The following is a 407,574-nucleotide window of genomic DNA, read 5'->3' as shown; positions in this document are numbered from 1 at the left end:
CCCGAGCGCATCCGATCAATTGCCACGCGTGAGTATGCAAAAGCGGTCAATGGTTAAGGCGGTTGGTATCAGAGGCTCCTTCACTTCGGAAGTTTCAATCACAGCGCGAATCGCAGGACAGATGAACGCATAACGGCAACGCGCCATTCCGGCAATTGCAGATCGGCCCTCGACGGGCTTGCCGCGGCAGATTTGCCACATGTTGCATCAGGTATCCAGGTTCTCGACGCTCAGCGCGTTCTGCTGGATGAATTCGCGGCGGGGTTCGACCACGTCGCCCATCAGCTTGGTGAACAGATCCTCGGCCTCGGCCACGTCCTCGACGCGGACCTGCAACAGGGTGCGCGCGCCGGGATCCAGCGTGGTTTCCCACAACTGTTCGGGGTTCATCTCGCCCAGGCCCTTGTAGCGTTGCAGCGACAGGCCCTTTTCGCCTTCCAGGAAGATCGCCTGCAACAGGCCCAGCGGCCCGAAGATCGGCTGGTCGCGGTCCTTGCGCACCAGCCGCGCGCCCTGCGCATAGACATCCTGCAAGGCCTGCGTCATCTCGCCCAGGCGGCGGCTTTCGGCGCTGCGCAGCATCTGGCCGTCCAGGGTCCGCGATTCCTCGACCCCGCGCAGGGTGCGGGTCAGGCGGATGCCCCCGTCCTGGGTCGGACGGCCGGTCCAGCCACGTTCGTATTCCTCGGCGATCATGTCGAGGCGGGCGGCGACGGCATCGGCGGCCCCCTGGGCATCCTCGTCGATCCGGCCCGGCATCAGGGCGCCCGCGATGGCCGCCTGTTCGGTGATATGGGGCGGATAATGCGTCGGATAGGCGCGCAGCAGGCGGCGGGCGATGCGTGCCTCGCCCACGACGCGGGCCAGATCCGCGCCCACGATCTCCTCGCCGGAGGCCAGCTTCAGCGCGGCGCCCTCGACGCCCTGCTGGATCAGGTAATCCTCGAGCGCGGGTTCGTCCTTCAGGTAAACCTCGGACCGGCCGCGGCTGACCTTGTACAACGGCGGTTGCGCGATATAGAGGTGCCCCGCGTCGATCAGGTCCGGCATCTGCCGGAAGAAGAAGGTCAGCAGAAGCGTGCGGATATGCGCGCCGTCCACGTCGGCGTCCGTCATGATGACGATCTTGTGGTAGCGCAGCTTGTTCAGGTTGAACTCGTCCCGCCCGATCCCGGTGCCAAGCGCGGTGATCAGCGTGCCGATCATCTCGGACGACAGCATCCGGTCGAAGCGCGCCCGTTCCACGTTCAGGATCTTGCCGCGCAGGGGCAGCACCGCCTGGTTCTGGCGCGACCGGCCCTGCTTGGCGGACCCGCCCGCGCTGTCACCCTCGACGATGAACAGCTCCGACAGGGCCGGATCCTTTTCCTGACAATCGGCCAGCTTGCCGGGCAGCGAGGCCACATCCATCGCCGTCTTGCGGCGCGTCAACTCGCGGGCCTTGCGCGCGGCTTCGCGGGCCAGGGCGGCCTCGATGATCTTGCCGGTGATGGCGCGGGCCTCGGTGGGGTTTTCCTCGAACCATTCGGCCAGCTTTTCGCCCACCAGGTTTTCCACCGCCGGACGGACTTCCGAGGAGACAAGCTTGTCCTTGGTCTGGCTGGAGAATTTCGGATCGGGCACCTTCACGGACAGCACGCAGGTCAGCCCTTCGCGCGCGTCGTCGCCGGTGAAATCGACCTTTTCCTTTTTCGCGATGCCGCTGTCCTGGGCGTATTTGCCGATCACGCGGGTCAGCGCGCCGCGAAAGCCCGCCAGATGCGTGCCGCCATCGCGCTGCGGGATGTTGTTGGTGAAGGGCAGCACGGTTTCGTGGTAGCTGTCGTTCCACCACATCGCGACCTCGACCCCGATGCCGTTGCGCTCGCCGGTCATGAAGATCGGCTCGGGCATCACCGAGGCCTTGGAGCGGTCGAGGTATTTCACGAATTCCCGCACGCCGCCTTCGTAGAACAGTTCGGTCCGCTGCACCTCAGCATGACGCTCGTCCTCGAGGATGATGCGGACGCCGCTGTTCAGGAAGGCCAGTTCGCGCAGGCGGTTTTCCAGCGTCTTGTAGACGTAATCGAGGTTCGAGAACGTCCCGTCCGGGTGGTTGGTCTTGGCCGAGGCGAGAAAGCGCACCTCGGTTCCCGTTTCGCCGGGTTCCGCATCGTCCACGACGCGCAGGTGTTCCACCGTGTCGCCCCCCTCGAACCGGGCGTAATGTTCCTTGCCGTTCCGCCAGACGCGCAGGTCGAGCCAGTCGGACAGGGCGTTCACCACCGACACGCCCACGCCGTGCAGGCCGCCCGACACCTTGTAGCTGTTCTGGTCGAATTTCCCGCCCGCGTGCAGCTGGGTCATGATGACCTCGGCCGCGGACACGCCTTCGCCCGTGTGAATATCGGTGGGGATGCCGCGGCCATTGTCGCGGACGCTGACGCTGTTGTCGGCGTGGATTTTCACCTTCACATAGTCGGCGTGACCGGCCAGCGCCTCGTCGATGCCGTTGTCCACGACCTCGTAAACCATGTGGTGCAGGCCGGACCCGTCGTCGGTGTCGCCGATATACATGCCGGGCCGCTTCCTGACGGCTTCCAATCCCTTGAGAACCTTGATGGAATCGGCACCGTATTCGGCGGTCTGCGGGGCTGCTGCGGTCATGGGTGATGCTGTCCTGTTCCTGTGGTCCCGATATAAGCGTTCCGGCAGCCAAAGTCACGGGAAAGACGGGATTTTTCTGCGTTTTTGGCAGGGTTCAGCCGGTGGTTTCGGCAGCCTGCGACAGCCCGTCCGTTTTCGTCACCGACAGGCGCCGCGCGCGGGGGCCGAGGCTGTCGAACAGTTCCGGTCCCGTGCCGGTCAGCAGGCTTTGCGCGGGCAGGCCGCAGATGCGGTCGTAAAGCGCCGCGCGGCGATCGGCGTCCAGATGGGCCGCGACCTCGTCCAGCAGCAGGACGACCGGCTGGCCGGACAGCGCGCGGGCATTGGCCAGGATCAACGACAGCAACAGCGCCTTTTGCTCGCCGGTCGAGGACAGCGCGGCGGGCATGTCCTGCGGTCCCCAATGCGCGCCCAGGTCGGCGCGGTGCGGGCCGGTCAGGGTGCGTCCGGCGGCCAGGTCGCGCGGGCGCATCGTGGCCAGGCGCGCACTGATGCTGTCCGGATCGGGATCGTCGGCCTGGCCTTCTCCGGGCAGCAGCGCCAGGGTGGCTGCGGGAAAGTCGCCGCCGTCCTGCGCGGCCATGATGGCCGTCAGCGCGTCCCGGCGGTTGCGGGTCAGGGCCGCGCCCGCATCCCCCATCTGCGCCTCCAGCGCGCGATACCAGCCGGGGTCGTGGATGCCGTCCTTGAGCAGGCGGTTCCTTTCCCGCATCGCCTTCTCATAGGTCAGCGCCAGGTCGGCGTGATCGGGATAAAGGCTCAGCGTCACGCGGTCCAGGAAGCGGCGGCGCGCCTCGGGCGGGTCGGACCACAGCCGGTCCATGGCGGGCACCAGCCAGAGGATGCGCAAAAGGCGACCAAGCGCGGTCTGCGCCACCGGCTTGTCGTCTATCAGGACCGTGCGGGGCTGGCCGGGCAGGGCGGCGGTTTCGACCGTGTGGCCGTCAAGGGCGGCCCGGATGCGCCAGCCGGCCTCCAGCCCCTGCCGGGCCTGCTCGGGTGCAGGGGCCGCCCGCAGCCCGCGCCCCGGCGCCAGCATCGACAGGGCTTCCAGGATATTGGTCTTGCCCGATCCATTGGGACCGAAGATCGCCAGCGGCCGCCCGTCCAGGTCCAGATCCAGCCGGGACCAGGACCGGAACTGCGCCAGCGAAAGACGGCTAAGCGTCACACCCGCATCGGCATGACGACATAAACCGCCGTCTGGTCGGATCCTTCCCGGATCAGCGCCGCGTCGCCCGAGCCGTTGAACATGAACACGGCGTTGTCGCGGTCCACCTGGGACGCGATTTCCTGCAGGTACTTGGCGTTGAAGCCGATTTCCAGCGGGTCGTCGGCATAGGCCACGATCAGCTCCTCCTCGGCCGCGCCCGCGTCGGGGGCGTTGACCGACAGGACCAGCCGGTCCTGGTCCAAGGACAGCTTGACCGCGCGCGAGCGTTCGCTGCTGACGGTGGCCACGCGGTCCACGGCGCGGGCGAAATCGGCGGCGTCAACCTCGAGCTTGCGGGCGTTGCCCAGCGGGATCACCCGCGAATAGTCCGGGAACGTCCCGTCGATCACCTTCGAGGTCAGCGTCAGCGTGGGCGTGGCGAAACGCACCTTGGTTTCGCTGACGGATACCGCGATGTCGGTGTCGTCGTCGTCCAGAAGCTTGCGCAGTTCCGCGACCGTCTTGCGCGGCACGATCACGCCGGGCATGTCGTCCGCACCCACCGGCAGCGGCGCGTCGATGCGCGCCAGGCGGTGCCCGTCGGTCGCCACGCAGCGCAGCATGGGCATCCCGTCGGCCTGGGCCACGTGCATGTAGACGCCATTCAGGTAATAGCGCGTCTCCTCGGTGGAAATCGCGAACTTGGCCTTGTCGAACAGGCGGCGCAGCATGTCGGCCTTGGCCTTGAAGTTGGCGCTGTATTCGCTGGAGGCCATGACCGGGAAATCCTCGCGCGGCAGCGTGGCCAGGCTGAAGGACGACCGCCCCGCCTGCACGGCCAGCCGCCCCGCCGCGTCGTCGGAACTGATCTGCACCAGGGCGCCGTCGGGCAGTTTCCTCGCGATCTCGTTCAGCATGACGGCGCTGACGGTGGTGGCGCCGGGGCGTTCGACCTGGGCCGCGGCGCGGTCCACGACCTCGGTATCCAGGTCGGTGGCGCGGAAGCTGACGCCGTCCCCCGTTGCCTCGATCAGGACGTTGGCCAGGATCGGGATGGTGTTGCGGCGTTCCACAACCGACTGGGCCTGAGAGACGGCCTTCACCAGAACGGCGCGCTCGATCGAGAATTTCATCGCTTTTCCCTGTGCCTGCGGCCATCCCGGCCCGTAAACGGACCTGATTTGTAACGGCCCGCGCGGATGCTCACAAGGGTTTCGTGCGTCAGGCTTCCAGCAGGCGGCGCAGCATGTTCACATCCTCGGCCAGGGCGTGATCCTCGATGACCAGTTCCTCGATCTTGCGGATGCCGTGCATGATCGTGGTGTGGTCGCGCCCGCCGAAGCGGCGGCCGATTTCCGGCAGGCTGCGGCTGGTCAGCTGCTTGGACAGGTACATGGCGATCTGGCGGGGCCGGGCGACGTTGCGGGCGCGCTTGGGTCCCACCATGTCGGCCAGGCGGATGTTGTAGTGTTCCGCCACCTTGCGCTGGATGTCGTCGATGGAGATCTTGCGGTCGTTGGTGCGCAGGATGTCGGCCAGGCATTCCTGGGCCACCTCCAGCGTGATCTCGCGGCGAAGCAAGCTCGCATGGGCGAACAGCCGCTGCAACGCGCCTTCCAGAACGCGGACGTTGGTGGTGATGCGATGGGCCAGGAACTCCAGCACGCCGGTGCCGATCTGCAGGTCCAGCTGCTGGGCGCGGAACACCTCAGTCTTGGATTGCAGGATGCCGAGGCGCAGCTCGTAGGTCGTGGGATGCAGGTCCACGATCAGCCCGCAGGACAGGCGCGACTTGATGCGTTCCTCAAGCCCCTTGATCTCGGCGGGCGCGCGGTCGGCGGAAATGACGATCTGCTTGCCCTGATCGACCAGGGCGTTGAAGGTGTGGAAGAATTCTTCCTGGGTGCTGTCCTTGCCGGCGATGAACTGCACGTCATCGACCATCAGCATGTTCACGTTGCGGAACATGCCCTTGAAATCCATGATGGTGCTTTCGCGCAAGGCCTGGACGAAACGGTACATGAACTGCTCGGCCGACAGGTACAGGACCTGGGCCAGGGGATGGCGCGCCTGATAGTCATGCGCGATGGCGTGCATCAGGTGCGTCTTGCCCAGGCCCACGCCGCCATAGAGGAACAGCGGGTTGAAGCCCACCGGCCCGCCCTCGGCCACGCGGCGGGCGGCGGCATGGGCCAGTTCGTTGGGCTTGCCCACCACGAAATTGCCGAAGGTATAGCGCGGATCCAGCGGCGCGCCCAGGTCGGCACGCGCCACGCGGGCGGTGGCGGGCGCGGCAACGGATGCCACCGGGCGCGCGGGCCTTGCGGGCGCGGCGGCAGCGGCGGGGCGGGCACGGCCGGGGGCGGCCTGCGGGACCACGTCGAAGCGCAGCCGTTCGACGGGCTGGCCGTGGCGGCTCAGCTCTCCCATGATGTCCTTGGCGAAATGCCGGTTCACCCAGTCCGAGATGAAGCGCGTCGGACTGGCGAAATGCGCGATCCCGGAGTCGAGTCCGGTCAGGCGCAAGGGCTTGATCCAATGGTTGAAGTTGTTCGGTCCCACGCTTGTTTCCAGCGCGGCACATGCCTGACCCCAGATGTCATCCATCGTTTTGCCCTATCTATCCTGTCCCCAGCCTTCGCCGGACATCCGGCGAAACAGGATTCGCGACGCGCGTCGGGAATGGCAAAACCGCGCCAACACCCCACCCTGCGGCCCGGACAGGGTCGCATGACGGGGCTTTCGCCCGATTCCAGATCCAAGACACGGGCTTCGGCGCATCCGGTGGCAGCCGTCTGCAAGAAACCCGAGGGCGGCATGAAGCGCCTGTTGCTTCGCCGACCCGACCTGCCGCCCGTGGATCCGATGGATCCGCCGCCGACCGGCCCGTCCCCCAACACTGCGACGTGAATCGCCCCATCAGGTTAGCCACGGCCCCCGGCTCGCCGCAACCGAACTATGCGCTTGACAGGTCCTTTGCCAAAGCGAATCTGCGAGGCCCTTGACTCAAAAGGAAAGAATCCGGAAGGCGTTGATATGTAGGCATTTTTGCAACATTCGCAGATGCAGAAACGCAAAATCGGGCGCGGATTTGCATCCACGCCCGATCCCGTTCGAAGGCCCCCCGGGGCCGCGATTTCAAGGCAATCCGGGCCAAGGCCCGCGCGCGGATCAGACCGCCGACAGCGCGTTCACGCGGGCCGCCAGGCGCGAGATTTTCCGCGACGCAGTATTCTTGTGGACCACGCCCTTGGTCACGCCGCGCATCAGTTCGGGCTGCGCCGCCTGCAGCGCCGCCTTGGCCGCGTCGGCATTGCCCGAGGCGATGGCTTCTTCTACCTTGCGGATGAAGGTGCGGATGCGCGAGCGGCGGGCCTTGTTGATGTCGGTGCGGCGCTCGATCTGGCGGGCGCGTTTCTTGGACTGGGGCGTGTTGGCCATGGGTCTTTATCCTATCGGTCTTTTCTGCGTTTCGATCGCGCAAAAGACCCAAGGCATCCGCTTTCCGAGGAAAGCGGCCATGATTCTTGCCTAAGCGGGCCCACGCGCATGTAAGCCGGGGCGTATAGGGGAAATGCCCCGCAAGGGAAAGGGGGAATCAGCGGTCGCGGAATTGCGGTTCGCGCTTTTCCAGGAAGGCGGCCATGCCTTCCTTCTGGTCCTCGGTCGAAAACAGCGCCTGGAAATTGCGCCGCTCGAACAGGATGCCTTCGGTCATGGTGGTCTCGTAGGCGCGGTTGACGGCCTCCTTCGCGGCCTTGACGGACACTTGCGACTTTTCGGCGATCTTGCGGGCCGCCGCCATGGCCTCGGGGATCAGCTTGGCGGCGGGCACCACGCGGCTGACGAGGCCCGAGCGTTCCGCCTCGGCCGCATCCATGAAGCGGCCGGTCAGGTGCATGTCCATGGCCTTGGACTTGCCCACGAAGCGCGTCAGCCGCTGCGTGCCGCCGATGCCCGCGATGACGCCCAGGTTGATTTCCGGCTGGCCGAACTTGGCGGTGTCGGCGGCGATGATGAAATCGCAGATCATCGCCAGCTCGCAGCCGCCCCCCAGGGCATAGCCGGAAACGGCGGCGATGATCGGCTTGCGGATGCGGGTGATCGCGTCGATCCTGGCGCCGAACAGGTCTTCGTCATAGACATCGACAAAGCTCTTGGTGGACATTTCCTTGATGTCGGCGCCCGCGGCAAAGGCCTTTTCGCTGCCGGTCAGGACCACGCAGCGGATCTTGTCGTTGCGGTCGGCATCCGCCAAGGCATGGCCCAGTTCGGTGATCAGCGCGGTGTTCAGCGCGTTCAGCGCCTCGGGGCGGTTCAGGCGGATCAGGGCGACGCTGTCCTCGATCTCGACGATGATGGTGTCATAGGCCATGGCGGCGTCCCCGTTGCGATGCTGCGTTGGGCGGACCCTATCAAAAGGCGGGGCGGAAAGCCAAGGTGGACGCTGCCGCCTGTCTGGCGAAGGCCATCGCCTTCGCCACGCGATGCCCTTTCAACCGGAACCGCCGAGCCTCAAAGGCCCGGCCAGCGCCCGCCCCGCCCCCAGGCGGGCGCTTCACGCCCACCAGGGTCGGGCGCTGGCCTCATGTGGTCGCGGGGCTGCACCGTCTCTGATGGCATCGTCGCGTGGCGGGCGGGGGAAACACATGTGTTTCCTGATCCCGCCCGGCGACCGGCATCACCTTTGGCACACCGGGCAGAAGAAGCTCGACCGTCCCCCCTGCACGATCCGGCGGATGGCGCCCGCGCAGCCGGGGGTGGGGCAGGGCGCACCCTCGCGGTCATAAACGCGGAAGCTGTGCTGGAAATAGCCCAGTTCCCCGGTCGCCTGCCGGTGGTCGCGCAGACTGGATCCGCCCGCCGCGATGGCATCCGTCAGCACGTCGCGGACATGGCCCACCAGCGCCGCGATGCGCCCGGCCCCGATGCGCCCGGCCGCCCGGCGCGGGTCGATGCCCGCGCGGTGAAGCGCCTCGGAGACGTAGATGTTGCCCAGGCCCGCGACGATGCGCTGGTCCAGCAACGCCTGCTTGACCGGCACCTTCCGTCCCGCGAAGGCCCCCGCCAGATAGGCGGGCGTGAAGGCATTGTCGAAGGGTTCCGGTCCCAGATGATCCAGCAGCGGGTGCGACACCCCTTCGCGGATCAGATCCACCATGCCGAAGCGGCGGGCGTCGTTGAAGGTGATCGTGGCCCCTGCCTCCGTCACCAGCACCACATGATCGTGGCGCGGCAGGATCGCCGGGTCGCGGTGGAAATCGCCCAAGCTGCCCCCCTGGACCAGCATCCGCCCCGACATGCCCAGATGCATCAGCAGCGTGCCGCCCCGGTCCAGATCCGCCAGCAGGTATTTCGACCGCCGCCGCAGCGCCGTGACCCTGGCCCCGGTCAGCACCTGCACCAGATCGACCGGCAGGGGCCAGCGCAGGTCGGGGCGGCGAACCTCGGCCCGCGCGATGCGTTGGCCTTCCAGGTGCGGCAACAGGCCGCGGCGGACGGTTTCGACTTCGGGGAGTTCTGGCAAACGGGGCCTGCCCATGCATTGTGTGTCGGGGACTTCAGGCTTATCTGGCGATGAAACAGCGGATCGGCAAGCGGCATGAGCGACAAGACCCAGACCCATTTCGGTTTCCGGACCGTGGACGAGGATGCCAAGGCCGGCATGGTCCACGGGGTCTTTTCATCCGTCGCCAGCCGCTATGACCTGATGAACGACCTGATGAGCGCGGGCGTCCACCGCGTCTGGAAGAACGCGATGATGGACTGGCTGGCACCCCGCGACGGCCAGCACCTGCTGGACGTGGCGGGCGGCACGGGCGACATCGCCTTCCGCTTTCTGGACCGCGCCCCTGGCGCCCGCGTCACCGTCTGCGACATGACCGAATCCATGCTGGTCGAAGGGCGAAAGCGCGCCGATGCGGTCGAGAAATCCGACCGGCTGGCCTGGGTCACGGGCGATGCGATGGCGCTGCCTTTCGCGGACGCCAGCTTCGACCGCTACACGATCAGCTTCGGCATCCGCAACGTCACCCGCATCCCCGACGCCCTGGCGGAGGCCTATCGCGTGCTGAAGCCCGGCGGGCGGCTGATGGTGCTGGAATTCAGCCAGATCCCGGTGCCTGCGATGCAATGGGCCTATGACCGCTACAGCTTCAACGTCATCCCGGCGATGGGCCAGGCGGTGACGGGGGATCGCGACAGCTATCAGTATCTGGTCGAGTCCATCCGCAAGTTCCCCGACCAGGACAGCTTCGCCGACATGATCCGGGCTGCGGGTTTCGACCGGGTGCAATACCGCAACCTGTCGATGGGCATTGCCGCCCTGCATTCGGGCTGGAAGCTTTGAGGGGGCCGCACAACCTGTTGCGCCTGATCCGCACGGGCGCCACGTTCGAGCGCACGGGCGCCATGCGCGCGGTCCTGGACGCGGTCGATGCGCCGCCCCGGTTGCGCATCGCCGCCCGCGTGCTGGGCTGGCCGTTCCGCTGGCTGGGCTACAATGGCGATCCGAACCTGCCGCCGATCACGCGGGCGATCACCGCGCTTGGCCCGGCCTACATCAAGTTCGGCCAGATCCTGTCCACGCGCGCCGATGTGGTGGGCGTCGAGATGGCCCAGCAGCTGCGGATGCTGCAGGACCGTTTGCCGCCCTTTCCCACTCATCAGGCGAAGGAGATCATCCAGGCCGACCTGCGCCAGCCGGTGGACCAGCTGTTTTCCGAATTTTCCGAACCCGTGGCCGCGGCCTCCATCGCCCAGGTCCACCGCGCCCGCATCCGCGAAACGGGACGCGAGGTCGCGGTCAAGGTGCTGCGCCCCGGCATCGCAAGCGCCTTCCGCCGCGACATCGACGCGTTCCACTTCGCCGCAGGCATCATCGAGTTCCTCTCGCCCGGCAGCCGCCGGTTGCGCCCGCGCGACGTGGTGCGGCATTTCGAATCCACCGTCACCGGCGAACAGGACATGCGGCTGGAGGCGGCCAACGCATCCGAATTCGGCGAGAACACCAAGGGCGATGCGGGCTTTGCCATTCCCCACCCGCATTGGCACCTGTCCTCGCGCCGGGTCCTGACCTCGGACTGGGCCGAGGGGCTGCCGATGGGCGACCGCGCGGCGCTGGTGGCGGCGGGCCACGACACGGCCCGCATTGCCACGCGCGTGATCCAGCTGTTCTTGCAGCACGCCCTGCGCGACGGGTTCTTTCACGCGGACATGCATCACGGCAACCTCAAGGTCGCGGCGAATGGCGACGTTCTGGCCTATGATTTCGGTATCATGGGCGAGATCGACGAATACACCCGCCGCATCTATGCCGAGATCCTGTACGGCTTCATCCAGCGCGACTACCGCCGCGTGGCCCGCGTCCATTTCGAGGCGGGATACGTCCCCCGCGACCGGGACGAGGCGCAGTTCGCCCGCGCCCTGCGCGCCGTGGGCGAGCCGATCTTCGGCGCCAGTGCGAACCAGATCTCGATGGCGAACCTGCTGGCCTATCTGTTCGAGGTGACGGAACGCTTCGGGATGCAGACCCAGACCCAGCTGATCCTGCTGCAGCGCACCATGGTCGTGGTCGAGGGCGTGGCCCGGTCGGTCGATCCGCAGCTGAACATCTGGGACGCGGCCAAGCCCGTGGTGTCCGATTACATCCGGTCGAACATCGGACCCAAGGCGCTGGCGGGCGACATGGCGCGGGTGGCGCAGACCGTGGGGCGTTATGGCCCGCTGCTGCCGCGCATCGTCGAGCAGGCGCTGTGGGACCGCGCCCACCCCGAGGAGGCCCGCCGGGTGCAGCCGGTGCTGGTCAGGCGCGGCGCGCCGGTCTGGCTGGCGGTGGTGCTGGCGCTTGGGGCAGGGGCGGCCTTGGGGATGGCGCTGGTGTAAGGGGGTCTTGCCGGATTTGTCCCGCGACAAATCCGGCCGCGCCTGCCTGCCCCTTGGCAGGCGCGATAAACGCGCCCGCCCAGTCAGGCGCGGCCGGATTGCGGATGTCTGGTCTGGCGGCGCGCCCCTTGCCCTGCGGCTTGCGCCTCCGGGCAATCGGTCCGGGCGAATGTCCACTGGACATTCGCCTGCCGGACCTCTGGCCTCAGAAACACAGGATCTCCGCCTCGGCCTCGGCGCGCTTCAGTCCTGCCACGATGGCGGTCATCTGGGCCATGCTCTTGAACATGCCCGCGCGGTCGCCGGTCGTCTGCTGCATCCGCAACACGGTTTCGGCCCCCACATAGTCGTCATAGGGCAGGATCCCGGCGATCTGGTCGATGGCGCAGGAACAGCGGTCCAGCATGTCGCGGGTCTGGCCGTTGGTCGCCATGCAGGCAAAGACATATTCGGCCCGCGCATTGGTCGGATAATCGTTGACCGCCTGGGCATGGACCGGGGCCGCCGCCAGCATCCCGGCCATCGCGGCCATCCGCCCCATCATTGCAGCGCCATCCGGTTCACATAGCCGGGCGTCTCGCCTTGGGTTTCGGCGCGCAACTCGCGGATCGGCTGGGCCGGATCGCCCAGCACGAAGGTCAGCGTCAGCGTCTGGAAGCCGCCCATGCGGGCCGCGTTCGGATCCCGGGCGAAGGGCTGGAAGCTGGCGACCGATTCGTCGTCTTGCGGAACGATCTGCCCGCCCTGGAACAGCGCCTCCTTGATGCGGTTGCGGATATAGAAGGGGCTGCCGCCGGTCAGCCGCGCCATGTCGCGGGTGGTCTGTTCCAGAAAGAAGGTCAGCACCGGATCCCCGCCCGAGATCGGGAACGGCCCGATCCGGCGGGTCCGCGCGTCGGTCTTCTGCACCAGTTGCAGGACCGGCTGCTTGTCCGAGGGATCCGTCGCCTGCGTCAGGGTCACGCTGCCGTCGTCGATGGGCAGGAAACCCGGGACCTGCGGTCCCTCGACATGCATGGTCCAGTTCAGATCCCTGCCTTCCAGCGACCAGGGGCCGCGTTCGGCAAAGACGGCGTCGCCAGCCTCGCCCGCCAGGACGGGGCTGGCGGTCAGCGCGGACAGGCCCAGCCAGAGGGCTGCGGCAATGGCACGGTTCATGGTCATCCTCCCAAATGCAGTTCCAGATTTGCGCCGCCCGGGCCGAAGGACAAGCCCCGCCGGGCGTCCTCTCGGCCTTTGGTCGCAGGTCATGCCAGGATCCCGCCCAGCATCTCGGCCAGTTCCGCCGGGCGGATGGGCTTTTCCATCAGATGCACCTGCATGGCCGCGCAACTGCGCGCGATCTGCGGGTCGCGATGGGCGGTGATCATCACCGCCGGAATCGCCTGGCCCGCCGATCCGCGCAGCGCCCGGATCGCGTCCACGCCGGTGTCGCCGTTTTCCAGGTTGTAGTCGGCCAGGATCACGTCGGGCGGGTCGTCGCCCATGGTGGCCAGGGCCTCGGCGGTGCCGCCGGTCACGCGGGCGATCATGCCCAGCCGGTCGCGCAGGATCATCTCGTATCCGCGCCGCATCCCGGGATCGTTTTCCACCACCAGCGCCACGCGCCCGCGCAAGGGCAGGGCCGCCGGGTCGGACCGGGCGGGCGGGCCGATGGGGTCGCGCTCCACCACGGGCAGGCCCACGCGGAAGACGGTGCCGCGCATGGCCTCGGAATCCAGGCGGATCGGGTGGTCCAGCTTGGCGCAGGCGCGGCGCACGATGGACAGGCCCAAGCCCATGCCGGGGGTCGCCGCGTCATGGGACAGGCGCTGGAATTCGTCGAAGATGCGGTTGCGGTCCACCGCCGGGATGCCCACGCCCGTGTCATAGACGCACAGCCAGCACAGGCCCCCCCGCTTGCGCGCGCCCACGGCCACGCCGCCCTTGTGCGTGTACTTGATCGCGTTCGACACCAGGTTCTGCGCGATCCGGCGCAGGAAGACCGGGTCGCTTTCCACCACCGCATCGGTCGGCACGAAGGACAGGCGCAGCCCCTTGGCCTCGGCCAGGGGGGCATATTCGATGGCCAGCTTGCGGAACAATTCGCCCAAGGGGACGGGCTGGCGATGGAACTCGATCCGCTGGCTGTCCAGGCGCGAGATGTCCAGGACCGCGTGCATCAACTGTTCCACGGATTCGAAGGCGCCCGACAGCCGGCCCGTCAGTTCGGTCTGAAGCTCGCTCATCGGGGTGTCGGTCAGCATCGACAAAAACAGCCGCGCCGCCGAGAGGGGTTGCAGCAGGTCGTGGCTGGCCGCGCGCAGGAAGCGGGTCTTGGACCGGTTCGCCTCCTCGGCGCTGGCCCGCGCCACGGCCAGTTCCCGGTTTCTTTGCGACAGGTCGGCCAGCGCCCGTTCCAGGTCGCGGGTCCGCGCCATCACCTCTTGCTCCAGCGCCACGGCGGCCTGGAACATCGACCAGGCCGAGCCGCGCGATTCCTCCAGCCGGTCGATGCGGTCGATCAGGACCTGGTTGATGCGCTGCAACTTCTCGACCCGGCGTTCGGGCGTGTCGTCGTCACGCAACATGGGGGGGCGCCGCATCCGTGTTGGACATGAAGGCCAGCCCCACGAAGGTCTGGTTCACATGCATCCCGCTGTGCTGTTCGCCATAGGTGTTGAAGCCCGCCACGCGATAACGCGCCAGCAGTTCCGACATCTGGTCGCGCAGGCCCTCGCGTTCCAGGGCAAGCCTGCGCAGGATGCAGTCGAAGCCCAGCACCATCAGCGGCGGGCGGGGCAGCGAGGCCAGCGCCTCGGCGAACCCTTGCGTCATGTCCTCGGCCCGGCCCAGGGTCAGGACCGTGCCGGTGTCGATGGCCGACAGCAGGGACAGCCCGCCGTCGCCGGTCTGGGCGCTGATGGCGCGGACATGATGGTGGCGCCCCATCCGCAGCAGCAGGGGATGGCGCGCGAAGTCCGTGGGCGTCAGCGCGTCCGTGGCGATGCCGGTCAGGCGGGCGTATTCGGCGGCCGCGGGTTCGGCGTTCAGTTCCAGGATGCGGCGTTTTTCGGGAATGGCGGCGGTCACCACGACGCGCGTGGCGGTCGGGCTGAAATGGGCGAAGGTGATCTCGCTGACGGCCAGATCGGTTTCCACCAGCAGGAAGACGGCGACGTTGGTCACGACCTTGCCCCCCGCCAGCAGCCAGGTCTGGCGGAAGAACAGCCCGTCGCCCGCCGATCCGCCCAGGGTGGGAACCGAGGGCAGGGCCGCGTCGATGGTGGCGACCAGCGCGTCTTCCTGGCCCGCCAGCCCATCGACCAGCAGCAGCCCGAACAGCGACCGCTGGGGATCGGGACCGAAACCCGCTTGCAGGCGGCGCAGCGCGGCCATCCAGTCCGACACCGGCAACGCGTCCAGATGCGGCAGCACCAGGGCCGAGGCGCGGAAATGGGCCGCAGGGAACCCGATCGCCACGATGCTGTCGCTGGCATAGCCGTCCGGGCCGATCTCGCCCGCCGAGGAACAGCCGGCGATCACGCAGCCCTCGGGCAGGCCCGCCCGCAGCACGGCGTCCAGCGTGGCCAGGTCGGGACCATGCGCGCCGAAGATCAGGACAAGGCCCGGGTTGGCTCCGCGCAGGCCGTCCAGCAGGACCTGGCCGTGATCGGCCCGTCCGCGGTCGGCCTGCACGGCCACCGGCCCGGCGGCGCCCTCCTTCGCAGCCGGGCCGGTATCCATCAGCCCGCCTCGAACAGGCGGACCGTGTTGGCAAGCAGCACCGCCTGGGTCCGGCGGCGCGCGTTGATCTTGGACATGATCGCGGTGATGTGGGTCTTCACCGTGGCCTCGGCGATGGACAGGTCATAGCTGATTTCCTTGTTGGCCTTGCCCTGGCAGATCAGCCGCAGGATCTTCATCTGCTGCGGCGTCAGCGTGGCGAAGCGGCGGGCGAGTTCCGCCTTGGCCTCGTCCTCGGCGCAGGCCTGGTCGGGGGCATAGCCTTCGGGGGTGACGTGTTCGCCTTCCCACATGCGGCGCAGGCTGTCCACCAGCGCCTCGCGGCTCAGTGACTTGCTGATATAGCCCTGCGCGCCCGCCGCCATCGCGGCGCTGATCATGGCCGCGTCCAGGTCGGCGGAAATCATCGTGATGGGCACGTCGGGCAACTGCCGGCGCAGGGTCACGATCCCTTCGGCCCCGCGCGCGTCGGGCAGGTTCAGGTCCAGGATCACCGCGTCGGGGGCGCCCTGCGCCTTGATCCCGTCAAGCGCGGCGCCCAGGCTGCGCGCGGTCCTGACGTTCTTCAGCCCGAAGCTGATCTTCAGGGTCAGCGCCAGGGCGTCGCACATCAAGGGATGATCGTCCACGATCAGGATTTCCCGGACCTGATCGGCGCTTTGCCGTGGCGTCTGCGGCGCTTTGGCCTGCATGGCTGCGGCTGTCATGCCATTCCTCCCTTGCGTGACCGCGCGGTCTCCCCTCCGCGCGGTTCCGATCTTAGGGCAGTGTTGCAACAAAGCAACCCCGCATCTGCGACAAAGGTCTGATGGAACCGGCGGTCATCCGCCCGCGGCGAATTCCCGGTCCCAGACATTGCCGTCGGTGTCCTCGACATGGACGCGGATCGGCTGGCCGTTGGGGCGATAGGCAAAGCGGAACACCGGATCCTCGCTGATCGAGATGCCGGCCTGCAGGGCGAACAGCAGCTCCTCGCCCTGGCGCACGTCCAGGCGGTCGATGAAATGGGCGGGGATGTTCAGAAGCGTGACCTGGTCGCGCTGCAGGCCGGAAAAGTTCGGGTGGCGGATCATCAGCGTGCCGACCTGCTGGCCATCCTCTGGCGCGCTGCGCCAGCGCATCTGGCCCATGGTCGCCTCGACCGCGGCCATGTCCTTGCCCGCCGGGGCCGAGCATCCGCCCGAGGCCTTGACGAAGCGCCCCGCCATGACCCGGTTGCCGTTGCCCGTGTCGGCGATGGCGCGCACGTCGGAATAGCTGTCCACGCGGACGCGGAACTCGAAATCCAGCGGCATCATCGCGGGACCGAAGCTGTATTCGGCGGCGACGGGGGCGGGGTTCTCGTCGATGACCAGGGTCGCGGCGGTGATGGCGGGCGCCCCGTGCGGCTGCGTCAGGCGGATGGGGACGATGGCGGCCTCGTGCGCGCGCACCGGGGCCTCCAGGTCCAGCACGCCCAGGTCCTGCGGCACGTCCGAGGCCAGGCCCAGGGCCGATTCCCGCAGGTCGTCCCAGGTGGCCGAGTCCTGCAGGGGGTTGTCCTGCGCCATCGCCGGTCCGGCCAGCAGCAGAACGGCAAGGATATGCGCTTTCATCGCTTAGTCTCCTTTCCTCATGCGGCGATAGATCAGATCGGCGGTGTCCGCGCCCGCGTCGGATTCGGCGCGGGCCACCACTTGCGCGTGCAGGGGCGACAGCGAACAGACCGGATCGGTCGCCCGCGCGTCGCCCGCAAGCGCCATGGCCTGGCAGCGGCAGCCGCCGAAATCGACGGTCTTGCGGTCGCAGGACTGGCAAGGCTCGGGCATCCAGGCCGTGCCGCGGAACGCGTTGAAGCTGTCCGAGTCGCGCCAGATCTCGCCCAGGTCGCGGTCGCGGACGTTCTCGAACCGCATCCACGCGATCGTCTGCGCTGCGTGGCAGGGCAGGACCGTGCCGTCGGGCGCGACGTTCAGGCCGGTCGATCCCCAACCGCCCATGCAGGCCTTGGGGAAAACGGCGTGATGGTCGGCGGGGACATAGTCGATGACCATGCGCCCGCGCAGCCGGATGCGGGCGTCGTTCACCACGGCCCGCGCGAAGGCGGCCTGTTCCCGCGTGGGCATCAGGGCCTTGCGGTTGAGATCGGCCCAGCCGTGGAACTGCACGGTCGCGACCTCGATCCGCCGGGCGCCCAGGGTTTCGGCCAGCGCGATCATGTCGGGCAGGCGTTCCAGGTTCTGGCGGTGGACCACGGCGTTGATCGTCAGGGGGAAGCCGATGTCGCGGACCCATTCGGCGAAACCCATCTTCTTGTCCCAGGATCCCGGATGGCCGCTGATCCGGTCGGCCATGTCGGGCCGGATGCCCTGCAACGAAAGCTGCACGTGATCCACGCCCGCGCGGTCCAGTTCCTCCAGCCGCTCGCGCGTGATGCCGATGCCCGAGGTGATGAGGTTCACATAAAGGCCCGCATCGCGCGCGCGCGCCACGATCTGCGCCAGATCGCGCCGTGCGCCGGGTTCCCCGCCCGAGATGTGGACCTGCAACACGCCCAGGTCGGCGGCCTGCCGGAAGACGCGGCCCCAGTCGTCGGCGGTCAGTTCCGCATTCGCGCGGGTCAGTTCGACGGGGTTGCTGCAATAAGGACAGGCGAGGGGGCAGCGATGCGTGACCTCGGCCAGCATGGCCATGGGCAGGCCGGGGGTGACGGGGTTGCCGTCGAGGTCGCGGGGTTGGCTTTGCTGGTCCTTCATGGCGTCCTCACGAAAACCATCCGCCGTTCGATCAGGCCGGTCAAGAAATCGCGCACGTCGCCCGCGATCTGGTCTTCGGGGGCATTATAGCGCGCGGCAAGGCCGCTGACGATGGCCGACATGCTGCGCTGCCCATCCAGTTCCCCCAGGATCGCGTCGCCAATGGCGTCCAGCTGCATGGCCCGTTCGGGGGCCTGAAGAACGCGGATGCCGCGCACCCGGTCATCGGCCAGCCGCACCCCGCGCGGCAGATAGGGAATGTCGTCGGGCAGGATCAGGGGGGCTGGCGTGATGGAGGCTGGCTGGGCGGTCATGTCGCCATCCCCTCGCCCGGCCGCCAGGCGCCCGGCGGGATGTTGCCTTCCACATAGCCGTGCCACAGCGCGTCAAGCTGCGCCCACAGCACGTCGGTCTTGAAGACCAGCGCCGCCGCCGCCGCGTCCTGTTTTTCCTTCGTGTCGGCATGGGTCAGGACATAGTCCAGGCCGAACTTCACGTCCTCGGGCGCCTCGGTCAGGCGTTTCCTGAAATAGGACAGGCTGGAATCATCCGCGAAATCGTAATGCGCGAGCAACCCCTCGATCCGCTGGGCATGGATTTTCGGCGCGAACAGTTCCGTCAGGCTGGCCGCCACCGCGTCCAGCAAGGGCATGTCGCGCACGAAGCGGACATAGGCGTCCACCGCGAATCGCGTGGCGGGCATGATCCCTGCGCCGGATGCGACGTAATCGGGATCCAGTCCCACCGCCCGCGCCAGGGCCAGCCAGCGGCGGATGCCGCCGCCTTCGGTGATGCCCCCGTCGTGATCCTCGATCCGCTTGCGCCAATGGCGGCGCAGGTCCGCATCCTCGACCCGGCTCATGAAGGCCGCGTCCTTCATGGGGATGCGGGACTGGTACATCCAGCGGTTGATGACCCAGGCACGCACCTCGTCGGGGGTGCAATGGCCGCCGTGCAGGCGTTCGTGGAACGGGTGGCGGTCGTGGTAACGCCTGGCGCCGATGGCCCGCAGCCGGGCCTCGAAATCCTCGCGCGATTGCGCTTGGTCCTGAATATCCTTCACAACGTGATCTCCATTCCGTCGCGGCCGATCTGCCAGCCGCTGGCTTTTGCTTCGCGCGTCTCGATGCTGGCAGGATCGGCCAGCGGATTGGAATTGTTCATGTGGACGAAAACCCGCCGCCCGACGGGCACGTCCTTCAACTCGGCAAGGGTCCGGACCACCGGCATGTGGCCCATGCGCCGCCCGGTCTTTTGCCCAAGGCCCAGGCGGATCATCTCGTCATCGTCCCACAGGGTGCCGTCGAACATCAGCAGGTCCGCGCCCGCGATGCGGTCCGTCAGCCAACCGGGCAGATCCGCGCAGCCGGGGATATACAGCGCGCGCCGCCCGTTGGCGGTCAGTTCGACCCCTACGGTCGTCTCGCCCACCAGCCCCGTCTCGACCACGGCGCCTTCCTGATAAAGCGGCACCTTGCCCGGCACCGCGAACAGCGTGGCCGTCAGCCCGGGCGCGATGGCGACCGCCTGGTCCAGCGCCACGGGTTGCCGCGCCACCAGATCGGCGCGCAGGGCGCCCAGCATCGGGTTGGCGGCAAGCACGTCGTGGATCGCAGGCGTCGCATACAGCGCGAAGGCCTGGCTTTCCCGCAGCGTCAGCAGCCCCGCCACATGGTCGATGTCGCCGTTTGTCACCAGCACGGATCGCAGCGGCATGTCCCGCAGCCCCGTCGGATGCAGCGCGGGCGTGGCCGCCAGTTGCGCGCGGATGTCGGGCGAGGCGTTCAGGATCGCCCAGGACCGCCCGTCCGCGCTGACCGCGACCGAGCTTTGCGTCATCGCCGGGATGCGTCCGGCCCGCGCGGCGTTGCAGTTGTCGCAGCCGCAGTTCCATTGCGGCAGGCCCCCGCCCGCCGCCGCGCCCAGCACGATGATCCGCATGATCCCCCTGACGAAAAGACCCCGCCCGATTTGCGTCGGACGGGGCCGTTCATGATGCCTGAAGCTTGTGCCTCAGAACAGGACCGGTTCGTCCTCGGCCGGTGCGTACGTGTTGATTTCCATGCCGCAGGCGATTTCTTTCAGGGTGGGTTTCGTCCAAGCCATGCATTTCCTCCAAATCCACGGCCGCCGATCTGGCGACTGTGTGTCATGTTAGAGCAGAGACAACGCGATTCAACACGACTAAGGTCGCAGGTCACGGAAAGTTAACGCCTTGCGGCCCCTGCCGGGAAGATGTGGCAATGTTCTTCGCCGTTTTATCCGCCTGCCTTGCAGGAGAGGTTCCCGCCTGCGGACCCGTGACGCTGGCCGGCCAGCCCTTTTCCAGCATGGAGCAATGCACGACCGGGGCGCCGCGAATCGCCGGGACCTGGCTGGCGGCGCATCCCGATCTGACAAGGGGCGGCCTGTCCTGCGTCCCCTTGTCCGATCTGCCGGTGCTGCCGGTCCGGGAAGTCGCCCCGGGCGTTCATGTCCATCTGGGCCAGATCGCCCAGTTCGAGGACAGCCCGGACGGCTGGATCGCCAATCTGGGCTTCGTCGTGGGGAGCGACAGCATCGCGGTGATCGACGCGGGCGCATCCCGCGCGCAGGGGCAGGCGCTGTTCGCGGCGATCCGGGCCGTCAGCGACAAGCCCATCAGCCACCTGGTCGTCACCCACATGCATCCCGACCACGCCTTCGGGGCCGAGGTGTTCCGCGAGGCGGGCGCCACCATCGTCGGGCACGCCCGGTTGGCCGATGCCCTGCAATCGCGCGGGCCGGTCTATCTGGACAACCTGACCCGGCTTTACGGTTCCGGCCCGATGATCGGCACGCGGGTGGTGCTGCCGGATGTGGCGGTCGGGGACAGCCTGGACATCGACCTGGGCGGGCGCGTCCTGACATTGACGGCCACCGGTCCCGCCCACAGCGACAACGACCTGACGGTGCTGGACCGGGCCACCGGCACGCTGTTCGCGGGCGATCTGGTGTTTCGCGGCCTGACGCCCATCGTCGATGGATCCCTGCCCGGCTGGATCGGCTGGATGGACGGCGCGCGGGATGGCGGTCCCGTCGTGCCCGGCCATGGTCCCGTGGCCCGGGACTGGTCCGAGGCGGTCGGCGCGCAGCGCGATTTCCTGACGGCGCTGGATCACGCCACCCGCGATGCGCTGGATGCGGGCCTGCCCCTGTCCCAGGCCGTTCCGGCCATCGTCGAGGCCTTGCAACCCCTTGCCGGGGATTGGGCTTCCTTTCCCGACTCGGTCGCGCGCGATGCGACCGCGGCCTTCAAGGAACTGGAATGGGAGTAAGGATTTGACATGACGGGTCGCTTCAAGTGACCATCACGGCGGCGGCCTGCGCAAGGCTTGCGCGCCAGGGGAGGGGGAAAGACGTGAAAAAATCGTTCTGCATCACCGTGGCCATCGCCGCGCTGGCGGCCGGGGGCGCGCAGGCGCAACTGGTCATCGAGAAGGGCGGCGACGACCGCATCAACTGGAAAAGCCTGGAGGACTTCGGCGCGGCCCATGCGGATCTCAAGGGCCAAAGCGTGTCGATCCTGGCGCCCTGGATGGGACCCGACCAGGAGCTGTTCACCTCGATCGCCGCCTATTTCGAGGACGCGACGGGGGCAAAGGTCAATTATTCCGGCTCGACCAGCTTCGAGCAGCAGATCGTCATCGACAGCGAGGCAGGCTCGCCCCCCGACATCGCGGTGCTGCCGCAGCCGGGACTGGCCGCCGAACTGGCCGCCAAGGGATACCTCAAGGATCTGGGCGATCAGACCGCGCAATGGGTGCGCGACAATTATGCCGCGGGCGACAGCTGGGCCGCGCTTGGCACCTATGCGGGCAAGGACGGGGCGGAAAAGATGTTCGCCTTTCCCTACAAGGCCGACGTGAAGTCGCTGGTCTGGTATGTCCCCGAGAACTTCGAGGACGCGGGCTACGAGATCCCCGAAACCTACGAGGATCTGAAGGCGCTGACAGAACGGATCGCCGCGGACGGGGAAACCCCCTGGTGCATCGGCCTGGCCTCGGGCGGCGCGACCGGCTGGCCCGCGACCGACTGGGTCGAGGATCTGATGCTGCGCCTGAACACCCCCGAGGATTACGACGCCTGGACCACCAACGCGCTGCCCTTCAACGATCCCAAGGTCGTCAAGGCCATCGAGGAATTCGGCTGGTACGCCAAGAACGATGACTTCGTGGCAGGCGGTGCGGCGTCCGTCGCGTCCAACGATTTCCGCGAAAGCCCCAGTGGCCTTTTCCAAAGCCCGCCCGCCTGCTACATGCACCGGCAGGCGAGCTTCATCCCGTCCTTCTTCCCCGACGGCACGGTCGAGGGCGAGGATTACGATTTCTTCTATTTCCCCGCCCCTGCCGACGGCAGCCTGGGCCAGCCGGTGCTGGGCGGCGGCACGCTGTTCGGGGTGTTTTCCGACAACCCGGTCGCCCGGGCCTTCATCGAGTTCCTGAAGACCCCCGCCGCCCATGAATTGTGGATGGCGCAGTCGGGCTTCACCACGCCCTATACCGCCGTCAACATGGACGCCTATGCCAGCGAGACGCAGCGCAAGATGGGCCAGATCCTGCTGGACGCCACCACCTTCCGGTTCGACGGGTCGGACCTGATGCCGGGATCGGTGGGCGCAGGAGCCTTCTGGACGGGGATGGTGGACTTCGTGGGCGGGGCCTCCGCGCAGGACGCGGCGGACCGCATCCAGCAGACCTGGGCCACGCTGAAGTAACGCCTGGGGCGCGGCGGATCATCGCCGCGCCCGCCTGACGACCGGAGGAATGGGATGGAACTGTTCTGGCTGGCGATCAGCACGATCGCGATCGGCGTCTTCGGCTGCGTGGCCTGGTTCTGGGGATCGAACTGGATCCTGGACCGCATCTATCCCCCGCGCGGGCCGAACGCGGGCGACAACATCCGCAAGGCGGGCCAGATCCGGCCCTGGCTGTTCCTGGGACCGGCGCTTCTGTTTCTGGGCGTCTATCTGGTCTATCCGATCTTCGACAGCCTGTGGCGGTCGTTCCACAATGCGCGGGGCACGGATTTCGTCGGCGGATCGAATTACGCCTGGTTGATGAACGACGGAAAGTTCCGCGAATCCATGCGCAACAACCTGGTCTGGCTGCTGGTGGTGCCGGCGCTGTCCACGGTGTTCGGGCTGATCGCGGCGCAGCTGACCGACCGGCTGAAATGGGGCAACATCGGCAAGTCGCTGATCTTCATGCCGATGGCCATCAGCTTTGTCGGCGCGGGCGTGATCTGGAAGTTCATCTATGAATACCGCGCGCCCGGCGAAAACCAGATCGGGCTGCTCAATGCCATCGTCACGGCGCTTGGCGGCGATCCGCAACTGTGGCTGACGCTGATCCCGTGGAACAACTTCCTCCTGATGGTGGTGCTGGTCTGGATCCAGACGGGCTTCGCCATGGTGATCCTGTCCGCCGCCCTGCGCGGCATCCCCGAGGAAACCATCGAGGCCGCGATCCTAGACGGCGCCTCGCCCTGGCAGGTGTTCTTCAAGATCAAGGTGCCGCAGATCATGGGCACCATCGCGGTCGTGTGGACCACCATCACCATCGTGGTCCTGAAGGTCTTCGACATCGTGTTTGTCATGACCAACGGGCAATGGGGCACGCAGGTGCTGGCGAACCTGATGTATGACTGGATGTTCCGCGGCACGCCCGATTACGGGCGCGGATCGGCCATCGCCATCATCCTGATGCTGCTGGTCACGCCCATCATGATCTGGAACATCGTCAACGCCCGCAGGGAGGTTCGCTGATGGAAGGCATGGCCGGACAGAAATCGAGCCTGGTCTGGACGGTCAACATCGCGGCCTTCCTGCTGGTGCTGCTGTGGACGATCCCGACGCTGGGGCTGCTGGTGTCGTCCTTCCGCGACCGCGACCAGATCCTGACCTCGGGCTGGTGGCAGTCGTTCTCGCCCTCGACCGCGACGGGCTTCGTGCGCACCGGCACGGGCGACGACGCCGTCCAGCGGGACGGGGTTTATGTCATCGAGGGCAATGTCCTGGCCGAGGGCCAGAGCCTGATCGGCTGGGGCACCCGCGCCAGGGAACCCGCGGCTTACGAACCCGGCGACACGGCGGAAATCGGCGACGGCTGGCAGGTCACCGTGGCCGCGGACGGCACCTATCGCATGACCTCGGACGCGCCGTTCGAGATGCGGCGGGGCGAGCGGATCTTCGTCACCACCGGCGCGCCCGCCCGGCTGACCACGGAAAACTACAACCGCGTCCTGACCGCCGAAGGGTTGGGCCGCGCCTTCATGAACACCCTGACCGTGACCATCCCCGCCACCGTGATCCCGATCCTGATCGCGGCCTTCGCGGCCTATGCCCTGGCCTGGATGGAGTTTCCGGGCCGCGCCATCCTGACCGCCGCCGTGGTGGGCCTGCTGGTCGTGCCCTTGCAGGTGGCGCTGATCCCGCTGTTGCGCCTGCACAACGACCTGGGCATCGGCAAGGGCTACCTGGGGATCTGGCTCGCCCATACCGGCTTCGGGTTGCCCCTGGCGATATACCTGCTGCGCAACTACATGATCGGCCTGCCGCGCGAGGTGATCGAGAGCGCGCGCGTGGACGGCGCCACCGAATTCCAGATCTTCCGCAAGATCATCCTGCCGCTGTCCTTTCCGGCCTTGGCGTCCTTCGCGATCTTCCAGTTCCTGTGGGTCTGGAACGACCTGCTTGTGGCCACCGTCTTCCTTGGCAATACACGCGAACAGTTGGTCATGACCGGCGTGCTGCGCGAATTGATGGGATCCAAGGGCGGCGAATGGGAAATCCTCGCCACCTCGGCCTTCATCTCGATCGCGGTGCCGCTGCTCGTGTTCTTCGCGATGCAGAAATATCTGGTCCGCGGCCTTCTGGCCGGGTCCGTGAAAGGTGGATGAGACTTGACGGCAACGAAAATCGACTGGTGGAAGGGTGGAGTCATCTATCAGATCTATCCGCGCAGTTTCCAGGACACGACGGGCGACGGCATCGGCGATCTTGCGGGCATCACGCAGCGCCTGCCCTATGTCGCCTCGCTGGGCGTGGATGCGGTCTGGATCTCGCCCTTCTTCACCTCGCCCATGAAGGATTTCGGCTATGATGTCAGCGATTACCGCGGCATCGACCCGCTGTTCGGCAGGATGGAGGATTTCGACGTTCTGATCGAACGCGCGCACGAGCTGGGCCTGAAGGTGATGATCGACCTGGTGATGTCGCATACCTCGGACCAGCACCCCTGGTTCGCCGAAAGCCGCGCCAGCCGGGACAACCCGCACGCCGACTGGTATGTCTGGGCCGATCCGAAACCCGACGGCACGCCGCCCAACAACTGGCTGTCGATCTTCGGCGGTCCTGCCTGGCATTGGGACGCCCGGCGCGAGCAGTATTACCTTCACAACTTCCTGGTCTCGCAGCCCGACCTGAACTTCCACAACCCCGCCGTCCAGGACGAGCTTCTGGACATGGCGCGGTTCTGGCTGGACCGGGGCGTGGACGGCTTCCGGCTGGATACCGTCAACTTCTATTTCCACGACGCGCAATTGCGCGACAACCCGCCGCTGGCCCGCGAACTGCGCAAGTCGGACACCGCGCCTGCGGTCAACCCCTACAACCACCAGAGCCACCGCTTCGACAAGTCGCAGCCCGAGAACGTGGCCTTCCTGGAACGCTTCGCGGCGCTTCTGCGCGGCTATGGCGCCGCCGTGATCGGCGAGATCGGCGACAGCGAACGCGCGCTGGAACTGCTGGAGGAATATACCGGCGTCGCGGGGCGGATGCAGATGTCCTATGTCTTCGACTTCCTGTCCGGCCAGGATCTGGCCGCGACCCGGATCAGCGAGGTCTTTGACACCCTGCACAGCGTGGCGCCCAATTCCTGGCCCTGCTGGGCCATGTCGAACCACGATGTTGTCCGCCACATCAGCCGCTGGGGCCTGTCCGACCCCGCCGCCAAGGCCTATGCCACGGTGCTGTTGTGCCTGAAGGGGTCCGTCTGCCTTTACCAGGGCGAGGAACTGGGCCTGCCCGAGGCCGACATCGCCTTTGACGACCTGCAGGACCCTTACGGCAAGGAATTCTGGCCCGAGTTCAAGGGCCGCGACGGCTGCCGCACGCCGATGGTCTGGGACATGGGCGTGAACGGCGGCTTTTCGACGGCCAAGCCGTGGTTGCCCATTCCCCATGCGCATCTGCAACGCACCGTGGTCGCGCAGGAAGCCGATGCCCAGTCGATGCTGCACCATTACCGCTGGGTCATCGGCCTGCGACGCAGGCATTCGGCGCTGCGGGGCGGGGACATGACCGACATGTGTGCCCAAGGCCCGGTCCTGACCTTCAACCGGGCCGACGACCGGCAAACGCTGCACATCCGCGCCAACCTGTCGGCGGACGAGGCGGGGGGCCTTCGACCCTGGCAGGTCCAGATCATCGAGGGATAGGATTCACGAGGGAGGGGAACGCCGATGGCCGATCTGACACTGACCGATGTCGCCAAGTCCTATGGCGACGTGCATGTCCTCAGGGGCATCAACCTCGACATCGCGTCGGGCGAGTTCATCGTCTTCGTCGGCCCCTCGGGCTGCGGGAAATCGACGCTCTTGCGCATGATCGCGGGGCTGGAGCGGATCAGCGCCGGCACGCTGGCCATCGACGGGCAGCGGATGAACGACATCCCGCCCAGCCAGCGCGGCATCGCCATGGTGTTCCAGTCCTATGCGCTTTATCCGCACATGACGGTGCGCGACAACATGGCCTTTGCCCTGAAGATCGCCGGAAAGTCCCGGGCCGAGGTGCAGGAGGCCACCGACCGCGCGGGACGGATGCTGCAACTGACCCCCTATCTGGACCGCCTGCCCAAGGCCCTGTCGGGCGGGCAGCGCCAGCGGGTGGCCATCGGGCGCGCTATCGTGCGCGACCCCAAGGTCTATCTGTTCGACGAACCCCTGTCGAACTTGGACGCCGCCCTGCGGGTGGCGACGCGCATCGAGATCGCGCAACTCAAGGCGTCGATGCCCGACCGCACCATGATCTATGTCACCCACGACCAGACCGAGGCGATGACGCTGGCCGACCGCATCGTGGTGCTGGCGGGCGGCGGCATCGCCCAGGTCGGCGCGCCGCTGGAGCTGTACGAGCGCCCCGTGAACGAATTCGTCGCGGGGTTCATCGGCAGCCCGGCGATGAACCTGCTGCCCGGGCGAGTCGCCGCCACCGGTCCCGTGACCACCGTGAAACTGGACGGCGGCGGCACCGCGCTTGTCGCCATCCCTACGCGGGCGGGCGACGAGGGGATGCCCGTCAACCTGGGCGTCCGCCCCGAGGACATGGCCGAGACCGACGGTCCCCCGATCTTCCAGGGCACGGTGGACCTGACCGAGGCCCTGGGCGAGGTGACGCTGCTGTATTTCGGCACGCGCGGCGACACCGTTCCGGTCATCGCCAAGCTGCCCGGCATCCATCCCGGCCTGAACGGCCGGACCGTGCGCCTGACCGCGGATCCGGCGGCGCTGCACCTGTTCCACGACGGGCGGTCGCTGCTTTACCGCGACGGCATGGATCCGCCGCCCTACCGGCCGCGCGTGTCGGCGGGGGCAAGGGCGCATCTTCAGGCCTGAAGGCAAGGCGGCCATAGCTCTGCACGGGGCGCATGGCCGATCTTCGCGATTTCCCTGGAACCCCGGGCGGCCGACACGGTTCGGGTTCCAAAGGGGACATCTATGCGCATCATCATCACCTTGGCCTTTGCCCTGATCGGCGCCGTTCTTCTGGCGGGGGGCGTTTATCTGGCAACCCTGGGCGGCAGCCCGTTCATCGCCGTCTCGGGCGCGGCGCTGCTGCTTGTGGCGGTCTTGGTCGTGGCCCGCAGCCCCTGGTCCCGATGGTTTTATGCGGCATTCCTGATCGCGCTGGCGGTCTGGTCCTGGCGCGATTCGGGCTATGACTGGTGGGCGCTGGCCTCGCGGATGGGGATGTTCCTGATCCTGGGGCTGCTTTTGCTGCTGCCCATCGGCGCGCGCGGGAACCGGCCCGGCCGGATCGCCCTGTTCACTGTCACCGCCATCACCGGCATCGCCCTGCTGGGCAGCCTTGCCACCGACCCGCACGAGGTCAAGGGCGCGCTTTCCGACCAGGTCGCCAACGCCGACCCCGCCATGGGTCCGCCCGGCGGTCCCCAGGACTGGCTGGCCTATGGGCGAACCAGCTTCGGCCAGCGGTTCTCTCCCCTCGACCAGATCACCGCCGAAAACGTCGCCTCGCTGGACACCGCCTGGACCTACCGGACCGGCGACGTGCGCCTGCCGGAAGACACGGACGAGACGACCTATCAGGCGACCCCGATCAAGGTGGGCAACACGCTGTATCTGTGCACGCCGCACAACTGGCTGGTGGCGCTGGATGCCGACACCGGGGCCGAACGCTGGGTTTACAAGGCCGCCATCGGTCCGCTGAGCCAGCGCCAGCACCAGACCTGCCGGGGCGTCAGCTATTGGCCGGGCGAGGGGGCTGCGGCCACTGCCACCGCCCCTGCGCCCGCCGTTCTGCCCGCCGCGACCGACCATCCGCAAGGCCCCGCCGTCAGCGCCGACGCGCAGTCGTCCGGTCCCTGCACGGACCGGCTGTTCATGCCGACCTCGGACGCGCACATGCTGGCGCTGAACCCGCAAACCGGGCAGCTGTGCAGCGATTTCGCCGACAACGGCGCGCTGAACCTGATCCACAACATGCCCTTCAAGCAGGCGGGGTTTTACTATTCCACCTCGCCCCCGGTCATCATCGGCAATGCCCTGGTGGTGGGCGGGGCTGTCAACGACAACTATGACGTGAACGCGCCGTCGGGGGTGATCCGGGCCTATGACGTGCGCGACGGGCGGCTGCTCTGGAACTGGGATTCGGGCAATCCCGACGCGACCGCGCCTTTTGACGTGAACGACCCGGACCAGACCTATACGCCGTCCTCGCCCAACAGCTGGGCGCCCTTGTCGGCGGACCCGGAACTGGGACTGGTCTATGTGCCGATGGGCAACCGCACGCCCGACCAGCTGGGCATGTTCCGCAACGAGGCCGAGGAAACCTATTCCTCCTCGGTCGTGGCGCTGGATGCGGCCACGGGCCAGGCCCGCTGGGTGCAGCAGTTCGTGCATCACGACCTGTGGGACATGGACACGCCCGCGCAGCCCACGCTGCTGGACCTGGACATGCCGGGGGGCCGGGTGCCCGCCCTGGTGGTGCCGACCAAGCAGGGCGACGTTTACGTCCTGAACCGCCAGACCGGTGCGCCGATCCTGCCCGTCACCGAACGCCCCGCCCCGCAGGGCACGGTCCCCGAGGATTTCGCGGCCCCGACCCAGCCGGTCTCGGCCCTGTCCTTCGAGCCGGAACCCCTGACCGAATCGTCGATGTGGGGCGCCACGCTGATCGACCAGCTGCTGTGCCGGATCGAGTTCCGCAAGCTGCGCTACGAAGGCCGCTATACGCCGCCGTCGCTGCAAGGCACGCTGGTCCATCCCGGCAACTTCGGCGTCTTCAACTGGGGCGGCATCGCCGTCGATCCGCGCCGCCAGGTGATGTTCGGGATGCCGCTGCAACTGGCCTTCACCTCGCGCCTGGTGCCCGCGGAACAGGCGGAAGGGGCCACCAATTCCGGCGAACAGGGGCTGAATTCCAACATGGGCGCGCCTTACGCGGTGGAAATGGGGCCGTTCCTGTCGCCCCTGGGCGTGCCCTGCCAGCAGCCGCCCTGGGGGTTCGTCGCGGGCGCCGACCTGCGCACGGGCGAGATCGCCTGGAAGCACCGAAACGGCACGACCCTGGACATGACGCCGCTGCCCTTGGCCCTGCCCCTGGGGATGCCGGGCATTGGCGGGCCAATCATCACCGGGTCGGGCGTGGTCTTCATGGCCGCCGCAGTGGACAACTATCTGCGCGCCTATGACCTGACCACGGGGCGGGAATTGTGGCGCGGGCGTCTGCCCGCGGGCGGGCAGGCCACGCCCATGACCTATCTGGACAGCCAGGGGCGGCAGATGGTGGTGCTGGTCGCGGGCGGGCACGGGTCCATCGGCACCGATCTGGGCGATCACGTGCTGGCCTGGCGGCTGCCTGCCGCCACCACCGGCAATTAACGCTTGGTCGGATTGCCGCCTGGCGTGCTATACTGTCCGCTACCGACCGAGGAGGAGCCGGCCCGGTATGCGTCACGCCGATCATGTCGCGAAAGAGTCGCAGTCGAATTCCGCGACTTCCGCCCTTGCCGCGTCCTGGCGGCGGTCGTTGCTGAAGCACGGGCTGGACCCGTCCGACGCGCGCCGCCCCGAACGCCTGACCCTTGACGAACTGGCCCGCCGCCGGCAGGCGATGGAGCATTTCCTGCGCGTGGCCAGCCCGCAGCTGGACCAGTTGTTCAACCTGGTGGGGCTGTCGGGCTGCAATGTCCTGCTGACCGACGCGGATGGCGTGGTGCTGGACCAGCGGGTGAACGGGGCGGATGCCGAGCAGTTCCGGGACTGGGGCCTGTGGCAGGGCGCCGACTGGTCCGAGGCCGCGCAGGGCACCAATGGCATCGGCACCTGCCTGGCCGAAGGGCGGCCCATCACGATCCACCGCGACGAACATTTCCGCACCCGCAACACCGCCATGTCCTGCATGGACGCGCCGATCTGGGGACCGGACGGGCGGTTGCTGGCGGCGCTGGATGTCAGTTCCGCCCGCGCCGACCAGACGGAACGATACAACCGGCTGATCGGCGCGCAGGTGGCCCAGACGGCGCGGGCCATCGAGGCGATGTTCTTCCGCGCGAGCTTCCCCGGCGCCCGGATCGTCGCGCCCGGCGATTCGGTCGATGCGGCGGTGCTGCTGGCGGTGGACAAGGACGACCTGGCCATCGGCGCGACCCGCGCCGCTCGCCGCGCCCTGGGACTGGAACGCGAAGGCGCGATCCGCCCGCGCCCGGCCGCCGACCTGCTGGGCCGCGACGACGATCTACGCGGCTTCGACAAGGCCGAACGCGCGGCCGTGGCGCGGGCGCTTGCGCGGGCCGAGGGCAACGTGTCCGCCGCCGCGCGCGCCTTGGGCGTGGGGCGGGCCACGCTCTATCGCCGCATGGCGCGGTTGGGCCTGGGCGAAAGATCTGGCTGACTGTCTCATCCATGAGACAGGGTCGGGGCTGCGGCGCGGGATCGGCGGTTGCAACGAATCGCGCGACCCCCAAGCTGTCACCGATACCTGGAGAGGGAGAGACTCCGGGCCAATCCTGAGGAGGAAGATATGCCGAACGACCAGACGCACGAGTTCAAGGGCGTGGGCGTGATGCCCTTTGCCAAGCGTTACGACAACTTTATCGGCGGCCAGTGGGTCGCGCCGAAGGGGGGCCGGTATTTCACCAACACCACCCCCATCACCGGCGCCGCCATCGGCGAGATCGCCCGGTCAGGCCCCGAGGACATCGAGGCAGCACTGGACGCCGCCCACGCCGCCAAGGACAAGTGGGGCCAGACCTCGGTCGCGGAACGCTCGCTGGTGCTGCTGCGCATCGCCGACCGGATGGAACAGAACCTGGAACTGCTGGCCACGGCGGAAACCTGGGACAACGGCAAGCCCATCCGTGAAACCATGGCCGCCGACCTGCCGCTGGGCATCGACCATTTCCGTTACTTCGCCGGTGTCCTGCGCGCGCAGGAAGGCGGCATCTCGGAAATCGACAACGACACGGTCGCCTATCACTTCCACGAACCCCTGGGCGTGGTGGGCCAGATCATCCCCTGGAACTTTCCGCTGCTGATGGCGGTGTGGAAGCTGGCGCCCGCGCTGGCCGGGGGCAACTGCGTGGTGCTGAAGCCCGCCGAACAGACCCCCGCCAGCATCATGGTGTTCATGGATCTGATCGCCGACCTGCTGCCGCCGGGCGTGCTGAACGTCGTGAACGGCTTCGGGCTTGAGGCCGGCAAGCCGCTGGCCTCGAACCCGCGCATCGCCAAGATCGCCTTTACCGGGGAAACCACCACCGGGCGGCTGATCATGCAATACGCGTCCGAAAACCTGATCCCGGTCACGCTGGAACTGGGCGGCAAGTCGCCCAACATCTTCTTCGAGGACGTGCTGCGCCAGGAAGACGACTTCTTCGACAAGGCCCTGGAAGGCTTCGCGATGTTCGCGCTGAACCAAGGCGAGGTCTGCACCTGCCCGTCGCGCGTGCTGATCCAGGAATCGATCTATGACCGCTTCATGGAACGGGCGCTCAAGCGTGTCGAGGCGATCAAGCAGGGCGACCCGCGCGACAGCGCCACGATGATCGGCGCGCAGGCATCCAGCGAGCAGAAGGAGAAGATCCTTTCCTACTTCGACATCGGCCGCAAGGAAGGCGCCGAGGTGCTGATCGGCGGCGAGGCGGCCGACCTGGGCGGAGAGCTGTCCAGCGGATACTACATCAAGCCGACCGTGTTCCGCGGCAACAACAAGATGCGCATCTTCCAGGAGGAGATCTTCGGCCCCGTGGTGTCCGTGACCACCTTCAAGGACCAGGACGAGGCGCTGTCGATCGCCAACGACACGCTCTACGGCCTGGGCGCGGGCATCTGGTCGCGCGACGCCACCACCTGCTACCGCTTCGGCCGCGCGATCAAGGCGGGCCGGGTCTGGACCAACTGCTATCACGCCTATCCGGCGCACGCGGCCTTTGGCGGCTACAAGCAGTCGGGCATCGGGCGCGAGAACCACAAGATGATGCTGGACCATTACCAGCAGACCAAGAACATGCTGGTCAGCTATTCGCCCAAGAAGCTGGGCTTCTTCTGAAACGGGCGGGCCGGGGCGAACCCGGCCCGTCCTGCCGCGCCCGGGCCATGCGCCTGTCCTTCCCGCCCGGGCGCAACCATCCGCCGGGCGCGGCGTTGAACCGGAAGCCATCCGCTTCCGGTTCTTCACATGCCCAAGGACGCCGTCATTTCCGATCCCCGCGATGCCGCGAAAGAGGCGGGGCTGGTCTATGTCAACGACGACATGCCCGGGATCACCCGGAAACGGTCCGGCAAGGGGTTCAGCTATCGCGGCCCGGACGGCAAGCCGGTCACCGACAAGGCGGAACGGGCGCGGCTGGCATCGCTCGCGATCCCGCCCGCCTATACCGATGTCTGGATCTGCCCCGATCCGCGCGGCCATATCCAGGCCACGGGGCGCGACGACAAGGGCCGCAAGCAATACCGCTATCACCCCGATTTCCGCGCGGTCCGCGACAGCGCCAAATACGACCACATGCTGGACTTCGCCCATGCCCTGCCGCAGATCCGCGAACGGGTGGACCAGGACATGTCGCGGCGCGGGATGCCCGCCGAAAAGGTGCTGGCGACCGTGGTGCATCTGCTGGAAAACACCATGATCCGGGTGGGCAACCTGGATTACGCCAGGCAGAACAAGTCCCACGGCCTGACCACCCTGCGCGACCGGCACGTGAAGATCGACGGGAACGAGATCCGCTTCCGCTTCAAGGGCAAGTCGGGCAAGGAATGGAACCTGGGCCTGAAGGACCGCCGCGTGGCCCGCATCGTGCGCGCCGCCCAGGACATCCCCGGCCAGCACCTGTTCCAGTATCTGGACGAGAATGGCGAACGGCAGAAGGTCACCTCGACCGAGGTGAACGCCTACCTGCGCGAGATTTCCGGCCGGAACGTCACCGCCAAGGATTTCCGCACCTGGACCGGCACCGTCCTGGCCGCCCTGGCGCTGATGGAATACGAATCCTGCGACAGCCCCGCCGCCGCCAAGCGCAACATCCGCGAGGCGATCGAACGCGTGGCGGCCCGGCTGGGCAACACCCCCACGATCTGCCGCAAGTGCTATATCCACCCCCAGGTGATCGATTCCTATCTGGCTGATGATCTGAAGCTGGAATTGCAGGAGGAAATCGCCGAGGATCTGCAACAACCCGGCCTGCGTCCCGAAGAGCGGCAGGTGCTGGAGTTCCTGAAGAAAAGGTTGAAGACATGAGCACGGTTTCCGCAACCCCCGCCGCCCTTGACCTGATCGCCGAGATCGTGGCCGACCACGGTCCCGTCCTGTTCCATCAGTCGGGCGGCTGCTGCGACGGGTCGTCCCCCATGTGCTATCCCCAGGGGGATTTCCGCGTGGGCGAACGCGACGTGAAGCTGGGAGAGATCGGCGGCGCGCCCTTCTATATCAGCGCGTCGCAAGCCGAGGCCTGGGCGCATACGGATCTCATCATCGACGTGGTGCCCGGGCGCGGCGGCATGTTCAGCCTGGACAACGGGCGCGAGAAGCGATTTCTCACTCGGTCGGAAATCTGTTCGATCTGATTGGCAGGGGGCTGGCGGTCCCCTATAACGCCCCGACATCATCGGGGACCCCATCATGGCATACAGCGTTTTCATCGACGGCGAGGCAGGCACCACCGGCCTGCAAATCCGCGAGCGGATCGAGACGCGCGATGACATCCGCCTGATCGCCATCGACCCCGACCGCCGCAAGGACGCCACCGCCCGGCGCGAGGCGTTCCAACAGGCCGACGTGGCGATCCTGTGCCTGCCCGACGATGCGGCCCGGCAGGCGGTGGATCTCGCGCGCGATCTGGACGTGCGGATCATCGACGCATCGACCGCGCATCGGGTGGACGACCGCTGGGCCTTCGGCTTCCCGGAACTGAACGCGGGCGCGCGCCACCGGATCGCGGACGCCCGGCTGGTCAGCAATCCCGGCTGCTATTCCACCGGCGCCATCGCCATCCTGGCGCCCCTGGTCGCGGCGGGGCTGATCGCGCCCGATGAACCCCTGACCATCAACGCCGTCAGCGGCTATACCGGCGGCGGCAAGGCGCTGATCGCGGAATACGAGGACGGCGCGGCGCCCGCGCACTTTGTCTATGGCCTGAACCAGCGCCACAAGCACATCCCGGAAATCATGGCCCATGCAGGCCTGTCGCGCCAGCCGATCTTCGCGCCGGCGGTCGGCAACTTCGCCCAGGGCATGGCGGTGCAGGTGCCGCTGTTCCTGGACGACCGCCGCACCTTGGACAGCTTGACCGCCGCCCTGGCCGATCATTACGCGGGCCAACGCTTCATCGAGGTCGCCCAAGGCACGGGTTCCCGCATCGTGCCGACGGACCTGAACGACACCAACAGGCTGCGCATCACCGTCCAGGGCGATCCTGACAACGGCTGCGCCACGGTGGTGGCGGTTCTGGACAACCTGGGCAAGGGCGCGTCGGGCGCGGCGGTCCAGAACCTCAACATCATGCTGGGCGTGGACGAGGGGTCGGGCCTTTAGGCCCGACCCTTATTCCGCCGCCTCGGCATAGGCCTCCAGCGGCGGGCAGGTGCAGACCAGATTGCGGTCGCCATAGGCATTGTCCACCCGGCCCACCGGCGGCCAGTACTTGTCCACCCGGAACGCGCCCGGCGGGAAGCAGCCCTGTTCGCGGCTGTAGGCGCGGTCCCAGTCGGCCACCAGATCCTCGACCGTGTGGGGGGCATGGCGCAGCGGGCTTTGGTCCGCCGCGATGCGGCCCTCGGCCACGTCCGTGATCTCGTCCCGGATGGCCAGCAGGGCGGTGATGAAGCGGTCGATCTCGGCCTTGGTCTCGGACTCGGTCGGTTCCACCATCAGCGTGCCCGCGACAGGCCAGCTCATGGTCGGCGCATGGAAGCCGTTGTCGATCAGCCGCTTGGCGATGTCGTCCACCGTGACGCCATGTTCGGCGAAGGGCCGCGTGTCGATGATGCATTCGTGGGCGACCCGTCCCCGGTTGCCCATGAACAGGATCGGATAGGCCCCGGCCAGGCGGCTGGCGATATAGTTCGCGTTCAGGATTGCCACGCGGGTCGCCTGCGTCAGCCCGGCCCCGCCCATCATCAAACAATAGGCCCAGGAAATCAGCAGGATCGACGCGCTGCCATAGGGTGCCGCGCTGACCGCGCCGCTGTCGTCGTCGCGCGGATCGCCGGGCAGGAAGGGCGCCAGATGCGCCTTGACCCCGATCGGCCCCATGCCCGGCCCGCCGCCGCCATGCGGGATGGCAAAGGTCTTGTGCAGGTTCAGGTGGCTGACATCGCCGCCGATCTCGCCCGGCTTCACCAGGCCCACCAGGGCGTTCATGTTCGCCCCGTCGATATAGACCTGGCCGCCGTGCCTGTGGGTGATGTCGCAAACCTCGCGCAGGGTGTCCTCGAACACGCCGTGGGTCGAGGGATAGGTGATCATCACCGCCGCCAGCCTGTCCCCGGCCTTCGCCGCCTTGTCGGCAAAGTCCTCCAGGTCGATGTCGCCGTTCGGCGCGGATTTCACCACCACGACCTTCATGCCGCACATCTGCGCGGATGCCGGGTTGGTGCCATGGGCCGACACGGGGATCAGGCAGACATCCCGATCCTCGCCGCGCGAGCGGTGATAGGCGGCGATGGTCAGCAGCCCCGCATATTCCCCCTGCGCGCCGCTGTTGGGCTGCATGGAAAACGCGTCGTATCCCGTGATCGCGCACAGCTTGTCGGTCAGATCGGCAATGGCCTCGGCATAGCCGGCCGCCTGGTCGGCGGGGGCAAAGGGATGTAGGGCGCCGAATTCCGGCCAGGTGATCGGCATCATCTCGGCCGCGGCGTTCAGCTTCATGGTGCATGACCCCAGCGGGATCATCGCCCGGTCCAAGGCCAGGTCGCGGTCCGACAAGCGGCGCATGTAGCGCATCATCTCGGATTCCGCACGGTTCATGTGGAAGACCGGATGGGTCAGATAGTCGGACTCGCGCAGCAGCGCCTCGGGGATCGCCGGAGCGGTGGCCTGCGTGGCGGGATCGGTGATGCCGAAGGCGTCCAGCAGCCGCGCGATCACGCCCGCATCGGTCGTCTCGTCCACGCTGATGCCCACGCGGTCCCGGCCCACCTTGCGCAGGTTGATGCCGCGATGCCGCGCGGCGGCCAGGATCCCCGCCTGCCCCACGCCCACCTTGACGGTGATCGTGTCGAAAAAGGCATCCGGCGCGACCTCGGCCCCCGCCGCGCGCAAGGCGTCGGCCACCGTGACCGCGTGCAGATGCACCCGCTGGGCGATGGCGCGCAGGCCCACCGGCCCGTGGAAGACGGCATAAAAGGACGCCATCACCGCCAGCAACGCCTGCGCGGTGCAGACGTTGGACGTGGCCTTCTCGCGCCGGATATGCTGCTCGCGGGTTTGCAGCGACAGGCGATAGGCCTGGTTGCCCTTGGCGTCGATGCTGACGCCCACGATCCGCCCCGGCATGGCGCGCTTCAGGTCGTCCCGGCAGGACATGAAGGCCGCATGCGGCCCGCCATAGCCCATCGGCACCCCGAACCGCTGCGCGGACCCCACGGCGATGTCGGCCCCCATGGCGCCCGGTTCGCGCAGCAGGCACAGCGCCAGCAGGTCCGTCGCCACCACCGCCAGGGCGCCTGTCGCGTGCAGCGCCTCGATTTCCGGGGTCAGGTCGCGGATGTGCCCATAAGTGCCGGGATACTGGAAGATCGCGCCGAAGACCTGGGTCGCGTCCAGATCGTCGATCGAGGCTTTGACGATGCGGATGCCCAGCGGCGCGGCCCGCGTCTCGATCACCGCAATCGTCTGCGGATGCAGGTCATGGGCCACGAAAAAGGCATCCGCCCTGGACTTCGACTGCCGCCGGGCCATGGCCATCGCCTCGGCCGCCGCCGTCGCCTCGTCCAGCAGCGACGCGTTGGCGACCGGCAGCCCGGTCAGATCGGCCACCATGGTCTGATAATTCAGCAGCGCCTCCAGCCGCCCTTGGGCGATCTCGGGCTGATAGGGGGTATAGGCCGTATACCAGGCCGGGTTTTCCAGGATGTTGCGCTGGATCGCGGGCGGCGTGACGGTGCCGTAGTATCCCTGGCCGATCAGGCTGGTCATCACCGTGTTCTTCGCCGCGACCTGCCGCATCCGGTCCAGCAGCGCGGCCTCGGACAGGGCGGGCCAGTCCAGCGCCGCGTCCTGCCGGATCGCCGCGGGGATGGTCTGGTCGATCAGCGCGTCCAGGCTGTCGGCGCCCACGGCCTTCAGCATCTCGGCCATCTCGGCAGGCGAAGGCCCGATATGGCGGCGGTTCGCGAAATCGTCGGGGTTGTAGTCGGTCGGGGTCCAGCGGGTCATGATCGCCTTCTTTTCCAAGGCGGCTTTTGCCTTGGCCTAAATATCCTCGGGGGGTCCGGGGGGCGAAGCGCCCCCGGCAGCATCAGCCGATCAGCGCCTGATAGGCGGCCTCGTCCATGAAGCCGTCCATGGCACCCGCATCCGTGGGCTTGATGCGGAAGAACCAGGCCGACAGCGCGTCGTCGTTCACCTGGCCCGGCGCGTCCGCCAGCGCGCCGTTGACCGCCGTGATGACGCCCGAAACCGGGGCCGCGATGTCGGACGCCGCCTTGACGGATTCGATCACCACGACCTCGTCGCCCGCCTGGACCTCGCGGCCTTCCTCGGGCAGTTCGATGAAGACGACATCGCCCAGCTGCTCGCTGGCGTGGGGGGTGATGCCCACGACGATCTCGTCCCCTTCGGCGCGCAGCCATTCGTGGTCTTCGGTGTATTTCAGCATGGGATCCTCAGCGTTTGTAGGACGGGGTGATGAAGGGCAGGGGGGCGATGGCCACGGGGATGCGCTTGCCGCGCAGTTCCGCGTGGACCGTCGCGCCGTCGGGCAGGCCAGCGGGCAGGCGCGCCATGGCGACGGGACCGCCCACCGACGGGCCGAAGCCGCCCGATGAGACATGGCCGATGGCCTCGCCCCCCTCGGCGTCCGCAAAGATTGCCACGCCCTCGCGGATCGGCGCGCGGCCCTCGGGGCGCAGCCCGCGGCGCACCGCCGCCGGGCCTTGGGCCAGTTCGGCCAGAACCGCATCCGCACCCGGAAAGCCGCCCGCCCGCGCGCCGCCCGCGCGGCGGACCTTGGGGATCGACCAGCCAAGCGCCGCCTGCCCGGGCGTCACGCCCGCGTCCATGTCATGCCCGTAAAGCGGCATCCCCGCCTCCAGCCGCAGACTGTCGCGGGCACCAAGGCCGATAGGGGCCACCTCGGGCTGATCCAGCAAGCCTTGCGCGAAATCACGCAGCCGGGCTTCGGGAACCGAAACCTCGAACCCGTCCTCGCCGGTATAGCCCGACCGGGACACCCACAACTCCACCCCGTTCCACGCGTGAACCTGGCTGTCCATGAAGCGCATGGCGGCCACGGCGGGGACCAGCCGGGCCAGCACCTCGGCGGCCAGCGGCCCTTGCAGCGCCAGCAGGCCCCGGTCGGTGACAGGCGTCACCTGAACCCCCTCCAGGGTTCGCAGATGCGCGATGTCCTGCGCGGCGCAGGCGGCGTTCACCACCAGCAGGAAATGATCGCCCCGATTGGCGAACATCAGGTCGTCCCCGATCCCTCCCGCGTGATTCGTGAACAGCCCATACCGCTGCCGCCCCGGCGCGAGGCCCAGCACATCCGCCGGGATGAGGCGTTCCAGGGCCAGCGCAGCCGCCGCCATGTCGCCTTCCCGCGGCGTGACCAGAACCTGGCCCATGTGGCTGACATCGAACAGCCCCGCCTTGGCGCGCGTGTGCAGATGCTCGGCCATCACGCCCATCGGGTATTGCACCGGCATCTCCCACCCCGCGAAGGGGACCATGCGGGCGCCCAGCGACAGATGCAGGTCGTAAAGTCCGGTCCGGCGCGGATCGTCGGTCATGCGACCTTCCTCTCTCAAACAGCCGGGCAGCCGGCATCGGTTGGCGGGCGCTATGCCCGAAACGATGCCCCCTCTGTCCCTGCCCCAATGGGGCGCCTGAGATCGTTATCCCTTCGGCGGGCCTTGCGGCCACTCTCCAGAGCTTCTGGCGGAAAACGGTCCTTTTGCCTGAGAGTTCGCCGGGGCGGCTGCTCCTTCGGCACTGGCGCGGGCCAGCTTCTCCCGAGTTCCGATGGCGTCAGAGCTAGCCGGGCGGCAGGCGCAAGGCAAGCCTTTTGTCGCAGTCCGCAACCCCGACGCGATTGACAGCGGCCCCCACCCGCAGCAAGGGTCGCGCGGCATCAACGGGGTGCATCGAAACAGGGGGCGGCGTGGCGCGGAAATTCTTTCAGATCGGCTTCAACAAATGCGGCACGACCTTCATCGCCAAGCTGTTTGAAATGAACGGCTATCCGACCGTCCACTGGGCCGAGGGCGCCCTGGCCGAGGATATCGCGTATTCCAAGCTCGCCGGAAGCACACCCTTGCAGCCCTGGCCCGACACGGTGGCCTTCACCGACATGGAATCGGTGCGCTACCTGAACATGCCGATCATCGAGGCCTTCAAGGAGTTCCGCTTCCTTGACGAAAGCCATCCCGGCTCGGTCTTCCTGCTGAACACCCGCCGGGTCGAGGATTGGGTCGTCAGCCGCTACATGCACCGGGGCGGCAGCTATGCCCGCGCAACCGCCCAGATCCGGGGCGTGGCGGTGGGCGACCTGGCCGACCTGTGGGCCGCCGAATGGGACGCCCATCTGGCCGATTGCCGCGCCTATTTCGCAGGCCGGGCCGAGTTCGTGGAGATCGACATCGACCATGCCGCGCCCGGCGATTACCGCGACGCCCTGGCGCCCTGGTTCGACCTGAAGGACTGCCCGCCCCGCCCCGGCGCGGGGGTGAAATCGCGGCGCGAAGGCTATCTGGCCCCCCTGTCGCGGATGCTGGAGGCCCCCCCGGCAGGGACGGGCATTGCCCCCGCCGACCGCGACCGGATCAGCGCCGCCATCGCCGCCGCCGCGCGACCCGCCACAGTCGTTCCGGCGGGTTATCCGGCGGGGTCGAACCATCAGGCCGTGGTCGATCTGGACAGGAACGAGGTCCGCGACAGCCGGGGCGAGGTCCTGCCCCTGCGCCGCAGCCCGGACAGGGTCTTCTACGCCAAGCCGGGGATAGCGCAGCTGCTGCGCATCGCCACCACGGCCAACGACATCGCCCAGGCGGCGGATCGCGGCGTTTATCGCATCGACATGCAGCCCGGCCATGCGGGCGGGCAGGGCGGGGCGGTCCTGGCCGCTTGCCGCAGGAAAGGGGCGGCCAATGCCTTTTTGTGGCCGATGCCCTGGATCCACCGGCTGGGCAACGACGGCTATCTGGGCCGTCCCGACCGCGTCGATCCGCCCTTTGGCCAAAAGCTGGACCGCACGGTCTGGCGCGGCGATCTGTCGGGCCATGTCCTGGACGGGGACGGCCAGCCCCGCCGCCCCGTGCATCAGGCCGTAAGCGATCTGCTGGCGGGCAACCCGGACGCCGCGGCTGACCTGCGCGCCGCCACCCGGGTCGCCCTGGTCCTGGACCACCTGGGATCGCCCGACGTGGATGCCGCCCTGACCCCCGACGCGCGCGGGCAGCGGGCGCTGGAGCGCGCGGGCCTGTCGCATCTGACCGCGCCCCGGAAGGGCGACGACTTCCTGCTGTCGCACCGCTACCTGATCTGCCTGGGCGCGACCTCGGGGGCCGAGGAGTTCCTGCCGCTCGCCAACAGCCATTCGGTCGTGCTGCTGGAAGAAGACGGCTGGGACATCTTCGCGCGCGCCATCTTCCAGCCCTGGCAGCATTACATCCCCCTGCGTCCCGGCGCGGGCGACCTGGCGGACAGGCTGGCCTGGGCACGCGCCAACCCCGAGGCTTGCCGGCAGATCTCGGCCCGCGCCCGCGCCCTCTGCGCCGTGCTGGCCGACCCCGAGGCCCGGCGCATCCAGCTTGCCGCCATCCTGCGCGATTACCGCGCCGCCACGGGACAGCCCGCCTAGATCGTGACGTTCAGCGCGCCGCCGTCCAGCAGGATGTTCTGGCCCACGATGAAGCGCGCCTGTTGGCTGCACAGGAACGCGCAGGCCGCGCCGAAATCTTCAGGCGTGCCATAGGTGCCGGTGGGGATGCCCGCCTGCCGCTGCGCCCGCGCCTCCTCCAGGGTGATGCCCTGCTTGTCGCTGACGCCCTTGTCCAGGCTGACGGCCCGGTCGGTCGCATGGATGCCGGGCAGGATGTTGTTCACGCAAACCCCGTGCCCCGCCACCTGCCGCGACATGCCCGCGACGAACCCGGTCAGCCCGGCCCGCGCCGTGTTCGACAGCCCCAGCACCGATACGGGAGAGCGCACCGAGGCCGAGGTGATGTTGACCACCCGGCCCCATCCCCGCTCCATCATGGGGGGCACAAGCGCCTGCATCAGCGCCACGGCCGACAGCATGTTGGCGTCGATGGCGCGGATGAAGTCCTCGCGGCTCCAGTCCCGCCAGTCGCCGGGCGGCGGGCCGCCTGCATTCGTGACCAGAATGTCGGCCTGTCCGACGGCGGCCAGCACCTTGGCGCGGCCTTCGTCCGTGGTGATGTCGGCGGCGACGGGGGTGACGCTGACGCCATGTTTCCGCGCGATTTCCTTGGCCGTCCGGGTTATCTCGGATTCGGTGCGGCTGTTGATGACCAGATCCACGCCCGCCTCGGCCAAGGCCTCGGCGCAGCCGCGCCCCAGTCCCTTCGATGCCGCGCAGACAAGCCCGCGCTTTCCCCTGATGCCCAGATCCATTGCCTGTCCCCTTCTGTCCTGCGCCGCAGGGAAGCGCGGGTCGGGCGGATTGTCAAATCGCTTGGGCAAGCCCCCGCGCCGCGTCCCGGATCGCCCGGATGTTCTGCCCATAGACCTGCGGCTGACCCACCGAGCCGCCCTTGAAGACCGCCGATCCCGCCACCAGCACGTCGGCCCCGGCCTTGGCGACCAGGGGCGCGGTGACGGGATCGACGCCGCCGTCCACCTGGATGTGGATGGGCCGGTCGCCGATGGTGCCGCGCAACCGGGCGATCTTGTCGATCTGCGAATGGATGAACTTCTGCCCGCCGAAACCGGGGTTCACGGTCATCACCAGCACCATGTCGGCCAGATCCAGCAGGTATTCCACCGCCTCGACCGGGGTGCCGGGATTGAGCGCGATCCCCGCCTTTTTTCCCGTGGCGCGGATGGCTTGCAGGGTGCGGTGGGGGTGCGGCCCCGCCTCGACATGGGCGGTGATCATGTCGGCGCCGGCTTCGGCATAAGCCTCGATATAGGGGTCCACCGGGGCGATCATCAGGTGAACGTCCATGAGGGTCTTCACATGCGGGCGGAAGGCCTTCACGGCGGGCGGGCCGAAGGTCAGGTTCGGCACGAAATGCCCGTCCATCACGTCCACATGGACCCAGTCGGCGCCCTGCGCCTCGATGGCGCGGATCTCGGCGCCGAAGTTGGCGAAATCGGCGGACAGGATGGACGGCGCGATCTTGACGGTGCGGTCGAATGTCATGGCGGATTTCCCTATTCGGCGGCCTGCCGCATCGCCTGCCCGGTCTTGCGGTCCACGTCAAGCCCGCCCCGAAAGACGCGGCTGGCGCGGATGTCGGGTTCCGTGATCAGCGACAGGCGGTCGGCGCCGATGGGACCGCTCGCCTCGGTGAACAGCCGGTTCGCCTGCCGCAGGCGGGCGCGGTCCAGGGCGTTTCGGACCGACCGGGCATTGGCGAAATGCGGCTGGCCGCGCCGCGCGGCGATGTATTCCTCCATCGCCGCCCGCGCCCCGTCGTCCAGGCGATAGTTCTGCCGGGCCAGCATGGTTTGTGCGATGTGCAGCAGTTCGCCGTCCGAATAATCGGGAAACTCGATGTGATGGGCGATGCGCGACCGGAACCCGGGGTTCGAGGCGAAGAAGCGGTCCATCCGGTCGCCATAGCCTGCCAGAATCACCACCAGGTCGTCGCGGTTGTTTTCCATCACCTGGAGCAGGATCTCGATGGCCTCCTGGCCATAGTCGCGTTCGTTGTCGGGCCGGTACAGGTAATAGGCCTCGTCGATGAACAGCACGCCGCCCATGGCCTTTTTCAGCACCTCCTTGGTCTTGGGGGCGGTGTGGCCGATGTATTGGCCGACCAGGTCGTCGCGCGTGACCGTCACCAGGTGGCCCTTGCGGACATAGCCCAGGCGGTGCAGCAGGTCGGCCATCTTCAGCGCGACCGTGGTCTTGCCGGTGCCGGGATTGCCGGTGAAGGACATGTGCAGCGTGGGCGTTTCCGTGGCCAGGCCCAGTTGGCGGCGGGCCTGATCGACCAGCAGCAGGGCGGCGGTTTCGCGGATGCGGGACTTGACGGGTTCAAGACCGATCAGCGTCTCGTCCAGTTCGCGCAGCACGTCGCGCACGCCGCTGTCCTCGAACGCGGCGGTCAGATCGACATGGGTGGGGCGGGACTCGTCCATCGTTCACCTCCAAGGACCGACGCGGCAGGAAACCGCGCCTTCACCTTTGCCTAAATATCCTCTGGGGGTCCGGGGGGCGAAGCGCCCCCGGCCTTGATCAATAGCGCATCCCTTCGGGTTCGCGCACCGCATAGCTTTCGATCGTGTATCGGACGCTGCGGCCCTCGGCTTCCTGGCGGATCAGGCGGAACCCGGGTTCGGTCGCAGGGCGGTTCACGATGAAGCTCATGCGGATGGATTCCCACCCGGGGGACGCGTCAAAGGCGATGACGCGGATGTATGTGCCGCCATGTTCCTTGCGGCATTCGTTGACCTCGAAGACCACGGCGGCGGCGTCCGGGTTGTCGAACATGGGATGGCCCCACATTTCCCAATAGGTGTTCCGGGGATGCGGGTCGTCGGTGTATTCGACCGACACGGCCCAGCCGTTGTCGATGGCGTATTGGGCCTGCACGCGGATGTCGTCGTCCGACAGGTCGGGCAGGAAGCTGAACTGACCTTGGCGCAGTTTCATCGGTTGGCTCCTTTGTGGCGGGGGAGGTGCGTGCAGAGCACGCACCCTACGGAAGGTGCGTGTTCACGCGCACCGGTGCGGGTCACATCGACACTTCGGGCGTGGGCGCGAAGTCCGGCGCGTCGGTCGAGGCATAGTTGAAGGACACGTCCTTCCACACGTCCAGCGCCTGCTTCAGCGGCGTGCAGGTGCGGGCGGCATCGCGCAGGATGTCCTCGCCCTCGTTCCAGATGTCGCGGCCGGCGTTGCGGGCGAAGACCATGGCCTCCAGCGCCACGCGGTTGGCGGTCGCGCCCGCCTCGATGCCCTGAGGATGGCCGATGGTGCCGCCGCCGAATTGCAGCACCACGTCCTCGCCCAGATAGGTCAGCAGCTGGTGCATCTGGCCCGCATGGATCCCGCCCGACGCCACCGGCATCATCTTGTTGAGCGATGCCCAGTCCTGGTCGAAGAAGATGCCGTTTTCCAGCGCCATCGGGTTCCGCTCCTCGCGGAAGATGTCGTAATAACCCTTGGTCGTGGCCGGATCGCCTTCCAGCTTGCCCACGACGGTGCCCGCGTGCAGGTGATCGACGCCTGCAAGCCGCATCCATTTGGCGATGACGCGGAAGCTGACGCCGTGGCTGCGCTGGCGGGTATAGGTCGAATGCCCCGCCCGATGCAGGTGCAGGATCATGTCGTTGTCGCGCGCCCATTTCGCCATCGACTGAATGGCGGTATAGCCGATCACCAGGTCGATCATCACGATCACGGAACCCAGCGATTTCGCGAATTCCGCGCGGGCATACATTTCCTCCATCGTCCCGGCGGTGACGTTCAGATAGGTGCCCTTGACCTCGCCCGTTGCGGCGGATGCGCGGTTCACCGCCTCCATGCAGTACAGGAACCTGTCGCGCCAATGCATGAAAGGCTGGCTGTTGATGTTCTCGTCATCCTTGGTGAAGTCGAGGCCCCCCTTCAGCGCCTCATAGACGACGCGGCCATAATTGCGGCCCGACAGGCCCAGCTTGGGCTTGACCGTGGCGCCCAGCAGCGGGCGGCCATAGACGTTCAGCCGCTCGCGTTCCACGACGATGCCGGTCGCCGGTCCCTGGAAGGTCTTGACGTAGGCCACGGGCAGGCGCATGTCCTCCAGCCGCAGGGCCTTCAAGGGCTTGAAGCCGAAGACGTTCCCGATGATGGATGCGGTCAGGTTGGCGATGGAGCCGCCCTCGAACAGGTCCAGGTCATAGGCGATATAGGCGAAGTATTCGCCCGCGCTGTTCGGCACCGGATCCACGCGATAGGCCTTGGCGCGGTATTTCTCGCAAGCCGTCAGGCGGTCGGTCCAGACCACGGTCCAGGTCGCGGTGCTGCTTTCGCCCGCCACCGCCGCTGCAGCCTCGATGGCGTCCACCCCGTCCTGCGGCGTGATGCGGAACAGCGCGATCACGTCGGTGTCCTTGGGGACATAGTCGGGTTCCCAATAGCCCATCTGGGCGTATTTCAGCACGCCCGCGGCGTAACGCTTTTGCGCGTCCAGCTTGGTCGGCATCTCGTTCATGGTGTGTCTCCTCCTCAGGCGGCGCGCGCGCCGGTGATGGCCGGGTCCAGTGCCCCCGACGCATAACGTTTGGCCATCTCGTCCATCGAGACGGCCTTGATCTTGTGGGCCTGCCCCGCCGTGCCGAAGCGTTCGAACCGGTCGCGGCAGAGCGCGGTCAGTTCCGCCATGGCAGGGATCATGAACTTGCGGGGATCGAATTCGTCCGGGCGCTCGCGGGCGACCTTGCGGAAATGCCCGGTCATCGCCATGCGGCAGTCGGTGTCGATGTTGACCTTGCGCACGCCCATGCGGATGCCGCGCTCGATTTCTTCCACGGGGACGCCCCAGGTCTGCGGCATCTGCCCGCCGGAGTCGTTGATGAGATCCTGCAGGTGCTGGGGGACTGAGCTTGAGCCGTGCATCACCAGATGCGTGCCGGGCAGGCGGTCGTGGATCGCCTGGATGACGTGCATCGCCAGGATCTCGCCATCGGGTTTGCGGGTGAACTTGTAGGCGCCGTGCGAGGTGCCGCAGGCGATCGCCAGCGCGTCGCAGCGGGTGCGCAGGACGAAATCGACGGCCTGATCGGGATCGGTCAGAAGCTGGCTGTGGTCCAGCTTGCCTTCGGCGCCCGAGCCGTCCTCGGCGGCGGCTTCCCCGGTCTCCAGGCTGCCCAGCACGCCTAGCTCGCCCTCGACGCTGGCGCCGACCGCGTGCGCCGCCTCGGCCACCTTGGCCGTCACCGCGACGTTGTAGGCGTAATCGGCGGGCGTCTTCATGTCCTCGTGCAGCGACCCGTCCATCATCACGCTGGTAAAACCGTGGCGGATCGCGGACATGCAGGTGGCCAGGTCGTTGCCGTGGTCTTGGTGCAGGCAGATGGGCACGCCCGGGTTCATCTCGGCCAGGGCCTCGACCATGCGGCGCAGCATGATGTCGCCCGCATAGGACCGCGCCCCGCGACTGGCTTGCAGGATCACCGGGGCATCGACCGCCGCCGCGGCCTTCAGGATCGCCAGGCCCTGTTCCATGTTGTTGATGTTGAAGGCGGGCACGCCATAGCCATGCTCGGCGGCGTGGTCCAGAAGCTGTCTCAGCGTGATCAGCGCCATTCGTCCTCTCCCTTGATGAGTTTTCGGGCCAAGGCGGCGACCGCCTCGGGCGTGATGCCGAAATGGCGGTAAAGCGCGGGGGCGGGGGCGGATGCGCCGAAACCCGTCATGCCGACGAAGCCGTCCTCGGGGCGCAGGAACAAATCCCATCCCTGGCGAATCGCGGCCTCGATCCCGATGCGGGGGGCGTCGCACAGCACGCCCTGCCGATAGGCGCGGTCCTGGGCCGCGAACAGCTCGAAGCACGGGGCGGATACGACGGCGGCGTTGATCCGGTCCGCCCGCAGCAGGTCGGCGGCGGCCAAGGCGATCTCGACCTCGGACCCGGTGGCGATCAGGGTCACGTCGCGGGCCGTGGGCGTGGCGCGCAGGACATAGGCGCCGCGGCGCGAGCGGTTAGTGTCCTCATCCTCGATCCGCACCGTGGGCAGGTTCTGGCGTGACAGGGCCAGGACCGAGGGGTCGGGGCTGGTCAGCGCGATCTCCCAGGCCTCGGCGGTTTCCACGGCATCGGCGGGGCGGAAGACCTGGAGGTTCGGGATGGCGCGCAGGGATGCCAGATGCTCGACCGGCTGGTGGGTCGGGCCGTCCTCTCCTAACCCGATGCTGTCATGGGTCATCACATGGACGACGCGGACGCCCATCAGCGCGCCGAGGCGGATGGCGGGCCGCGAGTAATCGGCAAAGGCCAGGAAGGTGCCGCCATAGGGGATGAAGCCCCCGTGCAGCGCGATGCCGTTCATCACCGCGGCCATGGCGTGTTCGCGGATGCCGTAGTGGATGTAGCGGCCCGCATAGTTGCCGGGGCGGATGGCAGTCATTCCCGTGCTGCGGGTCAGGTTCGATCCGGTCAGATCCGCGCTGCCGCCGATGGTCCGGGGCAGGGCGGCGTTGATGACCTCCAAAGCCATCTCGCTGGCCTTGCGGGTTGCCACCTTCGGGCGATCCGCGGCAAGCCCTTGGCAATGATCGGCAATCGCCTTGCGCAGCGCGGATGCATCGGGCGCACCCTGGGCGGCCAGAAAGGCGGCACGGTCGGGGGAGGTTTCCAGCCGTGCCGCCCAGTCCGCCCGCGCCTGCGCCCCGCGTGCCGCGATGGCGGCCCAGGCGGTGGTGACATCGGCGGGCAGGATGAAGGGGTCGTGCGGCCAGTCCAGCACCTTGCGGGCGGCGGCGATCTCCTCGGCCCCCAGCGGCGCGCCGTGGACATCATGGCCGCCCTGCTTGTTCGGCGCGCCAAAGCCGATGACGGTCCTGCACGCGATCATGGACGGGCGGTCGTCGGCCCGCGCGGCCTCGATGGCGGCGGCCACCGCCTCGCGGTCGTGCCCGTTCACCGCCTGCACATGCCAGCCTGCGGCGGCAAAGCGCGCCCCCTGGTCAGTGCTGGTGGACAGGTCCGTGCCGCCGTCGATGGTGATGCCGTTGTCGTCCCACAGCACGATCAGGCGGCCAAGGCGCAGGTGGCCCGCAAGGTCGATGGCCTCGTGGCTGATCCCCTCCATCAGGCAGCCGTCGCCCGCGATCACATAGGTCCAGTGGTCCGTCAGATCCGGCCAGCGGGCATGGGCCATGCGCTCGGCCAAGGCCATGCCCACGGCGCTGGCGATGCCCTGGCCCAAGGGACCGGTGGTCATCTCGATCCCCTGGACATGGCCGTATTCCGGGTGGCCCGCCGTGCGCGATCCCATCTGCCGGAACGCGCGGATCTGGTCGGTGCCCATATCAGAATAGCCCAGCAGGTGGTGGATCGCATAGACCAGCATGGAGCCATGCCCCGCCGACATCACGAAGCGGTCGCGGTCGGGCCAGCGGGGGTCGGCCGGGTCCACCCGCATGAAGCGGTTGAACAGCACGGTGGCCACATCCGCCATGCCCATCGGCGCGCCGGGATGGCCGGATTTCGCGGCCTCGACCGCGTCCATGGCCAGGGCGCGGATCGCGTTTGCCATCCGGGTTTCCAAGGCGGGGTCTATGCGGGTCATCTGGTTCATGGCGGTTCCCTCAGGCGCGCTTGGCGTCGTCGATCAGGCGCAGGATCATCGGCGTCAGGATCAGCTGCATCGCAAGGTCGGTCTTCGGTCCCGGGATGACGATGGAATTGGCCCGCGTCATCCACGACCCGTCGATCATCTGGGCCAGATAGGGAAAGTCGATGCCGCGCGGGTTGCGGAACCGGATCACCACCAGGCTTTCGTCGGGCGTGGGGATCCAGCGGGCAACGAAGGGGTTCGAGGTATCGACCACCGGCACCCGCTGGAAGTTGATGTCGGTCTGGGTGAACTGCGGGCAGATGCAATGCACATAGGCGTGCATCCGGCGCAGGATCGTGTCGGTCACGGCCTCGGTCGAATAGCCCCGGCTGGCCTTGTCGCGGTGGATCTTCTGGATCCATTCCAGGTTGATGACCGGCACCACGCCGATCTTCAGATCGGCCAGCTTGGCCAGGTTCACGGTGTCGTTGGCGACCGCGCCGTGCAGGCCTTCGTAGAACAGCAGGTCCGACCCTTCCTCGAAGGGCGCCCAGGGGGTGAAGGTGCCGGGGGCGGCGCCCCAGCGTTCGGCCTCGCGGTCATCGTGGACATAGTGGCGCGTTTCCCCGCTGCCGGTTTCGCCATAGACGCGGAAGATGTCTTCCAGCTTTTCCAGCTCGTTGGCGTCGAAACTGAAATGGCTGAAGGTCTGGTCGCCTGCGGCTTGGCGGCGCGTCAGTTCGTCCTTCATCGCCTGGCGATCGAAGCGGTGAAAGGCATCGCCCTCGATGCTGACGGCGGTGATGCCCTCGCGGCGGAAGATCTGGTCGAAGGTCGTCTTGACCGTGGTCGTGCCCGCGCCGGAACTGCCCGTGACGGAAATGATGGGATGCTTCTTGCTCATGGTTCCCTCAGGCCCGGAACAGGCCGCGATGGCCGAACAGGGCGGACACCTCGGCCGGGGGCAGGTCGTGATAGGCGGCGACGCGGTCCACCTTTTCGGCCGATCCGAACACCAGCGGCGTGCGCCCGTGCAGGTCGGTGATGGCCCCGTCCAGGATCGGCAGCGCGCCATCGGTCGCCCGCCCGCCCGCCTGTTCGATGACAAAGGCGATCGGCGCGCATTCATACAGCATCCGCAGCCGGCCGCGTTCGTATCCCTTCCGCGCGTCCGCCGGATACAGGAAGATGCCGCCCCGCATCAGGATCCGGTGCGCCTCGGCCACCAGCGACGCGATCCAGCGCATGTTGAAGTTGCGCTCGCGCGGGCCGTCGATCCCGGCCAGGCAGTCGTCGATATAGGCGCGGATCGGGCGCGGCCAGTGGCGATAGTTCGAGGCGTTGATCGCGAATTCGAAGAAGCAGTCCGGCAGGGTCACGCGCGGATCGGTCAGGTCGAAGCCGTCGGTGTCGGGGTTCAGCGTATAGATCTGCGTGCCCTCGCCAAAGCTGACCACCAGGCAGCAGCGCGGGCCATAGATGACGTAGCCCCCGGCGATCAGGTCGCGGGCCGGGCGCAGGAAGCTGGCATCAGACCGGTCGGCTGCGGGATAGACCGCGAAGATCGTGCCGACCGACACGTTGGTGTCGATGTTGGACGACCCGTCCAGCGGGTCGATGGCCAGGGCAAAGGCGCCGCCGGGCTGCATGGCGATGGGCGCGTCCTGTTCCTCGCTGGCATACCAGCGCAGCCCGGCATCCCGCAGCGCATCGCGGAACAGCGCGTCGGCCTGGATGTCCAGCCGCTTCTGCCCGTCGCCGCCGCTGTTGGTGCCGACTGGGGCCGACAGGCTGGTATCGCCGCGCCGGATGACGCCTGCCAGGGCCGCCGCCCCCCGCGCCAGGGCCAGCATCAGCGGCCGGAACCGGGGCGGAACATGCGTGGTGTCGATGCTGGGCGTGGTCATCGGCCCCTCCCTTCGGCGTCTGATAGGGGCAGGTTGACAGGACCGGGTTTTCAAGGAAATTTAATAAGGCGAAATGGCGATTAGATTTCCCTGAAGATGAAGCATGACGCCCTGACCCTGCGCCAGTTGCGCTGCCTGCGGGCGGTGGCCGAAACCGGCAGCCTGACCCAGGCGGCGGGCCTTTTGGGCCTGACCACGCCCGCCATCCACAGCCAGTTGCGGGGCCTGGAGGATCTGGCCGGATCTGCGCTGATGGTCCGGGGGGACCACGGCGCCTTCCGCCCCACCCCGGAAGGCGAGGCCCTGCTTTTGGCCGAATCGCAGATCGCCACCGCCCTGGCCCGCGCGGCCCGCCAGATCGGCGCGCTGCAGCGCGGCCATGTGGGCAGCGTCATCCTGGGCGTGGTGTCCACCGGCAAGTATTTCGCCCCCGGCCTGGTCGCCCGCCTGTTGCGACTTTTGCCCGATATCGAGGTGACGCTGCGCATCGGCAACCGCGACGCGATCCTAGCCGCGCTGGCGGGCGACGACCTGGATCTGGCGATCATGGGCCGCCCGCCGCGCGAACCCGCTGTCATCGCCGACCCCATCGGGCCGCACCCCCACATCATCATCGCCGCCCCCGACCACCCGCTGGCCGATGCCGACCCGGTGATGCCCGGCGACCTGCTGGCCCAGACCTTCCTGTCGCGCGAGGAAGGGTCGGGCACCCGCATCCTGATGACCCGCTTCCTGGACCGCATCGGCGAGGGCGCGACCTGGCGCGCGGTCGAGATGGGCACCAACGAGACGATCAAGCAGGCGGTGATCGCGGGCCTGGGCATCGCGCTGATCTCGCAGCACACCGTGACCGAGGAGTTGCGATCCGGCCGCCTGATCGCGCTGCGCGGCATCGGGTTGCCGATCCAGCGCAGCTGGTACCTGCTGCGCCGCGCCGACCGCGAGATGAGCGCCGCGACCGCCCGGATCCGCGACGAGACCCTGGCGATGCGCGGCGCCTTCCTGCCGCAGCTCTAATCCGCGCCGCGCAGCGCCTCGATCTCGCTGGCCAGGGCCGATCCGCCGCCCTCGAAGATCAGCTCGACGCCCCGGGTGCCGATCTCGGCCTCGGCCACGCGGACATAGGCGCCCACCGTATCCTCGGAAATCACCTCGCCCGCGCGGCTGCTTTCGATCACGAAGGCATAGCGCCCGTCAGCCAGCTTCTCGCCCGCCGAATCGCGGCCATACCAGTCGATCTGCCCTTCGCCCGTGCCGATCTCCTCGCGCGAGACCTCGCGGCCCGATTCGTTCAGCACCACCAGCGCGACGCTGTCGGCGGTGCTGGCGGGCGCGATGTCCAGCGTCAGCGCCTCGTCGCCGAACCAGACCGGCTCGGTTGTCCGCACCTCTTTCCCGATCCAGTCGGCCAGTTGCCCCAGGCTGCCGCCCGCTTGCGCGACCATCTGTTCCAGCAGCTTGTTGGTCTGCGCCTGCTGTTCCACCCCCGAGAAGGTCGCAAGCTGGACCGCGAAGTCGCTGCCCTCCATCGGGTTCAGGGGATCCTGGTTCTGCAGCTGCGTGGTCAGCATCTTCAGGAAGGTGTCGTAATGCGTCGAATCGGCCGCGCTGGTGGCCGTGGACGTGGTGGTCGCGGCCGTGGCGGCGGTTGAACTGGCAAGTGCGGAAATCACCTGTTTCTCCTGTCAGATGCGAATGTCGAGCCGCGCCGGGACAGCCATCGGCGTCCAGGCGACGGGGATGGTCCGGGCGGGTTCTGCCGCCTCGAAGGCCGGGGAAAATCCCGTCGATGCAGCGGTTGGGCGGTCCTTGCGCGAATCGGACGGCGTGTCGCCCTGGAACTCGAAAGAGGCCTCGGGCATTCCCGCGTCGCCCAGGCATTCCTGCAGAAAGGCGGCGTTCCGGCGCAGCTGGTCCAGGACCTCGGGCCGTTCGACCCAGACCGTGACATGAGGATTGTGATCCGGGCCGGACAGGACCATGCGGATCTTGCCCAGCTCCTCGGGCGCCAGGGCAATCTCGACAAGGTCGTCGCGCGCCGTCACCACGGCCTCGGCGATCTGGCGCGCCACCGGAACGATCGTGGCCTTGGCCAGGCGGGGTTCGGCAGGGACCACACCCTCGTCGCGGAGGGGGGCAGGAAGCAGCCCTGCCGTCGGATCGGCCAGCAAGGCTTCGGCCCCGGCCAGGGACATGTCGCCCGGCTTCGATGGGGCGGCTGCGCCCTCGACGGGCGTTTCGGGCGCCGTGATGTCCAGGATCCCCCAAGGGAAAGCGCCGCGCGGCGCGTCTGCCGTCGCGTCCGCCTGGGCCGGATCAAGGGGTGTCCCGCCGATCCGCGCTTCCAGCGGCATGTCCGAAGGCGGGACGGCCGCGGAAGACGCCGCCTTGGTCAGCATGGCTTCGGCGGCGGTCCCGTCCGGCGGCCGGGGCGTGGCCTCGCGCAGGGCGCCGGTGATCCCGGACAGGTCCTCGATCAGCATCTGCAACGGATCGGTTGCCAGGCCCTCGGCCGGAACCGCTTCAGGCCCGGCGGCCTCAAGCTCGTCCTCGGGCGGCGCCTCGACGGTGAAATCCGTCCCGGAACCCTCTGTCTCTGCCGATTCGGCAATTGCCGCGGGCTGCACGACGCCCGCGATCGGTGAAACACAACACTCTGCCATCTGCCGACTCCCAAATCACCAGGCCGATGGATAAGGGCAAGTCCTTACGATTTATTTACCGCACGGCGATAATCGTAGAAAATCATCGGAAATGGGGACCGTCCATGCATGTGAATCACGTCCAGCCGCCGTTATCGCCGCCCTTGAAATCGCCGCCCCCCGCGGCGGAAAGGCTGGAGCAGGCATTTCTTGAGGAAATGTTGAAATATTGCGGGCCGAAACCGGAAAACGGCGCCTTCGGGGGCGGCATCGGCGAAGACCAGTTCGGCAGCTTCCTGACCCAGGAATATGCCGCCGTGATGGCCGCGCAGATCGACCTTGGCTTTGGAAAGCGGATGGACCTGCAATGAAGGCACGGCACAAGACCATGCTGGACGGCATCCAGCAGGCGATCATCTCTGGCGATGCGGCCCTGGCCCTGTCGCGGATCGAGGCGCTGGCCAGGCGATTCGACCGCGACCGCCCGGACCCCGAGACCAGGGCGGACATGGAGCGTACCCTGCTGCACCTGCGCCGCCTAGCCGAGGATTCGGCGCGCGGCACGCAACGCGCCATCGACCAGATCAAGGACATCCTGCGCAACGCGCGGATGCTGCAAACCTATGACCACCGGGGGCAGCGCCGCCAGACGCCGACCGATGCCGTCCTGCCCCAGCGGTTTTGAGTAAAATCCTTCGCGTTCGATGTTTGAGAAAGGGGGGCCAATTCACTATCCGTAAATCACCGGCTGCTAGGACTGCGGTCATGCCGAAAGCGGCACAGGGATAAACGCCCAAGGTCAGAAGGCCAAAACGCCACAACCACGGATGCAAAGCATCCATCATATCTGAGGATAAGATGTCCAGTATTCTGACCAACAACGGCGCCATCGTCGCCCTGCAGACCCTGAAGAACGTGAACGCCAGCCTGAACAAGGCGCAATCGGAGATTTCGACCGGCAAGAGCATTTCCAGCGCCAAGGACAACGCCGCGCTGTGGGCCATTTCCAAGACCATGGAAACCGACCAGGCTGCGGCCACCACCCTGCATAGCAGCCTGAACGTCGCCAACGCGACCGTCACGACTGCGTTGAAAGGGTCGGACATGGTCGTGGATCTGCTGACCGACATGAAGAAACTGGCGACGAACGCCGGTAACGATGGTTTCGACTTCGCCACCGTGCAGGCCCAGATCGAAGAAAAGATGGCAAACATCACTTCGGTCGTGTCTGGCACGCAGATGAACGGGATCAACCTGCTCAGCACTAATGGTATCAATAGCGGCGCGACCTTCACCACGCTCGCTTCGCTTGATCGACTGGCCGGGACGGGTGCTACAAGCCCTAACGAAATCGTTGTCGACTCGCTGGATTACGAGGCCAATATCGTCGGGGCAACGCTTACAGCCATTACCGATCAGGCGACTGCAAAAGACGCCCTTGGCGAGATCGAGGCGCTGCTTGACATTGCCATTGCAGGCTCGGCGACCCTTGGTGCGGCTTCGGAACGGATCACCGATCAGGCCGACTTCGTTGGCAATCTGGCGGACTCGCTGAAGCTCGGCATCAGCTCGCTGGTGGATGCGGACATGGAGGAAGCCTCGGCCCGCCTGCAGGCGCTGCAAACGCAGCAGCAGCTGGGCATCCAGGCCCTGTCCATCGCCAACGAGGCCCCCTCGGCGATCCTCAGCCTGTTCCGCTGATCCTTGACAGGCAGGGGCGCCGCACCGGCGCCCCGCACCCACCCCGCTGAACCCCTCAGATCAGGAAGATCATCTTGAACGCGGTTCCGTCCTTTGCCGGGCATGGCTACGGCAGCAGCATCCTGCGCACGCCGCGCGATGCCGAATACGAAGTCTTCTCTCGCGTCACCCGAATGCTGCGCCAGGCGGCCGAAGGGGACCATGGTCCCGACGTGATCGCGGCGGTCCACAAGAACAACCAGCTGTGGACGATCCTTGCCGCGGACCTTGCCAGCCCGGGCAACGGATTGCCGGACCCCGTCCGGGCAGGGCTGCTGTCGCTGGCGGGGTTCGCCCTGCGCCACGGCCATCAGGCGCTGTCGGGCAAGGTCGGCATCGCGCCCCTGATCGACATCAACATGGCCGTGATGCGCGGCCTGCGCCAGGAGGCTCCGGCATGAGCGGCCTTGTCCTGAAGCTGGCCCCGAACGAACGCGTGCTGATCAACGGCGCCGTCATCGAGAACGGCGAACGCCGGTCCAAGATCGCCATCCGCACGCCGAACGCCAATGTCCTGCGCCTGAAGGATGCCATCCACCCCGACCGCGCCAATACCCCGGTCGGCCGCGCCTGCTATATCGCGCAGCTGATCCTGTCCGGCGATGCCAAGCCCGACGAAGGCAAGCGCCAGCTGCTGCTGGCCATCGCGCAGCTGTCGCAAGTCTTTGACGACGCGGCCGGCCAGGCGGCCCTGCAGGACGCCCGGGCCAGCGTCGAGGACGGCGCGATCTATCCGGCCCTGCGCCGCCTGCGCGAGCTTCTGCCGCAGGAAGACCGGCTTATCCACGCCCGCCGCCAGTGAGGATGCCGTGACCTCTGCCATCAGCATCGGTATCAGCGGCATCGCGGGCTGGCGCGTCCTGCAGCGGATCGAAACCCGGCAGGTCGAGGCCACGGCAAAGGATCCCGTGATCCAGCGTGCCACGACCTATTTCCGCGAAAACCTGACCGAGGACACCACGGCAGAGGATCTGGTCGGCGACTACAAGATGCTGCAGGTGGCCCTGGGGGCCTTCGGCCTGGAAGACGACATCAGCAACAAGGCCTTCATCCGCAAGGTGCTGGAATCCGATATCGGCGACAGCGCATCCCTGGTCAACCGGCTGAGCGACAAGCGTTACCTGAAGCTTGCCACCGAGTTCCAGAACCGCACCGATCCCGAGACCATGGCCGACACCGTGACCAAGGCCTATGTCGCGCATCGGTTCCAGCAGCGCGTGGGCGAGGGGGACGAAAGCTATCGCCTGGCCCTGAACGCCCGGGACGAGTTGCAGGCCTTCGCAACCCGGACCTCCAGCGACAAGACCATGTGGTACGAGGTGCTGGGCAACGAGGCCCTGCGGGAGGTCTTCCAGGGCGCCTTCGGCTTCGGCAGCGCGATGGCGAACCTGTCCGTGGACCGGCAGCTCGAGGACTTCATGTCCGCGTCCGAACGCATCCTGGGCAGCAGCAGCTTTGCCGAGATCGGCACGGACGAGGGGATCGACAAGCTGGTCACGCGCTATCTGGCGCTGTCCCAGGTTCAATCCACGACAAGCAGCAACCGCTACAGCGCGGCCCTGACGCTGCTGTCGAGTTGAGCAGGGGACGGATGGCCAGATCTTTACCATCAACCGTGCGGAGAAAGCGCCGAGAACCTGGCCTTCATGGACATCATCGACCGGCAATCCCGCAGGTACCGTGGTATGGTTCGCGGCAAAGGGTCCTCAATATACAATGAGAGGGGCACAGATGCGGGCGCCATCGATTTGCCGGCTGATAAAGCTCGTGCGTCTGGTGCCAATCCCTAAGAAACCTCAATGGCCTAATCATGCGCCGAGTGTTCCTGCACCTGATGGCCATCATGGAGTGGCACAGTCGCACAGTACTAAGCGGGCGGCTGTCGAACTCCATGGATGCGAGTTTGCATGGAAGCCCTGAGGAAGGCACTGGCCAAATATGGAACACCGGAGGTCTTCCTCTCCGCCCTCGCCCTCGCCGAAACCCTCATCTTCTGGTTGTGAATATCAATGAGTCTCTACTCTAGGAACCGTCAAGGGCTGCAGTGGACCTGCACCGGTTTCGTTCCACTCGGGTGCTCGGGCGGCCCTCTGCTCGAAAGCGCCTGTGGGGATTTCCAGTGCCAAGGCCAAGTGTTTCCGGAGTAGGTTGTAGAAGCCCCCAGATGAAGTCGAAGAAAGCGATCTCGACCTCGCGTCGTGCTTGCCAGTTGCGGCGCCAGATCGGTTCTGTCTTCAATGATCTGAGAAGCTTTCAACGGCGGAGTTGCCATAACGGGTGCCTTGCCCCTTATCGATGCCTTGAACCGTTATTGCGCAGAATTTTCTGAGGTCCTGAGCGTAATATCGGGCAGTTTCAGTCAGTTGTTGCGACATCTGCTGATGGAGGGTGCGATGACGATGGACAACGCATATTCGAACGATCCAAGCGGCTCAAACTGCACTCACCGGATTGGCCAGAAGTGGCGCCACAAGCAGAGCGGCGGCGGTTCTGGTGCCGGATTGCATCGGAGCCTAGCCCGGAAACCGGATGCTGCCGTTATCGGGTGATCAAGGGCCGCGTGTCGGAGCGACCCTTGATCCATCAGCCCAACAGCCGCGCGACATCAGGCGAGTTCGAAGCCCTTGTAACCGCTATAGGCGACCCGCTCGCATTGCTTGCGGTATTCAGCGCCGCCACCGACATAGACCAGCGCACGCTTCTGCACCGTTCCGTCGGGTTTCGTCACCGACTTCACCCACCAGGCGTTGACATCGGCCATAAGCGTGGTTGAAAAATCCCGATAGATCGCTTCGGTCCATTTGTCCTCGGCCTCTTGCGTAGGCTCGGAGTAGGTCAGGCCCTTGGCTTCCATATAGACCAGCATCCGCGTCACCCATTCCGCCTGCAACGCGCCGCAGACCCCGACGTTGCAGAAGGACGAGCCGTTGTGCGGCCCGACCAATGTGAAGAAGTTCGGGAAACCGCGGGCCTGCAGGCCCAGGAAGGTCGTCGGACCATCGGCCCAGACCTCTTTCAGCTTACGGCCGTCCTTGCCCCGGATGTCGATGCGGTCAAGCGATCCGGTCACCGCGTCAAAGCCGGTGGCATAGATGATCACGTCCAGATCGAATGACCGATCAGCGGTGCGAATGCCAGTAGGCGTGACTTCCTGGATAGGCGATTCACGAATATCGACAAGGTGCACCGTATCCTTGTTGTAGGCTTCATAGTAATTCGATTCCATCGGTACGCGCTTGGAGCCGAAGGGGTGATCCGTGGGGATAAGCTTTTCGGCCACAGCCGGATCCTTGACTCGTTGCCGGATCTTGTCCGCGACGAAATCGGCAAGAAACTTGTTCGATTCGGCGTTGGTGAGAAGATCGCGGAAACCGCTGAGCCAGATCCCGTAGCCAGGCTGGTCATAGAGCGTCTCGAAGAAAGCGTCCCGTTCCTCCTTGGGGACCTCCACAGCCTTGCGCCTGTCGCGGTGATAGGGAAACGCGGTATCCGTGGTCTTCACATATTCGAGGATGGTGGTGTGGCGCTTGCGGATCAACGCCATCTGCTCGTCCGAAAGCGGGGAATTGCCAAGCGGCGTGCACCAGTTCGGGGTGCGCTGGAATACATGCAGTTCCCTTGCCGTTTCGGCCGCGATCGGGATGATCTGCACGCCGGTGGCACCGGTTCCTATGATGCCCACGCGCTTGCCGGTGAAATCCATGCAATCCGGTGTGCCATCCGCCTTGGTCGGCCAGCGCGAGGAGTGAAAGGATTCACCCTCGAAGGTTTCCACGCCCTTGATGTTGGGCATCCGCGTCGCACTGAGCGGGCCGGTTGCCGAAATCAGATGCCGGCAAGTGACAAGCTCGTCGCCGTTCAGCGTGACCTGCCACATGTCTTGCCCATCCAGATAGTGTGCGGCAGTAACGCGGGTCTGGAACTTGAACAACCGGCGGATGTCCATCGCATCGGCGGCGGCATTTGCATAGCGCCGCATTTCGGGCTGGCCGGCAAAGTTCTCGCTCCATTTCCAGTCAGGAAGGATGCCGGTCAGCGCGAAATAGCCATAGGCATAGCTTTCGGTGTCAAGCCTGCACCCCGGATAGCGATTCCAGTACCAGGTGCCTCCGACCTCCTCCCCGGCCTCGACACCCAAGACGCTCATGCCTTCCTTGTCCAGCAGATAGGCTTGATACATGCCGGTCAGTCCGGCGCCGATCACGATCACATCGCAGTCGGGAATCCTCTTGCCGTCTTTCATGGGACCGCCTCCTCCTCCAGGCATGATATTCTTATGAATTCGAAAATATTCTTGTGAGAATATAGCGATCAGATTGCTGGGAATCAACTGTAGCGTTGAAGGAAAAATATTCTTTCTATCAATGTATTGACGTGCAGTTCTACTGCTCTTGGTGCACCGGAAGGGACGCATGAAGCCTGGAAAAGCGATTCAGGCGAGACCATCAAGCCCATGTTTTCGACGCACGGTGCTGCATCGTCTTCTGCTTCGGAACCGGAAACAGGAACCTCCGGCACGGCTTCACGGTCATCCGCAGAATGTCATGCACCCTCAGCCCGCATTTTGACCCCTGCCCGGAGTGACCGGAAGGCAAGGTGAAGGATCGCGCAGCCCCATCGTTTTGAGCGCAAGCGAAGCGATCTGGCGGGCTACCGAGTCAGGATCCCAACGCCCTTCCGGCTGGAACCATGTAAAGGTCCAGGACGCCATGCCCCCCAAGGCCGATGCGGCAAGCGAAGCGTCGTCGAAGTCAAACAACCCTGCCTCCTTGCCTTCGTTCAGAATACCGCAAAGCATGCGATGGAACCGCAGCTTGCAGGCTTCTATGGCCTGGGCTTCCTCGGGGGGCAGGCTCTTCGCCTCGCGGAAGAACAGGGCGGCTTCCCGGCGATGCTCGATCTGCAACCGCACGAAATACTGGATGACCTGCGCCAGCTTCGACGCCGGATCGCCGTCGATGCTGGCGCTGAAGCTGACCGTCATTTCCGCCGATGAAGCGCCCACATGGCAGATCGAGGCGAGCAACTCGGCCTTGCCGCGAAAGCGCGAATAGATGAACTGCTTGGTTACGCCCAAGGCATCCGCAATGGAGTCGAGCGAGGTCGCCTCGTAGCCATTGTCGAAGAACTGCCGCGCGGCCTCATTCAGGATGCGGCGTCGCTTGATCTCGTCGATCTCGTCCTTGATCGAGGGCAGTTGCTGGGCGGCGTTCCATGTCATCCTGGACGTTATCCTTTCTGCCGACCGGCACACCAAAGGCTCTGTTCCGGCGAATCATGCCACTCTTCTCGAAGCCGGTTTGCCGTTCGTCCCGTCGCCGCCGTTCAAGTCGCCACTGCCCGCACGTCAAGGGGTGCCTTACGGCTAGCCCGCATCGCATCCTTCGCGAGGGCCGTCCGCGTATTGCCAACGTCATCGTGGCCTGGTCGGGAACACCCCCTCGTGAACCACGTCTCGGCCTCCATGACCTCAGGATTAGCAGGCAGTCCGCGCCGCATCAAGTTTTGCACGGACCGCATCCGAGAAGACCCGCTATCGCGCCGAAACACCCTTTTCCGGCAGCGAAACGCCTCGAGCAAGGCCAGTCAACTTTTATGTTGACAACGGTCACTCGCATCATATTGTCGCTTTACAGAGGGAGACACGGTGACATCCGAGTGAGGAGCGGCCCCGAATACGGGCCGATCGGAGCGCCGCAGGGGGAGCTTCAAAATGGTCCAGGTCTTGCGTTCGTCGTCTTGGGTGGCATGGGCAGCATTGGCGATGCTGCTTTCACCTCCGGTCCAGGCAGAGCAACTCCGCTTCGCCACGGGCTATCCTCCAGGCGCGGCTCCGGTCAAACATGCCGAGTCGATGGCCGACATCGTCGCCAAGGCTTCGGGCGGCGAACTGACGGTTCGGGTGTTCACCAACGCGCTGCTCAGCTTTGCCGAGATGTCTGCCGGCGTTCGCGATGGGATCACAGATGTCGGCTATGTGGTGACGCCTTACTTCCCCAGCGAATACCCGCGCACGAACTTGCTCAATGATGTCTCGATGCAGCTGGCGCTGCTGGGTGACGCGCCAAAGGGCCGCGAGGGGGTCGCTTATGGCGGTGCGCTGATGGAGTATGTGTTCTTCAATTGTCCGGAGTGTCAGAAGGAATATTTCAATCAGGATCAGGTATTCACCGGGGTTTCGCCCACCGCCTCGTATCAGTTGCTGTGCAACCGGCCGGTCGTGTCGGCCGCCGACATGAACGGGCTGCGGCTCCGCGCCGGCGCGGGACAGTGGAGCCGCTGGGCGCAGGCCATGGGAGCGACGCCGATCCAGATCTCGGGCCAGGAATCGCTTGAAGGCATGAAGCAGGGTCTTATCGACTGCACCGTGCTGTCGGTGGTGTCAGGCTTGTCGGATTTCCGGCTGATCGACGCGGCGACGCACATCACCTCGACCGTGCCCGGCGGCGTTTTCGCAGCCACGCCGGCGACCAACATCAACGCCAGCGTCTGGCGCGCCATGTCCGAGGAGAAGCGCAGGGCTTTCCTGGCGGGCGCGGTCTACATGGCGGCGGCCGTGCCGTTCTTCGAACATCAGCGCGAGCGGGAAGTGCTGGGCGAAGCCAAGGCGCAGGGGATCGTCATCCTTGAGGCCGATGCCGACCTCCAGGATCTGACCCGCACCTTCATCGAGCAAGACGCGACAACCGTTGCCCAACACTACGCAACCCAGTTCGGCGTGCAGGACGCTGAAGCGATGATCGCAGGCTTCCAGCCGGTTCTGGCCCGTTGGGTGGAACTGGTGAAGGATGTGGGCACGGTCGAAGATCTCGTGACGATCTACGAGCGCGAAATCTATTCCAAGATCGACGTGTCCACCTACGGCATGTGACGCGCCGCGCAGGCGCTCATCCGGGGGCTTCAAAGAAAAACAAGGCTGTCTTTCGGGAGGAAAGAACATGACATCATTCGCATGGCTCAAATCCGCAACCGTGGGGGGCATGTTGGCGCTGGCCGCCAGTCCGGTCGCCGCCGAACAGTTGCGCTTCGCGATCGGTTATCCGCCCGGGTCGGATCCGGTCAAGGTGATGGAAAGCTATGCAGCCCGTGTTTCGGAACTGTCGGGCGGCGATCTGACGGTGCAGGTCTATCCCTCCTCGCTGCTCAGCTTTCCCGAAACCTCGGCCGGAGTTCGCGACGGGATCGCCGACATGGGATTGCTGGCGACTGGCTATCACCCGACCGAATACCCCTACAACAACCTTGTGCCCAACACCACGATCCAACTGGTCAACATGGGCACGCGGGTAAGCGGCCGCGAGGCCCTGGTATTTGCCTCGGCGCTGACCGAGTTCGTGCTGTTCCACTGCCCCGAATGCCTGACGGAATTCGCGGCGCAGAACCAGGTGTTCACCAGCATCGCCTCGACATCGGCCTATTGGATGATGTGCAACCAGCCGGTCAACGACCTTGCTTCGCTCGAGGGGCTGCGGATGCGCGCGCCGACCAACTGGGCACGCTGGGCCGAATACATGGGTGCGGCGCCGGTGAACGTGGCCTTGGGCGAGATGAACGAGGCGATGAGCCAGGGCGTGGTCGATTGCCTGGTTGCTTCGGCCCCCGAACTGATCAACTGGAATCTGGCCGAGGTCATCAACGACATCACGTTGCAAGTGCCGGGCGGGGTCGCCGCCGGCGCTCCGGTCAATATCAACGCAGACACCTGGAAAGGTCTCAGCCCCGAAAAGCGCACCATTCTGATGCAGGCAGCGGCGTTCAGCCAGGCGGAATATGCATGGATGTTCCACCAGCGCGAAGCCGAAGCCTTCGAGCGCGCACGCGCCGCCGGGGCGACCATCCATGATCCGGATCCGGCGATCCTGGAACGGACCATCGCCTTTGTCGCGGAAGACACCGCCAAGATGGTCGCCGACTACAAGACCACCTACGACGTTCAGAATGGCGAGCAGATGCTGGCCGATTTCGCGCCGCTTCTGGAAAAATGGGTTGGCCTGACGGAGGGCATCGAAAGCTCCGAGGCGCTGGCCGATCTGCTGTGGAAAGAAATCTACTCGCGAGTGGATGTGAACACCTACGGTCTCTGAGCAAGAGCGTTGGCGTCCGCGAGCATGCGCGGGCGCTGTCCCTTGACGCCTTTCGGGAAAGCGACGATGCGTAAAACAGGACAGTTCATCTATTGGGTGAACAGGCTGCTGCTTGTCATCGGCGGTGTGTCGGTGACCCTGATGATGCTGCATATCACCGCGGACGTTGCAGGACGCTTCCTGTTCAACGCGCCGCTGGCCGGCACGATCACGATCGTGTCCCATTACTACATGATTTTCGCGGTTTTCCTGCCGATCGCGCTGGCGGAAGAGGAGAATGCGCATATCTCGGTCGAGGTCTTCACCGAGAGGTTCAGCCCCGCCGTCCAGCATCACATCAGCGGGCTGACGCTGATGGTCTCCTGCGCCATGACCGGGGTCATGGCGATGCGCACATGGGGCGAAGCGGTGGCCCAGGCCATCGGCAATGCTTCGGTCGTCCAAGGCGCCAAGGCGATCGTGGTCTGGCCGACCTATTTCGCGCTGCCCGTCGGATTCGGGCTGATGACCATCGTGCTTGCCTTCAAGATCGTTCTCTACCTTACGGCAAGCACCGCGCGCATCAGCGCCACCGGTGAATGATGCCGTCCCCGCAGTTCAGGAAAACCGAGTTGTCACATGACTGACATTCAGACCGGCATGGTTGGAATAGGCATACTTGTCGTTCTGATCGGCCTGCGCCTTCCGATCGCGATCTCGTTGATCGTGGTGTCCTTCGCCGGCATCTGGCAAATGCTCGGGTTCAAGATCGCTTGGAACGCTTTGGGGATCATGCCCTACGGGATGGCCGCGAGCTGGGTCCTAAGCTCGGTGCCGATGTTCCTCCTGATGGGCTACATCTGCTATCACGCGCAACTGACCAAGGGCCTGTTCAATGCGGCCCGGCTTCTGATGCGCTCGATCCCCGGCGGGATGGCGGTGGCCGCGATCCTGGGGACCTCCGGCTTCGCGGCGGTCTGCGGATCGTCGGTGGCGTGCTCCGCGGCGATGGGCCGGATCGCGATCCCCGAGATGATGCGAGCGGGCTATCACCCGCAACTTGCCGCAGGCACCGTGGCCGTCGCGGGCACCATCGGCGCGCTGATCCCGCCATCGATCATCCTTATCCTTTATGGTGTCATCGCCCAGGTCTCGATCAGCCAGCTGTTCCTGGGCGGCATCAGTGCCGGGCTGCTTACCGCGGCGGGCTATATCGTTGTGGTGATGATCCGGGTTTACCTCAAGCCGGAACTGGCGCCGAAGGATCCTCATGGTCCGGCCCCGGGAGAGCGCATGGCCGCCCTGAAGGAAACCTGGCCGATCCTCGTCATCATGGTGGGGATCTTCGGAGGCATGTTTTCGGGCGTGTTCACCGCGACCGAAGCCGGGGCCGTCGGCGCCTTCCTCGCGTCGCTGGTGGCGGGGTTGCGGGGATCGTTGAACTGGCACCGCTTCAGCCGCGCGGTGATCGAAACGCTGATGACCACCTCGACGTTGATCCTGATCGCGGTGGGGGCCAGCCTGTTCACCCGGTTCCTGACGCTGTCCGGCGCGGGGGATTCCATCTCAACCGCGATCATCAGCACCGACGCCAGCGTGGCGGTCCTGCTGTTCGGAATCGCGGTGGTCTATCTGCTGATGGGCCTGTTCCTCGAGCCAGTCGGTGCGATGCTGCTGACGCTGCCCATCGTGCTGCCCATTGTCGAGGGTGCCGGGCTGAGCCTGATCTGGTTCGGCGTGGTGCTGACCAAGCTGCTGGAAATCGGAATGGTCACGCCGCCCATCGGGATGAACGTTTTCGTCATCAAGGGGGTGGTCGGCAAGCTGATCACGCTGACTGACATCTTCAAGGGCGTGATGTGGTTCATCGTCATGGACCTGTTCGTGGTCGCTTTCCTCATGGCGTTCCCCGGCTTCATTCTGACGCTTGCGGAAATGGCGAAGTGAGTGGCCAAGGGGAACCGCGGTGTTCACGCGCCTTCTGATCGCCAATCGCGGCGAGGTGGCGGTGCGGATCGCCCGTGCCGCCGCCGAAATGGGGATCGAGACTGTCGCGGTCTGCCCCGCCGACGACCGTGACTCGCGCCATGCGGCGGTGGCGGACGCGGTGGCGGACCTTCCCGGCGCTGGCGTGTCGGCCTATCTCGACAAGGGGGCGCTGATCTCGGCGGCGCTGCAAACCGGCTGCGATTCGGTGCACCCCGGCTACGGCTTTCTCAGCGAAAATGCTGGGTTTGCAGAGGATTGCGCGGCCGCCGGGTTGGTGTTCATCGGTCCGGCACCCGAGACGCTCGACCTGTTGGGCGACAAGATGCGTGCGCGGGCGCTGGCGCAATCGCTGGGCATCCCGGTGATGGAAGGATCGCCCGGACCAGTCGATCTCGATCAGGCGCTGGCTTTCCTGGATAACCAGCCCGAAGGCGCGGCAGTGATGCTCAAGGCGGTGGCAGGCGGTGGCGGGCGCGGCATACGCATCGTCCGCAGCGCGGGCGAACTGTCGGAGGTTTTCGCGACCTGCGCCGCCGAGGCGCAATCAGCATTCGGCAATGGCGCCCTGATGGTCGAGCGAATGGCCGAAGGCGCCCGCCATGTCGAGGTGCAGATCCTGGGCGACGGTCAGGAGGTCATTCATCTGTGGGACCGCGACTGCACCCTGCAGCGCCGCCAGCAGAAGCTGATCGAGATCGCACCGGCACCGTTCCTCGCGCCTGACCTTCGCGCCCGTCTGCTGGCTACGGCCGAGGCTATCGGCCGGGCGGTGGCATACCGTGGATTGGCCACCGTCGAGTTCCTGATCGAGCCTGCGGCGATGAGGTTCAGCTTCATGGAGGTCAATCCCCGTCTTCAGGTCGAGCATACCGTGACCGAGGCCGTGACCGGCGTCGATCTGCTGCAGGCTCAGATCCGGATCGCCGCCGGGATGTCCCTGGACGCCATCGGGCTTGGAACAGGTCAGCGGCCCGCGCCGCGCGGTCATGCCGTTCAGCTGCGGATCAACGCCGAGACCATCCGCGCGGATGGCAGCGTCCGGCCTGGGTCAGGGCGGATCGAGCGGCTCGACCTGCCCGCCGGGCCAGGCATCAGGGTTGATACGGCTGCTTTCGCGGGCGGCATGGTGAACCCGCGCTACGATTCCCTGCTTGCGAAACTGGTGGCGCACTCTGGCAGTCCCGATTTCGGACATGCGCTGCGGCGCGCGCGCGTGGCGCTGGAAGACTTCAGGCTGACGGGGGTGGACAGCAACGCCGCCTTGCTGGGCGCGCTGCTGGCTCGGCCCGAGGTTGCCACGTATGGCGTGGATACCCAGTTTGTCGCCCGCATCCTGGCTGACATCGCGACTGGTGAAGCTGTCCCCGAGTACCCGGTGGCGTCCGGGTTTGAAGGCAGTGTCGCGTTGCGCGCGCCGATGGCCGGCCTGGTGGTCGAGATCGCCGCGCAGCCGGGCGAACGAATCGCTCCGCGTGCGGTGGTCGCGGTGGTCGAGGCCATGAAGATGCAGCATGTCATCACCGCCCCCGAAGGCGGTACCGTGCGCGCGGTGTTGGGACGCGTTGGCGAAACGGTCGGGGAAAATGCGCCATTGGTGTGGATCGACCCGGATGGCGAAAGCCCTGCCGCGGCCGAGGAAACGGTTCAGGTTTCCACAGCCATACGCCCCGATCTGGCGGCCTGTCTGGCCGACCACGCGCTGACGCTGGATGCAGCGCGCCCCGAGGCAATCGCCCGGCGACATGCGGCCGGCAAGCGCAGCGCGCGTGAGAACCTCGCCGACCTGTGCGACCCGGACAGCCTGCTGGAATACGGTGCGCTGATCTTTGCTGCCCAGCGAATGCGCCGCCCGGTCGAAGAGCTGAAACGCACCACCCCGGCGGACGGGATGGTCGGCGGGCGGGCGCTGGTGAACGGAGACCTGTTCGGCCCCGAGGCGGCGAATTGCATGGTGTTCGCCTATGATTACACGGTGATGGCCGGCACCCAGTCACTGATGAACCACAAGAAACTGCGTCGTTTGCTGACGGTGGCACGCGATCAGCGCTTGCCGGTCATTGCCCTGGCCGAAGGTGGCGGCGGGCGGCCGGGGGACGTGGACGATGCTACGCGGGCGACGGGCCTGGACATGACGGGGTTCTGGCAGTTCGCCAAACTGGACGGTCTGGTGCCGCGGATCGCGGTCGTTTCCGGGCGTTGCTTCGCCGGCAACGCAGTGATTGCCGGTTGCAGTGACGTGTTGATCGCCACAGAAGATGCCACGATCGGCATGGCCGGTCCGGTGATGATCGAAGGCGCAGGCCTGGGACGGGTGCGCCCCGAGGAGATCGGCCCTGTCCCGATCCAGGCCGCCAACGGAGTGATAGACATCGTCGTGGAAGACGAGGCGGGTGCGATTGCCGCCGCGCGACGGGTTCTGGGGTATTTTCAGGGAAGCCTGCGCGATTGGGAATGTGCCGACCAGCGCCATCTGCGCGCCGCGATCCCTGCCGACCGCCGCCGGGCCTATGACATGCGCGACCTGATCGTGCTGCTGGCCGACACCGCTTCCGTGACCGAGCTTCGTGCAGGCCATGCCCCCGGCATGGTCACTGCCTTGATCCGCATCGAGGGCAGGCCACTTGGCGTCTTTGCCAACAACCCTCTGTTTGGGGCAGGAGCGATCGACGCCGAAGGGGCCGAGAAGGCCGCCGGTTTCCTTGGAATGTGCGACCGCTTCGGTCTGCCGGTGCTGAGTTTGTGCGACACCTCCGGTTTCATGGTGGGTCCCGAAGCAGAAAAGGCTGGGCTGGTTCGCCGCTCGGCACATCTGTTCACGGTCGCGGCCAACCTGTCGGTTCCGCTGGTCGCGTTGCTGGTGCGGCGGGGCTATGGGCTTGGGGCGATGGCGATGACCGGTGGCTCGTTCCATGCCCCCGTTGCCACCGCCGCCTGGCCCACCGGCGAGTTCGGTGGCATGGGGATCGAGGGCGCCGTGCGGCTGGGCTATCGCGCGGAACTGGATGCCGCCCCTGACCCCGAAGCCCGCCGGGCGCTGTTTGATCGGCTGGTTGCTGACGCATGGCAACGCGGCAAGGCCACCAGTGTTGCCGCGTCGATGGAACTCGACGCGGTGATCGATCCGGCGGACTCGCGCCGATGGATCCTCAGCAGCCTGCCCGGGACAAAATCCGACAATGGAAGATGGGATAGTCAACCATAGCGTTGACAGATCAAGGCGTTTTGCGCAAATTCTTCATAAGCGTCTGTTGGAGGAGCGCGATGGTGGCACCGAGGAGTCAGCAGCACTCTTGCCGCCCGAAACAAATGAGCCGGAGGTTTGACGGGGGCTATGACATCCATGACGAAATGGCTTCAGGAAGGGGAGGGGGTTATGGCCAAGGAGTGTTGGAGCGAGGTCTTGCCTCTGGGGGATCTGTTGGTGCGGGCCGCCACGTTGCGCCCCGACCGAGATGCAGTTGTGTTTCCGAACCGGCGTTGCAGCTATGCCGAACTGCTGACCGGGGCTGAACGGTTCGCGCGTGGTCTGGTGGCTTTGGGCATCGGTCCACGCGATCATGTTGGCCTGCTTGCCGCCAACAGCGTCGAATTCCTCGAAGGGTTGTTTGGCGCGCTGTTGCTGGGCTGCGTGGTGGTGCCGATCAACGCCCGCCATCGGGCGGTGGAAATCCGCCATATTGTCGTCAATGCCGAACTTCGCGCCATCCTGACCACCTCCAGTGACGACGAATATGTCAGCTTCACCGAGCTTCTGACGGATGCGCTGCCTTCGTTGGAGCAGGCCACCGACCCCACTGCGCTGTCTTTGCCAGAGGCACCGGCACTTCGGGTGGCGGCGCTGTTGACCGGCAGCGGTCGTCCCGGTTTTGTCGGGCGCGACACATTGGACGCGAGGGCCGAAACCGTATCCAGAGATACCGTCAGCGAACTGCGCGCCCGTGTGCGCGTCCGCGACATCGCGATGATTCTCTATACCTCGGGCACCACCTCGAACCCCAAGGGCTGCTTGTTGGCCCATGAGGCGCTGATGCGCGGCACGACCGAGCGCGCCCGCACCCGGTTCAGTGTCGGCGACCATGACGTGATCTGGAATGGCGGGCCGCTGTTCCACATCGCCGCGTTCGGCCCGCTGATCGGCTCGATCGGCGCCATGTCAACCTTCCTCACCGATACCTTTTACGATCCCGAGCGTGCGGTTGCGTTGATGCGGCGCGAAGGCGTGACCATGGCTTGGCCGTGGTTCCCCGCCATCCTTCAGGGCCTGTTCGACCAGCCTGATTTCAGCGCCGAATACTTGCCCACGCTGCGCCGAATGATGCTGATCGTGCCCGAAGCGATGATCGAGCGCCTGAGCCGGCAATTCCCGGAAACCGAGTTTCTGCAAGCCTGCGGGATGACCGAGACCTCGGGCATCTTCGCCATATCCGCCGCGGATGAAACCCTTGCACAGCGGGCTACCACCCAGGGCAAGGCGGTTCCCGGGATCGAGGTGCGGATCGTCGATCCCGAGACCGGTCTCGACCTTTCCGACGGGCAGGTGGGCGAGATCATGGTGCGCGGTTATTGCGTCACCGAGGGCTATTACCGCGACCCCGAGAAAACCGCGGAGGTGTTGAGCGCGGACGGTTGGCTGCGCACCGGCGACATGTATGTGCGCACGCCCGAAGGCAGCCTGATCTTTCAAGGCCGTTACAAGGACATGCTGAAGGTTGGCGGCGAGAATGTCGCCGCCATCGAGATCGAGGCGTTCCTGTGCGGGCATCCGGCGGTCCGCATCGCCGAGGTGGTAGGCCGGCCGGATCCGCGCCTGGACGAGGTGCCGGTCGCCTTTGTCGAACTGCAAGAAGGCAAAGGCGCCACTGCCGAGGAACTGATCGCGTTTTGCACGGGCAGGATCGCCCGTTACAAGGTCCCGCGCGAGATCCGGTTTGTCCGCCCGGGCGAATGGCCCATGTCGGCCACCAAGGTCAACAAGCGCGTGCTGCGGCAATGGCTGCAAGATGGTTCGCAATGAGCCGTGGCACAGGAACGACGCCATGCTGACACTCTCCGACATCAGGATGCAGGCCGAGGCGCGTCTGCACGATGTGCCCGATGGCGCGCCGCTATCGCCCGGCGAGGCGGCGCTGATCGGCTTTGCCGTCCATGCCAGTCCATCGGCTCTCGTCTGGGACCGGGCCGAGGAATGCGCCCGCGCGGCACTGGAGACCGGTGCGCGGCCCGAGCAGCTGCACGAGGTTCTGGTGCTGATCTCGGGACTGGGGGTCCATGCGCTGATGGTAGGCTCGCGCCGGATCGCGGACCTGGCGCGAGCCGCTGACCCGGCGGCCTTGTCCGGACCGCTCGACCCTCAGCAGACGGCACTGTGGCAAGCCCGTGTGGGGAATGACCGCTACTGGCGGACATTCGAGCGCGCGGTGCCCGGCTTTCTTGACGCCTTGCTGCGCCAGTCCCCGCCGGGCTTTGCTGCATTCTTCGACTACTGCGCCCTGCCTTGGCAATCCGGCACGGTGGAGCCGGTGCTGAAGGAACTGATCTCCCTGGCTGTCGATGCCACGCCGGCCCATCGCTACGGACCAGGCTTCCGGTTGCACCTGGATAACGCGGTCAAGCTGGGCGCGGGCCGGCGCACGATCCTTGAGGCACTGGACATCGCCGCCGCCGCCTCGCCGCATCAGGGCGTGGCCTGACATGGACCCGGTCGGTTTGGATCAGATCGGCATTCTCGCACCGATCACAAGGATGGTGCGCTTTCGATGCCGATGATCATGAATTTCTTGAAGGCGCCTGCTTCAATGCGCTGCCATCCCGTCGATGAAAATCTTGCAGAACGCGTCTGCGACCTGTTCGGGCGAATTGCGAGAGTCCGGATCATACCAGCGATGTGTCCAGTTCAGCATCCCGAAGATCGAGTTGGTGGCCAGGCTCACCGGGATGTCACCGCGCAGCGCTCCGCTGGCGATTCCCTGCCGGATCAGGGATTTGAACGCTTCCTCGATATTGTGGATCTCTCCGCTGACCTCTTTTCCCCATTCGCTTTTCTGATCGACGATCGTGTTCAGGTCCTGCTGGAGATAAACGAATAAATACGGATAATTGTCGCGATAGGACTTCATGAACATTTCTACCAGCGCACGCAGCTTTTCCAACGGCCCGCGGGAATCGTCGGACATGATCGCCTGCATCCCCTTCAGGTTGCCATTCAGTGCGCCGCGCACAGCGTCCTGAAAGATTTCCTGCTTGCTGCCGAAGTAATAGTACAAAGTCGCCCGATCCAGCCCCGTATGGATGGCGATGTCGTTGAAGGTCGTCGCGTCGAAGCCGTTCTTCTTGAACAGCCCCGCCGCGACGCGGATAAGTTCCGCGCGTTTGGCCATGTATTCGGCTCCGCCATCGTCCTGCGCGGCCTTGCGCCGCTTCGAGATGTTGGAGGCGCGCGGTTTGTTTGTTTCGCCGACCTTGGTCACCTGCAGCATGTCTCCGAACCGGACTAATTCCTGCCCTGATTTGGTTGAGTAGGCCGGATATGACGGCATCGTCAACGTGTGATCCGGCGGCATTCCTCAAGGCTGTTGGTCAACGACATGGCCATGTGCACGGATCCACGCGTACAAAGGGTCCGCCTCCCTGCGCTGCCCGAGGGCGAAATCGTCCAGCGCGATGGGCGCTTGGCGCGGTACCCACGTCTCGACCCTGGTCCAGTCCAGCACGACAAGCCGATGCGCGATGCGCCATTCCCCGGCACGCCGTTCGTGTCGGTCGAGATAGCGCGCGCCCATGACATCGACGACGACCGGATCGTCGCTGCGTCGCACGAGCGTCACCATCACGTAGGCCTCGGACCAGGCGTGGTCGCCCGAGACCTCGATCAGCGTATTGGTAACGGAATGGGTGGTCTGCGAATTCGCGGCAAGCAGGCGGGCCGTGACGAACCTTGCGAAATCGTGGCCGTTGCCCTTCCAGTAACCGTGATCGTCGGTCGAGTCCGGGTGATAGGCAGAGCGGACGATATCCGCGTCGCAGCGGTCCACCCCGCGGCAGTAGCGGTACAGGACCTCTTGTATCGCCTGCTTGTCCAGAAGAACCTGAACTGTCGTATCCATGGTCTCTCTCCCTCGGCGGTTCATTCGTCAGGCGTCAACACGATCTTTCCCACGACGGTGCGGGCCTCGAACGCGCGCAGCGCCTCGACCGCGCGTGAAAAGGGAAGGACACGGCTGATCTTCGGGCGCAGTTTCCCGGCGCGCCACAGGTCAGCCAGCCGGGCAAAGTTCTGCTGGTGCCCGGCAGGGTCGCGCACGACCGACTGTCCCCAATACACCCCGACCAGCGCATATCCCTTGAGCATCGGCAGATTGGCGGGCAGGCTTGGAATGGTTCCGCTGGCATAGCCCAGCGTCAGCAGCCGCCCGCCCCAGTTCATGCATCGCGACATGACATGGAAGGCGTCGCCCCCAACCACGTCGAGACAGACATCCGCGCCTTGCCCCCCGGTCATCTCTCGCACCCTGTCGCGCAAATCCTCGGCACGATGATCGATCGTCTCATGCGCGCCATGTTCGACGGCAGCGGCGCATTTTTCGGCACCTCCTGCCACCGCGATCACCCGCGCGCCAAGCGCCACGCCAATTTCGACCGCTGCGAGGCCCACGCCACCGCCCGCGCCCAGAACGACCAGCGTCTCGCCCGCGCGCAGCCCTCCCCGGTCCTGCAAGGCATGAAAGGCGGTGCCATAAACGGTGTGGAACCCCGCTGCCGTGATGTCGTCCATGCCGTCGGGAATGCGCACCGCCTCGGCTAACCTTGCCGTCGCCCTTGCGGCGAAGCCGCCATGGCCGCTGGCGGTCAAGGCCATGACTCGGGTGCCGGCGGGAAGCTTGTCGGTTCCGTCCAGCACCGTGCCTGCCACCTCGAAGCCCGGTGCGAAGGGCGGTGCCGGGCGCACCTGATAGGCGCCGCGCAGGATCAGAACATCGGGAAAGTTCACCCCGGCGGCCCGGACCCCGATCAGGATCTCGCCCGGTCCCGACTTCGGCTCCCGGAGGATTCCGGGAGATAGATCCTCCAGCCCGCCGAACGCCTTGCACACCATTGCTTTCATGCCGTCCCTTTCTGCCCGGGGTGCCGCTGTTTCCGCGGCCATGAATCAATCTGGACGGCACGCGCGATTTTATCAACATCATAGTTGACTAAGGTGGCGTGGTTTTGGCAATGTCTGCGCCGAGGGTGGCCGGTCGGGCGCCCGGCTACCGCCCACGACCTTGCGGCGGCGGCCTTCCAGATTGCGGCTATGAGGAGGAACACCCGTGACTGCCCCGGAGATGACAAGCGTTGAACGTCTGATCGAACAACAGGCGATCGAGCGGATGATGTACACCTATTCGTTCCATCTTGACATGAACCACCCCGAGGAGCTGGCGGCCCTGTTCGTCGATGATTGCGAGGTCAGCTATGCGCCCAATTTCGGCGCCACGGGCAAGGACGCCTATGTCAAGACGCTCGAAGGCATCGGCAGCTATTTCCGCGCCACGTCGCACCACAACTCGAACATCGTGGTTGACTTCGTCAGCCCGACTGAAGCGAATGTCCGCTCGGTGGTGCTTGCGATCCATCGCTATATGAAAGAGCGGCCGGACGGCTGGCTGTTCGGTCAGTATTTCGACACTGTCGTGAAACGCGACGGCGCGTGGAAGTTCAAGCGACGCGAACTGCGCACCGACCTCACCACCGACTATCACGTCAAGGCGGCCAATCCGATCGGCAGGGCCGCATGACGGAAAACCCGGCCGCAGAGGACGCGATCCTGATCGAACATGCAGGTCCGATCAGCTGGATCGTCTTCAACCGCCCTGCGCAGTCCAACGCACTGTCGGGGGCGATGCTCGAGCAGTTCTCGGCCGCGCTGGCGCGGCTGGCGGTGGAGGGCGGTCCGGTGATCGGCATCCGTGCCAACGGTCGTGGCTTTTGCGCCGGAATGGATCTGGGTCAATACGGCGGCAGCGCCACCGCGCCCGAAGATGACGTTGCACGACTGAGCGGCAACGTTGCCCGCTGGCTGGCAATCTGGGATCATCCCAAGCCTGTCATCGCGGCGGTGCATGGCTTCTGCATGGGGGTAGGGGCGCAGCTTTGCGTCTTTGCCGACATGACCCTGGTCGCCGACGACGCCCGCATCGGCGAGCCGGGGATCCCCATTGGTGGCGGCTTCATCGCGCCGACCTGGGTGCCGCTTGTGGGCCACAAGCGGGCCAAGGAATTTTCCTTCGTGCCGGGCAATGCCATCGACGGGCCGACCGCGGTGGAGTGGGGTTGGGCCAACCATTGCGTTCCCGCCGACCGGCTGATCGAGGTGGCCGAAGAACTCGCCGCCCGCATCGCCCTTACCCCACCCGCCGTGCTTCGGGCCAAGAAACGGTCGGTCAACCGCGCGGCAGAAGCCGCAGGGTTCCGAACCGCCACGAACGGCCTCGCCGAGGTCGATGCGCTTCTGCACCTGTCCCCGGCCGTTCTGGCGATCCGCGAGCGCATGGCGCGCGAAGGACTCAAGGCCGTGCTCGACACCTACAAGGGACCATCCTCGGTCGCGATCGCCCGCGGTGCCGGTACCGCCTGACTCACACCACACAGGAGCCTGAAATGGCCGATATCGAATTCACCAAGGACACGCATGTCGCCCATGTCCGGCTCAACCGTCCGAAATCCCTGAATGCGATCAGCCCCGAGATGGACGAGGCGCTGTTCGCCGCCTGGACCGAGATCAATGCCGACCCCGATATCTGGGTCACGATCCTCTCGGCCGAAGGCGATCGGGCCTTTTGTGTGGGTGCCGATGTCAGCGGCGGAACCGACCGGGCGGGCCGCATGGCGCTTGGCGGCGGGTTGACCGGAATCGGCGGGCCGCTGGTCACGCTGAACAAGCCGCTTATCGCGGCCGTACAGGGCTATGTGCTTGGCGGCGGGCTGGAGCTTGCGCTCTGCGCCGACATCATCGTCTCGACCGCCACCGCCCAGTTCGGCCTGCCGGAAACCAAGGTCGGCATCATCGGGGAATGTGGTGTGGTGCATCGCGCCATCCGGCAACTGCCCTATCGCGTCGCCCTGGCAATGATCATGACCGGCGAGCGGATGCCGGCGTCCGAGGCCTGGCGCCACGGACTGGTCAACGAACTGGTCGAAGATCCCGCCAACCTGATGGCCGCCGCCACCGCTTGGGCCGAAAAGCTCAACGCCGCATCGCCGCTTGCCGTGCAGGCGGCCCGGCACGCCGCGCTGGCGCGGCTGGCGGCACCGCTCGACGTGGCGCTGGCGACCAAGTTCGAGCTGATCGAAGCCTATGCCATGTCCGAGGATCAGGCTGAAGGCCGCCGCGCCTTTGCCGAAAAGCGTCAGCCGCGCTGGACAGGCCGCTGACACGGAGAGGCCCGGATGCTTCCCTATGACAAGGATCCGCGCTACGGCTCCGGCGCATATCGCCGCAGGGTTCGACTGCGCGCCGGGTCGGGCGCCGCAACTGGCAGCGTGAACGACGACTATCATCCGACATGGGTGCGGATCCTCCATGACGGCCCCAGGGTGCGGGATGTCCGATCCCAACGGGACCGGGCCGAATGCGTGATCGATATCTCGATCCCGGACCGGCCCGACGATGCCACGCGGATGCAGGCGGCGGTGGACGGCGTAACGGTCCACGATTGGGACGTGCACGGCGACCTTCTGCACGCCCCGGAACCGCTGGCGGACCTGTCCCTGTACGCCGGATTTGCTGCATGGGCCGAGGAACGCTTCGACGATGCCGCATTGGATGCCGCGCGCATCCTGCAAAAAGGCGCATTCCCTACGCGCAGACGCGCCTATGGCGTCGATACCCTGCCACGCCGTCGTGCCGACGAGGAGCCTGCCCGAATGGGTACATGCCTTGCCTTCGGCGAGCCGTCCTTTTCGGTTGTTATGAACAATGTGGGATATGTGCGCGACTTCACCAGCGGCATGGTGGAGAGCCTGCACCCGACGATGTGGATTGAACGATGGGTGGAACACGCTTGACCGCGAAAAGGTCTGGCCGGTCGAGGCGAAGGATCCGGGCCACCGTCTCATGTCCGGGCGCAATCGGGACGCCCCTGTCTTGGAGGAAACCATGAACGAGATCGTCATCCTGTCGGGCGCGCGCACCGCAATCGGAGGTTTCGGCGGAAGCCTGTCGGGCCTGACGCCCGGCGAACTGGGCGCCACCGTCGCCCGCGCCGCGCTGGAGCGGGCCGGGGTTGGCGGCGCACGGATCGGCACCGTGGTCTTTGGCCAGGTCATCACCACCGAACCGCGCGACATGTATCTCAGCCGCGTCGCCTCGATCCGGGCAGGGGTGCCTGACACGGTGCCGGCAATGAACGTGAACCGGTTGTGCGGCTCGGGCGCGCAGGCGATCGTTTCGGCTGCGCAGATGCTGATGCTGGGCGATGCCGATTTCGCGCTGGCCGGCGGGTCCGAGGTGATGAGCCGCGCGCCCTACACCATCCCCGCGCTGCGCTTTGGCCAGAAGATGGGCGATGCGGGCGTGGTCGATATGCTGACCGGCACGCTGAACTGCCCGTTCGGCACCGGCCACATGGGGATCACGGCGGAAAACGTGGCGGCAGAGTCGGGGATCAGCCGCGCGGATCAGGATGCCTTCGCGCTGGAAAGCCAGAACCGCGCCGCGGCGGCGATCGCAAGGGGCCATTTCCGCGACCAGATCGTTGCGGTGGAAATCGCGGGCCGCAAGGGCACGGCGGTTTTCGACACCGACGAGCACCCCAAGGCCACCAGCCTTGACGCGCTGGCGGGTCTGCGCCCGGCCTTTCGCAAGGATGGCACGGTGACGGCGGGCAATGCCTCGGGAATCAACGACGGCGCGGCGGCGCTGGTGCTGGCGCGGGCCGAGGCGGCCGAGGCCTCGGGCCTCACGCCCCGCGCGCGGATCCTGGGCTATGCGGTGGCAGGCGTCCGCCCCGAGGTGATGGGCTATGGCCCGATCCCGGCGGTGCAGGCGCTGTGCAAGCGCACCGGCCTGACGGTCGAGGATTTCGACGTGATCGAGTCGAACGAGGCCTTTGCCGCCCAGGCGATCGCTGTGAACCGCCAGCTGGGTCTGGACCCCGCCAAGGTGAACCCCGATGGCGGCGCCATTGCGCTTGGCCATCCGGTCGGCGCGACCGGCGCGATCCTGATCGTCAAGGCATTGCATTACCTCCAGCGCACGGGCGGCAAGCGCGGGTTGATCACCATGTGCATCGGCGGCGGTCAGGGCATCGCGCTGGCGATCGAGCGGCTGTGATGGCGATGCCGGTCCTGTGCGAGGCAGCGGGCGGCATGGCTCGCCCGCGCTTTCACCGTCGGGCTGGTCAACTGCATAGGAGCGCGCGACGCGTTGGAAAGCCTGTTTGGCAAGCACGGTCCGGTTCTTGCGGGGAATTGACAGTGACGATGGGGGGACGGGAATGAACAAGCCATTCGGGGATGCGGCGCCGGTGGCGCTTGGCGCGGCGGAAACCGGCGTGCGCCGGGCGGCGGTGATCGGCGCGGGTTCGATGGGGTCGGGGATCGCGGCGCAATTCGCCAATGCCGGGATCCCGGTGGACCTGCTGGACATGCCGGGCGGCGACACCCGCATCGCCTTGGCCGAGGGCGGCATCGCCCGCCAGCTGAAGGCAGGCGGCTTCATGGTCCCCGAGGCGGCGGCGCTGGTGCGCCCCGGCAACGTCGAGGATCACCTGGACCGCCTGGCCGAGGCCGACTGGATCGTCGAGGCGGTGATCGAGGACCTGGGCATCAAGCGCGACCTTTACCGCCGTATCGACGCGGTGCGCCGGCCCGGTTCCATCGTGTCGTCGAACACCTCGACGATCCTGCGCGGCGATCTGGTCGAAGGCTTGGGCAAGGCGTTCGCGCGCGATTTCATCGTCACCCATTTCTTCAATCCTCCACGCGTGATGCGGCTGGTCGAAATCGTCCCGGCCCCGGAAACACCCGCGGCTCTGCTGGCGCGCGCCGATGCGGCGAACCGGGCGATTTTGGGCAAGACGGTGGTGATCTGCCGCGACACGCCCGGCTTCATCGCCAATCGGATCGGCTGTTACTGGATGGCCGTCGCCGCGCTCGAGGCGGCGCACCTGGGACTGACCGTCGAACAGGCCGATGCCGTCAACGCCGCCTTCGACATCCCGCGCACCGGGGTCTTTGGCCTGTTCGACCTGATCGGAATCGACCTGGTGCCGCATGTATGGGGCAGCCTTCATGCAACGCTGCCCGCAGGCGACGGGCTGCAGGCGTTCAACCTGTCCGGGGATGCGCTGTTCCGCGCGATGGTGGCCGAGGGGCGGCATGGGCGCAAGACCGGCCAGGGATTCTATCGCAAATCGCCCAAGGGCACGCGCGAGGCGCTGGACCTGGCCACCGGCCAATACCGGGCCGAGGCGGCTGCGGGTGCGCTGCCCGGCCACGGGCGTGATCTGGCCGCCCTTCTGGCCGACGATGGCCCGCTGGGGCGCTATGCGTTCTCGGTCCTGTCGCATGTGGTGGCCTATGCCGCGCAGAACGGACCCGACATTGCCGATGATGTCGAGACGATCGATACGGCCGTGGTGCTTGGCTATTCCTGGCGCGAGGGGCCGTTCCGTCTGGCCGATCGCGCCGGAGTGGCGGCACTGGCCGCACGCATGACCGCTGAGGGACGCGAGATCCCTCGGCTTCTGGCCGCTGCCGCGGCGCAGGGCGGCTTTTATCGCGACGGTCAGCCGCTTCGGACCGACGGGCAGGGGCGGGCGCCGATCGCCGCGCCCGGCATCCTGGGCGGGGCGGCGCAGATCGGGGGCAATGGCGCAGCGCGGCTGCGCGACATCGGCGAGGATGTGGCCTGTCTGGAACTGGCGACCAAGATGAACACCTTCGCCCCCGAGGTTTTCGAGGTGCTCGACAAGACTTTGGCGCGCGCGGGCCACGATTTCCGCGCGCTGGTCCTGGGCAACGAGGATCCGCGCGCGTTTTCCGCCGGGGCCGACCTGGGTTTCATCCTGCGGATGATCGACGAGGGCGGGACGGCCGCGCTGGACCGCTATTTGCAGCGCGGGCAGGATCTGTTCTTGCAGTTGAAATACGCGCCCGTGCCGGTGGTGGCTGCGGCGCATGGCTTTGCGCTTGGCGGCGGCTGCGAATTCATGCTGCACGCCGATGCGGTGGTGGCCCATGCCGAACTGAGCGCGGGCCTGCCCGAAATCCGGGTCGGCCTGATCCCCGGATGGGGCGGCTGCACGCAATTGACGCTGCGGGGACAAGCGGCCGGTGCCGTTCCCGCCGCACTGCACGCCTTTGATGTCATTCGCACCGGCGCGCCGGCGACCTCGGCCGCGCAGGCGTTCGGGTTGGGGCTTTTGCGTGCGGGCGACGACATCGTGATGCACCGCGACGCGCTTCTGCCCGCCGCCAAGGTCCGCGCTCTTGCGATGGCCTCCGGCTATGTCGCACCCGCCCCTGCGACCCTGACCCCGGCTGGCGCCGAGGGCCGTGCGGCTATCGCCGACCGCATCGCGGAAGAACGCGCCGCTGGCAGGATGACCGAAACCGATGCCGCGATCGGCGGTCTTCTGGCGCAGGTTCTGACCGGCGGCGACCACACCGACCCGATCACCGAGACGCAGATGATGGCGCTGGAACGCGAGGCGTTCCTGCACCTAGTCGTACAGCCCACCACCCGCGCCCGCATGAATCACATGCTCGAAACCGGCAAGCCGCTGCGCAACTGATGGCGTCCTTGCCGGGCGGATCAACGCGTTCTTGAACAGCGCCGGGACCAGCAATCCGCGTCTGCAACCGGCGCCCGGAGCATGAAGCAGTGGCAAGGCACCCCGATTTACATGTTCAAAGTAGCCTGCAGGCAATCTCAGGACAAGGAACGGTGGCGAACACCGGCATGTCTTGGCGGAGCGGCAGCCGGCGCGAGCGCGGCAAGCTACTCCCCGGAAATCGGACAGGGAGGGAAGCTACGATCTGACTTCTGCTGGTTTCCGAGCAGATCAGACATGAGGAACCGCAAGAACCATGATGCAGGCTTCAAGGCTCGCGTGGCGCTTGAAGCGTGGAAGGGTGAGTGCATGGTGTCGAAGGTGGCCGCCGGAATCCGCAGAACCCAGTTCCTGTCGAAGGGTTGCTCGTGGAAAGGGCAGGTTCAGCGGACCGCAGTCACTGGCTCCGGAAGCGGCAGGAGCGCCGAGCAGGATGCAAGCGCCTCGCGCGCAGCGCCTCAATCCTTGTCCTTGGCACCTCGGCCTGCAGCGGGCTTGCAAGAACGCGGTGTTCGTCAAGCGTCAGGTTGGTGGAAGGGCGCCTCCTCGCATGTTCTTGAATGCTTCGCGCCCTAATCACCCGCTTCCAAGGTTTGCCGCACAGGGTTTCCTGGGTTCGCTGGCAAAGCCGCTGCACAGGGGCGAGGATGTCGCGTCCCCCTCCATCGCCCGGGCAAAGGACCTGATGGCTGCCGGGGTGTTCCGGCGCCTCGGCAGTATGAAGTCCAGGGCTTGTCCGAACCCTCCGGCAGGACCGGCGCATTCATGATGGAGCCTGCAAGGACCGAGCCGGACATGCAGAACATGGCCGCATTCTCACCCCCTGTCCGATGCCCCCGCCATTCAGAGCGTTCGTTCCTGGCCATAGTTTCGCCAGCCCCCATAGGCGGTGATGTCCTCCGCATCCTTCAGGGCCTGGTGTTCGCACAGGAACCCGGCCACCAGGCGGCCGTCGTCGAGGGTGATCTTGCCGATCCCGAGCGGGGCAGGGATCGCCGCCACGAAGCGTCCGAAGGCGTCGGGGGGCAACGCCCAGAGTTCCAGGGCGATTGCCCGGCCCGTCGCCGCCCGGATCAGTCCGGGTTTCGCCGGCGTCGTGCCGGTCAGCGCGTACAGGCGGTATTCCGGGGCGGTTTTCGCCTCGCACAGGAAGACCCCGCCCGGTTCGGTCAACTGGCCGTTCAACGGCATTCCGCGCAGATGTGCGCCGACCACGGCCAGGGTGATCCAGCCTTCGGGCAGATGGGGCGGGGGCGGCGCGGGAATGGCGGCGTCACGGTCGCGGCCAAGGCCGCAGGCGGCCTCGTGGTGCAGGGCGGCGGCCAGGGGAACCAGGGCGTCGTCGGTAAAGGGGGGCGCCACCAGCATCACGCCCGCAGGCAGGCCGGAGGCGCCGAAGCCTGCCGGAACGGCGATGGCGGCGCAGCCCATCAGGTTGGCGAAGTTGGTATAGCGGCCGAACTTGCTGTTCTCTCCGACGGGATCGGCCTGCATCGCCGCCACGGTGGCGGTGGTGGGCGAGGTCGGCAGCAACAGCGCGTCCAGGTCGGCCCAGACCGGGGCGACCTTCTGGCGCAGTTCGTTCAGGCGGTACTGGCCGCGAAAGGCCTCGACCGCCGTGCGGCCGCGCGCGCCCTCGATGATGCGGCGCACGGTGGGGTCGAAATCGCCGGGGTTGCTGTTCAGGAAATCCTCGACCGCGGCCAGGCGTTCGGCCACCCAGGGACCGTCGTAAAGCAGCGCCGCCGCCTCGCGGAAGGGGGCATAGTCGAAGGGCACGATCGTCGCGCCCAGCCGTTCGGCCCGGGCAATCGCGGCGTCATAAAGGGCCTCCACCTCGGCATTGCCGAAGAACTCGCGCTCGGAGGCCGTCAGCACGCCGATGCGCGGGGCGGGGCGAAGGCCGACCGGCAGGGCGGTGCGGGAATAAGGATCCGCCGCGTCGTATCCCTCCATGATGCGGCGCGCCTCGGTCGCGTCGGCCACCGTGGGCGCAAGGACCGTGACCACATCGACCGAGCGGCAGGCGGGCACCACGCCGGTGTTCGGGACCAGGCCCGGCGTCGGCTTGACGCCCACGATGTTGTTGAAGGCCGCGGGCACCCGCCCCGATCCGGCGGTATCCGTGCCCAGGGAAAACGCGCAGATCCCCGCCGCGACCGCCACCGCCGACCCCGAGGACGACCCGCCTGAGACGTAATCGGCATCGAACACCGACCGTGGCGCCCCGTGGGGCGAGCGGCTGCCGTTCAGCCCCGTCGCGAACTGGTCCAGGTTGGTCTTGCCGATCACGATGGCGCCCGCCGCCCTGAGCCGCGCCACCACGGTCGCGTCGGACGGGGGGTCATAGGCGAAGGCGGGGCAGGCGGCGGTCGTGGGCAGGCCCGCCACGTCGATGTTGTCCTTGACCGCGAAGGGGATGCCGTAAAGCGGCAGGCCCTCGGGACCGCGTTCCATCAGGGCACGGGCCTCGGCGCGCAGAAGGTCGTCGGGCACGGGCGTGATGAAGACGGCCTTGTCCGGCCAGGCGTCGCGGCGGCGGATCACCTCGTCCATCAGGTCCAGGGGGGTGGAGCCGGCGGCATAGGCCTTGCGGATGGCATCAAGGGTCAGGATTTCGGGAAACATGGCAAACCTTTCGGAAGGGATAGGGCGTCAGGCGTCCTGGACAACGGCGATCAGGTCGCCGGCGCGGACCGTGCGGCCGGGACCTGCGCGGAATTCGCGCAGCACGCCCGGGGACACGGCGGTCACGGTGATCTCCATCTTCATGGATTCGATGATCGCCAGCTTGTCGCCCGGCTGAACGCGGCTGCCCGGCTCGACCAGGGTCTTCCAGACATTGCCGGGCACCGGGCTTTCGACGCCGCTGCACCCTTCGGGCAGGGTCGCGTCGCCGGCCTCGGCCGCCTCCAGCGGGATGAAGCTGTCCAGCCCCTCGGCCTTCCAGCGGGCGCGCTCGGCCTCGAAGGCGGATTGCTGGCGCGCCTTGAAGGCCGCGATGGGGACAGACTGGCTGGCAAGCCGGGCCTTTTCCTCGGCCCAGGAAAAGCTCGTCTCCTCGATCCGCACCGGCCAGGCACCGTGCGGAAAGGCCAGGCGGGCTTCCTCCAGTTCGGCGTGGTCCACGGGGAAGAAGCGGATCTGGTCGAAGAAATCCAGCAGCCAGGGATTGTCCCGGAAGGCGGGCGTGCGCCGCCAGGTGTTCCACATCTGGATCGTGCGCCCGAACAGCTGATAGCCGCCCGGTCCCTCCATCCCGTAGATGCACATGTAGGCGCCGCCGATCCCCACCGCGTTTTCCGGCGTCCAGGTGCGGGCGGGGTTGTACTTGGTCGTGACCAGCCGGTGCCGGGGATCGACGGGCGTGGCGACCGGCGCGCCCAGGTAAACGTCGCCAAGCCCCATCACCAGGTAGCGCGCGTCGAAGATCAGATCCTTGACCGCCCCTTCGTCGGGCAATCCGTTGATGCGGCGGATGAACTCGATGTTGGACGGACACCAGGGCGCGTCGGGGCGCACCAGATCCTGATATTTGCGCATGGCCAGTTCCGCCTGCGGGTCGTTCCAGGACAAGGGCAGATGGACGATCCGCGATGGCACCCGCACGGTGTCGGTCGCGGGAAGCTGCGCCTCGATCTCGGCCAGGGCCTCGATCAGCTTGCGGCGCGGCAGGCGGGTGCCGTCATAGTGGATCTGCAACGACCGGATGCCCGGCGTCAGGTCGATGACCGGCAGGCCCGCGTCGCGGATTGCCTGCTGGAGCAGGTGGACGCGCAGCCGCAGTTCGATGTCCAGCCGCATGTCGCCGTATTCGACCAGCAGGTTGTCGTCGCCCTGCCGCCGATAGGTGGTGGCGACCGGGCCGCCCTTGTCCCGGTGCAGGATGGCCGCGCCCGCGCGCAGCACCGCCGGTCCCGCCACCGGATCGCCGGCGCGGTCCACGGGATGAAAGCGGATGCGGTCGCCGGGCCGGAACTGGCCCATCTTCCACAACTCCTCGCGCGCGATCACGGCCGGGCAGACGAAGCCCCCCAGGCTGGGTCCGTCGGGACCCAGGATCACCGGCATGTCGCCGGTAAAGTCGATCGCGCCGACGGCATAGGCGTTGTCGTGCAGGTTCGACGGGTGCAGCCCGGCCTCGCCGCCGTCCGGGCGCGCCCATCCGGGGGCCGGGCCGATCAGCCGCACGCCGGTCCGGGCCGAGTTGTAATGCACCTCGTAATCCGTGTCGAAGAACGCGGCGATGTCGCTGTCCAGAAAGAAATCCGGCGCGCCATGGGGTCCGTAAAGGACGCCCACCTGCCAGTCATGCGTCAGCGGGGCCGGCTCCAAGGGCGCGGGGTCGCCCATGGGCGCATCGCCCAGGTGCAGCACGTCGCCGGTCTTCAGCGTGCCGGTCGCATGGCCGCCGAACCGTCCCAGGGCAAAGGTGGCGCGCGATCCCAGCACCCTTGGCGCGGCAAGGCCCCCGGCCACGGCCAGATAGGCGCGCTGGCCCGGTCCCTCGATCTTGCCGATGGTGAGAACCGCCCCCGCGGGGACCGCCACCGCCTGACCATGCGGCAGGCGCGCGTCCCCCAGCGTCATGACCATCCGCGCCCCGGCAAGCGCGACCGTGGCGGGCGACAGGAAGCGCAGGGTCGGGCCGTTCACCGTCAGTTCCAGCGCCGCCGTGTCGGGGTGGTTGCCGACCAGCCGGTTGGCGTTGCGGAACGAGGCCGCGTCCATCGGTCCCGAGGGCGGCACCCCCACATGCCACAACCCGATGCGCCCGGGCAGTTCCTGCAGGCTGGACTGGGCGCCGGGGGACAGCACCTCGATCCCCGGCGGCGCATAGGCGAAATCGCGCAGCGCGGTAGTCGCGACCCGCCCCGAGGCCAGCAGGTCCGACCCCGCGATGGCGCGCAGATAGCCCAGGTTCGTCTCGATCCCGGCGATGCCGGTCTGCGCCAGCGCGGACCCGAGCGCGGCGATGGCCGCGGCGCGGTCGTCGGCCTTGACGATGATCTTGGCCAGCATCGGGTCGTAGAAGGGCGTGACCTCGGTTCCGGTCTCGATCCAGGTATCGACGCGCGCGTCTTCGGGAAAGCGCACTTCGGTCAGCAGCCCGGCCGAGGGGCGGAAACCGGCATGGGGCATCTCGGCATAGACGCGGACCTCCATCGCCGCGCCCCGCGGCGCCGGGGGCGTGCCGGAGATCACGTCCTGGCCCGCGGCCTGGCGGATCATCCATTCGACCAGGTCGATGCCGAAGACGGCCTCGGTCACGGGGTGTTCGACCTGGAGCCGGGTGTTCACTTCCAGGAAATAGAACGCCTCGCGCGCGGGGTCATAGATGAACTCGACCGTGCCCGCCGAGGCATAGGACACGCTGGCGCACAGATCGACCGCCGCCTTGTGCAGCGCGGCCCGCACCGCGTCCGACAGGCCGGGGGCGGGGGTTTCCTCGACGACCTTCTGGTTGCGGCGCTGCAGCGAACAGTCCCGTTCGCCAAGCGCGATCACCCGGCCCCGGCCGTCGCCGAAGACCTGCACCTCGACATGGCGGGCATGGGCGACGAAGCGTTCCAGATAGACGCGGGCATCGCCGAAGCTGGCGGTGGCGGTGCGCTGCACGGTGTCGAAGGCTGCGCGCAGGGCGTCCCCGTCCGCGCAAAGCTGCATCCCGATGCCGCCCCCGCCCGCCGTGCTTTTCAGCATCACCGGATAGCCGATGCGCGCGGCCTGGGCCAAGGCCGCATCCAGCCCGTCCAGCAGGCCCGATCCCGGCAGCAGCGGCACGCCCGCCGCCTGCGCCAGCGCGCGCGCCGTGTGCTTCAGCCCGAAGGCCTGCAGGTGTTCGGGGCGCGGGCCGATGAAGGCGATGCCCTCGGCGGCCAGACGCCGGGCAAAGCCGATGTTCTCGGACAGGAAGCCATAGCCGGGATGGACCGCCTGCGCGCCGGTGGCCTTGCAGGCGGCGATCACCGCATCGGCGTCCAGATAGCTGGCCGTGGCGGGCGCCGGGCCAAGCCGCACCGATTCATCGGCCAGCCGCACCGGCAGGGTGAAGCGGTCGGCATCCGACCACACCGCGACCGAGGCGATCCCCATGCGGCGCAGCGTGCGGATCACCCGCACCGCGATTTCGCCGCGGTTCGCGATAAGCACCTTGTCGAACATGATCGTCAGTCCCGGATGATGACGCGGATCGGCGTCGGATCGAAGCCGTTGCAGGGATTGTTCACCTGCGGGCAGTTCGAGATGACGCACAGCACGTCCATATGCGCCAGCAGCTCCACATGGTCACCGGGCGACGAGATGCCGTCGTCGATGGTCATCGTCCCGTCTGGGCCGATCGGCACGTTCATGAAGAAGTTGATGTTGGGCACGATGTCGCGCTTGCCCAGGCCGTGGCGGGCCAGCTCGACGATGAAGTTCTCGCGGCAGGCGTGCAGATAGCGCGTCTCGTGCCCGAACCGGACGGTGTTGCTTTCGCACGAACAGCACCCGGCCGACGTGTCGTGCCGCCCGGCCGTGTCGGCGGTGACCGTCAGCATCAGCCGCCCCTCGTTCGAGACGATGCGGCTGCCGGTGCCGATATAGGCCGCGCCGTTGTCGCGCATGGTGTTCTGGTTGCAATAGCGTTCGCCGGGATCGGCGGCGTTGTAGAAGATGGTGTCGATCGCCTGCTGGCCGTGGCTGTCGATGATGCGGATGGTCTGGCCCTTGCGGACGATGCCCGACCAGGGGTTTTCGGCGGAAATGTCGTGGATCCGTTCCATGGGCTTACATCCGGGCGTTGTTCTCGAAGCCGCGGATGGCTTCGGCGGTGGCGGTGCGGCACGGGTCGTCTGCCGCGACGGGCAGGGCGGACAGGCGCGTGGCGATCATCGCGGGCGTGGGCTGCGCGGGATCGGGGTCCAGGGGATGGGGACAGTTCGACAAGGCCAGCATCAGGTCCATCTCGGCCCGCAGCTCGACCCAGTCCTGCCCCGACAGCAGGTCGGCGCGCCATCCGAAGCGCCCCCCGGCATCCACGCGGACCGGCGCGAACAGCGACAACAGCGCGGGCAGGTCGCGCCGGTCGAGACCCAGCTTGGCCGCGGCCAGAAGCATGTTCTGCCGCGTGTTGCGCCGCGCGATGTCGCCGGGGGTGGCCGGGCTTCCGCCGGTCAGGGCGTCATGGGCGCCGCAGCTGTCCTGGGTGATGGACAGCATCACCCGGCCCATGTCGGAAAAGATCACCCGGCCGCGCCCCAGGGCGGTGGTCCACTGCACCTTGACCGTGTCGGGCAGGTTCATCCGCTCGGACGGGTCGGTGGCGGACCAGGCGGCCAGGGCGACGGTGCCCGTCACCGTTTCGGGGGCAATGCGCAGCGCCTCGCCGCGCGCCAGCCGCGTGGTCCAGTACCAGCCGCCCGCGATGGTTTCGCGCGCCAGGACGCGGCCGGGATCGGAGTCGGGGGCGGGAACGGCGGATGGCGCGGGCAGGGCCTTTGGCGCGAAATCCAGGCCGCGGCGCTGATGCGCCTCGTATCGCGCGCGGTCGGCGGCGATCCGTTCGGGGGTCCGGGGGATGTGGTTCATGCGCAAGTCTCCTCGGGGGCCGGGCCGTCCCGGCAGGGAAACAGGGCCGCGTCCGGGTCGTCCCGGCGGGCAGGGGTTCAAAGCGGCGGTTCCGCCCCCTCGGGCGGGTCGAAGGAGGTCCGCTGCCCGGCCACGCGCGGCGGCCAGATCGAGATGTCGCGCGTGATCCGTGCGCCATAGCGTTCCCGTTCCTCGGGGCGGTCGCGCAGGCGTTCGAGGGCGATGACGCGGGTGGCCAGGGTGAAGGCCTCGCGCAGGTCATGCGTGACCATGACCGCCGTCATCGGCACCTCGTTCCACAGGCGTTTCATCAGCTGGTGGATGTCGGCGCGGATCCCGGGGTCGAGCGCGCCGAAGGGTTCGTCCAGCAGCAGCACGCGGGGCCGCATCATCAGCGCCTGCGCTAGGGCCAGACGCTGCTGCATCCCGCCCGACAGCTGGGCGGGATACTTGTCCTCGGACCCGGCCAGCCCGACGGCGGCGATCATGGCGCGCGCCTCATCGGCCAGCCTGCGGCGCGCGGCGCCGAAGCGCCGCCCGGTCAGGCGCGCGCCCCGCAGTTCGGGTCCCAGCATCACGTTGCCCCCGACCGTCAGGTGCGGAAAGACCGAATAGCGTTGATACACCACGCCGCGATCCGGCCCCGGTTCCGGCGGCAGGGGCTGGCCGTCCAGCAGGATGCGGCCGCGGGTCGGCCTTTCCTGCCCCAGGATCATCCGCAGGAAGGTGGTCTTGCCGCAGCCCGACGGACCCACCAGCGCCACGAAGGCCCGATCCGCGATCTGCAGGGACAGGTTTTCCAGAACGACCTGGTCGCCGTATTCCTTCCAGACATTCTCGACGCTGATGGCGCTCATGCCCCGCGCTCCAGGTCGGACCAGGGAAAGACGCGGCTGCGCAGCCGGTCGATGGCGATGTCGGCCAGGACCGCCAGCAGCGTGATCCAGGCGACATAGGGAAAGATCACGTCCATCGCCAGATAGCGGCGCACCAGGAAGATCCGATAGCCAAGCCCCGCATCGGCCGAGATCGCCTCGGCCGCGATCAGGAACAGGAAGGCCGGTCCCAGTTGCAGGCGCAGGCTGGTCAGCAGGCGCGGCAGCACCTGCGGCAGCACCACGCGCAGGGCGATCAGCCAGGTCGAGGCCGACAGCGTCTCGGCCTTGACGATCATCTCGCGCGGGATCTCGTGGACGCGCAGGGCAAGGTCGCGGGTCATGATGGGGGCCACGCCGATCACGATCAGGCAGATCTTGGCGGCCTCGCCCAGGCCCAGGGTGATGAACAGGATCGGCAGCAGCGCCAAGGGCGGCACCATGGACAGGAAGGCCACGAAGGCGCCCAGGCTGGCGCGCAGATAGGGCAGCAGGCCGACCGCCATCCCAAGAAGCAGCGCGATGACGGTCGCGATGCCAAGCCCCGCCGCCAGGCGCATCAGGCTGGCGGCGGTATCGGACCACAGCAGCCATTCGCCCGTGCGGGGGTCGGGCATCAGCGCGATTCGCTGGATCCCCGCCCACAGCTGGGCCGGGCTTGGCAACAGCTTGTCGGCGGGATTGGCGTCAAGCCGGATGGCCGAGCCGATCAGATAGGCCGCGACCAGCGCCGCGAAGGGCAGGCACAAAAGCAGCATCTCGGCGCCGCGGCGGGGTCGTCGGTTGATCCAGCGCATGGCGGTTTCCTTGTCGGGCCGAAGTCCTACAGCGCGCCGTCGGCGGCCATCTGCATCCAGTCGTCGGTGAAGCGAAGCTTGACGTTGGCGCCGTCGCCCAGCACCTGCCCCGAGGGAAGCTCGATCCCCACGGCATCGGCCGAAGGCGCCGTGGGTCCAAGCAGCCCCTTGTCGAACAGGAAGCCCCGGACATGGTCCATGGTCGTCGCGAGATCGGGCGAGTTCACGAAGGCCACCGCCTCGGCGGGCTTGTCGAACAGCCGCGTGGCGGCCAGTTGCGCCTCGTATCCCGCCCCGTCGGTGCCCGAGGCCGCGCCCATCGCCGCCCGCGCCGCCGCGCCCTCGGGCGTGTCGGCGACCATCAGGGCGGTGGTTTCGTACCAGATGCCCGCCAGGGCCTTGCCGAAGTCGGGATTGTCCTGCAGCACTTCGGTGTTGGCGACCATCAGGTCGATGATCTCGCCGGGGATCTGCGCGCTGTCGAAGACCTTGGTCGCCCCCGGCAGCGCCGCGATTTCCGAGGCCATCGGGTTCCAGGTCACCATGGCCGTCACGTCGGGCGTCTGGAAGGCGCCCACCATGTCGGGATCGGCGGTGTTCACGATGCTGACATCGCGTTCGCTCAGGCCCACGCTGTCCAGCGCCCGGGCCAGCAGGTAATGCGAGACCGAGAATTCCACCAGGTTCACGGGCCGCCCCGCGATGTCCGTCAGGGCGGTCCCGTCCTTGAGGATCACCGCGTCGTTGCCGGCGGAAAAGTCGCCCACGATCACCGCCGTGGTATCGACCCCGCCCGCCGCCGGGATCGACAGGCCGTCCATGTTGGTCAGCGTCACGGCGTCATAGCCGCCCGCCGTGAACTGGTTCATCGATTCGACGTAATCGTTGAACTGCGTGACCTCGATGGCGATGCCGTACTTGTCGGCCCATTTCTGCACGATGCCGTTGTCCGCGGCATAGCCCCAGGGCATCCAGCCCGCATAGATCGACCAGGCGACCTTGAAGTCGGTCTTCTCCTCGGCGCGGGCGTGGCCCGCGACGGCCAGGCACAGGCCCAGCGTCACGGCGCCGATCAGCCTGGCCCGGCAGAAGTCGCGATGGAAGTCGGGGTCGTGCATCTGATCCACTCCGTCTGTTGAAGGGATCGTGCGGACACCTGCGACCGGCCAATCCCTTGGCTGATACGAGGTCTCCCGGGTTTTTGTCCCGCCGTGCATCCGCCGGGAATGTCTCTCCCGGCGGTGACGGCTCTCGGTCCAGGCGCATCCCGGGGCGCGGGATGCCGGAACCCTAGCCGTCAACTCATGTCCGTTACATGCTGCGGCGGCCTGCGGCAGAGCAAACGGTTACGCCCCGCAAGACGCAAAATCCCATTACCGAACCGGATGATGCGCCCTATTGCGGCACCAAGCGTGATTATCAGGCACACCGTGAATCAGGAAAGGTGCTTCGGCACGCGCTTCCCGAACCAGGGGCTGCCCTGATCGCCTGATCGCCTGATCGCGCCGCGGGTCCACGGGGATGTCTGGCCGGCCAACCCTGTCGGCCGGGGAATTTGCCGATCCGTGATGCCAAAAGCGTGCATGTCCATCGCGGGTCCAGGGGGCTAACATGCCAAATCCATCGGATGTCGGGGCATGAAAGGGTCCGCAGGCAGGCAAACCGGGGGCGGTCCGCGACAGGACGCCGTCCGGAAGGGCGGGCCTGCTGCCCTGGGCGACTGTCAGGCTTCTCGATGCTGCCCCGAAAAGCGGCAACTTTTTGCCGCCACGTCCCCGCGGCGTGCCGGCCTGCCAAGGCTCGGCAACCAATCGCCCCGCTTTTCGCCGCGACGCAGAATATACAGGAAACCAGGGGATGGCCGGATCGTTGGCCTTTCAGATCTCCTCATCAAGGCGGCCCTTTGTGATCTCCAGCCCGATTTCTTCCCGCCGCCGTCCGGTGCGCGGCTCTGACCGCCCGGACGGACGCCCCGAACCGCGGCGTTGGGCTGAACTGGCGGCCCCGATCCGCCACGACATCTGGCTGGACAGCAGCCCTGCCCAGGCCGGGTCCGATCTGGCAAGCGCGTCCGCCCCCGCGTTGCCCGCCTGGCAGCCCTTCGACTTTCCCGGCCGGTTGACGGACAACCGTGCGGCGGTGCGGGCCACCTATCTGTCGATCTTCAACGTGGTCCGCGACAAGGGCACCGTCACCCCGGCCGCCGAATGGCTGCTGGACAACCATCACGTCGTGGACGAGACCTTCCGCCACCTGCGCCGCGACCTGACGCCAAAGCTGTACCGCAGCCTTCCGTCGCTGCGCCTTGCAGGGGGCGAGACCGTGCCGCGCGTGCTGGCGCTGGCCTGGACCCATGTGGCGCTGACCAATTCCGCCGTCACCCTGGAGGGGCTGACGCAGACCGTGGGCGGGATGCAGCGGCACCTGGACCTGACCATCGGCGAGATCTGGGCCGTCCCCTCGCTGCTGCGCCTCGTGCTGCTGGAAAACCTGCGCCGCCTGTCCGACCGGATCGAGGACGGCCGCCGCAAGCGCGCCGCGGCCAACGCTCTGGCCGACCGGCTGATGGCGGGCACCGCGCCCGAAGCCGCCGCGACCCTGGTGCCCGAGGCGGCGGCGGCCCGGGACGCCACCTTCGCCGCGCAACTGCTGTACCGGCTGCGCGACGGGTCGGGGGCCACGGCGCTGGCGCTGGACTGGCTGGAAGCGCGGCTGGCCGAGGCGGGGCAGACCCCCGATTCGGTGCTGGCGGCCGAACACGCGCGCCAGTCCAGCGGCAACGTCACCGTGGGCAACATCATCCGCAGCCTGCGCCTGATCGACGAGATCGACTGGCTGAAATGGTTCGAAAGCGTGTCCGCCGTGGACCGGGAACTGCGCCGCGCGCCCGATTACGCGGCCCTCGACAACCCCACACGCAACGCCTATCGCGAGCAGATCGAGCGGCTGGCCCGCCGGTCCGACCTGACCGAGGTCGAGGTGACGCGGGCCGCGCTGGCGGCCTCGGACGGGGCGGACCCCGGCCGCGTGCTGATGGCCGACGGCCTGCCGGGTCTGGAAGCGCGGATCGCCTATCGTCCCACCCTGGCCCAGCGGTTGCGGCGCGGCGCCCGGCGCGTCGGCTGGCCCGCGCTGGCGGTGCCCGTGGCGGTTCTGACGCTGCTGGTCGCCCTGCTGATGGTGCAGGGGCTGGACGCCCCGGCGGGGATCGCGGCGCCGTTGTTCCTGCTGGCCCTGTTCCCCGCCTCCGATGCCATGCTGGCCGTGGCGCAGGTCGCCGCCGCCCGGCTGTTCCCGCCCCGCCGCCTGCCCGCCTACGACTTCACCGCCGGGGTGCCGGAATCGGCCCGCACGCTGGTGGTGATCCCGTGCCTGCTGACCTCGCACGACGAAACGGACGAGCTGCTGCGGACGCTGGAACTGCATTATCTGGCCAACCCCCTGGGAGCGGTCGATTTCGCGCTGCTGTCGGACTGGGCCGACAGCCCCGTCGAGATGCGCCCCGGCGACGACCTGCTGCTGGCCCATGCCCGGGCCGGGATCGAGGCGCTGGCCGCGCGGTATTCCGCCACGGGCCGACGGTTCTATCTGCTGCACCGCCACCGCATCCACAACCCGCAGGAAGGCGTCTGGATGGGGTGGGAACGCAAGCGCGGCAAGCTGACGGAACTGAACGCCCTGCTGCGCGGCGACGCCGACACGTCCTTCATGGACAGCGGCCCGCGTCCGCCAGGCGACGTGCGCTTCGTGCTGACGCTGGACAGCGACACGCGGCTGTTGCGCGACACGGTCGCGGCGCTGGCGGGCAAGCTGGCCCATCCGGTCAACCGCCCCGTCAGCGACCCGTCGGGCCGGGTGGTGGCGGGGCACGCGATCCTGCAACCCCGCGTCACGCCCTCGCTGACGGCGGGGGACGAGGCCTCGGTCTTTCAGCGGATCTTCTCGGCCAACCGGGGGCTGGATCCTTACGTCTTCACCGTGTCGGACCTGTATCAGGACATGTTCGACCAGGGCAGCTTCACCGGCAAGGGCCTTTACGACGTGGACGCCTTTGCCCGCGCCACCGACGGGCGGATCCCCGAAAACACCGTCTTGTCCCACGACCTGTTCGAGGGCGCGCTGGCCCGCGCCGCCCTTGTCACCGACGTGCAGGTGATCGAGGATTTTCCCGTCCGCTATCACGTCGATGCCGCCCGCCAGCACCGCTGGATCCGCGGCGACTGGCAGCTTTTGCCCTTCGTGCTGGCGCGGGACAACGGGCTGGACGGGCTGGCGCGGTTCAAGATGGTGGACAACCTGCGCCGGTCCCTGCTGCCTGCGGCATGGATCCTGGCCTCGGTCGGGGGCTGGCTGGCGCTGGCGCCCGGCGCGGCGCTGCGCTGGCAGGCGTTGCTGGTGCTGACCCTGTTCCTGGGTCCGCTGATCAGCTTTTACGCCGGGCTGGTGCCGAACCATCCGTCGGTCTCGGCCCGGCGGCACCTGCGGGTGCTGCTGGCCGAGGCGGGCGCCTTTGTCTCGGCCGTGCTGCTGCGCCTGTCCTTCATGCCGCACCAGGCGGCGCTGGCCCTGGACGCGATTGCCCGCACCCTGCACCGGATGCGGGTCAGCTGCCGGCACCTGCTGGAATGGCGCAGCAATTCCGAAGTGGCGGCGGGCGGGGCGGGCAGCCGGGCCGATTACCTGCGGCGGATGGCGGCGGCCCCGGCGGTGGCGGCCGCGGCGCTGATCCTGGTCGCGCTGGTCAATCCCGCCAACCTGCCCCTGGCGGCGCTTGTCGCGCTGGCCTGGCTTGCCGCGCCGCTGATCGCCTGGGAAACCAGCCAAACGCTGGAAACGCAGGACCGCCTGGACATCGCCCCGGCGGACGGCGCCGCCCTGCGCCGCACCGCCCGCATCACCTGGCGCTTCTTCGAGGAATTCGTGGGATCCGACACCCACCACCTGCCGCCCGACAACTTCCAGGATTCGCCCGTGCCGAAGGTGGCGGAACGGACCTCGCCCTCCAATGTCGGGCTGTATCTGCTGGCGACGCTCTCGGCGCGCGATTTCGGCTGGATCGGCCTGCCCGAGACGCTGGACCGGATCGAGGCCACGCTGACCACGCTGGAGCGGATGGAAAAGCTGAACGGCCATCTGTTCAACTGGTACGACACCCGCGACCTGTCGGTGCTGCACCCGCGCTATGTGTCGTCGGTGGACAGCGGCAACCTGGCGGGGCATCTGGTGACGCTGGCCTCGGCGCTGCGGGGATGGGCGCATGGGGCGATCGTGCATGTGCCCACCAATCCCCAGGGCATCGGTGACGTGCTGGACGTGCTGGCCCGGCAACTGGCGGCGATCCCCGACGACCGGCGCGCCCTGCGCCCGCTGCGCCGCCGCGTGCAGGAACGGATCGAGGGGTTTTCCCAAAGCTATGCCAACATCCTGGCGGAACCGCAGCTTGCTTCGGTGCGCAGCCTGAACCTGGCGGTGATCGCCAACGACATCCGCCAGTTCGCCGAGGCCTATGTGGCGGAAATCGACAGCGACGGCGGCGATCTGTTGTGGTGGGCCGACGCGCTGCAACGGGCCTGCGAGGCCGCGATCCGCCCGCCCGGCAATGCCCCCAAGGTGCAGGAACGGGTGGCCGCGCTGTCCGAACGCGCCCGCGCGCTGGCCTTCGGGATGGATTTCGGCTTCCTGATGAACCCCCAGCGGCGGCTGTTGTCCATCGGATACCGCGCCGATGCCGCGCAACTGGACGAAAGCTGCTACGACCTGCTGGCGTCCGAGGCGCGGCTGTCCAGCCTGTTCGCCATCGCCAAGGGCGACGCCCCCAACGAACACTGGTTCCGCCTGGGCCGCCCGGTCGCGGCCCTGGGGACGCGCGGCGCGCTGCTGTCCTGGTCGGGGTCCATGTTCGAATACCTGATGCCGCCCCTGGTGATGCACGAACGCCAAGGCAGCCTGCTGGCGCAATCCTGCGAGGCGGCGGTGGACGAACAGATCGCCCATGGCCGCGCGCGGGGCGTGCCCTGGGGCGTGTCGGAAAGCGCCTTCAACGCGCGGGACCGCGACATGAACTATCAATACTACGCCTTTGGCGTGCCGGCGCTGGCGCTGAAGCGGTCGGGCAGCGACGACCTGGTGGTGGCCCCCTATGCCACGGCGCTGGCCAGCCAGATCCGTCCGCGCGCGGCGGTGGCCAACCTGGACCGGCTGGAGGAGATCGGCGCCCTGGGCCGCTATGGCTTCTTCGACGCCATCGACTTCACCCCCGCCCGCCTGCCCGAGGGCGCCGACCTGGCCGTGGTCCGCAACGTCATGGCCCATCACCAGGGCATGACCATCGTGGCCATCGCCAACGCGGTGCTGGAAGGCATCCACCGCGACCGTTTCCACGACGACCCGGTGATCCGCGCGGCCGAACTGCTGTTGCAGGAAAAGGCCCCGCGCGAGATCGTGCCCATCACCCGCACCGCCCCCGGCCACGGGTTGGCGGGCAGCGACGCGGAACCGGCTCCGGCGCCGCAAACGGTCGTGGAAGATCCGGGCCAGGCCCCGCGCGCCATCGGGCTTTTGTCGAACGGCCGTTACACGCGGATGGTCACCGCCACCGGCACCGGCTGGTCCCGGCTGGACGACCGGGCCGTCACCCGCTGGCGCCCCGATCCCACGCTGGACCGCGACGGGCTGTTCCTGTTCCTGCGCGACGCGGAAACGCAGGACTGGTGGTCCGCCACCGCCGCGCCCAAGGCCGCGCCGTCCGAGGACGCGCGCGCGATCTTTTCCGATCACAAGGCCGAATTCCTGAAAACCGCCTTTGGCATCGAAAGCCATCTGGAGATGATCGTCGCCTCGGAAGCGCAGGCCGAAGGGATGCGCCTGACGCTGCGCAACCGGTCCGCCCGCCCGCGCGTGATCGAGGTCACCACCTATGGAGAGATCGTGCTGGACCGGGCGGGGGCCGACCTCGCCCATCCGGCCTTTTCCAGGATGTTCGTGCGCACCGCCATCGGGCGCGACGGCAGCGCCGTCATCGCGCGGCGCAACCGCCGCGGCACGGAACCGGTGCTGCACCTGGCCCACCTAGCCGTCGGCGGCACGCCCCTGGGCGCGGAAACCGACCGCCGCGCCTTTATCGGCCAGGGGCGCGACATCACCCGCCCCGCCGCGATGGACCCCGGCGCCCGGCTGGAGGGCGGGCAGGGCTTCACGCTGGACCCGATCCTGTCGCTGCGCCGCCGGGTCCGCATCGCGCCCGGCAAGGAGGCCGTTCTGACCTTCTGGACCATCGTGGCGGATGACGAGGCCACGCTGGACACCGCCCTGACCCATTATGCCAACCGAGCCGCCTATGATCACGAAAGCCGCCTGGCCTGGACCCAATCGCAGGTGCAGCTTCGCTACATGAACAGCTCGCTGGAGGAGGCGGCGGTGTTTCGCGCCTATGCCGCGCAGCTGATCTGGTCTGATGGCCGCATGGGCGTGGCCGATCCCGAGATCCGCGAGGCCGTCGGTCCGCAATCGGGGCTGTGGGGCCTTGGGATCGGGGGCGACCTGCCGGTCATGGTGCTGCGGGTCGATACGGAAAGCGACCTGCCCATCGTCCGCAAGGCGCTGCGGATGATGGAATACTTTCGCCATCACGGGGTGCATGCCGACCTGGTGGTCCTGAACGACCGCGCGTCCAGCTATATCCAGGATCTGCAGAACGCGCTGAACGCGCTGTGCGACACCTTCCTGCGTCCGGGCCATCCCGACCCCGCCGCGCGTCGTGTCTTCGTCCTGCGGCAGGACCAGATGGACCCCGCGCAACTGCGCGCGCTGCTGGCGGTGGCGCGGGTCGTGCTGCACAGCCGCAACGGCACCCTGTCCGAGCAGATGGCCCGCGTGGACGCCGCCAAGGCTGCCCCGCCGCGCCTGGCGCAGCTGTCGCTGCCCGGCCCGGCAACGGGCGTGCCCCGCGACCTTCCCGCCTTCCCGGCCGAGGATTTGCGCCACTTCAACGGCTATGGCGGCTTTTCCGCCGACGGGCGCGAATATGTCGTCCGCCTGCGGCACGGGGAAACGACACCTCAGCCCTGGATCAACGTGATCGCCCGCGACGGCTTCGGCTTTCACGTGTCCGCCGAAGGCGCGGGCTTCACCTGGGCCGTGAACTCGCGCGATTACCAGATCACGCCCTGGTCCAACGACGCCGTGGAAAACCGCCCCGGCGAGGCGATCCTGCTGCGCTGCCGCAAGACGGGCCGCATCGCATCGCCCTTCGCGGCGCTGTCCGGCGATCCGGGCGCCATCCACGAGACGCGGCACGGCCTGGGCTTCAGCCGCTTCCGGTCCTGGAGTACTTGGGTCGATCTGGACGCCGTGCAGGTGCTGGCCACCGGCGGCCCGGCCAAGCTGACCCGGCTGCGGGTGACGAACCGTGGACGGGACCGGCTGGACCTCGATTGCCTGGCCTATGCCGAACTGGTGCTGGGCAACGACCGGGGCCGCACCGCCCCGGTGATCCGCGCCCGCGCCGAAGGCAACACGATCATCGCCCGCAACGCCTTCGCGGTCGAGTTTCCGGGCCGGGCGGCGGGGCTTGCCTGCGACCGGCCGGTGACGGGGCACCTCGCCTCGCGCGCAGCCCTGCTGGGCGCGGGCGACCTGCGCCGCCCCGATGCCCTGGCCGCAGCCTGGCCGGGCGCCTCGGCCGAGACCGGCGGCGATCCCTGCCTGGCGCTGCGGACCCGCCTGACCCTGGACCCCGGCGAGACAATCGAGGTGGTCTTTGCCCTGGCCGATGCCCCCGAGGCCGAACTGCCCGACCTGCTGCGCGACGTGACCGGCGGGGCCGAGGCGGCGCAGGCCCTGGACACGGCAGCGGCGGAATGGGACGGCTTTCTGGACACGTTGCAGGTCCGCACCCCCGATCCGAAGCTGGACCTGATGGTCAACACCTGGCTGCCCTATCAGGCGCTGGCCTGCCGGATCCGGGCGCGGTCGGCCTTTTACCAGGCCTCGGGCGCGTTCGGGTTCCGCGACCAGTTGCAGGACACCTCGGCGCTGATCCTGCACGACCCCGGCCTGTGCCGCCGCCAGATCCTCAATGCCGCCGCGCGCCAGTTTCCCGAAGGCGACGTGCAGCACTGGTGGCTGCCCGCCAGCGGCGCGGGGGTGCGCACGACGATTTCGGACGACGTGGTCTGGCTGGGCCACATCACCGAGCGTTACGTCCGCCTGACCGGCGACCGCGCCATCCTGGACGAACCCGTGCCCTTCATCGCCGGTCCCGCGCTGGAACCGGGCCAGCACGACGCCTTCCTGACCCCCGAACCGTCGGGCGAGGTCGCGCCGCTCTATGACCACTGCGCGCGCGCGCTGGATCTGGCGGTGGCGCGGACCGGGCCGCACGGGTTGCCGCTGATCGGGGGGGGCGACTGGAACGACGGCATGAACCGCGTGGGCGAAGGGGGCCGGGGCGAAAGCGTCTGGCTGGGCTGGTTCCTCTGCGCCACCATCGACAGCTTCGCCCCCCTGGCCGAGGCGCGGGGCGACACCGCCCGCGCGGCCGCCTGGCGCGCGCACCGCGACGCGGTGGCGCAGGCGCTGGACACGGCAGGCTGGGACGGCGCCTGGTATCGGCGCGGCTATTTCGACGACGGCACCCCCCTGGGATCGGCGGGGTCCGACGAATGCCGGATCGATTCCATCGCCCAAAGCTGGGCCGCCATCTCGGGCGCGGGACAGGCCGACCGGGTCGGTCCGGCGGTGGACGCCGCGCTGACCCGGCTGGTGGATGAGGGTGCGCAGGCGTTCAAGCTGTTCACCCCGCCGTTCGAGAGGACCGACAAGGAACCCGGCTATATCAAGTCCTATCCCCCCGGCGTGCGCGAAAACGGCGGCCAATACACCCATGCCGCAAGCTGGATGGTCTACGCCTTGGGCCGGATGGGCCGTGGCGGCGACGCGCATCGGCTGTTCGATCTGCTGAACCCGATCTCGCACGCCGAAAGCCGGTCTGAGGCCGACCGCTATCGGGTGGAACCCTATGTGGTCGCCGCCGATGTCTATGGCGAAGGGTCCAAGGCCGGACGCGGCGGCTGGACCTGGTACACGGGCAGCGCAGGCTGGCTGTATCGCGCGGCGGTCGAGGGCATTCTGGGCATCGTCCCCGAAGGCAGCGACTGCCTGCGGATCGACCCCGCGCTGCCGCCCGACTGGCCGGGCTTCACTGCCACCGTGACGGTGGCGGGCCGCAAGCGCCGGATCGAGGTGACGGGGGAAGGAGCGACCCTGGACGGGAAAGGGCCGGGACCGGACGGGACGTTCGCCCTTTAGAAAAAGCCGCCCGTCCACCGCCCGGTCCGGCCGCGCCGTTCCGGGACCTGTCCGATACTGCCCTCATGAACAGGGCGCGAATGATCCTGCCTTGGGCGCGGCATGTCCTGGAAAGACCGCCGCATTGCCGGGCTTTCCTTACCGGCATCCCCCCGGGTTCACGCCCGAGGCGCGCAGACCCCAATCGGTCATTTGCGTGACCAGCTGCCGCGCCGCCGCGTCGAAGGCCGGGATCAGATCCGCGGTGCGGGTGCTGGCCGCGGGAACGGTGGCGGCGAAACGACCGCGAGAGATCACGTCCGCCTCCATCTCGCTGACCATCTGCGCCTCGACCGTCAGCCGGACGATCACGCCATCTGGGGTCAGTTCGGCATTGAAATCCTCGATCTCGCTGATCAGGGCATAGTCGCCCGACAGCCCGAGAGGCGCACGGCCGACCTGGGAATAGCTGCCCGTCGCGCCCAGGCTCTGGACCAGCAGGCGTTGCAGCATCGCCGGCACCGTGTCGCCCCACTGCGCGTCCGGCAGGTATTGCGTCTGCAGGGCCGAGGGACGGATCATGATCCGGTCGCTGTCCAGCGTGCCGCGCGCCTTCGGGGGTTCGATGACCAGCTCTCGGATCCGGGCGCGCCCGCAGCTTCGGGCGGGGGGCGGGCGCAGCTCGAACAGGTCGCGGTCCGGCTCGCCCTGAAGGGCGGACAGGGCACCGCATCCGGGCAAAGCGCCCAGGGCTGCGATCAACAGGGCGGGAAGCAGGCGCATGGAAACCTCATCAGCGGCGGAATTCGGGGGTGCGGGGACCGGACAGCAGCTGTGTCGGATTGCGGCGCAGGGTCGAGACAAGCTGGTTCATGTTCTCGACCAGGGCGCGCAGATCCTGGGACAAGCGCGAGATCCGGGGCAGCGTGTCGGCGGCGAAGGCCTGCACGGGTGTGCCGGCGCCGTCGATCACGCTGCGCAGCGACTGAAAGGCCCCGGCGGCCGAATCCGCGGCCTGGCGCAGACTTGCGGTGATTTGCGGCAGATCCTCGGGCAGGCTGGCCAGCGCGGTGTTCACCGCGGCCAAGGTGTCGCGCAGGTCGCCGGCCACGGGGGCCAGATCGCGGGTGATGACGGTTTCCGCCGCGTCAAAGGCCCGCGTGCCTGCCGACAGCGCAGTGTCGAGACCGTCCAGGCTGGCCGTGCCTCGTTCACCCAAGGCGGTCAGCCCCGCGGCGCTGCGTTCCAGCTGTTGTGTCATCGTCGTCAGATCGCCCGAAACATAGCGGTCCACCCGATCCAATGTCGCCGTGGCGGCGGCCAGGGTGGTCTCGGCCTCGGACGCGGCATCGGCGAAACGCTCCAGCGTCACGCCGGCGCTGCGGCTGAGACCATCCATCTGCGCCCCGAAGGCCGCGATGCCGGTGGCGGCCTTTGACACCGCATCGGTCGCGGTGGCCACGTCCTCCAGCGCCTGGTCCAGGTTGCCGCTGGATCGTTCGACATTGTCCAGGATCGCGGCCACCCGGCCCTGATTGTCCGGTCCCAGGATTTGCGACAACTGTTCGGCCACCAGGCTGAGGCGGCTGATGATCTGCGGTCCCTCGTCGCCAAGCGTCTGCAAGGCCGACCGGCTGGAGGCGATGACCGGCACCTCGGCGGTGTCGGTCTCTCTCAGCAGCGGGGCGCTTGCGGATCCGGCGGTGATCGCGACCAGCGCCACGCCGGTAACGCCCTGCACCTCCAGTGCGGCCACGCTGTCGCTGCGGATGGGCGTGTCCAGGATCACCTCCAGCCGGACGCGGACGGGCAGGGGGTTGCCGGGCGCCAGTTTCATGTCCACGACCCGCCCCACCGGCAGCCCGGCGAAACGCACGTCCGATGAAACGCCAAGGCCCGACACTTCGGGAAAATACACGTCGTAATAGGCAAACTGGCGGTCCAGTTCCAATCGCGCGAACCACAGGACGAATCCCAGGATGCCCAGAAAGCCCGCGATCGTGAAGGCGCCGATCAGGATATAGTTGGCCTTGGTTTCCATGGGATCAGTCCTTGTCCGGGATGCCATCGGTCGCGGCCCGCGCCCGGGGTCCGTGGAAATACTCGTGCACCCAGGGGTGATCGACCTGCAACATCTGGGCCATCGTGCCGGTTGCCAGCACCTTGCGTTCGGCCAGCACCGCGACGCGGTCGCAGCAGGCGTGCAGCGTGTCCAGGTCATGCGTGACCAGAAACACCGACAGGTTCAGCGCGTCGCGCAGCGTCACGATAAGCTTGTCGAAGGCCGAAGCGCCGATCGGGTCCAGCCCGGCCGTCGGCTCGTCCAGAAAAACGATCTCGGGGTCCAGCGCCAGCGCCCGCGCCAGTCCCGCGCGCTTGCGCATCCCTCCCGAAAGATCCGAAGGGTAATTGCCGTTGGCCTTCCAGGGCAGCCCCGCCATCGAGATCTTGAGTTCCGCCAGTCCCTGGCGCTGCGCATCCGAAAGGCCTGCCACGGCCTTCAGCGGCACCTCGACATTCTCGCGCACGGTCAGCGACGAAAAGAGCGCCCCGTCCTGGAACATCACCCCCCACCGCTGTTCCAGCGCGCGCCGGTCGGGACCGGAAAGGGTTCCGATCTGCTTTCCCAGCACCTCGATCGTGCCGCCCTGGCACGCCTCAAGCCCGACGATGGCGCGCAGCAGGACCGACTTCCCGGTCCCCGAGCCGCCGACGACCCCCAGGATCTCGCCCCGCCGCAGGTCCAGGTCCAGGCCATCATGCACGACATGATCGCCGAATTGCGTGCGCAGGCCCCGGACGCGGACAACAGGATCGCCGTTCATAACCCCACCTGCGCGAAGAAGACCGAGAAGGCCGCGTCCGCGATGATGACGGCAAAGATCGCGCTGACGACGGCAGACGAGGTCATCCGTCCCAGCGATTCCGCGTCCTGGCCGACCCGCATCCCGGCATGGCAGCCGATCACCCCGATGATCAGGGCAAAGACCGGAGCCTTGATCAGGCCGACGACGGCGTGGCTGACGCTGACATCCGCCAGCCGCGCGACAAAGACGGCCGGGGAAATGCCCAGTTCGATCCAGGACATCACCGCACCGCCCAGCAGGCCGGTCAGCGCCGACACCAGGCCCAGGATCGGCAGCATCAGGACCAGGGCCAGCACCCGCGGCAGGACCAGCACCAGGTCGGGGTCAAGCCCCAGGGTCCGCATGGCGTCGATTTCCTGGCGCATCTTCATCGACCCGATGGACGCGGTCAGCGCCGAGGCCGTGCGCCCCGCCACGATGATCGCCGTCAGCAGGATGCCCAGTTCGCGCAGGATCGAGATCGCGATCAGATCGACCACGAACACCTCGGCCCCGAACTGGCGCAACTGGTCCGAACCCTGGAAAGCCAGCACCACGCCGATCAGAAAGGACATGACGGCCACGATCGGCACGGCGCGCAAGCCGGTTTCCTGGCAGTGATGGATCAGCGATGTCGCCGGAAACCGTGACAGATGGCGCAATCCCCGCCCAAGCGCGGCCAGGGTGCGTCCCAGATACTCGGTCAGTTCGCCCAGATAGGCCAGCGCCCCGGCCACGCGGCGCCCCGTGCCGTCCAGGATGCGGCTCCACCAGGGGGGAGCCTTGACGGCCGGGTCCGGCACGGGCAGCGCCCTTGTGACGGTCGCAAGCAGGCCGGCATGGTGGTCGGACAGTCCGGTCAGCGTGCCCCCGGCCGCACGCCGCCGCGCCAGTTCCCATGCACCCGCCGTATCCATCCGGACAACGCCCGCAAGATCGATCCCTGCCGCATCCGGCGTGTCGGACAGCTTGCCCAGCGTCCACACGACCAGGTGGCCGGACAGGATCGCACGATGGCCGACAACCTTTACGGACAGGTCAGGCAAGGCCGCATCGGCAACCGTCATGCCCACCCGCACCCGCTTCGCGCGCGGACATGGGCGCGCGCCCTGACGCCGCGGTCAGGCCGTTTCACCAAGGCGGCGGGAATGCCGATTGCCGGTGGAAGGTAACGGGACAAGCTCAGATCGACCTCATGAAGAAAACCCTGTTCGGGACCTGCTTGCCGCGGGACAGGCGCGAAGAACCCGTCCGTTGCCGTCGATAGCATTCACGAGACGTTCTTGCATCCTTATCTTCCGGAATGGCAAGGCCGTTCCGGCGGCGGCGCCTTTCCGACGCCGGTGACGGCCGCCGCCCTTCGTTCAGGCGGTCCTGTCCGGTACGGCCGTTCGTGTGGCGGGGCCACGTCCTCGATCGCGGACATGACCGCCTCGGTCGCGGTCTGGTGGATCATGTGGCCCGCGCCGGGAATGCGGCGGAAACTGCTGTGCGGGATGTCGCCATGAAGCCTGGCGGATTGCCTGTCGGGGTCCACGAGACGGTCCTCGGCCCCCGTGATGATCGCCACGGGCATCCCGAGCCGGGGATAGGCGTCACGGGCAACAAGGGCATCCGGTATCATCAGGGCCGACTCCGCGGCGCTGGCGCGGATCTGGGACGGGCGGACCGCCATGGCCTTCGGGAACCCGGCGAACTTCTCGGGCACGGCCTGGGGACCGAAGATCTTGCGCATCAGGATCGGCCATATCAGCCGGCTCAGGATCGGAGAGACCGTGTAGCGGATGACATCGCCCACGATCGGCACTGCCGGAGCGGCCATGCCGACCACGTCAAGCCGCGCCGTCGGATAATGATAGCCCGACGCCAGAACAAGCCCGCTGACCAGGGCGGGATACCTGTCCGCCAGCGCCACCGCGACAGAGCATCCCCACGAATGGCCAAGAACCGTCGCCCGCGTGACGCCAAGCCGTTCAAGGGCATCGTGGATCAGGTCAGCCTGCGCGCCGGGCGTCCAGATGGTGTTCCGGGGACGGTCGCTGTGACCATAGCCGGGCCGGTCGAGAACGATCACGCGGTATTTCCGGGCGGCAAGATCGACAAGGCCGCTCGATTCGAAATCCTGGATCATGCTGCCGTTGCCATGCAGCAGGACGACCGGTTCGCCGCTGCCCCGCTCCACATAGTGAAGACGGACGCCCTTCACGGTCAGGAAGCTTCCGGCCGGGGGATTGTCCTGCTCGGCCTTCCGGGCCAGCCGATGGTTCACGACGGCCGCGATGGCAAGGCCCGCCGCAAGGCCGATGATGGCCGCCCGGGCCGAAGGACGCGAGGGCGGCTTGCGGACCATGTTCTGCAAATCCGCGCGCAGGGGCCTGCTGGGTGAAAAGTTCATGGGGAAATCCGATCCGGAAAACTGCGCCTTGGCCTCGCGGTGCGGGCCATCCTGCGATGCAGCATGACGACGCGCGAACCGATGCGGTGGTTCCCTGCATCCGGTCCCCCCATGGGCTTTGGACCCTTCGCGACAACCCGAACCTGGCGTCGAGGCCGGTTCAAGCCGCGATGACCGCGCCATGCACTTGCCGCCTGCGTCCCTTCAGGTCTCAACGCCGCCCGCGTGCGTCATGGTCCCCGTTGATCCCGGTGTGGGCCGATGATTGCACGAAGCCTGGATCGAGTGCGGCGGGCCGCACCCCGGGCCATCCGATGGCCCGTCCGAATGCCCGTGCAAGCGATCCGCCGTGTTCGACGGGATCTGCCAGCGCGTTCGCCACAGTGAGGCCGGCGTGTTCGTTCGGCGTTCCTGCGGGATCAATCTTCCGTCCACGCTCCTCGATCGGAAAGGTCTGACATGCGGCCGCATGTCGTCCTGTTCGCCGGCATGGGTCTTTTTCCGGGGCAATCCCCTTTCTTCGTCCGTCTTTCGAGAAGCCTCGGCGTCCTCACGATCGTGCTTGCGAGGGCCGGGATACTCACCGTTGGGATGGTGCTTGGAGCGTTCCGAGTCGGCAAGAAGTCGTACGGCCATGATGAGGCCTCCATGGGTCAAGGGCAGAACGGTCCGCCGCGTCCATTGGAACATGGGTTCCGGAAGACCGCTTTACACCGGCCGGGCCGGACCTAACCCGCAACGCCATGGGAAGGCAGGAAAGAAGGACAGCCCCCGCCGGCTGAACGGTTCGTGACCCGTCAACAAAGCTTTCAAGTGCCGTATCCATCGGTTATGCTGCAATGCAGCGAGACATTCAGCGAATCCTTCCCGGATGATCCTGCCAAAGCTTCCTTGAGCAACCAGCATGTGATGTCTTCGCACTTCGGCGGGGCCTTTGTCGCTGGCTTCGGGTTCAGGGAAAGCATATCCGGAAGACATGTCCATGACCCTCCGCCAGACGATCCAGGCTGCTCCTGGAAAGGCCGTTGCGTTGATCACGAAACGCTCCGCAACCTCGAACCAGGCGGTAAAGGCCCGCGAAAGCCTTCATGCGGAACTGAATGACGAACTCGTCCGCTATGCGGAGATCGAGGAGCACCACCTTCTGCCGCTGTTGCGCAAGAACCCTGAAACCAGGGATCTCGCCGTCGGTGCCCTGAAGGGCAACCGGGAATTGCGCGCTTCTCTCGAGAAGCTGGCGGGTCTGCCGAAGGACGATGACGCGTTCCTCGTGGCGCTTTCCGATCTGAACAAGGGTCTTCAGCAGCACCTTCGCAACGAGCGCAAGGAGCTTCTCCCCGCCGTTCTCAAGGTGCTCGGCGATGCAGAGATGCCCAGCGTGGCCGCCGCCCCCGGGGATGCCGTCAAGGCGGTCGAAGCCTCCGGACCCGATGAAGGGCGCGAGGAGCGGCGAGAACAGGCAGGGCAAGCCGAACGCCAGGCTGCAGAGGCCCGGCAGGCCGTCGCCCGGGTTCAAAGGGAGGCGGAGCGCGTCACCCGCGAGGCGACCGAGAAGGTGGCCGACGTGACGGAACATGGCGGCGCCGCCGTGCGGGACCGGACCCGCCAGGTCACGGAAACCTTCACCGAACGCGCACAGCAGGTCGCCACCGACACCCGGGCGGCCATGACGACCTGCGGCGACTCGGCACGGAAGATGGCCAAGGACATGCAGGTTGCCGCCACAACGTCCGGCGCATCGCTGGGGGTTCTGTCGGACGTTTCCTCTGCCTGGACAACCTGGTTCGAGAAAGCCACCCGCGCCAATGCTGACGCTGCGCAGAAGCTGTCGCGTGCCAAATCGGTGAAAGACCTTGCGGCGGTGCAACGCGAGTTCGCCACCAGCATCATGCACAACTGGATGGAACGCCGCGCCGCGATGCTGCAGGCCGCGCGGCGCCACTCGAAGCAGGCGTCGAACCCCCTTCAGGCCCGCGTGAACGAAACGGCGTAACCACACGACCCCGCATGGTGGGCGTTGCTGCGACATGCGGCAGCGCCGCCCGTGCGGGGACATCGGGGCGCAGGCGGTCACGCCCGTCACTAGGATCGTGTCCACGCCAGAGCTTCTGGCCCTCCATCCGCATCCGGGCCATGGGGGCAAACCGCCGCGACGATGCCGCGCCGTGTCGGACCGGATCGCGGCCCCTGGCGGGCGCGGGCACATGCCCAGCGAACAGGACCGCAAGGTTCAAGGGTCCGTCGATCCCGCCCCCTTATCGCCAGCACACCCTGATCGAGCGCCTCTTGAACAAGCGCAAGCACTTCCAAAAGGTCGCCACGCGATGAGAAAACGCCCGCAACCACCTTGCCGCCGGTCTCACCGCCTCAAGACGCCTCCGGATGCGACATCACGGAGCCGCAGCCCTCAGGCCTGCAACGACCGCACGCCGACCTCGCCCTCGCCCCGCGACTTGATCGCCGCCACGGCGGCGATGCTTCCTGCCGCGGTGGTGAAATACGGGATCTTGTCATAAAGCGCGACGGCCCGGATCTCGCGCGAATCCGCGATGGCCTGGGCGCCCTCGGTGGTGTTCAGGACCATCGCGATCTCGCCGTTCTTCAGGCTGTCCACGATGTTCGGGCGGCCTTCGTAAACCTTGTTCACGTGGCTGGTTTCGACGCCTGCCGCAGACAGGAACTCGGCGGTGCCGCTGGTGGCGACCAGCTGGAAGCCCATGGCCGTCAGGTCGCGGGCGGCATCGGCCAGGGCCTCGGTCTTGTCGGCGTCCTTCACGGAAACGAAGACCCGCCCTTCGCCGGGCAGGTGGGTGCCCGCGCCCATCTGCGCCTTCAGGAAGGCGCGGGCGAAGTTGCGGTCCCATCCCATCACCTCGCCGGTCGAGCGCATTTCCGGGCCAAGCAGCGTATCGACGCCGGGGAAGCGGGCAAAGGGCAGCACCGCCTCCTTGACCGAAAACCAGGGCGTGATCGGGTCGGCCAGGGTCAGGGGATCGGCAAAGGGCAGGTCGGTTTCGGGACCGACGCCCGCGGGATAGGGGTCGCGCAGGGGGAAGTTCGACATCGGTTCCCCCGCCATCAGCCGCGCGGCGATCGAGGCGATGGCGCTGTCGGTGGCCTTGGCGACAAAGGGCACGGTGCGGGACGCGCGGGGGTTCACCTCCAGCACATAGATCGCGCTGTCCTTGATGGCGAACTGCACGTTCATCAGGCCCTTGACCTTCAGCGCGCGGGCCATGGCGACGGTCTGGCGCTTCAGTTCGTCGATGGTGGCCGCGTCCAGCGTGTGCGGCGGCAGGCAGCAGGCCGAATCGCCCGAATGGACGCCCGCTTCCTCGATATGCTCCATGATGCCCGCGACATGGACATTCTCGCCGTCCGACAGCGCGTCCACATCGACCTCGATCGCGCCGGACAGATAGCTGTCGAGCAGCACCGGGTTCTTGCCCGACACGCTGACGGCCTCGGTGATGTAGCGCTTCAGGTGGTCGGTGTCGCGCACGATCTCCATCCCCCGGCCGCCGAGGACGTAGGAGGGGCGGATGACCAAGGGGAAGCCCACCTGTTCGGCGATGGACAGCGCCTCGTCGGCGCTGCTGGCGATGCCGTTGACGGGCTGGCGCAAGTCCAGGTCGTGCAAAAGCTTCTGGAACCGCTCGCGGTCCTCGGCCAGGTCGATGGCGTCGGGGGTGGTGCCCAGGATGGGGATGCCTTCGGCTTCCAGGGCGTTGGCCAGCTTCAAGGGGGTCTGGCCGCCGAACTGGACGATGACGCCGTGCAGCGTGCCGTTTTCCTGTTCCACGCGCAGGATTTCCAGCACGTGTTCCAGGGTCAGCGGCTCGAAATACAGCCGGTCCGAGGTGTCATAGTCGGTGGACACCGTTTCCGGGTTGCAGTTGATCATGATGGTTTCATAGCCCGCATCGGTCAGCGCGAAGCAGGCATGGCAGCAGCAATAGTCGAACTCGATCCCCTGGCCGATGCGGTTCGGGCCGCCGCCCAGGATCACGACCTTTTTCGCATCCGTCGGGCGTGATTCGCATTCCACGTCGCCCATCGCGGGCGCTTCATAGGTGGAATACATGTAGGGGGTCTGGGCCTCGAACTCGGCGGCGCAGGTGTCGATGCGCTTGAAGACGGGAACCACGTCCAGACTGCGGCGGATGCGGCGGATGTCGTCTTCGCCGCGCCCGATCAGGTGGGCCAGGCGGGCGTCGGTAAAGCCCATCATCTTGACGGCGCGCAGCCCTTCGGCATCCGTGGGCAGGCCTTCGTGGCGCAGCTTGTGTTCGGCCTCGACGATTTCGCGGATGCGGGCCAGGAACCAGGGGTCGAAGCTGGTGATGCGCCCGATCTCGTCATCCGACAGGCCGAAGCGCATCGCCTCGGCAATGACGCGGATGCGGTCGGGGGTGGCCTTCGACAGGGCGGCGATCACGGCGGGCTTGCCTTGTTCGGTCGCGCCCTCGATGGGAATTTCGTCCAGGCCCGTCAGGCCGTTTTCCATGGACGCCAGCGCCTTTTGCAGCGATTCGTGGAAGCTGCGGCCGATCGCCATGACCTCGCCCACGGACTTCATGGCGGTGGTCAGTTCGGGCTTGGAACCCGGGAATTTTTCGAACGCGAAGCGCGGGATCTTGGTGACGACATAGTCGATGGAAGGCTCGAACGACGCGGGCGTGACCTTGGTGATGTCGTTGTCCAGCTCGTCCAGCGTATAGCCCACGGCCAGTTTCGCGGCGATCTTGGCGATGGGAAAGCCGGTCGCCTTGGACGCCAGCGCCGAGGACCGCGACACCCGCGGGTTCATCTCGATCACGACCATGCGGCCGTCCGCCGGGTTGATCGCCCATTGCACATTCGACCCGCCGGTTTCCACGCCGATCTCGCGCAGCACGGCGATGCTGCCGTTGCGCATGATCTGGTATTCGCGGTCGGTCAGGGTCAGGGCCGGGGCCACGGTGATGGAATCGCCGGTGTGGACGCCCATCGGATCGACGTTCTCGATGGCGCAGACGATGATGGCGTTGTCGTTGCGGTCCCGCACGACCTCCATCTCGAATTCCTTCCAACCCAGCAGGCTTTCATCGACCAGCACCTGCGCGACCGGGGACGCATCCAGGCCCGAGCGCACGATGCGTTCGTAATCGTCACGGTTATAGGCGACGCCCCCGCCGGTGCCGCCCAGCGTGAAGGCGGGGCGGATGATGGCGGGCAGGCCGATGTCCTCCAGCGCGTCCATGGCCTGCTGCACACCGGCATTGATGTCGTATTTGCCCGATGCCAGCTTGGGCGCGGCGACGATGGTGGCCTTGGGGTTTTCCAGCCCGATCCGGTCCATCGCCTCGCGGAACAGCTTGCGGTCCTCGGCCATCTCGATGGCGGCGCGCTGCGCGCCGATCAGTTCGACCCCGTAACGGTTCAGGACGCCCATGTCGGCCAGCGCCAGCGCGGTGTTCAGCCCGGTCTGCCCGCCCATCGTGGGCAGCAGCGCGTCGGGGCGTTCCTTGGCGATGATCTTTTCGACGATCTCGGGGGTGATCGGCTCGATATAGGTGGCGTCGGCCATTTCCGGGTCGGTCATGATCGTCGCGGGGTTCGAGTTGACCAGGATCACCCGGTAGCCTTCCTCGCGCAGGGCCTTGCAGGCCTGGGCGCCGGAATAGTCGAACTCGCAGGCCTGCCCGATGACGATGGGGCCTGCGCCGATGATCAGGATCGACTTGATATCGGTTCTTTTCGGCATGGGCTTGATCCTTGGGCTTCGGGCGGCTGGCGGCGGCTAAATCGTCCGGGGTTATAGCCATGCGCGGTCGGGGTGCAAGGTGGGAAGGGCGCGATACGTGCTTTTGATGGCCCGGTGGACAAGGCCTTCGGTCTGGCGCATGGAGGGCGCCATGATCCGCAACGAGGCCGGCCCATGATCCGCGCGCATCTTGCCACGTTTCCCGCGCGCCGCGCCATTCTGGCAGACACGATCCGCAGCATCGCGCCGCAGGTCGATCGCCTGTTCCTGTGCCTGAACGATTACGACGCGATCCCGGCCTGGCTGGACGGGTTTGCCAACCTGCATCCCATGATCCCGGAAAGCGACCTGAAGGACACCGGCAAGTTCGCCTTCGATCCGCAGGATGACGACCTGGTCTTCACGATCGACGACGACATCCTTTATCCGCCCGACTATGTCGAACGGACGTTGCGGCAGGCCGAGGCCTTCGACCTGTCCCGCAGCATCGTGGGATACCAGGCAAACCGCTGGACCTTCAAGAAGGCGCAGGGCCGTCACGGCTGGAAGACCTTCATGTTCTTCAAGCCCTGCCGCAGGGCCGAAAGGGTCGATGTCCTGGGCACCGGCACCGCCTGCATGACGGGCCGCGCCATGCCGCGCCTCGGCGATCTTGCGGGCGCGGCGGGTTTCGTCGATATCCGCTTCGCCACCTGGCAGATGGACCGGGGGCGCGAGTTCTGGGTGCTTCCGCGCGGCGCGGATGACCTGCGCCGCAACCTGCCCGAGGACCTGAAGGCGACATCCCTGTTCCACACCGTCGCGACCAGCGGGCGGGCCGACCTGAGGGCCGAAACCCGCGCGCTGCTGGACCGCATCGGCTCCAGGGGCTAGCGCGCCTGGCGCAGCGCCACCGTCAGCGCCCGGTCCAGCGATTGCAGGAACCGCGCCCGGTCGGCACGCCCGAACATCGCGCCCCCGCCCTGCATGAACGGATTGGACGCGCGCAGATCCGCCATCAGGTCGCGCGTGGCCAGGCGCGGGCCGATATTGGCAAGCGTCAGCGCCTCGCCGTCATGGCGCAGCACCTGGGCGCCGGCCTTCAGGCAACGGTCGGCCAAGGGCAGGTCGCCCGTCACCACCACATCCCCCGGCCCGCAGTTGTCGGCGATCCACATGTCGGCCTGATCCGGCCCCTCGGCCACGATCTTCAATGTGACCAGCGGATTGGCGGGCACCCGCAGCCCGCCGTTGCAGACCAGCACCATCGGCACGCGCAGGCGGGTGGCCACCCGTTCCGCCTCGGCCTTGACAGGGCAGGCGTCGGCGTCGATGTAAAGCGTGGTCAATCGCGCAGCAGTTCGTTGATCGAGGTCTTGGCGCGCGTTTTCGCATCCACCCGCTTGACGATCACCGCGCAATAAAGGTTCACGCCGTTCTTCGACGGCATCGACCCCGCTACCACGACCGACCCGGCCGGAACCTCGCCATACATGACCTGGCCCGTCTCGCGGTCCAGGATCTTGGTGGACTGGCCGATGAAGACGCCCATGCCCAGCACCGACCCTTCGCGGACGATGCAGCCCTCGACCACCTCGGAGCGGGCGCCGATGAAGCAGTCGTCCTCGATGATCGTCGGGCCTGCTTGCAGCGGTTCCAGCACGCCGCCGATGCCCACGCCGCCCGACAGGTGGACGTTGCGGCCGATCTGCGCGCAGGATCCGACCGTGGCCCAGGTATCGACCATGGTGCCCTCGCCCACATGGGCGCCCAGGTTCACGAAGGACGGCATCAGCACCGCGTTCCTGCCGATGAAGGCGCTACGCCGAACGATGGCGCCGGGCACCGCGCGGAAACCCGCCGCGCGCCAGTCGGCCTCGGTCCAGCCCGCGAATTTCGACGGCACCTTGTCCCACCAGCTGCCGCCCTGCGGGCCGCCCGGCATCTGTTCCATGTCGTTCAGGCGGAAGGACAGCAGCACGGCCTTTTTCGCCCATTGGTTCACGTGCCAGTCGTTGCCGCGCCTTTCGGCCACGCGCAGGGCGCCGCTGTCCAGTTGCGCCAGGACCTCGTCCACCGCCTCGCGCACGAAACCGGTCGTGGCGGCGTCGATGTCGGCGCGGGCTTCCCACGCGGCCTCGATGGCGGTCTCAAGTGCTTGGGTCATGGCCTGTCCTCTGCGGCGGGTGGAAACTGTCACCCCGGGGCTATAAGCCTGGGACAAGGCCCGTGCAATCCGAGGATCCGATGACCGACGCGACCAAGACCGCTGAAGACCGCGCCCACCCCTTTCCCCACAGCGACGAGGACGCGGCCCGCGCCAGGCAAATCCCGGACACGCCGCAGACCCGCTCGCCCGCCTATCAACTGGCCTTCACCGACCGCGACTTCCTGCTGAGGGAAGAACTGCGTCCCGTCCGCCTGCAACTGGAACTGCTGAAGCCGCAGATGCTGCTGGACGAGGCCGGGGTCGAATCCACCGTGGTGATGTTCGGCGGCGCCCGCATCCCCTCGCCCGAAAACGCGGCCCATGCCCGCACCCCGGCGCTGGCCCGGCTGTCGGCCTATTACGAGGAGGCGCGGCTTTTCGCGCAGGACATGACCCGCCGCAGCCTGGAATCAGGCGGGCGCGACTTCGTGATCGCCACCGGCGGCGGCCCGGGCGTGATGGAGGCGGGGAACCTGGGCGCGCACGAGGTCGGCGGCAAGTCCATTGGCCTCGGCATCGTGCTGCCGCATGAACAGGCGCCCAACATCTATGTGACGCCGGAACTGTGCTTCAACTTCCATTACTTCGCGATCCGCAAGATGCATTTCCTGATGCGCGCCCGCGCGATCGCCATCTTTCCCGGCGGCTTCGGGACCCTGGACGAAACCTTCGAGGCCCTGACCCTGATCCAGACCCGCCGCATGGCCCGGGTGCCCGTGCTGATGTTCGGGCGCGCGTTCTGGGAGGGGATCATCAACTGGAAGGCCCTGGCCGAGGCCGGAACCATCAGCGAGGAGGATCTGGGGCTGATCCATTACGTCGAGACCGCGCAGGAGGCCGTGGCGATCATCGAATCCTGGCCCGCCCCGTGACCGGCACGAAACGCTTGCGCCGCGCCCGGCGCGCGGTCATGCAGATCCCATGACCGATGCGCTGCACGACCTGGGCTGGCAGCCCTTCTTCGCCGATCAGCTGACGCCCGATGATGCGGGCCTGGCGCCCATGCGCATCGCCTCGGTCCACCGGTCGCGGCTGATGGCCGAAACCGGAGGGGGGCAGGTCCGGCTGGATCTGCCGCTGCACGGCACGACCGCCGATTACGCCGTCGGCGATTGGGTGCTGGCCGAGGCCGACCGGCGGGTCGTGGTGCGCCTTTTGGACCGCAAGTCGCTGCTGCGCCGCCGGACCGAGGGGTCGGCAAGCCAGCTGATTGCGGCCAATGTCGATACGCTGTTCATCGTCACCTCGTGCAACGACGACTTCAACCCGGCGCGGCTGGAACGCTATCTGGCCCTGGCCAACGAGGCCGGAACCCATCCCGTCATCGTGTTGACCAAGATCGACACGGTGGAGGATCCTTCGGCCTGGCTGGCGCGCGCGCGCGATCTTCAGCGCGATCTGCCCGTGGTGGGGCTGAACGCGAAATCGCCCGATGCGGCGGCGACGCTGGCGCCTTGGTGCGGGCCTGGGCGCACCGTCGCGCTTGTCGGATCGTCGGGCGTGGGCAAGTCCACGCTGCTGAACACCCTGGCCGACAAGGCCCCCGACCAGGCGCAGGCCACCGGCGAGATCCGTGAATCGGACGCGAAGGGGCGCCACACCACCACCGCGCGGTCGCTGCATCCGGCGGCAGGCGGGGGGTGGGTGATCGACACGCCGGGGATGCGCACGCTGCATGTCAGCGACGTGGCCGCCGGGCTGGAGATGCTGTTCGCGGAAATCACCGACCTTGCGCCCCGATGCCGTTTCCGCGACTGCACCCATGCGCATGAACCGGGCTGCGCCGTGCAGGCGGCCGTGGCCGCGGGCGACCTGTCAGCCGAGCGGGTCGAACGATGGCGCAAGCTGGCGGAGGAGAACCGCGCCAATACCCCCGTCCAGACGGGTCCGCGCGGCAACCGCACGACGGTCCCGCGCGGCGGCAGGCGGCGCTAGATCACCCCGCCGCCTCGGCCGCGATCTCGGCCCGCGACTTGCGCCCGCGTTCGGTCGCCGACTTCAGCTGCCCGCAGGCCGCCATGATGTCCTCGCCCCGCGGCGTGCGGATGGGACTGGCGTAGCCCGCGTGATAGATGATGTCGGCAAAGGCATGGATGCGGTTGTTGCTGGACCGCTTGTAGGGCGCGCCGGGCCATTCGTTGAAGGGGATCAGGTTGATCTTGGCGGGGATCCCCTCGATCAGCTTGACCAGGCGGTGCGCGTCGGCGTCGCTGTCGTTCACGCCCGCCAGCATCACGTATTCGAAGGTGATCCGCTCGCTGTTCGACAGGCGCGGATAATCGCGAAGCGCGTCCAGCAGGGTCGCGATGTTCCACCGCTTGTTGATCGGCACCAGGACGTTGCGGACCTCGTCGGTGGTCGCGTGGAAGCTGACGGCCAGCTGGCAGCCGATCTCCTCGGCCGTCCGCGCGATCTCGGGAACCACGCCGCTGGTGGACAGGGTGATGCGGCGGCGCGACAGCGACAGCCCCTCGTTGTCCATGCAGACCTTCATCGCGTCACGCACGGCGTCGAAGTTATAGAGCGGCTCGCCCATGCCCATCAGCACGATGTTGCTGACCAGGCGCGTCTCGTCCTTGGGGGCACCGGGGACCGGCCATTCGCCCAGGTCGTCGCGGGCCAGCATCAGCTGGCCGACGATTTCGCCCGCGGTCAGGTTGCGCACCAGCTTCTGCGTGCCGGTGTGGCAGAACGAACAGGTCAGCGTGCAGCCGACCTGGCTGGACACGCACAGCGTGCCGCGCCCTTCCTCGGGGATATAGACCGTCTCGACCTCGTGCCCGCCCGCGATGCGGACCAGGTACTTGCGGGTGCCGTCGGCGCTGATCTGGCGGGTGACGATCTCGGGCAGGACGATCTCGAACCGCTCGGCCAGAAGGGCGCGATAGTCCTTGGCCAGGTTCGACATCCGCGCGAAATCGCGCACGCCCCAATGGTAAACCCATTGCCAGACCTGGCCCACGCGCATCTTCGCCTGTTTCTCGGGCGTCCCGGCAGCAACCAGCGCCTCGCGCAGTTGGTCGCGCGTCAGCCCGACGATGTTCACCCGCCCGTTGTCCGGCAGCTTGCGGGGAAGGGTCAGGACATCGGGCGTGACGGGCGCGTTCATGGGACTTCCGGTGCTGTGCGAAGACCCGCAGATAAGCGAAACGAGGCCGAAAATCAACCGGCCCCGCCCTTGCCTTGGTTCAAATATCCTGGGGGGTGAGACGCGCCCGAAAAAGGTCCAGTGGACCTTTTTCAGCGGCGAACGCCTGCCGCCTTGCGGCAGGCAGAGGGACGGGGGCAAAGCCCCCCACCCCTTACTCGCAGCGCGAGCGCGCCGTGTTCGTGGCCGCCGTGATCCCCGCCAGGCTGAACGTGTCCTTGGTCACGGTCCCGCGCGAGGACCGCCCGGTGATGACCGCGTTGGTGCCGCCGCGCAGGGCGGCGATCAGCTTTTCATCCTCGGACGCGCTGCCGGTCCAGGCGCTTTCGCCTTCGGTGAACAGGTTGAACTTGGTGCCGCCGATATCGACCTCGACCGTGCTGTCGGGGGCGAAGGGATAGCCGCCGCTGAAGGACACCTCGCCGGTGCCGCCGCGATAGGCCACGTACAGGCGGATGTCGCCGCGCGTCACCTCGCGCGGGTTGCCGTTCGCGTCGGTGTTCTGCGTGGCTTTCGGGGGCGACACGGCCCAGCATTCCTTGGGATTTTCCGCCGCGAAGACGGTCCAGTCGCCCTCGGTCGCGACGACATTGGTGGATTCCTGCGCCGCGGCGGTCCCCAGTCCGGTGATCAGGACAAGGGCGGCGGTCACGCCGCGCAGCGTGGTGTTGGTCATGCTCTGGCCTCCTGCCATGGGTTTCGCCACATCTGGGGGCGTTCTTCCCGATTGCTGTGGTCTTTTCAACCGCTCGCGGTCAGGATAGCCAAAATCATTGCGCGAGAAAGAGCGCAAGGCCGGAAATCGCGCAATTGTCAGGGGGACGGGCGATGCGTTCAGCCGATTTGATCGAGTTGTGGCGCGGCGGGCAGCGCGAAAGCCTGCATTGCGGCGATGCGGTCATCTGCGACACCAGGGGCGTGGTCGAGGCCTGGGGCCGACCCGGCCAGATCGTCTTTCCCCGGTCGTCCTGCAAGATGATCCAGGCGCTGCCGCTGGTGGAAAGCGGCGCAGCGGATGCGGCGGGGCTGACCGACCGGCACCTGGCGCTGGCCTGCGCCAGCCACAGCGGGGCGCGGATGCATGTGGACGCGGTGGACCAGTGGCTGCGGGACCTGGATCTCGCCGAGCATGACCTGCGCTGCGGCTGCCACATGCCGCAGGATCGGGATGAAAACCGCCGCCTGACCTGTGGCGACGAAAGCCCGTCGCAGCTTCACAACAACTGTTCGGGCAAGCACGCGGGCTTCCTGACCCTCAACCGCCACCTGCGCGGCGGGGCCGAATATGTGGACCCCAACCATCCCGTCCAGCAGGCCGTGAAGGCCGCCTTCGAGGACGTGACGGGCGAGGTCAGCCCCGGTTACGGCATCGACGGCTGTTCGGCCCCGAACTGGTCCTGTTCGCTGGCGGGATTGGGCCGGGCGATGGCCGCCTTTGCCGATCCGCCCGATGATGCGCGCGGCCGGGCCATGCGGCGGCTGAGGGACGCGATGCGGACCCATCCCGAACTGGTCGCGGGCGAGGGGCGGGCCTGCACGATCCTGATGCGCGCGGCCAGCGGCCATGTCGCCGCCAAGACCGGGGCCGAGGCGGTCTTCGTCGCCATCCTGCCCGGCCAGGGACTTGGCATCGCGCTGAAAGTGACGGATGGCGGCACCCGCGCCGCCGAGGCCGCGATCACCGCGCTGCTGGTGCATCTGGGCGTGCTGGAGGCGAACCATCCGGCGGTCGGGCGCTTCCTGACCGATCCGATCCGCAACTGGCGCGGCATCGTCACCGGAGAGATGCGCACCGCCCCCGGCTTTCCCGCCTAGATCATCTGCCAGATCAGCCGCAGCGCCAGCGCGGAGGATGTCACGACCAGCAGCGGCTTGATCAGCCGCGCGCCGATCCGGCTGGCCAGCCGCGCGCCCAGGGTGGCCCCCGCGATCTGCGCCGCGCCCATCACGACCCCCACCAGCCACAAGGGCTGGCCGAACAGCGCGAAGGCCAAAAGCCCGCCGAGGTTCGAGGCGAAGTTCAGAAGCTTGGTATGCGCCGTGGCCTTCAAGACGCCGTATCCCGCCAGGCTGACAAAGGCGATCATGTAGAACGACCCGGCCCCCGGTCCGATCAGCCCGTCATAGAACCCGACCAGCGGCACCGCCGTCAGCGCAAAGGCCGCTGGCGCGACCCGCTGCACCCGGTCCAGATCGTTCAGCCCCGGTTTCAGCGCGAAAAAGACCGCGATGGCGATCAGGATTACCGGAAGGATCAGCCGCAGCCTGTCGGTCGGCAGATAGCTGACCAGGGCCGCCCCCAGGGCGCCCGCCACCCCGGCGATCAGCGCCGATCGCCCCTGGCTGCGCAGATTGACCAGGTCCTTCGCGGCATAGCTGACGGCGGCGGTCGCGGCGCCAAAGACGCCCTGGACCTTGTTCGTCGCAAGCGCCTGCGCGGGCGGGACGCCTGCCAGCAGCAGCGCGGGCAGGGTGATCAGCCCGCCGCCCCCGGCGATCGAATCGATGAAGCCCGCCGCGAACCCGGCTGCGGCGAGAAGCAGAAGAAGCTCGAGGGAAAGGTCCAGCATGGCCGCGCCATGCGCTTTTGGGCGGGCGTTGTAAAGGCTGGGGGTTTCACACCCCCAGGCCCCCGTGGGATATTTGGACCAAGGCAAAAGCAGGAGCGGTTCATGTTCAGTCATTTGAGGCATCGCGTGGTGCAGGCGCCGATGGCGGGCACCTCGACCCCGGAGCTGGCGGTCGCGGTGTGCGAGGCTGGCGCGCTTGGCTTCCTGGCGCTTGGCACGCTTGACGCGGCGGGGGCGCGCAAGGCGATCCGGTCGGTGCGGCAGGGGACAGACCGGGCCTTCGGTGTCAACCTGTTCTGCCATGCGCCTGCCCGGCGCGATGCCGCGCGAGAGGCCGGCTGGATCGAGACCCTACGCCCGGCTTTCGGGCGATTCGGGGCCGAGCCGCCAACGGCGCTGTCCGAAATCTATCCGACCTTTCGCGGCAACGACGCCGTGCTGGCGGTGCTGCTGGCGGAACGACCCGCCATTGTCGGCTGTCATTTCGGCCTGCCCGGGTCCGACCAGATCGCCGCGCTGAAGGCGGCAGGGTGCAGGCTGTGGGCCACGGCGACCTCGGTGGCCGAGGGGCGGGCGGTCCGGGACGCCGGGTTCGACGTGATCGTGGCGCAGGGATACGAGGCGGGCGGCCATCGCGGCATCTTCGACCCCGATGGGCCGGATGGGCGGCTGGATCATCTGGCGCTTGTGCGGGCGTTGTTGCCGCTGGGCCTGCCGGTCGTGGCGGCGGGGGCGATCATGGACCGCGATTCGGCGCGGATTGCGATGGATGCGGGCGCCGTCGCGGTGCAATGCGGCACGGCCTTTCTGCGCGCGCCCGAATCTGCCGCGCCGCCTGCCCATCGCGCGGCGTTGTCGGGCGGGCGGACGGTGATAACGCGGGCGATCTCGGGCCGTCCGGCACGCTGCCTGGTCAACGATTTCACCGTTATCGACGATGCGGCCGCTGCGGATTATCCGGTGGCCTATGACATCGGCAAGGCGCTGAATGCCGCCGCCCTGGCGCAGGGGAACACCGGCTACGGCGCGTTCTGGGCGGGCACGGGCGCTACGGCCAGCCTGGCGCGGCCAGCGGCGGACACCGTGCGGGCGATCAGCCCGTGACGAAATCCTGCCTAGCATAGCCTTGCAGATACAGCAGCGCCGTCAGGTCGCCGTGGTTGATGCGGATGGGCGCCTGCGCCGCGACCGATGGCTTGGCGTGCAGCGCCACGCCCGTGCCGGCCATCTGGATCATCCCCAGGTCATTGGCACCGTCGCCCACGGCGATCACGTCGGCAGGCGTCAGGCCGCGCGCGGCGGCGATCTGGACCAGCGCCTCGACCTTGGCCTCGCGGCCCAGGATCGGCAGCGCGACGCGCCCGGTCAGCAAGCCCCCTTCGGCCAGCAGGGTGTTGGCGCGGTGTTCGTCGAAACCCAGGCGGTCGGCCACCGCCTGGGTGAAAGCGGTGAAGCCGCCCGAGACAAGCGCCGCATAGCCGCCGTTGGCGCGCATCGTCGCCACCAGGTCCGCGCCGCCTGCGGCCATGGTGATGCGAGAGGCCAGCACATCGGCAATGACGCTGTCCCGCAGCCCGGTCAGCAGGCCCACGCGTTCGGTCAGGGCGCCGTCGAAATCCAGTTCCCCGTTCATGGCGCGGGCGGTGATGTCGGCCACGCGGGGGCCGACGCCCGCCATGTCGGCCAGTTCGTCGATGCATTCCTGGCCGATCATGGTCGAATCCATGTCGGCCAGCAGGATCGCCTTGCGCCGCCCCTCGGTCGGCTGGATCGCCAGGTCCAGGGTCTGCCGCTGCAATTCGGCCCAGGCGTCCTGGAAATCCGCGGGCCTGTCGGCCACGTCGAACTCGGCCGCGATGGCGGGGTTCAGCCAGCGGACCGGACCGCCGCCCCAGCGGTCGGCCAGGCCTTGCGCCAAGGCTTCGGTCAGGTTGGCGCGCAGGGGCGATGCGATCAGCGAAACGGTGAACATGGGCCGCAACTCCTTTTGGCGGGGGTCTAGGCCAAGGCGGCGGGCTGCGCCAGAGGGCGGCGGATGCCAAGGAAGGGGCCGTCGCCCGCGGTGTCGATCCGGGCCATGGCGTCGGGGATCGGCTCGACGATCACGGACATGGTCCAGGCCGTCGCGTGGATCATCCGGTCGGGCGACATCGCCAGCGCCACATGGCCCGGCCAGAACAGCAGGTCGCCGCGTTGGATGCCGTCCGCCGCCGGAAAGGCCGCGCGTTGCAGGTCGCTGTCGCCGGGGCAGGGGATGCCGCACGCCGTCAGCGCCGCCTGGACAAGGCCCGAACAGTCGATCCCCCACCGGCTGTTGCCGCCCCACAGATAGGGGGTTCCAAGCAGGCTTTCCGCCACAGGCACCGGGTCCGTGGCGGGTTGGTCGCCGATATGGGGGACCGGGACGAAGCCGCCGGTCGCCAGCCGGGCAAAGCGCCCCTCGATCCCCGCGACCGACAGGCGCGCGCCCAGCGACAGGCTGGCCCGTTCCGGCTGCTTCATGTCGGGGGCGGGATAGACATGCGTGGCGGGCGCCGTCACCCGGTGGGTGATGGGCGGCAGGTCGGTGCCCAGCGTGGCGGCGGGCAGCCAGCCGCAATAGCCGTCCAGGTCGGTCTGCACGAAGCACCAGCCGTCCCGCGTCTCGATCACTGTCACGTCCGCGCCGAAATTCACCTGCCGGTCGCGCCGTCCGTCGGGCGCGGTCATCAGGTCGGCCAGCGGCACCGCCAGCCGCGCCGGGTGGCCGGGGGTATAGGCCGGGCGCTCGATCACGCCCGCCAGGCTGTCCAGGGCCACGCGGTCGGTCGCGGGCGTCAGGCGGCGGTCCAGGCTCATGGCAGGATCTGCGGCAGGGCCGCCAGGATCGCCCGTGCGCCTTGTCCCACGCCGCCCTTGGGACGGCCCGGCGCGGCGGCTGGCTGCCAGCCATAGATGTCCATGTGGACATAACGGCCCGCGCCCCCCGCAAAGCGGCGCAGGAACAGGGCTGCGGTGATCGACCCCGCCATGCCGCCCGAGGGGGCGTTATCGAGATCCGCGATCTGCGGCTCGATCTGCGATTCGTAGCCGTCCCAGAAGGGCATCCGCCACAGGGGGTCGCGCACCGCCATGGACGCGCGGGACAGCGCATCCGCCGTGGCGTCGTCGTCGCAATAGAAGGGCGGCAGGTCGGGACCAAGCGCCACCCGCGCAGCCCCCGTGAGCGTCGCCAGCGAGATCATCAGGTCGGGCGATTCCTCGGCCCCCAAGGCCAGGGCGTCGGCCAGGATCAACCGGCCTTCGGCATCGGTGTTGTTCACCTCGACCGTCAGGCCCTTGCGGCTGGTCAGCACGTCGCCCGGGCGAAAGGACGCGGCCGCCACGCTGTTTTCCACCACCGGCAGCAGCACCCGGATTCGCATCCGGTCCGCCGCCCCCGTCAGCGCCAGCATCCGCAGCAGGCCAAGCGCAGTCGCCGCCCCGCCCATGTCCTTCTTCATCAGCAGCATCGAGGCCGAGGGCTTGATGTCCAGCCCGCCGGTATCGAAACAGACGCCCTTGCCCACGACCGTCAGGCGCGGGCCGGTGTCCCCCAAGCGGATGTCGATCAGCCGGGGCGCCTGTTCGGCGGCGCGCCCGACCGCGTGGATCATCGGCAGGTTGGACCGCAGCAAGTCGGGGCCGGTGGTGACGGCGATGGCGGCGCCGATTTCATCCGCTAGGGCGCGGGCGGCGTCCTCCAGGTCGATCGGTCCCATGTCGTTGGCGGGCGTGTTGATCAGGTCACGGGTCAGGAACTCGCCCGCCGCAAGCGCCCGGACATGGGCGGCGTCGGTGCCCTCGGGGCAGGTGAACTGCGGGCCGGAATAGGGGCTGCCCTTGTAGCGGGTGAAGCGGTACTGGCCCAGCAGCAAGGCCAGCGCAGCCTCGTCCCGGTCGAGGCCTTCGGGCAGGATGGGCCGCCACGTGCCGGGGGGCAGCGCCGCCGCATGGGCCAGAACGAAGCGGTGGCGGCCCGCCTGCGCCCGGTCGCCAAGGCCCAGGAACGCCCCTGCCAAGCCGCCCGAGGCATCGGGCAAAAGGCAGATCTCGCCCGCCTTTGCCGCGAAGCCGCTGGCGGTGGGCCAGGGACCGGCCTGGTCGGCCAGGGGATCGCCCTTCCACACGGCCCAAAGCGGCAGGGCATCGGCGGATGGGGGGGCGAAGTCGGGGATCATGGGGCGGGTCCTTGTCTGTCCGGGCGCAAGACTACAGCCTGCGCTTGCGCCCGCAAGCCTAGCCAAGGCCGGCGCGGTCCCAGATCGCCGTCAGCGACCGGTTGCCGACCCGCATCAGCCGGGCATGAATGGCGCCAAGGGCCACCGGATCGTGCCTTTCCGCGCAACTGCCCAGATCCATGGCGACGCCCGCCAGCGACAGAAGGCCGATCTGCCAGGCCAGCCGGGCCAGCAGGTCGCATTGGCGTGCAGCCTCGGCCAGGTCAGAGGCGCAAAGGGCCTTGTCGGTGGCGGTCAGCGCGCCCGCCAGCTGTTCCAGGGCCAGCCCGATGACGTTCTGCGCCGCCGTTTCGCCCAGTTCGGTCACAATATCGCCCACGCGGCGGGAATCCACCCGGACCGGTTCGGAAACGGCCAATGCCGTGATCTGTGCCATTTGCCTTGCCTTTGCCTTGCACGTCCAGTCCTGCCACCATGACCCGGGGCGGTGAAGAAAGGCTTGCCGCGACCGCAAGAAATCTCTCGAATTTGTTTCAATGACGCCCTATCACACGGCGGGACAAGAGAGGTGAGACATGCACAACATCCGCCCCCTGCCGCAATACCTGGTCAGCCGCTTCCATGGCTGGCGGGCCACGTCCTATTCCGAAAACAGCGCCTGGTACCGCCGCCTGGCGACCGACGGCCAGCGCCCGCGCGCGATGGTGATTTCCTGCTGCGACTCGCGCGTCCACGTCACCAGCATCTTCGGCGCGGATTCGGGCGAGTTCTTCATCCACCGCAACATCGCCAACCTGGTTCCGCCCTATGCGCCCGACGGGTTGCAGCACGGCACGTCCGCGGCCGTGGAATACGCGGTCCAAGCGCTGAAGGTCGCGCATCTGATCGTGGTGGGTCATACCAGCTGCGGCGGCGTGGCGGGCTGCCACGCGATGTGTTCGGGCCACGCGCCGGAACTGGAGGAAAAGACCAGCTTCGTCGGCCGCTGGATGGACATCCTGCGCCCCGGCTACGAGCGGGTCAAGGATCTGCCCGAGGACCGGCAGGTCGCCGCGCTGGAGCGCGAGGCCGTGCTGGTGTCGATCGAGAACCTGATGACCTTCCCCTTTGTCCGTTCGGCGGTCGAATCGGGGCAGATGTCGATCCACGGCCTGGTCCACGACATCAGCGAGGGCACGCTGTCCCAGGCCATTGACGGCGGGCAAAGCTGGACGGTGATCTGATCGGGCGCCCGGCGCCGGTCAGGCGTCGGGCTTCCAGCGGATCACGCGCCACAGATAGAGCGCGATGATCCCCACCACGACCGCCGTGGACACAGGGTTGACCCAGTGTTCGACCCGTTCGTACTGGTCCTCCAGAAGGTATCCCGCCAGTGCCAGGCCGCCCGACCAGATGAAGCTGCCAAGCCCGGTGTAAAGCAGGAACTGGCCTTGCGGCATCCGCTCGATCCCGGCGGGGATCGAGATCAGCGTGCGCACGGTGGGCACGAAGCGGCCGAAGAACACGACCGCGCGGCCGTGGCGGTGGAACCAGTTTTCGGCCTTCTCGAACTCGGACGGGGTGGTGGTCAGCCAGCGGCCGTGCCGTTCGATCAGGCGGCGCATCCGGTGCGCGCCCACGGCGCGGCCCGCCAGATACCACAGGTAAGCGCCTGCCAGCGACCCAAGGCCCCCGGCCAGAACCGCCAGCCACAAGGGCGTGCCGCCGCGCGCGGCGTTGAAGCCCGCCAGCGGCATGATCAGTTCCGACGGGATCGGCGGGAAGACGTTTTCCAGCAGCATCAGGGCGGCGATGGCCAAGGCCCCGCCGCTGTCCAGGAATCCGGTGATCCAGTCGAACACCGCCTCAGCCCTTTTTCAGGACGCGGTTGCCCAGCAGTTCCGCGATCTGCACCGCGTTCAGCGCCGCGCCCTTGCGCAGGTTGTCGCTGACGCACCACAGGTTCAGGCCGTTTTCGACCGTCACGTCCTGGCGGATCCGGCTGACATAGGTCGCGAAATCGCCCACGCATTCGACCGGGGTGGTGTATCCGCCGGGTTCGCGCTTATCCACGACCAGGATGCCGGGCGCCTCGCGCAGGATGTCGCGGGCCTCGTCCTCGTCCAGGAAATCCTCGAACTCGATGTTGATGGATTCGGAATGGCCCACGAAGACCGGGACGCGCACGCAGGTTGCCGTGACCTTGATGGCGGGGTCGAGGATCTTCTTCGTCTCGGCCGTCATCTTCCATTCTTCCTTGGTGTCGCCGCTGTCCAGGAAGACATCGATCTGCGGGATCACGTTGAAGGCGATCTGCTTCTGGAACTTCTTGGCCGCGACCTCTTGCCCCGGGACATACATGCCCTTGGTCTGGTTCCACAATTCGTCCATGCCCTCTTTCCCGGCGCCGGACACGGACTGGTAGGTGCTGACCACGACCCGCTTGATGCGCGCGCGGTCATGCAGCGGCTTCAGCGCCACCACCATCTGCGCGGTCGAGCAGTTGGGGTTCGCGATGATCATCTTGTTCTTGTAGTCATGCACCGCCTCGGGGTTCACCTCGGGCACGATCAAGGGGATCTGGGGGTCGTAGCGGTAGAGCGAGGAGTTGTCGATCACCACGCAGCCCGCCGCGGCGGCGCGGGGGGCGTGGATCTTGGTCGCGTCCGACCCGATGGCGAACAGCGCGATGTCCCAGCCGGTGAAGTCGAACTGCTCGATGTCCTTGACCTTGAGGGTCTTGTCGCCAAAGCTGACCTCGGTGCCCTGCGACCGGCGCGAGGCCAGCGCGGCAATCTCGTCCACGGGGAACATGCGTTCATCGAGGATGTTCAGCATTTCGCGGCCCACATTGCCCGTGGCGCCGGCGACGACGACTTTGTAGCCCATCTCCCTGGGACTCCTTTTCTGGCGGTCAGGGGCGTTTAGCGCAAGCAGGGGGGCAAGGGAAGGGGAAAGGCCCGGGGGCCGCGGCCCGCCGGGTCACGCCAATGTCAACCGCCGCCCGGCCGGGGCGCGCTATCCTGGGCGCAGCAAACCGGAAAGGCCCGCCATGTTCCGCACCCTTTGGTCCGCGACCCTTGCCCTTGGCCTGGCGATCGCCGCCGCTGCCCCGGCGGGGGCGCATCACGGCTGGTCCTGGGCCGAGGAGGACCAGGTCCGGCTGGAAGGCGTGATCGAGGACATTTCCATGAACCCGCCCCATCCCAGCCTGCGCGTGCGGGCGGCGGACGGCACGGTCTGGTTCGTGGAACTGGGCAATCCCGGGCGCACCGCGCGGTCGGGGTTTGCGGGCGACACGGCCAGCGTCGGCGACGCGGTCACGGTGATCGGCAACCGCGACCGCGATCCCACTGAAGCGCACATGAAGGCCGTGCGCATCGTGATCGACGGGCGGACCTACGACATGTATCCCGAACGCCTCCGGTCCGACTGACGGGGGATGGAGCCTCTCGCCTGGATCGAGGGCCTGGCCTTGGCGCGGGCGCTGCGGGGGTCGGGCGAGTTCTACATGGTCATGAACGCGGCGCATATCCTGGGGATAGGGCTGCTGGTGGGCGCGATCCTGCCGCTGGATCTGCGGGTGCTGGGGGTTCTGCGCGGGCCACCCCTGCCGGTGATCGGGCCGTTCCTGTCGCGGATGGCGGGCATCGGGTTGGGGCTGGCGATGCTGACGGGGTTCTGCCTGTGGTCGGTGGATGCGCGCGAATACCTGGGCAACGCGGCCTTTCGGTGGAAGCTGGTGTTGCTGGCCCTGGGCCTGGCAAATGTCGCGCTGATGCATGGAGTGGGGTGGAAGCGGGTCATGGCCACCGGGCGGCCAGGCCCGACAGCCCGGATCCTGGCCGCGATGTCGGCGGCGATCTGGCCGGGGGTGCTGCTGGCGGGGCGGTGGATCGGGTTCTTGTAAGCCTGGACACGGGATTGCCGGGCGGGACAAGGAAATGCGACGAGCATTTCCCCCGCCCGCTAAGCGACGGTGCCACCAAAGACGGTGCCGCTCCGCGACCACGAGAGGCCAGCGCCCGACCCGAGGGGGGCGTGAAGCGCCCGCCTGGGGGCGGGGCGGGCGCTGGCCGGGCCTTTGAGGCCCGGCGGTTCGGGTTGATATGGCGCGACGTGGCGAAGGCGATGGCCTTCGCCAATCCACGCACAGCCACCTAGGCCAAGGCCAACCGCCCATCCGTTCGCCGCAGATCCTCCACCCAAGCCGCCTCGGCCCCGAAATCATGCGGCACCTGATCGGCGGTGCGGCGGCCCGACAGGCTCTGGCTGGCGAAGAAGTCGAAGCCGTAAAGCGTCAGATCGGTCAGGCGCGACCGCAGCAACAGGTCGATCATCATCGCCCCCGTGGTGGGCGGGGCGGCGAGGCGGTCCTTCAGCGCGCGGTAATCCCCAAGCGGGTGCAGGTAGAAGCCGGGGCCGGTTGCCGTCCGCCAGTCCAGCCGCTTGCGCTTGGGCGACATCCACAACAGGCGCGCGGGGTCCAGGCGGGCGCGGTCCTCGTCCGGCAGGCGCACCGCCAGCGCCAGCCAGTCGGTGCGGGTGCCGTGGCTGGCCGCCTGGGGCATAGGCGCGCGGTTGATGCGGATCACCAGGTCGGCGGCGTCGATGGCCGCGCCGTGTGCGCTGTCCGCCAGCGACCGGGCATTGCCGATCAGGGCGACCGACTTGCCCTCCAGATCCGCCAGCAGGTTCCCTTGCGGGACCGACAGGGCTTGCAGCGCGCCCTCGTCGCGCATCAGGCGGGCGGTGTAGAAGGCCAGCCTGTTCATGGCCGGGCCAGCAGGTCGTTGTAGATCGCGACCAGGGCGCGGGCCTCGCCCTCGATGGCGTGGTTCGCCGTCACATGGGCGCGGGCGGCCCGGCCTGCGGCTTCGCGGGCGGCATCGTCGTCCAGCCAATGCCGCAGCGCCCCGGTCAGCGCGTCCCCATCGTCGGGCGGGACCAGGCTGCCGGTCACGCCGTCGCGGATCAGCGTCTCATAGGCGCCGACGCGGGCGGCGACGGTGGGAACGCCGCAGGCCATGGCCTCCAGCGGCGTCAGGCCAAAGCCTTCCCAGCGGGCGGGGGCGGCGAACAGGTCGAGCGCCTGGTAATGGCGCACCACCTGGTCCCATGGCAGTTCGCCCAGGAAACGGATGCGGTCGGCCAAGCCCGCCGCGCGGATCTGGGCCAGCAAGCCGTCGGCGAAGGCGCGGTTGTCGGGGGTGATGCGGCCCGTGAAAACGATCTGCGCGCGCGGACGATCCGGCAGCAGCCGCAGCCCGGCGCGGACCAGCAGGTCCACCCCTTTCTGCGCGCGCACCCGGCCGAAGCAGCCGACCAGCACGGCATCGGGATCAAGGCCCAGCTCGCGGCGCAGCGCCGCGCGGTCGGCGGGCGGCTGGAAGATCGCGGTATCCACCCCATGCATTACCACCGTCGCGGGCCGGTCCAGATAGCCGGCCGCCTTGTCCGAGGTCGCCACAAGCGCGTCCTGCTGGCGGATCAGCCATTTGGTGAACCCCGTATGCCGCCGTTGCGCGGCCGAGGTGAACAGCAGCCGGTATTTCCGCCGCAGCACGCGGCGCAGGATCAGCCCCAAGGCCATTTCCGTGTTGCGCCGGGCGTGCCAGACCCGCCAGCGGTCGCGCGGCATCAGAACGGCGCGGATCAGGGGGATGTGCGGCACCTCGGGCGGCAGACCAGGACCGGTCGCGCGGATCGCGATCAGCCGGGCCTGCACCGGGATCAGCCGGACCACGGTCGCGGTGACGCCCGACAAGCGGCGCTTGAGGTTCGGGGCGATGACCAGGGGGTCAGCCATGCTTGGCCTCGGGCGTCAGGAAATACAGGGCAAAGCCCCCGGCAAGCGGGACCAGGAAGAACAGGAACAGCATGGCGAAGGCCTGCGGCGGGGCGAAGGCCCCGGACGCCGCCTGGAACACCGGGCGGCTTGCGAACTGCATCACCCCCACGCCCCCGATCGAGATCATGTTCAGGAACGTCACCCCCCGCCCGACCAGGTGGTCGGGCAGAAACGACCGGCCATGCGCCATCAGCAGCACATAGCCCGCCCCCGACAGCCCGATCAGCGCCAGAAGGACCACGGCCAAGCCCAGTCCGGGATCGGGTTTCAGGACCAGGAACCCCATCACCGCCAGCGTGGCCCCGGTGAAGATCAGCACCGTCCGGCGCAGGCTGCCCACCAGCCGCACGGCGGGGGGGACCAGGAAATTGCCCGCGATCATCGCCAGCCCCATGGCCAGCGTCGCCCGCCCGATCAGGTTGGCATCGGCGCCGAACACCTGTTCCAGATAGGGCGCGGCCCACAGGCCTCGGATCGCGCCGGATGCGGCATAGTTCACGAAGAACAGCGGCATGATGAACCACAGCGCGCGGATGCGCAGCACCTCGGCCAGCGATCCCTGCGGGTGATCCGCGCCCAGGCGGGCGGGATCGCGCACGCTCAGCAGGATCAGCCCCGCCACCGCCACGGTCGCCGCGCCCAGGGCGCCCATGGTCGCCCGCCAGCCGAAGGCCTCGATGGCCCAGACCAGCGGCGTCGCGCCCAGGATGTTGCCCAGCGACCCGAACCCCACGATCATCCCGGCCAGGGCGCCAAAGGCCGCCGCCGGATATTCCCGCGCGATGATGTAATATGATCCCATCAGCGCGGGCGCGCAGCCCACGCCCAGCAACGCCATCGCCAGATGCAGGTGCCAGGGTACCTGCGCCAGGGCAAAGACCGCCGCCCCCGCGCCCCCGGCGCCCCCCAGCAGCAGGGCCACCGTCAGGCGCGGCCCCCAGCGGTCCAGCATCCGCCCCACCGGGATCTGCATGGCCGCGAAGGCCGCGAACCACAGCCCCGACGACAGCGCCAGGTCGCCCGGGGCGGCACCCAGTTCGGTTCCCAGGACCGGCGTCAGCACCGCCAGAAAGGCGCGATAGAACTGGGAAAGGACATAGGCCAGCACCAGACTGACGATGCCGATGGACAAGGCTGGCATGCGCGGCGTTCCTCCCTCGCGGTTCGGCCGCAGGCTGGGCCATGGGCGCGAAAGGTGCAAGCCGTGCAGTGTGTCGCCGCGCGTCAACTTGACCCGCCCATGACGGGGGGCTAGCACCGGACCCGATGCCGCGACCCGAGAAACCCGGAGGAACCATGTCCGACCCCTATTCCCTGCTCATCCTGCCCGGCGACGGGATCGGTCCCGAGGTCATGGCCGAGGTGGTCAAGGTCATCGGCTGGTTCGGGACCCATCGCGGCATGTCCTTCGACATCAGCCAAGGCTTGGTCGGCGGGGCCTCCTATGACACGCATGGCACGCCGCTGACGGACGACACGATGGCGCTGGCGCAATCGGTCGACGCGGTGCTGCTGGGCGCGGTGGGCGGGCCGAAATACGACAATCTGGATTTCAGCGTCAAACCCGAACGCGGCCTTCTGCGCCTGCGCAAGGAGATGGACCTTTATGCCAACCTGCGCCCCGCGCAATGCTTCGACGCGCTGGCGGATTTCTCCTCGCTGAAGCGCGAGGTGGTCGCGGGTCTCGACATCCTGATCGTGCGCGAACTGACCTCGGGCATCTATTTCGGCGAACCGCGCGGCATCCATGCGGACGGTAACAACCCCGGTAACGAGGGCGGCCGTGTCGGCATCAACACGCAACGCTACACCAGCGGAGAGATCCGCCGCGTGGCCCGGTCGGCCTTCGAGCTGGCGCGCAAGCGCGGCAACAAGGTCTGCTCGATGGAAAAGGCCAACGTGATGGAATCGGGCATCCTCTGGCGCGAGGAGGTGCAATGGGTCCACGACAACGAATACCCCGATGTGGAGCTTTCCCACATGTATGCCGACAACGGCGCGATGCAGCTGGTGCGCCGTCCGCGGCAGTTCGACGTGATCGTGACCGACAACCTGTTCGGCGACATCCTGTCGGACGCGGCGGCGATGCTGACCGGTTCCCTGGGGATGCTGCCCTCGGCGTCGCTGGGGGCGCCGATGGCGAACGGGCGGCCCAAGGCGCTTTACGAACCCGTCCACGGATCGGCCCCCGACATCGCCGGAAAGGCGCTGGCCAACCCGATCGCCTGCATCCTGTCCTTCGCGATGGCGCTGCGCTATTCCTTCGACCAGGGGGATGCGGCGGCGGATCTGGAACGGGCGGTGGAAACGGTGCTGGCCCAAGGCGCGCGCACGGCCGACCTGATGGGTCCCGAGGGCGGCACCCCGATCTCGACCGCCGCCATGGGCGACCGCATCCTCGCCGCCCTGTCCGAGGGCTGACCCCGGGGCCGCGCCGCCCCGGCGGCGGCGCGCCTTTCGCGAAGAATATGGTCCCCATGCGCCCGACAGGGCTTGCAATCGGTCCCGCCCCGCGCTACCTGCCCCATCTACGGTCGGAGCGTAGCGCAGCCTGGTAGCGCACCTGCTTCGGGAGCAGGGGGTCGGAGGTTCGAATCCTCTCGCTCCGACCAGTCGGTTCTTCGCGCCCGCGATAACCGCCATCTTCCCACAGGACGGATTTTCCCCGTTACCGCAAAGTTTCTTGCGCCCTCGCTCCTGCGCGCGCAGACTGCGGGGATCAACGGTGGAGGGAAGGATGGCACGTGCAACCCTTGCGCTTGTGCTGCTGTTGGGCAGCGCCCCCTCGGGATTTTCCCAGCAGGCGACGGATGCCGTGGCGCCCGAGGCGGCGACGAATATCGACACCCAAGCCGGCGATCTTGGCCCCCTGTCCGACGCCGCGCGCGCGGCGCTGACGGCCAAGGCCGAAGGCCGCCCCGTCACCGGCCAGGGCTGGATGGTCAGCGCGGCCCATCCCCTGGCCGTCGAGGCGGGCGCCAGGGTGCTGGCCGGGGGCGGCAGCGCCGCCGATGCCATGGTGGCTGTCCAGACCGTGCTGGGCTTGATCGAGCCGCAAAGCTCGGGCCTTGGCGGCGGGGCCTTCCTGGTCTGGCATGACGCGGAGACCGGCGCGCTGACCACGCTGGATGCCCGCGAGACCGCGCCGATGGCCGCCACGCCCACGCTGTTCCTGACGGAGGACGGCCAGCCCATGGAGTTCATGGATGCCGTGGTGGGCGGCCGGTCCGTGGGCACCCCCGGCACCCCTGCGTTGCTGGAGGAGGCGCATCGCCGCTGGGGCAAGGCCAACTGGTCGGGCCTGTTCGACGACGCCATCCGGCTGGCCGAAGGGGGCTTCACCGTCTCGCCCCGGCTGGCGTCCCAAGTGGCGGAAGAAGGCGAGGCGTTGCAGGCCGATCCGGCCACGACCGCCTATTTCTTTCCGGGCGGGCAGGCGGTCGCGACAGGCACGATGCTGAAGAACCCCGCCTATGCCGACACCCTGCGCACGCTGGCGGCGCAGGGCGCGGACGGGTTCTACAAGGGCGCGGTCGCCGAGGGCATCGTCGCCGCCGTGCGCGGGGCCGACAATCCCGGCGGGCTGTCGATGGGGGATCTGGCCGCTTATCGCGTGGTCGAACGCCCCGCCGTCTGCGTCGAATACCGGGCGCATGATGTCTGCGGCATGGGACCGCCATCCTCGGGCGGGCTGACGGTGGGGCAGATCCTGGGGATGCTGGGGGGTTACGACCTGGCGGCGCTCGGGGCGGAAAACCCGGAAAGCTGGCGGCTGATCGGGGACGCCTCGCGGCTGGCCTTTGCCGACCGGGGCCGCTTCATGGCCGACAGCGACCATGTGCCGATGCCCACGCAAGGGCTGATCGACCCCGCCTATCTGGCCGAACGGGCCAAGCTGCTGGCGGGCGACGACAGCCTGCCCGAGGTGAGCGCAGGTTCGCCCGGCTGGTCCCATGCGGCGCTGTGGGGGCAGGATGCGTCGCTGGAACTGCCGTCCACCACGCATGTCTCGATCGTGGACGGGGACGGCAACGCCCTGGCGATGACCACCACCATCGAGAACGGCTTCGGTTCGCGCCTGATGACCGGCGGCTTCCTGCTGAACAACGAGCTGACCGATTTCAGCTTCGAGACGCATGACGAGGCCGGCTGGCCCATCGCCAATGCCGTGGCGCCGGGCAAGCGGCCCCGGTCGTCCATGGCGCCGACGATCGTGCTGAAGGACGGGCGGCCGGTGATGGTGATCGGATCGCCCGGCGGCAGCCGCATCATCGGCTATGTTGCCCGCGCCATCATCGCGCATCTGGACTGGGGCATGGACATCCAGAAGGCCGTGGCCGCGCCGAACATCGTCAACCGCTTCGGCCCGATGGATGTGGAAGCCGGCCTGCCCGCCGCCCTGGCCGAAGGCCTGGCCGCCATGGGGTATGAGCTGAACGAGACGGACCTGACCTCGGGCCTGCAGGGCATCGTGATCGGCCCGGACGGGGCGCTGTCGGGCGGCGCCGATCCCCGGCGCGAGGGGATCGCGCTCGGCGGCTGAGGACAATTTCGCGCGCCGAGGCGTCCTGCGGGGTTGAAGACGGCCGATTAAGTGGTTAGCTGGCTAACGAACCGCAACAAGCCACCGCCATGCCGCAAGCCTCGCATTTTCTTGAAACGCTGTTGCACCTGATGCGCCTGCTGCGCCGCAGCTATGACGCGCGGGCCGAGGCCATGGGCCTGACGCTGTCGCGCGCCCGGGCGCTGACCACGCTGTCGCGGATGGACGGGACCACGCAGGCCGATCTTGCCGCCGCGCTGGAGATCGAGGCCCCCACGCTCAAGCGCCAGATCGACGCCTTGGAACGCGCGGGCTTTGTCGAACGCCGCCCCGCCGAGGGCGACGGGCGCAAGAACGCGCTGTTCCTGACCGCAAGGGGCCGGGACAGCGGCATCGTCGATTTCACCCGCCGGATGCGGGCCGACCTGGTGGCGGGCATCCCCGAAGGCGACCTGGCCGTGGCGCATTCGGTGCTGGACCGCATCGCCGCCAATATCGCAAGGCTGGACCGGGAATGAGCCAGGCACCCGCCGCGCCCGTCGCCCATCCGCCCCTGCCCCTGCCGCAGGCGCTGGCCTATATGGGCGCATCGGTGGTGCTGGCCCTGTCGCAGGGCCTGGGGCAGGGCTTCGTATCCGCGAACATCCCGCAGACGGCGGGCGACCTGGGCATCACCACCACCCAGGCCAGTTGGCTGATGGCGGCCTACATGATCCCCCGCGCATCCTTGCCCCTGCTGCTGATCAAGATCCGCACGCAATACGGCCTGCGCCGCTTTGCCGAGGTGGGGATCATCGCCTATGTGGTGGTGGCCTTCGCATCCGTCTGGATCAGCGACTTCCGGTCCGCGGTGGTGGTGCAGACGCTGTCGGGCGCGGCCGCCGCGCCCTTGTCCACCCTGGCCTTCATGTACATGCTGGAGCCGTTGTCCCCCCAATGGAAGATGCGCCTCGGCCTGCCCGCCGCGATGGCGGTGATGATGGCGGGACCCACGCTGGCGCGCGTCGTATCGCCCGCGCTGATCGGGGACGGGGGGCTGACCTGGGTCCACCTGACCGCGCTTGGCATGGCGATGGTGTCGCTGATGCTGGTGTTCCGGCTGCCGCTGCGCCCGGTGCCGCACATGAAGGTGATCCAGCCGCTGGACTTTCTCAGCTTCCTGCTGATCGGCGTCGGCTTTGCGGGGCTGACCATCGGCTTCGTCATGGGACCGATCCATTACTGGTCCGACGCGCCCTGGATCGGGGTGCTGCTGGCGGTGTCGGTCGCGGCGCTGGCCATGGCCGTCGCGGTGGAACTGAACCGCGCCGCGCCGCTTCTGGACATCCGCTGGCTGGCAAGCCCCGCCATGCTGCACCTGACCGCGACCCTGTTCCTGTTCCGCCTGATCCTGTCCGAGCAAAGCGCCGGCGCGCCGCGCATGTTCCAGATGCTGGGCGTCGCGCCCGCGCAGATGACCGGATTGTTCGCCATCATCGTCGGGGCAAGCCTGCTGGGGGGTCTGGCCTGCGTGGCCTGGATCCGCCCCGACCGCGTGCCCGTGCTGCACCTGGCGGCGCTGCTGCTGATCGCCCTTGGCGCCTTCATGGACGCCCATTCGACGGTCGACACGCGGCCCGAACAGATGATCGTCAGCCAGGCGCTGATCGGATTCGCGGGGATGCTGTTCCTGCCGCCCGCGATGATGGCCGGGCTGGTGTCGGCCCTGGCGCGCGGGCCGCAATATCTTCTGTCCTTCGTGATCGTCTTCATCTCGACCCAGTCCCTGGGGGGCGTGCTGGGGTCGGGCCTGTTCACGACCCTCATCAACCACCGCCAGGCCGCCCATTACGCGACCCTGACCGAACAGCTGGCCGCCACCGACGCGCCCACGGCCCAGGCCATCACGGGCCGCATGGCGGCCCTGGCCAGCCAGATCCCCGATGCGGCCACCCGCCGGCTGCAAGCCGTCGGGCAGATCGCGCAGGACGCATCCGCCCAGGCCACCGTGATGGCCTATAACGACGCCTATCTGCTGACGGCCGGGATCGCCCTTGCCGCCGCTGCGGCCCTGATCCTGCACATGCTGCGCGACCGGCTGGCCCTGCGCATGACGCCCCCGACCGAACCGGACACGACCCCATGAAAAAAGAAAACCTCATCCCCACCGTCATCGCCGTGGTCATCGGCATCGCGGGCGTGCTGCTGCTGCTTTACGCCTGGCACCTGCCGCCCTTCCGGCCGTCCGAACCCACGACCGAGAACGCCTATGTCCGCGGCAAGGTCACCACCATCGCGCCGCAGGCCACGGGCTATGTCAGCGCGGTCGCCGTCACGGATTTCCAGCCCGTCAAGGCCGGCGACGTGATCGCGCGGATCGACGACCGCAGCGCGCGCCAGAAGCTGGCCCAGGCCGATGCGCAACTGGCCGCCGCCCATGCCGCGATGGAGGTCGCGACCCAGGGCGTCGCCTCGGCCGAGGCGGTGCTGCGCGCGGACCAGGCGGGGGTGGAATCCGCGCGCTCGGCCCTGACCACGGCGCGGACCAGCTGGGACCGCGCGCAGGCGCTGCGGACGCGGGGGGTGGCCTCGCAATCGACGGCCGACCAGTCGGAACTGGCCTTGCAGCAGGCCGAGGCGGCGGTGACCCAGGCCGAGGCGCAACTGGACGTGCAGCGGGAATCGGTGAAATCCGCCCGCGTCGCCCTGCAATCGCGCCAGGCCGACATCGCCAATGCCGAGGCCGCGGTGGAACTGGCCCGGATCGAGCTGGACAACACCGTGATCCGCGCGCCCTCGGACGGCCATCTGGGCCAGGTCTCGGTCCGGGTCGGGCAATACGTGACGCCGGGCACGGCGCTTGTGTCGCATGTGGGCCGCGATGTCTGGGTCATCGCGAATTTCAAGGAAACCAGCCTGACCGGGTTGCGGTTGGGCGAGGCCGTGCGCTTTACCGTGGACGCCATGCGGCACCGCGCCTTCGCGGGCCGGGTCGAATCCTTCTCGCCCGCCACCGCATCGGAATACAGCCTGCTGGCGGGCACCAACGCCACCGGCAACTTCACCAAGATCGCGCAGCGCCTGCCGGTCCGCATTTCCATCGACCCGGGGCAAGAGATGGCGGAAGACCTGCGCCCCGGCATGTCGGTGGTGGTCCACGTGGACACCGCCACCGCGCCGGAGTGACGGGTCACGCCCCCGCGGAGGCCAGCCGGTCGTCCTCGTCGGGGGCTTCGTCGGTCTCGACCCCTTCGTCCAGCATCTCCTCGGCCTCGGCCAGCTCGGAGGCGTCCCCGGGGTCCACGCCGAAGCGCGCCGCCACGTCGGGGGCATAGCGCAGCAGATCCCCGCGAAGCTTCAACAGCGACAGATCCTTGGTCTTGGCCTCCAGCATCACGTCGAAGTCCAACCCTTCGGCCGTGCGCATGAAGGTCGCGAATTCGAACGGGTTGGTGAAATCCGCGTGACCCGTCCAGATCGGCGGCAGCAGCACCGTCTTGAAGCGCGACGTGGCCTTCACCACCCCCTTGGTCAGCGCGCCGCCCTTGGCCGGGGCGGCCGCCTTCAGCGCCGCGCGTTCCTTGTCCGTCACCTTGCGCTTGATTTCCCGCAACTCGGTCCGGGGGGAGGAGAAATGGATCTTCGGCCGCACGCCTTGGGGCCAGGACCGGACAAAGCGTTCCAGGGTCGGGCGCAGCGCCAGCCCCTCGGGGTTGAGGCACCAGAAATGCTGGTAGTCGAAGATCAGCGGCACCCCGCAGCGGTCGTGGATCCACAGCACGTCGGCCGCCGAAAAGCGGATGTCGTCGTTTTCCAGCACCAGGCGGCGGCGGACATGGTCGGGGCACTGGTTGTACCCCTCGATCCAGCGGGCGCGGCTTGCCTCGCGGTCGTCATAGACCCCGCCCACATGCGTGACCAGGACGCCTTCCGGTCCCATGCCCATGCGGTCCAGCATCTCGGCCTGGGACGCCAGATCCCAGATGCTTTTCGCCGTCAGGCCCGCATCGGGACTGTTCAGCAGCACGAATTGCGACGGATGGAAGGACAGCCGCATGTCCAGCCCGCGTGCCTTGCGGCCAAGCGCCGCCAGTTCCGCATCGCTCTCGGCCACCATGGCGTGGAACTGGGGCATGTCGGGATGCGTGGCATAGGGCGCCAGGTCCGAGGACATGCGATACATGTCGATGCCCACCTCGACCATGTAGTCCAGGATCGCGTCCACGTATTCCAGCGAGGTCTTCAGATGCGGGTCCTGCCGCCAGCGCCGGGTGTCGTTGCTTTTCAACCCGGGCCGTCCCATCACCTTGACGGGAAAGCCCAGGCGGAGCGGTCGATCAGTCATGCGCAGTCTCCTCGGGCGCAGTCTCCTCGGGAAAGCCGATCCGGGCGGCGAAGTCGGCCCAGTCGGCGGGACGCAGCGCGCCGCCCGTGGCCTGGGCATGGCCGCTGCCGTATTCCGTGCCCGCGCCCGGGGGGCGGTGATCGGCCAGGAAGCGGATCAGGTCCGCGCCGGTGGCGCTGCGGGCGGCGAAATGGATCCAGCCGGGGCGATAGCCGGTGTTGACGGCCAGCACGATCTTGTCCCGCAGCCGCCCGCGCCAGGCCTGCGCCACAAGCGGATGGATCTGGCAGGGCGAGGAAAAGCGGATCAGCGCGACACCGCCGCGGATCTTCGGCGGGGTGCGGCGGACGCGGTCCAGTTCCGCCGCGACCTCGGCCTTGGCGGCCTGCAGCAGGGCGGTTTCGGGATGGCCGCCCCGCAGCAGTTCCTTGGGCGAATCGCACCGCATCAGCAGCGCCAGCGCCGGGCCGGCATCGGCGCGGGCCGTCCGGCGGGGCGCGTTGACCAGCGACACGGCATCGCGCAGCGCCGTCTTGCCGTATCGCGCCTGCGCATCGGTCAGTTCGGGAAAGCCCTTTTCGGCCATGTCGCCGATCAGCCCCAGGGCCGCAAGCCACAGCAGGTCGTCATTGCCACCCAGGGCCTTCGCGCACCAGAAGGCCAGCAGCGACGAGGTGGGTTCCGGCACCCAGCCATTGCCGGAAATCACCGCGGCCTCCCCGGGCGTGCCGGTGGGCACGTGGTGATCGACCAGCACCGTGGGGACGCCCGGCAGGATGTCGCCGTCGCGGATGCCCAGATCGGTCACGATCAGCCCGCCGGGCTGGTTCGCTTGCAACTCCTGTTGCAAGGCGGGGGACCAGGGGTTCTCGCCCTTGCCGGTGATTCGGATGGCGGCGGGGCGGCCCGCGCGGTCCAGGGCGCGGGCCAGGATCGCCACGGCGGACAAGCCGTCGGCGTCGAAATGGCCCAGGATCAACGGGGGCCGCGCGGGATCGAATCGGTCGAGCGCCGCCCGGAAGGCGGGGGGCACGTCGGCAGGGGACTGGGGGCGGGGGTCGGACATGGTCCCCAACGTCGCAAGCGCCGCCCGGTTTCACAAGGCAAGGGAACGGACCCATCCCCGCCGCGCGTTTCATGGCGCAGGACAGCAGAGGTTTCGACACATGCAATTGACCCAAGAAGGGCGCGACCGTGTGGCACGGGTCGCGCGGCAGCACGGCTTCAGCCCCGATGCGGCCGAGACGATGCTGGCCGCCCTGGTTCGCGGCCATGGCCGCCAGGCACAGTTCGATCATCCCGAATTCGGCGGCATGGGCCAGTGGTCCGGCGGGATGCTGATGGTCGGGGACATGTTCGACAACGGCCTGAAGGCGCGTGTGGCAGACCTGATCCAGGACCTGTCGGGCATGGTGGGGTCGGCCGCATTCGCCCAGCAGGCCCAGGACGGGGGCGATGCCTCGGACTGGCCGTCGGACCTGGGCGCGCCATCCTCCAGCGGGGGGCAGAACGACATGCGCTATGCGGTCTTTCCCGCATCACGGCGGCTGGCCGTGATGCGCGGCGGGCGGATGGTCCTGTATGACACGGGCGATCACCAGATCAGCGGCGTGTCCCAGCAGCAGGGGGGCGGTCATGCGCTGACCTTCACCAGCCAGCACGGGCCGGTCCCGCTGGACAGCCTGGCCCCGGTTGCTGTCCCGGACGCCGCGCCCGCGCAGGCCGCGCCACCCAAGCCGTCCGATGCCCCGCAGGATAGCGTCTCGGGCGAGGCATCCCGGCCAGCGTCCCCGGAAGGCTCGATCCCCGCCCTGATCGAGCAGCTTCACGCGCTGATGTCCCGCAGCATCCTGACCCAAGCCGAGTTCGACGCCAAGAAGGCCGAATTGCTGAAGCGGCTGTAGGGTTTGGGTGCTTCCGCCCGGACCCATCCGGCGAGGGGCGTCGTAGGGTGCGTGTTTACACGCACCGCCTCCCCCCGCTCAGCCCAGGTATGTCCCGAACCAGGCCAGGGTGCGGTCCCAGGCCAGCCTTGCCGCCGCCTCGTCGTAACGCGGCGTCGAATCGTTGTGGAAGCCGTGGTTGGTGCCGGGATAGATGTGCGCCTCATAGACCTTGCCGTGTTCCTTCAGCGCGGCCTCATAGGCGGGCCAGCCCTTGTTCACGTTCTCGTCGGTCTCGGCGAAGTGCAGCAGCAAGGGCGCCTTGATCCTGGGCACGTCCTCGACCGGCGCCTGGCGGCCATAGAAGGGCACGGCGGCGGCCAGTTCGGGAAAGGCCACCGCCGCCGCGTTCGACACGCCGCCGCCATAGCAAAAGCCGGTGATGCCCACCTTGCCGTTGGTCAGGGGGCTTTCCAGCAGGAACGCGACGGCGGCGAAGAAGTCGTTCATCAGCTTCGCGGGATCAACCTCGCGCTGCAACTCGCGGCCCTTTTCGTCATTGCCCGGATAGCCGCCCCTGGATGTCAGCCCGTCCGGCGCCAGCGCCACGTAGCCCGCCTTGGCCACGCGCCGCGCCACATCCTCGACATAGGGGTTGAGGCCCCGGTTCTCGTGGACCACCACGACGCCGCCGGTGGGCGCATCGACCGCGACGCCGTCCTGCGCGGGGCGGACCAGATAGGCGCGCACCGCGCCATGGCCCTCGGGCGAGGGGTAGGTGATGTATTCCGCGACGATCCCCGGGTCGGTGAAGGCCACCTGCTGGGCCAGCGCGTAATCGGGGCTGAGCGTTTGCAACAGCGCCAGCGCGGTCATGCCGCCGACCGCATACCTGGCCGCGCGGTCCAGGAAGTCGCGCTTGGTGATCCGGCCATGGGCATAGCCGTCGTAAAGCTCCAGCAGTTCGGGCGGAAAGTCCTTCGCGGTCAGGCGTGCCATTTGAAATCCCCTCCAGGCGGTGCGGGGGAAATCCTAAGGCGGAAATGCCGCCGCCCGGCATCACAGTTCTGAAAGCAGGCGCTTTTTCGGCGCGCCCCTGATTCCGTCGCCCCCGGGCGGAACAGGGACAGGCGCTTGGTGTTGACTGGAACAGAGCCATGCAGAGGAGGCCGCGATGAGCGAAAAGGAAAATCCCGATGCCGTGCCGCCCGGCGTGCCGGGATCGGGCGAGAACATCTGCCGCAAATGCGAGGGCAGCGGGCGGGCCGAGGGCAAGGAATGTCCCGAATGCGGCGGCACCGGCAAGGTGAACACGGGCATCGGCGGCGGCTGACCCCATGGAGCGATAAAAAGCCGCCGCCCGCCTGCTGCTGCAACCGATCCCCCCGCAAATCGTTGTCAGACCCTGACACCACATCAGCGGAGGGAACGGCATGGCGGATGGCGGGGGCGAGCCTTCCCTCAGGGAAGCGGCCGGCATGAACACGGCGCTGGAACGCAACATCAGGGCCATCAGCGAGCGAGAGGCCGAAAGCGAGAAAAACGCGTCCCTTCAGGACCGCATCGCCGACCGCATCACCCGGTTCACCGGCAGCATGACATTCGTCTATCTGCACTTGTCGGGCTTCGGCTTCTGGATCGCGGCCAACCTGGGATGGATCCCCGGCGTGTCGCAATGGGACCCGACCTTCGTGGTGCTGGCCATGATCGCCTCGGTCGAGGCGATCTTCCTGTCCACATTCGTCCTGATCAGCCAGAACCGCATGGCCGCCGTCGCCGACCGGCGCGCGAACCTGAACCTGCAGATCACCCTTTTGATCGAACACGAGCTGACCAAGATGGGCGCCCTGATGATCCGCATGGCGGACCGGCAGGGCGTCCCGGCGGCAGAGGATCCCGAAACGAAGGAGGTCGAGAACGAGGTCGCGCCCGAGGTGGTCTATGACGCGCTGAAGGACAGCGAAGGCTAGGTCCTGTCCCGGAACGCCTTGAAATGCCAAGGCCAGGCCGCGATTCAAGAATTGTTGTCGGTTCGTTCTTCCCCTAGGATGGGCTTCCTGGGTTTACGCTCGCTCGGGGCATGTTGTCCTCCCAGGCTCGAACGGAAATGCGCCATCTGATCTCGACCCTTTTCTATTTCTTCAGATATGCCGTTCTGTCCGCCGCCCTGGTGGTGACCTGCGGATTCCTGATGGCGACCTTTGCCGGGGATTCGGTGGAAACCCGGCGCAATCCGGTGCCCGTGATGGCGGGCATGGTGCTGGCCGCGCTGCTGCTGCCCGCGCTTCTGCTGCGCCGGACGACGACGCGGCGCGCCAGGGGGCGGCGTCCGAAAAAACCCGTATCCCGCCGCCCGGCCTCTTGCCCCCGGGACGGCCACGCCTTCGAGCAATGGGTCGCGGGCAAGCTGGAAACGCACGGCTGGCGCGCCGATGTCACGGCAGGGTCGGGCGACCAGGGCATCGACATCATCGCACGGCGCGACGGCCGCAAGGTGGGCATCCAGTGCAAGCGCTATGACGGTCCCGTCGGCAACAAGGCCGTGCAAGAGGCCTTTTCCGGCCGCGCCTTTCACCGCGTCGATATCGCGGTGGTGATCACCACGGGCCATTACACGCAAAGCGCCAAGGCCCTGTCCCGGCGGACCGGCGTGCATCTGCTGCATGTCAAGGACATTCCCCGCCTGCGCAAGCTGACCTGAGGGGTTCCAGGCCGCCCGGCGCGGCGCGGGTGCGGAACCTCAATGCGGACAGCGGCTTGGCGTCATTGACCGATTCCCCGAAGGATGTCACCCTTCCGTCATGCGAGTGTCGCGTTCGCGTCACCGGGCCGCGCTAGGCCCGGTCCGCGAACCGGAACTCCACAAGGGAGGACTATCATGAACCGACTTTTCACGGCGTCCGCGCTGGCGCTGTCGGCATCGCTGTCGGCGGCCCATGCGCAGACCGAAATCCAGTGGTGGCACGCCATGGGGGGCGAACTGGGCGCCAAGCTGGAGGAGATCACCAAGGGCTTCAACGATGCCCAGGACGACTACACGGTCGTGCCGTCCTACAAGGGCACCTATCCCGAGACGATGACCGCCGCCATCGCCGCCTTCCGCGCGCAGCAGCAGCCCGCCATCGTCCAGGTGTTCGAGGTCGGCACCGGCACCATGATGGCCGCCGAAGGGGCCATCGTTCCGGTCCATCAGCTGATGGCCGACAACGAGGTGGCCTTCGACCCGCAGGCTTATCTGCCCGCCGTGGTGGGATACTACACCGACACCCAGGGCAACATGCTGTCGCTGCCCTTCAACAGCTCGACCCCGATCGTCTATTACAACAAGACCATGTTCGAGAAGGCAGGGCTTGACCCGAACACGCCGCCCAAGACCTGGGCCGAGCTTGAGGAGTTCAGCAAGAAGATCATCGAATCCGGCGCGGGCACCTGCGGCTTCACGACCCAGTGGATCAGCTGGATCCAGACGGAAAACCTGTCGGCCTGGCACAACCAGCCGATCGGCACGGAACAGAACGGCTTTGGCGGGCTGTCGGCGCGGCTGACGCTGAACGGGCCGGTGCAGGTCAAGCATTGGGAAAACCTCAAGCGCCTGTCGGATGAAGGCGTCTTCAAGTATGGCGGCCCGGTGGGCGGCGACAACGCGGCGCCGATGTTCTATTCCCAGGACTGCGCGATGTACATGGCCAGTTCCGCCAGCCGGGCGGGCGTGATCGCCAACGCCAAGGATTTCGAGCTGGGCTACGGGATGCTGCCTTACTACGACGACGTGGAAGGCGCGCCGCAGAATTCCATCATCGGCGGCGCATCCTTGTGGGTGCTGTCTGGGCGGCCTGACGAAGAATACGCAGGCGTGGCGAAGTTCTTCGAGTATCTCTCTACCCCCGAGGTTCAGGCGGACTGGGCGTCCTTCTCGGGCTATCTGCCGATCACGCAGGCGGCGATGGACCGGATGGCGGATTTCTATGCCCAGAACCCCGGCGCGGACACGGGGATCCGCCAGATCACGCTGAACGAGCCGACCGAGAATTCCAAGGGCTTGCGCTTCGGCAACTATGTCCAGATCCGCGGCATCATCGACGAGGAGTTCGAGCAGTTGCTGTCCGGGTCCAAGGACGCCCAGGGCGCGCTGGATTCCGTGGTCGAACGCGGCAACGCGCTGATCGCGGAATTCGAGGCGCAGAACCAGTAACCGGCACGGGGCCGCGCGCCGGCGGCCCCGCTTCCCTTGGAAAGGCCCCCCGATGAAGCGCACCCTGTTCCGCAACCAGTGGCTGCCCTGGCTGCTGCTGGCCCCGCAGCTGGCGATCACCTTCGTCTTCTTCCTGTGGCCCGCGGCCCAGGCCGTGCGGCAAAGCTTCCTGCGCCAGGACGCCTTCGGCATCAACACCAGCTTCGTGGGCCTGGCGAACTTCAGGGCGCTGTGGAACAGCCCGGAATATCTGAATTCCTTGCAGGTCACGGCGGTCTTTGCGGTGCTGGTGACGGTGCTGTCGATGGGATTGTCGCTGCTGCTGGCCGTGGCGCTCGACCGGATGATCCGGTCGGCCAGCCTTTACACCACGCTGCTGGTCTGGCCTTATGCGGTGGCCCCGGCGGTGGCGGGCATCCTGTGGTGGTTCATCTTCAACCCGACCATCGGCATCATGCCCTATGTCTTGGAGGGGATCGGCTATGACTGGAACCACATCAGTTCCAAGTCCGATGCGCTGATCCTGGTGGTCATCGCATCCGCCTGGAAGCAGATCAGCTACAACTTCCTGTTCTTCGTGGCGGGCTTGCAATCCATCCCCGCGTCCTTGCGCGAAGCCGCCGCCATTGACGGCGCGGGTCCGGTGCGCCGCTTCTTCGACATCACCCTGCCCCTGCTGTCGCCCACGACCTTCTTCCTGCTGGTCGTGAACATCGTCTATGCCATGTTCGACACCTTCGCCGTGATCGACGCCACGACCGAGGGCGGCCCCGCTCAGGCCACCAACATCCTGGTCTACAAGGTCTATTTCGACGGCTTCGTGGGACAGAACCTGGGGTCGTCGGCGGCGCAATCGGTGATCCTGATGGGGATCGTGATCGCGCTGACCGCCATCCAGTTCCGCTATGTCGAAAAGAAGGTGGCCTATTGATGATCGAGAACCGGCCCGGCCTGACCCTTCTGGCGCATCTGACCCTGATGGCGGGGGTCGTGATCGTCGCGCTGCCCGTCTGGGTGGCCTTTGTCGCGTCCACCCACACCGCGACCGACTTCATGTCGGGCACCATTCCGCTGTGGCCCGGCCCGCATCTGGTGGAAAACTATGCCCGGATGCTGGATACCGGCGTGTCCACCAGCGGCACGCCCCCGGTCGGCACGATGATGCTGAACAGCCTGGTCATGGCGCTGCTGATCGCCTGTGGCAAGATCGCGATTTCCATCACCTCGGCCTTTGCCATCGTCTATTTCCGCTTTCCGCTGCGCACCCTGGCCTTCTGGTGCATCTTCATCACCCTGATGCTGCCGGTCGAGGTCCGGATCGTGCCCACCTTCCAGGTGGTGGCAGACCTGGGGATGCTGAACAGCTATGCCGGGCTGACGATCCCGCTGATCGCGTCGGCCACCGCGACCTTCCTGTTCCGGCAGGTCTTCCTGACCATCCCGGACGAGTTGACCGAGGCCGCGCGGATCGACGGCGCAGGCCCGATGAAGTTCTTCCGCGACATCCTTTTGCCCCTGTCGCGCACCAACATCGCGGCGCTGTTCGTGATCCTGTTCATCTATGGCTGGAACCAGTATCTGTGGCCGCTGCTGATCACCACCAGCAGCGATTATTACACCATCGTCGCGGGCATCAAGCGCATGGCCGACGCGGTGGACGGGCTGCCGCAATGGCATCTGGTGATGGCCACCGCGATGCTGGCGATGCTGCCTCCGGTCGCGGTGGTGATCGGGATGCAGCGCCTGTTCGTCAAGGGCCTTGTCGAGACGGAGAAATAAACATGGCATCCATCACCCTCGACAAGGTCGGCAAGATCTATGCCGGCGGCACTCGCGCCGTGGGCGATGTCAGCATCGACATCGCGGATGGCGAATTCATCGTGCTGGTCGGCCCGTCCGGCTGCGGCAAGTCCACCCTGCTGCGCATGGTGGCGGGGCTTGAGGCGATCAGCGAAGGCACCGTCCGCATCGGCAACCGCGTGGTCAACGACATCGAACCCGCCGACCGCGACATCGCCATGGTGTTCCAGAACTATGCGCTTTACCCGCACATGTCGGTGCGCCAGAACCTGGCCTATGGGTTGAAGAACCGCCGCACGCCCCGGGCCGAGATCGAGCGCCGCGTGGCCCAGGCCGCCGCGATCCTGCAGATCGGCCCCTTCCTTGACCGCAAGCCCCGCGCCCTGTCCGGCGGCCAGCGCCAGCGCGTCGCCATGGGCCGCGCCATCGTGCGCGAACCGGCCGCGTTCCTGTTCGACGAACCGCTGTCGAACCTGGACGCGAAGCTGCGCGTGACCATGCGGCTGGAGATCAAGGAGTTGCAGCGCCGCCTGCGCACGACGTCGATCTACGTGACGCATGACCAGTTGGAAGCGATGACCCTGGCCGACCGGCTGGTGGTGCTGAACGCGGGCCGGATCGAACAGATCGGCACGCCCTTGGAAGTGTATCGCAAGCCCGCGTCCACATTCGTCGCGGGCTTCATCGGCAGCCCGGCCATGAACCTGATCAGCAGCCGCGCCGTGCCGCACCTGCCCGCCGCCGCGCAGGCCGGCACCATCGGCATCCGCCCCGAGGATCTGTCGGTGGCCCCCGACGGCCCCCTGGAAATGGAGGTGCTGGCGGTCGAGGAACTGGGCGCGCAGCGCCTGGTCCACGGCCAGACCGGGGGCGAAAGGCTGACGGTGGCGATGCCCTCTGACGCGCCCCTGTCCGACACGCTCCGCCTGACCTACCGGCCCGGTTCGCTGCACCTGTTCCACCCCGAGACCGGGCGGCGCATCGACTGATCCCTACGCCTGCCCGATCAGCATCATCACCAGCGGGATCGTCACGATGCCAAGCGCGGTCGAGATCAGGATCGCGGCGGACACCCGCTGCTGCGCGATGCCGAAATGCTGGGCCAGGATATAGACATTGCCCGCCACAGGCAGGGCCGCGGCGGCGATCATGACGCCCGCCGCAAAGGGCTGCACCCCCAACGCCCAGGCCGCCAGCCCCACCGCCAGGGGATGCAGCACCAGCTTGGCCGCGCTGAGCCAGACCGAGGCTGCCAGCCGCCCGATCCGCCGCCCGGCGAGGCTGGCGCCGATGGCGAACAGCGCGCCGGGGGTGGCGGCCGCGCCCAGCAGGACCAGGAATTCGTCGAAGGGACCGGGCAGGGGCAGGCGCATCTGCGCCCAGGCCAGGCCCGCGACCATGGACAGGATCATCGGGTTGGCAACGATGCCGCGCCCGATCGGGACCAGCGTGGCAAGACGCAGGCCGCCGCTGCGGCCCGCATGGATGATCAGCGTGATCAGCGTGGAAAAGACCAGCATGTCGATGGTCAGCACCATCAGCACCGGCCCGATGGCGCGGTCCCCCAGCAGCACCACCAGCATCGGCACGCCCAAAAAGCCGGTGTTGCCGATCATGCAGCACTGCGCCTCCATCGCGGCCTCGGCCAAGGGCAGGCCGCGCGCCCGGGCCACCGCCATGCCCGCCAGCCAGACCGCCGATGATCCCGCCAGATAGGCCAGCACGAAGCGCCCGTCGAACAGGGCGGCCAGATCGAGGCGCGCGGCAAAGCGGAACAGCATCGCCGACAACGCGAAGTAAAAGACGAACTTCGTCAGCCAGGCGGCGCCGTCCTGCGGAAAGAACCGCGTGCGCGCGGCCAGCCAGCCCAGGCCGATCAGCCCGAAAAAGGGCAGCGTCTTCAGGAATACGGCCAGCACGGCTTCTTCTTCACTCAAATATCCTCGGGGGGTGAGGCCGCGCCAGCGGCCGGGGGGGCGGAAGGCCCCCTTTCGACGGTGAATTCGATCACCCCGCAGCCCGTGTCGCGCTGGTCCAGCAGCCGATGCCCCGCACCCTCGCAGAAATGCGGCACGTCCACCGCGGCCATCGCATCGGTCGCCAGCAGCCGCACCCGCGCGCCCACGGCCTGGCCCAGCAGCACCTTGCGCAGCCGCAGCACCGGCAGGGGGCACAAGAGCCCGCGCGCATCGACCAGCACGCTCATCGGACGCCCGCCGCCTGGTCCAGGCACCAGTCCTCCAGGGCCTTGGGCGGCAGGCGCTGGCCCATGCCGCCGCAGAAATCGGCCCATGCCGCGCGCTGTTCGGGCGGGACATGCAGCAGTACCGGGATGCCGTCCGCCACCGCCTGCGCGATCACGCTGCGAAAGCCGCGCCCGGCGGCCTCTTGCCGGCCGAACTTGGGCAGGATCAGCAACTCGGCCCCGGCCATGCGGGCGGCAACGCGCACGGCCGCCGCCTCCAGCGCGCCGGGATCCAGCCGGCAGCCGGTCGAGCCGCCGCCCAGCGATTGCGAGATGCGGACGGGCGCGTCCTCCTCTCCGATCACCAGCACGTCCATGTCGCAGGCGCAGTCGGTCCCCAGATCGGTGTTCCGCTGGATGGCGCCCGCCACCCGCAGCCCCGCATCCGCCAGCCTGACAGACAATCGCGCCAGGATGCGGTCGCCCTCGCCCGGCGGGGCGTCGTCCTCCAGACCGAACCAACCCAGCATCGCCGTCATACCCCGCTGTCCAGCGCGAATTTCATCAAGCCGTTGATCCCGTCCACGCCCAGCTTCTTCTTGAGCATGGACGAGGTGTTGGCGGCGGTCTTGTAGCTGACATCCAGTTCATCCGCGATGGCCTGCAGGCTGAGGCCCCGCCCGATCAGGGCCAGCACCTGCCGTTCGCGGTCCGACAGCGCCCCCAGGGGATCGGCGGATGCCCCCGCCCGCAGGGTGGCCAGCGCCATGGCGTGGCGCGGGGACAGGTAGAACTCGCCCCCTTCCAGCATCCGCACGGCCTCTCGGAAATCGGCGGGGGGCGCGTTCTTCGACAGGAAGCCCTGCGCGCCCGCCTGAAGCGCGCGGGCCGCGAAACCCGTCTGGTCGTTCATGGAAAAGATCAGGATCCGCGCATCGGGGGCGGCGGCGCGCAGGGGCGCCACCAGATCCAGGCCCCCCGCGCCCGGCAGGCTGATGTCCAGCACGATCAGGTCGGGGGCGGGGCCTTCGGCCAGTTGCGACAGCGCCTCCTCGCCCGACATGGCCTGGCCGATCCGCTCGTATCCCAGATCGCGCAGCAGGCGGTTCGCGCCCAGATGGGTGATCGGGTGATCGTCGATGACAAGCGCGGATTTCATGGCGATCCTTCTTCGGTCTGCGGCAAGGGCAGGGTGGCGGCGATGGTGGTTCCCCCTGCGCCCGAGGACAAGGACAAATCGCCGCCCAGAAGGGTGATCCGTTCGCGCATCCCGGTCAAGCCGGTGCCCTCGCGCGCCCCCGGGGCCATGCCGCGCCCGTTGTCGCGCAGCTCCATCCGCCAATGCGCGGGATCGGTCCAAAGCCGCACCGAAACCCAGCTGGCCCCGGCATGGCGCAGGGCATTGGTGGTGCCTTCCTGCAGGATGCGGAACAGGGTCAGCGCGGTCGCCTCGTCGGGTTCCGGCAGGCCGGGGGCCAGATCCAGGGCGATGTCAAGATCGGGAAAGCGCCGTCCCAGGTCGGCCACGTAATCCGCCAGCACGGCGGCCAGCGGCAGCTGTCCGATCGCCACGGGCCGCAGGTCGCCCAGAAGGGCGCGGTTCACGCGGGCGATTTCCTCGGCGATGTCGGTGATCGCCCGGGCATGGGCCGCGATGGCGGGGGTGGGGGCGGCCTCGCGCAGGGCGTCGGCCTCGACCCGCAGGCCGAACAGGCAGGGTCCCATCTCGTCGTGCAGGTCGCGGGCGATGGCCTTGCGTTCCTCGTCTCCGCGCGTGACCACACGGCGCTGAAGGCGGGCGCGATCCCCTTGCGCCTTTTGAAGGGCCTGGGCCAGGTCGTCCACCCCGGCGGCGATCGGTCCCAGGTCGCGTCCGGCCACCGGACCCACCCGCGCCGCCAGATCCCCCCGGCGCAGGTCGGCCAGGCGTCTGGCGATGATGGCGACGGGCCGCAGCGCCTGCCCCGTGGCCCACAGGATCAGCGCCGCCTGTGCCACGGCCCCCAGGGCGGCCAATCCCAGGAAGGCCTTCAGGTGCTGCCAGGCCAGGCCGATTTCCGCTCCCGGATCCGTGGCGATGAAGACATAGCCGCGCGGCCGCCTTTCGATCACCACGGGCAGGCGGGTTTCCAGGGGGTTCGGGGCGACGAGGGCCGCGAACCAGCGCGGGGCCGGGGCGGGGGCCTGCGGGGGAACCGGCGCGCGGCGCACCACGCCGTCCAGGATGTCCACGGTTCCCACCGTCACGTGGCGCGGCACCACCAGCCGTTCCGGCAAAAGCCGCATGATCCGGTCGGGCGGCACCGCCCCGTGCATGGTGCCGACGGTGGCCAGCACCAGCGCGCGCGCCGTGTCCACCGCCAGCCGCGTTTCGGTCGCGATGTCGCGGCGCACGCTTTCCAGACTGGCCACGGCCAGCGCCGCGAACAGCGCCGCCTGCACGGCCAGGATCACCAGAAGGATGCGCTGCGTCAGCGAAAGGCGGTTCATGGCGCGCAGATTGGCCGAGGCCCGGTTGCCCGTAAAGATCGACCGGCATAGAAAGGCCCCATGACCGATCACGACGCCCTTCACGCCCGTATCCGCGCCCTGACCCAGGGCGAGACCGATGAAGTTGCCCTCATGGCGACGCTGGCCTGCGAGATCCACCATTCCGACGACCGCTTCGACTGGACCGGCTTTTACCGCGTGGTCGCGCCCGAACTGCTGAAGATCGGTCCCTACCAGGGCGGGCATGGTTGCCTGGTAATCCCGTTCTCGCGGGGCGTCTGCGGGGCGGCGGCGCGGACAGGACAGGTTCAGCTTGTTCCCGACGTGAACGCCTTTCCCGGCCATATCGCCTGCGCCAGTTCCACCCGGTCGGAAATCGTGCTGCCGGTCTTTGGCAAGAACAGACGGCTGATCGGCGTCCTGGACATCGACAGCGACCGGCCCGACGCCTTCACGCAAGACGATGCCGACCGGCTGGCCGCCATCCTGGAGGAGGTTTTCGCCGATGTCTGACTTCACCGGGCACTGCCTGTGCGGGGCCGTCACCTTCACGGGCAGCTGGGGCGGCGATCCCCTGCGCGCCTGCCATTGCACCCAGTGCCGCCGCTGGTCGGGCCATGTCTGGGCCGCGGCCGGAACCGCCGATCTGACGATCCGGGGCGCGGTCAAGTGGTTCCGGTCCTCGGACATTGCCGAGCGGGGCTTTTGCCCCCAATGCGGCAGCAGCCTGTTCTGGCGCAGGCTGGACGGCGGCGGGATCGAGGTCGCGCCGGGCGCGGTGGACAATCCCACCGGGATCCGGTTGCAGGGCCATATCTTCGTGGCCGACAAGGGCGACTATTACGACATCGCCGACGGCCTGCCGCAGGAGCCGCAGGGATGATCTGGGACACCATCGCCGCCATCCCCCCCGCGCAACTGACCGCCTTCGTCGCGGGGGGGCTGATGCTGAACGTGGCCCCCGGCCAGGACGTGTTCTTCGCCAGCGCCTGCGGCATCGGGGGCGGGCCGCGCGCGGGGGCGCTTGCGGGCTTCGGGGTGGGCCTGGGCGTGCTGATGCACGTGACGCTGGCGACCGTGGGCCTGGGCGCCCTGGTCGCGGCCCATCCGGGTGCGCTGCTGGCCGTGAAATACGCGGGCGCCGCCTATCTGCTGTGGCTGGCGTGGAAAAGCTGGCGGGCGGGACCGGCCGATCCGTCCGCGCGCGGCAGCGTCCGACCCTGGAACATCATCCGGCGCGGGTTCCTGTCCAACGCGCTGAACCCCAAGCCGGTGCTGTTCCTGCTGGCCTTCCTGCCGCAGTTCACCAATCCCGCCTGGGGTCCGGTCTGGCAGCAGATCCTGGGCCTGGGGCTGATCTTCGCCTTCACGGGCACGCTGGTCACGATGGGCTACGGCATCGTCGCGGGCCATGCGGGCCATGTGATCGGGCGGCGGCTGGGCCTCATCAACAAGATAGCCGCCGTGATGTTCGCGGGCCTGGCGATCCGGCTGGTCACGAAGTGACCTTGCCCGCCTATGCCCCGCCGCCTGACGCGCCGCAGGTGATCCATGCCGATCACGAGATCCTGGTGGTGGCCAAGCCTGCGGGCCTGCTGTCCGTCCCCGGCAGGGGAGAGGGCAAGGACGATTGCCTCATCAACCGGTTGCGCGGGGCCTTTCCCACGGTGCTGCTGGTGCACCGGCTGGACCAGGACACCTCGGGCGTGATGGTCTTCGGCCTGACGCCGCACGCGCAACGCACCCTGTCCAGGCAGTTCGAGGATCGGCGCGTGAAAAAGGCCTATGTCGCCCGCCTGGCCGGGCGGCTGGAACCCAAGACCGGAACCGTCGATCTGCCGCTGATCGTCGATTGGCCGAACCGCCCGCGCCAGAAGGTCGATCACGAGGCGGGCCGCCCCGCGCTGACCGAGTGGCGGGTGATCCGCGCGAGCGATGATGAAACCCGCGTGCGGCTGTTCCCGCTGACCGGGCGCAGCCACCAGTTGCGCGTCCACATGGCCGAGACCGGCCACCCGATCCTGGGCGATCCGCTGTATGCCACGGGTGCCGCGGCGGACCATCCCCGCCTGATGCTGCACGCCGAAAGCCTGCGGCTGCGCCATCCCGACAGCGGGGTTCAGGTCAGCTTCAGCCAGGCGGCGCCGTTTTAGGAAACCGCTGCCGGGCGGGATCAGGAAACGCATTGCGTTTCCCCCGACCGCCAAACGACATCGCCACCAGAGACGGGGCAATCCCATGACCACGGAAGGCCGGCGCCCGACCCGAGGGGGGCGTGAAGCGCCCGCCTGGGGGCGGGGCGGGCGCTGGCCGGGCTTTTGAAGCCCGGCGGTTCGGGTGGCGATGTCGCAGCGTGGCGAAGGCGATGGCCTTCGCCAGCCAAACCTTGCCTCTAGGCCCCGATCACCTGGTCCGCCACCTGTTCGGACCGCAGCATGTCCTCCAGCGTCAGCGATTCGATCAGGATCAGGTAGGACCAGAAGATCTCGGCGAAGACCTTGCGGATGCGGCACGACGCCTCGTCCCGGCAATCCTCGCAGCGTTGATAGGCGCGGCGGGACAGGCAGGGCAGGGGGGCGATGGGACCGTCGATCAGGCGCAGCAGTTCGGATATGGAAATGTCGGCGGGCCGCTTGATCAGCAGATAGCCGCCCGACCGCCCGCGAATCGAGCTGACCATGCCCGCGTTGCGCAATTCCAGCAGGATCTGTTCCAGGAACCTCTTGGGCGTGTCCGACCGGCGGGCGATCTTTTCGATGGTCAGGGCCTCGGGGACGGGTTGGGCGGCCTCGTCGCCCAGCACCAGCATCGCCTTGAGCGCGTATTTCATCTTCTGCGTGATCATGGCCCACCCTACGGCGGGGAAAAACCCGACTCAAGGTCGAGATTTAGGCAACGCCCGCCTTCGACAGGATTTTTTGCCGCCGCCGACAGCCCGCAGGCTTCCATTCCAAAATATACGACAAAGACGCTAGACATTTGCTGTTTTTCTGGCACCCTGGGTTTCACGATGCTGCCGAAGGAACGACGCATGAACAGCCTGGATCTCATCGACCGCAAGATCATCGCCGCCCTGATGGAGGACGCGACCCAGCCGATCGCGCAGATCGCCGACCGCGTGGGGCTGTCGCAGACCCCCTGCTGGAAGCGCATCCAGAAGCTGGAGGCGACCGGCGTGCTGACCGGCCGCGTGGCCCTGGCCGATCCGGCGCAGCTTGGCCTGGGCCTGACCGTCTTCGTGGGGATCGAGGCCACCGACCACGGCGCCGACTGGCGCGACGCCTTCCTGACGACCGTGCGCAAGTTCCCCGAGGTGATGGAAGCCTATCGCATGGCGGGGGACATGGATTACCTGCTGCGCGTGGCGGTGCCCGACATGGCGGCCTATGACGACTTCTACCGCCGGTTGACCGATGCCGTGCCCATCAAGAACCTGACCTCGCATTTCGCGATGGAGCGGCTGCGCTATACCACCGCCTATCCCGTCAATACCCGCGACCGTTGAGAGATCCTCGTTCTCTTTGGCAGAGGATCTTTGGGAACTAAATCACGACAAACTGTGTAGTGTTATGTGGAATTAAGCGGAAGGAATCGCCCGATGTCCAAGACCCTGATCGTTCCCGGCCTTGACGGATCGCCCGCGCCCCATTGGCAGGACTGGTGGGCCCGCACCGATCCCAACGCGATGATCGTCGATCTGCCCGATCCCCGCCGCCCCGTCCGCGAGGCCTGGGAGGCCGCCCTGGCCGTGATGATCCTGCGCCATCCGGACAGCATCCTGGTCGGCCATTCGCTGGGTTCGGTGCTGATCGCGCAGATGCTGGCCCACTGGTCGGGGCTGAAGGTGCGCGGCGCCATGCTGGTCGCGCCCGCCGATCCCCATGCGGGATTCGACGACTGCAAGCGCATCCGCCGCTTCGGCCCGCTGCCGGACAGGGCGCTGGACGTGCCGGCGGTGCTGGTCGCCAGCCGCAACGATCCCTGGATGGCCTTCAACCGCAGCCGGGATTTGGCCGATGCGCTTGGCGCCGACCTGATCGACCTGGGCCATGCGGGTCATGTCAACGTGGCCTCGGGCTTTGGTCCCTGGCCCGGCGGCAAGGTGATCCGCGACCGCCTGCTGGAGCAGACGGAACGCCCCTCGGTCCTGCGCCGGTGGTTCGGGCAGACCGCCCCCATCCGGCCCCGCCTGCCCGGCGCATGACGATGCCCGCCCGCAGCGTCCGGCGCCACGCCGACCCCGATCCCGCCCCCATCATCGACTTCGGAGTGCCCTTCATGTTCGACATCCAGACCGAGCTGCACCTGCGCCGTGCCGGACGCGATGCCGCGGCCGCCCATGAGACCGGCCGCGCCGCCCGCGCGATCCTGATCGCGGCCAACCTGTCGGCCCTGTCCCTGCTGGCGGCCACGCTGCTCTGACCCCCGCGCACGAGGTCCCCGATGACCCTTGACCCGATCCTTACGGCCCCCTCGGCCCCGCTGGCGCATAGTGACGGTCCCCATGTCGTCGTCATCGGCGGCGGCGCCAGCGGCGTGTTGATGGCGGCCCACCTGCTGCGCGATCCGCACGGCCAGGCGCGGGTCACGATCATCGAGGGGCGGCACATGCTGGGTTGCGGCATCGCCTATTCGACCGACGATCCCGACCATCTGCTGAACACCCGCGCCATCAGCATGAGCGCCTTTCCCGACCAGCCCGGCCATTTTTGCGACTGGCTGGCGGCCCAGGGCATTGCCGCCGGTCCGCAGCCGGGCGACGGCTTCGTCAGCCGGTCCACCTATGGCGCCTACATGGCCAGCCTGATCGCGCCCTGGTCGCGCGGCGACGGTTCCCGCCGCCTGCGCTGCCTGCGCGCCCTTTGCCTGGGCCTGGAGGAAGACGGCACGGGCGTCACCGCGCACCTGTCCGACGGCACCCGCATCCGCGCCGACAGGGCGGTGCTGGCCACGGGCCATGCCCTGCCCGAACCCGACCCCGAGGGGCTGGTGCAGGGATCCTGGGAACAGGCGGATCTGCCCGGCCGCGACGACCGCGTGGTGATGGTGGGATCGGGCCTGTCGATGGTCGATCAGGCTCTCAGCCTGCTGCGGCGCGGCCACCGGGGCGAGATCCTGGTGGTGTCGCGCCGCGCGCAACTGCCGCGCGTCCATGCCGCGACCCGGCCCCTGGCGGTGGCGGTCGCCGATATTCCCCTGGGCGCGCCGGTCAGCCGGCTGATGGCCTGGCTGCGCGCCCTTGCCGCCCGGGCCGAGGACGCGGGCGGCACCTGGCGCGACGCGATGGACGGGGTGCGCCCCCATATCCGCGCGATCTGGCAGGCGCTGCCCCCCGGGGAACGCGCCCGCTTCCTGCGCCATGCGGCGTCCTGGTGGGAGGTTCACCGCCACCGCCTGCCGCCCGAAAGCGCGGTCCCGATCCATGCCGCGATGGAAACCGGGCGGATGCGCCTGCTGGCCGCCAGCTTCCAGGGGGCCGAACGCAATGCCCAAGGCCAGGTGCAGGCCGTGATCCGATGCCGCGGCAGCCGGGTCGAACAGCGGATCAAGTGCGCGCGCATCATCGACTGCCGGGGCATCCGCCGCGATCCCGAACGCAACGCCACGCCCGTGGTGGCAAGCCTGCTGCAGGGCGGGCAGGCGCGCATCGACCCGCTGAGGCTGGGCCTGGATGTCGGCCCGGATGCCGCCGTCATCGACGCGGGCGGCACCCCCTCGGACCGGATCTTCGCCATCGGCCCCGCGTCCCGCGCCGCCTTCTGGGAAATCACCGCGATCCCCGACATCCGCGACCAGACCGCGCATCTGGCCCGGCGGCTGATCGCGGCAGCCGCCCGCCCCTAGACCTGCCCCAGAAGCCTTCGCAGCACCTGCAGCTTGGCACCGGCGACATCGACGATGCTGTCCGCCGACATCGCGTCGTCATTGGCCCAGATGCGCAAGGTGTCGGCCAGCGCGTGCGCCATCGCCTCGGCCAGCAATCGCGCGTCGGGGCGCGCGTCCTCTCCCACCCGGGTCACGGCCAGGTCCGCGATCTGGTCGCCCAGCCGTTTCAGCGACCCGTAGAAGATCGGCAGCAGGTCCGGCGCCGTCCCCAGCAGCCGGTCGATCAGCCGCCCGGTGCCGCGATCCAGGTCGCTGCCGTTCAGCATCTGCCGCAACGCCTGCAGCAGGTCGGCCAGCAGCGGCCCGGACGAGGCGCGGAACCACGCCACCGTGCCGTCGTCGAAGCAGAGCGGCGTGCCCACGAACGCCGCGTCCTTGTTCAGGTAATAGTTGAAGAAGGTCCGCTGGCTGATCCCGGCCTGGGCGGCGATCATCTCGGTCGTGACGGCGTCATGGCCGTGGCGCAAGGCCAGCGACAGGGCCGCCCGCTGGATCTCGCGCGAGGTTTGCAACCGCCTGCGATCACGCAGCGTTGGCTTCACGGCCATGTGTCACCCTTCCCCCAGTATTCACACCAAGCAAACATTGCACAGTATGCATTGATGTGCAACAAGATGAGCAACTGCCGCTGTCCCGGCACCCTTCCGCGAAGGAATCGTCCGATGTTCCGAGTCCGCCCCCTTGCCTGCATCCCGCTGCTGTGGAGCCTCGCCCTGCCGGTCCATGCGCAGGACGGGCAGATGCCGCCCCCCCGGGTCGGCGTCGTCACCGTCCAGCCCCAGCAGGTGCCGCGCATCGTGACGCTGCCGGGCCGGGCCGTGGCGCAGGCCGAGGCGGCGATCCGGCCCCGGGTCGGCGGGCTGGTGACCGAGATCCTCTACCAGCCCGGCGCCGCGCTGGAACAGGGCGCGCCCATGTTCCGCATCGACCCGACCACCTACCAGGCCAACCTGTCCAGCGCCGAGGCCCAGGTGACATCGGCCCGGGCGGCGCTGACCGAGGCCGAGATATCCTTTGATCGGGCAGACCGGTTGCTGGGATCGGGCACTGCCCAGGCACAGGTCGATGAAGCCCGCGCCACGCTGGAACAGGCGCAGGCCGCGCTGCAATCGGCCGAGGCCGCGCGGACCCTGGCGCAGGCGGAACTGGACTGGACCACCGTGACCAGCCCCATCGACGGCATGGCCAGCGTGGCGCAGGTGTCCGTGGGCGATCTGGTCACGGCGAACCAGGCGGACGCCCTGGCGACCGTCACCCGCCTGGACCCCATCGAGGTGGACATGTACGAGACTTCGGCCCGGATGCTGTCGCTGCGCGAGGATATCAGCAGCGGGCGGTTGCAAAGGACCGAGAAGATCGAGGCAACGCTGACGCTGGAAACCGGCGAAACCTATGCCGCGACGGGCGAACTGGTCGCGCCGGGCTTCAGCGTCTCGACCACGACCGGGGCGGTCGATACGCGGTTCCGCTTCGACAATCCGCGCAGGCTTCTGTTGCCCGGCATGTTCCTGCGCGGCCAGATCAACCTGGGCACGACCGAAGGCTTCCTGGTCACGCAGAACGCCGCGACCCGCAACAAGACGGGCCAGCTGTCGGCCTGGGTGGTCCGCGACGGCAAGGCCGTGCAGGTGGACCTGGCCGACAACGGCAGCTACCGGAACCACTGGATCGTCACCGACGGGCTGGAGCCGGGCGACCTTCTGGCGGTGGACAACCTGTCGGCCCTGACCCAGGGGGCCGCGGTGACGACCGTGCCCGTCACGCTGGACGAGAACGGCGTGGTCCTGGAACAGGCGGTCCCTGACGCCCCGGCGCAAGCCCAACCCGCCCCGGCGGCGGAGTAACCCCCATGGCGCGCTTCTTCATCCACCGCCCCGTCTTCGCATGGGTTCTGGCCCTCGTGACCATGCTGGCGGGCGCGCTTGGCCTGCAAACGCTGGCGATCGAGCAATATCCCCAGATCGCCCCCACCACCGTGCGCATCAGCGCGACCTATACCGGCGCCTCGGCCGCCATCGTGGAAAATTCCGTCACCACCGTGATCGAGGACGCGATGACCGGCCTTGACGGGCTGATCTACATGACCTCGAACTCGACGCCCGGTTCGGCGTCCGTGTCGCTGACCTTCGACGACACGGTCGATCCCGACATCGCGCAGGTGCAGGTCCAGAACAAGCTGCAGCTGGTCACGTCGCAACTGCCCGACCTCGTGCAACAGCAGGGCGTGGAGGTGTCGCGGTCCACCTCGTCGATCCTGCTGGTGGGGGCGCTGACCAGCAGCGACGGCAGCTATTCCTCGGTCGAACTGGGCGATCTGGTGTCCCAGATGATTGAGGATCCGGTCAAGCGCACGGCGGGCGTCGGATCCATCAACACCTTCGGGTCGGGCTATGCCATGCGCATCTGGCTGGACCCGATGAAGATGGCGCAATACCAGGTCACGCCCGCCGACGTGACCACCGCCGTGTCCGAACAGAACACCAACGTCACCGTGGGCGACCTGGGGGCCGAACCCAGTGCCGAAGGCCAGCGGCTGACCCTGACCCTGTCGGCGCAGTCGCAGTTCTCGTCCGTTCCCGAATTTGAACGCATCCTGCTGCGCGTGGATCCCGACGGCTCGACCGTCTTCCTGGGCGATGTCGCCCGGATCGAGATCGGGCAGGAAGCCTATGGCGGGACCGCGCGGTACAACGGCAACCCGGCGGCGGGCTTTGGCGTCAACCTGGCCACGGGGGCCAATGCGGTCAGCACCGCCGAGGCCGTGCGCGGGGTCATCGACGGCATCGCGCCCTCGCTGCCGGCGGGGGTCGAGGTCGTCTATCCCTACGACACCTCGCCCTTTGTCGAGGAATCGATCAACCAGGTGTATCACACCCTGGCCGAGGCCGTGGTGCTGGTCTTCCTGGTGATCCTGGCCTTCCTGCAAAGCTGGCGCGCGACGATCATCCCGGTGATCGCCATCCCGGTGGTGCTGCTGGGCACCTTCGGCGTGCTGGCCGTGGCGGGCTTTTCCATCAACACCCTGACCATGTTCGCCCTGGTCCTGGCCATCGGGTTGCTGGTCGATGACGCCATCGTCGTGGTGGAAAACGTCGAGCGCGTGATGGAGGAGGAGGGTCTCGGTCCCGTCGAGGCGACCGAGAAAAGCATGGACGAGATCACCTCGGCCCTGGTCGGCATCGTCATGGTGCTGTCGGCGGTGTTTTTGCCCATGGCCTTCATGACGGGCGCCACCGGGGTGATCTATCGCCAGTTTTCCTTGACGATCATCACCGCCATGGTGCTGTCGCTGGGCGTGGCGGTGACGCTGACCCCCGCCATGTGCGCCAGCCTGCTGAAACCGCGCAAGCATGGCGGCGGCATCGCCCCCGCCCGCTGGTTCAACCGCAACCTGGACCGGGCGACCAACGGCTATGGCAATGTCGTGGCCCGGCTGGTGCGCCGCCCGTTCCGCATGTTGATCGTGCTGGCCGCCATCAGCCTGGGCGTTGCCGCGCTTTACGGCAAGCTGCCCGGATCCTTCCTGCCGGACGAGGATCAGGGCGTGATGATGGTGATGATCGAGACGCCCGACGGATCGACCACCGCCCAGACACAGGCGCTGGTCGAAAAGGTCGAGCAATACCTGCGCGGCCCGGAGGCCGACACGGTGGAATCCACCTTCTCGGTGCTGGGCTTCAGCTTCGGCGGATCGGGCCAGAACAACGCCATGCTGTTCGCGAAACTGCGCGACTACGAGGAACGGCCCGGCCTGGACGTGGCGTCCCTGGTGTCGCGCGCCAACGGCCATTTCTTCATGAACAACCGCGCGGGGCAGGCCTTCTTCCTGCAACCGCCCTCGATCCCCGGCATGGGCGCGTCCTCGGGCTTCTCGATGTACCTGCTGGACCAGTCCGGGCAGGGGCAAGAGGCGCTGTCGGCCGCCGCCGACGATCTGGTCGCGACCGCCCAGGCCGATGGCCGCGTCACCAACCTGCGGGGCAACGAGGCGCCGTTCCAGACATCGTTGCGCCTGGACATCGACCAGCAGAAGGCCGCGGCCTTCGGCCTGTCGGTTTCCGAGGTGAACGCGATGCTGTCCGTGATCTTCTCGGGGCGCGACGTGAACGACTTTGCCCTGGGCACCGAACTGCGCCCGGTGATCGTCCAGGGCGAGGCCTATGCCCGGTCCCAACCCGAGGACATCGACCGCTGGTTCGCCCGCAACGCCGACGGCGACATGGTCAATTTCGGCGCCTTTTCCACCCAGGTCTGGGACCAGGAACCGCAGGCCCTGGCCCGTTACGGCGGCACCCGCGCGCTGGAACTGTCGGGGGCTGCGGCGCAGGGCCTGTCGTCCGGCGCGGCCATGTCTGCCATGGAGGAGATGGTGGCCGACATGCCGGGCGGTTACGGCACCGCCTGGACGGGCCTGTCCTATCAGGAACGGCTGTCCGGGAACCAGGCACCGGTGCTGTTCGCGCTGTCCGCCCTGGTGGTCTTCCTGGCGCTGGCCGCGCTTTACGAAAGCTGGACGGTGCCCCTGGCGGTGATGCTGACCGTGCCCATCGGCATCCTGGGGGCACTGGCCGCGGCGCTGGTCTTCGGCCAGTCGAACGACGTTTACTTCAAGGTGGGCCTGCTGACGACCATCGGCCTTGCCGCGCGAAACGCCATCCTGATCGTGGAATTCGCCCAATCCCTGGTGGCGCAGGGGCGTCCGCTGCTGGATGCGGCCATCGAGTCGTCGAAGATGCGCCTGCGCCCGATCCTGATGACCACCTTCGCCTTCATGCTGGGCGTGCTGCCGCTGGCCATCGCATCGGGGGCGGGGGCGGGGGCGCAGAACTCGATCGGGATCGGGGTTCTGGGCGGCATGGCCTCGTCCGCCGTGATCGGGATCTTCCTGGTGCCGGTCTTCTATGTGGCCGTGCTGAAGGCGGTCGAGCTTGTGAGAAGAAGAAAGGCGAAACCCGCCTGAGAAGGGAATGGCGCGCGGCGCCTGCATGGGTGGTGTTGAACCAAGGTGCGTGCAAGCACGCACCCTACGGGGTGGCCCTGCCGGTCGGGATTGCCCATGCGTAGGGTGCGTGCTTGCACGCACCGCCCCTTCAAACGATCCGCGTCACCAGCGGCGTCAGCCCGTCGATCTCGACCGTGACGACCTGCCCCCGCGTGACCGCCCCCACCCCCGCCGGAGTGCCGGTGAAGATCAGGTCGCCCGCCGCCAGCCGCACCGATCGCGACAGATGCGCGATCACGTCGGCCACCGGCCAGATCATCCGCGACAGGTCCGATTCCTGCCGCAGCGCGCCATCGACGCTCAACGCGATCCGCCCGCCGTTGATCGGGCCGGTTTCCCCGACCGGATGCAGCGTCCCGCAGGCCGCCGACAGGTCGAACCCCTTGGCCAGGTCCCAGGGCCGCCCGGCCTTCTTGGCCGCCGCCTGCAAGTCGCGCCGGGTGAAGTCGTTGCCCACCGCATAGCCCCAGATCAGCCCTTGCGCATCGCCGGGCGCGATGTCCGCCCCGCCCGCGCCAAGCGCCACGACCAGTTCGGCCTCGAAATGCAGATCCCGGGTCTGCGGTGGATAGGGCAGGTCGGCGCCGTCCGTCAGCAGCGCATCGGTGGGCTTGGAAAAGAAGAACGGCGGTTCCCGGTCCGGGTCGTGGCCCATCTCTCGCGCGTGGTCGGCAAAGTTGCGGCCCACGCAATAGATCCGGCGCACCGGAAAGCGGCGGCTGCCGCCTGCCACGGGCAACGAGGAGACGGTGGCGGGCGGGATGACGAAATCGGGCATGACGGGGCTTTCGCTGGGATCAGGCGCGCAGACTGTTCGGCCCGCCCGTTCCCGTCAAGGCAGGCTTCGCCCGTAGGACACGGGTTCCAGCACCACCACCGTGGGCCGGTCGGGCAGCCCGCGCAAGGACGCCAGGTATTCGCTGCCCCCCGGCCGCCGGATGTCGAACTGCCCGGACATGCCGGTCAGGAAGGCCTCCAGCCGCGCCGGGCCGAACCAGTGCATGGGGATCACCACGGAACTGTTCAGCCGGCTGACCACCCGCATCATCGCCGCCTGCTCCATCGTGTAGCTGCCATCCACCGGCACCAGCAGCACGTCCACCCGGCCCAGGGTCGCGTATTGCTGATCGGTCGGCTCGTGGTGCAGATGGCCCAGGTGGCCGATGCACAGGCCCCCGGCCTCGAAGACGAAGATGGAATTGCCGTTTTCCTCGACCGTGCCCCAGGACCGGATGTCGGTCGGCACGTTGCGGATCAGCACGTCGCCCAGCGTCAGGTAATGATCGGCGGCGATGCCGAACCGGTCGGACCAGCCGCGCAGCACATGGGGAACGCCCTCGACCGCGTCGGTCCAGTGCGAGGAATGGGCGTGGTTCATCGTCACCACGTCCGGGGCGGGCGCGCCGGCGGGCAGGGCGCCGTTATAATCGGTGACGATGTCCAGGCCCCCTTCGGTCTGGATCAGGAACATCGAATGGCCCAGATAGGACAGCCGGACCGACCGTTCCGGCACCGGGTCCGACCAGGCGGCCTGCCGGACCCGCTCCGGCCCGCCGGCGATGGCGATGCAATGGCTGGGCCGCCGCTCTTGCGCCTGGACGGCCAGGGGCGCGGCGAGACACAGGGCGGCAAGGATCGCAAGGCGCATGATGTCCCCCTTGGCGTGACAGGGAAAGGCTAGCGCGGATCCGCCATGCGCCCAAAGCCGCAGCGGTCCCGGCGGCTCACAAGCGCGTGACAGGGCTGTCGCCCGCGGCCAAGCGGCGGGATGATGCCTGCAAGGTCATCAGAAAGGACGCCCATGTTCATCGCCATGAACCGCTTCACCGTGCCCGTCGAGAACGCCGAGGCCTTCGAGGCCCTGTGGCTGTCGCGCGACAGCAAGCTGGACGAGCTGCCGGGCTTTGTCGAATTCCACATGCTGAAGGGTCCCGAGGAGGACGGGCGGCGCCTTTACGCCTCGCACACGGTGTGGAAATCCGAGGATCATTTCCGCGGCTGGACCCGCAGCCAGCAGTTCCGCGACGCCCATGCCCGCGCGGGCGAGACGAAGAAGCTGTACGAGGGCGGTCCCCGGTTCGAGGGGTTCACCGCGATCCAGACGATCGGCCGGGCGGGATAGGACGGAAGTCTGGCGAAGGCCATCGCCTTCGCCACAGCGGAACATATCCACCGGAACCGCCGGGCCTCAAAGGCCCGGCCAGCGCCCGCCCGCCCCCAGGCGGGCGCTTCACGCCCCCCTCGGGTCGGGCGCTGGCCTTATGTGGTCGCGGGGCTGCACCATCTCTGATTGCGCCGTCACACGAAGGGCGGGGGAAATGCAGTGCATTTCCTTGTCCCGCCCTGGATCGTGGTCTTTGCCTGCAGCAAACTCAGTTGCCCGTCAAAACCCCTTGTGCGTCTTCAGGAACTCGTCCTCGTCCGGGGTGTTCGGGCGGTCCAGGATCGCGTTGCGATGCGGAAAGCGGCCGAATTTCTCGATGATGTCGCGGTGCCGGACGGCATAGTCCAGATAGCCCGGATCGCCCAGGGTCTCGAACAGCTCGACCGAGCGGGTCTGGTCGGGCAGATCCTCGCTGTGTTCGAAGGGCAGGTAGAAAAACACCCGCCGCTTCGGATCGACCTGGCTGTCGAAGCCCGCGTCCACGGCGGCGCGGGCATGGTCCAGCGCAAGGTCGTCCGATTCGAAGGCGCGGGGCGTGCCGCGAAAGATGTTGCGCGGGACCTGGTCCAGCACGATCGCCAGGGCCAGCGCGCCATCGGGCGTTGCGGCCCAACCGTCCAGTTGGCGGCGATGCGCGGCCTGATAGGTCTCGGCGAAGCCCTCGCGGATGCGGGCGTCGATGGCGTCCGACTTGGCGAACCAGTGGGGTTCCATGTCGGGGGAAAACCAGAAATCCAGCACGTCCTGGGCAGTCCTGATCGTCATGCGTCAGCTCCTTTCCGGCAAGGGGATATGCTCGGCCCGGTCGGTGGGCGGCAGGTCGAACAGGCCCTGGCCCCAGCGTTCCGCGCGCCATTGGCGCTTTGCCTCCTCGATCCGCTCGCGCGAGGAGGCCACGAAATTCCACCAGATATGGCGCGGCCCGTCCAGCGTTTCCCCGCCAAGCGCCATCAGCCGGGCGCCCCGGTCGCCCGCCTGCACGGTGATCGCGTCCCCGGGACGAAAGACCATCATCCGCCCGGCCTCGAACTCCTGCCCGGCGATGCGGACCGAGCCTTCGGTGACGTAAAGGCCGCGATCCTCGTGGTCGTCGGGCAGGGGAAAGCGGGCGCGGGGGTCCAGCGCCACGTCCAGGTAGAAGGTGTCGGAATACATCGTCGCGGGCGCGGTCTCGCCATAGGCGCGGCCCAGGATCAGCCGCGCCTGGATGCCCGCATCGCGGATCACCGGCAGGGCGTCGCGCCCGTGATGTTCGAAGACGGGTTCCATGTCCTCGTGGCGTTCCGGCAGGGCGATCCAGGTCTGGATGCCGAACAACCCGTGCGGCCCGTCCCGCCCCGCCGTGCGTTCGGAATGGGTGACGCCCCGGCCCGCCACCATCCAGTTCAGCGCGCCCGGCGTGATCACCTGGTCGCTGCCGATGCTGTCGCGGTGATGGAAGTCGCCGCGATACAGGTACGTGACGGTGCCAAGCCCGATATGAGGGTGGGGGCGCACGTCGATGCCCCGGCCGGTCAGGAATTCCGCCGGTCCCACCTGGTCGAAGAAGATGAAGGGTCCGACCATCTGGCGTTTCGGCGCGGGCAGGGCGCGGCGGACCTCGAACCCGCCGATGTCGCGGGCGCGGGGGATGATCAGCGTCTCGATGGCGTCGGGGCCGATGGCGTCGGGGCAGCCGGGGGTCAGGGCGGGGTTCCAGCTCATGACGGGTCCTCCTTGGACTGCCCCCAAGATAGGTCCGACGGGCACGAACCGCCAAGCGTCGAAGCGTTCGTCCGGGCCGAACGCCGGGTTTCCGCCGGGGCGGATGGTGTCCTGCACGGCGGAACCGCATCTTCGGCGCGGATGTTCCTGGGCCAGAGGTGCGCGATGACGGGCGGAATCCATCACGTGACGGCGATCACCCGCGACGTGCAGGCGAATGTCGATTTCTGGATGGGCTTCCTGGGCCTGTCCCTGGTCAAGCAGACGGCGGGATTCGAGGATGCCGCGCAGTTGCACCTGTTCTATGGCGATCCCGTGGGCAGCCCCGGCACGCTGATCAGCTTCCTGGTCTGGCAGGACGGCGCGGCGGGCCGCGTGGGGCACGGTCAGGTGGCGGAAATCGCCCTGGCGATCCCCCGCGCCCGGATCGGCGACTGGCTGACCCGCGCCATGCAGCGGGGCTTGGCGGTCGAAGGCCCGACCCGAGAGTTCGGCGAACCCGTGCTGCGCCTGAAGGATCCCGACGGCATCATCGTCAAGCTGGTGGGCACGGATGCGCCGGACACCGGCTGGCCCGCCGCGCCCGCCCGGATCCGCGCGGTGACGATCTGGTCCGCCGTCCCCGAACGGACCGCCGCCTTCCTGCGCCCCTTCGGCTATCGGCCCGGCCCGTCCGAGGGCGGGCTGGCGCGGCTTCTGTCGGACACCGACGCCATCGACATTCGCGACGCCTCGGGCTTCGTCGCGGGCATTCCCGGCACCGGCATCATCGACCACGTCGCCCTGCGGGTGCCCGACCGGACGGCCTTGCAGGATCACCACGATGCCTTGAAAACGCGCAACGCGGGCGCGGTGACGGTGCATGACCGGCTTTATTTCGCCTCGCTTTACGTCCGCGAGCCGGGGGATGCGCTGGTCGAGCTTGCGACCGACGGTCCGGGCATGGCGGTGGACGAGGATGCGGATAGTCTGGGCCGGACCCTGATGATTCCCCCGCATGTCGCGGACAACGGCGACCTGCGGCTGCGCTTGCCGCAATTCGCCCGGCCGGGCGAGGAAAGGACACGGATGAGAGAGCTGCCCTTCGTTCACCGGCTTCGCCAGCCCGATCATCCCGACGGATCCGCCATGGTGCTGCTGCACGGATCGGGCGGGAACGAGACCGACCTGATGCCGCTGGCCCATCGCATCGCGCCCCATGCCACGCTGCTGGGCGTGCGCGGCCGTTCGACCGAGGAAGGCATCCCGCGCTTTTTCCGCCGCACGGCGATGACCAGCTTCGACCAGGCCGACATCCGGGCCGAGGCCGAGGCCTTCGCCGCCTTCTGGACCGGCGCGCTGGCGGCCTATGACCTCGATCCCGCGCGGATCACGGTGATGGGCTATTCCAACGGCGCGAACTTCGCCGCCGCCGTGATGGGCCTGCATCCCGGGCTGATCCGGCGGGCGATCCTGATGCGGTCGATGGCCGCGCTGGAGGATCTGCCGCAGGCCGACCTTGCGGGCGTGTCGGTGCTGACCCTGACCGGGGCGCGCGATCCCTATGGTCCCCACGCGCCGCGCCTGAACGAGTGGCTGGCCGCCCGGGGTGCGGCCCTGGATGCCCGCGTCGTGCAGGCCGGGCACGACATCGTGGCCGACGACCTAACCGCCGCCGCGGCATGGATGAAAGAGGTGACGAATGCCTGACCTGACCATCACCCGGGAAGACACCGACGCCCGTCACGGCCGCTATGTCGCCCGCATCGCGGGCATCGAGGCCGAGGCCGAACTGACCTTCACCCGCCACGGCGAGGGCCGCATCAGCGCCGATCACACCGGCGCGCCCGAGGCGCTGCGCGGCACGGGTGCGGCAGGCGCCCTGGTCGAGGCGATGGTGGCGGATGCCCGCAAGGAGGGCTTTCGGATCGTGCCGCTGTGTTCCTATGTCGCGGGGCGCTATGCGAAGCACCCGGAATGGGAGGACGTGTTCACGACGTAGGGTGCGTGCTTGCACGCACCTTTTTCCGGCGGCATCGGTGCGTGCAAGCACGCACCCTACGGGTTCTTTGCCACGGTCCTCGGGTGTAGGGTGGGGTTTCACCCCACCGTTTACCGGCGCATGGTGGGGTGAAACCCCACCCTACACAAACCGGAACCGCGTGCCCCATGGATCGCTGATCGCCTGGCCCGCACGGCCGGGATCCCCGATCACGATCTCGGCCAATCCCGCCATCCCCGCCTCGCGCATCCCCGCGCCCTGGCTGTTCCAGGTATTCCCGGCCAGATGGTGATGATAGCCGTTCCAGCCATACCACGCCCCGCCATGCCCGTCGAAGGTCCGCATCAGCGCCAGGTCGCCCGCGAAGAAGCCGTGCGCCCGGTCCAGGTCGCCCACTTGCAGGTGGACATGGCCGACCGTGCTGCCCTCGGGCGCGCCGGTCCAGGGACCGTCCGCGGCGGACAGCAGGTCGTCCAGATCCAGGCGGCGGGTGAACATGGCGATGCGGTCGCCGTCGCGGGTCCAGTCCGATTCGGGGCGGTCGCGATAGATCTCGATGCCGTTGCCTTCGGGGTCGTCCAGATAGATCGCCTCGCTGACGCCGTGGTCGCTGGCCCCCGACAGGCGGATCCCGCTGTCGGCGGCGTGGCGCAGCCAGCGGGCCAGCGCCGCGCGGCCGGGCAAAAGGAAGGCGGTATGGAACAGCCCCGCCCCGCGGGGATCGCGGGGCCGGGCGGCAGGATCGCGGCGCAGTTCCAGCAGCGTCCGGTCGCCCGCGCCAAGCCGCGCGGTTTCGCCGTCGCCGCCCAGCGGGGCCAGGCCAAGCGCGTCGCGGTAAAAGCCCGTCATGCCGGGCAGGTCGCGTACGGTCAGGGCGACATGGTCGATGGCGGGGGTCATGGCTGGTCCTTTCGCAATGTGGCGGCAAAGCCCGCCACGAACTCGGCAAGCTGCCCGCGGGTCTTGTCGTCGGTCAGGGTGCCGTCCGCGTCGAACAGCCCGCCCGCGCGCGACACCATCAGCCGGCCATCCCACCAGGGGCGCGTGCGCAGGGTGCGCAGCACGGGCCACCAATGCGTCTGCGCCTGCGTGGTCCCGAAGCCGCCGGGCGATGCGCCGATCACGGCCACTGGCTTGTTCACGAAAAGCGCCAGCCCCTCGCCCCGCGACATCCAGTCGATGACGTTCTTGAAGACGCCCGGGATGCCGTTGTTGTATTCCGGCGTCGCCAGCAGCAGCCCGTCGGCCTCGGCCAGTTGCCGGTTCAGGGCGGCGACCGCAGGGGGCGTGCCATGGGCGGCTTCCTCGTCGCCGTCATAGAGCGGCACGGCGGAAATGTCGCCGATGACGATCCGCACGCCTTCGGGCGCCAGATCCCGCGCGGCGCGCAGAAGGCCCGTGTTGATCGAGGCGCGGCGCAGGCTGCCCGACAGGCCGAGGATGGTGGTCATGCGTGTCTCCTGTGGCAAGGCCGGGGCAGGGTGCCCCTGGCGCAGGGGTTCAGTCCAGCGGTTTCAGCCCGGCCTCGATGGCGGCGCGGCGGCCCTCCAGGAAGGGGGGCAGGGACAGGCCCTGGCCCATGCTGTCGCGCGGCTCGTCCACGTCGAAGCCCGGGCCGTCGGTCGCCAGCTCGAACAGGTTGCCGCCCGGTTCGCGGAAGTAGAGCGAGCGGAAGTAATACCGTTCCACCTCGCCCGAGTTCGGCACGCGGAAGCCCCGGACGCGGGCGGTCCATTCGGTCAGCGCATCCGGGTCGGGCACGCGGAAGGCGACGTGATGGACGCCGCCCGCGCCCTGGCTCGCCACGGGCAGGCCGGGCTGGACCGCGACATGCAGTTCGGCGGCCGCGCCACCGTCGCCCATCTGGAAGACATGGACCGTGCCCTGCCCGTCCGGGCTGGCATAATCGCGGACTCGGGTCATGTTCATCACCTGCGTCAGCACGGCCTCGGTCGGGGCCAGGTCGGGGACCGAGATGGTGATGGGGCCAAGGCCCTGGATCTGGTGCTGCGCCGGGACGGGGCTTTGGTCCCAGGGCTGGCCCGCCGGGTCGGGGGCGGCGACCAGGCGCAGGCGCTGGCCTTCGGGGTCTTCCAGGTCCAGGCTGGCGCGGCCGTCCAGTGTCGTGACGGTGCCGGTGGATACGCCCCGGCCGGACAGGCGCGCGGCCCACCAGTCGAGGCTGTCTTCCGCCACCCGCAGCCCGGTGCGGCTGATCGAGCGGGTGCCGCGCCGTTCGCGAGGGGCGGGCCAGTCGAAGAAGGTGATGTCCGTGCCGGGCGTGCCCGCGCCATCGGCGAAGAACAGGTGATAGGCCGAAGTGTCGTCCTGGTTCACCGTCTTCTTGACCCGGCGCAGGCCGAGCGTGTCGGTATAGAAGCGGTTGTTGCCTGCCGCATTCGCCGTGATCGCGGTCAGGTGGTGGATGCCGGTCAGTTGCATGGGTGCGCCTCTTGTTGCGTCGGAACCAATATGGCCCGGGCGGGCCGTTCGGGACAGCCGCCTGATGGGCAATGCGGCGTTCGGTTCTTGCGAACGCCCATGTCCCGGCTATGGTGCCCCGATGAACTGGTCGATCAGCGACATTCGCACGTTCCTGGCGGTGCTGGACGCGGGCAGCATCTCGGGCGCTGCGGCGCGGGCCGATCTGTCGAAATCCGTGGTCAGCAAGCGCATCAGCGATTTCGAGGCAGCGCTTGGCGTGGCGCTGTTCACCCGACACGCGGGCCGCATCGCACCGACCGACAGCGCCTTGGCCCTGGCCGACCGCCTGCGCCCGGCCCTGGCCGAACTGATCGCCGCGACCGAAAGCGTCGGCGGGCAGGCCGATCTGCGCGGCCGCCTGGCCATCGCCGCGCCTATGAGCTTCGGCATCCGCCATCTTGGCCCCGTGATCGCCGGTTTCGCCCGCGCCCATCCGGGGCTGGAGATCGTGCTGGATTACGACGACCAGCTGGCCGACCTGGGCCGGGCGGGCTTCGACGTGGGCCTGCGCATCGGCGATCTGAAGGACAGCAGCCTGATGGCCCGCAGGCTGTGCGAGGATCCGCGCGTGCTGGTCGCCAGCCCCGATTACCTGGCGGTGCATGGCCCCATCGAGGCGCCCGCCGACCTGGCCCGGCACCGCGCCATCGGCTATCTGAACGCCCGGATGGGCGACCTGTGGCCCTTTGCCGACGTGACGCCTCCGCTGCTAGGGCGGATCACCGCGAACAACGGCGACGCGATCCGCGACATGGCGGTAGGGGGCCTCGGGCTGGCGCTGTTGCCGATGTTCATCGTCCACGATGCGCTGCGCGACGGGCGGCTGGTGCGGCTTTTGCCCCATCTGCCGCAGCGGCCCCTGCCCGTCAGCGTGGTCTGGCCGCCGGTCCGGCCGATGCCGCGCAAGACGCGCGCCTTCATCGACCATGTGGCGGGGGCCTTTGCGGGCGCGCCGCCGTGGCTGGAGGGGTTGTGAGGGTGGCAAGGCCGGGGGTTTCACACCCCCGGACCCCCGTGGGATATTTGCAGTCCAAAGCAGGAGCCGTAAACAGATGCTGGTTGATCCGAATGCGCCGTTCTTCCGTCCCCTGTGGGTGCGGATCCTGTGCGTGGTGGTGCCCCTGGCCTGGGCGGGGGTCGAGCTTTATACCGGCAGCCCCTTCTGGGCGCTTCTGTCGGGGGCTGCCGGTCTTTATCTGGCCTTCGCGCTGTTCGTCAGGCGCAGGCCGGATTGACCTCAGGCCGACAGCCGGACCGCCCGGTCCAGCCAGGCAAAGCCGTTCGGCGGCAGGTCCAGAACCCTTCCCGACAGCGTGGCGCGGGACGGCCCGACCAGCGCCGCATCCTCGGCCAGGGTCAGGGTCTCGGGCGCGGTGGACAGGTTGAAGACGCAGGTCAGCGCCTGCCCCTCGGCGCCCCGGTAAAAGGCCAGGATCGGTTCCGGCAGGTCCAGGAACGAGGTTTGGCCCCTCCGCAGCGGCATCTGCGCCTTGCGAAAGGCGATGGTCGCGCGATAGGCCGACAGCACGCTGTCGTTGTCGCCCTGCTGGCCCGCCGCATGGCGCGCGGCCTGCGGTTCCTTGACCGGCAGCCAGGGTTTGGCCGTGGTGAAGCCGGCGTTTTCGCTGTCGTCCCAGACCATCGGCGTGCGGCAGCCGTCGCGGCCCTTGACCTCGGGCCAGAAGCGCAGGGCCGGGGGGTCGGTCAGTTCGTCATAGGTCAGTTCGGTCTCGGTCTGGCCCAGTTCCTCGCCCTGGTAGAGGCAGATGGTGCCGGGGAAGGACAACAGCATCGCCGCCGCCTGCCGGGCGAGAGCCTCGGGCGATTCCGCGTAAGGCAGCCAGCGGGTGACATGGCGGAACACGTCGTGGTTGGAGAATGACCAGCAGGCATGGGCGTCGGGCGCGTCCTGGTGGACGCCCTCGATCGTGTGGCGGAAGTGGCGGGCAGTGAAGGCGTGGCTCAGCATCTCGAAGCTGTAGCACATGTGCAGGCGGTCGCTGCCCGCGGTGTATTCGGCCATGATGCGGATCGCCGTGTCGCCGCTTTCGCCGACCTCGCCCACCATCATGCGGGCGTCGTATGCGTCGGTGAGTTTCCGCATCCGCCTGAGGAAGGCGATGTTTTCCGGCCGGTTCTTGGAATAAACGTGGCGCTGCATGTTGTAGGTGTCGGGCGCGGCGCTGTCGGGGTTGGGCGGGTTGTCGCGCAACCGGGCGTCGTGGAAATAGAAGTTGACCGTGTCCAGCCGGAACCCGTCCACGCCCCGGTCCAGCCAGAAGCGCATGGTGTCCAGAAGCGCGTCCTGAACGTCGCGGTTCCACAGGTTCAGGTCGGGCTGCTCGATCAGGAAGTTGTGCAGGTAATACTGGCGGCGCCGCGGCTCCCATTCCCAGGCCGGGCCGCCGAAGACGGAAGGCCAGTTGTTGGGCGGCGTGCCGTCGGGGTTCGGATCGGCCCAGACATACCAGTCGGCGCGGTCGTTGTCGCGGCTGGCGCGGCTTTCGGCGAACCACGGGTGGCGGTCGCTGGAATGGCTGAGAACCTGGTCGATGATGACCTTCAGGCCCAGGTCATGCGCGCGGGCCACCATGGCGTCGAAATCGGAAAGCGTGCCGAACAGCGGGTCGATGTCGCAATAGTTGCTGACATCATAGCCCATGTCCTTCATGGGCGAGGTGAAGATGGGCGACAGCCAGATCGCGTCCACCCCCAGGGATGCGACATGATCCAGCCGCCGGGTGATGCCGGGCAGGTCGCCGATGCCGTCGCCATCGCTGTCCTGAAAGCTGCGGGGATAGATCTGATAGATCACCGCGTCGCGCCACCATTCCGTCATCCGGCTCTCCTGTCGGGTTGTGTCCGGGGGGATTGAACACGACCAACGGCGCGACAGAAAGGCGGTTTCGGCATCACGAACGGATTGCCCCCGATCGCAGGCGGGGTAGAGTGGCTTTCATGGGACAAGTGCCTGACCTGTCACGGCTGACGCATGACGACATCGCCGCCCTGGCCGGCGGGCGCTGCGACCGCCCGTTCGACATCCTTGGCCCGCACGAAGGCTGGCTGACCGCCTGTGCCTTCTACGGTTTCATGTGGGACGCCTCTGACAAGCCGCTGCACAAGGGCGTGCAGGCGCTGGTGCGCGACCTGAACCATCTTTGCCGCAAGGATGCCGAACCCGACGGGTTCCGGTGGATCGCCACCGACCCCGCGCAATCGGCATTCGCCTGGATCCGGCGCGGCGATGCGGGCGATCCGCCGGTCGTTGTCGCCTGCACCCTCACGCCCGTCCCGCGTCCCGGCTTCCGCATCGGCGTGCCGCAGGCGGGTCCCTGGCGCGAGGCGATCAACACCGATGCGCAGGTCTATGGCAGCAGCGGCATGGGCAACCTGGGCGGGGTCATGGCCCGGGACAAGCCGCAGGACGGTCAGCCCGCCTCGATGGGGATCACGCTGCCGCCCTTGTCGGCCGTGATCCTGGTGGCGGGCAAGGATGGTGAAGGGGAGGATGGTTAATGAGCGAACTGAGACTGACCCGGCGCGCGATGGCCTTTGTTCTGGCCGGGGGGCGCGGCAGCCGATTGAAGGAACTGACCGACCGCCGCGTGAAACCGGCGGTCTATTTCGGCGGCAAGACCCGCATCATCGACTTCGCGTTGTCGAACGCGATGAATTCCGGCATCCGCAAGATCGCGGTGGCCACCCAATACAAGGCCCACAGCCTGATCCGCCACGTCCAGCGCGGCTGGAACTTCTTTCGCGCGGAACGCAACGAATTCATGGACATCCTGCCCGCCAGCCAGCGGTATGACGAATCCATGTGGTATCGCGGCACGGCCGACGCGGTGGCGCAGAACATCGACATCGTGGACAGCTATGACGTGGACTACATCGTCATCCTGGCGGGCGACCACATCTACAAGATGGATTACGAGATCATGCTGCGCGAGCATTGCGAAAGCCGCGCAGATGTCACCATCGGCTGCCTGACCGTGCCCCGGATGGATGCCGTGGCCTTCGGCGTGATGGCGGTGGACGATACCGGGCGCATCACGTCCTTCCTGGAAAAGCCCGCCGATCCGCCGGGGATGCCCGACGATCCCGACAGCGCGCTGGCGTCCATGGGGATCTATGTCTTCAGCTGGCCCTTCCTGCGCGACCTGCTGCTGAAGGATTCCGAGGATCCGAACTCCAGCCACGATTTCGGCCATGACCTGATCCCCGACATCGTCCGGAACGGCAGGGCCATGGCGCACCGCTTCGACGTGTCCTGCGTCCGCGATCCCGGCGCGCCCGCATACTGGAAGGACGTGGGCACGGTGGACGCCTTCTGGAAGGCCAATATCGACCTGACCGACTTCACGCCCGAACTGAACCTGTGGGACCGCGAATGGCCGATCTGGACCTATTCCGAGGCGACGCCGCCCGCCAAGTTCATCCATGACGAAAAGGACCGGCGCGGGATCGCCATATCCTCGATGGTGTCGGGCGGCTGCATCATCTCGGGGACCGAGATCCGCAATTCGCTGCTGTTCACGCAGGTCCACACCAACAGCTATGCCGCGCTGGATCATGTCGTCGCGCTGCCCTATGTCACGGTCCAGCGCCGTGCCCGGCTGACGCGGGCCGTGATCGACCGGGGCGTGGTCATCCCCGAAGGGCTTGTGGTGGGCGAGGATCCGCAGCAAGACGCCAGGTGGTTCCGTGTCAGCGAAGGAGGCATCACCTTGATCACCCAGGACATGCTGGACAGGCGGGCGGCAAGCCTGTGATGCGGGTGCTGTCGATCGCCTCGGAATGCGCGCCGCTGGTCAAGACGGGCGGGCTGGCGGACGTGGCGGGCGCCTTGCCCGCCGCCTTGCGGGCCGAGGGGGTGGGGATGCGGACCCTGCTGCCCGGCTATCCCGCCGTGATGGACGCCCTGCGGGACGTGACCGAGGTCTTCTATTTCCACGACCTGTTCGGCGCGCCCGCGCGGCTTGTGGCCGGCCGGGCGGCGGGGCTGGACCTGCTGGCGATCGACGCGCCCCATCTGTTCGCCCGCCCGGGCAACCCCTACATGGCCCCTGACGGGCGCGACTGGCCGGACAATCCCGAACGCTTTGCCGCCCTGTCCTGGGTCGGCGCGCATGTGGGGGTGCATGGCGCGCTTGGCTGGCATCCGCAGGTGCTGCACGGGCACGACTGGCAGGCGGGTTTCGTGCCCCAGTACCTGCGCCAGATGGGCGGGGGTCCCGCCACGGTGCTGACCATCCACAACATCGCCTTCACGGGGTCCACCGATCCCGGCCGGATCGGGTCGCTGCGTCTTGATCCCTGGCATTTCCACATGGAGGGGTATGAGTTCTATGGCGGCATCTCGGCGCTGAAATCCGGGCTGATGGGCGCGGACGCGCTGACCACCGTGTCGCCCACCTATGCCGCCGAACTGATGACGCCCGAATATGGCATGGGCCTGGACGGGGTGATGCGGCGCCGGCGCGAATCGCTGACCGGCATCCTGAACGGCATCGACCTTGACGCCTGGAACCCCGCCGCCGACCCGGCGATCCGGCCCTATGACAGCCCCGAAGGCAAGGCCGCGAACACTGCCGCCCTGCGGGCCGAGATGGGCCTACCGGATGCAGAGGGTCCGCTCTGCGTGATCGTGTCCCGGATGAGCCACCAGAAGGGTCTCGACCTGGTGCTGGACGCGCTGCCCGCGCTGCTGGACCATGGCGGGCAACTGGCGGTGCTGGGATCGGGGGATGCCGGGCTGGAGCACGCCTTCCGCACCCTGGGCGAACGGAACCCCCAGGTCGCCGTCCGCATCGGCTATGACGAGGCGCTGTCGCACCGGCTGATCGCCGGGGGCGACGCCATCCTGGTCCCCTCGCGGTTCGAGCCGTGCGGGCTGACGCAGATGTACGGGCTGCGCTATGGCACGGTGCCGGTCGTCGCGCTGACCGGGGGGCTGGCCGATACCGTCATCAACGCGTCCCCCGCGGCATTGGCACAAGGGGTCGCGACGGGGCTTCAGTTCTCGCCCGTGACCGTGGGGGCGTTGCAGGGCGCGCTGACGCGGCTGTGCCATCTTTACCGGGACCGCGACACCTGGTCCCGGCTTCAGCGGAACGCGATGGCGCAACCCGTCGGCTGGGACCAGTCGGCCCGCGCCTATGCCGCGCTTTACGCAAGGCTGACGGCGGCTTGATGTCCCACCCGATCACGGCGGGGCATCCCTTCCCGTTGGGCGCATCCTTCGACGGGGGCGGGGTCAACTTCGCCATCTTCTCGCAACACGCCGAGCGGGTGGAGCTGTGCCTGTTCGACGACCGGCACCGCGAAACGCGCATCCCCCTGCCGGAACGCGAGGGGCACATCTGGCACGGATACATCGCCGGGCTGGTCCCGGGGCAGCGATACGGATACCGCGTCCACGGCCCTTATCGCCCCCGGGACGGGCACCGCTTCAACCCCAACAAGCTGCTGATCGACCCCTATGCCCGGCGCCTGACAGGTCCCCCGCGCATCCACGACGCGCTGATGGGATACCGCGCGGGCCACGCGGACGCGGACCTGTCCTTCGACCGTCGCGACAGCGCCGCCCACATGCCGCGCTGCGTGGTGGTGGACCCGGCCTTCAGCTGGGGCGAGGATCGCCCGCCGCGCACCCCCCTGACGGATACGGTGATCTACGAGGCGCATGTGAAGGGCCTGACCATGCTGCACCCCGGGGTGCCCCATCCCGGCACCTTCCTGGCCTTGTCCTCGGACCCGATCCTGGACCACCTGACCGCCCTGGGCGTCACGGCCATCGAGCTGCTGCCCGTCCATGCCTTTGCCGACGACCGCGCCCTCGCCGCCCGGGGGCTGACGAACTACTGGGGCTACATGTCCTATGGCTTCTTCGCGCCCGATCCGCGCTACATGCAGGCGGGCGACATCGCCGAGTTCCAGCAGATGGTCGCGCGCTTTCACCAGGCCGGGATCGAGGTGATCCTGGACGTGGTCTATAACCACACCGCCGAGGGGGACGAGCTTGGCCCGACGCTGTGTTTCCGGGGCATCGACAACGCCGCCTATTACCGGCTGAAGGACGACCGGCGCTTCTACGTCAACGATGCGGGCACCGGCAATGTCCTGGATCTCGACAACCCCTTCGCGCTGCGGCTGGTGATGGATTCGCTGCGATACTGGGTCGAGGCGATGCATGTGGACGGCTTCCGCTTCGATCTGTGTTCGGTCCTGGGCCGCACGCGCGGCGTCTTCGATCCCGACGGGCCGTTCTTCCGCGCGGTGCGGCAGGATCCGGTCCTGAACCGCGTCAAGCTGATCGCGGAACCCTGGGATCTGGGCGAGGGGGGCTATCAACTGGGCGCATACCCTGCGCCCTTCTGCGAATGGAACGACCGCTTCCGCGACGGGGTGCGGGCCTTCTGGCGCGGGGATGGCGGGCAGATCGGCACCCTGGCCAAGCGCATCGCGGGATCGGCGGCGCGGTTCGACCATGACGGGCGGGCGGCCACGTCATCCGTCAACTTCATCGCCGCCCATGACGGCTTCACCCTGATGGATACCGTCAGCTACGCCGCCAAGCATAACGAGGCCAATGGCGAGGGGAACCGCGACGGCCACGGCCACAACCTGTCGGGCAACATGGGCGTCGAAGGCCCGACCGACGACCCCGCCATCCGCGCCCGCCGCGACCGCCGCCGCCGCAACCTGATGGCCACGCTGCTGCTGAGCCAGGGCACCCCGATGATCCTGGCGGGCGACGAGCTTGGCAATTCGCAGGGGGGCAACAACAACGCCTATTGCCAGGACAATCCCGTCGGCTGGGTGGATTGGGACGGGGCGGACCCGGCCTTTCTGGATTTCTGCCGCCGGGTGATCGCCTTCCGCAAGGCCCAGCCGATCCTGCGCCAGCGCCGTTTCCTGCACAGCCAGCCGCGCGAACAGGACGGGCTGGCCGACCTGTTCTGGCGGCGCGCCGACGGCCAGCCGATGACGCTGGCCGACTGGTCCGACCCCCATGCGCGGCTGCTGGCGGCGGAACTGCGCATGGCCTCGGGGACGCCCGCCTATGCGGCGCTGCCGGGCGCGGTCTTCCTGGTCCTGAACAACAGTCCCGACGCGACCGTGCGTCTGCCCGACCCCCCGGGGGGCGGCCATTGGCAAAGGCGGCTGGACAGCGCGCGGGACGACATCCCGGACCGGCCGGCCGGCGCGGCCGAGCCGATCGCGGCGGAAAGCGTCGTGGCCTTCGTGCTGTGCGGGCCGGCAGCGGATGCCTGACTTGCAGGCTTTCGGAAGGGGCAGGGCATCCGCCAGGCAGGCAGCCGCAAGACGCGGCGGCAGGGAATCAGGCAAGGCCTTTTCAACCGCCCCGAAAGCTGGCAACAAAAACCGGCCCGGCGGCGGCATCGCCCCGGCGCCATCGCCCGAATGTCCCCCTTTTTTCCGCCCCTGCGAGGCTTGATGTTGAAAACTCCTCCGACGGCATTGGCCCTGCGCGACCAGATCCTCCACCACCTGACCCACAGCCAGGGGCGCGGGGCGGAATTCGCCACGACCTTCGACTGGCGGCTGGCCGTCAGCTATGCGGTGCGCGACCTGATCGCGGGAACCTGGGTCGATGCCTTCCGCGCCGCGCGCGACCAGGGGGCCAAGCGCGTCTGCTATCTGTCGATGGAATTCCTGATCGGGCGGATCCTGGATGACGCGATCATCAACCTGCGGCTGGAAAGGCCCATGGAGGAGGCGCTGCGGATGCTGGGTCTCGACCGGCAGGAAATCCTGGACAACGAACCCGACGCCGCGCTCGGCAACGGCGGCCTGGGGCGGCTGGCGGCCTGCTTCATGGAATCGCTGTCGTCGCTGCAATGCCCGGCCTTCGGCTATGGCATCCGCTATGAACACGGGTTGTTCCGCCAGCGGTTCGAGGGCGGCCAGCAGGTCGAGACGCCCGAGGACTGGCTGAACCAGCCCCACCCCTGGGAATTCGTCAAGCTCGACTACAGCTACGAGGTGGGCTTCAAGGGGCATGTCGAAACCGTCGATGGCCGGGCCGTCTGGCATCCCGGCGAAAGCGTGATCGCGCGCGCCTATGACACGCCGGTCGTCGGCTGGGGCGGCCACTGGGCCAACACCCTGCGCCTGTGGGGGGCGCATCCGACGACGCTGCTGGACCTGCACCGCTTCAACGCGGGCGACCACACGGCGGCGGCGGAACCCGAGGCCCTGGCCCGCACCCTGTCGCGCGTGCTTTACCCCGACGACACGACGGACGCGGGCAAGGAGTTGCGGCTGAAGCAGGAATATTTCCTGACGGCGGCGTCCCTGCAGGACATCCTGCGGCGCTTCCTGCAGGAACATGGCGACCTGCAGCTGCTGCCCGACAAGGTGGCGATGCAGCTCAACGACACCCATCCCGCGATCGCCGGGCCGGAACTGATCCGCCTGCTGATGGACGACCACGGCCTGTCCTTCGAGGGGGCGCATGACCTGGCGCAGCGCACGCTGAACTATACCAACCACACCCTGATGCCCGAGGCGCTGGAGCGGTGGTCCACCTGGCTTCTGGGCGGCGTGCTGCCCCGCCACATGCAGATCATCCAGATGATCGACGATCATCACCGCGCGACCAGCCACCGTCCCCCCCATGTCGGCATCGTCCGGCACGACCAGGTGCACATGGGCGAGCTGGCCTTCATCATGGCGGGCAAGGTGAACGGCGTTTCGGCGCTGCATACCGAACTGGTCAAGGACACGGTCTTTGCCGACCTGCACAGGCTGCATCCCGACCGGATCGTGAACCAGACCAACGGCGTCACCCCCCGCCGCTGGCTGCGCATGGCCAATCCGGGCCTGGCGCAGCTTCTGGACGACACCATCGGCGAGGGCTGGACGGCCGACCTGGAACAGCTGCGCGGCCTGGAACCCCATGCCGAGGACGCGGGCTTCCGCGAGACGCTTGGCCAGGTCAAGCGCGCCAACAAGGTGTGGCTGTCGAACGGCGTGCTGGCGAACCTTGGGATCAAGGCCGACCCGGACGCGATCTTCGACATCCAGGTCAAGCGCATCCACGAATACAAGCGCCAGCTTCTGAACATCCTGGAAGCCATCGCCCTGTGGAAGCGCATCCATGACGATCCGAATGGCGACTGGACGCCGCGCATCAAGATCTTCGGCGGCAAGGCGGCCCCGGCATACTGGCTGGCGAAATCGGTGATCCACCTGATCAACGACGTGGCCGCGACCATCAACAGCGATCCGGTCACGTCGAAATACCTCCAGATCGCCTATCCGCCGAACTACAACGTCTCGATGGCCGAGGATCTGATCCCCGCCGCCGACCTGTCCGAACAGATCAGCACCGCGGGGAAAGAGGCCTCGGGCACCGGCAACATGAAGTTCACCATGAACGGCGCCTTGACCATTGGCACGCTGGACGGGGCGAACGTGGAAATCCGCGAGCTGGTCGGGACCGAGAACTTCTTCCTGTTCGGCCTGACGGCGGAAGGGGCCGCGGCCGAGACCGCCACCCCCGGCCATGCCCGCCGCGCCATCGAGAAAAGCGAGGATCTGCGTGCCGCGCTGCACCTGATCGCCGAAGGGCGCTTTGGCCGGGCCGAAAGCTATTACACGCTGCTGGACCGGACCTGGAACGACGATCCCTTCCTGGTCGCCAGCGATTTCGACGACTACTTCGCCACGCAGCGGCGCGTCGATACGGCCTATCGCGACAGCGCGTCCTGGGACCGGATGGCGGCGCTCAACATCGCGCGGTCGGGGTTCTTCTCCTCGGACCGGACGATCCGGGGATACATGACCGACATCTGGAACGTGCTGCCGGTGGCGATCTGACCCTGCGGTCAAGGGGAACCTGTCAAGGCGGGATCAGGAAATGCATCGCATTTCCCGCGCCCTTTGTCCGATGCTGCAACCAAAGACGGTGAAGCCCTGCGACCACGGAAGGCCGGCGCCCGCCCCGAGGAGGGGGGGGCGTGAAGCGCCCGCTTGGGGGCGGGGCGGGCGCTGGCCGGGCCTTTGAAGCCCGGCGGTTCCGGTTGCGATGTTGTGACGTGGCGAAGGCGATGGCCTTCGCCAAATCAGGTCACTCCAGCCCCATCCGCCGCCTCACACCGTTCTCCAATCCCTGGAACCCGTGGTGGATCAGCACCGCCAGGATGCCCACGACCAACCCGCCCTGCAGGACAAAGGCGGTGTTCGAGGACAGAAGCCCGGCGATGATGACCTCGCCCAGGGTGCGGGCGGCGACGGTGGATCCGATAGTCGCCGTTCCCAGCGAGATCACGGCGGTCAGCCGCATCCCCGCCAGCAGCAGGGGCAGGGCCAGCGGCAGGTCGATCTGCCACAGCCTTTGGCCCGGCGTCAGGCCCATGCCGCGCGCGGCATCAATGATGGCGGGCGGCTGGCCGGTCAGCCCGGCCAGCGCCGTCTCGAAGACGGGCAGCAGGCCATAAAGGAACAGCGCCACCAGCGTCGGCCCGGTGCCGAAGCCCAGGACCGGCACCGCCAGCGCCAGCACCGCGACGGGCGGAAAGGTCTGGCCCACAGCGGTGACGGTGCGGGCGAGCGGCAGGAACTCTCGCCCCGCGCGCCGCGTGACCAGGATCGCCAGCGCCAGTCCGACGACGGTCGAGGCCGCGACGGCAACCGCCACGATGGCCAGGTGCGACAAGGTCAGCGACAGAAGGCTGGTCTGCGCATAGATCGCCGGGGCGTTGTTGCGGGTGAAGGGCTGGAACAGCGGGGCGAAGCTGGCGGGCGAGACCAGGAAACCCAGCAGGAACAGCCCGGCCCCCGCCAGCAGGATGCGGCCGGTCATGGGTGGCGGGCCTGCGCGCGCAGGGCGTCCAGCGTGACCACGCCGCCGCCTTCGACGGGCAGGGCGGACCGGCCGCTCCACAGGCATTCGGCCAGGGCGTCGCGCAGGGTGGCGCCGGGGGCGATGGGCGCGCCTTCGGCCTCGCCCGGGACCGCGATGGCGCCGACCGGGATCAGCGACAGCAGCCGCAGCGCCCGGTCCGCCGTGCCGATCAGGTCGGCCACGAAGGGCGTCGCCGGATCGGTCAGGATGCGCGCGGGCCTGTCGTCCTGCAGCAGCTTGCCGTGATCCATGACGGCGATGCGGTCGCCCAGGGCCACGGCTTCGGCCATGTCGTGGGTCACCAGGATCAGCGTGGTGCCAAGGCGGCGCTGGATGTCCTTGAGGTCGGCCTGCGCCTTGGCGCGGATCAGCGGGTCCAGCGCGCCGAAGGGTTCGTCCATCAAGAGCAGGTCGGGCCTGGCGGCCAAGGCGCGGGCCACGCCCACGCGCTGCGCCTGGCCGCCGGACAGCTGGTGCGGCATCCGGTCGCGGAACGCCGCCGGGTCCATCTGGAACAGGTCCAGCAGTTCCTCGACACGCGCGGCAATCCGCGCGCGCGGCCAGCCCAGCAGGCGCGGCACGGTGGCGATGTTCTGCGCGACCGTGCGGTGCGGGAACAGCCCGTGGCCCTGGATGGCATAGCCGATCCGGCGGCGCAGCAGATGGGCGGGCAGGGTGGCGGTGTCCACGCCCTCGATCAGCACGCGGCCCGACGACGGCTCGACCAGGCGGTTGATCATGCGCAGAAGCGTGGTCTTGCCCGACCCCGAGGTGCCGACCAGCACCAGAAGCTGTCCCCGCTCCACGGTCAGGCTGACATCGTCCACCACCGGCATCCCGGCGTAAAGGCGGGTCAGGTTGCGGATCTCGATCATGCCGGAACCCGGCGCGCGCCCTGGACCAGCAGGTCCAGCGCGATCCCGGCGACCAGGGCCAGCGCGATGGTCGGCAACGCCCCCAGCAGGACCAGATCCATGGCCGTCTGGTTCAGCCCCTGAAAGACGAAGGTGCCGAAGCCGCCACCCCCGATCAGCCCGGCGATCACCGCAAGGCCGATGTTCTGGACCAGCACGATCCGCACCGCGGCCAGCAGCACCGGCAGCGCCAGCGGCACCAGCACCTGCGCCAGCACCTGCGCCCGCGTCATGCCCAGGCCGATGGCCGCGTCCCGCGTGGCGGCGGGCACGCCCGACAGCCCCGCCAGCGTGTTCGACACGACCGGCAGCAGGGAATACAGAAACAGCGCCACCAGCGCCGGAAAGACGCCGATGCCCGACACGCCCGCCCGCGCCGCGCCCGGCACCGTCGCGGCCACCCAGCCCAGGACCGGGATCATGATCCCGAACAGCGCCAGCGAGGGGATGGTCTGCAGGATGTTCAGCACGCCCAGAACCGGCCCGCGCAGGCGTGGCGCCTGGAAGATCGCGATGCCTGCCGGGATGCCGACGATCAGCGCCAGCCCCAGCGATCCGAAGGCCAGCGCCAGATGGGCCTGCGCCTCGCGCCCGAACAGGTCGCGACGGCTGGCATATTCGCGCATCACCGAAACGCCGTCCAGCGCGCCCGAGACGAGGATCGCCGCCGCCAGCGCCAGCGCGCCCGCCAGCATCTGCCAGCGCAGCGCCAGGCCCGGTTTCAGCCGGTTCACCGCATCGGTCCCCATCAACCCGAAGGCCAGCAGCAACAGCCAGAAGCCCGAGGCAGGGGCGACACGGGCCAGGGCGTTGCCCGGCGGCACGAGATGCGCCGCCGCCGCGCCCAGCGACAGGATCACCCCGGCCAGCCCCGCCGCCGCGACCGCCAGCCGCAGCGCGGCAGGCCAGCGCGGGGCGCAGGCGGCGATCAGGACAACGGCCACCGCGCCCGTTATGGCAAGACCCTGGGGCAGCGCCAAAAGACCGACCCCCTCGCCCGGGACGATCCGGTTCGGCTTGAACTGCACCAGCGGCAGCGCCAGCCCCGCCAGCCCGATCAGGGCGAACAGGACGGCGGGCGGCTGAAGGCGCGCCACAGGGATCAGTCCAGGAAGCCCGCCTGCGTCAGGTAGTCCTGGGCGACGGCGGCGGCAGGCTCGCCCCCGACCTGGATGCGGCCGTTCAGCGTTTGCAGCGTTTGCAGCGTCAGCGAGGCGAAGATCGGCTCCAGCACTTCGGCAATCTGCGGATGCGCCTCCAGCACCGGGGCGCGGACGATGGGGGCGGGCTGATAGACGGGCTGGACGGCCTTGTCGTCCTCCATCACCAGCAGCCCGGCCTCGGCGATCGCGCCGTCGGTGCCATAGACCATCGCCGCGTTCACGCCCGAGGTCCCCTGCGCCGCCGCCGCGATGGTCGCCGCCGTGTCGCCGCCCGCAAGCTGCACAAGCTGGTCGGGGGTCAGGGTGAAGCCATAGGTCTGCTGGAAGGCGGGCAGGGCCGCGGGCGAGGTCACGAATTCGCTGGAGGCCGCCAGTTTCACCTGCCCCCCGCCCGCGATCCATGCCCCCATCTGCGACATGGTGGTCAGGCCGTTCTGCTCGGCCACGTCCTGGCGCAGGGCGATGGCCCAGGTGTTGTTGGCGGGCGAGGGGGTCAGCCAGACGATGTCGTTCTGCTGCTTGTCCAGTTCCGCCACGCGGGCATAGCCCTGGGCCGCGTCCTTCCAGACCGGACTGTCCCCCTCGTTGAAGAAGAAGGCGCCGTTGGCCGTGTATTCGGGATAGATGTCGATCTGGCCCGCCACGATGGCGTCGCGCATGATCGGCGTGCCGCCCAGTTGCAGCCGGTCCTGCACCGGCAGCCCGGCGTCCCGCAGCGCCAGCAGGATCATGTTGCCCAGAAGCCCGCCCTCGGTGTCGATCTTCGAGGACACGACGATGTCCTGCGCGGCCAGGGGCGTTGCCGCCATCAGCAGGGTGGCGACAAGCGGGGCGAAACGGAACATGGGCAGCACTCCTGACAAGGGACAGGGGCAAGACGCCCCGGCCCGGGCAGGGTTCCCTCAAATCCGTGACGGGTCAACCGCCAAAGCTGCGGCTGCCGCCGGTCGCCCCGATCCCCCCGCGAGAGGCCGCGGTGGCCCGCGACATCGGCGCCTGGCCCGCGGTCGCGGCGGGCCGGGCGAACTGGCTGCTGTTCAGCGCGGCCCGGCCCGTGTTGGAGGAAAACGTGCTGGTGCGCGCGGCATTGGTATAGCCGCCCTGGGGCGTGCGATACATCGGCTGGGACCGCGACAATCCGCCGCCCCCCAGCATGGACCCGATCAGGTATCCCGCCAGCAGCGGCATGAAGATGCCGCCCGCGCCGCCGCCGGTCTGTTGCGCCTCGGACCCGCAATTGCCGACGCCGTGCTGTTCCTCGCAGACCTGAAGGCTGTCATAGCGGGGGGCGGATTCGACGTGCAGCTGTTCGGCCTCGGCGAAGGACTGGCGGCATTCGTCGGCGGTGAACAGCCCGCCTTCGTCGGCGGCAGTCAGGCAGGCGTCCAGATTGGGAAAGGCCTGGGCCTCGACCTGTTCCTCGCGGCAGCCGGCGATGGCGAAGCTGGCGGCACCCAGGATGCTCAGCGCGACGGTCCTGGAACGTTTCCTCATGGCCTTCCTCCCTTAGCCCGCGATGAAATGCGGCTTGAAGCGCGACAAGTCCTGCGTGATGCGCGCCCGGTCCTCTCGCAACCCCATGCCCACGCAAGCATCGCCCACGATCCAGGCGCCGACGATGGGCCGGAAGCCGTCAAAGTCGGGCAGGGCCGCATAGGCCTGGACGATGCGCGGATGGTCGTCATAATCGGTATTTGGTGAGGCTTCGGTCACTTCGCCAGCCTCGACGATGCTGACGCCCGCGCCTTCGCGCGAAAAGATCGGCTTGACCACATGGCCGCGCTTGAACTGGTCGGCAACCTTGCCGAAGGCGTCGGCCACGGCAGGCACCGGACGCCCGCCCGCGACAAGCGCATCGGCCACGTCGTCGGCGAAGAAGGCAGGCAGCAGGTTGGGATGGCCTTCGAACATCTGCCACAGCACGGGCAGGATCCCCTTGTTCGACACCAGCGCCTTCCAGGCGGGTTCCAGGAACAGGCAACCCGATCCCCGGATATGGCGCGCGTAATCGTCGCGCAGCAGATCCTCCCACGGATACAGCTTGAACAGCGTGCCGATCACCCGGTCCTGGTCATCCACAAACTGGCCCTGCTTGGTAACGCCCAGCTTGTCCAGGTCGCTGTAATGTGCGCCCATCCCGGCCTCTCGCGCGGCCCAGGCCATGGCCTCGACGGTGGCGTAATCCTCGGGGTTGTTCGCCACGGCGGTGAAGTGGATGTCGGTGTTCCGGTCGAACAGCGCGCGAAAGCGTTCGACCAGCGCCTCGTGGATGCCGTTGAACTGGTCGGCCCCGCGCGGCAGCACGCCTGCGGCCAACTGATCCTCCAGCCATTGCCACTGGAAGGCCGCGCTTTCGTACAGCGCCGTCGGCGTGTCGGCGTTATATTCCAGAAGCTTCGCCGGACCGGTGCCGTCATAGGCCAGATCCAGGCGGCCATAGATTTCCGGCTCGTTCCTGCGCCAACTGTCGGAGATCAGGTCGCGGTGCTGCGCGGGGATGCCCAGCCGGTCCATCATCCGTTCGCTGGCGACGATCTCGGCCACGGCATCGCGGCACATCGCGTGCAGGTCCGATGAGGGATCCTCGATGTCGTCCTCGATCTGCCGCAGCGTGAACTGGTAGGCCGAGGTTTCGTCCCAGTAAGGCTCGCCATGCATGTCGGCGAAGGTGAAGCCCACCTCTTTTGCGGTGTCGCGCCAATGGGGCCGTTCGGGAAGGGTGATCTTTTGCATGAGGGAATCTGTAGCGCGGGATGGGGGACGGGGCCAGAGGGAACGCGCTTCAACCGCCCAGCGGTCCCGGTCGTCGTTCCTCGGACAGCATGACGTTCGCCTCGACCTGACCCACGCCGGGCAGGGTCATGATGCGGCGGCGCAGGATGCGTTCGAAATCGGAAATGTCGCGGGCGGTGATGCGCAACCGGTAATCGAACTGGCCCAGCACGTGCTGGACGGTCTGCACCTCGGGGATGGCGGTCACGGCGCGCTCGAAATCCTCGAGCGACGTGCGGCCCTTGGCGGCCAAGCGGATGCCCAGGAAGACCGTGACGCCAAAGCCCAGGGCGGCATTGTCCACGATCACCCGCCGCCCGGCCAGGATGCCGGCATCGGACAGCCGCCTGATGCGGCGCCAGGCGGCGGGCTGGCCGATGCCGATGACCCGACCCACTTCGGCCGCGCTTTTGGTGGCATCAGCGGCCAGGATGCGCAGGATCGCCAGGTCGGTCGCGTCCAGATCCGTCACAACGGCAGTTCCCCGCTGTCCTTGATGGTGGAAACCAGCATCAGCGCGTCGCTGTCGGACACATGCGGCAGGGTCAGGATCCGGTCGCGATAGATCCCCTGCCAATGCGCCATGTCCCGCGCGATCACCGACAGGCGCAGGTCCACGCTGCCCAGGAAGGTCTGGATTTCCGTCACCTCGGGCACCTTGCGCGCGGCGGCGATGAATTCGTCGAAGGCGCGGGGGTTGGTCTTGTCCAGCGTGAAGCGCAGGCTGACCTGCACCTCGTATCCCAGCGCGCGCCAGTCGATGCGGGACTGGATGGCGGCGATCACCCCCGTCTCGCGCAGCTTTTCCAGCCGCCGCCACAGGCTGGCGGGCGCCACGCCCGCGCGTTCGGCCAGGGCGGCGCTTGGCGCCTCGGGATCGGCCAGCAGGTGGCGCAAGATGCGGTGGTCGGTGGCGTCTGGCATGGATTTTTCATCATCTGGAAAGAAGCGGCATGATCATAGCCGATCCGGGGCGATTGGCGAGAGGATAGATGCCGACATGCCGCCAAGCTCCGCTAGAACCGTTTCCATCAAGAGAGAAAGGGACCAACCCATGCGCGTTTACTATGACCGCGATTGCGACGTGAACCTGATCAAGGACAAGAAGGTCGCGATCCTGGGCTATGGCAGCCAAGGCCACGCCCATGCGCTGAACCTGCGCGATTCGGGCGCCAAGAACGTCGTCGTCGCCCTGCGCGAGGGCAGCCCGTCCGCGAAGAAGGCCGAAGGCGAGGGCCTGAAGGTGATGGGCATCGCCGAGGCCGCGGCCTGGTGCGACCTGATCATGTTCACCATGCCGGACGAGTTGCAGGCCGAAACCTACAGGAAATACGTCCACGACAACCTGCGCGAAGGCGCGGCGATCGCCTTTGCCCATGGCCTGAACGTGCATTTCGGCCTGATCGAGCCGAAGCCCGGCGTCGATGTCATCATGATGGCGCCCAAGGGTCCGGGCCACACCGTGCGCGGCGAATACGTCAAGGGCGGCGGCGTGCCCTGCCTGGTGGCGGTCCACCGGGACGCGACCGGCAAGGCGATGGATCTGGGCCTGTCCTATTGCTCGGCCATCGGCGGCGGGCGGTCCGGCATCATCGAGACGAACTTCCGCGAGGAATGCGAAACCGACCTGTTCGGCGAACAGGCGGTGCTGTGCGGCGGGTTGGTCGAGCTGATCCGCCTGGGCTTCGAGACGCTGGTGGAAGCCGGCTATGAACCCGAGATGGCCTATTTCGAGTGCTTGCACGAGGTGAAGCTGATCGTGGACCTGATCTATGAAGGCGGCATCGCCAACATGGACTATTCCATCAGCAACACGGCGGAATACGGCCAGTATGTCACCGGCCCGCGCATCCTGCCCTACGAGGAAACCAAGGCCCGCATGAAGGCGGTGCTGGAGGACATCCAGCGCGGCAAGTTCGTGCGCGACTTCATGCTGGAAAACGCGGTGGGCCAGCCGACGTTGAAGGCCTCGCGCCGCGCCAATGACGAACACCAGATCGAGAAGGTGGGCGCCAAGCTGCGCGAGATGATGCCCTGGATTTCCAAGGGCAAGATGGTGGACCGCGCGCGGAACTGATCCGTTTCGCCAAAGCCGGGGGTTTTCCACCCCCCTGCCTGCCGCATGGCGGCAGGCGTTCGCCGCTGAAAAAGGTCCACTGGACCTTTTTCCGGGCGCGTCTCACCCCGAGGATATTTAGCGTCCAAAGCAGGCCTGCGACGGACCGAAAATATCCTGGGGGGAGTCCGAAGGACGGGGGGCAACGCCCCCCTTCTTATTCTGCGCCGATCTTGTCCTGCGTCCGGGTCTGAAAGTCGCTGGCGTCGTGGCGTTCCCACAATTGCTGCGACGGATCGCCCCCCGTCTTGTTCACCATGATCCCGCGCTGCACGGCAGGGCGCGTCGCGATCTCGTCATGCCAGCGGCGGACGTTTTCGTAGATGCCCGCATCCAGGAAGGTCGCTGCGTCGCCGTAAAGCTTGCCCGCGACGATCTGCCCGTACCAGGGCCAGATCGCCATGTCGGCGATGGAATAATCGTCCCCCGCCATGAAGCGGTTCTGGGCCAGATGCCGGTTCAGCACGTCCAGTTGGCGCTTGGCCTCCATCGTGTAGCGGTCGATGGCGTATTCGATCTTGACCGGGGCATAGGCATAGAAATGCCCGAAGCCGCCGCCCAAGAAGGGGGCGGACCCCATCTGCCAGAACAGCCAGTTCATCGCCTCGGTCCGCGCCGCGGGATCGGCGGGCAGGAAGGCGCCGAACTTCTCGGCCAGATAGACCAGGATGGACCCCGACTCGAACACCCGGCGCGGCGGGGTCACGGAATGGTCCATCAGCGCAGGGATCTTGGAATTCGGGTTCGCCGCCACGAAGCCGCTGCCGAACTGGTCGCCTTCGTTGATGCGGATCAGCCAGGCGTCGTATTCGGCGTCGAAGCCTGCTTCCAGCAGCTCCTCCAGCATGATCGTGACCTTCTGCCCGTTGGGCGTGGCCAGCGAATAAAGCTGCAAGGGATGCTTGCCCACCGGCAGATCCTTGTCATGGGTCGGGCCTGCCACGGGGCGGTTGATGCTGGCGAACTGGCCGCCGTTCTCGCCCTTCTGGGTCCACACCTTTGGCGGGGTATAATCGTCGGTCATGACGCCTCCTCAACGCTGGTTCGGGCGCAGGATGCGTGGGGGCGGCGCGAACATCAACCCATCAAAACGCTGGCATGTGTTCCCGTTGTGTTCCAATATGACGCCATGCTGCCGCCCCGCAACCCCGACGAACGCCTGAAGGCCCGCGGCGCGGACACCCGCCCCGACGGCCGGTTCGAGGCGCACCGGCGGACCCGCGAAGCCGATGGCTGGGACATCCCCGAGGAAAGCCGCCTGCTGCGGACCGAGGTGGCGACGGAACGCCCGCGCAGCATCATCACGCGCAACACCTCGCCCGACATTTCCTTTGACCGCTCGATCAATCCCTATCGGGGGTGCGAGCATGGCTGCATCTATTGCTATGCCCGGCCGACCCATGCGTATCTTGGCCTGTCGCCCGGCCTGGACTTCGAGACGAAGATCACCGCCAAGCCCGATGCCGCCCGCTTGCTGGAACGCGAACTGGCGCGGCCGTCCTATCGTCCTGCACCCATCGCATTGGGCACCAACACGGATCCCTACCAGCCGGTCGAAGCGAAACTGGCGATCATGCCGGGGATCCTGCGGGTCTTGTCGGACTGGAACCATCCGGTGACGCTGGTCACGCGCGGCACGGTCGTGCTGCGCGACCTGGCCTTGTGGGCGGAACTGGCCGCCAAGCAGATGGCGGCGGTCGGCGTCAGCATCACCACGCTGGACCTGGACCTTGCCCGCGCGATGGAGCCGCGCGCGCCCACGCCCGCCACGCGCCTGCGGATGATCCGGGAACTGTCCGCCGCCGGGGTGCCCGTGCGGGTCATGGTCGCCCCCGTCATCCCCGTCCTGACGGAACCCGAGATCGAGGCGATCCTGGCCGCCGCGCGCGCGGCAGGCGCCACCACCGCCAGCATGATCCCCCTGCGCCTGCCGCTGGAGGTTGCGCCCCTGTTCCGCGACTGGCTGGACCGCCACCGTCCCGGCATGGCCGCGCACGTGATGAACCGCGTGGGGGCCATGCGGGATGGGCGCGACAACGACGCGCGCTTTGGCCACCGCTTTCGCGGGCAGGGGGCCGAGGCGGACCTGGCCCTGCAACGCTTCCGCCTGGCGCGCAAGCGGTTGGGATACGGCAAGGACGGCGCGCCCCTGGATTGCAGCCGCTTCGGCCCGCCGCCCAGGGCGGGCGAGCAGCTGTCGCTGTTCTAGGCCCCCCGGTCCTGTTCGTTCTTGGCCCAGAGATAGCCGATGAAGGCGCCCTTGATGAAGCGCAGCAGGACCAGCGTCACAAGCGTGGTGATCACTCCCGTGATCACCAGCAGCATCACGGGTGACGGGCGGAACAGCACCCAGGTAAAGCCGATCAGCGGGATCAGCAGCAGCAGCATGATCGTCATGGTGAAGAAGGCCGGCCCGTCGGCGGCGGGATAGCGGCCCAGGGGGGCGTGGCAAACCTCGCATTCCGCCGGGACGCCCAGGTAGCCGCGCAGCAGCTTTCCCTTGCCGCAGTTCGGGCATTTGTTCAGCAGGCCCCGGCCGATGGCCGTTCTGCTGTCGCGTTCGTCCGTCATGGTGCTGGTCCTTGTGGTTCGGCCGCTGGCCGGGTGGCGTCCTGCCGGGTCTTGGCGGCAAGGGCCGGAACCGCCAGCCCCAGCAGCAAGGCCGCCAGCGGCCACGAGAAATAGAAACCCGCCATCGCATAGCCCAAGGCACCAACGATGCCACCCGCCACGAAGGTTCCGACAAGGGACAGCAGAATGCGCAGTTTCGCCCCATCGACGCCGACCCCCCTGCCGGGGTGAAGCCGGCGGTACAGCGCCCGGCCCCCTTCGATCCCGATGTCGGTGATCATGCCCGTGGCATGGGTGGTCCTGATCCGCGCGCCCGAGATCTTGGTGATCGTGGCGTTCTGCATTCCCATGATGAAGCACAGGCAGCACAAGGCGAACAAGCGGCCCGGCGTGGTGGTGAAGATGCCGCCAAAGCCGAAGCAGGCCAGGCACGCGCCCTGCACCGCCAGCGGCAACGCGAATTGCCGCCGTCCCATCCGGTGCCGCGCCCAGTTCACCAGAAAGGCGCAAAAGGCGGCGCCGGTGACGAAGGACGCGATGGCCAGCAGCGCCGTCGCCGTGACCAGCAGGTGGCCCGTGGCAAGGCTGTCGGCGATCTGCGACAGATAGCCCGTCATGTGGGACGTGTATTGCCCCAGGGCAAAGAACCCGCCCGCGTTCGATGCGCCCGCGATACCCGCCAGGAACAGCGCCAGCACATGATCGCTGCCCGGGCTGCGCCGATGGCTGACCAGCACCCTTGCCGAAGCAAAGGGGCGCAGGATGTGGATGGGGCGTGCCATGGCATCCGTCTAGCCCAAGGGACGGGTCTTGTCAGCAGGCCGGATCCAGGGCCTAGACCCCGCCGACCGAGGAAAAGCCGCCAAGCCGCGCCGCGATTTCCTCGAGCGAGGGGCGGGGACCTGCCGGGCGCGTTTCCAGCGCCTCGCGCATGGCGCGCAGATGGGCGGGCGTGGTGCCGCAGCAGCCGCCGATGATGCGCACGCCTAGGTCGCGGGCCAGGCAGGCGTAATCGGCCATGATGGCGGGGGTGCCGTCGTAATGGAGGTTCCCGTCCTCGAGATGCGGGATGCCCGCGTTGCCCTTGGCGATGATGGGCCGTTCGTTGCCCGAGGCCACGAAGTCGCGCACCGTGCGCAGCAGGTCCGCCGCCCCCACGCCACAATTGGCGCCATAGGCGATGGGCGGGTTCGGCAGCCGTTCCACCAGCGCCGACAGTTGCGCCGAGGTCACGCCCATGATGGTGCGGCCCGCGGTGTCGAAGCTCATCATCCCGCACCAGGGCATGTCGGCCAGGCGCGCGGCCTCGGCGGCGGCGCGGAATTCCCCTTCGGAGCTGATGGTTTCCACCCACAGAACGTCGGCCCCGCCGTCCTTCAGCGCCTCGGCCTGTTCGTGGAACATGGCGACGGCGCTGGCGTGCGACAGGGTGCCCATGGGGACCATGATCTCGCCCGTGGGACCGATGTTGCCCGCGACCACCACCGTGCGCCCCGAGGCGTCGGCGATGTCGCGCGCCATGGCCGCGCCCGTCCGGTTCACCTCGCGCACGCGATGGGCCGCGCCCTGCAGGCGCAGGCGGCTGGCATTGCCGCCGAATGTGTTGGTCAGGAACAGGTCGGCTCCGGCATCCACCGAATCGCGATAAAGGCGGCGCACGAGGTCGGGCTGGTCGATGTTCCACAAGTCGGGCGCGACGTTCGAGGGCAGGCCCATGTTGAACAGGTTGGTTCCCGTCGCGCCGTCGGCCATCAGCCAGTCGCGCTTGGCAAGAAGCTGGCTCAACGGGTCGGGCATCCGGTACCCCCGGGTAAAATGCGAAATCTCCGTCCAGGGACGGCTACCAATCATCAAGTCCATGATACGTCTGGTTCCGATGGGAAACAATTTGCATCGAAACGAAAAAAGGGCCGTGACGGTTTCCCGCCACGGCCCTGAAATTCGCGCGTGCGCCCGGGATCAGTTCCGGTCGTCGCTGTCCTCGTCGTTCGCCGCGCCGATGTCATCGAACAGTTCGGCGATCTCGAATTCGGCGGCGGCATCGGCCTCGGCGGCCAGGTCCTGGATCGACTTGCCCTGCGCCTGCAGTTCGGCCTCTTCGGCGGAACGGGCGACGTTCAGGACGATGGTCGCGTTCACCTCGGGGTGCAGCACGACGCTGACCTCGTGCAGGCCCAGTTCCTTGATCGGCTGGATCAGGACGACCTGCTTGCGGTCCAGCGTGAAGCCGGCCTCGGTCGCGGCATCGGCGGCGTCGCGGGTGGTCACGGACCCATACAGCGCGCCGGCATCAGAGGCGGAGCGGATGACCACGAAGGTCTGGCCGTCCAGCGTGTCGGCGATCTTCTGCGCTTCGGCCTTGGATTCGGCGTTCTGCGCTTCCAGTTGGACCTTGCGGCCTTCGAACGCCTTGATGTTGGCGTCGGACGCGCGCAGCGCCTTGCCCTGCGGCAACAGGAAGTTGCGGGCAAAGCCTTGTTTCACGTTGACGACTTCGCCCATCTGGCCAAGTTTCGCCACGCGTTCCAGCAGGATGACTTGCATGTCCCCGTCTCCTTACTTCACGACATAGGGCAGCAGGGCCAGGAAGCGGGCGCGCTTGATGGCGCGGGCCAGCTCGCGCTGCTTCTTGGCCGAGACGGCGGTGATGCGCGAGGGCACGATCTTGCCGCGTTCCGAAATGTAGCGCTGCAGCAGGCGCGTGTCCTTGTAGTCGATCGCGGGCGCGTTTTCACCCGAGAAGGGGCAAACCTTGCGGCGGCGGAAAAACGGTTTGTTGGCCATGATCAGATCCTTTCAGTCCGCTCGCGGCGTTCGCCACGATCACCGCGGTCGCCACGATCACGGTCGCCCCGGTCGCCGCGCGGGCGGTCGCCACGGTCGCCGCGATCCCCGCGGTCCCCACGCTCGCCGCGTTCCTCGCGCTTCTGCATCTGGACCGAGGGGCCTTCCTCGTGCTTGTCCACGCGCACGGTCATGACGCGCATCACGTCGTCATGCAGGCGGGCCAGACGCTCCATCTCCTGCACGGCGGCCGAGGGCGCGTCCGAACGCAGGAAGGCGTAATGGCCCTTGCGGTTCTTGTTGATCTTGTAGGCCAGGGTGCGCACACCCCAGTATTCGTTCTCGATGACGCGGCCGCCGTTGTCGGCAAGCACCGCCCCGAAGTGTTCGATCAGCCCTTCGGCCTGCGTGTTCGACAGGTCCTGGCGGGCGATCAGCACATGCTCGTACAGAGCCATGGCATCCCTTTCAGTTGCAAGACGCATTTCATCGACGGGCAATCCTTCCGCGCCCGTCACGAGAGGCTGCGCCGGTGGCAAGATCTCGGCGGAAGGATGGGGCTTTATAGCGGCGAAAGCCGGGGATGCAAGGCGATTCGCGGGTGCCCGGCCCGCGCGGCGGACCGGGCAGGAGGCCCGGGTCAGCGCACCAGCATTGGCTGGGGCTGCGGCGTGTCGGCCTGGCGCACGGGCAGGACCGGATGCACGATCTGGGGCTGCTTGCCGGTCAGGGTGCCCAGGAAGGCCACGATCTCATCGACCTGGGGTTCGGCCAGTTCGGTGCCCAGCTGGGACGAGGACATGATGCTGACGGCCTCGTGCAGATCCCAGACGGCGCCCGAATGGAAATAAGGCGCGGTCAGCGCCACGTTGCGCAGGGGGGCTGCGCGGAAGACGTATTCATCGTCCGCCGTCTGCGTCACGGTGAAGCGGCCCCGGTCGCCCTCGGGCAGGATCGACCCGCCCGGACGTTCGACCACGCCGAAGGGATAGTAATCCTGCCCGCCGACGTTGCGGCCCGAATGGCAGGTCGTGCAGCCGGTGTCCATGAAGGCCGCCAGCCCGCGCTTTTCCTGATCAGACATGGCCGCGTCGTCGCCCTTGAGATAGCGGTCAAAGGCGCTGTCGGGGGTGATCAGCGTCGCCTCGAAGGATTCGATGGCGCGGGCGAAGTTGTCGAAGCTGACGGGCGTCGCCTCGTCGGGGAAGGCGGCCTTGAAGGCATCCACATAGCCCGGCATCGAATTCAGCGTGCCGATCAGGTTCTCGGGGGTGTTGTTCATCTCGACCCCGGCCTGCAGCGGACCCTTGGCCTGGGCTGCCAGGTCGGGGGCGCGGCCGTCCCAGAACTGCGCGACGTTGAAGACCGAGTTCAGCATGGTGGGCGAGTTGCGCGGTCCTTGCTGCCAGCCATGGCCGATCGAGGTGGTCAGCCCGTCCACGCCGCCCAGGCCGACGTTGTGGCAGGTCTGGCACGAGAAAAGGCCCGACACCGACATGCGCGGATCGAAGAACAGCATCGCGCCCAGTTCCACCCGCTCGGGCGTCAGCACGTTGTTCGGGGGCGCCTGCGGCGTGTCGGGGATCGGCTCGAACCATTCCAGCGCGGCCTGGCGCAGGTCGGCATCGGCGGGCAATCCGGTCTGGGCCAGCACCGGCTGGGCCAGGACGCCCAGGGCGGCGATGGCAAGAAGGGAGGTCTTCATGGCTGTCTCTCGTTATGAATGTCGCGCGCCTGGATCCTGTCATAGCGGACGCGCAAGGCTGTGCCCTGATGCAGATCAAATGGCGGCGCTTGCGGCGCGCCGGCGGCTGCGGCACGATGCCCCATGGCAATGGCGGCGGGGGACGGGAATGGCGCTGGAAGATGCCAAGGATGAGGTCGATCAGGCCTTTACGCGAAAGGACCCGCGCGGGCTGTCGTTCGAGAACGCCTTCGGCGGGGCCGTCAGTTTCCTGCGCCGCCGTTACACCAAGGACCTGGCCGGGGCGGACGTGGCGGTGACGGGGATCCCCTTCGACGGGGCGGTGACGCATCGCCCGGGCGCGCGCTTCGGTCCCCGCGCCATCCGCGAGGCATCGACGCTGCAACCCTTCGATCCGCCCTATGGCTGGGGCTATGATCCGCTGTCGCTGCTGTCGGTGATCGACTATGGCGACATGGCCTTCGATTACGCCAATGTCCGCGCCGTGCCGGGGCTGATCGAGGCGCATGTCGGCGCCATCCTGGACGCGGACGCGGCGCCGATCACGCTGGGGGGCGATCATTCGATCACCCTGCCGATCCTGCGCGCGGTGGCCGCCCGGCGCGGGCCGGTCGCGCTGATCCAGTTCGACGCCCATTCCGACACCTGGGCGGACGACGATCCCGACCGGATCGACCACGGGACGTTCCTGTATAAAGCCATCCGCGAGGGGGTCGTGGATCCGGCGGCCAGCGTCAGCGTGGGCATCCGCACGGAAAACCCCGACACGCTGGGCGTGACCATCCTGGACGCGCCGGGCGTGCATCGCGACGGGGTGGACGCCACGCTGGCGCGCATTCGGCGGGTGATCGGGGACCGTCCGGTTTACATCACCTTCGACATCGACGCGCTTGACCCGGCCTTTGCCCCCGGCACCGGCACGCCGGTCTGGGGCGGGCTGGCCTCCTGGCAGGCGGCGGCGCTGCTGCGCGGGCTGGCGGGGGTGGATCTGATCGGCGGCGACGTGGTCGAGGTTTCTCCGCCCTATGACACGACGGGGGCCACGGCCATCGCGGGGGCGCATGTGGCGATGGAACTGATTGCGCTGTATGGGTGGACGCGGCGGTGAATTGCGTCCCGCGACGGCGGGGGACTTCGCGTCCCCCGCGCCCCCTGCGGGATATTTGCAGTCCAAAGCAGGCTTGCCGGTTTTGTATCGGGCAGGTAATCCGCCCCCATGTTGCCTGAAGATCGTCTTGTCCAGATCGTCCAGCGGTTCGAGTTTCTCGAAGCGCAGCTGAATGCCGGTGCGGCGCCCGACCAGATCGCCCGCATCAGCCGGGAATATGCCGAGCTGAAGCCGGTGGTCGAGCAGATCGCCCGCTGGCGCGCCGCCCGGGACGGGCTGACTGATGCCGAGGCGATGCTGGCCGATCCCGAGATGCGGGATCTGGCCCAGGACGAAATGGCCCGGCTGCGCGAGGAAATGCCCGCGCTGGAACAGGCCCTGCGCATCGCCCTGCTGCCCAGGGACGCCGCCGACGCCCGTCCCGCGATCATCGAGATCCGCCCCGGCACCGGCGGGGAGGAGGCCGCGCTGTTCGCGGGCAACCTGCTCTCGATGTATCGCCGCCATGCGGAAGCGCAGGGCTGGACCTTCCAGATGCTGGATCTGACCGAATCCGACCTGGGCGGCGTCAAGGAAGCCGTGGCCCGGGTCGAGGGCGAGGGAGTCTTCGCCCGGCTGAAATACGAATCCGGCGTTCACCGCGTCCAGCGGGTGCCCGAAACCGAATCGGGCGGGCGCATCCATACCTCGGCGGCCACGGTGGCCGTTTTGCCCGAGGCCGAGGATGTGGACATCGACATTCCCGCGACCGACATCCGCATCGACACGATGCGCGCGTCGGGCGCTGGCGGGCAGCATGTGAACACCACCGACTCGGCGGTGAGGATCACCCACCTGCCGACCGGCATCGTCGTCACCAGCAGCGAAAAGTCCCAGCACCAGAACCGCGCCAACGCCATGGCCGTGCTGCGCGCGCGGCTTTACGACATGGAACGCTCGCGCGCCGATGCCGAACGGGCGGCGGACCGCAAGTCTCAGGTCGGGTCCGGCGACCGCAGCGAACGGATCCGCACCTACAACTTTCCGCAGGGGCGAATGACGGATCACCGCATCAACCTGACGCTTTATGCGCTGGACCGGATCATGGCGGGCGATCTGGGCGAGATCATCGACGCCCTGACCGCCCATGACCAGGCGGCGCGGCTGGCTGCCCAGGAATGAGGCTGTCCGAGGCCCGGCGCGAGGCTGCCCGGCGCCTGACCGCCGCTGGCATCGAAGGCGCGGCGCGCGACGCCGACCGGATCCTGGCGGCGGTCCTGGGGATCGAGCCTGCCCGGTTGCGCATCGTCGATGACCGCGACCTGGCGGATGACGAACTGGCCCGGCTGGAAAGCGGCCTTGCCGCCCGCGCCGCGCGCCAGCCGGTGGCGCAGATCGTCGGCTTCCGGGACTTCTATGACCATCGCTTCCGCGTGACCCCCGACACGCTGGATCCGCGCCCGGAAACCGAGGTGCTGGTCCGGGCGGCGCTGGATCTGCCCTGGGCCAGCGTGCTGGACCTGGGGACGGGGACCGGGGCGATCCTCCTCTCGCTTCTGGCGGCGCGGAAGGGGACCAGGGGGCTTGGCACCGACATCTCGGGCGCGGCCCTTGATGTGGCGCGGGAGAATGCCCGGGTCATCGGCGTCGCGGCCTGCTTCGCGCAGGCCGACTGGTACAAGGGGGTCACGGGCCGATTTGACCTGATCGTCTCGAACCCGCCCTATATCGCGCTGGACGAGATGGCGGGCCTTTCCCCGGAGGTGCGGGAATGGGAGCCGCATTCGGCCCTGACCGACGGGGCCGACGGGCTGACCGCCTATCGCGCCATCGCGGCGGGGGCGCGGGACCATCTGGCCCCGGGCGGGCACATGCTGGTCGAAATGGGTCCCACCCAAGGCGTGGCGGTCTCGGCGATCCTTGCCGATGCGGGCGCCGAGACGCGCGTGATTGCCGACCTTGATGGCCGTGATCGTGTCGTTCTGGCGCAGTTTCCGGGGTGAAGGCCGGGAATCACGGGTCTTCCACACGATTTCGCTTGCGAGCCGGCGTCCGGCGTGATTAGTCGCCCTTGTGCAGGGGGCAGCGATGCCCAGGCACGGGTCAGCCTGAAAAAGCCGATTCCCTGATGGACGCCGCCTGCGTTCGTTCGGGCGCAAGGCGCGGGCTGAACGGCAAGGCGCGATCCTTGAACCGCTGCCGCCGCCCGCGAAGCCGTCCAGATCCCTGGAAACCCGGATCAACTGGAACACAAGCAGACAGACTGATGAGATCATCGAAATCCCGTTCGCGCAACAAGTCGAACCGCCAGCGCAGCACGCTTGGCAATGTCGTCAACCGCGTCTTCGACAGTTCCGGCCCCGAGGGCAAGGTGCGCGGCACGCCCCAGCAGATCATCGAAAAATACCTGACGCTGGCCCGCGATGCGCAGCTGTCGGGCGACCGCGTGGCGGAACAGGCCTTTCTGCAGCACGCCGAGCATTACACCCGGATGCTGGGCGAGGCGCAAAAGGAAATGGCCGAGCGTCAGCAGTTCCACCAAGGCCGCCAAGACGGCGACGAGGCGCGCGAAGTCCAGCCTAACGGCAGCAACGGCCACCAGCCGCGCGAGCAGGGCGGGCGCGAGGATAATCGCCGGGACACCGGTCCCCGCGAGAATGGCCATCGCGACACTGGGTATCGCGACAATGGCCCGCGCGACCAGCAGCGCGATCAGGGTCCCCGCGACCAAGGCAGCCGCGAACAGCCGCGTCCCGAACCCGTCCCGGCCGAAATCCGCGAGCACGAGCATCCCGCGCCCCAGCCGGAACCCGCCCCCGAGGCACTGCCTCGGGCCGAGGGCCTGCCGGACGCGGTGACGACCGTTGAGGAAGAAGCGGCCGGTCCGGTCGAGACCCCCGAGGCCGCGGCCAAGCCCGCCCGCAGCCGCGCCCCCCGTGCGCCCCGGGGCGAAAAGCCCGCCGGGCCGCCGCGCGCGCCCCGGAGCCGCCGCAAGGCCCCGGAAGGCGAGGCGCAGGCGGAAGACACGCCCGCTGTCAGCGAAGACTAAGGCAAAGGGGCCGCGGCGATCAGCCGGCGGCCTTTTTCATTGGTCCCGGCGCGCGGTCTCCAGCGCGCGGGCCAGCGCGCAGAACCGTTCCAGGTCGATCTCCTCGGCGCGCGCGGTGGGCGGGATGTTTGCCTGTTCCAGCAAGGCCTCGATCTGCGGATGCAGCCCGCGCAGGGAGGCGCGCAGCATCTTGCGCCGCTGGTTGAAGCCTGCCGCCGTCACCTGCGCCAGCACGCCCGGATCGGCGGGAAAGCGGGGCGCGGGCAGGGCGGTCAGGTGGACCACGGCGGAATGGACCTTGGGCGCGGGCACGAAGGCCTCGGGCGGCAGGGTCATGACGATGCGCGCATCGGCCCGCCATTGCGCCAAGAGCGCCAGGCGGCCATAGGCCTTGCCGCCGGGTGTGGCGACAATGCGCTCGGCGACTTCCTTCTGGAACATCAGGGTCAGCGACTGCCAGAAGGGCGGCCAGTCGGGCGGGGTCAGCCAGCGGATCAGCAGTTCGGTGCCGACGTTATAGGGCAGGTTCGCGGCAATGCGGATCGGCGGCGTCAGGTGCGCCAGCGGGTCGATTTCCAGCGCGTCGCCATGGATCACCGTCAGCCGGCCCGGATAGCGGTCGGCGATTTCCTGAAGCGCGGGCAGGGCGCGGGCGTCCTTTTCGATGGCCAGCACATGGCGCGCCCCTTCGGCCAGCAGGCCCCGCGTCAGCCCACCGGGACCGGGACCGATCTCCAGCACGTCGCATCGCGTCATGTCGCCTGCCTGGCGCGCGATCTTGGCGGTCAGGTTCAGGTCCAGGAGGAAATTCTGGCCCAGTTGCTTCTTTGCGCGCAGGTCATGGCGGGCGATCACGTCGCGCAAGGGGGGCAGGTTGTCGATGGTGGTCATCGTGGCAAAGCCGGGGGTTTCACACCCCCGGACCCCCGTGGGATATTTAGGGTCCAATGCAGGATCATCCGCGGCTTTCCGCCATGGCGCGGGCCATGCGCAGGGCGGCGATAGTGGATGCGGGATTGGCAAGGCCTTGGCCCGCGATGTCGAAGGCCGTGCCGTGGTCTGGCGAGGTGCGGATGAAGGGCAGGCCCAGCGTCACGTTCACCCCATTGTCGAAGTCCAGCGTCTTGATCGGGATCAGCGCCTGGTCGTGATAGGCGCAGACCGCCGCGTCGTAACGGGCGCGGGCGGGGGCGTGGAACATCGTGTCGGCGGGCAGGGGACCCGTCAGGTCAAGCCCCTCGGCCCGCAGGCGGGTCAGCAGGGGGGCGATGCGGTCGGTTTCCTGGCGGCCCATGGTGCCGCCCTCGCCCGCGTGGGGGTTGAGGCCCGCGACCGCGATGCGGGGCGCGGGGATGCCGAAGTCGCGGATCATCGCGGCATGGGTGATGCGGATCGCCCCTTCCAGCACCGCGTCGGTCAGGGCGGCGGGCACGTCCTGCAAGGGGATGTGGATCGTCGCGGGGACCACGCGGCAGGGCGGGTCCACGGTGGTCGAGGCCAGCATCATCGCCACCGGCACGCCGCCCGCGAGGTGCGCGAGGTATTCGGTATGGCCGGGAAAGGCAAAGTCTGCCCCTTCCTTCAGCGCCTGCTTGCTGATGGGCAGGGTGCAGAGGGCTGCGGCTTGGCCACGCATCACCAGATCCACCGCGCGGGCGATCACGTCGATCACGCCTGCCGCATTGGCCGGATCGGGGCGGCCCGGCGCGGCGGGGGCCGCGAAGTCATGGCGCAGGACGGGCAGGTGGCCCGCAGGCACCAGGTCGCCGGGCGCGGCGATTTCGGTGAAGGCGGTGCCCGCAGGCAGGTGGCGCGGATCGCCCATCCAGGCGAAATCGACGCCGGATATCAGCGCCTGCGGGGCCAGTTCCGGCCCGACGCCCGCCGGTTCCCCGCAGGTCAGGATGATGCGGCGCGCGTTCACGGACGGCGGATGATGGCTTCGGCGCGCAGCTCGGCCAGATAGGCCTCGGCTGCGGCATTGGCCTTGCGGTTGAAGATCTCGTCGCGGACGGCCTCGCGCGTGGGCAGGGCGTCGGTGCCAGGGATCGCGGCCTCGACCCCGTCGTCGGGCAGGGCGGTGGTGGGCACGTCCGCCATGTCGGCCACCAGCGCGGGCTGGCGGGAACAGAGCATCACCAGATCGGCGCCGTTGCCGTAATCGACCACGCCCGCCTCGTCCCGGTCCAGGGTTGCCAGCCGCTGCGCGATCAACGTGGGGATCGCGCCTTGCGGCACGGTCTGGCGCTGCACCTGGGGGGCCGCCTGCCCGGCCTGGACGTACAGATCGTCGCAACTGCGCGTGCGCGCGGCCAGCGCCGCGGCCTCGGTTGCCGTGGCAAGGCGCAGGGCCGCATAGTCGATCACCTGCTGGGTGGCGCCGGGGCGCAGCGTGCCCTGGCTGTCGCGCAGGTGGAACAGCACGACCGCGCCTTCGACGGTCAGCGGCTGCGTCGTCTGGCCGGGTTGCAGCGCGGTGATGACCGTGCGCAGGGCGGGGGGCAGGTTGTCGATGTCCACCCAGGCCAGCCGCCCGCCTGCCCCTGCCGATTCGGCCGCCGAATATTGCCGCGCCGCCGCCTCGAATTCGTCGGACGAAAGGCCCGCCCCGGCGATCTGGCGGCCCAGGTTCAGGGCCTGCTGTTCCTGGCCCGGGGGGGCGGGGATGATCAGTTCGGAAATCAGCACCCGCGACAGGATCGGCGTTTCGACCTGGCGGCGCAGTTCCTGGTCCACCTCGGCGTCCGAGACCTTGATCCGGGGCACCACGCGTTCGCGGATCACGGAGCGCCAGACAAGGCCCGCGCTGACGAAATCGCGGTAAGCCTGGGGTTCCACGCCCGCACGTTCCAGCGCGGCGGTGAATTCGGCCGCCGACATGCCGGCGCGGCCCGCGAATTCCTCAAGCCCGTTCTGCAGCCCTTCCTCGGTCGGCGCGATTCCCAGTTGCCGGGCGGCGTGGTTGCGCAGGCGGTCGTCGATCAGCGCCTGCTGGGCTTCGGCGGCCGTGGTGCCGGCGGCGCCCAGGATCTGCATGAATTTCTGGCGCTGCCCGACCTCGTAGCGGGTGATGGCGGCGTTGTTGATATAGATCACCGGCTCGAACAGGTTCTGCGCCAGGATCGGCGCGGGTGCCGCAGCCAGGGCTGCCGCCAGGGCAAGGCTGGAAAGGAAATGCCGCATCTGCTGGCCTCATGTCGTTTCTTGGGGAAAGATTAGCGTATGCAGGACCGGCGCGCCACCGTGCCCGGCAAGTCTTCCTGCACCCCGAAGCCGCCCAGCCGGACCGACAGGCCGACGCTGGTTTCGGGGCGCACGCTGTCCGAACTGGTGAAGCGGCGCGACAGGCCCATGTCCACCGTCAGGCATTCGTTGCGATAGGTCAGATCCAGGGACGCGCGCTGCGCCCGGTCGGCCACGAAGTCGTATCGGGTTTCCGCGCGGCCCCACCAGCCGTCGCGGATCTGCCAGCCGACATTGGCGGCCAGTTCGCTGATGTCGGGCAACTCGACCGCGTTCCGGCTGTCGCCGTCCAGCCACAGGTGGCCCGCCGACAGTTGCAGGTCGTCGCGCAGCCAGCCAAGCCGCAATTCGTTGCGCGACATGTCCAGCCCGTCGTCGAACAGCGCCCGGTTGGCAATGGCCAGGCCCGTGCCGCTGTCGTATTGGGCCGAGACCAGCCAGTCGGACCGGGTGCCCGACAGGGCGGATCCTTCGGGAAAGGCCTCGTCCGGGTCGGCGCGCAACACGCGGCCCCCGGTCAGGGCCAGCGACCAGCCGGTCGGGTCGATGCGCGTCCAGGTCACGCCCAGGTTGGCGCGCAAGCCCCCCTCGCGCGCGTCCCAGCCTGGGAAGCGGTTGTCGGAAAACAGGTTGCCCTCGTCGAACTCGATCAGGCGGCTGTCCTCGTTCGGGATGTCGTCGTCGCGGCCCGGCGGGGAATAGAGGATCTGCGCCACGGGTTCGACCATGTGGGTGGCTCCGTCAGCCCCGCCGATCAGCGGCCAGCGCAGTTCCACACCCACCATCGGGTCGGCGCGGGCCACCAGGTCGTCATAACGGCTGTCCTGCGCGATGCGGTAGATGTCGGCATCGAACCCCCCCAGGGCCGCGCCCACCACGCCGCCCGGCAGGATCTCGCTGCGCTGCCAGTCCAGCCCGACCGAGGCGCGGGCCATGTCGCGGCCCAGTTCATCCTGGTCGGACGGGCGGCGATGGGCGTGGACCGACCATTCCAGGCCCGCCCGCCCGCCGATATAGCGCGGGGTAAAGCTGCGCTGCCAGATCACGTCGGCCACCTGGGCGGGCGAGGTGCTGTTGTCTTCATCGTCGCGCAGCGAATGATAGTTGCCCACGCGCCCGAAGAACAGCTTGTCGCGGGTCACGCGGTCCAGGGTGAACCCGCTCCACAGCCGGTCGGCGTCGGTGATGTCGTAGTCCAGCAGATAGCCCCGGTCGGACGCGGTCTGCACCTGCACCCCCAGGCGATAGCCGCGCGGCAGGTCCACCAGGGCGTTGCCGAAGACGTATCCCCGCGTCTCGCCCGGCTCGATGTCGTCGCGGCTGACCGCGCCGTTCCATTCGGTGACGCCGTTCGACCAGGCCTGGCGATAGCGCAGTTCCAGCGTCCGCGTCCGGCTGGCCGAGACATAGGGCGTGACCGTCACGTCGGCATGATCGCCCAGCGTCACGAAATAGGGCAGCTTGATCCCGAAGCCCAGGCCGGATGTGGTGCGGAATTCCGGCCGCAGAAAGCCCGTGTGGCGTTCGACCGTGGGATCGGGCGCGGTCAGCGCGAAGGGCGCGGCCGCCAGCGGCAGGCCGAAGGCGCGGAATTGCGGGTGGTCGAAGGTGATCAGCCGGGTTTCCGCGTCATGGGTGATGGTGCGGGCGCGGATTTCCCACAAGGGTGTCGGGTCGCCCGCGCAGATCTGGCAGGACGAGGCCACGACATGGCGCAGGTTGGTCATGCGCCCGTTGCCGGTGCGGGTCAGTTCGGTCGCGGCCAGCTGCAACTCGCGCGCCAGGACCAGGCGCGCGCCGCGGATGATGCCGTCCTGCAATTCGCGGTCGAGCTGGCCCGATTCGGCGATCAGCACGGCCTCGGCGTCGGGGTCGGTGGCACCGGGGCGGGACAGGTGGATGGGACCTTCGATGGTCAGCTCGCCCGAGGCGCCGTCTACCACGATGCGCGAGGCGACCAGCCGGGCGCCCTGGTACCAGACGACCACGCCGCCCGCCGCGATCAGCGTCCGGTCGCCCTGCAACACCATGCTGTCGGCCAGCACGGTCGCGGCGTCATCGGGCGGACCGCCGGTGTCGCGGTCGGGCAGGGTCACGCCGGCATCGGGGGTCGCGGCTTCCAGCGCGGCGGCTTCCGGGGTGCGGTCGCCCAGGATGCTGTTGCCCAGGGGCGTGGCGGCCGGGGCCAGGGCGGCCTCGCCGCTCCACCCCAGGGTGCCGGATCCGCCGATGCTGCCCGCGCCCAGGCCGGGGTCCTGGGTCAGCACCGTCTGGCCAAGCGCCAGCGACGGCAGCAGCGCCAGGCCCAATGCCCAGCCTTTCAGCATGTGCCCTGTCATCCGTCCTCCCGCGCCAGGATCAGCGCCATGGCCAGCAGCCCGCCCACCAGCGGCGGCGTCCAGCCCGCAAGCAGGGGCGGCACCTGCCCGTTGTCGCCCAGAACCTGCGCCAGGTTGCGCAGGAAGAACAGCCCGATCCCGGCCCCGAAGGCCATCAGCACCGCGCCCCCGGTGTTCCTGCCGCGCACATGCTGCATGGTGAAGGCCGCGGCGATCAGCACCATCGCGGCCATCAGGAAGGGCCGCGCCAGTTCCATCTGCAACCAGACCTTGTGGCGCGCCGCCGAAAAGCCCGCCCGTTCCAGGCCCGCGATGAAGCCCGGCAACTGCCAGACGGGCACGGCCTCGGGGCGGCCGAAACCCTCGCGGATGCGCTGCGCGGTCAGGTCGGAGGCCAGATCCATGCGCGCGGCGGTGCGGGCGGCGGCCCCGGGGTTGGCCTGGGTCAGGGGATAGTCGCGCACGTCGGCCAGTTCCCACTTGCCGGGAACCAGCCGGGCCTCTCGCGCCTCCACCCGGCGGACGGGACCAAGGGTCTCGTCGAAGACCATGAAGGTCGCGTCGTAAAGCGTGGTCGCGTCGGGGCTGGCGCGGCGGGCGCGGATCACGATCTGGCCCGCTTCCTCGGTTCCTTCCACCACGGCCTGGCGCAGCCAGACGGCGCTGTCGCCCACGGACACGGTCTGGCGGCTGTTGCGGTCGATGGCGGCCACGGCCTCGTCGAAGCGCGCCCCGGTCACGGCGACCAGCGGGTTCAGGAAGGCCACCGTCAGCGCGCCGACCAGCACGGCGGTGACGGCGGGGGCGGTCACGACCTTCAGCGCCGATCGCCCCGACGCCCGGATCGCCACCATTTCGGACGTGCGCGCCAGGTTCAGGAACAGCGCGATCCCCGCCAGCACCGTCAGCAGCGGCAGGATCGAATAAAAGGAGGAGGCGACGTTCAGCGCCGCCAGCCCCAGGGCGCCGCCAAGGCCGATGTCGCGGTCGGCGAATCGGCGGATCATCTCGATCATGTCGATCAGCAGCAGGATCAGCAGGAAGACGCCCGCGACGGTCCCGAAGGACCGCAGGAAGCGCCGCGCGACATAGCGGGCCAGGATCATGCCGGGGCGCCCCGCTGCCTCGGCCGCCGGGGCCTGCCCGCCAGCCACAGCAGACCGCAGCACAGCGCCGCCCCGACCACCGCCGGCACATACAGGACCGGCCACAACGACGGGTCGCGCCCGGCCTGGTTGGCGGCGGCATTGGTCAGGAACTGCACGGCGATCAGGCCAAGGATCGCCCACAGGATCTGCCGCCAGACGCCGAACCGCGAATAGCCGCCGATCAGCAGGGTGGCGAATCCGATCATCGCGGCAATCGGCGACAGCAGGGGTTGGGCGATCCGCTCGTGCGCCTCTCGCCGGGCGTCGGACGGATCGGCGCCGGTCGCGGCCAGCAGGGCGGCGTCGGGGTTCAGCAACCGCCCCGTGCCATAGTCGCGCAGGTCGCGGCCCTTTTGCGCGTTGCCGGTGAACAGCGCCCCGATGTCATAGCTGAATTCGGCAAAGCGCGTCACCGCCAGCGTCTGCCGGTCCCCCCGTTGCCGCAGGTCCTGCGACATGCCGCGCAGCAGGATCAGCACGGGACCGGTTTCAGCGCGGACGACCAGAGCCTCCTCGGAGGTATAGATGGTCTGGTTCGCGGGATCGCGCGCATCCTCGATGAACAGGTCCAGCAGGCGGCCGTCGGCGGCGATGTCGCGGATGAACAGCGTGATGCCGTCGGCGGGATACTGGAAGGTGCCGGGGCGCAGGAACTGCTCGGTCACGTCCTGGGCCAGCTCGGCCTGCCGGTCGGCCAGCCGCGCTCGGGCCAGGGGCACCAGGCCATGCACCAGCACCGCGACCATCACCCCCACGAAGACGCCGAAGACCAGAACCGGCCGCGCCAGCCGCCAGGGCGACAGCCCCGCCGCCTGCATCGCCACCAGCTCCGATTCCCCCGCCATCCGGTTCGTGCCGTAAGCCGCCGCCGCGAAGGCCGCGACCGGCAGCACGACCGAAATCACCAGCGGCAGCGTCAGGGCGGTGAATTCCAGCACCACAAGCGCGGTCTGCCCGTCGCCCAGAAGATCGTCGAACAGGCTGACCGCGCGGTTGATCCAATAGACCGACACCAGCACCAGGGCGAAGAACCCGAACAGTGTCAGCAACTGGCTGAGGATGTATCGGTCGATCCGGGGCATGTCGCGGGGGCTGTCCTTGTCGGCGGTCACATCCTTGCTTAGCGGCAAGGGCGGCTCTGGAAAAGGGTGCGCGGGGGGTCTAGGCTTTCTTGCGCAGAATGATGAGGACGCCATGACCCACCCTGTCGAGATCACCTTTACCGAAACCGCGACCGACCGGCTGGCCGGACATCAGGGACGGGTGGCGATCATCGTCGCGCCGGGGGGCGACCTGCCCTCGGGCCTGCCGGACGCGGCGCTTGCGGCGGCGCGGCGGGCGATGGATTCCAAGGCGGGCAAGGCGCTGAAGCCCGGCGCGGCGCTGGAACTGGCCTTCCCGGCGGGCATGGAGGCCGAAGCGCTGACGCTGGTCGCGCTGCCCCCCGATGCCACCGTGGCGCAGGCGCGCAAGGCGGGCGCGGCCATCGGCGCCAAGCTGGGCAAGACGCACACGCTGGTGCTGGCGGGCGATCACGGGCTTGCGAACGAGGTCGCGTTGGGCATCGCGCTGCGCGGCTACGATTTTTCCGTTTACCAGACGAAGCCTGCCGAAAACGGCGACGAGGCAGGCGCCGACCCGATCCCGCAAAGCATCACCCATGGGGCGGACGACGCGGTGCTGGCCGACGCCCAGGCCGACAGCGCGCCCGAAACCCCGTCCGAGCCGGTCAGCGAAAAGGCCCGCGTGACCTTCATGTCCGACGATCCCGAGGCCCTGGCAAAGGCGGCGCAAGACGCGGCGGCGGTGGCCGAGGGCGTGTTCTTCACCCGCGACCTGGTCAACGAACCGGCCAACGTCCTGACCACCACCGACTTCGCCGACCGCCTGAAGGCCATGGAGGAGATCGGCCTGACCGTCGAGGTGCTGGAGGAGGACCAGCTGGCCGACCTGGGGATGCGCGCCCTTCTGGGCGTGGGGCAGGGATCGGAAAGCCCGTCCAAGGTCGTGGTGATGCACTGGAACGGCGGCGGCGAGGAAGCCCCTCTGGCCCTGGTCGGCAAGGGCGTGGTTTTTGATACCGGCGGCATTTCCATCAAGCCCGCCGCGGGGATGGAGGAGATGACCATGGACATGGGCGGCGCGGGCGTCGTGGCGGGCGTCATGCGCACCCTTGCCCTGCGCCGTGCGAAAGCCAATGTCGTCGGCCTGGTGGGCCTTGTGGAGAACATGCCCGACGGCAAGGCGCAGCGTCCGGGCGACATCGTGCGGTCCATGAAGGGCGACACGATCGAGGTCATCAACACCGACGCCGAGGGCCGGTTGGTCCTGGCCGACGTGCTGTGGTATGCGCAGACGCGGTTCAACCCGTCCGCCGTGATCGACCTGGCCACCCTGACCGGGGCCGTCATCATCGCGCTTGGCCACGACAACGCGGGCGTCTTTTCCAATGACGACGCGCTTGCCGACAGCATCCTGGCCGCCGCGAAGGCCGAGGGCGAGGGCGCCTGGCGCCTGCCCCTGGGCCAGCCTTACGACGCCCTCATCAAGTCGCGCCTGGCCGACATGAAGAACACCGGCGGGCGCGCGGCCGGTTCCATCACCGCGGCGCAATTCCTGCAACGCTTCATCCGCAAGGGCACGCCCTGGGCGCATATCGACATCGCGGGCGTGGCCCTGCCGCCCGGCGCGACCGACCTGGCCCCCAAGGGCGCGACCGGCTGGGGGGTGATGACCTTGGACCGCCTGATCCGCGACGGCTACGAGGGCAAGTAGCGCCCGATGGGCAACGCGCTGTTCTATCACCTGACCCGCTCGCCCGCCGAAAGCCTGCTGCCCACGCTGATCGGCAAGTCGTTGGCGGCGGGCTGGCAGGTGGAACTGCGCGGCACCGACATGGGCCGGATGGAGCGTCTGGACCTGCACCTGTGGCAAGGCGACGGCTTCCTGCCGCACGGGTTGGCGGGCGGGCCGCATGACGCGCGCCAGCCGGTGCTGCTGACCCTGGCCGGGCAGGGGGCCGCGAACCGTCCCGCCTGCCTGATGGCCGTGGACGGGGCCGAAGTGACGGCGGCGGAATGCGCGGGTCTGGAACGCGCCTGCATCATCTTCGACGGCGGCGACGCGGCTGCCACCGCCCGGGCGCGGGATCAGTGGCGGGTGCTGACCGGCGCGGGCGTTGCGGCGGAATACTGGTCCGAGGAATCGGGGCGGTGGGAGCGGAAGCGATAGGACAAGGCTCTGTCTGGCGAAGGCCATCGCCTTTGCCACGGGGGTGCCCCTTCCACCTGAACCGCCGGGCCTTTAAGGCCCGGCCAGCGCCCGCCCCGCCCCCGGCGGGCGCCGGTCTCTCGTGGTCATGGGGTTGCGCCGTCTTTGGTGGTACCGTCGGACAAAGGGCGGGGGAAACGCAATGCGTTTCCTGATCCCGCCCGAGACAAGGATGCCCCGGCAACAACTTTGGTCTTGCCATCCGGGAAGCATATCGGGCATCGCGGTCCCATGCGCCGCCTGATCCATCAGCCTTGGAACCTGGCCTTCATCGGCCTGCTGATCCTCGCCTTGGCGACGGGCATGGCCGCGCGCCCCGTCCCGTCCGAGATGGACCTGCGGCTGGAATCCTGGGTCATGGCGGGCGGGTCGCTGGACGACCTCTGCGGCGATCATGGCGGGGACGGGCACAAGGCGCATTGCCCCTTGTGCAGCCTTGGCGAAACCACGGGCCTGCCGACCGTCGCCCCGTCCCTGCGCGACGCCGACCAGCGCATCCTGGCCCGGATCGTCCTGCCGCAGCTTCGCCGGGCGGCGGGACATGCGCGCGATCCCGCCATTCCGAAACGCGGCCCGCCGCATCTGATCTGAATTGAAGCCGCGCCGCCCGCAGGGTGGCGAACGCCCTTGTCCTTCAGATCGAGCCAATGTCACAGATCATCCATCCCGCGCGGGCCGATGCCGCCCGCCCCACGCTGCGTCCATTCCTGTTGCGGATGCATTTCCATATCGGGCTGTTCGTCGGCCCCTTCATCTTCGTCGCGGCCCTGACCGGGCTGCTCTATGTCCTGACGCCGCAAATCGAGTCCTGGCTGTATCGCGATGCGCTTCATACGGGCAGCACCGGTCCGGCGCGCAGCCTGGCCGACCAAGCCTTGGCCGCGCGCGCGGCGCTTGGTGCCGATCTGGCGGTTTCTGCCATCCGTCCCGCCACCGCGCCGGGCGCCACGACGCGGGTGATGTTTTCCGACCCCTCGCTGGGCGAGTCGGAAAACCGCACGCTGTTCGTCGATCCCGCCACGCTGGAGGTCCGGGCCGAGCTGACCACCTATGGCACCAGCGGCATCCTGCCCTTCCGCATCGCGCTGGACTACCTGCACCGCAACATGATGATGGGCAGTTTCGGGCGGTATTACAGCGAGTTGGCGGCAAGCTGGCTGTGGGTCGCGGTGTTGGGCGGGGTGGCCCTTTGGGCCACGGGGCCGCGCCGCCGCCGGGCGGTGGCAGACATGCCCGCCCCGCAGCGCCGCCGCTGGCTGCATTCCGCCATCGGGGTCATGCTGTCGCTGGCGCTGCTGTTCGTGTCCCTGACCGGGCTGACCTGGTCGCAGCAGGGCGGCGCCCGTTTCCAGGCGTTGCAGGACCGGCTTGGCTGGAACACGCCGGTGGCCAGTGCGGCTCTTGAGGGGTCTGCAAGGGCGGCATCGGACCACGCCGATCACGCGGGCCACGACCCCGCCGTCCGCGAGGACCGGCTGGACCAACTGGACGCCGTGGCCGCAGCCGCCCGCGCGGGGGGTCTCGATTCGCCTTTGGTGGAGATCCGGTTGCCCAAGCCCGGCCAAGCCTGGGTCGTGCGCGAATACGACCGCAGCTGGCCCACCCAGGTCGATGCCGTGACGATCCATCCCGACACGATGCGGATCACCAGCCGCGCCGATTTCGCGACATTTCCCCCCATTCCCAAGCTGATCCGCTGGGGCATCGACGCGCATATGGGCGTGCTGTTCGGGGTGGCGAACCAGATCGTGATGGCCGCGCTGGCATTCGGGCTGATGGTGATGATCGTCTATGGCTACCGGATGTGGTGGTCCCGCCGCCCTACCGGGGGCGAGCCGCTGTGGACAAGCTGGCGCCGCCTGTCGCCGGGCCAGCGCCTGTTCTGGGCGGCAATGGCGGTGGCGCTTGGCTGGTCGCTGCCGGTGCTGGGGGTCAGCCTGGCGTTCTTCCTGGCAGTGGACCTGCTGCGGATGCGGGCCGCGGCCTGATCACGCCGCGGCATGTCCGGCCAGCCGGGCGTGCAGGTCGGCGCGGCGCAGGCTGGCCTTGGGACCCTGCATGACCGCGCGGCCGCGTTCCAGGACCAGGAAATCGTCGCCCAGATCCCAGGCGAAGTCGAAGAACTGTTCCACCAGCACGATCGCCATGTCGCCCCGGTCGCGCAGGGCGGCGATGACGCGGCCGATCCCTGCTATGATGTTGGGCTGGATCCCTTCGGTCGGTTCGTCCAGCAGCAGGACGCGGGGCCTGGTGATCAGCGCGCGGGCAATGGCAAGCTGCTGCTGCTGGCCGCCCGACAGGTCGCCGCCGCGGCGGTGCGCCATTTCCGCCAGGACGGGGAAGCTGTCGAAGATCTCGTCGGGGATGCGGCGCTGGTCGCGGGGCAGGCAGGCGAACCCGGTCTCCATGTTCTCGCGCACGGTCAGCATGGGAAAGATCGCCCGGCCCTGCGGGACATAGCCCACGCCCATCCGCGCCATCTGCTGCGCGGTGATCCGGCCCAACTCGCGCCCGTCGAAACGCAAGGTGCCCCCGGATCGCGGATGCCGACCGGCCAGCAGGTTCATCAGCGAGGTCTTGCCCACGCCGTTGTTGCCCATCACGCAGGTGACGGATCCGGGGCGGGCCGCGATGTCGATCCCGTGCAGGATCTGGCTGCCGCCGTAATGCAGGGTCAGGTTCGCGGCTTCCAGCATGGTTATCGCCCCAGATAGACTTCGATCACGTCGGGATTGCGGGTCACGTGGTCCAGGCTGCCTTCCGCCAGGACGGACCCCTGGTGCAGCACCGTCACCTTGCAGTTCAGGCGGCGCACGAAGTCCATGTCGTGTTCCACCACGACCACCGCCCGCGTTTCGGCCAGCCGGACCAGCAGCGCGGTGGTTTGTTCGCGTTCGGCCAGGGTCATGCCGGCGGCGGGTTCATCGACCAGCAGCAGGCGCGGTTCCTGGGCCAGCAACATGCCGATTTCCAGCCATTGCTTCTGGCCATGCGACAGCTCGCCCGCCTTGCGCGCGACCTGGGCGGCCAGGCCCACTTCGGCCGCCAGGTCCGCGACCCGCGCCACGGATGCCTTCGACGGCCGCCAGCCCAGCACGGCGAAGGGGTTGCGGCCGGCCTTCAGCGCCATGGTCAGGTTTTCCGCGACCGTCTGATCCTCGAACACGGTCGGGCGCTGGAACTTGCGGCCCACGCCTTCGCGGGCGATCTGCGCCTCGTTCATCTTCAAGAGCGACTTGGAGGGCGTGCCGAATTTCACGTCGCCCTTGTCAGGGCGGGTCTTGCCGGTGACGATGTCCATGAAGGTGGTCTTGCCCGCGCCGTTCGGGCCGATGACGGCGCGCAGTTCCGCCTCGCCGATGTTGAAGGACAGGTTGTTGATGGCCCGGAACCCGTCGAAGCTGACGGAGATGCTGTCCACTTCCAGAAGCGCGCTCATGCCTTGGCCTCCCCTTCCTGCAAGGCGCCCTGGTCGGGACCGAGGTCGCGGCCATGGCGCTGCGGGGGCAAGGCCCCGGCCAGCCAGTCGAAGAGGCCCGCGATGCCCTTGGGCGCGAACAGCGTGACCAGGACGAAGCTGATCCCAAGCGCCACCTGCCACCAGTCCACCCAGTTGACGGTATAGCCCGGCAGGCGGATCGCGGGCGCGCGCCCGCCGGTGAACCAGCTGGACAGCAGCGACACCACGACCGCCCCGATGATCGCGCCATAAAGCCTGCCCCGCCCGCCGATGGCGACCCACACCGCCAGATAGATCGAGGCGATGGGCATCAGTTCCGCCGGGTTGATGATCCCGGCCTGCGGGTAATAGAGCGCCCCGGCGATGGCGGTGATCATCGCGGCGAGGGTAAAGACCGCCAGCTTGAAGCCCTCGACCGGGTAGCCGAGGAACCGCACGCGGGTTTCGTCGTCGCGGATGGCGCGGACCACGCTGCCGAACTTGCCGCTGACCACCCAGGCGGCCAGCACATAGGCCAGCGCCAGGGCCAACGCCGAGGCCCAGAGGAACCAGACCGACAGCGTCGCCTGATCCACCGCGTCCAGGCCGGGAATGTTCTGCAAGCCCGACAGCCCGTTGTTGCCGCGAAAGCCGCTGTCGTTCTGGAACAGCCACAAGGCCAGCGCCAGGGTCATGGCCTGGGTCAGGATCGACAGATAGACGCCGTTCACGCGCGAGCGGAAAGCAAGCCAGCCGAAGACCAGGGCCAGCAGGCCGGGGACCGCGACGACCAGCAGCAGTTGCAGGGGCAGCGAATGGGCGAAGGACCAGACGAGCGGCAGGTCCGCCGATCCGACCACGCCGAAGATCTGGTTCGCCACGCCTTCCTGCAATTCCTGCGCGGTGGGCGGGATCGGGTTCTGCGCCAAGCTGGCCGCGACGATGCCTTCGGTGCGCGCATACATCAGCCATTGGCCGATCAGGTATCCGCCCAGGGCGAAGAACGCCATCTGCCCCAGCGACAGGATGCCCAGGTATCCCCAGACGAGATCCATCGCCACTGCCGCAAGCGCCAGGCACAGCGTCTTGCCCAGCACCTTGACGGTGGAGGTGGGGATGACCCCGTTGCCATAGGCTGCGCTCAGAGCCGTGACGACCAGCGTGAAGGCGGCAAGAACCGCCAGCACGACCAGGATCGAGGGGTTGCGCAGGATGAAGGGCTTGCGGGTCATGTCACGCCTCTGCCGCGCGGCCGCGCTGCGGGATGATGCCGCGCGGGCGGAACTGGATGAAGATGATGATGAACAGGATCATGAAGGTCTGCGCGGCCAGGGTGTTCGAGGGATTGAAGGACTCGATCACCTTGGACAGGATGCCGATCAGGCCCGCGCCCGCCAGCGTGCCCCAGATATTGCCGACGCCGCCCACGACCACGGTCATGAAGCTTTGCACGATGTATTGCTGGCCCAGTTCCGACGTGACCTGCGCGAAAAGCCCGATGGCCACCCCCGCGATCCCCGCGATGCCCGACCCCAGGCCGAATGTCATCATGGCGATGCGGTCGGGGTTGATGCCCATCGACGCCGCCATGCCGGGGTTCTGGGTCACGGCGCGGACCTCCAGCCCCAGACGCGTCCGCTTCATGATGAACAGGAACAGGCCCAGGAACAGCAGGGCCAGCACGAAGATCGCCACCCGGATCGAGGAAATCGAGATCACGTCGTTGATCGTGATCGCCCCTTCCAGCCAGGCGGGCGCGGTCAGCGGGCGGGCCTGCGTGCCGAAGATGTTCTTCGCCAGTTGCTGCAAGGCGATGGACACGCCAAAGGTCGCCAGCAGCGTTTCCAGCGGGCGCCGCGCCAGATGCCGGATCACCAGGCGATAGAGGATCACCCCCGCCCCGAAGGTCACGACGAAGGCCAGCGGCAGTGCCGCCACCAAAGACAGGGTGCGGTTGGGAATCAGGGTCTGGACGACATAACCGGTATAGGCGCCCATCATGATGAATTCGCCATGCGCCATGTTGATCACGCGCATCACGCCGAAGGTGATGGCAAGCCCGATCGCCGCCAGGAAATAGATCGAGGCCAGCGACAGCGCGTCCAGCCCCAGGTCGATGCCGGTCATCGCCGCCAGCCGCACCTGCGCGCGGACTTGGGCTGCGCGGGCGGCGTCGGTCACGTCCGGGTTCGGTTCGGCGTAGGTCTCGAAGAAGCGGTTTGCCGCCAGGGCCGCGTCGGCCTCGGCATCCGTGGCGGCAGGGGGGACGGTGCCTGCGGCTTCCAGCGCCTCGTAGGCGCGGTCGCGGGCGGCGGGGTCCGACAGGTCGGCCACGGGGATGCCGCTGACGGTGCCGTTCACGATGTTCGCGGCCAGGGCGTTGCGCTGATCGGCGGGGGTGAGGCGGGGTTGCAGCACGCCCTGGGTCGTGAGAAGGGCGATGGCGGCCTCCTTCGGGAAGTCGCTGTCGCCGACCGTCAGTTCGCGGACGATGTTGGCTTGCGGCTCGGCAGGCGCGGCAATGCGGGTCGTTGCCAGCAGCGGGTTCAGCGCGGCGCGGAAATCCAGGCCCACGTCCCCCGCCAGGCCGTTGATGGCCGCCACGCGGGCGGCGGGGTCGGTGTCGAAGCGGATCGCCAGCAGGTTGGTGGCGCGCTCGCGCTGCTGGGCCAAGGTCGGGTCGGCCTCGGGTGGTGCCCCGCGCAGGGCGGCCAGATGCGCGGCGGTGCCGTCGCGGGCGATGGAGGCGAGGGCGCTCGCGCGGCGGGCGGGGTCGGGGCTGGAAATCTCGCCCGCGACCAGGGCCGAGTCGATGACGCCGCGCACGCCGGAATTGGGGCGCAGCATGGTGAGATCGGCGCCGGGGACAGGCTGGCCGGTCACGGCATCGGTCGCGCTGTCGCCTTCGACGATCAGCAGCCGCCCGTTATCGCTTACCCCAAGCGAACGGTTGGCCCAGGCCGACAGCAGGGCCAGCCCCTCGGGTCCGGTCGCCGCGATCTCCGCCACCAGCGGTTCCACCGTGCGGCGCGACGGCTTTTCGATCTGGTCGAGGTTCCGGGCGATCACCGCCTCGAGCGCCGGGTTCGCGCTTGCGGGCAGCGCCGAAAGCAGCGTCAGCAAAAGAACGATCAGCGGGCGGATCATGGGCGGTTTCCCGAGGAAAAGGGGGGGCGGCTTGAGACCGCCCCCGTCACGTCAATAGTTCGACTGGACCTGCACGCAGGTGTTGGTTTCCGTGTTGAACATGCCGCAGTCCTTGCCCGGCCAGTCGGCGTCCAGCTTGGCCGATTCGGGCAGGAAGTCGGTCCAGGCGTCGCCCGGAACGGGTTCGGTCTGGCTGACGATGTCGAACTGGCCGTCCTCGCGGATTTCGCCGATCAGGACGGGCTTGGTCAGGTGGTGGTTGGGCAGGACCGTGGCGGTGCCGCCGGTCAGGTTCGGAACCTCGACCCCGACGATGGCGTCCAGCACGGGATCCACGTCCGTGGTGCCGGCCTTTTCGACGGCCGCGACCCAGGCGTTGAAGCCGATCACGGTGGCTTCCATCGGGTCGTTGGTCACGCGTTCGTCATCCCCGATGAACTTCTTCCATTCGGCGATGAAGGCGGTGTTGGCGTCGGATTCGGCGGTCTGGAAATAGTTCCAGGCGGCCAGGTGGCCGACCAGGTTGGCCGTGTCGAGGCCCGCCAGTTCCTCCTCGCCCACCGAGAACGCCATGACCGGGATGTCGTCGGCGCTGACGCCCGCCGCCGCCAGTTCCTTGTAGAAGCCCACGTTGGCATCGCCGTTGATGGTGGACACGACGCCCACTTTCTTGCCGTCCGCGCCAAGCGCCACCACGTCGGCCACGATCTTGGACCAGTCGGAATGGCCGAAGGGGGTGTAGTTGACGAAGATGTCGCCCTCGGCCACGCCCTTGCCCTTCAGATAGGCGTCCAGGATGTTGTTCGTGGTGCGCGGATACACGTAATCCGTGCCCAGCAGCGCCCATTTCTCGACGCCCAGTTCATCGGCCATGTAGTCCACCGCCGGGATCGCCTGCTGGTTCGGGGCCGCGCCGGTGTAGATCACGTTCTTGGACGATTCCTCGCCTTCGTATTGCACCGGATAGAACAGCAGCCCGTTCAGCTCCTCGATCACCGGCAGCACCGATTTCCGCGACACGCTGGTCCAGCAGCCGAAGATCGCGTCCACGTCGCTGACGGTCAGCAACTCGCGCGCCTTTTCGGCAAACAGCGGCCAGTCGGATGCGGGGTCCACGACCACGGCTTCCAGCGGGCGGCCCAGAAGCCCGCCCTTGGCGTTCTGCTGTTCGACCATCATCAGGACCGTGTCCTTCAGCGTGGTTTCCGAAATCGCCATGGTGCCCGACAGCGAATGCAGCACGCCGATCTTGATCGGCTCCCCTTCCTGCGCCATCGCGCCGGTTGCCAATGCCATGGCGGTGGTCAGCACCAGCATCGCGGACAGTTTACTCATCATCACCTTCCCCGGCCGTTCGGCCCTGTGTCCCTGTCGTTTTCTTTGAAGGCGCAGGGCCTTCGCAGGGGCAGCAAGCCGGGTTTTTGATCGGCTGAACAGGTTTCGGGCAGGTTTGGGGCAGGCGATACGGAAACTGGTCGGGATGCAGGCAGGATGGCAGTCAACTGCCCGACGCGCAGGCAGTGTCACACCGCCCGGGGCTGCAAGCCGCCCTGGTCGATCAGGAAATCGACGATGTCCCCCACGCCCTTGCCGTGGCGCAATTGCGCCATGACCACCGGGCGGGCACCCCGTGCATGGCGCGCGTCGGATTCAAGCAGAACGGGATCCACGCCCACATGCGGCGCCAGATCGGTCTTGTTCACCACCAGCAGGTCCGACCGCGCCAGCCCCGGCCCGCGCTTGCGGGGGATGTCCTGGCCCGCGGCGGTGTCGATGACATAGATCGTCAGGTCCGCCAGTTCCGGGCTGAATGTCGCGGCCAGGTTGTCGCCGCCCGATTCGATCAGGATCAGCTCCAGATCCGGGAAGGCCGCGTTCAGATCCGCGATGGCGGCCAGGTTGATGCTGGCGTCCTCGCGGATCGCGGTATGGGGGCAGCCGCCGGTTTCCACGCCCCGGATGCGGTCCTGGGGCAGGACCTGGGCGCGCATCAAGGCCTCGGCATCCTCTCGGGTATAGATGTCGTTGGTGATCACCGCCATCGACAGGCGCGGGGCGAGCGCGCGGGCCAGTTGTTCGGTCAGCGTGGTCTTGCCCGCGCCGACGGGACCGCCGATGCCGACGCGAAGGGGACCGTGGTTGCTCATGATCGGAATATCCTGACGGGCATGGTTTCGTGGCGCATGGCGGCGATGTCGGCGCCCCAAGCGGCGCCGGCAAGGTCGTCGGCGGTCGCCATGGCGGCGCGCGCGGCGGCGGCAAGGATCGCCGGTTGCAGGGCGGCCAGCATCCGTTGGCCTTCGACCGCGCCAAGGGGCATGAAGCGGACGGCTGCGGAAATCAGCGCGGCGGCCTGGGCTTGCAGGAAGGCCGCGATGATTTCGGCGTGCGGCAGGGGCAGCGCGGCGCAGGCGCGGCCGAAGGCCACGGGCAGGGCGGCAGGGGACTGCGGCTGGCCGGTCAGCGCGGCGACGGTGGCGGCAAAGGCGGTGCCCTGTTCCACCGTCTCGGCCAGGCGCTGCGCGGTCAGGCAGGCCGCGCGGGCCAGATCGTCCAGGGCCGCGTGATCGGTGGCGCGCAAGGATAAGGCGGCCAGAACCGCGTCACACCAGCCCGCGCCGTGGTCCAGCCAGTCGGCCAGCCACGCAGGCAGGGTCGCGCGGGTGACAGCGCCCTGATCCATCGCCCATTCCAGGCCCTGCGACCAGGCAAAGCCGCCCACCGGGAAGGCGGGCGACAGGATCTGGGCCAGGTGCAGGCGCGCGGCCTCAGTGGTGATGGGTGGGCAGGGGGGAATGGTCGTGGCCGTTGGCAGGGGGGTGGTCATGCGTGGGATCGTCCGAAGGCCCGTGCGAATGGCCGAAGGTGCGGCCATGGCCATAGGCGCCGCCTTCCGGGCGGAAGGGCAGGTCCTTGTGGCAGATCTCGGCCCCCAGCTTGCGCAGCATCGCCTCCAGCACGTGATCCTGGCGGATGATGAGGCGGTCGGCCTCGATCCGGCAGGGGGTGTGGCGGTTGCCGATGTGCCAGGCAAGCCGCGCCAGATGGCCGCGGATGACCATCACGGGTTCGGGCCTGGCGCGCACGACGACCTGGCGGCCGTCCGACAGTTCGAACGCGTCGCCGTCTTCCAGGCTGGTCACTTCGGGCAGATCGACCAGGAACTCGCCCGCCGCGCAGGTCAGCTTCCTGCGGCGCATCAGGCGGCCTTCGTAATCCAGCGAGACTTCCCCGTCGAAAGGCGCGGGCGCGTTGCGGATGATGCTTGTGGCGGTGATCATGTCGGTGTCCTCCCTCAAAAGAGGAAATATCGTTGGGCCATCGGCAGTTCCGTTGCAGGTTCGCAAGTTAACAATTGTCCATCGGCGCGGACCTCGTAGGTCTCGGGATCGACCTCGATCTGCGGCAGGGCGGCGTTCAGGATCATGTCGGCCTTGCCGATGGCGCGGGTGTTCTCGACGGCGATCAGGGTCTTTTGCAGCCCCTCGCCCGCGCCGTGGTCCAGCCCGGCTTTCGAGACGAACAGCGCGGATGCCCGGCCCGTGTGTCCCCACATCGGGCGGCTGAACATGGGCTGCACCGGAATGGAACCGTTCGGATCGCCCATCTGCGCCACGCTGATCTGGCCGCCGACCAGCACCATCTCGGGCTTGACGCCGAAGAAGGCGGGCGACCACAGCACCAGGTCGGCGCGCTTGCCGGGGGTGACGGAACCGATATGGGCCGACACGCCATGCGCGATGGCCGGGTTGATCGTGTATTTCGCGATGTATCGCCGGGCGCGCAGGTTGTCGTTGTCGCCCTGCTCCTCGGGCAAGCGGCCGCGCTGGCGGCGCATCTTGTGGGCCGTCTGCCAGGTGCGGATGATCACCTCTCCGATCCGGCCCATGGCCTGGCTGTCCGAGGAGATCACCGAGAACGCGCCCAGGTCGTGCAGGATGTCCTCGGCCGCGATGGTTTCGCGGCGGATGCGGGATTCGGCGAAGGCCACGTCCTCGGGGACGCGGCGGTCGAGGTGGTGGCACACCATCAGCATGTCGAGATGTTCCTCGACCGTGTTGGCGGTATAGGGCCGCGTCGGGTTTGTCGATGACGGCAGCACGTTCGCCATGCCCACCATGCGGATGATGTCGGGGGCGTGGCCGCCGCCCGCGCCTTCGGTGTGATAGGCGTGGATGGTGCGGCCCGCGATGGCGGCCATGGTGTCCTCGACAAAGCCCGATTCGTTCAGCGTGTCGGTGTGGATCATCACCTGCACGTCCATGGCGTCGGCCACGGACAGGCAGCAGTCGATGGCGGCGGGGGTGGTGCCCCAATCCTCGTGCAGCTTCAGCGCGCAGGCGCCCGCGCGGATCTGTTCTTCCAGCGGGGCCGCGACCGAGGCGTTGCCCTTGCCCGCGATGCCGATGTTGACGGGCAGGTCCGCGCAGGCCTCCATCATCCGGGCGATGTGCCAGGGGCCGGGGGTGCAGGTGGTGGCCAGCGTCCCGTGGGCAGGTCCGGTGCCGCCGCCCAGAAGGGTCGTGACGCCGGAATGCAGCGCGTGGTCCACCTGCTGCGGGCAGATGAAGTGGATGTGGCAGTCGAAGCCGCCGGGCGTCAGGATGCGCCCCTCGCCCGCGATGATTTCCGTGCCCGGCCCGATGATCAGCGTCACGCCCGGCTGCGTGTCGGGGTTGCCCGCCTTGCCGATGCCCGCGATGCGGCCGTCCCGCAGGCCCACGTCGGCCTTGGTGATCCCGCCGTGGTCGAAGACCACGACGCCGGTGATGACGGTGTCCATCGCGCCGTCCGCGCGCGTCATCTGGGACTGGCCCATGCCGTCGCGCACGACCTTGCCGCCGCCGAACTTCACCTCCTCGCCCGGAATGGTCAGGTCGCGCTCGACCTCGATCAACAGGTCGGTATCGGCCAGGCGGATGCGGTCGCCGGTGGTGGGGCCGTAAAGCGCGGCGTAATCGGCGCGGGACAGGCGGGTCATAGGGCACCCAACATATATCGCTGATCGGCCGATTCGTATGATGCCCTTGGAAGCTTATTCTCTAGGAGAACAGACGTGTCGGGGATCAGATTGATAGTTGAGCTTACTATACTTGCCTTGGAGGCATTGCTTCTGATTGCGGAAAACCGTGGTTGGTTTTGACCCATCATAGCGCCCCCATCACGGTTTTCCGAAACCCCTGCACCACGCGGCCGCCCGCGAAGGGGATCAGGCGGACTTCGCGGGACTGGCCCGGCTCGAACCGCACGGCGGTGCCTGCGGGGATCGACAGGCGCATTCCGCGCGCCGCAGAGCGGTCGAAATCCAGCGCCGGGTTGGTCTCGGCGAAATGGTAATGGCTGCCGACCTGGATCGGGCGGTCGCCGGTGTTGGCGACCATCACGGTGATCGGACCACGGCCTTCGTTCAGGGTGATCTCGCCGGGGGCGGTCAGGATTTCGCCGGGGATCATTCAGGCCACCATCGCCAGCGCCAGGCCCGCGACGGCGGTGCCGCCGCCCAAGCCGCGCAACAAAGCGCCATGGTTCAAGGCCCTGCCCGCGGCGATGCCCGCCCCATGCAGCGCCAGGGTGGCAAGCGCGAAGCCCGCCGCATAGACCGCCAGCCCCTGCGCGGGGCCTTCCGCGCCATGCGCCCAGCCATGGGCGAAGCCGAAGACCGCCGCGCCCGGCGCCAGCAGCGCCATCGGCAGGCGCGCGGCCATCGCCACCAGCGCCCCCAGGATGATGACCGAGGCGAGGATCATCGGCTCGACCCCCGGAAAGGGCAGCCCAGCGACCCCCGCCATCCCGCCCGCGATCATGCTGCCCACGAAAGCGCAAGGCAGCGCCCACAGCGCCCGCCCGCCGATCTGGGCGGCCAGCAGGCCAAGCGCGACCATCGCCAGCAGGTGATCGGTGCCGCCGACGGGATGGGTCAGGCCGGACAGGAACTGGCTCTGATCGTGGCCGGTATGGGCCAGCGCGGCCTGGGGCAGCAGCAGGGCGGCGGTCAGCGGAAGCTTTTTCATTCAGGCCTCGTGGCGGATGGGGTGGTGGACGGTGACGAGCTTGGTTCCGTCGGGAAAGGTGGCCTCGACCTGCACGGATTCGATCATGTCGGGGATGCCCGCCATGCACTGGTCGGCGGTGATCACATGCGCGCCCGCCTGCATCAGGTCGGCCACCGTGCGCCCGTCGCGCGCGCCCTCGACCACGAAATCGGTGATGAGCGCGATGGCCTCGGGGTGGTTCAGCTTGACACCGCGGGCCAGGCGGCCGCGCGCGACCATCGCGGCGACGGACACCAGCAGCTTTTCGCGTTCGCGGGGGGAAAGGTTCATCGTCAGACCTGCCAGATGCGGGGAAGGGGATCGGGGCGCAGCGCCGCCAGCAGCCGGTTGACCTGCCGCCGCAAGGGCCAGTCGTCGCGGGCGAGGCACCGGATCACCAGCCGCCCCGGCAGCGCGCTGGCCGCAGAGGTGACGCCGGGTTCGTCCAACGCCGCGCGGGCGCGGGCCAGCAGGTCGGGGGCATGGGGCGCGATCATCGCCAGCGTCGCCAGGCAGCGCGCGCCGTTCAGCAGGGCCGCGCCCTCCAGCCGGGGCAGGGCGGCGTCGTCCAGCGCCAGGGCGTCGTGGTGAACCACGCGCCCCGCCTGCTGCACCACGCGGCGGTCGCGCAGGTGCAGGCGGTGGGGGTGCTCGCCCATGGCCAGGCGGCCCAGCACGATCATCTCGAGCAGCAGGCAGCCCGCGCCGGGGGCGAGGTCCACCGTTGTCTCGCGGTCCAGCCTTGCGCCGTCGAACAGGATCGTTTCCTGCGGCAGCCAGTCGAGCCAGCCGTTCTCGCCGACAGTCAACCGGACCTCGGCCTGCGCCGGGGCATCCTCGGCACGGTAAGCCCGCTCGGCGGTCTGCGTCGTGGCCAGCGCGCGCGCCCCGGACCGCAGCGTCACCGCAAAGGACAGCCGGTCGCCCGATGCCAGCCCGCCCGCCGTGTTGAGGAACACGATCTCGGGCAGGCCCGCCGTCATGCGCGGCAGCATCGCCTTGGCCGAACCCCCTTGCGCCAGATCGACCAGCCCGCGCGGTCCCAGGACCACATGCGCGGCGCCCGTGCTGCGCTGGAGAAGGGCCAAAGGGGGGACGCTGTCGAACATGCCTTGAAGGGGCGTTCCGCCGCGGGAAAGGTCAATCGGGCGTCATTCGCAGGATGCCCGCCTGCCGCGCAAGACGAGGGGAATTGCTGACCGATTAGGCTGTCTGGTCATCCTTCAGGCAATCCCCGGATCAGGATGCTGCCGCCTGCAGCAGCCTGCGCCGGGCAGGGGGAATCGCCCGGATTTCCACGCCCGTGAACACGTGCATGGTCCGCATCAATGGATCCACGACGGCGTGGTCGCTGACCCATCCGCCAAGCGCCAGATAGCTGCGCAGCAGGGGCGGCATCGCGGCCATGGCGCGTTTCGGGTCGGGCTGGCCGGGCAGCAGCGCGCGGGCGAAGCGGAAGACATGGGGCGCCTTGATGCGCGGCCACCAGCGGCGGGGGGCCAGGTGGCGGGCGCGCAGCACCGCGAAGGCCTCGGCATGGGCGGCGGGTTCGGTCCCGATGAAGGAGGAGCAGCCGAACAGCATCTGCACGCCCGTGTCCTCGACCAGGCGGGTCAGGGCGGCCCAGGCGATGCGGATGATGTCGGGGTCGCGCAAGGCGGGGTGGACGCAGAAGCGCCCGATTTCCAGCATGGGGCCGTCAAAGGATTCCAGCGCCGACAGGTCGTAGAACTGGGCCGAATAGCTGCGGGCGATGCCGCGCCCGTCCGCCAGCGGCAGGAAGCGGAAGCAGCAGGCCAGCTGTCCTGTCGCCGCATCCTCGACCAGCATGTGGTGGCAGCGGGCGTCCAGGGCGTCAGCCTCCAGCTGCGCGCCGTCGTCCGCCGCGCCGTTGCGGGCGACAAAGCACAGCCAGCGCAGGCGCTGCGCGGCGCGCAGGTCGTCGGACGTGCCGGCCAGCCGGGCCAGATACCGGCCTTTTCGCAATGGTTGCATGTGCCGCCCCCGGATCAACTGGGAAGATCATAACGCCATGTCGTGGCAGAGATGTGAAAAATCTAGTCGCCTTGCCGGTCGCCCAGCACATCCTCGACATAGATGCGCTTGACCAGGATGATCGAGACCAGCAGCAAGGGCGTGGCCAGCACGATGCCCGCGAAGCCGAACAGGCTGCCAAAGGCCACGATCGCCAGTACCGTCAGCGCGGGCGGCAGGTCGGCGGCGAACCGCTGGATCAGGGGCATCAGCATGTTGCCCTCGACCTGCTGGATGACGACGAACAGCAGCGCCACATAGATGGCCAGGTCGAACCCCTGGGTCAGCGCGAACAGCACCGCCGGAATGCCCGACAGGAACGGGCCGACATAGGGAATGAAGTTGGTCAGCCCGGCGATCAGCCCCAGCACCAGGGCCAGCGGCACATCCAGCAGCCACAAGCCCAGGCCCGTCGCCAGGGCCACCAGCAGCATGTCCAGCGCCTGCCCGGCCATCCAGCGGCCCAGGGAACGGCCCAGTTCGTCGGCGATCTGGCGCGCCCGGTCGCGATAGGACAGCGACACCAGCCGCAATGCCCCGTTCCTGTAGGTGGGGGCGTTCAGCGCCAGGAAGATCGCCACCGTCACCAGCAGGACCAGGTTCGCGGCCCCGCCGACGACCGTGGTCAGCGTGCCCGTCACATAGCCGAAGATCGACGGCAGGCCGCCTGCTGGCGCCTCGCCGTTCTGGGACGCGGTTTCGATCCGGCGTTCCAGGAACTGCCCCACCGGACTGTCGGAAAGCCAGGCGTTCACCTGGTCCCAGGCGGCGGGCAGGCTGCCGACCAGCTGGCGGAACTGGTCCGAGATCAGCGGTCCCGCCCAGGCCACGATCCCGGCGATGACCAGGGCCACGGCCAGCGCGCAGGCCACCACCCCGGCCTTGATGCCAAGCCCCAGCCGTTCGTGCAGAAAGGACGCCCCCGCGCGCAGGGCGATGGCGACCAGGATCGCCCCGAATCCCAGCAGCAGCATGTTCGACCAGCGCCACGCCGCCGCCAGCAGCAGCGCCAGGGCAAAGATCGAGGCGACGGTGCCGGGATGCAGGCGCGGCTGCGGGACGGGGTCTGCGGGACGTTCGGTCATGAGGGCGGCCCTTGGCTTGTTTCGCGCCCATGATGCCCGCCTTGCCGCGAGATACCATCCCTGATAACCGGGCGCGGATTTCATGACCGGCGGGGTTGGCCCGCCTGCCACAGCAAGGGGATGCCTCCATGGCCATCGAACGCACGCTTTCCATCATCAAGCCCGACGCCACCCGCCGCAACCTGACCGGCAAGATCAACGCCAAGTTCGAGGACGCGGGCCTGCGCATCGTCGCGCAAAAGCGCATCAAGCTGTCGGCCGAACAGGCGGGCAAGTTCTACGAAGTCCACAAGGACCGCCCCTTCTATGGCGAGCTGGTCGAGTTCATGGCATCCGAACCCGTCGTCGTGCAGGTGCTGGAAGGCGAAAGCGCGATCGCGAAGAACCGCGAAGTGATGGGCGCGACCAACCCGGCGCAAGCCGACGAAGGCACCATCCGCAAGGAATTCGCCCTGTCGGTGGGCGAGAACTCGGTCCACGGGTCGGACGCGCCGGAAACGGCCAAGGAGGAGATCGCGTTCTTCTTCTCGGGGCTGGAACTGGTCGGCTGATTGCCGGACGGATCGGATGCGGAAAGGGGGCCTTCGCGGCCCCTTTTTTCATGGGGGCTGGCAGGGCGCGGCGTTCAGCAGATGTGGCGTGCGGTGCCTGGCCAGGCGGGATCAGGAAACGCATCGCGTTTCCCCCGCCCTTCACGCGACGGTGCCAACGAAAACGGTGCCGCCCTGCAACCACGAGAGGCCGGCGCCCGACCCAAGGGGGGCGTGTAAGCGCCCGCCTGGGGGCGGGGCGGGCGCTGGCCGGGCCTTTGAGGCTCGGCGGTTCAGATGGCATCCGCATCGCGTGGCGAAGGCGATGGCCTTCGCCAGATCGAACGCAGCGCAGGTGTGAATGCCCTTCCTCTCTAGCAGCGCGGGGCCGCCGCATCCCGCCCGCCCCTGCCGAAGCTGCCCAGGATCAGGTCGCGCAGCCGGTCCATGGGCAGGACCTCGCCGTCGCCTGGCGGGATCAACCCGCAGGCCAGCCCCCAACCGGCGGCTCGGTTCACCAGGGGGGCGGGACCGATCAGGTGCAGCACGGTCTGGGGCCGGGGGTCCAGCGCGATGGCGGGGGCCGCCTGGTGGTCGCCCAGCACGATCAGCAGCGGCGGATCGGCGGCATGGCGCAGCGCATAGTCCATGACCGCGTTCAGGGAATAATCCAGGGCCTCGCGGTATTGGTGCCGCACGCGGGCCGGATCGCGCCAGACGACATCGGGCGGATCGCCCGCCACGGCCATGGCGTCGAAGACCCGGCCATCGCCCAGCCGGTTCCAGTCCAGCAGGCGCGGCACCGGAACCCAGGGCGCGTGGGACGAGATCAGCACCACCTGCGCGAACAGCCTTGGCTGGCCGGGCTGTCCGCGCAGCAGCCTGTCGGTGGCGGCCAGCGTGAACTGGTCGGGCATCGTCACCCAGTTGAAGGGCTTGCCGCGATAGCCCAGGTCGGCGGCGGCGAGGATCCGGTCGAAGCCCAGGGCGCGGGCCTCGGGCCAGGGGCGGGTGATCGCGGGCATCACCGCGGCCGTGCGAAAGCCCGCGCGGCGCGCATGGTGGAACAGCCCTTCGCGCCCGCTGGCCAGGATCGCGCGATAACGCGCCTGGTCGTCGATCCACAGCCCGCTGGCGAATGTCGCGTGGGACAGCCAGCTTTGCCCGCCCTGCGTGGGCGCCGCGACAAAGCCTGATCGCATGGCAAGGCCTGCCGCGCCAAGCCGCGCCTGTGCTTGCCGCAGCGTCTCCAGGTGGCGGGCGGCATAGAAGGGCGTGTCGAAGCTGGTCCGCCCATAGCTTTCGACAAAGATCACGATCACGTCGCGGTCGATCGCCCCCAGCAGGCCGGGCGCGCCCCGGAACGGGTCAAGCGCGCTGGCCCGGCGCAGATCCCGCAGGTCGGCGCGCATCTGCCGGGTTTCCGCGATCTTTTGAACGGCATAGGCACCGTTACGCGGGCCTTGATGGCCCAGGGCGAGGACAAGAACGGCAAGGACGGCCAGGACCGCCGCCGTCCACCCGGCCTGCCGGGGCCGCAGTCGGGCCAGAACCCCGCAGGCCCACCACAACCCCACGGCAAGCCCGCCCGCCAGCACCATGGCACCGGCCGCGACCGCCACCGCTGCGGGCGTGCCGAATGCGCCTGCCAGAACCTCCACGCCCGAGCCGATCAGCGGCAGGTCCGCAGCCGGGGCGAAGGGCCTGCCCAGGACATGGCCCATGGCCAGGTCGGCCAGCTTCTGCAGGGCCAACAGCCACAGGCCCACGGTCGCGGCGACCCGCCCGGCAAGGTCCAGCCAGGCCAGGACCAGCACCAGGACCGGCAGGTCCGCAGCCACCGCCAGCCATGCCCCGCCGGACCACGCGGGCGCCGTGGGCAGCGCCAGAACGGCATGGATCGCCAGGATCGCCGCCAGCAGGCGGGTCCAGGACGGCGGCCTCATCCCCGCCGCCTTTGCAGCCACAGGATGTCGCTGCCAAAGGACCACAGCAGCGCCAGAACGGTCAGGCGCATCAGCCAGACCGCCTGCGCCTCGGCCAGCACGGGGGTTTGCAGCAGGATCAGCGCCGCCAGTTGCGCCACGCAGACCGCCTTGCGCCCCAAGCGCGGCGGCAGGTCGCCCCGCAGCCAGGGCAGGGCCAGTCCCGCCGCGACAAAGAGGTATCGGGCCAGGCCCAGCAGCAGGACCTCGGGACCCAGGGCCGTGCCGACGAGGGCGTGCAGGGCCAGGACCAGGGCCATGGCCGCATCGACCTCCATGTCGAAGCGGGCGCCGAAGCGCGACACAAGCCCCGCCCGGCGCGCCAGCCAGCCGTCGGCCCCGTCCAGCACCAAGGCCAGCCCGGCCACCGCCGCGACCCCCCACCCCGCCCCCCGGTCCTCGGCAAGCGGGGCCAGCAGCGCGCAGGTCAGGGCCGCGCGCAACAACGTGACCATGTTGCAGGCGCCCATGCGGGGATGGGGATAATGCCGCCGCATCAGGATCCCGATGCCCACCGCCGTTAGGAAAAAGCCCGCCGCCGCCCCCGCCTGCGCCGCCCCGCCCGTGCCAAGCGCCTGCGCCGTCATCCATGCCGTCACCGTTGCCGCAGCCGTGGACAGCGCATAGGCGATCCCCACCGTGACCGGCGGCATGGCAGGACGCGGGGGCGGGACGGGCGGGGACTTGCGCATCATCCAAGCCTAGGCCAGGCAGGAATTGGGTCAATGGGCCGATGAAGGTTGCCGCCTGCCGCGGCGGCACGGCGATAAATTTTTCTTGAACCGTTCCGCCATCCGGCGCATATCACCCCGACATCGCAGTCGGAGTGCCGGAATGGCAAGCGAAGAAGCCGCGACCAGCCCTCCTGCGGCGGTCGATGCGCCCGAACCCCATGCATCGTCGAAACTGACCCCCGCGCTCGTGCTGGCCTGCCTGGGGGTCGTTTATGGCGATATCGGCACCTCGCCGCTTTATGCGCTGCGGGAATCGCTTGTCCACGCGCATGAGGAAGGCCTGCCCGAGACGGCGGTGATCGGCATCGTGTCGCTGCTGTTCTGGACGGTCGTGCTGATCGTGACGGTGAAATACGTCATCCTGATCCTGCGCGCCGACAACAATGGCGAGGGCGGCACCCTGTCGCTGGTCGCCAAGGCGCAGGGCGCGCTGAAGGCCGGTCCCCATGCGCGGCGCCGGCGGCTGCTCTTGTTGCTGGGGATCGTGGGCGTGTCGCTGTTCTTCGGCGACAGCATGATCACGCCCGCCATCTCGGTCCTGTCCGCCGTCGAGGGGCTGACCCTGGTCGAGCCGGATTTCCAGCCCTGGGTCGTGCCCGTCACGCTGGCGATCGTGATCGTCCTGTTCTGGGTCCAGCGCGGCGGCACCGACCGGATCGCCCGGCTGTTCGGGCCGGTGATGCTGGTCTGGTTTTCCACGATGGCGGTCCTGGGCCTTGGTCACATCGCGGACGATGCGCGCATCCTCCAGGCGCTGAACCCCCTGCGCGCGGCGGGCTTCCTGACCCATTACGGCCTGGCCGCGATGCCGGTCCTGGGATCGGTCTTCCTGGCCGTCACCGGGGCCGAGGCGCTTTATGCCGACATGGGCCATTTCGGCCGCAGCGCCATCCGCACCGCCTGGAGCGTGCTGGTCTTTCCGGCGCTTGCGCTGTCCTATCTGGGCCAGGGCGCCATGGTGCTGGCGCACCCGGAAACCGTGTCGAACCCGTTCTTCCTGATGGCCCCCGAGTGGTTCCTGGTGCCCCTGGTGATCCTGGCCACGGCGGCCACGGTGATCGCGTCGCAGGCGGTGATCTCGGGCGCGTTCTCGGTCGCGGCGCAGGCGGTGCAGATGGGCCTCTTGCCGCGCCTGCACGTCAAGTACACCTCGGACACGCAGGCGGGGCAGATCTACCTGCCCAAGGTCAACGCGGTCCTGCTTGCGGGCGTCGTGGCCCTGGTGCTGACCTTCGGGTCGTCCGCGCGGCTGGCCAGCGCCTATGGCATCGCCGTGACGGGCGACATGGTCATCACCTCGGTCCTGGCGGTGATCGTGTTCCGCTGGGCCTGGAACTGGAAATGGCCGCTGATCGCCGCCGTGATGGTGCCGGTGCTGGGGATCGAGCTGATCTTCTTTTCGGCCAACCTGATGAAGCTGCTGGACGGCGGCTATATCCCGCTGGTCTTCGCCGCCTGCGCCATCGCGCTGATGGTAATTTGGGGCGAGGGGATGCGCCGGCTGCAGGACAAGCTGGCCTCCGAAAGCATCGCCCTGGACCTGCTGGCCGGCAAGCTGGCGAAATCGCCCCCCGTGATCGTGCCGGGCACGGCGGTGTTCCTGACGGCCGATCCGATGGTGGCCCCGCCCGCGCTGCTGCACAACCTCAAGCACAACCGCGTCCTGCACGAGCGCAACTTCATCGTGAAGGTCGAAAGCGCCACCACCCCCCGCGTCCCTGACGATGCCCGTTTGCGCTTGGAAGCCATCGCCCCCGGCTTCTGGCGGGCCTGGCTGTCCTTCGGCTACATGGAGCAGCCCAACGTCCCCCGCGCCCTGGCAAGCGCCAAGCGCGAGGGCCTGAAGTTCGACATCATGTCCACCTCGTTCTTCCTGAACCGCCGCACGCTGCGGTCGGGCAAGGGCACGCTGATGCCCCACTGGATGAGCCGGATCTTCGTGCGGCTGTACCGGTCGGCTGCGGAGCCGACGAACTATTATCGGCTGCCGTCGAACCGGGTGGTGGAGCTGGGGCAGCAGAAGAATATTTGAGGGGGTGGGGATCCGCCCAGCCCGACTCGGCCAGAACACCATCCGCAAGGTTATACTATCGGTGGGTTAAGAATTTGATCCATACACAAGATGCCCTGGATGCTCAAGCGGTTGCGACTTGAGTTGAGTGAATTGAAGGGCAAGCATATCACACCTGTTAGTTCTGGCGTCGCATGAATGATGCGAACAGTGGCACAGTGAAATCCAAGTATCCGTGATCTGTACTGTAGATCATCCCTTTTGAGATTATACTGGCTCTGGCCGGTCCAAGAGACTGCTGTGTGCGGCCCATTGCTTTGGCGATGTCACCCATGGCATAAGGTCCATCGCCAAGGTCAGACATTGCCTTCACGAACTGGGTTTCTGCCTTGGTGAGCCGATCTATTCGAACCTTGAAGAAACCCTTATCCAGAAGAGCTAGTGTTTCTGCATAAGAGTGATTGGTATCATCGACTGTGATTTCCGATCCTTCAGCATTGTTCCAGGTGACCGAAGCCCATTCTTGAAGAAAGAAGGGATAGCCTTGTGTCTTTTCAACAATGGTTTGAAGTGCCTCCTTCTCAATGGAAGCGTCTTCATCAATGATTGGCTTTTCAACGGCAAGAGCGGCCGAAACCGGGTCGAGCGCGCCTACTGCTGGGTATAGGAAAAGCCGTTCTGCATAGGACTTTGCCTCTCCCGCCAAACGTGCAACTTGCGGAAGGCCGGCTCCTACCATTAGCACTGGTAAGCCTTCTTGCGACATCCGATGAAGCGCAACGATCAGGGCCGAGAGATCTGTCTCTGAAAGGTACTGAACCTCATCAATTAAAAGGATCCAGCCTCGGCCAGCGGCTTGAGCGGCACGCCCAATAAGGGTAAATAGGTCGGGAAGGTCATATTGCAGATCGCCGCTGTCAGCTAGCCCAGGTTCGGGTTCTACTCCAATTTCCACCCCGGTTATGTCGATTTTGAAGATTGAGGCAAAGTTTCTTAGTCCTTTGAGTCCACGGGTCGCAATTTGCTTGGCCGCCTCTACGCCTGAAAGCGACCTCATGACTTTGCGCATTTCTGGATAAAGAAGGCGCGCAAGACTTTCGCCTTCAGGTGCCTCGACCTTGGAAGTCAGCAGCCTTCTTGTTCTGCAATTTTGCCAATTTCGTTAAGGAGCACTGTCTTGCCAGTACCACGCCAGCCCAAAAGCATGATTGATCGGGAGCTTCTACCTTTCATAGCTCTCCCGCAAGAAATCCTTGCAGACTCCAGTATGCCATCCCGACCGGCAAGTTCTGGAGGGCGACTGCCCGCTCCTGGCGCAAATGGATTACGATAAGGGTCCATGAGATCTCTGTACAATCTTCGGAACTCTAGTAGCTTATAGAGGAGTCTACTTTCTAATGCTATACTTTCTTATACTTCTTTAGTGATCTTGGAGGAGCAGCACATTGGCAGTTTCCTTGCAACAAGCTATACTATTGTTAGTCTTACGCATTCATAGCTTCGTTCCCCACCATTGCACCCCCACCCCCATCCGCGCTATCTCCCTCCTGAACCAACCCCACCCGAGGAGGCCCCCACATGCGCGCGTTCGTCTTTCCCGGCCAGGGGGCGCAGAGCATCGGCATGGGGCGCGAGCTGGCCGAGGTCTATCCTGCCGCGCGCGAGGTCTTCGAGCGGGTGGACGAGGCGCTTGGGGAAAAGCTGTCGGACCTGATCTGGACAGGCGACATCGACACCCTGACGCTGACGCGGAATGCGCAGCCGGCGTTGATGGCGGCCTCGATGGCGGCGTTCCGGGCGCTGGAATCCGAAGGGATCTCCATCCGGGACGCGAACTTCGTGGCCGGGCATTCGCTGGGGGAATACTCGGCGCTGTGCGCGGCGGGGTCGCTGACGCTGGAGGATGCGGCGCGGCTGCTGCGCCTTCGCGGGCAGGCCATGCAGGAGGCCGTGCCGGTCGGACAGGGGGCAATGGCGGCGATCCTGGGGCTGGATTTCGCGACCGTGGACCGCATCGCGCGCGAGGTGGCGGGCGACGAGGTGGTGCAGGCCGCCAACGACAACGATCCGGGGCAGGTGGTGATCTCGGGGCACAAGGGCGCGGTGGAACGGGCGGCTGCGGCGATGAAGGAGGCGGGCGCCAAGCGGGCGCTGATGCTGCCGGTCTCGGCCCCGTTCCATTCGGTGCTGATGCAGCCCGCCGCCGCCGTGATGGCCGAGGCCCTGGCGGGCGTGGACATCCAGCCCCCCGCTGTCCCGCTGATCGCCAATGTCCGCGCCGAGGCCGTGACGGAACCCGGCGCGATCCGGCGGCTGCTGGTCGAGCAGGTGACGGGCACGGTGCGCTGGCGCGAATCCATCGCCAACATGGCGGGGGCGGGCGTGACCGAGTTCTGGGAAATCGGCGCGGGCAAGGCGCTGTCGGGGATGATCAAGCGCATCGCCAAGGACGCGGTCGTGCGCAATGTCGGCGTTCCCGCGGATGTCGTGGCGCTGAAGGGCTGACGCGGCCTTTGGGTATTTGGACAAAGAAGAAGGACCAGCCATGTTCGATCTGACAGGCAAGACGGCGCTTGTGACGGGCGCATCGGGCGGCATCGGCGGCGCCATCGCGAGCGCGCTGCACGCGGCGGGCGCCACCGTGGCCCTGTCCGGCACGCGCGAGGGACCGTTGCGGGACCTGGCCGCGACCTTGGGCGAACGCGCCCATGTGGTGCCCGCGAACCTGTCGGACGCGGAAGCCGCGGCCGGGCTGGTCAAGGATGCGGCCGCGGCCATGGGGTCGGTCGATATCCTGGTCAACAACGCGGGCATCACGCGCGACAACCTGTTCATGCGCATGTCGGACGAGGAATGGGCGCAGGTGCTGGAGGTCAACCTGACCAGCGTCTTCCGCCTGTCGCGCGCGGCGTTGCGGGGCATGATGAAGGCCCGCTGGGGGCGGATCGTCACCATCACCTCGGTCGTGGGGGCTACGGGCAATCCGGGGCAGGGCAACTATGCCGCCGCCAAGGCCGGGCTGGTCGGCATGTCCAAGTCGCTGGCCTATGAGGTGGCTTCCCGGGGCATCACCGTCAACTGCGTCGCGCCCGGCTTCATCGCCACCGCGATGACCGACAAGCTGAGCGATGACCAGAAGGGCAAGATCCTGGGCCAGATCCCCGCGGGCCGCATGGGCGCGCCGGACGAGATCGCGGCGGCGGTGCTGTATCTGGCCAGCCCCGAGGCCGGCTATGTCACCGGCGCCACGCTGCATGTGAACGGCGGCATGGCGATGGTCTGAGGCCGGCGTTTGGAGCAAAAGCGGTTGCAACAGGGCAAGCGGGTGCTATATCCCGGCCTTGAGCAGCAGGGAAACCGCCCTGTGCCGAAGCGGATTACATTCGCGGATAAAATTGGGCGGATGCCCGCGAGAATGAGGATGTGACATGAGCGATATCGCTGATCGCGTGAAGAAGATCGTGGTCGAGCATCTGGGCGTCGAGGAGGACAAGGTGGTCGAATCCGCGTCCTTCATCGACGATCTGGGGGCCGACAGCCTCGACACTGTCGAGCTGGTCATGGCGTTCGAGGAGGAATTCGGGATCGAGATCCCCGATGACGCCGCCGAAACCATCCAGACCGTCGGCGACGCGGTGACCTTCATCAAGGGCGCGGTCTGATCCGCATCCCGCCGATCACCGGCAGCTTCCGAAACGGCGTCCTTGCACCAGCAGGGGCGCCGTTTTCCATTGGCGCATGGCGGCCCTGCCGGAACCGCGCGTGCCAGCCTGCCGTTGGGCCGCGCAACCTGGAACGGAAGGAGCCGATCATGGCTGTCGAACTGAGGGGCCTGACCGACAATGCCCGCAAGACCTCGATTTCCGAACTGAACGGGCGGCTGGCCGATTCGATCGCGCTGGCGCTGGCGGTCAAGCAGGCGCACTGGAACGTGAAGGGCCGCAACTTCATCGCCATCCACGAGCTGTTCGACAGCCTGCACAACAACCTGCGCGAGCATGTCGATACCATGGCCGAACGGGTCCAGCAGCTGGACGGGGTGGCGGTCGGGACCGTCCAGAAGGTGTCGGCTTCCAGCGGGTTGCAGGAATACCCAACCGACCTGACGGGGGCCGAGGATCACGTCAGGGCGCTGTGCAACCGGTATCGCGACCATGGCGAAAAGCTGCGCGCGGCCATCGACGCCACGGACGAGGCGGGGGATGCCGACACCGCCGACATCTTCACCGCGGCCTCGCGCAGCCTGGACAAGGATCTGTGGTTCCTGGAAAGCCATCTGGAGTGATGGCCGCCGGGCCGCCTCAGCGGCCCAGCTTGGCGTGGACCTCGTCCAGATCGACCTCGCCCAGGGGCATCTTGTTGTCGGGGTTGTCGAAGTCATAGCGGAACAGCTGGAAATCGTCCTTGTAGATTTCCCAGATCAGGTGCCGCGACAGGTCGTCGAAATAGGCGCTGACCTTGTGGGCGCGCTTCGGCCCGTGGCCTTCGGATTCGTTGAAGCGCGGCACGGCGGCAAGGTCCACGGGAACGGGGGTGCTGGCCGATCCAAGCACCTGCGCCATGCCGTCGTTGAAGGCCTCGGTGAAGAAGATCCGGTCGTAGCGGCCGCCATTGGCGATAAAGGTGGCGATATGGCCCGACATGGCCGACCAATGGATGTCGGGTTCCATCGGGCGGCGCCAGCGGATGGTGTCGCGGGCAAACAGCAGGAATCGGCGGAAGCTGGCGATCTGGTCGAACTCGAACCCGTTGTCCGGGCTGCCCACGTCGATGCCGTAGCGCTGGACCAGCTGCGGCACCAGGTTGCCACGATAGCGCCGGCCATTGCGCTGGATCCCGGCGATCTTGTCGAAGAACGACGACAGGATCCGCGCGTAAGGGTTGCGCACGCAGGTGAAGCTGATGGCCTGGTGGCGGTTCACCGCCTTTTCGATCAACTGCTTGCTGTCGTCCTGCGACCACTTGTGCAGCCCGCCGGTGGAATCGTGAATGTCGCCGTCGAAGAAGCGGCCGTGATCGGAGTAGAACATGATCTGCCCGATGGTCGAGCAGGCGCATTTCGGCACCACCCGATAGATCATGCTTTCGCTTTCGGTCATCCAGACACCGGGAAAGCCCATTGCCAGTTATTCTCCAAGATTGCAGTCCGGCTTGCCGGCACACGTCAAACGCGTTTACACACGCTTAGCAAGGCAGGCGCAAGATTTGAACGCCTCTTTGGCATCATACTCTTTGACCGGGAATTTGCGCCCCCATGGCCCGCATCGCCTTTATCTTGCTGACGCACAAGGATCCTCGGGGCGTGGTGGACCAGGCGCGGCGCCTTACGGCGACGGGGGATCATGTCGTCATCCATTACGACCGCAGCGCGTCGGCCGAGGATTATCGCCTGATCCGGCAATCGCTTGCCGATGAACCGGGCGTGGCCTTCGCGCCACAGCGGTTCCGCTGCGGGTGGGGCGAATGGTCGCTGGTGGCCGCGACCCTGGCAGCCCTGCGCGAGGCCGAGCGGAGCTTTCCCCAGGCCACGCATTTCTACATGCTGTCGGGCGACTGCATGCCGATCAAGTCGGCGGAATATGCCCGCGCCTTCCTGGACCGCGACGACTGCGACTATGTCGAATCCTTCGACTTCTTCGACAGCGACTGGATCAAGACCGGCATCAAGGCGGAACGGCTGATCTATCGCCACTGGTTCAACGAACGCAAGAACAAGCGCCTGTTCTATGCCAGCATGGCGTTGCAGCAACGGCTGGGGCTGGATCGCGGGCTTCCCAAGGGCTTGCAGATCATGATCGGGTCGCAATGGTGGTGCCTGCGCCGCCACACGGTCGAGGCGGTCCTGGCGCTGATCGACGAACGGCCCGAGCTGATCCGGTTCTTCCGCACGACCTGGATCCCGGACGAGACCTTTTTCCAGACCCTTGTCGCCCATGTCGTGCCCAAGGACCAGATCCGCCGCCGCTCGCCCACCTGCCTGATGTTCACCGACTATGGAATGCCGGTGACCTTCTACAACGACCATTACGACCTGCTGGTCCGCCAGGACTATCTGTTCGCGCGCAAGATCAGCGCCGAGGCGCAGGATCTGCGCGCCAGGCTGGGCGCGCTGTGGCAGGCCGAGGGGGTAAGCTTCGCCATCTCGCACGAGGCGCCGCGCTTGTTCCGCTTCCTGACGGGGCGCGGCCGTGTCGGGCGCCGCTTTGCCCCGCGCTTCTGGGAAGACCAGGGCCTGTCGCGCAACCACGTGATCGGCCTGATCGTCGCCAAGAAATGGCATGTCGCCAAGCGGCTGACGGCGGCCATCCGGGCCAAGACGGACATCCCGGCGGTGGACTACATCTTCAACGAACGCGAGGCGGGGCTGCCGGATCTGGGGGGCATCGCCTCGACCGTGACCAAGCGGGAACGGCACCGCCGGGCGCTGGTGCGGCTGCTTCTGGACGATTTCGGCGCACGCCAGCTGGTCCTGTGCCTTGATCCCTCGGCCGTGGCGCTGATCGCGGATTTCGCGGCAGACCGGGCGCAGACGCGGATCCTGTTCATCGAGGGCGACTTCGACGAAGCCTATCTGCGCGGCCACATGCGCCGCGTGGGCCTGGCCAGCGAGGGGACGCCCGACACGGTGATCGCGCAACTGCTGCCCATCGTCGAAAGCGACCTGTCCCACGAGGCCGAGCGCTTGCGCGACATGGACTTCGCGCAGTTCGACACCATCGCCCCCGCGCGGTCCGTTGCCGCCAATGCCGAGGCGATCGCGCGCTTTCTGGATGTTTCCCCCGCCATCGCGCATGATCTGGCGCAGACGCCGCATCTGTTCACCGATTGACCACAGGAACGCCCCATGGCCCTTGCCTATGACGACACCAACATCTTCGCCCGGATCCTGCGGGGCGAGATCCCCTGCGACACCGTGGCCCAGAACGACCATGCGCTGGCCTTCCGCGACATCAACCCCCAGGCGCCGGTGCATGTGCTGGTGATCCCCAAGGGCAAGTATGTCAGCTTCGACGATTTCGCGGCCCATGCCTCGGACGCGGAAATCGCGGGCTTCACGCGTCTTTGCGCCGAGGTGTGCCGGGCCGAGGGCGTGGGGCTGGAAGACGGCCAGGGCTTCCGCGCGATCACCAACGCCGGTCCCCATGGCGTGCAGGAGGTTCCGCATTACCACCTGCACATCATGGGCGGGCGGATGATGGGACCGATGGTCTCCCGGCAGGGGTAGAACGAATCGCTGCGTCCGCCCATCCGTAGGGTGGGGTTCCACCCCACCATGGACCATGCAATCAAGGCTGGCGGCGACACCGTCATTCCGCAAAGGCAACAGCCGCCAGCCTGTGCCTCAACCCCGCGTCATTTCCACGAACACGTCCTCCAGATCCGGCTGCTCGGTCGCCACGTCCAGGATCGGGATCCCCGCGCCCCGCAGCGCGTCCAGCAACTGGTCGGCGCGGATCCGCGACGGGGGATAGCTGATGGCCAGCCGCCCGTCGCCCCGCCACTCCGGGTGCGCCCCATCGGGCAGCACTGGCAGCGCCACCCGCCCGCCCGTGTCCAGCACCAGCGTCTTGCCGTCCGCGCGCGACAGCAGGCTGCGGGTGTCCTGGCGCACCACAAGTTCGCCGTGGTTGATGATGGCGATCTCGTCGCACATCTGCTCGGCTTCCTCCAGGTAATGGGTGGTCAGGATGATCGTCATGCCCTGCCGGTTCAGCGCGCGGACATTCTGCCACAGCATCTCGCGCAGGGTGATGTCCACCCCCGCCGTGGGTTCGTCCAGCACCAGGATCTGCGGGCGGTGAACCAGCGCCTTGGCCAGCAGAAGCCGCCGCCGCATCCCGCCCGACAGGGCGCGGGCATAGGCGTTGGCCTGATCGGTCAGGCCCACCAGCTCCAGCAGCTCGTCCGTCCAGCGTTCGCGTTTCGGCACGCCATACAGGCCCGCCTGCACCTCCAGGCTGGCGCGGGGGGTGAAGAACGGGTCCATGTTCAATTCCTGCGGCATCACCCCGATGGCCGCGCGCGACTGGCGCGGGTTCACGTCCTGGTCGAAGCCCCAGATCGTGACGCGGCCCGCCGTCTTGTTCACAAGCCCCGCCAGGATGTTGATCAGCGTCGATTTCCCCGCCCCGTTCGGTCCCAGCAGGCCGAAGATGCTGCCCGCCGGGATGGCCAGGTCGATGCCCTTCAGCGCTTCCTTGGCCGGGGCGTTGCCTTGCGCGGCATAGGTCTTGCGCAGACCGGCGATGGCGATGGCGTCGGGCATGATGGGCGTCCTTGGCAGAGCTTGCGAAGGCAGGCGGCGCTGCGGTATCAGGGGGATAAGACCAGATGCCGCCCGCCGCCACAAGAAGGCCCGCCATGACGCAATACATCCCGCCGGAAAATTCCCTTTCCACCGAACAGTCCGGCAAGCCCGAACTGGCGCTGCCGCCGCCCGCCATCCAGACCGTCACGACCTGGAAGGTCGCCTGCGACGGGGACGACGCGGGGGGCATGGGTCATCCGCGCGTCTGGCTGGCGATCTCGCCCGAAGTCGGGTTCGTCGATTGCGGCTATTGCGACAAGCGGTTCGTGATCGACCGCGACCACGCCCACGACGATCACTAGGGGCGGTCAGGCGGCCTTGGGGTCTTGGTTCCCCGGCAGCGGTCCGAACAGTATCGGACCTGCTCCCAGTCCTTCGCCCATTTCCGGCGCCATGTGAACGGCCGCCCGCAGCAGGCGCAGATCTTGCTGGGCAACTCGCCCTTGCGAACCATCCTGGGCATTGCCACCTCATGCGTTCCGCCCGCGCCAAGGCGCGTCTGGAAACGGGCGCGCGATCGTGCCAGAACCGGAAACCGGCAATGAAAGGAACATGCACATGGGCGAAGGCTTCGGCAAGGGCTGCCACCTGCACCTGATCGACGGATCGGCCTTCATCTTCCGGGCCTATCACGCCCTGCCGCCGCTGACGCGCAAATCCGACGGCCTGCCCGTGGGCGCGGTCGCCGGTTTCTGCAACATGCTGTGGAAATACGTGACCGACGAACGGGGCCACGACGCGCCGACCCACGCGGCGGTGATCTTCGACCATTCGTCCAAGACCTTCCGCAACGAGATCTACACCGCCTACAAGGCCAACCGGCCTGAACCACCCGAAGATCTGCGCCCGCAGTTCCCGCTGACCCGCGACGCCACCCGCGCCTTCAACATCGCCTGCATCGAGACCCAGGGGTACGAGGCCGACGACATCATCGCGGCCCTGTCCTGCAAGGCGCGTGATGCGGGCGGCGCGGTCACGATCATCAGCAGCGACAAGGATCTGATGCAGCTGGTGGGCGACGGCGTGCAGATGCTGGACCCCATCAAGGGCAAGCCCATCGACCGCGACGAGGTGTTCGAGAAGTTCGGCGTTTATCCCGACCGGGTGGTCGATGTGCAGGCGCTGGCAGGCGATCCCACCGACAACGTGCCGGGCGCGCCGGGCATCGGCATCAAGACGGCCGCGCAGCTCATCACCGAATTCGGCGACCTCGAATCCCTGCTGGCGCGCGCGGACGAGATCAAGCAGCCCAAGCGCCGCCAGACCCTGATCGACCATGCCGACCAGATCCGCATTTCCAAGCGGCTGGTGGAACTGGACTGCAACACGCCCCTGGACTTCACGCTGGAAAGCCTCGAGGTGCGCGCGCCCGACGCGGCCCGACTGCTGGCCTTCCTGTCGGAAATGGAGTTCCGCACCCTGACCGCCCGCGTGGCCGAAAAGCTGGGGGCCGAGGCGCCTGCTGTCGTCTCGGCCCCGCCGCGCGAAGCGCCCGCCGCGCCCGACCTGCCGCCCATCGACCGCAGCCTGTATGAGACGATCACCGACCGCGAAGCCCTGGACCGCTGGATCCAGTTGATCCGCGACACGGGCCAGGTCGCCATCGACACGGAAACTACCGGTCTGGACGAGATGCAGGCCGATCTGGTGGGCGTTTGCCTGGCTGTGGCGCCGGGCAAGGCCTGCTATATCCCCGTGGGGCATGTCGCGGGTGGCGACGACCTGTTCGGCCAGTCCGCCCCGGTCGCAGGGCAACTGCCGCTGGCGGATGTCCTGGCCGCGCTGAAACCGCTGCTGGAGGATCCGGCGATCCTGAAGATCGGCCAGAACCTGAAATACGACTGGAAGATGCTTGCGCGCCACGGCATCCGCATGGCGCCCTTGGCCGACACGATGCTGATGTCCTATGCCCTGAACGCGGGCACCCACAACCACGGCATGGACGAACTGGCCGAGCGTTACCTGGGCCACAAGTGCATCCCCATCAAGGATCTGATCGGCACGGGCAAGGCGCAGATCAACTTCGGCCAGGTGCCCATCGACAAGGCCGCCCCCTATGCGGCGGAAGACGCCGATGTCACGCTGCGCCTTTTCCAGCATTTCGCGCCCCTGCTGCCGGTCGAGCGCGTCACGACCGTCTACGAGACGACCGAGCGCCCCATCGTCCCTGTCCTGGCCGCCATGGAGATGGCCGGCATCCGCATCGACGCCGAGGTTCTGCGCCGCATGTCCGGCGCCTTCGCGCAGAAGATGGCGCAGCTGGAGGACGAGATCTTCGCCCTGGCGGGCCAGCGTTTCACCATCGGCAGCCCCAAGCAGCTTGGGGAAATCCTGTTCGACAAGATGGGCATGACCGGCGGCAAGACCGGCAAGACCGGCGCCTTTTCCACCAGCGCCGACGTGCTGGAGGATCTGGCCGCCGAAGGCCACGACCTGCCCGCGCGGATCCTCGACTGGCGGCAGATCAGCAAGCTGAAATCGACCTATACCGACGCCCTGCCGACCTTCGTGAACCCCGACACGGGCCGGGTCCACACCAGCTATTCCATCGCAGGCGCGCAGACCGGGCGGCTGGCCTCGACCGATCCGAACCTGCAGAACATCCCCGTGCGGACCGAGGAAGGCCGCCGCATCCGCGAGGCCTTCATCGCCGCCGAAGGCCACCGCCTCGTCAGCCTCGACTACAGCCAGATCGAACTGCGGATCCTGGCCCATGTGGCCGACATCCCGGCGCTGAAACAGGCTTTCCGCGAGGGCATCGACATCCACGCCATGACTGCCAGCCAGATGTTCGGCGTGCCGGTCGAAGGCATGGACCCCATGATCCGCCGCCGCGCCAAGGCGATCAACTTCGGCGTGATCTATGGCATTTCCTCCTTCGGGCTGTCGCGCAACCTGCGCATCCCCCGGGCCGAGGCGCAGGATTTCATCGACACCTATTTCCGGCGCTTCCCGGAAATCCGCGCCTACATGGACCGCACCCTGGCCGACGCGAAGGCGGATGGTTCGGTCCGCACCCTGTTCGGGCGGCGCATCAACACGCCCGGCATCAACCAGTCCGGCCCTGCCGCCGGGGGGGCGCGCCGCGCGGCGATCAACGCGCCGATCCAGGGGGCGGCCGCCGACATCATCCGCCGCGCGATGATCCGGATGCCCGCGGCCATCGCCCATCTGCCCGCGCGGATGCTGCTGCAGGTCCATGACGAACTGGTCTTCGAGGTGCGCGAGGACGCCGTGGACGACCTGATCGCCATCGCTCGCGACGTGATGGAGGGCGCCGCCGATCCTGCCGTGAAGCTGTCCGTGCCACTGGTGGTGGACGCGGGCCATGGCGCGAACTGGGCCGAGGCGCATTGATGGGCCATTCCCACGACCATGCGCACGGGCATCACCATCATGGCGATGCGGCCATCGGCTGGGCGGTCGTCGTCAACCTGGCGCTGACCGCGGCGCAGATCGCAGGCGGCTATGCGGCGGATTCCACCGCGCTCATCGCCGACGGCATCCACAACCTGTCGGACGCCCTGGCGCTGGTGCTGGCCTTCGGCGCGCGGCGTTTGTCGCGGCGGGCGGCCACGCCCGACTGGTCCTATGGCTGGGGCCGGGCGGAAATCGTCGCGGCCTTCGTCAATTACCTGGCGCTGATCGGCATATCCGTCTGGCTGGCAGTCGAGGCCCTGAGCCGCCTGGCCGATCCCCCGCAAGTGGCGGGCGGTCTGGTCATGGGCCTTGCCGCCTTCGCGCTGGTGGTCGATCTGGCCACCGCCGCCCTGGTGTTCCGCGCGTCCAAGGACAGCGCGAACATCCGCGCGGCCTTTTTGCACAACCTGGCCGATGCGGCGGTGTCGGTGGCGGTGATCCTGGGGGGCGCGCTGATCTGGGCCTTCGGCTGGAACCTGGCCGACCCGATCCTGACCCTGGCGATTTCCGCCGTGATCGGCTGGCATATCGCCATGGAGATCGGCCCGGTCTTTCGCACCCTGATGCTGGCCGCGCCCCCGGGCAGCGATCCGGGCGCCGTCCTGTCGGCCCTGCGCGACCTGCCGGGCGTCGCGGACGCCCATCACCTGCACCTGTGGCAGATCGACGAGAAGCGCGCCGCGGCATCCGTGCATCTGGTCGTCGATGGCGGCAACCATTTCGCCGTCACTCGCGCGGCCAGGGACATGCTGGCCCACCGCTTCGCCATCCCCCACGCCACCATCGAGATCGAGCCGCCAGAAGGGTGTGCGGATCACAAGGCCCACGATCATCCATAAGGTGCGTGCAAGCACGCACCCCACGATCCGACACCCCCGTAGGGTGCGTGCTTGCACGCACCGCGCGAGGCTTCACACCGCCGACGAGTGGCTGGTCGGCGCGGCCATGTAGCTGTCCAGCATGTTGGCCACCATCCTTGCCAGGGGACGGCCCTCGGGGGTGATGCGCAGGCCCCAGGGACCGACCTCGACCATGGCGCCGAACTGGGCGATCACCGGGTCCAGGACCTCTTGCAGCCGGGTGGGCGTCAGGCCGTAGTCACGCACCATCTCGTCGGCGTCGATCCTGAAATCGCACATCAACTGCTCGATCATGCGGCCGCGCCAGCGGTCCTCGGGCGTGAAGGCGTGGCCGCGCGTATGGGGCAGGTACCCTTCGCGGACATGGGCGGTATAGGCCCCGGTCGCGGGGGCGTTCTGCGCGTATCCCTGCGGGAAGCGGGAAATCGAGGACGCGCCAAGGCCCAGCAGGACCTGCGCCCCGTCGTCGGTATAGCCCTGGAAGTTGCGCCGCAACCGGCCCGCCTTTTGCGCCACCGCCAAGCCGTCGCCGGGACGGGCGAAGTGGTCGATGCCGATCTCGTCATAGCCGTCGGCCACGAACAGGTCGCGCGCGGTGGTGAACAGGGTCAGCCGATCCTCGTTGCCGGGCAGGGCGTCCTCGGGGATCATCACCTGCCGCTTGGACATCCAGGGGACATGCGCATAGCCGTAAAGCGCCACCCGGTCGGGCGACAAGGCCAGCAGCTTCTGCACGGTTTCCGAAATGCGGGTGCGGTCCTGGTGCGGCAAGCCATAAAGGATGTCAGCGTTCAGGCTGGCGATGCCGTGGCTGCGGATCAGATCGACCGCCTGGGCCGTCAGTTCGAACCCCTGCAGGCGGCCGATGGCCTCCTGGATCTTGGGGTCGAAGTCCTGCACGCCGATGGACGCGCGGTTCATTCCCGCGGCGGCAAGCGCCGCCATGCGCGCGGCGTCGATTTCCGAAGGGTCGATCTCGACCGAGAATTCGGCCCCCTCGGCCATCGGCACCACCGCGAAGATCGCGTCGGCCAGGCGGCGCATCTGGTCGGGCGGCAGCAGCGTCGGCGTGCCCCCGCCCCAGTGCAGCCGCGACAGGCGCACGCCGCGCGGCAGGTGGCGGCGCAAAAGGTCCAGTTCGGCCAGAACCGTGTCCACATAGGCGATGACCGGATCCAGCGTTTTCGTGCCTTGCGTGCGGCAGGCGCAGAACCAGCACAGCCTGCGGCAAAACGGCACATGCAGATACAGCGAGATCGCCGCGGCCTCGGGGATGGAATCCAGCCATCCCGTGACCATATTGGCGTCAACGCCGTTCTTGAATTGCGTCGCGGGGGGATAGCTCGTGTAACGCGGAACGCGCGAATCGAACAGGCCCAGCCGCCTCAGTTGCGAAACATTGCCCATAACGATAGAGTTAGATGACAACGCGCGAGATTGCCTTGACCCAGATCAACCAGAAATCCTCCAGCCAGGATGGCGGGGAACGCTGCGGCGACTGTCCGATCCGCTATCGCGCCGTCTGCGCGCATTGCGAAACGGACGAGCTTGCCCTGCTGGAGGACATGAAGTTCTACCGGGCTTTCGAGCCGGGTCAGCCCATCGTCTGGGAAGGCGACCGCATGGAATTCGTGGGATCCGTGGTCAGCGGCGTGGCCTCCCTGACGCAGACGCTGGAGGATGGGCGCACGCAGATGGTGGGCCTGCTTTTGCCCAGCGACTTCCTGGGCCGTCCAAGCCGCGAGATCGCCCCCTACAATGCCATCGCCGCCACCAAGGTCGTGTTCTGCTGCTTCCGCCGCAAGCCGTTCGAGCAGATGATGCGCACCACGCCCCATGTCGCCCACCGGCTGCTGGAGATGACGCTGGACGAACTGGATGCGGCGCGCGAATGGATGCTGCTTCTGGGCCGCAAGACCGCGCGCGAGAAGATCGCCTCGTTCATCGCGATCATTGCCCGGCGCGAGGCGGTGCTGCAAAAGCGCAATCCCGGCGGCCGGATGCAGATCGAGCTGCCGCTGACGCGCGAGGCGATGGCCGATTACCTGGGCCTGACGCTGGAAACCGTCAGCCGCCAGATCAGCGCGCTGAAGCGCGAGGGCGTGATCGAGCTGGTGGGCAAGCGTGCCATCATCCTGCCCGACTTCGGCCGGCTGGTCGAGGAATCGGGCGATGATTCGGATGGCGGCTATCTGAGCTGACGGTTTTTCTGGCAAAGGCCATCGCCTTTGCCAAGTCGTTACAATGCAACCTGAATTGCCGGGCTTCAAAAGCCCGGCCAGCGCCCGGCCCCGCCCTTGGCGGGCGCTTCACGCCCCCCTGGGTCGGGCGCTGGCCTCTCGTGGTCGCAAGCTCGATCCGTCTCTGTTTGCCAAGTCGCACAGCGGGCGGGGGAAACGTATACGTTTCCTTGTCCCGCCCGACCAGCCGGGCTTTCCCTCAGATCCAATCCCCCGGAATCACCGGCATCGCCGCCACCAATGCCTGCGTATGCGAATGCCGGGGCGCGTCGATGACCTGTTCGGGCGGGCCTTCCTCGACGATCCGGCCCGCCTGCATGACCAGCACCCGGTCGGCAATCCCCCGCACCACCGACAGGTCGTGGCTGATGAACAGATAGGACAGCCCGTGATCCGCCTGCAACCGCGCCAGCAGGTCCAGCACCTGCGCGCGGACGCGGACATCCAGCGCGCTGACGGCCTCGTCCAGCACGATCAGGGCGGGGCGGATGATCAGCGCGCGGGCGATTGCCAGGCGCTGGCGCTGGCCGCCCGAGAATTCGTGGATGAACCTGCGGGCGTCGCCCGGGTCCAGACCCACCTCGGCCAAGGCGGCGGCCACGCGGTCGCGCCAATCGGGCGGGCGGCCGGTCAGGTGGAACGGCTCGGCCAGCAGGCGGTCCACCCGCCAGCGGGGATCGAAGCTGCCGAAGGGATCCTGGAACACCGCCTGCATCCGCGCCCGCAAGCCGCGCGGCATCCGGCGGCCCGCCGCGACATCCTGCCCGTCCAGCCGGATGCGGCCCCCCTGCAAGGGATCCAGCCCCAGGATCACCCGCGCCAGCGTCGATTTCCCGCAGCCCGATTCGCCCACCAGCCCGACGCTTTCGCCGCGCGCGACCGTCAGGTTGACGCGGTCCAGCGCGCGCAGGCCGCCCTGGGGCAGGCGGTAATCGCGCACGGCGTCGCGGACCTCCAGCAGGGGCGGGGCTGCCGGGCGCGGGCCGCGCACGGGGCTGTATCGCGAGGCCGAGAACAGCTGCCGCGTGTAGGGATGGCTGCGCTGGCGGAACACCGTGCCCGTCGGGCCGCTTTCCACGACCCGGCCCCCCTGCATGACGGCGACCCGGTCGGCCATGCCCGCCACCACGGCCAAGTCATGCGTGATCAGCAGCAGCGCCATGCCTTCGTCGCGCACCAGCGCCTTGAGCAGATCCAGGATGCGGGCCTGCGTGGTCACGTCCAGCGCGGTTGTCGGCTCGTCGGCGATCAGCAGGCCGGGGCGCAGGGCGATGGCCATGGCGATGGCCACGCGCTGGCGCTGCCCGCCGGACAGTTCGTGCGGATAAAGCGTCAGGGGAAAGCGTGGGGCAGGCAGGCCCACGCGGTCCAGCCTTTCACGGGCGCGGTCCAGGGCGGTGCGGCGGCCCATGCCTTCATGAAGGCGCAGCACCTCGGCCACCTGGTCGCCGATGGTCATCAAGGGATTGAGCGCCGTCATCGGTTCCTGGAAGATCATGCCGATGCGCCGTCCCCGGATGCGGCCCATGTCGGGTTCAGACGCTTCCAGCAGGTTCTGCCCGTCCAGCATGACCCGGCCCATTGCCCGCATCCCGGGCGGCAGCAGCCCCATGATCGCCAAGGCGGTCATCGACTTGCCGCTGCCCGATTCGCCCACCAGCCCGGTGATGCTGCCCGGCGCGAGATCCAGCGATACGCTGTCCAGGACCGGCTGCCTGCCGATGGCAAGGGACAGGCCCTCCAGCCGGATCATCGCCGCACCCGCAGGCGCGGGTCCAGCGCGTCGCGCAAGCCGTCGCCCAGCAGGTTCAGGCCCAGAACCGTCAGCACGATGCACAGCCCCGGGATGACCGCCACATGCGGGGCCAGCGCCACCATGGTCTGCGCCTCGGCCAGCATCCGGCCCCAGCTTGGGGTGGGGGGCTGCGCGCCAAGGCCCACATAGGACAGCCCGGCCTCGGCCAGGATCCCCAGGCTGAACTGGATGGTGGCCTGCACGATCAGCAGGCCCGCGATGTTGGGCAGGATGTGCTGGACGCTGATCAGGCCCGCGCCCTTGCCCGCCACCCGGGCCGCGCGGATATAGTCCAGCACCCAGACCGGCAGCGCCGCGCCGCGCGTGACGCGGGCAAAGACCGGGACGTTGAAGATGCCGATGGCGACCATCGCGTTCAGCGCCGACGGTCCCCAGACCGCCGTGATCAGGATCGCGATCACCAGCGAGGGGAAGGCGAAGATCAGGTCGTTGCCGCGCATCACGATCTCGTCCGTCCAGGTGCCGCGCCGCGCCGCCGCCAGCAGGCCCAGGGGCACGCCCAGGCCCATGCCGATCGCGACCGCGACCAGCGCCACCGCCATCGAGGTCCGCGCCCCCGCCATCGCCATCGACAGGATGTCGCGCCCGAAATGATCCGTCCCGAACCAGTGCGCCCCCGAGGGCGGTTGCAGCTTGTCGGCAATCGCCATCAGGCCCGCATCGTAAGGCGTCCAGAAGGCCGACAGCACGGCCGCAGACAGCGCCAGCCCGGCCAGCGCGGCGCCCAGGGCGGGACCGATCCTCATGCGCGGCGCAGCCGGGGGTCCACGGCCCCGTAGGCCAGATCGACCAGGAAGGTCACGGCAATGACGGCAGCGACCAGCACGAGGACCGCCGACTGCACCACGATCAGATCGCGCTGCGTGATCGCCTGGAAGATCATCCGGCCCAGGCCTGGCAGGTAGAAGACGTTCTCGATGATGATCGCGCCCGCCAGCAGGAAGCTGAACTGCATCCCCAGGATCGTCAGCACCGGGATCAGCGCGTTGCGCAGCGCGTGGCGGCGCAGGGCCTGGCCCGCCGTCAGCCCCTTGGCACGGGCGGTGCGGATGTAATCCTGGCCCATCGTCTCGACCAGGGCGGACCGCAGCACGCGGGCCAGGATCGCGGCCTGCGGCAAGGCCAGGGCTGTGGCGGGCAGGATCAGCGATGTCAGCGCCGCCAAGGGATCGGACCAGCCGGGAAAGCCCCCCGCGGGCAGCCAGCGCAGCCTGACCGCGAAGACCAGCACCAGCAGCATCGCGAACCAGAAGTTCGGCAGCGCGATGCCCAGATGCGTGGTCCCCATCGCCAGCCCGTCCCCCGCCCGGTCCCGGCGCGCCGCCGCGTAAAGCCCCACCGGCAGGGCAAGGGCGATCGCCAGCGCCAGGGCCATCAGCGCCAAGGGCAGCGAGACCTGCAACCGCTCGGCGATCATCCCGGCAATCGGCGTCTTGTAGGTGAAGCTGGTCCCGAAATCGCCGTGCAGAATCGCCCCCAGCCACGCGGCGTAGCGCAGGGCCAAGGGCTGGTCCAAGCCTATCTGCTGGCGCAACGCGGCCAGCGTCTCGGGCTGCGCGCCGGTTCCCAGCATGAAGCTGGCCGGATCGCCCGGCACCAGTTCCACGACCGAAAAGATCAGCGCCGAGGCCGCCAGCAGGCTTGACCCCATCACGATCATCTGGCGTAGGACATATCGCAGCATGGCCGCATTGCTATCCCGCCGCGCCAGCCCGGTAAAGCGGCGTCAGCCCGCCTCGCCGCGCGGATACCAGTTCGCGATGACGACCTGGCTGCCCGCGCCCGACCCCTGAACCAGCCGGGCGAATTCCTGCACGTCGCTGCCCCGGTGGTGATAGGGAAACACGCTGACCGGCCTGAAGGCGGCGACCGCATCCGCCGCCTGCTGGACGGTCATCGTATAGGGCAGGTTCATGGGCAGGAAGGCCACCTCGATATTCTCCAGTGCGCGCATCTCGGGCGTGTCCTCGGTATCGCCCGCGACATAGAACCGCTTGCCGCCGATCGTCAGGACATAGCCGTTGTCGCGGCCCTGGGGGTGATACTGCTGGCGGTCGGGGCTGGTGTTGTAGGCGGGCACGGCCTCGATCCCCATGCCGATAGCCTGTGCCTGGTCGCCATTGGCCATGGCGGTGGCGCGCCCTTGCATGTCGGCGGGCAGCATCCCGTGGACCGCCGGATTGGCGATGATCGCGACGGCGGGCAAGGCTTGCAGGGTCGGCAGGTCGAAATGGTCGGCATGTTCATGCGTGATCAGGATCAGCGACGGCTGCGGCATCCCGGCATAGAGATCCGCCCCGCCCACCGGATCGACATGGATCACCCCGCCCGGCGTCTCGACCACCATCGAGGCGTGACCGACCGGGTGGAACACGACCTGCCCGCCCTCGACCGGATAGGCGAACGAGGTCGGCGCCGCCGTCTGCGCAAGGGCGATGCGGGGCATGACGGCGGCGCTGGCGGTGGCAAGGCCCAGCATCAGGCTGGCGCGGCGGGAAAGGATCATCGGAACACTCCGTGGCACAAGGGTGGGGACCGGGGGGAACACGCGCCGCGCGCGCGGGGTTCCCCTTGCGCCGTCGCGCAGACTAAGACGGTGCCGCAGCAAGACGAGGAAAACCATGACACATCTGTGGGTGCGGGCCGAAAGCCGCGCGAACGAGGACCGGGTGGGCATCACCCCCGACGGCGTGGCGTCCCTGGTCGCGCAAGGCTTCACCGTCACGGTCGAGGACAGCCCCCGCCGCGTGCTGCCGACCGACGCCTATGCCCGCGCGGGCGCCACGGTCGTCCCCGAGGGAAGCTGGCCCACGGCGCCCCTTGACGCCATCATCTTCGGCCTGAAGGAGCTGCCCGAGGACGGCACCCCCCTGCGCCACCGCCACGTCATGTTCGGCCATGCCTTCAAGGGCCAGCCTGCGGGCCAGGTTCTGCTGCGCCGGTTCGCGGCAGGGGGCGGGCGGCTTTACGACCTGGAATACCTGACCGACGATGCGGGCCGCCGGCTGGCCGCCTTCGGCTACTGGGCGGGCTATGCGGGGGCGGCGGTCAGCCTCAAGGCCTGGGTGGCGCAACAGCGGGGCGGGATCTGCGGGCCGGTCCGGGCCTATCCCGGCAAGGCGCAACTGCTGGAAGAACTCCGCGCGCAACTGGACGCCACGGGCCGCCCGCGCCCCCGCGCCCTGGTGATCGGCGCCAAGGGCCGCGTGGGCAGCGGCGCCGCCGACCTGCTGGTCGCCATGAACGTGCCCGTCACCCTTTGGGACCTGGCCGAGACCGCGCATGGCGGCCCTTTCCCCGAAGTGCTGGCCCATGACCTGTTCGTCAACGCGATCCTGGCCCAGCCGGGCGCGCCGGTCTTTGTCCCCGCCGATGCCGCGGCCCTGGCCCGCGCCCTGACGGTGATCGGCGACGTGGCCTGCGATCCCGCCAGCGACTTTTCCCCGATCAAGGTCTATGACCGCACGACGACCTGGGACCAGCCGGTGCTGCGCGTGGCGGACAATCCGCCCCTGGACGTGATGGCCATCGACAACCTGCCCTCGATGCTGCCGCGCGAAAGCTCGGACGATTACGCGCGGCAGTTGCTGCCGGTGCTGGCCGGGCTGGACCGGATCGACGAAGGCCCCTGGGGCCGGGCGGGGGCGCTGTTTCGCGAACACGCGGCTGGCCTGACACAGACGTGAAGCGGCCGGGCGGAACGTGCCTCCATGCCGCGTGTTGGACGGCAACCCCCGCCATCCTCATGAGGACAGCATGTTCACTCGACTGACGACCCTCGCGGCTTCGGTAAGCCTGCTGGCCGGAACCGCCCTGGCCCAGGACTTCAACGCGGCAGCCCCGAACGCGCCCGACCAGCAGCCCGCCTTTGAAAACCAGACCCGTGCCCCGGTCCTGGCGGGTGACGTGGCGCTGAACCAGACGGTGATCGCCGAGGGGCTGGACCACCCCTGGGGCCTGGCCGAACTGCCGGACGGGGCCTGGCTGGTGACGGAACGGGCGGGCAACCTGCGCCTGGTGGGCGCGGACGGCGCGCTGTCCGACCCGATCGGCGGGCTGCCGGACATCGACACCCGCGACCAGGGCGGGCTGCTGGACGTGACTGTCGCCGACGATTTTGCCCAGACCCGGCGCGTCTGGATCAGCTTTTCCCAACCGCGCGAAGGCGGCAAGACCGCGACCGCCGTCGCCACCGGCACCCTGTCCGCCGATGGCGGCACGCTGGAGGGCACGAAGGTCATCTGGCAGCAGCAGCCCGCCTGGAAATCGACCAAGCATTACGGCTCGGTCCTGATCCATGACGGGCAGGGCGGGCTGTTCGTGACGACCGGCGAACGCTCGAACCCGGATTCGCGGGTCTTGTCGCAGAACGTCACCACCACCCTGGGCAAGATCGTCCGCATCGACCCCGACACCGGCGCGCCCCTGGGCGATCCCGGCGTGGCCGAGGCCCTGCCCGAGATCTGGTCCTGGGGCCACCGCAACGTCCAGGGCGCGGCGCTGGACGGCCAGGGGCGGCTCTGGACCATCGAGCACGGTCCCAAGGGCGGGGACGAATTGAACCGCCCGCAGGCGGGCCGTAACTATGGCTGGCCGCGTGTGACCTATGGCATCGACTACAGCGGCAAGCCCATCGGCGAGGGGATCACCCAGCTGGAAGGGACCGAACAGCCGGTCTATTACTGGGATCCGGTGATCGCGCCGGGCCAGATGACCTTTTACGACGGCGCGATGTTCCCCGACTGGCAGGGCGACCTGCTGATCGGCGGGCTGAAGGCGCAGGCCCTGGTGCGGCTGGAGATGGACGGCGACCGCGTGACGGGCGAGGCGCGCCACCTGCAAGGCATCGGCCGGGTCCGAGAGGTCGAGGTCGCCCGCGACGGCGCGATCATGCTGCTGACGGACGACGACAACGGCAAGCTGATCCGCGTGACGCCTGCCGGGGACCAGTCCTAGACCGGCCGCGACAGATCATCCTCGGCATCCTCGGGCGAGATGCCGAGCGCGTCCAGCCCCGCCTCCAGCAGGTCGGCCAGGCGCGGCTCTCCCATCAGGTAGTCCTCGGTCGGGGTGGTGCGTTCTGCCCGCGCGGTCTCGATGGCTTCCTCCAGTTCCTCGGGATCGAAGCTGTCGCGGCCGATCCACATGACGGCGACCAGGCTGGCCTGTTCATCCTCGTTCAGGTTGGCGATGAAATCGTGCAACTCGGACCGCACGCCATGCTGCCGCCTGCCGCCGGAATGCGCCCAAGGGTTGACGCCGCTGTCGTATTCGCGCGCGCGGATGATGATATGGGCGATCTTTTCGGGACTGATCTGCAGCATGGCACGGCTCCTTGACTGGGCCGACTGTCGCGCCGTTGCGGGCGGGGGTCAATCGGATGGCGCTTGGGTTTGCGCATTCAGTTCCGCGATGATCTGGCGCGCGCTTTCGGCAATGATGAAGACCCCCACCCCACACAAGAAAAACACAATCAGAAAGAATGTGGTCAGCCCTGCAACATTCCAACCCGTTACACGATACAGGCGGCGTGCCGTATAATATGCAAGATCGACCGCGATCGCGAACAGAAGGCATGTAACCACCCCTTCGGCAATCGCGATCACGCTCAGCAATCGCTGGGCGCCTTGTTCGGCACTCCAAGCTGCCGGGTCGATTGCCTTCAGTTCCTCCAGCTTGACCCTGGCTTGCACCAGACCAGCGAAAATCGTGGAAAAGACCCCAAGTGCCGTCAATCGGCGGATCCAGTTGCCGAAAAACTCTGCATCAAACCGAGGCGCATTCTCGCGTGGCGAACCCTTGGGTGGTGTCGTCCAATTGCGGAACCATCAAAAGGCTGGCCTCAACTTTCGCAACACGCTTGTGCGGTAGGGCGCGGGCTTGAATCGGCAGTGCCATGCTCCGTCGCGCCAATAGGCAGAAGATGTCTGTATATAGCCTGCATCCTCCATCCGGCAGCGCAGGTCGAACCAAGCATTGCCATCATGATCGCCTGCCGCGCCTTGCTGAACCGCATCGTAGGATCCAGGCCTGCCTGTTGCGGCAGACATCCGGATCCCGGCGGGCAACATTATGGAGGTTTTCCGTTCGTCTTGCGGCGGGATGATTGCGGGCATCCTTAACGCCCGAACAGCCGCTCGATGTCGGACAGGCGCAGCTTGACCCAGGTCGGGCGGCCGTGGTTGCACTGGCCGGACTTGGGGGTGCGCTCCATCTCGCGCAGCAGGGCGTTCATTTCCTCGGCCCCCATGCGCCGCCCGGACCGGACCGACCCGTGGCAGGCCATGGACGACAGCACCGCATCCAGCCGACCCCGCAGCCGGTCGGACGCGCCCTGGTCCGCCAGATCGTCCAGGATGTCGCGGATCAGGGCGGGCACGTCCAGCCGGGGCAGCATGGCGGGGGTTTCGCGCACCGCGACCGCGCCGCCGCCGAAGGGTTCGATCACCAGGCCCAGATCGGCCAGATCCTCCGCGACGGCCAGGATGCGCGCGGCGTCGGCGTCGGGCAGGTCCACGATCTCGGGGATCAGCAAGGCTTGGCGGGCGATACCGGTGGCCGCCGCCTGCGCCTTCAGCCGTTCATAGACCAGCCGCTCGTGGGCGGCGTGGGCATCGACGATCACCAGCCCGTCTTCGGTCTGCGCGATGATGTAGTTCTCGTGGATCTGCGCCCGGGCCGCGCCCAGGGGGGCGTCGGGGGACACTGCAACCGGATCCTCGGCGCGGGCCGAGGGCGCTTCGGCAAAGCCCATGGCGGGGGCTTGCAAATCCAGCCCCGCACGGATCGCTGGGGCCGAGGGGCGATGGTCCCTCTGCCAGGCGTGCGGCGCCGGTTCGGCAGTAAACGCCGCCAGCGTTGCATCGCCCACGGTCGTTGACGCACGATGCCCGGCACCCGCCAGCCCGTGCCGCAAGGCGCTGACCAGCAACCCGCGCGCGCCGTGGGGGTCGCGGAAGCGCACCTCGGCCTTGGCGGGGTGGACGTTCACGTCCACAAGCTGCGGGTCGCAGGCCAGATACAGCACCGCCGCCGGATGCCGCCCGGATGCCAGCACGTCCATGTATCCCGCCCGCAGCGCGCCGGTCAGCAGCTTGTCGCGCACGGGCCTGCCGTTCACGTAGACATGCTGCGCCACCGCCGCGCCGCGCGAATAGGTCGGCAGCGCGGCAAAGCCGGAAAGCCGCAGCCCGTCGCGTTCGGCATCCACGGGGATCGCGTTGTCGATGAAGTCGCGGCCCATGACGCGCGACAGGCGGATCTGCAGCGCGTCGAATAATTCCCCCTGTTCGGCATCCGCGCGGAAGATGTCCTTGCCGTCCGCGGTCAGCGTGAAGCCGACAAAGGGTTCCGCCATGGCCAGGCGGCGGACGCATTCGGCGACCGCCATCGTCTCGGCCCGGTCGCCGCGCAGGAACTTGAGCCGGGCGGGGGTGGCGAAGAACAGGTCGCGGAGTTCCACGATCGTGCCGGGATTGGCGGCGGCGGGGCGCGCGGGCGTGACCCTGCCCCCTTCGACCGCGATCGCCGCGCCGTCGCCGCCGCGCGCCCGCGAGGTGATGGTCAGCCGCCCCACCGCGCCCAGCGAGGGCAGCGCCTCGCCCCGGAAGCCGAAGGACCGGATCGCCAGCAGGTCCGAGCCGTCGATCTTGCTGGTGGCGTGGCGCGACAAGGCCAGGGGCAGGTCGTCCGGCGCCATGCCGCAGCCGTCGTCGCAAACCCGGATCAGCCGCCTGCCGCCGTCCTCGATGGCGATGTCGATGCGGGTGGCCCCGGCGTCCAGCGCGTTTTCCACCAGTTCCTTGACCGCCGAGGCAGGCCGCTCCACCACCTCGCCCGCCGCGATGCGGTTGGCGGTGGCCTCGTCCAACTGCCGGATGACGGGCCGGATATGGGGGGCGTGGGTGTTCATGGACCCAAATCTAGCAGGGGCGGGGTGATGGAACCAGCGATTCCCTTCCCGGACTCTCGGCTCTTTGCCTTGGTCCAAATATCCCGCGGGGGTGCGGGGGCGCGAAGCCCCCGCTACAAGCGTCGGATCAATTCACCACGTCCTCCGTTGCGGCGATCCCCTCGGGCCGACCCACCAGCACGAAGCGCAGGCTGTCCGCGTCCAGCAGCCGGCCGGCCACGCGCTTCACGTCCTCGGCCGTGACCGCCTCGACCTTGGCGTTGCGGGTGTTCACATAGTCGATGGGAAAGCCGATCAGCTGCATCCCGGCCAGGATGCCCGCGATCTTGCCGTTGCCGTCGAAGCGCAGGGGGTATTCGCCCGTCAGATAGGTCTTGGCGTCGGTCAATTCCCTGTCCGTCACGCCCTGGGCCATGCGGTCCCATTCCTGGCGAATCAGATCGACGGCCTGGCCGGTGGTGGCGTTCGACCCCGCCATGCCGCCCTGCCAGGTCTGGCCATAGACGCCTGTCGCCAGCGTGGTGCCCACGCCATAGGTCAGCCCGCGCTTTTCGCGGATCTCCTCCATCAAGCGGGAACTGAAGCCGCCGCCGCCCAGAATGTGGTTGGCGACATAGGCCGCGAAGTAATCGGGATCGTCGATGGGCAGCCCCGGTCCGGCGAAGCTGACGACGGTCTGCGGGCTGTCCCAGTCGATCACCGTGACGCCGCCGGTCAGTTGCAACCGCGCCGGTTCCGGCAGCGGCGCGGTGCCCTGTTCGGGCAACCCGCCCAGCACCTGATCCAGCAGCAGGCCCAGTTCCTCGGGCGAGATGTCGCCCGCAGCCCCCACCACCACCCGGTCGCGGGCCAGCACGCGGTTCTTCGCCGCGACCAGATCCTGCCGGGTAAGCGACGCCACCGACTCCAGCGTGCCGTTGATCGAGGTCGCATAAGGGTGATCCCCCCAGGCCTGGCGCGACATCTCGGTGGCGGCGATGGCTTGCGGGTCCGTCGCCTCGGACCGGATGATGGATTGGATCTGCGCGCGCACGCGTTCCACGGCGGCATCGTCGAAGCGGGGCTGCGTCAGCGCCTCGGCCAGCAGGGCCGCGGCTTCATCCCGGTTTTCGGACAAGGCGCGCATTCCGACCGACAGCGAATCGTCGCCCACGTCAAAGGAAAACTGCGCGCCCAGATCCTCGACCGCCTGGGCAAAGGCCACCGAGTCACGCGTGCCCGCGCCTTCCTCCAGCGTGCCGGTCATCAGGTTGATGGCGCCGCGCTTGTCGGGCTGGTCCAGGCTGGCGCCGCCCTTGAAGGCGAATTCCAACGCGACAAAGGGGATGGTGTCGTCGGGGACCAGCCAGGCCTTGATCCCGCCGGGCGAGGTGACTTCCCGGATGTCGATGGCATGGGCCGGAACCGCCAGGACGGCGAAGAACAGGGTGATGGCTGCGCGGATCATCCTTGCACCTCGGGCTTGGGGGTGTTGGTCGGGGCAGGGGCCGTGGCAGGCGCGGCCTCCGCGGGGGCGGGCAGCAGCCAGCCGGTGACGGTGGCCTCGCTGCCCAGCACCTGCCGGGCGGCGTCCATCACGTCGGCTGCCGTGACGGCAGCCAGGATGTCGGGCCAGTCGGTCACGTCCTGAACCGACAGCCCGGTCGCCAGCCCCTGCCCGTAATCGTAAGCCCGGCCATGCGCGGAATCGAGCGTATAGACCCGCGCGGCCTCGATCTGCGTCTTCACGCGGTCCAGATCGGCGGGGTCCGGCCCGGTTTCCAGGAACCGCGCCAGGACGCGGTCCAGTTCGGCCTCGGCCTCGGCGGGCGTCATGCCGTCGGCGGGGACGAGGGAAATCCCGAAGCTCGTCGGATCGACGGAAAAGCCGTCATAGCCCGCGTTCACCCACAAGGCCTTGCCCGTCAGCGCCAGTTCGCGCCCCAGGACCGAGGTCTGCATGGACCCGCCCAGCAGTTCCGCCAGCACCGTCAGGGCGGCGGCGTCCGTCTGGTCGCCGGGGTTGCGTTCGGGCGCGACATAGCTGCGCGTCATCACCGGCTGGGGGACGCGGGGATCGGACATCTCCATCCGCCTGGGCGACCGCTGGACGGGTTCCTGCGGGCGGATGCGGGCTTCGGCCTCGCCCTTGGCGGGGATGGGACCATAGTATTGCTCGGCCAGTTCGCGCGCGCGTTCGGGGGTCACGTCGCCCGCCAGGATCAGGATCGCCTCGTTCGGGGAATAATGGTCGTCATACCAGGCCAGCGCGTCGTCGCGGGTCAGCCCCTCCATCTCGGCGCGCCAGCCGATCACGGGGCGGCCATAGGGGTGGTTGTAGAACAGCGTGGCGTTGCGTTCCTCGGCGAAGAGCGACGCAGGGTCGCTGTCCACGCGCTGCGCCCGTTCCTCCAGCACAACCTGGCGTTCGGCCTGCCAGTCATCCTCACCGATGCGGAGGTTGGCCATGCGGTCGGCCTCCATCTCCATGACCAGGGGCAGGCGGTCGGCCGCGATGCGCTGGAAATAGGCGGTGTAGTCGTAACTGGTGAAGGCGTTGTCCATGCCGCCATTGGCGGTCACGGTCTTGGACAGCTCGCCCGGTTCCAGCGTGTCGGTGCCCTTGAACATCAGATGTTCCAGGTAATGCGCGATCCCCGACTTGCCGGGCCGTTCGTCGGCCGAGCCGATCTTGTACCAGACCATCTGGACGACGACCGGGGCGCGGTGATCCTCGATCACCACGGTTTCCAGGCCGTTGGGCAGGGTGAAGTGGGTGATCCCCTCGGGCATCTCGGCCAAGGCGGGCGCGGCGCCCAGGGTCAGGGCCAGCAGGGCAGGCAGGGTCGGGCGGTGCATGGGGACGAAACCTCCTTGGGCTTGGCGGAAATCTGGCCAAAGCGCGCGGCGGGCGCAACGGGTCACACGCTAATGTGTCGCGACAGTGATGGGCAGGGACAGGGGACCATGCGCCTGAAGGCCGGTCTTCCAGGCCACGGGACCGGCGGCTTCGATGCGGCGCGTGCGGGCCAGAAGGCGCGAGAACAGCACCTCCATGTTCAGCCGGGCGAGGGTGTTGCCCAGGCAGACATGCGGCCCCGCGCCGAAAGCCAGGTGCAGGTTGGGCCTGCGCGCGACATCGAAGCGGTCGGGTTCGGGGAAGGCCTCGGGGTCGCGGTTGGCGCTGGCGTAGAGCAGGCCGAACCTGGTCCCCTTGGGCCAGTCTTGCCCGGCGATTGTCAGGTCTTCGCTGGCATGGCGGTGGAAGAAGACCAGCGGCGGGGCAAAGCGGAACATCTCCTGCACCGCCGTGGGCATCAGGCCGGGATCGGCGCGCAGCCGGGCCATCTGATCCGGGTGCGTCAGCAACGCATGCAGCCCGCTGCCCATCGCGTCGATGGTCGATCCGTGCCCCGCGTGCAGGATCTGCATGATCGTGGCGATCAGCTCGTCATGGCTCAGCAGGCCAGCCCCCTCGGCCCCGATCATCGCCGACATCAGGTCGTCGCGGGGACGAGCCTTGCGCGCGGCATGGAGGGCTTGCAGCGCGTCGTGGAACAGGCGCACCGCATCCTCGGCCTGCGCCTTGCGGGCGGGCGTGCGGCGGCTCACGTCGAAATAGCTGACCGTATCCTCGGACCATTGGGTGATCCGGGGGGCAAGCGCGGGGTCGGTGCCGATCAGGTGGCCGATCACCTGCCCCGGCAGATGCGCCGCCAGATCGGCGATGAAATCGAAGCGGCCCTGCGGGACCAGCCGGTCCAGCGCGGCCTCGACCCAACCGGTGACGAAGAGGCGCAGGCTTTCCAGCCGGGATTTGGTGAAGAACGGAAACACCGCGCGCCGCAGCCGGTCGTGGTCCGGCCCGTCCCGTTCCAGCATCGAGGTCTGCACGAAGCGTTCGTGGAACGGCATGTCATGGAAATTCTCGGCCACCTGCATCCGGCGGCGCATGTCAGGGCCGAAAATCGCCGTCCCCCGCACCATCCGGCGGTCCGAGGCAATCGCCCGCACGTCGTCAAAGCGGGATGCCAGATGAAAGCCCTGCCAGGGCGGCAGGCCCGACATGGCCCGCAACCGGGCATAGGCAGGCCAGGGATTCGCGCCGAAACCGGGATGGGCGGAGTCGAAGCCTCCGGTCATTCCTCGATGGGGGCGGGCGAGGTCTGGGTGATGGCGCCCGCGCGCTGCCAGCGTTGCTGCTCGGTCTGCCCGTCAAGCGCCATGGGGCGATAGGCGCGCTGATAGACGGTGGTGCCGAACAGCGCCTCCAGCGGACGGCGCTTGTTGCGGGACCGCCATTCGACATCGGCCTGGGCCAGCGTCTGGCGGATGGCCGGGTCGCTGCCGCGCCGCGTGGCATGGGCCACCAGCGCGCCGTCAGCGGCGGCGATGCCCTGGTCCGCCAGGCTGGCGGGATTGCCGCCAAGCGCCGCCACGGCATCGGCATTCGGGTTGGGATCGGTGATGTTGGCCCCGCCCGGCGTGGGCGTGGGCAGCAGCGCCAGGTCGGGGGGCATGGACAGGGGCCGGGTCGGCAGGATGGCGAATTCGTCCGGGCTGTTCTGGCCGGTCTCGATGTTCATCAGCTGGTTGCTGCCGCAGGCGGAAAGCCCCATGACGGCCGCAACCGCGATGCCCTTGACGAATGCCTGCATGTCCCTGTCCCTTCGGTTCTTGCGGCCCGTTCTAGCCGGATTTGCCCGCCCCGTCACGGGGCTTGTCGCGCCCCTTGCGGACGGGCGTCGCGGGTTCCCTTTTCTGCGGCACCAGCACCAGCCCGATGGCCCCCGCGAAGATCGCGATGTCGGCCACGTTGAAGCTGTAGGGGTTCTGCCAGCCCGGCAGCGACATGTTCAGGAAATCCGCGACCGCCCCATACAGCAGCCGGTCGATCACGTTGCCAAGCGCGCCGCCGATCAGCAGCCCCGCCGCCGCCCGGGCAAAGCGCCCGGCATCGGACCGCCAGATCCAGATCCAGACCCAGGCCACGATGACAAGCGCGACCGCGATCAGGATCCATTTCGTGACATCGGTGTCCGAAGCCATCAGCCCGAAGTTCACGCCCTGGTTCCAGGCCATGCGCAGGTTCAGCCAGGGCGGCAGAACGTCGATCTCGCGCACGCGGTCCAATTGCAGCACATGGACCACCCAGTATTTCAGCGCCTGGTCCAGCACGAAGACCAGCCCCGCCGTCCAGGCCGCCAGCCGCATGTCCGTGCGGGCCGGGGGCACGGGCCTTTTCGGCGCGCGCGGACGCCGTGCCCTGGGCACCGGGTGAGGGGGCGCGGGGGGCGGCGGATCCAGGGGCAGTTCGTGCTGCATCAGTGCCGGAAATGCCGCTGGCCGGTGAAGACCATGGCCAAGCCCAGGCGGTTCGCGGTCGCGATCACCTCGTCGTCGCGCATGGAGCCGCCGGGCTGGATGACGGCGCGGGCACCGGCCTCGGCCAGGGCCTCGATGCCGTCGGCAAAGGGGAAGAAGGCGTCGGATGCGACAACCGCGCCGACCGTCAGAGGTTGGGGCAGGCCAAGCGCCTCGGCCATGTCCTCGGACTTGCGGCGGCCGATGCGGGTGCTGTCCACGCGGCTCATCTGGCCCGCGCCGATGCCGACGGTGGCCATGTCTCTGGCATAGACGATGGCGTTGGATTTCACGTGCTTGGCGACGGTCCAGGCGAACAGCATGTCGGCCAGTTCGGCCTCGGACGGCTGGCGGTCGCTCACGACCTTCAGGTCCGACAGGCCCACATGGCCGTTGTCGCGGCCCTGGACCAGGAACCCGCCCGCGACCTGCCGGAAGGCAAGGCCCGCCGCGCGCGGATCGGGCAGCCCGCCGGTGGTCAGCAGGCGCAGGTTCTTCTTGGCGGCGAAAATGCGCCTGGCGTCCTCGTCGGCGTCGGGGGCGATCACGACCTCGGTGAAGATCTTGGCGATCTCCTCGGCGGTAGGGCCGTCCAGGGTCTGATTCAGCGCGATGATGCCCCCGAAAGCCGAGGTGCGGTCGCAGTCGAAGGCCCGCTTGTAGGCGTCCAGCGCCGTCTCGCCCCGCGCCACGCCGCAGGGATTGGCGTGCTTGATGATCGCGCAGGCGGGGCCTTGGGCCGGGTCGAATTCGGCCACCAGCTCGAAGGCCGCGTCGGTGTCGTTGATGTTGTTGTAGGACAGTTCCTTGCCCTGCCACTGTTTCGCCGTGGCGACGCCGGGGCGGTTGTCGCCCGTGACATAGAAGGCCGCCTGCTGGTGCGGGTTCTCGCCATAGCGCAGGGGCTGCGCCAAGGTGCCCGCGAAGGCGCGGCGGCGGGGCGTGTCCTCGCCAATGGCGCCTGCCAGCCAGGTGCTGACGGCGGCGTCATAGGCGGCGGTGCGCGCATAGGCGATCTGCGCCTGGCGCTGGCGGAAGGCCAGGGTGGTGCGGTCGTCGTTGGCATCCAGTTCCGCCAGCAGGGCGTCGTAATCCTGCACGTCCACGATCACGGTGACGAAGCCATGGTTCTTGGCCGCCGCCCGGATCATCGCCGGGCCGCCGATGTCGATGTTCTCGATGCAGTCGTCGTACCCGGCGCCCTTGGCGACCGTTTCCTCGAAGGGATAAAGGTTCACGACCAAGAGGTCGATGGGACCGATGCCGTGCGCCTCCATCGCGGCCAGGTGTTCGGCGTTGTCGCGCAGGGCCAAGAGGCCCCCGTGGACCGCGGGGTGCAGCGTCTTGACGCGGCCGTCCATCATCTCGGGGAAGCCCGTCACGTCGGCCACGTCCACCACCGTCAGCCCGGCCTCGCGCAGGGATTTCGCGCTGCCGCCGGTGGACAGGATCTCGATCCCCCGCGCGTCCAGCTTGCGGGCGAAGTCGATCAGCCCGGTCTTGTCGGAAACGGAAATCAGCGCGCGTCGGATCGGCACGGGACGGGACATGGGGGCCTCGGCATCTGTTTGCGGTCGCTTAGCGTCATGCGGGCCGAAGGTCCAGTGGCGAAGCCGGGGGCGCTTCGCCCCCCGGACCCCCGCGGGATATTTGAGTGAAGAAGAACCGCAGCGATTTCTTCTTCACCCAAATATCCCGGGGTGAATTGGCCGCAGGCCAAGAGGGGCAGCGCCCCTCAGCCGCCCCCGCCCGCCTTGCGCAGCCGCGCCATGAAGAAGCCGTCCATGCCGCCCCGGTCCGGCCAATAGTCGGGACGCGTGCGCAAGCCGCCTTCGGGGGTGATCCAGGAGGGATCGGTGCCGGGCAGGACAGGCGTTTCCACTGTCAGCCCCGGATGGCGGGCCAGGGCGGCGGCGACCTGCGTCTCGCCCTCGTCGGGCAGAAGCGAGCAGACGGCATAGACCATGCGCCCGCCGGGCGGGATCAGGGACAGGGCGTGGTCGATCAGGCGCGCTTGCAGGTCGATCAGCGCGGGGATGCCCGATCCGTCGCGCAGGAAGGGCAGGTCGGGGTGGCGGCGGATGGTGCCGGTGGCCGAGCAGGGCGCGTCCAGCAGGACCGCATCCAGGGGCGCATCAGAGCGCCAGTCGAGCGCGTCCGCCGCGACCAGTTCGGCGGACAGGCCGCAGCGGGTCAGGTTCTCGGCCACGCGGCGCAGGCGGGCGGGGCTGATGTCCACCGCCGTCACCTGCGCGCCTGCGGCTGCCAGTTGCAGGGTCTTGCCGCCGGGCGCGGCGCACAGGTCCGCGATTCGTTCCCCGGGACGCGGATCCAGCAGGCGGGCGGGCAGGGCGGCGGCGGCGTCCTGGACCCACCAGTCGCCATCCGTGTAACCTGGCAAGGCGGAGACCTGGGCCGGGCCGTGGAGGCGCAGGGAGCCGGTCGGCAGCGGATCCGCGCCCTCGACCGAAGCGCCCGGCTTGGGCGTCAGGTCCAGCGGCGCGCCCGCCCCATGCGCGGCCTCGATGGCTTGCGCTGCCGCCTCGCCATGGGCGGCGGCGACGGGGCCGCGCAGCCAGTCGGGCATCGGCTGCGGGGGCAGGCCGGGCCACCCCTGATGTCCTGCCGCCTTGCGCAGCACCGCGTTGACCATGCCGGACGCGGCCTGGCCCTTCTTGCCCAGGCTGCGGGTCAGGTTGACCGCTGCATCGACGACACCATGGGCCGCGCCGTTCAGGTGCAGCATCTCGACCACGGCCAGCCGCAGCACGTCGGCCACCTGGGGCGTGGGCTTGCGGCTGACATAAGCCCCGATCACCGCATCCGCGCGGGACTGGTGGCGCAGGACTTCGGCGGCAAGGCGTCCGGCGCGGGCCTGGTCGGCGGGGGGCAGGGCCTTCAGCGCGCCCGCCTGGTCCGACAGGGACAGCCCGTCCCGCACGCCCGCCAGCAGGCGCAGTGCCCCCGAACGCGCCATATCCAAGCCCTGCTTTGCCAAATCGCTTTCCTTTGCCTATGTCTTGTCGGAAGACTGATGGCGTCCCATACGCCCTCTTGAAGGAGGTTTCCATGAGCGAGCTTTCGCACAAAGACCAGGCCCCCCTGCCGCCCGAGGCGATCCGCGCCCTGGCCGAGGCCGCCGAGCGCCGCAAGGCCGCTGCTGCCGCGCAGCCCCTGCCCCCGGAATATGGCGGCCGCGACGGGCCGGAACCCGTCCGCTTCGGCGATTACGAAAAGAACGGCCTCGCGGTGGATTTCTGAGCATGGACTGGCTGCGCGCCTCGGCCGCCCAGCAGGGGCGCGCGATTATGGCGGGGCTTCTGGACCCCATCGACCAGACCGAGGCCTATCTGGCCGCCATCAAGGCCCATCCCGACGCCGAGCGCATCTATGCCCGCGTGACGGCCACGCGCGCCCGGTCCGAGGCCGTGGCCGCCCATGACCGCGCCAAGCTGGAGCAGCGCCGCGGGCTGCTGGACGGCGTGCCGATCAGCTGGAAGGACAACATCGACAGCGGCGGCACCGTGACCGAGGCCGGATCCCGGCTGCTGGAAGGACGCGTGCCGCGCAAGGACGCCATCGTGCTGGCCCGCGCCGCGCGCCAGGGCACGATCTGCCTGGGCAAGACCCACATGACGGAGCTGGCCTTTTCCGGCCTGGGGCTGAACCCGAACACGGCCACGCCGCCGAACGCCCTGGACCCCGACCTTGCGCCGGGCGGGTCGTCCTCGGGGGCGGCGGTGTCGGTGGCCCTGGGGCTGGCGGCGGCGGCGGTCGGAACGGATACGGGCGGCTCGATCCGGGTGCCCGCGGCCTGGAACGACCTGACGGGCTTCATGCCCACGCGCGATTCGCTGCCCGAAAAGGGCGTGGTGCCGTTGTGCCGCAAGTTCGACGTGGTGGGTCCCATCGCCCGCACGGTCGAGGATTGCGCCGAGCTGTTCGCGCTGATGGGGGGAACGCGGGCCGCCGACCTGACCGGGGCGGACATCGCCGGGCGCCGCCTGATGGTGCTGGACGGCCTGCCCTTCGAGGGGGCCGAGACAGGTCCCGTCACGGCCTTCGAGGATGCGGTGGACCGGCTGGCCCGGGCGGGGGCGCAGATCACGCGGCTGTCCTCGGACTGGGTGGCCAAGGCGATGCCGCTGTCGGCCGCGCTTTTTTCGCCCGAGGCCTATGGCATCTGGCGCGCCCAGATCGAGGATGCGCCGGAACTGATGTGGCAGCCGATCCTGGACCGCTTCCGCAGCGGGGCCGATGTCAGCGCCCCCGATTACGTCGCCGCCTGGGAAAGCCTGGTGCGCATCCGGCGCAAGTGGGTCAAGGAGGTGGCGTCCGGCCATGACGCGATCCTGCTGCCCACCGTGCCGATCCTGCCCCCCGATGCCGCCCGCCTGATGGCGGACGGGGACGAGTTCGTGCGCGCGAACCTGCTGACCTTGCGCAACACCCGCATCGGCAACCTGCTGGGCCTGCCGGTCTGCACGCTGCCCACGGGGCACCGGGCCTGCGGGATCTCGGTCATGGGGCACGCGGGCCGGGACGGGCATCTGCTGCATGTCGCGGCGGGGGTCGAGGCGGCCTTGGCGGTGGGCTAGGGTGGCAAGAGGGGGGCTGTCTGCCCCCCGTCCCTTCGGGACTCCCCCCGAGGATATTTGCGCGAAGGTGAAAGGCTGCCTGCCCGGCTTTCGCTGGACGCAAGGGCGCGATCACGCTAGTCTTTCCCGTGATAAACGGGGCCGAAGACCCTGAAAGCGAGGCAGAATGGCGATCCCCGAGCGGTTCTCGAACCTGCCGGACTATGCGTTTCCGCGTCTGCGGGCGCTGTTGTCCGGCATCGAGCCGGGCTTGAAAGACGGCGAAACCCCGGCGGTCCTGACCATCGGCGAGCCGCGCCATGCCATGCCCGATTTCGTGGCCGCCGTGATGGCCGCCAATATCGCCGGATTCGCGAAATATCCGCCGAACGACGGCACGCCGGGGCTGCTGTCGGCCATCAGCGGCTGGCTGGGGTCGCGCTATGGCCTGGACGTGGCGCCGGACCGCATCATGGCGCTGAACGGCACGCGTGAAGGGCTGTTCAACGCAGCGCTTGCCTTGTGCCCGGAACGCAAGAACGGCGCGCGGCCCGCGATCCTGATCCCGAATCCCTTCTACCAGGTCTATGCGGTCGCTGCCGCCGCCGTGCAGGCCGAGCCGGTCTTCGTGCCCGCCACGCCCGACACCGGCAACCTGCCCGATTACGCGTCGCTTCCAACCGAAGTGCTGGACCGCACCGCCATCGCCTATCTCTGCTCGCCCGCCAACCCGCAGGGGGCCATCGCCGACCGCGATTACCTGGAACGGCTGATCGCCCTGGCGGACCGGCACGATTTCCTGGTCTTCGCCGACGAATGCTATTCCGAGATCTGGCGCGATGCCCCGCCGCCAGGCGCGCTGGCGGTGGCCACCCAGATGGGGCTGGCCGACCGGGTGGTGATCTTCAATTCCCTGTCCAAGCGGTCGAACCTGCCCGGGCTTCGGTCGGGCTTCGTGGCCGGTAGCCTTGCCAACATCGGCCTGATTCGCCGCCTGCGGGCCTATGCCGGGGCGCCCTTGTCGCTGCCCGCCCAGGCCGTCAGCGAGGCCGCCTGGCGGGACGAATCGCATGTGGCGGCCAGCCGCGCGCTGTACCAGCGGAAATACGCCATCGCCGACCGGGTGCTGGGCAATGTGCCGGGATACCGCCCCGTCCAGGGCGGGTTCTTCCTGTGGCTGCCCGTCCCTGACGGCGAGGAGGCGGCCAAGACCCTGTGGGCGCAGGCGGGCGTCCAGGTGCTGCCGGGGGCCTATCTCTCGCGCGAGGTGGATGGGCACAACCCGGGCAAGGGCTTTGTCCGGGTCGCCCTGGTCGCGGATGCGGAACAAACGGAATCGGCGCTGCAACGACTGCGCGCGGTGCTGTATGATGGAACGAACGGCGGGAAGGGCTAGGGGACGATGGCAAGCTGGCAGGCAAAACACCGCGATCCGCTGTTCGACCAGTCCACCCAGGCGGCGCTGGAACGGCGCGGCAAGGAATTGCTGGGCGCGGGCCTGATCGTCATCGGCATCGTGATCGCCACCATGCTGGGCAGCTGGTCGGCCGAGGATCCCTCCTTCCTGTCCGCCACCGACGAACCCGCGCAGAACATGCTGGGCAGCTTCGGGGCCTATGTTGCCTCGCCCCTGATGATGATCGCGGGATACGGATCCTGGATGCTGGTCGTCGCGGCGGGGGTCTGGGGCCTCCGCTTCATGCTGCACCGGGGCGAGGACCGGGTGGTGCGGGGGCTGTTCACGCCGATCGCGGTGGCGCTGGCCTCGGTTTATTGCAGCACGCTGGTGCCGGGGGCGGGGTGGGAACAGACCTATGGCCTGGGCGGGCATTTCGGCGACATGATCATGGGCGCGCTGCTGAACCTGCTGCCGGTCAAGGCGCAGATCGGCATTCGCGTGGCGGGGCTGGTCGTCGCGGGGGGCACGCTGGCCATGGCGGCCTTCGTCCTGGGGTTCGAGCGGTCGGAACTGCGCGGGCTGTGGCAGCGATTCGTGATCGGGCTGCTGACCGCCCTTGACCTAGGGATGCGCGCGGCCGGGCAGGGCATGGCGGCATCGGCCGGGCTGAAGGCCCGGCTGGCCGCCCGGCGCGAGGGCAGGGCCGCGGTGGAACCGGCGCCCCGCGCGCCCACCATCGCGCGCCGCAAGCCCGTCGTCCCGCCCTTCGAGCTTGAGGAAGACCTGCCCGAACCCGAGCTGATCGAACGCGACGCCGATTACGACGGCGACGCGCCCTCGGCCGAGGAGGTCAGCGGGCGCATTAGCGACGCCATCCGCACCCGGGGGGCCAAGCCCTCGGTCCTGGCCGTCGTCGCGGCGCGCCTGGCGCGCGAGAACGCCCGCGAGGCGCAGGCCGATCCGGTCCTGGCCACGCCGCGCGCCGCGACGCCGCCGCTGAAGAAGCCCGCCCCCGCGCGCCCGGCGCGCGAAGAGACCAGCGCGGACCTGACGTTCGACGAGGTGCTGGACGCCTATGAACGCCCGCCCTTGTCGCTGCTGACCGCCCCTTCGGCCAGCGACCAGCCGACCGTGTCCGAGGAGGCGCTGATGGACAACGCCCGGATGCTGGAGGCGGTGCTGGACGATTACGGCGTCAAGGGCCAGATCACCGAAGTGCGTCCCGGCCCGGTCGTGACGCTTTACGAACTGGAACCCGCGCCGGGGCTGAAGGCGTCGCGCGTGATCGGGCTGTCCGACGACATCGCGCGCAGCATGTCGGCGCTGTCGGCGCGCGTCAGCACCGTGCCGGGCCGCACCGTGATCGGGATCGAACTGCCCAACGCCCGGCGCGAAAAGGTGCTGCTGCGCGAGATCCTGGCGTCCCGAGCCTTTGGCGACGGCACGCAGCCCTTGCCGCTGGCGCTTGGCAAGGACATCGGCGGCGATCCGGTCGTGGCGAACCTGGCCAAGATGCCCCACCTGCTGATCGCGGGGACCACCGGGTCGGGCAAGTCGGTGGCGATCAACACCATGATCCTGTCGCTGCTCTACAAGCTGACGCCCGACGAATGCCGCCTGATCATGATCGACCCCAAGATGCTGGAACTGTCGGTTTATGACGGCATCCCGCATCTGCTGTCCCCCGTCGTCACCGACCCGAAAAAGGCCGTCGTCGCGCTGAAATGGGTCGTGGGAGAGATGGAGGACCGGTATCGCCGCATGTCCAAGATGGGCGTGCGCAACATCGAGGGCTACAACACCCGCGTCCGCGAGGCGCTGTCGAAGAACGAGATGTTCAAGCGCACCGTCCAGACCGGCTTCGACGAGGACACCGGCGAACCCGTGTTCGAGACCGAGGAATTCAAGCCCGAGACCTTCCCCTATATCGTCGTGATCGTGGACGAGATGGCCGACCTGATGATGGTCGCGGGCAAGGAAATCGAGGCCTGCATCCAGCGCCTGGCCCAGATGGCGCGCGCGTCCGGCATCCACCTGATCATGGCGACGCAGCGCCCGTCCGTCGATGTGATCACCGGCACGATCAAGGCGAACTTCCCGACCCGGATTTCCTTCCAGGTGACAAGCAAGATCGACTCGCGCACCATCCTGGGCGAGCAGGGGGCCGAACAACTGCTGGGCCAGGGCGACATGCTGTACATGGGCAACGGCGCCCGCATCACCCGCATCCACGGGCCGTTCGTTTCCGACGAGGAGGTCGAGGAGGTGGTGACGCATCTCAAGTCCTTCGGCCCGCCGTCCTACAAGTCCGGCGTGGTCGAGGGGGTCGAGGACGAGGCGGCCTCCGACATCGACGCCGTGCTGGGCCTTGGCGGCGACGGCGGGGACGACGCGCTGTATGACCAGGCGGTGATGATCGTCGCCAAGGACCGCAAGTGTTCCACGAGCTATATCCAGAGGAAACTGGCCATCGGTTATAACAAGGCCGCGCGGTTGGTCGAGCAGATGGAGGAGCAGGGGGTGGTCTCGGCGGCGAACCATGTGGGTAAGCGAGAGGTGCTGGTGCCGGAGGTGTAGCTTTCAAGGCGACTTCTTGTCGGGGAATGGAAATAGGTAGATTGCTTCCTTTACCAGATCGGGAAAGCTGCGGCCCGCTACATCACCCTTGGCGATGAAGTCAAGACGTGCCGCATAAACTGGATTGTTGAATCCTTGTAATCTTTTTCTGCCAGTGAAGTGTTGGAAAGTGGCATCATAGGTTTGTCTGCCAAAATGATGGACATCGGCCAAAAGGTATTCTGGCATTCCGCGGGAACGAAGATAAGCGGCTGACTTCAGAATATCGTCAGGAGTGAAAATATATCCGGTTCGCTTGTGAGGCTTTGCCATGTCTGCTGGGTTGTTCGGCGGTCTGGGTTGAAGCTCACTCTTAGCTGTTAGGTAATTTTCGCATATAGTCCTCGCTTGATCGTAGGCAATGTCAGGATCAATGCCCTTGAGCCATTCGTTCGGTTTGTTTGAGAGGCCTCGTATCCGATAACTGCGAAAATGAGCGTGAAGCCGACGCTCAACGGCGATGGGATTTGTGTTCTCTATTAGGACATCGAAGCGAACACGCTCTGCACCGAACGTTCGACAATATGCCAAAAATCGTGCCCGCAAGTTCTCTGAACGACCATATTTTGCATTTTGTGAATTGACCTTGATGCAGAGGTCGCGCCGGGATAGATCATTGTCGTTTACTGACACCAATTCTTCGCCCAGCAGGCGAACGAAGTAAATCCCGGCGCAGGTGGAAATCTGTTGCATAGGTTGCTCTGATGCTCGGCTTCAGCCTTAATCAATAGCTGGCTGTCTCTATCATGTGGCAGCTTGCTCCTGTTGGCAACCACCCGTCGCAGCCGCTATACCCACCCCCATGACCCTCTGGACCATCCATCTTCTGAACGCGCGCCACGCCCTGACGCCTGTCCTGTCCGAGGTCCGGCAGGCCAGCCGTGATGCGGTCGCGCGCGCTTCGAACCACGCCGACCTGCCCGATTTCGATCTGGTTGTCCGCGCGCAGCAGGACCGGTCCGCCGACGGCGCGATCCAGGGCCAAGCCCCTGCCCCCGGCGTGATCGAGATCGCGCTGACGCCCGACCGCTTCGATCCCGCGCTCTTCGCCCGCGCCCTGGTCCGCCAGATGGCGCATCTGGTCCGCTGGACAGGGCCGGGCTATGGCCGCTCGCTGGGCGAGGCGCTGGTCAGCGAGGGGCTGGCCGGGCATTTCGTGTTGCAGGTGATGGGCGGGCAGCCGGACGGCGTGGATACCGTCAGGCCCGCGCAGGGGGCCATGCGGCAGGCGATGAACGAATGGGCGCGGCGTGATTACGATCATGCCCGCTGGTTTGGCGGCAAGGGCGATCTGCGCAGGGGAACCGGCAACAGCCTGGGCCACCGCATCCTGGCCGAGCATCTTGCCGAAAGGCCCGGCGACACCGCCGCAGCCCTGGCAACCGCCCCGGCCGAGCCGTTTCGCCAGATCCTGCGCCGCCTCGCCGGGGCGGAAGGGCAGGCCGACCCCGAACCCGCGCCGTCAGAAGGCTGAGGATCGCGGGCTGCCGGTCAGGGCCATGGCCGCCCCCATGACAAGGCCCGCCACGATGCCGCCCAGATGCGCTTCCCACGCGATCGAGGGCATCAGCACGGTCAGCGCCACGTTCAGCACCACCATCAGCGCGACCCCGCGCCACAACTGCCCCAAGGGACGGCGCCGGCGCCAGCCGCTCACGGCGGCAAATCCGATCAGCGCGCCCGCCAGCCCGAAGATCGCGCCCGACGCGCCGATCATCGGCCCGCCGTCGGGCGTCATCGCCGCGAACAGCAGGGCGGCGGCGACCTGCGTGACGGCATAGACCAGCGCCATGCGGCGCGGGCCGATCAGCCGGTTCAGTTCCCGCGCCAGGGCCACCAGCGACAGCATGTTCATCCCCAGGTGCAGCAGCCCCGCGTGCAGGAAGCCATAGGTCAGGAACATCGTCAGGACATGGCCCGGAAAGATCCCGTGGCCTGCCCAGACGACCGGCGACCAGAAGCCCCCGAAGATCAGCGCCGCCTGCCGTGCGATGGGATAGCCCATGAGATCCGCGGCCATGACCGCGGCCTGGACCCCGCAGCACAGGACGATCACGGCCCTGACCCACAGGGGCAGGCGCGGCTGCGACCCGTCCCGCATGGCGACGAAAGGCTCGGATCGCGCCACCATCAATCCGCCTTGATCTGGCGGGCCTCGCCCACCAGCATGATGGGAATCCCCGCGCGGATCGGGAAGGCCAGCCCCGCGGCCTTCGAGACCAGTTCCTGACGCGCGGCGTCATAGGACAGGGTCGCGTGGGTGACGGGGCAGACCAGCGCCTCGAGCATGTGGCGGTCGAAGGGGGGGTGGCCGGGTTCCGGGTGGCCGGGGCCGGGATGGGGGGCTTGGCTCATTGCAGTCGTTCCTCGTTGTCGCCGCCGTGCAGGGCGAATTCGATCAGGCCCCGCAACAGTTCGCGCCGGTCCGCCAGCGTCGGGCTTTCCAGAAGCGCCTGCTTGTCGCCGGGCGAGAAGGGCAGGACCATGGACAGCGAATTGATCAGCGCCTCGTCCTGGGCTTCCGCCGCCGCGTCCCAGTCGGTGGACAGGTCATGCGCCTCCATGTAGCGGCGCAAAAGGGGGAACAGCGTGTTCCGGTCCATGGCCGGGTCCTCCTCGGCGCCCTTCATGTCGCGGGTGAAGGACGACCAGTCCACCTCGCCCACCGGATAGGGGGTGAAGCCGTCCTTCACCCCGGCCAGCCGGAACCGCGAGACGGCCCGCAGCGAGATCATCTGCCGCCCGTCGTCGGTTTCGGAAAAGGCCACCACCCGGCCCGCGCAGCCGATGGCGGCAAGGCCCTCGCCTTCGGGCTGGATCAGGCCGATCAGGCGGTGATCGGTCTTCAGCGTGTCGTCCAGCATCTGCAGGTATCGCGGCTCGAACACGTGCAGGGGGATCCGCGCGCGGGGCATCAGCACCGCCCCGGTCAGGGGGAACAGGGCGATGCGGGCGGGCAGATCGAAGCGGAACAGCATGGCCCGGGTCAGGCGAAGATCAGGGATGACAGGCGGCGGCGGCCCTTCTGGGCCAGCGGATCGTTGGGCTTGAGGCTGTCGAAGATGGTCAGAAGCTGCGCCTTGGCCGCCCCTTCGTTCCAGTCGCGGTCGCGGCGGAAGCTGTCCAGAAGGATGTCGATGGCGTCTTCCACCCGGCCCGCGGCGTGGAGCGCCTGAGCGTATTCCAGCCGCGCCTGCTGGTCGGCGGGATCGGCATCGACACGCGCCTGCAGGGCGTCCAGGGGACCGGCCTTGGCGGCCTGGCGGGCAAGCTGCAACTGGGCGCGCGCGGCCTCGACCGGGGCGCTGGTCGCGGCGGGGGCGGGGATCCCGTCCAGCGCGGCCTGGGCCGCGTCGGGATCGCCCGCGGCCAGGTGGGCGCGGACCAGGCCGGCCCAGGCGTCATTGCTGGACGGGTCTTCCTCGGCAATGGCGGCAAAGGTTTCGGCGGCATCCGTGAAGGCGCCTTCGGCCAGCATCTTTTCGGCGGCGGCGAGCGCCTCGGCCAGGCCGCCGTCATCGTCGGACAGGGCTGCCAGCTTGTCCACGAACTGCTTGACCTGGCTTTGCGGGACCGCGCCCTGGAAGGCATCGACCGGCTGGCCCTGGAAGAAGGCGTAGACGGTGGGGATCGACTGCACGCGCAGTTGCGCGGCGATCATCTGGTTTTCGTCCACGTTGACCTTGGCCATGCGGACGCGGCCCTTGTGGCGCGCGACCTCGGCTTCCAGCTGCGGGCCGAGGGTCTTGCAGGGACCGCACCAGGGCGCCCAGAAATCGACGATCACCGGCACCTGCATCGAGGCCTGCACGACCTCGGCCATGAAGGTCGCCTCGGTCACGTCGGTGATGAAGTCGGCGGGCTTGGGGGTGTCGGCGGCGGTGTCGAAAAGCATGGTCATGGGATCCCCAGGTGGTTCGGATCAGAGCGGTTGGCGGCAATATGGGGGTTGGGGGGCGCAAGGGGAAGGGTTGTTTGGGATGGCAAGGCTGGGGGACTTCACGTCCCCGCTCGGGCCTGCCGGCCCCTTCTCCGCTGAAAAAGGTCCACTGGACCTTTTTCCGGGCGCTTCGAAGCCCCGTGGGATATTCAGGCCAAGGCAAAAGGCCGTCAGAGATCGAAGCTGGCCAGCACCGGTACATGGTCGCTGGGCTGGTCCCATCCACGGCAGGGGCGCAGGATCCGGCTGGCATGGGCGGCGTTGGCGATGTCCTGGCTGGCCCAGATGTGGTCCAGGCGGCGCCCCTTGTCGGCGGCGTGCCAGTCCTTGGCGCGATAGCTCCACCAGGAATAAAGCAGGCCGGCGGGGATGTCCTGGCGGGTCACGTCCACCCATTTGCCCGCGTCCTGCGCGGACAGCAGGTGATCGACCTCGACGGGCGTGTGGCTGACGATCTTCAGCATCTGCTTGTGCGACCACACGTCATCCTCGCCCGGGGCGATGTTCAGGTCGCCCACCAGGATCGACCTTTCGGGGCGGTCGGCGTGGAAGACATCGCGCATCTCGGCCACGAAATCCAGCTTCTGGCCGAACTTCTCGTTCACCGTGCGGTCGGGGGTGTCGCCGCCTGCGGGCACATACATGTTGTGGATCGTCACGCCGTTTTCCAGCCGGGCCGCGACATGGCGGGCATGGCCGAGGCTCGCATAGTCGCGGTCGCCTGCATCCGTGATCGGCAGGCGTGACAGGATCGCCACGCCGTTATAGCCCTTTTGTCCGCGCGCCACGACATGCGTGTAGCCAAGCGCCCGGAACTGATCCAAGGGAATCTTGTCCACCGGCGACTTGCATTCCTGAAGGCACAGCACATCCGGCGCTTCCTCGCGCAGGAAACGGGCGACCAGGCCCTCGCGCAGGCGGACCGAGTTGATGTTCCAGGTGGCGATGGTGAACATGGCAGGCTCCTTTGGCGGGCGGACCCTAGCGGGTGGGGCTGCCAGAGTCGAGTTTACGCAGGGGCAGGAAATTTCCGTGCAACATCAATCCCTGCTTGGTGATCGGGGAAACTGCGGCTAAGCAATCCCCCGGCAAGCCAGGGGGGCGACATGCGGTTGACGGTGGACGAGGCTTTGGCGCGCGGCGGGGCCGGGCGGTTCCAGTGGCGGCTTCTGGGGATCTTCGGGCTGGTCTGGGCCGCCGACGCGATGCAGGTGATCGCGGTGGGTTTCGCCGCCCCGTCCGTCGCTGCCACCTTCGGGATCGAGCGGGTGACGGCCTTCCAGATCGGGACGGTGTTCTTCGCGGGCATGTTCCTCGGCGCCTTCGCATTCGGCCGGATCGCGGACCGCATCGGGCGGCGCAACATCCTGATGCTGACGGTGGGGATGGACGCGATCTTCGGGCTGGCGTCCGTGTTCGCGCAGGATTTCACGCTTCTTCTGGTGCTGCGCTTCCTGACGGGCGTGGCCGTGGGCGGTACGCTGCCCGTGGATTACGCGATGATGGCCGAGTTCCTGCCGCCCCGGAACCGGGGCCGCTGGCTGGTCTGGCTGGAAGGCTTCTGGGCCGTGGGCACCATCGTCGTGGCCCTGACCGCCTGGGCCGCCGTGGCGCAGGGGGCCGTGGCGCCGTGGCGCTGGATCTTCGGGGTCGCGGCCATCCCGGCGCTGATCGGCATCTTCCTGCGGCTGTGGGTGCCGGAATCGCCCATGTATCTGATCCGCAAGGGCGACAAGGCCGGGGCAAGGGCCGTGATCGACCGGGTGCTGGTCACGAACGGGATGCAGCCGCTGCCGCAGGACGCCGAACTGGTCCCGGCGTCGGTGCCCACGGGGGCGGAAACCTCGATCTTTTCGGACATGCTGCGGGCGCGGACAATCGGCGTGCTGGCGGTGTGGTTCCTGGTGTCGCTGTCCTATTACGGGGTCTTCGTCTGGGTGCCGGGGCAACTGGCGACGGAAGGGTTCGGCTTCGTGCGCGGATACGAATTCCTGGTGGTGCTGGCGCTGGCCCAGGTGCCGGGCTATGCCCTGGCCGCCTGGGGGGTCGAGGCCATTGGCCGCCGCGCGACGCTGCTGGGCTTCCTGCTGCTCAGCGCCGCGGGTTGCGCGCTGTTCGCGGTGGCGACGGGCACGGCCATGGTCGCGGGCGCGCTGATCCTGATGAGCTTCGCGCTGCTGGGCACCTGGGGGGCGCTCTACGCCTTCACGCCCGAGCTTTACCCCACCCACCTGCGCGGCACCGGCATGGGCACAGCCAGCGCCATGGCCCGGCTTGGCGGGATCCTGGCGCCCAGCCTGCTGGCCTTCGTCTTCGCGCGCGGCTTCGGCTTTGCCATCGGCGTCTTTGCCGCGCTGCTGCTGCTGGGCGCCTTGGCGTTGCTGCTGGTGAAGACCGAGACGCGCGATCAGGCCATCGCCTGAAACCCCAGGCCTGTGCGGCCCGTTGCCTTTTCGATCACAGGGAGGACAGGGCGATGGGCCAACTGGTCGAAGGCGTCTGGAAGGACGAATGGTATGACACGGGTTCAAGCGGCGGCGAGTTCGTCCGCGACACGTCGAAACACCGCCACTGGGTGACGCCCGACGGCAGCCCTGGCCCGACGGGCGAGGGCGGCTTCAAGGCGGAAAGCGGGCGCTATCATCTGTATGTCAGTTACGCCTGCCCCTGGGCGCACCGGGCGCTGATCTTCCGGGCGCTCAAGGGCCTGGCGGACCACATCGACATATCCGTGGTCCATCCCGACATGCTGTGGAACGGCTGGGAATTCCGCACCGATTTCGACGGCGCGACCGGCGACCGGCTGTTCGGAGAGTCTTACCTGTACAAGCTGTATCTGCGCGCCGATCCCAAGGCCTCGGGGAGGGTGACGGTGCCGGTCCTGTGGGACCGCGACACGGACCGGATCGTGTCGAACGAGAGCGCCGACATCATCCGCATGTTCAACAGGGCCTTCGACGGGGTGACGGGCAACACGGACGATTACTGGCCCGAAGACCTGCGCGAGGGGATCGAGCCTCTGAACGACCGCATCTACGACACGGTGAACAACGGCGTTTACAAGGCGGGCTTCGCCACGTCGCAAGAGGCTTACGACAAGGCCGTCCACCCGCTGTTCGATTCCTTGGACTGGATCGAGGGCATCCTGGCCGGGAACCGCTACCTGGCGGGCGATCGCCTGACCGAGGCCGATTGGCGCCTGTTTACCACGGTCGCCCGCTTCGACGCGGTCTATCACACCCATTTCAAATGCAACCGCCGCCGGATCGTGGATTACCCGAACCTCTGGGCCTGGGCACGCGAGCTGTACCAGATGCCCGGCGTGACCGAGACGGTGCGGCCCGATCATTTCACGCGGCATTATTATTTCAGCCACGACACCGTGAACCCGCACCGGATCATCCCCATCGGCCCGGACGCGGACTGGACCGCGCCGCATGGTCGGGGGTGAGGGAAGCCCCGGCGCGGGAAAACGCCGGGGCATCGGAGAGAGGGGGGAGGGAGAGATGTGGCCGCATCCGCCGGCCACTGGGCTTCGCGGGATGAACGCGATGGTGCGCGGATGGTTCCGGGACTTGCCGGACCGGCTATCCCGCCACCCCGAGAAACAGCGCAAGCGCCCTGTTCACCTCGACCATGGTGGTGTCATCGACCTGACCGAAGACCGGTCCCAACCTTTCCCTGCGCACCGTCATGGCCTTGTCGATCATGATCTGGGATGTGGCCTGCAGGCCATTCGCCGATGAAGGGGCAAGCGTCAGTCGGATCAAGGGCGCATCGACCAGCGTGGATGTCACCAGAAGAACGGTTACAGTGGCCGTTCCGGGGAACAGGTCCGACTGGATCACAAGCGCAGGGCGCGGCTTGCCATGATCGCCCTGCAAGGCCACCGTCACCAGGTCGCCGCGCTTCAATCCCAGCCGTCCGGGTCGTCCAGGGCGGCGTCGAGGAAATCGCCCAAGGCCGGGTCGGCGCGATCAGCTTGGGCCGCAACCGCGGCCTGGCGGCGGCATTCCGCATCGAAGCCCGGGCGGCGCGTGTCGGGGATCCAGATCTGCACGGGACGCAGGCCAGCGGCCCGCAGGGCATCGCGGCGTTTTCGGACACGCTGGGAAATGGTTGTCGGCATGGCGGCATCCTCCATGCGTTACATGTAACGCATGTGGCCGTCCCTCTCAAGCCCGCCATGCAAAAGGCCCGGCGCATCCGCCGGGCCTTATGTCTTATTCCGGGGTCGTCACGCCACCAGCCGATACCCGCCCGATTCCGTCACCAGCAGCCGCGCGTTGCCGGGATCCGGCTCGATCTTCTGGCGCAGGCGGTAGATGTGGGTTTCCAGCGTGTGGGTGGTCACGCCCGCATTGTATCCCCAGACCTCGTGCAGCAGCACGTCGCGGGCCACCACCCCGTCCTGCGCGCGGTACAGGAACTTCAGGATGTTGGTTTCCTTTTCGGTCAGGCGGATCTTGCGGTCCTTGGCGTCGATCAGCATCTTCATCGCGGGCTTGAAGGTGTATGGCCCCAGCTGGAAGATCGCGTCCTCGGACTGTTCGTGCGTGCGCAGTTGGGCACGCAGGCGGGCCAGCAGGACCGGGAACTTGAACGGCTTGGTGATATAGTCGTTCGCCCCCGCGTCCAGTCCCAGGATCGTGTCGGCATCGGTGTCGTGGCCGGTCAGCATGACGATGGGGCATTTGACGTTCAGCTTGCGCAGCTTCTTGCACAACTCGCGCCCGTCGGTGTCGGGCAGGCCCACGTCCAGGATCACCAGGTCGAAGATCGCGCCCTTGGCGGCGTCCACGGCGCTCGCGCCGGTGCCGGCCTCGGTCACGTCGAAATCGTCGGTGGCGATCAGCTGTTCGGCCAGGGCCTCGCGCAGGTCTTCCTCGTCATCGACCAGCAGGATCTTTTTCAGTCCGGGCATGTTGCCTCCCTTCGCTTGTTGCGCAACAGGTGGGCGTGGCGCGCTGTCCCGTCCAGCATCATGTCGGTAATCTCACATGGAGTTGTCGGGAAAGGCGCTTATGTTTCAGAATGTTTCAACCAGCCGGACCCCTGATGAACCTGATCCCCACCCTGGCGGAAACCGTGTCGCGCGCGCGCGCCGACCTGCGCATGGGCCTGCCGGTGATGATCGGCGGGCATCTGGTCGCGGCGGTGGAGACGCTGGCCCCCGCGCGGCTGGAGGCGATCCGCGCATTGGGCCGCCCCGTGCTGGCGCTGACCGAACGGCGGGCCGAGACGCTGAAGGCGCGCGCCTATGACGACGGCTTGGCCCGCGTGATCGTGCCCGCGGATGCGGACCACCCCTGGCTGCGGGCGCTGGCGGATCCGTCGGGCGACCTGATGACGCCGATGAAGGGACCGCTGTTCACCGAACGCGAAGGGGACGCCACGCCGCATCTGGCCGGACTCGCCCTGGCGAAATCGGCGCAGCTTCTGCCCGCCGTGCTGGTGGTTCGGGCCGAACCGCTGCCCGGCCTGACGCAGGTCGCGCCGGGGCCGCTGCTGGCGCAACTGGCGCACGAGGCCGCCCTGGCCCCGGTCGCCGCCGCCAACCTGCCGCTGATCGCCGCCGAGAAATCGCGGCTGCACATCTTCCGCCCCGACGACGGCGGGGCCGAGCATTACGCCATCGAGATCGGCGATCCCCCGCGCGATGCCCCGGTCCTGGCACGGCTGCATTCGGCCTGCTTCACCGGCGACGTGCTGGGCAGCCTCAAATGCGACTGCGGCCCGCAGTTGCACGCCGCGCTGACCGCCATGGGTCAGGCGGGGCAGGGGGTGCTGCTGTATCTGAACCAGGAAGGGCGCGGCATCGGGCTTGCCAACAAGATGCGCGCCTATGCGTTGCAGAACCAGGGGTTCGACACCGTGCAGGCCAACCACCGCCTGGGGTTCGAGGATGACGAGCGCGATTTCCGCATCGGGGCCGCGCTGCTGCGGCGGATGGGGTTTTCGGCCGCGCGCCTGATGACCAACAATCCGCGCAAGGTGGCGATGATGGAAGGCCACGGCATCGCGGTGCCGGAACGGGTGCCGCTGGTCGTGGGCCGCAACCGCTTCAACGAGGCCTATCTGGACACCAAGGCCGAGAAATCGGGGCATCTGCTGTGAGGGCCGACGATCTGGTCCTGACGCCGCAGGGGGTCCGGTATCGCGGTCGGCTGTTCCCGTGCAGCATCGGCAAGCGCGGGGTGACGCACGACAAGCGCGAAGGCGACGGGGCCACGCCCGCAGGGGTGATGCGCATCACCGGGCTGTGGTATCGGCCAGACCGGCTGGCGCGGCCTGCGGCCTGGGCGCGGCCCATCGGGCCGGGCGACCTGTGGTGCGACGCGCCGGATCATCCGGGATACAACCATCACGCCCGCGCGCCCCTGGCGGCCAGCCATGAACGGCTGCGGCGGGCCGATCCGCTGTATGACCTGGTGCTGACGACCGACTGGAACTGGCCCGACGCGGTGCCGGGGCGAGGGTCGGCGATCTTTCTGCATCAATGGCGCAGGCCGGGTTACGGGACCGAGGGGTGCATCGCCTTTGCAGGGCGCGATCTGATCTGGATTGCGCGTCGTGCTGTGCCGGGGACAAGGGTGATCGTGCAGGGCTAGGGTGACTTGCCGGATTTGTCCCGCGACAAATCCGGCCGCGCCTGCCTGCCCCTTGGCAGGCGCGATAAACGCGCCCGCCCAGTCAGGCGCGGCCGGATTGCTGGCGTCAGGTCCGGTTGCACGCCCCTTGCCCTGCGGCCTTTGGCCTTCGGGCAATCGGTCCGGGCGAATGTCCACTGGACATTCGCCTGCCGGACCTCTGGTCCTCTACAACGCATTCCTCGGCATCGGCAGCTCGCCCCGGTTATACGGTCCCCAATCCGTCACCTCCGGGTAAAACTGCCTGCGCCAGGCCCGCACGCGCGGGTTCATCCGCCGCCGCCACCAGGGCGGAACCATGGCGACGAAGGTCATCGCCGGATAACCCAGGGGCAATTGCGGGGCCTCGTCCTCGCCATAGGTCTGCAACAGCGGAAAGCGCCGGTCGGGCTTGTAGTGGTGGTCGGAATGGCGCTGCAGGTTGATCAGCAGCCAGTTCGAGGCCGTGTGGCTGGCGTTCCAGCTGTGGCGCGGCAGGATGTGTTCATAGCGCCCATCCCCCAGGTGCTTGCGCGTCAACCCGTAATGTTCGACGTAATTCGTCAGCTCCAGCTGCCAGATCGCCACGAAGGCCTGGAACACGAACAGCAGCAGCCCCTGCACACCGCCCAGGGCCAGGGCAAGCACGACCATCCCCCCCTGCAAGGCGGCGTAGCGCCAGAACGGATTGCGCCGGTCCCAGGGGCTGCGCCTTGCCCGGGCCAGCAGCCGCGTCTCGGCCCGCCAGGCGCTGCGGGGGCCGTCGCGCAGCACCCGCCCGAAGAACCGATAGAACCCCTCGTTATAGCGCGCCGACACCGCGTCGCGGGGGGTGGACACCCAGGCGTGATGGACCAGCAGATGCTCGGTCCGGAAATGCGAATACAGGACCGAGGCCAGCAGCAGGTCGCCCATCCAGCGTTCCACGGCAGTCTTCTGGTGCAGCAACTCGTGCGCATAGACCATGCCGATGGTGCCTGACAGCACGCCCACGCCGAAGAACAGGCCCAGCTTCTCCCAGCCCGACAGGTGGCCCGTGTGGGTCGCATACCAGATCGACCCGAAGATCGCCGCGAACTGCAGCGGGAACCAGATCACCGTCACGGCGCGGTGCCAGAACAGGGCCTTGGTTTCGGTCCGGGGATCGGGGTTTTCGCCGTTCAGCCCCAGCACGCCATCCAGGGCGGTGGTCAGATACCAGGCATAGGCGGGCAGCAGCATCCACCAGAATCCGCCCCAAGCGGCGGCCAAGGCCACCAGCGGCAGCATGACCACGGACATCCAGAAGGGGGCTGCGGGGGGCAATCTGCCGGGGGTTGAGTCGCTCATGCGCGCGATCTTATGCGGCGATGGCTGCCTGCGCCATATCCCAGACCTTGCGCATCAGGCCGGGCAGGGCCTCGCGGTCGATTTGCCGCAGCGGCACCAGATGGCCGCGCGCGGGCGGACCGTCCAGATCGCCCACCATCACCTGCAAGGACAGGCTGAAATGGGTGAAGACATGGCGGACATGGCCGACCTCCCGCCACGCGGCCAACCCCGGCGGCGGCAGGTCGCGCCCGTCCCAATGGGCCGAGGGAAAGGCCAGCGTGCCGCCCAGCAGGCCCTTGGCCGGGCGTTCCTCGAACACCACCGCGTCATCGTGGCGGGCGACCCAGGCGATGCCGGTGCGGTCGGGCTTGGCGGCTTTCGGCGCCTTGCGCGGCAGGCTGGCGGCGATGCCTTGCGCGCGGGCGTCGCAATCGTGGATCAGAGGGCAGATGCCGCAGGCCGGGCTGCGCGGCGTGCAGATGGTCGCGCCCAAATCCATCATCGCCTGGGCGTAATCGCCGGGGCGTTCGCGCGGCGTCAGCGTTTCCGCCAGGGCCACCAGTTCGGGCTTGGCGGCGGGCAGGGGCGTTTCCACGGCAAACAGCCGCGCCACCACGCGTTCCACGTTCCCGTCCACCACCGTTTCCGGCGCGTCATAGGCAATCGCCGCGATGGCGGCCGAGGTATAGGTCCCTATCCCCGGCAGCGCCTGCAATCCTTCCCGAGTCTTCGGAAACCCGCCCGCCGCCGCCACCGCGCGGGCGCAGGCCAGCAGGTTGCGGGCGCGGGCATAGTATCCAAGCCCCGCCCATTCGGCCATCACCCGCGCATCCTCCGCCGCGGCCAGTGCCTCGACGGTGGGCCACAGCGCCGTGAAGCGTTCGAAGTATGCCTTGACCGCCGCGACGGTGGTTTGTTGCAACATCACCTCGGACAGCCAGACGCGGTAGGGGTCGGCCATCCCGCCCCCCGGCGGCACGCGCCAGGGCAGGACGCGCGCGTGGCGGTCGTACCAGTCCAGAAGCTGCGGGGCGATCACCCGGGTGTCACGCAATGTTCAGTCCCTTGTTCCGATCCCGCGCTTTCCTCGGACGGCGGGGCTGATTAAGGATATGGGGGTGATACCCGGACAGGCAATGATGGCACGATCGCCCGACCACCCCCGCACCCCCATGGCCCGCCGCAGGCGCGGCTTCCAGCAGGCCGCGACCTTGCTGGCTGACCGGGTGCAGAAGGCCGCCGAGGGCCGGGGCTTTGCCGTCGCCCGCCTGCTGACCCATTGGCCGGAAATCGCCGGTCCCCAGCTTGCCGCCATGACGCGGCCCGTGCGCATCAGCCACACGCGCGGCGGTTTCGGCGCCACGCTGACCCTGCTGACCGTCGGTCCCGTCGCCCCCCTGGTCGAGATGCAGTTGCCGCACCTGCGCGACCGGGTGAACGCCTGCTATGGCTACAACGCGGTCCAGCGGATCATCCTGACCCAGACGGCCGCCAGCGGTTTCGCCGAAGGGCAGGCGGTCTTCGCGTCCGCGGCGGTCCCGCCCGCCTCGGCCGATCCGGCCAGCCTCCAGGCCGCCGACACGGTCGCCCGCCAGTTCCAGGATCCGGCCCTGGCCGAGGCGATGGCCCGGCTGGCGCTGAACATCGCAACCAAACGACACCGGAACCACCGAAAGGATTTTCCATGCTGATCCGTGCCGCTGCCGCCGCCGTGGCCTTTGCCCTTGCCGTTCCCGCCGCGATGGCCCAGGAGGCCGCCACCGCCCCGGCCGCGCCGGCGGAAACCCTGCCCGACATCAGTCTGGGGGCCGCCGACGCGCCGCTGACGATCATCGAATATGCCAGCTTCACCTGCGGCCATTGCGCCAACTTCCATACCGAGAACTGGCCGAAGCTGAAGGCCGAATATGTCGATGCCGGCAAGGTCAGGTTCATCCAGCGCGACGTGTATTTCGACCAGCCGGGCCTTTGGGCGGGCGTGCTGGCGCGCTGTGGCGGGGACGACAAGTTCTATCCCGTGTCCTCGATGCTGTTCAAGGAACAGCAGGAATGGCTGGCCGGCGGCACGGGCGAGGAGATCGCCGCGAACCTGCGCAAGATCGGCCTGAAGGCCGGCATGACCGAGGACCAGATGACCGCCTGCTGGGAAGACACCGCCAAGGCCGAACAACTGATCGCGACCTTCCAGGCGAACGCCACCGCCGACAAGATCGAGGCGACCCCCACCTTCATCATCGGCGGTGAAAAGGTCCAGAACCAGCCGTGGGAGAGCATGAAAGAGGTGATCGAGGCCAAGCTGGCCGAGGCCGACTGACCACGCGACATGGCCCGCCCGCCGTCCGGGCGGGCCATGATTCCCTTGACCTTTCAGGGAATTGCTTTCCGGCACGTCCCGCCGCATTCTTGGCCTGCGCCGACCGGGCGCGTGTCACGAGGGATGCCTGCCCATGATCAGAGAGTTCCGAGAGTTCATCGCCCGCGGCAATGTCATCGACCTTGCCGTCGGCATCATCATCGGCGCGGCCTTCACGGCCATCGTGAATTCGGTTGTGGCCGATCTCATCAACCCCATCCTTGGCCTGCTGACCGGCGGCGTCGATTTCACCAACAAGTATCTCGTGCTGTCAGGCACTGTCCCCGACGGCGCCAGCCTGGCCGCCGCGCGCGATTCGGGGGCGGCGGTCTTTGCCTATGGATCCTTCCTGATGGCGGTGCTGAACTTCCTGATCATCGCCTGGGCGGTGTTCCTGCTGGTCAAGGCGGTGAACCGCCTGCAACGCATGGCGGCTCCCCCGAAGGAAGAGGTCGTGGTCGCCGCCCCCACCCAGGAGGAACTGCTGGCCCAGATCCGCGACCTGCTGGCCGACCGCACCATATGGGACGACCGCGCCGTGCCGCGGGCATAGGGGCGGATCCCTTTCCCTTCGCGGCGGTGCCCGGGCGGGAAAAGGAAACGCATCGCGTTTCCCCCGTCCGCCAAACGACGGTGCCACCAGAGACGGTGCAGCCCCGCGACCACGAAAGGCCAGCGCCCGACCCGAGGGGGGCGTGAAGCGCCCGCCTGGGGGCGGGGCGGGCGCTGGCCGGGCCTTGAAGGCCCGGCGGCTCCGGTGGCAACGTCGCAAGATGGCGAAGGCGATGGCCTTCGCCAGCCGGACGGCGGGACGCCTCCAGGACGCTCAGCCCGCCAGCAGCTGGTCCGGGGTGATCGCCTCCAGCCCCAGGGCCTCGCCCACCGGGGGCGAGGTCAGGCGGCCCCGATGCGTGGACAGGCCCGCGCGCAGGTGCGGATCCTCCAGCACCGCCTGCCGCCAGCCCTTGTCGGCCAGCGCCAGCAAAAAGGGCAGCGTCGCGTTGCCAAGCGCCTGCGTCGCCGTTCGCGCCACCGCGCCCGGCATGTTCGCCACGCAGTAATGCACGACCCCGTCCACCTCGTAGATCGGATCCTGGTGGGTGGTCGGGCGAGAGGTCTCGAAACAGCCGCCCTGGTCGATGGCCACGTCCACCAGCACCGCGCCGGGCTGCATCGTGGACAACTGCGCGCGCGAGACCAGCTTGGGTGCCGCAGCCCCGGGGATCAGCACCGCGCCGATCACCATGTCCGCCGTGCGGATCAGGTCGGCGGTGGCGGCCGCGCTGGAATATTGCGTGGTCAGCCGGCCCATGAAGATGTCGTCCAGCCAGGACAGCCGCGCCACCGACCGGTCCGTCACCGTGACATTGGCCCCCATGCCCACGGCCACGCGCGCCGCCGCCGTGCCCACCACGCCGCCGCCGATGATGACCACGTTCGCGGGCCTGACGCCCGGCACCCCGCCCAGCAGCACGCCGCGCCCCCCGTTGGCCTTTTGCAGCGCCCAGGACCCGACCTGCGGGGCCAGCCTGCCCGCCACCTCGGACATGGGCGCCAGCAGGGGCAAGCCGCCGCGCGCGTCCGTCACCGTCTCATAGGCGATGGCGGTCACGCCCGATCCCAGCAACTCGCGGGTCTGGTCGGGGTCGGGGGCCAGGTGCAGATAGGTGAACAGCACCTGCCCCTCGCGCAGCATCCGGCGTTCGGCGGGCTGCGGTTCCTTGACCTTCACGATCATGTCCACCGCCTCGAAGACGGATTTCGCATCGGGCGCGATGCCGGCCCCGGCTGCGATGTAATCGTCATCCGTGAAGCCGGAACCAAGGCCCGCGCCGGTCTCGACGATGACGCCGTGGCCGCGCGCGACGGCCTCGGTCACGGCGGCGGGGGTCAGGCCCACGCGGAATTCCTGCGGCTTGATTTCCTTCGGGCAGCCGATCTTCATGAATGGTTCCTCCGATGTTTCGCGTCAGTGTGGCACCGGTCCGATGCAAGGTGCTGCGAAGCTGATGCGCGCAAGACCGGCGGAATGGTGGATTGCACTGGCATTCGCCCCTGGCGTCGAAGAATATCCCGCCATGTCCGATCTTGATGCAACAGACCGCCGCATCCTGGCCCTGCTTCAGCGCGAGGGGCGAATCAGCAATGCCGAACTGGCGCTGCGGGTCCACCTGTCGCCATCCGCCTGCCACCGCCGCGTCCAGCGGCTGGAGGAGACGGGCGTGATCCATGGCTATGTCGCATTGCTGGACGCGCGCAAGCTGCGCCGCCAGACCACCGTCTTCGTGGAAATCACCCTGTCCGGCCAGGCCGACGAGGTGCTGGAGGCGTTCGAAAAGGGCGTGCGCGCCATTCCCGACGTGCTGGAATGTCACCTGATGGCCGGGACCGCCGATTACCTTTTGAAGATCGTGGTCGAGGATACCGACGATTTCGCCCGCATCCACCGCCAGCACCTGGCCCGGCTGCCGGGGGTCGCGCAGATGCATTCGTCCTTTGCCCTGCGCACGGTGTTCCGCACCACGGCGATCCCGGTCTAGGGCAAGGATGCCGGGCGAAACGCAAACCCCCGCAACTTGCGCTGCGGGGGTTTGACTGAAACGCGGATCGCGTCGTCTTACAGTGCGCCTTCGCGCTGTGCCTTTTTACGGGCCAGCTTGCGGGCGCGGCGTACGGCCTCGGCCTGTTCCCGGGCTTTCTTGACCGACGGTTTCTCGAAATGCTGCTTGAGCTTCATTTCGCGGAACACGCCCTCGCGCTGAAGTTTCTTCTTCAGGGCACGAAGCGCCTGTTCGACGTTGTTGTCGCGAACGTTGACCTGCATGTGGTTGTCACCACCTTCCTAGGTTAGAGTTGCAAGATTGCAGGATGCGCCCCCCTATCAAAGCCAGGCGCGCTTGTCCAGCCGGAGACATGACGATGACCCGAACCGATCGCGACGCCCTTCTTGACGCCGCCCTGATCCATGTCCCGTTCGAGGGGATGAACGACCGCGCCCTGATGGCAGGGGCGCGCGACCTGACCATGTCGCCCGATCTGGCGCGGGTGCATTTCCCCCAAGGCGGCGCGGGGCTGGCCGCCGCCTATCACCGCCGCGCGGACGCGATGTTGCGCGACAGCCTGGCCCAGACCCCGCCCGGCGGGCGTTTCCGCGACCGCGTGGCCGAGGCGATCTGGCGCCGCATGATGCTGGTCGATGCCGAACTGGTGCGCGCGGGCGCGGCCACGCTGTCCTTGCCGCAGAACGCGGCGCTGGCGGCCCGGCTGGTCTGGGAAACGGCGGACGTGATCTGGACCGGGCTTGGCGACACGTCGCGCGACGTGAACTGGTATTCCAAGCGCGCCACTCTGGCGGCGGTGATCAGCGCCACGGTGCTGTTCTGGCTGGGCGACACATCCCCCGACCACACCGAGACCCGCGCCTTCATCGACCGCCGCATCGACGGCGTAATGCGGTTCGAGGGATTGAAGGCCGGCTTGCGCAAGCTGCCCGGTGCGGAAACACTGGCAGGCATGGCCTTTGGCTGGATTCGCGCGCCCCGGTCGCGCGACCTGCCCGGCCGGACCAGACCCTGAGCAGGAGAGACGATGTTTCCCGATTCCATGAACGCGGTCGAGATCGCCGATCCGGGCGATGCCACGATGCTGCGCCCGGCCCTGCGCCCCGTCCCGGTGCCGCGCCACGACCAGATCCTGATCCGCGTGGCCTGGGCCGGGGTGAACCGCCCCGACGTGCTGCAACGCCAGGGCCTTTACGCGCCGCCCCCCGACGCATCCGACCTGCCGGGGCTTGAAGTCTCGGGCGAGATCGTGGGCATGGGGGTGGGCGTCACCCGCTGGAAGAAGGGCGAACAGGTCTGCGCCCTGGTGCCCGGCGGCGGTTATGCCGAATACGTGGCCTGCCACGGCGACCACGCGCTGCGCATCCCCTATGGCCTGTCGCTGCGCGAAGGGGCCTGCCTGCCGGAAACCGCCTTCACCGTCTGGTCCAATGTCGTGACGCGCGGCGGGCTGATGGGGGGCGAACGCTTCCTGGTCCATGGCGGCACCTCGGGCATCGGCACCATGGCGATCCAGGTCGCCCGTGCCCTGGGCGCGCGCGTCTTCGCCACGGCAGGCAGCGACGAGAAATGCGCGGCCATCGCCGCCCTGGGCGCGACGCCCATCAACTATCGCACCGGGGATTTCATCAAGGTCATGGCGGCCGAGGGCGGGGCGGACCTGATCCTCGACATGGTGGGCGGCAGCTATATCGCCCGGAACATCAAGGCCCTGGCGCCGGACGGGCGGCTGGTGATGATCGCCTTCCTGGAAGGGGCGAAGGTGGAACTGAACTTCGCCCCCATCATGGCCAAGCGCCTGACGGTCACCGGATCGACCCTGCGCCCGCAATCGGACGCCGCCAAGGCCGAGATCGCCGAGGCCCTGCGCAAGCGGCTCTGGCCGCTGATCTCGGCGGGGTCGGTCAAGGTCGTGATCGACAGCGAGTTCGCCCTGGCGGACGCGGCCCTTGCGCACCGGCGCATGGAAAGCAGCCACCATATCGGCAAGATCGTGCTGAAGGTGGCGGACGATCTGGCCTGACCTCAGGTCCAGTACCGTTCCGCCCGGACCAGGGCGCGATGGGCGTCCTCGGCCGCTGCCAGCAGGGGCGCGCGGTCCACGGCATCGGCCAGGTCCGCCGCCCCGAGCGCGTCCGCCAGACCCAGGCGGTCCAGCACCAGGGGGGCGGCGGCCAGGTCGTTCAGCGCGCCCAGATGATCCTGGAAATCCGCAAGCGCCGCGCCGAACCGCCTGCGGCCCTTGCGCCAGTCGCCCGCGAACAGCGGCGCGAAGAACTCGGCCGCGTAGCGCAGCTTCTTGGCATCCTTGCGCAATTCGTGCCGGGCCTCGTCTTCAAGACGGGACAGGTCGCGGCCGCCCTTCTTCACCTTGCGCCGGAACCGCGACAGCGCCGTGGCCGCGAAATCCTGCGCGCCGCTGTCGCGCAGGGCCTGCGTTTCCGGGTCCGACAGCCAGTCGCCCCCGCCGGTCCATTCCGCCAGATCCAGCATCAGCGCCCGCGCCTGTTCCGACCCCAGGGCCTCGGCCACCCCGTCATAGGCCGCCTCGCGGGCCGCGCGGATGCGGTCCTGCAAGGGTCCGGCAGACGCGCGGGGCAGCAGCACGTCCAGGTCGCGCGCGTCGCCCAGGGTGCCCGCCAGCCAGCGCAACTCCTCGCGCAGGGCGGTGCCCGACGCGCCAAGCATGGGCCGGAAGATCGTGAAGGCCGACCGCAACCGGCGCAGCGCGACCCGCGCCTGGTGCAGCGGTTCCGGCGTGCGCGTGGCCAGCAGCAGATCCTCGTTCAGGCGGAACTGGCGCAGGCAGGACAGGACGATCCGCTGAAAGGCCTGCGCCGCCGTCATGTCCCGGTCAAGCGCCACATCCTCGGCCTTGACCGCCACGGGCAAGGGACCGGTCAGGCGATGGCCGCGTTCGGACTTGGTCAGCACGCCCAGCTTGACCGGGGCCACGGCGCCCAGGCGGCGGGCGACGGCAAACAGCGCGCCGGGCGGACCCGAGACCAGCTCAAGCTCGCATTCGCAGAGCGGGCTTTGCCGGTCGGCTGCCGTGACCCTGCCCCGGTCGATCATGGCCTCGATCCGCGCGCCGCCTTCCTCCAGCACCCAGATCCGGCGAGTCACGGACAGGGCGAAGACCGGCGCAAGCGCAAAGGCCTTGCCGCCCAGGATGCGGGCGACCGGCGTGGTGTCGTCCAGGACCGGCCTGTCGTCTGGGACCGGCATCTCGTGTTCGGGGCGGGCAAAGATCCCTGCGCTGCCCCGGTCGGCCCCCTTGACGGTCTGGATGCGCCTGCCCCGGGTCTCGCGGATGCGCAGGGACAGCCCCGCGCCCGCCAGCGCCCGGTCCGGCGTGTCGAAGTAAAGGGACCGCTGGGAAAGTGTCCTGGGCTTGCCGGGCAGCACGCCCGCCGCCTCGATGGCCCGGGCGGCGGCTTCGGTCAGGTGCAGCTTCAGTTCGATCTCGTCCATCACGTGCCCTCAGCGGATCTTTTCCATCAACACCCGCGAACGGGAACAATCGCGCCGGGCATCCGGGGCGCAGGGGCGGGGTTCCAGGTCGCGGGTCAGGCAGATGCGCACCTCGGCCAGCGCGCCCTCCTTGCAGGTGACGGTGATGCCGTCGGGGGTCAGGCCCGGGTTGGCCTCGATGAACGCATCCTCGACCACGGCGGGGGGCAGGGTGATGTCGCGGGGCAGGTCGTCGAAGGGGGCGGGGATCCGGACAGCCTCGGCCGCCTCGCGCAGCGCCGCGTAATAGCCCGCCGCCGACAGGCCCGAGCAGCGGCCGTGCTTGCGCCACTGGTAAAGCGCAAGGCCCGGGGCCATCAGATCCGCCATGGCCTGCGTGTCGCGCCGCGACGGGTCGCGTTCGTCGGTCGCGCAATGATCCGGCCAGCCCCGTTCGTGTTGCGGCCAAAGCCCGTGGACCACGAAATCGCGCCCGCTGCCGGGATTGCAGTCCCTGGCATCCCGCCTGTCGCCCGTGGCGCGGCACCAGCCGGGCTGCCAGCCGAGCGAGAGGACATAGTAATCGAAATCGCCCGCGACGCCTTCGGCGGGGGCATGGGCGGGCCACAGCGCGGCCAGCAGCGGGATCAGGAACGCAGCCTTCATGGCCGCACCATGCCCGGCCCTTGGGGCCGCGTCCACGGCGCGTATGCGAATCCTCTTTTCCCCGCGTGTCGAAATCGCTATATCACCCGTCAATTCCCCCCGAAAACGAGGAATGGCACCCGCCAAAGCCGTTTTTCCGGCCTGAAACCTGCTGTTCGGGGCAGACATGCGAAGGAGATTGACATGAGCAAGCCGCTGATGGCCAAGGCGACCGCCGTCTGGCTGGTGGACAATACCACGCTGAGCTTCAAGCAGATCGGCGATTTCTGCGGGTTGCACGAGCTGGAAGTGCAGGGCATCGCCGACGGCGACGTGGCGGCAGGGGTCAAGGGCTATGACCCCGTCGCCTCGCACCAGCTCGACCCCGAGGAGATCAGGAAGGGCGAGGCCAGCCCTGCCTATCGCCTGAAGCTGAAGCACAACCCCGCCGCCGAGGGCGAGGAAAAGCGCCGCGGGCCGCGCTATACGCCGCTGTCCAAGCGCCAGGACCGCCCGAACGCGATCCTGTGGCTGGTCAAGTTCCACCCCGAGCTTCCCGACGCGGCGATCGCCAAGCTGGTCGGCACCACGAAACCCACCATCGCCTCGATCCGCGAGCGCACGCACTGGAACATCCAGAACATGCAGCCCATCGACCCGGTGGCGCTCGGCCTGTGCCGCCAGACCGAACTGGACGCCGCCGTCCAGAAGGCCGCCAAGAAAAGCGGCACGGGCGAGGTGATGAGCGATGACGAACGCCGCAAGCTGGTCAGCACCGAAACGTCCCTGGCCATGAGCGACGAGCCGCGCCTGCCGTCCGGGATGGCGGGGCTGGAAGGCTTCTCGTTGACGCAGGACGAGGACAAGACGCCCGAGCGCGATCTGGATGCGGACAGCTTCTTCAACCTGCCCGACCGGGACGAGGACGAGGAAGACGGGGCGCGCTGATCCCCCATTCCGAAAGGCCATGAAAAAGGCCGGTGCGGATCGCCGCACCGGCCTTTTCGCTGTCTTGCCTTGCCGGCGTTCAGGCGCGGCCACGCACCATGCGCACGATCCAGATCAGGATGCAGGCGCCGATCACGGCCACGATCAACTGCCCGACGATGCTGCCTTCGGCGCTGGTGCCGATCAGCATGTCGAACAGGAAGTTACCGATCAGCGCGCCGACGATGCCCAGGATGATGTTCATCAGCAGGCCGCTGTCGGTCTTCATGATCTTTTCCGCGATCCACCCTGCGATTGCCCCCAGGATGATCGACGCGATCCAGCCAAAACCTTCCATGCACTTCCCCTTTTTCCAGATGGACCCCGCTGGAACCCGATTGCGGGGCCTTCGCCTGTCAATGCGCGGTGGCCCGGTTGCGTTCCCCCCAAGCGACGGAAATTGCTGCGATCCGTCAGATCGACAGGCAGATGTATTTCAGTTCCAGATAGTCCTCGATCCCGTGGCGGCTGCCCTCGCGGCCAAGACCCGACTGCTTGACGCCGCCGAAGGGCGCCACCTCGGTCGAGATGATGCCGGTGTTCACGCCGACGATGCCGTATTCCAGCGCCTCCTGCACGCGGGTGATGCGGCCGATGTCGCGGGCATAGAAGTATGATGCCAGCCCGAAGATCGTGTCGTTGGCTTTCTGGACGACCTCCTCCTCGGTGTCGAAGCGGAACAGCGGGGCGAGGGGACCGAAGGTTTCCTCGGTCGCGACCTTCATGCGGTCGGTGACGCCGGTCACGACCGTGGGCTGGAAGAACAACCCTTCCATCCGCTCGCCCCCGGTGACGACCTGCCCGCCGCCGTCCAGCACGTCGCGGATATGCTCCTCGACCTTTTCCACGGCGTCCTGGTTGATGAGGGGACCGGTGGTCACGCCGTCCTCCAGCCCGTCGCCCACGCGCAGCTTATCGACCGCCGCCGCCAGCTTCCCGGCGAAGGCGTCATATACCCCGGCCTGGACATAGATGCGGTTCGCGCAAACGCAGGTCTGGCCATTGTTGCGGAACTTGGACGCCATGGCGCCTTCGACCGCCGCGTCCAGGTCGGCGTCGTCGAAGACGATGAAGGGCGCGTTGCCGCCCAGTTCCATGGAGCATTTCAGCACCTGGTCAGCAGCCTGGCGCAGAAGGATCCGCCCGACCTCGGTCGAGCCGGTGAAGGTCAGCTTGCGCACAAGCGGGTTCTCGCAGAATTCCTTGCCGATGTCGCTGCTGCGCGACGAGGTGATCACCGACAGGATCCCCTTGGGCAGCCCCGCGCGTTCGCCCAAGACCGCCATCGCCAGCGCGGACAGCGGCGTCTCGGCGGCGGGGCGGGCGACGAAGCCGCAGCCCACGGCCAGGGCGGGGGCGGCCTTGCGCGCGATCATGGCGTTCGGGAAATTCCACGGCGTGATGCTGCCCACCACGCCGATCGGCTGGCGGATCACCGTCAGGCGCTTGTCGGGCATGTGGCCGGGGATCGTCTCGCCGTAAACGCGCTTGGCTTCCTCTCCGAACCATTCGACGAAGCTCGCGCCATAGGCGATCTCTCCCTTGGCCTCGGGAAAGGGCTTGCCCATCTCGGCCGTCAGGATGCGGGCGAGGTCGTCCTGGTTGGCCATCATCAGATCGAACCACCGGCGCATCACCCCCGCGCGGTCCTTGGCGGTGCGGGCGGCCCAGGCCTTCATCGCCTGGTGCGCCGCCTGAATGGCAAGGGCGGCGTCGGCGCGGTCCATGTCAGCGACCCTGGCGATCACGTCGCCGCGCGCGGGATTGATCACGTCGAATGTCGCGCCGTCCGCCGCGTCCACCCATTCGCCCGCCACGAAGGCCCGGGTTTCCAGAAGCGAGGGGTCGCGCAGCAGCGTCTTGAGGTCGGTCGAATGCTTGGTCATTGGCATGGCTCCGGAAGCGGTTGGCCCATGATCACCATGCGGCCGGGGCGATGTCAAAGCATCCGCGCCACCGCCGGGACATCGGAAAAAAAGTCGCGTTCAAGGCGAAACCATGAAACCGAAGGCGAGTATCCGCGTTGAACGGGCATCGCTAAGCCTTCCCTCTTGGCGACCCTCTCTGATGGGGCGGTGTGCCGGTCGCGCGCCGCCCCTTTTTCATGGGCGCAGATCGTGCCAGCAGGGCTGCCGGTCGCCGGGCGCAGGGGTGGCGGCATGGACGCCCCGGGCAATCGCCCGCGCCAGACAGGACGCGGCGGCATGGCCCAGCAGGAAAGGGTCCGTGGCGGGATCGGGCAGGGGCCTTGCGCCGGTCGAGACCGCAAAGACCAGATCGCCGTCGAAGGGCGTATGGCTGGGCACCAGCGCGCGGGCCATGCCGTCATGGGCGGCGATGGCCAGCCGTTGCAGGGCCGGCTTGTCGAGCGCCGCGTCGGTGGCGACGATGGCGATGGTCGTGGCCTCGCCCAGGCGTTTGACCGGGGCAGGCTCATGGGCGGCGGGGAAGCTGGCGGGCAGGCCAAGCCCGCCGAACTCGGCCTCCAGCTCCCAGGGGGCGGCCCAGAACTGCCGCGTGTCGCCCACCGTCGCCTGCCCAAGCGCGTTGACCACCACGAGGGCACCCACCGTCACCCCGTTCCCCAACCGGGCCGAGGCCGAGCCAAGCCCGCCCTTCAGGTTTCCCGTCGTGGCCCCGGTCCCTGCCCCTGCCGTGCCCAGGGCGAAATCGGCGGCGGCGGCGTCGAAGGCCGCCCGTCCAAGCGCCGGATAGGGATTGTCGGCCCAGTCCTTGTTCCCGCCGTTCAGCAGGTCGAAGACGATCGCCCCCGGCACGATCGGCACCCGCACGTCACCCACGGCAAACCCCCGCCCCGCCGCGCGCAGGCCCGCCATCACCCCGTCGCAGGCCGCCAGCCCGAAAGCCGATCCCCCCGACAGCACCAGGGCATCAACCCCTGCCACCAGCTTGTCGGGGGCCAGCAGGTCGGTTTCCCGCGTGCCCGGCGCCCCGCCCATGACATGCACCGCCGCCGCGAAGGGCGCATCCGCCGTCAGCACGGTGACGCCCGATTTCAGCCGCGCATCCGTGGCATTGCCCACCCGCAGGCCGGGGATGTCGGTGATCAGGTTCAACGGTCCCGGCTTCATGGGCTATTCCTTCGTGAATTCGATCTGCCGCACGCGCACATGGCGCAGCGATTCCACCATCAGCGCGGTCATCAGGCCAAAGCTCAGCAGCCCGTTGGCGGCGGCCAGCCCGCCCAGGATGCGCCATTCCTCGGGCATCAGCACGTCGCCATAGCCCAGCGTCGTGAAGGTCACGAGCGTGAAATACATCGCCTCCTCGAAATCCGCGAAGATGCGCAGCAGGTGAAAGGCCAGCGCCCACAGCCAGACCGACATCGTCACCATCGCCAGCACCGCCAGGCTGGCGGCCAGCACGATCAGGATCAGCTTGGGCCGGTGCGGCGCACGCACCAGCCAGCCTTCCCAGCGGGCGAAGCCCGTCTCCAGCAGCCAGATCCACAGCCCCGCGATGGCGATGCTGCCCAGCATCAGAACCGATCCGAAGGCAATCTGTCCCAGCATGGCCGTTCCTTTTCCCACCCCTCATGCACCTTTACAGGACGGTGCCCGACGCCTATCTGACAGCACCATGGCTACCGACCCCGACAAGAACTACAAGATCATCGCCGAAAACCGGCGGGCGCGCTTCGATTACTTCATCGAAAGCGACCTCGAGGTCGGCATCATGCTGACGGGTTCCGAGGTGAAGTCCCTGCGCACCGGCCAGTCGAACATCGCCGAAAGCTATGCCTCGGTCGAGGGGGGCGAGTTGTGGCTGATCAACGGCTATATCGCCGCCTACAAGCAGGCCGGGGTGTTCGGGCACGAGGAACGCCGCCGCCGCAAGCTGCTGGTCAGCCGCAAGGAACTGGCGCGGCTGTGGCAGGCCGTGGGGCGCGAGGGGATGACGCTGGTTCCGCTGGTGATGTATTTCAACCACCGTGGCATCGTGAAGCTGAAGATCGGCGTGGCCAAGGGCAAGAAGAACCACGACAAGCGCGAAACCGACGCCAAGCGCGACTGGAACCGGCAAAAGCAGCGGCTTTTGAAGCAGGGTTAGGATTGCGCCAGCCCGGCGGCCCTTGTAGATCAGGCCCGCACCGTAGAGCGGAGGGGGCCATGCAGGACGATCCGAAAACGCTGGTCTCGACCGAATGGCTGGCCGCCCACCTGAACGATCCCGACCTGCGCATCCTGGATGCAAGCTGGCACATGCCCGCCACCGGACGCGACGCGCGGGCCGAATACGACGCGGCCCATATCCCGGGCGCGCGGTTTTTCGACATCGACGCCATCAGCGACAAGCGCAGCACCCTGCCGCACATGGCCCCGCCGGTCGAGATGTTCATCTCCCGGATGCGCGCCATGGGCGTGGGCGACGGGCACCAGGTCGTGATCTATGACAATTCCGACGTGCGCAGCGCCGCGCGGGTCTGGTGGACCTTCCGCCTGATGGGCAAGACCGATGTGGCCGTGCTGGACGGCGGCTTTGCCAAGTGGCGGGCCGAGGGCCGCCCGGTCGAGGACATGGCCCCGATCCTGCGCGACCGCCACATCACCGTGCAGCGGCAGGCGGGCCTTGTGCGCGACGTGACGCAGGTCGCTTCGGCCAGCAAGCTGGGCGATCACGGGATCGTTGATGCCCGCGCCCCCGAACGCTTTCGCGGCGAGGCGCCCGAGCCGCGCCCCGGCCTGCGGTCCGGCCATATCCCCGGCGCGAGGAACGTTCCCTTCGGGCGGCTGCTCAACGCGGACGGCACGATGAAATCGCCCGATCTTCTGCGCGCCGAGTTCGAGGCCGCCGGGGTGGACCTGAAAAAGCCCGTGATCACAAGCTGCGGCAGCGGCATCACCGCCGCCGTGCTGTCGCTGGCGCTGGAACGGATCGGGCACCGCAACCACGCGCTTTACGACGGAAGCTGGACCGAATGGGGCAGCTTCCCGGACCTGCCCCTCGCAACCGGAGACGCCTGAATGCTGTCGAACCTGAAACCGCAAGCCCCCGATTCGATCCTGAAGCTGATCGAGGAGTTCAAGGCCGACACCCGCCAGGGCAAGATCGACCTGGGCGTCGGCGTCTACAAGGATCCCCAGGGGGTGACGCCTGTCATGCGGGCGGTCAAGGCGGCGGAACGGCGGATCTGGGAAACGCAGACGACCAAGGCCTATACCGGTCTGGCGGGTGAACCCGAATACCGCGACGCCATGGCGCGGATGGTGCTGAAGGATGTGCCAGGGGACCGGCTGGCATCTCTTGCCACCGTGGGCGGCACGGGCGCGATCCGGCAGGCGCTGGAACTGGCGCGGCTCGCCAATCCGGGAATGACGGTTCACGTGTCGAACCCGACCTGGCCCAACCACCTGTCGATCATGAAGTTCATGGGCCTGCCCTTCGTCGAATACCGTTACTTCGACGCGGAAACGCGCGGCGTCGATTTCGACGGGCTGAAGGCCGACATCGCCCGCGCGGGCAAGAGCGACATCGTGCTGCTGCACGGCTGCTGCCACAACCCGACCGGCGCCAACCTGACCATGGACCAGTGGGACGAGGTGGCCGGGATCCTGGAGACATCCGGCGCGATCCCGCTGATCGACCTGGCTTATCAAGGCTTCGGCGACGGGCTTGAGGAGGACGCGGCCGCCACCCGCATGATCGCCGCGCGCCTGCCCGAGGTGCTGATCGCGGCATCTTGCAGCAAGAACTTCGGCATCTATCGCGAGCGGACCGGAATCCTGTTCGCCTTGGCGGAAAACACCGCCGCGCGCGATCTGGCGCAGGGGTCGATGGCATTTTTGAACCGGCAGACCTATTCCTTCCCGCCGGACCACGGCGCGCGGATCGTCAGCACCATCCTGACCGACGACGCCCTGCGCGCCGACTGGGCGGCGGAACTGGAAGAAGTGCGGGGCACCATGCTGGGCCTGCGGTCGCAACTGGCGTCCGAACTGCGTGACCTGTCGGGCAGCGACCGCTTCGACTTCATCGGCCGGCATCGGGGCATGTTCTCTCGGCTGGGGGCGTCGCCGGAACAGGTGGCAAAGCTGAAATCCGACGCGGCGATCTACATGGTGGGCGATTCGCGGCTGAACATCGCGGGTCTGAACCGGCACACCGTGCCGGTCCTGGCCCGCGCGATCATCGACGCGGGCGTCTGATCAGCCCGGATTGCGGCGCAACTCGTTGACGCCGCGCAACACGGGGCCGTTGTCGTCGAAATAGACGGCCATGGCCCCGGTCTGATGCAACCGCCCTAGGTCCAGCATCATGCAGGGCCAGTCCTGCGCGGGAACCTTGGCCGCCACCACCACGATCCGCTGCGGCTGGCAGGCGGCGGGCGCGCGCGCCTCGGCCCCCTTGCCGGTGAAATGCCAGACCTGCCAGCCCCCCGGCAGCGCGGCCACCCGGTCGCGCTTGTCGCCCCCCCAGGCGGGGCGGGCGGCCGCATCCTCTTGCGCGGCGGTGTCGCCATCCTCTTGCAGCCAGGTGCTGACCACGAAGGCCCCGCCGGACGGCTTGGACACGGCGCGGCCCTGGGCAGTCATCAGCCCCACCGCCTCGCCTTCAGGGGCCACCAGCAGCAGCGGACGGCTGGCGGTCAGCCAGATCGCCCCGGAGGCCGCCAGCATCGCCATGCCCGCCAGGAACCCCGCGCCCGTCAGGCTGAAACGCCGCGCGCCCGCGCCGCCGCGCCAGCACAGGACGGCCAGCGTCGCGCCAAAGCACATCAGCGGGATCACCGGCGAAGGCGGCAAGGGCAGGGCCGTCACCGCGCCGCCCAGGGACGCCACCCATTCCGCGACCCGCAGCATCCAGGCGGTCCCCAGGCCCATCACCCACAGCGCCGGTCCCGCCAGGCCAACCGAGGCCAGCAGCGCGCCGATCACGCCCGCGGGCATCACAAGGGCGCCCATCACCGGCACGGCCAGCAGGTTCGCGATCAGCCCGTATTGCGCCATCCGGTTGAAATGCGCCGCCGCCAGCGGCGAGGTCGCGATGGCTGCCACCAGCGAGGACACCAGCAGCATCGCCACCGGCCGCAGCCAGAAGGGCAGGCGGGGCGAAATCTTCGACCACGGGCCATAGGACAGGATCAGCGCGACGGTGGCCGCGAAGCTCATCTGGAAGCCGGGATGGGTCACGGCCTCGGGCGAATAGATCAGGATGATCGTCGCGGCCAGCGCCACGGTGCGCAGGGAAATCGCCCGCCGATCGGCCATGATCGCCACCAGCATCACCGCCACCATGACGAAGGCGCGTTCGGTGGCGACCCCGCCGCCCGACAGCCACAGATAGGCCGCCGATGCCAGCAGCGCCCCAAGGGCCGCGATTTTGTGGACGCCCTGCGGCAGGGGCGCGCCCAGGCCCTGCGCCAGCACCAGGGCCATGCGCAGCGCGGTATAGACGAAGCCCGCCAGCATCGACATGTGCAGGCCCGAGATCGAGATGATGTGGTACAGGTTCGAGGCCCGCATGACCTCGTTCGTGGCCTCCTCGATCCCCGAACGGTCGCCGGTCATCAGGGCGGATGCGACCGCGCCCTCCTGCCCGCCGATGCCGTCCTGGATCGCCCGGCTGATCGCCATGCGCGCGCGGTGCATGGCCCAAAGGCCGCCCTCGGCCGGTTCCACGGTCAGGACCGGCGTGCGGGTGTAACCCACGGCGCCCAACCCCTCGAACCAGGCGAGCCAGCGGAAATCGAAGCTGCCGGGGGACGCCGGGGCCGGGGGCGGGCCAAGATGGCCGGTCAGCATCACCCGCTGGCCCAGGGGCGGCGGCGGATCAGACTGGTCCATCAGCGACAGCCGCACCTTGCCCGGCGTACGGCCGGGGGCGGTGTCGCGCAGCACCACCCGGTCCAGCGTCAGCCGGATCCGGTCGCGGGCGGACCGGTCGATTTCCAACAGCCGCCCTTCGATGGGACCATAGTAGCGCCATTCCATCACCGGGGCGGCGACCATCGCGGACCGCAGCCCGATCAGGCCAAAGCCCGCGATGACCAGCAGCGCCGCCGTCGCCCCGATCCGCAGCGCGTCGGCCAGGGACCAACCGATGCGCCCCCGTTCGGCCCAGGGCAGCGCCAGCCGCCACACGCCAAGCGCCAAGGCGGCCAGCAGCCCAAGCGCCCCCCAGTGCCACGGGGCAGGGGCAAAGGGCAGGGCGAACCACAGCGCGATCCCGGCGGCCAGGCAGACCGGCACCCAGGGAAACAGCCCGGCGCGGATCGTGGCGGCCATGCGGGCGGGCCGCGCATCCGCATGGCGCGACGCCGCCCGCGCGCCGGAAAAGCCCGGCAATGCCGTGATGTCGCCCTGGGCGGCCATTCTTGTCCTTTCGCACCGGCTTCTCTATTCCTGCGGCCAACGATGGCATGGACGGCTTACCAAAGCGTTAATGCCTGCCCCGACAGGAAGGCCGCCATGTCCGATACCCAGATCGTCACCCGCTTTGCCCCCTCGCCCACCGGGTACCTGCATGTCGGCGGGGCGCGCACGGCGCTGTTCAACTGGCTTTACGCGCGGGGCCGGGGCGGCAAGTTCCTGTTGCGGATCGAGGATACCGACCGCGCCCGGTCCACGCCCGAGGCCACGGCGGCAATCCTGAAGGGCCTGACCTGGCTGGGCCTTGACTGGGACGGCGAGCCGATCAGTCAGTTCGAGCGCCGCGACCGCCATGCCGAGGTGGCAAGGCAGATGCTGGCCGATGGCACCGCCTACAAGTGCTTTTCCACGCCCGAGGAAATCGCCGAATGGCGCGAGGCGAACCCCCGCCAGCCGTTCCAAAGCCCCTGGCGCGACGCGGCGGATCTGCCTGACGCCCCTCATGCGATCCGCCTGCGCGCCCCGCGCGAGGGCGAGACGGTGGTGAACGACGCCGTGCAGGGCACGGTGCGGGTGGCCAACGACCAGCTGGACGACATGATCATCCTGCGGTCGGACGGCACCCCCACCTACATGCTGGCGGTGGTCGTCGATGATCACGACATGGGCGTCACCCATGTGATCCGGGGCGACGACCACCTGACCAACACCTTTCGGCAGGTGCAGATCTTCGACGCGATGGGATGGCCGCGCCCGGTCTTTGCCCATATCCCGCTGATCCATGGCGAGGACGGCAAGAAGCTGTCCAAACGCCACGGCGCGGTGGGGCTGCACGAATTCGCGGCAATGGGCTATCCCCCGGCGGCGATGCGCAACTATCTGGCGCGGCTTGGCTGGAGCCATGGCGACGACGAACTGTTCGACGACGCCCAGGCCCGCGCGTGGTTCGACCTGTCGGGCATCAACCGCGCCCCCGCGCGGCTGGATTTCAAGAAGCTGGAGCATGTCAGCGGGCACCATGTCGGCACGATGCCGGACGCCGATCTGCTGGCCGCCCTGGACGATTTCCTGGCAGAAACGGATTCTGCCGCCCTGACGCAGCGTCAAAGGGACCGGATCGCGGCGGCCTTGCCTGCCTTGAAGGAAAAGGCGAAAACCCTGCCGCAATTGCTGGATCAGGCCCGTTTCGCGCTGATCGACCGGCCGGTGGAACCGGATGAAAAAGCATCAAAGTCTCTGGATATGGTATCCCGTGGTATGCTGTCCAGATTGACTGCCGCAGTGCAGCATGTTAGCTGGACCCGAGACGAACTGGAGCAGGCGGCCAAGCGGGTTGCCGAGGAGAACGGCGTGGGCTTGGGCAAACTGGCGGCGCCTTTGCGGGCCGCCTTGGCCGGCCGGACGACGACCCCCAGTGTGTTCGACATGATGACGGCGCTAGGCCGCGAGGAATCGTTGGCCCGGTTGCAGGACCAGACGGATTTGGCAGGCTGACGGCCTGCCCTTACATGCCAGGTCGCCCCGCGCGCAGTCGAAGGTCGGCCCGGCCCAGCCGGAAAGGACGCTTTGGATGGCCGACGCGACGACCGCCACACTCAAGATCAACGGCTCCGAATACGAGCTTCCGATCCTTCGTCCCACGCAGGGACCGGAGGTGCTGGATATCCGCAAGCTGTATGGCCAGGCGGACGTGTTCACCTATGACCCCGGCTTCACCTCGACCGCAAGCTGCGATTCCACCATCACCTTCATCGACGGCGACAAGGGAGAGCTGTGGTATCGCGGCTATCCGATCGAGCAGCTGGCCGCGCAGTCCCATTACCTGGAGGTCTGCTACCTGCTGCTCTATGGCGAGCTGCCGACCGCCGCGCAGATGACGGATTTCGAGCGTCGCGTGACCCGTCACACGATGGTGCATGAACAGATGCACAACTTCTTCCGGGGCTTCCGCCGCGACGCGCATCCCATGGCGACCATGGTCGGCGTGGTTGGCGCGATGTCGGCATTCTATCACGATTCGACCGACGTGAACGACCCCTGGCAGCGCGAGGTGGCCTCGATCCGGCTGATCGCCAAGCTGCCGACCATCGCGGCGATGGCCTACAAGTACTCGATCGGCCAGCCTTTCGTGTATCCGCAGAACGAACTGGATTACGCCAGCAACTTCCTGCACATGTGCTTTTCGGTCCCGGCCGAGAAATACAACGTCGATCCGGCCCTGGCCCGCGCCATGGACCGCATCTTCACGCTGCACGCCGATCACGAACAGAACGCCTCGACCTCGACCGTGCGGCTGGCGGGATCGTCGGGGGCCAATCCCTTCGCCTGCATCGCGGCGGGGATCGCCTGCCTGTGGGGACCGGCCCATGGCGGCGCGAACCAGGCCTGCCTGGAGATGCTGCGCGAGATCGGGACCGTGGACCGCATCCCGGAATACATCGCGCGCGCCAAGGACAAGTCCGATCCGTTCAAGCTGATGGGTTTCGGCCATCGCGTTTACAAGAACTTCGACCCGCGCGCCAAGGTGATGAAGGAATCGGCGGACGAGGTGCTGGATCTGCTGGGCATCCACGACAACCCGACGCTGCAAGTCGCCAAGGAGCTGGAAAAGATCGCGCTGGAAGACGAGTATTTCATCGAGAAGAAGCTGTATCCCAACGTCGATTTCTATTCCGGCATCATCCTGGAAGCGATGGGCTTCCCGACCTCGATGTTCACGCCGATCTTCGCGCTGTCGCGCACGGTGGGCTGGATCGCGCAATGGAAGGAAATGATCGCCGATCCGCAGGCCAAGATCGGCCGCCCGCGCCAACTGTATGTGGGCGAAGGCAAGCGCGACTACATCGACGTGACCGCGCGCTGATCGGCCGCAGCTTCCCGGAGGCCCCTTGGGGGGCCTCCTTGCAGGACGGGTCTTGTGATGCGGCCCTGCCGGTGGCAAGGGAACGGCCATGACACAGACACAGAAAATCGCATTGGTGACCGGCGCTTCGCGCGGCCTTGGCGCCGCCCTGGCCCAGGATCTGGCCGCGCGTGGCTATCACGTCCTGGCCGTGGCCCGGACCGTCGGCGCGCTTGAAGAACTCGACGACCGCATCCGCCGCGCGGGCGGCAGCACGACGCTTGCCCCCATGGACGTGGCCGAGGCGCCCGCGATGCAGCAACTGGCCCAGGCCGTGCTGACCCGCTGGGGCGGGCTGGATCTGTGGGCGCATTCGGCGATCCACGCGGCCCCCCTGGCGCCTGCGCCGCATGTCGATGGCAAGGACTGGGCCAAGTCGGTGCTGGTCAACATGGACGTGACGCGCGGTCTGATCGCGCTGCTGGAGCCGCTGTTGCGCGCGCGGCAGGGGACGGCGCTGTTCTTCGACGATCCTCGCGCGGGGCAGAAGTTCTTTGGCGCCTATGGGGCGACCAAGGCGGGGCAGATCGCCCTTGCCCGCAGCTGGCAGGCCGAGGCCGCGACCATCGGTCCGCGCGTGGTGATCGCCGAACCCGCGCCGATGCCCACCGCCGTGCGCGCGCGGTTCTTTCCGGGCGAGGATCGGGCGGCGCTGACGCCCTGCAAGGCCGAGGCGGCGCGGATCCTGGACGCGTTGTGATTGCGTCCCGCGAGTGCCGGGGGCGCTTCGCCCCCCGGACCCCCCGAGGATATTTTCATGAAGAAGAAGCCGCAAGCGACCGGGTCGCCTGATCCAGCCAGGCCCGTGTGGCTTCATCCAGATACGGCGACAGCGCGTCGCGGACCCGCGCGTGATAGGCATCCAGCCATTCCGCCTCGTCCCGCGACAGGGCCGCGATGTCGATCAGGCGGCGGTCGATGGGGCAGAGGGTCAGCGTCTCGAAGCCCAGCATGGCGCGGCCCGGTTCGGCAAGGGCCTCGGTGATCGCGACCAGGTTCTCGATGCGGATGCCGAAGGCCCCTTCGCGGTAATAGCCGGGTTCGTTGGACAGGATCATCCCGGTCTCCAGGGCCAGGGTGCTGGCGCGGCTGATGCGCGCGGGGCCTTCGTGGACGCACAGCGCCGCGCCGACGCCGTGGCCGGTGCCGTGGTCATAGTCCAGGCCTTGCGCCCACAGGTGTTGGCGCGCCAGCGCGTCCAGATGTGCCCCGGCCACGCCCTTGGGAAAACGCGCCCGGCTGAGGGCGATCATGCCGCGCAGGACCGCCGTATAGGGGGCCACGGCCTCGGGCAGCGGATCGCCCAGCGGCACGGTGCGGGTAATGTCGGTGGTGCCGTCGGGATACTGCCCGCCCGAGTCGATTAGCAGCACCTCGCCCCGCGCCAGGCGGCGGTTGGTGGCGCGGGTGACGCGGTAATGGACGATCGCGCCGTTCGGTCCCGCCCCGCAGATCGTGTCGAAGCTGATGTCGGTGATGCCCGCGTCCCGGCGCAGGGATTCCAGCTTTTCCACCACGTCGATCTCGGTCAGGCTCGCCGGATCCTCGCCGTCCAGCCAGGCCAGCAGCCGCACCATTGCCACCCCATCACGCAGGTGGGCCGCGCGCATCCCGTCCAGTTCGGCGGCGTTCTTGCGCGCCTTGGGCAAGATCGCGGGGTCGGCGGCGCGCGAGACTTGGGTGTTCGCGCTTTCCAGCAGGCGGAAGGCGGCCTCGGGGGCGGTGGCGGGGTCAATGCGGACCGGGCCTTCCAGGTCCAGCAGGGCGGGGGCCAAGCCGTCGGGATGCAGGATCGCGACTTCGTTGCCCAGACGGGCGCGCAGGGCGTCGTCGAACTTGGCGGGATCCGCGAACAGGGCCAGGTGGCCGTCGTCCGACAGCACCGCGAAGGACTGCACGATGGGGTTCTTGGGGACATCGGTGCCCCGGATGTTCAGCAGCCAGGAAATCGAATCGGGCAGCGTCAGCAGCGCCGCCGCCTGGCCTTCCTCGCGCAGTTGCGCGGCCAGGCGGGCGCGCTTGTCGGCCGAGGTCTCGCCCGCCACCGCATCGTCATGGGCGCGTGCGCGGCCCACGGGCGGGGCGGGGCGGTCGGTCCAGACCGCGTCCAGCGGGTTCCGGTCCACCGCGATCAGACCGATGCCGCTGTCGGCCAGGGCCTTGTCCAGCGTCTCGATCTCCTGGCGGGTGTGCAGCCAGGGATCGAAGCCCAGGCAGCCGCCCGCGGGCAGGGCCTCGCGCAGCCAGTCCGAGGGCTTGGTGTCCGGCCAGGGCACCGGCGTGAAATGCGCCGGATCAACCTGCGCCTTGACCTGCACGCGGTAACGCCCGTCGATGAAGACCCCCGCCCGGTCGGGCGTCACGATGGCAAAGCCCGCGCTGCCGGTGAAGCCCGTCAGCCAGGCCAGCCGCGCATCCGCATCGGCCACGTATTCGCCCTGATGGGCATCGGCGCGGGGCACGATGAAGCCGTCCAGCCCGTCCGCCACCAGCCGCGCGCGCAGTTGCGACAGCCGCACGGGGTGATCGGCGCCACCGGCGGGATCGTCGAAACCCTGGAAGCTCACAGCGCGATCGCCTTCATGACCTCGGGTTCGATGACCTGCACGCCGGGCAGTCCTTCGATCATCACTTGGGCGGATTGTTCCAGCAGCGGGAAGGTCTTGTAGTGGCAGGGGATCACGGTCTTGAAGTCGAAATACTTCCGCGCCGCCCAAGCCGCCCGTTTCATGTCCATGGTGAAATGTCCGCCTGCGCACAGGATGCCGATATCCGGCTGATGGTATTCCCCCATCCAGGCCATGTCGGCCATGATGTCCGTGTCGCCCGAGACATAGATCACATGCCCCTCGCCCGCGATCATGTAGCCTGATTCGTGGCCCGCATAGATCGGTCCGTCCGCCCCGCTCAGCGAACTGGAATGGCTGGCGTTCACCATCGTGACCCTGGCCCCGCCCAGATCGACGGTGCCGCCCTTGTTGAAGCCGATGCCGTCGATGTCGTGATGCGTGGACCAGTGGCTCACCAGGTCATAGATGCCCGCGACGGGGATCTTCAGCTCCTTGGCGATGGCCAGGGTGTCGCCGGAATGATCGCCGTGGCCGTGGGTCAGCAGGATATGCGTGGCGCCCCCGATGGCCTCGGCGCGGGCGCCCTCGGGGAAGACCGGGTTGCCGGAAATCCAGGGGTCGATCAGGATCACCGCGTTTTCGATTTCCAGGCGAAAGCCGGCATGTCCAAGCCAGGTCAGTTGCATCGCGTTTCCCTTGTCCCGTGTCGGGCGCAGGTTAGCGGCGGGCTTGGGCCGTGACCAGACGGGTCAGGCCCGATACAATCAAACGGGGGCCGCATCCTCCAGCCGCAGGCGCAGCCTTTCGCGCCCGCCCCAGGTGGACAGATCCAGCTTGCCCGCCAGATGAAAGCGCCGCCCGCGCGCGCCCAGCAGGGCCGGGCCAAGCGGGCCGTTCATCGCCCCCCAGGCCACGGCCTCTAGCGCGGGGCCGCCCGCGCTGCGGAAGGACAGGCGCAGGTGGCTGTCGCCCATGGTGGCGGCGCTGTCGATCATCTGGTCGGCAAAGGCGAAACGCGGCGCGGGGGCGGCCTGGCCGAAGGGACCGGCATCCTCCAGTTGGCGATAGATCTGCGGGGTGGCGCCCGCGCATTCCATCAGGCCGGAAATGCGCAGGTCGCGCGCGCCCGTTCGTTGCGACAGGTCGTCCGCGATCAGGTCGGACAGGCGCGCCATGGCGGCGGGGATCATGTCGGCAGCCACGGTCAGGCCAGCGGCCATGGTGTGTCCGCCGCCCTTGATCAGCAGCCCTTCACTGGCCAGGCAGTGAATCGCCCGGCCCAGATCGACGCCGGGAACCGACCGCGCGGACCCCTTGCCGATCCCGCCATCCACGCCGATCACGACCGAGGGCAGGTCGGTTGCCTCCTTCACGCGCGCGGCCACGATGCCGACGACGCCGGGATGCCAGCCCTGGCCTGCGGCCCAGGACAGGCGGGCATCGCCGCGGGCCTCGACCTGGGCCACGGCCTCGTCGCGCACGGCGGCCTCGATGGCGCGGCGGTCGCGGTTCAGCATGTCCAGTTCCGCGGCCAGCCGCCCGGCTTCGCGCGGGTCGCGGCAGGCCAGGCACAGCGCGCCCAGATCGGCGCGGCCCACGCGGCCGCCCGCATTGATGCGCGGTCCCAGCAGGAAGCCCAGATGGAACGCGCCCGGCGGTCCGTCGAGGCGCGCCACGTCGGACAGCGCGACCAGTCCGGGCCGCTGCCTGCGGGCCATGACCGCCAGGCCCTGGCGCACGAAGGCGCGGTTGACGCCGATAAGGGGGGCCACGTCGGCCACGGTCGCCAGCGCCACCAGATCCAGCATCGCCATCAGGTCGGGTTCCGGCCGCCCCTGCGCACGCAGGACGCGCCCTGCCTGCACCAGCGTCAGGAACACCACGCCCGCGGCGCAGAGGTGGCCCAGCGAACCATCCTCGTCTGCCCGGTTCGGGTTCACGACCGCCAGCGCGGGGGGCAGGGTCTCGCCGCCCAGGTGGTGGTCCAGCACGATGATGTCGGTGCCCGCCGCGGCGGCCAGGGCGTCGTGGCTCAGGGTGCCGCAATCGACGCAGACGATCAGGTCATGGTTTGCCGCAAGCGAAGCCATGGCGGGGGCGTTCGGGCCATAGCCTTCGTCGATGCGGTCGGGGATATACAGCGTCGCGTCCCGCCCCTGGCCGCGCAGCCAGTCCAGCAGCAGGGCGGCGGAACTGCCGCCGTCCACGTCGTAATCGGCGAAAATGGCGATGCGTTCACCGTTGACCGCCGCCGCGACCAGCCGTTCGGCGGCAACGCCCATGTCGCGCAGACACAGTGGGTCAGGCAGCAGGTCGCGCAGCCGGGGCGTCAGGAAGCCTTCGGCGCCCTCCGCCTCGACCCCCCGGTCGGCCAGGATGCGGGCGACGGGCAGCGGCAGGCCGGTGCGCTGCGCCAGCCCCTCGGCCAGGCGGTCGGCGCCGCTGTCCGGGCCGATCCACCGCCGACCCGTCAGCGATTGCTCGATTCCCAGAAACGTCACGCCTGCACCTTCTTCTTCATCCAAATATCCCGGGGGAGACGCGCGGAACGCGCGGCGGGGGCAGCGCCCCCCTACTTGATCGGGTTGCGATAGATCATCCGCCGCACCGAGCCGGTCTTGGACCGCATCAGGATCGTCTCGGTCGTCAGATAGCCCGGTTCGCGCTTGACGCCCGCCACGATGGAGCCGTTCGTCACGCCCGTCGCGGCAAAGATCACGTCGCCCGTCACCAGTTCGTCGCGCGCATAGATGCGGTCCAGATCGGTGATGCCCGCCTTGCGCGCCCGGCCGCGTTCGTCGTCGTTGCGGAACAACAGCTTGCCCCACATCTGCCCGCCCATGCATTTGAGCGCGGATGCCGCCAGCACCCCTTCGGGGGCGCCGCCCGATCCCATGTACATGTCGATGCCGGTCAGTTCGGCCTCGGCGCAGTGGATCACGCCCGCCACGTCGCCGTCGGTGATCAGCCGGATCGCCGCGCCGGTGGAGCGCACCTCGGCCACCAGATCCTCGTGCCGGGGGCGTTCCAGGATGCAGACGGTGATGTCGCTGTCCTCGACGCCCCGCGCCTGCGCCAGGGCGCGCACGCGCTGCGAGGGCGTCATCTCCAGGCTGACCACGTCGGTCGGATAGCCCGGCCCGATCGCCAGCTTTTCCATGTACACGTCGGGCGCGTGCAGCAGCGTGCCGCGCTGCGCCATGGCGATCACGGTCAGCGCGTTCGGCATGTCCTTGGCGGTCAGGGTGGTGCCTTCCAAGGGGTCCAAGGCGATGTCCACCTCGGGTCCCTCGCCGGTGCCGACTTCTTCCCCGATGTACAGCATCGGGGCCTCGTCCCGCTCGCCCTCGCCGATGACCACGACGCCCTTGATGTCCAGCATGTTCAACTGGTTGCGCATGGCGTTGACGGCGGCCTGGTCGGCGGCCTTTTCGTCGCCGCGCCCGATCAGCCGGGCCGAGGCATGGGCAGCCGCCTCGCTGACGCGGGCCAGGCCCAGCGAAAGCATCCGGTCGTTGAAATCCTTGGGCGCGGTCATGTCCATCCCTCGTTGCGACAGCTTGGTCGGGTCTTACGCGGACCCTGCCGCAGCGGCAAGCCTGTCGGCGCTAACGGATCAGGCATCGGACAATTCCAGCGCCAGGGCATGAACGCGCGGCACGATGTCGCCCAGGGTCCGGTGCACCAGCCGGTGCCGCTGGACGCGCCCCAGGCCCACGAAATCGGGGCTGGCCATGCGGATGCGGAAATGGGTTTGCCCGCCGTCGCGGTATCCGGCATGCCCGCGATGGCCTTCGCTTTCGTCGATCACCTCGAGCCGGGTGGGGTTCAGCGCGGCCAGGCGCGCGCGCATTTCATCGGCAATCATCCGTCAAGACCTTTCATGTCGCGTCAAAAACCCTAAACTGCCGCCTCCGAGTCGCAAAGGTGCCCCCCAATGAGCAGTAACGACCCGTTCGGCTTCGACATTTCGGCCGCGAAGGACAAGAAGCGCAAGAACAAGGGCCGTCGCGGCATGTCCGGCGCCTTCGAGACCTCGACCCGCATCTGCGACAAGCAGGGCTGCGACGAGCCGGGCCAGTATCGCGCGCCCAAGAACCCGCGCAATCTCGACGACTATTTCTGGTTCTGCAAGGACCATGTCCGCGAATACAACGCGAACTGGAACTACTTCCAGGGCCAGTCCGAGGAGGAATTCCAGCAGTTCATCGACAACGCCACCGTCTGGGAGCGCCCCACCAAGCCCTTCGGCCGGGCCGCGGCCGAGGACAAGTGGGCGCGCCACGGCGTCAGCGACCCGCTGGAGATCCTGGGCGCCAACGGCACCGCCCCCGAGGCCCGCGCCAAGGCCAGCCGCAAGCTGCCCCCCACCGAACGCAAGGCGCTGGACATCCTTGAAGCCAAGGACAGCTGGACCCGCGCCGAGATTCGCAAGCAGTACAAGTCGCTGGTGAAAGACCTGCATCCCGACATGAACGGCGGCGACCGGTCGGACGAGGATCGGCTGTCCGAAGTCGTCTGGGCTTGGGACCAGATCAAGGACAGCCGGTTCTTCAAGGATTGAAGCCGGGCAAGGGGGCTGCCGCCCCCGTCCTTCGGACTCCCCCGCGGATATTTGAGTGAAGAAGAAGCCTGTCAGCGGCGTTTGCGGCGGACAAGGGTCGCGGCGAGGGCGAGGATTGCCAGCAGCACGGCGGGTGCGCTGCCCCACCGCATCCAGGGGGTTTCCGGCAGGGCGGCGGGCAGGGCGGCGTCGATCTTGCCCTGAACGCCCAGAGCCAGCGATTGCCGGATGCGGCCATGGGGGTCGATGACCGCGCTGATGCCGGTGTTTGCCGCGCGGATCAGCGGCAGGCCCGATTCGATGGCGCGCAGGCGGGCCTGGGCCAGATGCTGGTAAGGGCCGGAGAATTGTCCGAACCAGGCGTCGTTCGTGGCCTGCAGCAGCCATCCGGGGCGCCGGTCCAGGCCGTGCAGGTGCCGGGGAAAGATCGCCTCGTAGCAGATCAGCGGCTGGAAGTCGGGCACCCCCGGCGCGGACATGACCGCCGGACCGGGACCTGCGGAATAGCCGTTGCCCTGCTGCGCGGCAAAGGCGGTGATGCCGATCCGCGCCAGCGCGTCGCCCCAGGGGATGTATTCGCCGAAGGGAACCAGGTGGAACTTGTCATAGGGGGCGCCGACCGTGGCGTCGGGGTTCAGCGTGACCAGGCTGTTGTAGAACTGGCTGCCGTCCCGGCGCTGGATGCCCATGACCAGCGGTGCGCCTGCCGCCTGCGCGATAGTGGGCAGGACCGGGCCTGCATCCTCCAGCAGGAAGTTCACCGCCGTTTCCGGCCAGACGACCAGATCGCGGGGACCGGGCGCCGCTGACAGATCCAGCAGGCGCTGGAAGAAGACCGCCGCCCATTCGGGATCCCATTTCAGGTGCTGTTCGGCATTGGGCTGGACGATGCGCACGACCGTCCGCGTGTCGGGCGGCAAGGGCTGCGCCAGGCGCGCCAGTCCGGCAGCCCAAAGCCCCCCGGTCAGCGCCAGCGCGACAACGGCGGCGGGCAGGGGGCGCAGCAACGAGGGAAGCACGGCCAAGGCCAGCGTGACCAGGCTCAACCCGATCGCCCCCGTCCAGGCGGCGGTTTGCGCCAAGGGCGTGTCGATCCAGGCATGGCCGATGAGCGACCAGGGCAAGCCGGTGAAGATCCAGCCGCGCAGCCAGTCCGACAGGACCAGCGCGGCCGCGATGGCCAAGGCGCGGCGGGGGGCATCGGTCGCAAGCCGCGCGGCCAGTCCTGCCGGGATGGCCCAGAACAGCGCCCCGCCAAGCGCCAGCAGGACCAGCGCGAAGGGGGCCATCCAGCCGTAGATTTCGGGTTCGACCAGGAACGGCTCGGTGATCCAGTTCATCGACAGGCCGAACCAGCCCAGGCCCCCGGCCAGCAGGTGCCAGAAGGCCCCGCCCCGCGCGGCGCGGTGGATCAGCAGCGCCAGTGCCAGGGGCGTGGCGATCCAGAGGCCGAAGGGCGGCAGGCCAAGGGCCGCGACCAGGCCAAGCGCCAGGTCAAGCCCAAGCTGCCGCAGCGGCGGCCGTCCCGTCAGGACGCGCATGGGAAGCGATCAGGCCTCCGCGTCGGCGTTGGGCTGAGGCTCGGCAGCGGCCGGCGCCTCGTCCACCTTCTTGCGGCGGGTGCGCTTGGGCTTGGGGGCCTCCTCGGCCGCGACTGCAGCCTCGGCGGGTTCCTCGGTCTTCTTGCGGCGGGTCCGCTTGGGTTTTTCCGCAGGCTCGGCGGGGGTCTCGGCCGCCTCGGCCTCGGTTTTCTTGCGGCGGGTGCGCTTGGGCTTGGGCGCGTCCTCGGCCACCGGATCGGCGGCGAGGGCTTCCGTCACGGGTGCCTCGGGCGCCTGTTCCGCCACCGGCTCGCTGGCCGGCATGTCGGGCGCGGGGGCGTCCTGCGCCGCCTCGACGACCTCGACCGGCGTGTCCACGACCGCAGCGGTTTCCGTCACCGCCTCGGGCTTCTTGCGGCGGTTGCGGCTGCGGCGCGGCTTGTCGGTGGGCGCCTCGGCGGCGACAGGCTGGGCAGGCTCTGCGGCCCGCGGCTTGTCGTCGCTATCCTGGGAGGTCGAGGCCAGCGCGCGGCGCAGTTCCACCAGCATGAACTCCGGGACGTGATCGCCCATGCCCGTCACGGCAGGACCGCGATGTTCGTCGCGCCGTCCCCGGCGTTCGCGCCCCTGATCGCGGCGGTCCTCCCGGCGGTCGGCGTTGCGATCCTCGCGCCGGTCTTCGCGGCGTTCCTCGCGGACCGGTTCGCGGCGGGCTTCCTCGCGCGCCACGGGTTCGGGCGCGCGCTCTTCGCGCGGTTCGCGCCGGTCTTCGTCCCGGGTCCGGGTTTCGTCCCGGCCCCGCGGCTTGTCGCGGCCACGGGTCTTGTCACGGGCGGGGCGGCGGTCGTCGCGGCCTGCGGGGCGGTCGGTTTCGGACAAGGTAAAGCCTTCGGGCAAGGGGGCGCGGGGCAGGGTCTGTTTCACGAGGTTTTCGATGGCGGCCAGATATTTGTCATCGGACGGCGTGGCGATGCTGAAGGCGCTGCCCAGACGGCCCGCGCGGCCGGTGCGGCCGATGCGATGCACGTAATCCTCGGCGTGCGACGGCAGGTCGAAGTTGAACACGTGGCTGACCGCCGGAATGTCCAGGCCCCGCGCCGCCACGTCGGACGCGACCAGGAACTTCAGCGTGCCGCCGCGGAAGCTGTCCAGAGTCCGGGTGCGGTGGCTTTGGTCCAGGTCGCCATGGATTGGGGCCGCGTCATAGCCGTACTTGGCCAGCGACTTGGCGACGATGTCCACGTCGGTCTTGCGGTTGCAGAAGATGATGGCGTTCTTCAGCCCGCCGGTCTCGGTTTCCGGACCTTCGGCGTCGATCAGGGCGCGCAGCAGGTCGCGCTTCTGCTTGGCGGCCAGATCGCGGCGCGAGGGCGTGAACTGGACCAGCTTCTGGGTGATCGTCTCGCTGGCGGTGGCCTGGCGGGCGACCTCGATCCGTTCGGGGGCGTGCAGGAAGGTGTCGGTGATCCGCTCGATCTCCGGCGCCATGGTGGCGCTGAAGAACAGGGTCTGGCGGGTGAAGGGGGTCAGCTGGAAGATGCGTTCGATATCGGGGATGAAGCCCATGTCGAGCATCCGGTCGGCCTCGTCCACGACCATGATCTGCACGCCGGTCAGCAACAGCTTGCCGCGTTCAAAGTGATCCAGCAGCCGGCCCGGCGTGGCGATCAGCACGTCCACGCCCCGGTCGATCAGCTTGTCCTGTTCGCCGAACGACACGCCGCCGATCAGCAGCGCCTTGGTCAGGCGAGTGTGTTTCGCATAGGTGTCGAAATTCTCGGCCACCTGGGCGGCCAGTTCGCGGGTCGGGCACAGCACCAGCGACCGCGGCATCCGCGCCCGCGCCCGGCCACGGCCCAGCATGGTGATCATCGGCAGCACGAAGCTGGCGGTCTTGCCGGTGCCGGTCTGCGCGATTCCCAGCACGTCGCGGCCTTCCAGCGCGGGCGGGATGGCGCCCGCCTGGATCGGCGTCGGCACCTCGTACCCGGCCTCGGCGATGGCCTGCAACACTTTGGGATCGAGCTTCAGATCGGAGAACTTCGTCATTCAGGGGCTTTCCAAGGCTTGCGCGCCGGTGGTCCGGTGCAAGGCGTTCCACTGCCGCGTGGCCCGGATGGCTGCTGCGGCCTGCAATGGGACGCAGACTCGCACGCCCCTTCAGTCGGCCCGCCGGATGCGGACCATGCAGCGATTTAGACCAAGTGGGCCGCCACGTCAATGTTTTCGCCCGCAAACCTTGCGTAAAAGACCCGCTTCGGGGGCTTTCGGTTGACCAGGCCCCGTTCCAGGCGATAACCGGCGGGCGACAGTCAGGAAAGCGATGATGAACCTATTCACCGATCTGCGCGGCGTCGTGCTGGCCGCGCTGGACCAGATGACGCAGGCGGGCGAACTGCCGCAGGGGCTTGATTTCGCCAATGTCGCGGTGGAACCGCCGCGCGATCCCGCCCATGGCGACATGGCCACCAACGCCGCGATGGTGCTGGCCAAGCCGGCGGGCGTGAAGCCGCGAGAGATCGCCGACAGGCTGGCCGCGCGCCTGACCGACCCCCGCATCGCGGCGGCCGAGGTCGCGGGGCCGGGCTTCCTGAACCTGCGCCTGTCCCCCGCCGTCTGGCAGGGCGTCGTGGCGACCGCCCTGCGCGAGGGCGCGGAGTTCGGACGATCCGCCATCGGTGCGGGCCAAAGGGTCAACGTGGAATTCGTCAGCGCCAATCCCACGGGGCCGATGCATGTGGGCCATGTGCGCGGCGCGGTCTTCGGCGACGCGCTGGCGAACCTGCTGGCGTTCTCGGGCCACGAGGTGACGCGCGAATACTACATCAACGACGGCGGCGCGCAGGTCGATGTGCTGGCGCGGTCTGCCTATGAGCGTTACCGCGAGGCCAACGGGCTGGAGCCGGAAATCCGCGAAGGGCTTTATCCCGGCGATTACCTGATCCCCGTGGGCGAGGCGCTGAAGGCGAAATACGGCACCAGCCTGCTGGAGCGTCCCGAAGGCGACTGGCTTGCTGATGTGCGCGATTTCGCCACCGAAGCGATGATGGAGATGATCCGGGGCGACCTGGCGGCCCTTGGCGTGCGCATGGATGTCTATTCCAGCGAAAAGGCGCTTTACGGCACCGGCCAGATCGAGGCCGCGATCGAGCGGCTGCGGTCCATGGACCTGATCTATCGCGGCGTGCTGGAACCGCCCAAGGGCAAGCTGCCCGAGGACTGGGAAGAACGCGAGCAGTTGCTGTTCCGGTCCACCGCGCATGGCGACGACGTGGACCGGCCGATCCAGAAATCCGACGGCGCCTGGACCTATTTCGCGCCCGACATCGCCTATCATTTCGACAAGATCGACCGGGGCTTCGATGCGCTGATCGACGTGTTCGGCGCGGATCACGGCGGCTATGTCAAGCGGATGCAGGCGGCGGTGGCGGCCCTGTCGAACGGGCGCGTGCCGCTGGACATCAAGCTGATCCAGCTGGTGAAGCTGTTCAAGAACGGCGAGCCGTTCAAGATGTCGAAACGCGCGGGCACCTTCGTCACCCTGCGCGACGTGGTCGAGGAAGCGGGCGCGGATGTCACCCGCTTCATCATGCTGACGCGCAAGAACGACGCCGCGCTGGATTTCGATTTCGCGCGCGTGCTGGAACAGTCCAAGGACAACCCCGTGTGGTATGTCCAGTATGCCAGCGCGCGGGTCCATTCGGTGCTGCGCCGGGCGGGCGAATCAGGGATCGACGTGGGTGATTCGGCCTTGGCCGCGGCGGATCTGACGAAATTATCGCATCCGGCGGAACTGGATCTGGCGCGGAAAGTTGCGGAATGGCCTCGGCTTGTCGAACATGCGGCCCGCGCCCACGAGCCGCACCGGGTGGCGTTTTTCCTGTATGACATCGCATCCGACCTGCATTCGTTGTGGAATCGCGGCAATGACGACGCGTCGTTGCGCTTCGTGCAGGAAGGCGATCCGGCCACCTCGCAAGCAAAAATCGCGCTGGTGCGTGCAGTTGGCGTTGTTATTTCAAGTGGTCTTGCTATCCTTGGTGTCACACCGGCCAAGGAAATGCGCTGACATCACAAGGCGCCCCTGCCGGTTGGAACGGGCAGTCAAAGTTCAGGTCGGATCAACCGGCAGGCAGGCAGGCTATGGCAGTGATGGATTACCGCGAAGGCGGCTATGTGTTCTCGCGTCACAAGGTGAAGCGCGAATTCTCGTATGATCAGCGTGGCTGGGACGGCCCGGCCGGCCCTGACGGCGACGGGCAGGGCGGCGAGGGCCTGACGGCCCGCTTCGCGCGGCTGACCCATTACCTGGGGGCCGTCGCGTCCGTGGCGCTGATGGTCGGGCTGATGGTCTGGGGCTGGCAACTGGTGTCGCGCGACGTGTCGGGCGTGCCGGTGATCCGCGCCATCGTGGGCGATGCCCGCACCGCGCCCAGCGAACCCGGCGGCGAGCTGACCAACTACACCGGCTATGCCGTCAACACCGTGGCCGAGGGGGTCGAACATCAGCCGGCCCAGCAGGTCGCCATCGCCCCCGCCCCCGTGGGCCTGTCCGACGAGGACGTGGCCATGGGCCAGCTGGGCGCCACCGCCCGCGAACCTGCCACCACCTCCGAGGTTCCGCTGAGCTTTGCGGGCGATCCCATCGTGCCCCTGTCCGACAGCGAGGCCCGCGCCCTTGCCGCAGCCCAGGCCGAGGCGCAGCGCCTGGCCCTGGCCGACAGCGCCGTGCAGGACGCCACCATCATCGACGCCCCGGCCAGCGAAGGCCCCGTGAACGAGGCGCTGACCGACGAGAACGGCGCCCCCGCCCAAGCCGCCGCCATTGCCGAGGCCCTGGTCCAGGCCCAGGCCGAGGCCAATCCGGGCGTGCTGACCGCATCCACCCGGCCCACGCCGCGCCCGCGCAGCACCCGCGTGGCCTCTGCCGGGACCACCGCCACCGATGCCCGCCCCGTGGCCGCCGAAAGCCGCCCGGCGGAAACCCCGGATGCCCGCCCTGAAGCGGCCCCTGCCGTGTCGCAGGCCAGCGGCCCGCAGGTCCAGCTTGGCGCCTTCGACAGCAACGCCATCGCCGCCAGCGAATGGAACCGGCTGATGAACAAGCATGTCGTCTTTGGCGGCAAGCAGCAGGTGATCCAGCAGCACCAGTCGAACGGCCGCACCTTCTGGCGGCTGCGCGTCGCGGGCTTCGATTCGCTCTCCGAGGCACGCCAGTTCTGCGCCGCGCTGAAATCGGCGGGCACGGACTGCCTTGCCCTGAACTGATGGCCGCGAACACCACGATCCTAGGCGGCATCGCCGGGACCACGCTGACGGCGGCCGAGCGGGACTTCTTCCGCGCGGCCGACCCTTGGGGCTTCATCCTGTTCGGTCGCAATGTGGACAACCCCGACCAGCTGCGCCGCCTGACCGGCGACCTGCGCGACGCGGTGGGCCGCGATGCCGTCATCACCGTCGATCAGGAAGGCGGCCGCGTGCAGCGGTTGCGCGGCCCTCACTGGACCAACTGGCCCGCGCCGCTGGACCAGGCTGCCGCCGGGCCGCGCGCCATGTGGCTGCGCTATCACCTGATCGGGCGGGAACTGCGCGCGGTGGGGATCGACAGCAACTGCGCCCCCACGCTGGACGTGGCGCAAGCCGACACGCATCCCTTCCTGCGCAACCGCTGCCTTGGGTCCGATCCCGAAACCGTCGCCACGCTGGGCCGGGCCGCCGCCGACGGGATGCTGGCCGCGGGCGTCCTGCCGGTGATGAAGCACATGCCGGGCCATGGCCGCGCCATTGCCGACAGCCACCACGGCCTGCCCACCGTCATGGCCCCGGAAGCCGATCTGGACACCATGGACTTCGCCCCGTTCCGCGCCCTGCGTAACCTGCCGATGGGCATGACCGCGCACATCCGCTTCACCGCGCTGGACGACGCGCCCGCCACGGCATCGCCCCGGATGATCGGGCTGATCCGAGACCGCATCGGCTTCGACGGGCTCTTGATGACCGACGACATCACCATGAATGCGCTGTCCGGGACCGAACCCGAACGCGCGGCGGCTTCCATCGCCGCGGGCTGCGACCTGGTGCTGCATTGCAACGGCACCATCGCGGACATGGAGCCGGTGGTCGCCGCCGCTGGTCCCATGACCCCTGATGCGCAACGCCGCGCCGCCGCCGCCCTGGCGCAACGCCGCGCCCAGCAGGATCTGGACCCGCGCGCGCTGATGGCCGAATGGCGCAGCCTGACGACCGCCATCGCCTGACGCTTCTTCTTCACGAAAATATCCTCAGGGGGAGTCCCGCAGGGACGGGGGCGGAACGCCCCCTGCGACGCCGCCCGCTTGACTCCGCCCGGGGCAGGGCCGACTCTGCCGGTCCGCTACCCAAGGACTCCCGTGACCCGCCCCGCATCCCCCATCCCCCACCTGCGCGCCGTTCCCGACGCCGAGACCGTCGCGCAGCGCCGCGCGGACGAGGCGCTGATCGTCGATGTGGATGGCTATGAAGGCCCGCTCGATCTGCTGCTGACGCTGGCGCGGGTGCAGAAGGTCGATCTGATGAAGATCTCGGTCCTGCATCTGGCCGAGCAATACCTGGCCTTTGTCGAACAGGCCCGCGCGCTGCGGATCGAACTGGCCGCCGATTACCTGGTCATGGCGGCCTGGCTGGCCTTCCTGAAATCCCGCCTGCTGCTGCCCCCCGATCCCACCGTCGAAGGCCCCACGGCCGCGGACATGGCCGCCCACCTGGCCTTCCAGCTGGAGCGGCTGGAGGCCATGCGGCAGGCAGCGGCGCAGCTGATGGGGCGCGACCGGCTGGGGATCAGCCGGTTTGCGCGCGGCACGCCCGAAGCCGTGGCCCGGACGCGGCGCACGGAATGGCAGGCGGGGCTGATCGACCTGATGCGCGCCTATGCCCGGCTGAAGACGCGCGGCGAGTTCCGCCCCTATGCCTTCGACCGGCGCGATGTCTTCACGATGGAGCAGGCGCTGGACCGCCTGCGCGGCATGATCGGCTATGTCGGCGACTGGACGGATCTGTCCGATTTCCTGCCCGAAGGCTGGGACGCCAGGGGCGCGCGCCGCCGCTCGGCCACGGCGGCGACCTTCGCCGCCTCGCTGGAGCTTGCGCGCCAGGGCCGGATCGAGATACGGCAACCAGGCGCCTTCGCGCCCATCAGCTTTCGCCGCAAACCCCCGACACTCGACCAGCCGTGACCGATCAAGCCCCCCAGACCATCGCGCCCGACCTTCCCCCGTCCCTGGCCGAGCAGGAGCGGATGGTCGAGGCGATCCTGTTCGCATCGGGCAGGCCGCTGACCGCGCGCGACCTGGCCGACCGCCTGCCCCCGGGCTGCGACCCGGCCGAGGCGCTGGCGGGCTTGCGGCGCGCCTATGCCGGGCGGGGCGTGGTGCTGGAACGGATCGGCGACGGTTACGCCTTTCGCACGGCGCCGGATCTGTCCTTCCTGATGCAGGCGGAAACGGTGGAACAGCGCCGCCTGTCGCGCGCGGCCATCGAGACGCTGGCCATCATCGCCTATCACCAGCCCGTCACCCGGACCGAGATCGAGGAGATCCGGGGCGTGGCCGTGTCGCGCGGCACGCTGGACCAGCTGATCGAGATGGACTGGGTCCGCATCGGTCGCCGCCGGATGACCCCCGGGCGGCCCGCGACCTTCGTGGTGACGGAAACCTTCCTGGATCATTTCGGCCTGGAATCCGCCCGCGACCTGCCGGGACTGGCCGAGTTGCGCGCGGCGGGCCTGCTGGAAGCGCGTCCGCCGGCCGAAGGCTTGCGCGTTCCCCTTGCCTTGGGGGGCGAGGATGACGATATGCCGGCGACTGCATCCGCAACCGATTTCTTCAAGGACGATTGATCCCATGAGCCTCAATTCCATCATCAACACCCTGACCCGCATGGTTTCCCGCCGCGCCATGAACTGGGGCATCAACAAGGGCATCGACCGGGTCGCGAAAAGCGGCGGCAAGCCCGCCCAGGTTTCGGCCAAGCAGGCAAAGGACATGCGCATGGCGGTCAAGCGCGCCCGCCAGGCCGCCCGGCTGACCCGCCGCATCGGGCGCTGACCGCTCGCCTTTGCCGCGCGCCCGCGATAGGGCTGCGCGATGGATGAGAGATTCGAGATTTTCCTGGTGGCGACGCCGGGGCTGGAAGCACCCCTGGCCGCCGAGGCAGCGGCCTTGGGCTGGCAGCCGGTCGTGCAGCCCGGCGGCGTGACCATCACCGGCGGCTGGCCGGACGTGTGGCGCGCGAACCTGTGGCTGCGCGGGGCCACGCGGGTGCTTGCGCGCGTGGGGCAGTTCCGCGCGCTGCACCTGGCGCAACTGGACAAGCGGGCGCGCAAGTTTCCCTGGGCTACAGTCCTGCGGCGGGACGTGCCGGTGCGGGTGGAAACCACCTGCAAGGCCAGCCGCATCTATCACGCGGGCGCGGCAACCCAGCGGATCGAGCGCGCCATTGCCGAGGAACTGGGCGCGCCGGTTGCCCCCGATGCCGCCCTGGTGGTCAAGGTGCGGATCGAGGATGACTTGGTCACCCTCAGCCTGGATACGACGGGCGAATCGCTGCACAAGCGCGGCCACAAGGAAGCCGTCGCCAAGGCCCCCATGCGCGAGACGATGGCCGCGATGTTCCTGCGCGAAATGGGATTTGACGGCAGCCAGCCGGTGCTGGATCCGATGTGCGGGTCGGGCACCTTCGTGATCGAGGCCGCCGAGATCGCCGCGGACCTGGCGCCGGGCCGCAGCCGCGGCTTCGGGTTCCAGCAGCTTGCCGGCTTCGATGCTGCCGCCTGGGAGGCCATGCGCGCGGCTGCCACGCCGCGCCCCGCGCCCGCCCAGTTCTTCGGCAGCGACCGCGACGCGGGCGCCATCCGCATGAGCCAGGCGAATGCCGAACGGGCAGGGGTGGCGGCGCTGACCCGCTTCGACTGCCGCGCCATCGGCGATCTTGCGCGCCCCGACGGGCCGCCCGGCATCGTTATCGTGAACCCGCCTTATGGCGCGCGGATCGGCAACAAGGGGCCGCTGTTCGGGCTGCACGCGGCCATGGGGGCGGTGTTCAAGGAACGTCTGGGGGGCTGGCGCGTGGGGATCGTGACCAGCGAGGGTGCCTTGGCGAAGGCGACCGGGCTGCCGCTGGAGTCGGGACCGGTCGTTGCCCATGGCGGGCTGAAGGTCCGGCTGTGGCGGACGGGGCCGTTGTAGCGCCCCAAGGCCGGGTGTTTCACACCCCCGCTCGGGCCTGCCGGCCCCTTCTTCGCTGAAAAAGGTCCACTGGACCTTTTTCCGGGCGCTTCGAAGCCCCGAGGATATTTGGGCAAAGATGAAAGAGCCTAGCGGAATTGCTTGGCGAGCTTCAGGCCCTGCCCCTGGTAGTTCGACTTGATGCCCGCGCCGTAAAGCTGGTCGGGGCGCGCGGCCATGCGTTCATAAACCAGGCGGCCCACGACCTGGCCGTGTTCCAGGACAAAGGGCGCCTCGTGGCAGCGGACCTCCAGCACGCCGCGCGCGCCGGTGCCTGCGGTGCCGATGCCGAAGCCCGGATCGAAGAAGCCCGCGTAATGGACGCGGAATTCGCCCACCATCGCCAGATAAGGGGCCATTTCCGCCGCATAGTCCGCCGGAATCGCCACCGATTCGCGGCTGACGAGGATGTAGAACGCGCCCGGGTCCAGGATCAGGCGGCCTTCGGTCGTGCGCAACTCGTCCCAGAAATCGCGCGCGTCATAGGCGCCGATCCGGTCCAGGTCGATCACCCCGCTGTGGGGCCGGGCGCGATAGCCGACCAGATCGCCGCCCGCCGGTTTCAGATCGACCGAGAAGCCAAGGCCGTTGTCGATCAGCGCCTCGCCGCCCACCAGCGGTTCGCGGGCGTTCAGGTCGCGCAGTTCCCCGTCCGACAGCACCGCCTGGCCCTGCCGCAGCCGCAACTGGTTCAGCCGCATTCCGGGGCGCACCAGGACTGAAAAGCTGCGCGGGCAGATCTCGGCATACAATGGACCGTCATAGCCCTCGGGCAGGCGGTCGAATTCGGTCCCGCCGTCGGCCACAAGGCGCGTCAGCAGATCCAGCCTGCCGGTCGAGGACTTGGCGTTCGCCACCGCCGTCAGCCCGGCGTGCAGGGACAGCCGTTCCATCAGGGGGACCAGATACACGCAGCCGCGCTCCAGCACCGCCCCGCCGGTCAAATCCATCTGATGCATCTGCACGTCGGCCAGCCGGTCCATCACCCGTTGCCCGCGCCCTGCCAGGAAGCTGGCGCGCAACCGATAGGCGACGGTCCCAAGCCGCAGGTCCAGGCTGGCGGGCTGGATCTGTTCGGGGATGATCGCGGGATCGGCGGAAATCGCGCCGGTCCGGATCAGGTCGCGGATGCCGCTGTCGGGAAGAACGCCGTTCATGCCGGTCCTTGTGATGCGAAAACGCCCACCCCCGCAAGGGGATGGGCGTTTTCGGAATGGTCGGGCCGGAGAGATTCGAACTCTCGGCCTTCCGCCCCCCAGACGGACGCGCTAACCAGACTGCGCCACGGCCCGACGCGCACCGTATAGAGCGATCCGGCGGCGCTGCACAAGGGCCGCAATGCGGAAATCTGCGCCTTGTCCGCCGGGAATGTCAGCAAATCCGCGCCAGGGCGTCGCGCAGTCGTGCCAGCGTCTCTTGCTGCCGGGGCGCGGCGGCATCCGTGGGCCGCAGATCGCGCAGCCGGGCGTTCATGGCGACCACATCGGCCAGCCATCCCGACAGCGGCACCTTGTCCGGCAGCGTCCTGCGGCGGCGGTGGCGCGACCTTGGGCCATGGGGCATCACGTCGGCCTCGTCCTCGAGGCTGTCGATCTCGGGCAGGGGTTCGGCGGCCTCGTCGATGTCGGCAAGGCCGGCCAGCCGTTCCAGCCCGCGTTCGCGCACGGTGGCGCCGCGGTCGCGGGCCAGCAGCTTCTTTGCGCCCCGGATCGTCAGCCCCTCGTCGCGCAGGACGGTGCAAAGGCCCGCGGCCAGACGCACGTCCTCGGGGCGGTAATAGCGCCGCCCGTCGGGGCGCTTCATCGGTTTCAGCAGCGGAAACTGGGTTTCCCAATAGCGCAGGACATGGGGTGCCACGCCCAGAAGCCTTGCGACCTCGCCAATCGACCGGAATGCGTCTGCGCCTTTCGTCATTCAGTCCGAACCGCCCCTCAGCCCTTGTTCCCGGCCGCCACGCGGTCCTTCATCAGATGCGAGGGGCGGAAGGACAGCACGCGGCGCGGAGTGATGGGCACTTCCTCGCCCGTCTTGGGGTTGCGGCCGATGCGTTCGTTCTTGTCGCGCAGGCTGAAGGTGCCGAAGGAGGAGATCTTCACCTGCTCGCCCCTGACCAGCGCGTTCGAGATATGTTCAAGCACCGATTCCACCAGCTGGGCGGATTCGTGGCGTGACAGGCCGACATCCCGAAAAACGGCCTCTGCGAGATCCATCCGAGTCAGCGTCTTGTCACTCATGACTTTTCCCCTTTGATTTCACAAGGATGGTGGCAATTCTTCCGCCTGTCAACGAGAAGCGCGCCTTTTCGTTCCGGCGGGAAAGGGGCGGGCGTTGCAAAAGGCGTCCCGGGTCCTATCTTTCCGCTGAACCGAGGGAGAGGAAAATGGCCGGAGGATGGGCGCGCGACGACGCGGTGAACGACCAGATCGAGATCAGCACGGCCGAGGCCGTGGCCCGCGCCCGCCTGCGCGCCGGACAGGCCAGGGCGGTCCGGGAAAGCGCGCTGACCTGCATCGACTGCGACGAACCCATCCCCGAAGCGCGGCGCAAGGCCCTGCCGGGGGTGCAACTGTGCGTGGGGTGTCAGGCTGACCGCGACCGGGCTTATCGCCCGGCGGCGGGCATCAACCGGCGCGGCAGCAAGGATTCTCAGTTGAAATAGGGCCTACCAGCGCAGGACCACGGAACCCCAGCTGAGACCGCCGCCGATCGCCTCGGTCAGGATCACGTCGCCGGGGGCGAAGCGGCCCTGGCTGTCGGCGACCGACAGGGCCAGCGGGATCGAAGCCGCCGAGGTGTTGCCGTGATCGGCCACCGTCAGGATCACCTTGTCCATGGGCAGGCCCATCTTTTGCGCCGTCGCCGTGATGATGCGGGCGTTGGCCTGGTGGGGGACCAGCCAGTCCACCTGCGCGGGGGTCAGCCCGGCCTTGTCCAGCGCGACATGCGCGGTCTTGGCCAGCTTTTCGACGGCGTGGCGGAAGACAAGGTTGCCCTGCATCCGCAACTGCCCCGCCGTGCCGGTGGTGGACACGCCGCCATCGACATACAGCAGTTCGCGATACTGGCCGTCGCTGTTGAGGTCGCTGGCCAGGATCCCCCGGTCGTCGCTGGTCCCGGCGCCGTCCTGGCCTTCCAGAACGACCGCCCCGGCCCCGTCGCCGAACAGCACGCAGGTGCCGCGGTCCGTCCAGTCCATGATGCGCGAGAAGGTCTCGGACCCGATGACCAGGACGCGCCTGGCCATGCCGGCGCGAATCATCGCGTCCGCATTGGCCAGGGCGAAGACGAAGCCCGCGCAGACGGCCTGCACGTCATAGGCAAAGCCATGGGTCATCCCCAACCCATACTGGATCATCGTGGCCGAGGCGGGAAAGGTATGGTCGGGGGTCGAGGTCGCGAGCACGATCCCGTCGATGTCGTCGGGCCGCAGCCCCGCCTTGTCCAGCGCCGCCCGCGCGGCGCGCAGGCCCATGTCGCTGGTGGCCTGTCCTTCGGCCGCGAAATGCCGCCGCTCGATCCCGGTGCGGGACCGGATCCAGTCGTCGGTGGTGTCCAGCCGCTCCTCGAACCAGCTGTTCGGGACCACGCGGTCGGGCAGGTAATGGCCGGTGCCGCGCACCACCGAACGCAGCGTCACGATGCGGCCTCGGCGCCCGGGGCGCTGGCGGCGGCCTGGGCCACGCGCGCGGCCAGCCGGTCCTGGAAGCCCGATTTCGCCAGCGTGAAGGCCAGCTTGATCGCCGCCGACACGCCCGTCGCGTCGGCCGAGCCATGCGACTTGATCACCGTGCCGTTCAGGCCCAGGAAAATCCCGCCGTTCACGCGGCGCGGGTCGATCCGCGTCTGCAGGCGCTTGAGTGAGGTCATCGCCAGCACGGCGGCAAACTTGGACATGATGGAATTCGCGAAGGCGTCCTTCAGCAGGGTGCCGACCAGCTTGGCCGTGCCCTCGCCGGTCTTCAAGGCGATGTTGCCGGTGAAACCGTCCGTCACGATCACATCCACGCGCGCCGAGGGCAGGTCGCCGCCTTCGACAAAGCCCACATACTCGAACTGGCCCGCATCGGCGGCGGCCGCCAGCATGTCCTGGGCCTGCTTCAGTTCGGCCCGGCCCTTGTGTTCCTCGGTTCCCACGTTCAGCAACCCGACGCGGGGCCGGGTCAGCCCCAGGCCGTTGCGCCCGTAGGAGGCGCCCATCAGCGCATATTGCAGCAGGTCATGCGCATCGGCGCGGATGTCGGCGCCCACGTCCAGCATGATGTTGAAGCCCTGCGGGTTCAGCGACGGCCACAAGCAGGCGATGGCGGGGCGGTTCACGCCCGGCAGCCTGCGCAGGCGCAGCATCGACAGCGCCATCAGCGCCCCGGTGTTGCCGCAGCTGACGGCGGCCCCGGCCTCGCCCGTCTTGACCGATTCGAGGGCCGACCACATCGAGGTGCCGTCGCCCTTGCGCACGATCTGGCTGGGCTTGTCGTCCATGGTGACGACACCGCCTGCGTGGCGGATGTCGCAGCGTCCGGCAAGCGCCTTCCTGCGGCCGACAAGGCGGCGAAGCTCTGCCTCGTCGCCATGCACGATGAACCGGATCTGGGGGTTCTTGGCCGCGCTTTCGGCCATGCCCGCGACAACCGCCGCAGGGCCGCGATCGCCGCCCATGGCATCGACCGATATGACAACGCTGCCCCCGTGGTCAGGGGCAGGGGCTGCGGCTTGAGTCACGTCACGGTCGGTCATCTGGCGCGGATGCCAAGCCCGATCAGGCCGCGTCGTCGTCCAGGTCGGTCGTGTTCGCCTGCGCCACGACTTCGCGGTCGGCATAATGGCCGCAGGACGGGCAGACGTGGTGCGGACGCTTCAGCTCTCCGCAGTTCGAGCATTCGTTCGGATTGCCGGCGACCAGGGCATCGTGGGCGCGGCGCATGTTCCGGCGGGACCGGGTAACGCGATTCTGAGGGACAGCCATGTCACAACCTCGGGTTTGTAGGGGGTGCGACGCGCAGGCGTTCTTGCGCACCCTTTGGGATGGAATTCGTAAATGAACCGCGCAGATACGCCATGACGGCCCCGCCCGCAACCCCTTGCGGCGGGTCGGACAGGGCTAATTGCACCTGCGCGCGCCGTTTCCGCCAGCGCCAGGCACGCCGCCCCGTCGAAAACCCCGCGCCCTGTGGCAGGGGCGCAACGCCCGGGGGAATCGCCTAGTCCGCGTCCGGCTTGCGCAGCAGCTTGTCCAGATCCGCGAAGGGGCGGCGGGTGTCGGGGGCGGGATCGGCAGGCGGCGCGTCGAAGGCCACCCCTTCGGCACGGGGGTATTCGGGCAGGGCGAGCGCCAGTTCCTCGATCATCACGGCGGCCAGGTCGATGAACTGGCCCAGGGGTTCCAGCGTGTCGTCCGGCATCTCGATCTCGTCGCCCTCGGGCGCGGTCAGGTGGGGCGAATAATGACGCTCGACCGCCTCGTCCAGGGTGGTCCTGACCGGCTTCAGCGTCACCACGCAAGGCTGGACGACGCGGGCGCGCAACCGGCCCTTCAGCGCCCAGGCCTCGCCCCCCTCGGCCCGGATCTCGCCCTCGAAGGACAGCTTCGACAGGCCGTCGATGCCCAGCTCGGCCGCGATGGCGGCGCAGCGGTCGGCATCGGGCGCCAGGGAAAAGGGATTGGGCGCGCGCGGGTTCAGATGGGCGACGCGCAGGCGTTCCGGCTGCGGGGATGGGCTGGTCATGGGGGCCTCGAGGGTCGTGGCGGCGGGACGTTGCCGATGGTATGAGGGGCGGCAAACCCGCGACGGGATTGTCATTCTTGAGCGCGGTGCCCGAGTTTGCTAAGCCGGGCGGGCCGCGTCAACAGGCCCTTGCAAAGGAAAGACGGAATGACAGCCATCCGGCATCTCATGGTTTTGGCTTTCGTGGCCGTTCTTGGCCTTGCCGCCTGCACGCCGGTGTATCGCAACCACGGCTTCATCCCCGCGCCCGAGGACTTGTCGCAGGTCGTCGTCGGCCAGACCACCGTGGACGAGCTTCAGGGGCTGATCGGCCGCCCCTCGGCGCAGGGCCTGCTGACCGGCTCGGGCTGGTATTACGTGGGATCCCGCTGGCGCCACTATGGCGCGCTGGAGCCGAGCGAGGTCAGCCGCGAGGTCGTGGCCGTGTCCTTTGCCCCCGACGGCGTGGTCAGCAATGTCGAACGCTTCGGGCTGGAGCGGGGCCGCGTCGTCACCCTGTCGCGCCGCGTGACCGAGGGCAGCGTGACCGAGATCTCGCTGATCGGGCAGTTGCTGGGCAACCTGGGCAACATCCAGGCGGGCGATTTTATCGACTGACGTGGGGTGCGTGCTTGCACGCACCAAAAGCGGCGCATCACAGGTGCGTGCAAGCACGCACCCTACAGGGTTTGCACGATGCGGTCGGCCAGCCCGTGCAGGTCGTTGCGATACCCCGTCCGCGCCGAGGGCTGGTCGGGGTCCGAGGTCATGGCGATGGCCGCTGCGGGATGCCGCCCGGCCGCCGGAAAGACATAGATCATCTGCCCGCCGTAACCCCAGCCGTATCGCACCGGACGCCCGCTGGCCTCGCCGATGAACCAGCCATAGCCGTAGCCCTGCCCGCTGAAGATCGAGGCGGTGCGCGGCTGCCAGCTTTGCTCGATCCAGTCGGCGGGCACGACCTGCCGCCCGCCCGCGCGGCCGCCGTCCGCGTAGACCGCGCCGAAGGCCAGCAGGGACCGCGTGCTCATCGCCATCTGGTTGCCGCCCAGATGGATGCCCTGGGGATCGCGCTCCCATCCCGTGATGCGGAAACCGGGCACCGCGCCCAGCCAGTCGCGCGCCAGATCCAGCGTGGACCGGCCCGTCACCCGCGTCAGGATCGCCGACACCAGATGCGTCGAGGCCGTCGAATACTGCATCCGCCCGCCCGGATCCTGGGTGAAGGGCGCGGCCAGGGCGGCGCGCACCCAGTTGCGGCTGCTGACCCATGCCCCGTAGTTCGCGCCCGACTGCCGCTCCAGCCCCGCCTGCATGGACAAGAGGTTGCCCAGCGTCACCCGCGCCAGCCGGGGGTCGGGATCGGCGGGCAGATCGTCCCGCAGGATCGGGGCAATGGGTTGGTCAGGACCGTCCAGCACGCCCCGGTCGATGGCGATGCCTGCCAGGGCCGAGATGATCGACTTCGAGGCCGACTTGATGTTGGTGGGGCTGTCGGGGGTGAAGCGGCCATAGCCTTTGGCGGCGATTTCCGCGCCATCGTGCCAGACGGCAACGGCGCGCAGGTTTTCGAGGCGCGCGGCCTCGTCCAGGATCGGGGTCAGGCCCGCCTGCGCCAAGGCGGGCGCGGCAAGCAGCGGGGACAGGCTGGCGGTCAGCAAAAGGGCGCGTCGGTTCATGGGGGGAATATGGGCGCGCAGGGCACCCCGAAGGAATCACGCTTGCGTCAGCTTGGACTTGTCCGGGGAACGCGGCGCCATTAGGGCAGGACCACGCTCTTTTCCGCGAAAGGCCCCGCCATGACCGCGCTTGACGACCTTGCCCCCCGTCCCTTCCACGACGCCGACGCGCCCCAACGCGCGCGGATGCTGTCGCGGCTGGCAGATACCGAACTGGCCGTGGCCCTGGTCGCGGAACCTGCGGGCGACCGGGTGGAACTGCGCATCTTCCCGCTGGAAACCGGTCCCGTGGCATTGGCCTGCGATACCGAGGACCGGCTGGCGGGCTTCTTCGGCGGACCCACCGCCTATGCGGCGATGCCGGGGCGGGTGCTGGCGGGCCTGCTGAAATCCGAAGGCGCGGGGCTGCTGGTCAATCCGGGCAAGGCGTCGGAAATGCTGCTGGATGCCGCGATGCTGGACTGGCTGACCGGGGCGCTGTCCGCCGCGCCCCAGGCGACGGATGCCCGCCTGCGCCTGACCCCGCCCGCCCCCGCCGTGGTCACGGCCTTGGCGCAGCCCCTGGCCGAACGCCTGGGCGACATGCGCGGCCTCATCGCCGGGGCGGCGCTGGCCGGGACAGGGGACGCTCACGTGGTCCTGGTCGCGGGCGCCGATCCCGCCCATCAGCCCGCCATCGCCAAGGCCCTGGCCGAGGCGCTGGCCTTCCTGCCCCCGCAGCCCGGCGGCGTCGATGTCAGCTTCACCGACGCGGCCCTGCCCGCGGGCGTGCTGCGCTTCGACCTGACGGTCGAGGAACCCGCGCCCCAGCCACGCCCCAAAGGCCCGCCGATCCTGCGTTGACCCGCCAAGCACGGTTGCGTGATCGCCGCCAAGCTGCCAGAACCGGCCCATGAAGACACAACACAAAGCCCTGTCCGTCCACCTGCTGACCGCCACTGGCGCGGTGCTGTCGATGCTGGCGATGCTCGCCGCGGTCGAGGGCAAGTGGTCGCTGATGTTCCTGTGGCTGGTCGTGGCCCTGGTCGTCGATGGCATCGACGGTCCCCTGGCGCGGCGCTATGATGTCAAGATCCATTCGCCGAACTATGACGGCGTGCTGATGGACCTGATCATCGACTATCTGACCTATGTGTTCATCCCGGCCTATGCGCTGTTCAAGTCGGGGCTGCTGTCCGGCTGGACCGGCTGGTTCGCGATCATCGTGATCGTCTATGGCAGCGTGATCTATTTCGCGGACACGCGGATGAAGACCAGGGACAATTCGTTTTCCGGCTTTCCGGGCTGCTGGAACATGGTGGTGCTGGTCCTGTTCGCGACCGACCCGCACTGGACGGTGATCCTGACGATCATCGTCGCGCTGACGGTGGCGATGTTTTTGCCGATCAAGTTCATCCACCCCGTGCGTACCGAACGCTGGCGGGCGATTTCCCTGCCCATCGCGATCCTGTGGTGCGTCTTCGCCGCCCGCGCGGCCTGGGTCGATTTCCATCCCGACAGCTGGGCCAACTGGGGCCTGGTCGTGACATCCCTGTGGCTGATGCTGGCAGGGGCCGCGCAGCAACTGATGCCCGAACGCCAAGGGGGACGCCCATGATCCATGCCCTGAAACCCCTGGCCGCGCTGCTGCTGCTGGCGCTGCCCGCCGCGGCGCAGGACGCCATCACGTTGGGGCTGGTGCTGGAACCCCCGAACCTGGACCCCACCGGCGGCGCGGCGGCGGCGACCGACGAGGTCGTCTATGCCAATGTCTTCGAGGGCCTGACCCGCTTCGGCCCGAACGGTGCCATCGAGCCTGCCCTGGCCGAACGCTGGGATGTCGAGGACGAGGGCCGCGCCTATGTCTTTCACCTGCAGGACGGCGTGACCTTCCACGACGGCGCGGCCTTCGATGCCGGCGACGTGGCCTTCACCCTGGACCGCGCCCGGGCGCCCGATTCCACCAATGCCCAGAAGGTGCTGTTCCAGGGGATCGAATCCGTCGAGGCCCTGGACCCCCTGACCGTCCGCGTGACCTTGAAGGCCCCCGACGGCAATTTCCCCTTCAAGATGGCCTGGGGCGATGCGGTGATGCTGGACCCGGCCAGTGCGGACGGCCTTACCACCAACCCCGTCGGCACCGGTCCGTTCCGGTTCGACCGCTGGGTGCAGGGCGACCGGATCGTGCTGCGGGCCTTTGACGGCTATTGGGGCGACAAGCCCGCGCTGCAAACCGCGACCTTCCGCTTCATCCCCGACCCTTCGGCGGCCTTCGCGGCGATGATGGCGGGGGACGTGGACGCCTTTCCGAACTTCCCTGCGCCCGAGACCTTGCCGCAGTTGCAGGCCGATCCGCGCTTCAAGGTGATCGTCGGCACGACCGAGGGCGAGACCATCCTGGCCATGAACAATGCTCGCGCGCCGCTGGACAATCCCAAGGTGCGCCAGGCCATCGCCCACGCGATCAACCGGTCCGACATCATCGACGGCGCGATGTTCGGATACGGCACCCCCATCGGCAGCCATTTCGCCCCCCATCACCCCGATTACGTCGATCTGACCGGCCTGTCGGCCCATGATCCCGAAAAGGCCAAGGCCCTGCTGGCCGAGGCCGGGGTCGGTCCCGTCACCCTGCGCCTCGCGCTGCCGCCCACGCCCTATGCCCGGCGCGGGGGCGAGATCATCCAGGCGCAACTGGCCGCCGTCGGCATCGGGACCCGGATCACCAACATGGAATGGGCGCAATGGCTGGAAACGGTCTTCAAGGGCGGCGATTTCGACCTGACCGTGATCAGCCATACCGAACCCCTGGACATCGACATCTATGCCCGCCCCGACTACTATTTCCATTACGCCCGGCCCGAGTTCGTGGCGCTGATGGACCGCTTGCAGGCGGCGGTGACGCCGCAGCAGCGCAGCGATCTTTACCGGCAGGCGCAGGAGATGATCGCGGGCGACTACGTCAACGCCTTCCTGTTCCAGCTTGCCAAGACCGGCGTGGCGGATGCCCGGATCGAAGGCTTGTGGGAAAACGCGCCCACCCAGGCCAATGACCTGACGAAGGTGCGGTGGGTTCCGTAGGGTGCGTGCTTGCACGCACCACGTGTCAGGCTGTCCGCAACCCCGGTGCGTGCAAGCACGCACCCTACGGACGGCAGCCATGATGATTCCCCCTTTTCAACGCCGCGTCACGGCGGCATAGTCCGCGCCATGACCCGGATGCTGGACATTCCCGTTGCCCCGACCGCGCCCCGTGGCGCGCGGCTGGCCGTGACCCTCCGCGGTCCCCTGCTTCTTACGCTGCGCTGAGCGGGTCTTCCGGGCCGCCGCTCAGCCAGGACGTGCCCGGGTATCCCCGCAAACAGACCCCGTAAGAAAGCATCCCCCATGTCCGACAAGAACCGCGTCGTCATTTTCGACACCACGCTCCGCGACGGCGAACAATCGCCCGGCGCCACCATGTCCCACGCCGAAAAGCTGGAAATCGCGTCCATGCTGGACGAGATGGGCGTGGACATCATCGAGGCGGGCTTCCCCATCGCATCCGAAGGCGATTTCGCCGCCGTCAGCGCCATCGCCAAGCAGGCGCAGAACGCGGTGATCTGCGGGTTGGCCCGCGCGCAAATCCCCGACATCGACCGCTGCTGGGAGGCGGTCAGGCACGCGAAGCGCCCGCGCATCCACACCTTCATCGGCACCTCGCCCTTGCACCGGGCGATCCCGAACCTGGACATGGACCAGATGGCGGAACGGATCGAACAGACCGTGACCCACGCCCGCAACCTGTGCGACAACGTGCAATGGTCGCCCATGGACGCGACGCGGACCGAACACGATTACCTGTGCCGCGTGGTGGAAATCGCCATCAAGGCGGGCGCCACCACGATCAACATCCCCGACACCGTGGGCTATACCGCGCCGCGCGAATCGGCCGACCTGATCCGCATGTTGCTGGAGCGCGTGCCGGGCGCGGACAACGTGATCTTCGCCACCCATTGCCACAACGACCTGGGGATGGCCACCGCCAACGCGCTGGCCGCCGTGGAAGCCGGCGCGCGCCAGATCGAATGCACGATCAACGGCCTGGGCGAACGCGCCGGCAATACCGCGCTGGAGGAGGTGGTGATGGCGCTGAAGGTGCGCCACGACATCATGCCCTATGATACCGGCATCGACACCACCAGGATCATGGGCATCTCGCGCCGCGTGGCGCAGGTTTCAGGCTTTCCGGTCCAGTTCAACAAGGCCATCGTCGGCAAGAACGCCTTTCTGCACGAATCCGGCATCCACCAGGACGGCGTGCTGAAGAACGTCGAGACGTTCGAGATCATGCGCCCCGCCGACATCGGCCTGAACGAAACCAACATCGCCATGGGCAAGCATTCGGGCCGCGCCGCGCTGCGCGCCAAGCTGGCCGACCTGGGATACGAGGTCGGCGACAACCAGCTGAAGGACATCTTCGTGCGGTTCAAGGCTTTGGCTGACCGCAAGAAGGAAGTCTATGACGAAGACATCGTGGCCTTGGTCCAGGACGCCTCGGCCAATACCGGCGACGATTTCCTGCAGGTCAAGCACCTGCGCGTCGTCTGCGGCAGCGACGGGCAGTCGGCGGACCTGACGATGATCGTCGATGGTCAGGAACAGAGCGTCCACGCCACGGGCGACGGCCCGGTTGATGCCTGCTTCAATGCCGTGAAGCAGATCTTCCCGCACAACGCCACGCTGAAGCTGTATCAGGTCCATGCCGTGACCGAAGGCACCGACGCGCAGGCCACCGTGTCCGTGCGGATGGAGGAGGACGGCCGCATCGTGAACGGCCAGGCCTCCGACACCGACACGATCCTGGCATCCGTCAAGGCCTATGTCGGCGCGCTGAACCACCTGATCGTGCGCCGCACCCGCGCGGGCCGCGACGGCAAGGAAATCAGCATGTATTCGCACTGACTCGGCCCCGTAGGGTGGGGTTTCACCCCACCACTTCCTTGGCGGCAGGCCGGTAAAGGTTGGGGTGGAACCCCACCCTACTCCGGTCTGCCGATCGCTCGGCCCAACTGCCCCCAGTCCATCCCCGACAGGAACGGGAAATCGGCCGCCACCGCCTTGCGGAACTCCTCGGGCGGCAGCGGATCATAGCCCCAGGGAATGCCCGGAACGCCGCGCCGGGCGGAATCGGCCATGTCCCATCGCGTCACGAAATGACCCATCGCGTCGGGTTCGGTGATCGAGATCATCCGGCGCGGCAGGTCGAAATGGTTGAAGGCAAAGATCGACCGTCCCGGCTCGGTCAGGCGCACGGCCAAGGCGGCCCCGGTAAAGGGACGCCGGGTCTTCCAGAAGCTTGGGGGCTCGGTCCCATAGCAGATGACGCTGAGACCGCGCGGAAAGCTGAGCGCATAGCGCGGCAGCCCCTGCACGCCCCGTTCGATCCGGCGCAGGTTGGCCACGAAATCGGGGGCCACCGCGTCGTCGTCGTCCAGGCGGAATTGCAGGGCGGGACGGTCCGATTCCCTGGCCGCTTGCAGCAGGGTGGGGCGCAGCGCCTGGCCCGCGTCCGTTTCCGCCGTCACCAGCAATTCGACCTGCGGTATCCTCTCGCACAAGGCCTCGAGCCGTTGCAGATGGCTGGCGGGCAACCGGGTCGAGGTCAGCACCAGAAACCGGAAATCCCGGTCGGTCTGCGCCGCGATCGAGGCCAGGCAGATGCGTTCCAGCGTGAACAGCCGCCGCATCATCCGGTCGGGGTGGAACAGCCATTCCGCCTGTTCGTCCAGCCGCGCGGCGTCATGGGCGTCGGGGCGGCGCATCCCCACCCAATCCCCCCGGCCCAGGAAGGCGAACCGGCAGATGCCGATGATCTGGCTTTCTTTCAACGGCTTCGTCCTTGTCGGCTGCACGGGCGGCAGGGAAATGCTGGCCCCGGCCGCCGCGAAGGATCGGGGCTTTCGTGGCGGGGTCAACCCTTTTATATGAGGGGCTGCGGTCAGACGGCGATTCCGGCGGGCGGCGACTCTCATGGGCGACAGAAACGGGCTAAGCCGGAACGAACCGGTGCGAAAGGATACGGGCATGGCATTCGGCGGGTTGTTTTCGACCGACATCGCAATCGACTTGGGCACGGCGAACACGCTGATCTATGTCAAGGGCAAGGGCATCATCCTGAACGAGCCTTCGGTCGTGGCCTATCACGTCAAGGACGGCAAGCGGCAGGTCCTGGCCGTGGGCGAGGACGCCAAGCTGATGCTGGGCCGCACGCCGGGGTCCATCGAGGCGATCCGGCCCATGCGCGAAGGCGTCATCGCCGATTTCGACAGCGCCGAACAGATGATCAAGCACTTCATCAAGAAGGTGTTCAAGCGCACCTCGTTCTCCAAGCCCAAGGTCATCGTCTGCGTGCCCCATGGCGCGACCCCCGTCGAAAAGCGCGCCATCCGCCAGTCGGTCCTGTCCGCGGGCGCCCGCAAGGCGGGGCTGATCGCGGAACCCATTGCCGCGGCCATCGGCGCGGGGATGCCCATCACCGAACCCACCGGCAGCATGGTCGTGGACATCGGCGGCGGCACGACCGAGGTGGCGGTCCTGTCCCTGGGGGACGTGGTCTATGCCCGGTCCGTCCGCATCGGCGGGGATCGGATGGACGAGGCGATCATCAATTACCTGCGCCGCAACCAGAACATGCTGATCGGCGAAAGCACCGCCGAACGCGTCAAGACCTCCATCGGCACGGCGCGGATGCCCGACGACGGGCGCGGCGCCACGATCATGGTGCGCGGCCGCGACCTGCTGAACGGCATTCCCAAGGAGATCGAGATCAGCCAGGCCATGGTGGCCGAGGCGCTGGCCGAACCCATGCAGGCCATCTGCGAGGCCGTGATGGTCGCGCTGGAAGCCACGCCGCCGGATCTGGCCGCCGACATCGTGGACCGCGGCGTGATCCTGACGGGCGGCGGCGCGATGCTGGGCGACCTGGATCTGGCGCTGCGCGAACAGACGGGCCTGTCCATCACTCTGGCCGACCAGCCGATGAACTGCGTGGCGCTTGGCACCGGCAAGGCGCTGGAATACGAAAAGCAGCTGCGCCACGTCATCGACTACGACAGCTGAAAGGCGCAGGCCGGCAAGGGCTGCGTGAATGGCACGCAAGGGACCAGATTTCACGACACCCGTCCGGCGCGTGCTGATCGCGCTGATGGCGCTTGTGCTGATCGCACTGTTCCTGTTCTGGCGCATCGACAGCCCGCGGGCCGAGGCAATGCGCATCGCCATCATCGACCGGGTGGTGCCCCGTTTCGAATGGGCCATGGCGCCCGTCACGCAGGTCAGCCAGATGATCGGCGGGTTCCAGTCCTATGCGCGCATCTATCAGCAGAACCAGGAATTGCGGCGGGAATTGCAGAAGATGCAGGCCTGGAAGGAAGCCGCCGTCCAGCTTGAGCAGGAAAATTCCAAGCTGATGGCGCTGAACAATGTCCGCATCGACCCGGCGCTGACCAGCGTCACCGGCATGGTGCTGGTGGACAGCGGTTCGGCCTTCCGCCAGTCGGTGCTGCTGAACGTGGGCGCGGATGACGGCATCGTCGAAGGCTGGGCCACGATGGACGGCTTGGGCCTCGTGGGCCGGATTTCCGGCCTGGGCAAGCGGACCAGCCGCGTGGTGCTGCTGACCGATCCGTCGTCGCGCATTCCGGTATCCGTCCAGCCATCGGGGGAAAAGGCGCTGCTGACGGGTGACAACACGCCATTGCCGTTCCTGGACTTCATCGAGACGCCGGACAATGTGCGCCCCGGCGACCGGGTCGTCACCTCGGGCGATGGGGGGGTGTTCCCGCCGGGGCTGCTGGCGGGGCAGGTGGTGCAGGGCAGCGACGGGCGGATGCGGCTGCGCATGGCCGCCGATTACGGGCGGCTGGAATTCCTGCGCGTGCTGCGGTCTCGTCCCGCCGAAACCGTGGCCGATTCGGGCGCGGTCATCACCCCCCAGGAACAGGGCTTCATCGGCCCGCAGATGCCCGCCTCTCCGGTCGAGGCGGCGGCATCGGATCCGCTGGCCACGGGGACCGACTAGATGAACCGGCAGTTGCTGATCGGCACGGCGCTGTTCTGCACGGCGATGGCGGTTCTGCTGTTCGGGCGCCTGCTGCCCTTGTCGGCGGGGACCGCGCGCCTGCCCGGTCCCGACCTGGGGCTGTGCCTGGCGCTGGCCTGGGTGCTGCGCCGCCCCGACCAGCTGGCGGCCCCCGTGATCGCGCTGGTCTTCGCCGTCCAGGACATCATCCTGTTCCATCCCCTGGGTCTCTGGCCCGCCATCGTGGTGCTGGGGACCGAGGCCGCACGCTTGCGTGAGGGGCGTTGGCGGGACGGGCCATTCATGGTTGAATGGCTGCGCACAGCCATCCTGATCGGCATGATGATGCTGGCTTATCGTATCATTCAGGTGTTGTTCATGATGCCGGTTCCGGCCCTGGGTCAGGTGATCCTGCATTACATCGCCACCGCCGCCGCCTATCCGCCCGTGGTGCTGGCCGCCCGCGCGCTGCTGGGCCTGCGCCGCATCACCCCCGTCGAGGCCGAGCACATGAGGTTCACGCGATGACCAACGCGCCCCGGCAGAACGACGCAAGCGGCCGCGGCATCACCCGCCGCGGGCTGATGCTGGCGGGCATCCAGCTGGGCGTGGTCACGACCCTGGCGCTCAAGCTGCGGTCCATGCAGGTCGAGCAGGCCGAGCAATACCGGATGCTGGCCGACGGCAATTCCATCAAGATCCGCCTGCTGGTGCCCGCGCGCGGGCTGATCCACGACCGCAACGGCATCGTGATCGCAGGAAACGAACAGAATTACCGCGTGACGCTGACGCGCGAGGAAGCGGGCGGCGACGTGGAACCCGTGCTGCACCGCCTGGCCCGGCTGATCCCCATCAGCGACGCCCGCATGGCCGAGCTTCTGGACGAGTTTTCCAAGCGCAGCGCGATCACGCCCATCGTGCTGGCGGACCGCCTGACCTGGGAACAGTTCAGCTCCATCGCCGTGAACGCGCCCGCCCTGGCCGGGGTCACGCCGGAATCGGGCCTGTCGCGCGTCTATCCCCGGGGCGGCGATCTGGCGCATGTCCTGGGCTATGTCGGGCCGGTGTCGGATTACGACCTGTCCAAGATCGAAAATCCCGACCCCGTCCTGATGCTGCCCGAGTTCCAGCTGGGCAAGGTCGGCTTCGAGGCCCGGATGGAGGAGCATCTGCGCGGCAAGGCCGGCCAGCGCCGGGTCGAGGTGAACAGCGCGGGCCGCGAGATGCGGCAACTGTCGCGCCAGGAAGGCGAACAGGGCGCGACCGTGCAGATGACCATCGACGCGCAGTTGCAGAACTATGCCGCGCAGCGCATGGGCCAGGAAAGCGCCGCCGCCGTCGTCATCGACGTGCAGACGGGCGACATCGTCACGATCTGTTCCTCGCCCTCGTTCGATCCCAACAAGTTCGTGCGCGGGATTTCCTCGCCCGACTACAAGGCGCTGATGAACCACGACCATCGCCCCTTGGCCGACAAGACCGTGCAGGGCGTCTATCCGCCGGGATCGACCTTCAAGATGGTGACGCTGCTGGCCGGGCTGGAATCGGGCGTCATCAATGCCGGATCGCGCTTCTATTGCCCCGGCTATACCACCGCCGGGGGCCGCCGCTTCCATTGCTGGCGCAAGGGCGGCCATGGGACCGTCGATGCCGTGACCAGCCTGTCGCACAGCTGCGACGTTTATTATTACGAACTGGCGCAAAAGGTCGGCATCGACCGCATCGCCGCCATGGCGCGCAAGCTGGGCCTGGGCCAGCGCCACGACCTGCCCATGTCCGCCGTGGCCGAGGGGATCGCGCCCGACCGGGCCTGGAAGCAGGCGCGCTATGGCCAGGCCTGGCAGGTGGGCGACAGCCTCAACGCCTCGATCGGGCAGGGCTATGTGCTGGCCTCGCCCTTGCAACTGGCGGTGATGACCGCCCGCATCGCCTCGGGGTTGGAGGTCAGGCCGCGCCTGGTGCGCGCCATCGACGGGGTGGCCCAGCCGGTTCCCGACTTTCCGGCGCTGGACGTGAACCCGGCCTTTTTGCGCGTGGCGCGGGCGGGCATGGACGCGGTGATGAACTCCGACACCGGCACCGCGCGGCGATCCCGCATCATCCGCGAGGATTGGCGCATGGCGGGCAAGACCGGCACCAGTCAGGTCCGCAACATCACCGCCGCCGAACGGGCGCGCGGCGTGGTCTCGAACGACCAGTTGCCCTGGAACCGGCGCGACCACGCGCTGTTCGTCTGCTTCGCGCCCCTTGATGCGCCGCGCTATGCGGTGTCGGTCATCGTGGAACATGGCGGGGGCGGATCCACGGTCGCCTCGCCCATCGCGCGCGACATCCTGCTGTTTGCCCTGAACGGCGGCCTGCCGCCCCTGGACGCCGTGCCCGGGGACCAGCGCGACGCGATGGAGGAACGCCACAACGCCATGCACCTGTTCGCGCCCGATGCGCCCCGTCTGACGCGGGCCTGATCGCCATGTCCTATCTCGACTACACCGTCGCCCAGACCCCGACCGGCATCCGCAAGATCCTGTATCTGAACTGGCCGCTGGTCTTTCTGATCGCCGCTGTGGCCTCGATCGGGTTCCTGATGCTGGTTTCCGTGGCGGGCGGCAAGGTGGATACCTGGGCCGAGCCGCAGATGTACCGCTTTGCCGCCGGCATGGTGATCATGATCGCGCTGGCCTTCGTGCCGATGTGGTTCTGGCGCGGCATTTCCATTCCCGCCTATGTCACCTGCGTGCTGCTGCTGGTGGGCGTGGAGCTGGTGGGCACCATCGGCATGGGCGCGCAACGCTGGATCGACATCGGCCCAATCCGCCTGCAACCATCCGAACTGATGAAGATTTCCCAGGTTCTGCTGCTGGCCGCCTATTACGACTGGCTGCCGCCGCACCGGGTGTCGCGCCCCTTGTGGGTGCTGATCCCGGTGGTGCTGATCCTGGCGCCGACCGGGCTGGTGCTGATCCAGCCGGATCTGGGCACCTCGATCATGCTGGTGGCAGGCGGCGGCATCGTGATGTTCGTGGCGGGCGTGTCGCTGTGGTATTTCGGCGTCGTCATTGCCGCCGCCGTGGGGCTGGTCGCGACCGTGCTGGAAAGTCGCGGCACCGACTGGCAGCTTCTGAAGGACTATCAGTTCCGCCGCATCGACACCTTCCTGGACCCGACCGCCGATCCCCTGGGCGCGGGCTACAACATCATCCAGAGCCAGATCGCGCTTGGATCGGGCGGCTGGTCGGGCCGGGGCTTCATGCAGGGCACGCAGTCGCGGCTGAACTTCCTGCCCGAGAAGCACACCGACTTCATCTTCACCGTGCTGGCCGAGGAGTTCGGCTTCGTGGGCGCGATGTCGCTGTTGGGGCTTTACACCCTGATCATCGGCTTTTGCCTGTATTCGGCGCTGTCGAACCGCGACCGTTTCGCATCCCTGATCACCGTGGGCATCAGCGGCACGTTCTTTCTGTATTTCTCGATCAACATGGCCACCGTGATGGGGATGCTGCCCGCGAAAGGCTCGCCCCTGCCGCTGGTCAGCTATGGCGGCACCTCGCTGATGATCCTGATGCTGGGCTTCGGGCTGGTGCAGGCCGCCCATGTCCACAGGCCGCGATGATGCGGGTGCTGTTCGCCGCCCCTGATGCCTATTGGCCCATCTGGGCGCCCATCCTGACAGGGCTTGCGCCCGAGATGGAGCTGGTGCGTGACGCCGACCCGGCCAGCATCGACGCGATCATCCATGCCCCGAACGGCCCGATCAGCGACCTGTCGCCCTATGTCAACGCGCGTCTTGTCCAAAGCCTCTGGGCCGGGGTCGAGCGCATCGTGACTAACCCCACCCTGACGCAGCCCCTGGCGCGGATGGTCGATCCGGGGCTGGCGCGCGGGATGGCGGAATACTGCACCGGCTGGGCCTTGCGCGCGCACCTTCGGATGGACGCCTATGCGCAGGACGGCACCTGGCGCAACGACCTGACGCCGCCCTTGGCTGATGCCCGCCAGGTCACGATCCTGGGGATGGGCGAACTGGGCCGGGGCGTGGCTGCCATACTGGGCGGCATCGGTTTTCGCGTCACGGGCTTCAGCGCCTCGGGGCGGGCGGTCCCGGGGGTCGAGGTCTTTGGCCCGGGCGGGCTGGACCGGGCGCTGGCCGGGGCCGAGATCCTGATCGCCCTGTTGCCCGACACCCCGCAGACGCGGGGCCTCTTGGACGCGGACCGGCTGGCGCTGCTGCCCCGAGGGGCCTGGCTGATCAACCCGGGCCGGGGCACGGTGCTGGACGACGACGCCCTGCTGGCCGCGCTGGATCGCGGCCATCTGGCCCATGCCGTGCTGGACGTGTTCCGCACCGAGCCGCTGCCCCCGGACCATCCCTTCTGGTCCCATCCCCGCGTCACCGTCACGCCCCATGTCGCCGCCGAGACGCGGGTCGAGACCGCAGCCCCCGTCGCCATCGAGAACCTGCGCCGCGCCATGACGGGCCAGCCGGTCCTGCATCTGGTGGACCGCCGGAAGGGATATTGACCCCCCGGGCGGTTAACATTCCTTAAGCGGCTGTCGGAAAACCCCTATTGCGGCCTTTCGGCAATGCCCGTTATGTCTGGTGCGGCATCTGCAATGTGGCAAGGGTTCCATGCAAGACGGCACACTCCGTCGCGTTCTGGTGACGGAAACGCGTGACCTGCACCAGACGCTGGACCAGGGGATCGGCGCCCTTGGCGATGCCGCCGCCTATGGCGCCTTCCTGTCGGGCAGCCACGCCTTCCGCGCCGCGCTGGAACCGCAACTGGCGCAGGTCGCGGGATGGCAGGTGCAGCCCCTTGCGCCCCTGATCGCACGGGATCTGGCCGACCTGGGCCTGCCGGTGCCCGGCGCTTCCGCTGCGCTGCCGCTGCCCACCCCTGCGGCCAGGGCCGGTGCCTGCTACGTGCTGGAAGGCTCGGCGCTTGGCGGGCGTCTCTTGGCGCGCCGCGCGGCGGCCCTGGGCTTTGGTCCCGGTCATGGCGCGCGCCACCTTGCGGCGCAGACGGCATTCCCCCCGCGCTGGCGCGCGTTCCTGGCCTGGCTGGAAGGGGGCGGCTTTGCCGCGCCCGAGGCCGCCGCCGCCGCGCGCGCGGTCTTTGGCCTGGCGCTGCGCGCCCACGGCGTGAAGGCCGTCGCATGAACAACAACGCCTCGGATCCCGCGCTGGCCGGACAGCCGATCGACCTGACGAATTGCGACCGCGAGCCGATCCATATTCCCGGCAGCATCCAGCCGCATGGATGCCTGCTGGCGTGCGACAACGGCGCCCGGCGGATCCTGTTCTGTTCGGAAAACGCCCCCGCCATGCTGGGCCTGCCCGGCCTGCCCCTGGACCGCTCCCTGTCCGAGGTGATCGGCAGCGAGGCCGCGCACACCCTGCTGAACGCGCTGGCCGTGTCGGGAAACCGGCCCCGCCCGGCGGTGGTCTTTGGCCTGGACGTGAACGGACGCGCGCTTGACGTGACCATCCACCGCCATGACGACCGCACCGTCATCGAGTTCGAGCCTGCCGCCACCCGCCTTGGCCGACAGATCAGCCTGTCGCGCACGGTGGTCGAGCGGATGCGCCGGATCTCTGACGCCGACCGGCTGGTCCAGCAGGCCGCGCCGCTGATCCAGGCGCAGCTGGGCTATGACCGGGTGATGGTCTATCAACTGGGCGGTGACGGCGCGGGCAAGGTCGTGGCCGAGGCCAAGCCGGAAGGCCACGAAAGCTTCCGCGGCCAGTTCTTTCCTGCCAGCGACATCCCCCGGCAGGCGCGCGCGCTGTATCTGCAGAACCCGATCCGGGTCATCGGCGACGCCTCGTTCACGCCCGTCCCGATCGTGGCCCTTGACCCGCAGGCCGGGCCGCTGGATCTGTCCTATGCCCATCTGCGCAGCGTCTCGCCCATCCATTGCGAATACCTGCGCAACATGGGGGTCGCCGCGTCGATGTCGGTGTCGATCATCATCGACGGGGCGCTGTGGGGGCTGATCGCCTGCCACCATTATGCGCCCAAGGTGCTGACCATGGCCGACCGCGCCGCGGCCGAGATGGTGGGCGATGTCTTCTCGATGCATCTCGACGCGCTGCACCGCCGGCACGCGCGCGACGCCGAACTGACCGCGCGCCGGGCGCTGGACGACCTGCTGGCCAATGCGGTCCGGGCCGAGGATGCCGGTCCCGCCCTGCGCGACCGCCTGCCGCGCCTGGCAGACCTGATCCCGGCCGACGGCGTCGGCATGTGGTTCGATGGCGTCTGGACCACCGTGGGCCACGCGCCGACCGAGGCGCAGGCCGCGCCCCTTCTGGCGCTGGCGCTTGAACTGCCGGAAGGGCAGGTGTTCCGCACCGACCACCTGGCAAGCCTGCTGCCCGATGCGGCGGACCTTCGCGGGCTGGTCGCGGGGGTGATGGTCGTTCCCCTGTCCCGGCGGCCACGCGACTTCATGTTCTATTTCCGCAAGGAAGCCGTGCAGACGCTGGACTGGGGCGGCGATCCGAACAAGACCTACGAGACCGGTCCCTTGGGCGACCGCCTGACCCCGCGCAAGAGCTTCGCGATCTGGAAGGAAACCGTTCGCGACAAGTGCCACCCCTGGTCCGAGGCCGATTGCCGCTTTGCCGAGGCCCTGCGCATCGCCGTGACCGAGGTGCTGCTGTTCAACAGCGAGGTCCTGGCCGACGAACGCTCTCGCGCCGAGGTGCGCCAGCGCGTCCTGAACCGCGAACTGAATCACCGGGTCAAGAACATCCTGGCCATCATCCAGTCGCTGGTCAACCGCAAGCCCCCCGAGGGCGAGACGCTGCAGGGCTTTGCCGGATCGTTGCGCGGCCGCATCCAGGCGCTGGCCTATGCCCATGACCAGATCGTCCGCGACGACGACGAGACCGGGCTTCTGGGCGATCTTCTGGCAGCCGAACTTGGCCCCTATGCCGGCGAGGGGCGGGCCATCCGCCTGGACGGTCCCGCGGTGGCGCTGGACGGACGCGCCTTTTCCGTCATGGCGCTGATCCTGCACGAGATGGCGACCAATGCCGCCAAATACGGCGCGCTGTCGCGGGCCAGCGGGCATCTGTCCGTTGCCTGGCATGTCGATGACGCGGGCAACTGCCACATCGACTGGACCGAGGACGGGCTGGAAGGGCTGGTCCCGCCGGCCCGGTCGGGCTTCGGTTCGGCCCTGGTGGAACAATCGCTGCCCTTCGACCTGGGCGGCGAAAGCCGGATCGCGTTCCGCCCGACCGGCGTGGCCGCCCGCTTCATGCTGCCCGCCCGCTTCGTCCGCCATGCGGGGGTCCCGGCCGCCCCGCACGCGGACCGCGCCGCGCCGGCCACCGCTGCGCCGCGGCCCGGCCGCCGCGTGCTGCTGGTCGAGGACCAGACCCTGATCGCCCTGTCCCTGGAAGCCGAGTTGCAGGACCACGGGCTGGAGGTGAGCGGCCGCGCGGCCTCGGTCGAGGCGGCGCTGGAAATGATCGACCACGATCCGCCCGACCTGGCCGTGCTGGATGTCAACCTGGCCGATGAAACCTCGCTGCCCGTCGCGGAACGGCTGCGGGGCCGGGGCATCCCCTTCGTCTTCGCCACCGGCTATGGCAGCGACTTCGACCTGCCCGCCGGATTCTCGGACGTGCCCGTCGCCACCAAGCCCTATCAGGTCCACGACATCCTTCGGAAGCTGTCCGAGGCGGAAGGCCGCGGCTGATCAGCCCCATGACGGGGCAGGCGCCGCCCCGCAGGTAATCTCTGGCTGCAAACCTGCCATGTCCGCGCAATTTTCGGCATGTCTGGCATTCCCCTTGCGCATGGTTTGCGCTAGCGCAGGCCCCGCACCGGCATCTTCCGCGATACCGGGCCTTTTTCCAACAAGCGGATCAATGAACGATGACCGATCAGACGATTTCCGCGCCCGCAACGGCGCGCGCCGACGTTCCTGCCAATTCCCCCGCCCGGGTGCTGCTGGCCAGCCTGATCGGCACGACGATCGAGTTCTTCGACTTCTACGTCTATGCGACGGCCGCCGTGCTGGTCTTTCCGACCCTGTTCTTCCCGGCCTCGGACGCGACAACCGCGCTGCTGGCGTCCTTCGCGACCTTTTCCATCGCCTTCTTCGCCCGGCCCTTCGGCGCGGTCGTGTTCGGCCATTTCGGCGACCGGATCGGGCGCAAGGCCACGCTGGTCGCGGCGCTGCTGACCATGGGGATTTCCACCGTCGCGATCGGCCTGCTGCCGACCTATGCCCGGATCGGCGTGGCCGCGCCCACGCTGCTGGCGCTGTGCCGGTTCGGGCAGGGCTTTGGCCTCGGCGGCGAATGGGGCGGGGCGGTGCTGCTGGCGACCGAGAACGCGCCCGAGGGCAAGCGCAGCTGGTACGGCATGTTCCCGCAGCTTGGCGCGCCGGTGGGGCTGTTCCTGTCCTCGGGCTTCTTCTGGGTGCTTCTGCATTTCATGTCCCAGGACGACCTCTTGGCCTGGGGCTGGCGGCTGCCCTTCCTGGCTTCGATCGTCCTGATCGTCATGGGCCTGTGGGTCCGCCTGTCGATCACCGAGACCCCCGAATTCGCCGAAGCCGTGAAGAAGGAGGAACGCGTCTCGGTTCCCGTGGTCGAACTGTTCCGCAACCACAAGCGCAGCCTGTTCCTGGGCACCTTCGTGGCCTTGGTGACCTTTGTGCTGTTCTACATCTGCTCGGCCTGGCTGTTGTCCTTTAACGTCAAGGTGCGCCAGATCGCCTTCACCGACGCGCTGCTGATGCAGATCTATGGCTCGGTCGTGTTCGGGGTGGCGATCCCGCTGGCGGGCAAGGTGGCCGATGCGGTCGGGCGGCGGCCCTTCCTGATCGTCGTCACGGTGCTGATCGGCGGCTTCTCGTTCGCCCTCGCGCCGCTGATGGGCGGGGGGCAGGGCGGCCTTTACCTGTTCGTGACGGTGGGCATGTTCCTGATGGGCCTGACCTATGGCGTGATCGGCGCCGCCCTGGCCGCGCCCTTCCCGACGCGGGTGCGCTATACCGGATCGTCGATCACCTTCAACTTCGCGGGGATCTTCGGGGCCTCGCTCGCGCCTTACGCCGCGACCTGGTTGCAGCAAACCTATGGCCTGACCCATGTGGGCTACTACATGGGGGCGGCGGCGGTGATCACGCTGCTGTGCATCCTGGCGTCAGGCCGGGACGAGGTCTGAACAAGGGTGCGGACGGGAACGGCAAGCGGACATCAGATCGGCCTTGGCCTATGACGCCGATGAGGCGAGGATTCGGGTGGAGGCGGATCGTGCTGCCGTGAAGATCCGGCGGCACCCCCTTGCAAAGGAGACGACACGTGACCCGGACCGTGCAGACCCCCCGCCCAAGCCGCTTTGGCGACCTGTTCGACATGCTGACCGACCGGGGCCGCGCCCTGCTGCGCTGGCGCGATGGGGCGGGACGGGTGACGGCCCCGCCCGGCCTGCCGCAGATGGCCGAGCTGCTGCTGTCGCGCCGGGGCGAGGCCTCGGGCGTGGCCCTGGCCCGCGCCCTGGTCACGGCCTTCGAGGAAGCGGACGAAGCGAAGCGCCTGGAATTTCTGCTGGCGTTGGCCGACCGCTTCGGTCCCGATCCCGGGGCGGTGGGCCAGGCGCTTGCGGCCATCCAGGCGCAGCCCGGCTCGGTCGAGGCCATCGAGGCGCTGCACACCGCCGCCGAACCCCGCCGCCAGGAACTGTTCCGCCGCCTGAACCTTGCCCCCGGCGGCACGGCGGCCCTGGTGCGGATGCGCGAGGAACTGCTGGGCCACCTTCGCGACAACCCCGGCCTGCGCCGGGTGGACAGCGATTTCGCGCATCTGTTCGCGTCCTGGTTCAACCGGGGCTTTCTTGTGCTGCGCCATATCGACTGGAACACCCCGGCCGCGATCCTGGAAAAGATCATCCGGTACGAGGCCGTCCATGCCATCCGGAACTGGGACGATCTTCGGGGCCGCCTGCAACCCACCGACCGGCGCTGCTATGGCTTTTTCCACCCGCAACTGGTGGACGAGCCGCTGATCTTCGTCGAGGTCGCGCTGACCCGGGCCATGCCCGACACGGTGGCGCCGCTGCTGGATCTGGACCGCACCCCCATCGACGCGGACCGGGCCGGCACGGCGGTGTTCTATTCCATCTCGAACACGCAGCGGGGACTGGCGGGGGTGTCCTTCGGCAATTTCCTGATCAAGCAGGTGGTCGAGGAACTGAAGTCCGAACTGCCGAACATCCGGACCTTCGTCACCCTGTCCCCGGTGCCGGGCTTTGCCGCCTGGCTGGCGCAGGCGCGGGAAGGGGGCGACATGCTGGACGACGAGTTGCGCGCGGCCTTGAAGCCCTTGGACCAGCCCGGCTGGCATGTGGACCCTGACGCCGCGCAGGCGCTGCGCGAGCCGCTGCTGACGGCGGCCGCGGTCTATTTCCTGCGCGCCCGCGACGCCAAGGGCCGGGCGGTCGATCCCGTCGCGCGCTTCCACCTGGGCAACGGGGCCTGCCTGGAACGACTGAATTTCGGGGGGGATGTCTCGGCCAACGGGTTGAAGCAATCGCACGGGCTGATGGTCAATTACCTGTATGACCCCGGCCGGATCGAGGCGAACCACGAAGCCTTCGCCGAACGCACCGAGATCGCCGCATCCGACGCCGTGCGCCGCCACCTGCCCGCCTTGACCCCGAAGGAAAAGCCATGACCGCCAACCTCTTCGACATCCTGGAAACCGGCATCGCCGACGCCCAAGCCACCGCCATCGAGACCGCCGGGGGCGAGGCGATCAGCTATGGCGATCTGGTCGCGCGGACGGGGCGGATGGCCAATGCGCTGGTGTCCCTGGGCGTCAAGCCCGGCGACCGGGTGGCGGCGCAGGTGGAAAAGTCGGTGGAAGCGATCATCCTTTATCTGGCCACCGCGCGCGCGGGGGCGGTCTTCCTGCCGCTGAACACCGGCTATACGCCCGGCGAGATCGACTATTTCATCGGCGACGCCACACCCGCGGTGTTCGTCTGCGACCCCGCGCGGGCGGATGCGCTGGAGGATGCGGCGGGGCGGGCGGGGGCGCGGATCGTGACGCTGGACGCGGACGGGCAGGGCAGCCTGACGGATGCCGCCACCGACGCCGCGCCCGATTTCGCGACCGTCCCGCGCGAGGCCGATGACCTGGCGGCGCTGCTCTATACCTCGGGGACGACGGGGCGGTCCAAGGGCGCGATGCTGACCCATGGCAACCTCGTGTCGAACACCGACGCGCTGCGGGATGCCTGGCGCTATGGGGCGGGTGACGTGCTGATCCACGCCTTGCCGATCTTTCACACCCATGGCCTGTTCGTGGCGACAAACGTGACGCTGTTTTCCGGCGCGTCGATGATCTTCCTGCCGAAATTCGACCCCGACCGGATCATCGCCCTGATGGACCGGGCGACCGTGCTGATGGGGGTGCCGACCTTCTATGTCCGGCTGCTTCAGGACGACCGTCTGAACCGCGACACGACCGCCCACATGCGGCTGTTCATTTCCGGGTCCGCGCCCTTGCTGGCGGAAACGCATCGCGAATGGCAGGCCCGCACCGGCCACGCGATCCTGGAACGCTACGGCATGACGGAAACCAACATGAACGCCTCGAACCCCCATGACGGCGACCGGATCGCGGGCACCGTGGGCCTGCCCCTGCCGGGGGTCGAGATCATCGTGACCGATCCCGAAACCGGCGCGGAACTGCCCGGGGGCCAGATCGGCATGATCGAGGTGCGCGGGCCGAACGTCTTCAAGGGATACTGGCAGATGCCGGAAAAGACCGCCGCCGAGTTGCGCGGAAACGGGTTCTTCATCACCGGCGACCTGGGGAAATTCGATGATCGCGGATACCTGCACATCGTCGGGCGCGGCAAGGATCTGATCATCACCGGCGGCTACAACGTTTATCCCAAGGAAATCGAGACGGAAATCGACGCCCTGCCCGGCGTGACCGAATCCGCCGTGATCGGGTTGCCGCATCGCGATCTTGGCGAGGGCGTGACGGCGGTCGTGGTGCCCGCCGATGCCGGCCTTTCGGAAGCCGCCGTTCTGTCGGCGCTCGACGGCCGGCTGGCCCGGTTCAAGCAGCCCAAGCGCGTGCTGTTCGTGGACGAGTTGCCGCGCAACACCATGGGCAAGGTGCAGAAGAACCTGCTGCGCGACCGATACAAGGATCTTTATCGCCCGTAGGGTGCGTGCTCGCACGCACCTTCAAGGGCAACACGACGGTGCGTGCGAGCACGCACCCTACGGGCGATTCGGTCAGGGGGTGCGCGCCAGCAGCGTGCGAAGCTGCGACGGGAACAGTTGCAGGATCAGCGTTTCCGTCATCGCCGTGCCGCCATGATCGACATAGGCGCGCAGGTCGATGGGGGCCGTGTCGGTTTCCGCGAAGGACAGGTCGAACAGCGCCCGCCAGCTATCCGTGCCCACCACGGGATAGACCGCGGTGTTCGACACCTGCGCCTGCGCGGTGGACACCGACAGGGCCAGCCCGTCCTCTCGGCCAAGGCCCGTCAGGTTCGGCCCCCTGAAATCGCAGACGATCTTGACCACGCCCTTGGGGCGCGGCTGGCCGGGCACCCCGCCCGCGCCGATGCGGGTGGCGGTGAAATGGGCGATCGGGCTGACGGCCGGGTTGTCGCGCACCCAGTCCAGCCGATAGGCGAAATCGTGGCTCTGGCCCTTGGCGGTCGGCCCGGCGGGCTGCCAGAAGGCCACGATGTTGTCGTGGATCTCGTCGTCCGTGCGCAGTTCCGTCAGCACCACGGCACCGTCGCCCCAATCGCCCCGGGGCGTGATCCAGGCGCTGGCCCGGCGGTCGTAAAAGACGCCGTCGTCCTGGTACTGCGCGAAGTCCCGTTCCCGCTGCATCAGCCCGAAGCCCTTGACCGAGGGCGAGGCAAAGCTGTTCACCATCGTCCCCGGCGGGTTGTTCAGGGGCCGCCAGATGCGTTCGCCATTGCCCGCCAGGATCTCCAGCCCGTCGGAATCATGCACCTCGGGGCGCCAGTCGGGGGCGACATGGGGCGTGTTCTTGCCGAACCAGAACATCGAGGTCAGCGGCGCGATCCCCAGCCGGTCCACCGCGTCGCGCAAAAAGACGGTGGCGGTGATGTCCTGCGACACGCCAGCGCCGCGCCTTGATTCGATGCGATAGGCGCCGGTCGCGCGCGGGCTGTCCAAGAGCGCATAGGTGGTGAGATCCCCGTTTTCCGCCGGTTCCAGCCAGAAATGGGTGAACAGCGGGAATTCCTCGGGGCCGTTCGGGATCGCGGTGTCGATGGCAAGGCCCCGCGCGGACAGGCCGAACTGCCCGCTGTAACCGGACGTTCGCCAATAGGACGCGCCCAGGAAGGCCATCCAGTCGATCTCGGTGCGCGCGTCCTGGACACGGAAGCCCGCGAAGCCCCTGGTGCGGGTCAGTTGCCGGGCCGGGTTGCCTTCGGGGATGTCGAACAGGTCGAGCGAGAACGGCACCTCGGTCGCCATGCCGTCCTGGACGGTGTAAATCCGCACCGGATTGCGGAAATACATGCCGGGGAAAAAGGCCTGCACGGGCGAGATGTCGCCCTGGCCGCGCCACAGGCTGCGGTCGGCCCGGAAGCGGACCTGGTTGTGGCGGTCATAGTCCACCTGGTCGAGGATCTCGGGATCGGCGATTTCCTGGGGGGCATGGGGCCGGGCCGCCATGTCGCGGGCCATGTCCCGAAGCCCGTCGAACGAGAAGGGCCGGCTTTCGCCCGCCGCGCCTTGCGCCCTGGCCAGATGCGGCAGCAGGAAGAAGGCCCCGCCGCCCAGGGCGGCTTGCAACAGGTGACGGCGGTGGAAACGGTCGGTGGACATGGGAACCCGGGGTGGCTGGCATCTGCGCGGCATCACATGTCGGCTTCTGGCGCGATTGCAAGTGCGGGCGCGATCTTCGGCGGTCCCTTGCCGCCCGATTGCAAGGAACTGTCGCAGTCCTGCCATCGGAATGACCGGGCCGCCCGCTGCGGCCCGGTCCCTTGCGTCACCAGATGAAGTCGTCGCCGTCCAACTGGTTCAGGCGCGTGTCCTCGATCACCAGGGCGTTGGCGCCGACGCGGATGACGACATCGGTTCCGATCTGGCTGGCGGCGGCGCGGATGCTGGCAAAGCTGTCGAAGCGGGCGAAATAGGACAGGTCGATGTCGTCGTCGCCGTTCTCGAAATCGCGGATCCGGTCGATCCCGCCGTTGAAGACGAAGCGGTCGGACCCCTCGCCCCCCGACAGAAGGTCGCGGCCCGCGCCGCCGTTCAGCACGTCGTCGCCCTCGCCGGCGATCAGGATGTCGTTGCCGGACTGGGCGATCATCACGTCGTCGCCCTCGCCGCCGCGCAGGATGTCATGGCTCGCCCCCGAGATCATGCGGTCGTTGCCTTCGCCCCCGTCGATGGTGTCGCGCCCGCCCCCGGTGATGGCGACATCGTTGCCCTCGCCCCCGGTGACGGCGTTGTTGCCGGCGCCCGCGAAGACCGCGTCGTTGCCCTCGCCCGCATTGACGCGGTCATTGCCCTCGCGCGCCCAGATGGCGTCGTTGCCCGAAGCGCCCCAGATGACGTTGTTGCCGCGCCCGCCTTCCAGGACATCGTTGCCCTCGCCGCCGTCGATGGTGTCGTTGCCGCCGTTGCCGCGCAGCCGGTCATCGCCCGACCGGCCATAGATCAGGTCCGCCACGCTTGTGCCGCTATAGCGGTTGTCGCCGTCGTTTCCGCGATAGATCGCCATGTCAGTCTCTCCTGCAAGGGGCGTGGATTGAAAGGCCGCGCTGCACCGCCCAAGGCAGCATCGGCCTGTGCCGGATCCGGCGATCAGCCTGGCCCGGGATCGTGAAACGCGGATGACGGCGTTCCGGTGGCGCGGTTTTCAGCGTTGCCGTCTTGGTTCCGCCTGGACCGGGGGGCGCGATTTTCATGATCGCCCGCGACCCGGGACCGGACCGTCCACCTGCCGAGGCCCCTTGGCACGGCGCGCGGCCCGTGCAATTCCTGCGGGATGCGAGCCTTTGCCTGGATCATGACGGCCTTTCTTGCCACCGGCGTCGTGGCGCAGGATCTGCGGGTGGCGGCCTATGACCCAGGCCTGACGCGCAAGGGGCCGGGCCTTCTGCTGCGCGACATCCGCCGGGCCGATCCGCAGGTGCTGGCGGCCGCCCAGGTGATCGCCGCCGCCGCGCCCGACGTGATCGTGCTGACCGGGTTCGACTGGGACGGCGACGGGCTGGCGCTTGCCGCCTTCGCGGCGGTGCTGGAGCAGGCGGGCCACCCCATGCCGCACCGCTTTGCCGCCCGCCCGAACAGCGGCTGGCCCACCGGGCTGGACGGGAACGGCGACGGGCGCGCGGGCGGGGCCGACGACGCGCAGGGCTTCGGGCAGTTTTCCGGGCAGAACGGCATGGCGATCCTGTCGCGCCTGCCCTTGGGAACCGTGACGGATCATTCGGCGGTCCTGTGGCGCGACCTGCCGGGCACCCTGATGCCGCGCTTGCCGCCCGAGGTGGCCGAAATCCAGCGCCTGTCCTCGACCGCGCATTGGGACGTGCCGGTGCTGACCGGGCGGGGGGCGCTGCACCTGCTGGCCTGGTCGGCCACGCCCCCGGTCTTCGACGGTCCCGAGGATCGGAACGGCCGCCGCAACCATGACGAGGCCGCCTTCTGGCTGCACCACCTGCCCCCCGCGCCCTTCGTGCTGGCGGGCACCCCGAACCTGGATCCGGTGGATGGCGAGGGGCGGCCCGAGGCCATGGCGGCGCTGCTGGACCACGCGCAAGATCCGCAGCCCAGGGGGGCGTTCCAGCCGGAACAGACCGGGGTGAATGCCACGCATCGGGGCGATCCGGCGCTGGATACCGGAGTCTTCGATCCCGCCGGACCCGGCAACCTGCGGGTTGATTACGTGCTGCCCGCCAAGGGGTTGCGCGTCACCGGCAGCGGCGTGATCTGGCCCGCGCCGGGCGATCCGCTGGCAGCAGTGGTCGAGGCCGCATCAGAGCATCGGCTGGTCTGGGTGGACATCGACCTGGGATCCCTGACGGCCCCGGAACCCTGACGCGTGATCGGGCAAGGGCCTTCGCCGGACATGACCCCGCCATCCGCGCGTCCCGGCCCAAGGGTCGGACCCGCGTGTTGCCGACGAACTTCACACGATGCGCAGGATGGTGGGGTGGAACCCCACCCTACGCGCCGCCGGCATCCCCGGGCGCGGGACGGGCAGATCGGCAAACCCTTGCGCAACGGGCGGGTGCTGTCCTTTCCCCCAGGCGGTTGCAAGCGATACCGCCTTCCCGGGCAGGCGGCGCCTGGCCGGCACCATGATTCCGGCGGCGGGGTGGAACCTTACCCTCGCAGGACCGCCCACAGGGTGGGGTTCCACCCCACGGTCACGAAGGTTTCAATACCTCGGCGCCTTTTCATCCGCGCGGCGGAGGGCCGACAGGCTCAGCAGCACCTCGGCCCGGCCGAATTCGCGCGCGGCGTCGCGGCGGGCGGCGTCGAAGCGCGGCAACATCCGCGCGACCTCGGCCTCGGCCTGGCGCAACTCGCGCGCGCTGCGGCCGGCCTGGGCATTGGCGATGCGCGCCTCGGCCACCGACAGGGGGGCGGTGCTGCGGTAGCTCTGGTCCAGCGCGGCGCGCATGGCGCCCGCGTGATCTTGCGCCCGGGTCATGTGCAGGCTGAAGGCGGCGAAACGCTTCAGTTCCCGTTCCGCCTTGATACGGGCGATGCGTTCCAGCTGCGCCAGCTTGTCGCTTTCCCTTGTCATCCGGCCCTCACCATCCGGCCCTCGCCTTTTCGCGCATCTTTTCGGCGAATCGGATCGCGGCGGCGACGGCGGCGAACTGCTCGCGGCGGATTTCCTGGCCCACCTCGACCGTGGCATGGATCGCGCGGGCGCTTGGCGGGTCCGGGAAGATCGGCACGCGGTTTTCCCGGGCGCGTTCGCGGATCCGGGCCGCGACCTCGTCCGTGCCCTTGGCCAGGCACACCGGCGCGCGCCCGCTGCCGCGCTTCCATTCCAGGGCCACGGCGTAATGGGTGGGGTTCACGATCACCACGTCGGCGCGGGCGACATCGGCCAGCATCTGCCTGGTGGCGATGTCCACGGCGCGCTGGCGGCGGGCGGCCTTGAAATGCGGATCGCCTTCCGAGTCCTTGTATTCGTCCTCCATTTCCTTGCGGGTCATGCGGTTCTTGCGGCGGTGGTCGAACCATTGCCAGCCCATGTCCAGCCCCGCGAACAGGACCGAGATCGCCAGCGCCAGGGCCAGCACCCGCCCCAGCAGCACGCCCAGATCGGCGATCCAGCGGTCCTCCGCCAGCGGGCTTGCCGCCAGATGGCCCAGCAGGTTGCGGAACAGGAACCAGCCGCCCGCGCAGACCAGCGCCACCTTGCCCAGCGAGATGGCAAAGTTCACCAGTCCCGACTTGCCGAATTTCTGCGCGGCGGTCTTCATCGGGTTGATCCGGTTCAGGTCGAAGGCCAGCTTTTGCGGCGCAAAGACCAGCCCGCGCCCGCCGATCAGCGCCACCACGATCACCAGCGCGGGCACCGTTGCCAAGGCCAGCACCGCCCAACCCGCAAAGTGGCCCAGGGCTGCGGCCACCGCCCCGGTGGTGCCCGGCGTCCAGCCTTCCGATCCCAAGGCGCGCGCGGCCATCGCCAGCCAGGCCTTGACCGCAACGCCCGCGCCGACCGCGAAGGCCAGCCAGGCGCCCCCATACATGGCCGCGACATTCAGTTCGGCCGACCGGGGGATGTCGCCCTTCTCGCGCGCCTTGCGCAGCTTCTGGTCCGAGGCCTCGAAGGGCTTGTCGTCGTTCTCCTCGCTCATGGCGCCCCCGGCAGCATGTAGCCCAGGACGGCATCGGCCCACAGCGCGACCAGCACCGGCGCCAGCAGAGCCAACGCCGCCAGCGCCAGCATGATCGCGGCGGGCGAGCCGATGAAGATCACCGGCAGGGCGGGCATGACGCGGTTGACGACGCCCGACAGCGCCTGGAACATGAAGCCGCCCAGCGTGAAGGGCGCGGCCAGCAGCATGGCGATCCAGAAGCTGCGCGCGACAAGGCGGATCGCCTCGGTCGCCAGGCCGTCCGCGTCAGGCCAGCCGCCGGGGGGCCAGATCGCGAAACTGTCGGCCATCAGCTGCACCAGCATCACCGGCAGGCCCAGCACCATCAGCACCGCGATCCCGGCCAGGTGGATCAGGTTGCCGATGGGATGGGGCGCGGCCTCGTTCTGGCCGCCCACCAGTTGCGACAGCGAGGTCGTGGCCGCGATGGCCGAGGTCGCGATGTCCAGCGACAGCGCCAGCAGCCGCAGGCCCGTCCCGGCGGCCAGCCCGATCACCAGTTCCCCCGCCGCCTGGGCCAGGATCCCCGGCGTGTCCCCGGGCGCGGCCATGGGCGTGACCAGCCCCGCCAGCATCGGCGTGACCGCCAGCGCGGCGGCGGCGCGGACGCGGACGGGGATCACGCGTTCGCCCAATCCCGGCAGGACCAGCACCAGGGCCTGCACGCGCAGATAGACCAGCACCCATGTCCAGTTGAACCCCGGCAGCAGCTGGGCAAGCATGTCCCCCATCAGCCGACCTCGATGGTGCCGACAAGGCGCAGTTCCGCGCCGGGGTCGATCTCCTCCAGCCCCAGGACCGGCAAGGCGATGCCGTTCGACCCCAGGACCGCGCGCAGCATCCGCCGCCGATGATCGGGGACGACCAGCACGGTCTGGATCGCCGGTTCGGCCGCCGCAATCGCGCGGCGCGCGGCCTCCAGCAGCTTGCGCGACAGGGCGGGGGTCATGGCGCCGCCGCCCGCGCGGCCGGTTTCGGCATCGGCGCGCACGAATTCGGCCTCCCACCCCGGATGCAGTTGCAGGGCCGAGATCCCGCCCGAAGGGTCGCCGTATTGCTGGGTGATCTGGCCGCGCAGCCGCTTGCGGACCAGTTCATAGACCGTCTCGACCGAATCGATGCCGCGGAATTCGGCCATGGCGTCCACGATCAGCGGCAGGTTGCGGATCGAGACCTTCTCGTCCAAGAGCGCGCGCAGCACCGCCAGCAGCATCTCGGGCGAGACCTTGTCGGGGATCATGCCGTCGAAATAGCGCCGGTTGCGTTCGGCCCGCGCGCTGTCGGACAGGGTCTTCAACTCCTCGATCTGGCGCTGCATCGCGCCAAGGGTCAGCAGCGACGAAAGGTTGGCCTTCACGACCTCCATCAGGTGGGTGGACAGGACCTCCATGGGGGTCACGACTGTGGCGCCCCGGGTCGCGGCATCCTCTTGGGCGTTGCGGTCGATCCAGCGGGCGGGGCTGAGGTAAACCGGTTCGCGCACCGCATCGCCCGTCAGGCCTTGCAGCACGGGATCGGGACCAAGCGCCAGGATCGCGCCGGGCCGCAGGCTGCCGCGCCCGCGCACCACGCCGTGGATGCGGATCTGGTAGTCGCCCGGATGCAGGTCGTCGGTGTCGGTGATGCGCACGTCGGGCAGGATCAGGCCATAGGCGCGGGCGATGTGGATGCGCAGGTTGGTGATCCGGCTGCCCAGGCCGCGCGCCTGGTCCAGCGCGATCAGCACCAGATCGGTGCCGATCTCGACGCTGATCTCGTCGGTGTCCAGCACGTCGCCGATGCGGGCGGCGGGGCGGGGGGCGGCGGCCTCGGGCTTGATCTCGGACAGGGCGGGGGCGAGGGTGCCGCGCCGGTAAAGCCGCCAGCCGCCAAAGGCCAGGGCGGCCGCGATGGCCAGGAACAGCAGGCGCGGCATCCCCGGCACGAAGGACATCAGCAGCATCGCGGCCGCGACCACGGCGGCGGGCTGCCAGCCCCGGATCAGCTGGGTGGACAGCATCCGCGTGGTCGTGTCGGTCGCCCCCCCGCGCGTCAACAGAAGGGCCGCCGCCATCGAGGTGATCACGGCGGGAATCTGGCCCACCAGCCCGTCGCCGATGGTCAGGTGGGAATAGGTGGCCATCGCCTCGCCCACGGGCATTCCGTGGGCCACGATGCCGATGCCCAGGCCCACCAGCAGGTTGACCAGCGTGATGACGATGCCCGCCACCGCGTCGCCCTTGACGAATTTCGAGGCCCCGTCCAGCGAGCCGAAGAAGTTGATCTCCTGCTGGTCGCGCAGGCGGCGGGTCTTGGCTTCCTGGTGGTCGATGGCGCCCGCGTTCAGATCCGCGTCGATGGCCAGTTGCTTGCCCGGCAGCGAGTCCAGGGCGAATCGGGCCGCGACCTCGGCCATGCGGCCCGAGCCTTTGGTGATGACCACGAAGTTCACGATCGAGATGACGGCAAAGACCGTCAGCCCCACCATCAGCGATCCGCCCGCGACGAAGCTTGCGAAACCGCTGATGATGTGGCCCGCGGCATCCGTGCCGGTGTGGCCCTGGGTCAGGATTAACCGGGTGGACGACACGTTCAGCGACAGCCGGATCACCAGCGTCACCAGCAGCAGCATCGGAAAGGCCTGGAAATCGGTCGGCCGGTCCACCAGCGAGGCCATGACCAGGATCAGGGTGGCCGCCGCGATGGACAGCGCGAATCCGAAGTCGAGGATCGCGGGCGGCAGCGGGATCACCATGGACATGACGATCAGCACCAGCCCCCCGGTCACGAGGACCGAGGCGTCGAGCGATTTCAACCGGGCGGCGGCGGCAGTCATTTGTCACCTGCGTCAGCGGGCGCGGGGTCCAGCACGTCGGACAGCGCCCAAGGGTCCGTCGTCAGCAGGCCGGCCCTGCGCAGGAAGACCAGCGCCTGCAGACGCGCCTCGGGCGGCATCCGCATCAGCCGGGTGCGGTAATCGGCGGGCAGGGCCTCGCCCTCCAGCAGCCAGCCCGTCGCCTCGTCGGCCAGGGCGGCGGCGTCGGGAAGCAGGGCCGGATCGGCCGAGGCAGAGGTCGCGAGACCCATCACCATCACCAGCGCCCCGATCATCACGCGGCCTTCTTGAGGTCGCGAAGCGCGGCTTCCAGCGTGTTGAAGCTGGGGCGGACATGGTCGGGAACCGCCTGGCGCCCGACCTCGACGCACAGGTTGGTGGCGTGCTGGTGCAGGCCCGCGATCAGCACCGACTTGATGACATCGAAAAAGGCCAGATCCTGCTTGATCACCCCGCTCAGCCTGCCTGCCAGGGGCGCGACGAAGCCATAGGCCAGGAAGACGCCCAGGAAGGTGCCGACCAGGGCGCCGCCGATCATGCCCCCCAACACGGCGGGCGGCTGGTCGATGGCGCTCATGGTCTTGATGACGCCCAGGACCGCCGCGACGATGCCAAGCGCGGGCAGGGCGTCGGCCATGTTCTGCAACGCATGGGGAACGTGCATCGAATCCTCGCGCAGGCCGGCAAGGCGGCGGGCCAGGATCTCCTCGACCTGGTAGGGATCGTCATAGTTCAGGCTGGCCGAGCGCAGCGTGTCGGCGATCAGCGACACCACGTCATGATCGGCCAGAAGGCGCGGATAGGCCCCGAAGATCGGCGACTCGGCGGGGTTCTCGATATGCTGTTCCAGCGCGACGGGGTTCTCGCGCGCGATCTTGAGCAGCTGGAACATCAGGCACAGCACGTCCTGGTGGTCGGATTCGGTCCACTTGGCGCCCTTGAAGGCCTGGATGATGCCGCCCAGCGTGTGTTTCAGCGTGTGGCTGTCGTTGGTCAGCAGATAGGACCCGACGGCCGCGCCCCCGATCATCATCATCTCGAAGGGCAGCGAATGCGTGATCACCCCCATCTTGCCCCCGGCCAGGATATAGCCGCCAAAGACCATGGCGAAGGTGACGACGATGCCGACGATGCCGAACATGGGATTCTCCTAATCGTTCTGGACGCTGCGCGCGCCCATCTGGGCGGTCAGCAGGGCGGCCTGGCGCGGCTCGACCACCGCGATGATGCGGGCGCCGGTTTCGGGCTGGACGCGCATCAGGATTTCGGCCGCGAAATCGGGGGGCAGGTTGGTCAGGACGGCGGCGGCCTCGGCGGGCTTCATCTGGTCGTACACCGCGACCAGGCGGTCGATGTCCTCGCGCACGGCCTGGGCCGCGCCGTCGCGGCGCGACTGGATCCCGGATTTCTGCTGGCGCAGTTCGGTGGCGCGGGCTTTCAGGGCGGCCTCGGCGGTGGCAAGCTCGGCCTTGCGGGTGTCCAGCGCCTCCATGTACCGCTCGATCCGCAGGGCGCGGTCGCGCAGCTCGGTCGCAAGCGCCACGGCTTCGGGAACGTCGGTGCAGCCTTGCAGCAGGTCGCCCGAACTGGCGGACGCCGCGAAGAAGCGCGACAGATCCCCGCCCTGCCAGATCGCCGCGCCCGCGGGCACCGCGAAGGCCAGCGTCAGCGCGGTCAGCATGGACCTACGCATCGCCGTTCACCACACGCTTGCGCAGCCGGCGCAGGGGCAGAACCTGGGCAGGGGGCGCGACGGTGCCTTGGGCCTGGGTGATCTTCTGGCGCAGATCCCACAGCGCGCGTTCCTTGCGCGCCGCCGCGATTTCCGCCGACAGGGCCTGGCCCGCCGCCGTCGCCTCGGCCTTGGCGTCGCGGATGGCGCGGTCCAGCCGGTCCACCTCGGACGCCATCACGGCAATGGCGCCGCCCAGGCCGGTTTCCAGATCGTTGAGCCTGCGCAGGCGGCGCGACAGGATCAGGCAAAAGGCGCCAAGGCCCAGCGAGGCCACCAGCAGCGCGGCTTGAAAGACGTGTTCCAGGGTCATTTGAAGCGAAACTCCGTGATCAGCAGATCCTTGACGGCGGTTTCGCCAAGGACATAGCGGGTGCGGGCAAGAAGCTCGGCCCGGATGATTTCGAGGACGCCGCGCTTGTCATAGGCGGCAGGGTCGATGTCCGACAGAAAGCCGGTGAACGTGTCCAGGATGCGCGGCATCAGGTGCCTGACCTCGGCCTGGTGGGCGCCGTCGGTTTCCAGGCTGGCGGCCAGGACCAGGCTGCGGCCCGACCCGCCGGGGATGTTCAACTCGATGGTCGGCACGGTCACGAAGATCACCGTGGGGGCGGCATGCGCTTCCTCCTTGGGCGCCAGCATCGCCGCGGGCGACCACAGCCCCAGATAGGTCGAGGCGAAGCCGCCCCCCGCCAGCAGAACTGCGGCCAGGATCGGGATCAGCTTCTTCTTGCCCGACCCCTTGGCGGGCGGGTCGAGGGCCTGGTTGGCGGTCGCATCGGTCATGGTGATTCTCCGTCGTGACAAGACGGAATTAGCACCCCGCGACTAACCAAATCTTAACGCGGCCCATGTCATCAACTGCGGGACGACAGGAACCCGAGGCTGATTCGGAAAGGGCCGGTTTTGCAAAAATTGCAGGACTATTGGAGCGAGCGAAGCTCTCAACAGAAAGCCGTCCTGGTGGCGGCGTTTCTGGCGACATTCATGGCCATCGCGGGCTTTGCCTGGGTGGCCAACCGCCCGGCGATGAGCCTGCTTTACGGGGGCCTGGACGCCGCCCAGGCAGGCGAGGTCGTGGCTGGGATCGAACGATCCGGCGTGGCCTACGAGGTCAGGGGCGATTCGATCTGGGTCGATGCCGCCAGCCGCGACAAGCTGCGCATGGATCTGGCGGCACAAGGCCTGCCCGCCGTGGGGGGCGCGGGTTACGAACTGCTGGACGGGATGTCGGGCTTCGGCACCACGTCCCAGATGTTCGACGCCGCCTATTGGCGCGCCAAGGAGGGCGAGCTGGCCCGCACCATTCTGGCCCTGCCCAACGTCAAGACCGCGCGGGTCCACCTGGCGATCGAATCGGGGCGCGGATACCGCCGCGACGGGCAGGGCAGCGCCTCGGTCACCATCGGCACGAACGGCCAGGCCGTCAGCCGGGACCAGGCGGCGGCGCTGAAATACCTGATCTCGTCCGGCGTGCCGGGCATGGCGCCCGAATCGGTCACGGTGATCGACACCCGGAACGGCATCGTCGCCGCAGGCGAGGACGAGGCAGGCGCCGACCGCGCTGCCGAGATGAAGCGTAATGTCGAACGCATCCTGGAACCCCATGTCGGCATCGGCAATGCCATCGTCGAACTGAACCTGGACGTGGTCACGGAAACCGAGATGCTGACCGAACAGCGCTTCGACCCCGACAGCCGCGCGCTGATTTCCCAGGTGACCGAGGAAACCACCGACCAAAGCAACTCGACCGGCACGGGGGCGGTCACGGCGGCTTCGAACCTGCCGGACGGGGACCAGGCGGGGGGCGACAAGTCCGAGGCGAACCGCCAGGAAACCCGCCAGCAGGCCAATTACGAGGTGACACGCACCACCCGCGAGGTGTCGCGCCAGCCCGGATCGACCCGGCGGCTGACCGTGGCCGTGCTGGTCAACGGCGTGCCCGAGGAGAACGCCCAGGGCGAGGTGCAGATGGTGCCGCGCCAACAGGCCGAACTGGACGTGCTGCGCGAACTGGTGGCATCCGCCGTGGGCTATGACGAGGCGCGGGGCGATCTCATCACCGTCAAGTCGCTGCCCTTCGCGGGCCTGGGCGAAGGCGGCACCTCGGCCGCGCCCGGCTGGCTGGACCGGCTGGAGGTGAACGGGCTGGCGCGGATCGGGATGATCGGCCTCTTTGCGCTGGCGGTGGTGTTCCTGGTGCTGCGCCCGGTGCTCAAGGGCCGCGCCGCGCGCCTCATGCTGGACGACAGCCGCCCGGCGCTCGACGCGCCCGCCCTGACCGGCACGGTCCTGCCCGCGACCGAGGCCGTGCCGGAACCCCTGGTCCCGCCTGCCGCCCCGCGCGGTCCCGAACAATTGGCGCTGCCGCCCGCCGACCCGGTCGCCCGGCTGCGGGGCATGATGAAGGAACGCCATGACGAAAGCGTCAAGATCCTGACCGGCTGGATCGACAACAAGGAGAATGCCCTTTGAGCCTTGCAGTCCTCAAACTCGAATCCTTCAGCACGGCGGTGGCGGCGCAGGGCGCGGCCCTGACCTTCAGCCGCGAGGTGCTGGACCAGGCCTTTGCCGACGGGCTGGCCGAGGGCATGGCCCGCCAGCAGGACGAACAGGTCCGCACCCTGAATGCCGGCTTGGACCGCCTGGCCCGGGCGCTGGCCGATGACGAGGCGCGCCGGGCCGCCCTTCGCCGCGAGGCGGTGGAGGCGCTGGCCCCGATCCTGGCGCAGATCCTCGACTGCCTGGCCCCTGCGGCCGAATCGCGGCGCCTGGAGGCCGCGCTGACCGCCGAATTGCTGCGCCTGTCGCGCATGGCCCCGCCGCTGCGCGCTTCCATCGCCTGCGGGGCGTCGCTGCGCGGCATGGTGGAGCGTTGCCTGGCCGAGTGCGGGCTGGAGGGCATCGATGTCACCGAGTCGGAAGCCGAGCGGATCGCCCTGTCGCTGCAGGGCGGCCGGATCGAACTGGAACCGGCGCGCGTGGCCGAGGGCATCCGCGCGCTGATCGCCGAAATCAACGGACCCCGATCGAACGAGGACGAGACATCATGGACGCATTGAACCACCTGATCGACACCGACGCCATCCAGGTCGAGGTGACCGTGCGGCTTGGCCGCACCCGCCAGACCGTCGCGCAACTCTCCGCGCTGCGGCCCGACGACATCCTTCTGCTGGACCAGTCCATCGACGAAGGGGTCGAGATCTGCGTAGGCGACAAGGTCATCGCGCGGGGCGAATTGACGGCGGACGGCACGGCCGAGGACCGGCTTTGCGTGCGCATCCTGCCCGCCCCCGGCGCGGCATGATCCGCAAGGCGGCGCTTGCCGGGGCGCTGGCGGCCTTGCCGGCTGCCGCCCTGGCGCAGGATCAGTTCGGCCAGATCGCCGAACAGGTGGGCCAAGGCCTGGGGCAGAACGCGGTCCTGCTGGTGGGTGCGCTGACGGCGCTGTCCCTGGCGCCAGGCATCGCCATCACCATCACCTGCTTTCCCTTCATCGTCACCGTGCTGTCGATCCTGCGCCAGTCGATCGGGCTGCAATCCTCGCCCCCGAACATGCTGATCGTCGCCCTGGCGATGTTCCTGACCTGGTTCATCATGGACCCGGTCCTGCGCGAGGCCTGGGCCGTGGCGGGCGCCCCCCTGCAGGACGGAACCATCACCCTGGGCGAGGCGATCCGGCGGGGCATCGTGCCCTTTCAGGACTTCATGGCCGCGCGCACCGATCCCGACACGCTGGCGGGCCTGGCCGAGATCGCGCCGGGCACGGGCGACCGCAGCGGGCAGCTGTCGGTGCTGATCCCGTCCTTCATGCTGTCCGAAATCCAGCGCGCCTTCGAGATCGGCTTCCTGATCGCGCTGCCCTTCCTGATCATCGACCTGGTGGTCTCGGCGGTGCTGATGGCCATGGGCATGATGATGGTGCCGCCGGTGGTGGTGTCCCTGCCTTTCAAGCTGGCCTTCTTCGTGGCGGTGGACGGCTGGTCGATGATCGCGGGGGCCTTGGTGCGCAGCTATCAATAGCCTTCGTCTTGCGTCCGCGCCTCATTCCGGGCAGATGCGGCCAAGGGCAGGGGCTTGGTGATGGCATCACGATCCAGACGACAACCGGACGGCGCCGGCGGATGACGGGCGTGGAGTTGCGCGACATCGGCGTGACGCTGGCGGGCCGCCCGGTGCTGCAGGGCGTCTCGGCCCGGCTGGAGGAGCCGCGCGTAGGCATTGTCGGGCGCAACGGCTCGGGCAAGACCACGCTGGCGCGGGTGATCGCCGGACTGGTCGCGCCGGATGCGGGGCAGGCGCGGATCGATGGGGCCGATATGGCGGCCGACCGACGCGCGGCGCTGGCAACGGTGGGAATCATTTTCCAGAACCCCGATCACCAGATCATCTTCCCCACGGTCCTAGAGGAGATCGCCTTTGGCCTGACCCAACAGGGACAACGCCCGCGCGCGGCCGAGGCTGCCGCCCGGGCCATGCTGGACCGTTTCGGCAAGGGCCATTGGGCGCCCGCCGCGACCCACAGCCTGTCGCAGGGGCAGAAGCAGCTGTTGTGCCTGATGGCGGTGCTGGCGATGCGGCCGCGCGTGGTGGTGATGGACGAGCCGTTCTCGGGTCTCGACATTCCGACGCGGCTGCAGCTGATGCGCTATCTGGACGGGATCGCGGCGCAGGTGGTGATGATCACCCATGATCCCGGCCAGCTTCGCGGCTTCGACCGGATCCTGTGGCTGGAGGGGGGCCGGCTGATCGCCGACGGCCCGCCGGATGCCGTGCTGCCCCGGTTCGAGGCGCAGATGCGGGAATGGGGGGGCCTCGATGATCTCGCTCATCTCGCCGGTTGAGACCTGGGCGCACCGCATCCCGGCGGGGGCCAAGCTGCTGGCGCTGTCGGCCCTGACCGTGGCGCTGTTCCTGACCGACCGCCCCGCGGTGCTGGCTGCGGCCACCCTGGCCGTCATCGCGCTTTACCTGTCGGCGGGCACGGCCTTCCTGCGGCAGGGCGCGCGCCATCTGCGGATGCTCTGGCCCTTTCTGCTGCTGATCGCGCTGTGGCACGGGCTGACCGGGCAGGCGCAGGCGGGCATCGTCATCGCCCTGCGCCTGCTGGCGGCGCTGGCCCTGGCGAACTTCGTCACCATGACCACGCGGCTGACCGACATGATCGCCGTGCTGACCTGGGTGCTGTCGCCCCTGCGCCGCCTGGGCCTGCCCACCCGCGCGGTGACGCTTGCCATTGCCATGGTCCTGCGCTTTACCCCGATGCTGGTGGAGAACGGCCAGCGGCTGGCCCTGTCCTGGCGTGCGCGATCGCCCCGCAGGCCCGGCTGGCGGATCGTGGTGCCGATGGCGGCGCTGGCGCTGGACGACGCCGATCACGTGGCCGAGGCCCTGCGCGCGCGCGGCGGCATCCTGAACGACATTCCTGATGGGAGGAACTGAGACATGGAACGCAACATGACCCGGATCGCGCTGTTCGCGGCGCTGATCGCGGCCCTGGGGCTGATCCCCAGCCTGACGCTGGCCTTCGGCGTGCCGATCACCGCGCAAAGCATGGGCGTCATGCTGGCGGGCGCGATCCTGGGGGCGAAACGCGGTGCGCTGGCGGTGCTGCTGTTCATGGCGCTGGTGGCGCTTGGCCTGCCGCTGCTGGCGGGCGGGCGCGGGGGCCTGGGCGCCTTCGTCGCGCCGACCTCGGGCTTTTTCCTGGGCTGGCCGGTCGCGGCCTTCGTCACCGGCCTGATCGTCGAGCGCCTGCGCAGCGGGCCGCTGGCGGTGACGGTCGCGCTGGCCTCGATCATCGGCGGCATCGTCGTGATGTATGCCTTCGGCATCGTCGGCATGTCGATGGCGCTGGACAAGACCCTGGCCGAATGCACCCTGCTGGTCACGGCCTTCATTCCCGGCGACATCATCAAGGCGGTGCTGACCGGGCTGATCACGCAGGCCCTGGCCCGGTCGCGGCCCGCCGCCCTGCTGTCGCGGTCCTGAGCAGCCGGATTTTTTGCTGGCAGATCAGACAAGTCTTTGACCTGTCACAGGGCGGCGATATGCTTCGTGCCGATGGATCGCCGCCCGGCCGGGCGGCCATTTCGGGGGTATGACATCATGAGCAGACTTGATCGCCGCGGGCTTCTGAAGGGCGCGGGTGCCGCCGCCGGGCTGGCGCTGGCCGCGCCGCTGGTCGCGCGGCCGGGATTTGCCCAGGGCACGGGCACGCTGAACATCTTCGCCTGGGCGGGCTATCTGAACGACGAGATCCTGGGCGCCTTCGAAAAGGCCACCGGGATCAAGCCGAACTTCACGCCCTATGGCACCAACGACGAACTGCTGAACCAGCTGCGCGCCAACAACGGCGGCGGCTTCGACCTGATCTGGCCCACCGTGGACCGGGTGCCGAACTATGTCGAATTCGGCCTGGTCCAGCCCCTGGACGAATCGAAGGTCGAGGTGGCAAAGGTGCTGCCCTCGGCCTGGGAAAACTCCACCACCCTGGGCGCGGTGGTGGACGGCAAGCGGTATCAGGTGCCGACCGACTGGGGGACCGAGGCGGTGGCCTTTGACCGCGACCAGATGCCGCTGGAATACGGCACCGCGTCCTATGGCGACATCTGGGGCGAATCGGCGGCGGGCAAGGCTACCGTGCGCGCCCATTCGGCGCTGGTGGGCCTTGGCCTGTGGCTGGAAGCCGAGGGCAAGCTGCCCCGCCCGCTCTTGGACGCCTTCAAGACGCCCGAGGCGCAGGTCGAGATCTTCGACGTGATCGTTGCCGAGGCGATCGCGCGCAAGGGCAACATCATCCAGTTCTGGAACAACGAGAACGAGGCCCAGGGCGCCTTCCGCGTCAACGGCGCGGCCATCGGCCAGACCTGGGATTCGACTGCCGCCGCCTTGGCGAAAGAAGGCCTGCCCGTGGGCTTCATCGCGCCCAGGGAAGGCGCGCTGGCCTGGATGGAGGGGCTGTCGATCCCGGCAGGGGCCGAGAACCTGGACAATGCCTATGCCTTCATCAACTGGTTCCTGACGCCGGAAGCCGGGGCGATGTACACCAACGCCACGTCCATCAACTCGACCGCCGTCGGGTCCGCGGACCTGCTGTCGGACGAGGCGAAAGCCTTCTTCGCCGCCGCCTATCCGGGCGACGCGCTGGACAAGCTGTGGTGGTGGCCGATCCAGGAAAGCTGGTACGTCACCAAGCGCAACGAATACCAGGACCGCTTCCTGTCGGCCTGACGGAACCGGGGCAGGGGGCCGACCCCTGCCCACCACACGACGGGGGACGGATGTCGCATTCGGTGGAACTTGACGGGATCGGGATGCGCTTCGGGTCCACGCGCGCGGTCAGCGGCGTGTCCTTTACCGTCCAGGCGGGCGAGTTCTTTTCCATCCTGGGGCCGTCGGGCTGCGGCAAGACCACCATCCTGCGGATGATCGCGGGCTTTCTGGAACCGACCGAGGGGCGGGTGCTGATCGGCGACCGCGACATGCGCGGGCTTGGCCCGAACCAGCGGCCGACCGCGATGATCTTCCAGTCGCTGGCGCTGTTTCCGCTGATGCCGGTCTGGGAAAACATCGCCTTCGGGCTTGAGGCGCGCGGCGTGGGCCGCGCCGAACGCCGCAAGCGCGCCGATGACCTGCTGCGCCTGATCGCGCTGGAAGGATACGGCGACCGGATGCCGGGCGAGTTGTCGGGCGGGCAGCGCCAGCGGGTCGCCATCGCCCGCGCGCTGGCCGTGGAACCGGGCGTGCTGCTGCTGGACGAGCCGCTGTCGGCGCTGGATCTGAAGCTGCGCCAGCACATGCGGGCGGAACTGCGTGCCTTGCAGAAACGCACGGGCGTCACCTTCATCTACATCACCCACGACCAGTCCGAGGCGCTGGCCATGTCCGACCGCGTGGCGGTGATGAGCAACGGCTTGCTGCAACAGGTGGCCACTCCGCGCCAGCTTTACGACAACCCCGCCACGCCCTTCGTCGCCCGCTTCGTGGGCGAGACGAACGCCATCGCGGGCCGCGTCAGCGCCATCGGCGACGGCATGGCCCGTGTCGATACCGCCCTGGGTCCGCTGCACGGGCGCGCGGACCGCAGCCTCGCCATCGGCCAGGCCGCGACCGTCTATGTCCGCCCCGAGGCGCTGATGCCGGGCGTCGGCGCCAACACGCTCCGCGCGCGGGTCAGCCGCATGGATTTCGAGGGCGCCTTCGCCCTGGTCCACGGCCAGTTTCCCGACGGCGCAGCCCTGACGGCGGCGGTGCCCTCGACTCGGCTGGGCGACGCGCCGGCACTGGGAACGGATGCGAGCTTCTCCTTCGCCCCGGAACATGCCGTGGTCCTGGCCGATGCGTGATCTTTACGCACGCTTCGGGGGCGGGCTTGCCACCATCTTCCTGACGCTGGTCTTGATCTGGCTGGCGGCGATGGTGCTGGCGCCGAACCTGATGATGATCGACTATGCCCTGCGCCCGAACCTGCCGCCCTTGCAGCAGGGCGGGCCGCAGGATGTCCGGTCGCTGGACAACTTCCTGTATCTGGCGAACGAGGGCGTGCATCGCGCGATCTTCCTGAAAACCATCTGGGCCAGCGCCCTGGTCGCGGCGCTGACGCTGGTCGTATGCTATCCCGTGGCCTTCTGGATGGCGCAGCGCGCGACGCCCGGCCAATTGTCCATCGCGCTGATGCTGGTCATCATCCCCTTCTTCATCAACGAGGTGCTGCGGACGCTCGCCTGGTTCATCCTGCTGGCCTATCGCGGGCCGCTGAACGCGGTGCTGCAAGGGATCGGCCTGATCGACGCGCCTGTCCGCTGGCAAGGGAACGGCGGCGTGCTGGCGGGGATGGTCTATGCCTATATCCTGTTCATGCTGCTGCCGATCTACAACGCCATCGAGTCCCTGGACAAATCACAGCTGGAGGCCGCGCGGGATCTGGGCGCGGGGACCATCCGCACCCACCGGCGCGTGGTCATTCCCCATGCCAAGGCGGGCATCGCCACGGGTTGCGTCTTCACCTTCATGCTGGCCGCCGGATCCTATGTCGCGCCCGCATTGCTGGGGTCGCCCGGCAGCCGCTGGTTCACCGAGATCATCTACAACTGGTTCTTCGAGGGCGGCGACTGGAACCGGGGCGCGGCCTATGCGCTGACGCTGCTGGTGTTGTGCCTGGCCGTGGTGCTGGTCACGCTGCGCGTGTTCCGCGTGAACCTGACGGATGTGGCGAAATGAGGCCTGACCGCATCTTCCGGGGTCTGTTCGTCCTCTACCTGCTGGCCTTCGTCCTGTACCTGTTCGCGCCGCTCCTCATCATGGGGGTCGCGGCCTTCAACACCAGCCGCTTTCCCACCGTGATCCCCTGGCAGGGCACGACGCTGGACTGGTTTTCCGCCATGTGGGCGGATGCGGCGATGTGGCAGGCGCTGTGGACATCCGCCATCGTCGCCGTCCTCGTGGTGCTGGTGGCGCTGCCGGTGGGCACGGCGGCGGCGCTGGTGCTGACCACGCTGCACGCGCGGGCGCGCAGCTTTGCCTATGCGGTGATGGTCTCGCCCCTGCTGACGCCGGGGGTCGTGATCGGGATTTCCACGCTGATCCTGTGGCGGCAGGCGGGCGTGGGCGGGGGCATCGCCCTGATCGTGGTGGCGCAGACGACCTTCATCATCTGCTATGTCATGCTGATGGTGATGGCCCGCCTGCAACGCTTCGACCGCACGCAGGAGGAAGCGGCCCTGGGCCTGGGCGCCTCGAAGCTGATGGTGTTCCGCCGCATCCTGCTGCCCTTCCTGCGGCCCGCGCTGCTGGCGTCCGGGGGGTTGGCGATCCTGCAATCGGTGGAAAACTACAACACCACGCTGTTCGTGCGGGGCTTCGAGACGCCCCTGACGGTGTTCATCGCCACCAAGGTCCGCACCGGCCTGACGCCCGCCGTGAACGCCCTGGCCTTGGTCATCATCGCGGCGACCGTGATCGGCGCGGTCGCATACGAAGTCGCGCGGCGCCGTCAGGTCACAAGGCAGCCGCGTTCCTGATCGGGCTGCCCGACATCTGCGCCACCGTGTCGCGCAGGCGCTTGGCCAGCGGCGAGAGGGGGCGGCGCTTCAGGTCCAGCAGGAAATAGGGCGACACCTGGATCGGCTGCGGCGTCGGGATGATGGTGAACCCCGCGCCCACCGGCGGCTGGATCAGCAGTTCCGCGACCTCTCGCGACACGGGCGTGATCGCATCCGTCTGCGCCAGATAGGCGATGGTCAGCAAAAGCGAGGGGCTGTTGACGATGTTGTCGGGTTCGGACAGCCCGACGCTGGCGAAGGCTGCCAGCGTCGCTTCCCGGATGGGGGACCCGCGCTGCTGCATGATCCATTCCTGGCCCACCAGTTCCGTCAGCGTGACCAGCCGCGCGCGGGCCAGCGGATGATCGGCCCGCGCCATCAGCGCCACCTTTTCGTCCGACATGGGCAGGATGTTGAAGCTGTCGCTGTCGAATTCCGGCAGGATCCGGCCCAGCACGAAATCCATGTCCCCCGCGCCCAGCTGCATCAGCAACTCGCGCGAGGGCATCACGTCCACGGTGATGTCGGCGCCGGGGCTTTCCTCCTTGATGCGGCGGATGGCGCTGACAAGATAGCTGATCGCCGGACCCGTCACCGCCCCCACCCGCACCGATCCCGCATAGCCGCCGCGCAGCGCGCGCACGTCGGCCTCGATGCTGGCCATCTCGCGCAGGATCACGCGGGCGCGGCGCAGGACGGTGGTGCCGATCTCGGTCGGCTCCATCCCCTTGGGCTGGCGGTGGAACAAGGGTGCGCCGATGCGCCGCTCGGCCTCGGCCAGCATCCGGGACGCGGCGGGCTGCGTCATGGCCAGGGACTCGGCTGCCATCTGCAACTGGCCATGGCGGGCGATTTCCTGGATCAGGCGCAGATGCGCGGGCTTGAGGGCGCGAAGGGACATATCAATTCCGGTATATGGCTTGCCGATTTTATCATTTTACCGGCATGAAAGCCTTGCGCTACACCTTTATGACCTATGAGGATGCGCGGCCCGCGATGCCGCGCCACGGGAGGATACAGATGACGTTCAAAACCGCTGCGGTCGCATTGGCGATCGGGGTTTCCTGGCTGGCGACCGGCGCCATGGCCGAAACCATCGGCATCGCGATGCCCACGAAATCGTCGGCCCGCTGGATCGACGACGGCAACAACATGGTCAAGCAGTTGCAGGAAGCCGGCTACGAGACCGACCTGCAATATGCCGAGGATGACATCCCCAACCAGCTGGCCCAGGTCGAGAACATGATCACCAAGGGCGTGAACGTCCTGGTGATCGCTGCCATCGACGGCACCACCCTGTCGAACGCGCTGGAAAACGCCGCCGCCGCCGACATCAAGGTGATCGCCTATGACCGCCTGATCCGCGGGTCCGAGCATGTGGACTATTACGCGACCTTCGACAACTTCCAGGTCGGCGTCCAGCAGGCGACCACCCTGGTCGATGGCCTGAAGGAACGCTTCCCGGACGTGAAGCCCTGGAACGTGGAACTGTTCGGCGGCAGCCCCGACGACAACAACGCCTTCTTCTTCTATGACGGCGCGATGTCGGTCCTGCAGCCGCTGATCGACGACGGCACCATCGTGATCGGGTCCGGCCAGACCGGCATGGAAACCGTGGGCACGCTGCGTTGGGATCCGGCGGTCGCGCAGTCGCGGATGGACAACCTGTTGTCCTCGAACTACGGCGACAAGCAGGTGCATGGGGTGCTGTCGCCCTATGACGGGCTGTCGATCGGCATCCTGTCGTCGCTGAAGGGCGTGGGCTATGGCTCGGGCGACATGCAGATGCCCATCGTCACCGGCCAGGACGCCGAGGTGCAGTCCGTGAAGTCCATCGAGGCGGGCGAGCAGTATTCGACCATCTTCAAGGACACCCGCGAACTGGCCCGCGTCACCGTGGGCATGGTGGACGCCGTCCTGAAGGGGACCGAGCCGGAGATCAACGACACCGAGACCTATGACAACGGCGTCAAGGTCGTGCCGTCCTATCTGCTGGAGCCGCTGCCCGTGACCAAGGAAAACTGGCGCGAGGTTCTGGTCGGGTCCGGCTATTACACCGAAGACCAGTTGAAGTGATGCCTGCGCGGTCCCGGCACGACCGGGGCCGCATCCCTCGGGGAGGAAGACGATGACGCCCATTCTGGAAATGCGGGACATCACCAAGACGTTTCCCGGCGTCAAGGCGCTGAGCAACGTGAACCTGTCCGTGGCCGAGGGCGAGATCCACGCCATCTGCGGCGAGAACGGCGCGGGAAAATCGACGCTGATGAAGGTGCTGTCGGGCGTCTATCCCCATGGCAGCTATGACGGCGAGATCCTGTATGACGGCAAGCCCGCCCGCTTCCGCGACATCCGCGACAGCGAACAGGCGGGCATCGTCATCATCCATCAGGAACTGGCGCTGGTGCCGCTGCTGTCGGTGGCCGAGAACCTGTTCCTGGGCAACGAGGTCGCCAAGGGCGGCGTGATCAACTGGCCGCTCGCCTATCAGAAGACCGAGGCGCTGTTGAAAAAGGTCGGGTTGACCGAGGCGCCGACCACCAAGGTGGAAAAGCTGGGCGTGGGCAAGCAGCAGCTGGTCGAGATCGCCAAGGCGCTGGCCAAGAACGTGCGCTTGCTGATCCTGGACGAACCGACCGCCGCGTTGCAGGAAAACGACAGCCAGAAGCTGCTGGATCTGATGCTGGAACTGAAATCCCAGGGCGTCACCCAGATCATCATCAGCCACAAGCTGAACGAAATCCGCCGCGTCGCCGACCGCGTGACCGTGATCCGCGACGGGTCTACCGTGTCTACCCTGACGCAGGCCGAGATCACCGAGGATCGCATCATCCGCGACATGGTGGGCCGCGACATGGCAAACCGTTACCCCGAGCGCACGCCGAAGATCGGCGAGATGCTGATGGAGGTGCGGAACTGGTCCGTCATGCATCCCGACCAGCCGCGCCAGGTAATCCGCGACGTGTCCCTGTCCGTGCGCAAGGGCGAGATCGTGGGCATCGCGGGCCTGATGGGGTCGGGACGCACCGAATTCGCCATGAGCCTGTTCGGCCGCAGCTATGGCCGCGACATCAAGGGCGAGGTGACCCTGGCGGGCGCGAAACCCGATCTGTCCACCGTGTCCAGGGCCATCGACGCCGGGCTGGCCTATGTCACCGAGGACCGCAAGGCCCTGGGTCTGATCCTGGACGAGCCGATCCTGCGCAACGTGTCGCTGGCGAACCTGGAAGGCATCGCCAAGGGCTTCATCCTGTCGCGGGGCCGCGAACAGCAGGTGGCCGAGACATACCGCGGCGCGATGAACATCCGCACGCCCAGCGTGTTCCAGCGGGTCGTGAACCTGTCGGGCGGCAACCAGCAAAAGGTGGTGCTGTCCAAGTGGCTGTTCACCGATCCCAAGGTGCTGATCCTCGATGAGCCCACGCGCGGCATCGACGTGGGCGCGAAATTCGAGATCTACAACATCATGAACGACCTTGCGGCCCAGGGCCACGGCGTCGTCATGATCTCGTCGGAAATGCCCGAGCTGCTGGGCATGTGCGACCGCATCTACGTGATGAACGAAGGCCGGATCGCCGGCGAACTGACCCGGGAACAGGCCAGCCAGGAACGGATCATGGCCCTGATCCTGCAAGACGGAATGAAAGGGGAGGCCGCATGAGCACCGCCGAAACGAACAAGCCCGCCGCCACGGGCATCGGCGCCCATCTGGGCAGCCATCTGCGCGAGAACGGCATGATGCTGGCGCTGATCGCCATCGTGCTGTTCTTCTTCGTCATCGTGCGCGCCTTGCAGGGCGTGGATTTCCTGTCGGCGCAGAACATCACCAACCTGTTCCTGCAGAACTCCTATGTCATCATCATGGCATTGGGGATGTTGCTGGTGATCGTGGCGGGCCATATCGACCTGTCGGTCGGATCCGTCGCGGCCTTCACGGGCGCGGTGGCCTCCGTGCTGATGGTCAGGATGGACCTGCCGGTGCTGATGGTGATCCCCATGGTGCTGGTGGTGGGCGGGCTGATCGGCGCCGCGCAGGGCTATTGGATCGCCTATTGGCGCATCCCGTCCTTCATCGTGACGCTGGCGGGGATGCTGGTCTTTCGCGGACTGACCCTGTGGCTGCTGGGCGGCCAGAACATCGGCCCGTTCGAGCGGTCGTTCCAGGGGCTGTCCACCGGCTTCATCCCCGACCTGTTCGGTCCCGACAAGCCCAACTGGACCGCCATGGTCCTTGTGGCGCTGGCCGCCGCCGCCATCGTCTGGACGGGGATCCGCGGCCGCGCGCGCGAAGCCGAATTCGGCATCGCCCCCGAACCCGCGGGCTTCTTCTGGGCGCGCAACGCCGTTGTCGTGGCCGCGCTGCTGTTCGTGGGCTGGAAGCTGGCCAGCTTCCGGGGCCTGCCGAACGTGCTCTTGATCATGTCGGTGCTGATCGTGCTGTATGCGTTCTTTACCGAATCCACGACAACCGGGCGGCGCATCTATGCCCTGGGCGGGAACGAAAAGGCCGCGAAGCTGTCGGGCATCAAGACCGAACGGCTGGTGTTCTTCACCTTCGTGAACATGGGCGTGCTGGCGTCCCTGGCCGGCATGATCGTCACCGCCCGCCTGAACAGCGCCACGCCCAAGGCGGGCGTCGGGTTCGAGCTTGACGTGATCGCGGCGGTCTTCATCGGCGGCGCGTCCATGACGGGCGGGTCGGGACGGATCATCGGGGTCGTGGTCGGCGCGCTGATCATGGGCGTGATGAACAACGGCATGTCGATCATGGGCATCGGCATCGACTATCAGCAGGTCATCAAGGGGCTGGTGCTTTTGGCCGCCGTGATCTTCGACGTCTACAACAAGAACAAGCAAGGCTAGGCCCATGTTTCTGTCGCAACTGAAAAGCCCCGGCGGCGACCGGGCTGTCGCCGCGCGCGACCACGACAGCGCCTGGATCGTGCCCGGCGCGCGGTCCACCCGCGACCTGGCCCAGGCCGCAATCGCCGCGGGCCATGGGCTGAAGGCCGAGGTGATGGCGCGCGGCAAGGGCGAGGCGGTGGATCTGGCCGCCGCCCTGGCCCAGGGACGCGTCCTGCTGCCGCTGGATCACGACGACCCGGCGCATCTGCACCTGACGGGCACCGGCCTCACGCATCTGGGCAGCGCCGCCACGCGCAATTCCATGCACGCGAAAGCGGATGCGGAATCGCTGACCGACAGCATGAAGATGTTCCGCATGGGCCTGGAGGGCGGCAAGCCGCAGGACGGGGCGGTCGGCGTGCAGCCCGAATGGTTCTACAAGGGCAACGGCGTCAACGCGATAGCCCCCGGCGCGGCGCTGGTGTCGCCCGGCTTCGCGCTGGACGCGGGCGAGGAACCCGAGATCGCGGGCCTTTACCTAATCGGCCCGGACGGCACGCCCTTCCGCCTGGGCTTCGCCTTGGCGAACGAGTTCTCCGACCACGTGACCGAACGCGGCAACTATCTGTGGCTTGCCCATTCCAAGCTGCGGCCCGCCAGTTACGGCCCCGAGATGCTGGTGGGCGATCTGCCCCCCCATGTCGAGGGCACCAGCCGCATCCTGCGCAGCGGCCGCGCGATCTGGGAAAAGCCCTTCCTGTCGGGCGAATCCAACATGTCGCACAGCCTCGCGAACCTGGAACACCACCACTTCAAGTATGCGCTGTTCCGCCAGCCGGGCGACGTGCATGTGCATTTCTTCGGCACCGCCACCCTGTCCTTTGCCGACGGCATCAAGGCGCAGGCGGGCGATGTGTTCCAGATTGAATCCCCGGCCTTCGGGCTGCCGCTGTCAAATCCGCTCGACCAGCAGAACGGCGAAGCCCCCGTCGCCGTCGCCACCTTGTGAGGCTGAAATGACCTTCAAACCCGCCCCCTGGCCCCGCCAGCTTCGTTCCCAGCACTGGTATGGGGGCACCTCGCGCGACACGATCTATCACCGCGGCTGGATGAAGAACCAGGGTTGGCCCCACGACCTGTTCGACGGGCGGCCCGTGATCGGCATCCTGAACACCTGGGCGGATCTCACCCCCTGCAACGGCCACCTGCGCGAGCTGGCCGAAAAGGTGAAGGCGGGCGTATGGGAGGCGGGCGGCTTTCCGGTCGAAGTTCCGGTGTTCTCGGCGTCCGAAAACACCTTCCGCCCGACCGCGATGATGTTCCGCAACCTGGCCGCGCTCGCGGTCGAGGAAACCATCCGCGGGCAACCGATGGACGGGGCCGTGCTGCTGGTCGGCTGCGACAAGACCACGCCGTCGCTGCTGATGGGCGCCGCGTCCTGCGACATCCCGTCCATCGTCGTGACCGGCGGGCCGATGCTGAACGGATACTTCCGGGGCGAACGCGTGGGGTCCGGCACGCATCTGTGGAAGTTCTCCGAGGCCGTGAAGGCCGGTGAGATGACGCAGGAGGAGTTCCTGGAGGCCGAGGCGTCCATGTCCCGCTCCACCGGCACCTGCAACACCATGGGCACGGCCAGCACCATGGCGTCGATGGCCGAGGCGTTGGGCATGGCGCTGTCGGGCAATGCCGCCATTCCCGCCGTGGACTCGCGCCGCCGCGTGATGGCGCAGCTTTCCGGGCGGCGGATCGTGCAGATGGTCAAGGACGACCTGAAGCCCTCGGACATCCTGACGCGCGAGGCGTTCGAGAACGCCATCCGCACCAACGGCGCCATCGGCGGGTCCACCAACGCCGTCATCCACCTGCTGGCCATCGCGGGCCGGGTGGGCGTGGACATCACGCTGGACGACTGGGACCGCTGCGGCCGCGACGTGGCGACCATCGTGAACCTGATGCCGTCCGGGCAATACCTGATGGAGGAGTTCTTCTATGCCGGTGGCCTGCCCGTCGTCCTGAAACGGCTGGGCGATGCCGGGCTGCTGCACAAGGACGCGTTGACCGTCAGCGGCGTCTCGATCTGGGACGAGGTCAAGGACGTGGTGAACTGGAACGAGGACGTGATCCTGCCCGCCGACCGGCCCTTGACCGCGCAAGGCGGCATCGCGGTGCTGCGCGGGAACCTGGCACCCAACGGGGCGGTGCTGAAGCCGTCCGCCGCCAGCCCGCATCTGCTGGTCCATCGCGGCCGCGCGGTCGTGTTCGAGGACATCGACGACTACAAGGCGCGGATCGAGGACGAGGCCCTGGACATCGACGAGACCTGCGTGATGGTCATGAAGAACTGCGGCCCCAAGGGCTATCCCGGCATGGCCGAGGTGGGCAACATGGGCCTGCCCCCCAAGGTGCTGCGCAAGGGCATCACCGACATGGTGCGCATCTCCGACGCGCGCATGTCGGGGACGGCCTATGGCACCGTGGTCCTGCACACCTCGCCTGAAGCCGCGGCCGGTGGCCCGCTGGCCGTGGTCCGCGACGGCGACATCATCGAACTGGACGTGCCGAACCGCCGGTTGCACCTGGACATCCCGGATGCGGAACTCGCCGCCCGCCTGGCCGCATGGCGGCCCACGCACGAGATGGCGGCCAGCGGCTATGCCTGGCTGCACCAGGCGCATGTCCAGGGCGCGGATACCGGCGCCGATCTGGACTTCCTCAAGGGCTGCCGGGGCAATGCGGTCGGAAGGGATAGCCATTGATGAAGATCGCGCTTGTCGGCATCGGAAAGATCGCGCTGGACCAGCACGTCCCCGCGCTGGAGGCCAGCCCCGATTGGGACCTGGCCGCGACCGTCAGCCGCCATGGCAGGGTGGAGGGCGTCGAGGCCTTCACCGACATCGCCACCATGCTGTCCGCGCGGCCCGACATCCCGGTCGTCAGCCTGTGCCTGCCCCCCGTGCCGCGCTTTGATGCGGCGCAGGCGGTGTTGCGCGCGGGCCGCCACCTGATGCTGGAAAAGCCGCCCGGCGCGACGCTGGCTGAGGTTCATGCGCTGGCGGGTCTCGCTCAGGCTCAGGGCGTCACGATCCATGCCACCTGGCATTCGCGCATGGCCGAGGCCGTGGGTGCCGCGCGCGACTGGCTGGCGGGCAAGACCATTCACGAAGGCCGCATCATCTGGCGCGAGGACGTGCGCAAATGGCACCCCGGCCAGGACTGGATCTTCAAGGCGGGCGGCATGGGCGTCTTCGACCCCGGCATCAACGCCCTGTCGATCCTGACCGCCATCCTGCCCGACCCGGTGCGCCTTCTGTCCGCCGACCTGGACTTTCCGGCGAACCGCCAGGCCCCCATTGCCGCGCGGTTGCAGTTCAGCCAGGGGATCGAAGCCGATTTCGACTTCCGCCAGGAAGGCCCGCAGACCTGGGACATGGAGTTCCGGACCGACGCGGGCGCCATGGCGCTGCGCATGGGCGGCAACCGGCTGGAAATCGACGGGCGCCATGTGCAGGGCGCCGACGACATCATGGGCGAATACCCCGCGCTGTATGCCCGCATGGCCGATCTGGTGCGCGGCGGACAGTCGGATGCGGATCTTGCGCCCATGGTGCTTGTGGCCGATGCCTTCACCCTCGGGCGGCGCAACACCGTCGCCGACTTTCATTTCTGAGGACATCTCAATGACCTTCACCCCGCATGGCAAACATCTGATCGCAGGCGAATGGCTGGCGGGCGAGGGCACGTTCCGATCCTCGCCCGCCCAGGGCGCGCCGCACGAATTCAGCGCGGGCACCGCCGATCTGGTCAACCGCGCCGCTGAGGCCGCCGAGGCTGCCTTCGCCGCCTATGCCGCCACCTCGCGCGAGGACCGGGCGCGCTTCCTGGACACCATCGCCGACGAGATCGAGGCGCGGGCCGAGGCGATCACCGCCATGGGCACGGCGGAAACCGGCCTGCCCGAGGCGCGGCTGAACGGCGAACGCGGCCGCACCACAGGCCAGTTGCGGCTGTTCGCGGACCATATCCGCAAGGGCGATTACCTCGACCGCCGCCATGACCCCGCGCTGCCCGACCGCCAGCCCCTGCCGCGCCCCGACCTGCGGCTGATGCAACGGCCCATCGGTCCCGTGGGGGTCTTCGGCGCGTCGAACTTTCCGCTGGCCTTTTCCACCGCGGGCGGCGACACCGCCTCCGCGCTGGCCGCGGGCTGCCCGGTCGTCGTCAAGGGTCACCCTGCCCATCCCGCCACGGGCGAGATCGTGGCCGAGGCCGTCCATGCCGCCATCCGGGCCACCGGAATGCCCGCCGGCGTCTTCAGCTTCATCCACGGCGACACGCATCACGTCGGGGCGGCCCTGGTCCAGCACCCGCTGATCAAGGCGGTGGGCTTCACCGGCAGCCTGCGCGGGGGGCGCGCGCTGTTCGACCTGTGCGCCGCCCGCCCCGAGCCGATCCCCTTCTTTGGCGAGCTTGGCTCCATCAACCCCGGCTTCATCCTGCCGCAGGCCCTGGCCGCGCGGGGTGCCAAGCTGGCCGAAGGCTGGGCGGGCAGCCTGACGGTGGGCGCGGGCCAGTTCTGCACCAATCCCGGCCTGATCGTGATGCCCAAGGGCGTGCTGGCCGAAGCCTTCGCCAAGGCGGCGGGGGATGCGCTTGCCAAGATCGGCCCGCAGGTCATGCTGTCCGACGGCATCGCCGAGGCCTATCGCGCGGGCGCCCAACGCGCGGCGGGGGTGGCCACGCCGGTCTTCGAGGGCGAAAGCCACGGCCGCAACGCCCTGCCCGCCATCTACAAGACCACGGCCGAGGAGTTCCTGCGCGACCACACCCTGGCCGAGGAAGTGTTCGGCCCCCTGGGCGTGATCGTCACCGTCACGGACGGGGACCAGATGCTGGACGTGGCCTGCGCGATGGAGGGGCAGTTGACCGCCACCCTGCACCTGGACGAGGGCGACACCGATCTGGCGCGCCGCCTAATGCCGGTGCTGGAACGCAAGGCGGGCCGGATCCTCGCGAACGGCTGGCCCACGGGGGTCGAGGTGGCCGACGCCATGGTCCATGGCGGGCCATATCCGGCATCGACCAATTTCGGCGCGACCAGCGTGGGAACCATGGCAATCCGCCGCTTCCTGCGCCCGGTCAGCTATCAGAACATCCCCGAGGCGCTGTTGCCCGAGGATTTGCGGGGCCTTTGAGGCCCCGCAGCCATCGCCCGGTGGGAGGCCGGGCGATCACCAACAAGGGAGGATAACCGATGACCATCAAGACCCTGCTGGGCACGGCGGCGTTTCTGGCGCTGACCGCCACCGGCGCCATGGCCGAAGGCGAAACCGTGGGATTCGCGCAGATCGGATCGGAATCCGGCTGGCGCGCGGCGGAAACCACGCTGACCCGGCAACAGGCCGAGGAACGCGGCATCCAGCTGCAATTCTCGGACGCGCAGCAAAAGCAGGAAAACCAGATCGCCGCGATCCGGTCCTTTGTCGCCCAAGGCGTGGACGCGATCCTGCTGGCCCCGGTCGTAGCGACCGGCTGGGATTCGGTCCTGCAAGAGGCGAAGGAGGCCGAGATCCCGGTCGTCCTGCTGGACCGCCAGGTGGACAGCAGCGAAGACCTGTATCTGACCGCCGTGGGGTCGAACCTGGTCCACGAGGGCGAGGTCGCGGGCGAATGGCTGGCCAAGGAAGTCGGCGACCGCGAATGCCGCATCGTGGAATTGCAGGGCACCACCGGATCCAGCCCCGCCATCGACCGCAAGACGGGCTTTGAAAACGCCATCAAGGACCACCCCAACCTGACCATCGTGCGCAGCCAGACCGGCGATTTCACCCGCGCCTTGGGCAAGGAGGTGATGGAAAGCTTCATCCAGGCCGAAAACGGCGGCAAGGACATTTGCGCGCTTTATGCCCATAACGACGACATGGCCGTGGGCGCGATCCAAGCCATCAAGGAGGCCGGGCTGAAGCCGGGCAGCGACATCCTGGTCGTCTCCATCGACGGCGTGCCGGACCTGTTCCAGGCCATGGCCAATGGCGAGGCCAACGCCACGGTCGAGCTGACGCCGAACATGGCCGGTCCGGCCTTTGACGCGCTGGCGGCCTATTGGAAGGACGGCACAATGCCGCCGAAGTTCATCCAGACGGAATCGAAGCTCTACACGCAGGCCGACGATCCGGCGGGCGAATACGAGCGCCGCAAGGGCCTGGGCTACTGATCGCCAATGCCGGGCCGTTTCGCGGCCCGGCAACCATCACGAAGGGGGCGTCATGCTGCTGTCCATCCGGTCGCTGACCAAGACCTTTCCGGGCACGCTCGCGCTGGACGGCGTCGATTTCGACCTGCGCGCGGGCGAGGTCCATGCCCTGCTGGGGGAAAACGGCGCGGGCAAATCGACGCTGATCAAGTGCCTGACCGGCGCCTATCGCCGCGACGGCGGCACGGTGACGCTGGACGGCGCGCCCATCGACCCGCAGTCCACCGCCCATGCGCAGGAACTGGGCATCGGCACCGTTTACCAGGAGGTGAACCTGCTGCCGAACCTGACCGTGGCGCAGAACCTGATGTTCGGGCGAGAGCCTCGTCGGTTCGGTCTGATCCAAACCCGCGCCATGCGCGCGCAGGCCCGCGCGATGCTGGCCGAATACGGGCTGTCGCTGGACGTGGACCGCGACCTGGGCACCTATTCCGTCGCCATCCGGCAGATCATCGCCATCGCCCGCGCGGTGGCCCTGTCGGGCAAGGTGCTGATCCTGGACGAGCCGACCGCCAGCCTGGACGCGGCCGAGGTGCGGATGGTCTTCGACGTGGTGCGGTCCTTGCGCGAACGGGGCTTGGGCATCGTCTTCGTGTCGCATTTCCTGGACCAGGTGTTCGACCTGACGGACCGGGTGACGGTGCTGAGGAACGGCCGCAAGATCGTGACCGAAGACACCGCCAACCTGGACCGCGTGCGCCTGATCGAACACATGCTGGGCCGCGAACTGGAGGATGCGACCGCGCACCCCGTCATGGCGCGCGGCCCCCGCCCGCCGATGCTGGAGTTTCGCGGCATGGGGCGCCGCGGCGTGATCGAGCCGTTCGATCTGGCCGTGGGGCAGGGCGAGGTCGTGGGCCTTGCCGGATTGCTGGGATCGGGCCGCACCGAAAGCGCAGAACTGCTGTTCGGTTTGCGCAACGCCCATTCCGGCACGGCGCGTGACCAGAAAGGCCCGCTGGATCTGTCCAGCCCCCGCGCGGCCATCGCGGCGGGCTTCGGCCTTGTCCCCGAGGAACGCAAGACCGACGGCATCGTGGCCGATCTCTCGGTGCGCGAGAACATCATCCTGGGCCTGCAAGCCAGGGCCGGCTGGGCGCGGCCCCTTTCGCGCGGGGAACAGAACCGGCTAGCTGACGACTATATCGCGCGGCTGGACATCCGCACTTCGGGCCGGGACAAGCGCGTGGGCGAACTGTCGGGCGGCAACCAGCAAAAGGTCGTGCTGGCCCGCTGGCTGGCGATGAACCCGCGCTTCCTGATCCTGGACGAACCCACGCGCGGCATCGACGTGGGCGCGCACGCGGAAATCCTGCGGCTGATCCACGAGCTTGTGGAAGGGGGCATGTCGCTCTTGGTCATTTCCTCGGAAATCGACGAACTGATCGCCGTGTCCGACCGCGTGATCGTGCTGCGCGACCGCCGCCATGTCGCCGAACTGACGGGCGAGGAGATCGCGCCCAATCGCATCATGGGGGCCATCGCCGCAACTGAGAGGGCCGCGTGATGCTGAAGCGCCTCGCCCCACAACTGATCGCCTTGGCGGCCCTGGTCGCGGTGGTGACGGCCTTCTATCCGGGCTTCCTGAACGTCCAGATGAATGACGGCCGCCTGGTCGGGCCGGTCATCGACGTGCTGAAACGCTCCGCCCCCGTGGCCTTGCTGGCGGTCGGCATGACGCTGGTGATCGCCACGCGCGGCATCGACCTGTCGGTGGGCACGATCATGGCGATCTGCGGGGCAGTCGCCGCCGCTTCGGTCGCCGCCGGTTGGGGCCTGCCCGCCGCGCTGGTCCTGGCGCTTGGCGCGGGCGCGCTTGCGGGGCTGTGGAACGGCGCGCTTGTGGCCATCGTCGGCATCCAGCCCTTTGTCGCCACGCTGATCCTGATGACCATGGGGCGCGGCGTGGCGCAACTGATCACCGAGGGGCGGATTCTCACCTTCACCGATCCCGGCTTTGGCTGGATCGGCTCGGGCACCATGCTGGGCCTGCCGGTGCCCACGGCGATCTGGGTCGCCACCGCCGTTGCCGCGGCGCTGCTGATGCGCCGCACCGCGCTTGGCCTGCTGGTCGAGGCCATCGGCATCAACCGCCGCGCCAGCACCCTGGCGGGCGTGAACGCCACCGTGCTGCTGGTCGCGGTCTATGTGGCCTCGGGGCTGTGCGCCGCATTGGCCGGGCTGATCGTCACCGCCGACATTCGCGGAGCGGATGCCAACAACGCCGGGCTGTGGCTGGAACTGGACGCGATCCTGGCCGTGGTGATCGGCGGCAATTCGCTGCTGGGCGGGCGATTTTCCATCGCGGCATCGGTGATCGGCGCGCTGATCATCACCACCATCAGCATCGGCATCCGCCTGATCGGCTTTCCGTCGGAATACAACCTCATCATCAAGGCGGGCCTTGTGCTGGTGATCCTTGTCCTGCAATCGCCGCGCATCAGCGCCGAATGGCGGTTGTGGCGCGACAGCCACCGCGCGCAGCGCGAGGCCACGTTGCGGAGGCCGACATGAGCACCCGCGCGCTGCCCTTGTATGTGACCATCGGGATCTTCCTGCTGGCCTACGGGGTCTTCTGGCTGCAATTCCCCAACATCCTGTCCACGCGGGTCGTGGGCAACCTTCTGACCGACAACGCCTATCTGGGCATCGTCGCGGTGGGCATGACGCTGGTGATCCTGGGGGGCGGCATCGACCTGTCGGTGGGGTCGGTCATCGCCTTTTCCGGCGTTTTCATCGCCGTGATGCTGCGCGACACGGGGTTGCATCCGCTGGCGGTGTTCGCGGCTCTGCTGGCGCTGACGACCGCCTTCGGCGCGGGCATGGGGTTCCTGATCGACCGGCTGGCGATGCCCGCCTTCATCGTCACGCTAGCGGGCATGTTCCTGGCCCGGGGGGCGGCCTATATCCTGTCCATCGACTCGGTCCCGATCCAGCACCCGTTCTATGACGCGCTGCAAGGGGCCTATTGGCTGATGCCGGGCAAGGGGCGGCTGACGGGGATCGGCGTCGTGATGGTGCTGACCTTCGCCCTTGGCATGATCGTCGCGCACAAGACGCGCTTCGGCGCGTCGGTCTATGCGCTCGGCGGGGGCGAGGCCGCGGCGCGGCTGATGGGCGTGCGCCAGGGCCGCACCACGGTGCTGGTCTATGCCTTTTCCGGCGCGATGGCGGGGCTGTCGGGGATCGTGTTTTCCATCTACACCGGGTCGGGCTATTCGCTGGCGACGGTGGGGACCGAGCTGACGGCCATCGCCGCCGTGGTGATCGGCGGCACGCTGCTGAGCGGGGGCGCGGGCTACATGTTCGGCACGCTTGTGGGCGTGCTGACCATGGGGCTGATCCAGACCTATATCGTCTTCGACGGCAGCCTGTCGTCCTGGTGGACCAAGATCGTCGTCGGGATCCTTTTGCTGGCCTTCATCCTGTTGCAAAAGGGCTTGCTGAAACTGTCGCAGATGCGGCTTGCCAAGGGGGCACCATGATCCACGACGACCGCCAATGCCAGTTGGGCGAGGGGGCGTTCTGGCACCCCGAGCGCCGGCAGTTCTTCTGGTTCGACATCCTGGGCAAGCGGCTTTTGTCGCAGGACAATGGCGCGCCGGTGGAATGGCGATTGGACCGCATGGCCTCGGCCGCGGGCTGGATCGACCGCGACCGGCTGCTGGTCGCGACCGAGACGGGGCTTGCGGTCCTGTCGCTGGGGGATGGCTCGCTGACGGATCTGGCGGCGGTCGAGGCGGACAACCCCGCCACCCGCTCGAATGACGGCCGCGCCGACCGGCAGGGGGGCTTCTGGTTCAGCACCATGGGGCGGAACGGCGAGGCCGGGTTGGGCGCGATATATCGCTTTTACCGGGGCGAGATCCGCAAGCTGGTAGAGCCTATAACCATCCCGAACTCGATCTGCTTTTCGCCGGATGGCGGCACGGTGCATTATTCCGACACCGACCGCGGCATCGTCTGGCGGCAGGGGTTGGATACGGAGGGCTGGCCGGTGGGCGAGAGGCAGGTTTATCTGGACCTGTCCGCGCAAGGCTGGTCGCCCGACGGCGCGGTAATCAACGCGGATGGCGGCTTCTGCTGCGCGGTCTGGGGGCAGGGGGCGGTCATGCGTTTCGATGCCGACGGCAACCGGACCCATCACTGGACGGTCGGCGGGCGGCATTCGTCCTGCCCGGCCTTCGGCGGGCCTGATTTGACGCAATTGCTGGTCACGACCGCCCTGGACGGGATCGACGATCCCGACGAGGCGCAGGGCAAGACGTATCTGCTGGACACCGGCGTGACCGGGTTGCCGGAACCCCGGGTGATCCTGTGACGGGGACGCTTTCCGATGGCCGCAGCGTTGACCGCCTGACCCTGACCGGCGGCGGGCTGACGGCGCAGGTGCTGACGCTGGGCGCGACCGTGCAGGATCTGCGGATGGATGGCGTGGACTATCCGCTGGTGCTGGGCTGTCCCGACCCGGCGGACTATCTGGACGACGGGCTTTACATGGGCGCCATTGTCGGGCGCTTTGCCAACCGCATCGGGGGGGCGCGCTTCACGCTGGACGGGTGCGAACACCGCACCGATCCGAATTTTCGGGGCCGCCACACGCTGCATGGCGGATCGCACGGGACGAACCGGCATCTGTGGACCGTCGAGCAGGCGGGCGAAGACCGTGCCATCCTGTCGCTGGTGCTTCCCGATGGGGACATGGGCTTTCCCGGCACCCTGTCCATCCGCGCGGACATCACCCTGCGCGAAGGCGCGCTGATCTTCGATCTGAGCGCCGAAACCGACGCGCCGACGCCCTGCAACCTGGCGCATCACGGCTATTTCAACCTCGACGGCGGGGGCGACGTGCGCAACCACCGGCTGCGGGTCGCGGCGGATCGCTATCTGCCAGTGGACGGCGACCTGATCCCGCTGGACCCTGCACCGGTCCAGGGCACGCGCTTCGATTTCCGGCAGGCGCGGCGGATCGAGCCGGGGGAATACGACCACAACTTCTGCCTGTCGGATGGTCCCGCAGCCCCGCGCGTGGTGGCGGACCTGACCGGGCAATCGGGCATCCGGATGCAGATCGAGACGGACCAGCCGGGCCTGCAGGTCTATGACGGCGTGCATTTCGGCGGACTGCCGGGCCTGGACGGACGCCGCTACGACCGCTTCGCGGGCGTGGCGCTGGAAACCCAAGGCTGGCCCGACGCGCCGAACCGGCCGGATTTCCCCCCTGCGATCCTGAGGCCCGGCGAGATCTGGCGCAGCCACACCGCCTACAGGTTTTCCCGATGACCGCGCTGATCGGCATCGACTGGGGCACGACCTCGTTCCGCGCCTGGCGCATGGGCGCGGGGGGCGAGGTGCTGGACACGGTGGGCGACGGTCCCGGCATCCTGGCCGCGGGCGCCTTGCCGGGCGGGTTCGGCCAGGCCCTGCGCGACCGCATCGGCGATTGGCTGGACGGCACCCCCATCATCACGTCGGGCATGATCACCAGCCGCAACGGCTGGGTGGAAACGCCCTATCTGCCCCTGCCTCTGGACGCGGGCGCCCTGGCGCGCAGTCTGACCCTGCACGAGGGCATCCATTTCGTGACCGGCGCGGTCAGCGACCCGGACGGTCCCGCCCCCGACGTGATGCGCGGCGAGGAGACCGAGATCATCGGCCATTTGGCGGAAGGGGGCGAAGGCGGCCTGTTCGTCCTGCCCGGCACCCACAGCAAATGGGCCTGGGCCGAGGGCGGCAGGTTGACCGCCTTCCGCACCGTCATGACCGGAGAGGTCTTCGCGGCCTTGCGCGACCACACCATTCTGGGCCGGTTGATCCAGCCGGGGCCGGGCAGCGACGATGCCTTCCGGCGCGGGGTTCAGGCCGGGCAAGGGGACGGCGCGCTGCTGGCACGCATCTTCTCGGCCCGGACGCTGGCGCTCATGGACCGGCTGGCCCCGGACCAGATCGCGGATTACCTGTCGGGCCTGTTGATCGGGGACGAGGTGGCGCAGGGTGCGCGCGATGCCAGCGGACCCGTCACGATCATCGGGCGCGGCGATCTGGCCGCGCGCTATCAAGCGGCCTTCACGATGCTGGGCATCGACGCGCAGATCGCGCCGCCGGGCATGGCGCGGCGGGGGCTTTGGGAAATCGCCCGCATGGGGGGACTGACATGACCGACTTCGACACGGCCTTCGCCGCCAATCCGCTGATCGCGATCCTGCGCGGGTTGCGCCCGGTGGAGGCTGCGGACACCGCCACCGCCCTGACCAGCGCGGGCTTCACGATCCTGGAGGTGCCGCTGAATTCGCCCGACCCCCTGGACAGCATCAGGCGCATGGTGGCCGCCGTGCCGGACGCCATCGTCGGCGCGGGCACCGTGCTGACCGCCGATCAGGCGGGCGCGGTGGCCGAGGCCGGGGGCCGCATCATCATCGCCCCGAACTTCGACCCCCGGGTCGCGGCCGAGGCGCGGCGGCTGCGGCTTGCCTATTGCCCCGGCGTGGGCACCGTCAGCGAGGCCTTTGCCGCGCTGGAGGCCGGGGCCGCCGCCCTGAAGCTGTTCCCGGCGGAAATGATCCCCCCCGTCGCCGTCAAGGCGATGCGCGCGGTGCTGCCGCGCGAGGCGCGCCTGCTGCCGGTGGGGGGCATCGGCCCGTCCACCATGGCAAGCTATGTCGCGGCGGGGGCGGACGGGTTCGGGTTGGGATCGGCGCTTTACAAGCCCGGCCAGGATGCGGCGACGACCGGGGAACGGGCGCGGGACTTCATGGCGGCCTGGGCGGCGCTGCGCCCCATGACTTAAGTTAACCCGCCTTCCGGATGGGGAACATTGCCCAAGGGGCGTGCGTTTCCGGCCGTGCGCCAAGGGGAAGGCGCGTCACATCATCCGGGAGGATCAGATGAAACCCATGTCCACAGGACTTGTCGGCGCAGCTTTGCTGGCGCTGAGTGCCGTTGCCGCCCAAGCCGATTGCGCCGCCGAACTGGCGCGGCTGACCGGAGGCGGCGCTGCGGCCGAAGGCATCTCCAAGGACGGATCGCTGGCGCCGCTGGAAACCGCGGCGGATGCGGCCGCGGCGGGGGCGGATGCCGCGGCATCGCAGGCCGCGGACACGGCGGAAGCGGCAGGCATGAACAGCGCCGCCCCGACCGACAGCGCGGCGACGGGCACCGCGTCCTCGGGCGGTGCCGCGACGGACACCGCCGCAGCCGAGGGGAACGGCGGGATCGCCAAGGACGGCTCCCACACGCCCCTGGAAGGCGCGGGCGGCCAGCAGGCGGGCGTGGCGATGTCGGGCGCCGATGCCGCGGCCCAGCAGCAAGGCCAGCCGACCGCGGCCGAACAGGCTGCCGGCGCCGGCGCGGACCACTCCACGCGCGATGCCCATATCCAGGCCGCGCGCGATGCGCTGGCCGCAGGCGACGAGGATGCCTGCATGAAGGCCGTTCAGGCCGCGCAGTCGTCCTGACATCATCCTTTGGCCGGGGGGCGATCCCCCCGGCCATCTTGCCGTCTGGCCCGGTTCAAGCGAATAACACTGGAATGCCGCGCCGCTTTCTGGTGAGAAGGCGCCAGCGCAGCTTGGCCCGGACGAACGACGCGATGAGCATACATCTTTACCCCAACGACCTTCCCGACGACCTGGTTCTTGGCCCGGTCGTGGCCATCGACACGGAAACGATGGGCCTGGACCCGCGCCGCGACCGGCTGTGCCTGGTGCAGTTGTCGTCAGGCGACGGGGACGCGCATCTGGTCCAGATCGAGCGCGGCCAGACCGAGGCGCCGAACCTGTGCCGGCTGCTGACCGATCCCAAGGTGCTGAAGCTGTTCCATTTCGGGCGCTTCGACATCGCCGCGCTGGAAAACGCCTTTGGCGTCGTGACGGCGCCCGTCTGGTGCACCAAGATCGCGTCCAGGCTGGTGCGCACCTTCACCGACCGGCACGGGCTGAAATACCTGTTGCAGGAACTGGTGGGCGTCGATGTCAGCAAGCAGCAGCAGACCAGCGATTGGGGGGCCGCGGATCTGACGGATGCGCAGCTGGAATACGCGGCATCCGACGTTTTGCACCTGCACAGGCTGAAGGAGGCGCTGGAGGAACGGCTGCGGCGGGAAAACCGCATGGGGCTGGCGCAGGCCTGCTTCGATTTCCTGCCCGCCCGCGCCCATCTGGATCTGCTGGGTTGGGGGAATGAAAACGACATCTTCATGCACTAGATGGCAAGACCGGGGGCTTCGCGCCCCCGGACCCCCGCGGGATATTTAAGCAAAGGTGAAGGCAGCGGCGTGAGCGACTATCTGGACACGGCGCGGCGGGTGATCCGCTGCGAGATCACCGGGCTTGAAGCCTTGGCCCGGGGGCTGAACGGCGATTTCGCCCGCGCGGTCGATCTGATCCTGGGGGCGCGGGGCCGGGTGATCGTGTCGGGCATGGGCAAGTCGGGCCATGTGGGGCGCAAGATCGCGGCCACGCTGGCATCCACCGGGACGCCCGCGCAGTTCGTTCATCCGGCCGAGGCGAGCCATGGCGACCTGGGCATGGTCACGCAGGCCGATGTGGCCCTGGTGCTGTCGAACAGCGGCGAGACCCCCGAACTGGCCGACCTGATCGCCCATACGCGGCGGTTCGGGATCCCGCTGATCGGGGTCGCCTCGCGCCCCGAATCGACGCTGCTGCGGCAGGCGGACGTGGCCCTGGTGCTGCCCCTGGCCCCCGAGGCCTGCGGCAGCGGCATCGTGCCCACGACCTCGACCACCATGACGCTGGCCTTGGGCGACGCGCTGGCGGTGGCGCTGATGGAGCACCGGCAGTTCACGCCCGAGCATTTCCGCACCTTCCATCCCGGCGGCAAGCTGGGGGCGCGGCTGGCCAAGGTGGCCGACCTGATGCACCGCGACATGCCGCTGGTGGCCGAGGATGCGCCGATGTCGGACGCGCTGCTGGTCATCAGCCAGAAGGGGTTCGGGGTGACGGGCGTGACCGATGCGGCGGGGCGCCTGGTGGGCATCATCACCGACGGCGACCTGCGCCGCCACATGCAGGGCCTGCTGGATCACCGCGCGGCCGAGGTGATGACCCCCGGTCCCCGCGTGATCGCCCCCGATGCCCTGGCGGAATCGGCCCTGGCGCAGATGCAGGACGGCAAGATCACCTGCCTGTTCGCGGTGGCGGGCGGGGTGCCGCAGGGGATCCTGCATATCCACGACTGCCTGCGCGCCGGGATCGTCTGACCGATGAACCGCACCCGTGTCGTCCGCTGGCTGCGCGTGCTGCTGCCGCTTGCCGCGCTGGCGATGCTGTCCACGCTGTTCCTGTTCTCGCGCGGGGGGGACAGCGAATCGCAGATCCCCTATGCCGATGTGGATGCCGAGGCGATGGCCCGCGATCCGCGCCTGGTGTCGCCCGAATATGCCGGCGTGACCGACGACGGCGCCCAACTGACCCTGCGCGCAACCGAGGCCGCGCCGGGCCAGGGGGGCGGCAGCGCCCGCGACCTGCGGCTGGACTGGCAGCGTCCCGACGGCCTGCGCGCCGACCTGACCGCGCCCCGGGCCGGGCTTGCGGGCGGCGCGATCCGGCTGGAGGGCGGGGTGCGGATGACCACATCGTCAGGCTGGATCGTGGAGGCGCAAAGCGTCGAGACCGCAACCGACCGGTCCCGCATCGCCGCCCAGGACGGCGTTCAGGCGGATGCGCCCTTTGGCAGCTTGTCGGCGGACCGGATGGAGCTTGCGCCGGGCGGGGGCACGGACGCTTCGATCTTGAATTTCTCGGGCGATGTCCGTCTGATATACCAGCCCTGATCCACCGAAGGACACGCCGATGCTGCGCCCCCTGCTGACAGCCCTGATCCTTGCCGCGGCCCCGGCGGCGGCGCAGAACACGACCTTCGGGGGGATGCGCGCCGATATTTCCGCGCCGGTCGAGGTGGCGGCCGACAACCTGTCCGTGAACCAGGCCGACGGCAGCGCGGTCTTTACCGGCAACGTGGTGATCGGCCAGGGAGAGATGCGGCTGTCCGCCGACCGCGTCACCGTGGTCTATGCCCAAGGCGGGCAAAGCCGCATCCGCTCGCTGGATGCCCAGGGCAACGTGACGCTGGTATCGGGCGCTGACGCGGCCGAGGCGAAGGCGGCGACCTATGACGTGGAGACGGGCAATGTCACGCTGACGGGCGACGTGGTGCTGACCCAGGGCGGCAACGTGCTGACCGGAGACACCATGCAGGTGAACCTGGCGTCGGGCACCGCGCAGGTCCAGGGCCGGGTGCGGTCGGTCCTGCAGCCGGGCCGCAACTGATGCGGGGTTCGGCGGCGCGCACGGGCGACGGGCTGCACGTGCGGGGCCTGCGCAAATCCTATCGCAACCGCCCGGTGATCCGCGACGTGTCCGTCGATCTGGCGCGGGGCGAGGTCGTGGCCCTGCTGGGTCCGAACGGGTCGGGCAAGACCACCTGTTTCTATTGCATAGCGGGCTTGGTGCCGCCCGATGCGGGGCAGGTGCTGATCGACGGCCGTGACGCCACCCGCCTGCCGATGTTCCGCCGCGCGCGGATGGGCATCGGCTATCTGCCGCAGGAAATGTCGATCTTTCGCGGGCTGACGGTCGAGCAGAACATCATGGCCGTCCTGGAGGTCGTCCACGAGGATCCCCGCCACCGCCGCGACCGGCTGGAGGAGCTGCTGGGCGACTTTTCCATCGAACACCTGCGCGCCGCGCCCGCCCTGGCGCTGTCGGGGGGCGAGCGCCGCCGGGCCGAGATCGCGCGCTGCCTGGCATCCGACCCCAGCTTCCTGCTGCTGGACGAACCTTTCGCGGGCGTCGATCCCATCGCCGTGGGGGAAATCCGCGGGCTGGTCCATGACCTGAAGTCGCGCGGCATCGGCGTGCTGATCACCGACCACAACGTGCGCGAAACGCTGGGCATCGTGGACCGGGCCTATATCCTGCACGACGGCCATGTGCTGATGTCGGGCAGCACCGACCAGATCGTCGCCGATCCCAAGGTGCGCGAGGTCTATCTGGGCGAGGGCTTCCGCCTGAACTGACGGGATGCGGCGGCCATGAAATCGTCTCACGCGAACGTGCGCCCCGTTGACAGAACCGCCGGGCTGTCACCAAATTGAGTCATGCGGGCGCGGCAGGAACCGTGTCCCGCCACCCCCGTTTCCGCCGCGTGCCGGCAAGACCGAACGGGCCGGCGCATACGGGAAACGGGCAACCGAGAGGAAAGACGATGCGCTATACCATCAGCGGAAAACAGATCGATGTCGGCGATGCGCTTTCGACGCATGTGAAGACGCAAGTGGGTGAAACGATCGACAAGTATTCGCAGCGCCCGACCGATGCGACAGTCACGTTCTCGAAGGATGCCCACCAGTTCCTGTGCGACGCCGTGGTGCATCTGTCCACCGGGCTGAACGTGACCGCGCGCGGTGCCGCCACCGAGATCTATGCCGCCTTCGAGGCCTGCCGCGAAAAGATGGACAAGCAGCTTCGCCGCTACAAGCGCCGCCTGAAGGATCACCACAAGGACAGGTCCGGGCCGGTTGAGTTCGGCCAGGCCGGCGTGTATGTGCTGACCGGCGACGAGGACGACTGGGAAGCGCAGGACAGCGGCCTGCAACCGATCATCATCGCCGAGATGGAGACCCGCGTGCCGACCCTGTCGGTGGGCGACGCGGTGATGCAGATGGAATTGTCGGGGACGCCGCTTCTGGTGTTCCGCAACGAAAAGCACGGGGGCGTCAATGTCGTCCATCGCCGCGACGACGGCAATGTGGGATGGATCGACCCGCGCGGGAACGGCTGACGCCGCCCGCCAGGCGCCCGACGGAAAACCGGACCGCCCCCGGCATCCTGCGCGGGGGCGCTTGAACATTGGAAAGACGAAAGCCATGCTGCTGACCGAAATCCTCAAACCGGGCGCCGTGCGTTCCCTGGGTCAGGTGACCTCGAAAAAGCGGCTGTTTCAGGAACTGGCGGATCTGGCGCACGCCGAATACGGCCTGAACGCGACCGAGGTTCTGGACGCGCTGCAGGAACGCGAAAGCCTCGGCCCGACCGGGGTGGGGCAAGGGGTGGCGCTGCCGCACGCGCGCCTGCATGGCCTGGACCGCGTGGTGGGCCTGTTCGTGCGGCTGGAAAAGCCGCTGGATTTCGACGCGGTGGACCGCCAGCCGGTCGATCTGGTCTTTGGCCTGCTGGCGCCGGAAACCAGCGGCGTGGATCACCTCAAGGCGCTTGCGCTGGTGTCCCGCACCCTGCGCGACACCGACCTGCGCGCCAAGCTGCGCGCCAACGACGACCCGGTGGCGCTGCACGCGGTGTTGTCGGCCCAAGGCGTCAAGGCCGCCTAAAGGCTTTGGGTTTGGGCCGATTCGGTCCTATACAGGGCCTCCACCTGTTGAAGGAGGCCCAGGATGACCAAGCCGATCAGTGACAAGTCCGAGGACAAGGGGACAAGCCGCCTGCGCGCGTTCACCCGGCAGGACCGCGAGGCCGGCACCCATCCGGCCATCGAGGCGCTGCGCACCCGTCCACAGACGCGAAGCGGTGAAAACCGCAAGGCCGTGGAATACGCGCGGATCGAGCGCGGGCAGACGAGTTGACCGTCCAGGCCCCTGTCATGCGCCAGGGGCTGGCGTGACCGCGCCGCCGTCGCAAGGCGGCATGGGCAAGCGACGCGGCATCAAGGCCCGGCCGCTTGCCCTGTCGCTTCAGCCTTTCGGCAGCAGGACCTTGTCGATGACGTGGATCACGCCGTTCGACTGCACGACATCGGCAATGGTCACCGTGGCGACATTGCCGTTCTCGTCGGTCAGGGTGATCTTGCCGTCCATGGCCTGGGCGGTCAGCGCGCACCCGCCCAGGGTGGCGACCGTATGCTTGCCGCCGTCATCGGCGATCATCTTGCCGATCGCTTCCGACATGGCATTGGCGCCGACCACATGGCAGGTCAGGATGGTGGTCAGCTGTTCCTTGTTTTCCGGCTTCAGCAGGGTTTCGACCGTGCCTGCCGGCAGGGCCTCGAAGGCGGCGTTGGTGGGCGCGAAGACGGTGAACGGGCCTTCGCCCTGCAACGTCTCGGCCAGGCCGGCGGCCTGAACGGCGGCAACCAGCGTGGTGTGGTCGGCCGAAGCCGCCGCGTTCTCGACGATGGTCTTGTCGGCGGACATCGCCGCGCCTCCCACCATGGGATTGTCCTGGGCTGCTGCCACCCCGGCAGTCGCAAGGGCAAGGCAGCCCGCCATCAGCGCCGTGGAAATCGTCTTCATTGCATTCCTCCTCAAGAAAGCCTCCTCGCCATCGAGGGACGACCGTAGTCACGAGGGGAAGGCGGCCAGAGTTTCAGAGGAGGCGATTTTTTTTGCCGCAGGCCCGCGTCGTCAGATGCCGCGCAGGTCGCCTGCCGCCACGACCGCGCCCGTCGGAAGCCCGGTGGGCGATCCTCCGGGCGGTTCCAGGCTGATCGCCAGCTGGGCGCCTGTCCCGACCAGGGTGCGCAAGGGGCTGTCCAGCGTCAGGTGAACGGCAGCGCCCGCAGGAATGACCCCCAGCGAGACGGGCGCTTGCCCGGCCTGGACCACCCACAACTCAAAGGCCCGCCCTGCCGCGGGGTTGCCCGACAGATGCGACAGGCCGACCACCCCGTGGCCGGGGTCATAGACCGCCACGTAGTGCACGTCGCTGGCCTGATCGGCCAGCGAGGCGACAAGCCGCGCCTGATCGGCTGCCGGATCGGGCGCCAGGCGCGGCAGGGCCACCGCGAACAGGAACGCCGCGGTGGCGATCCCCGCCAGCCCGCGCCACAGGGCAAGGCTTTCCCAGAACCCGGCCCTAGGTCCGGAGGCGGCTTGGCCGAAAAGCCGGATGTCCAGGTCTCGCTTGACGGCGGGGGAAGGGTGCCCTTCGGCAAATCCGTCGGCCAGGGGCAGCAGGCGGTCCTGCCATGCTGCGACCTGCCGGGCAAAACCAGCGTCCCCGTCCAGGCGGCGTTCCAGTGCCGCATGGTCGTCAGCGGGCAGGACGCCCAGCACGAATTCGGCGGCCAGGATGTCGTCGCCGCCGCTGTCGTCGGGCAGGTCGATGCCGACGGTGCTCATCGCTCCAGACACTCCCTCAGGCGCAAAAGGCTGCGGCGCAGCCAGGTGCGCATCGTGTTCAGCGGCACACGGTGGCGCGCGGCCAGATCGGCATAGCTGTAGCCGTCAAGGTAGGCCCCCTTGACCGCGGCGGCCCGGTCGTCTTCCAGTTCGCTGATGCAGCCGTCCAGCCTGTGGCGTTCGCCCGTGGCGATGCTGCGCGCTTCGGGACCGGGCGCCGGGTCGCGAACCTCCAGCGCGGCATCGCCGATGGCGGACGCCGCGTCGCGGCGCTTGCGCAGCCGGTCTATGGCCTGGTTGCGGGCAATCGCGATCAGCCACGACATCGGGCTTTGCCCGGTCACCGAAAACCGATCCGCCTTGAGCCAGATCTTCACGAACACGTCCTGCACGGCCTCCTCGGCCTCTGGCCTGTTGCGAAGGACACGCAGGCAGACGCCAAAGAGTTTCCCCGAGGTGACCTGATACAACAGGTCGAAAGCCTGCCGGTCGCGCAACGCGACGCGCAGGATCAGGCTTGAGATCTGGTCTGTGCCTGACGATCCAGGCATCGTTTCTGCATCGCGCATGAAACCTGACCATGCACGGCGGATGCGTCAAGGCAAGGGGCAGCGTCCTTTCGGACGCGCTTCTCCATGCCGCAGGACAGGCCGCCCGGTCGGCGCGGCCTGTCCGTCTTGCGCCTTACGCCCGCACCAGCCGCTCGTAATCCTCGGCCACCTTGCGCGTCGTCGGACCCACCTGGAAATGCCAGTCGCCGATCTGCCCGACCGGGGTCACCTCGGCCGCCGTCCCGGTCAGGAAGCATTCCTGGAAATCCTCCAACTCCTCGGGGCGGATGCGGCGTTCGTGGACCACCGTGCCGTTGTCCTTCAGCATCCCGATGATCGTCTGGCGCGTGATACCGTTCAGGAAGCGGTCGGCAAGCGGGGTGTGGACCTCTCCGTCCTTGATGAAGAAGATGTTGGCGCCGGTCGCCTCGGCCACGTAGCCTTCCCAGTCCATGAACAGCGCGTCCGAACAGCCCTTCGCCTCGGCGGCGTGCTTGGACATGGTGCAGATCATGTAAAGGCCCGCGGCCTTCGCGGCGGTGGGGATCGTCTCGGGCGACGGACGCTTCCACTTGGCCACGTCCAGCTTGGCGCCCTGCCACTTGGCGTCGCCGTAATAGCTGCCCCATTCCCAACAGGCCACCGCCATGCGCACCGGGTTGCGCGCCGCGGACACGCCCATGTCCGGACCGGAGCCGCGCCACATCACCGCGCGGACATAGGCGTTGGTGAAACCGTTGGCCTTCAGCACGGCCTCCTTGGCGGCGTCGATCTGCTCGGCGGTATAGGGCGCCTCCATGTCCAGCAGGCGGGCCGATTCGATCAGCCGCAGGGAATGCTCGTGGCCCTTGAAGATCGTGCCGTCATAGCACCGCTCGCCCTCGAAGACAGAGCTGGCGTAGTGCAACGCATGGGTCAGGATATGCACATTCGCGTCGCGCCAATCGACCAGGTCGCCGTCCATCCAGATCTTGCCGTCGCGATCGTCATAGGCCGCCGTCATCATTCTCTCCAATCATCGCCGGGCTTTTTCGATTCTTGCGCGGGTCCGCCCGGGACCGGCCCTTTTGTTGCGCGAAGCCCTTGACGGCTAGCAATCGAATCTTGGAAAGTCAACATCGCTGCCCTATCAGGGACAAGATTGGACAAGGGGTGAGATGATGGCCGAGACGCTGCGCGTTCACAGCATGATGGGCGAGGATCTGCTGTTCCTGACCGACGAGAAGCTGCGCCGCGGGATCGAGGCGATGTTCTTCGCCTATCGCGCCTTCACGGCCGATCCCGACCTGATCCTGGCCGACATGGATTACGGCCGCGCCCATCACCGGGCGCTGCATTTCATCCACCGCGATCCGGGGCTGACGGTGACGGCGCTGCTGGCGGTGCTGGGCGTGACCAAGCAGTCGCTGAACCGCGTCCTGCGCACGCTGATCGAGGACGGGCTGGTCGAAAGCCGCGTGGGCCGCCGCGACCGGCGCGAACGGCTGCTGTATCTGACCGACAAGGGCACCGCCCTGGAACGCCGGTTGTCCGAGGCGCAGCGGGCGCGGATGCGCCAGGCTTACCGCGCGGCGGGACCGCAGGCGGTGGCGGGTTTCAGACAGGTGCTGGAAGCGATGATGGACCCCGACACGCGGGCGCAGTATCAGTCCATGAAGGACCTGCCCGAATGAAGGCGCACTATGAGCCAATCCGATGCCCATCTGCTGATCGTCGATGACGACGAACGCATCCGCGCGCTTCTGGGCCGGTTCCTGCGCAAGAACGGCTTTCTGGTCACGCTGGCCCGCGACGCCGCGCAGGCCCGCCGCCTTCTGGCGGGGCTGGAGTTCGACCTGATCGTGCTGGACGTGATGATGCCGGGCGAGGACGGATTCGCCTTGACCCGCAGCTTGCGTGAAAGGCTGGCGACGCCGATCCTGTTGCTGACCGCGCGGGGCGACACCGCCGACCGGATCACCGGGCTTGAGGTGGGCGCGGACGATTACCTGCCCAAGCCCTTCGAGCCGCGCGAATTGCTGCTGCGCATCGGCGCGATCCTGCGCCGCGTGCCCGCGCCCGAGATGCACCAGCCCAAGTTCCTGACCCTGGGCGCGCTGCGATACGACATCGACAAGGGCGAGTTGTGGCAAGGGGAAAACCACCTGCGCCTGACCGGCACCGAACAGGCGCTGCTGCGCCGCCTGGCCGCCAGCCGGGGCGAACCCGTCAGCCGCGCCGAGCTGATCGACGACCTGGGCCGGGGTGGCGCGGACGAAACGGAAAATTCCGAACGCGCCATCGACGTGCAGATCACCCGGCTGCGCCGCAAGATCGAACCCGACCCGAGGGAACCGCGCTTCCTGCAGACCGTGCGCGGCACGGGCTACATGCTGGTGGTGGACTAGGCGTGGACCCCCTGACCTGGCACGGGATCGCGCTTGACGCCGAGACGGCGTTGGCCCTGCTGGAATGGCAGGCCGAGATGGGCGCGGACGAACCCGTGCTGGATGCCCCCGTGGACCGCTTCGATCTGGCGGTGGTCCCTGCGCCGCCGCAGATCCCCCTGACACCCCCGGCGCCCGCCTTGACCCTGACATCCGGCGACGACGACCTGCCCGCCCGCGTGGCCCAGGCCGAGGCGCTGGCAGCAGGGGCCGGCACGCTGGACGCCCTTGCCGCCGCGCAGGAACGCTTTGACGGGATCGAGCTGAAGAAGGGCGCGCGCAACTTCTGCTTCGCCGACGGCAATCCGGCGGCGCGCGTGCTGATCCTGGGCGAGGCGCCGGGGGACGAGGAGGACCGTCAGGGCCGCCCCTTCGTGGGACGCGCGGGGCAACTGCTGGACAAGATGTTCGATGCCGTCGGGTTGTCGCGCCAGGCGGTGGACGCGGAAAAGGCGATCTACATCACCAACGTCCTGACCTGGCGTCCGCCCGGCAACCGCGACCCCCGGCCCGACGAGATCGCGATGAGCCTGCCCTTCCTGCGCCGCCACATCGACCTGGCCGCGCCCGACCTGATCGTGCTGATGGGCAACATCGCCTGCGAGGCGGGCCTTGGCCGGCGCGGCATCCTGCGGCTGCGGGGGACCTGGGCCGAGGCCTTCGGCCGTCCGGCGCTGCCGATGACGCATCCCGCCTATCTGCTGCGCAACCCCCCCGCCAAGCGAGAGGCCTGGGCGGACCTGCTGTCGCTTTCGGCGCGGCTGGAGGGGGCGGGCGGGCGTTGACAGGCGCGCGGTGGGGATTGGTGCGTGCAAGCACGCACCCTACGGGTATGTAGGGTGCGTGTTCACACGCACCTTGCCACCCTCGCGACCTGTCGGTGCGCTTGAAAACGAACCTATCCCGCGCAGCCCCGCATCTCGACCGCGCCGCCCTCACCGATCACGGTGAAGACCAGCCGGTCCCGGGACAGGTCGAAAGGCGCGGCCTCGGGCGGGACGACATCGGCGGTCAGGACCGTGGCGCCGGGTTCCGCGTCGAAGCGGGTGCCCGACACCCAGGCATCGTTGCCCGACAGCTCGATCGCGGCCAGGGTAATGGTGCGGGGCAGGGTGGCGGTGACGCGCATCCCGTCCTCGATCGGCTGCACGTCGCAATCGGGGCGTTCGGGCGCGGGATCGGGCACCTGGTCCAGGGCGGCCAGGATCGCGGGATCCGGCGCGGTGCCGGGCGCCTGCGCGCGCAATGCGACATGGGCCGGAACGCAGATGTTCTTGCACAGGCCGAAATCCACCGACACCGCCAGATCGACCGGCTGGCCGGGATCGGCGGGCGTGGCCGTGAAGGGCAGCACCAGCCGGTCGTGATAGCCAAGCGCCAGACCGTCGCCCGAGGGGATCGCCTCTGGCGCGGGCCAGTGCAGCGCGACATCGCCCAGGTTGCCAGACCCCGACCAGTCGAAGACCGGCGGCAGGCCGCTGTCGCCGGGGCTGCGCCAATAGGTCTTCCATCCAGGTTCAAGCTGGAACTCGATGGCGGCCACGCGGCTTCCGTCCGGCAGGGTCCAGCCGGGCAGGATGCGGGCGCCCGCCAGGCCGGGCGGGCCTTCGGCGGCCAGCGGCAGCGCCGACAGGCCAAGGCAGGCAAGGAAAAGGACGATGCGGTTCATGGACAAGGGGTAACGGCTGGCCGCCCGGGGATGAAGTCACAATACCGCGCGGCACTTGCATCGCCTTGTTCGAAGGCCGATCTAACAGGGAAAGGAGACCCGATGAGCAGCACCCCCGACACTCATGACGGCAGCCCCGAACGCCGCCTTTCCCAGGGCAAGGCGCAGACCAACCTGACCGGCAAGGTCTTGATCGCCATGCCGGGCATGGCCGATCCGCGCTTTGAACGGTCCGTGGTGCTGGTCTGCGCGCATACCGAGGAAGGGGCCATGGGATTGGTGCTGAACCGCCCCCTGCCGGAAATCGATTTCGGCGACCTGCTGGAACAGCTTGGCATCGAGACCGACGCCACCGCCCGGCGGATCGAGGTGCGGTTCGGCGGTCCCGTGGAACCCGGGCGCGGCTTCGTGCTGCACAACGTCCCCGAACATGGCGACGACCCGGAAGGGCGGCTGCGCATCGGCCGGACGCTGGCCATGACCACGACGCGCGACATCCTGGAGGATCTGGCCCATGGCCACGGCCCGGCATCCGCCGTGCTGGCGCTTGGCTATGCCGGTTGGGGACCGGGCCAGCTGGAATCCGAGATGCTGCAGAACGGCTGGCTGACGGGCGAGGGGGCCGAGGATCTGATCTTCGGCGCCGCTCATCACGACAAGTGGCAGATCGCGCTCCGCGCCCAGGGCATCGACCCGTCGCTGCTGTCCGCCGCGGCGGGCCGGGCCTGACGCCCTAGACCGCCGCGCGCTTGCGGGGCAGCACCCAGTTTGCGCGCGGGAAGTGGCAGGTATAGCCGTTCGGGAAGCGTTCCAGGTAATCCTGGTGTTCCGGCTCGGCTTCCCAGAAATCGCCCACCGGCTTGACCTCGGTCACGACACGCCCCGGCCACAGGCCCGATGCGTTCACATCGGCGATGGTCTCGATGGCCACGCGCTTCTGCTCGTCATTGACGTAGTAGATGGCCGAACGATAGCTGGGTCCGATGTCGTTGCCCTGCCGGTTCGGCGTGGTGGGGTCATGGATCTGGAAGAACACCTCCAGCAGCTTGCGATAGGTGAGGATGGTCGGGTCGAAGATCACCTCGATCCCCTCGGCATGGTTGCCGTGGTTGCGATAGGTGGCGTTCGCGACCTCGCCCCCTGTATAGCCCACGCGAGAGGAGATCACCCCGGGCAGGCGGCGGATCAGATCCTGCATCCCCCAGAAGCAGCCGCCCGCAAGAACCGCGCGTTCGCTCATCGTGCCGTCTCCTCGACCTGGTCCAGGTATTGGCCGTAACCCTCGGCCTCCATCCGGTCGCGCGGGACAAAGCGCAGCGCGGCCGAGTTGATGCAATAGCGCAGGCCCCCGGCATCAACCGGGCCGTCGGGAAAGACATGGCCCAGGTGGCTGTCGCCGTGCTTGGACCGGACCTCGATGCGGACCATGCCATGGGACATGTCGCGGTGTTCGGTCACGTTGCCTTCGATGGGCTTGGTGAAGGCGGGCCAGCCGCAGCCGGAATTGTACTTGGCGGATGACGCGAACAGCGGTTCGCCCGAGACCACGTCCACATAGATGCCCGGTGCGAAATGGTGGTCGTACTCGCCGGTGAAGGCACGTTCGGTGCCGCTTTCCTGGGTGACGCGATACTGTTCGGGCGTCAGCCGCGCCAAGGCGTCGGGGGTCTTCTGATAGGCCATGCTTGTCCTCCGCTGGTCCTGTTCAGCCCCAATATGGGGCGGCAAGGGGCGATCGCAAAGGTCAGACGCAGATCGCGACCTTGGCTTCGGCATACTCGGCGGCCAGCCGGTCGATGCGCACGGCCGCGGGCACGATGTCGCGCACCGCACCGATGCCCTGGCCCGACCCCCAGATCTGGCTCCAGGCCTTGGCCTTGGCCGCATTGCCGCCGAAGTTCATGGCGGACGGATCGGCCCCTTCTAGGTTGTCCGGGTCCATCCCCGCCGCCCGGATCGAGGGCACGAGGTAATTGCCCGACACCCCCGTGAACAGCGACGAGGTGACGATGTCCATCGCCCCGCTGTCCACGATCATCCGCTTGTAATCGGCGGACGCGTTCGCCTCGACCGTGGCGATGAAGGGGCTGCCGATATAGGCCAGATCCGCGCCCATGGCCTGGGCCGCCAGCACCGCGCGCCCCGTGGCGATGGCGCCCGACAGCAGCAGGGGACCGTCGAACCAGTCGCGGATTTCCTGGACCAGGGCAAAGGGCGACAGCGGCCCGGCATGGCCGCCTGCGCCCGCGGCCACCGCGATCAGCCCGTCCGCCCCCTTCTCGATGGCCTTTTTCGCGAAGACGTTGTTGATCACGTCATGCAGCGCGATGCCGCCGCAGTCATGAGCGGCCTGGTTCACATCGACCCGCGCGCCAAGCGACGTGATCCAGATCGGCACGCGGTGGCGGTGGCAGATCTCGATGTCGCGCTCCAGCCGGGCATTGCTGCGATGCACGATCTGGTTCACGGCAAAGGGCGCGGCGGGGCGGTCGGGATTGGCCTGGTTGTGGCGGTCCAACTCCTCGGCGATCCGCGTCAGCCAGGCGTCCAGCAGGGGGGCCTCTCCGTCACCTTCGCGCGCGTTCAGCGCCGGAAAGCTGCCGACGATGCCCGCCTTGCATTGCGCGATGACCAGATCCGGTCCCGAGACGATGAACATGGGCGAGGCCACGACAGGGATGCGCAGGTTGGACAGGATGGGCGGCAGCATGGGATCCTCCGGCTTTGGGGCGACGATGCGCGGGGAAGGGGTGCGGGGCAACCCTGACGCGGCGGAAAAACCCGCGCCCTGGTGAACCCGTCGCGGGGTTGGGGGGTTGGTCTGCGACATTCGTTGCAAAGGAGAATGCGCGCCGATGCAGCCGCTTGACCCATCCCTTCCCGATCTGCCCGCTGACGCCGCCCTGTTCCTGGATTTCGACGGCTGCCTGGTCGAGATCGCGCCCCGCCCCGATGCGGTGGCGATCCCGCCCGGCCTGGCCGGACGGCTGGCGCGGCTGCACGACCGGTTGGGCGGCGCGGTGGCGCTGGTGTCGGGCCGCGACATCGCCGACCTGCGGGGCTTCCTGCCGGATTTCCCGGGTCCCATCGCGGGCAGCCACGGGGCGGAACTGTCGCTGGCGGGGCAGCCCATCCGGACGACCCACGCCGTCGATCTGGACGCCGAGGCCCTGCACCGTGCCGCTGCCGATGCCGTGGCGGACAACCCCGCGATCCTGGTCGAACGCAAGCCCCATGGCGTTGCCCTGCATTACCGCGCCGACCCCTCGCTGCGCCCCGTGGTCGAGGCCGTGATGCAGCGCCTGGCCGATGCCCATCCCGGCATGGTGCTGCAACCCGCCAAGATGGCGGTGGAGCTGCGCCCCAGGGGCACCGGCAAGGACGGCGCGCTGGACCGGCTGATGGCCCTGCCGCCTTTCGCCGGCCGCGTGCCCGTCTATGCCGGCGACGACCTGACCGACGAGGCCGCGATGGCCCATGCCCAGTCCCGCGGCGGCTTCGGCATCAAGATCGGCGCGGGCGAGACGGTGGCCCGCTATCGCCTGGCCGATCCCGCCGCCCTGGCCCGCTGGCTGGACGATGCCCTTGTGGGGGCCGGCTGATGGCGCGCCTGGTTGTCATATCGAACCGCATCCCGCTGGGGGACAACCCCTCGGGCGGGCTGGTCGTGGCGCTGGACGATGCGCTGCGAAGCTCGGGCGGGCTGTGGGTCGGCTTCTCGGGCGAGACGATGGACGCGCCCGCCGACGAGCTGACCTTTCACGAAGGCGCGGCCTTCCAGCGGGCCTCCTTCGACCTGACGCCGCAGGATCACGACGAATATTACCTGGGCTATTCCAATTCGGTCCTGTGGCCGGTCTGCCATGGCCGCGCGGATCTGATGCGGATCCTGCCGGAATACCTGGAAGGCTATCGCCGGGTGAACAAGCGCATCGCCCGGCTTCTGGTCCCGCATCTGAAGCCCGACGACCGGATCTGGGTGCAGGATTACCAGCTGTTCCCCCTGGCCGAGGAACTGCGCAGGCTGAGGGTGACGGTCCCGATCGGGCATTTCCTGCACATCCCCTTTCCGGGACCGACCGATTGCGCGACCCTGCCCAACCCGGACGAGCTGTTCGAATGGCTGTCCCATTACGACCTGGCGGGCTTCCAGGCGCAGCGCGACCTGGACAACTTCGCCGCCAGCGCCCGCAGCCTGTCGGATTTCGCGCAACTGTCCGACGACCGGTTCCGCATCGCCGGGCGCGACATGCGGGCGGGCGTCTTTCCCATCGGCATCGACGCGGCGGCCTTCATCGCCGAGGCCAGGGGCGCGCGCGAGGAAGACAAGATGCGCAGCCTGACCGGCGCGCAGATCATGATCGGCGTGGACCGGCTGGATTATTCCAAGGGCATCCCGCAGCGGTTCCGGGCCTTCCAGGCGCTGCTGGACGGCGATCCCGCGCTGACCGAAAAGGTGATGCTGCTGCAGATCGCCCCGCCCACGCGCGAATCGGTCGATGCCTATCAGCAGATCCGCGAGGAAACCGAACATCTGGCGGGCCGCATCAACGGCCAGTTCGCGACCGTCAACTGGACCCCAATCCGCTTCATCCACCGCCCGATCCCCCGCAACGAGCTTGCGGGCCTGTTCCGCCAGGCGCGCATCGGCCTGGTGACGCCCCTTGCCGACGGGATGAACCTGGTGGCCAAGGAATATGTCGCGGCCCAGGATCCGGCCGATCCGGGCGTGCTGATCCTGTCGCGCTTCGCCGGCGCCGCCGAACAGATGTCTGATGCACTCATCGTCAATCCCCATGACCCCAGCGAGATGGCCCAGGCCATGCAGCAGGCCATCGACATGCCGCTGGAGGAACGCCAGGCCCGCCACGCCGCCTTGCTGCGCTGCGTGGTGGAACAGGACGTGGGCTGGTGGTCGGCGACCTATCTGGAGGCCCTGGCGCAAGCGAGGGATTGATTTTCATCTTCGCTTAAATATCCCGCGGGGGGTGCGGGGGGTGCGGGGGGCGCGAAGCCCCCCGTCTTTCACGGCGCCGCCATCAGCGGGACTGTCTCGGCTAGGGACGCCGGTCCTGATCCGGCGCCCCTTGGACCCTTGCGATCCGCTTGGCCATGGTCTGCGCCTTGCGCCGGTGATAGCGGCGCACCACCGGGATCGTCAGGTAATAGCACGCGATCGCCGCGACCCCGCCCAGCACCGCGCCGCCCGCGGCATAGGGCAGGAAGATCTCGTGCCAGAACTCGGACAGCCCGCTCCAGCTGGTGGGACCGGGACCGAAGGCGGACATGACGTTGTGCCAGGTTTCCGCCGTGGCATGGGCGAATTCGCGAAAGATCACCTGCGGCGACATGTCGCCCGGCAAGCCCAGGATCGTCCGCCCCAAGCCGACCGAGGCCAGCGCGATGAAGGGCGTGGTCAGCGGGTTGCCCGCGAAGGTGCCCACGAAGGCCGCCAGCACGTTGCCCCGGATCGCCAGCGACACCAGCGCCGCGACGATGAAGTGAAAGCCGTGCAGCGGCGAGAAGGACAGGAACACCCCCGCCGCCAGGCCCCGCGCGATGCGGTGCGGCTGGTCGGGCAGGCGGCGGATGCGGTGCCACAGATAGGCGGTGGACCGGCGGAATCCGCCCGGCGGATAGACCAGTTCGCTTGCCATCTGTCCATAGCTGCGCGGCTTGCTGCGCTTGAACACGATTCAACTCCCCCCGGTCCTGCGACTGCCTGCCACTGTGTCAGGGTTTCATGGCGACATTGCGAATGCGGGCCACCTGCGCCACGTCGCTTTCCGCCTCGAGCGCGGTCAGGAGGTTATGCAGATGTTCCTGATCGCGCAGCTCGACCTCGACCTCGATGCGATAGAAGTCGGGCTTGCGGTCCTTGAATTCAAGGTTCGAGATATTGGCCCCCTGCGCCCCGATCAGGCTGCAGATGCGGCCCAGCACGCCCGCGTCGTGGCGGATCGTCAGCGTCAGCAGCGTCGAATAGGCCGCCGGGTGACGGCCCGCGCGCCATTGCACATCGACCCAGCGGTCGGGCATGTCCTCGTATTCGGCCAGCACCGGGCAGTCGATGGCATGGATCACCACGCCCTTGCCGCGATAGGTGATGCCGACGATCCGTTCCCCCGGCAGCGGACGGCAGCAGGACGCGCGCTTGAAATCGGCATCCGCCTCGACCCCCGCGAAGGGGCGGGTGCCGTCGATCTCGTCCTGGTGGGCGGCAAGGTCGGGCCAGAGGACCTGCAGCACCTCCTTGGCGGAATTCTCGGCGCTGCCGATACGGGCCAGCAATTCGTCCGCATCCGCCAGCCCCATCTGGCGGGCCGCGGTGCGCAGCGCCTTGTCGGTGACCTTGCGGCCCACATGTTCAAAGCTGACGCGCACCAGTTCGCGGCCCAGGCGGATGAAGCGGTCGCGGTCTTCCTCGCGCAGGGACCGCCGGATGGCGGCCTTGGCGCGGCCGGTGGCCACGATGTCGAGCCAGGTCGATTGCGGGCGCTGACCCGACGCCGCGATGATGTCCACCGACTGCCCGTTCTTGAGCCGCGTCCACAAGGGCACGCGGATCCCGTCCACCTTGGCGCCCACGCAGGAATTGCCCAGCCGGGTGTGGATCGCATAGGCGAAGTCGATGGGGGTGGCGCCTTTCGGCAGTTGCAGCACGTCGCCCTTGGGCGTGAAGCAGAAGACCTGATCCTGGTACATCTCCAGCTTGACGGCTTCCAGGAATTCGTTGTGGTCCTCGCCCTCGAAGCGGTCGGTCAGGTTGTCGATCCATTCGGCAGGATCGACGGCAAAGGGGTTCTTGGTGCGCACCCCGTCGCGATAGGCCCAGTGGGCGGCGACGCCGGCCTCGGCCACCTCGTGCATCTGGCGGGTGCGGATCTGCACCTCGACCCGCTTGCCGTCGCGGCCCGAGACGGTGGTGTGGATCGACCGATAGCCGTTCGATTTCGGCTGGCTGATGTAATCCTTGAACCGCCCCGGCACGGCGCGCCAGCGCTGGTGGATCACCCCGAGCGCGCGGTAGCAGTCCATGTCCGACCGGGTGATGATGCGGAAGCCATAGATGTCGGACAGGCGCGAAAAGGCCAGCTGCTTTTCCTGCATCTTGCGCCACACGGAAAAGGGCTTCTTGGCGCGGCCGAAGACATCGGCCTCGATCCCCTCGCGTTCCAGGACGGCACGGATGTCGGCGGTGATCTGGCCGATGATGTCGCCGCTGTCCCGTTGCAGGCTGACGAAGCGGCGGATGATGGAATTGCGCGCCTCGGGGTTGATGACCTTGAAGGCCAGGTCTTCAAGCTCCTCGCGCATCCACTGCATCCCCATGCGGCCCGCCAGGGGCGCATAGATGTCCATCGTCTCGCGCGCCTTCTTGACCTGCTTTTCGGGGCGCATCGACCGGATGGTGCGCATGTTGTGCAGCCGGTCGGCCAGCTTGACCAGGATCACGCGCAGGTCGCGCGACATGGCCATGAACAGCTTGCGGAAATTCTCGGCCTGCTTGGACTGGGCGCTGGACAGTTCCAGGTTGGTCAGCTTGGTCACGCCATCGACCAGATCGGCGATCTCGGGGCCGAAGGCGGCGGTCAGGTCCTGCTTGGTGGACCGCGTGTCCTCGACCGTGTCGTGCAGAAGCGCGGTGACGATGGTCGCGTCGTCCAGCCGCATTTCCGTCAGGATGGCGGCGACGGCGATGGGATGGGTGAAATAGGGTTCGCCCGAATGGCGGAACTGCCCTTCGTGCATCCGCATCCCGTATTCATAGGCATCGCGGATCAGGGTTGCATTGCTGCGCGGGTTATAGTTGCGGACAAGCGCGATAAGGTCTTCGACATCAATCATTCTTTGCCGAAGACCCCTGTTCGTGGTGCCTCAACGCTGGTTGGCTTCCAGCATCATGCGCAGCATCCGTTCCTCGGATTCCTCGTCGGCGGGACGGGGGCGGTCCACCTCGGCGCCCAGCAGCAGGGCCATGGCGTCCTCCTCCGGCTCGTCGACCTCGATCTGGGTCTGGGTCGATTCGATCATGCGTTCGCGCAGCTCGTCCACGGGCTGCGTTTCCTCGGCGATCTCGCGCAGGGCGACGACCGGGTTCTTGTCGTTGTCGCGGTCCACCGTGGGCTGGCTGCCCGCCGTGATTTCGCGCGCGCGATGCGAGGCCAACATCACCAGATCAAAGCGGTTCGGGACTTTGTCAACGCAGTCTTCAACCGTTACGCGGGCCATATACTCACCTGTGCAGTTGCGAATCGGATATCCGGGGCGAAACCGAGGTTCTGGACGCCATGCATGGAATTGTCAAGATTAGGTCAAGCCGCTGCCCGGTGCAAGCGGCGACATGCCCGACAACCCGCCGGGACCCAGTTCCGCCAGCATCCGCGACACGGGCTTTCCCGTCAAGGGGTGGCGCCAGCCGGGCGCGATCTCGGCCAGGGGGACCAGCACGAAGCCGCGGTCCTGCAACCGGGGATGGGGCAGGATCAAACGGTCCGGCGCTTCACGCCGCTGGCGGTCCGGGGGCAGGGCGATCCAGCGGCGCAGCGTGTCGCGGTCGGGCAGGATCAGGTCGTCCAGCGCGATCAGGTCCAGATCCAGAACGCGCGCGGACCACCGGCCCGTGCCGCGGTCGCGGCCGAAAGCCGCCTCGATCCCGTGCAGCCGCGCCAGCAGGGCGGGTGCCGCCAGGCCCGTGCGAATCACCGCCGCCGCGTTGGCATAGTCCGGTCCCGATCCCGCCGGAAAGGCCGGGGTGCGCCAGATGCGGCTGGCCGAGACCATTGAAATGCCGGGCGGATCGTGCAAAATCGCCAACGCCTCGCGCAGCGCCTGGACCGGATCGCCCGCGCCCGACGGCAGATTCGCGCCTAAGGCAATGATACCGAAAGACAAGTTTTGCATGGGGCCTTGTTCGTTCTATGAATGGGGTGCGGCCAGACCGATCCCGCCAGCTTCCTCCTAGCGGGCCTGTGTCCTGAACGAGCAGTTCCATTGAAGGCAACCATAATGTTTTACAAGGATGATCGCTTGGCGATCTTCATAGACGGAGCCAACCTTTATGCCTCGGCCAAGGCATTGGGCTTCGACATCGACTACAAGCTGCTGCGGCAGGAATTCGACCGCCGGGGCAAGCTGATGCGCGCCTACTACTACACCGCCCTGATGGAGGGCGAGGATTATTCCCCGATCCGCCCGCTGGTCGATTGGCTGCATTACAACGGCTATTGCGTGGTGACGAAGCCCGCCAAGGAATACACCGACACGATGGGCCGCCGGAAGATCAAGGGCAACATGGACATCGAACTGACCATCGACGCCATGCAGCTTGCCCCCCGGCTGGACCACGCCGTGATCTTTTCCGGCGACGGCGATTTCCGCCCCCTGGTCGAGGCCTTGCAGCGCCAGGGGGTCCGCGTGTCCGTGGTATCCACCATCCGCAGCCAGCCGCCGATGATCGCCGACGACCTGCGCCGGCAGGCCGACAACTTCATCGAGCTG

The 407,574-nt window shown here is 68.2% G+C and carries 392 protein-coding genes, 2 tRNA genes, 1 pseudogene and 2 riboswitches (1 of these 397 only partly in view); of the genes and pseudogenes, 193 read left to right on the top strand and 202 right to left on the bottom strand.

What is annotated here, in order from left to right; all coding sequences use genetic code 11:
* Positions 1-207 precede the first annotated feature (207 nt).
* From gyrB to mutM, 7 genes are all read right to left on the bottom strand, one after another.
* Complete coding sequence (gene gyrB, locus GIY56_RS08640) at positions 208-2,646, bottom strand: DNA topoisomerase (ATP-hydrolyzing) subunit B (protein WP_154764396.1); 2,439 nt, start codon at positions 2,644-2,646, stop codon at positions 208-210.
* Positions 2,647-2,740: 94 nt separating this feature from the next.
* A complete protein-coding gene (gene recF, locus GIY56_RS08635; RefSeq protein WP_328288485.1) occupies positions 2,741-3,817 on the bottom strand; it encodes a DNA replication/repair protein RecF in 1,077 nt (358 codons plus the stop codon).
* The gene (gene dnaN, locus GIY56_RS08630) at positions 3,814-4,932 is read right to left on the bottom strand and encodes a DNA polymerase III subunit beta (RefSeq protein WP_154764395.1); all 1,119 of its coding nucleotides are present in this window, start codon (positions 4,930-4,932) and stop codon (positions 3,814-3,816) included. Before dnaN ends, recF begins: the two co-directional genes overlap by 4 nt.
* 88 nt (positions 4,933-5,020) lie before the next feature.
* A complete protein-coding gene (gene dnaA / locus GIY56_RS08625; protein ID WP_154764394.1) occupies positions 5,021-6,406 on the bottom strand; it encodes a chromosomal replication initiator protein DnaA in 1,386 nt (461 codons plus the stop codon).
* Between the two features lie 564 nt (positions 6,407-6,970).
* The gene (rpsT, locus tag GIY56_RS08620) at positions 6,971-7,240 is read right to left on the bottom strand and encodes a 30S ribosomal protein S20 (protein WP_154764393.1); all 270 of its coding nucleotides are present in this window, start codon (positions 7,238-7,240) and stop codon (positions 6,971-6,973) included.
* Between the two features lie 157 nt (positions 7,241-7,397).
* Positions 7,398-8,174, bottom strand: coding sequence for an enoyl-CoA hydratase (locus GIY56_RS08615; RefSeq protein WP_154764392.1), 777 nt, complete (start codon positions 8,172-8,174; stop codon positions 7,398-7,400).
* Between the two features lie 306 nt (positions 8,175-8,480).
* Positions 8,481-9,326, bottom strand: coding sequence for a bifunctional DNA-formamidopyrimidine glycosylase/DNA-(apurinic or apyrimidinic site) lyase (mutM, locus tag GIY56_RS08610; RefSeq protein WP_154764391.1), 846 nt, complete (start codon positions 9,324-9,326; stop codon positions 8,481-8,483).
* Between the two features lie 75 nt (positions 9,327-9,401).
* On the opposite strand from mutM, the gene ubiE reads away from it, so the two are divergent.
* Together ubiE and ubiB are read left to right on the top strand one after the other, a co-directional pair.
* On the top strand, positions 9,402-10,148 hold the full coding sequence (ubiE, locus tag GIY56_RS08605) for a bifunctional demethylmenaquinone methyltransferase/2-methoxy-6-polyprenyl-1,4-benzoquinol methylase UbiE (RefSeq protein WP_154764390.1): 747 nt from the start codon (positions 9,402-9,404) through the stop codon (positions 10,146-10,148).
* Positions 10,145-11,683, top strand: a complete 1,539-nt coding sequence (gene ubiB / locus GIY56_RS08600) for a 2-polyprenylphenol 6-hydroxylase (RefSeq protein ID WP_154764389.1) — start codon at positions 10,145-10,147, stop codon at positions 11,681-11,683. The genes ubiE and ubiB overlap by 4 nt, the downstream gene beginning before the upstream one ends.
* Positions 11,684-11,888: 205 nt before the next feature.
* On the opposite strand, the gene GIY56_RS08595 is transcribed toward ubiB, so the two are convergent.
* The 11 genes from GIY56_RS08595 to pqqA form a co-directional block, all read right to left on the bottom strand.
* Complete coding sequence (locus GIY56_RS08595) at positions 11,889-12,224, bottom strand: hypothetical protein (RefSeq protein WP_154764438.1); 336 nt, start codon at positions 12,222-12,224, stop codon at positions 11,889-11,891.
* A complete protein-coding gene (locus GIY56_RS08590) occupies positions 12,224-12,841 on the bottom strand; it encodes a hypothetical protein (protein ID WP_154764388.1) in 618 nt (205 codons plus the stop codon). Before GIY56_RS08590 ends, GIY56_RS08595 begins: the two co-directional genes overlap by 1 nt.
* Positions 12,842-12,930: 89 nt before the next feature.
* Positions 12,931-14,253 carry an ATP-binding response regulator gene (locus GIY56_RS08585; protein ID WP_154764387.1) on the bottom strand — a complete coding sequence of 441 codons (1,323 nt, stop codon included), beginning with the start codon at positions 14,251-14,253 and terminating at the stop codon, positions 12,931-12,933.
* Entirely contained in the window at positions 14,243-15,409 is a 1,167-nt protein-coding gene (locus GIY56_RS08580; protein ID WP_154764386.1) for an FIST N-terminal domain-containing protein, read from the bottom strand. The genes GIY56_RS08585 and GIY56_RS08580 overlap by 11 nt, the downstream gene beginning before the upstream one ends.
* The gene (locus tag GIY56_RS08575; protein ID WP_154764385.1) at positions 15,409-16,116 is read right to left on the bottom strand and encodes a response regulator; all 708 of its coding nucleotides are present in this window, start codon (positions 16,114-16,116) and stop codon (positions 15,409-15,411) included. The genes GIY56_RS08580 and GIY56_RS08575 overlap by 1 nt, the downstream gene beginning before the upstream one ends.
* Positions 16,117-16,230: 114 nt before the next feature.
* Entirely contained in the window at positions 16,231-17,004 is a 774-nt protein-coding gene (locus GIY56_RS08570) for a quinoprotein dehydrogenase-associated SoxYZ-like carrier (RefSeq protein ID WP_154764384.1), read from the bottom strand.
* A gap of 3 nt (positions 17,005-17,007) precedes the next feature.
* The gene (gene pqqE, locus GIY56_RS08565; protein WP_154764383.1) at positions 17,008-18,144 is read right to left on the bottom strand and encodes a pyrroloquinoline quinone biosynthesis protein PqqE; all 1,137 of its coding nucleotides are present in this window, start codon (positions 18,142-18,144) and stop codon (positions 17,008-17,010) included.
* Entirely contained in the window at positions 18,141-18,458 is a 318-nt protein-coding gene (gene pqqD, locus GIY56_RS08560) for a pyrroloquinoline quinone biosynthesis peptide chaperone PqqD (protein ID WP_154764382.1), read from the bottom strand. Before pqqD ends, pqqE begins: the two co-directional genes overlap by 4 nt.
* Positions 18,455-19,207: a pyrroloquinoline-quinone synthase PqqC gene (pqqC, locus tag GIY56_RS08555; protein WP_328288484.1), complete on the bottom strand. Its 753-nt coding sequence runs from the start codon at positions 19,205-19,207 to the stop codon at positions 18,455-18,457. The genes pqqD and pqqC overlap by 4 nt, the downstream gene beginning before the upstream one ends.
* Positions 19,204-20,085: a pyrroloquinoline quinone biosynthesis protein PqqB gene (gene pqqB, locus GIY56_RS08550; protein WP_154764380.1), complete on the bottom strand. Its 882-nt coding sequence runs from the start codon at positions 20,083-20,085 to the stop codon at positions 19,204-19,206. The genes pqqC and pqqB overlap by 4 nt, the downstream gene beginning before the upstream one ends.
* Positions 20,086-20,157: 72 nt before the next feature.
* Positions 20,158-20,250: a pyrroloquinoline quinone precursor peptide PqqA gene (pqqA, locus tag GIY56_RS08545; RefSeq protein WP_154764379.1), complete on the bottom strand. Its 93-nt coding sequence runs from the start codon at positions 20,248-20,250 to the stop codon at positions 20,158-20,160.
* Between the two features lie 137 nt (positions 20,251-20,387).
* Here pqqA and GIY56_RS08540 point away from each other — a divergent pair, with 137 nt between their 5' ends.
* From GIY56_RS08540 to argC, 12 genes are all read left to right on the top strand, one after another.
* Positions 20,388-21,440 carry a quinoprotein relay system zinc metallohydrolase 2 gene (locus GIY56_RS08540; protein ID WP_154764378.1) on the top strand — a complete coding sequence of 351 codons (1,053 nt, stop codon included), beginning with the start codon at positions 20,388-20,390 and terminating at the stop codon, positions 21,438-21,440.
* An 83-nt stretch (positions 21,441-21,523) separates the two neighbouring features.
* Positions 21,524-22,879, top strand: a complete 1,356-nt coding sequence (locus GIY56_RS08535; protein ID WP_328288483.1) for an ABC transporter substrate-binding protein — start codon at positions 21,524-21,526, stop codon at positions 22,877-22,879.
* 54 nt (positions 22,880-22,933) lie between these two features.
* Positions 22,934-23,929 (top strand): carbohydrate ABC transporter permease, encoded by a 996-nt coding sequence (locus GIY56_RS08530; protein WP_154764377.1) that lies wholly within the window; start codon positions 22,934-22,936, stop codon positions 23,927-23,929.
* On the top strand, positions 23,929-25,062 hold the full coding sequence (locus tag GIY56_RS08525) for a carbohydrate ABC transporter permease (protein ID WP_154764376.1): 1,134 nt from the start codon (positions 23,929-23,931) through the stop codon (positions 25,060-25,062). Before GIY56_RS08530 ends, GIY56_RS08525 begins: the two co-directional genes overlap by 1 nt.
* A 3-nt stretch (positions 25,063-25,065) precedes the next feature.
* A complete protein-coding gene (locus tag GIY56_RS08520; protein ID WP_154764375.1) occupies positions 25,066-26,601 on the top strand; it encodes an alpha-amylase family glycosyl hydrolase in 1,536 nt (511 codons plus the stop codon).
* A 24-nt stretch (positions 26,602-26,625) separates the two neighbouring features.
* On the top strand, positions 26,626-27,777 hold the full coding sequence (locus GIY56_RS08515; RefSeq protein ID WP_154764374.1) for an ABC transporter ATP-binding protein: 1,152 nt from the start codon (positions 26,626-26,628) through the stop codon (positions 27,775-27,777).
* Between the two features lie 102 nt (positions 27,778-27,879).
* Positions 27,880-30,285 (top strand): membrane-bound PQQ-dependent dehydrogenase, glucose/quinate/shikimate family, encoded by a 2,406-nt coding sequence (locus GIY56_RS08510; protein ID WP_154764373.1) that lies wholly within the window; start codon positions 27,880-27,882, stop codon positions 30,283-30,285.
* Between the two features lie 67 nt (positions 30,286-30,352).
* Positions 30,353-31,297, top strand: coding sequence for a GAF domain-containing protein (locus GIY56_RS08505; protein WP_196053576.1), 945 nt, complete (start codon positions 30,353-30,355; stop codon positions 31,295-31,297).
* Positions 31,298-31,426: 129 nt separating this feature from the next.
* Positions 31,427-32,953, top strand: coding sequence for an aldehyde dehydrogenase (gene adh / locus GIY56_RS08500; RefSeq protein ID WP_154764372.1), 1,527 nt, complete (start codon positions 31,427-31,429; stop codon positions 32,951-32,953).
* Positions 32,954-33,082: 129 nt separating this feature from the next.
* Positions 33,083-34,141: a DNA topoisomerase IB gene (locus GIY56_RS08495; protein ID WP_154764371.1), complete on the top strand. Its 1,059-nt coding sequence runs from the start codon at positions 33,083-33,085 to the stop codon at positions 34,139-34,141.
* Positions 34,138-34,467 (top strand): DUF779 domain-containing protein, encoded by a 330-nt coding sequence (locus GIY56_RS08490; RefSeq protein ID WP_154764370.1) that lies wholly within the window; start codon positions 34,138-34,140, stop codon positions 34,465-34,467. The genes GIY56_RS08495 and GIY56_RS08490 overlap by 4 nt, the downstream gene beginning before the upstream one ends.
* A gap of 55 nt (positions 34,468-34,522) precedes the next feature.
* Complete coding sequence (gene argC / locus GIY56_RS08485; protein ID WP_154764369.1) at positions 34,523-35,434, top strand: N-acetyl-gamma-glutamyl-phosphate reductase; 912 nt, start codon at positions 34,523-34,525, stop codon at positions 35,432-35,434.
* 9 nt (positions 35,435-35,443) lie between these two features.
* On the opposite strand, the gene gcvP is transcribed toward argC, so the two are convergent.
* The 3 genes from gcvP to gcvT form a co-directional block, all read right to left on the bottom strand.
* Positions 35,444-38,281 carry an aminomethyl-transferring glycine dehydrogenase gene (gene gcvP / locus GIY56_RS08480; RefSeq protein ID WP_154764368.1) on the bottom strand — a complete coding sequence of 946 codons (2,838 nt, stop codon included), beginning with the start codon at positions 38,279-38,281 and terminating at the stop codon, positions 35,444-35,446.
* Positions 38,282-38,363: 82 nt separating this feature from the next.
* Entirely contained in the window at positions 38,364-38,723 is a 360-nt protein-coding gene (gene gcvH, locus GIY56_RS08475; RefSeq protein ID WP_154764367.1) for a glycine cleavage system protein GcvH, read from the bottom strand.
* Between the two features lie 7 nt (positions 38,724-38,730).
* On the bottom strand, positions 38,731-39,855 hold the full coding sequence (gene gcvT, locus GIY56_RS08470; RefSeq protein ID WP_154764366.1) for a glycine cleavage system aminomethyltransferase GcvT: 1,125 nt from the start codon (positions 39,853-39,855) through the stop codon (positions 38,731-38,733).
* 146 nt (positions 39,856-40,001) lie between these two features.
* Positions 40,002-40,090, bottom strand: a riboswitch (glycine riboswitch).
* 136 nt (positions 40,091-40,226) lie between these two features.
* Here gcvT and GIY56_RS18855 point away from each other — a divergent pair.
* On the top strand, positions 40,227-41,924 hold the full coding sequence (locus GIY56_RS18855; RefSeq protein ID WP_154764365.1) for a glycosyl transferase family 90: 1,698 nt from the start codon (positions 40,227-40,229) through the stop codon (positions 41,922-41,924).
* Here the strand turns inward: GIY56_RS18855 and GIY56_RS08460 are convergent.
* From GIY56_RS08460 to GIY56_RS08420, 9 genes are all read right to left on the bottom strand, one after another.
* Complete coding sequence (locus GIY56_RS08460) at positions 41,921-42,700, bottom strand: SDR family oxidoreductase (protein WP_154764364.1); 780 nt, start codon at positions 42,698-42,700, stop codon at positions 41,921-41,923. The genes GIY56_RS18855 and GIY56_RS08460 overlap by 4 nt on opposite strands.
* A 52-nt stretch (positions 42,701-42,752) precedes the next feature.
* A complete protein-coding gene (gene rpe / locus GIY56_RS08455) occupies positions 42,753-43,451 on the bottom strand; it encodes a ribulose-phosphate 3-epimerase (RefSeq protein ID WP_154764363.1) in 699 nt (232 codons plus the stop codon).
* An 11-nt stretch (positions 43,452-43,462) separates the two neighbouring features.
* A complete protein-coding gene (gene cbbX, locus GIY56_RS08450; RefSeq protein WP_154764362.1) occupies positions 43,463-44,395 on the bottom strand; it encodes a CbbX protein in 933 nt (310 codons plus the stop codon).
* 97 nt (positions 44,396-44,492) lie between these two features.
* Positions 44,493-44,909 (bottom strand): ribulose bisphosphate carboxylase small subunit, encoded by a 417-nt coding sequence (locus tag GIY56_RS08445; protein WP_154764361.1) that lies wholly within the window; start codon positions 44,907-44,909, stop codon positions 44,493-44,495.
* 82 nt (positions 44,910-44,991) lie between these two features.
* Positions 44,992-46,452: a form I ribulose bisphosphate carboxylase large subunit gene (locus GIY56_RS08440; protein ID WP_154764360.1), complete on the bottom strand. Its 1,461-nt coding sequence runs from the start codon at positions 46,450-46,452 to the stop codon at positions 44,992-44,994.
* Positions 46,453-46,466: 14 nt separating this feature from the next.
* Positions 46,467-47,546 carry a class II fructose-bisphosphate aldolase gene (gene fba / locus GIY56_RS08435; protein WP_154764359.1) on the bottom strand — a complete coding sequence of 360 codons (1,080 nt, stop codon included), beginning with the start codon at positions 47,544-47,546 and terminating at the stop codon, positions 46,467-46,469.
* Complete coding sequence (gene tkt / locus GIY56_RS08430) at positions 47,537-49,540, bottom strand: transketolase (protein ID WP_230312368.1); 2,004 nt, start codon at positions 49,538-49,540, stop codon at positions 47,537-47,539. Before tkt ends, fba begins: the two co-directional genes overlap by 10 nt.
* Before the next feature lie 10 nt (positions 49,541-49,550).
* Positions 49,551-50,423: a phosphoribulokinase gene (locus GIY56_RS08425; protein ID WP_154764358.1), complete on the bottom strand. Its 873-nt coding sequence runs from the start codon at positions 50,421-50,423 to the stop codon at positions 49,551-49,553.
* Between the two features lie 7 nt (positions 50,424-50,430).
* Positions 50,431-51,426, bottom strand: a complete 996-nt coding sequence (locus GIY56_RS08420) for a class 1 fructose-bisphosphatase (RefSeq protein ID WP_154764357.1) — start codon at positions 51,424-51,426, stop codon at positions 50,431-50,433.
* Positions 51,427-51,522: 96 nt separating this feature from the next.
* On the opposite strand from GIY56_RS08420, the gene cbbR reads away from it, so the two are divergent.
* Positions 51,523-52,443 carry a LysR family regulator CbbR gene (gene cbbR, locus GIY56_RS08415; RefSeq protein WP_154764356.1) on the top strand — a complete coding sequence of 307 codons (921 nt, stop codon included), beginning with the start codon at positions 51,523-51,525 and terminating at the stop codon, positions 52,441-52,443.
* Here cbbR and GIY56_RS08410 read toward each other — a convergent pair.
* Together GIY56_RS08410 and fliK are read right to left on the bottom strand one after the other, a co-directional pair.
* Positions 52,440-53,099 (bottom strand): flagellar hook capping FlgD N-terminal domain-containing protein, encoded by a 660-nt coding sequence (locus GIY56_RS08410; protein ID WP_328288482.1) that lies wholly within the window; start codon positions 53,097-53,099, stop codon positions 52,440-52,442. The genes cbbR and GIY56_RS08410 overlap by 4 nt on opposite strands.
* Before the next feature lie 12 nt (positions 53,100-53,111).
* Positions 53,112-54,053, bottom strand: coding sequence for a flagellar hook-length control protein FliK (gene fliK / locus GIY56_RS18850; protein ID WP_196053575.1), 942 nt, complete (start codon positions 54,051-54,053; stop codon positions 53,112-53,114).
* A 62-nt stretch (positions 54,054-54,115) separates the two neighbouring features.
* Here fliK and GIY56_RS08400 point away from each other — a divergent pair, with 62 nt between their 5' ends.
* The 6 genes from GIY56_RS08400 to GIY56_RS08375 all read left to right on the top strand — a co-directional run bounded on the left by GIY56_RS08400 (position 54,116) and on the right by GIY56_RS08375 (position 57,388).
* Positions 54,116-54,439 carry a rod-binding protein gene (locus tag GIY56_RS08400; protein ID WP_230312367.1) on the top strand — a complete coding sequence of 108 codons (324 nt, stop codon included), beginning with the start codon at positions 54,116-54,118 and terminating at the stop codon, positions 54,437-54,439.
* Positions 54,436-54,753 carry a hypothetical protein gene (locus tag GIY56_RS08395; RefSeq protein ID WP_154764354.1) on the top strand — a complete coding sequence of 106 codons (318 nt, stop codon included), beginning with the start codon at positions 54,436-54,438 and terminating at the stop codon, positions 54,751-54,753. Before GIY56_RS08400 ends, GIY56_RS08395 begins: the two co-directional genes overlap by 4 nt.
* 173 nt (positions 54,754-54,926) lie before the next feature.
* Positions 54,927-55,769: a flagellin N-terminal helical domain-containing protein gene (locus tag GIY56_RS08390; RefSeq protein WP_154764353.1), complete on the top strand. Its 843-nt coding sequence runs from the start codon at positions 54,927-54,929 to the stop codon at positions 55,767-55,769.
* Between the two features lie 74 nt (positions 55,770-55,843).
* Positions 55,844-56,209: a flagellar biosynthesis regulator FlaF gene (gene flaF / locus GIY56_RS08385; RefSeq protein ID WP_154764352.1), complete on the top strand. Its 366-nt coding sequence runs from the start codon at positions 55,844-55,846 to the stop codon at positions 56,207-56,209.
* Complete coding sequence (gene flbT / locus GIY56_RS08380) at positions 56,206-56,610, top strand: flagellar biosynthesis repressor FlbT (RefSeq protein WP_154764351.1); 405 nt, start codon at positions 56,206-56,208, stop codon at positions 56,608-56,610. Before flaF ends, flbT begins: the two co-directional genes overlap by 4 nt.
* Positions 56,611-56,617: 7 nt before the next feature.
* The gene (locus tag GIY56_RS08375) at positions 56,618-57,388 is read left to right on the top strand and encodes a DUF1217 domain-containing protein (protein WP_154764350.1); all 771 of its coding nucleotides are present in this window, start codon (positions 56,618-56,620) and stop codon (positions 57,386-57,388) included.
* Positions 57,389-58,413: 1,025 nt separating this feature from the next.
* On the opposite strand, the gene GIY56_RS08370 is transcribed toward GIY56_RS08375, so the two are convergent.
* Positions 58,414-60,051: a flavin-containing monooxygenase gene (locus GIY56_RS08370; protein WP_154764349.1), complete on the bottom strand. Its 1,638-nt coding sequence runs from the start codon at positions 60,049-60,051 to the stop codon at positions 58,414-58,416.
* 309 nt (positions 60,052-60,360) lie between these two features.
* Entirely contained in the window at positions 60,361-61,029 is a 669-nt protein-coding gene (locus GIY56_RS08365; protein ID WP_154764348.1) for a TetR family transcriptional regulator, read from the bottom strand.
* Between the two features lie 492 nt (positions 61,030-61,521).
* On the opposite strand from GIY56_RS08365, the gene GIY56_RS08360 reads away from it, so the two are divergent.
* The 7 genes from GIY56_RS08360 to GIY56_RS08330 all read left to right on the top strand — a co-directional run bounded on the left by GIY56_RS08360 (position 61,522) and on the right by GIY56_RS08330 (position 71,550).
* Complete coding sequence (locus GIY56_RS08360; RefSeq protein WP_154764347.1) at positions 61,522-62,679, top strand: C4-dicarboxylate TRAP transporter substrate-binding protein; 1,158 nt, start codon at positions 61,522-61,524, stop codon at positions 62,677-62,679.
* 67 nt (positions 62,680-62,746) lie between these two features.
* Complete coding sequence (locus tag GIY56_RS08355) at positions 62,747-63,892, top strand: C4-dicarboxylate TRAP transporter substrate-binding protein (protein ID WP_154764346.1); 1,146 nt, start codon at positions 62,747-62,749, stop codon at positions 63,890-63,892.
* A 42-nt stretch (positions 63,893-63,934) separates the two neighbouring features.
* A complete protein-coding gene (locus GIY56_RS08350; RefSeq protein WP_196053574.1) occupies positions 63,935-64,474 on the top strand; it encodes a TRAP transporter small permease in 540 nt (179 codons plus the stop codon).
* A 36-nt stretch (positions 64,475-64,510) separates the two neighbouring features.
* Positions 64,511-65,818 (top strand): TRAP transporter large permease, encoded by a 1,308-nt coding sequence (locus GIY56_RS08345; RefSeq protein ID WP_154764344.1) that lies wholly within the window; start codon positions 64,511-64,513, stop codon positions 65,816-65,818.
* 19 nt (positions 65,819-65,837) lie between these two features.
* Positions 65,838-69,062 carry an acetyl-CoA carboxylase family protein gene (locus GIY56_RS08340; protein WP_328288481.1) on the top strand — a complete coding sequence of 1,075 codons (3,225 nt, stop codon included), beginning with the start codon at positions 65,838-65,840 and terminating at the stop codon, positions 69,060-69,062.
* A 138-nt stretch (positions 69,063-69,200) separates the two neighbouring features.
* On the top strand, positions 69,201-70,874 hold the full coding sequence (locus GIY56_RS08335; RefSeq protein WP_230312366.1) for a class I adenylate-forming enzyme family protein: 1,674 nt from the start codon (positions 69,201-69,203) through the stop codon (positions 70,872-70,874).
* Between the two features lie 22 nt (positions 70,875-70,896).
* On the top strand, positions 70,897-71,550 hold the full coding sequence (locus GIY56_RS08330; protein ID WP_230312365.1) for a carboxymuconolactone decarboxylase family protein: 654 nt from the start codon (positions 70,897-70,899) through the stop codon (positions 71,548-71,550).
* A 102-nt stretch (positions 71,551-71,652) separates the two neighbouring features.
* Here GIY56_RS08330 and GIY56_RS08325 read toward each other — a convergent pair whose 3' ends face one another.
* Genes GIY56_RS08325 through GIY56_RS08315 form a run of 3 tightly spaced genes read right to left on the bottom strand, consistent with a single transcriptional unit; the run spans position 71,653 to position 73,961 of the window.
* On the bottom strand, positions 71,653-72,420 hold the full coding sequence (locus GIY56_RS08325) for a TetR/AcrR family transcriptional regulator (protein WP_154764342.1): 768 nt from the start codon (positions 72,418-72,420) through the stop codon (positions 71,653-71,655).
* A gap of 3 nt (positions 72,421-72,423) precedes the next feature.
* Positions 72,424-72,963 carry a nuclear transport factor 2 family protein gene (locus tag GIY56_RS08320; RefSeq protein ID WP_154764341.1) on the bottom strand — a complete coding sequence of 180 codons (540 nt, stop codon included), beginning with the start codon at positions 72,961-72,963 and terminating at the stop codon, positions 72,424-72,426.
* 20 nt (positions 72,964-72,983) lie between these two features.
* Complete coding sequence (locus tag GIY56_RS08315) at positions 72,984-73,961, bottom strand: NADPH:quinone oxidoreductase family protein (RefSeq protein ID WP_154764340.1); 978 nt, start codon at positions 73,959-73,961, stop codon at positions 72,984-72,986.
* A 205-nt stretch (positions 73,962-74,166) separates the two neighbouring features.
* On the opposite strand from GIY56_RS08315, the gene GIY56_RS08310 reads away from it, so the two are divergent.
* From GIY56_RS08310 to GIY56_RS08285, 6 genes are all read left to right on the top strand, one after another.
* A complete protein-coding gene (locus GIY56_RS08310) occupies positions 74,167-74,634 on the top strand; it encodes a nuclear transport factor 2 family protein (RefSeq protein ID WP_328288480.1) in 468 nt (155 codons plus the stop codon).
* Positions 74,631-75,473 (top strand): enoyl-CoA hydratase/isomerase family protein, encoded by an 843-nt coding sequence (locus GIY56_RS08305; protein WP_154764339.1) that lies wholly within the window; start codon positions 74,631-74,633, stop codon positions 75,471-75,473. Before GIY56_RS08310 ends, GIY56_RS08305 begins: the two co-directional genes overlap by 4 nt.
* Before the next feature lie 23 nt (positions 75,474-75,496).
* Entirely contained in the window at positions 75,497-76,270 is a 774-nt protein-coding gene (locus GIY56_RS08300; protein WP_154764338.1) for an enoyl-CoA hydratase-related protein, read from the top strand.
* Between the two features lie 15 nt (positions 76,271-76,285).
* Entirely contained in the window at positions 76,286-76,903 is a 618-nt protein-coding gene (locus GIY56_RS08295) for a hypothetical protein (RefSeq protein WP_154764337.1), read from the top strand.
* 91 nt (positions 76,904-76,994) lie between these two features.
* Positions 76,995-78,170 (top strand): beta-ketothiolase BktB, encoded by a 1,176-nt coding sequence (gene bktB / locus GIY56_RS08290; RefSeq protein ID WP_154764336.1) that lies wholly within the window; start codon positions 76,995-76,997, stop codon positions 78,168-78,170.
* 163 nt (positions 78,171-78,333) lie between these two features.
* A complete protein-coding gene (locus GIY56_RS08285; protein ID WP_154764335.1) occupies positions 78,334-80,634 on the top strand; it encodes a 3-hydroxyacyl-CoA dehydrogenase/enoyl-CoA hydratase family protein in 2,301 nt (766 codons plus the stop codon).
* A gap of 882 nt (positions 80,635-81,516) precedes the next feature.
* Here the strand turns inward: GIY56_RS08285 and atzF are convergent.
* The 7 genes from atzF to GIY56_RS08250 form a co-directional block, all read right to left on the bottom strand.
* Positions 81,517-83,301, bottom strand: a complete 1,785-nt coding sequence (atzF, locus tag GIY56_RS08280) for an allophanate hydrolase (protein WP_154764334.1) — start codon at positions 83,299-83,301, stop codon at positions 81,517-81,519.
* A gap of 27 nt (positions 83,302-83,328) precedes the next feature.
* Positions 83,329-86,838, bottom strand: coding sequence for a 5-oxoprolinase/urea amidolyase family protein (locus GIY56_RS08275; protein WP_154764333.1), 3,510 nt, complete (start codon positions 86,836-86,838; stop codon positions 83,329-83,331).
* Between the two features lie 5 nt (positions 86,839-86,843).
* Entirely contained in the window at positions 86,844-87,440 is a 597-nt protein-coding gene (locus tag GIY56_RS08270; RefSeq protein ID WP_154764332.1) for an urea amidolyase associated protein UAAP2, read from the bottom strand.
* 4 nt (positions 87,441-87,444) lie between these two features.
* Positions 87,445-88,245: an urea amidolyase associated protein UAAP1 gene (locus GIY56_RS08265; RefSeq protein ID WP_154764331.1), complete on the bottom strand. Its 801-nt coding sequence runs from the start codon at positions 88,243-88,245 to the stop codon at positions 87,445-87,447.
* A 77-nt stretch (positions 88,246-88,322) separates the two neighbouring features.
* Positions 88,323-89,102: an ABC transporter ATP-binding protein gene (locus GIY56_RS08260; RefSeq protein WP_154764330.1), complete on the bottom strand. Its 780-nt coding sequence runs from the start codon at positions 89,100-89,102 to the stop codon at positions 88,323-88,325.
* Positions 89,099-89,917, bottom strand: coding sequence for an ABC transporter permease (locus GIY56_RS08255; RefSeq protein WP_154764329.1), 819 nt, complete (start codon positions 89,915-89,917; stop codon positions 89,099-89,101). The genes GIY56_RS08260 and GIY56_RS08255 overlap by 4 nt, the downstream gene beginning before the upstream one ends.
* A gap of 26 nt (positions 89,918-89,943) precedes the next feature.
* A complete protein-coding gene (locus tag GIY56_RS08250; protein WP_154764328.1) occupies positions 89,944-91,035 on the bottom strand; it encodes a putative urea ABC transporter substrate-binding protein in 1,092 nt (363 codons plus the stop codon).
* Positions 91,036-91,105: 70 nt separating this feature from the next.
* Positions 91,106-91,222, bottom strand: a riboswitch (guanidine-I (ykkC/yxkD leader).
* 636 nt (positions 91,223-91,858) lie between these two features.
* Here GIY56_RS08250 and GIY56_RS18845 point away from each other — a divergent pair.
* On the top strand, positions 91,859-100,225 hold the full coding sequence (locus GIY56_RS18845) for a GH36-type glycosyl hydrolase domain-containing protein (RefSeq protein WP_196053573.1): 8,367 nt from the start codon (positions 91,859-91,861) through the stop codon (positions 100,223-100,225).
* Between the two features lie 138 nt (positions 100,226-100,363).
* Here the strand turns inward: GIY56_RS18845 and GIY56_RS08240 are convergent, their stop codons facing one another.
* The 5 genes from GIY56_RS08240 to GIY56_RS08220 form a co-directional block, all read right to left on the bottom strand.
* Positions 100,364-100,987, bottom strand: coding sequence for an ABC-type transport auxiliary lipoprotein family protein (locus GIY56_RS08240; RefSeq protein WP_154764326.1), 624 nt, complete (start codon positions 100,985-100,987; stop codon positions 100,364-100,366).
* A gap of 10 nt (positions 100,988-100,997) precedes the next feature.
* Positions 100,998-102,245: an MlaD family protein gene (locus GIY56_RS08235; RefSeq protein WP_154764325.1), complete on the bottom strand. Its 1,248-nt coding sequence runs from the start codon at positions 102,243-102,245 to the stop codon at positions 100,998-101,000.
* Positions 102,246-102,249: 4 nt separating this feature from the next.
* Positions 102,250-103,029: an ABC transporter ATP-binding protein gene (locus GIY56_RS08230; RefSeq protein ID WP_154764324.1), complete on the bottom strand. Its 780-nt coding sequence runs from the start codon at positions 103,027-103,029 to the stop codon at positions 102,250-102,252.
* Complete coding sequence (locus GIY56_RS08225; RefSeq protein ID WP_154764323.1) at positions 103,026-104,117, bottom strand: MlaE family ABC transporter permease; 1,092 nt, start codon at positions 104,115-104,117, stop codon at positions 103,026-103,028. The genes GIY56_RS08230 and GIY56_RS08225 overlap by 4 nt, the downstream gene beginning before the upstream one ends.
* A gap of 224 nt (positions 104,118-104,341) precedes the next feature.
* Entirely contained in the window at positions 104,342-105,445 is a 1,104-nt protein-coding gene (locus GIY56_RS08220) for an alpha/beta fold hydrolase (RefSeq protein ID WP_230312364.1), read from the bottom strand.
* Between the two features lie 976 nt (positions 105,446-106,421).
* On the opposite strand from GIY56_RS08220, the gene GIY56_RS08215 reads away from it, so the two are divergent.
* A complete protein-coding gene (locus GIY56_RS08215; protein ID WP_154764322.1) occupies positions 106,422-107,438 on the top strand; it encodes a hemerythrin domain-containing protein in 1,017 nt (338 codons plus the stop codon).
* A gap of 414 nt (positions 107,439-107,852) precedes the next feature.
* On the opposite strand, the gene carB is transcribed toward GIY56_RS08215, so the two are convergent.
* Positions 107,853-111,191 (bottom strand): carbamoyl-phosphate synthase large subunit, encoded by a 3,339-nt coding sequence (carB, locus tag GIY56_RS08210; RefSeq protein WP_154764321.1) that lies wholly within the window; start codon positions 111,189-111,191, stop codon positions 107,853-107,855.
* Between the two features lie 174 nt (positions 111,192-111,365).
* On the opposite strand from carB, the gene GIY56_RS08205 reads away from it, so the two are divergent.
* Complete coding sequence (locus GIY56_RS08205; RefSeq protein ID WP_154764320.1) at positions 111,366-112,064, top strand: hypothetical protein; 699 nt, start codon at positions 111,366-111,368, stop codon at positions 112,062-112,064.
* Here GIY56_RS08205 and GIY56_RS08200 read toward each other — a convergent pair.
* Positions 112,061-112,519 (bottom strand): YaiI/YqxD family protein, encoded by a 459-nt coding sequence (locus GIY56_RS08200; protein WP_154764319.1) that lies wholly within the window; start codon positions 112,517-112,519, stop codon positions 112,061-112,063. The two genes, GIY56_RS08205 and GIY56_RS08200, sit on opposite strands and share 4 nt — an antisense overlap.
* Entirely contained in the window at positions 112,516-113,337 is an 822-nt protein-coding gene (gene dapD / locus GIY56_RS08195) for a 2,3,4,5-tetrahydropyridine-2,6-dicarboxylate N-succinyltransferase (RefSeq protein WP_154764318.1), read from the bottom strand. Before dapD ends, GIY56_RS08200 begins: the two co-directional genes overlap by 4 nt.
* Before the next feature lie 80 nt (positions 113,338-113,417).
* Here dapD and GIY56_RS08190 point away from each other — a divergent pair, with 80 nt between their 5' ends.
* Together GIY56_RS08190 and rsgA are read left to right on the top strand one after the other, a co-directional pair.
* Entirely contained in the window at positions 113,418-114,251 is an 834-nt protein-coding gene (locus tag GIY56_RS08190; RefSeq protein WP_154764317.1) for an LOG family protein, read from the top strand.
* A 49-nt stretch (positions 114,252-114,300) separates the two neighbouring features.
* Complete coding sequence (gene rsgA / locus GIY56_RS08185) at positions 114,301-115,314, top strand: ribosome small subunit-dependent GTPase A (protein WP_154764316.1); 1,014 nt, start codon at positions 114,301-114,303, stop codon at positions 115,312-115,314.
* 1 nt (position 115,315) lies between these two features.
* On the opposite strand, the gene rlmN is transcribed toward rsgA, so the two are convergent.
* Positions 115,316-116,488, bottom strand: coding sequence for a 23S rRNA (adenine(2503)-C(2))-methyltransferase RlmN (gene rlmN / locus GIY56_RS08180; RefSeq protein ID WP_154764315.1), 1,173 nt, complete (start codon positions 116,486-116,488; stop codon positions 115,316-115,318).
* Between the two features lie 193 nt (positions 116,489-116,681).
* The gene (locus GIY56_RS08175) at positions 116,682-117,203 is read right to left on the bottom strand and encodes an invasion associated locus B family protein (RefSeq protein ID WP_154764314.1); all 522 of its coding nucleotides are present in this window, start codon (positions 117,201-117,203) and stop codon (positions 116,682-116,684) included.
* A 152-nt stretch (positions 117,204-117,355) separates the two neighbouring features.
* On the opposite strand from GIY56_RS08175, the gene GIY56_RS08170 reads away from it, so the two are divergent.
* Positions 117,356-118,342, top strand: coding sequence for an asparaginase (locus tag GIY56_RS08170; RefSeq protein ID WP_154764313.1), 987 nt, complete (start codon positions 117,356-117,358; stop codon positions 118,340-118,342).
* On the opposite strand, the gene GIY56_RS08165 is transcribed toward GIY56_RS08170, so the two are convergent.
* The gene (locus tag GIY56_RS08165) at positions 118,339-119,097 is read right to left on the bottom strand and encodes a TSUP family transporter (RefSeq protein WP_154764312.1); all 759 of its coding nucleotides are present in this window, start codon (positions 119,095-119,097) and stop codon (positions 118,339-118,341) included. The two genes, GIY56_RS08170 and GIY56_RS08165, sit on opposite strands and share 4 nt — an antisense overlap.
* Positions 119,098-119,199: 102 nt before the next feature.
* On the opposite strand from GIY56_RS08165, the gene GIY56_RS08160 reads away from it, so the two are divergent.
* On the top strand, positions 119,200-120,201 hold the full coding sequence (locus GIY56_RS08160; protein ID WP_154764311.1) for an NAD(P)H-dependent flavin oxidoreductase: 1,002 nt from the start codon (positions 119,200-119,202) through the stop codon (positions 120,199-120,201).
* Here GIY56_RS08160 and serB read toward each other — a convergent pair.
* From serB to GIY56_RS08140, 4 genes are read right to left on the bottom strand one after another with little or no spacing between them, the layout of a single operon-like run.
* Positions 120,191-121,069: a phosphoserine phosphatase SerB gene (serB, locus tag GIY56_RS08155; protein ID WP_154764310.1), complete on the bottom strand. Its 879-nt coding sequence runs from the start codon at positions 121,067-121,069 to the stop codon at positions 120,191-120,193. The genes GIY56_RS08160 and serB overlap by 11 nt on opposite strands.
* Positions 121,070-121,095: 26 nt before the next feature.
* On the bottom strand, positions 121,096-121,935 hold the full coding sequence (locus tag GIY56_RS08150) for a C40 family peptidase (protein ID WP_154764309.1): 840 nt from the start codon (positions 121,933-121,935) through the stop codon (positions 121,096-121,098).
* On the bottom strand, positions 121,932-123,296 hold the full coding sequence (locus GIY56_RS08145) for a leucyl aminopeptidase family protein (RefSeq protein WP_154764308.1): 1,365 nt from the start codon (positions 123,294-123,296) through the stop codon (positions 121,932-121,934). Before GIY56_RS08145 ends, GIY56_RS08150 begins: the two co-directional genes overlap by 4 nt.
* A gap of 58 nt (positions 123,297-123,354) precedes the next feature.
* Entirely contained in the window at positions 123,355-123,732 is a 378-nt protein-coding gene (locus GIY56_RS08140; protein ID WP_154764307.1) for a hypothetical protein, read from the bottom strand.
* Between the two features lie 139 nt (positions 123,733-123,871).
* Here GIY56_RS08140 and GIY56_RS08135 point away from each other — a divergent pair, with 139 nt between their 5' ends.
* Entirely contained in the window at positions 123,872-124,519 is a 648-nt protein-coding gene (locus GIY56_RS08135) for a carbonic anhydrase (RefSeq protein ID WP_154764306.1), read from the top strand.
* 18 nt (positions 124,520-124,537) lie between these two features.
* Here GIY56_RS08135 and GIY56_RS08130 read toward each other — a convergent pair whose 3' ends face one another.
* Together GIY56_RS08130 and GIY56_RS08125 are read right to left on the bottom strand one after the other, a co-directional pair.
* Positions 124,538-125,137: a DedA family protein gene (locus tag GIY56_RS08130; RefSeq protein WP_328288479.1), complete on the bottom strand. Its 600-nt coding sequence runs from the start codon at positions 125,135-125,137 to the stop codon at positions 124,538-124,540.
* Positions 125,138-125,141: 4 nt separating this feature from the next.
* The gene (locus GIY56_RS08125) at positions 125,142-126,164 is read right to left on the bottom strand and encodes an aspartate-semialdehyde dehydrogenase (RefSeq protein ID WP_154764305.1); all 1,023 of its coding nucleotides are present in this window, start codon (positions 126,162-126,164) and stop codon (positions 125,142-125,144) included.
* Positions 126,165-126,327: 163 nt separating this feature from the next.
* On the opposite strand from GIY56_RS08125, the gene GIY56_RS08120 reads away from it, so the two are divergent.
* A complete protein-coding gene (locus GIY56_RS08120) occupies positions 126,328-126,711 on the top strand; it encodes a DUF6152 family protein (protein ID WP_154764304.1) in 384 nt (127 codons plus the stop codon).
* Between the two features lie 6 nt (positions 126,712-126,717).
* The gene (locus GIY56_RS08115; RefSeq protein WP_154764303.1) at positions 126,718-127,185 is read left to right on the top strand and encodes a DUF2214 domain-containing protein; all 468 of its coding nucleotides are present in this window, start codon (positions 126,718-126,720) and stop codon (positions 127,183-127,185) included.
* A 250-nt stretch (positions 127,186-127,435) separates the two neighbouring features.
* On the opposite strand, the gene GIY56_RS08110 is transcribed toward GIY56_RS08115, so the two are convergent.
* From GIY56_RS08110 to GIY56_RS08100, 3 genes are read right to left on the bottom strand one after another with little or no spacing between them, the layout of a single operon-like run.
* Positions 127,436-128,050: a glycosyltransferase family 29 protein gene (locus GIY56_RS08110; RefSeq protein WP_154764302.1), complete on the bottom strand. Its 615-nt coding sequence runs from the start codon at positions 128,048-128,050 to the stop codon at positions 127,436-127,438.
* On the bottom strand, positions 128,047-129,084 hold the full coding sequence (locus tag GIY56_RS08105; protein WP_154764301.1) for a glycosyltransferase family 4 protein: 1,038 nt from the start codon (positions 129,082-129,084) through the stop codon (positions 128,047-128,049). Before GIY56_RS08105 ends, GIY56_RS08110 begins: the two co-directional genes overlap by 4 nt.
* A complete protein-coding gene (locus GIY56_RS08100) occupies positions 129,077-130,267 on the bottom strand; it encodes an MFS transporter (protein WP_154764300.1) in 1,191 nt (396 codons plus the stop codon). Before GIY56_RS08100 ends, GIY56_RS08105 begins: the two co-directional genes overlap by 8 nt.
* A 155-nt stretch (positions 130,268-130,422) precedes the next feature.
* Between GIY56_RS08100 and leuB the strand changes: the two genes are divergently transcribed.
* From leuB to GIY56_RS08070, 6 genes are all read left to right on the top strand, one after another.
* The gene (gene leuB, locus GIY56_RS08095) at positions 130,423-131,547 is read left to right on the top strand and encodes a 3-isopropylmalate dehydrogenase (RefSeq protein WP_154764299.1); all 1,125 of its coding nucleotides are present in this window, start codon (positions 130,423-130,425) and stop codon (positions 131,545-131,547) included.
* Between the two features lie 114 nt (positions 131,548-131,661).
* Positions 131,662-131,738: transfer RNA gene (locus GIY56_RS08090), tRNA-Pro, on the top strand.
* Between the two features lie 125 nt (positions 131,739-131,863).
* Positions 131,864-133,669: a gamma-glutamyltransferase gene (gene ggt, locus GIY56_RS08085; RefSeq protein ID WP_154764298.1), complete on the top strand. Its 1,806-nt coding sequence runs from the start codon at positions 131,864-131,866 to the stop codon at positions 133,667-133,669.
* Between the two features lie 131 nt (positions 133,670-133,800).
* Entirely contained in the window at positions 133,801-134,187 is a 387-nt protein-coding gene (locus GIY56_RS08080; RefSeq protein ID WP_230312363.1) for a MarR family winged helix-turn-helix transcriptional regulator, read from the top strand.
* On the top strand, positions 134,184-135,794 hold the full coding sequence (locus GIY56_RS08075) for an efflux MFS transporter permease (protein WP_154764296.1): 1,611 nt from the start codon (positions 134,184-134,186) through the stop codon (positions 135,792-135,794). Before GIY56_RS08080 ends, GIY56_RS08075 begins: the two co-directional genes overlap by 4 nt.
* Complete coding sequence (locus GIY56_RS08070; RefSeq protein ID WP_154764295.1) at positions 135,791-136,834, top strand: HlyD family secretion protein; 1,044 nt, start codon at positions 135,791-135,793, stop codon at positions 136,832-136,834. The genes GIY56_RS08075 and GIY56_RS08070 overlap by 4 nt, the downstream gene beginning before the upstream one ends.
* 4 nt (positions 136,835-136,838) lie before the next feature.
* On the opposite strand, the gene uvsE is transcribed toward GIY56_RS08070, so the two are convergent.
* A complete protein-coding gene (gene uvsE / locus GIY56_RS08065) occupies positions 136,839-137,993 on the bottom strand; it encodes a UV DNA damage repair endonuclease UvsE (RefSeq protein ID WP_154764294.1) in 1,155 nt (384 codons plus the stop codon).
* Positions 137,986-139,059, bottom strand: coding sequence for a single-stranded-DNA-specific exonuclease RecJ family protein (locus GIY56_RS08060; RefSeq protein WP_230312362.1), 1,074 nt, complete (start codon positions 139,057-139,059; stop codon positions 137,986-137,988). Before GIY56_RS08060 ends, uvsE begins: the two co-directional genes overlap by 8 nt.
* A gap of 100 nt (positions 139,060-139,159) precedes the next feature.
* On the opposite strand from GIY56_RS08060, the gene GIY56_RS08055 reads away from it, so the two are divergent.
* A complete protein-coding gene (locus tag GIY56_RS08055; protein ID WP_154764293.1) occupies positions 139,160-139,897 on the top strand; it encodes an SHOCT domain-containing protein in 738 nt (245 codons plus the stop codon).
* A 78-nt stretch (positions 139,898-139,975) separates the two neighbouring features.
* Here GIY56_RS08055 and yghX read toward each other — a convergent pair whose 3' ends face one another.
* A complete protein-coding gene (gene yghX, locus GIY56_RS08050; protein ID WP_154764292.1) occupies positions 139,976-140,875 on the bottom strand; it encodes a YghX family hydrolase in 900 nt (299 codons plus the stop codon).
* Between the two features lie 175 nt (positions 140,876-141,050).
* On the opposite strand from yghX, the gene GIY56_RS18365 reads away from it, so the two are divergent.
* From GIY56_RS18365 to GIY56_RS08020, 7 genes are all read left to right on the top strand, one after another.
* Positions 141,051-141,209, top strand: a complete 159-nt coding sequence (locus tag GIY56_RS18365; RefSeq protein ID WP_196053572.1) for a hypothetical protein — start codon at positions 141,051-141,053, stop codon at positions 141,207-141,209.
* Between the two features lie 145 nt (positions 141,210-141,354).
* A complete protein-coding gene (locus GIY56_RS08045) occupies positions 141,355-141,846 on the top strand; it encodes a DUF1003 domain-containing protein (protein WP_230312361.1) in 492 nt (163 codons plus the stop codon).
* 137 nt (positions 141,847-141,983) lie between these two features.
* Positions 141,984-142,577: a restriction endonuclease gene (locus tag GIY56_RS08040; protein WP_196053571.1), complete on the top strand. Its 594-nt coding sequence runs from the start codon at positions 141,984-141,986 to the stop codon at positions 142,575-142,577.
* 177 nt (positions 142,578-142,754) lie between these two features.
* Entirely contained in the window at positions 142,755-144,068 is a 1,314-nt protein-coding gene (ugpB, locus tag GIY56_RS08035; RefSeq protein WP_154764289.1) for a sn-glycerol-3-phosphate ABC transporter substrate-binding protein UgpB, read from the top strand.
* 52 nt (positions 144,069-144,120) lie between these two features.
* Complete coding sequence (ugpA, locus tag GIY56_RS08030) at positions 144,121-144,999, top strand: sn-glycerol-3-phosphate ABC transporter permease UgpA (protein ID WP_154764288.1); 879 nt, start codon at positions 144,121-144,123, stop codon at positions 144,997-144,999.
* A complete protein-coding gene (gene ugpE, locus GIY56_RS08025; protein ID WP_154764287.1) occupies positions 144,999-145,847 on the top strand; it encodes a sn-glycerol-3-phosphate ABC transporter permease UgpE in 849 nt (282 codons plus the stop codon). The genes ugpA and ugpE overlap by 1 nt, the downstream gene beginning before the upstream one ends.
* 2 nt (positions 145,848-145,849) lie before the next feature.
* Positions 145,850-146,857, top strand: coding sequence for a sn-glycerol-3-phosphate import ATP-binding protein UgpC (locus tag GIY56_RS08020; RefSeq protein WP_154764286.1), 1,008 nt, complete (start codon positions 145,850-145,852; stop codon positions 146,855-146,857).
* 3 nt (positions 146,858-146,860) lie between these two features.
* Here the strand turns inward: GIY56_RS08020 and GIY56_RS08015 are convergent, their stop codons facing one another.
* Genes GIY56_RS08015 through GIY56_RS18735 form a run of 5 tightly spaced genes read right to left on the bottom strand, consistent with a single transcriptional unit; the run spans position 146,861 to position 150,543 of the window.
* Complete coding sequence (locus GIY56_RS08015) at positions 146,861-147,787, bottom strand: AEC family transporter (RefSeq protein WP_328288486.1); 927 nt, start codon at positions 147,785-147,787, stop codon at positions 146,861-146,863.
* Between the two features lie 14 nt (positions 147,788-147,801).
* Positions 147,802-148,074: a sulfurtransferase TusA family protein gene (locus GIY56_RS08010; protein ID WP_154764284.1), complete on the bottom strand. Its 273-nt coding sequence runs from the start codon at positions 148,072-148,074 to the stop codon at positions 147,802-147,804.
* Complete coding sequence (locus GIY56_RS08005) at positions 148,071-148,583, bottom strand: DUF2478 domain-containing protein (protein ID WP_154764283.1); 513 nt, start codon at positions 148,581-148,583, stop codon at positions 148,071-148,073. Before GIY56_RS08005 ends, GIY56_RS08010 begins: the two co-directional genes overlap by 4 nt.
* A gap of 5 nt (positions 148,584-148,588) precedes the next feature.
* The gene (locus GIY56_RS08000; protein ID WP_154764282.1) at positions 148,589-149,212 is read right to left on the bottom strand and encodes a response regulator; all 624 of its coding nucleotides are present in this window, start codon (positions 149,210-149,212) and stop codon (positions 148,589-148,591) included.
* On the bottom strand, positions 149,209-150,543 hold the full coding sequence (locus tag GIY56_RS18735) for an ATP-binding protein (RefSeq protein ID WP_154764281.1): 1,335 nt from the start codon (positions 150,541-150,543) through the stop codon (positions 149,209-149,211). The genes GIY56_RS08000 and GIY56_RS18735 overlap by 4 nt, the downstream gene beginning before the upstream one ends.
* A 60-nt stretch (positions 150,544-150,603) precedes the next feature.
* Here GIY56_RS18735 and GIY56_RS07990 point away from each other — a divergent pair, with 60 nt between their 5' ends.
* From GIY56_RS07990 to GIY56_RS07975, 4 genes are read left to right on the top strand one after another with little or no spacing between them, the layout of a single operon-like run.
* Complete coding sequence (locus GIY56_RS07990) at positions 150,604-151,056, top strand: GAF domain-containing protein (RefSeq protein WP_154764280.1); 453 nt, start codon at positions 150,604-150,606, stop codon at positions 151,054-151,056.
* Positions 151,049-151,426: a GFA family protein gene (locus GIY56_RS07985; protein WP_154764279.1), complete on the top strand. Its 378-nt coding sequence runs from the start codon at positions 151,049-151,051 to the stop codon at positions 151,424-151,426. Before GIY56_RS07990 ends, GIY56_RS07985 begins: the two co-directional genes overlap by 8 nt.
* The gene (locus tag GIY56_RS07980; RefSeq protein ID WP_154764278.1) at positions 151,423-152,049 is read left to right on the top strand and encodes a LysE family translocator; all 627 of its coding nucleotides are present in this window, start codon (positions 151,423-151,425) and stop codon (positions 152,047-152,049) included. The genes GIY56_RS07985 and GIY56_RS07980 overlap by 4 nt, the downstream gene beginning before the upstream one ends.
* 2 nt (positions 152,050-152,051) lie before the next feature.
* On the top strand, positions 152,052-152,696 hold the full coding sequence (locus GIY56_RS07975) for a pseudouridine synthase (RefSeq protein WP_154764428.1): 645 nt from the start codon (positions 152,052-152,054) through the stop codon (positions 152,694-152,696).
* A 239-nt stretch (positions 152,697-152,935) separates the two neighbouring features.
* Here GIY56_RS07975 and GIY56_RS07970 read toward each other — a convergent pair whose 3' ends face one another.
* Complete coding sequence (locus GIY56_RS07970; RefSeq protein ID WP_154764277.1) at positions 152,936-153,388, bottom strand: RrF2 family transcriptional regulator; 453 nt, start codon at positions 153,386-153,388, stop codon at positions 152,936-152,938.
* 8 nt (positions 153,389-153,396) lie between these two features.
* A complete protein-coding gene (locus GIY56_RS07965; RefSeq protein WP_154764276.1) occupies positions 153,397-153,576 on the bottom strand; it encodes a hypothetical protein in 180 nt (59 codons plus the stop codon).
* Here GIY56_RS07965 and GIY56_RS07960 point away from each other — a divergent pair.
* From GIY56_RS07960 to GIY56_RS07945, 4 genes are all read left to right on the top strand, one after another.
* Entirely contained in the window at positions 153,575-154,048 is a 474-nt protein-coding gene (locus tag GIY56_RS07960; protein ID WP_154764275.1) for an Lrp/AsnC family transcriptional regulator, read from the top strand. The two genes, GIY56_RS07965 and GIY56_RS07960, sit on opposite strands and share 2 nt — an antisense overlap.
* A 93-nt stretch (positions 154,049-154,141) precedes the next feature.
* On the top strand, positions 154,142-154,747 hold the full coding sequence (locus tag GIY56_RS07955) for an RBBP9/YdeN family alpha/beta hydrolase (protein WP_154764274.1): 606 nt from the start codon (positions 154,142-154,144) through the stop codon (positions 154,745-154,747).
* Complete coding sequence (locus GIY56_RS07950; protein ID WP_154764273.1) at positions 154,744-154,965, top strand: hypothetical protein; 222 nt, start codon at positions 154,744-154,746, stop codon at positions 154,963-154,965. The genes GIY56_RS07955 and GIY56_RS07950 overlap by 4 nt, the downstream gene beginning before the upstream one ends.
* A gap of 21 nt (positions 154,966-154,986) precedes the next feature.
* Positions 154,987-156,387, top strand: a complete 1,401-nt coding sequence (locus tag GIY56_RS07945) for an FAD/NAD(P)-binding protein (RefSeq protein ID WP_154764272.1) — start codon at positions 154,987-154,989, stop codon at positions 156,385-156,387.
* Here GIY56_RS07945 and GIY56_RS07940 read toward each other — a convergent pair.
* Positions 156,384-156,977 (bottom strand): TetR/AcrR family transcriptional regulator, encoded by a 594-nt coding sequence (locus tag GIY56_RS07940; protein ID WP_154764271.1) that lies wholly within the window; start codon positions 156,975-156,977, stop codon positions 156,384-156,386. The genes GIY56_RS07945 and GIY56_RS07940 overlap by 4 nt on opposite strands.
* A 114-nt stretch (positions 156,978-157,091) precedes the next feature.
* On the opposite strand from GIY56_RS07940, the gene GIY56_RS07935 reads away from it, so the two are divergent.
* Together GIY56_RS07935 and GIY56_RS07930 are read left to right on the top strand one after the other, a co-directional pair.
* Positions 157,092-158,273, top strand: coding sequence for an efflux RND transporter periplasmic adaptor subunit (locus GIY56_RS07935; RefSeq protein ID WP_154764270.1), 1,182 nt, complete (start codon positions 157,092-157,094; stop codon positions 158,271-158,273).
* A 5-nt stretch (positions 158,274-158,278) separates the two neighbouring features.
* A complete protein-coding gene (locus GIY56_RS07930) occupies positions 158,279-161,389 on the top strand; it encodes an efflux RND transporter permease subunit (RefSeq protein ID WP_154764269.1) in 3,111 nt (1,036 codons plus the stop codon).
* 130 nt (positions 161,390-161,519) lie between these two features.
* Here GIY56_RS07930 and GIY56_RS07925 read toward each other — a convergent pair whose 3' ends face one another.
* Both GIY56_RS07925 and GIY56_RS07920 read right to left on the bottom strand, forming a co-directional pair.
* Positions 161,520-162,209 (bottom strand): fumarylacetoacetate hydrolase family protein, encoded by a 690-nt coding sequence (locus GIY56_RS07925; RefSeq protein ID WP_154764268.1) that lies wholly within the window; start codon positions 162,207-162,209, stop codon positions 161,520-161,522.
* A 54-nt stretch (positions 162,210-162,263) separates the two neighbouring features.
* Complete coding sequence (locus GIY56_RS07920; RefSeq protein ID WP_154764267.1) at positions 162,264-163,079, bottom strand: MBL fold metallo-hydrolase; 816 nt, start codon at positions 163,077-163,079, stop codon at positions 162,264-162,266.
* A gap of 153 nt (positions 163,080-163,232) precedes the next feature.
* Between GIY56_RS07920 and GIY56_RS07915 the strand changes: the two genes are divergently transcribed.
* Positions 163,233-163,553, top strand: a complete 321-nt coding sequence (locus tag GIY56_RS07915; protein ID WP_154764266.1) for an antibiotic biosynthesis monooxygenase family protein — start codon at positions 163,233-163,235, stop codon at positions 163,551-163,553.
* 261 nt (positions 163,554-163,814) lie between these two features.
* On the opposite strand, the gene GIY56_RS07910 is transcribed toward GIY56_RS07915, so the two are convergent.
* Positions 163,815-164,360 (bottom strand): DUF924 family protein, encoded by a 546-nt coding sequence (locus GIY56_RS07910; protein ID WP_154764265.1) that lies wholly within the window; start codon positions 164,358-164,360, stop codon positions 163,815-163,817.
* 3 nt (positions 164,361-164,363) lie between these two features.
* Entirely contained in the window at positions 164,364-165,299 is a 936-nt protein-coding gene (locus GIY56_RS07905; protein WP_154764264.1) for a pirin family protein, read from the bottom strand.
* A gap of 165 nt (positions 165,300-165,464) precedes the next feature.
* Between GIY56_RS07905 and GIY56_RS07900 the strand changes: the two genes are divergently transcribed.
* Positions 165,465-166,988, top strand: coding sequence for a VOC family protein (locus tag GIY56_RS07900; RefSeq protein WP_154764263.1), 1,524 nt, complete (start codon positions 165,465-165,467; stop codon positions 166,986-166,988).
* On the top strand, positions 166,981-167,280 hold the full coding sequence (locus tag GIY56_RS07895; protein WP_154764262.1) for a GNAT family N-acetyltransferase: 300 nt from the start codon (positions 166,981-166,983) through the stop codon (positions 167,278-167,280). The genes GIY56_RS07900 and GIY56_RS07895 overlap by 8 nt, the downstream gene beginning before the upstream one ends.
* A 141-nt stretch (positions 167,281-167,421) precedes the next feature.
* Here GIY56_RS07895 and GIY56_RS07890 read toward each other — a convergent pair whose 3' ends face one another.
* From GIY56_RS07890 to GIY56_RS07880, 3 genes are read right to left on the bottom strand one after another with little or no spacing between them, the layout of a single operon-like run.
* Positions 167,422-168,180, bottom strand: coding sequence for a VOC family protein (locus tag GIY56_RS07890; RefSeq protein ID WP_154764261.1), 759 nt, complete (start codon positions 168,178-168,180; stop codon positions 167,422-167,424).
* Positions 168,177-168,731 (bottom strand): NADPH-dependent FMN reductase, encoded by a 555-nt coding sequence (locus GIY56_RS07885; RefSeq protein ID WP_154764260.1) that lies wholly within the window; start codon positions 168,729-168,731, stop codon positions 168,177-168,179. The genes GIY56_RS07890 and GIY56_RS07885 overlap by 4 nt, the downstream gene beginning before the upstream one ends.
* Before the next feature lie 49 nt (positions 168,732-168,780).
* On the bottom strand, positions 168,781-169,722 hold the full coding sequence (locus GIY56_RS07880; protein ID WP_154764259.1) for a ring-cleaving dioxygenase: 942 nt from the start codon (positions 169,720-169,722) through the stop codon (positions 168,781-168,783).
* Positions 169,723-169,843: 121 nt separating this feature from the next.
* Here GIY56_RS07880 and GIY56_RS07875 point away from each other — a divergent pair, with 121 nt between their 5' ends.
* On the top strand, positions 169,844-170,740 hold the full coding sequence (locus GIY56_RS07875) for a LysR family transcriptional regulator (RefSeq protein ID WP_154764258.1): 897 nt from the start codon (positions 169,844-169,846) through the stop codon (positions 170,738-170,740).
* A gap of 76 nt (positions 170,741-170,816) precedes the next feature.
* Positions 170,817-170,999, top strand: a complete 183-nt coding sequence (locus GIY56_RS07870) for a hypothetical protein (RefSeq protein ID WP_154764257.1) — start codon at positions 170,817-170,819, stop codon at positions 170,997-170,999.
* Positions 171,000-171,001: 2 nt separating this feature from the next.
* Here the strand turns inward: GIY56_RS07870 and GIY56_RS07865 are convergent, their stop codons facing one another.
* Entirely contained in the window at positions 171,002-172,603 is a 1,602-nt protein-coding gene (locus GIY56_RS07865) for an alpha-glucosidase (protein WP_154764256.1), read from the bottom strand.
* 119 nt (positions 172,604-172,722) lie between these two features.
* On the opposite strand from GIY56_RS07865, the gene GIY56_RS07860 reads away from it, so the two are divergent.
* The 5 genes from GIY56_RS07860 (at position 172,723) to GIY56_RS07840 (ending at position 180,615) form a co-directional block, all read left to right on the top strand.
* A complete protein-coding gene (locus GIY56_RS07860) occupies positions 172,723-173,283 on the top strand; it encodes an alpha amylase C-terminal domain-containing protein (RefSeq protein WP_154764255.1) in 561 nt (186 codons plus the stop codon).
* Entirely contained in the window at positions 173,283-174,539 is a 1,257-nt protein-coding gene (gene glgC / locus GIY56_RS07855) for a glucose-1-phosphate adenylyltransferase (RefSeq protein ID WP_154764254.1), read from the top strand. Before GIY56_RS07860 ends, glgC begins: the two co-directional genes overlap by 1 nt.
* Positions 174,539-175,960: a glycogen synthase GlgA gene (glgA, locus tag GIY56_RS07850; RefSeq protein ID WP_154764253.1), complete on the top strand. Its 1,422-nt coding sequence runs from the start codon at positions 174,539-174,541 to the stop codon at positions 175,958-175,960. The genes glgC and glgA overlap by 1 nt, the downstream gene beginning before the upstream one ends.
* Entirely contained in the window at positions 175,960-178,044 is a 2,085-nt protein-coding gene (gene glgX, locus GIY56_RS07845; protein ID WP_154764252.1) for a glycogen debranching protein GlgX, read from the top strand. Before glgA ends, glgX begins: the two co-directional genes overlap by 1 nt.
* Positions 178,045-178,227: 183 nt before the next feature.
* Positions 178,228-180,615, top strand: coding sequence for a glycogen/starch/alpha-glucan phosphorylase (locus GIY56_RS07840; protein WP_154764251.1), 2,388 nt, complete (start codon positions 178,228-178,230; stop codon positions 180,613-180,615).
* A 250-nt stretch (positions 180,616-180,865) separates the two neighbouring features.
* Here GIY56_RS07840 and GIY56_RS07835 read toward each other — a convergent pair whose 3' ends face one another.
* The 8 genes from GIY56_RS07835 to GIY56_RS07800 all read right to left on the bottom strand — a co-directional run bounded on the left by GIY56_RS07835 (position 180,866) and on the right by GIY56_RS07800 (position 187,415).
* Positions 180,866-181,600 (bottom strand): ABC transporter permease, encoded by a 735-nt coding sequence (locus GIY56_RS07835; RefSeq protein WP_154764250.1) that lies wholly within the window; start codon positions 181,598-181,600, stop codon positions 180,866-180,868.
* Complete coding sequence (locus GIY56_RS07830; RefSeq protein ID WP_154764249.1) at positions 181,597-182,517, bottom strand: ABC transporter ATP-binding protein; 921 nt, start codon at positions 182,515-182,517, stop codon at positions 181,597-181,599. Before GIY56_RS07830 ends, GIY56_RS07835 begins: the two co-directional genes overlap by 4 nt.
* Complete coding sequence (locus GIY56_RS07825; RefSeq protein WP_328288478.1) at positions 182,514-183,653, bottom strand: ABC transporter permease; 1,140 nt, start codon at positions 183,651-183,653, stop codon at positions 182,514-182,516. The genes GIY56_RS07830 and GIY56_RS07825 overlap by 4 nt, the downstream gene beginning before the upstream one ends.
* 5 nt (positions 183,654-183,658) lie before the next feature.
* Positions 183,659-184,564 (bottom strand): glycine betaine ABC transporter substrate-binding protein OsmF, encoded by a 906-nt coding sequence (gene osmF / locus GIY56_RS07820; protein WP_154764248.1) that lies wholly within the window; start codon positions 184,562-184,564, stop codon positions 183,659-183,661.
* Between the two features lie 73 nt (positions 184,565-184,637).
* Positions 184,638-185,213, bottom strand: coding sequence for a DUF1190 domain-containing protein (locus tag GIY56_RS07815; protein ID WP_154764247.1), 576 nt, complete (start codon positions 185,211-185,213; stop codon positions 184,638-184,640).
* 12 nt (positions 185,214-185,225) lie between these two features.
* Positions 185,226-186,452 (bottom strand): glutathionylspermidine synthase family protein, encoded by a 1,227-nt coding sequence (locus GIY56_RS07810; protein WP_154764246.1) that lies wholly within the window; start codon positions 186,450-186,452, stop codon positions 185,226-185,228.
* 49 nt (positions 186,453-186,501) lie between these two features.
* On the bottom strand, positions 186,502-186,963 hold the full coding sequence (locus GIY56_RS07805) for an Lrp/AsnC family transcriptional regulator (protein WP_328288477.1): 462 nt from the start codon (positions 186,961-186,963) through the stop codon (positions 186,502-186,504).
* A complete protein-coding gene (locus tag GIY56_RS07800; protein ID WP_154764245.1) occupies positions 186,960-187,415 on the bottom strand; it encodes an Lrp/AsnC family transcriptional regulator in 456 nt (151 codons plus the stop codon). Before GIY56_RS07800 ends, GIY56_RS07805 begins: the two co-directional genes overlap by 4 nt.
* 130 nt (positions 187,416-187,545) lie before the next feature.
* Here GIY56_RS07800 and ilvC point away from each other — a divergent pair, with 130 nt between their 5' ends.
* Positions 187,546-188,568 carry a ketol-acid reductoisomerase gene (gene ilvC / locus GIY56_RS07795; protein WP_154764244.1) on the top strand — a complete coding sequence of 341 codons (1,023 nt, stop codon included), beginning with the start codon at positions 187,546-187,548 and terminating at the stop codon, positions 188,566-188,568.
* 196 nt (positions 188,569-188,764) lie between these two features.
* Here ilvC and yghU read toward each other — a convergent pair whose 3' ends face one another.
* Positions 188,765-189,631, bottom strand: a complete 867-nt coding sequence (yghU, locus tag GIY56_RS07790; RefSeq protein WP_154764243.1) for a glutathione-dependent disulfide-bond oxidoreductase — start codon at positions 189,629-189,631, stop codon at positions 188,765-188,767.
* 105 nt (positions 189,632-189,736) lie between these two features.
* Between yghU and GIY56_RS07785 the strand changes: the two genes are divergently transcribed.
* Entirely contained in the window at positions 189,737-190,816 is a 1,080-nt protein-coding gene (locus GIY56_RS07785) for a PA0069 family radical SAM protein (RefSeq protein ID WP_154764425.1), read from the top strand.
* Here the strand turns inward: GIY56_RS07785 and GIY56_RS07780 are convergent.
* From GIY56_RS07780 to GIY56_RS07750, 7 genes are all read right to left on the bottom strand, one after another.
* Complete coding sequence (locus tag GIY56_RS07780) at positions 190,813-191,178, bottom strand: DUF983 domain-containing protein (protein ID WP_154764242.1); 366 nt, start codon at positions 191,176-191,178, stop codon at positions 190,813-190,815. The genes GIY56_RS07785 and GIY56_RS07780 overlap by 4 nt on opposite strands.
* Positions 191,175-191,960 carry a YoaK family protein gene (locus GIY56_RS07775; RefSeq protein WP_154764241.1) on the bottom strand — a complete coding sequence of 262 codons (786 nt, stop codon included), beginning with the start codon at positions 191,958-191,960 and terminating at the stop codon, positions 191,175-191,177. The genes GIY56_RS07780 and GIY56_RS07775 overlap by 4 nt, the downstream gene beginning before the upstream one ends.
* A 52-nt stretch (positions 191,961-192,012) precedes the next feature.
* The gene (bmt, locus tag GIY56_RS07770; protein WP_154764240.1) at positions 192,013-192,975 is read right to left on the bottom strand and encodes a betaine--homocysteine S-methyltransferase; all 963 of its coding nucleotides are present in this window, start codon (positions 192,973-192,975) and stop codon (positions 192,013-192,015) included.
* 162 nt (positions 192,976-193,137) lie between these two features.
* On the bottom strand, positions 193,138-193,722 hold the full coding sequence (gene rplI, locus GIY56_RS07765; protein ID WP_154764239.1) for a 50S ribosomal protein L9: 585 nt from the start codon (positions 193,720-193,722) through the stop codon (positions 193,138-193,140).
* Positions 193,723-193,734: 12 nt separating this feature from the next.
* Positions 193,735-193,962, bottom strand: coding sequence for a 30S ribosomal protein S18 (rpsR, locus tag GIY56_RS07760; RefSeq protein WP_103173059.1), 228 nt, complete (start codon positions 193,960-193,962; stop codon positions 193,735-193,737).
* A gap of 2 nt (positions 193,963-193,964) precedes the next feature.
* Positions 193,965-194,420 carry a 30S ribosomal protein S6 gene (rpsF, locus tag GIY56_RS07755; protein WP_154764238.1) on the bottom strand — a complete coding sequence of 152 codons (456 nt, stop codon included), beginning with the start codon at positions 194,418-194,420 and terminating at the stop codon, positions 193,965-193,967.
* A gap of 182 nt (positions 194,421-194,602) precedes the next feature.
* Positions 194,603-195,667, bottom strand: a complete 1,065-nt coding sequence (locus GIY56_RS07750; RefSeq protein ID WP_154764237.1) for a cytochrome-c peroxidase — start codon at positions 195,665-195,667, stop codon at positions 194,603-194,605.
* A gap of 148 nt (positions 195,668-195,815) precedes the next feature.
* Here GIY56_RS07750 and speB point away from each other — a divergent pair, with 148 nt between their 5' ends.
* The 4 genes from speB (at position 195,816) to GIY56_RS07730 (ending at position 199,803) form a co-directional block, all read left to right on the top strand.
* Positions 195,816-196,775 carry an agmatinase gene (gene speB / locus GIY56_RS07745; protein ID WP_154764236.1) on the top strand — a complete coding sequence of 320 codons (960 nt, stop codon included), beginning with the start codon at positions 195,816-195,818 and terminating at the stop codon, positions 196,773-196,775.
* Positions 196,776-196,883: 108 nt separating this feature from the next.
* Positions 196,884-197,936, top strand: a complete 1,053-nt coding sequence (prfA, locus tag GIY56_RS07740) for a peptide chain release factor 1 (RefSeq protein ID WP_154764235.1) — start codon at positions 196,884-196,886, stop codon at positions 197,934-197,936.
* Positions 197,933-198,757 (top strand): peptide chain release factor N(5)-glutamine methyltransferase, encoded by an 825-nt coding sequence (gene prmC / locus GIY56_RS07735; protein WP_154764234.1) that lies wholly within the window; start codon positions 197,933-197,935, stop codon positions 198,755-198,757. The genes prfA and prmC overlap by 4 nt, the downstream gene beginning before the upstream one ends.
* A gap of 263 nt (positions 198,758-199,020) precedes the next feature.
* A complete protein-coding gene (locus tag GIY56_RS07730; protein WP_154764233.1) occupies positions 199,021-199,803 on the top strand; it encodes a DUF4167 domain-containing protein in 783 nt (260 codons plus the stop codon).
* 36 nt (positions 199,804-199,839) lie between these two features.
* Here GIY56_RS07730 and rsmA read toward each other — a convergent pair whose 3' ends face one another.
* From rsmA to lptF, 6 genes are all read right to left on the bottom strand, one after another.
* Entirely contained in the window at positions 199,840-200,694 is an 855-nt protein-coding gene (rsmA, locus tag GIY56_RS07725) for a 16S rRNA (adenine(1518)-N(6)/adenine(1519)-N(6))-dimethyltransferase RsmA (RefSeq protein WP_154764232.1), read from the bottom strand.
* A 64-nt stretch (positions 200,695-200,758) separates the two neighbouring features.
* The gene (gene pdxA, locus GIY56_RS07720; RefSeq protein WP_328288476.1) at positions 200,759-201,727 is read right to left on the bottom strand and encodes a 4-hydroxythreonine-4-phosphate dehydrogenase PdxA; all 969 of its coding nucleotides are present in this window, start codon (positions 201,725-201,727) and stop codon (positions 200,759-200,761) included.
* The gene (locus tag GIY56_RS07715) at positions 201,724-202,986 is read right to left on the bottom strand and encodes a peptidylprolyl isomerase (RefSeq protein ID WP_154764231.1); all 1,263 of its coding nucleotides are present in this window, start codon (positions 202,984-202,986) and stop codon (positions 201,724-201,726) included. Before GIY56_RS07715 ends, pdxA begins: the two co-directional genes overlap by 4 nt.
* Before the next feature lie 32 nt (positions 202,987-203,018).
* A complete protein-coding gene (locus GIY56_RS07710; protein ID WP_230312359.1) occupies positions 203,019-205,373 on the bottom strand; it encodes an LPS-assembly protein LptD in 2,355 nt (784 codons plus the stop codon).
* Between the two features lie 8 nt (positions 205,374-205,381).
* A complete protein-coding gene (gene lptG, locus GIY56_RS07705; protein WP_154764229.1) occupies positions 205,382-206,491 on the bottom strand; it encodes an LPS export ABC transporter permease LptG in 1,110 nt (369 codons plus the stop codon).
* The gene (gene lptF, locus GIY56_RS07700; RefSeq protein ID WP_154764423.1) at positions 206,488-207,615 is read right to left on the bottom strand and encodes an LPS export ABC transporter permease LptF; all 1,128 of its coding nucleotides are present in this window, start codon (positions 207,613-207,615) and stop codon (positions 206,488-206,490) included. The genes lptG and lptF overlap by 4 nt, the downstream gene beginning before the upstream one ends.
* Before the next feature lie 112 nt (positions 207,616-207,727).
* Between lptF and GIY56_RS07695 the strand changes: the two genes are divergently transcribed.
* The 4 genes from GIY56_RS07695 (at position 207,728) to GIY56_RS07680 (ending at position 211,791) form a co-directional block, all read left to right on the top strand.
* Entirely contained in the window at positions 207,728-209,308 is a 1,581-nt protein-coding gene (locus GIY56_RS07695) for a leucyl aminopeptidase (RefSeq protein WP_154764228.1), read from the top strand.
* Positions 209,309-209,314: 6 nt separating this feature from the next.
* Positions 209,315-209,764: a DNA polymerase III subunit chi gene (locus GIY56_RS07690; RefSeq protein ID WP_154764227.1), complete on the top strand. Its 450-nt coding sequence runs from the start codon at positions 209,315-209,317 to the stop codon at positions 209,762-209,764.
* Positions 209,765-210,034: 270 nt separating this feature from the next.
* Positions 210,035-210,394 (top strand): hypothetical protein, encoded by a 360-nt coding sequence (locus GIY56_RS07685; protein WP_154764226.1) that lies wholly within the window; start codon positions 210,035-210,037, stop codon positions 210,392-210,394.
* A gap of 56 nt (positions 210,395-210,450) precedes the next feature.
* A complete protein-coding gene (locus GIY56_RS07680; protein WP_154764225.1) occupies positions 210,451-211,791 on the top strand; it encodes a PepSY-associated TM helix domain-containing protein in 1,341 nt (446 codons plus the stop codon).
* On the opposite strand, the gene urtE is transcribed toward GIY56_RS07680, so the two are convergent.
* The 15 genes from urtE to GIY56_RS07605 all read right to left on the bottom strand — a co-directional run bounded on the left by urtE (position 211,792) and on the right by GIY56_RS07605 (position 225,540).
* Positions 211,792-212,499 (bottom strand): urea ABC transporter ATP-binding subunit UrtE, encoded by a 708-nt coding sequence (gene urtE, locus GIY56_RS07675; protein ID WP_154764224.1) that lies wholly within the window; start codon positions 212,497-212,499, stop codon positions 211,792-211,794.
* Between the two features lie 2 nt (positions 212,500-212,501).
* Positions 212,502-213,242 carry an urea ABC transporter ATP-binding protein UrtD gene (urtD, locus tag GIY56_RS07670; protein ID WP_154764223.1) on the bottom strand — a complete coding sequence of 247 codons (741 nt, stop codon included), beginning with the start codon at positions 213,240-213,242 and terminating at the stop codon, positions 212,502-212,504.
* A complete protein-coding gene (urtC, locus tag GIY56_RS07665) occupies positions 213,239-214,474 on the bottom strand; it encodes an urea ABC transporter permease subunit UrtC (RefSeq protein WP_154764222.1) in 1,236 nt (411 codons plus the stop codon). The genes urtD and urtC overlap by 4 nt, the downstream gene beginning before the upstream one ends.
* A 1-nt stretch (position 214,475) precedes the next feature.
* Complete coding sequence (gene urtB / locus GIY56_RS07660) at positions 214,476-216,386, bottom strand: urea ABC transporter permease subunit UrtB (protein WP_407946962.1); 1,911 nt, start codon at positions 216,384-216,386, stop codon at positions 214,476-214,478.
* 54 nt (positions 216,387-216,440) lie between these two features.
* On the bottom strand, positions 216,441-217,724 hold the full coding sequence (urtA, locus tag GIY56_RS07655) for an urea ABC transporter substrate-binding protein (RefSeq protein WP_196053570.1): 1,284 nt from the start codon (positions 217,722-217,724) through the stop codon (positions 216,441-216,443).
* Between the two features lie 188 nt (positions 217,725-217,912).
* Positions 217,913-218,536: an urease accessory protein UreG gene (gene ureG, locus GIY56_RS07650; RefSeq protein WP_154764219.1), complete on the bottom strand. Its 624-nt coding sequence runs from the start codon at positions 218,534-218,536 to the stop codon at positions 217,913-217,915.
* Positions 218,533-219,216 carry an urease accessory protein UreF gene (locus tag GIY56_RS07645; RefSeq protein ID WP_154764218.1) on the bottom strand — a complete coding sequence of 228 codons (684 nt, stop codon included), beginning with the start codon at positions 219,214-219,216 and terminating at the stop codon, positions 218,533-218,535. Before GIY56_RS07645 ends, ureG begins: the two co-directional genes overlap by 4 nt.
* A complete protein-coding gene (locus GIY56_RS07640) occupies positions 219,158-219,670 on the bottom strand; it encodes an urease accessory protein UreE (RefSeq protein WP_154764217.1) in 513 nt (170 codons plus the stop codon). The genes GIY56_RS07645 and GIY56_RS07640 overlap by 59 nt, the downstream gene beginning before the upstream one ends.
* A gap of 14 nt (positions 219,671-219,684) precedes the next feature.
* Entirely contained in the window at positions 219,685-221,370 is a 1,686-nt protein-coding gene (gene ureC, locus GIY56_RS07635) for an urease subunit alpha (protein ID WP_154764216.1), read from the bottom strand.
* A gap of 166 nt (positions 221,371-221,536) precedes the next feature.
* Positions 221,537-221,842 (bottom strand): urease subunit beta, encoded by a 306-nt coding sequence (locus tag GIY56_RS07630; protein WP_154764215.1) that lies wholly within the window; start codon positions 221,840-221,842, stop codon positions 221,537-221,539.
* Positions 221,843-222,400 (bottom strand): HupE/UreJ family protein, encoded by a 558-nt coding sequence (locus tag GIY56_RS07625; protein ID WP_154764214.1) that lies wholly within the window; start codon positions 222,398-222,400, stop codon positions 221,843-221,845. It lies immediately after the preceding gene.
* Positions 222,401-222,712, bottom strand: coding sequence for an urease subunit gamma (locus GIY56_RS07620; protein ID WP_154764213.1), 312 nt, complete (start codon positions 222,710-222,712; stop codon positions 222,401-222,403).
* A gap of 2 nt (positions 222,713-222,714) precedes the next feature.
* A complete protein-coding gene (locus tag GIY56_RS07615; RefSeq protein WP_154764212.1) occupies positions 222,715-223,530 on the bottom strand; it encodes an urease accessory protein UreD in 816 nt (271 codons plus the stop codon).
* 130 nt (positions 223,531-223,660) lie between these two features.
* On the bottom strand, positions 223,661-224,416 hold the full coding sequence (locus GIY56_RS07610) for a GNAT family N-acetyltransferase (protein ID WP_154764211.1): 756 nt from the start codon (positions 224,414-224,416) through the stop codon (positions 223,661-223,663).
* Between the two features lie 62 nt (positions 224,417-224,478).
* On the bottom strand, positions 224,479-225,540 hold the full coding sequence (locus GIY56_RS07605; RefSeq protein WP_196053569.1) for an AI-2E family transporter: 1,062 nt from the start codon (positions 225,538-225,540) through the stop codon (positions 224,479-224,481).
* Positions 225,541-225,668: 128 nt separating this feature from the next.
* On the opposite strand from GIY56_RS07605, the gene ndk reads away from it, so the two are divergent.
* Positions 225,669-226,091: a nucleoside-diphosphate kinase gene (ndk, locus tag GIY56_RS07600; protein ID WP_154764209.1), complete on the top strand. Its 423-nt coding sequence runs from the start codon at positions 225,669-225,671 to the stop codon at positions 226,089-226,091.
* A 353-nt stretch (positions 226,092-226,444) separates the two neighbouring features.
* Here ndk and GIY56_RS07595 read toward each other — a convergent pair whose 3' ends face one another.
* Positions 226,445-228,016 (bottom strand): alkaline phosphatase family protein, encoded by a 1,572-nt coding sequence (locus tag GIY56_RS07595; RefSeq protein WP_154764208.1) that lies wholly within the window; start codon positions 228,014-228,016, stop codon positions 226,445-226,447.
* Positions 228,013-228,747, bottom strand: coding sequence for a CDP-alcohol phosphatidyltransferase family protein (locus tag GIY56_RS07590; protein WP_230312358.1), 735 nt, complete (start codon positions 228,745-228,747; stop codon positions 228,013-228,015). Before GIY56_RS07590 ends, GIY56_RS07595 begins: the two co-directional genes overlap by 4 nt.
* Positions 228,748-228,889: 142 nt before the next feature.
* On the opposite strand from GIY56_RS07590, the gene GIY56_RS07585 reads away from it, so the two are divergent.
* Positions 228,890-230,821: a potassium transporter Kup gene (locus GIY56_RS07585; RefSeq protein ID WP_154764207.1), complete on the top strand. Its 1,932-nt coding sequence runs from the start codon at positions 228,890-228,892 to the stop codon at positions 230,819-230,821.
* A 157-nt stretch (positions 230,822-230,978) separates the two neighbouring features.
* Here the strand turns inward: GIY56_RS07585 and GIY56_RS07580 are convergent, their stop codons facing one another.
* Complete coding sequence (locus tag GIY56_RS07580; RefSeq protein ID WP_230312356.1) at positions 230,979-231,857, bottom strand: ATP-binding protein; 879 nt, start codon at positions 231,855-231,857, stop codon at positions 230,979-230,981.
* 521 nt (positions 231,858-232,378) lie between these two features.
* Between GIY56_RS07580 and fabD the strand changes: the two genes are divergently transcribed.
* The 4 genes from fabD to dps all read left to right on the top strand — a co-directional run bounded on the left by fabD (position 232,379) and on the right by dps (position 235,085).
* On the top strand, positions 232,379-233,305 hold the full coding sequence (fabD, locus tag GIY56_RS07575) for an ACP S-malonyltransferase (protein ID WP_154764206.1): 927 nt from the start codon (positions 232,379-232,381) through the stop codon (positions 233,303-233,305).
* A gap of 40 nt (positions 233,306-233,345) precedes the next feature.
* Positions 233,346-234,083, top strand: coding sequence for a 3-oxoacyl-ACP reductase FabG (gene fabG, locus GIY56_RS07570; protein WP_154764205.1), 738 nt, complete (start codon positions 233,346-233,348; stop codon positions 234,081-234,083).
* Between the two features lie 145 nt (positions 234,084-234,228).
* Entirely contained in the window at positions 234,229-234,462 is a 234-nt protein-coding gene (locus tag GIY56_RS07565; RefSeq protein ID WP_089387089.1) for an acyl carrier protein, read from the top strand.
* Positions 234,463-234,611: 149 nt separating this feature from the next.
* On the top strand, positions 234,612-235,085 hold the full coding sequence (gene dps / locus GIY56_RS07560; protein ID WP_154764204.1) for a DNA starvation/stationary phase protection protein Dps: 474 nt from the start codon (positions 234,612-234,614) through the stop codon (positions 235,083-235,085).
* A 16-nt stretch (positions 235,086-235,101) separates the two neighbouring features.
* Here dps and GIY56_RS07555 read toward each other — a convergent pair whose 3' ends face one another.
* Positions 235,102-235,920, bottom strand: coding sequence for a sulfotransferase family protein (locus GIY56_RS07555; protein WP_154764203.1), 819 nt, complete (start codon positions 235,918-235,920; stop codon positions 235,102-235,104).
* A gap of 134 nt (positions 235,921-236,054) precedes the next feature.
* Between GIY56_RS07555 and GIY56_RS07550 the strand changes: the two genes are divergently transcribed.
* Positions 236,055-237,629 (top strand): DUF5928 domain-containing protein, encoded by a 1,575-nt coding sequence (locus GIY56_RS07550; protein ID WP_154764202.1) that lies wholly within the window; start codon positions 236,055-236,057, stop codon positions 237,627-237,629.
* A 15-nt stretch (positions 237,630-237,644) separates the two neighbouring features.
* On the top strand, positions 237,645-238,025 hold the full coding sequence (locus GIY56_RS07545) for a histidine triad nucleotide-binding protein (RefSeq protein WP_154764201.1): 381 nt from the start codon (positions 237,645-237,647) through the stop codon (positions 238,023-238,025).
* Positions 238,026-238,142: 117 nt separating this feature from the next.
* Here the strand turns inward: GIY56_RS07545 and GIY56_RS07540 are convergent, their stop codons facing one another.
* The gene (locus GIY56_RS07540; protein WP_154764200.1) at positions 238,143-239,066 is read right to left on the bottom strand and encodes an ABC transporter ATP-binding protein; all 924 of its coding nucleotides are present in this window, start codon (positions 239,064-239,066) and stop codon (positions 238,143-238,145) included.
* Between the two features lie 155 nt (positions 239,067-239,221).
* Here GIY56_RS07540 and GIY56_RS07535 point away from each other — a divergent pair, with 155 nt between their 5' ends.
* A complete protein-coding gene (locus GIY56_RS07535) occupies positions 239,222-239,410 on the top strand; it encodes a zinc-finger domain-containing protein (RefSeq protein WP_154764421.1) in 189 nt (62 codons plus the stop codon).
* Here the strand turns inward: GIY56_RS07535 and GIY56_RS07530 are convergent.
* Positions 239,407-239,571, bottom strand: coding sequence for a DUF2256 domain-containing protein (locus GIY56_RS07530; RefSeq protein ID WP_154764199.1), 165 nt, complete (start codon positions 239,569-239,571; stop codon positions 239,407-239,409). The genes GIY56_RS07535 and GIY56_RS07530 overlap by 4 nt on opposite strands.
* A gap of 95 nt (positions 239,572-239,666) precedes the next feature.
* On the opposite strand from GIY56_RS07530, the gene polA reads away from it, so the two are divergent.
* Positions 239,667-242,465 (top strand): DNA polymerase I, encoded by a 2,799-nt coding sequence (gene polA / locus GIY56_RS07525; RefSeq protein ID WP_154764198.1) that lies wholly within the window; start codon positions 239,667-239,669, stop codon positions 242,463-242,465.
* Positions 242,465-243,367, top strand: a complete 903-nt coding sequence (locus GIY56_RS07520; protein ID WP_154764197.1) for a cation diffusion facilitator family transporter — start codon at positions 242,465-242,467, stop codon at positions 243,365-243,367. The genes polA and GIY56_RS07520 overlap by 1 nt, the downstream gene beginning before the upstream one ends.
* 72 nt (positions 243,368-243,439) lie before the next feature.
* On the opposite strand, the gene hemN is transcribed toward GIY56_RS07520, so the two are convergent.
* Entirely contained in the window at positions 243,440-244,795 is a 1,356-nt protein-coding gene (gene hemN, locus GIY56_RS07515) for an oxygen-independent coproporphyrinogen III oxidase (RefSeq protein ID WP_154764196.1), read from the bottom strand.
* Positions 244,796-244,809: 14 nt separating this feature from the next.
* Between hemN and fnrL the strand changes: the two genes are divergently transcribed.
* Positions 244,810-245,589 carry a transcriptional regulator FnrL gene (gene fnrL, locus GIY56_RS07510; protein WP_154764195.1) on the top strand — a complete coding sequence of 260 codons (780 nt, stop codon included), beginning with the start codon at positions 244,810-244,812 and terminating at the stop codon, positions 245,587-245,589.
* 238 nt (positions 245,590-245,827) lie between these two features.
* On the opposite strand, the gene GIY56_RS07505 is transcribed toward fnrL, so the two are convergent.
* Genes GIY56_RS07505 through GIY56_RS07490 form a run of 4 tightly spaced genes read right to left on the bottom strand, consistent with a single transcriptional unit; the run spans position 245,828 to position 249,950 of the window.
* Positions 245,828-247,381 carry an ABC transporter ATP-binding protein gene (locus tag GIY56_RS07505; protein ID WP_154764194.1) on the bottom strand — a complete coding sequence of 518 codons (1,554 nt, stop codon included), beginning with the start codon at positions 247,379-247,381 and terminating at the stop codon, positions 245,828-245,830.
* Positions 247,378-248,190, bottom strand: a complete 813-nt coding sequence (locus GIY56_RS07500; RefSeq protein ID WP_154764193.1) for an ABC transporter permease — start codon at positions 248,188-248,190, stop codon at positions 247,378-247,380. Before GIY56_RS07500 ends, GIY56_RS07505 begins: the two co-directional genes overlap by 4 nt.
* On the bottom strand, positions 248,187-249,128 hold the full coding sequence (locus GIY56_RS07495; RefSeq protein ID WP_154764192.1) for an ABC transporter permease: 942 nt from the start codon (positions 249,126-249,128) through the stop codon (positions 248,187-248,189). Before GIY56_RS07495 ends, GIY56_RS07500 begins: the two co-directional genes overlap by 4 nt.
* Before the next feature lie 42 nt (positions 249,129-249,170).
* A complete protein-coding gene (locus GIY56_RS07490) occupies positions 249,171-249,950 on the bottom strand; it encodes an MBL fold metallo-hydrolase (RefSeq protein WP_154764191.1) in 780 nt (259 codons plus the stop codon).
* Between the two features lie 115 nt (positions 249,951-250,065).
* Between GIY56_RS07490 and GIY56_RS07485 the strand changes: the two genes are divergently transcribed.
* Together GIY56_RS07485 and GIY56_RS07480 are read left to right on the top strand one after the other, a co-directional pair.
* Complete coding sequence (locus GIY56_RS07485; protein WP_154764190.1) at positions 250,066-251,130, top strand: saccharopine dehydrogenase; 1,065 nt, start codon at positions 250,066-250,068, stop codon at positions 251,128-251,130.
* Between the two features lie 70 nt (positions 251,131-251,200).
* Complete coding sequence (locus GIY56_RS07480; protein WP_154764189.1) at positions 251,201-252,400, top strand: PQQ-dependent sugar dehydrogenase; 1,200 nt, start codon at positions 251,201-251,203, stop codon at positions 252,398-252,400.
* Here the strand turns inward: GIY56_RS07480 and GIY56_RS07475 are convergent.
* From GIY56_RS07475 to GIY56_RS07430, 10 genes are all read right to left on the bottom strand, one after another.
* A complete protein-coding gene (locus GIY56_RS07475) occupies positions 252,397-252,768 on the bottom strand; it encodes a DUF3775 domain-containing protein (RefSeq protein ID WP_154764188.1) in 372 nt (123 codons plus the stop codon). The genes GIY56_RS07480 and GIY56_RS07475 overlap by 4 nt on opposite strands.
* Positions 252,769-252,816: 48 nt before the next feature.
* Positions 252,817-253,179: a hypothetical protein gene (locus GIY56_RS07470; protein WP_154764187.1), complete on the bottom strand. Its 363-nt coding sequence runs from the start codon at positions 253,177-253,179 to the stop codon at positions 252,817-252,819.
* Positions 253,180-253,562: 383 nt separating this feature from the next.
* A complete protein-coding gene (gene mutL / locus GIY56_RS07465; protein WP_154764186.1) occupies positions 253,563-255,356 on the bottom strand; it encodes a DNA mismatch repair endonuclease MutL in 1,794 nt (597 codons plus the stop codon).
* Between the two features lie 127 nt (positions 255,357-255,483).
* Positions 255,484-256,803 (bottom strand): M16 family metallopeptidase, encoded by a 1,320-nt coding sequence (locus GIY56_RS07460; protein WP_154764185.1) that lies wholly within the window; start codon positions 256,801-256,803, stop codon positions 255,484-255,486.
* Complete coding sequence (locus tag GIY56_RS07455; RefSeq protein WP_154764184.1) at positions 256,800-258,194, bottom strand: M16 family metallopeptidase; 1,395 nt, start codon at positions 258,192-258,194, stop codon at positions 256,800-256,802. Before GIY56_RS07455 ends, GIY56_RS07460 begins: the two co-directional genes overlap by 4 nt.
* 69 nt (positions 258,195-258,263) lie before the next feature.
* Positions 258,264-259,478, bottom strand: a complete 1,215-nt coding sequence (locus GIY56_RS07450; RefSeq protein WP_154764183.1) for a cytochrome P450 — start codon at positions 259,476-259,478, stop codon at positions 258,264-258,266.
* On the bottom strand, positions 259,475-259,993 hold the full coding sequence (locus GIY56_RS07445) for a DUF3035 domain-containing protein (protein WP_154764182.1): 519 nt from the start codon (positions 259,991-259,993) through the stop codon (positions 259,475-259,477). The genes GIY56_RS07450 and GIY56_RS07445 overlap by 4 nt, the downstream gene beginning before the upstream one ends.
* A 31-nt stretch (positions 259,994-260,024) precedes the next feature.
* Positions 260,025-260,549 (bottom strand): signal peptidase II, encoded by a 525-nt coding sequence (gene lspA, locus GIY56_RS07440; protein ID WP_154764420.1) that lies wholly within the window; start codon positions 260,547-260,549, stop codon positions 260,025-260,027.
* Between the two features lie 110 nt (positions 260,550-260,659).
* Complete coding sequence (purH, locus tag GIY56_RS07435; protein WP_154764181.1) at positions 260,660-262,249, bottom strand: bifunctional phosphoribosylaminoimidazolecarboxamide formyltransferase/IMP cyclohydrolase; 1,590 nt, start codon at positions 262,247-262,249, stop codon at positions 260,660-260,662.
* A 185-nt stretch (positions 262,250-262,434) separates the two neighbouring features.
* Complete coding sequence (locus GIY56_RS07430) at positions 262,435-263,676, bottom strand: RsmB/NOP family class I SAM-dependent RNA methyltransferase (protein ID WP_154764180.1); 1,242 nt, start codon at positions 263,674-263,676, stop codon at positions 262,435-262,437.
* 92 nt (positions 263,677-263,768) lie between these two features.
* Here GIY56_RS07430 and GIY56_RS07425 point away from each other — a divergent pair, with 92 nt between their 5' ends.
* From GIY56_RS07425 to GIY56_RS07410, 4 genes are all read left to right on the top strand, one after another.
* Positions 263,769-263,960, top strand: coding sequence for a DUF1674 domain-containing protein (locus tag GIY56_RS07425; RefSeq protein ID WP_154764179.1), 192 nt, complete (start codon positions 263,769-263,771; stop codon positions 263,958-263,960).
* A gap of 2 nt (positions 263,961-263,962) precedes the next feature.
* Positions 263,963-265,297: an amidase gene (locus tag GIY56_RS07420; RefSeq protein WP_154764178.1), complete on the top strand. Its 1,335-nt coding sequence runs from the start codon at positions 263,963-263,965 to the stop codon at positions 265,295-265,297.
* A gap of 166 nt (positions 265,298-265,463) precedes the next feature.
* On the top strand, positions 265,464-266,672 hold the full coding sequence (locus tag GIY56_RS07415) for an aminotransferase class I/II-fold pyridoxal phosphate-dependent enzyme (protein WP_154764177.1): 1,209 nt from the start codon (positions 265,464-265,466) through the stop codon (positions 266,670-266,672).
* 6 nt (positions 266,673-266,678) lie between these two features.
* Entirely contained in the window at positions 266,679-269,252 is a 2,574-nt protein-coding gene (locus tag GIY56_RS07410) for a DNA translocase FtsK (protein WP_154764176.1), read from the top strand.
* Between the two features lie 3 nt (positions 269,253-269,255).
* Here the strand turns inward: GIY56_RS07410 and GIY56_RS07405 are convergent, their stop codons facing one another.
* Positions 269,256-269,984, bottom strand: a complete 729-nt coding sequence (locus tag GIY56_RS07405; RefSeq protein WP_154764175.1) for a GIY-YIG nuclease family protein — start codon at positions 269,982-269,984, stop codon at positions 269,256-269,258.
* A 109-nt stretch (positions 269,985-270,093) separates the two neighbouring features.
* Here GIY56_RS07405 and GIY56_RS07400 point away from each other — a divergent pair, with 109 nt between their 5' ends.
* Positions 270,094-270,765 carry a DUF2268 domain-containing putative Zn-dependent protease gene (locus GIY56_RS07400; RefSeq protein ID WP_154764174.1) on the top strand — a complete coding sequence of 224 codons (672 nt, stop codon included), beginning with the start codon at positions 270,094-270,096 and terminating at the stop codon, positions 270,763-270,765.
* Here GIY56_RS07400 and GIY56_RS07395 read toward each other — a convergent pair.
* From GIY56_RS07395 to GIY56_RS07375, 5 genes are all read right to left on the bottom strand, one after another.
* Positions 270,754-271,422, bottom strand: coding sequence for a rhomboid family intramembrane serine protease (locus GIY56_RS07395; protein WP_154764173.1), 669 nt, complete (start codon positions 271,420-271,422; stop codon positions 270,754-270,756). The genes GIY56_RS07400 and GIY56_RS07395 overlap by 12 nt on opposite strands.
* Positions 271,422-271,646 carry a Trm112 family protein gene (locus GIY56_RS07390; protein ID WP_154764172.1) on the bottom strand — a complete coding sequence of 75 codons (225 nt, stop codon included), beginning with the start codon at positions 271,644-271,646 and terminating at the stop codon, positions 271,422-271,424. The genes GIY56_RS07395 and GIY56_RS07390 overlap by 1 nt, the downstream gene beginning before the upstream one ends.
* The gene (locus tag GIY56_RS07385) at positions 271,643-272,269 is read right to left on the bottom strand and encodes an LON peptidase substrate-binding domain-containing protein (protein WP_154764171.1); all 627 of its coding nucleotides are present in this window, start codon (positions 272,267-272,269) and stop codon (positions 271,643-271,645) included. Before GIY56_RS07385 ends, GIY56_RS07390 begins: the two co-directional genes overlap by 4 nt.
* An 8-nt stretch (positions 272,270-272,277) precedes the next feature.
* Positions 272,278-273,192, bottom strand: a complete 915-nt coding sequence (trxA, locus tag GIY56_RS07380; protein WP_230312354.1) for a thioredoxin — start codon at positions 273,190-273,192, stop codon at positions 272,278-272,280.
* Between the two features lie 209 nt (positions 273,193-273,401).
* Positions 273,402-274,187 (bottom strand): exodeoxyribonuclease III, encoded by a 786-nt coding sequence (locus GIY56_RS07375; RefSeq protein WP_154764170.1) that lies wholly within the window; start codon positions 274,185-274,187, stop codon positions 273,402-273,404.
* Positions 274,188-274,337: 150 nt separating this feature from the next.
* Here GIY56_RS07375 and GIY56_RS07370 point away from each other — a divergent pair, with 150 nt between their 5' ends.
* Entirely contained in the window at positions 274,338-275,654 is a 1,317-nt protein-coding gene (locus GIY56_RS07370; RefSeq protein WP_154764169.1) for an MFS transporter, read from the top strand.
* A gap of 53 nt (positions 275,655-275,707) precedes the next feature.
* On the top strand, positions 275,708-276,682 hold the full coding sequence (locus GIY56_RS07365) for a glutathione S-transferase family protein (RefSeq protein ID WP_154764168.1): 975 nt from the start codon (positions 275,708-275,710) through the stop codon (positions 276,680-276,682).
* 136 nt (positions 276,683-276,818) lie between these two features.
* Here the strand turns inward: GIY56_RS07365 and GIY56_RS07360 are convergent, their stop codons facing one another.
* The 3 genes from GIY56_RS07360 to GIY56_RS07350 form a co-directional block, all read right to left on the bottom strand.
* Complete coding sequence (locus tag GIY56_RS07360) at positions 276,819-277,145, bottom strand: type II toxin-antitoxin system PemK/MazF family toxin (protein ID WP_154764167.1); 327 nt, start codon at positions 277,143-277,145, stop codon at positions 276,819-276,821.
* Positions 277,142-277,360: an antitoxin MazE family protein gene (locus GIY56_RS07355; RefSeq protein ID WP_154764166.1), complete on the bottom strand. Its 219-nt coding sequence runs from the start codon at positions 277,358-277,360 to the stop codon at positions 277,142-277,144. The genes GIY56_RS07360 and GIY56_RS07355 overlap by 4 nt, the downstream gene beginning before the upstream one ends.
* 108 nt (positions 277,361-277,468) lie before the next feature.
* On the bottom strand, positions 277,469-278,155 hold the full coding sequence (locus GIY56_RS07350) for a response regulator transcription factor (RefSeq protein WP_154764165.1): 687 nt from the start codon (positions 278,153-278,155) through the stop codon (positions 277,469-277,471).
* Positions 278,156-278,289: 134 nt separating this feature from the next.
* Between GIY56_RS07350 and ribA the strand changes: the two genes are divergently transcribed.
* Both ribA and GIY56_RS07340 read left to right on the top strand, forming a co-directional pair.
* Complete coding sequence (gene ribA, locus GIY56_RS07345) at positions 278,290-279,348, top strand: GTP cyclohydrolase II (RefSeq protein WP_154764164.1); 1,059 nt, start codon at positions 278,290-278,292, stop codon at positions 279,346-279,348.
* Positions 279,345-279,842 carry a L,D-transpeptidase family protein gene (locus GIY56_RS07340; protein WP_328288475.1) on the top strand — a complete coding sequence of 166 codons (498 nt, stop codon included), beginning with the start codon at positions 279,345-279,347 and terminating at the stop codon, positions 279,840-279,842. Before ribA ends, GIY56_RS07340 begins: the two co-directional genes overlap by 4 nt.
* A gap of 207 nt (positions 279,843-280,049) precedes the next feature.
* Here GIY56_RS07340 and GIY56_RS07335 read toward each other — a convergent pair whose 3' ends face one another.
* On the bottom strand, positions 280,050-281,189 hold the full coding sequence (locus GIY56_RS07335; RefSeq protein ID WP_154764163.1) for an alkane 1-monooxygenase: 1,140 nt from the start codon (positions 281,187-281,189) through the stop codon (positions 280,050-280,052).
* Positions 281,190-281,199: 10 nt separating this feature from the next.
* Positions 281,200-282,225: an A/G-specific adenine glycosylase gene (gene mutY / locus GIY56_RS07330; RefSeq protein ID WP_154764162.1), complete on the bottom strand. Its 1,026-nt coding sequence runs from the start codon at positions 282,223-282,225 to the stop codon at positions 281,200-281,202.
* Between the two features lie 85 nt (positions 282,226-282,310).
* Here mutY and GIY56_RS07325 point away from each other — a divergent pair, with 85 nt between their 5' ends.
* The 3 genes from GIY56_RS07325 (at position 282,311) to mscL (ending at position 284,077) form a co-directional block, all read left to right on the top strand.
* Complete coding sequence (locus tag GIY56_RS07325; RefSeq protein WP_154764161.1) at positions 282,311-282,862, top strand: DUF721 domain-containing protein; 552 nt, start codon at positions 282,311-282,313, stop codon at positions 282,860-282,862.
* Positions 282,856-283,485: a DsbA family protein gene (locus GIY56_RS07320; protein ID WP_154764160.1), complete on the top strand. Its 630-nt coding sequence runs from the start codon at positions 282,856-282,858 to the stop codon at positions 283,483-283,485. The genes GIY56_RS07325 and GIY56_RS07320 overlap by 7 nt, the downstream gene beginning before the upstream one ends.
* Positions 283,486-283,618: 133 nt before the next feature.
* Positions 283,619-284,077: a large conductance mechanosensitive channel protein MscL gene (gene mscL, locus GIY56_RS07315; protein ID WP_154764159.1), complete on the top strand. Its 459-nt coding sequence runs from the start codon at positions 283,619-283,621 to the stop codon at positions 284,075-284,077.
* A 273-nt stretch (positions 284,078-284,350) separates the two neighbouring features.
* Here mscL and ald read toward each other — a convergent pair whose 3' ends face one another.
* The gene (ald, locus tag GIY56_RS07310) at positions 284,351-285,469 is read right to left on the bottom strand and encodes an alanine dehydrogenase (RefSeq protein ID WP_154764158.1); all 1,119 of its coding nucleotides are present in this window, start codon (positions 285,467-285,469) and stop codon (positions 284,351-284,353) included.
* 133 nt (positions 285,470-285,602) lie between these two features.
* On the opposite strand from ald, the gene GIY56_RS07305 reads away from it, so the two are divergent.
* Positions 285,603-286,064, top strand: coding sequence for an Lrp/AsnC family transcriptional regulator (locus GIY56_RS07305; RefSeq protein ID WP_154764157.1), 462 nt, complete (start codon positions 285,603-285,605; stop codon positions 286,062-286,064).
* A gap of 77 nt (positions 286,065-286,141) precedes the next feature.
* Here the strand turns inward: GIY56_RS07305 and rpsU are convergent, their stop codons facing one another.
* Positions 286,142-286,348, bottom strand: a complete 207-nt coding sequence (gene rpsU / locus GIY56_RS07300; RefSeq protein WP_126153662.1) for a 30S ribosomal protein S21 — start codon at positions 286,346-286,348, stop codon at positions 286,142-286,144.
* Between the two features lie 95 nt (positions 286,349-286,443).
* On the opposite strand from rpsU, the gene GIY56_RS07295 reads away from it, so the two are divergent.
* Together GIY56_RS07295 and GIY56_RS07290 are read left to right on the top strand one after the other, a co-directional pair.
* Positions 286,444-287,100: a COQ9 family protein gene (locus GIY56_RS07295; protein ID WP_154764156.1), complete on the top strand. Its 657-nt coding sequence runs from the start codon at positions 286,444-286,446 to the stop codon at positions 287,098-287,100.
* A gap of 12 nt (positions 287,101-287,112) precedes the next feature.
* The gene (locus tag GIY56_RS07290; protein WP_154764155.1) at positions 287,113-288,108 is read left to right on the top strand and encodes an NAD(P)H-quinone oxidoreductase; all 996 of its coding nucleotides are present in this window, start codon (positions 287,113-287,115) and stop codon (positions 288,106-288,108) included.
* Between the two features lie 2 nt (positions 288,109-288,110).
* On the opposite strand, the gene GIY56_RS07285 is transcribed toward GIY56_RS07290, so the two are convergent.
* On the bottom strand, positions 288,111-289,559 hold the full coding sequence (locus GIY56_RS07285; protein ID WP_154764154.1) for a CYTH and CHAD domain-containing protein: 1,449 nt from the start codon (positions 289,557-289,559) through the stop codon (positions 288,111-288,113).
* A gap of 9 nt (positions 289,560-289,568) precedes the next feature.
* Entirely contained in the window at positions 289,569-290,204 is a 636-nt protein-coding gene (locus GIY56_RS07280; protein ID WP_154764153.1) for a ribonuclease T2 family protein, read from the bottom strand.
* Positions 290,205-290,387: 183 nt separating this feature from the next.
* Here GIY56_RS07280 and GIY56_RS07275 point away from each other — a divergent pair, with 183 nt between their 5' ends.
* Complete coding sequence (locus GIY56_RS07275) at positions 290,388-291,131, top strand: DUF1013 domain-containing protein (RefSeq protein ID WP_154764152.1); 744 nt, start codon at positions 290,388-290,390, stop codon at positions 291,129-291,131.
* A 79-nt stretch (positions 291,132-291,210) separates the two neighbouring features.
* On the opposite strand, the gene GIY56_RS07270 is transcribed toward GIY56_RS07275, so the two are convergent.
* The 4 genes from GIY56_RS07270 to GIY56_RS07255 form a co-directional block, all read right to left on the bottom strand.
* Entirely contained in the window at positions 291,211-291,468 is a 258-nt protein-coding gene (locus GIY56_RS07270) for a GlsB/YeaQ/YmgE family stress response membrane protein (RefSeq protein WP_154764151.1), read from the bottom strand.
* 115 nt (positions 291,469-291,583) lie between these two features.
* Positions 291,584-293,056, bottom strand: coding sequence for an NAD-dependent succinate-semialdehyde dehydrogenase (locus GIY56_RS07265; RefSeq protein WP_154764150.1), 1,473 nt, complete (start codon positions 293,054-293,056; stop codon positions 291,584-291,586).
* A 216-nt stretch (positions 293,057-293,272) separates the two neighbouring features.
* Positions 293,273-294,262 (bottom strand): P1 family peptidase, encoded by a 990-nt coding sequence (locus tag GIY56_RS07260; protein WP_154764149.1) that lies wholly within the window; start codon positions 294,260-294,262, stop codon positions 293,273-293,275.
* Positions 294,263-294,265: 3 nt separating this feature from the next.
* Complete coding sequence (locus GIY56_RS07255; protein ID WP_154764148.1) at positions 294,266-294,703, bottom strand: ion channel; 438 nt, start codon at positions 294,701-294,703, stop codon at positions 294,266-294,268.
* Between the two features lie 67 nt (positions 294,704-294,770).
* Here GIY56_RS07255 and smpB point away from each other — a divergent pair, with 67 nt between their 5' ends.
* From smpB to GIY56_RS07240, 3 genes are read left to right on the top strand one after another with little or no spacing between them, the layout of a single operon-like run.
* Positions 294,771-295,241 (top strand): SsrA-binding protein SmpB, encoded by a 471-nt coding sequence (smpB, locus tag GIY56_RS07250; protein WP_154764147.1) that lies wholly within the window; start codon positions 294,771-294,773, stop codon positions 295,239-295,241.
* A 59-nt stretch (positions 295,242-295,300) separates the two neighbouring features.
* Complete coding sequence (gene sseA, locus GIY56_RS07245) at positions 295,301-296,155, top strand: 3-mercaptopyruvate sulfurtransferase (protein WP_154764146.1); 855 nt, start codon at positions 295,301-295,303, stop codon at positions 296,153-296,155.
* Positions 296,156-297,337 (top strand): amino acid aminotransferase, encoded by a 1,182-nt coding sequence (locus tag GIY56_RS07240; protein ID WP_154764145.1) that lies wholly within the window; start codon positions 296,156-296,158, stop codon positions 297,335-297,337.
* Here GIY56_RS07240 and GIY56_RS07235 read toward each other — a convergent pair whose 3' ends face one another.
* Positions 297,338-299,503: a ComEC/Rec2 family competence protein gene (locus GIY56_RS07235; protein WP_230312352.1), complete on the bottom strand. Its 2,166-nt coding sequence runs from the start codon at positions 299,501-299,503 to the stop codon at positions 297,338-297,340.
* Positions 299,504-299,599: 96 nt separating this feature from the next.
* Here GIY56_RS07235 and gltX point away from each other — a divergent pair, with 96 nt between their 5' ends.
* The 3 genes from gltX to GIY56_RS07220 all read left to right on the top strand — a co-directional run bounded on the left by gltX (position 299,600) and on the right by GIY56_RS07220 (position 303,102).
* Positions 299,600-300,994, top strand: a complete 1,395-nt coding sequence (gltX, locus tag GIY56_RS07230; protein WP_154764144.1) for a glutamate--tRNA ligase — start codon at positions 299,600-299,602, stop codon at positions 300,992-300,994.
* Between the two features lie 76 nt (positions 300,995-301,070).
* Positions 301,071-302,363: a citrate synthase gene (gltA, locus tag GIY56_RS07225; protein WP_154764143.1), complete on the top strand. Its 1,293-nt coding sequence runs from the start codon at positions 301,071-301,073 to the stop codon at positions 302,361-302,363.
* An 88-nt stretch (positions 302,364-302,451) separates the two neighbouring features.
* Complete coding sequence (locus GIY56_RS07220) at positions 302,452-303,102, top strand: SDR family NAD(P)-dependent oxidoreductase (protein WP_154764142.1); 651 nt, start codon at positions 302,452-302,454, stop codon at positions 303,100-303,102.
* A gap of 55 nt (positions 303,103-303,157) precedes the next feature.
* Here GIY56_RS07220 and GIY56_RS07215 read toward each other — a convergent pair whose 3' ends face one another.
* The 5 genes from GIY56_RS07215 to GIY56_RS07195 form a co-directional block, all read right to left on the bottom strand.
* Positions 303,158-304,969 carry an aminopeptidase P family protein gene (locus tag GIY56_RS07215; RefSeq protein WP_328288474.1) on the bottom strand — a complete coding sequence of 604 codons (1,812 nt, stop codon included), beginning with the start codon at positions 304,967-304,969 and terminating at the stop codon, positions 303,158-303,160.
* Complete coding sequence (locus GIY56_RS07210; protein ID WP_154764141.1) at positions 304,966-305,658, bottom strand: metal-dependent hydrolase; 693 nt, start codon at positions 305,656-305,658, stop codon at positions 304,966-304,968. Before GIY56_RS07210 ends, GIY56_RS07215 begins: the two co-directional genes overlap by 4 nt.
* A gap of 78 nt (positions 305,659-305,736) precedes the next feature.
* Entirely contained in the window at positions 305,737-307,473 is a 1,737-nt protein-coding gene (recJ, locus tag GIY56_RS07205) for a single-stranded-DNA-specific exonuclease RecJ (protein WP_328288473.1), read from the bottom strand.
* A gap of 71 nt (positions 307,474-307,544) precedes the next feature.
* Positions 307,545-308,510 carry a class II fructose-bisphosphatase gene (glpX, locus tag GIY56_RS07200; protein ID WP_154764139.1) on the bottom strand — a complete coding sequence of 322 codons (966 nt, stop codon included), beginning with the start codon at positions 308,508-308,510 and terminating at the stop codon, positions 307,545-307,547.
* A gap of 78 nt (positions 308,511-308,588) precedes the next feature.
* Positions 308,589-308,840 (bottom strand): BolA family protein, encoded by a 252-nt coding sequence (locus GIY56_RS07195; RefSeq protein WP_154764138.1) that lies wholly within the window; start codon positions 308,838-308,840, stop codon positions 308,589-308,591.
* 69 nt (positions 308,841-308,909) lie between these two features.
* On the opposite strand from GIY56_RS07195, the gene GIY56_RS07190 reads away from it, so the two are divergent.
* On the top strand, positions 308,910-309,536 hold the full coding sequence (locus tag GIY56_RS07190) for a J domain-containing protein (RefSeq protein ID WP_154764137.1): 627 nt from the start codon (positions 308,910-308,912) through the stop codon (positions 309,534-309,536).
* Positions 309,537-309,607: 71 nt separating this feature from the next.
* Here GIY56_RS07190 and lnt read toward each other — a convergent pair whose 3' ends face one another.
* Both lnt and GIY56_RS07180 read right to left on the bottom strand, forming a co-directional pair.
* On the bottom strand, positions 309,608-311,077 hold the full coding sequence (gene lnt / locus GIY56_RS07185) for an apolipoprotein N-acyltransferase (RefSeq protein WP_154764136.1): 1,470 nt from the start codon (positions 311,075-311,077) through the stop codon (positions 309,608-309,610).
* Between the two features lie 477 nt (positions 311,078-311,554).
* Positions 311,555-313,126, bottom strand: a pseudogene (locus tag GIY56_RS07180) (DEAD/DEAH box helicase); the annotation flags it as partial.
* Positions 313,127-313,403: 277 nt separating this feature from the next.
* Here GIY56_RS07180 and argS point away from each other — a divergent pair.
* The 7 genes from argS to GIY56_RS07145 all read left to right on the top strand — a co-directional run bounded on the left by argS (position 313,404) and on the right by GIY56_RS07145 (position 320,298).
* Positions 313,404-315,146 carry an arginine--tRNA ligase gene (argS, locus tag GIY56_RS07175; protein WP_154764134.1) on the top strand — a complete coding sequence of 581 codons (1,743 nt, stop codon included), beginning with the start codon at positions 313,404-313,406 and terminating at the stop codon, positions 315,144-315,146.
* Positions 315,147-315,220: 74 nt separating this feature from the next.
* Positions 315,221-316,345, top strand: coding sequence for an SPOR domain-containing protein (locus GIY56_RS07170; protein ID WP_154764133.1), 1,125 nt, complete (start codon positions 315,221-315,223; stop codon positions 316,343-316,345).
* Positions 316,345-317,334: a beta-N-acetylhexosaminidase gene (nagZ, locus tag GIY56_RS07165; RefSeq protein WP_154764132.1), complete on the top strand. Its 990-nt coding sequence runs from the start codon at positions 316,345-316,347 to the stop codon at positions 317,332-317,334. The genes GIY56_RS07170 and nagZ overlap by 1 nt, the downstream gene beginning before the upstream one ends.
* A gap of 132 nt (positions 317,335-317,466) precedes the next feature.
* Positions 317,467-318,288, top strand: a complete 822-nt coding sequence (locus GIY56_RS07160; protein ID WP_328288472.1) for a segregation and condensation protein A — start codon at positions 317,467-317,469, stop codon at positions 318,286-318,288.
* On the top strand, positions 318,285-318,950 hold the full coding sequence (scpB, locus tag GIY56_RS07155; protein ID WP_407946957.1) for an SMC-Scp complex subunit ScpB: 666 nt from the start codon (positions 318,285-318,287) through the stop codon (positions 318,948-318,950). The genes GIY56_RS07160 and scpB overlap by 4 nt, the downstream gene beginning before the upstream one ends.
* Before the next feature lie 4 nt (positions 318,951-318,954).
* Positions 318,955-319,158 carry a hypothetical protein gene (locus GIY56_RS07150; protein ID WP_154764131.1) on the top strand — a complete coding sequence of 68 codons (204 nt, stop codon included), beginning with the start codon at positions 318,955-318,957 and terminating at the stop codon, positions 319,156-319,158.
* A gap of 39 nt (positions 319,159-319,197) precedes the next feature.
* Entirely contained in the window at positions 319,198-320,298 is a 1,101-nt protein-coding gene (locus tag GIY56_RS07145) for a THUMP domain-containing class I SAM-dependent RNA methyltransferase (RefSeq protein ID WP_154764130.1), read from the top strand.
* 128 nt (positions 320,299-320,426) lie between these two features.
* On the opposite strand, the gene GIY56_RS07140 is transcribed toward GIY56_RS07145, so the two are convergent.
* The 4 genes from GIY56_RS07140 to ihfA form a co-directional block, all read right to left on the bottom strand.
* Positions 320,427-321,494, bottom strand: coding sequence for a 2'-deoxycytidine 5'-triphosphate deaminase (locus GIY56_RS07140; protein WP_154764129.1), 1,068 nt, complete (start codon positions 321,492-321,494; stop codon positions 320,427-320,429).
* 57 nt (positions 321,495-321,551) lie between these two features.
* Positions 321,552-321,629, bottom strand: a tRNA-Pro gene (locus GIY56_RS07135).
* A 79-nt stretch (positions 321,630-321,708) separates the two neighbouring features.
* Complete coding sequence (locus GIY56_RS07130; protein ID WP_154764128.1) at positions 321,709-322,251, bottom strand: MerR family transcriptional regulator; 543 nt, start codon at positions 322,249-322,251, stop codon at positions 321,709-321,711.
* Between the two features lie 17 nt (positions 322,252-322,268).
* Positions 322,269-322,571 (bottom strand): integration host factor subunit alpha, encoded by a 303-nt coding sequence (ihfA, locus tag GIY56_RS07125; protein ID WP_103173462.1) that lies wholly within the window; start codon positions 322,569-322,571, stop codon positions 322,269-322,271.
* 146 nt (positions 322,572-322,717) lie between these two features.
* On the opposite strand from ihfA, the gene GIY56_RS07120 reads away from it, so the two are divergent.
* A complete protein-coding gene (locus tag GIY56_RS07120) occupies positions 322,718-322,996 on the top strand; it encodes a DksA/TraR family C4-type zinc finger protein (protein ID WP_154764127.1) in 279 nt (92 codons plus the stop codon).
* 3 nt (positions 322,997-322,999) lie between these two features.
* Here the strand turns inward: GIY56_RS07120 and GIY56_RS07115 are convergent, their stop codons facing one another.
* The 4 genes from GIY56_RS07115 to GIY56_RS07100 form a co-directional block, all read right to left on the bottom strand.
* Positions 323,000-323,974: a beta-ketoacyl-ACP synthase III gene (locus tag GIY56_RS07115; protein WP_328288471.1), complete on the bottom strand. Its 975-nt coding sequence runs from the start codon at positions 323,972-323,974 to the stop codon at positions 323,000-323,002.
* A complete protein-coding gene (plsX, locus tag GIY56_RS07110; RefSeq protein ID WP_154764126.1) occupies positions 323,971-325,071 on the bottom strand; it encodes a phosphate acyltransferase PlsX in 1,101 nt (366 codons plus the stop codon). Before plsX ends, GIY56_RS07115 begins: the two co-directional genes overlap by 4 nt.
* A gap of 22 nt (positions 325,072-325,093) precedes the next feature.
* Entirely contained in the window at positions 325,094-325,300 is a 207-nt protein-coding gene (rpmF, locus tag GIY56_RS07105; RefSeq protein ID WP_154764125.1) for a 50S ribosomal protein L32, read from the bottom strand.
* Between the two features lie 235 nt (positions 325,301-325,535).
* Positions 325,536-326,060, bottom strand: coding sequence for a YceD family protein (locus tag GIY56_RS07100; RefSeq protein ID WP_154764124.1), 525 nt, complete (start codon positions 326,058-326,060; stop codon positions 325,536-325,538).
* A gap of 147 nt (positions 326,061-326,207) precedes the next feature.
* On the opposite strand from GIY56_RS07100, the gene GIY56_RS07095 reads away from it, so the two are divergent.
* Positions 326,208-326,657 carry an outer membrane protein assembly factor BamE gene (locus GIY56_RS07095; RefSeq protein WP_154764123.1) on the top strand — a complete coding sequence of 150 codons (450 nt, stop codon included), beginning with the start codon at positions 326,208-326,210 and terminating at the stop codon, positions 326,655-326,657.
* A 62-nt stretch (positions 326,658-326,719) separates the two neighbouring features.
* Here GIY56_RS07095 and GIY56_RS07090 read toward each other — a convergent pair whose 3' ends face one another.
* Positions 326,720-327,718: a serine hydrolase domain-containing protein gene (locus GIY56_RS07090; RefSeq protein ID WP_154764122.1), complete on the bottom strand. Its 999-nt coding sequence runs from the start codon at positions 327,716-327,718 to the stop codon at positions 326,720-326,722.
* Between the two features lie 120 nt (positions 327,719-327,838).
* On the opposite strand from GIY56_RS07090, the gene GIY56_RS07085 reads away from it, so the two are divergent.
* The 4 genes from GIY56_RS07085 to GIY56_RS07070 all read left to right on the top strand — a co-directional run bounded on the left by GIY56_RS07085 (position 327,839) and on the right by GIY56_RS07070 (position 332,641).
* Positions 327,839-328,561: an SseB family protein gene (locus tag GIY56_RS07085; RefSeq protein WP_154764121.1), complete on the top strand. Its 723-nt coding sequence runs from the start codon at positions 327,839-327,841 to the stop codon at positions 328,559-328,561.
* 49 nt (positions 328,562-328,610) lie between these two features.
* Positions 328,611-329,315: a CDP-alcohol phosphatidyltransferase family protein gene (locus GIY56_RS07080; protein WP_154764120.1), complete on the top strand. Its 705-nt coding sequence runs from the start codon at positions 328,611-328,613 to the stop codon at positions 329,313-329,315.
* On the top strand, positions 329,312-330,778 hold the full coding sequence (locus GIY56_RS07075; protein ID WP_154764119.1) for an ABC transporter substrate-binding protein: 1,467 nt from the start codon (positions 329,312-329,314) through the stop codon (positions 330,776-330,778). Before GIY56_RS07080 ends, GIY56_RS07075 begins: the two co-directional genes overlap by 4 nt.
* A 306-nt stretch (positions 330,779-331,084) precedes the next feature.
* Positions 331,085-332,641, top strand: a complete 1,557-nt coding sequence (locus tag GIY56_RS07070; protein WP_154764118.1) for a 2-isopropylmalate synthase — start codon at positions 331,085-331,087, stop codon at positions 332,639-332,641.
* A gap of 77 nt (positions 332,642-332,718) precedes the next feature.
* On the opposite strand, the gene GIY56_RS07065 is transcribed toward GIY56_RS07070, so the two are convergent.
* Positions 332,719-333,567, bottom strand: coding sequence for a glycosyltransferase (locus tag GIY56_RS07065; RefSeq protein ID WP_196053567.1), 849 nt, complete (start codon positions 333,565-333,567; stop codon positions 332,719-332,721).
* A 196-nt stretch (positions 333,568-333,763) separates the two neighbouring features.
* Here GIY56_RS07065 and GIY56_RS07060 point away from each other — a divergent pair, with 196 nt between their 5' ends.
* From GIY56_RS07060 to GIY56_RS07010, 11 genes are all read left to right on the top strand, one after another.
* Positions 333,764-334,798, top strand: a complete 1,035-nt coding sequence (locus tag GIY56_RS07060; RefSeq protein WP_154764116.1) for a rod shape-determining protein — start codon at positions 333,764-333,766, stop codon at positions 334,796-334,798.
* 28 nt (positions 334,799-334,826) lie between these two features.
* On the top strand, positions 334,827-335,759 hold the full coding sequence (gene mreC, locus GIY56_RS07055) for a rod shape-determining protein MreC (protein ID WP_154764115.1): 933 nt from the start codon (positions 334,827-334,829) through the stop codon (positions 335,757-335,759).
* Positions 335,760-336,287 carry a rod shape-determining protein MreD gene (locus tag GIY56_RS07050; protein WP_154764114.1) on the top strand — a complete coding sequence of 176 codons (528 nt, stop codon included), beginning with the start codon at positions 335,760-335,762 and terminating at the stop codon, positions 336,285-336,287.
* Positions 336,284-338,224 (top strand): penicillin-binding protein 2, encoded by a 1,941-nt coding sequence (mrdA, locus tag GIY56_RS07045; RefSeq protein WP_154764113.1) that lies wholly within the window; start codon positions 336,284-336,286, stop codon positions 338,222-338,224. The genes GIY56_RS07050 and mrdA overlap by 4 nt, the downstream gene beginning before the upstream one ends.
* Positions 338,225-338,229: 5 nt before the next feature.
* Positions 338,230-339,369: a rod shape-determining protein RodA gene (gene rodA, locus GIY56_RS07040; RefSeq protein ID WP_154764112.1), complete on the top strand. Its 1,140-nt coding sequence runs from the start codon at positions 338,230-338,232 to the stop codon at positions 339,367-339,369.
* Positions 339,369-340,277 carry a 2-hydroxyacid dehydrogenase gene (locus GIY56_RS07035; protein ID WP_154764111.1) on the top strand — a complete coding sequence of 303 codons (909 nt, stop codon included), beginning with the start codon at positions 339,369-339,371 and terminating at the stop codon, positions 340,275-340,277. Before rodA ends, GIY56_RS07035 begins: the two co-directional genes overlap by 1 nt.
* 139 nt (positions 340,278-340,416) lie before the next feature.
* On the top strand, positions 340,417-340,917 hold the full coding sequence (locus GIY56_RS07030; RefSeq protein ID WP_154764110.1) for a biliverdin-producing heme oxygenase: 501 nt from the start codon (positions 340,417-340,419) through the stop codon (positions 340,915-340,917).
* Positions 340,914-343,469, top strand: coding sequence for an HWE histidine kinase domain-containing protein (locus tag GIY56_RS07025; RefSeq protein WP_154764109.1), 2,556 nt, complete (start codon positions 340,914-340,916; stop codon positions 343,467-343,469). The genes GIY56_RS07030 and GIY56_RS07025 overlap by 4 nt, the downstream gene beginning before the upstream one ends.
* Before the next feature lie 179 nt (positions 343,470-343,648).
* Positions 343,649-344,947: an MFS transporter gene (locus GIY56_RS07020; protein ID WP_154764108.1), complete on the top strand. Its 1,299-nt coding sequence runs from the start codon at positions 343,649-343,651 to the stop codon at positions 344,945-344,947.
* A gap of 137 nt (positions 344,948-345,084) precedes the next feature.
* Positions 345,085-346,455: a malonyl-CoA decarboxylase gene (locus GIY56_RS07015; RefSeq protein ID WP_328288470.1), complete on the top strand. Its 1,371-nt coding sequence runs from the start codon at positions 345,085-345,087 to the stop codon at positions 346,453-346,455.
* Positions 346,452-347,963 carry a malonate--CoA ligase gene (locus GIY56_RS07010; RefSeq protein WP_154764107.1) on the top strand — a complete coding sequence of 504 codons (1,512 nt, stop codon included), beginning with the start codon at positions 346,452-346,454 and terminating at the stop codon, positions 347,961-347,963. The genes GIY56_RS07015 and GIY56_RS07010 overlap by 4 nt, the downstream gene beginning before the upstream one ends.
* Positions 347,964-348,035: 72 nt before the next feature.
* Here the strand turns inward: GIY56_RS07010 and GIY56_RS07005 are convergent, their stop codons facing one another.
* The gene (locus tag GIY56_RS07005; protein WP_154764106.1) at positions 348,036-349,619 is read right to left on the bottom strand and encodes a glucan biosynthesis protein; all 1,584 of its coding nucleotides are present in this window, start codon (positions 349,617-349,619) and stop codon (positions 348,036-348,038) included.
* A gap of 166 nt (positions 349,620-349,785) precedes the next feature.
* Complete coding sequence (locus GIY56_RS07000) at positions 349,786-350,523, bottom strand: calcium-binding protein (RefSeq protein WP_154764105.1); 738 nt, start codon at positions 350,521-350,523, stop codon at positions 349,786-349,788.
* Between the two features lie 288 nt (positions 350,524-350,811).
* Between GIY56_RS07000 and GIY56_RS06995 the strand changes: the two genes are divergently transcribed.
* Positions 350,812-351,843 carry an endonuclease/exonuclease/phosphatase family protein gene (locus tag GIY56_RS06995; protein WP_154764104.1) on the top strand — a complete coding sequence of 344 codons (1,032 nt, stop codon included), beginning with the start codon at positions 350,812-350,814 and terminating at the stop codon, positions 351,841-351,843.
* A 342-nt stretch (positions 351,844-352,185) separates the two neighbouring features.
* Here the strand turns inward: GIY56_RS06995 and GIY56_RS06990 are convergent, their stop codons facing one another.
* The 9 genes from GIY56_RS06990 to GIY56_RS06950 are packed head-to-tail and all read right to left on the bottom strand — an operon-like array spanning position 352,186 to position 358,980.
* Positions 352,186-352,557: a hypothetical protein gene (locus tag GIY56_RS06990; RefSeq protein ID WP_154764103.1), complete on the bottom strand. Its 372-nt coding sequence runs from the start codon at positions 352,555-352,557 to the stop codon at positions 352,186-352,188.
* 7 nt (positions 352,558-352,564) lie between these two features.
* Complete coding sequence (flhB, locus tag GIY56_RS06985) at positions 352,565-353,626, bottom strand: flagellar type III secretion system protein FlhB (protein WP_154764102.1); 1,062 nt, start codon at positions 353,624-353,626, stop codon at positions 352,565-352,567.
* Entirely contained in the window at positions 353,623-354,369 is a 747-nt protein-coding gene (locus GIY56_RS06980; RefSeq protein WP_230312350.1) for a flagellar biosynthetic protein FliR, read from the bottom strand. The genes flhB and GIY56_RS06980 overlap by 4 nt, the downstream gene beginning before the upstream one ends.
* A gap of 8 nt (positions 354,370-354,377) precedes the next feature.
* On the bottom strand, positions 354,378-356,462 hold the full coding sequence (locus GIY56_RS06975) for a flagellar biosynthesis protein FlhA (protein WP_154764100.1): 2,085 nt from the start codon (positions 356,460-356,462) through the stop codon (positions 354,378-354,380).
* On the bottom strand, positions 356,459-356,737 hold the full coding sequence (locus GIY56_RS06970; protein WP_154764099.1) for a hypothetical protein: 279 nt from the start codon (positions 356,735-356,737) through the stop codon (positions 356,459-356,461). The genes GIY56_RS06975 and GIY56_RS06970 overlap by 4 nt, the downstream gene beginning before the upstream one ends.
* Positions 356,737-357,603 carry a flagellar motor stator protein MotA gene (motA, locus tag GIY56_RS06965; RefSeq protein WP_154764098.1) on the bottom strand — a complete coding sequence of 289 codons (867 nt, stop codon included), beginning with the start codon at positions 357,601-357,603 and terminating at the stop codon, positions 356,737-356,739. Before motA ends, GIY56_RS06970 begins: the two co-directional genes overlap by 1 nt.
* A 9-nt stretch (positions 357,604-357,612) precedes the next feature.
* The gene (locus tag GIY56_RS06960) at positions 357,613-358,143 is read right to left on the bottom strand and encodes a MotE family protein (RefSeq protein ID WP_230312348.1); all 531 of its coding nucleotides are present in this window, start codon (positions 358,141-358,143) and stop codon (positions 357,613-357,615) included.
* Between the two features lie 4 nt (positions 358,144-358,147).
* The gene (locus tag GIY56_RS06955) at positions 358,148-358,507 is read right to left on the bottom strand and encodes a hypothetical protein (protein WP_154764096.1); all 360 of its coding nucleotides are present in this window, start codon (positions 358,505-358,507) and stop codon (positions 358,148-358,150) included.
* On the bottom strand, positions 358,504-358,980 hold the full coding sequence (locus GIY56_RS06950; protein ID WP_154764095.1) for a flagellar basal body-associated FliL family protein: 477 nt from the start codon (positions 358,978-358,980) through the stop codon (positions 358,504-358,506). The genes GIY56_RS06955 and GIY56_RS06950 overlap by 4 nt, the downstream gene beginning before the upstream one ends.
* 120 nt (positions 358,981-359,100) lie before the next feature.
* Here GIY56_RS06950 and fliF point away from each other — a divergent pair, with 120 nt between their 5' ends.
* The 11 genes from fliF (at position 359,101) to GIY56_RS06895 (ending at position 368,216) form a co-directional block, all read left to right on the top strand.
* On the top strand, positions 359,101-360,669 hold the full coding sequence (gene fliF / locus GIY56_RS06945) for a flagellar basal-body MS-ring/collar protein FliF (protein ID WP_154764094.1): 1,569 nt from the start codon (positions 359,101-359,103) through the stop codon (positions 360,667-360,669).
* Positions 360,666-361,256 (top strand): hypothetical protein, encoded by a 591-nt coding sequence (locus GIY56_RS06940; protein ID WP_154764093.1) that lies wholly within the window; start codon positions 360,666-360,668, stop codon positions 361,254-361,256. Before fliF ends, GIY56_RS06940 begins: the two co-directional genes overlap by 4 nt.
* Positions 361,244-361,501 (top strand): FliM/FliN family flagellar motor C-terminal domain-containing protein, encoded by a 258-nt coding sequence (locus GIY56_RS06935; RefSeq protein WP_154764092.1) that lies wholly within the window; start codon positions 361,244-361,246, stop codon positions 361,499-361,501. Before GIY56_RS06940 ends, GIY56_RS06935 begins: the two co-directional genes overlap by 13 nt.
* A complete protein-coding gene (gene fliP / locus GIY56_RS06930; protein WP_154764091.1) occupies positions 361,498-362,217 on the top strand; it encodes a flagellar type III secretion system pore protein FliP in 720 nt (239 codons plus the stop codon). Before GIY56_RS06935 ends, fliP begins: the two co-directional genes overlap by 4 nt.
* A 101-nt stretch (positions 362,218-362,318) precedes the next feature.
* Positions 362,319-363,038 (top strand): energy-coupling factor ABC transporter ATP-binding protein, encoded by a 720-nt coding sequence (locus GIY56_RS06925; protein ID WP_154764090.1) that lies wholly within the window; start codon positions 362,319-362,321, stop codon positions 363,036-363,038.
* Entirely contained in the window at positions 363,013-363,636 is a 624-nt protein-coding gene (locus GIY56_RS06920; RefSeq protein ID WP_154764089.1) for an energy-coupling factor transporter transmembrane component T family protein, read from the top strand. Before GIY56_RS06925 ends, GIY56_RS06920 begins: the two co-directional genes overlap by 26 nt.
* 3 nt (positions 363,637-363,639) lie before the next feature.
* Positions 363,640-364,185, top strand: coding sequence for a biotin transporter BioY (locus GIY56_RS06915; RefSeq protein ID WP_154764088.1), 546 nt, complete (start codon positions 363,640-363,642; stop codon positions 364,183-364,185).
* A gap of 117 nt (positions 364,186-364,302) precedes the next feature.
* Positions 364,303-365,427: an extracellular solute-binding protein gene (locus tag GIY56_RS06910; RefSeq protein ID WP_154764087.1), complete on the top strand. Its 1,125-nt coding sequence runs from the start codon at positions 364,303-364,305 to the stop codon at positions 365,425-365,427.
* Positions 365,428-365,477: 50 nt separating this feature from the next.
* Positions 365,478-366,542 carry an ABC transporter ATP-binding protein gene (locus tag GIY56_RS06905; protein WP_154764086.1) on the top strand — a complete coding sequence of 355 codons (1,065 nt, stop codon included), beginning with the start codon at positions 365,478-365,480 and terminating at the stop codon, positions 366,540-366,542.
* Positions 366,535-367,416, top strand: coding sequence for an ABC transporter permease (locus GIY56_RS06900; protein ID WP_154764085.1), 882 nt, complete (start codon positions 366,535-366,537; stop codon positions 367,414-367,416). Before GIY56_RS06905 ends, GIY56_RS06900 begins: the two co-directional genes overlap by 8 nt.
* Positions 367,413-368,216: an ABC transporter permease gene (locus GIY56_RS06895; protein WP_154764084.1), complete on the top strand. Its 804-nt coding sequence runs from the start codon at positions 367,413-367,415 to the stop codon at positions 368,214-368,216. The genes GIY56_RS06900 and GIY56_RS06895 overlap by 4 nt, the downstream gene beginning before the upstream one ends.
* Here GIY56_RS06895 and GIY56_RS06890 read toward each other — a convergent pair.
* Entirely contained in the window at positions 368,194-369,138 is a 945-nt protein-coding gene (locus tag GIY56_RS06890) for a LysR family transcriptional regulator (protein WP_154764083.1), read from the bottom strand. The two genes, GIY56_RS06895 and GIY56_RS06890, sit on opposite strands and share 23 nt — an antisense overlap.
* Before the next feature lie 119 nt (positions 369,139-369,257).
* Between GIY56_RS06890 and chvE the strand changes: the two genes are divergently transcribed.
* From chvE to GIY56_RS06770, 24 genes are all read left to right on the top strand, one after another.
* A complete protein-coding gene (chvE, locus tag GIY56_RS06885) occupies positions 369,258-370,313 on the top strand; it encodes a multiple monosaccharide ABC transporter substrate-binding protein (RefSeq protein ID WP_154764082.1) in 1,056 nt (351 codons plus the stop codon).
* Between the two features lie 52 nt (positions 370,314-370,365).
* Positions 370,366-371,898 carry a multiple monosaccharide ABC transporter ATP-binding protein gene (mmsA, locus tag GIY56_RS06880; RefSeq protein ID WP_154764081.1) on the top strand — a complete coding sequence of 511 codons (1,533 nt, stop codon included), beginning with the start codon at positions 370,366-370,368 and terminating at the stop codon, positions 371,896-371,898.
* On the top strand, positions 371,895-373,100 hold the full coding sequence (gene mmsB, locus GIY56_RS06875) for a multiple monosaccharide ABC transporter permease (RefSeq protein ID WP_154764080.1): 1,206 nt from the start codon (positions 371,895-371,897) through the stop codon (positions 373,098-373,100). The genes mmsA and mmsB overlap by 4 nt, the downstream gene beginning before the upstream one ends.
* Positions 373,101-373,104: 4 nt before the next feature.
* Positions 373,105-374,091 carry an AraD1 family protein gene (araD1, locus tag GIY56_RS06870; protein ID WP_154764079.1) on the top strand — a complete coding sequence of 329 codons (987 nt, stop codon included), beginning with the start codon at positions 373,105-373,107 and terminating at the stop codon, positions 374,089-374,091.
* Positions 374,092-374,098: 7 nt separating this feature from the next.
* Entirely contained in the window at positions 374,099-375,841 is a 1,743-nt protein-coding gene (gene araD, locus GIY56_RS06865) for an L-arabinonate dehydratase (RefSeq protein ID WP_154764078.1), read from the top strand.
* Positions 375,841-376,752, top strand: coding sequence for a Gfo/Idh/MocA family protein (locus GIY56_RS06860; RefSeq protein WP_154764077.1), 912 nt, complete (start codon positions 375,841-375,843; stop codon positions 376,750-376,752). Before araD ends, GIY56_RS06860 begins: the two co-directional genes overlap by 1 nt.
* Positions 376,753-376,762: 10 nt before the next feature.
* Entirely contained in the window at positions 376,763-378,277 is a 1,515-nt protein-coding gene (locus GIY56_RS06855) for an aldehyde dehydrogenase (NADP(+)) (RefSeq protein ID WP_154764076.1), read from the top strand.
* A 59-nt stretch (positions 378,278-378,336) separates the two neighbouring features.
* Positions 378,337-379,296 carry a galactofuranose ABC transporter, galactofuranose-binding protein YtfQ gene (gene ytfQ, locus GIY56_RS06850; RefSeq protein WP_154764075.1) on the top strand — a complete coding sequence of 320 codons (960 nt, stop codon included), beginning with the start codon at positions 378,337-378,339 and terminating at the stop codon, positions 379,294-379,296.
* Positions 379,297-379,348: 52 nt separating this feature from the next.
* A complete protein-coding gene (locus tag GIY56_RS06845) occupies positions 379,349-380,842 on the top strand; it encodes a sugar ABC transporter ATP-binding protein (protein ID WP_154764074.1) in 1,494 nt (497 codons plus the stop codon).
* Positions 380,842-381,849, top strand: a complete 1,008-nt coding sequence (locus GIY56_RS06840) for an ABC transporter permease (protein ID WP_154764073.1) — start codon at positions 380,842-380,844, stop codon at positions 381,847-381,849. The genes GIY56_RS06845 and GIY56_RS06840 overlap by 1 nt, the downstream gene beginning before the upstream one ends.
* Entirely contained in the window at positions 381,846-382,820 is a 975-nt protein-coding gene (gene yjfF, locus GIY56_RS06835) for a galactofuranose ABC transporter, permease protein YjfF (RefSeq protein ID WP_154764072.1), read from the top strand. The genes GIY56_RS06840 and yjfF overlap by 4 nt, the downstream gene beginning before the upstream one ends.
* Complete coding sequence (locus GIY56_RS06830) at positions 382,817-383,656, top strand: SMP-30/gluconolactonase/LRE family protein (RefSeq protein WP_154764071.1); 840 nt, start codon at positions 382,817-382,819, stop codon at positions 383,654-383,656. The genes yjfF and GIY56_RS06830 overlap by 4 nt, the downstream gene beginning before the upstream one ends.
* Positions 383,653-384,618 (top strand): aldose epimerase family protein, encoded by a 966-nt coding sequence (locus GIY56_RS06825; protein ID WP_328288469.1) that lies wholly within the window; start codon positions 383,653-383,655, stop codon positions 384,616-384,618. The genes GIY56_RS06830 and GIY56_RS06825 overlap by 4 nt, the downstream gene beginning before the upstream one ends.
* On the top strand, positions 384,615-385,493 hold the full coding sequence (locus GIY56_RS06820; protein WP_154764070.1) for a 2-dehydro-3-deoxygalactonokinase: 879 nt from the start codon (positions 384,615-384,617) through the stop codon (positions 385,491-385,493). Before GIY56_RS06825 ends, GIY56_RS06820 begins: the two co-directional genes overlap by 4 nt.
* Complete coding sequence (locus tag GIY56_RS06815; RefSeq protein ID WP_154764069.1) at positions 385,490-386,122, top strand: 2-dehydro-3-deoxy-6-phosphogalactonate aldolase; 633 nt, start codon at positions 385,490-385,492, stop codon at positions 386,120-386,122. Before GIY56_RS06820 ends, GIY56_RS06815 begins: the two co-directional genes overlap by 4 nt.
* Positions 386,123-386,219: 97 nt before the next feature.
* Positions 386,220-386,789: a hypothetical protein gene (locus tag GIY56_RS06810; RefSeq protein ID WP_154764068.1), complete on the top strand. Its 570-nt coding sequence runs from the start codon at positions 386,220-386,222 to the stop codon at positions 386,787-386,789.
* A gap of 134 nt (positions 386,790-386,923) precedes the next feature.
* Positions 386,924-387,538, top strand: coding sequence for a ribonuclease D (locus GIY56_RS06805; RefSeq protein WP_154764067.1), 615 nt, complete (start codon positions 386,924-386,926; stop codon positions 387,536-387,538).
* Between the two features lie 69 nt (positions 387,539-387,607).
* On the top strand, positions 387,608-388,552 hold the full coding sequence (locus tag GIY56_RS06800; protein WP_328288468.1) for a KpsF/GutQ family sugar-phosphate isomerase: 945 nt from the start codon (positions 387,608-387,610) through the stop codon (positions 388,550-388,552).
* A 3-nt stretch (positions 388,553-388,555) separates the two neighbouring features.
* Complete coding sequence (locus GIY56_RS06795; protein ID WP_154764065.1) at positions 388,556-389,125, top strand: hypothetical protein; 570 nt, start codon at positions 388,556-388,558, stop codon at positions 389,123-389,125.
* A 19-nt stretch (positions 389,126-389,144) separates the two neighbouring features.
* A complete protein-coding gene (lptA, locus tag GIY56_RS06790; RefSeq protein WP_154764064.1) occupies positions 389,145-389,621 on the top strand; it encodes a lipopolysaccharide transport periplasmic protein LptA in 477 nt (158 codons plus the stop codon).
* Positions 389,621-390,370: an LPS export ABC transporter ATP-binding protein gene (gene lptB, locus GIY56_RS06785; protein ID WP_154764063.1), complete on the top strand. Its 750-nt coding sequence runs from the start codon at positions 389,621-389,623 to the stop codon at positions 390,368-390,370. The genes lptA and lptB overlap by 1 nt, the downstream gene beginning before the upstream one ends.
* A gap of 188 nt (positions 390,371-390,558) precedes the next feature.
* A complete protein-coding gene (gene hpf / locus GIY56_RS06780; protein WP_154764062.1) occupies positions 390,559-391,134 on the top strand; it encodes a ribosome hibernation-promoting factor, HPF/YfiA family in 576 nt (191 codons plus the stop codon).
* Positions 391,135-391,219: 85 nt separating this feature from the next.
* Positions 391,220-391,681 carry a PTS sugar transporter subunit IIA gene (locus GIY56_RS06775; RefSeq protein ID WP_154764061.1) on the top strand — a complete coding sequence of 154 codons (462 nt, stop codon included), beginning with the start codon at positions 391,220-391,222 and terminating at the stop codon, positions 391,679-391,681.
* Positions 391,682-391,744: 63 nt separating this feature from the next.
* A complete protein-coding gene (locus GIY56_RS06770; RefSeq protein WP_154764060.1) occupies positions 391,745-391,933 on the top strand; it encodes a hypothetical protein in 189 nt (62 codons plus the stop codon).
* Positions 391,934-392,041: 108 nt separating this feature from the next.
* On the opposite strand, the gene GIY56_RS06765 is transcribed toward GIY56_RS06770, so the two are convergent.
* From GIY56_RS06765 to GIY56_RS06750, 4 genes are all read right to left on the bottom strand, one after another.
* On the bottom strand, positions 392,042-392,599 hold the full coding sequence (locus GIY56_RS06765; protein ID WP_154764059.1) for a fasciclin domain-containing protein: 558 nt from the start codon (positions 392,597-392,599) through the stop codon (positions 392,042-392,044).
* Positions 392,600-392,710: 111 nt separating this feature from the next.
* On the bottom strand, positions 392,711-393,427 hold the full coding sequence (locus GIY56_RS06760) for an anti-sigma factor (RefSeq protein ID WP_154764058.1): 717 nt from the start codon (positions 393,425-393,427) through the stop codon (positions 392,711-392,713).
* A complete protein-coding gene (locus tag GIY56_RS06755; RefSeq protein WP_230312346.1) occupies positions 393,424-393,996 on the bottom strand; it encodes a sigma-70 family RNA polymerase sigma factor in 573 nt (190 codons plus the stop codon). The genes GIY56_RS06760 and GIY56_RS06755 overlap by 4 nt, the downstream gene beginning before the upstream one ends.
* A 115-nt stretch (positions 393,997-394,111) precedes the next feature.
* A complete protein-coding gene (locus GIY56_RS06750) occupies positions 394,112-394,981 on the bottom strand; it encodes a branched-chain amino acid aminotransferase (protein WP_154764409.1) in 870 nt (289 codons plus the stop codon).
* Positions 394,982-395,138: 157 nt separating this feature from the next.
* On the opposite strand from GIY56_RS06750, the gene GIY56_RS06745 reads away from it, so the two are divergent.
* The 3 genes from GIY56_RS06745 to GIY56_RS06735 are packed head-to-tail and all read left to right on the top strand — an operon-like array spanning position 395,139 to position 397,189.
* Entirely contained in the window at positions 395,139-395,651 is a 513-nt protein-coding gene (locus GIY56_RS06745) for a MarR family winged helix-turn-helix transcriptional regulator (protein ID WP_196053566.1), read from the top strand.
* Positions 395,652-395,660: 9 nt separating this feature from the next.
* Positions 395,661-396,365, top strand: coding sequence for a response regulator (locus GIY56_RS06740; RefSeq protein WP_154764057.1), 705 nt, complete (start codon positions 395,661-395,663; stop codon positions 396,363-396,365).
* A 2-nt stretch (positions 396,366-396,367) separates the two neighbouring features.
* Positions 396,368-397,189: a uracil-DNA glycosylase gene (locus GIY56_RS06735; protein WP_407946955.1), complete on the top strand. Its 822-nt coding sequence runs from the start codon at positions 396,368-396,370 to the stop codon at positions 397,187-397,189.
* Positions 397,190-397,302: 113 nt separating this feature from the next.
* Here the strand turns inward: GIY56_RS06735 and GIY56_RS06730 are convergent, their stop codons facing one another.
* Positions 397,303-398,073: a protein-disulfide reductase DsbD domain-containing protein gene (locus tag GIY56_RS06730; protein WP_154764056.1), complete on the bottom strand. Its 771-nt coding sequence runs from the start codon at positions 398,071-398,073 to the stop codon at positions 397,303-397,305.
* 198 nt (positions 398,074-398,271) lie between these two features.
* Between GIY56_RS06730 and GIY56_RS06725 the strand changes: the two genes are divergently transcribed.
* The gene (locus GIY56_RS06725; RefSeq protein WP_230312373.1) at positions 398,272-398,802 is read left to right on the top strand and encodes a YqgE/AlgH family protein; all 531 of its coding nucleotides are present in this window, start codon (positions 398,272-398,274) and stop codon (positions 398,800-398,802) included.
* Positions 398,803-398,806: 4 nt separating this feature from the next.
* Here the strand turns inward: GIY56_RS06725 and msrA are convergent, their stop codons facing one another.
* The 3 genes from msrA to GIY56_RS06710 form a co-directional block, all read right to left on the bottom strand.
* Complete coding sequence (msrA, locus tag GIY56_RS06720; RefSeq protein ID WP_154764054.1) at positions 398,807-399,313, bottom strand: peptide-methionine (S)-S-oxide reductase MsrA; 507 nt, start codon at positions 399,311-399,313, stop codon at positions 398,807-398,809.
* Positions 399,310-399,756: a peptide-methionine (R)-S-oxide reductase MsrB gene (gene msrB, locus GIY56_RS06715; protein WP_154764053.1), complete on the bottom strand. Its 447-nt coding sequence runs from the start codon at positions 399,754-399,756 to the stop codon at positions 399,310-399,312. Before msrB ends, msrA begins: the two co-directional genes overlap by 4 nt.
* 61 nt (positions 399,757-399,817) lie before the next feature.
* Positions 399,818-400,783: an NAD(P)H-dependent flavin oxidoreductase gene (locus GIY56_RS06710; protein ID WP_154764052.1), complete on the bottom strand. Its 966-nt coding sequence runs from the start codon at positions 400,781-400,783 to the stop codon at positions 399,818-399,820.
* A 145-nt stretch (positions 400,784-400,928) separates the two neighbouring features.
* Here GIY56_RS06710 and otsB point away from each other — a divergent pair, with 145 nt between their 5' ends.
* Positions 400,929-401,675, top strand: a complete 747-nt coding sequence (gene otsB / locus GIY56_RS06705; RefSeq protein ID WP_154764051.1) for a trehalose-phosphatase — start codon at positions 400,929-400,931, stop codon at positions 401,673-401,675.
* On the top strand, positions 401,675-403,030 hold the full coding sequence (locus GIY56_RS06700) for an alpha,alpha-trehalose-phosphate synthase (UDP-forming) (RefSeq protein ID WP_154764050.1): 1,356 nt from the start codon (positions 401,675-401,677) through the stop codon (positions 403,028-403,030). The genes otsB and GIY56_RS06700 overlap by 1 nt, the downstream gene beginning before the upstream one ends.
* Positions 403,031-403,130: 100 nt before the next feature.
* On the opposite strand, the gene GIY56_RS06695 is transcribed toward GIY56_RS06700, so the two are convergent.
* From GIY56_RS06695 to folK, 4 genes are all read right to left on the bottom strand, one after another.
* The gene (locus tag GIY56_RS06695) at positions 403,131-403,766 is read right to left on the bottom strand and encodes a DUF2062 domain-containing protein (RefSeq protein WP_328288467.1); all 636 of its coding nucleotides are present in this window, start codon (positions 403,764-403,766) and stop codon (positions 403,131-403,133) included.
* 40 nt (positions 403,767-403,806) lie between these two features.
* Positions 403,807-405,921, bottom strand: coding sequence for a RelA/SpoT family protein (locus tag GIY56_RS06690; protein ID WP_154764049.1), 2,115 nt, complete (start codon positions 405,919-405,921; stop codon positions 403,807-403,809).
* A gap of 30 nt (positions 405,922-405,951) precedes the next feature.
* Positions 405,952-406,305, bottom strand: coding sequence for a DNA-directed RNA polymerase subunit omega (rpoZ, locus tag GIY56_RS06685; protein ID WP_154764048.1), 354 nt, complete (start codon positions 406,303-406,305; stop codon positions 405,952-405,954).
* 78 nt (positions 406,306-406,383) lie between these two features.
* A complete protein-coding gene (gene folK / locus GIY56_RS06680; RefSeq protein WP_154764047.1) occupies positions 406,384-406,977 on the bottom strand; it encodes a 2-amino-4-hydroxy-6-hydroxymethyldihydropteridine diphosphokinase in 594 nt (197 codons plus the stop codon).
* A gap of 105 nt (positions 406,978-407,082) precedes the next feature.
* Between folK and GIY56_RS06675 the strand changes: the two genes are divergently transcribed.
* On the top strand, positions 407,083-407,574 hold the 5' portion of the coding sequence (locus GIY56_RS06675; RefSeq protein ID WP_154764046.1) for a LabA-like NYN domain-containing protein. It continues 60 nt past the right edge of the window; the window shows 492 of its 552 coding nt (coding positions 1-492); its start codon is at positions 407,083-407,085; the stop codon falls past the right edge of the window.

This window comes from Paracoccus lichenicola, from assembly GCF_009708075.1.
Classification (GTDB): domain Bacteria; phylum Pseudomonadota; class Alphaproteobacteria; order Rhodobacterales; family Rhodobacteraceae; genus Paracoccus; species Paracoccus lichenicola.
The sequence above is the reverse complement of the archived record's forward strand: the minus strand, read 5'-3'. Positions and strand labels throughout refer to the sequence as shown.

What these genes read in the sequence shown, in the direction of transcription:
- gyrB (WP_154764396.1), bottom strand. Translation starts at nt 2,646, where the DNA reads ATGACCGCAGCAGCCCCGCAGACCGCCGAATACGGTGCCGATTCCATC.
- dnaN (WP_154764395.1), bottom strand. Translation starts at nt 4,932, where the DNA reads ATGAAATTCTCGATCGAGCGCGCCGTTCTGGTGAAGGCCGTCTCTCAG.
- dnaA (WP_154764394.1), bottom strand. Translation starts at nt 6,406, where the DNA reads ATGGATGACATCTGGGGTCAGGCATGTGCCGCGCTGGAAACAAGCGTG.
- rpsT (WP_154764393.1), bottom strand. Translation starts at nt 7,240, where the DNA reads ATGGCCAACACGCCCCAGTCCAAGAAACGCGCCCGCCAGATCGAGCGC.
- GIY56_RS08615 (WP_154764392.1), bottom strand. Translation starts at nt 8,174, where the DNA reads ATGGCCTATGACACCATCATCGTCGAGATCGAGGACAGCGTCGCCCTG.
- ubiE (WP_154764390.1), top strand. Translation starts at nt 9,402, where the DNA reads ATGAGCGACAAGACCCAGACCCATTTCGGTTTCCGGACCGTGGACGAG.
- GIY56_RS08595 (WP_154764438.1), bottom strand. Translation starts at nt 12,224, where the DNA reads ATGGGGCGGATGGCCGCGATGGCCGGGATGCTGGCGGCGGCCCCGGTC.
- GIY56_RS08590 (WP_154764388.1), bottom strand. Translation starts at nt 12,841, where the DNA reads ATGAACCGTGCCATTGCCGCAGCCCTCTGGCTGGGCCTGTCCGCGCTG.
- GIY56_RS08585 (WP_154764387.1), bottom strand. Translation starts at nt 14,253, where the DNA reads ATGTTGCGTGACGACGACACGCCCGAACGCCGGGTCGAGAAGTTGCAG.
- GIY56_RS08580 (WP_154764386.1), bottom strand. Translation starts at nt 15,409, where the DNA reads ATGGATACCGGCCCGGCTGCGAAGGAGGGCGCCGCCGGGCCGGTGGCC.
- GIY56_RS08575 (WP_154764385.1), bottom strand. Translation starts at nt 16,116, where the DNA reads ATGACAGCCGCAGCCATGCAGGCCAAAGCGCCGCAGACGCCACGGCAA.
- GIY56_RS08570 (WP_154764384.1), bottom strand. Translation starts at nt 17,004, where the DNA reads ATGAAAGCGCATATCCTTGCCGTTCTGCTGCTGGCCGGACCGGCGATG.
- pqqE (WP_154764383.1), bottom strand. Translation starts at nt 18,144, where the DNA reads ATGAAGGACCAGCAAAGCCAACCCCGCGACCTCGACGGCAACCCCGTC.
- pqqD (WP_154764382.1), bottom strand. Translation starts at nt 18,458, where the DNA reads ATGACCGCCCAGCCAGCCTCCATCACGCCAGCCCCCCTGATCCTGCCC.
- pqqB (WP_154764380.1), bottom strand. Translation starts at nt 20,085, where the DNA reads ATGCGGATCATCGTGCTGGGCGCGGCGGCGGGCGGGGGCCTGCCGCAA.
- pqqA (WP_154764379.1), bottom strand. Translation starts at nt 20,250, where the DNA reads ATGGCTTGGACGAAACCCACCCTGAAAGAAATCGCCTGCGGCATGGAA.
- GIY56_RS08540 (WP_154764378.1), top strand. Translation starts at nt 20,388, where the DNA reads ATGTTCTTCGCCGTTTTATCCGCCTGCCTTGCAGGAGAGGTTCCCGCC.
- GIY56_RS08530 (WP_154764377.1), top strand. Translation starts at nt 22,934, where the DNA reads ATGGAACTGTTCTGGCTGGCGATCAGCACGATCGCGATCGGCGTCTTC.
- GIY56_RS08525 (WP_154764376.1), top strand. Translation starts at nt 23,929, where the DNA reads ATGGAAGGCATGGCCGGACAGAAATCGAGCCTGGTCTGGACGGTCAAC.
- GIY56_RS08515 (WP_154764374.1), top strand. Translation starts at nt 26,626, where the DNA reads ATGGCCGATCTGACACTGACCGATGTCGCCAAGTCCTATGGCGACGTG.
- GIY56_RS08510 (WP_154764373.1), top strand. Translation starts at nt 27,880, where the DNA reads ATGCGCATCATCATCACCTTGGCCTTTGCCCTGATCGGCGCCGTTCTT.
- GIY56_RS08505 (WP_196053576.1), top strand. Translation starts at nt 30,353, where the DNA reads ATGCGTCACGCCGATCATGTCGCGAAAGAGTCGCAGTCGAATTCCGCG.
- adh (WP_154764372.1), top strand. Translation starts at nt 31,427, where the DNA reads ATGCCGAACGACCAGACGCACGAGTTCAAGGGCGTGGGCGTGATGCCC.
- GIY56_RS08495 (WP_154764371.1), top strand. Translation starts at nt 33,083, where the DNA reads ATGCCCAAGGACGCCGTCATTTCCGATCCCCGCGATGCCGCGAAAGAG.
- GIY56_RS08490 (WP_154764370.1), top strand. Translation starts at nt 34,138, where the DNA reads ATGAGCACGGTTTCCGCAACCCCCGCCGCCCTTGACCTGATCGCCGAG.
- argC (WP_154764369.1), top strand. Translation starts at nt 34,523, where the DNA reads ATGGCATACAGCGTTTTCATCGACGGCGAGGCAGGCACCACCGGCCTG.
- gcvP (WP_154764368.1), bottom strand. Translation starts at nt 38,281, where the DNA reads ATGACCCGCTGGACCCCGACCGACTACAACCCCGACGATTTCGCGAAC.
- gcvH (WP_154764367.1), bottom strand. Translation starts at nt 38,723, where the DNA reads ATGCTGAAATACACCGAAGACCACGAATGGCTGCGCGCCGAAGGGGAC.
- gcvT (WP_154764366.1), bottom strand. Translation starts at nt 39,855, where the DNA reads ATGACCGACGATCCGCGCCGGACCGGACTTTACGACCTGCATCTGTCG.
- GIY56_RS08460 (WP_154764364.1), bottom strand. Translation starts at nt 42,700, where the DNA reads ATGGATCTGGGCATCAGGGGAAAGCGCGGGCTTGTCTGCGCGGCATCG.
- rpe (WP_154764363.1), bottom strand. Translation starts at nt 43,451, where the DNA reads ATGACATTCGACCGCACCGTCAAGATCGCGCCGTCCATCCTGTCCGCC.
- cbbX (WP_154764362.1), bottom strand. Translation starts at nt 44,395, where the DNA reads ATGGACGAGTCCCGCCCCACCCATGTCGATCTGACCGCCGCGTTCGAG.
- GIY56_RS08445 (WP_154764361.1), bottom strand. Translation starts at nt 44,909, where the DNA reads ATGAAACTGCGCCAAGGTCAGTTCAGCTTCCTGCCCGACCTGTCGGAC.
- GIY56_RS08440 (WP_154764360.1), bottom strand. Translation starts at nt 46,452, where the DNA reads ATGAACGAGATGCCGACCAAGCTGGACGCGCAAAAGCGTTACGCCGCG.
- fba (WP_154764359.1), bottom strand. Translation starts at nt 47,546, where the DNA reads ATGGCGCTGATCACGCTGAGACAGCTTCTGGACCACGCCGCCGAGCAT.
- tkt (WP_230312368.1), bottom strand. Translation starts at nt 49,540, where the DNA reads ATGAACCAGATGACCCGCATAGACCCCGCCTTGGAAACCCGGATGGCA.
- GIY56_RS08425 (WP_154764358.1), bottom strand. Translation starts at nt 50,423, where the DNA reads ATGAGCAAGAAGCATCCCATCATTTCCGTCACGGGCAGTTCCGGCGCG.
- GIY56_RS08420 (WP_154764357.1), bottom strand. Translation starts at nt 51,426, where the DNA reads ATGACCACGCCCAGCATCGACACCACGCATGTTCCGCCCCGGTTCCGG.
- cbbR (WP_154764356.1), top strand. Translation starts at nt 51,523, where the DNA reads ATGAAGCATGACGCCCTGACCCTGCGCCAGTTGCGCTGCCTGCGGGCG.
- GIY56_RS08400 (WP_230312367.1), top strand. Translation starts at nt 54,116, where the DNA reads ATGGATAAGGGCAAGTCCTTACGATTTATTTACCGCACGGCGATAATC.
- GIY56_RS08395 (WP_154764354.1), top strand. Translation starts at nt 54,436, where the DNA reads ATGAAGGCACGGCACAAGACCATGCTGGACGGCATCCAGCAGGCGATC.
- GIY56_RS08390 (WP_154764353.1), top strand. Translation starts at nt 54,927, where the DNA reads ATGTCCAGTATTCTGACCAACAACGGCGCCATCGTCGCCCTGCAGACC.
- flbT (WP_154764351.1), top strand. Translation starts at nt 56,206, where the DNA reads ATGAGCGGCCTTGTCCTGAAGCTGGCCCCGAACGAACGCGTGCTGATC.
- GIY56_RS08370 (WP_154764349.1), bottom strand. Translation starts at nt 60,051, where the DNA reads ATGAAAGACGGCAAGAGGATTCCCGACTGCGATGTGATCGTGATCGGC.
- GIY56_RS08365 (WP_154764348.1), bottom strand. Translation starts at nt 61,029, where the DNA reads ATGACATGGAACGCCGCCCAGCAACTGCCCTCGATCAAGGACGAGATC.
- GIY56_RS08360 (WP_154764347.1), top strand. Translation starts at nt 61,522, where the DNA reads ATGGTCCAGGTCTTGCGTTCGTCGTCTTGGGTGGCATGGGCAGCATTG.
- GIY56_RS08355 (WP_154764346.1), top strand. Translation starts at nt 62,747, where the DNA reads ATGACATCATTCGCATGGCTCAAATCCGCAACCGTGGGGGGCATGTTG.
- GIY56_RS08345 (WP_154764344.1), top strand. Translation starts at nt 64,511, where the DNA reads ATGACTGACATTCAGACCGGCATGGTTGGAATAGGCATACTTGTCGTT.
- GIY56_RS08335 (WP_230312366.1), top strand. Translation starts at nt 69,201, where the DNA reads ATGACGAAATGGCTTCAGGAAGGGGAGGGGGTTATGGCCAAGGAGTGT.
- GIY56_RS08330 (WP_230312365.1), top strand. Translation starts at nt 70,897, where the DNA reads ATGCTGACACTCTCCGACATCAGGATGCAGGCCGAGGCGCGTCTGCAC.
- GIY56_RS08325 (WP_154764342.1), bottom strand. Translation starts at nt 72,420, where the DNA reads ATGCCGCCGGATCACACGTTGACGATGCCGTCATATCCGGCCTACTCA.
- GIY56_RS08320 (WP_154764341.1), bottom strand. Translation starts at nt 72,963, where the DNA reads ATGGATACGACAGTTCAGGTTCTTCTGGACAAGCAGGCGATACAAGAG.
- GIY56_RS08315 (WP_154764340.1), bottom strand. Translation starts at nt 73,961, where the DNA reads ATGAAAGCAATGGTGTGCAAGGCGTTCGGCGGGCTGGAGGATCTATCT.
- GIY56_RS08305 (WP_154764339.1), top strand. Translation starts at nt 74,631, where the DNA reads ATGACGGAAAACCCGGCCGCAGAGGACGCGATCCTGATCGAACATGCA.
- GIY56_RS08300 (WP_154764338.1), top strand. Translation starts at nt 75,497, where the DNA reads ATGGCCGATATCGAATTCACCAAGGACACGCATGTCGCCCATGTCCGG.
- GIY56_RS08295 (WP_154764337.1), top strand. Translation starts at nt 76,286, where the DNA reads ATGCTTCCCTATGACAAGGATCCGCGCTACGGCTCCGGCGCATATCGC.
- bktB (WP_154764336.1), top strand. Translation starts at nt 76,995, where the DNA reads ATGAACGAGATCGTCATCCTGTCGGGCGCGCGCACCGCAATCGGAGGT.
- GIY56_RS08285 (WP_154764335.1), top strand. Translation starts at nt 78,334, where the DNA reads ATGAACAAGCCATTCGGGGATGCGGCGCCGGTGGCGCTTGGCGCGGCG.
- atzF (WP_154764334.1), bottom strand. Translation starts at nt 83,301, where the DNA reads ATGTTTCCCGAAATCCTGACCCTTGATGCCATCCGCAAGGCCTATGCC.
- GIY56_RS08275 (WP_154764333.1), bottom strand. Translation starts at nt 86,838, where the DNA reads ATGTTCGACAAGGTGCTTATCGCGAACCGCGGCGAAATCGCGGTGCGG.
- GIY56_RS08270 (WP_154764332.1), bottom strand. Translation starts at nt 87,440, where the DNA reads ATGGAACGGATCCACGACATTTCCGCCGAAAACCCCTGGTCGGGCATC.
- GIY56_RS08265 (WP_154764331.1), bottom strand. Translation starts at nt 88,245, where the DNA reads ATGAACCACATCCCCCGGACCCCCGAACGGATCGCCGCCGACCGCGCG.
- GIY56_RS08260 (WP_154764330.1), bottom strand. Translation starts at nt 89,102, where the DNA reads ATGAGCGCCATCAGCGTCGAGAATGTCTGGAAGGAATACGGCGACCAG.
- GIY56_RS08255 (WP_154764329.1), bottom strand. Translation starts at nt 89,917, where the DNA reads ATGCGCTGGATCAACCGACGACCCCGCCGCGGCGCCGAGATGCTGCTT.
- GIY56_RS08250 (WP_154764328.1), bottom strand. Translation starts at nt 91,035, where the DNA reads ATGCACGACCCCGACTTCCATCGCGACTTCTGCCGGGCCAGGCTGATC.
- GIY56_RS08240 (WP_154764326.1), bottom strand. Translation starts at nt 100,987, where the DNA reads ATGCGCCTGCTTCCCGCCCTGTTGATCGCAGCCCTGGGCGCTTTGCCC.
- GIY56_RS08235 (WP_154764325.1), bottom strand. Translation starts at nt 102,245, where the DNA reads ATGGAAACCAAGGCCAACTATATCCTGATCGGCGCCTTCACGATCGCG.
- GIY56_RS08230 (WP_154764324.1), bottom strand. Translation starts at nt 103,029, where the DNA reads ATGAACGGCGATCCTGTTGTCCGCGTCCGGGGCCTGCGCACGCAATTC.
- GIY56_RS08225 (WP_154764323.1), bottom strand. Translation starts at nt 104,117, where the DNA reads ATGACGGTTGCCGATGCGGCCTTGCCTGACCTGTCCGTAAAGGTTGTC.
- GIY56_RS08220 (WP_230312364.1), bottom strand. Translation starts at nt 105,445, where the DNA reads ATGAACTTTTCACCCAGCAGGCCCCTGCGCGCGGATTTGCAGAACATG.
- GIY56_RS08215 (WP_154764322.1), top strand. Translation starts at nt 106,422, where the DNA reads ATGTCCATGACCCTCCGCCAGACGATCCAGGCTGCTCCTGGAAAGGCC.
- carB (WP_154764321.1), bottom strand. Translation starts at nt 111,191, where the DNA reads ATGCCGAAAAGAACCGATATCAAGTCGATCCTGATCATCGGCGCAGGC.
- GIY56_RS08205 (WP_154764320.1), top strand. Translation starts at nt 111,366, where the DNA reads ATGATCCGCGCGCATCTTGCCACGTTTCCCGCGCGCCGCGCCATTCTG.
- dapD (WP_154764318.1), bottom strand. Translation starts at nt 113,337, where the DNA reads ATGACCCAAGCACTTGAGACCGCCATCGAGGCCGCGTGGGAAGCCCGC.
- GIY56_RS08190 (WP_154764317.1), top strand. Translation starts at nt 113,418, where the DNA reads ATGACCGACGCGACCAAGACCGCTGAAGACCGCGCCCACCCCTTTCCC.
- rsgA (WP_154764316.1), top strand. Translation starts at nt 114,301, where the DNA reads ATGACCGATGCGCTGCACGACCTGGGCTGGCAGCCCTTCTTCGCCGAT.
- rlmN (WP_154764315.1), bottom strand. Translation starts at nt 116,488, where the DNA reads ATGAACGCGCCCGTCACGCCCGATGTCCTGACCCTTCCCCGCAAGCTG.
- GIY56_RS08175 (WP_154764314.1), bottom strand. Translation starts at nt 117,203, where the DNA reads ATGACCAACACCACGCTGCGCGGCGTGACCGCCGCCCTTGTCCTGATC.
- GIY56_RS08170 (WP_154764313.1), top strand. Translation starts at nt 117,356, where the DNA reads ATGCGTTCAGCCGATTTGATCGAGTTGTGGCGCGGCGGGCAGCGCGAA.
- GIY56_RS08165 (WP_154764312.1), bottom strand. Translation starts at nt 119,097, where the DNA reads ATGCTGGACCTTTCCCTCGAGCTTCTTCTGCTTCTCGCCGCAGCCGGG.
- GIY56_RS08160 (WP_154764311.1), top strand. Translation starts at nt 119,200, where the DNA reads ATGTTCAGTCATTTGAGGCATCGCGTGGTGCAGGCGCCGATGGCGGGC.
- serB (WP_154764310.1), bottom strand. Translation starts at nt 121,069, where the DNA reads ATGTTCACCGTTTCGCTGATCGCATCGCCCCTGCGCGCCAACCTGACC.
- GIY56_RS08150 (WP_154764309.1), bottom strand. Translation starts at nt 121,935, where the DNA reads ATGAGCCTGGACCGCCGCCTGACGCCCGCGACCGACCGCGTGGCCCTG.
- GIY56_RS08145 (WP_154764308.1), bottom strand. Translation starts at nt 123,296, where the DNA reads ATGATCCCCGACTTCGCCCCCCCATCCGCCGATGCCCTGCCGCTTTGG.
- GIY56_RS08140 (WP_154764307.1), bottom strand. Translation starts at nt 123,732, where the DNA reads ATGGCACAGATCACGGCATTGGCCGTTTCCGAACCGGTCCGGGTGGAT.
- GIY56_RS08135 (WP_154764306.1), top strand. Translation starts at nt 123,872, where the DNA reads ATGCACAACATCCGCCCCCTGCCGCAATACCTGGTCAGCCGCTTCCAT.
- GIY56_RS08125 (WP_154764305.1), bottom strand. Translation starts at nt 126,164, where the DNA reads ATGGGCTACAAAGTCGTCGTCGCCGGCGCCACGGGCAATGTGGGCCGC.
- GIY56_RS08120 (WP_154764304.1), top strand. Translation starts at nt 126,328, where the DNA reads ATGTTCCGCACCCTTTGGTCCGCGACCCTTGCCCTTGGCCTGGCGATC.
- GIY56_RS08115 (WP_154764303.1), top strand. Translation starts at nt 126,718, where the DNA reads ATGGAGCCTCTCGCCTGGATCGAGGGCCTGGCCTTGGCGCGGGCGCTG.
- GIY56_RS08110 (WP_154764302.1), bottom strand. Translation starts at nt 128,050, where the DNA reads ATGAACAGGCTGGCCTTCTACACCGCCCGCCTGATGCGCGACGAGGGC.
- GIY56_RS08105 (WP_154764301.1), bottom strand. Translation starts at nt 129,084, where the DNA reads ATGGCTGACCCCCTGGTCATCGCCCCGAACCTCAAGCGCCGCTTGTCG.
- GIY56_RS08100 (WP_154764300.1), bottom strand. Translation starts at nt 130,267, where the DNA reads ATGCCAGCCTTGTCCATCGGCATCGTCAGTCTGGTGCTGGCCTATGTC.
- leuB (WP_154764299.1), top strand. Translation starts at nt 130,423, where the DNA reads ATGTCCGACCCCTATTCCCTGCTCATCCTGCCCGGCGACGGGATCGGT.
- ggt (WP_154764298.1), top strand. Translation starts at nt 131,864, where the DNA reads ATGGCACGTGCAACCCTTGCGCTTGTGCTGCTGTTGGGCAGCGCCCCC.
- GIY56_RS08080 (WP_230312363.1), top strand. Translation starts at nt 133,801, where the DNA reads ATGCGCCTGCTGCGCCGCAGCTATGACGCGCGGGCCGAGGCCATGGGC.
- GIY56_RS08075 (WP_154764296.1), top strand. Translation starts at nt 134,184, where the DNA reads ATGAGCCAGGCACCCGCCGCGCCCGTCGCCCATCCGCCCCTGCCCCTG.
- GIY56_RS08070 (WP_154764295.1), top strand. Translation starts at nt 135,791, where the DNA reads ATGAAAAAAGAAAACCTCATCCCCACCGTCATCGCCGTGGTCATCGGC.
- uvsE (WP_154764294.1), bottom strand. Translation starts at nt 137,993, where the DNA reads ATGACTGATCGACCGCTCCGCCTGGGCTTTCCCGTCAAGGTGATGGGA.
- GIY56_RS08060 (WP_230312362.1), bottom strand. Translation starts at nt 139,059, where the DNA reads ATGTCCGACCCCCGCCCCCAGTCCCCTGCCGACGTGCCCCCCGCCTTC.
- GIY56_RS08055 (WP_154764293.1), top strand. Translation starts at nt 139,160, where the DNA reads ATGCAATTGACCCAAGAAGGGCGCGACCGTGTGGCACGGGTCGCGCGG.
- yghX (WP_154764292.1), bottom strand. Translation starts at nt 140,875, where the DNA reads ATGGCACGCCTGACCGCGAAGGACTTTCCGCCCGAACTGCTGGAGCTT.
- GIY56_RS18365 (WP_196053572.1), top strand. Translation starts at nt 141,051, where the DNA reads ATGAGCGAAAAGGAAAATCCCGATGCCGTGCCGCCCGGCGTGCCGGGA.
- GIY56_RS08045 (WP_230312361.1), top strand. Translation starts at nt 141,355, where the DNA reads ATGAACACGGCGCTGGAACGCAACATCAGGGCCATCAGCGAGCGAGAG.
- GIY56_RS08040 (WP_196053571.1), top strand. Translation starts at nt 141,984, where the DNA reads ATGCGCCATCTGATCTCGACCCTTTTCTATTTCTTCAGATATGCCGTT.
- ugpB (WP_154764289.1), top strand. Translation starts at nt 142,755, where the DNA reads ATGAACCGACTTTTCACGGCGTCCGCGCTGGCGCTGTCGGCATCGCTG.
- ugpA (WP_154764288.1), top strand. Translation starts at nt 144,121, where the DNA reads ATGAAGCGCACCCTGTTCCGCAACCAGTGGCTGCCCTGGCTGCTGCTG.
- ugpE (WP_154764287.1), top strand. Translation starts at nt 144,999, where the DNA reads ATGATCGAGAACCGGCCCGGCCTGACCCTTCTGGCGCATCTGACCCTG.
- GIY56_RS08020 (WP_154764286.1), top strand. Translation starts at nt 145,850, where the DNA reads ATGGCATCCATCACCCTCGACAAGGTCGGCAAGATCTATGCCGGCGGC.
- GIY56_RS08010 (WP_154764284.1), bottom strand. Translation starts at nt 148,074, where the DNA reads ATGAGCGTGCTGGTCGATGCGCGCGGGCTCTTGTGCCCCCTGCCGGTG.
- GIY56_RS08005 (WP_154764283.1), bottom strand. Translation starts at nt 148,583, where the DNA reads ATGCTGGGTTGGTTCGGTCTGGAGGACGACGCCCCGCCGGGCGAGGGC.
- GIY56_RS08000 (WP_154764282.1), bottom strand. Translation starts at nt 149,212, where the DNA reads ATGAAATCCGCGCTTGTCATCGACGATCACCCGATCACCCATCTGGGC.
- GIY56_RS18735 (WP_154764281.1), bottom strand. Translation starts at nt 150,543, where the DNA reads ATGAACCGCCTTTCGCTGACGCAGCGCATCCTTCTGGTGATCCTGGCC.
- GIY56_RS07990 (WP_154764280.1), top strand. Translation starts at nt 150,604, where the DNA reads ATGACCGATCACGACGCCCTTCACGCCCGTATCCGCGCCCTGACCCAG.
- GIY56_RS07985 (WP_154764279.1), top strand. Translation starts at nt 151,049, where the DNA reads ATGTCTGACTTCACCGGGCACTGCCTGTGCGGGGCCGTCACCTTCACG.
- GIY56_RS07980 (WP_154764278.1), top strand. Translation starts at nt 151,423, where the DNA reads ATGATCTGGGACACCATCGCCGCCATCCCCCCCGCGCAACTGACCGCC.
- GIY56_RS07970 (WP_154764277.1), bottom strand. Translation starts at nt 153,388, where the DNA reads ATGATCACGCAGAAGATGAAATACGCGCTCAAGGCGATGCTGGTGCTG.
- GIY56_RS07960 (WP_154764275.1), top strand. Translation starts at nt 153,575, where the DNA reads ATGAACAGCCTGGATCTCATCGACCGCAAGATCATCGCCGCCCTGATG.
- GIY56_RS07965 (WP_154764276.1), bottom strand. Translation starts at nt 153,576, where the DNA reads ATGCGTCGTTCCTTCGGCAGCATCGTGAAACCCAGGGTGCCAGAAAAA.
- GIY56_RS07955 (WP_154764274.1), top strand. Translation starts at nt 154,142, where the DNA reads ATGTCCAAGACCCTGATCGTTCCCGGCCTTGACGGATCGCCCGCGCCC.
- GIY56_RS07950 (WP_154764273.1), top strand. Translation starts at nt 154,744, where the DNA reads ATGACGATGCCCGCCCGCAGCGTCCGGCGCCACGCCGACCCCGATCCC.
- GIY56_RS07945 (WP_154764272.1), top strand. Translation starts at nt 154,987, where the DNA reads ATGACCCTTGACCCGATCCTTACGGCCCCCTCGGCCCCGCTGGCGCAT.
- GIY56_RS07940 (WP_154764271.1), bottom strand. Translation starts at nt 156,977, where the DNA reads ATGGCCGTGAAGCCAACGCTGCGTGATCGCAGGCGGTTGCAAACCTCG.
- GIY56_RS07935 (WP_154764270.1), top strand. Translation starts at nt 157,092, where the DNA reads ATGTTCCGAGTCCGCCCCCTTGCCTGCATCCCGCTGCTGTGGAGCCTC.
- GIY56_RS07930 (WP_154764269.1), top strand. Translation starts at nt 158,279, where the DNA reads ATGGCGCGCTTCTTCATCCACCGCCCCGTCTTCGCATGGGTTCTGGCC.
- GIY56_RS07925 (WP_154764268.1), bottom strand. Translation starts at nt 162,209, where the DNA reads ATGCCCGATTTCGTCATCCCGCCCGCCACCGTCTCCTCGTTGCCCGTG.
- GIY56_RS07920 (WP_154764267.1), bottom strand. Translation starts at nt 163,079, where the DNA reads ATGCGCCTTGCGATCCTTGCCGCCCTGTGTCTCGCCGCGCCCCTGGCC.
- GIY56_RS07915 (WP_154764266.1), top strand. Translation starts at nt 163,233, where the DNA reads ATGTTCATCGCCATGAACCGCTTCACCGTGCCCGTCGAGAACGCCGAG.
- GIY56_RS07910 (WP_154764265.1), bottom strand. Translation starts at nt 164,360, where the DNA reads ATGACGATCAGGACTGCCCAGGACGTGCTGGATTTCTGGTTTTCCCCC.
- GIY56_RS07905 (WP_154764264.1), bottom strand. Translation starts at nt 165,299, where the DNA reads ATGAGCTGGAACCCCGCCCTGACCCCCGGCTGCCCCGACGCCATCGGC.
- GIY56_RS07900 (WP_154764263.1), top strand. Translation starts at nt 165,465, where the DNA reads ATGACGGGCGGAATCCATCACGTGACGGCGATCACCCGCGACGTGCAG.
- GIY56_RS07895 (WP_154764262.1), top strand. Translation starts at nt 166,981, where the DNA reads ATGCCTGACCTGACCATCACCCGGGAAGACACCGACGCCCGTCACGGC.
- GIY56_RS07890 (WP_154764261.1), bottom strand. Translation starts at nt 168,180, where the DNA reads ATGACCCCCGCCATCGACCATGTCGCCCTGACCGTACGCGACCTGCCC.
- GIY56_RS07885 (WP_154764260.1), bottom strand. Translation starts at nt 168,731, where the DNA reads ATGACCACCATCCTCGGCCTGTCGGGCAGCCTGCGCCGCGCCTCGATC.
- GIY56_RS07880 (WP_154764259.1), bottom strand. Translation starts at nt 169,722, where the DNA reads ATGCAACTGACCGGCATCCACCACCTGACCGCGATCACGGCGAATGCG.
- GIY56_RS07875 (WP_154764258.1), top strand. Translation starts at nt 169,844, where the DNA reads ATGAACTGGTCGATCAGCGACATTCGCACGTTCCTGGCGGTGCTGGAC.
- GIY56_RS07870 (WP_154764257.1), top strand. Translation starts at nt 170,817, where the DNA reads ATGCTGGTTGATCCGAATGCGCCGTTCTTCCGTCCCCTGTGGGTGCGG.
- GIY56_RS07865 (WP_154764256.1), bottom strand. Translation starts at nt 172,603, where the DNA reads ATGACGGAATGGTGGCGCGACGCGGTGATCTATCAGATCTATCCCCGC.
- GIY56_RS07860 (WP_154764255.1), top strand. Translation starts at nt 172,723, where the DNA reads ATGGGACAAGTGCCTGACCTGTCACGGCTGACGCATGACGACATCGCC.
- glgC (WP_154764254.1), top strand. Translation starts at nt 173,283, where the DNA reads ATGAGCGAACTGAGACTGACCCGGCGCGCGATGGCCTTTGTTCTGGCC.
- glgA (WP_154764253.1), top strand. Translation starts at nt 174,539, where the DNA reads ATGCGGGTGCTGTCGATCGCCTCGGAATGCGCGCCGCTGGTCAAGACG.
- glgX (WP_154764252.1), top strand. Translation starts at nt 175,960, where the DNA reads ATGTCCCACCCGATCACGGCGGGGCATCCCTTCCCGTTGGGCGCATCC.
- GIY56_RS07840 (WP_154764251.1), top strand. Translation starts at nt 178,228, where the DNA reads ATGTTGAAAACTCCTCCGACGGCATTGGCCCTGCGCGACCAGATCCTC.
- GIY56_RS07835 (WP_154764250.1), bottom strand. Translation starts at nt 181,600, where the DNA reads ATGACCGGCCGCATCCTGCTGGCGGGGGCCGGGCTGTTCCTGCTGGGT.
- GIY56_RS07830 (WP_154764249.1), bottom strand. Translation starts at nt 182,517, where the DNA reads ATGATCGAGATCCGCAACCTGACCCGCCTTTACGCCGGGATGCCGGTG.
- osmF (WP_154764248.1), bottom strand. Translation starts at nt 184,564, where the DNA reads ATGTTCCGTTTCGCCCCGCTTGTCGCCACCCTGCTGATGGCGGCAACG.
- GIY56_RS07815 (WP_154764247.1), bottom strand. Translation starts at nt 185,213, where the DNA reads ATGAGGAAACGTTCCAGGACCGTCGCGCTGAGCATCCTGGGTGCCGCC.
- GIY56_RS07810 (WP_154764246.1), bottom strand. Translation starts at nt 186,452, where the DNA reads ATGCAAAAGATCACCCTTCCCGAACGGCCCCATTGGCGCGACACCGCA.
- GIY56_RS07800 (WP_154764245.1), bottom strand. Translation starts at nt 187,415, where the DNA reads ATGCCAGACGCCACCGACCACCGCATCTTGCGCCACCTGCTGGCCGAT.
- ilvC (WP_154764244.1), top strand. Translation starts at nt 187,546, where the DNA reads ATGCGCGTTTACTATGACCGCGATTGCGACGTGAACCTGATCAAGGAC.
- yghU (WP_154764243.1), bottom strand. Translation starts at nt 189,631, where the DNA reads ATGACCGACGATTATACCCCGCCAAAGGTGTGGACCCAGAAGGGCGAG.
- GIY56_RS07785 (WP_154764425.1), top strand. Translation starts at nt 189,737, where the DNA reads ATGCTGCCGCCCCGCAACCCCGACGAACGCCTGAAGGCCCGCGGCGCG.
- GIY56_RS07780 (WP_154764242.1), bottom strand. Translation starts at nt 191,178, where the DNA reads ATGACGGACGAACGCGACAGCAGAACGGCCATCGGCCGGGGCCTGCTG.
- GIY56_RS07775 (WP_154764241.1), bottom strand. Translation starts at nt 191,960, where the DNA reads ATGGCACGCCCCATCCACATCCTGCGCCCCTTTGCTTCGGCAAGGGTG.
- bmt (WP_154764240.1), bottom strand. Translation starts at nt 192,975, where the DNA reads ATGCCCGACCCGTTGAGCCAGCTTCTTGCCAAGCGCGACTGGCTGATG.
- rplI (WP_154764239.1), bottom strand. Translation starts at nt 193,722, where the DNA reads ATGCAAGTCATCCTGCTGGAACGCGTGGCGAAACTTGGCCAGATGGGC.
- rpsR (WP_103173059.1), bottom strand. Translation starts at nt 193,962, where the DNA reads ATGGCCAACAAACCGTTTTTCCGCCGCCGCAAGGTTTGCCCCTTCTCG.
- rpsF (WP_154764238.1), bottom strand. Translation starts at nt 194,420, where the DNA reads ATGGCTCTGTACGAGCATGTGCTGATCGCCCGCCAGGACCTGTCGAAC.
- GIY56_RS07750 (WP_154764237.1), bottom strand. Translation starts at nt 195,667, where the DNA reads ATGAAGACCTCCCTTCTTGCCATCGCCGCCCTGGGCGTCCTGGCCCAG.
- speB (WP_154764236.1), top strand. Translation starts at nt 195,816, where the DNA reads ATGGCGCTGGAAGATGCCAAGGATGAGGTCGATCAGGCCTTTACGCGA.
- prfA (WP_154764235.1), top strand. Translation starts at nt 196,884, where the DNA reads ATGTTGCCTGAAGATCGTCTTGTCCAGATCGTCCAGCGGTTCGAGTTT.
- prmC (WP_154764234.1), top strand. Translation starts at nt 197,933, where the DNA reads ATGAGGCTGTCCGAGGCCCGGCGCGAGGCTGCCCGGCGCCTGACCGCC.
- GIY56_RS07730 (WP_154764233.1), top strand. Translation starts at nt 199,021, where the DNA reads ATGAGATCATCGAAATCCCGTTCGCGCAACAAGTCGAACCGCCAGCGC.
- rsmA (WP_154764232.1), bottom strand. Translation starts at nt 200,694, where the DNA reads ATGACCACCATCGACAACCTGCCCCCCTTGCGCGACGTGATCGCCCGC.
- GIY56_RS07715 (WP_154764231.1), bottom strand. Translation starts at nt 202,986, where the DNA reads ATGCGGCATTTCCTTTCCAGCCTTGCCCTGGCGGCAGCCCTGGCTGCG.
- GIY56_RS07710 (WP_230312359.1), bottom strand. Translation starts at nt 205,373, where the DNA reads ATGCTGAAAGGCTGGGCATTGGGCCTGGCGCTGCTGCCGTCGCTGGCG.
- lptG (WP_154764229.1), bottom strand. Translation starts at nt 206,491, where the DNA reads ATGATCCTGGCCCGCTATGTCGCGCGGCGCTTCCTGCGGTCCTTCGGG.
- lptF (WP_154764423.1), bottom strand. Translation starts at nt 207,615, where the DNA reads ATGCCCCGGATCGACCGATACATCCTCAGCCAGTTGCTGACACTGTTC.
- GIY56_RS07695 (WP_154764228.1), top strand. Translation starts at nt 207,728, where the DNA reads ATGACCCACCCTGTCGAGATCACCTTTACCGAAACCGCGACCGACCGG.
- GIY56_RS07690 (WP_154764227.1), top strand. Translation starts at nt 209,315, where the DNA reads ATGGGCAACGCGCTGTTCTATCACCTGACCCGCTCGCCCGCCGAAAGC.
- GIY56_RS07685 (WP_154764226.1), top strand. Translation starts at nt 210,035, where the DNA reads ATGCGCCGCCTGATCCATCAGCCTTGGAACCTGGCCTTCATCGGCCTG.
- GIY56_RS07680 (WP_154764225.1), top strand. Translation starts at nt 210,451, where the DNA reads ATGTCACAGATCATCCATCCCGCGCGGGCCGATGCCGCCCGCCCCACG.
- urtE (WP_154764224.1), bottom strand. Translation starts at nt 212,499, where the DNA reads ATGCTGGAAGCCGCGAACCTGACCCTGCATTACGGCGGCAGCCAGATC.
- urtD (WP_154764223.1), bottom strand. Translation starts at nt 213,242, where the DNA reads ATGAGCGCGCTTCTGGAAGTGGACAGCATCTCCGTCAGCTTCGACGGG.
- urtC (WP_154764222.1), bottom strand. Translation starts at nt 214,474, where the DNA reads ATGACCCGCAAGCCCTTCATCCTGCGCAACCCCTCGATCCTGGTCGTG.
- urtA (WP_196053570.1), bottom strand. Translation starts at nt 217,724, where the DNA reads ATGAGTAAACTGTCCGCGATGCTGGTGCTGACCACCGCCATGGCATTG.
- ureG (WP_154764219.1), bottom strand. Translation starts at nt 218,536, where the DNA reads ATGAGCAACCACGGTCCCCTTCGCGTCGGCATCGGCGGTCCCGTCGGC.
- GIY56_RS07645 (WP_154764218.1), bottom strand. Translation starts at nt 219,216, where the DNA reads ATGACCACCCCCCTGCCAACGGCCACGACCATTCCCCCCTGCCCACCC.
- GIY56_RS07640 (WP_154764217.1), bottom strand. Translation starts at nt 219,670, where the DNA reads ATGATCACCGCCACAAGCATCATCCGCAACGCGCCCGCGCCTTTCGAC.
- ureC (WP_154764216.1), bottom strand. Translation starts at nt 221,370, where the DNA reads ATGACCCGCCTGTCCCGCGCCGATTACGCCGCGCTTTACGGCCCCACC.
- GIY56_RS07630 (WP_154764215.1), bottom strand. Translation starts at nt 221,842, where the DNA reads ATGATCCCCGGCGAAATCCTGACCGCCCCCGGCGAGATCACCCTGAAC.
- GIY56_RS07625 (WP_154764214.1), bottom strand. Translation starts at nt 222,400, where the DNA reads ATGAAAAAGCTTCCGCTGACCGCCGCCCTGCTGCTGCCCCAGGCCGCG.
- GIY56_RS07620 (WP_154764213.1), bottom strand. Translation starts at nt 222,712, where the DNA reads ATGAACCTTTCCCCCCGCGAACGCGAAAAGCTGCTGGTGTCCGTCGCC.
- GIY56_RS07615 (WP_154764212.1), bottom strand. Translation starts at nt 223,530, where the DNA reads ATGTTCGACAGCGTCCCCCCTTTGGCCCTTCTCCAGCGCAGCACGGGC.
- GIY56_RS07610 (WP_154764211.1), bottom strand. Translation starts at nt 224,416, where the DNA reads ATGCAACCATTGCGAAAAGGCCGGTATCTGGCCCGGCTGGCCGGCACG.
- GIY56_RS07605 (WP_196053569.1), bottom strand. Translation starts at nt 225,540, where the DNA reads ATGACCGAACGTCCCGCAGACCCCGTCCCGCAGCCGCGCCTGCATCCC.
- ndk (WP_154764209.1), top strand. Translation starts at nt 225,669, where the DNA reads ATGGCCATCGAACGCACGCTTTCCATCATCAAGCCCGACGCCACCCGC.
- GIY56_RS07595 (WP_154764208.1), bottom strand. Translation starts at nt 228,016, where the DNA reads ATGAGGCCGCCGTCCTGGACCCGCCTGCTGGCGGCGATCCTGGCGATC.
- GIY56_RS07590 (WP_230312358.1), bottom strand. Translation starts at nt 228,747, where the DNA reads ATGCGCAAGTCCCCGCCCGTCCCGCCCCCGCGTCCTGCCATGCCGCCG.
- GIY56_RS07585 (WP_154764207.1), top strand. Translation starts at nt 228,890, where the DNA reads ATGGCAAGCGAAGAAGCCGCGACCAGCCCTCCTGCGGCGGTCGATGCG.
- GIY56_RS07580 (WP_230312356.1), bottom strand. Translation starts at nt 231,857, where the DNA reads ATGAGGTCGCTTTCAGGCGTAGAGGCGGCCAAGCAAATTGCGACCCGT.
- fabD (WP_154764206.1), top strand. Translation starts at nt 232,379, where the DNA reads ATGCGCGCGTTCGTCTTTCCCGGCCAGGGGGCGCAGAGCATCGGCATG.
- fabG (WP_154764205.1), top strand. Translation starts at nt 233,346, where the DNA reads ATGTTCGATCTGACAGGCAAGACGGCGCTTGTGACGGGCGCATCGGGC.
- GIY56_RS07565 (WP_089387089.1), top strand. Translation starts at nt 234,229, where the DNA reads ATGAGCGATATCGCTGATCGCGTGAAGAAGATCGTGGTCGAGCATCTG.
- dps (WP_154764204.1), top strand. Translation starts at nt 234,612, where the DNA reads ATGGCTGTCGAACTGAGGGGCCTGACCGACAATGCCCGCAAGACCTCG.
- GIY56_RS07555 (WP_154764203.1), bottom strand. Translation starts at nt 235,920, where the DNA reads ATGGGCTTTCCCGGTGTCTGGATGACCGAAAGCGAAAGCATGATCTAT.
- GIY56_RS07550 (WP_154764202.1), top strand. Translation starts at nt 236,055, where the DNA reads ATGGCCCGCATCGCCTTTATCTTGCTGACGCACAAGGATCCTCGGGGC.
- GIY56_RS07545 (WP_154764201.1), top strand. Translation starts at nt 237,645, where the DNA reads ATGGCCCTTGCCTATGACGACACCAACATCTTCGCCCGGATCCTGCGG.
- GIY56_RS07540 (WP_154764200.1), bottom strand. Translation starts at nt 239,066, where the DNA reads ATGCCCGACGCCATCGCCATCGCCGGTCTGCGCAAGACCTATGCCGCG.
- GIY56_RS07530 (WP_154764199.1), bottom strand. Translation starts at nt 239,571, where the DNA reads ATGCCCAGGATGGTTCGCAAGGGCGAGTTGCCCAGCAAGATCTGCGCC.
- polA (WP_154764198.1), top strand. Translation starts at nt 239,667, where the DNA reads ATGGGCGAAGGCTTCGGCAAGGGCTGCCACCTGCACCTGATCGACGGA.
- GIY56_RS07520 (WP_154764197.1), top strand. Translation starts at nt 242,465, where the DNA reads ATGGGCCATTCCCACGACCATGCGCACGGGCATCACCATCATGGCGAT.
- hemN (WP_154764196.1), bottom strand. Translation starts at nt 244,795, where the DNA reads ATGGGCAATGTTTCGCAACTGAGGCGGCTGGGCCTGTTCGATTCGCGC.
- fnrL (WP_154764195.1), top strand. Translation starts at nt 244,810, where the DNA reads ATGACAACGCGCGAGATTGCCTTGACCCAGATCAACCAGAAATCCTCC.
- GIY56_RS07505 (WP_154764194.1), bottom strand. Translation starts at nt 247,381, where the DNA reads ATGATCCGGCTGGAGGGCCTGTCCCTTGCCATCGGCAGGCAGCCGGTC.
- GIY56_RS07500 (WP_154764193.1), bottom strand. Translation starts at nt 248,190, where the DNA reads ATGAGGATCGGTCCCGCCCTGGGCGCCGCGCTGGCCGGGCTGGCGCTG.
- GIY56_RS07495 (WP_154764192.1), bottom strand. Translation starts at nt 249,128, where the DNA reads ATGCTGCGATATGTCCTACGCCAGATGATCGTGATGGGGTCAAGCCTG.
- GIY56_RS07490 (WP_154764191.1), bottom strand. Translation starts at nt 249,950, where the DNA reads ATGATCCTTTCCCGCCGCGCCAGCCTGATGCTGGGCCTTGCCACCGCC.
- GIY56_RS07485 (WP_154764190.1), top strand. Translation starts at nt 250,066, where the DNA reads ATGACACATCTGTGGGTGCGGGCCGAAAGCCGCGCGAACGAGGACCGG.
- GIY56_RS07480 (WP_154764189.1), top strand. Translation starts at nt 251,201, where the DNA reads ATGTTCACTCGACTGACGACCCTCGCGGCTTCGGTAAGCCTGCTGGCC.
- GIY56_RS07475 (WP_154764188.1), bottom strand. Translation starts at nt 252,768, where the DNA reads ATGCTGCAGATCAGTCCCGAAAAGATCGCCCATATCATCATCCGCGCG.
- mutL (WP_154764186.1), bottom strand. Translation starts at nt 255,356, where the DNA reads ATGAACACCCACGCCCCCCATATCCGGCCCGTCATCCGGCAGTTGGAC.
- GIY56_RS07460 (WP_154764185.1), bottom strand. Translation starts at nt 256,803, where the DNA reads ATGATCCGCGCAGCCATCACCCTGTTCTTCGCCGTCCTGGCGGTTCCG.
- GIY56_RS07455 (WP_154764184.1), bottom strand. Translation starts at nt 258,194, where the DNA reads ATGCACCGCCCGACCCTGCCTGCCCTGCTGGCCCTGACCCTGGGCGCC.
- GIY56_RS07450 (WP_154764183.1), bottom strand. Translation starts at nt 259,478, where the DNA reads ATGACCGGAGGCTTCGACTCCGCCCATCCCGGTTTCGGCGCGAATCCC.
- GIY56_RS07445 (WP_154764182.1), bottom strand. Translation starts at nt 259,993, where the DNA reads ATGCAGGCATTCGTCAAGGGCATCGCGGTTGCGGCCGTCATGGGGCTT.
- lspA (WP_154764420.1), bottom strand. Translation starts at nt 260,549, where the DNA reads ATGCGGCTGGCGGCCTGGACGGCGGGGCTGGTCTTCGTGCTGGACCAG.
- purH (WP_154764181.1), bottom strand. Translation starts at nt 262,249, where the DNA reads ATGTCCCGTCCCGTGCCGATCCGACGCGCGCTGATTTCCGTTTCCGAC.
- GIY56_RS07430 (WP_154764180.1), bottom strand. Translation starts at nt 263,676, where the DNA reads ATGGCGCGTTCGGGGGCACTGCGCCTGCTGGCGGGCGTGCGGGACGGG.
- GIY56_RS07425 (WP_154764179.1), top strand. Translation starts at nt 263,769, where the DNA reads ATGAGCGAGCTTTCGCACAAAGACCAGGCCCCCCTGCCGCCCGAGGCG.
- GIY56_RS07420 (WP_154764178.1), top strand. Translation starts at nt 263,963, where the DNA reads ATGGACTGGCTGCGCGCCTCGGCCGCCCAGCAGGGGCGCGCGATTATG.
- GIY56_RS07415 (WP_154764177.1), top strand. Translation starts at nt 265,464, where the DNA reads ATGGCGATCCCCGAGCGGTTCTCGAACCTGCCGGACTATGCGTTTCCG.
- GIY56_RS07410 (WP_154764176.1), top strand. Translation starts at nt 266,679, where the DNA reads ATGGCAAGCTGGCAGGCAAAACACCGCGATCCGCTGTTCGACCAGTCC.
- GIY56_RS07405 (WP_154764175.1), bottom strand. Translation starts at nt 269,984, where the DNA reads ATGCAACAGATTTCCACCTGCGCCGGGATTTACTTCGTTCGCCTGCTG.
- GIY56_RS07400 (WP_154764174.1), top strand. Translation starts at nt 270,094, where the DNA reads ATGACCCTCTGGACCATCCATCTTCTGAACGCGCGCCACGCCCTGACG.
- GIY56_RS07395 (WP_154764173.1), bottom strand. Translation starts at nt 271,422, where the DNA reads ATGGTGGCGCGATCCGAGCCTTTCGTCGCCATGCGGGACGGGTCGCAG.
- GIY56_RS07390 (WP_154764172.1), bottom strand. Translation starts at nt 271,646, where the DNA reads ATGAGCCAAGCCCCCCATCCCGGCCCCGGCCACCCGGAACCCGGCCAC.
- GIY56_RS07385 (WP_154764171.1), bottom strand. Translation starts at nt 272,269, where the DNA reads ATGCTGTTCCGCTTCGATCTGCCCGCCCGCATCGCCCTGTTCCCCCTG.
- trxA (WP_230312354.1), bottom strand. Translation starts at nt 273,192, where the DNA reads ATGACCATGCTTTTCGACACCGCCGCCGACACCCCCAAGCCCGCCGAC.
- GIY56_RS07375 (WP_154764170.1), bottom strand. Translation starts at nt 274,187, where the DNA reads ATGTTCACCATCGCCACCTGGAACATCAACTCGGTCCGCCTGCGCGAG.
- GIY56_RS07370 (WP_154764169.1), top strand. Translation starts at nt 274,338, where the DNA reads ATGCGGTTGACGGTGGACGAGGCTTTGGCGCGCGGCGGGGCCGGGCGG.
- GIY56_RS07365 (WP_154764168.1), top strand. Translation starts at nt 275,708, where the DNA reads ATGGGCCAACTGGTCGAAGGCGTCTGGAAGGACGAATGGTATGACACG.
- GIY56_RS07355 (WP_154764166.1), bottom strand. Translation starts at nt 277,360, where the DNA reads ATGCCGACAACCATTTCCCAGCGTGTCCGAAAACGCCGCGATGCCCTG.
- GIY56_RS07350 (WP_154764165.1), bottom strand. Translation starts at nt 278,155, where the DNA reads ATGCCCGGACTGAAAAAGATCCTGCTGGTCGATGACGAGGAAGACCTG.
- ribA (WP_154764164.1), top strand. Translation starts at nt 278,290, where the DNA reads ATGAACCTGATCCCCACCCTGGCGGAAACCGTGTCGCGCGCGCGCGCC.
- GIY56_RS07335 (WP_154764163.1), bottom strand. Translation starts at nt 281,189, where the DNA reads ATGAGCGACTCAACCCCCGGCAGATTGCCCCCCGCAGCCCCCTTCTGG.
- GIY56_RS07325 (WP_154764161.1), top strand. Translation starts at nt 282,311, where the DNA reads ATGGCACGATCGCCCGACCACCCCCGCACCCCCATGGCCCGCCGCAGG.
- GIY56_RS07320 (WP_154764160.1), top strand. Translation starts at nt 282,856, where the DNA reads ATGCTGATCCGTGCCGCTGCCGCCGCCGTGGCCTTTGCCCTTGCCGTT.
- mscL (WP_154764159.1), top strand. Translation starts at nt 283,619, where the DNA reads ATGATCAGAGAGTTCCGAGAGTTCATCGCCCGCGGCAATGTCATCGAC.
- ald (WP_154764158.1), bottom strand. Translation starts at nt 285,469, where the DNA reads ATGAAGATCGGCTGCCCGAAGGAAATCAAGCCGCAGGAATTCCGCGTG.
- GIY56_RS07305 (WP_154764157.1), top strand. Translation starts at nt 285,603, where the DNA reads ATGTCCGATCTTGATGCAACAGACCGCCGCATCCTGGCCCTGCTTCAG.
- rpsU (WP_126153662.1), bottom strand. Translation starts at nt 286,348, where the DNA reads ATGCAGGTCAACGTTCGCGACAACAACGTCGAACAGGCGCTTCGTGCC.
- GIY56_RS07295 (WP_154764156.1), top strand. Translation starts at nt 286,444, where the DNA reads ATGACCCGAACCGATCGCGACGCCCTTCTTGACGCCGCCCTGATCCAT.
- GIY56_RS07290 (WP_154764155.1), top strand. Translation starts at nt 287,113, where the DNA reads ATGTTTCCCGATTCCATGAACGCGGTCGAGATCGCCGATCCGGGCGAT.
- GIY56_RS07285 (WP_154764154.1), bottom strand. Translation starts at nt 289,559, where the DNA reads ATGGACGAGATCGAACTGAAGCTGCACCTGACCGAAGCCGCCGCCCGG.
- GIY56_RS07280 (WP_154764153.1), bottom strand. Translation starts at nt 290,204, where the DNA reads ATGAAGGCTGCGTTCCTGATCCCGCTGCTGGCCGCGCTGTGGCCCGCC.
- GIY56_RS07275 (WP_154764152.1), top strand. Translation starts at nt 290,388, where the DNA reads ATGAGCAAGCCGCTGATGGCCAAGGCGACCGCCGTCTGGCTGGTGGAC.
- GIY56_RS07270 (WP_154764151.1), bottom strand. Translation starts at nt 291,468, where the DNA reads ATGGAAGGTTTTGGCTGGATCGCGTCGATCATCCTGGGGGCAATCGCA.
- GIY56_RS07265 (WP_154764150.1), bottom strand. Translation starts at nt 293,056, where the DNA reads ATGACCAAGCATTCGACCGACCTCAAGACGCTGCTGCGCGACCCCTCG.
- GIY56_RS07260 (WP_154764149.1), bottom strand. Translation starts at nt 294,262, where the DNA reads ATGAAGCCGGGACCGTTGAACCTGATCACCGACATCCCCGGCCTGCGG.
- GIY56_RS07255 (WP_154764148.1), bottom strand. Translation starts at nt 294,703, where the DNA reads ATGCTGGGACAGATTGCCTTCGGATCGGTTCTGATGCTGGGCAGCATC.
- smpB (WP_154764147.1), top strand. Translation starts at nt 294,771, where the DNA reads ATGGCTACCGACCCCGACAAGAACTACAAGATCATCGCCGAAAACCGG.
- sseA (WP_154764146.1), top strand. Translation starts at nt 295,301, where the DNA reads ATGCAGGACGATCCGAAAACGCTGGTCTCGACCGAATGGCTGGCCGCC.
- GIY56_RS07240 (WP_154764145.1), top strand. Translation starts at nt 296,156, where the DNA reads ATGCTGTCGAACCTGAAACCGCAAGCCCCCGATTCGATCCTGAAGCTG.
- GIY56_RS07235 (WP_230312352.1), bottom strand. Translation starts at nt 299,503, where the DNA reads ATGGCCGCCCAGGGCGACATCACGGCATTGCCGGGCTTTTCCGGCGCG.
- gltX (WP_154764144.1), top strand. Translation starts at nt 299,600, where the DNA reads ATGTCCGATACCCAGATCGTCACCCGCTTTGCCCCCTCGCCCACCGGG.
- gltA (WP_154764143.1), top strand. Translation starts at nt 301,071, where the DNA reads ATGGCCGACGCGACGACCGCCACACTCAAGATCAACGGCTCCGAATAC.
- GIY56_RS07220 (WP_154764142.1), top strand. Translation starts at nt 302,452, where the DNA reads ATGACACAGACACAGAAAATCGCATTGGTGACCGGCGCTTCGCGCGGC.
- GIY56_RS07210 (WP_154764141.1), bottom strand. Translation starts at nt 305,658, where the DNA reads ATGCAACTGACCTGGCTTGGACATGCCGGCTTTCGCCTGGAAATCGAA.
- glpX (WP_154764139.1), bottom strand. Translation starts at nt 308,510, where the DNA reads ATGACCGCGCCCAAGGATTTCAACGACCGGATGCTTTCGCTGGGCCTG.
- GIY56_RS07195 (WP_154764138.1), bottom strand. Translation starts at nt 308,840, where the DNA reads ATGATTGCCGATGAAATGCGCGCGCGCCTGGCCGCGCTGAACCCCACC.
- GIY56_RS07190 (WP_154764137.1), top strand. Translation starts at nt 308,910, where the DNA reads ATGAGCAGTAACGACCCGTTCGGCTTCGACATTTCGGCCGCGAAGGAC.
- lnt (WP_154764136.1), bottom strand. Translation starts at nt 311,077, where the DNA reads ATGCGCGTCCTGACGGGACGGCCGCCGCTGCGGCAGCTTGGGCTTGAC.
- argS (WP_154764134.1), top strand. Translation starts at nt 313,404, where the DNA reads ATGAACCTATTCACCGATCTGCGCGGCGTCGTGCTGGCCGCGCTGGAC.
- GIY56_RS07170 (WP_154764133.1), top strand. Translation starts at nt 315,221, where the DNA reads ATGGCAGTGATGGATTACCGCGAAGGCGGCTATGTGTTCTCGCGTCAC.
- nagZ (WP_154764132.1), top strand. Translation starts at nt 316,345, where the DNA reads ATGGCCGCGAACACCACGATCCTAGGCGGCATCGCCGGGACCACGCTG.
- GIY56_RS07150 (WP_154764131.1), top strand. Translation starts at nt 318,955, where the DNA reads ATGAGCCTCAATTCCATCATCAACACCCTGACCCGCATGGTTTCCCGC.
- GIY56_RS07145 (WP_154764130.1), top strand. Translation starts at nt 319,198, where the DNA reads ATGGATGAGAGATTCGAGATTTTCCTGGTGGCGACGCCGGGGCTGGAA.
- GIY56_RS07140 (WP_154764129.1), bottom strand. Translation starts at nt 321,494, where the DNA reads ATGAACGGCGTTCTTCCCGACAGCGGCATCCGCGACCTGATCCGGACC.
- GIY56_RS07130 (WP_154764128.1), bottom strand. Translation starts at nt 322,251, where the DNA reads ATGACGAAAGGCGCAGACGCATTCCGGTCGATTGGCGAGGTCGCAAGG.
- ihfA (WP_103173462.1), bottom strand. Translation starts at nt 322,571, where the DNA reads ATGAGTGACAAGACGCTGACTCGGATGGATCTCGCAGAGGCCGTTTTT.
- GIY56_RS07120 (WP_154764127.1), top strand. Translation starts at nt 322,718, where the DNA reads ATGGCCGGAGGATGGGCGCGCGACGACGCGGTGAACGACCAGATCGAG.
- plsX (WP_154764126.1), bottom strand. Translation starts at nt 325,071, where the DNA reads ATGACCGACCGTGACGTGACTCAAGCCGCAGCCCCTGCCCCTGACCAC.
- rpmF (WP_154764125.1), bottom strand. Translation starts at nt 325,300, where the DNA reads ATGGCTGTCCCTCAGAATCGCGTTACCCGGTCCCGCCGGAACATGCGC.
- GIY56_RS07100 (WP_154764124.1), bottom strand. Translation starts at nt 326,060, where the DNA reads ATGACCAGCCCATCCCCGCAGCCGGAACGCCTGCGCGTCGCCCATCTG.
- GIY56_RS07095 (WP_154764123.1), top strand. Translation starts at nt 326,208, where the DNA reads ATGACAGCCATCCGGCATCTCATGGTTTTGGCTTTCGTGGCCGTTCTT.
- GIY56_RS07090 (WP_154764122.1), bottom strand. Translation starts at nt 327,718, where the DNA reads ATGAACCGACGCGCCCTTTTGCTGACCGCCAGCCTGTCCCCGCTGCTT.
- GIY56_RS07085 (WP_154764121.1), top strand. Translation starts at nt 327,839, where the DNA reads ATGACCGCGCTTGACGACCTTGCCCCCCGTCCCTTCCACGACGCCGAC.
- GIY56_RS07080 (WP_154764120.1), top strand. Translation starts at nt 328,611, where the DNA reads ATGAAGACACAACACAAAGCCCTGTCCGTCCACCTGCTGACCGCCACT.
- GIY56_RS07075 (WP_154764119.1), top strand. Translation starts at nt 329,312, where the DNA reads ATGATCCATGCCCTGAAACCCCTGGCCGCGCTGCTGCTGCTGGCGCTG.
- GIY56_RS07070 (WP_154764118.1), top strand. Translation starts at nt 331,085, where the DNA reads ATGTCCGACAAGAACCGCGTCGTCATTTTCGACACCACGCTCCGCGAC.
- GIY56_RS07060 (WP_154764116.1), top strand. Translation starts at nt 333,764, where the DNA reads ATGGCATTCGGCGGGTTGTTTTCGACCGACATCGCAATCGACTTGGGC.
- mreC (WP_154764115.1), top strand. Translation starts at nt 334,827, where the DNA reads ATGGCACGCAAGGGACCAGATTTCACGACACCCGTCCGGCGCGTGCTG.
- GIY56_RS07050 (WP_154764114.1), top strand. Translation starts at nt 335,760, where the DNA reads ATGAACCGGCAGTTGCTGATCGGCACGGCGCTGTTCTGCACGGCGATG.
- mrdA (WP_154764113.1), top strand. Translation starts at nt 336,284, where the DNA reads ATGACCAACGCGCCCCGGCAGAACGACGCAAGCGGCCGCGGCATCACC.
- rodA (WP_154764112.1), top strand. Translation starts at nt 338,230, where the DNA reads ATGTCCTATCTCGACTACACCGTCGCCCAGACCCCGACCGGCATCCGC.
- GIY56_RS07035 (WP_154764111.1), top strand. Translation starts at nt 339,369, where the DNA reads ATGCGGGTGCTGTTCGCCGCCCCTGATGCCTATTGGCCCATCTGGGCG.
- GIY56_RS07025 (WP_154764109.1), top strand. Translation starts at nt 340,914, where the DNA reads ATGAACAACAACGCCTCGGATCCCGCGCTGGCCGGACAGCCGATCGAC.
- GIY56_RS07020 (WP_154764108.1), top strand. Translation starts at nt 343,649, where the DNA reads ATGACCGATCAGACGATTTCCGCGCCCGCAACGGCGCGCGCCGACGTT.
- GIY56_RS07010 (WP_154764107.1), top strand. Translation starts at nt 346,452, where the DNA reads ATGACCGCCAACCTCTTCGACATCCTGGAAACCGGCATCGCCGACGCC.
- GIY56_RS07005 (WP_154764106.1), bottom strand. Translation starts at nt 349,619, where the DNA reads ATGTCCACCGACCGTTTCCACCGCCGTCACCTGTTGCAAGCCGCCCTG.
- GIY56_RS07000 (WP_154764105.1), bottom strand. Translation starts at nt 350,523, where the DNA reads ATGGCGATCTATCGCGGAAACGACGGCGACAACCGCTATAGCGGCACA.
- GIY56_RS06995 (WP_154764104.1), top strand. Translation starts at nt 350,812, where the DNA reads ATGACGGCCTTTCTTGCCACCGGCGTCGTGGCGCAGGATCTGCGGGTG.
- GIY56_RS06990 (WP_154764103.1), bottom strand. Translation starts at nt 352,557, where the DNA reads ATGACAAGGGAAAGCGACAAGCTGGCGCAGCTGGAACGCATCGCCCGT.
- flhB (WP_154764102.1), bottom strand. Translation starts at nt 353,626, where the DNA reads ATGAGCGAGGAGAACGACGACAAGCCCTTCGAGGCCTCGGACCAGAAG.
- GIY56_RS06980 (WP_230312350.1), bottom strand. Translation starts at nt 354,369, where the DNA reads ATGCTTGCCCAGCTGCTGCCGGGGTTCAACTGGACATGGGTGCTGGTC.
- GIY56_RS06975 (WP_154764100.1), bottom strand. Translation starts at nt 356,462, where the DNA reads ATGACTGCCGCCGCCGCCCGGTTGAAATCGCTCGACGCCTCGGTCCTC.
- GIY56_RS06970 (WP_154764099.1), bottom strand. Translation starts at nt 356,737, where the DNA reads ATGATCGGGGCGCTGGTGATGGTGATGGGTCTCGCGACCTCTGCCTCG.
- motA (WP_154764098.1), bottom strand. Translation starts at nt 357,603, where the DNA reads ATGTTCGGCATCGTCGGCATCGTCGTCACCTTCGCCATGGTCTTTGGC.
- GIY56_RS06960 (WP_230312348.1), bottom strand. Translation starts at nt 358,143, where the DNA reads ATGCTGACCGCGCTGACGCTGGCCTTCGCGGTGCCCGCGGGCGCGGCG.
- GIY56_RS06955 (WP_154764096.1), bottom strand. Translation starts at nt 358,507, where the DNA reads ATGACCCTGGAACACGTCTTTCAAGCCGCGCTGCTGGTGGCCTCGCTG.
- GIY56_RS06950 (WP_154764095.1), bottom strand. Translation starts at nt 358,980, where the DNA reads ATGACCGATGCGACCGCCAACCAGGCCCTCGACCCGCCCGCCAAGGGG.
- GIY56_RS06935 (WP_154764092.1), top strand. Translation starts at nt 361,244, where the DNA reads ATGGACGCATTGAACCACCTGATCGACACCGACGCCATCCAGGTCGAG.
- fliP (WP_154764091.1), top strand. Translation starts at nt 361,498, where the DNA reads ATGATCCGCAAGGCGGCGCTTGCCGGGGCGCTGGCGGCCTTGCCGGCT.
- GIY56_RS06925 (WP_154764090.1), top strand. Translation starts at nt 362,319, where the DNA reads ATGACGGGCGTGGAGTTGCGCGACATCGGCGTGACGCTGGCGGGCCGC.
- GIY56_RS06920 (WP_154764089.1), top strand. Translation starts at nt 363,013, where the DNA reads ATGATCTCGCTCATCTCGCCGGTTGAGACCTGGGCGCACCGCATCCCG.
- GIY56_RS06915 (WP_154764088.1), top strand. Translation starts at nt 363,640, where the DNA reads ATGGAACGCAACATGACCCGGATCGCGCTGTTCGCGGCGCTGATCGCG.
- GIY56_RS06910 (WP_154764087.1), top strand. Translation starts at nt 364,303, where the DNA reads ATGAGCAGACTTGATCGCCGCGGGCTTCTGAAGGGCGCGGGTGCCGCC.
- GIY56_RS06905 (WP_154764086.1), top strand. Translation starts at nt 365,478, where the DNA reads ATGTCGCATTCGGTGGAACTTGACGGGATCGGGATGCGCTTCGGGTCC.
- GIY56_RS06900 (WP_154764085.1), top strand. Translation starts at nt 366,535, where the DNA reads ATGCGTGATCTTTACGCACGCTTCGGGGGCGGGCTTGCCACCATCTTC.
- GIY56_RS06895 (WP_154764084.1), top strand. Translation starts at nt 367,413, where the DNA reads ATGAGGCCTGACCGCATCTTCCGGGGTCTGTTCGTCCTCTACCTGCTG.
- GIY56_RS06890 (WP_154764083.1), bottom strand. Translation starts at nt 369,138, where the DNA reads ATGTCCCTTCGCGCCCTCAAGCCCGCGCATCTGCGCCTGATCCAGGAA.
- chvE (WP_154764082.1), top strand. Translation starts at nt 369,258, where the DNA reads ATGACGTTCAAAACCGCTGCGGTCGCATTGGCGATCGGGGTTTCCTGG.
- mmsA (WP_154764081.1), top strand. Translation starts at nt 370,366, where the DNA reads ATGACGCCCATTCTGGAAATGCGGGACATCACCAAGACGTTTCCCGGC.
- mmsB (WP_154764080.1), top strand. Translation starts at nt 371,895, where the DNA reads ATGAGCACCGCCGAAACGAACAAGCCCGCCGCCACGGGCATCGGCGCC.
- araD1 (WP_154764079.1), top strand. Translation starts at nt 373,105, where the DNA reads ATGTTTCTGTCGCAACTGAAAAGCCCCGGCGGCGACCGGGCTGTCGCC.
- araD (WP_154764078.1), top strand. Translation starts at nt 374,099, where the DNA reads ATGACCTTCAAACCCGCCCCCTGGCCCCGCCAGCTTCGTTCCCAGCAC.
- GIY56_RS06860 (WP_154764077.1), top strand. Translation starts at nt 375,841, where the DNA reads ATGAAGATCGCGCTTGTCGGCATCGGAAAGATCGCGCTGGACCAGCAC.
- GIY56_RS06855 (WP_154764076.1), top strand. Translation starts at nt 376,763, where the DNA reads ATGACCTTCACCCCGCATGGCAAACATCTGATCGCAGGCGAATGGCTG.
- ytfQ (WP_154764075.1), top strand. Translation starts at nt 378,337, where the DNA reads ATGACCATCAAGACCCTGCTGGGCACGGCGGCGTTTCTGGCGCTGACC.
- GIY56_RS06845 (WP_154764074.1), top strand. Translation starts at nt 379,349, where the DNA reads ATGCTGCTGTCCATCCGGTCGCTGACCAAGACCTTTCCGGGCACGCTC.
- GIY56_RS06840 (WP_154764073.1), top strand. Translation starts at nt 380,842, where the DNA reads ATGCTGAAGCGCCTCGCCCCACAACTGATCGCCTTGGCGGCCCTGGTC.
- yjfF (WP_154764072.1), top strand. Translation starts at nt 381,846, where the DNA reads ATGAGCACCCGCGCGCTGCCCTTGTATGTGACCATCGGGATCTTCCTG.
- GIY56_RS06830 (WP_154764071.1), top strand. Translation starts at nt 382,817, where the DNA reads ATGATCCACGACGACCGCCAATGCCAGTTGGGCGAGGGGGCGTTCTGG.
- GIY56_RS06820 (WP_154764070.1), top strand. Translation starts at nt 384,615, where the DNA reads ATGACCGCGCTGATCGGCATCGACTGGGGCACGACCTCGTTCCGCGCC.
- GIY56_RS06815 (WP_154764069.1), top strand. Translation starts at nt 385,490, where the DNA reads ATGACCGACTTCGACACGGCCTTCGCCGCCAATCCGCTGATCGCGATC.
- GIY56_RS06810 (WP_154764068.1), top strand. Translation starts at nt 386,220, where the DNA reads ATGAAACCCATGTCCACAGGACTTGTCGGCGCAGCTTTGCTGGCGCTG.
- GIY56_RS06805 (WP_154764067.1), top strand. Translation starts at nt 386,924, where the DNA reads ATGAGCATACATCTTTACCCCAACGACCTTCCCGACGACCTGGTTCTT.
- GIY56_RS06795 (WP_154764065.1), top strand. Translation starts at nt 388,556, where the DNA reads ATGAACCGCACCCGTGTCGTCCGCTGGCTGCGCGTGCTGCTGCCGCTT.
- lptA (WP_154764064.1), top strand. Translation starts at nt 389,145, where the DNA reads ATGCTGCGCCCCCTGCTGACAGCCCTGATCCTTGCCGCGGCCCCGGCG.
- lptB (WP_154764063.1), top strand. Translation starts at nt 389,621, where the DNA reads ATGCGGGGTTCGGCGGCGCGCACGGGCGACGGGCTGCACGTGCGGGGC.
- hpf (WP_154764062.1), top strand. Translation starts at nt 390,559, where the DNA reads ATGCGCTATACCATCAGCGGAAAACAGATCGATGTCGGCGATGCGCTT.
- GIY56_RS06775 (WP_154764061.1), top strand. Translation starts at nt 391,220, where the DNA reads ATGCTGCTGACCGAAATCCTCAAACCGGGCGCCGTGCGTTCCCTGGGT.
- GIY56_RS06770 (WP_154764060.1), top strand. Translation starts at nt 391,745, where the DNA reads ATGACCAAGCCGATCAGTGACAAGTCCGAGGACAAGGGGACAAGCCGC.
- GIY56_RS06765 (WP_154764059.1), bottom strand. Translation starts at nt 392,599, where the DNA reads ATGAAGACGATTTCCACGGCGCTGATGGCGGGCTGCCTTGCCCTTGCG.
- GIY56_RS06760 (WP_154764058.1), bottom strand. Translation starts at nt 393,427, where the DNA reads ATGAGCACCGTCGGCATCGACCTGCCCGACGACAGCGGCGGCGACGAC.
- GIY56_RS06755 (WP_230312346.1), bottom strand. Translation starts at nt 393,996, where the DNA reads ATGCGCGATGCAGAAACGATGCCTGGATCGTCAGGCACAGACCAGATC.
- GIY56_RS06750 (WP_154764409.1), bottom strand. Translation starts at nt 394,981, where the DNA reads ATGACGGCGGCCTATGACGATCGCGACGGCAAGATCTGGATGGACGGC.
- GIY56_RS06745 (WP_196053566.1), top strand. Translation starts at nt 395,139, where the DNA reads ATGGCCGAGACGCTGCGCGTTCACAGCATGATGGGCGAGGATCTGCTG.
- GIY56_RS06740 (WP_154764057.1), top strand. Translation starts at nt 395,661, where the DNA reads ATGAGCCAATCCGATGCCCATCTGCTGATCGTCGATGACGACGAACGC.
- GIY56_RS06730 (WP_154764056.1), bottom strand. Translation starts at nt 398,073, where the DNA reads ATGAACCGCATCGTCCTTTTCCTTGCCTGCCTTGGCCTGTCGGCGCTG.
- GIY56_RS06725 (WP_230312373.1), top strand. Translation starts at nt 398,272, where the DNA reads ATGCCGGGCATGGCCGATCCGCGCTTTGAACGGTCCGTGGTGCTGGTC.
- msrA (WP_154764054.1), bottom strand. Translation starts at nt 399,313, where the DNA reads ATGAGCGAACGCGCGGTTCTTGCGGGCGGCTGCTTCTGGGGGATGCAG.
- msrB (WP_154764053.1), bottom strand. Translation starts at nt 399,756, where the DNA reads ATGGCCTATCAGAAGACCCCCGACGCCTTGGCGCGGCTGACGCCCGAA.
- GIY56_RS06710 (WP_154764052.1), bottom strand. Translation starts at nt 400,783, where the DNA reads ATGCTGCCGCCCATCCTGTCCAACCTGCGCATCCCTGTCGTGGCCTCG.
- otsB (WP_154764051.1), top strand. Translation starts at nt 400,929, where the DNA reads ATGCAGCCGCTTGACCCATCCCTTCCCGATCTGCCCGCTGACGCCGCC.
- GIY56_RS06700 (WP_154764050.1), top strand. Translation starts at nt 401,675, where the DNA reads ATGGCGCGCCTGGTTGTCATATCGAACCGCATCCCGCTGGGGGACAAC.
- GIY56_RS06690 (WP_154764049.1), bottom strand. Translation starts at nt 405,921, where the DNA reads ATGATTGATGTCGAAGACCTTATCGCGCTTGTCCGCAACTATAACCCG.
- rpoZ (WP_154764048.1), bottom strand. Translation starts at nt 406,305, where the DNA reads ATGGCCCGCGTAACGGTTGAAGACTGCGTTGACAAAGTCCCGAACCGC.
- folK (WP_154764047.1), bottom strand. Translation starts at nt 406,977, where the DNA reads ATGCAAAACTTGTCTTTCGGTATCATTGCCTTAGGCGCGAATCTGCCG.